The organism is Nocardioides hankookensis, from assembly GCF_042658885.1.
GTDB classification, from domain to species: Bacteria; Actinomycetota; Actinomycetes; order Propionibacteriales; family Nocardioidaceae; genus Nocardioides; species Nocardioides hankookensis.
The window spans coordinates 1-451448 of sequence record NZ_JBHSRJ010000009.1 but is presented as its reverse complement, the minus strand read 5'-3'; the positions used below and the strand labels follow the sequence as shown (position 1 = coordinate 451448).

Below are 451448 nucleotides of genomic sequence, written 5' to 3'. Positions count from 1 at the left end.
CCCCCGACGTCGACTCCGTCGAGGAGGGCAACCGGGTCCTCGCGACGCAGCTGCTCGCGGCTGCCGACCTGTGGCTCTTCGTCACCTCCGCGGCGCGCTACTCCGACCAGGTCCCGTGGGAGCACCTCAAGCGGGCGGCCGAGCGGTCGACCTCCGTCGCGATCGTCCTCGACCGGACGCCGGCCGACGCGGTCCGCACCGTCGCCACCCACCTCGCCCGGATGCTCGCGGCCCGCGGCCTCAAGGACTCCCCGCTCTTCACGGTCGCCGAGGCGCCGGTCTCGGAGGAGGGCCTGCTCGACGCGAGCGTCGTGGCCGAGGTGCGCGCCTGGCTGGTGTCGCTCGCCGAGGACCCGGGCGCCCGCTCCGCCGTCGTACGGCAGACGCTCGACGGCACCGTGCGCTCCCTGGCCCGCCAGGCGCACGGGCTCGCCGACGCGCTCACCCTCCAGATCTCGGCCGCCGACGCGCTCCGCGAGGCCGCCACCACGGCGTACGCCGCGGCGGAGCAGCGCGCCGTCACCGCGGCCACCGATGGGACCCTGCTCCGCGGCGAGGTCGCCGCGCGGTGGCGGGAGTTCGCCGGCACCGGCGAGCTGCTGCGATCGCTCGAGGGCCGGGTCGGCCTGATCCGGGACCGGCTCGTCAACGCGGTCAAGGGCTCCGGCCAGCAGGCCGAGCGCGTCGCTGTCGCGATCGAGTCGGCCGTCGAGCTGATGGTCGTCGACCACGCCGAGGACGCCGCGACCAGCACGGCGGCCGCCTGGGCCGAGCTCGGCACCGCCGGCCCGGTGCTCGCCGGTGCCGACGACCTGGGGCGCGCGTCCGGAGGCCTGCGGCGCAGCGTCGAGGGCGAGGTGCGGGCCTGGCAGCAGCAGCTCACCGAGCTCGTGAAGGCCGACGACGGCGACCGCCGTACCTCTCGCTACCTGGCGTACGGTGCCCGCGGCCTGGCCGTGACGCTGGCCGTCGTGGTCCTCGCCGACACCGCGCCCGACGACCACGAGAGCGGGGCCGAGGTCGGCCGCACGCTGCTCGACGCGGTCTTCGGCGAGCACTCGGCGAGGCTCGTCGCCCGGGGCCGGGCCGACCTCGAACGCCGGATCGGCTCCGTCCTGGCGGCCGAGCGCGGCCGCGCACTGGGGCTGCTCGACGGGCTCGGGCTCGACGGCGAGGCCGGCCGGCAGGTCCGCTCCGCCGCGCGTCGCGTGGACGACCGGCGCTACGAGCAGAGCCGACCCGGCGCCGAACCCCTGCCCTGATCCCGTCGTCCGGGGGTCCAGGCCCTAGGGTGGTGGATGCACTGTCACGAGGAGCACGCCCTGCTGCGGGCAGGTCGAGGGAGAAGATGACGTCCTTGCTGGAGGGGACCGACCGGCTGGTCACCCGCGGTACCGACATCGGTGCCCGCATCGACGGCCTCGACGGCGCGGCCACGGCCGCCCGGGGACGCCTGGATGACGGGCTCGTCGACGCTGCGCGGGGCGTTGTGGACCGCGCCGCCGGCCGCCTGAAGCTGTCCGCGACCCACACCGTCGTCGGGATCGCCGGCGCGACCGGCTCCGGCAAGTCGTCCACCTTCAACGCGCTGACCGGGCTCGAGCTCTCCGCCGTCGGCGTACGCCGTCCGACCACGTCGTGGGCGACCGCCTGCGTGTGGGGCCGCGACGGCGCCGACGAGCTCCTCGAGTGGCTCGGCATCCCACCGCGGCACCAGACGACCCGCGACTCGATGCTCGACCTCGGCCGCAGCGACCAGCAGGCCGAGCTCGACGGCGTCGTGCTCCTCGACCTGCCCGACCACGACTCGACCGAGGTCGCCCACCACCTCGAGGTCGACCGCCTGGTCTCCCTGGCGGACCTGCTCGTGTGGGTCGTCGACCCGCAGAAGTACGCCGACGCCGCGATCCACGACCGCTACCTCAAGCCGTCGGTGGAGCAGCAGGACGTCCTGCTCGTCGTGCTCAACCACATCGACACCGTGCCCGAGGAGCGTCGCCAGTCGATGCTCGACGACATCCGGCGCCTCCTCGACGAGGACGGTCTCGACCGCGTGCCGGTGCTGCCGATCAGCGCGCGCCTCGGCACCGGCATCCCCGAGCTGCGCGCCGAGATCGCGCGCCGCTCGGCGGAGAAGCAGTCCACCCGGGCCCGGCTCGACGCCGACATCCGCGAGGCCGCCGGCCGGCTCGCCGAGGCCAACGGCGACGTCCAGACCCGCGTGGTCGAGCCGACCCAGGTCGCCGAGCTCGACGACGCCTTCGCCGACGCGGCGGGCGTGCCCGTCGTGGTCGAGGCGCTGGAGCGCTCCCTGCGCCGGCGCGGCAACAAGGCGACTGGTTGGCCCGTCCTCGGCTGGCTCGGTGGCATCAAGTCGGACCCGCTCAAGCGCCTCGACCTCGACCTCGGCGAGGACGGCCGCCGGCTCAGCGGCCGCACCCGCGCCGCCCTGCCCGCCGCCACCCAGGTGCAGCGCGCGCGGGTGGACGACGAGGTGCGCGGCTTCGCCGACAAGCTCAGCACCGGCATGACCCCTGCCTGGGTGGCCGCCGTACGCCGGGGCGCCGCGTCGCGCCTCGACCAGCTCGGCGACCGGCTCGACCAGGCGCTCGCCGACACCGACCTCGGTGCCGCGCGACTGCCCGCGTGGGTTGGCATCGTCCGGGTGCTCCAGTGGCTCCTGCTGCTCGCGGCCGTGGCCGGCCTCGGGTGGACCGGCGCGCTGGCCGGCCTCGGCCGGATCAACGACCCCGACACGATCTCGGTCGGCGGCGTCGCCCTGGCGGTGGTGCTCCTGGTCGGCGGGGTGGTGCTCGGGCTGGTCCTCGGGCTGGTCGGCCGGCTGCTCGTGCGAGGGATGGCGCGCCGGCGCGCGACCCGCGCCGACGAGCGGCTCCGCGAAGGGGTCAACACGGTGACCCACGAGCTCGTCATCGAGCCGGTCGAGGCCGAGCTGGCGGCGTACGCCGCGGTCCGCGAGGGCCTGGCCCGCGCTCGCGCCTGACCCGTCCGAGCCACTTTCCGTCCACAGGCCGGACGTCTGACAGCGCCTTCCCCAGCCGGTGGCCCGGCGGACGCCTGCTGTCGGTGCTGCCGCCGAGTCTCGAACCGTCCACCTGGATCGAGACGAGGAGAAGAAGATGTCTGACAGCACCATCACCGTGCGTGGCTGGCTCGGCGGCGACGTGAGCCTGCGCGAGGCCGGCGGCGTCCCGGTCGCGAGCTTCCGGCTCGCCTGCTCACCGCGCAAGTACAACCGCCGGACCGACACCTGGTCGGAGGGCCTGACGCAGTGGTACTCCGTGACCGCCTGGCGGGCGCTGGCCGAGAACTGCGCCGGCTCGCTGCACCGCGGTGACCCCGTCGTCGTGCACGGGCGGCTCGAGACGCGCACCTACGTCAACGGCAACGACGTGGAGGTCCTCAGCTTCGAGATCGACGCGATCCACGTCGGCCACGACCTGAGCCGGGGCACCAGCGCGTTCACGAAGACGCAGCGCCCGGAGCAGCCGGCCGTGCAGGAGGTCGAGCCCGAGCGGGCCGCCTAGTGCGTCGCCCGTGGGCCGAGACGCCGTGACCCCGATCGGGTCCCGTCACGGTCCGGCAACTAGGCTCGGGGACCATGGCGGAATATGTGTTCACCCTGCGCAACGTGCGCAAGGCCCACGGCGACAAGGTCGTCCTCGACAACGTGACCCTCTCGTTCCTGCACGGGGCGAAGATCGGCGTCGTCGGACCCAACGGCACCGGCAAGTCCTCGCTGCTGAAGATCATGGCCGGGCTCGACAAGGCCAACAACGGCGACGCGATCCTCGACCCGGCGGCGACGGTCGGCATGCTCCAGCAGGAGCCGCCGCTGACGGAGGGCAAGACCGTCCTCGAGAACGTCGAGGAGGCCGTCGCCGAGATCAAGGGCAAGATGGCCCGGCTCGACGAGCTCTACATGATGATGGGCGACCCCGACGCCGACCAGGACAAGGTCGCGACCGAGGCGGGCGACCTCCAGACCGAGCTCGACGCCGCGAACGTCTGGGACCTCGACAGCCGCCTCGACCAGGCCATGGACGCGCTCCGCTGCCCGCCGGCGGACGCGATCGTCGACAACCTCTCGGGTGGTGAGCGACGCCGCGTCGCACTGTGCAAGCTGCTGCTCCAGCAGCCCGACCTGCTGCTCCTCGACGAGCCCACCAACCACCTCGACGCCGAGTCCGTGCAGTGGCTCGAGGGCCACCTGAAGGACTACCCGGGCGCCGTCCTGGCCATCACCCACGACCGGTACTTCCTCGACAACGTCGCCGAGTGGATCCTCGAGCTCGACCGGGGCCAGACGCACCCCTACGAGGGCAATTACTCGACCTACCTCGAGACGAAGAAGGAACGCCTCAAGATCGAGGGGCAGAAGGACGCCAAGCGCGCCAAGATGCTGGAGAAGGAGCTGGAGTGGGTCCGCTCCAACGCCAAGGCCCGGCAGACCAAGAGCCGCTCGCGTCTCGCGCGCTACGAGGAGATGGCGGCCGAGGCCGACCGGATGCGCAAGATCGACACCTCCGAGATCAACATCCCGGCCGGTCCGCGGCTCGGTGACGTCGTCCTCGAGGCGCAGGACCTCAGCAAGGGCTTCGAGGGCCGCACCCTCATGCACGACCTGTCGTTCTCCCTGCCCCGCGCCGGCATCGTCGGCGTGATCGGACCGAACGGCGTGGGCAAGACGACGCTCTTCCGGATGATCACCGGCGGCGAGCAGCCCGACAGCGGCAAGCTCAACGTGGGTCAGACCGTGAAGATCTCGTACGTCGACCAGAGCCGTGGCGGCATCGACCCCAACAAGAACGTCTGGGAGGTCGTGTCCGACGGGCTCGACTTCATCAAGGTCGCCAACTTCGAGATGAACTCGCGGGCGTACGTCGCGTCGTTCGGCTTCAAGGGCCCCGACCAGCAGAAGAAGGCCGGCGTCCTCTCCGGCGGTGAGCGCAACCGCCTCAACCTCGCGCTCACGCTGAAGATGGGCGGCAACCTGTTGCTGCTCGACGAGCCCACCAACGACCTCGACGTCGAGACCCTGTCGTCGCTCGAGGACGCGATCCTCGACTTCCCGGGCTGTGCCGTGGTCACCTCGCACGACCGGTGGTTCCTCGACCGCGTCGCGACCCACATCCTCGCGTGGGAGGGCGACAACGAGGACGACGCCAAGTGGTTCTGGTTCGAGGGCAACTTCGCGGCGTACGAGGAGAACAAGATCGAGCGGCTCGGCATCGAGGCGGCTCGTCCGCACCGCGTGACCCACCGCCGCCTCACCCGCGACTGATCACGAGGTGGAGGTCAGGGGCGCTCGGCGTCCCTGATCTCCATCTCGGGGTGCGCGGCGATCAGGTTGTCGGCAACGGCGTCCATGACCCGGCCGAGCGCGGCGAAGTCCTCGCGGCTGGCCAGGTCGACGAGGTGCTCGCGCACGCCGTTGACGTGCACCGGGGCCATCCGGCCGAGCAGGTCGTAGCCCTTGTCGGTCATGCTCGCGACGACGCCGCGCCCGTCCTCCGGCGAGCTGCTGCGCACGACGAGGCCGGCGCGCTCCATCCGGGTGATCGTGTGCGTCACCCGGCTGCGGCTGTGTGCCAACGCGTCGGCGAGCTGCGCCATCCGCATCTGCCGGCCGTCGCTCTCCGAGAGCCGGACGAGGATCTCGTACTCGACGAGCGACAGGTCGCAGCTGCGACGCAGGTCGTCGTCGAGACGGTCCAGGAGAAGTGTCATGCCCACGATCAGCGCGCGCCAGGAGCGCTGCTGATCTTCATCCAGCCAGGTGGTCTGGCCGTCACCCGAGTCGGTCACCCGGGCAGTGTAGGACGGCCCGTCGGTGGTCTGGCGCAGGATGGTGACATGAGCGCGCCACCGACCATCGGCCGCGACCAGGTGCTGAGGTTCCGGGTCGCGGCCCAGCAGCTCGACCGCGGTGGACGGCACCGCGACGCCGCGATCCTCGACCTCGGCGTCCAGGACACCGGACCGGACGGCGCGCGGTGGGCGCTCGAGATCCGCGGTGCTCGTGTCCCCGAGGACGACCTGGTCCTGGCCTGGACCCTGCGCGGCGCACCCCACGCCTACCGGCGCGGCGAGGTCGCCCAGGTGGCCGCCGCCGTCGCGCCGTGGAGCGAGGCGGACGCCGCGAAGCGGATCTTCGACGCGGCCCGGCAGTACAAGTTGGCCGGCATCCCGGTGCTCGACGGCCTCGACCGGGTCGCCGGCGAGATGCGCGACATCGCCGCCCGGCCGGTGACGAAGGGTGAGATGTCCACCGCCCTGACCGAACGCCTCGGCGAGGGCTACGTCCGGTGGTGCGAGCGGTGCCAGGCGACGCACACCTACGAGCAGCCGTTTCGGCTCTCGGCGCTCCAGGCCGGCCTCGAGCTCGAGCCGGGCACGTCCCCGCCGGTGCTGCACCGGATCCCGCGCTGGCGCGGCGCCGCGAAGACGGTGCCCGAGCACCTCGACCCGGTGCGCGGGGTGCTGCGCCTCTTCGGGCCGGCCACGCCGAAGATGGTCTCGGAGTACGTCGACGCGACGGTCCGCGACGTCAAGGACCGTTGGCCCGAGGACGTCGTGCCGGTCCAGGTCGACGGCGTGGCACTCGACGTCCTGGCCGACGACCTGGAGACGTTGCTCGACCCGCCCGCGGCGGACGGCGTACGCCTGCTGGGGCCGTTCGACCTCTTCCTGCAGGGTCGCGACCGGGAGCTGGTGGTCCCTGACGCCGAGGCTCGCAAGGACCTCTGGCGCACCATCGGCCGGCCCGGGGGAGTGCTGGTCGGCTCCGAGGTCGTCGGGTCGTGGCGCCCGCGCACCAAGGGCGACCAGCTGAGGATCGCGGTGACCACCTGGGGCGGCGGCGCGGTCCCCGACGGCGTGGTGGAGCAAGCAGAACGCCTGGCCGCGTTCCGCGGCCAGGCGTTCTCGGGGTTCAGCGAGGAGTGAGGTTCAGAGCCGCTCGAGGATGAGCGCCATGCCCTGCCCGCCACCGACGCACATGGTGATCAGGCCGGTGGTCTTGTCGTGCCAGTCGAGCGAGTTCAGCATCGTGTTCTGCAGCCGGGCGCCGGTCATGCCGAACGGGTGGCCGACGGCGATCGCGCCGCCGTTGACGTTGAGCCGGTCGAGGTCGATGCCGAGCTCCTGGTAGGACGGCACGACCTGCGCCGCGAACGCCTCGTTGATCTCGACCAAGTCGATGTCGCCGATGCTCATGCTGGCGTACTTGAGCGCGTTCTTGGTCGCCTCGACCGGACCGAGGCCCATGATCTCGGGGGAGAGCCCGGAGACGCCGGTGGACACGATCCGCGCCAGGGGCTTGAGGCCGAGCTCGGCGGCCTTGGTGTCGGACATGATGATGACCGCGGCGGCGCCGTCGTTGAGGGCGCAGCAGTTGCCGGCGGTCACGACGCCGTCGGGGCGGAATACCGGCTTGAGGTCCTTGATGCCGTCGTAGGTGACGCCGGCGCGCGGGCCGTCGTCGGTGCTGACGACGGTGCCCGAGGGGGTCGTGACCGGGGTGATCTCGCGGGCCCAGAAGCCGTCGTTGATGGCCTTCTCGGCGAGGTTCTGCGAGCGGACGCCGAACTCGTCGAGCTCCTGGCGGCTCAGGCCGCGGATCTTGGCGACGTTCTCGGCCGTCTGGCCCATGGCGATGTAGACGTCCGGCAGCTGGCCGTCCTCGCGCGGGTCGTGCCAGCCCTGGCCGCCCTCGGCGGTCTTGTCGGTGCGCGCCTTGGCCTCGTCGAACTCGTGGTTGTGGGTGTCGGGCCAGTGGTCCGAGGTGCCCTTCATGAACCGCGAGACCGTCTCGACGCCGGAGGAGATGAAGACGTCGCCCTCGCCGGCCTTGATCGCGTGGAACGCCATCCGCGTGGTCTGCACCGAGGAGGAGCAGTAGCGCGTGATCGTCGCGCCGGGCACGTCGTCGAGGCCGTTGAGCACGTTGACGACGCGGGCCATGTTGTTGCCGGACTCGCCGCCCGGCAGGCCACACCCGAGGTAGTGGTCGTCGATCGTGGTCGGGTCGAGCGCCGGGATCTTGTCGAGCGCGGTCTTGACGATGAACGCGCTCAGGTCGTCGGGCCGGAACTCGGTCATCGACCCCTTGTTGGCGCGACCGATGGGGGTGCGGGCTGCGGAAACGATGACTGCCTCGGGCATGGGAACTCCGTCTCAAGGGGGATCGGTGCTGCTGCGGGAGCCACAGTAGCCCCCGCCCACTCATCGGGCAGATGAGGCGTACGTCACTCCCCGTCGGGACCGGCCATGGCGGCGCTCAGCAGCTCCAGCGAGCGCACCAGGAACTCGCGCCGTCCCTCGACGGGGTGCAGCAGACCTGCGAGCAGGATTCCGTCGTACGACGCGACCAGGGCCTCGGCGCGCGCCGGGCCGTGGTCGTGGCCAGCCGCCGTCATGATGTTCGCCACGATCTCGACGAGTCGCGAGCGGTGGTCCACCAGCAGCACCCGCAGGTCGGCGTCGCGGGTCGCCGCCATGGTGAGCTCGAGCCGGGCGACCAGGAGCTCTCGTTGGTCGAGCCACCGCAGGAAGAGCGCCAAGGTCTCCTCGACCTTGCGCTCGTCGCCGTCGCACTGCGTGATCCGATCGGTCAGCTGGTCGACGTCGGTCAGCAGCTCGGCGGCGACGTACTCCGTCAGCGCCGCCTGGAGGGCGTTGCGGGTGCGCCAGTACGCCGAGCAGCTGCCCTCCGGAAGGCCCGCCCGCCGGTCGACGGCGCGGTGCGTGAGGCCCTTGAGACCCTCGTCGGCGATCACGTGCAGGGCCGCGTCGAGCAGCTGCCGACGGCGGGGGGAGAGCGGAGCAGCGATGGCTGCGCCTGCTGCTGCGGCTGCTGCTGCGTCTGGCGTGGCGTGGGGCATGGGGTCCTTCGTGGGTGCTGTGACTGGAGACACTACCGCCGCGCTTGCCTCGGTCGTGGAACAGGCGTACCTTCTACAGAAGTAGATACTACAGATGTAGAAGGAGTCTCATCATGTTCACCATCTCCACCGCCACCGTCGTTCTCGCCTTCGTCCTCCTCGCCGTGGCCGCTGTCGCCGCCGTCTCCGCGATCGGCGCGATCTCCTACGCGATCGCCGGCACCCGCAAGGACCGCCTGGCCCGCCACGAGTCGATTCGCAGCTACTACGGCCGCGTCGCGTTCTCCCACTGATCCGCTCCCGCTGAACCCGCGGACCGGGCGTCTGGCAGCATCGGGGCGTGCGGCACCGCTACGAATGCCCGATGCGCTGGGCCGACATGGACCAGCTCGGGCACATCAACAACGTCGTCTACGTGGACTACCTCCAAGAGGCCCGCGTCGACATGATGCGCACGCACGGCGCGAACGCCCAGCAGGGTGAGCTCGCTGAGGGCACGGTCGTGGTCCGCCACGAGGTCACCTACGCCGCGCCCCTGCACTTCGGGCACCGCCCGGTCAGCATCGAGTGCTGGGTGACCCAGGTCCGCGCCGCCACCTTCACGGTGGCCTACGAGGTCTTCCACGAGGACGCCGAGGGCCTGCGTCAGGTCTACCTGCGCGCGAAGACCGTGCTCACGCCGTACGTCTTCACGACCGAGCGGCCGCGTCGCATCACCGACGCCGAGCGCGTGATGCTGTCGTCCTTCCTCGAGCCCGAGGAGACGACGCCCCGCTCGCCGTTCCCGGCCGAGCGCCCCGGGACGGCCCTGCACTACCCGGTCCACGTGCGGTTCTCCGACGTGGACGTCTACGGCCACGTCAACAACGTGAAGTACTTCGAGTACTTCCAGGAGGCCCGGATCTCCGGCATCGCCCGCATGTGGCAGGGCCTCGACCAGATCACCATCGTCGTCGCGCAGACCGACGTCGACTACCGGGTGCCGATCCTCTTCCGTCCCGAGCCGTACGACGCGTGGTCGTGGGTCTCGCGCGTCGGCCAGCGCTCCGCGACGATCGAGTCCGTCATCTGCGACGGCGACACCGTGCTGTCCCGGGCGCGCGTGACGATCGTCTTCTTCGACCAGCAGACCCAGCGCTCGACCGTCCCGCCGGCGGCGTACCTGGAGCGCCTGGAGGCGCACCGTTCCGCCTGACCGGTCCCGCTACTCGAACGTGTTGACCATGAACTGCGCCGCGTGCGTGACGTAGTCCCAGAACTGCTGGTCCTGCTCGGGGGTCAGGGCGACCTCGTCGAGACCCGCCCGGAAGTGCGTCAGCCAGTGCTCCTTGGCCTCCGGCGTGACGGCGAACGGCGCGTGCCGCATCCGCAGCCGCGGGTGCCCGCGGTTGTCGGAGTACGTGGTCGGCCCGCCCCAGTACTGCACCAGGAACAGCAGGAAGCGCTCCTCGGCCGGCCCGAGGTCCTCCTCGGGGTACATCGGCCGCAGCACCGGGTCCTCGGCGACACCCTCGTAGAACTTCGCCACGATCCGACGGAAGGTCTCGAAGCCGCCGATCTCCTCGTAGAACGTGGTCATGCGTCCATTCTGACGGTCGCCTGATCAGGGGCGGACACCGGCGTGCCAGACTCGCGGCACCGAGTCCTTCCGAGCGACGCACGAGGAGTGATCAGCACATGGCTACGACCCGCAACGCCAGCACGCACTGGGAGGGCACCCTCTTCGAGGGCGCCGGCCAGGTCACGCTGGAGTCCTCCGGCACCGGCACGTACGACGTCTCCTGGGCCTCGCGGGCCGAGGACGCCAACGGCAAGACCAGCCCCGAGGAGCTGATCGCCGCCGCGCACTCGTCGTGCTTCTCGATGGCGCTCTCGAACGGCCTCGCCAAGGCGGGTACGCCGGCGACGTCGCTCGACACCAGCGCCGCCGTGGACTTCGTGCCCGGCACCGGCATCACCGAGATCCGTCTCACCGTCAAGGGCGTCGTGCCCGGGATGAGCGAGGAGGACTTCGTCGCGGCCGCCGAGGGCGCGAAGGTCGGCTGCCCGGTCAGCCAGGCGCTGGCCGCCGTGCCGATCAAGCTCGAGGCGTCGCTGGGTTAGCGAGCCGGAGGTTTCGAGGCTCGCTGCGCTCGCACCTCAACCACCGGTGACAGGCTCTTCCCCTGCGGGGGAGGAGCCCGTCGCTGCGTCCGGGTCCGCGTCCGGGGTCGGCTCCTCGCGGTGCCAGACGACCCGTTGGGGCAGGGCGATGTCGATGCCCTCGTGGTCGAGGCGTGCCTTGATCCGCTGGCGCAGGGTGCGGGCGACGCCCCACTGCTCCATCGGGGCCGTCTTGATCAGCACCCGGAGCGTGACGCCGTCGGCGGTGAACATCTCGACGCCGGTGACCTCCGGCTCCTCGATGATGACGCCGCGGAACTCGTCGTCCTCCCACAGGTCGTGGGCGACCTCCCGCAGCACCCGCTCCACGCGGGCCAGGTCCTCCTGGTAGCCGACGTTGACGTCGACGACCGCGCGCGACCAGTTCTGGCTCATGTTGCCGACGCGCAGGATCTCGCCGTTCGGGACGTACCAGACCGTGCCGTTGAGGTCGCGCAGCCGCGTCACCCGCAGGCTGACGGCCTCGACCGTGCCGCTGGCCTCGCCGACGTCGACGACGTCGCCCACGCCGTACTGGTCCTCGAAGATCATGAAGATGCCGGACAGGAAGTCCTTGACCAGCGACTGGGCGCCGAAGCCGAGCGCCAGGCCGATGATGCCGGCGGAGGCGATGATCGGGGCGATGTTCACGCCGAGCTCGCTGAGCGCCATGGTGCCGAAGATCGCGATGAGCAGCCCGGTGACGATGCTCTTGAGCAGGTCGCCCATCGTCTTGGCCCGCTGCACCCGCCGCGTGGCGGTCGCCAGGTCGCGGGCCTCGGCGGCCTTGCCCCGGGAACCGAACTTGCTCATCCGGTCGGGCAGCACGCCGTCCTCCGCGCGCGAGGCGAGGCGGTCGATGAGCCGGTGCAGGATCCACCGGACCACGAGGAAGAGGACCAGCAGCCAGAGCAGGGCCAGGGGCTTGCCGATGATGATGTCGGAGGCGTTGGCGAGCTTCTGGTTGTCGGTCCAGCTGAAGACGGCCCGGCAGAGAGCGTCGGAGCCGTCACAGGTCGTGTCGTCGAAGCCCAACATGGGCCCCATGTCTACCGCACCGGTCAATCACGGACGAGCCGACGCGGGCCGTCCCCGTGGGGCGTGTGACGTATCCGACCCGATACGATTCCGTCCGTGACCACGAAGCTCGCCCGCCGCGCCCGTCGTACCTCCGTGCTCCTCGTCGCAGGGGCGCTCGTCCTCGCGGCCGGTGGACCCGCCGGTGCGGACGTCCCGGAGAACTGGAGCACCCCGTCCGACGTCGACCCGGTCGAGGCGGTCCTGCTCCTGGTCGGCGTGCCGCTGCTGCTCTTCCTGGTCATCACGGCGCTGGTCGTGATCCCGGGCGTCATCAAGGGCGAGCGGTTCACCCCGGGCGGCCAGGCCACCCAGGACCAGTGGTTCGGGGGACCCAGCAAGGGCACCGCCGAGCTGCCCGCCCCCGACAACGACGAGTCGAAGGCCGGTGGGGCAAGTGGGCGTTGGTGAGTTCAACAGCGCCGAGCGGTACCAGATCGACGAGGCGATCCGCGGCGCCGAGCAGGTCTCGCGCTTCGAGTTCAGCGTCTTCGTCGGTCGCTCGAGCGGCGATCCTCGCGCCTTCGCCACGCAGCTGCACAACTCGCTGGTCGCCCCGTCCCGCAGCATCCTGATCATGCTCGACCCGGCCGCCCGGGTCCTCGAGATCGTCACCGGCGGCGCCGTACGCCGCAACCTCTCCGACCAGGAGGTCGAGCTCACGACGTTGCAGATGCAGACGTCGTTCGAGAGCGGTGACCTGGTCGGTGGCCTCCGTCGCGGCATCCAGATGCTCGCCGACCACGCGCGCGCCCCCGAGACGCTGCACGCTGAGTAGAGCAGCGGCGCGTGAGGCACGAACGCGTCGTGTGGGCTCTGCCAGATTGAGCAAGCCCCGCGGCTGAGGAACGAAGCCGCGACGGGCGCGTCGAAATCCAGCAAGACGAACCAGGGCGGTGACCACGAAGGTCACCGCCCTGAAGTCGGTTCCGGGGTTTCGAGGCTCGCTGCGCTCGCACCCCAACCGCCGGAGGCGTGTGCGTCGTCAGGCCTGGGCGTCCTTGGCCTGGGCGGCCAGGGCGCGGGCGACGTCGGCCCGGCCCTCGTCGACGTAGCGCACGGCACCCTTCGGGGCGTCGGTGCTCGCCAGCCAGGCCTCGACACGCTCGAGCAGCTCGGGGGAGCCGAGCGCCTTGGGGAAGCCGTACTCCAGCACGACCGAGCCCTTGTGGAAGCCCAGGGTGTCGATGACGGTGTCGGCGGCCTCGAGGTACTGCTCGAGGTACGGCGCGATGACGTCCTCCTGGCCGTAGCGGAAGATCGAGAACACCATCTCCCGGCAGGTCTCGTTGGGCGTGCCGGGGTCGAGGATGGCGCGCCAGCCCTCGGCCTTGGCCTCGGCGTCCGGCTGCGCCACCCGCGCGGCGGCCGCCTTCTCCTTGCCCGCGATCGTCTTGTCGCGCTCGAGCTCGGCCTCGATCAGCGCCTCGCCCGAGCGTCCGGCGGCCGCGAGTGCGGTGACGAGGACCCAGCGCAGGTCCTGGTCGACCGCCAGCCCGTCGACCGACCAGGTGCCGTCGAGCAGCCCCTCGAGGTCGGCGAAGGCCTGCTCGCCGTGCGAGACGGCGGCGTAGGACCGCGCGAAGGTCAGCTGGTGGTCGCTGCCCGGCTCGGCGGCGAGCAGCAGCTCGCGCAGGCCCGCCTCCCACTCGTCGCGCAGCGCGGCCCGGTGCTCCGGCGCGCTGTAGGCGTTGACCGCGAGGGCGGCGTACGTCGGGATCCGGGTGACGCCCCACGCGTCGGTCTCGGCGCCGATGTTGGCGAGCACGAGGTGGACGAAGTCGGTGGCCGACATCTCGGCGTCGCGCGTCATGTCCCAGGCGGCGCTCCACACGAGGGCCCGGGCCAGCGAGTCGTCCAGACGGGACAGCCCGGAGGTCACGGTCGCCAGCGAGCGCTCGTCGAGCCGGATCTTGGCGAACGCGTGGTCGTTGTCGTTGAGCAGCAGCAGGTCGGGCTGCTGCTTGCCGGCGAGCTCCGGGATCTCGGTCTCGGCGCCCTCGACGTCGACCTCGACGTACTCACGACGCACGAGGCGGCCGTCGACGTCGTCGTAGAGGCCGATGCCGAGGCGGTGCCGGCGCAGCGTGGGCTGCTCGGGCGCGGCGGTCTGCAGGACGCGGAAGGCGCCGTACGTGCCGTCGGCGCCGACCTCGAAGGACGGCGTGAGCGTGTTGACGCCAGCGGTCTGGAGCCACTCCTGGGCCCAGCCCTGGAGCTCACGGCCGGAGGCCTTCTCGAGCGCGACCAGCAGGTCGGCGAAGGTGGCGTTGCCGAACTCGTGGTCCTTGAAGTACTGACGCAGGCCGGCGAGGAACGGGTCCAGCCCGACCCACGCGACGAGCTGCTTGAGCACCGACGCGCCCTTGGCGTAGGTGATCATGTCGAAGTTGACCTCGACGGCGTGCAGGTCGACGTTGTCGGCCGCGATCGGGTGCGTGCTCGGCAGCTGGTCGGCGCGGTAGCCGGTCTGCTTGCGGGCGTTCGTGAAGCCCGTCCAGGCGTCGGTGTACTCGGTGGCCTCGGCCTCGCACCAGTAGCAGGCCCACTCGGCGAAGGACTCGTTGAGCCACAGGTCGTCCCACCACTGCATGGTGACGAGGTCGCCGAACCACATGTGCGCCATCTCGTGGGTGATGACGGAGGCGCGGAACTCGTAGAACGAGCGCGGCTGGCGGCTGCGGGGGAGGTACTCGTCGCGCAGCGTCACGCAGCCGGCGTTCTCCATCGCGCCCATGTTGTACTCCGGCACGTAGAGCTGGTCGTACTTGCCGAAGGGGTAGGGGTAGTCGAACTGCTCCTCGAAGAACGCGAAGCTCTGCTGGGTCAGCTCCACCAGGACGTCGACGTCGAGGTGCTCGACGAGGGACTGGCGGCAGTAGTGGCCGAGCGGGATGTCGCCGTGCTTGCCGCGGTAGACGTGCTGGACCTCGTGGTACTCACCGGCGACGACCGCGGTGATGTAGGTCGACATCGGCTTGGTCGGGGCGAAGCTCCACACGGCCTTGCCGCTCTCGCCGGCCTCGTCGAGCGGCTCCGGCTCGGGCGAGGGGGAGTTGGAGACGACCTTCCAGTGGTCGGGGGCGGTCACGGTGAACGTGAACGGCGCCTTCAGGTCGGGCTGCTCGAACGTGGTGAACACGCGGCGGGCGTCCGGGACCTCGAACTGCGAGTAGAGGTAGACCCGGTCGTCGACCGGGTCGACGAAGCGGTGCAGGCCCTCGCCGGTGTGGGAGTAGGTGCAGTCGGCGCGGACGACGAGCTCGTTCTCCGCCTGCAGGCCGGGGAGCGTGATCCGGCTGTCGGCGTACGCCGTGGCCGGGTCGAGCGCCTCGCCGTTCAGCGTGATCTCGTGGACGATCGCGTCCACGAGGTCGGCGAAGGTCTCGGCGCCGGGCTCGGTCGCGGTGAACCGGATCGTCGTGGTCGAGCCGAAGATCTTGTCGCCGGTCGTGAGGTCCAGGTCGATGGAGTACGACGTGACGTCCAGGAGGGCGGCGCGGGTGGCGGCCTCGTCCCGGGTGAGGTTGGTTCCAGGCATGCGCAGCATCCTGCCACTCGGGGTGGTGGCGATGAAAAGCGCACGGGAATAGTCAGCCCGCCGCCGGGTTTGCACCTGTATGACGACTGCGCAGAAGACCAACGCCGACTTCTGGTTCGACCCGGCCTGTCCGTTCGCCTGGATCACCTCGCGGTGGATCCTCGAGGTCGAGAAGGTCCGCGACATCTCGGTGACCTGGCACATCATGAGCCTCGCGTTCCTCAACGAGGACAAGGACATCCCGGACGAGTACCGCGAGTTCCTCAAGACCGCCTGGCAGCCGGTCCGCGTCGTCCAGGCCGCGAAGGAGAAGTACGGCCAGGAGGCACTGCTCCCGCTCTACACCGCGCTCGGCACCCGCATCCACGTCCAGCAGCAGGACAAGGACCGCGCCATGATCGAGTCGGCGCTCGAGGAGGCCGGTCTCGACGTCGCACTGGCCGACGCGATGGACGACTCGTCGTACGACGACGCGATCCGCGAGTCCCACAAGCGCGGCATGGACCAGGTCGGCAACGAGGTCGGCACGCCGACGATCGCCTTCGAGGGCCGCGCCTTCTTCGGCCCGGTGATCAGCAAGAAGCCCGTGGGCGAGGACGCCGGCCAGATGTGGGACGCCTTCGTGACGCTCTCGAAGTACGACCACTTCTACGAGCTCAAGCGCAGCCGCACCGAGGACCTCGACTTCAGCTGAGGCGCCGCTGCCCGAGTGTGCGAGGGCAGCGATGAGCTCGCCATCACGTCGGTCGGTGGTTTCGAGACAGGACTTCGTCCTTCCTCAACCACCGATCGCGACTCAGCTGGTCGCCGCCGTGGTGGCCGCCGTGCTGGCGGCCACCGCCGCGGTCATGGCTGCGACCGCGGCGTTGATGGCGTCGCGCACGGCCTTCGCCGCCCACGCCCCCTCGCTGATCTCCTTCGCCCGCGCGCGCACCTGCTTGCTCGAGATCCCGTCGTGGTCGACGACCTTGTGCGCCTTGTCGAGGGCGTGCAGCAGCGCGACGATCGCCGCCGTCCGCTCGTCCGGGTCCTGACCCTGGACGAGGGCGCCCGTGAGCGCACGGCGCACCCCGTCCTCGTGGGTCGAATCGACCGCCGGCCAGCGCGTGCGCGGGAAGAGGCCGAGCACCTTGTCGTCGCGCCGCTCCAGGATGCCGCGCTCGACCAGCTGGTCGGCGAGCCGGTCCCTGACCCCCTTGCCGAGCCGGTCCACGAGGTCCTGGGCGCTCCGCTCCTTCTCCGCGACCACGTCGTACGCCGCGCGCAGGATCGGGTCCTCCGGCGGCTGCTCGGGAACGGCCCGCACCTTCGCGGTGCGCCACACCGACGTCTTGTCGCCCACCTCGACGGCACCGCTGAGCGCGAGCTCGATCAGCAGCGCGCCACCCAGGGCGGGCTGCGGGTAGGACGTCCCGGTCAGCTTGCCGGACTCGTCATCGAGCAGCAGCAGGAGCAGGTCCTCCGCGATCAGGGTCACCATGATTCGAAACTAACGTGGGCCGTCACGGCGTTCGAGCCACGCGGCGAGCAGCCACGACATGGTCGACCAGTGCATGCCGTGGATCATCTCGACATCATCGTCTCCGGGCGAGGGTGCGACTCGCGCGACGTGGACGAAGCCGGCGTCGCGCCAGCCCAACCTGCCCTGATCCTCGATCGGCGCGAAGACCGCCGGAGCAGGGGGATGCGGCGTCGGATCGTCGTCCGCGTAGAGGAAGACGCCCTCGTTGGTGCGGATCGGCAACCCCTGCACGGTCTCGGACGTCGCCGCGCCTCCCTGCCAGTCGAGCAGCGCCACGATCGGTCGCTGTCCGTCGCGTTGATCTTCGACGCGCAGAACCCGGAACAGCGCGACCGCGCCGCTGTCGGACGTCAGGCTGAGGATGTCGCCCGCGACGAGGTCGGTGGTGACCTGTCGCGGCCGGCGTACTCGCTTCGGCGCTGGCTGTGGTCCGGTGAGCTGCGCGCGCAGCCTGCCCAGCATCTTCTGGCGGCGAGCGAGGTCGGCGCCGCCGACTGACTCCCAGAGCTCCATGCCGACGCCGTCGTCGATGATCTGGAGCGCGTGCGCCTTCACGGCGTCGTCGAGCCGGCCGACGATGTGCTGCGCGGCAGCCAACGCGAGCCAGAATGTCGCCCTGTCCTCGTCGTCGGTGACGGCTCCGAACGCGTCGACGACCCGCTTCGTCGCTTCCGCATCGGGGACCCGCTGCTCCAAGAGATCGCGATACTCGTCCCTGACGTCGGCGGCGAGGTCGTCGTCGAAGACCGCAGCGTCCCAGGCGCTCATGGCCGCACTATCGCAGACGTGCGGTTGGTGGTTTCGAGGCTCGCTTCGCTCGCACCTCAACCACCGACGCCACCGATGGGAATGCGGTGGCGCCGCATCCCTAGGATTGGCCCATGAGCAAGGTCCTCTCCGCAGTCGCCTGGCCGTACGCGAACGGCCCGCGCCACATCGGCCACGTGGCCGGTTTCGGTGTGCCCTCCGACGTCTTCAGTCGGTACATGCGGATGGCGGGCCACGACGTGCTCATGGTCTCCGGCTCCGACGAGCACGGGACGCCCATCCTGATCGCCGCCGGCGAGGCGGGGGTGTCGCCGCAGGAGCTCGCCGACCGCAACCACCGGATCATCGCCGAGGACCTCGCGTCGCTCGGCCTGACCTACGACCTCTACACGCGCACGTCCGCGCTCAACCACCACGCCGTCGTGCAGGAGCTCTTCCTCGGCGTCTACGAGAACGGCTACTTCGTCGAGCAGACGACGTACGGCGCGATCTCGCCGGCCACCGGCCGCACCCTGCCGGACCGCTACATCGAGGGCACCTGCCCGATCTGCGGGTACGACGGGGCGCGCGGCGACCAGTGCGACAACTGCGGCAACCAGCTCGACCCGCAGGACCTGATCAACCCGGTCTCGAAGATCGACGGGCAGCCGCCGGAGTTCATCGAGACCCAGCACTTCTTCCTCGACCTGCCGGCGCTGGCCGACGCGCTGGGGGAGTGGCTCGACGAGCGGGCGGCGTCCGAGACGTGGCGCCCGAACGTGATCCGCTTCAGCCAGAACATCCTCAAGGAGATCCGCCCTCGGGCGATGACGCGTGACATCGACTGGGGCATCGCGATCCCGCTCGACGGCTGGCGCGAGAACCCGACCAAGAAGCTCTACGTCTGGTTCGACGCCGTGATCGGCTACCTGTCCGCGTCGATCGAGTGGGCGCGTCGGACGGGCAACCCCGATGCCTGGCGCGAGTGGTGGAACGACCCCGAGGCCCTGTCCTACTACTTCATGGGCAAGGACAACATCACCTTCCACAGCCAGATCTGGCCGGCCGAGCTGCTCGCCTACTCCGGCAAGGGGGCGAAGGGCGGCACGCCGCGCGAGCTGGGGGTGCTCAACCTGCCGACCGAGGTCGTCAGCAGCGAGTTCCTGACGATGGAGGGCAAGAAGTTCTCGTCCTCCAAGCGCGTCGTCATCTACGTGCGCGACCTGCTCAGCCGCTACCAGCCCGACGCGTTCCGCTACTTCGTGGCCGCCGCCGGGCCGGAGAACCAGGACTCCGACTTCACCTGGTCGGAGTTCGTGCGCCGCACCAACGACGAGCTGGTCGCCGGCTGGGGCAACCTGGTCAACCGCACGGCCACGCTGATCGCCAAGAACTTCGGCGAGCTGCCGAAGGCCGGCGAGCTGACCGCCGAGGACCAGACGATCCTCGACGCGGTCGAGGCCTCGTTCGGCGTCGTGGGCGACCTGATCGGCCGGCACCGCCAGAAGCAGGCCATCACCGAGGCGATGCGGACGGTCGCCGAGGTCAACAAGTACGTCTCCGACTCCGAGCCCTGGAAGATCAAGGACGACCCGGAGCGGCTGGCCACGGTGCTCGCCGTGATGGCGCAGTGCGTCGTCGACCTCAACCTGGTCCTCAGCCCGTTCCTGCCGTTCGCCGCCAACGAGGTCGACAAGGCGCTCGGCGGCGCGGGCGACATCGCCCCGATGCCGCGCATCGACGAGGTCGAGGACCTCGACGGCGGTGCGGCGTACCCGATCATCACGGGCGACTACACGAACGTGCCCGCGTGGGAGCGCAAGCCGATCGTGCCCGGTACGCCGGTCGCGAAGCCTACGCCGATCTTCACCAAGCTCGACCCGTCGATCGTGGACGAGGAGCTCGCGAGGCTCGAGTCGTGATCGCCCTCCTCGGTGACGACCGGGGGCACCGCAGCCACCAGGAGCTCAACGCGCTGCGGCCGATGCTCGACGTCGTCACCGAGTGGGTGCCGACCGACTCGGGCTTCGACATCGCCGACTACGACGGCGTCTGGCTGGTCCCGGGCTCGCCGTACGCCGACGACGACGCGGTGCTGCGGGCGCTGACCGTGGTCCGCGAGCGAGGGATCCCGTTCCTCGGCACCTGCGGAGGCATGCAGTACGCCGTGGTCGAGTTCGTCCGCAGCGTGCTGGGTGGGTCCGCGACCCACGCGGAGTCCGACGGGGAGGCCGAGGACAACGTCGTGACCGCCCTCGCGTGCAGCCTGTACGGCGAGGAGCGCGTGGTGACGCCGGTCGCCGGGACCCGCTTCGCCGGGTGGGTCGACGAGCCGTTCACCGGCATGCACTTCTGCAGCTACGCGCCGACGCCCGAGGTCGTCGACCGCCTGGTCTCCGCGGGGGTCGTCGTGGGCGCGACCGCCGACGACGCCGGGGCGGAGGTGCTGGAGTTCCCCGACCACCCGTTCTACGTCGCCAGCATGTTCCAGCCGCACGTCGGGGCCCTGGCCGGTGCGCCCGTGCACCCGCTCGTGCGTGCCTTCGCCGACGCCGTGCGGCAGGGTGCTGCGCATGCGTGAGGGAGAGCCCAGCCGGACCGCCTTCGGGGCCGCGACCTACCGCGCGGTCCACCAGGACGTCGACGGCGGCCGGATCTTCCGGGACCCGCTCGCGTGGCAGATCCTCGGTATCGACCGCGAGGCCACCCTCGCCGAGCCGGAGGCGACCGCGCGGCCCCGGCTGCGGGTCTTCATCGCCGCCCGGCACCGCTTCGCCGAGGACTCGCTGGCCGCGGCCGTCGAGCGCGGCGTCGCCCAGGTCGTCGTGCTGGGGGCCGGCCTCGACACCTTCGCCTACCGCAACCCGTTCGCCGGGACCCGGGTCTTCGAGGTCGACTTCCCGGCCACCGGCGTGTGGAAGCGTGAGCGGCTCGCGGACGCCGGGATCGAGGTGCCGGAGAGCGTCGCGTACGTCGGCGTCGACTTCGAGACCGACGACCTGGTCGCGCGGCTCGTCGAGGCGGGCTTCGACGACGCGGCGCCGGCGTTCTTCGTGTGGCTCGGCGTCGTCCCCTACCTGACCGAGGAGGCCGTCACCACGACCCTGCGGTCGATCGCCTCCGTGCCGGGCGCGGAGGTCGTCCTCGACTACACCAACCCGGCCCACGAGCTCCGACTCACCGCCCAGGGCGACCGCGCCGACCTGATCGCGCGCGTCGCCGAGGTGGGCGAGCCGCTGTCGCCCGGGCTCGAGGCCGAGCACCTGCACGCGGTGCTGTCCGACCTCGGGTTCACCGAGGTCGAGGACCTCGACCGGCCGCAGATCCGGGAGCGCTTCCTGGGTCGGCCGGGCGGCACCGAGGGCGGCGGCGCACACCTGCTGCGGGCGCGCGTCTGACGGTACTGTCGCCGCATGAGCCTGGCGTTCCTGGTGACGGCGCTCGTGATCGTCGCGACGCCCGGGACCGGCGCGCTCTACACGATCGGCGCGGGCCTGGCCCGCGGGACCCGAGCCAGCATCCTGGCGGCGTTCGCGTGCACGCTCGGCACGGTCCCGCACCTGCTGGCGGCCGTGACCGGTCTCGCGGCCGTGCTGCACGCGAGTGGCGTCGCGTTCCAGACGATCAAGTACCTCGGTGTCGCCTACCTGCTCTGGATGGCCTGGTCGACGTGGCGTGACACCGGCGCGCTGAGCGTCGACACCGGCGCCGGCCCCACCAGCCGCCGCCAGGTGATCGTCTCCGGCGTCACGCTCAACCTGCTCAACCCGAAGCTCACGATCTTCTTCTTCGCGTTCCTGCCGCAGTTCGTGCCCGCCGGGTCACCACACCAGCTCGCACGGATGCTGCTGCTCAGCGCGGTCTTCATGGCGATGACGTTCGTCGTCTTCGCGGCGTACGGCGCGGGCGCGGCGGCCCTGCGCGACCGGGTGCTCAGCCGGCCGCGGCTGGTGCGTCGGATCCGGCAGGCCTTCGCGGCGTCGTTCGTCGCTCTCAGCGCCCGCCTCGCGGTCGAGAGCCGGTAGCGCTCACGGGTCACGCACCCGTCCGCGCAGCGACTTCGTCTCCCCGCGCTGCTTCTTGGCCTCGAGCCGGCGCTCCTTGGACCCGCGGGTCGGCCTGGTGGCCCGACGGGTCGGCGGCGGTGGGGCGAGCGCCGTGCGCACCTGCTCGGCGAGGCGCTCGCGCGCCGCGACGCGGTTGCGGTGCTGCGAGCGGTGCTCCGTGGCGACGACGCGGATGACGGGCCCGGGCAGGCGGGAGAGGAGCCGGGAGCGCTGGGCGTCCGTGAGCGCCACCGACGTCGCGGCGTCCCACTCGAGCTCCACGCGGCTGTCGGTGGTGTTGACCGACTGGCCGCCCGGCCCGGGGGAGCGGCTGAACCGCTCGACGAGCTCGCCGCTCGTGATCACCAGCCCGTCGGGCAGCCCGGGGCCGGCCGGCACCCTCACGTCCACCTCACTCCTCCGGGGTCGCCAGGGCGGCGATCGCAGGCACCTGGGCGAGGGCGTTGACGACGACGGAGAAGACCAGCAGCGCCGCCGCCCAGACCGGGTGGCCGGCGTCCCACAGCGCGAGCGAGGCGAGGCCGAAGACGACGACCTTGACGACCGGCCGGCGCAGGCGACCGCCGTACTGCGCCTTCGGTGAGGCGAAGAGGAACCACGCGGTCATCGCGACCAGCGGCAGCAGCCACACCCACAGCCAGCGCGGGTCCTGCTGCCAGCCCCAGACCCCGAACGCGGCGACGGCGAGCAGCTCGTCGACGAAGACGAGCGCCAGCACCAGCCACCCGAACCCGACCATGCGCCTACCCGACCACGCTCAGCCTCGACGACGCCACTCGATTGCCGGGCACGTGTCCATCACCATCGGGACGCCGGCGGCGGTGGTGCGCTCGAAGGCGCCCTCGTCGACGACGCCGAGCTGGAACCACACCCCGCGCGCGCCGATCGCGACCGCCTGGTCGGCGTACTCACCGGCCGCCTCGGAGCGACGGAACACGTCGACGACGTCGACCGGGAAGGGGATGTCGGCCAGGGTCGCGTAGCCCTGCTCGCCGAGCACGGTCGGCGCGGTCGGGTGGACCGGGACGATCCGCTTGCCCCGGCTCTGGAGCAGCGCCGCGATCTCGTACGCCGTCCGGCTCGGGTCGCCGGAGAGGCCGACGACCGCCCACACCTCGCAGTCGTCGAGCATCAGCCCGACCCACTCCGGGTCCTGCCAGCTGGCCGCGTCTCCGCTCATGGCTCCAGCCTATGCGGACCGAAAATCGCGGATATTCGCAACATTCCGGGGTTCCGCGTCGGAGGTCGCGGATGTGGGTCTACTGTGACGGCCGTCTCTGCTACCGCCCGGTAGCGAGCTGAGTTGCTCGGGAGGGAGCACCTTTCATGAATCTTCGTCACCTCACCGTCCGCACCGCCGTTGCCGGTGTCACCGTCGCGCTCGCCGCGGGTGCGCTCGTCGGCCTCGGCACGTCGGCCGCCGACGCCGCCACCGGCACCGCGACGTACAGCTGCTCCGGCGCCGGAACCCCGCTGCCGCTGTCGGTCTCCGCGGACGCCGACCTGTCGGGCTACCCGTCCTTCCCGTCCGGCCAGTCGGTCAACGCGGGCCTGGTCAGCCTGACGCTGACGATCACCGTGCCGGCTCCGGTCGTCAACAGCCTGATGGACGACTTCCACCAGACGACCATCGGCGGCGGCAGCAAGGACCTGGCCTTCCCGATCGGCAACGGCTCGGTCCCGATCGCGGACTTCACCATCGACCCGGTCACGCTGGTCCACGACACCCCCGCCGTGCTGTCGAAGGGCGTGTCGAACGACGCGTTCAAGCTGCCGGACGCGGGCGCCGCCAAGGTCACCATGCCGTCGTCGTTCACGCTCGACACCATCGTGCCGCTCACGTGCACGACGTCCGACACGTCCGTCATCACGACGTACACGATCTCGAAGCAGACGGCCGGCGTCACGGCGAAGGCTCCGAAGTCGGTGAAGAAGGGCAAGGCGTTCGCCGTCGCTGCCAAGGTGACCGGCCAGAACAAGACCGCCACCGGCAAGGTCGTCGCGAAGGTCGGCAAGAAGGTCGTCGGCGCGGGCGTGCTGAAGAACGGCAAGGCCGCGATCAAGGTCAAGAAGGGCCTCAAGAAGACCTCGAAGATCACCGTCGTCTACGCCGGTGACAAGTCGACCTCGGGCTCCTCGAGCTTCCCGGTCACCGTCAAGGTCAAGAAGTGACCTGAGGGACACCTCACTGTCGGACGCCCGGCCGGGTTCTGCCCCGGCCGGGCGTCCGCCATTTCACGGCGGCATTTCACGCCTGCGGCCCGCGTGCGAGGGGGCGGTTACCAACGCGTAGATTTGCCCGCATGAGCTCCGACTTCCCGATGTTCGCCCTCTCCGAGGAGCACCAGGCCGTCCGCGAGGCGGTCCGCGCGATCTGCGACGCCAAGGTCGCCCCGCACGCCGCCGACGTCGACGAGAACGCCCGCTACCCCCAGGAGGCGGCCGACGCCCTCCTGGCCGCCGACTTCCACGCGCCGCACGTGCCGGAGGAGTACGGCGGCGCCGGCGCCGACGCCCTGGCGACCGTGATCGTCATCGAGGAGGTCGCCCGGGCCTGCGCGTCCAGCAGCCTGATCCCGGCCGTCAACAAGCTCGGCTCGCTGCCGGTGCAGCTCTCCGGCTCCGAGGAGCTCAAGAAGCACTACCTCGGCAAGCTCGCCGCCGGCGAGGGCGGCTTCTCCTACTGCCTCTCCGAGCCGGACGCGGGCTCGGACGCCGCCGGCATGAAGACCCGCGCCGTACGCGACGGGGACCACTTCGTGCTCAACGGCGTGAAGCGCTGGATCACCAACGCCGGCGTCTCGGAGTACTACACCGTGATGGCCGTGACCGACCCCGACAAGCGCAGCAAGGGCATCTCGGCGTTCGTCGTCGAGAAGTCCGACGAGGGCGTCTCCTTCGGCGCCCCGGAGAAGAAGCTCGGTATCAAGGGCAGCCCGACCCGCGAGGTCTACCTCGACAACGTGCGGATCCCCGCCGACCGGATGATCGGCGCCGAGGGCACCGGCTTCGAGACCGCGATGCGCACCCTCGACCACACCCGGGTCACGATCGCCGCGCAGGCCGTCGGCATCGCCCAGGGCGCCCTCGACTACGCGCTCGGCTACGCCCAGGAGCGCAAGCAGTTCGGCAAGCCGATCAGCGACTTCCAGGGCCTGCAGTTCCTGCTCGCCGACATGGGCATGAAGGTCGAGGCCGCTCGCCAGATGACCTACGCCGCCGCCGGCAAGTCCGAGCGCGGCGACAAGGACCTCACGTTCTTCGGCGCCTCGGCGAAGTGCTTCGCCTCCGACGTCGCGATGCAGGTGACCACCGACGCCGTGCAGGTGCTCGGCGGCTACGGCTTCACCCGCGACTACCCGGTCGAGCGGATGATGCGCGACGCCAAGATCACCCAGATCTACGAAGGCACCAACCAGGTGCAGCGCATCGTCATCGGCCGTCAGCTGCTGGCCGGGGTCCAGAGCCAGATCTGAGGTCGGTACGGTCGCAGCCATGGGCGAGACGATCGAGATCCAGGCAGCAGACGGAGCCGCTGAGGCCTACCTGACCGGTGAGGCGGGCAGCCCCGGCGTCCTCTTCTACGTCGACGCGATCGGGCTGCGGCCGCAGATCGAGGAGATGGCCGACCGCATCGCGTCGTGGGGGTACGTCGTCCTCGCGCCGCACGTCTTCTACCGCGACGGCCGCGCCGCCGACCTCGCGCCGCAGGGCGACCTGCGCGACGAGGGTGCCCGGGAGGCGTTCTTCGGCGGCGGCGTGATGGACCGGGTGGGCGCACTGACCCCGGACAAGTCGGGCCCGGACGCCGATGCCTGGGTGGGCACGCTCCGGCAGCACGCGGGGCCGGGCCCGATCGGGGTCACCGGCTACTGCATGGGCGCCCGGCTCGCCGTCCGCACCGCCGGGCAGTTCCCGGGCACGGTCGCCGCCGTCGGCGGCTTCCACGGCGGGCGCCTGGTGACCGACGCCCCGGACAGCCCGCACCTGGCGATCGCGCCGTCGACCGCGGCGTACGTCTTCGGCCACGCCGACCAGGACTCCTCGATGCCGGTCGAGCAGGTCGAGGCGCTCGGGCAGGTCCTCCAGGACGCCGGCCGCGAGCACGTCAACGAGATCTACGCCGGCGCCGGGCACGGCTACACGATGGCCGACACGTCGGTCTACGACGAGGCCGGCACCGCGCGGCACTTCGCCGTCCTCGAGGACCTGTTCGCGAGGACGCTTCGCCCCTAGCCTGACCGGGTGACCGGCGAGGTCCCGTCCCTCGGACGCGACGAGCTCGAGGCGCTCCAGCTGGAGCGCCTCGGGGCCACGCTGCGCTCGGCGTACGACGGGGTCCCGCACTACCGCCGTTCGTTCGACGAGGCGGGGGTGCACCCGGACGACCTGAGGACCCTCGCCGACCTGGCGCGCTTCCCGTTCACGACCAAGGCCGACCTGCGGGCGAACTATCCCTTCGGCATGTTCGCGGTGCCGCGCGAGGAGGTCGTCCGCGTGCACGCCTCCAGCGGGACGACCGGCAAGGCGACGGTCGTCGGCTACACCCAGGACGACGTCGACACCTGGGCGGAGCTGATGGCGCGCTCGATCCGGGCGGCCGGCGGGCGGCCGGGCGACGTCGTGCACGTCGGCTACGGCTACGGGCTGTTCACCGGTGGCCTCGGCGCGCACTACGGCGCCGAGCGGCTCGGGTGCACGGTGGTGCCGGTCAGCGGCGGCATGACCGAGCGGCAGGTGCAGCTGATCCTCGACTTCGAGTCGCGGGTGATCATGGTGACGCCGTCGTACTTCCTCGCGATCCTCGATGAGCTGGAGCGGCAGGGCGTCGACCCGCGCAGCACCAGCCTCGAGGTCGGCATCTTCGGAGCGGAGCCGTGGACCGACGAGATGCGGAGGGCCGTCGAGCTGCGTTCCGGCCTGCGCGCCGTCGACCTCTACGGGCTCTCGGAGGTGATGGGGCCGGGTGTCTCCGCCGAGGCGGGGGAGACCCAGGACGGGCTGCACGTGTGGGAGGACCACTTCCTGCCCGAGGTCGTCGACCCGGTGACGCTGGAGCCGGTGCCCGACGGCGAGCGCGGGGAGCTGGTGTTCACGTCGTTGACCAAGCAGGCGATGCCGGTGGTCCGCTACCGCACCCGTGACCTCACCCGTCTGCTGCCGGGCACGGCGTACCCGGCGTTCCGGCGCATGGAGAAGGTCACCGGACGCACCGACGACATGATGATCGTGCGCGGGGTGAACGTCTTCCCGAGCCAGGTCGAGGAGCAGATCCTCACGGTCGAGGGCCTCGCGCCGCACTACCTGTGCGTGCTCACCAGGCCCGGCAACCTCGACGAGCTCACCGTGCAGGTCGAGGCCGCCACCACGTCGTACGACGCAGCGCTCGGCGCAGCGTTGGAGGAGCGGATCAAGCAGCGGATCGGGGTCACCGCCCGGGTGGAGGTGCTTGCGCCGCACGCGCTGGAGCGGTCGCTCGGCAAGGCGAAGCGGATCAGCGACCAGCGGCCGCGTTGAGGTACCGCTCGGTGATCCGGTCCTGCACCGCACGCCCGATCGGACCACCGAGCCGGGCGAGCATCGTGGCCGGCCGGGAGAACGCCGTCACCTCGAACGTGACGGTGCCGTCGGCAGCGCGCGCGACCTCGAAGCGCTCCTCTCCGGACTCCGGGTGCCCGGGCAGCGTCCCGTAGGCGAAGCCCACGCGGTCGGGCTCGCGCACGACGTAGACGACCCGGCAGGGCACCCGCAGCGGACCGAGACGCATCGCGACGGTGGCACCCGGCTCGTCGGCCGGTCCGGAGGCGTCGACGCGAAGGCCGGCACGCTCGTGGATGCGCCAGTGGACGAGGTCGTCGACGACCTCGTCGAACGCCCGTGGCACCACGACCTCCCGACGGAGGTGCCGGTAGCCGGCGGGCAGCCGGCCGGCCGTGGCCCCCACCTCGGGATAGGTGAAGGGGGCCTCGGGCAGGTCGGCCACGGCCGTCAGAAGACGTCGGGCAGGTCGGCGGCGGAGCCGGTGAAGCTCGGGGAGCGCTTCTCGAGGAAGGCGGCCACGCCCTCCTTGCCGTCACCGAGGGACTGCCAGTACATGGCGAGCGAGTCGGAGAGGTGCGCCTCGAGCGGCTCGGCGGCGGCGCTGTTGCGGTAGAGCAGCCGCTTGGCGAGGCCGAGCGCCGCGGGGGAGCGGTCGACGACGAACGACCGGGCCAGCTCCTGGGCGGCGGGCAGCAGGTCGTCGGGCTCGTGCAGGCTGCGGACGAGGCGACCGGCGAGCGCCTGGTCGGCGGTGAGGATGTCGGCCGAGTAGACCCACTCCAGGGCCTGCTGGATGCCGACGATCCGAGGCAGGAACCAGCTCGACGCCGCCTCGGGCACGATGCCGAGCCGCCCGAAGACGAAGCCGATGCGGGCCTTCGTCGAGGCCAGCCGGAGGTCCATCGCGAGCGTCATCGTGGCGCCGATGCCGACGGCCGGGCCGTTGATCGCCGCGATCACCGGCTTGGGCAGCGCGTGGATCGCGAGCGTCACCTTGCCGCCGGTGTCGCGGACGCCGTCCTGGTACGGCGCCTCGTCGTACGCCGCGCGGAAGTCGGCGACCGTCGGGCGCAGCCCCTCGTCGAGGCCGAAGACGTTGCCGGCCGCGTTCAGGTCCATGCCGGCGCAGAACGCCCGGCCCGCGCCGGTGACGACGACCGCGCGCACGGGCTCGGCCCAGGCGTCGGCGCGGAAGAACTCCTCGAGCTCGCCGGCCATCGTCAGGTCGAAGGCGTTGAGCTGGTCGGGCCGGTGCAGGGTCAGCGTGCCGACCCCGTCGGCGTCGACCTCCCAGCGGAGGGTCTCGTAGCTCATCCGGTGACGCTCTTCGGCAGACCGGTCGGCGTGCAGAGCCCCTTCGGGATGTCGTCGGTCTTGTCTTCCTTGATGTAGTCGAACATCTGCTTCGACCGCTTCGGATCCCAGTGCACGGCCAGGTCCGAGATCGGGACGACGCAGCTCAGGCCGACGTTGGTCATGGCGAGGGCCCACATCCCCGCCCGCACGGGCCCCATGCCCTCGCCGAAGGCGAAGAAGTCCGGGATCGCGTTGGTCAGCCGCCAGTAACGGACCGGGTTGATGAACGTCCAGGGCGAGAGCACCCCGTCACCGACGGCCGCGACGACCTCGCGCTGGTGCTTGACCCGATCGATGTCGCCGACGGCCGACGTGTGTCGCGAGCGCGAGTAGGCCAGCGCCGTCCGCCCGTCGGCCTGCTGGCAGCCCTTCTTGACGTTGAGGCCGGCCAATGGGTCCTTCATCCTCTGCGTGGGGCAGATCTCGATGCCGCCCACCGCGTCGACCACGCCGGCGACGCCGCCGAGGCCGATCTCCACGTAGTCGTCGATCCGGATGCCGGTGTTCTGCTCGATGGTCTTCACCAGGAGCTTCGCCCCGCCGTGGGAGTAGGCGGCGTTGATCTTGGTGGTGCCGTAGCCGGGGACGTCGACGAGCGAGTCGCGGGGGATCGACATCAGCAGGTTGGGCCCGGACCCCGTGTGCAGGATCATGATCGTGTCGGAGAGCTGGCTGCTCGGATTGCCGGTGGCGTACTCCTTGCGCTGCTCCTTGGTCAGCCCGGCGCGCGAGTCGCTGCCGACCATCAGGTACGTCGTGCCGGGCTGGTCGTCGGGGCGGTCGCCCTTCGGCTCCCACTCGACCTTGGTGACGTGGGTCCAGGCGTAGATCGGCACGACCACGAGGTAGGCGACCCACAACAGCAGCAGCGCGAGCACGATCCGCAGGTAGAAGCGGAAGCCGCGCCGCCGCGGTGCCGAGGGGGGAGGGGTCGAACCCTGGCCGGGCGTCGGGGCGACCGGGGGCGGCGTCGGCGGGGTCCCGGCACGAGCCGGTTCGTTGGTCGGTCTGGCCATCGCGGGCATCATCCGGGTCTCGTCGGGCCGGGGCTCGCGCGGCGATCCGGACTGGGGGGTGGGGGCGGGCGGGGTGTCGGCGCCGCCGCCGTACAGCCAGTGGTACTCGGGCGTGCCCTCCGCGGGTTCGCCGTCACCGCGAGGACGGTCATTCATGCGGCGACGGTACCCGGTCGCTCCCCACCTCCCCGGATCGCCCGGCGCGTCGTGTCGGATGTTGCGCCTGTGACTGGTGATACTTGCGGGGCACCGCCACTTCCCCGTACGACGTTCTCGAGAGAGGCATCTCGATGCCGCCCGCACCTTCCCCCGGGTCGCAAGCCTCGCGCTTCACCCCTGGTGAGCGCGCGGCTCGCGTCCGTTTCCGCCGGGCCGTCGCCCTGATGCTGATGACCCTCGTGCTGCCCGGCTCGGCGCAGCTGGTCGCGGGCAACCGCCGGGTCGGCCTGGTCGCGCTGCGGATCTGGGCCGTGCTCCTGCTCTCCTTCTTCGTGGGCGCGGTCCTCGCGCTGGTCCGACCGACGACGTACCTCGACCTCGCCTTCGACCCGGTCGCGCTCCTGTTGCTCCGGCTGCTGCTGATGGCGCTCGCGGTCGGCTGGGCCTACCTCTTCATCGACGCGTGGCGTCTCGGGCAGCCGCTCACCCTGAGCATGGGCCACCGGCGGGCCGCGATCGGCGTCAACGGTGCGCTCTGCTTCTCGATCGCCGCCTCGCTGCTCTTCGGCGCCCACGTGGTCGGCGTCCAGCGTGACTTCGTCATGGCCCTGGCCGGGGACGGCGCGGCCACCGACGCCCACGACGGCCGCTACAACGTGCTGCTGCTCGGCGGCGACTCCGGAGCCGGACGGTGGGGGCTGCGGCCCGACTCGATGACGGTCGCCAGCATCGACGAGGAGACCGGCCGCACGGTGCTGATCTCGCTGCCGCGCAACATGAAGAACTTCCCCTTCGTGAAGGGGTCGGTGATGCGCCAGCAGTTCCCCGACGGTTTCGACGCCGACTACCTCAACGGCGTGAGCACCTGGGCGGGCGACAACACCGAGCTCTTCCCCGACTCCGACAACCCGGGCGTCGACGCGACGATCATGGCGATCGAGGGCATCACCGGGCTCAAGATCAACTACTGGGCGATGGTCAACCTGCGCGGCTTCACCGACCTCGTCGACGCCGTCGGCGGCGTCACCCTCAACGTGCGCCAGCCGATCCCGGTCGGCGGCCTCGGCGACGACGTCACCGGCTACATCCAGCCCGGCGTCCGCAAGCTCGACGGCCACGACGCCCTGTGGTTCTCCCGGGCGCGCGACGACTCCGACGACTACTCGCGGATGGCGCGCCAGAAGTGCGTGATGAGCGCGATGCTCCAGCAGATCAGCCCGCAGACCGCCGTACGCAACTTCGCCGACATCGCCAGTGCCAGCTCCGCGATGGTCTCGACCGACATCCCGGCCAGCGAGTTCTCCCGCTTCGCGCAGCTCGCCCTCAAGGCCCGCAGCCAGAAGGTGTCCACGCTCTCCCTGGTGCCGCCGATGATCAACACCGCCGAGCCGGACATCCACCTGATCCGCACCAAGGTCGCCCAGGCGATCGACCGCGCGGAGGGCAACGCCCCCGCGAAGTCCACGAAGGCCAAGAAGGCGACGACCGAGACCGTCACCGGCGGATCGCTGGGCTCGCTGAGCACCGGGTACGCCGCCAACGACGCGGACGACCTCGACTCTGCCTGTTAGTGGTGGTTTCGAGGCTCGTCGCTAGCGCTCCTCGCACCTCAACCACCGGCACCGGTGGTTGAGGTGCGAAGCGAAGCGAGCCTCGAAACCACTCTCCACCGTTGGACTCTCTAGGGTGTACGCCGTGCCCCAGGACGCCCCTCGAGTGATCGCCGTCGTGGTCACGTTCAACCGCCTGGGCCTGCTGCGCACGCTCGTCGACCGCCTCGAGCAGGTGCCCGGGCTGGCCGAGGTCCTGGTGGTCGACAACGCCTCGACGGACGGGACGGGGGAGTGGCTCGCCGGTCTCGGCGGCCGTGTCCGGGCCCGGACCCTCGCTGAGAACGGCGGCGGTGCCCGGGGTTTCCACGACGGCCTGGCGTGGGCGGTCGAGCTCGAGGCCGACCTGGTCTGGCTGATGGACGACGACGGCCTGCCGGACCCGGGCTGTCTCGCCCGGCTGCTCGAGGAGACCGACCTCGACTTCTGGGGGCCGCTGGTGGTCGACGAGGTCGAGCCGAGTCGGCTGGTCTTCCCGATCCGGCTCCCCGGCGGCACCCGCGTCGTGCACGAGCTCGCCGACGTCGAGCGGGCGGCCACGGCCGGCCGGATCGACGGCATCGTCATCCCGTTCAACGGGGTCCTGGTCACGCGCGAGCTGGTCGAGCGGATCGGGCTGCCCCGCGCGGAGTACTTCATCTGGGGCGACGACCACGAGTACCGCCTGCGCGCCGAGGCCGCCGGCGCCCGCATCGCGACCGTCGTCGACGCCCAGGTCCGGCACCCCGCGGTCGGCAGCCTGGGGACGCCGATGATGTTCGGCCGCACGACGTACAACCACAGCCCCAGCGACCTCAAGCACTACTGCATGGCGCGCAACAACCTGCTCAACCTGCGCGAGTACAAGGGCTGGCCGCACGCGCTCGCCTTCGTCGCGAAGACCGTCTGGTTCTACACGTTCACGAGGCCGAGCCCGCGCCGGATCGGCATCAGCCTGCGGGCGATGTACGACGGCCTCCGCGGCGACTTCACCGGGCACCGGAAGTACCTCGCGTGACCGGGCACGAGACCGTCGCCGTCGTGGTCGTGACCTACGACCGCGCGGACCTGCTGGAGCGGATGCTGGTCGGGCTGGCCGCGCTCGACCGGCTCCCCGACGCCGTGATCGTGGTCGACAACGCGAGCACCGACCACACGCCGGCGGTGCTCGCCGCCGCGACGAACCCCGGCCTCCAGGTGATCCGGAGCGACGACAACCTCGGCGGCGCCGGCGGCTTCCACCTGGGCGTGCGCACGGCGTACGCGCAGGGCTTCGACCGGATCTGGCTGATGGACGACGACGTGGTCCCCGCGTCCGGCTGCCTGACCGTGCTGATGGCGCGCGACGAGGACTGCCTGATGGCGGTCCGCGAGGACACCGCCGGCCACCTGGTCGAGAAGGCCGCGACCCGGTTCGACCTGCGCAACCCGCTCGCGATCCGGCCGAAGACCGGCATGGTCGAGACCGACTTCGGCAGCCGCGACCGGATGCCCGAGCTGGTCGAGATCGAGAACGTCGCCTTCGAGGGCTTCATGTGCCGCCGCGCGGTCGTCGACGCGATCGGGCTGCCCGACCCGTCGTACTTCATCTTCTACGACGACGTCGACTACGCGGTCCGCGCCCGCCGGGCCGGATTCCGGATCTGGGCGGTCCGCGACGCCGTCCTGGTGCGCCAGCTCGACTTCGACCAGCAGCACGACCTGGGCGGCTGGAAGGGCTACTACATGTATCGCAACCTCTTCGTCGTGCACCTGCGGTACGGCGAGAACGCGCTGGTCCGGCTGAAGCCCTGGCTGGTCACGGCGGCGGTCGTGCTGCTCAGCCCGGTGCGCGGGGGACGGGCCGAGGCGCGCAATGTGATCCGGGCCATGCGCGACGCGCGGGGAATGCGTGCCGTACCCACCAGATCCGTAGACTGACCGATCGTGTCAGCCCCTTCTCCCGATCCCTCGCAGGGCCCCGATCTGGTCGTCGTCGGCTCCGGCTTCTTCGGCCTCACCGTCGCCGAGCGCTGCGCGCGTGAGCTGGGACTGAAGGTCCTCGTCCTGGAGCGGCGCCACCACCTGGGCGGCAACGCCTACTCCGAGTTCGACGAGGAGACCGGGATCGAGGTGCACGTCTACGGGACGCACCTCTTCCACACCTCGAACAAGAAGGTCTGGGACTACGTCAACCAGTTCACCGACTTCACGGGCTACCAGCACCGGGTCTTCGCGAAGTACCAGGGGCAGGTCTACTCGTTCCCGATGAACCTCGGGCTGATCAACCAGTTCTTCGGCAAGGCGCACACCCCCGACGAGGCACGCGCGCTGATCGCCGAGCAGGCCAGCGAGATCGCCACCCAGGACGCGACCAACCTCGAGGAGAAGGCGATCAGCCTGATCGGGCGGCCGCTCTACGAGGCATTCGTGAAGGGCTACACCGCGAAGCAGTGGCAGACCGACCCGAAGGAGCTGTCGGCCGACATCATCACGCGGCTCCCGGTGCGCTACACCTTCGACAACCGCTACTTCAACGACACCTACGAGGGCCTGCCGGTCGACGGGTACACCGCCTGGCTCGAGCGGATGGCCGACCACCCCAACATCGAGGTCCGCCTCGACACCGATTTCTTCTCGGTGGCCGACGAGCTCAAGGGCCAGGTGCCGATCGTCTACACCGGCCCGGTCGACGAGTACTTCGAGAACTCCGAGGGCCGCCTGTCCTGGCGGACCATCGACCTGGAGCGGGAGACGCTCGACGTCGACGACTTCCAGGGCACCGGCGTAGTCAACGCCAACGACGAGGACCTGCCCTACACGCGGACCCTCGAGTTCAAGCACCTGCACCCGGAGCGGACCTACCTGCCGGGCAAGACGGTCGTCGTGCACGAGTACTCACGCTTCGCCGAGGAGGGCGACGAGCCGTACTACCCGGTGAACACCGCCGAGGACCGTGCGAAGCTGCTGAAGTACCGCGAGCTCGCGAAGCGGGAGCCGATGGTGCTCTTCGGCGGCCGGCTCGGCACCTACAAGTACCTCGACATGCACATGGCGATCGGCTCGGCCCTGTCCATGTTCGAGAACAAGCTGCGGCCGCACTTCGCCGAGGGTGCGCCGCTCACCAGCGGAGGAGTCGACGAGTGAGCCCCTCGAAGCCCGGCGCGACGACGGCGACCGTACGCCGCGTCCTGCAGACCCAGATCATGCCGGTCGACCGCGACCTGGACGTGCTGCCGCTGTACGTCGACCCCGACCCGGCGGTCCTCGATGCCGACAAGTACAACGTCGGCGGCGACAAGGGTGCCAAGGAGCTCAACAAGGCGTCACTGCGCCAGTCCGTCAGCTCCGGCACGATGATCCACCCCGACCAGATCGTCGACCGGCACGCGGTCCGCATCGAGCAGGGCGAGCGGCTGTCGTTCGGCAGCTACTTCAACGCGTTCCCGGCGTCGTACTGGCGGCGCTGGACGATCGTCGAGGACGTCCGCCTCGCCGTCGAGCTCCACGGCCGCGGCGCCAGCGTCACCGTCTACAAGTCGATGGCCAACGGACGCTCCCAGCGGGTGTCCTCGCAGCAGGTCGAGGACGGCGCGGCCGGCGGCACGTTCGTCTTCGACCTGTCGCTGCGCCCCTTCGCCGACGGCGGCTGGTACTGGTACGACGTCACCGCGGGTGACGAGGACGCCGTCGTCAGCGCGGTCTGGGACGCCGAGGTGCCCGCCGACCGGGCCGAGTCCGGCTCCGTCGCCGTGACCATCACGACGATGAACCGGCCGGGCTTCTGCTCCGACCTGATCACCCAGCTCGGCTCCGAGGACGACGTCATCGCGATCCTCGACACCGTGTTCGTCGTCGACCAGGGCACCGACAAGGTCCGTGGCGCGGCCGGCTTCGCCGCCGCCGAGAAGGCCCTCGACGGCCGGCTCCGCGTCATCGACCAGGGCAACTTGGGTGGCTCCGGCGGCTACGCCCGCGGTCAGCTCGAGACCGTGAAGGCCGGCACGGCGACGTACGCGCTGATGATGGACGACGACGTCGTGTGTGAGCCGCAGAGCCTGCTGCGCGCTGTCGCCTTCGCCGACCTCGCCCGCCGCCCCACGATCGTCGGCGGCCACATGTTCAGCCTCTACTCCCGGGCGCGGCTGCACAGCTTCGGCGAGATCATCCAGACCTGGCGCTGGTGGTGGATGTCGCCCGAGCACGTGCTCTCGGAGTGGGACTTCGCCGCCCGCAACCTGCGCTCGACCCGCTGGCTGCACCGCCGCGTCGACGTCGACTTCAACGGCTGGTTCATGTGCCTGATCCCGCGCCAGGTGCTCGACGAGGTCGGTCTGTCGCTGCCGGTCTTCATCAAGTGGGACGACAGTGAGTTCGGCGTCCGCGCGAAGGCTGCCGGCTACCCGACCGTGACGTTCCCGGGCGCCGCGGTGTGGCACGTGCCGTGGACCGACAAGAACGACGCCCTCGACTGGCAGGCCTACTTCCACGAGCGCAACCGGCTGATCGCCGCGCTGCTGCACTCGCCGTACAAGCACGGCGGCCGGCTGATCCAGGAGAGCGTCAACCACTCCGTCGCCCACCTGGTCTCCATGCAGTACTCGACCGTCGAGCTGCGGCAGCTCGCGCTCGAGGACGTGCTGGCCGGCCCAGACGGCCTGCACGAGGCGCTGCCGCACCGGCTCGCCGACGTCAACGCGTTCCGCAAGCAGTTCTCCGACGCCCAGCTCGAGGCGGACCCCGACGCCTTCCCGCCGATCCGGCGCAAGCCGTCGCGGCGCGGCCACAGCGAGCTCGAGGTGCCGAGCAAGCGCTCCCAGATCATCCAGGCCGGCCTGATGCCACTGCGACAGCTGCGCAAGCCGCGGGCGCTGTCCCGGGAGTTCCCCGAGGGAGAGATCGCCGCGATGGACGCGAAGTGGTACCGCATCGCGCGCTACGACTCGGCGATCGTCTCGATGCCGGACCAGACCTCGGCGGCGCTCTACACTCGAGACCCCGAGCTGTACCGCGACCTGCTCAAGCGGATCGCCGACCTGCACCTGAAGCTCTATCGTCGCTGGCCGGAGCTCTCCGCGGAGTACCGCTCGAAGTTGCCCGAGATCACCTCGCCGGAGGCGTGGGAGGAGACCTTCCGTCCGTGGACCGAAGCAGACGCCGAGGCGGCCGATGACTGACGTCACCGAGCCTGAGGTCGACGCTGCTCCCCGTCCGTTGCGGACGGTGGACGCGCCGCTCGCCTCGCCCGCCGCGACCGCGGGCCTGCTCGAGGTCTTCCGGCGCCGCTACCTGCTGCGCCTGCTGGTGCGTCGTGAGATCTCGGCGCGCTACCAGGGCTCGTTCCTGGGTCTGCTGTGGTCCTACATCAACCCGCTGAGCCAGTTCTTCATCTACTACGTCGTGATGGGCGTCCTGTTCGGGCTCCACCAGGACGTGGAGAACTTCGCCATCCACATGTTCTGCGGGATCATCATCGTCCACTTCTTCAACGAGACGTTCAACGCCGGGACGCGCTCCATCGTGCGCAACAAGGCACTCGTGCAGAAGATGGCGATGCCGCGCGAGATGTTCCCGGTCGCCTCGATGCTGGTCTCGGGCTACCACGTGGTCCCGCAGCTGGTGATCATGATGATCGTCTGCGTCCTGCTGGGCTGGATGCCGACCCTGGCTGGAGTCGTGGCCCTGGTCACCGCGCTGGTCATCATCGCGACCGTCGGCACGGCGATGGCGCTGCTCTTCAGCGCCGCCAACGTGTTCTTCCGCGACGTCGGCAACGTCGCCGCGATCCTCACGAACTTCGTGCGCTTCGGCGTGCCGATGATCTACCCGTACACGATGGTCGAGGACAAGTTCGGCCAGTTCGCGCAGTTCTACCTCTTCAACCCGATCGCCGACGCCGTGCTGCTCTTCCAGAAGGCGTTCTGGGTCGGCACCACCGACCATCCGGCCGCGACCGAGGCCGCCCACCTCCCGGCCAACCTGTGGGCCTTCTCCGGCCTCGCGGTGGTCGCGGGAGTGATCCTGCTGGTGATCGGTCAGATGGTCTTCTCGCGGCTCGAGAACAAGATCCCGGAGCGCCTCTGATGAGCGGGACCGAGTCGATCGTCGTCGACCACGCGACGAAGATGTTCACGCTGCGCTACCACCGCACGTTCAAGCAGATGACGGTCGCGGCGCTGCGCCGCCAGGACATCAGCGACACCTTCCGTGCCGTCGACGACGTCTCCTTCACGATCCAGCAGGGGGAGTCGGTCGGCCTGATGGGCCTCAACGGCTCCGGCAAGAGCACCCTGCTGAAGCTGATCAACGGGGTGATGCGCCCCGAGGGCGGCACCGTCGAGACCCGCGGTCGGATCGCCGGCCTGATCGCGACCGGCGCCGGCTTCCACCCGCAGCTGACCGGCCGCGAGAACATCTACCTCAACGCGGCGGTCCTCGGCATGTCCGAGGCCGAGACGAAGCGGAAGTTCGACGACATCGCCGACTTCGCCGAGCTCGGCAAGTTCCTGGACTCGCCGGTCGGCCACTACTCCTCGGGCATGAGCTCGCGGCTGGGCTTCTCGGTCGCCATCCACGTCGACTCGGACATCTTCCTGGCCGACGAGGTGCTGGCGGTGGGGGACAAGCCGTTCAAGCAGAAGTGCCTGCAGAAGATGCAGGAGATCCGCGACGGCGGCCGCACCCTCGTCTACGTCAGCCACGCGGCCGGCTCCGTCCGCCGCATGTGCGACCGGGTGATCGTGCTCGAGCAGGGCAAGGTCGGCTTCGACGGTGACGTCATCGAGGGCATCAAGTACGTCAAGTACGACTCCGGCGACGAGACCCAGGAAGAGCTCGAGTCCGAGGACGACGACCTCGGCGCCGACATCTGAGCTCCCCCTGGACCGAGCTTGCTCGGGCCAGGGCCTAGGAGCCAGGTTGAGTAGCCGCGCGACCGACGGAGGAGGTCGCGTCCGGCGTATCGAGACCCGGTCAGGCGAGAGGCGGCGCCGAGTGGTCTCGATACGGCCGCTCGTTCCTCGCGCCCTACTCGACCAACGAAGGCGAGAACTACACGCGTGAAGTTTCTTGACAAATCTCGAATGCATCGGCGTGTCGACTGGAAATTACAGTCTTGTAGTTACTCACGAAACCTTCCGTGTCTGCTGTGACGCGTGTGAAAGTTGCTACCCGTGTGAACTTCCCCCGCACTGGAGCAACCACTCATGCCACCCAGCAAGATCCGCTTCGTCACGGCCTGCCAGCAGCTGCTGGCGCTCGGTCTCGTGGTCGCCGTGCTCACCCCTGCGGCGAGCGTCGTCAGCCTCGACGTCGTGCACGAGCGACCCGACGAGACCGCCGCAGCGGCGGGCGCGGCCGGCGACCTGGCCGCCGACCTGAGCGCCTACGTCCGTGAGTCCGCCCGCACGTCGACCGTGCCGGACGAGGTCGTCGACCCGACGGTGGACGAGTACGCGCTGACGCCGGCGTCCAGCCCGGCGGGCACGTCGCGGCTGGCGCGCACCAAGGCGGACATGGTGGCCGCGCAGAGCACCGTCACCAGCGTCCCCGAGCCCGTCGAGGGGTACGGCGCCGTCGGGGTGACCTGGGCGCACGGCACGAAGATCGCGCAGGGCGACATCGCGCTGAAGGTCCGGACCCGCACCGGGTCCGACTGGTCGGCGTGGATGGACCTCGACTACGACGCGGACCACGGTCCGGACCCGGGCTCCGAGGAGGCGCAGCACGCGCGCCCGGGCACCGACGCCCTCCTGGTGGGCGACGTCGACGACGTCCAGGTCAAGGTGAGCACCACCGACGGCGACCTGCCGCCCGGTCTGCGGCTCGCGGTCGTGGACCCCGGCGAGGCGGACAAGACGGCGGTCGAGCACCCGGCCCTGGACACGAACGGCACCGCTCCGGCGACGACGACGGGAACGGAGACCGGCCCGGCGGACGCCACGTCGCTCGACACGGACGCGGGCGAGGGCGAGGGCGGCAGCGACAAGATCTCCCTCCAGGCGGCGACGTTCACCCCGAAGCCGCAGATCTACTCGCGCGCCCAGTGGGGCGCCGACGAGAGCATGCGCGACAAGAGCTCGCTGCACTACTTCGAGGTGCACGCCGGCTTCGTGCACCACACGGTCAACGCCAACGACTACACGCGCGACGAGGTGCCGGGGATCATCCGCAGCATCTACGCGTACCACACCAAGAGCCGCGGCTGGTCCGACATCGGCTACAACTTCCTGGTCGACCGGTTCGGCCGGATCTGGGAGGGCCGGTACGGCGGCATCGACCGTCCGGTGGTCGGCGCGCACACCCTCAACTACAACGACTACTCCTTCGCGATGTCGGCGATCGGCAACTACGACATCAAGCAGCCGTCCAACGCGATGGTCGAGGCGTACGGCGCGCTCTTCGCCTGGAAGCTGTCGCTGCACGGGGTGAACGCGGCGTCCACCAGCCAGCAGGTCGGCTCGAAGGTCTTCCAGGCGATCAACGGTCACCGCGACGCGGCGTCGACCGCGTGCCCGGGCCGCTACCTCTACGCCCGGATCCCCGACATCCGGCGACTCGCCGCCGAGGCGCAGCGCGGCTGGGCGGGTCGCGAGCTGGAGTCCGACCTCGCGTCGACCCCGCACCCCGACCTCGTGGCGCGGCGCGCCAGCGACGGCCAGGTCTTCGTCATCCCGACCGGCGGTCTCACCGCGTTCTCGGGCCCGGTCGCCGCTGCGACCGGCCTGGCCGGCACCGACCGCACCGTCGTGTCGCCCGACCTGACCGGTGACGGCATCGCCGACCTCGTGGTCATGGGCGGCAACAACGCGGCGCGGGTGCGCCCCGGCACCTCCGCCGGCACCTTCGGTGCGGCGTCCGCCCAGATCGGGCGGCTGGCGGGCCATGACCTGGTCAGCGCGGTCGGGGACGTCAACGGTGACGGCCGCAACGACCTGGTCGCCCGGGTCCCCTCGACCGGCCGCCTCGACGTCCTCCTCCGGCGTGCGAGCGGCACGTACGCCGTGCGCCACCTCGCCTCGTCCGGGTCGTCGTACAACCAGCTCACCAGCATCGGCGACGTGACCGGCGACGGGCGGATGGACCTGATCGCCCGTGACACCTCGGGCCGGCCGTGGCTGATCGCGGGCGCCGGAGGGGGCCGGTTCGCGGCACCGCGGGCGCTGGCGGGCTCGTGGACGTCGTTCGCGTCGTTCACCGGCATCGGCGACTTCACCGGCGACGGGCGCCAGGACCTCTTCGTGCGCAAGCGGGACGGCAAGGGCTACGTCTACCCGTCCCGGGGCAACGGCACCTTCTCCCACGCGCTGGGTCCGGTCGCCGTGGCCGGTCAGGTGGTCGGCGTCGCGCAGCTGGTCCGCGACGCCACCCCCGACGTCGTCGTCCGCTCGGGATCGACCGTGTCGGTGCTCGCCAACTCGGGCGGCACCGAGATCCGCGGGCCGATCGCGACCGGTATCAAGATCCCCGGAGCCAACGCGCTCTTCAACGCCGGTGACTGGGACCGCGACGGTCACGGCGACATCATCGTGGGCAACGCGCAGGGCGTGCTCGCCCTGCGTCGTGGCGACGGGGCCGGCCACTTCGGCGCCCCGGTCGTCATCGGCACCGGCTTCTCCTCGGTGAAGCTGCTCGCCGCGGTCGGCGACATGACCGGTGACGGCTGGCCGGACCTGATGGGCCAGCCCGCCGGCGGCGCGATCCGGATCTACCCGGGCAACGGCCTCTCCGGCCTGCGACCCAGCTACGTCGCCCACGGCGCGATCAAGGCGACCGAACAGGTCCCGGTGGGTCGGTGGAACGCCGATGGTGCCCCGGACTCGCTCTTCGTGCGGGGCTCGAAGACCTACCTCTTCCCGGGCAACGGGCCCGGCGGCCTGACCGGCGCCCGGGCGGTCAGCCTCAACCTCGCGCCGTACGACTGGGTGATCGGGATCAGCGACATCGGGCTGACCGGGCACGCGGACCTGGTGGTGCGGCAGCGCTCGACAGGCAACCTCTTCCTGCTGCCGGGCTCGGCCACCGGCTTCGGCAAGCCGCGCTTCCTGGCGCAGGGCATGGGGGTGTTCGACCTGGCGGGGTGACCCCGCACATCGAGAACGTGGTGCTTGCTCGCCCTCAAGGGAAGCGAGCCGTGGCGCGCTCCGCGACGTACGTCGCGCTGAGCCGCTCCGGTTCGGAGTGGACGACCAGCACCAGCGAGCCGCCGATGGCGAGCGGCTCGGTGAAGGAGGCGAGCCCCGGTGGGGAAGCCGGGTTCGCCTCCGAGAGAAGGCGGCCGCCGTCGGTGAGCAGACTCCCGGCGGCGGCCGCTCTCCACAGGTCGCCCTGGGTGCGGTCGCCGAACGCGCCGGCGGTCGCCGCGTCGTCGGGGCCGGGCGGGTCGTAGGCGATGAACGCGTCGGGCTGCGACCAGACCTCGATGCCGACGTCGTGCACGCCCGCGGGCAGGGGATCGGCGAACCGCACGCCGAGCGGCAGCAGCGAGCAGGCGAGCACCGGCAGGTCGTCGGCGACCTCCGCCCACCGTGCGACCGACGCCGGGCCGCAGACGACGGCGTCGGGATCGCCGTCGTCGGGGCCGACCACGACGAGGCCCACCGACCACGCGGCGCCCAGGAAGACGGTGCCCAGCCAGTGGGTCGGCAGGTCGACCACCAGGCGCTGGCCGCGCTCGAGGTCGTGCTCCTCGACGAGCAGGGACGCGGTCTTGGCCACCCAGTTCGCGTACGTCGTGGTCGAGAGCTCGACCCGTTCACCGGTCGCCTCGTCGTAGAACGTGACCAGGGGTGATCCAGGATCCGTGCGCAGCTGGCGCGCCAGCACGTCGCTGAAGGTGCTCATGCCCCTAGGGTTCCATCGTGACGTCCATCGACCACTTCTGGGCCGTGATCCCGGCCGGCGGAGCCGGCACCCGGCTCTGGCCGCTGTCCCGCTCCTCCGCCCCCAAGTTCCTGCACGACCTGCGCGGCGAGGGGAGGACCCTCCTCCAGGAGACGCTCGACCGGCTGGCGCCGCTGGCCGACGACCGGGTCATGGTCGTCACCGGCCAGGCGCACCGCGAGGCCGTGCGCGCGCAGCTGCCCGCGCTCGGCGCGGGCTCCGTGATCGCGGAGCCGTCGGCCCGCGACTCGATGGCGGCGATCGGCCTGGCCGCCGCGCTGCTGGAGCGGTCGGACCCGGACGCCGTGATGGGCTCCTTCGCCGCCGACCACGTGATCACCGACCCCGACCTCTTCGCGGAGGCCGTCGGGCGCGCGGTGGCCGTCGCACGCGAGGACTGGCTGGTCACCCTCGGCATCGAGCCGACGTTCCCGTCCTCGGCCTTCGGCTACGTCCACGTCGGTGAGCCGCTCTCAGGCCACGACGGCGCGGCCGTCGTCCAGGAGTTCGTCGAGAAGCCGTCGGTCGCCACGGCCGAGGGCTACCTGAAGACCGGGCGCTACCGCTGGAACGCCGGCATGTTCGTGGTCCGTCCGCGGGTGCTGCTCGACCTCCTCGGCCGCTGGCACCCGGAGTTCGGAGCGACGCTGCGCGCCATCGCCTTCGAGCCGGACCGGCTCGAGGAGCTCTGGCCGGACCTGCCGAAGATCGCCCTCGACCACGCGGTCGCCGAGCCGGCGGCCGACGCCGGCAAGGTCGCCGTCGTGCCGTCGGCGTTCCACTGGGAGGACATCGGCGACTTCGACGCCCTCGCCACCCTCCTCGAGCAGGACGGCGTACCGATGTCGGTGCTCGGCGACGCGGACTCCGTGCTGGGCGTCGACAGCACCGGCCTGGTGGTGCCGGCCAGCGGGCGGGTGGTGGCCGTCGTCGGGCTCGACGACGTCGTCGTCGTCGACACGCCGGACGCCCTGCTGGTCACGACCCGGGCCCGCGCCCAGGAGGTCAAGCAGGTCGTCGCCGCGCTCAAGGAGTCCGGCCGCTCCCCGCTCACCTGAGCGGGGGGAGCGGCTCGACCTCAGGGAACGGTGGGCTCGGGCGAGTCCGTGTAGGGGTACTCGTCCATGAAGTCCGACAGGGCCGCACCGCTCACGGCGGAGCAGTACTGGAACGCGCCGACCTGCTTCGAGGTGTCGGTCTCGCCGTTGCCACCGGCGGACCAGTGCGTGAACGCGACGTGCTGACCGTCGGGGAAGGCGGCGCCGTCCTCGTCGTCGGACTTCCACGGCGCGGCGATGAACTTGTTGCGGAAGTCGTCGCCGCCGAACTTGCGCGAGATGGCCTCGACGTCGGCGAGGGCGGTCTTGTCCTGGGCGATCGTGTCGTCGTACCAGAGGATCGTGTAGCCGTGCTCGAGGTTGTGGACCAGCGCCTCGAGGGCCGGACGGTCGTCGGTGGAGTAGAACTTGCGCGAGAACGACGCGGGCGCGAGGCCGGCCTGGTTCCAGTGCGCGCCGAACGCGGGCGGTGCGGTCGTGTAGTCGACCGGGGTGTCGACCGGCACGTGCTGCGAGTTGCCGTCGGCCTTCTTGGTGGTGACCTTCTGGCAGACCGTGGCCGCCGAGCCGATCTGGTCGAGCGCCTTGCTGTCCAGCTCGCTGTCGTTCTTCTTGTCGAGGAGGATCGGGACCACGGCCGCGCCGATGATGCCGAGAGCGACCAGGACGCACACGGTGACGATCACCGCGCCGCGTCGGCGGTCCGAGCTCTTCTGCTTCTTGCGCATCTGTTCGATGACCGCCTTGCGGTCGGTCTTGGCGGGCTTGGCCACGTCGTGTTCCTCGGGCGTGCAGGGCGATCCTCAAGGGTCGGATCGCGCGGGTCGGTTTCGTCGGCAGAGTCTACGGGGACGTCAGTCGGATGCCGGGCGCAACCGCAGCTCGTTGGGATGATCGGTCGAGTTCACCGTCCAGCCGTGCGCGAACGTCAGGGCCGTCAGGGCCCGGAGCAGGCCTCGCGGGCAGGTGACCATCAGTGACCCGTCGGCGCGGCCGGTGTGGGACGGCACCAGGCTGATCACGTCGCGGATCGCCGCCGCGAGCTCGGCAGGCGGGGCCGGGGCGCCGAACGGGCGCTGGTCCGCCGCCTGGGCGCGGAGTGCACGGACGACGGCCTCGCGCGCGCCGTACCCGAAGAGGTCGGCGCCGTCGGGCCGGATCAGCGACGCGGCACCGGGGCCGTGGTCGCCCGGCGGCAGGACCAGGTCGGCGCGACCGCGGACGACGGCGAACGGGCGGCCTCCGAGCTTGCCGGTCGCGAGCTCGGCGGCGCCGGCCAGCTCGTCGGCGACGGCGGGCAGGGTCACCGCCAGCTCGTTGCCGTGCGGGTCGCTGCGGCCGGCGAAGTCCTCCGCGACGACGAGGCCGGCGGCGCCGATGGCGATGTCGGTCTGTCCCTCGCGCCAGGCCCGGCCGGCGGTGTCGCTGATGATGACGGCGACGTTGACGCCGGCGTGGTCGTGGATGCCCTCGCGCAGCGCGCGTGCGGTGCCGTCGGGGTCCTCGGGGAGCAGCACGATCTGGCCGAGCGGCACGTTGGAGTTGTCGATGCCGGCCGCGGCCATCGTCAGCCCCAGGCGGTTGCGCACGATCGCGGTCTCGCCGCGCCGCGCCACGACCCGGGTGGTCTCGCCGGGCAGCGCGTCGTCGCGCGTGCCGCGCCGCAGCCGGCCCTCGGCCTTGCTGACGACCTTGCTGGTCACGACCAGCACGTCGCCGTCGGCGAGCGAGGTCATCAGCAGCACGATCGCCACCAGGTCGTCGCCGGTCTCGACCTCGGGGGTCCCGTCGGGTGCGGTGATCTCGAGGCGGCTCATCGCGCCACCAGCTCCACCGCCGCTGCCGCCATCGCCGCCGTGGCGTCCGGGTCCGTCATCATCAGGGGTACGGCGCGGCAGGCGAGCCCGCCGGCCTCGACCCGCTCCACCTGGTCGGCGTCGACCTGGTCGACGAGCCAGCCGTCGAGCACCCCGCCGTTGGCCCGGGCGCCGTAGTGCAGGCCGACGCCCGCTGCGCTGACCTCGACCCCGATCGAGGTCAGCATCTGCTCGGCCATGCCCCGCACGTGCGTGCCGCCGACGATGGGGGAGAGGCCGACCACGGGCGCGCTGGTGGCGGCGAGCGCCTCGCGCACCCGCGGCACGCCCAGGATGGTGCCGACCGAGACGACCGGGTTGGACGGCGGCAGCACGACCAGGTCGGCGTCGGTGATCGCGTCGATGACGCCGGGGCCGGGGGAGGAGTCCTCGAGCCCGACGACGACCACCATCTCGGCGGGCACCGAGGCGCGCAGCCGCACCCAGTACTCCTGGAAGTGGACCACCCGTCGCCCGCTCGGCGCCTCGGGGTCGGCGATCGCGACGTGTGTCTCGACCCGGTCGTCGCTCATCGGCAACAGCCGCAGCCGGTCGCCGAACGTAGGCGTCAGCCAGCGCTGGCACAACGCGTCGGTGACCGCGGAGAGCGGGTAGCCGGCGTCCAGCATCTGGGTGCGCACCAGGTGGGTCGCGATGTCGCGGTCCCCGAGGCCGAACCACGTCGGTTCCACGCCGTACGCCGCGAGCTCGTCCTTGGTGCTCCAGGTCTCCTCGCGACGGCCCCACCCGCGCTCGGGGTCGATGCCGTCGCCGAGCGTGTACATGACGGTGTCGAGGTCGGGGCAGACCTTGAGGCCGTGGACCCAGATGTCGTCCGCCGTGTTGGCGACGACGGTGACCGTCGCGTCGGCCGCCACGCCGGGCACCGACCCCGCCGCGATGCCGTGCAGCAGGCCCTGGAGGAAGCGCGCACCGCCCATACCCCCCGACAGCACCGTGATGTTCTGCATGCGGATACCTTGCCGCACGGGTGGTGGCCGTGGAGCGCCGGACTCGAGGCGTCGGGGGCGAGGGAGCGCGCCATAGCAGATGCGGGGTTGACTTTCGGGGTACGACAGGCATGTAATTCCCACAGTGTCGTTCACGTTTTCACCACGGTGGACCGGACCGTTTCCCCCGGTCCGGACCGTGACGGGGACGCGGATGTGGGAGCAGTACCGGGTCGAAAGGGCGAGTGCCGTGAGAGAACTCTTTCTCCTCGACGGGGACGCCGAGGAAGCGGGATGGCAGGACCGTGCGCTGTGCGCACAGACCGACCCCGAGGCGTTCTTCCCCGAAAAGGGAGGGTCCACGAGGGAGGCCAAGAAGGTCTGCCTCACGTGTGAGGTGCGTGACGACTGCCTGGAGTCCGCGCTGATGAACGACGAGCGCTTCGGCATCTGGGGCGGTCTGTCCGAGCGCGAGCGCCGCAAGCTGAAGAAGCGCGCGGTCTGAGCGAGCGCCACTGAGGGCGGCGGCGGTGGGTACCACTGCCGAATCTGAGCGGCCACCACCTGGCCGTTAGGGTTCGGGATCGTGGTTCCCTCCGTCGCTGCTCTGCTCGTCAGTCACGACGGCGAACGATGGCTGCCCGCCGTCATCGACGGCCTCCGGGCCCAGCGGGCCCCGCTCACGACGGTCGTCGGCGTCGACACCGGCAGCAAGGACCGCAGCGCCGACCTGGTCGAACGTGCCTTCGGCGACGTCCTCCGCGCGCCCGGCTCCACGTCGTTCCCGGCGGCGGTCGGCCTGGGGCTCGAGCGGCTGCGCGAGCGCGGGGACGCCCCGGAGTGGATCTGGATCCTGCACGACGACGCCAACCCCGACCCCGGCGCCCTCGCGGCGCTGCTGGCCGCGGCGGCCGAGGATCCCGACGCCGACGTCCTCGGTCCGAAGCTGCGCGAGTGGCCCTCGCTCAAGCGGCTCCTCGAGCTCGGCGTCACGATCAGCGGGACCGGTCGCCGGGAGACGGGGCTGGAGCGGGGCGAGTACGACCAGGGCCAGCACGACGACGTACGACGGGTGCTCGCGGTCAACACCGCCGGCATGCTGGTGCGGCGCACGGTCCTCGAGTCGCTCGGCGGCTTCGACCCGCAGCTGCCCATCTTCGGCAACGACATCGACTTCGGCTGGCGCGCCGCGGCCGCCGGGCACACGACGCTGGTCGTCCCCCAGGCGATCGTGTTCCACGTCGAGGCGGCCCACCGCGGCGCCCGGCGCACCCCGCTGACCGGCCGGCACACGCACTACCAGGAGCGCCGGGCCGCGCTCTACACGCTGCTCGCGAACGCCCCGGGCCGCAAGCTGCCCTGGCTCGTCGTCCGCCTCTTCTTCGGCACGCTGCTGCGGATGGTCGGCTTCCTCGTCGTGCGCTCCGTCGGTGAGGCGCTCGACGACCTCGCCGCGCTGCTCTCCCTCTACGCGCACCCGGGCGAGGTCCGGTCTGCGCGGCAGGCGCGGCGTGAGCAGCCCCGCGCCGACCTCGACCGGGCCCGGCCGCTGCTCTCGCCGTGGTGGGTGCCCTACCGCCACGGGCTCGACTTCCTCGGCGACCTGGTCGCAGCGGCCACCAACCAGGCCCAGGACGTCGCCGAGCGCCGACGCGCCGCGGCGGCCGAGCGTGCCCCCGCCAGCTACGCCCCACGGGTGCCGGTCGACGACGAGGACATGATCGCCGCCGACACCGGCATCCTGGCCCGCTTCCTCACCAACCCCGTCGCCCTCCTCACCGCCCTCGTCGTGGTCGTCGCGCTGGTCGCGGCACGCACGGCGTTCGGCTCGATCGCCGGCGGCGGGCTCTCGCCGGTCCCGGCCGGCGCCGGCGACTGGTGGCGGCTGCAGGTGGAGACCTGGCACCCGCTCGGCACCGGTACGGCGGTGCCGGCCCCGGCGTACGTGCTGCCGATGGCGCTGCTCGCGACCCTGCTCGGCGGCAGCCCCTCGGCCGCGGTCTCGCTGGTGTTCGTGGTGGCCGTGCCTTTCTCGTTGTGGGGTGCCTGGCGGTTCCTGCGCGTGGTCGGGCGCCTCGTGGTCTTCACCGGTGCATCGCGCTGGGTGCTGCTGTGGGGCGCGGCGACCTGGGCCCTCGTGCCAGTGGTCTGCGGGGCGTGGGGTGACGGGCGGGTCGGGCTGGTCGTCGTCGCCGCGACGCTGCCCTGGCTCGCACACGCTGCGCTCGGCTTCGCCGACCCGGCGGCCGACCGGCGCTGGCGCGCGGCCTGGCGGGTCGGGCTGCTGCTCACCCTGGGCTCGGCGTTCGCCCCGGTGCTGTGGGTGCTGGCAGCGGTGCTCGGCCTGGTCGTCGTCGCGGCCGCCGCGCTGGTCGTGCGGGGCGCGGTCCGCGACCGCTCCGTGTGGGGGCCGCCGGCCGCCGCCATCGGGCTGGTGCCGCTGCTGCTCTCCCCGTGGTGGATCCCGGCGATCCAGCGCTCTGCCGCCGAGGGCCTGCTGCTCGACACCGGGCGGCTGCCGACCCCGACGGCCGACACCCTCGACCTGATGAGCGGCAGGCTCGACGGGCTCGGCGCCCCGTGGTGGCTGGGGCTCGTGGTCGCCGCCCTGGCGCTCCTGGCCCTGCTGCCGCGCGCCACCCGGATCCCGGTGCTCGTCTGCTGGGTGGTCGCCCTCGTGACGAGCGTGCTGGCCGCACTCCTCGGCGCGCTGTCCTTCTCCCTCGCCGCCACCACGGCCGGCGCCGGCGTCGGCGTGCTCGTGGTCGTGCTCCAGGGCGCGCTCGTCGTGGCCGCCGCGATCGGTGCCGTCGGCCTGGGCACCGAGCAGGTGCCGTGGCGGCGGGTGGTCGCGGGCGCCCTCGTCGTGGTCGCCGCGGTCGTGCCGCTCGGCGGGTTCGCCTGGTGGCTCGGCTCGGACCCGGCGATCGCCGACGGCATCGACACCGACATCCCCGTGTACATGGTCCAGAGCTCCGAGGAGGGCCCCGAGCACGGCATCCTGGTGATCCGCGGCACCGTCGAGGACGGGCTCACCTACACGATCCGGCGCGGCGACGGCATCACCCTCGGCGAGGACGAGGTCATCAACCTGACCACCGAGGACAAGGACTTCAGCACCGGCGTCCAGGCGCTCGTCTCCCGCCCCACGACCGAGCTCGTCGACGCTCTCGGCGAGCACGGCATCGAATACGTCGTGCTCCCGTCGCCCGCCGACGGCGACGTCGCGGCGGTGCTCGACGCCACGACCGGTCTCGTGCAGGCGAGCGCCGAGGACCGCAGCACGCGGGCCTGGCAGGTCGACCGACCGCTGGACGCCTCGGGGCTCGAGGGCCCGGTGTCCTGGCTGCGGATCCTGCTGCTCGTCGTGCAGGGTGCCGGGGCCGTGGTGGTTGCCGTGCTCTGCCTGCCCACGACCAACACGAGGCGGTCCACGCCATGAGCCACTCGCAGCCCCCGTCCACGGCGCCGCACGGCGGACGCCGTACCGCCGCCCGGCGGAGCCGTCTCAACCTCACGGTCGTGCTGGCCGTCGTGCTGCCGGTGCTGAGCGCCGGCGTGCTGCTGCTGGTGCGCCCGGAGGCTCCGGACGACGCGACCTACCCGCCGACCCGGACCACGCTGACCGCCTCGACCCTGATCTGTCCGTCGGCGCTCCCCGGTGCCCCGGGGGTCGCGCTGACGACCGCGTCCGACGACGTCGACGGCCAGGTGCAGGTCGGCCTGGGCGACAAGGCCACGGCCGCCGACCTCGTCAGCGGACGCGTCACCTCGGCGGACGACGCCGGGGCGCTGGCGGTCGTCGGCGAGGACGACGCCGCCCCCGGGCTGGTCGCCGGACGGGCCGGCGGTGACGACGCCGCGGTCGCGAGCTGCCTGCCGCCCGCAGCGGTGCGCTGGTTCACCGGCGTGGGCGCGGGGGCGAGCCATCGGTCGGTCCTCGAGCTCACCAACCCCGACGCCGGTACGGCGGTCGCGGACGTGACGGTGCTCGGCGCCGACGGCGTCGTCGACGCGCCGGGCCTGCGCGGCGTGTCCGTGGCCGGCGGCAGCAGCGTGCGCATCGACCTCGCGGCCCTGGTGCCCCGCACCGACGAGCTGGCCCTGGAGGTCGTGGCCGCGCGCGGCCGGATCGGCGCGACCGTGCGGGACCGGATCGACCGGGTCGGCACCGACCCGCTCACCCAGGACTGGCTGCCCGGCCAGGAGGAGCCCAGCACCGACAACGTGCTGCTCGGTCTCGCGCCGGGCAGTGGCCGGCGCACCCTCACCGTCGCGAACCCCGGCACAGACGAGGTGCGGGCCCAGCTGAGGATCATCGACACGGAGTCCGTCTTCGCCCCCGACGGCGTCGACGAGATCCGGGTGCCCCCGCAGAGCGTGGTGCGGGTGCCGGTGACGTCGGTCGTCGACCAGGCGGTCGCCCAGGACGCGATCGGACTGACCCTCACGTCGACCGCGCCGGTCACCGCGTCCGTGCGCTCGATGGTGGGCGGCGACCTGTCGGTCGCCACCGCCGGCACACGGTTCGACACCGACGCGACGGTGCTCCTGCCCGAGGCGCCGGACAGCGGCCGGCAGGCGGCCACCCGCCAGGTCGTGCTCGCGCAGGCCACCACCGCAGGCACCGTCCAGGTCGTGGCGCGCGCGGCCGACGGCTCGACGCTCAAGGAGAAGCTGGTCGAGGTCGTCCCCGACCGCGGCGCTGTCGTGGCCGTCCCGGCCGCGACCCGGATGCTCACCGTGCAACCGGCGCGGACGTCGGTCATCGGCTCCGTGGTGACCAGCGCGAAGGGTGGCGCCTCCGTGCTGCCGCTGACGGTCCCCGTGGTCAACGGCCTGGTCCCGCACGTGCGGCCCGGCCTGCCCTGACCTTCGATCGGGCTAGTCGCCGGTGTCGTAGCGCGGGTCGACGTCCTCGGCGTCGATGCCGAGCAGCTCGGCGATCTGCTCGACGACGATCGTGAGCAGCATCGCCTCGAGGTCCGTGCGGGTCTCGCACCGGTGCTCGATCGGCCGGCGGAAGAGCACCAGCCGGGTCGGCGTGGCACCGCTGCCGCGCACGAGCGAGGACAGCGGCACCGTCTCGGAGCTCCAGTCGTCGGGGATCTGCGGGGTGTCCTCCACGGCGTACTCGACCAGGCCGAGGCGGTCCTGCCACCGGCTGTCGATCTCGGTCACGATGCCGAGCGCGAGGTCGTCGAAGCGCTCGCGGCCGGTCGGCATCTCGGGTCGCCCCGGCACCGCCGGCAGCACTGCCGGACCACGCATGCCCCGCCCGCGGCGGTCCCTGAGGCGTCCTCGACGATCCACGCCGCGAGCCTAATCGGCGCGGTCGTGGTTCGGAGGTACCGTCTGCCTCGTGAGTCCTGCCCGCCGTTGTTCGCGCACGGCCTGCGGTCGTGCCGCGGTCACCACGTTGACCTATGTCTACGCGGACCAGACGGCGGTCCTCGGCCCGTTGGCCACCTACGCCGAGCCGCACGCCTACGACCTGTGCGACGTGCACAGCGAACGGCTCTCGGCACCCCGCGGCTGGGAGGTCCTGCGCCTGGCGCGCGACCCCGCGGCGGAGGGTCCGTCCAGCGACGACCTCCTCGCGCTCGCCGATGCGGTCCGCGAGGCCGGGCGTCCCGTCGCGCCGCTGCGGATCGCCCCGGAGGACGAGACCGGTCGCGAGACGACCCGGCGTGGACACCTGCGCGTCCTGTCGACCGACTGACCACCTGCCCCCACGGTCTCGACACGTCGGTCGCGGCCTCGTTCCTCGGCCGCGCGACTCGCTCGACCACCATCACTGAGGTCGCTGCCGCGCCCCCACTAGTGTTCGGGGCATGGCCGACACCCTCGACCCCGCGAACCTGCGTGCCGTCTTCAAGGCGTACGACGTCCGCGGCACCGTCCCCGACCAGATCGACGAGCAGCTGGCTCACCGCACCGGCCGGGCCTTCGCCCAGGTCGTGGGGGCGGCGACCGTCGTCGTCGGTCACGACATGCGACCGAGCTCGCCCGGGATGGCCGGGGCGTTCGCGGCCGGCGCGACGGAGGCCGGCGCCGACGTCGTGATGATCGGCCTGGCGTCGACCGACCAGCTCTACTTCGCGTCCGGCCACCTGGGTCACCCCGGGGCGATGTTCACGGCCAGCCACAACCCCGCGCAGTACAACGGCATCAAGATGTGCCGCGCCCACGCGCAGCCGATCGGGATGGAGACCGGCCTCGCCGAGATCCGGGACCTCGTCGAGGAGCCCCGCCCGGTGGTCGGCCCCGCCGGCAGCATCAGCGAGCACGACGTGCTCGAGGCGTACGCCGCGCACCTGCTCCGCCTCGCCCCGGTCGCCGGCCGCCGGCTCAAGGTCGTCGCCGACGCCGGCAACGGGATGGCCGGACACACGGCGCCCGCGGTGTTCGCGCGCCTCGGCGACCAGGTCGACCTGGTCCCGATGTACTTCGAGCTCGACGGCTCCTTCCCGAATCACGAGGCCAACCCGATCGAGCCGGAGAACCTCCGCGACCTCCAGGCCCGCGTGCTCGCAGAGGGGGCCGACATCGGCCTGGCCTTCGACGGCGACGCCGACCGCTGCTTCATCGTCGACGAGCGCGGCGAGGCGGTCTCGCCGTCGACGCTCACCGCGCTGATCGCCTCCCGCGAGCTGGCCAAGGAGCCCGGCTCGACGGTGATCCACAACCTGATCACCAGCCGCTCGGTCCCGGAGATCGTCCTGGAGCTCGGCGGCAAGCCGGTCCGCACGCGGGTCGGGCACTCCTACATCAAGGCGACGATGGCCGAGACCGGCGCGATCTTCGGCGGCGAGCACAGCGGCCACTTCTACTTCCGCGACTTCTGGCGCGCCGACTCCGGCATGCTCGCCGCACTGCACACCCTGGCCGCGCTGGCCGAGACCGACCGGCCGCTGTCGGGCCTGCTCGCCGAGTTCGACCGCTACGTGCTGAGCGGCGAGATCAACTCCGAGGTCGCCGACCAGGCCGGGGTCACCGCCGAGATCGAGGCGACGTACGCCGCGATGGACGGAGTCACTACCGACCACCTCGACGGCCTCACGGTCAGCCACGACGACTGGTCGTTCAACGTCCGCCCGTCCAACACCGAGCCGCTGCTCCGCCTGAACGCCGAGGGCCGCGACGAGGAGACCATGGTGCGGGTCCGCGACACCGTGCTCGCCCAGATCAGGAGTGACCGATGACCGAGCTCGACCCCGCCCTCCTCGAGATCATCGTGTGCCCGTCGTGCCGCTCTGACCTCGCCGTCGTCGCCGACGAGCTGGTCTGCCAGGGCTGCGGCCTGGCCTACCCGGTGCGCGACGGCATCCCGGTCCTGCTCGTCGACGAGGCCCGCAAGCCTTCCTGAGAGGTACTGGTCCATGGCCACCTGGTTCGACGAGTCCCGTCTCGACGACGCCGCTGCCCTCGAGGCCAGCGACGCGGCGCTCCGCGTGCTGGCCGAGTCGGGCGCGCGGGTGCGCCGTACGTCCGGCGAGGCTGCGCCGGCCGCCGCCGAGGCCGTCGCGCGTGCCGAGGACCTCGCTCGGCCCCGCGCGGTGATCGCGGCCGGCCCGGACTCCCGCCTCCTGCGCGCGGTGCTCGAGCCGTGGTGCCCGGTCCCGTTCGTGGCCTGGCCGGCGCCCGGCCTCCCCGGCTGGGCCGGCAGCCTCGACCTCGTGGTCGTGCTCGCGCCCGACGGGGCCGACCCCGGCACCGCGTCCGCCGCCGCGGAGGCCGTACGCCGGGGCTGCCAGCTCGTGGTCGCCTGCCCGCCGGCGTCGCTGGTCGCCGAGCACGCCGCCGGCCGCTGGAGCACGGTGCTGCCGACCACCGCCCGCGACCAGCTGGCGACGGCGGTCGTGCTGCTCGACTACCTCGACCGCGTCTCGCTCGGCCCGCGTGCCGACGCCGACCAGGTGGCGGAGGCCCTCGACGCTGTCGCGATCTCGTGCTCGCCGCACCGCGACCTGGCCGTGAACCCCGCGAAGATGCTCGCGATCGCGCTCGCCGACGCCAACCCGGTCGTCTGGGGCGGCTCGGTCCTCGCGGCCCGCGCCGCGCGGCGCGTCGCGGAGTCGATCCGGCGGGCGACCGGCCGCTCGGCCCTGGCCGGCGACGCGGAGCACCTGCTGCCGGTCATCGAGGCCGCCCGGCAGCGTGACGTCTTCGACGACCCGTTCGCGGAGGACGCGGGGGAGCGGCGACCGATGCTGCTGGTCCTCGACGACGGGTCGGAGGACGCCGTCGTACGCGAGCAGCGCGGCCGGCTGCTGGCCGCCGCGGCCGAGCGCCGGGTGCGGGTCGAGACGGTGACGACCGAGGCCCCGACCGAGGTGGCGCGCTACGCGTCCCTGTTGCTCAGCGGTACGTACGCTGCGGAGTACCTGAGAATCGGCTTCGTCGAGGACTGATCGCCGAAACACCGGGTAGACCGGGAAGGTGCCTACCCCGAAGACACGCGACCCCTGGTTCGACAACGCCAAGATGATGCTGGTGACGCTCGTCGTCGTCGGCCACTCCTGGGTGCTGCTGCCGAACAACGCGGTCACCGACCACTTCTACGACTTCCTCTACGCCTGGCACGTGCCGGCGTTCGTCTTCGTGACCGGCTACCTGTCGCGCGGCTTCGTCTACAGCAAGGTGCGGCTGTGGCAGCTCGTGCGCACCGTCGTCGTGCCGTACGTCGTCTTCGAGTGTGCCCTCGCCCTCTTCCGCGTCTACGTGGGCGGCGAGGAGATGAAGAACCTCTTCCAGGACCCGCACTGGCCGATGTGGTACCTCGCGGCGCTCTTCTTCTGGCGGCTGCTCACCCCGATCTTCAAGCCGATGTGGGGCGGGCTCGTGGTCGCGGTCGCGATCAGCTTCGTCGCCGGCCTGTACGCCGGCAACACCCTCGACATGGCCCGCGTGCTCGGCCTGCTGCCGTTCTTCGTGATGGGGCTGAAGGCGACCCCGGAGCGTCTGGAGCTGCTGCGTCGCAAGCCCGCGCAGGTCGTCGCGGTCTTCGTCCTGGTCGGCATCTGGATCGCCACCACCTGGACCAGCGCCTGGGCCAGCACCGAGTGGCTCTACTACCGCTCGCGCTACGACGAGATGGGCTACGCCGACGACCTCCGCGCCCTGCTGACCCGGGCCCTCGTGCTGGCGATCGGCACCCTCGGAGCCTGGGCCTTCTTCGCCCTGGTGCCCCGCATCGGTGGCTGGTTCGCGCGGATGGGCTCCGCGACCCTCGTCGTCTACCTCTTCCACGGGTTCGTCGTGAAGGGCGCCGGCTACGCCGGCTGGGGCGGCTGGGCCGACCAGCACGCGATCCTCGGCTTCGGCATCACCACGACGGCCGCCGTGCTCCTCTCCCTGGCGCTCGCCTGGCACCCCGTCTCGTCGCGGCTCACGCACGTCGTCGACCCGCTCGGGTACGCCGAGCGGCACCTGCACCACGCGGTCGACCTCACCGTCGCCAAGGACCAGGTGCAGCCCGAGGTCCAGGCCGAGGTCGAGGCCGGCGTCGACGCGGGCCTGCACCACGTCGGCGCCTCCGCGGTCGGGGAGCACATCTCCGCCCGATAGCCTTCGCGCATGGCTGGTGGGCTCTTCGCGCTGCTCGACGACGTCGCCGCGCTCGCGCGCCTGGCCGCGGCGTCCGTCGACGACATCGGTGCGGCCGCGGGCAGGGCCACCACGAAGGCCGCGGGCGTCGTCGTCGACGACACCGCCGTGACGCCGCAGTACGTCCACGGCGTCACGGCCGACCGTGAGCTGCCGATGATCAAGAAGATCACCATCGGCTCGCTGCGCAACAAGCTGCTGATCATCCTGCCGATCGCCCTGCTGCTCAGCCAGTTCCTGCCGTGGCTGCTCACGCCGATCCTGATGGTCGGCGGCTCCTACCTCTGCTACGAAGGCGCCGAGAAGGTCTGGCACCGGCTCCGCGGCCAGGACCACCACGACACCCCGGTCGCCGAGAACGGTCCCGAGGCCGAGAAGTCGATGGTCTCCGGCGCGATCCGCACCGACCTCATCCTCTCCGCCGAGATCATGGTGATCGCCCTCAACGAGGTCGCCGACGAGCCCTTCGTCAGCCGGCTGCTGATCCTCGTCGTGGTCGCGATCGCGATCACCATCGCGGTGTACGGCGTGGTCGCGATCATCGTGAAGCTCGACGACATCGGCCTCGCCCTCGCCGAGCGGTCCTCCAAGGCCGCGCAGCGCATCGGCCACGTCCTGCTCGTCGGCACCCCCAAGCTGCTGGCCTTCCTCTCGGTCGCCGGCGTCGCCGCGATGCTCTGGGTCGGTGGCCACATCGTCCTCAACGGCCTCGACGAGCTCGGCCTGCACGCGCCGTACGACTGGGTGCACCACCTCGAGGAGGCCGTCCACCACGGCGTCCAGGGCTGGCTCGTCAACACCCTCGCCTCGGCGGTCTTCGGGCTGCTGCTCGGTGCGGTGATCCTCGGGATCCTGCACCTCGTGCCGCGGCGCAAGTCGGCGCACTGACAGTCGGCAGCTGGTCCGCTCGGGTCGGCCGCCGACAGGCTTCCTACACGGGTACGGCGGGCTCGTGGTTCCGGCCGCTTCCCGGCACACGGTGGTTGAGGTGCGAGCGCAGCGAGCCTCGAAACCACCACCCGGCGACAGGTGAATCTCTTCGAATCTCTACTCGTACATGTGTTCGAATCATGGTAAGACCGAGCATGGCTCGACGCACCCGGACCCAGGACCCGCACCTCGCGGACCTGTTGGCGTGCGCGACCGAGCAGACCCAGATCGCGTGCCTCGCTGAGGCGGCCCGGTTCGAGCTCGCGGCCCGGTGGGCCGAAGCCCACCCGGCACCGGTCGAGGACGCGGTGGTCGACGAGCTGGGCGAGCTGGTGATGTTCGGCGACCAGCCGATCAACCTGGCCGGCGAGGGCGCCCCCGGCATGTCGGAGTTCGCGGTCGCGGAGTTCGCCGCGGCCTGTGGGATGACGGCGTACCAGGGTCGGGCGTTCCTCGGTGCCGCCCTGGAGGCGAAGTACCGGCTCCCCCGGATCTGGGCGCGTGCGATGGCCGGGGAGGTCGCGGTGTGGAAGGTGCGTCGGATCACCGACCGCACCCGCCGCCTCGACCCCATCGCCGCCGCCAGCGTGGACCGGGACCTCGCACCCGTCCTGGCCTCGTGCTCGTGGGTCAAGGTCGAGAACGCCGTCGAGACCGCCGCCGCCGAAGCAGACCCCGAGCACGCCGAAGGCGTACGGCTGGATAGGTCCCGCGACCAGCACCTCGACATCGGTCTCACCGTCACCCACCTCAACGACGGCCTCGTCCCCGTGTCCGGGCTTCTGGACTACACCGACGCCCTCGCGTTGGAGGCACAGATCAAGGCCGGCGCCCACGCCCTCCTGGTCGACCACCCCGAGCTCGACCTCGACATCCGCCGTGCCATGGCCGCCGGCCAGCTCGGCGGCGAGACCGCGGTCCCGCGTGAGATCGTCATCTACGCCCACCACCAGCCCGACGAGCCCCACGGCATCGTGAGTGTCGAAGGCGCCCACCTGCCCTACGCCACCATCGAGCAGCTCCACGAATGGTGCGCCACCAACGGCACGAAGGTGTCGATCCGGCCGGTGTTGGACCTGTCGGAGGAGATCACCGTCGACCGGTACACCCCCACGGACCGGCAACGCGAACAAGCCATCCTCACTACGCCGACGTGCGTGTTCCCACACTGCAACAAGGAAGCCCGCGACTGCGACCTCGACCACATCCAGCCCTACGCCAGGGGCGGGAAGACCACCAGCTCGAACCTGGCGCCGTTGTGCCGCTACCACCACCGTGTGAAGACCTTCGGCGGCTGGACCTACCACCGCACCTCCCGCACCGCGTTCCTGTGGACCACCCCGAAGGGCCGCACCCACCCCGTCGACTTCGACGACCACCGACGGCGACGAACCCGCTGACCCCCACCCCACCGGCCACGGCCGGTGGGGCCACTCCCATGCCCACCCGGGCCACGACGGTCGACCCGAGCGGACCCGCAGGCCGACAGGCCACTGGAAATCGCCCCCCGCGACCACAGCGAATGGTGACCACGTATCCCGTCTGTCGCGTCACCGGCGGCGACCACGACGAACCGCGGCGCTGAGCCCGTCGAACGAGGGTGCGCTGAGGATTCTTCGTCTCGGTGTGACGCGTTCTAATCTCGGAACTCCCAGCAGCACGCACGCATCGGACCCCCAGGAGCAGCAATGGACTTCAAGGTCGCCGACCTCTCCCTGGCCGACTTCGGCCGCACCGAGATCCAGCTCGCCGAGCACGAGATGCCCGGCCTGATGGCGATGCGGGAGCGCTACGGCGCCGACAAGCCGCTCGCCGGCGCGCGCATCGCGGGCTCGCTGCACATGACGATCCAGACCGCCGTGCTCATCGAGACGCTGGTCGCGCTCGGTGCCGAGGTGCGCTGGGCCTCCTGCAACATCTTCTCGACCCAGGACCACGCGGCCGCCGCGATCGCGGTCGGCCCGAACGGCACTCCCGAGGACCCGCAGGGCGTCCCGGTCTTCGCCTGGAAGGGCGAGACGCTGGAGGAGTACTGGTGGTGCACCCAGCAGATCCTCGACTGGGGCACCGAGCAGCCGAACATGATCCTCGACGACGGTGGTGACGCCACCCTCCTCGTCCACCTGGGCGTCCAGGCCGAGAAGAGCGGCGCCGCGCCGGACCCGGCCACGGCCACCAGCACCGAGCAGCGGATCATCTTCGAGGTCCTCAACTCGGTCCTCGCCGAGAAGCCGAACCACTGGACCCCGATCGCGAACTCGGTCAAGGGCGTCACCGAGGAGACCACGACCGGCGTCCACCGCCTCTACGAGATGATGAAGGAGGGGACGCTCCTCTTCCCCGCCATCAACGTCAACGACTCGGTGACCAAGTCGAAGTTCGACAACAAGTACGGCTGCCGCCACTCGCTCATCGACGGCATCAACCGCGCCACCGACGTCCTCATCGGCGGCAAGGTCGCCGTCGTCTGCGGGTACGGCGACGTCGGCAAGGGCTGCGCCGAGTCCCTCAGGGGCCAGGGCGCGCGCGTCATCGTCACCGAGATCGACCCGATCTGCGCGCTGCAGGCGTCGATGGACGGCTACCAGGTCACCACCCTCGAGGAGGCCCTGCCGTACGCCGACATCATCATCACGTCGACCGGCAACAAGGACGTCGTCACCCTCGACCACATGAAGTCGATGAAGCACAACGCGATCGTCGGCAACATCGGCCACTTCGACAACGAGATCGACATGGCCGGCCTCGAGGCGCCGGGCGTCGCGGAGCGCAAGAACGTCAAGCCGCAGGTCGACGTCTGGACCTTCCCGACGGGCAGGTCGATCATCGTCCTCTCCGAGGGCCGGCTGATGAACCTCGGCAACGCGACCGGGCACCCGTCCTTCGTGATGTCGAACTCCTTCACCAACCAGGTGCTCGCGCAGATCGAGATCTTCACCAAGCCCGAGGAGTACCCGGTCGGCGTCTACGTGCTGCCGAAGCACCTCGACGAGGAGGTCGCCCGCCTGCACCTCGACGCGCTCGGCGTGAAGCTGACGACCCTCACGGACGTGCAGGCCTCCTACCTCGGCGTCGACGTCGCGGGCCCGTACAAGTCCGAGCAGTACCGCTACTGAGCAGCGCAGACGCGGTCGGTGACGACCGGCGGGCTGGCACTATGGCTGTCACTATGGATGGCATGAGCGAGCCCGCCGGCGCACCGTCCGGCCCACCGACGGACCAGGCGACCAAGGGTCGGATCCTGGTCGTCGACGACGACGCGTCGTTGGCGGAGATGCTCACCATCGTGCTGCGCCAGGAGGGCTTCGAGAGCCGGATGGTCACCCGGGGTGACGAGGCGGTCGAGGCGTTCCGCGGCTACCGTCCGGACCTGGTGCTGCTCGACCTGATGCTGCCCGGCAAGGACGGCATCGACGTGTGCAAGGAGATCCGCGCCGAGTCCGGCGTGCCGATCGTGATGCTCACGGCCAAGGGCGACACCGTCGACGTCGTCGTCGGGCTCGAGTCCGGCGCCGACGACTACGTCGTCAAGCCGTTCAAGCCCAAGGAGCTGGTGGCCCGGATCCGGGCCCGGATCCGACGCTTCGACGCGCCGACGCAGGAGAACCTGCTGATCGGCGACCTCACCATCGACGTCGCCGGTCACGCCGTCGCGCGGGCCGGCGTCCCGATCAGCCTGACGCCGCTCGAGTTCGACCTGCTCGTCTGCCTTGCCCGCAAGCCGTGGCAGGTCTTCACCCGCGAGGTGCTCCTCGAGCAGGTCTGGGGCTACCGGCACGCCGCCGACACCCGTCTGGTCAACGTGCACGTGCAGCGGCTCCGCTCCAAGGTCGAGCACGACCCCGAGAGCCCCGAGATCGTCGTCACCGTCCGGGGCGTCGGTTACAAGGCCGGGACGGCGTGAGGTCCGACCATGCTGCACCTGCGCCCACGCGGGTCGCACTGGCTCCCTGAGCCGGTACGCCGGGCTCTCACGTTCTGGCGCCGTTCCATCCAGGCGCGGGTCGTCGTCAGCACGGTGCTCCTCTCGATCGCGGTCATCACCGTCGTCGGGTGGTACCTGCTCCAGCAGGTGCAGGACGGCCTGCTCGACCACCGGGTGGCCGCCGTCGTCGCCGAGTCGAACGACGAGACCGCCGAGGCCCGCGACCGGCTCGAGGCGGCGTCGGGCACCGACGCCGACGTCGCCAGCCAGAAGCTCGACCTGGTCGACCCGATCGTCCAGGCCGGCGAGACCCGCGGCTTCTCCGTCGTGCTCGCGGGGCCGACCGGGGGCAACGGCCGAATCGCCGACGGCGGGGTCAACTCGACGCCCCAGCTCGACACCGGCAGCGTCCCGGCCTCGCTCGAGGAGCACTTCGACGAGGAGGCCTCGACCGCCTGGACGTACACGACGATCCGCACCACCGACGACGACGGCGTGACGACGACGAGCCCCGGCATCGTGGTCGGCTCCCAGGTGCTGCTCCCTGCGGACGCCCAGACCTACACGCTCTACTACCTCTTCCCGCTCGACGAGCAGGAGGAGACGATGGCCCTGGTGACGCGGGCCCTGCTCACCGCGGCGGTCCTGCTGATCGTGCTGGTGGCGGGCATGACGTGGCTGGTCACCCGGCAGGTCGTCACCCCGATCCGGATGGCGCGACGGGTCGCCGAGCGGCTCGCGGCGGGCCAGCTCCAGGAGCGGCTGCGGGTGTCCGGCGAGGACGACCTGGCGCGCCTCGCGACGTCGTTCAACCAGATGGCGAGCAACCTCCAGCGCCAGATCCGCCAGCTGGAGGAGCTCAGCCGCGTGCAGCGCCGCTTCGTCTCCGACGTCTCGCACGAGCTGCGGACCCCGCTGACGACGGTGCGGATGGCGAGCGACGTGCTCCACGACGCTCGCGCCGACTTCGACCCGACGACGGCCCGCGCCGCCGAGCTGCTCCAGACCGAGCTGGACCGCTTCGAGACGCTCCTGGCCGACCTGCTGGAGATCAGCAGGTTCGACGCCGGCGCCGCGGTCCTGGAGCTCGACGACATCAACCTGGTGGACGTGGCGCACCGGATCGTCGACGCGACCCGGCCGCTGGCGCGTCAGCGCAACGTCGAGGTCGTGGTCCGGGCGCCGGAGCACCCGTGCCTGGCGGAGGCCGACGTACGCCGGGTCGAGCGGGTCGTGCGCAACCTGGTCACCAACGCCATCGACCACACCGGCACCGAGCGCTCGGGCGGCGACATCGTGGTCCTCGTCGAGGGCGACGACCATGCCGCGGCGATCGCGGTCCGCGACTACGGCATCGGCCTGGCGCCGGGGGAGGCGGCGATGGTGTTCAACCGCTTCTGGCGTGCGGACCCCGCCCGGGCCCGGACCAGCGGTGGCACCGGCCTCGGCCTGTCGATCTCGCTCGAGGACACGCACCTGCACGGCGGCTGGCTCCAGGCCTGGGGTCGACCCGGCGAGGGCGCCCAGTTCCGGCTGACCCTGCCCCGCCGCGCCGGCGGTGTGCTCCGGCACAGCCCGCTGCCGCTGGTGCCCTCCGACGTGACGGAGCCGGTCACGTGAGCCGCCTGCAGCGCGCCCCTCTCGCCGTCGTGGTCGCCCTGGTCACCGGGGCGCTCCTGACGGGCTGCGTCACGATGCCCGACTCGGGTCCGGTCGTCGAGAGCCAGTCCCGGGGCGGCGACTCGACCGCCGGTGGCACCTACTTCAACCCGAAGCCGCCGCAGGCCGGCGACACCCGGGCCGACATCGTGCGCGGCTTCCTGGTCGCGATGCGCGCGACGCCGATCCAGACCAACACGGCCCGCGAGTTCCTGACCAAGGACGCGGCCGCGGCCTGGTCGCCGGACCAGACGGTCACCTATGCCGGCTACCCGAAGGTCGCGGAGACCGCCGCCGGTGTCTCGGTCTCGCTCGCGGAGCCCAACCACATCGACGCCCAGGGCGCCTGGCAGGGGCCGCTGGCGAGGTCGCAGCGCACCATCAGCTTCCCGATGGCGTTCGAGGACGGGGAGTGGCGCATCGACGCGGCTCCCGATGCGCTGATCGTGCCGGAGACCTGGTTCGCCACCCGCTTCCAGCAGGCGTCCCTCTACTTCTTCGACCCGACCGTCGGGACCCTCGTCCCCGAGCCGGTCTACGTCCAGGGCGGCAAACAGCTGGCGAGCACCCTGACGCAGGCACTGCTGCTGGGACCCAGCGAGGGACTGGACCGGGTCGTCAAGAGCTTCGTCCCGCCGGGGCTCACGATCAACCTGTCCGTCCCGATCTCCGCGGACGGCGTCGCCGCCATCGGGCTCAAGGGCGACGCCGGCCAGCTCTCGCCGGAGTCGATCGAGCTGATGATGGCCCAGCTCGCCTGGACGCTGCGCCAGGACCCGCGCATCGAGGCGCTCAAGGTCACGATCAACGACGACCCGGTGGCGCTGCCGGGCGGCGTGAGCGCCTACCGGGTCGACGGCGGCGCCCAGTACGACCCGGCCGGCTTCCAGGCGAGCCCGCTGCTCTACGGCCTGCGTGACGGGCTCCTCGCCTCGGGTACCGGCGGCACGCTCGCGCCGGTGAGCGGTCCCCTCGGCACCACCGACCTCGGTCTGCGCAGCGTGGCGGTGAGCGTGACGGCCGAGCAGGCCGCCGGGGTCGCCGACGACGGCCGGTCGCTGGTCGTCGGCCCGGTCAGCAGCAGCGACGGCGCCACGGTCGACACGGTGCTGAGCGGCGCCCGCAGCCTGCTGCGTCCGGCGTGGGACTTCGCCGACCACCTGTGGGCGGTGGACCGGACCGCGGACGGCGCGGCCGTCTCCTGGACCAGGAACGGCGTGAACCACCCCCTCTACGTCCCGGGCATCACCAACACCAAGGTGCGCAGCTTCGTGGTCTCCCGCGACGGGACCCGGCTGGTCGCCGTCGTACGCCGGCGCGGGGGAGACCAGATCCGGGTCAGCCGGATCGCCCACAACCGCACCGGGCGGGTGCTCTGGGCGACCCCGGCGAGGCCGATCTCGGCGGCACCCGACAACGACCTCCCGGTGCGCGCGATCGCGTGGCGCTCGACCACGACGGTGGCGGTCCTCAGCCCGTTCGGGTCCAGCGACAACCTGGTGCAGCTGCGCACGGTCTCGGTCGACGGCTCGCCTGCGGTGGTGGGCAGCCCGACGACGATCGAGTACGGGCTGCGAGCGTTGGTGGGCTCGCCGGACCCGGAGGACCCGCTCTTCGGCGCGAACCGGCAGATCCTGGTCAACCTGTCCGCGCGCGCCCGGCCCACGGACCCGCTGGCCGACGGCACGACGGCGATCGGGTACGTCGGCTGAGCCGGTGATCCACAGGCACGCCGCGCGCGGTTGAGCCGAGCCCGTGACGGTGGTGGCATCGACGGGTGCGCCACCACCCCTGGGACGAGCTCGCCGACGCGGCCGCCGACCTGCTCCTCGGCGGCCGGTGCGCCGGCTGCGCGCACCCCGGCCGGGTGCTCTGCCCGGCGTGTGCCGCGGCCCTGCCGACGGATGCGCGTCCGGCCTGGCCCGACCCGGTCCCCGCCGGCCTGGTGCCGCCGTGGGCGGCGGCCGAGTACGCCGACGCCGTCCGCGGGCTCGTGGTCGGGCACAAGGAGCGGCGCCTGGTCGCACTGCGCGACCCGCTCGCCCGGCTGCTCGCCCAGGCCGTGGCGGCCGCTCTCGCCGACCTGCCCGACGGGCCGGTGGTGCTGGTGCCGGTGCCGTCGCGGCCGGGTGTCGTCCGCGGTCGCGGGTACGACCCGACCGGGCGGCTCACCGCAGGCGCCGCGTCCCGGCTGCGGCGTACGGGCGCCGACGCGATCGCGCTCCCGATGCTGCGGGTGCGGCGCGGGTCGGTCGACCAGGCCGGCCTCGACGCGGGGGAGCGGGCGCGGAACCTGGCCGGCTCCATGCACTGCCCCACCGAGCTGCTGCGGCGACTGGCCGCACGCCGGGACCGGGCCCGGATCGTCGTCTGCGACGACGTCGTCACGACCGGTGTGACCCTGCGGGAGGCGCAGCGCGCCCTGGAGGCGGTCGGGCTGGAGGTCGCCGCTGCGGCCGCGGTGGCCGCGACACGCCGACGGATCCCGACCGGTGGACCGTCGCCCCTTTCGTCTGCCGACCCGGAGGACTAACGTCTCTACATGGAGTCCGTCCGGGTCCGTGGTTGCGTCGTCCAGACGCCTCGGTCCAACCGGGCGCGCGGGCGGCTAGCCGATGCCAGTCGCAGGCGAAACGGTCCACGTAACCACGTCCTGCTCCCGCAGCAGGCCGTGGGATCACGGTGCGGCTTAGTGGTAAGTCCTGCCTCGGCCCCGTCGTCAGATGCGACGGCGGTCGGGAGAAGGCCAGTAGTGGCAGAGAAGCTGCGACCGCCTCAGCAGGCGATTGTGGGGTCGAAGACCAGGTCGGCCGGACGGACTCCTCTGCTGTTGAAACCAAACGGATAACGGGAGGTTCACATGGAAGTTGTGGTCACGGGTCGGCACTGCGAGCTGTCAGATCGCTTTCGCAGTCATGTCGAGGAGAAGTTGTCGCGGCTCGAGAAGCACGATCATCGGATAATCCGGGTGAACGTCGAGGTCGAGAACGAACGCAACCCGCGCCAGGCTGACCGAGCCGTACGGCTCCAGCTCACCGCCCTCTCCAAGGGGCCCGTGATCCGGGCCGAGGCGTGCGCGGCCGACAAGATGGCTGCCTTGGACCTCGCCCTCGACAAGATGGCCGCGCAGATGCGCCGGGCCTCCGACCGGCGCCGGGTCCACCACGGCCGGCACGCACCGGTCTCGGTCGGGCAGGCGCTGGCCAACGGTGCGTCGGAGACCGACACGGTCGTCGACGAGGTCGTCACGACCGACCGCCAGGTCGGACCGATCACGGTCACCGGCGACGGGCCGCTCGTCGTACGGGAGAAGACGCACCCCGCCGACCCGATGACGCTCGACCAGGCGCTCTACGAGATGGAGCTGGTCGGCCACGACTTCTACCTGTTCGTGGACAAGGAGAGCGAGCGCCCGGCGGTGGTCTACCGGCGCCGCGGCTACGACTACGGCGTGATCTCCCTCGACCTCGAGGCGACCGGCTGAATCGGTTCATCGAGGCCTTGCGAGGCCCGCTCAGCTGACGGGATGGCCCGGACGGGCCATCCCGTCCGCGCGTCCGATCACCCGCCTGAGAGCACAAAAGGGTCCGGTCGTGCCATGATTCCCCCGTGGCCGAGCCGATGAACGACGCGGGGCGAGAGCCCATCCGCGTGCTCGTGGTCGACGACCAGGAGCTGTTCCGGCGCGGGCTGACGATGTTGCTGGGTGTCGAGCCCGGGGTCGAGGTGGTCGGCGAGGCCGGCGACGGCATCGAGGGGACGGCGCTCGCCGAGCGCACCGCACCCGACGTGGTGCTGCTCGACATCCGGATGCCGAAGCGCTCCGGCATCGAGGCGTGCCTGGCGATCAAGGAGGCCGTGCCCACGGCCAAGATCGTGATGCTGACGGTCTCCGACGAGGAGGCCGACCTCTACGAGGCGGTCAAGAGCGGCGCCGCCGGCTACCTGCTCAAGGACTCCTCGATCGAGGAGGTCGCCCAGGCGGTCCGGGTCGTCGCCGACGGCCAGTCGCTGATCAGCCCGTCGATGGCGGTCAAGCTGATCGACGAGTTCAAGCAGATGTCGCGCCCCGAGCGCGACCACGCCTCCGGCCTGCGGCTCACCGACCGCGAGCTCGAGGTGCTCCGGCTGGTCGCGAAGGGCATGAACAACCGCGAGATCGCCAAGGAGCTCTTCATCAGCGACAACACGGTGAAGAACCACGTGCGCAACATCCTCGAGAAGCTCCAGCTCCACTCGCGCATGGAGGCGGTCATGTACGCCGTCAAGGAGAAGCTCTTGGATCTTCCCTGACGGGAAGATGTCGGCGCACTCCTCTAGCCTCGGCGCCATGCAGTCGATGAGCGTCGCGCAGGCGCGGCGTACGGCGCTCGCCGCCCAGGGCTTCCTCGACAAGCCGCACGCCGAGCCCACGATGCGCACCTTCCTGCGCACGCTCGAGCGCACCGGGGTCCTCCAGGTCGACTCGGTCAACGTGCTCCAGCGCGCGCACTTCATGCCGCTCTACTCGCGGATGGGCCCCTACGACGTCGACCTGCTGCGCCGGGCCGCCGAGCGACGTCCGCGCCGGGTCGTCGAGTACTGGGCCCACGTCCAGGCGTTCATGCCGGTCGAGCTGTGGCCGGTGATGCAGCACCGGATGGACGACTACAGACAAACGCGGGGCAAGTGGGGGTTCGTGCAGGTCGACGACGAGCTCGAGCGGAGCCTGCTCGCCGAGATCGCCGACCGTGGCGCGTCGACCGCGCGCGATCTCGACGACGGACTCCCGAGGTCGAAGGACAACTGGGGGTGGAACTGGTCGAAGACGCGACGCGTCCTCGACTACCTCTACACGTCCGGCCAGGTGGCGATCGCCGGGCGCAACAGCCAGTTCGAGATCCGCTACGACCTGCCCGAGCGCGTCATCCCCGCCGCGGTGCTTGCGCAGCCGACGCCCACTCGCGCAGAGGCCTCGCTCGAGCTGGTCCGCCGGGCGGCCCGCTCGCACGGGGTCGCGACCGTGCAGGACCTGCGCGACTACTACCGGATGACCGTCGACGACACCGCCGCTGCCGTCGACACGCTGGTCGAGGTCGGCGAGCTGGTGCCCGTGTCGGTCGCCGGGTGGAAGCGCCCGGCGTACCTCCACCGCGACGCGCGCCTCCCTCGTCGGGTCGACGCCCGCGCGCTGCTGAGCCCGTTCGACCCGGTCGTGTGGGAGCGGGCCCGCACCGAGGCGCTCTTCGACTTCCACTACCGGATCGAGATCTACGTGCCCGCCGAGAAGCGGGTCCACGGCTACTACGTGCTGCCGTTCCTGCTCGGCGACCGGGTCGTCGCGCGGGTCGACCTGAAGGCTGATCGGAAGGCCGGACGGCTGCTCGTGCAGGGGGCGTACGCCGAGCCGTCGGCACCCGCCGAGACCGCCGAGGAGCTGGCGGCCGAGCTGCGCAGGCTGGGCGGGTGGTTGGGCCTGCCGGACGTGGTCGTCGCACCGCGCGGCGACCTGGCGCCTGCCCTTCGGACCCTGGGTGTCGCTGGGTAGAGTGGCGCCGCTCAGCGATTTACGCGACCTCAGGGAAGTTGGACCCACGTGCCTGCCATTCTCGACAAGATCCTCCGCATCGGCGAGGGCAAGATCCTGCGCCAGCTCGAGGCTGTCACCGCGGCTGTCAACGCGATCGAGGACGACTTCGTCGCGATGAGCGACGACGAGCTGCGCGGGATGACGGCGGAGTTCAAGGAGCGGCTGGCCAACGGGGAGTCTCTCGACGACATCATGCCCGAGGCGTTCGCCACCGCCCGCGAGGCGTCGCGCCGCGTGCTCGGCATGCGCCCCTTCGACGTCCAGGTCACCGGCGGTGCCGCCCTGCACATGGGCAACATCGCCGAGATGAAGACCGGTGAGGGCAAGACCCTGGTCGCCGTGCTGCCGTCCTACCTCAACGCGCTGTCGGGTGACGGCGTGCACGTGGTCACCGTCAACGACTACCTGGCCAAGTACCAGTCCGAGATGATGGGTCGCGTCCACAACTTCCTGGGCCTGACCGTCGGTGTCATCACCCCTGACCTGCGCCCCGACCAGCGGCGCGAGGCCTACAACTGCGACATCACCTACGCGACCAACAACGAGCTGGGCTTCGACTACCTGCGCGACAACATGGCGGGCTCCATCGAGGAGTGCGTGCAGCGCAAGCACAACTTCGCGATCGTCGACGAGGTCGACTCGATCCTGATCGACGAGGCGCGCACCCCGCTGATCATCAGCGGTCCCACCCAGGACGACGTCCAGTGGTACGCCGAGTTCGCCAAGATCGCGCGCACCCTCACGATCGACGTCGACTACGAGGTCGACGAGAAGAAGCGCACGATCTCGGTGCTCGAGCCCGGGATCACCAAGGTGGAGGACCACCTCGGGATCGACAACCTCTACGATTCCGTCAACACGCCGCTGATCTCCTTCATGCACAACTCGATCAAGGCCAAGGAGCTCTTCCGCAACGACAAGGAGTACGTCGTCATGGAGGGCGAGGTGCTCATCGTCGACGAGCACACCGGCCGCATGCTGGCCGGTCGCCGCTACAACGACGGCCTGCACCAGGCGATCGAGGCCAAGGAGGGCGTGGAGGTCCGCGAGGAGTACCAGACCCTCGCCACGATCACGCTCCAGAACTTCTTCCGCCTCTACGAGAAGCTCTCGGGCATGACCGGCACGGCCATGACCGAGGCGTCCGAGTTCGACAAGATCTACGACCTCGGCGTGGTCCCGATCCCGACCAACAAGCCGATGGCCCGCGTCGACCAGGCCGACCTCGTCTACCGCACCGAGGAGGCGAAGTACGACGCCGTCGTCGACGACATCGCCGAGCGGCACGAGAAGGGCCAGCCGGTGCTGGTCGGCACCGTGTCCGTCGAGAAGTCCGAGCACCTCTCGCAGAAGCTGCGCAAGCGCGGCATCCCGCACTCCGTGCTGAACGCCAAGGTGCACGCCGACGAGGCCAAGATCGTCGCGATGGCCGGCCACAAGGGCGCGGTCACCGTCGCCACCAACATGGCCGGTCGAGGCACCGACATCATGCTCGGCGGCTCCGTGGAGTTCCTCGCCGACCAGGAGCTCCGCAAGCAGGGCCTCGAGCCCGGTGGCGAGACCGCCGACCAGTACGACGAGGCCTGGCCGACCATGGTCGAGCGGATCAAGGAGCAGGTCGCTGCCGAGCACGACGAGGTGCGCGCGGTCGGCGGCCTCTACGTCGTCGGCACCGAGCGGCACGAGTCCCGGCGCATCGACAACCAGCTGCGTGGTCGCTCCGGCCGCCAGGGCGACCCGGGCGAGTCCCGCTTCTACCTGTCCCTCGAGGACGAGCTGATGCGGCTCTTCAAGTCCGAGTGGGTCGACCGCGTGCTCCAGGTGCTGAAGATCCCGGACGACGTCCCGATCGAGAACAAGCGGGTCACCAGCGCGATCGCCAACGCGCAGGGCCAGGTGGAGTCGCAGAACTTCGAGTCCCGCAAGAACGTCCTCAAGTACGACGACGTCATGGACCGCCAGCGCAAGGTGATCTACGCCGAGCGCCGCGAGGTCCTCGAGGGCAAGGACCTCGAGGAGCAGATCGCCGGCTTCCTCGACGACACCGTGGCCGGCTACGTCACCGGTGCGACGGCCGAGTTCGCCGAGCAGTGGGACCTGGACGCGCTGTGGAACGCGCTGCGCCAGATCTACCCCGTCACGGTGAAGCAGGACGAGCTCATCGATGCCGCCGGCGGTGTCGAGGGCCTCGACCGCGAGGAGCTCGTCGAGACCCTCCAGGCCGACGCCCACGCGGCGTACGACCGCCGTGAGGAGGAGATCGGCGAGCCGGTCATGCGCGAGCTCGAGCGTCGCGTCGTGCTGTCGGTGCTCGACCGCAAGTGGCGCGAGCACCTCTACGAGATGGACTACCTGCGCGAGGGCATCTACCTGCGGGCCTACTCACAGCGCGACCCGCTGGTCGAGTACCAGCGCGAGGGCTTCGACATGTTCACCGCGATGATGGACGGCATCAAGGAGGAGTCTGTCGGCTTCCTGTTCAACCTCGACGTCCAGGTCGAGGAGGAGCCGGAGGGCGAGGTCGACTTCGAGGTCGAGGCCGAGGAGGTCGCCGAGCCGATGGCCCGCGTGCTCCCGTCGGCCGAGCAGCCCAGCGCCCAGCCCGCGATCCGGGCCAAGGGCCTCGAGCGGGCCGCGGCCCCGCAGAACCTCTCCTACTCCGCCCCGAGCGAGGACGGCGAGGCAGAGGTCGTCACGGCCGCCGCGGCCGAGGACGAGTTCTCCAAGGTCGGGCGCAACGACAAGTGCCCCTGCGGCTCGGGCAAGAAGTACAAGATGTGCCACGGCCGCCCCGGCGGCCCGACCGGTCTGACGGCGCGCATCAGCTAGTCCGGTGGTGGTTGAGTAGCGAGCGCCTTTCGTTGGTCGAGTAGCGAGCGCCAGCGAGCGTATCGAGACCCGGCCGTCAGCGAAGGCGACTGGGTCTCGATACGCCGCATCACGACTTCGCGAGCTCAGTCGTGGCGGCTACTCGACCTGCCTGAGCCACGCTCCGCATCGCGAAGCGATGCGGAGCTGCTCAGGCAAATTCGAGGGCGGTGCAGCGCCAGCGGTTGTCGCGGGTGCGCTCGAACCGGGCGGCGAGGGCGCGCGAGCGCTCGCCGTACCGGACGTGCGTGCTGACCTCGACGACGTCGCGGTTGATGAAGCACGGGTGCACGCCGAGCACGCGCGGGCGGACCGGCTGGAAGCGGCCCTGACCGGGTTGGTGCTTGCCGGCGCGCGCGACGAGCAGGGCGCGGCGCTGGAGGTTGTCGTAGACCTCGCGTGAGCTCCACCGCAGCAGCTGGGTGACCGGGCGGTCGCCGCCGACGATCTCGACCGCGGCCTGCGAGTACCGCCGCGCCCACTCCTCGATCGCCCGGCGCAGGGGGCCGTCGATCGGGAGCACGTCCGCGACCGGTCCGTGACCGGGCGTCGGGTCGACCCAGGGCGGGTCCTGGCGCGGCTGGAGGTCGAGCGCGAGGGTGCCCTGCACGCTGGCCATGGGCGACGGTCGCCGCAGCGGTACGACGTCGTGGGGTCGAGATGCGGTCATGGCAGTACCTCCAGTCGCTGGGCGGGGTGGATGACGTCGGGGTCCGGGCCGATCACGTCCCGGTTGAGGTCGTAGAGCCGGCGCCAGCCGGCGTCGATCTCGGCAGCACTGGCGCCGGGGCCGAGGGTGCGGGCGGCGATCGACCAGAGGCTGTCGCCGGGGGCGACCACGACCGTGCGGTCGGGTGCCGGGGCCGGCGCCCGCTCGGGGAGCGGGAGTCCGGCGAGGACCGCCGCGGAGCCGGCCACACGGTCCTCGTGCAGTCGCCCGGGGGTCGCGTGGGCGGTCCCGGTCGCCAGGCCGCCCACGAGGGCCACTCCGCAGGCGGCGAGGACGACGCGGCGCACGGGAGCCGTCGCAGCGCCCGCAGCGCGTCCGCGGCCGCGCAGGGCATCGAGGACCGTGAGGACGACGACGAGCCACAGCCACGCGGCAGCCACGACGCCGAGGGCGGCGCAGAGCCGGACCAGCGCGGCCTCGAAGGTCGCCGCGCCGGGCGCGAGGGCCGTCGAGAGCAGCCAGGCCACCAGGAGACCGCACCCGAGCGTGGCGACCGCCGCGACGGCGAGACAGCGGGGCAGGGAGATCATGGCCGAGATCCTTGATCGTTGCGTTTGCTTGTGTTTGCTTAAGGAAACGCCTCTTTACCCACGACGTCAATCGTTCGTCCACAGGTTGCGGGGGATACGGTCGACCGGTGCCGCCACGACGTACGACCACCCAGCAGCCCCAGATCGACCGCCTGACGCTCGGCGCCCTGACCGAGGGCGACCCCGCGGAGCTCCGCGCACGGGCCGACCTCGAGGCGGTCGGGTACGCCGACCTCGCCCTGCCCGCCCTCGACCTGGCGGGAGGGGTCGTGAACGAGGCGCGGTTCGCCGGCGTCTCCGCCGACGAGACCACGCTCCAGGGCAGCCGCTTCGTCGACGTCGAGCTGGAACAGGTCAACCTGCCGGTCGTCTGGGCGGCCCGGTGCGAGTGGCGCGACGTCCGGGTCACCGGCCGGCTCGGCTCGTTCGAGGCCTACGAGGCGCAGTGGCGCTCGGTGCACTTCGTCGGCTGCAAGATCAGCTACCTCAACCTCCGTGGCGCCGAGCTCATCGACGTCGCGTTCACCGACTGCGTGGTCGAGGAGCTCGACCTGTCGGGCGCCGTGGCCCGGCGGGTCGCCCTGCGGGGGAGCAGGGTCGGCGCGCTGAGCGTCCAGCAGGCGCGGCTCGAGGACGTCGACCTCCGCGGCTGCGAGCTCCAGGAGCTCTCCGGGCTGCTCGACCTGCGCGGTGCGACGATCAGCCCGGACCAGCTGCCCGTCCTGGCGCCGCTGATGGCGCAGGGCCTGGGGCTGCGGGTCGAGGCCTGAGAGGGGAGAGTGGGTCCATGGCCTGGGAGGAGGAGCTCTTCGCGCTGCTCGACGACCTCGAGCAGCAGGCGGAGGCCCTGTACGACGCAGAGCGCGGCGCCGAGCTCGCCGACCGCAGCAGGTCGGAGTACCAGCAGGTCACCCTCGCCAGCCGGCTGATGGCCACGGTCGGCGACGAGGTCGTCCTCGACGTCCGCGGCGTCGGGGCGGTGAACGGGACACTGGAGCGGGTCGGCACCGGGTGGTGCCTGGTCAGCGGCACCGGTCAGGACTGGATCGTCCCGCTCGCCGCCCTGGTGGGCGTCCGCGGCGCATCCGAGCGGTCGTCGCCCGAGGTGGCGTGGTCGCCGGTCGCCCGGCTCGGCCTCGGCTCGGCGCTGCGCCGGCTCGCCGAGGCAGGGGAGCGGTGCGTGCTCCACCTGGTCGACGGCAAGGCGCTCGATGCGACGGTGCGCCGGGTCGGTGCCGACTTCGTCGAGGCGCGCGTCGGCGAGGAGGGTCGCGCTGTGCTGGTGCCGTACGACGGGCTGGCCGCGGTGCAGTCGCGCTAGCCGACCCTAGGTCGCGTCGACGTCGTACGGCGGGATCTCGCCGTCCTCGAGCGGGCGCTGACCCCTGCGGGTCCGGACCGGTGCGTCGTCCTCGTCGTCGAGGCTGTCCATGGCCTCGGTGATGTGGCGGCGGACGATCTCGCGCGGGTCGAGGTCGCGCAGCTCCAGGTCGGAGTACTCCGGCCCGAGCTCCTCGCGCAGCTCGTCGCGGGCGGAGTCGGCCATCCGCTTCACCTGGCGGGCCATCCGGCCGGCCTGACGGGCCAGGTCGGGGAGCTTGTCGGGACCGAACACGAAGATCGCGATGACAGCGATCACCGCGAACTCCGGCAGCCCCACCCCGAACACGACGCAGAACCTACCGGGTCAGAACTTGCTGGTGGGCGTGAGGCCGAGCTGCATGCCGGCGAGTCCGCGTCCCCGGCCGGCGAGCCGGGTGGCGACGGCCGTCAGCGCGACCGCACCCGGTGCGGTCGGGTCGGAGTCGACGATCGGCTTGCCCGCGTCGCCGCCCTCGCGCAGCGAGACGTCGATGGGGACCTGGCCGAGCACGGGCACGTCGTACCCGAAGCGCTCGGAGAGGGTCGCCGCGACGCGCTCGCCGCCGCCGCTGCCGAAGATCTCGAGGCGGTGCTCGGTGCCCTCGGCGGCGCAGTGCGGGCAGGGCAGGAAGCTCATGTTCTCGACGACGCCCACGACGCGCTGGTGCATCATCGAGGCCATCGTGCCGGCGCGCTCGGCGACCTCGGCGGCGGCCTCCTGCGGCGTGGTCACGACGACGACCTCGGCACCCGGCAGGTGCTGGCCGAGCGAGATGGCGACGTCGCCGGTGCCGGGCGGCAGGTCGAGGAGCAGCACGTCGAGGTCGCCCCAGTAGACGTCGGCGAGCATCTGGACCAGGGCCCGGTCGAGCATCGGGCCGCGCCAGGCGACGACCTGGTCGCGGCGCGGCTTCAGCATGCCGATCGAGATGACCGAGACGCCGCTGGGCGTGGGGACCGGCATGATCAGGTCGTCGACCTGGGTGGGTCGGTGGTCGGCCACGCCGAGCATCGCGGGCACCGAGTGGCCGTAGATGTCGGCGTCGACGATGCCGACCTTGAGGCCCTGCTTGGCCATCGCCAGCGCCAGGTTGACGGTGACCGACGACTTGCCGACGCCGCCCTTGCCGCTGGCGATCGCGAGGACCTTGGTCAGCGAGCCGGGCTGGGCGAACGGGATCTCGCGCTGGGCCTGGCCGCCCCGCAGGGTCTCCTGGAGGCCGGAGCGCTGCTCGGCCGTCATCACCCCGAGGGTGAGGTCGACGCCGGTGACGCCGGAGATCCCGGAGACGGCAGCGGTCACGTCGCGGTTGATCGTGTCCTTGAGCGGGCAGCCGGCGACCGTCAGCAGCACGGTGATCTGCGCGACGCCGGCCTCGTCCACCTCGACGGAGTCGACCATCCCGAGCTCGGTGATCGGCCTCTTGATCTCCGGGTCGTTGACGGTGGCCAGGGCGGCCTGGATCTGGTCGAGGAGGGGGGTGCTCATGGTCCAACGAGTGTAGATGGGTCACCTATCCTGACCGCATGCCTGGTCCCTCCCCTGCTCCACTGGTCTTCGCGGCGAGCACGGTCATGGACAGTCCCGAGCACGTGCGCAGGTACGTCGAGGGCAACCTGGCCGGTGGCGTCGACCACCTGGTGGTCTTCCTCGACAAGCCCAACGGGCCGCGCCAGGACGAGGTGGAGGCGTACCTGGACGGGCACCCGGCGGTCACCTGCGTGCGCGCCGGCAGCGGCTGGTGGGCGGGGGCCCGGCCGAAGGAGCTCAACGAGCGGCAGTGCACCAACGCCAACCTCGCCAAGGACGTGCTGGCCGGGCTCGGCCTCGCCGACGCGTTCGTCTTCCACGTCGACGGCGACGAGGTGCTCCGCCTCGACCCGGCGGTGATGACCGCGCTGCCCGCCGGCACCACCGGCCTGCGCGCCGCCACCCGGGAGGCGCTCAGCCGCCGCACCTGGGACGGCGAGCCCTCCCTCTTCAAGCGGGAGCTCGACGAGCCGGACCTCAATCTGCTGCACGGCCTGGGACTGGTCGCCGAGCCGACCAACCAGTCCTACTTCCGCGGCCACCTGATGGGGAAGTCGGGTGTCCGGGTGGGGGAGAGGGCCTGGCTGACGCTGCACAAGGTCGTCGACGACGGCGGCAGCCCGTGGCCGCTGCACGAGGCCGACGGGCTCGAGCTCTTCCACTACGAGTCCTACTCCGCCGAGGAGTTCGTGCGGAAGTGGACCGCGATGGTCGCCTCCGGACCGAAGGCGAGCTACCGCCCCGACCGCCAGCCCGCGGCCCGCACCCTGCGCGCGCTCATCAACCGCGGCCTCGAGCCGGCGGCGCTGGACCGGCAGCTGGTGCGCTTCTACGAGAAGTACGTCGAGGAGGAGGTCGACGCCCTGCACGACCTCGGCGTGCTGGTCGAGACCGACCCGCTCGTCCCGGTCGCCGAGCGTCCGGCTGCCGGCGTACCGACCGCGGACCTGGCGGTCGCCCTGGAGGAGCGCCGCAGCGCGACCAAGCAGGAGTACTTCAAGGGCACCTCGCCGGGTGCGCGCACCGAGGCACCCACCCGCGGGCTCGGCCGTCTGGTGAAGCGCGGCTAGCTAGCAGCCTTCTACGACGCCTCGCCGCGCTCGGCGGCGCGCTCGTCGAGGTCGGCGAGCAGCGAGCGGAGCTCCGAGCGCAGGTAGTCACGGGTCGCGACGTCACCGACCGCCATCCGCAGCGACGCGACCTCGCGGGTCAGGAACTCCATGTCGGCGTGTGCCCGGGCGTTGGCCAGGCGGTCCTGCTCGGCGATCACCTTGTCGCGCTGCTCCTGGCGGTTCTGCGCGAGCAGGATCAGCGGGGCGGCGTACGACGCCTGGAGGCTCAGCGCCAGCGTCAGGAAGATGAACGGGAACTCGTCGAACTTCAGGTCGGCGGGCGCCAGGGCGTTCCAGAGGACCCAGAGCAGGACGACGGCGGTCATCCACATCAGGAAGCGCGCGGTGCCCATGTAGCGCGCGAACCCCTCGGCGAAGCTGCCGAAGGCGTCGGCGTTGTACGACGGCCGGCGCACCAGCGGCTGCCGGCGGGTCTCCTTGGGCGTGTCCAGGCGCGGGGTGCGGTCGCTCATCGGCGCGCCTCCTGCGGCTGGTCGGTGCCGGAGCGGGCGCGGTCGCGCCAGCCCTCGGGCAGCATGTGGTCGAGCAGGTCGTCGACGGTGACCGCGCCGACCAGGTGGCCGTTCTCGTCGACGACCGGGGCCGCGACCAGGTTGTAGGTGGCCAGGTGGGCGGCGACCTCGTCGATCGTCGCGTCGGGGCGCAGCGTCTCCATCGTGTCGTCGAGGGCGCCGGCGACCAGCGTCGAGGGCGGCTCGCGGAGCAGCCGCTGGATGTGGGCGACGCCGAGGAAGCGACCGGTCGGGGTCTCGAGCGGCTGGCGGGTCACGTAGACCAGCGCCGCCAGCGAGGGCGTCAGCTCGGGGTTGCGGACGTGGGCGAGCGCGTCGGCGATCGTGGCATCGGGGCCGAGGATCACCGGCTCGGGCGTCATCATCGCGCCGGCGGTGTTCTCGACGTACGACATCAGGCGGCGTACGTCCTCGGCCTCCTCCGGCTCCATCAGCGCCAGGAGGGTGGCCGCGGTCTCGGGGGAGAGGTCGGCGATCAGGTCGGCCGCGTCGTCCGGCGACATCTCCTCGAGGACGTCGGCGGCCCGCTCGGAGTCGAGGAGCTCCAGGATCTCGACCTGGTCCTCCTCGGGCAGCTCCTCGAGCACGTCGGCGAGCCGCTCGTCGTGCAGCGCCGCCACGACGGCGGAGCGGCGCTCGGCGGGCAGCCCGTGGAGCATGTTGGCGGCGTCGGCCGGGCGCATCTCGTTGAGCGCGGCGATCAGGTGGGTGGCACCCTGCGACTCGTCGCGCCGGGTGAGCCCCTCGACGTCGCGCCACTCGACCACGTGGGTCTGGCCACGGCGCCGCAGGCCGCGCCCGGGCTCCTGGATGGCCACCCGGGAGATCACCCAGTCGCGGTTGCGGGCCTGCTCCATGGCGACGTCGTAGACCGTGCCGGTCGTCTGGCTGCCGGCGACGCGCACCTCGCGGTCGAGCATCTGGCCGATCACCAGGGTCTCGCCGGGGCGCTGCTCGAAGCGGCGCATGTTGAGCAGCCCCGTGGTGTGCACCTGGCCGCTGTCGATGCTGGTCACCCGGGTCATCGGGACGAAGATCCGGCGTCGCCCGAAGACCTCGGCGACCATGCCGAGGACGCGGGGCTGGTGGACCTCCGAACGGACCGCCACGACCAGGTCGCGGACCTTGCCGACCTGGTCGCCCGGGGGGTCGAACATCGGCAGACCCACCAGTCGCGCGATGTAGACCCTGACGGGAGCGTTGCTCACAGGGGGAGGCTACCGGGCTCGCGTCGGCTGGGTGAGCGGCCACGCGGCATGTATTCTGCCGGGGACCCAGCTCGTGTCGGACGCTCGTGAAGCACGTCGACCGGTGGCGACTCACCAGCCTTCGAGGGAGATCTACGTGCACCTGCTCCGCAGCGCTCTGGTGGCCGTCCTGTGCGGCGCCCTGGTGGCGACCGCCGGACCGCTCTCGAGCCTGGAGACGGCCGCGTCGGCCTCTCCGGCCCAGCAGCCGAGCAAGCCCAAGAAGCAGCGCTACGAGGTCACGCCGGGGATCACCTTCAACTCCCCGATCGGCTCGCGGGCCACGAAGAACCACATCAACTACAAGATCATCGGCGCGATCAACCACGCCCGACCGGGCTCGTCGATCAAGATCATGACCTGGAACTTCCAGTCCCCGCAGGCGGCGACGGCGCTCGTCAACGCCCAGAAGCGCGGCGTCGTGGTCCGGCTCCTCATGGACGCCTCCAACAACGACGAGGACACGCCCAACCCGTCGTTCCGCCGCCTTCGCGCCGAGCTCGCGGCCGGCAACAAGGGCAAGAAGCGCCCGGAGAACCGCAGCATCGCCAAGACCTGCACCGGCTCGTGCCGCGGCAAGGGCGGCTCCGCGCACGCCAAGTTCTTCCTCTTCAGCAAGACCGGCGCCTCGCCGTACGTCTTCATGCAGGGCTCGGCCAACCTCACGGTGGCGGCGGCCTACAACCAGTGGAACGAGCTCTTCACGTACGTCGGGCGCAAGGACATGTACCGCTTCGCCGGCGGCGTGTTCAACCAGATGTGGCGCGACAAGCCGATCAAGCAGCCCTACACGACCTTCTCGCGCGGCGGCTTCGGGCTGACCTTCTCGCCGTACGCCGGCAAGGCGATCAAGTCCGACCCGGTCCAGGACGCGCTCGACATGGTGCGCTGCCGCGGCGCGGTGGACTCCGGCAACAAGCGCGGTCGCACCATCGTGCGCAGCGCCCCCGACGTGATCCGCGGCAACCGCGGCATGGTCGCCGCCAAGCGCCTCAAGGCGCTGTGGGACAGCGGCTGCGACGTGCGCATCGTCTACACCGTGATGGGCGTCGCGGTGCGCAAGGTGCTGCGCGGCTCGGGCGGTCGGGGCGCGGTGCCGATGCGGCACCTGGTCCAGGACTTCGACGGCGACGGCGACTTCGACAACTACTTCCACATCAAGGTCCTGACCATCAACGGTGTGGTCGGCAAGGACCGGACGACGTACGTCGCGTACAACGGGTCGTCCAACACCTCGGACCTCTCGACGCACTCCGACGAGAACATCGGGACCCTGCACGGCAAGCGCTACACGCTGCGCTACCAGGACCACATCGACTACTGGTTCGACAACCCGCCGCCGGACGGCAAGTACGACGGCACCGACGACGGCACGGGTGGCGGCGCCGCCGGACGTCTCGCCCTGCCCCGCGTGGTCGACCCGTACGTCAACGTCGACCTCGACTGATGGCCGCCCTGGCGGCACGGGTCCTGGCCGTCGACGAGACGGAGGTCAGGCTCCTCGTCCCGGGTCGGGACCTGGTCGTGGACGCGCTGTTCGACGGCCGCCGGATCTGGTCGTTCTGGGTGCGCCGCGACACGACGGGCCGCGTGGTGCGTCGCGTGTCGTGGCCCGAGGTCATGCGGCCGCACCTGCGCGGCACCTCGACGGTGACGCTGCGCGAGCACGTCTCCGACCGGGTCCTGTGGGAGGGCGACCTGTCCTTCGGTGACGGCGCGGACCGGGAGCGCCGGATCGAGTTCGTGAACAAGGCGGGGCTGGAGATCAGCCTCGACAAGGCCGGCCGCTTCAGCCCGACCTTCTCCGTGCGCACGCAGGCCGACCTGGACCCGCTGCTGGACGCGATGGACGACGTGCTCGGTGCGTTGGGCGACGAGGGCGTCGCCGCGTTCCCGGCGTACGGCACCCTGCTCGGCGCCGTGCGGGAGGGCCAGTTCCTCGGGCACGACTCCGACGCCGACCTCGGCTACGTCTCGCGGCACACCGACCCGGTCGACGTGGTGCGCGAGTCCTTCCGGCTCCAGCGCGCCGTCGCCGCCCGGGGGATGGACACCTACCGCTACAGCGGCGCCGCCTTCCGGGTGCGCGTCGAGGAGGGCGACGGGATCCCGCGCGGCCTCGACGTCTTCGGCGGCTTCCTCGACGGCGGCCGGCTCTACCTGATGGGCGAGGTCGGCACCGACTACGAGCCGGAGTGGATCCACCCGCTCGGGACCTGCGAGCTGGCGGGCCGGACGTTCCCCGCACCGGCCCGGCCGGAGAAGCTGCTCGAGGCGATGTACGGCCCGTCGTGGCGGGTCCCGGACCCGGCGTACCAGTTCGAGACGTCGGAGCGCACCAAGGCCCAGCTCAACCAGTGGTTCCGCGGTTCCGCCTACCAGCGTCGCGAGTGGGAGCGGGAGTGGTCGCTGGCGCGCAGCACGTCGCTGCCGAAGAAGGGCAGCGACCTCGCGCGCCTGGTCGCCCGCCGCGAGGACCCGGCGACCCACCTGCTCGACGTCGGCGCCGGCCGCGGCTCCGACGCGCTGTGGTGGGCGCGCCGCGGGCGCCGCGCGACGGCGTACGACTTCGCGGCCGTCGGGCCGCGCAAGGCCAGGCGGCACGCGGAGAGCAAGGACCTCCCGATGGAGGTCCGCCCCCTCAACCTCACGGAGTGGCGCTCGGTGCTCAGCGAGGGCGCGCGGGTGGCCCGGGAGCCGGGGCCGCGGGCGGTCGTCGCGCGGCACCTGCTGGACGCGACCGACGAGTTCGGGCGCCAGTCGCTGGGGCGGTTCGCGTCGATGACGCTGCGTGGCGGTGGCCACCTCTACCTCGAGTTCTGGACCGGCGAAGGTGAGCCCGACCCGGACCTGATGCTGCGGCCGATCGCGGTCGAGCGGGCGCGGCGGCTGGTCACGGACCACGGTGGGACAATCCTGTCGGTCCGGGAGCTGGACCCAGGAGCAGGGAGCGACGCACGGTCGTTCGCAGTCGGAAGGTTGGTGGCGCAATGGAGCTGAGGTCACGTCTGCCCGGTGGACGGGTGCACGAGCTGACCCAGCGGGTCGAGCGGCTCGAGGCCGACCTGGCCGAGGTACGCCGGCACAACCTGCGGCTCGCCGAGCTGGCGGACCTGGTGCAGGAGCTGCTGCTCCCCATGGCCGACCAGGACCGCGAGCGCATCGACCGGGCGATCGAGAAGTTCCAGGACAGCATCTGATGGTGCGTCGCGTCTTCGTGCACATCGGCCTGCCGAAGACCGCCACGACGTACCTCCAGACGATCCTGTGGGCCAACCGCGACGTCGTCCGCGAGCAGGGCCTGCTGCTGCCCGGGCGGGAGCGCCGCGACCACCTGTGGGCCAGCCGGGTCGTCCGCGAGGAGCCCGAGCGCACTCACAGGCCCCAGCGTGAGCACGAGGCCTGGTCGCGGATCCGCGCCGACCTGAGCGGCTGGGACGGCGACGGTCTGGTCAGCCACGAGTTCTTCGCGGCCGCCGACGCCGAGCAGGCGCAGGCGATGGTCGAGCAGCTCGCGCCGGCCGAGGTGCACGTGGTGGTCACCGCGCGCGAGCCGCTGGGACTCTTCACCGCCAGCTGGCAGGAGAGCCTGAAGAACCGCGGCACCGCGCGGATGGAGGACTACTCCCGCCGCGAGTCCCCGAGCCCGCAGATGATCTGGAACTGGCGGACCCTCGACCTGCGGCTGGTCCTGCGGCGGTGGTCACGGGCCGTGCCGCCCGAGCGCATCCACGTGCTGCCGCTCGACCCGAGCGCACCGCGCGAGGAGATCTGGCACCGCTTCGCGGCGCTGGTCGGCATCTCCGCCGACGGCGTCGACCTGTCGAGCTCCTTCCCCAACCAGTCGATGGGCGTCGTCGAGGCCGAGCTGCTGCGGCGGGTCAACGAGCACCTCGACGACTTCCAGTCGTCCTTCGACCGGGGTGTCTACATCCGCACGTTCCTCGCCGATGACCGCCTGGTGCCGCGCGGCGGCGAGCGCTACTGGCCCGGACCCGAGCAGGTCCAGGAGTGCCGCGACCGGGGCGACCGGGCGATCGCCTTCCTCGGCCGCCGGCCCTTCGACGTCGTCGGTGACGTCGAGCTGCTGCGGGTCCCCGCCGAGCTGGAGCCGCGCCGTACGCCGGACACGGTGACGGACGCGGAGGTGGCCGACGCCGCCGCCGAGGTGGTCGCCGGGCTGCTGGGCGACGTGCGCGAGCTGCGGCGCTCGCGCGAGGTCAGTCGACCGGCCCGATGGTGGCGAGGGCTGACACGAAGTAGTGGTCGCTGATCTTCCGCGCCTGCGGTGAGCCGTCCTGCCAGTAGCTGCTGAAGCTGACGTCGCTGGAGCCGACGACCCAGTCGACGGCCATCCGGGCGGGCGGGTGGCAGCCGCCGCTGATCGAGCCGCCGACGGCCGCGACGCCGCCGATGCGGGGGAGCACCCGGCAGAAGAAGTCGCCACGGTCGTTCATGTCGCCGGTGAGGAAGACCGGCAGGCCGCTGGCGCGGAGCTGGTTGAACATGTCGGCGCCGGTGAGGTGACCCGCGATGCGGGTGCCAGTGTTCTTGGCGTCGTGGCCGGCCGAGGCGTGCATGTTGGCGAAGTACATCTCCCGGCCGGTGGAGCGCTCGCGCAGCTTGAGGATCGTCTGCGGGTGCTGGCCGTTCATGAACGTGATCGTGAACGACGAGCCGTCCACGAACTCGAACTTGGCCGGGTCGTAGAGGATCGAGTTGTCGGTCTCGTTCGAGCCGAAGGCGAAGCCCGGGTAGGCCGCGAAGCCGGTGGCGTTCTCCAGCCCGGTGAGCTGGTCGCCCTGCACCTCCTGGAGCCCGACCACGTCGACGTCGTGCTGCTTGATCAGGGCGGCGGCCTGCGGCGTTCGCCAGGAGGCCGACGGGAAGCTGCGGCGGTCGCCGCCCGGCGCGGTGTGCTGGCTGCCGAGCACGTTGAACGACCCGATCCGCAGCGAGACCGGCTGCGCGGCGGCCTCGGCGCGGGCCGCGAGCAGCTGCTGCTTCTTGATGACCTTGGCCGGGATCCGGGTCAGCTTCTTGGCCTGCACGACGCGCTGCGGCGCGGGGGTGCGGACCATCGCGCGGCTCGCCGGCGCGGAGGCCTGGGCCTCGGCGGGAGCCGACGTCGTGGCGCCCGCGGAGGGGGCCTCGTCGAGGACGGCGGCGACGTCCGAGGGGGTCTCGGGGGAGCGGTCCATCAGCGGCGTGGCGACGGCGGCGGTGGTCACGCCGACTGCGACCAGCAGCCCGAGAGCGACTAGGATTCCCGTCGCACCGCGGCGTTGCCGGTCCCGATGACGGCCGGGCTCCTCACGCACCGGGCCACCCTAACCGACCTCCGACGACCCGAGAGAATCCCGCGTGACGCTCCCAGCGCCGACCGAGACCCCTCGTGCGAACGCCGGTCGACCCGTGGCCCGCTTCCGCGGCGACATCCAGGGCATGCGCGCCGTCGCGGTCCTCCTGGTGATCGCGGCGCACGCCGGATTCTCCTCCCTGTCGGGCGGCTACATCGGCGTCGACGTCTTCTTCGTCGTCTCCGGCTTCCTGATCACGACCCTGCTGATGCGCGAGGTCGTGCGCTCCGAGCGGCTCTCCCTGCTCGGCTTCTACGCGCGCCGCGCGCGCCGCATCCTTCCCGCCGCGACGGTCGTGCTCGTCGCCACCTGCCTGGCCAGCGCGGTCTTCCTGCCGGTCGTGCGGGCCGACGAGATCTTCGTCGACGCGATCTGGGCCGGCCTCTTCGCCTCCAACATCCGCTTCGCGATGGTCGAGACCGACTACTTCGCGACCGACCGCCCGGTCTCGCCGCTCCAGCACTTCTGGTCGCTCTCGGTCGAGGAGCAGTTCTACGTCATCTGGCCGCTCCTGCTGCTGCTCGTCCTGGCGACCGGCCACCTCGTCGCGCGACGGTACGACGTGCGCCGGCGGGCCACGGTGGTGCTGGCCGTCCTGGTCGCGGCCTCGCTCGGCTGGTCGGTCTGGGCGACGTACGCGTCCCCGGACACGGCGTACTTCTCGACGCTGACGCGGGCGTGGGAGCTCGGCGCCGGCGCGCTGCTGGCGGTGGTCATGCTCCGCCGGGACACCGCCGACGAGGACCCACCACCGCGCACCCCCGGCATCCGGGTCGAGCTGCTCGCCGCCGCCGGCATCGTGGCGATCCTGGTCGGCGCGGTCACCTTCGACGCGCAGTCGCCGTTCCCGGGCGTGCTGGCGGCCGTCCCGGTGCTGGGCGCCGTCGCGGTGCTCGCCGCAGGCGGTCTCGCGGGTGGCGAGCGGACCCTCGTCGCCCGGGCGCTGTCGGTGCGGCCCGCGCGGATCGTGGGCGACTGGTCCTACTCGCTCTACCTGTGGCACTTCCCCGTGCTGGTGATCGCGCGGTCGCACTGGCACGGCCTGTCGCGCACGCACCTGGTGGTCTGCCTGGTCGCGATCTTCGTGCTGAGCGGCCTGACCTACCGGTTCGTCGAGGAGCCGTTCCGCCGCGGACGTGTGTGGCGCCCGTCGTGGCGGGCGGTCGCCCTCTACCCGGCCAGCGTCGGCATCGTCGTGCTCGGCCTGGTCGTCTCCAACGCCTGGATCGACCACAAGCTGGACCGCAACGCCGGCAACCCGGCGATCAGCGTCGACGAGTTCGCGGGCAAGAAGCTGAGCGACGACCCGGCCCGCGCGCTCGTGCAGGCCTCGGTGCTCGCGGCCAAGAAGGGCCAGCCCGTGCCCGGCGACCTGGTCCCGGGGCTGCGCGGCATCCGCCAGGACACGGCGCCCCTCGGGGACTGCGACTACCGCACCGGCACCCACCAGCTCTGCCCGAACGGCGACCCCGACGCCGACCGCTCGATCGTGGTGATCGGCGACTCGCACGCCCGCGCCTGGAGCCCCGCGGTCAACGCGATCGGGGCGAAGCACGGCTACCGCGCCTACACGTTCGTCTACAGCGGCTGCCCGGCCAACCAGGCCTACCGGCTCGACCCGGAGACCGGCCGGCGCTGGGCGGCGTGCGAGGACTTCATCAACTGGACGATCGACACCATCGGCGACCTGCGCCCTGACCTGGTGCTGATCTCCAACGCCCCGCTCGCGCCGGTCGTCGACCCGGAGACCGGCGACGTGGTCGAGCGCGCCGGCAACCGCGAGGAGTTCACCCGGGCCGTCGGCGAGGGACTGCGCCGCGAGATCGAGGCGCTGACGCCGTACGCCGGTGAGGTCGCGGTGCTGGGCAACACCCCGAAGCTGCCGCGCGAGCAGGCCGTCTGCCTCTCGGAGGCCGACGACCTCGGTGACTGCCTCTTCTCCCCGAGCTCGGCCCAGCGCTCGATCGAGCGCAGCTTCGGGCCGGTGGCCGCCGAGGCCGGTGCGCGGTACGTCGATGCCGAGCACTGGTTCTGCGACCGGCGCCGGTGCCCGTCGGTGGTCGGCTCGTTCATCCCGATGCGCGACAGCGAGCACATGACGACCGAGTACGCCGAGCACCTCGCGGAGCCGTTGGCGGCCGTCCTGGGCATCTCGGACGCCTCAGCAACGCCGTCGTCCGGCCGATGATGGGGGTCGGCGCGGTCGGTCTAGACCTCGTCCGGAAACTACAGATCTGTAATTCGCGCGGAGCTCTTGCCGTGTTGCTGGTGTGACTGGTGAGATCCATGTGGTGCACCGTCGGGGGCACCGTTGGAACGTCCCGTTCCGCCGCTGAAAGGACCGTCTCGATGAAGCTGTCGCCCCGCCCGCCGATGCGCCGGGGAGCCGGTCGCGCCGCCTGGGGCGCCGCCCTCGCCGCGCTCGCCTGCGCCGTGCCGGTGGCCGTCCACGCGACGTCCGCCGCGGACGCCGCGCAGCCGGTCGCCAGCCGCAAGGTCACCGGCTGCCCGACGACGACCAACACGACCGGCGGCAACGGCACCACCACGCCGACGCCCGGCAACACGGCGACGCCGACCCCCACCCCGACGCCCGGCAACACCGCGACGCCGACGCCGACCCCGACCCCGACGCCGACGCCCGTGCTGCCGATCTCCTCGGTCCGGATCACGCAGGCGAACCTCAAGTCCGGTGAGGCGACGCCCAAGTTCCTCTCCGACCTGAGCAAGGTCTTCTCGAACTGCCCCGACTTCGTGACCTTCAACGAGGTGCCCTACCGCGCCGACGACCTGCTCGCGCCGACCGGCTACGACCTGTTCCGCACGCCCGGGCAGTACACCGGCGCGTCGCCCGTGGTCTGGCGCACCGACCGGTGGACGGCCATCAACCGCGGCACCACGATGATCAGCAACAAGCGCGGCCGCGAACGCGGCCAGCACGTCGAGTGGGGCATCCGCTACGCCAACTGGGTGACGGTCCGCTCGAACGACGGCAAGCAGATGGTCTCCATGGTGGCGACGCACATCGCCCCGAAGAACTCGATCACCGCCAAGCTGATGGGACCCTCGATCCAGCGGCTCGGCGCCCTGGTCGGCGGGCTGAGCAGCATGGGCCCGGTCTTCGTCGGCGGCGACTTCAACGTGCACTACCGCGCCAAGGACTACCCGCGCGCCGGGCTGACCGCGGCCGGCCTGACGCCGAGCTACGACGTCTACGGCTCCTACCTGCCGACCGGCGACCACCACGGCGCGACCATCGACTACGTCTTCATGCGGCCGGCCGCGTCGTTCAGCGTGCTCGAGCAGGCGACGACGGAGCTCTACTCCGACCACGACGCCCTCTCGGTCGTGCTGAGCATGCCGGCGACCACGAGCGGCCAGACGCCGGTCAGCTTCGCGCCCGGCACCAGCGTGAACGACCCGACCTCCACGTCGTCGGCGTCGCGTCGCTCGGTCGCCCGCACCGTCCGCGCCGCCGTCCACAACACCACGTCCGGCGCGGCCATCCGCCTCTCCACCGCCCAGCTCAGCGACCGGGCCATCGCCGCCCAGCTGCGGCGCGCGCACCGGCTCGGCGTCACCGTGAAGGTCGTCTCCGGGAGTGCGACGCCGACCAAGGCCGAGCAGGCGCTGGTGGCCGAGCTCGGCACCCGGCGTACGGCGCGCTCGTGGATCGTGTTCCGGCCGTCGAAGTTCACTGCTTCGACGACCCCGACCAGCATGCTGGTCAACCGCACCGGCGCAACCACCTACCTGGTGCTGACGGCGAACCGGCCGCTGACCACCGCGATGGCCCGCGACCTCGCGGCCGCGCGGATGTCGACGACGTCGGACAACTACGCCGCCACCCTGCGGACGTTCGGCAAGCTCGCCAAGCGCTGAGGCTCCGCACACCTGGCGCTGGACGCACCCACAGGGGCGCGTTCTAGTCTCAGCGCGTGAGTCGCCAGCTCTACCTCCACATCGGCCTCCAGAAGACCGGCACGTCGTACCTCCAGGGCATCCTGCTGGCCTCGCGTGAGGAGCTGCTCGAGCAGGACGTCGACCTGGTGCTCCGGCGGCGGGCCGCCTTCTGGCTGATGCTCGACGTGCGCGACCGGCTGCTCCCGCACGACCCCGCCGAGGCCGCGACGGTGCTGCCCGGGCTGTCGGCGATGCTCGAGGGGTGCACCGGGTCGCGGGCGGTGATCTCGGAGGAGTCGCTCTCGCCGGCCGACGACACCCAGATCGCCCGCCTGCTCGCGGCCTGCGGGGACCGCGAGGTGCACGTGATCGTCACCTGCCGCGACCTTGCGCGACAGATCCCGTCGGTGTGGCAGCAGGGGCTCCAGTCGGGGCGCCGCTCCACCTTCGCCCGCTACCTGCGCCGGCTCCGCGAGACCGAGGGCACCGACGCGTCGATCTGGTGGCAGAAGGACCTGCCCGGCGTCCTGGAGCGCTGGTCGCGGCACGTGCCACCCGAGCGGATCCACGTGGTCCCCGTCCCTCCGGCCGGCAGCGACCCCGACCTCCTGCTCGACCGCTACTGCAGCGTGCTCGGCGTCGACCCCAGCCGCCTGGACCGGGAGGCCGTCGGCCGGGGCAACCGCGGGCTGCGGCTGGAGCAGGCGGAGGTGCTGCTCCGGGTCAACCAGACGGTCCCCGACGGGCTCAAGCGGCGCGACGCCTTCGGCAAGGTCGGCAAGCGCTACCTGTCGACGCAGATCCTGGGCTCGGCGGAGGGTCGGCGGATCCTGGTGCCGCCGGAGCACGCCGCATGGTGCCGTGACCTCTCGCGCCGGTACGTCGAGCACGTGCGCGCCGGCGGGTTCGACGTCGCCGGCGACCTCGACGACCTGCTGCCTCGCGACTCCGAGTTCGCGGACGGGCCCGAGGTCGTCACCGACGCCGAGCTCGCCGACGCGGCGATCCGGGCGCTCAGCGAGATCGTGACCCGGCAGCTGACCGAGGAGATCGACCGCACGGAGGAGGTCGGGGTGCCGCGTGAGGTGCAGCCCGACGACCGCGGTTGGTGGCGGCGGCTCCGGCGCTGACCTGATCGGCCGCCGGGCTCAGCCGCCGAAGAACGGCAGGCAGACCTGGGGAGCGCCGGTGCCGACCTCGAAGACGGTGCGCACCGCGCTGTGGTCCGAGACCGCGCTCGGCAGCACCGCGGACGCGACGGGCTGGAGGCCTCCGGCGTACAGCAGGTAGTCGATCCGCGACCGCGGAGCGGTCGTGGGGTGCGTGAAGCCGGTGCCGAGGCCGGCGGTCGTCCAGCTGTCGTCGAGCGGGCCCCGCAGCGTGCCGAGCACGTCGGAGCCCGGCCCGGCGTTCATGTCGCCGCCCACGATCTTCGCGTTCGGGTCCTGCGCGACGATCTGGGCGATCGACCGGGCCTGGGCCAGCCGCATCGTCGACGAGGTGTTCTCGAGGTGCGTGACGTAGAGGCTGATCGGCGTCCCGAACGGCGACACCACCACGCGCAGCAGACCGCGCTGCTGGCCGCCCGGGCCGTTGGGCAGCAGGGTGTTGCTGGCGTCGCTCACGGGGTAGCGCGACAGGATCGCGGTGCCGTACTCGCTGTCGCCGGACCGGCGCACGTTGGTGCCGAACGCGTAGTACATGCCGAGCTTCGCCGCCAGGTACGCCGGCTCGTCGACATGGGCGCTCCAGCGCCGGTTGCGGTCGACCTCCTGGAGCAGCACCACGTCGGCGCCGAGCGTGCTGATCTCGGCGGCGATCTGCTCGAGCTCGAGCCGGCTGCGGTCCCGGTTGAAGCCCGAGTGGATGTTGAACGACGCGGCGGTCAGGCGCGACGCGGGGACGTCCACGCACACGCCGCCACCGCGGTTGCTCGGCAGGCCCGGGAGCCCGGGGACCGTCGACCCGGACGACGGCGACGAGGTCGAGCGCGGGCCGGTGCCCGGCGACACCGTCGGGGCCGGCACCACCTGCTGGTCGGTGGGGGAGGCCGACGGCGCTGCGCCGCGGGCGCCGCCCGTCGGCGTCGGGTCCGGGTCGGAGCCGCCGAGCCTGCTCGGGAGCACGAACGCAAGCACGAGCACGGCGACCACGAGCAGCGCCAGCGGGATGTCCGGGCTGGCCCAGCTCGGGCGGGGTCGGTGCATCCCACCCCCCAAGTCGTGGTCCGGTCCCGGTGACCGTCGCCCCGTGTCCAGTCTAGGAGCCGGTCGTGTGAGGGTTGTCACCGCGGCCCGCGGAAGGGTGTGGGAAGTGACTGGCCGGTAATAGTCTCGACGCCAGCCGAACCACCGCGCCCCCGAAGGATGCCGCAATGCGCTTGTGCGAGACCGATGGCCTCACCGACGACCAGGCCGAGATCATCAAGGCCGTCCGGAGCTTCGTCGAGAAGGAGATCCTGCCGGTCGCGACCGAGCTGGAGCACGCCGACGAGTACCCCCAGGAGATCGTCGACGGGCTCAAGGAGCTCGGCATCTTCGGGCTGATGATCCCCGAGGAGTACGACGGGCTGGGCGAGTCGCTGCTCACCTACGCGCTGTGCGTGGAGGAGATCGCGCGCGGCTGGATGAGCGTCTCGGGCGTCATCAACACGCACTTCATCGTGGCCTACATGCTGATGCGGCACGGCACCGAGGAGCAGAAGCAGAAGTACCTGCCGAAGATGGCGACCGGTGAGATCCGGGGCGCCTTCTCGATGTCGGAGCCGTCGCTCGGCTCGGACGTGTCGGCCATCAAGACCAAGGCCACCAAGCAGGATGACGGCGGCTACTCGATCACCGGCCAGAAGATGTGGCTGACCAACGGTGGCTCGTCCAACCTGGTCGCCGTCCTGGTGAAGACCGACGAGGGTCAGGACTCGGTCTACAAGAACATGACGACGTTCCTGGTCGAGAAGGAGCCGGGCTTCGGCGAGACGGCGCAGGGCGTCACCGTGCCCGGCAAGATCGACAAGATGGGCTACAAGGGTATCGACACCACCGAGATGGTGTTCGAGGGTCACGAGATCTCCGCCGAGCAGATCCTGGGTGGCGAGCCGGGCAAGGGCTTCTACCAGATGATGGACGGCGTCGAGGTCGGCCGCGTCAACGTCGCCGCCCGCGCCGTCGGCATCGCCAACCGGGCCTTCGAGCTCGGCGCGGCGTACGCCCAGCAGCGCGAGACCTTCGGCAAGCCGATCGCGGAGCACCAGGCGATCCTCTTCCGGCTCGCGGAGATGGCGACGAAGGTCGAGACCGCGCACTCGATGATGGTCCGCGCGGCCCGCAAGAAGGACGCCGGCGAGCGCAACGACGTCGAGGCCGGCATGGCCAAGATGGTGGCCTCGGAGTACTGCAACGAGGTCGTCCAGGACTCCTTCCGGATCCACGGCGGCTACGGCTACTCCAAGGAGTACGAGATCGAGCGCCTCTACCGCGAGGCCGCGTTCATGCTCATCGGCGAGGGCACCTCCGACATCCAGAAGATGATCATCGGGCGCGCGCTGCTCAAGGAGTACAAGCTCGGCTGAAAGCCTGTCGACGTCCGTGCGCCGACGTGCGAGGGTGGCAGGACCCACTGGCGACTCGCGGAGGAACCATGACGGACTCGAACGGCAACGACGACCTCAAGGCCAAGATGCGCGAGGCCCTGGACCGCAAGAACTCCAAGGAGAAGGGCGTCCACCAGGACGGTCCGCTCCAGGAGAAGGCACACGGCTCCGAGGTGGCCGGCGGCGCCGCGCCGCAGATGCACCGGCGCAAGGCCGGTGGCGGGGGCTCCTGAGTGCCGGGTGACATTACCCACGCGTAACAACGGGTGACGTGGCGGCGTCCGGGCGGGCAGTATCGGCCCATGCAGTTCGGACGCAGCTACGAAGAGTTCGAGGTCGGCGCGACCTACAAGCACTGGCCCGGCAAGACGGTGACCGAGTACGACGACCACCTGTTCTGCCTGCTCACCATGAACCACCACCCGTTGCACCTCGACACGAACTACGCCGAGGAGACCACCCAGTTCGGCAAGAACGTCGTGGTCGGCAACTACGTCTACTCGATCCTGCTCGGCATGAGCGTCGCGGACATCTCGGGCAAGGCGATCGCCAACCTCGAGGTCGAGTCGCTGCGCCACGTGGCGCCGACCTTCCACGGCGACACGCTGTACGGCGAGACGACCGTCCTGGACAAGACCGAGAGCAAGTCCAAGGACGACCGCGGCGTCGTGTACGTCGAGACCATCGGCTACAACCAGGACGGCAAGGTCGTGTGCATCTTCCGCCGCAAGGTGATGGTGCCGAAGGCGAGCTACCTCGAGGCGCGCGGTGGCGAGCAGCCCGGCCGCCCCGTCCCGGTGCCGGACAAGGTGTGGCCAGGCCCGCAGGCCTGACCCTCGTTTGCCCGGCGGAGGGCCCGGGCACGGTGACCTGGTGAGCAGCTCAGCCGACGTCACCCACCCCGACGAGGTCGACCGGGGGTTCTTCGGTCACCCACGCCCGCTCGCCAACCTCTTCGGGGTCGAGCTGTGGGAGCGGTTCAGCTTCTACGGCATGCAGGGCATCCTGCTGATCTACCTCTACTACTCCGCCTCGAAGGGCGGCCTCGGCATCGACGAGGCCACGGCCACCGGCATCGTGGGGGCGTACGGCGGGGGCGTCTACCTCGCCACCATCGTCGGTGCCTGGATGGCCGACCGGGTCCTCGGCCCCGAGCGGATGCTCTTCTACGCCGCGATCGTGGTGATGCTCGGGCACATCGCGCTCTCGGCGATCCCGGGCCTCGCCGGCGTGGGCGTCGGCCTCGTCCTGATCGCGCTCGGCAGCGGTGGGGTGAAGGCCAACGCCAGCTCGGTGCTCGGGTCGCTCTACGCCGAGGACGACGAGCGCCGCGACGGCGGCTTCTCGCTCTTCTACATGGGCATCAACATCGGTGCCTTCGCAGGTCCGCTGCTGACCGGGTGGCTCCAGGAGAACGAGGGCTTCCACTACGGGTTCGCCCTCGCCGCGATCGGCATGTTCCTCGGCCTGGTGCAGTACTCGGTCGGACGTCGCCGGATCCCCGACCACGCGCGGGTCGTCCCGAACCCGCTCCCGCCGCCCGAGCGGCTCCGCTGGGTCGCGGTGGCCGTGGCCGTCGTGGTGCTCGTGGCGGTGGCCTGGCTGCTCGACCTGATCACGCCCGAGAACCTCGTCAACGTCGTCCTGGTCGTCACGATCGTCGCGTCGGTCGCCTACTTCGCGCTGATGCTCGCCAGCCGCCACGTCACGGCCGTCGAGCGCAGCCGGGTCTGGTCGTTCGTGCCGCTCTTCATCGCCAACGCCGTCTTCTGGTCGCTCTACCAGCAGCAGTTCACCGTGGTGACGATCTACTCGGACAAGCGCCTCGACCGCGACTTCTTCGGCTGGGAGATGCCGGTGTCGTGGGTGCAGTCGATCAACCCGGTCTTCATCATCCTGCTCGCGCCGGTCTTCGCCGCGATGTGGACCCGGCTCGGCCCGCGCCAGCCGTCGACGCCGGTGAAGTTCGGGGTCGGCACCGTGCTGATGGGCGTGGCGTTCCTGCTCTTCCTCCCGGTGCCGGCGGGGCCGCACGCGGCCTCGCTCTGGGCGCTGACGGGGATCCTGCTGGTCTTCACGCTGGCAGAGCTCTTCATCTCACCCGTGGGGCTGTCGTTGTCGACGAAGCTCGCGCCGCAGCGGTTCACCACCCAGATGGTGGCGCTCTACTTCCTGTCGATCTCGATCGGCAGCACGATGGCCGGCAAGCTGGCGGGCTACTACGACTGGCAGGACGAGGACCCGTACTTCCTCGTGCTCGGCCTGGTCGCGGTGGTCGTCGGTGCTGCCGTGCTCCTGGCGACGAAGCCGATCAGGACGCTGATGGCCGGGGTGCACTGACCGCGGCGACGATCTTCGGTGCGAAGGCCGGGGCGAGCGGGATGATGCCGAGGACCAGGATCATCGGGACGGCGAAGCCGATCCGCAGCGAGTCCTGGCCGACCAGCCCGGTCATCACCGAGCCGAGCAGGGCGCCGACGTAGTTGAACTGGTTGAACCGGGCGATCACGGCGTCGACGCGCGCCTGGCGGACGGCGGGCTCGAACTCGACCCCGCCCTCGGAGGCGCCGGCGATCCGGGCGGCGGCGGAGAAGCTCAGCGGCGCCACGACGGCGACGCCGGCGCCGAGGACCGCGAACCCGAGCACGGCGACCTGCCAGGTGGGGGAGAAGACCACGACCGCGAGGCCGGCGGTGCCGATCAGTGCGCCGACGCGGAGGATGACGACGACGCCGAGCCGGGACACCAGCCAGTCGCCGGCGATCCGGACGGCGCCGCTCGCGAGGAGGTAGGCCAGCGCCGACAGGGCGACGTACCGCTCCGGGGTGGTGAAGGTGTGGTCGAGGAAGAGCGGTCCCCAGGTCTGCACGCCCGTGTCGACCATGTAGAAGAGCACCATCGCGATGCCGACCAGGATGATCGGACGCCAGGGCACCGCGACCTCGGTCGGCAGCTCTGTCGGCCCGTGGTCGCGGGGCAGGAACGGGCCGAAGGCGACGACCAGTGGCACGATGCCGACGACGGCCGAGACCTGGAGCGACGACTCGGCGGTGGCCAGCCCGATCAGGGCGCCGATGACGCCGCCCAGGGTCCAGGCGCCGTGGAACGACGGCAGGATCGGTCGGCCGTAACGGTGCTCGAGCGCGACCGCCTGCATGTTGGTGCTGGCGTCGACGACGCCGAGCCCGATGCCGTAGCCGGCCATGCCGGCGACGTACACCGCCGTCGTCGGGGCCAGGCACAGCAGCGGTACGGCGACCGCGATCAGCAGCAGGCCGGAGCGCAGCAGCGTGGCGCTGTCGCGACGCTTCGCGAGCGTCTCGGCGACGACCGAGCCGACGCCGGCGAGCAGGATCATCATCAGCAGGACCAGCGACAGCTTCACGTCGGACAGGTGCCACTTGTCCTGGAAGTCGGGGAGCCGGGTGGTCAGGCTGAGCAGGATCAGCCCCTGGGTGAGGAAGCCGGCGGCGGTGGCCGCGCGGGCCCGGGAGTTCTGCATGGCGCGCATCGTGCCACGCGCCGTGGCCGGCGACCCCAGACTTCGCGGGAAACGCCCACCCCGGGGCGCATCGTGCGCGACGATTCTCCCGGGAAACGGACACATGGGGGATGGACAGATGGCACGGACCGGTCTTCAGGCACGCCAGCGCACGGTGCGGGCGATCAAGGCTCCGACCGCCGAGAGGACGACGCCGATCGCGCGTCGCCAGCACCGGGAGGAGCCGAAGCTCCGCGAGAAGCTGCGCTACCAGTTCGACAACAGCATGTCGCGGGGTACGCCGGCGCTGATCGCGTGGCTGTGCGTCGCCACGTTGGCGCTGATCCTGGTGTTCACGGTCATCGTCAACCTGTTCAGCCTCCGCAACAGCGGCGACGGGCTCCCGTTCTTCCGCGAGCTGATGCAGAACCTCTTCCACGCGCTCGACCCGGGCACCGTCGCCGGCGACGGCGACTTCCAGTGGCGCTACCTGCTGTCGATGCTGCTGCTCACCATCGCGGGCCTCTTCATCGTCAGCGCGCTGATCGGTGTGATCGCGACCGGCATCGACGCCAAGCTCGCCGACCTGCGCCGCGGTCGCTCCACGGTCCTCGAGAAGGACCACACCGTGATCCTCGGCTGGTCGGACTCGATCTACACGATCGTCAGCGAGCTGACGCTGGCCAACGAGAGCCGGAAGAAGCCGGTGATCGTGGTGCTGGCCGACCGCGACAAGGTCGAGATGGAGGAGCTGCTCCGTGCCAAGGTCCCGGACCTGCGCGGCACCCGGGTGATCTGCCGGTCCGGCTCGCCGATGGACCTCGACGACCTGGCCCTCAGCAGCCACCCCGCCGCCCGCTCGGTCATCCTGCTCGCGCCCGAGACCTCCGACGACCCGGACGCCGAGGTCATCAAGACCCTGCTCGCGCTGACGCACGCCGGCCCCGACGGGCCGCGCATCGTCGCCGAGATCCGCAACCCCACGAACCTCGAGGCGGCCCGCCTCGTCGGCGCCGAGCGCACCGTGCTGCTCGACATCCGCGAGACCGTCGCCAAGCTGGTCGTGCAGACCTCCCGGCAGTCCGGCGCCGCGGCCGTCTACACCGAGCTCTTCGACTACGGCGGCGACGAGATCTACTTCCTCGACGACCACGGCCTGGCTGCGGACGCGACGTACGGCGACGCGCTGCTCGCCTACGAGCTGGCCGGCGTGATCGGCCTGATCGGGCCGGACGGCCCGAAGCTCAACCCGCCGGCCGAGACCCCGGTCGCCGGGTGCACGCTGATCGTCGTCGCCGAGGACGACTCGACCCTGCGCGGCGAGCCGGACGCCCTCGTGCAGCCCGACCGCACCCGCCTGGGCACGTCGTTCGGCGTGGACGACCACCCGACGCGGGCCGTGCTGATCGGCTGGAACGAGCGCGCGCCGATCGTGCTGCGCGAGCTCGACAAGTACGCACCGCACGGGTCGGGGCTGACCGTCGTGACGTCGTACGCCCCCGAGTCGCTGCCGCCGATGGTCAACCTCGACGTCACCGTCGTCACCGCATCGACGACCGACCGGGCGACGCTCGAGCAGCACCTGGGCGCCGACCTCGACCAGGTGATCGTGCTCTGCTACTCCGACGACCTGGAGCCCCAGGCGGCGGACGCGCGCACGCTGGTCACGCTCCTGCACGTGCGCGACATCCTGGCCCGGATGGACGCGGCCACCCCGGTCGTCAGCGAGATGCTCGACGACCGCAACCGGGTGCTCGCGCAGGTCGCCCACGTCGACGACGTGGTCGTCAGCGGGGAGATCGTGAGCCTCCTGGTCACCCAGCTCTCGGAGGACCACCGCCTGGAGGCGGTCTTCTCCGAGCTCCTCGGCGACGAAGGCAGCGAGATCTACCTGCGGCCCGCCGAGTGGTACGTCGAGCCGGGCGCCGAGGTCGACTTCGCGACCGTCGTCGCCGGCGCCGTACGCCGTGGCGAGACCGCGATCGGCTACAAGTCCACGGCGCTGGCCGACGGCAGCGGGACCAGCTTCGGCGTCCGGGTGAACCCGGCGAAGTCCGAGACGTTCCAGGTGATCCCCGGCGACCGGGTGGTCGTGCTCGCGGAGGACTGACCGGACGACAGCTCCGAGGCCGTCGGGTCTAGGGTTCGTTCGTTCGAACCCGCGAGGAGTCAGGAGCTGTCATGGCGAGGATCAGTCAACGGACCGGCGCGTCGGCGACCGCCATGCTCGGGCTCGGGGTCTATCGGCCGGCACGGCTCGTGACCAACGACGAGATCTGCGAGGTCCTCGACTCCAACGACGAGTGGATCCAGACCCGCTCTGGCATCCGCACCCGACGGTTCGCGGGTGAGGACGAGTCGCTGCTCGACATGGCGACGCACGCTGCCCGGGCGGCGCTCGAGGTCTCGGGGATCGGTGCGGAGCAGATCTCCACGGTCATCCTCGCGACCTCGACCCACGCGCAGCACACGCCCGCCGCGGCCCCGATCGTGGCCGACCGGCTGGGCTCGCGCGCCGCGGCCTTCGACGTCTCGGCCGGCTGCGCCGGCTTCTGCCACGCACTCTCGGTGGCCTCCGACCTGGTCCGCGGCGGCAACGCCGGCTACGCGCTGGTCATCGGCGTCGAGAAGCTCAGCACGTTCATGGACCCGACCGACCGCGGCACGGCGTTCATCTTCGCCGACGGCGCCGGAGCCGTGGTCGTGGGACCGGCCGAGGACGCCGGCATCGGCCCGGTGGCGTGGGGCTCGGACGGCTCCCAGTCGCACGTCATCACGCAGCAGCCGACCTGCCAGCACAACAGCGCCGAGCACCCGATGGTCGTGCAGATGGAGGGTACGGCGGTCTTCCGCTGGGCGCCGTTCGCGATGGCCGACGTCGCCCGCGAGTCGATCGAGGGCGCCGGCCTGACGATCGACGACCTCGACGCGTTCGTGCCCCACCAGGCCAACCTGCGCATCACCGAGACCCTGGCCCGCAACCTCAAGCTGCCGGAGGGGATCGCCATCGCCCGCGACGTGCAGGACTCGGGCAACACCTCCGCCGCGTCGGTGCCGCTCGCGATCGAGGCGATGGTGCGCCAGGGACAGGCGAAGGCGGGCGACACCGCGCTGCTGATCGCGTTCGGCGCGGGGCTGAGCTTCGCCTCCCAGGTCGTGACGCTGCCGCCGGTCGCCGGTCTCTGAGCATGCTCTTCCCCGAGTCCCGGCTGGCCCTCGAGCTGATCGCCGGCGAGACCCCGGTCTGGACCGACGGCTACGACATCGACGCCGCGCGGGCGCTGGCCCGCGCGCAGGCGGCTGCCGAGCCGCGGGAGGACGTGGCCGAGGTCGCGGACGTCGACGCGGACGGCGTACCGGCGCGCCTGTACACGCCGTCCGATGCGGGCGCGGCGAGCATCGTCCACGTGCACGGCGGCGGCTTCGTCTTCAACGACGTCGAGGTGCACGACGCCGCGGCCCGGCGGCTGGCCAACCGCAGCGGGATGCGGGTGCTGAGCGTCGACTACCGGCGGCCACCGGAGCACCGTTTCCCGGCGGCGCCCGCCGACGTCGCCGCCGCGGGCGGCTGGGCGCAGCGCACCCTCGGCGGACCGCTGCTGGCCCACGGGGACAGCGCCGGTGGCAACCTCGCGCTGGTCGACGCGCTCCGCCATCCGGGGCGGTACGCCGCGATGGCGCTGATCTACCCGTTCCTCGACCCGACCGCCGGCTTCGAGTCCTACCGCACCCACGCCGACGGGTTCGACCCGCGCGAGGGTGCTTGGTACTGGGAGCAGTACGCAACAGCGGCGGACCACGCCGACCCGGACCTGGCGCCGCTGCTCTCCGACCGGCTCGGCACGCTGCCGCCGACGATCGTGGTCACCGCCGAGCACGACCCGCTGCGCGACGAGGGCGAGGAGCTCGCGCGCCGGGTCGCGGAGGCCGGGGTCGAGGTGGTCTCGAGCCGCTACCAGGGCCAGCTGCACGGCTTCTGGCGGCACCCGCGGGTCTTCCCGGCCGCCGAGACGCTGATGGGACAGGTCGCCGCGTTCCTGCGCCAGCACGGCTGAGAGGATGGCCGCATGCGCGTGCACCTCGGCTGCGACCATGCCGGACTCGACCTCAAGGACCACCTAACCGCCTGGCTGACCGAGCACGGCTACGAGCCCGTCGACCACGGCCCGTTCTGGTACGACGCGGAGGACGACTACCCGATCTTCTGCCTGCGTGCCGCCGCGGCCGTCGCCGAGGAGCGGGCCGCGGGGCAGGACAGCCTGGGCGTCGTCATCGGTGGTTCCGGCAACGGCGAGCAGATCGCCGCCAACAAGGTCGCCGGCATCCGCTGCGCGCTCGCCTGGTCGGAGGAGACCGCCCTGCTCGGCCGCCAGCACAACGACGCCAACGTGGTGGCCGTCGGCGGCCGGATGCACTCGCTCGAGGACATGACCCGCTTCGTGGAGCTCTTCCTCGCCGAGCCGTTCTCCGGGGCCGAGCGGCACCAGCGGCGGATCGACCAGCTCACGGCGTACGAGGCGGACGGCGTGCTCCCGCCGCTGCCCGCACGCCCCACCGATGCCTGAGGGCCACACCCTCCATCGCCTCGCCGGTGAGCTGACCGCGGTCTTCGGGGGTCGGGAGGTCGAGGTGAGCAGCCCGCAGGGCCGGTTCGCCGGCTCCGCCGAGCTGCTGACCGGGCAGGTGCTCGTCGGCGCCGAGTCGTGGGGCAAGCACCTCTTCGTGGAGTTCCCCGACGACAGGTTCGTGCACGTGCACCTCGGCCTCTACGGGAAGTTCGACGTGCACGCCGGCGTCGATGTCGTCCCCGAGCCCGTCGGGCAGGTCCGGCTCCGGCTCGAGACGGAGCGGTCGTACGCCGACCTCCGCGGCGCGACGGCCTGCGAGCTGCTGACCCGCGACGAGCGCGACGCGATCGTCGCCCGGTCCGGTCCGGACCCGCTGCGTGACGACGCGGACCCGACCGTCGCCTGGGAGCGGATCCGGCGCAGCAAGGCGCCGATCGGCGGCCTGCTCATGGACCAGTCGGTGCTCGCAGGCGTGGGCAACGTCTACCGCGCCGAGGTGCTCTTCCGGCACCGGTTGGACCCCTATCGGCCGGGCAGCTCCCTGCGGGTCGGCCAGTGGCGCGCGATGTGGGACGACCTGGTCGTCCTGATGGCCGACGGCGTGCGCACCGGGCGGATCGACACCGTGCGCCCGGAGCACACCCCCGAGGCGATGGGACGACCGCCGCGGCGCGACGACCACGGTGGCGAGGTCTACGTCTACCGCCGCAACGGGATGCCCTGCCACGTGTGCGGCCACGCCGTACGCACCGCCGAGCTGCAGGGACGCAACCTCTTCTGGTGCTCCCATTGCCAGCGCAGGTACCGGTCGCGAGCACTACAGTGATGCCCACCCAGGGACCTGGGACCGAGGACGAGGACCGACGACCAATGACCGCACGCAGCGACGCGGACCGGGCCGCCAGCCCGTCGAAGCTGAAGGTCGCGCGCCGGCGACGCCGGCTGGTCCCGCGGGGCAACGACACCCTCGCCGCGCTGGTGGCGCTCACCGTCGCCGTGACCGTCCCGGTGCTGGTCTGGCCCGACACGGCGCCGATGACCATGCTGATCGTGCCGTTGCTGCTCGGCAGCCTGCTGCTCGGGCCGCGGCAGCTGCCGTGGTTCGTGGTCTTCGTGATGGTGATGCTGATGCTCGCCATCTCGGCGCAGCCGAAGATCACCTCCAAGCAGGTGCTCGCGATCACGATCCTCTACCTGCTCTGCTTCATCGTGCTGCTGACGTCGTTCCGGCGCTCGCGCCTCGGCGTCGCCGGCGTGCAGGGGGAGTCGATGCTGGTGGACCTGCGCGACCGGATCCTCAGCCAGGGCGCCATCCCGCCGCTGCCCGAGGCCTGGCTCACCGAGACGGCGCTGCGCTCGGCGGGAGGTACGCCGTTCGCCGGTGACTTCATCGTCGCCGTCCGTGCCGAGGAGACCGACCGCCTCGAGCTCGTCGTCGTCGACGTGTCGGGCAAGGGCGAGCAGGCCGGCACCCGGGCGCTGCTGCTGTCCGGCGCCTTCGGGGGACTCCTGGGTGCGCTCCCGCCCGCCGACTTCCTCCCCGCCGCCAACGAGTACCTGCTGCGCCAGGGCTGGGAGGAGGGGTTCGCGACCGCGGTCCACCTCTCGCTCGACCTGGTGAGCGGCGCCTTCGAGGTCCGCACCGCCGGGCACCCGCCGGCCGCCCAGCTCGACGCCGGGTCCGGGCGGTGGACCGTGCACGAGGGGGAGGGGCCGGTCCTCGGCCTCATCGACGGTGCCGAGTTCACCACGATCTCCGGCGTGCTGCGCAGCGGCGACGCCCTGCTCCTCTACACCGACGGCATGGTCGAGACCCCGCGCCGCGAGATCGGCCTGGGCATCGACCGGATGCTCGGCCAGGCCGAGCGGCTGCTGCGCGGCGAGTTCGAGGGAGGGGCCGACCGGCTCGTCGACTCGCTTGGCTCGCGCAACGACGACCGGGCCCTGGTGCTGGTCCACCGGCGCTGAGGGCGCCGTCCGGGCGGTCGTCCCGGTTGGGGTCGGGACCCGCGCATGTGGCACGATTGCACCCGCTCTCGGGGCCTCGGCCCCGGGCTCGCGGATGTAGCTCAATGGTAGAGCCCCAGTCTTCCAAACTGGCTACGCGGGTTCGATTCCCGTCATCCGCTCCAAGCAGGGTCCTGAGCGTGCCCCGGGCACGCGTGGGACCCCACTTGGCGGGGCGTAGCGTAGTGGCTAGCGCGCCTGCTTTGGGAGCAGGAGATCGCAGGTTCGAGTCCTGTCGCCCCGACTGAACGAGCACCGAACCACCACCGAGCACCAGTCATCGAAAAGCCATCAAAAAGTAGGAGAAAGCCTGTGAAGAGCGCCGTCGAGACCTTGAGCCCGACCCGGGCCAAGCTGACCGTCGAGGTGCCCTTCGAGGAGCTCAAGCCGAGCCTCGACGCGGCCTATCAGAAGATCGCCAAGCAGATCAACGTCCCCGGCTTCCGCCGTGGCAAGGTCCCGCCGGCCGTCATCGACCGCCAGGTCGGCCGTGGCGCCGTCCTCGAGGAGGCCGTCAACGAGGTCGTCCCGCAGAAGTACGTCGAGGCGCTCCAGGCCAACGACCTCCAGCCGCTCGCGCAGCCGGAGATCGAGGTGACCAAGTTCGAGGACAACGAGGCGCTCGAGTTCACGGCCGAGGTCGACGTCAAGCCCGAGATCAAGCTCCCGACGTACGACGGCGTGACCGCGTCGGTCGACGACATCGTCGTCAGCGACGAGGACGTCGCCGAGCAGGTCGAGGCGCTGCGTGAGCGCTTCGCGACCCTCATCGACGTCGAGCGCCCGGCCGCCGACGGCGACTTCGTGGTCATGGACCTCAAGGCGACCAAGGACGGCGAGGTCGTCGACGGCGCCGAGGTGTCCGGCATGTCCTACCGCGTGGGTCGCGGCGGCATGATCGACGGTCTCGACGAGGCGCTGGTCGGCCTGGCCGCCGGCGACGAGAAGGTCTTCTCCTCCCAGCTCGTGGGCGGTGACCTGGTCGGCGAGGGCGTCGACGTCGCGGTCGCCGTCAGCCAGGTGCAGGAGCAGGAGCTGCCCGACCTCGACGACGAGTTCGCCCAGCTCGCCTCGGAGTTCGACACGGTCGCCGAGCTGACCGAGGACGTGCGCGAGCGGCTCGGCCGCGGCCGCCGCCTCGAGCAGGCCGCCGCCGCCCGCGACGCCGTCCTCGAGGCGCTGCTGGAGTCGGTCGACATCCCGCTGCCCGAGACGATCGTGACCGACGAGCTCAACGCCCGCCGCAGCAGCTTCGAGCAGCAGCTCGCGTACGCCGGCGTCACCATGGAGAAGTACCTCGAGGACGAGTCGCAGACCCAGGAGGAGTTCGAGGCCGACCTCGAGCGCCGGGTCCGCGACGCGGTCACCGCCCAGTTCATCCTCGACGAGATCGCCCAGGTCGAGGAGTTCGGCATCGACCAGCAGGAGCTCTCCGAGCACATGGTCCGCAAGGCCCAGCAGTCCGGCGAGGACCCGCAGGCGTTCGCGAACCACATGTTCGAGCACAACCACATCCCCGAGCTGGTGCAGGAGATCCTGCGCGGCAAGGCGCTGGCCCGCATCGTCGAGTCGGCCGTCGTCACCGACGCGTCCGGCAACCCGGTCGAGCTGAAGAACCTGCGCCCCGACGGCACCATCGGTGAGCCGGAGGCCGAGGTCGAGGCCGACGAGGCGACCGAGCCCGCCGAGGAGGAGAAGGCCGAGGCCTGATCCCCCCGACGTCGTACCGCACGTCGTACGCCGGCCCGCCAGGTCTGACCTGGCGGGCCGGCGTCATTTCGGCGCCCGGGCCACCGTTTGGTCACCAACCGCAGATCGGGAGCGTTCCCACCTGCGGTTCGGTCACCAATCGGTGGGGCGGCGCCCTCGCCAGCGACACATACCGCGGGTATGGTCACCGCATGAGCCTGCGCGCATCCGGACCCGGCGTGCTCGACGCGCTGTCCCTGCTGACCGAGGTCACCGACGAGCTGGTGGTGCGCGGGGTGCGCGACACCCACGACGCGTGGGCGGACCGCTTCGGCGGCTACCCCGGGCGCACGATCACCAGCGCCGTCTACGCAGGCGCGGGGCTGGGCCTGCGGGCCGCGGCGACCGCCCTCGACCGCGCCGGCGCGGCGGGGCTCGGGCCGCGGCTGGACGCCGGCGTGCGGGGCCGGTTCGTCCGCTCCGCGGTCAACGGGCTGATCGGCGACCGCCTCGCGGTGGAGCGGCCCCGACTGGCGATCACCATGGCCGTGCGCGCGGACGGCCGCGACGTGCCGCTGACGCCCGAGGGCCTCGCCGCCGCCTTCCCCGACGCCACCGAGCGCGTGGTCGTCCTCCAGCACGGGCTGTGCGAGAACGAGTCCTACTGGGACTTCGGGCGCGAGCGCACCGGCACGACGTACGCCGAGACGCTGGCGGCCCTCGGCTGGACCCCGGTGTTCCTGCGCACCAACACCGGACTCCCGGTGCGCGAGAACGGTGTCGCGCTGACCAGCCTGCTGGACCGGCTCACCGACGCCTGGCCGGTCCCGGTCGCCCGGGTCGCGCTGGTCGGGCACTCGATGGGCGGGCTCATCATCCGGGCGGCCGGTGCGGTCGCGAACGACCGGCCGGCGCCGTGGACCGGCCTGGTCTCCGACGTCATCACGCTCGGTACGCCGCACCTGGGGGCCCCGATCGCCCGGGGGATCGGCCACGGCGCCCGCGGCCTGGCGCGCCTGCCCGAGACGGCCGCCTTCGGGCGGGTGCTGGACCGGCGCTCGGTCGGCGTCCACGACCTCGTGGACGGCCTGGCCGAGGACGTGCCGCCGCTGCCGCACGCGCGCTACCGCCTCGTCGCCGCCACGCTGACCGAGCGGGAGCGGCACCCGGTCGGCCACGTCGTCGGCGACCTGCTGGTGCGGCCACCGTCGGCGTACGGCCGCGGGCGCGCGGGCCGCGAGCTCTTCCCCGGCGCCGACGTGCTCCACCTCGGCCGCACCGACCACTTCGGGCTGCTCAACCACCCCGACGTGCACGAGGCCCTGCGCGGGTGGCTCGCATGAGCAGTCCCGACCGCGAGCTGCGCGCCGAGGCCGTGGTCGCGGCGCCTCCCGAGCGGGTGTGGGCGCTGCTGACCGACTTCTCCCGGATGCCCGAGTGGAGCCCGGAGCTGGTGCGGATGGTGCCGCTGAAGCGCGGGGGACTGCGGGTCGGCCAGTGGTACCTCGGCATCAACCGGCGCCGGGCGGCGGTCTGGCCCACCCGGAACGTCGTCGCGCTGCTCGAGCCGGGGCGGCTGCTCGCCTGGGACACCACGTCCAGCGGCGCCCGCTGGATCTGGGAGCTCGCGCCCGCCGCGGAGGGCACGCTGGTCGTGCACCGCCGGCCGGTGCCGCGCCGGCTGACCAGGATGTCGCGGCTGTTCGCGCCGCTCGCCCTGGGCGGGAGCGCCGGGCACGCCGACGAGCTCGAGGCCGGGATGGTCCAGACGGTGGACCGCCTCCGCGAGGCCGCCGGGGCGTGAAATCCGCTGTTGGCGAACAGGGGCCGGTTGGCCGTGGAACTGTCGGCTCTTGCGGCTAGGGTCGCTTCCGTGACCCAGTACTCCAGCTCCGCATCGCACCCGGGGACTCATCAGCCGCAGCTCAACGGCGGCGGCGGGATGAACGACCTCGACGGCCACATCTACCAGCGTCTGCTGCGTGAGCGGATCGTCTTCCTCGGCTCCGAGGTGCGCGACCAGAACGCCAACGCGATCTGCGCCCAGTTGTTGCTGCTCTCGGCCGAGGACCCCGAGGCCGACATCTTCCTGCACATCAACAGCCCGGGTGGCTCGGTCGACGCCGGCATGGCGATCTACGACACGATGAACTACATCCCCAACGACGTGGCGACGGTCGGCATGGGCCTGGCCGCCTCGATGGGCCAGTTCCTGCTCTGCGCCGGCACGAAGGGCAAGCGCTACGCGCTCCCGCACGCGCGGATCATGATGCACCAGCCGTCGTCCGGCATGGGCGGCTCGGCCTCGGACATCAAGATCCAGGCGCAGCAGTCCCTGCACATCAAGCAGATCCTCCTCGACCTGATCGCGGAGCACACGGGCCAGCCGCGCGAGCAGGTCGAGAACGACGCCGACCGCGACCGCTGGTTCACCGCCGACCAGGCCAAGGACTACGGCCTCGTCGACCAGGTCATCAAGAGCGCCCGCGAGGCGGCCGACGACGGCCGTCCGGCCCGGCAGAAGGACTGACGCATGAACTACTACATCCCCCAGTGGGAAGAGCGCACGTCCTACGGGTTCCGGCGCATCGACCCCTACGCCAAGCTGTTCGAGGACCGCATCATCTACCTCGGCACGCCGATCTCCGACGACGTCGCCAACGCCGTCATCGCACAGCTGATGTGCCTGGAGTCGATGAACCCGGACCAGGACATCCAGATCTACATCAACAGCCCCGGTGGCTCCTTCACTGCGCTGACGGCGATCTACGACACGATGAACTTCATCAAGCCGGACGTGCAGACGGTGTGCATCGGCCAGGCCGCCTCGGCGGCGGCGATCCTGCTCGGCGCGGGTGCCCGCGGCAAGCGGATGGCGCTGCCCAACAGCCGGATCCTGATCCACCAGCCCTACACCGAGGGCACGTTCGGCCAGACCTCGGACATCGAGATCCAGGCCAACGAGATCCTGCGGATGCGCGAGCTGCTCGAGAAAATGATCAGCGACCACAGCGGCCGGCCGATTGAACAGGTGAGCGTCGACATCGAGCGCGACAAGATCCTCACCGCCGAGCAGGCCGTCGAGTACGGCCTGATCGACGCCGTGATCGAGTCGCGCAAGGGCGTCCCGGCGCTCACCTGAGCTCCACCATGACCCGACGTTGCCCGTGTCCACCCCCTCATCGGGGGTGGCACGGGGTACCGTCAGGGGGGCTCTCGGGCCCCGAACCGCTCCACTCCCACGCACAGCTGCTGTACCAGCTCGACTTACCGGGCTCGACCTACCGGAGGATGACCGCCCGTGGCACGTATCGGTGACGGAGGCGACCTGCTGAAGTGTTCTTTCTGCGGGAAGAGCCAGAAGCAGGTCAAGAAGCTCATCGCCGGCCCCGGCGTCTACATCTGCGACGAGTGCATCGACCTCTGCAACGAGATCATCGAGGAAGAGCTCAACGAGGGCACCGAGGTCAGCCTCGACGAGCTGCCCAAGCCGCGGGAGATCTTCGAGTTCCTCAACTCCTACGTGATCGGCCAGGAGCAGGCGAAGAAGTCGCTCGCGGTCGCCGTCTACAACCACTACAAGCGCGTCCAGGCGGGCATCCAGCCTCTCTCCGGCAAGCACAGCAAGGAGGAGGTCGTCGAGGTCGCGAAGTCCAACATCCTCGTGATCGGACCGACCGGCTGTGGCAAGACCTACCTCGCGCAGACGCTGGCGCGCATGCTCAACGTCCCGTTCGCCATCGCGGACGCGACGGCGCTGACGGAGGCCGGCTACGTCGGTGAGGACGTCGAGAACATCCTCCTCAAGCTGATCCAGGCCGCCGACTACGACGTCAAGAAGGCCGAGACCGGCATCATCTACATCGACGAGATCGACAAGGTGGCCCGCAAGGCGGAGAACCCCTCGATCACGCGCGACGTCTCCGGTGAGGGCGTCCAGCAGGCGCTCCTGAAGATCATCGAGGGCACGACCGCCTCGGTGCCGCCGCAGGGGGGTCGCAAGCACCCCCACCAGGAGTTCATCCAGATCGACACCACCAACATCCTCTTCGTGGTGGGTGGTGCCTTCGCCGGTCTCGAGCACATCGTCGAGCAGCGCGTCGGCAAGAAGACCCTCGGCTTCACCGCCGAGGTCCGCGGTCAGGTCGAGCGCGACGCCGAGGACCTGCTCTCGCAGGTGCGGCCCGAGGACCTGACCAAGTTCGGCCTGATCCCCGAGTTCATCGGCCGGCTGCCGCTGATCGCGAGCGTCTCGAAGCTCGACCGGCCGGCGCTGGTGCAGATCCTCACCGAGCCCCGCAACGCCCTGGTCAAGCAGTACCAGAAGCTGTTCGAGCTCGACGGCGTCGAGCTCGAGTTCACGACCGAGGCCGTCGAGGCGATCGCCGACAAGGCGATGGAGCGGGGCACCGGCGCCCGCGGCCTGCGCGCGATCATCGAGGAGGTCCTCCTCCACGTGATGTACGACGTGCCCTCCCGCGGCGACGTCGCCAAGGTCATCGTCACGGGCGAGGTCGTCACCGACGACGTCGCGCCGACCCTGGTCCCGCGCGAGTCCGAGGCCAAGAAGAAGAAATCCGCCTGACCCGGTTCGCGTAGCCCATCTGGGCCATTTATGACCAGATCCGGCCCAGGGGTTTGGTCCGCACCGGTCTGGACCGGAAAACTGACCCACGAACGTCCGTTTTTCTCGGGAGGGTCTGCATGCGGTCAGAGCACCGTGCGCCGTTGGTCGCGTCGATCGTCGTCGTCCTGGCGTGCTTCGGGGTGATGGTCCACGCCGTCCGCACCGACGCCCTGGGCGGCTTCGCCCGGCACCTGCCGATGGGGATGATCGCCGGCACCGTCATCCAGCCCAAGCCCGCGCCGGCCGGCGAGGCGCCACGCCCGGCCGTCGCCGCGCCCCCGGTCTCGACGCCGGCAGCGCCGCCCAGCGCCGCCGCCGACACGACGGCCCCCGCCGTGCCGCACGGCCGACCGGCCGCGGGGCACAGCCCGCGCCCGGCCCACACCGCGGTGCACCAGGTCGCCCACCAGGCGCCCGCGGCGCCCCAGCCCGCCGCGCCGCAGCCCGTCACCCCGGTCGCGCCGAGCACCCCCGCCGCGACGTCGCTGCCGACGCCGGTGGTCACGCCCTCGGTGCCTGCCGTGCCGGTGCCCACCGTGCCCAGCCTCCCGGGGCGTCAGCACGGCAACGGCCACGCCTCCGGGCACTCGAACGCCCAGGGCCTCGGTCAGGGCCCCGGTCAGGGCCTCGCCGCAATCGGCTCAGCCGTCAGCGGCGCGATCACCAGCGCCATCACCAGCGCCATCACCGAGGCCCTGGCCGATGCTCGCGACAACGGCTCCCGCGGTCACGGCTACGGTTCCCGCGGGTACGACTCCCACGGGTACGGCTCGCACGACCGCGGGTCGGACTCCGACGACGGGGACGACTACCGCGGTGGCCACCGCGGCCGGCACTGACCGGCGTCAGCCCTCGACGGGTGCCAGCTCGGCCACCACGGTGATCTCCGTGGCGCCCTCCTCGGCGACGAACAGCAGGTCCCCGACGATCTTGCCCGTCTTGCGCAGGTCGTCGGCGGCCAGCTCGGCCGCGTCGACCAGGGCCTGCGGGCCACGGATCTCCACCCGGGACAGCTCGGCGCGCATCGAGACCTTGGCGTTCGACTTGGCGCCGCGGATCCCGACCAGCGCGGCCGCCACGGCGTCGAGCGCGACCGGGTCGGTCGCCGCCGCGGAGCCGAGCTCGGTGACGGTCGGCCAGCTGGAGCGGTGGATCGATCCCTCCTGCCACCACGACCAGACTTCCTCGGTCACGTAGGGCAGGAACGGCGCGAGCAGCCGCAGCTGGACGTCGAGCGCGATCGCGAGGGTCGCCTTGGCGGACACGGTGGCGGCGCTGTCGCCGTCGGCGTACGCCCGCTCCTTGACCAGCTCGAGGTAGTCGTCGCAGAACTCCCAGAAGAACTTCTCGGCGACCTCGAGCGCGCTGGTGTAGTCGTAGGCCTCGAACGCATCGGTGGCGGCGCGGACCACCTCGGCCAGGCGGCCGAGCAGGGCGCAGTCGACGGGCTCGGAGACCTCGAAGGGGTTCACGCCGGTCGCGCCGACGCCGCCGAGGACGAACTTCGACGCGTTCAGGACCTTCATCGCCAGGCGGCGACCGACCTTCATCTGGGTCTCGTCGAACGGCGAGTCCAGGCCCGGGCGCGCCATCGCGGCGCGCCACCGGACGGCGTCGGCACCGAACTTGTCGAGGATCTCGGTCGGGACGACCACGTTGCCCTTGGACTTGGACATCTTCTTGCGGTCCGGGTCGAGGATGAAGCCGGACACCAGGGCGTGCGACCACGGGGCCGCGTGGTTCTCGAAGTGGGCGCGGACGACGCGCGAGAAGAGCCAGGTGCGGATGATGTCGTGCGCCTGGGTGCACAGGTCCATCGGGAAGACCCGCTGCCACAGGTCGTCGTCGGACTCCCAGCCACCCGCGATCTGGGGGGTGAGCGACGACGTCGCCCAGGTGTCCATCACGTCGGGGTCGCCGATGAAGCCGCCCGGCTTCCCGCGCTGCTCCTCGGTGTAGCCGCCCGGGGCCACCGTCGACGGGTCGACCGGCAGGTCCGCCTCACGCGGGAGGAGCGGGTGGTCGTAGTCGGGCTCGCCCTCGGCGTCCAGCGGGTACCAGACCGGGAACGGGATACCGAAGAAGCGCTGCCGCGAGATCAGCCAGTCGCCGTTGAGGCCGCCGACCCAGTTGTCGTAGCGGTGCTTCATGTGCGGCGGCAGCCACTGGATCTCGGCACCGCGGTCGATCATCTCGGTGCGCAGCGCGGCGTCGCGGCCGCCGTTGCGGATGTACCACTGGCGGGTCGCGACGATCTCGAGGGGCTTGTCGCCCTTCTCGTAGAAGTTCGTCATCCGCTGCGTGGGCTTCGGCTCGCCGTCCAGGTCGCCGGACTGACGCAGCGCGGCGACGACCGCCTCGCGCGCGGAGAACGCCGTCTTGCCCTTGAGCTCCTCGTACGCCGCGGCAGCGGCCGGTGCGCTGAGCCAGTCGGGCGTCTCGCGCGACATCCGGCCGTCGCGGCCGATCAGGGTGCGGACCGGGAGGTCGAGCTCGCGCCACCAGGTGACGTCGGTGAGGTCGCCGAACGTGCAGCACATGGCGATGCCGGCGCCCTTGTCCATCTCGGCGGCGGCGTGCGCGCGCACCGGGATCTCGACGCCGAAGACCGGGCTGGTCACGGTGGTCCCGAAGAGGGACTGGTAGCGAGGGTCGTCCGGGTGCGCGATCAGCGCGACGACGCTCGGGATCAGCTCGGGGCGGGTCGTCTCGATGTAGACGGGTTCGCCGTCGGGCTTGTGGAACGCGACCCGGTGGTAGGCGCCGGCGTACTCGCGGGCCTCGAGCTCGGCCTGGGCGACCGCCGTCTGGAAGGTGACGTCCCAGAGGGTCGGCGCCTCCTGGAGGTAGGCCTCGCCGCGGGCGAAGTTGCGCAGGAACGCGCGCTGGCTGACGGTCTGCGACTTCGCGCCGATGGTCGTGTAGTGCTGCTTCCAGTCGACCGAGAGGCCGAGGGTGCGCCAGAGCTGCTCGAAGACCTGCTCGTCCTGCTCGACGAGCTGCTCGCAGAGCGCGATGAAGTTGGGTCGGCTGATCGGGACCTGCTTCTTGGCGTCCGGCTTCTCGGGCGGGGTGAAGTCGGCGTCGTACGGCAACGACGGGTCGCAGCGCACGCCGTAGTAGTTCTGCACCCGGCGCTCGGTCGGCAGGCCGTTGTCGTCCCAGCCCATCGGGTAGAAGACGGACTTGCCGCGCATCCGCTGGAAGCGGGCGATCAGGTCGGTGTGCGTGTAGGAGAACACGTGGCCGACGTGCAGGCTGCCGCTCACGGTCGGCGGCGGGGTGTCGATCGAGTAGACGTTCTCGCGCGGCTGGGTGCGGTCGAAGGCGTAGGTGTCGTCGGTCTTCCACCGCTCGCTCCAGGTGGCCTCGAGGCCCTCGAGCGCAGGCTTGTCGGGTACGACGACGGCGGGTCGATCCGCGCTGGTCGTCTCCGTGGCCTGGCTCTGCGTCTCGGTCATGTCCGAAATCCTAGGGCGCGCACGCTCCCACACCGAAACCGGTTGCGGTCGTGGCCGCGCGTCGGCCACCGTGCGGAACGTGTCCAGCCTGGAGTTCCTCGACGATCCCGCCGCGTTCCTCGACGCCGCGGCGGCCCATCTCGCCGCCGATCCGGTGGTCACGACCGTGATCGCGTCGGTCAGCGCGCGGATGGCGCACCGCCCGGCGGGCGACGCGCCGCACCGCTGGTGGGCGATCGCCCGCGACGACGCGGGAGCCGTCACGGGCGTGGCGATGCGCACCGCGCCGTTCGAGCCCTACCCGGCGTACGTGCTGCCGATGCCGGCCGACGCCGCGCTCCTGCTGGCCTTCGTACTGCACGAGCGCGGCGAGGTGCTCGGCGGCGTCAACGGCGCGCTGCCGGCCGCCCGGGTGATCGCCGAGGAGACCGCGCGGCTGACCGGGGGAGCGGTGACGGTGCACGAGCACCTGCGGCTCTTCGAACTCGGCGACCTGGCGATGCCGACGCCGCCCGCCGGGCGGCTGCGGAAGGCCACCGCCGACGACGCCGACCTGTGCCTGGCGTGGTTCCTCGACTTCGCGCGGGCGGCGGCCGAGCAGGCGGGCCGCACCGACCCGCACGCCATGGAGACCTTCACCATGGACGAGATGCTCGCTCGGATCGACGGTGGCGTGATCTGGCTCTGGGAGGACGAGCACGGCGAGCCCGTCCACCTGACCGGCGCGAACCCGCCGGCGTACGGCGTCGCCCGGATCGGCCCCGTCTACACGCCGGCCGGGCTGCGCGGCCGCGGCTACGCCAGCCGCGCCGTCGCCGAGGTCTCGCAGCAGTACGTCGAGGGCGGCGTGCGCTGCTGCCTCTTCACCGACCAGGCCAACCCGGTCTCCAACCACGTCTACGAGGCGATCGGCTACCGGCCGGTGGTCGACATGGTGAATCTGCTGGTCGGGTGAGGAGTCTCTAGACTCGTCACGAGATGAGTGAGACCCCTGACGCACCCCGGCTGGCCGAGACCTTCGACGAGGTCGAGGACGCCCTCCTGTCCCGCTGGCCGGAGACCAAGCTTGAGCCGTCCCTGGACCGGATCGAGGCCTTCATGGAGGTGCTCGGCGACCCGCAGCGCAGCTATCCCGTCATCCACCTGACGGGGACCAACGGCAAGACCTCGACCTCGCGGATGGTCGACACCCTGCTCCGGGCGCTCGACCTGCGCACCGGACGCTTCACCAGCCCGCACGTCGAGCGGATGAGCGAGCGGATCTCGATCGACGGGGAGCCGCTCTCCGACGACGACTTCGTGCGTGCGTTCAACGACGTCGCGCCGTACACCCACCTCGTCGACGCCGACCAGGACCACCCGCTGTCGTTCTTCGAGACGGTCGTCGGGATGGCGTACGCCGCGTTCGCGGACGCGCCGGTCGACGCCGCCGTCGTCGAGGTCGGGATGGGCGGCTCGTGGGACGCCACCAACGTCGTCGACGCGACGGTCGCCGTGGTGCTGCCGATCGCGGTCGACCACGCGCGCTACCTCGGCGAGACGCCTGCCGTGATCGCCGTCGAGAAGGCCGGGATCATCAAGCCCGGCGCGACCGCCGTGCTCGCCGAGCAGGAGCCCGACGTGGCGGCCGTCCTGGCGGACCGGATCGCCGAGGTCGGCGCGACCGCCGTCCGCGAGGGCGTCGACTTCGGCGTCGCCGGCCGCACGCCCGCAGTCGGGGGGCAGATGCTGTCGCTCCAGGGCCTCTACGCGCGCTACGACGACGTCTTCCTCCCGCTCTACGGCGCGCACCAGGCGCAGAACGCCGCGGTCGCTCTCGCGGCCGTCGAGGCGTTCGTCGCCAGTGCCGAGCAGCCGCTGGACGCGGAGGTCGTGCGCGCGGCGTTCGCCGAGGTGACCTCGCCCGGCCGGCTCGAGATCGTCCGCCGCAGCCCCACCGTCCTGCTCGACGCGGCCCACAACCCGCACGGAGCCGAGGCGCTGGGCGCGGCCCTCGAGGACTCCTTCACCTTCAACCCGCTGATCGGCGTGCTCGGCGTGATGGCCGACAAGGACGCCGAGCAGCTGCTGGTCGCGCTCGAGCCGCACCTCGCCCACGTCGTCTGCACGCAGAACTCCACCGACCGGGCGCTGCCCGCCGACCTGCTCGCCGAGAAGGCCCGCGAGGTCTTCGGCGAGGACCGGGTCTCCGTGACGCCGAGCCTCGGCGACGCGATCGAGGCGGCCGCGACGCTGGCCGAGGCCGGAGCGGCGGTGGGCGAGTCGCTCGGGTCGGGTGCGGTGCTGGTCACCGGCTCGGTCGTCACCGTCGGCGAGGCGCGCTCGCTGCTGGTGCGCCCCGCGAAGGACCGCCGATGAGCGACGTCGACCCGGAGCGGACCCGCTCACCGCGGCGCGGCATGTGCGCCGCCGTGCTGAGCCTGGAGGCCATCACGCTCGGACTGACGACGCCGGTGATGATCACCATCGCCGACGTCTCCGCTGGTACGGCGGTCGCGGTCGGCGTCGGGCTCGCCGTCGTGTGCCTGCTGCTCGCCGGCATGCTGCGCGCGGAGTGGGCCTACATGCTCGGCTGGGTGGTCCAGGTCTGTGCGATCGCGCTCGGCTTCGTGATCCCGTTGATGTTCGTGCTCGGCGGCATCTTCGCGCTGCTGTGGGGCTCGGCCTACCTCCTCGGTCGCAAGATCGAGCGCGAGCGGGCCGAGGCCTTTGCTGCCTTCGACTCCGAGGCCTCAGACCAGGGCTGACGTCACCGCGGCCAGCGCGCGGTCCAGCTCCTCGTCGGTGACGCCGCCGAACCCGAGCACCAGCCCGGTCAGCCGTGCGGAGCGACAGTAGTCCGACAGCAGGTTGACCTCGAAGCCGGCCTCGCGCGCCGCCGCCCGCGCCCGCAGCGCGTCGGGCTGGGGGAGCAGCCAGGTCGAGTACATCCCGGCGAGCGGCCCCGCCAGCTCGGCGTACGGCGTGAGCGCGGCCGCCACCCGGGGCGCGCGCTCGGCGTAGACCCGGCGTGCGGTGCGGACCACCTTGTCGACGTACCCGTCACGCATCAGCGCGAGGAACGCGCGCTGCACCGGCCACGGCGCGCCCTCGTGGGTGACCACGCGGCGCGCGTTGATCGCGTCGAGGTACGCCGGCGGCGGGACCAGCCAGCCGAGCCGGAGCGACGGGGCGACCGCCTTCGCCGCGGTGCCGAGATAGGCGACCTGCTGCCGGTCCAGGCTGGCCAGGGCCGGCACCGGCGCCACGTCGTAGCGGAACTCCGAGTCGTAGTCGTCCTCGACGACGACCGTCCCGGCGGCCCGGGCGGCGTCGAGCAGCGCGACCCGCTCGGTCGCGGGCAGCACCCGACCGAGAGGGTGCTGGTGGGCCGGGGTCACGTAGGCGGCGGTGACTCCGGTCAGGTCGGTGACCGGTGCCAGCGCCGGGAGGTCGCGGACGGCGCGGGCGACGCCGCGGACGGTCTCGACGGCGGCCCGGTAGCCGGGGTCCTCGAGGGCGACCGGCCCGGGCGGCAGCACGGCGAGCAGGTGCCGCAGCCCGTCCGTGGTCCCGTTGGTCACCACGACCTCGTCGGCGTCGACGACCAGTCCGCGGGTCCGGCCGATCCGGTCGGCGAGCGCCGCGCGCAGCTCGGGGAGCCCGCGCGGGTCGTCGTAGCCCCGGGGCGGCCGGGCCGACGACACCTCGCGCCACGCGCGCCGCCACCCGGCCGCGTGGCGTGGGTCGATCCAGGGCGTGCCGGCATCCAGGCGGACCAGCCCCGGGTCGGCGCTGGGCGCCGGCCGTCGTGCGGCGGTGGCCGGCGCGGAGCCTCCGGCGGCGACGTACGTCCCGGCCCCGCGTCTTGCCTCGAGCCACCCCTCGGCGAGCAGCTGCTCGTAGGCGTGCTCGGTCACCGACCGGCTGACCCCGAGGTCCAGGGCCAGCGCGCGGGTGCTCGGCAGCCGTTCGCCCCGGCCGAGCGTGCCGTCGAGCACCAGGGACCGGATCCGACCGGACAGCTGCACGCTCAGCGAGCCGGGCGCCGTCCGGTCGAGCACGAGGGGGAGCGTGGTCATTGGCCTGCCGAACTAGTCATTGATTGGCCCGTGTCACCAGGCCACTTCTCTCGGAGGATGGTGCCATGACGACGACGCCCCTGTCTCCCACGCAGCGGACCACGATCGGTCGCGGCCGCAACCGGATGGTCGAGGACCGCACCGAGCTGCACCGCCTGCTCGACGACGCGCTCATCGCCCACCTCGGCGTCATCGTCGGCGGGCACCCCCTGGTGCTGCCGGTCGCCTTCGCGGTCGACCTCGACGGTCCGGACGAGGACGGCACGCTCTACCTGCACGGCTCCGTCGCCGCCGGGTGGCTGCGCTCGTCCGCCGACGCCACCGTCTGCGTGACCATCACCGAGCTCGAGGGGCTGGTGGCCGCGCGGTCGGCCTTCCACCACTCGATGAACTACCGCTCGGCCGTCGTGATCGGCACGGCGCGCATCGTGGAGGACCCCGCCGAGCGGCGGCGCGCGCTCGGCCTGACCGTCGACCACATGATCCCGGGCCGCGACGCGACGCTGCGCGAGCCGACGCGCAAGGAGCTGGCGGCGACCGCGGTGCTCGCCGTACCGCTGCACGAGGCGTCGATGAAGTCCCGCGGCGAGGGTCCGGTCGACGACCAGGAGGACATCGACGCGGGGGTGTGGGGTGGGGTCATCCCGCTGCGCCGCGTGGCCGGCGACCCGGTCGCCGCCGACGACGCCACCGGTCCGGCCCCGGCCGACGTCGTACGGCGGGCCGCGTCCCTCTAGGCTCAGGCCCATGACCCAGCGCACCCTCGTCCTGCTCAAGCCCGACGCCGTCAAGCGCGGCCAGGTCGGCGAGATCGTCCGCCGCATCGAGGCCAAGGGCTACGGCCTGGTGGCGCTCGAGCTGCGGGACGCGACGCCCGAGGTGCTCGCCGAGCACTACGCCGAGCACGAGGGCAAGCCGTTCTACCAGCCGCTCGTCGACTTCATGCTCTCCGGCCCGGTCGTCGCGATCGTGCTGGAGGGCGAGCGCTGCATCGAGGGGTTCCGCTCGCTGGCCGGCGCGACCGACCCCACGGCGGCCGCGCCGGGCACCATCCGCGGCGACCTGGGCCGCGACTGGGGCCTGAAGGTCCAGCAGAACCTCGTGCACGGCTCCGACTCCGAGGAGTCCGCCGCACGCGAGATCGGGATCTGGTTCCCCCACCTCTGATCCAGCCTCTGATCCAGCGCTAGCGGTTTCGGGAGGCGGGACCCGGGCAGCCTCCCCGCATGGAGCTCCAGTCTCGGGATGCGCCGCTCCCTCCGTTCTTCGCTGCCGTCCGGCGCCGACATCCGGACGTCGACATCGTGCTGCTGGCGCCGCCGCCGGCGGACCCGGAACAGCCGGACGCCGCGACCGAGGGCCAGGTGGCGAACGCCTTCGACCTCGCCACCGGCACCGCGACCAGGGCGTGGGCGGAGGCGGTCGGTGACGGCAGGGTGCCGGACACCCGCTTCGCCTACGGCCCGGACGAGGCCACCGTGGTCGCGCGGTCCCGGCTGGCCGCACCGCTGGTCGGGTCGCCGCTGACGATGCTCGCCGCGGCGCTCGCCCGAGACGGGTGGGAGCTCGGCCACCGCGCGGGTGCGGTCAGCCAGCTCGTCGCTCGTCGAGCGACCATGCACCTCCTCGCGTCGTACGCCGACGCCGGCACCTTCGTCCTCACCGTCACGTCGACGCCGCTCGGGGTCGGCGTCGAGCGGGCCCGCGCCCTGGCGAGGCTCTGATGGAGGCGGTGCCGCTGGCGATGGGCCGGACCGCCCGGTCGTGGGACGAGCAGCACCTCGACCTCGAGGCGGCGGCCGGCCAGCTGGGCGCGGCGCCCACCGGCGGGTTCACCACCGGCGTCGCGGGTGCGGCGGCGCGCTTCGCCAGCACCTGGCAGCGACACGTGAGCGAGCTCGGCGAGACCGCGGAGACTCGCGCCGACGGGCTCCGGACCTCCGCCACCGACTACCTGCAGACCGACACCGCGGTCGCGTCCGACCAGCTCCTGCTCGGCCTCCAGGTCAAGGAGGTCCGATGAGCGGGACGGTCACGCTCCCGCCGGTGCCGCGGGAGGTCCCCGAGCTGGTCGCCGACCCCGCGGGCATCCGCGCGTACGCCGCCGACCTGCTGGCCGCGTCGACCCAGGTCGACGAGCTCGGCGTGTTCGTGGCCGGCGACGCCCGGGTCGCTGACTGGACGGGGCTCGGGTCGACGGCTTACCACGACGCGATCCGGCCGACCGGACGGCGGGCCGACGCGATGTCGCTCGCGCTGCGCAACGTCGCGCGCCGCGTCGACCAGCACGCCGCCACGCTCCAGGCCCTGCTCGACCGCCGGGCGGCGCTCGCCGACGAGCGCGCGCAGCTCGTCTCGGCCATCCATGCCCTGCGCGACCGGGTCGCCGGCGCGACCGAGGACGAGGCACCCGCGATCCAGGCGCAGTGCGACGACTGCGCGGCGCGGGTGACGACGTACGAGACCGACCTGGACCGGTGGATCACCGACCTGATGGCCGAGGAGGAGGCCATCCAGGAGGCCTTCGCACGGGTGCTGACGCTCGACCAGGTCGAGCGGAGGTACGGCGGGGTCGACGACCCGGCCGACACCGCGCTCGACGCGATGCCCGGGCCGGGGGCCTCCTCGCGCGAGGTCAACGCCTGGTGGGACGGGCTGACGCCCGAGCAGCAGCTGGCGATCATCGCCGCCTCGCCGGGGTCGATCGGCAACCGCGACGGCATCCCGCCGGAGGCGCGCGACGCCGCCAACACCGTGGCGCTGGACCGCGACCTCGCCGACTGGGGCCACCTCGAGGACCTCGGCCTGCTCACCGACGACGAGCGCCGGTGGCTCGACAACGCCCGGGCGGCGCAGGACGCGATCGACACCATCGAGGCCGGCGTCGACCCGCAGACGCTGGCCGCCGTACCGTCCCAGCTCTACCTCTACGACCCGACCGCCTTCGACGGCGACGGTGCCGTCGCGGTGGCCGCCGGCGACCTGGCCACCGCCCACGACGTCGCGGTCACGGTCCCCGGCTTCGGCACCGACGGCCAGAGCGCGGCCTACCAGGCCGACCGGGCGCTCGACCTCTACGAGGCGACCCGCAGCGTCGACGGCACCGGCGGCGTGGCCACGATGTTCTGGATCGGGTACGACGCACCCGACAACCTGCCGTGGACCGGCGACGGCTGGGACGCCGCCGGCGTCGTCAGCGAGGACATGGCGACCGCCGGCGGCGACCGGCTCGCCGACCTGATCGACGGACTGCGCGACTCGCGCGACGGCGACCCGGCACACCTCACCGCGATCGGGCACAGCTACGGCTCCACGACGACCGGCCACGCCGCCCACGACGAGGGGATCCCGGTCGACGACCTGGTCTTCGTCGGCAGCCCCGGCGTCGGCGGCGACACCGACGACGTGGGCGACACGGGGGTGGACCCCGACCACGTCTGGGCCGGCGCCAACAGCCGCGACCCGATCGCCGACCTTGGCAACCACGGCTGGCTGCACCTCGAGACGCTCGATGGCGGCGGCCTCGGCGACGACCCGGCCGAGGACGACTTCGGCGCGATCCGGTTCGAGGCGGAGTCGACCACGCGGCCCGACCACCTCGACTTCGACGAGCACTCGAAGTACTTCGACCACGGCACCGAGTCGCTCTACAACCTGAGCCAGATCGTGAGCGGCCACTACGACGCCGTGCTCACGGCCGACCCGGTCACCGACCCCTGGTACGCCGGCCCCCAGGACCCCGAGTGGGACCGCGACCCCACGGAGCGCGACACGCTGGACGGGCCGTGAACCACCGGTGGCCCGTCGCCCTCGCGGCGGCGCTGCTCGCGACCGGGTGCACGTCGTCCGGGGGAGACGACCCCGACCCGGCGACAGCCGAGGACGCGTTGCTCGCCCAGCGCGACGCCGTCGAGGAGACCGCCCAGGGCCTGGTCGCGGCGAGCGAGGACGTGCTCGGGAGTCGCGTGCTGGAGTCGCGCGGCGGCTGGGAGGGCTGCACCAGCCGCTTCCCGGAGGGCTACGAGGACTTCCGCTACACCGCCGACGTGCGCCTGGCCGCCCGCCCCGGCAGCCCCGAGGACGTCGGTGCCGAGCTCGCGACGGTCGCCGAGCGGAGCGGGTACGACGTCGCGCCGGCCTCGGAGGACGTGGAGGTCACCGACGGCCCGGTGTCGGCCACCCTGCAGGACGTCCCGGACCTCGGTGCCGAGGGCGACGTGCTGATCCGGCTCGCCGCCGGACCCTGCGTCGACGTACCCGAGGACGAGTGGCGGGACTGGATGAGTCGGGACGACCCCGGCCCGCAGGTGTGAGGAAGGTGTGACCTCGTCCACCGATTAGGGCAGGTCACGCCGCGTGTCCTCCCCGGTGAGCGGGGCGGTCGTTCGTAGCCTGGTGTCACTTCTTCCCCACCTGCACCAAGGCGACACGATGGCTAACAGCTTCATCGGCCGCGACATGGCCGTCGATCTCGGCACCGCGAACACCCTCGTCTACGTACGTGGCAAGGGTGTCCTGCTCGACGAGCCGAGCGTGGTGGCGATCAACGACAGCACCGGCGACATCCTCGCCGTCGGCCACGAGGCCAAGCGGATGATCGGTCGGACGCCCGACAACATCGCCGCGATCCGGCCGCTCAAGGACGGCGTGATCGCCGACTTCGAGGCCACCGAGCAGATGCTGCGCTACTTCATCCAGCAGGTGCACCGGCGCCGCTACTTCGCCAAGCCGCGGATGGTGATCTGCGTGCCGAGCGGCATCACCGCCGTCGAGCAGCGCGCCGTCAAGGAGGCCGGCTACCAGGCCGGCGCCCGCACGGTCTACATCGTCGAGGAGCCGATGGCCGCCGCGATCGGCGCCGGGCTCCCCGTCCACCAGCCGACTGGCAACATGGTCGTCGACGTCGGCGGCGGGACGACCGAGGTCGCGGTCATCTCCCTGGGCGGCATCGTCACGAGCCTCTCCATCCGCACCGCCGGCGACGACCTCGACCAGGCGATCGTCGCATGGATGAAGAAGGAGCACGCGCTGATGCTCGGCGAGCGCACCGCCGAGGAGGTCAAGATGACCCTCGGCTCCGCGTTCCCGATGCTCGACGAGCCGGAGGCCGAGATCCGCGGCCGCGACCTGGTCTCGGGGCTGCCCCGCACGGTCACCGTGTCCAGCGCCGAGGTGCGCCAGGCGCTCGAGGAGCCGCTGCACGCGATCGTCGACGCCGTCCGCAGCACCCTCGACCAGACCCCGCCGGAGCTCGCCGGCGACATCATGGACCGCGGCATCGTGCTCACCGGTGGCGGTGCCCTGCTCCGCGGCCTCGACGAGCGGCTGCGCCACGAGACCGGCATGCCCGTCCACGTCGCCGAGGACCCGCTCACCTCGGTCGCGATGGGCGCCGGCAAGTGCGTGGAGGAGTTCGAGGCGCTCCAGCAGGTGCTGGTCTCTGACCGCAGGCGGGTCGGATGAGGCTCGACCGGTTCGACCGTCACAAGGAACGCCGGTGGCGCGGCTCCGACCACGACCAGCAGCGTTCCTCGCGGGGACTGCTGGTCGCTCTGGTGCTGGCCTGCCTCACCGTGATGAGCCTCGACTCGCTCGCCTCCTCGCCCGTGGACCCGGCCCGGCGCGCGGTCGGTGAGGTCTTCGGCCCCGTCGAGATCGGCACCGCGACCGCCATCCGGCCGTTCACCGCCGTGCCCGACTGGTTCCGCACCCGCGACTCGATGCAGCAGGACCTCCTCGACCTCCAGGCCGAGAACTCCGACCTGCGCTCGCAGGTCGCCACCCAGGACTACGACCGCAACCGGCTCGAGGAGTACGACGGCCTCACGGCTGCGGCCAAGAGCCTGGGCTACTCGCTGGTGCCCGCCCGCGTCGTCGGCCTCGGGCCCTCGCAGTCCTTCTCGCGCACCGTGACCATCGACGCCGGCTCGGACGCCGGCGTCCACCCCGACCTCACCGTGGTCAACAACGACGGCCTGGTCGGCCGGGTCCTGCGCGTCACCCACACGACCGCGACCGTGCTGCTCATCGTCGACGCCGACTCCGTCGTCGGCGGCCGGGTCGGACGCAGTATGGAGGTCGGCTTCCTGCACGGCCGCGGCGTCCTGGGCAGCGACGGCCGCCTCGACCTCGAGCTCGTCGACGACACGGCCGTCCCCGCCAAGAACGACACCGTCGTCACCTGGGGGAGCGAGGCCGGCGGACCGTACGTCGCCGGCGTACCGGTCGGCCGCGTCACCACGGTCTACAGCAGCCTGCGCGAGACGGCGCAGCGCGCGGTCATCGACCCGTTCGTCGACTTCGGCGCGCTCGACCTGGTCGGCGTCGTCGTCCCGACCGGCACCACCAGCGACCGCGCCGTGATCGGTGCCGACGGAGGACTGCAGTGAACGCCCTGCGCGCCCTGGTCGCGGCCGCGGCCGTCGGCGTGGCGCTGGTCCTCCAGGTGTCGTTCTTCCCGCACCTGGCCTGGGACGGGATCGTCCCCAACGTCTGCCTGCTCGTGGTCGTCGGCGCCGCTCTGACCCGCGGCCCGGAGTTCGCCGCGGTCCTCGGCTTCGTCGCCGGCCTCGCCCTCGACCTCGCGCCGCCCGCGGACCACCTGGCCGGGCGCTGGGCGCTGGCCCTCGTCGTCGTCGGGTACGTCGCCGGTCGCGTGCGTCGCGACGCCAAGCCGACCGCCGGCACGGTGGTCGCGACGGTCGCCGCGTCGTCGTTCGTCGGCACGTCGATCTTCGCCCTCTCCGGCCTGGTGCTCGGCGACGCGATCGCCATCCCCGAGCTGCTCGAGGTGGTGCTCGTGGGCGTGCTCTGGGACGTCGTGCTGACCCCGCTGGTGCTGCCGCCCGTGATGGCGATGTTCCGCCAGCTCGAGCCGGACCGGTCGCTCGCCTGATGTCGCAGCAGAGGACCGGGCGGATGCGGCTGCTCGTCATCCAGGCCGTGGTGTTCTCGCTCTTCGCGACCCTCTTCGTGCGGCTCTACTACCTCCAGGTCGTCGGCGGCGAGGAGTACCACGCGCAGGCCACCTCGCAGTCGGTGCGCGAGGTCGTCGTGCAGCCGCAGCGCGGCCTGATCGTCGACGACATGGGGCGACCGCTGGTCGCCAACCGCACGTCGTGGGTCGTCTCGATCGACCGCACCGTGCTCGGCAAGCTCGACGAGCACCAGCAGAAGGTCCTGCTCGAGCGGGTCGCCGGCGTCGTGGACGTGCCGGCGCACCGGATCCGCGCGCTGCTGGTGACCTGCGGCGAGGACGGCTCCGAGCCCGGGGTCTGCTGGAACGGCTCGCCGTACCAGCCGGTGCCGGTGGCCGAGGACGTCAAGAAGTCGGTGGCGCTGCGGGTGCTCGAGCAGCCCGAGGACTTCCCGGGCGTCGTGGCCGAGCAGCAGAGCGTGCGCGCCTACCCGCAGCCCTACGGCATCAACCTGGCCCACGTGCTCGGCTACCTGAGCCCGATCACCGAGGACGAGCTGGACCGGGCCGAGAAGGACGACGACACGTCCGTCAACGGCGCCTCGTCGGTCGGCCGGGCCGGGATCGAGAAGGAGTACGACCGCTGGCTGCGCGGGATGCCGGGCTACAAGAGCGTCGCGGTCGACTCGATGGGCCGGGTGCTCGGCGACGACGGCGAGGTCGCGGGGGAGCCGGGCAACACCCTGGTGACCAGCATCGACGCCAAGGTCCAAGGCACCGTCGAGCGCGAGCTCGCCGACACGATCGCGACCGCGCGGGCGCAGTACGACCCGGTGACGCACAAGAACTACGTGGCCGACTCGGGCGCCGCCGTCGTCATGGAGGCGAAGACCGGTCGCATCGTCGCGATGGCCAGCCAGCCGACGTACGACCCGTCCGAGTGGGTCGGCGGCATCACCAAGAAGCAGCTGGCGCGCCTCTACTCGGCGAAGGCCGACAATCCGCTGCTCAGCCGGGCGACGCAGGGCCAGTTCGCACCGGGCTCCACCTGGAAGCCGTTCATGTCGACCGGCGCGCTCTCCGACGACCTCGGTCCCGACACCCGCCTCGGCTGCACCAGCGGGCTCCAGATCGGCAACCGCTGGTTCAAGAACTACGAGTCGGAGTCCTACGGCGACATCTCCTTCGCCGAGGCGCTCAACGTCTCCTGCGACACCTTCTTCTACCGGGTCGGCCTGCACTTCTGGCAGAAGTACGGCTCGGACCCCGCCAACTCGAAGGCCAAGGACCCGCTCGCCGCCGCGGCCCACACCTTCGGGTTCGGCGCGAAGACCGGCATCGACATCCCCGGCGAGGCCAGCGGCCGGGTCGGGGACCGGGTCTGGCGGGCGTCGTACTACTCGTCGATGAAGGACTTCTACTGCACGATGGACCGCGACGGGACCGCGAAGACGGCGTTCCTCAAGCTGTTCGCGCACGAGTTCTGCCTGGAGGGCAACTACTTCCGGCAGGGCGACTCGGCCAACTTCACCATCGGCCAGGGCGACACCATCGTCACCCCGATCCAGCTGGCGCGGGCGTACGCCGCCCTCTCGAACGGCGGCACGCTCTACGCGCCGCGGGTCGGCAAGGCGGTCGTCGGGCCGGACGGCACCCTGATCAAGAAGATCCCGCCCAAGGTGGTCGGGCACGCGAAGGTCAGCAAGCAGGCCATCGACTACGTCGACAACGCGCTGCTCGGCACCCTGAAGTCCGACGGCGCCTGGAACGGCACCCTGGCCTGGAAGTTCGGCGACTTCCCGCTCGACTCCGTCCACCTGCGCGGCAAGACCGGCTCGGCCGAGGTCGAGGGCAAGCAGTCGACCTCGTGGGTCGCGACGTACGACGAGAACTACGTGGTGGTCATGATGGTGACCCAGGCCGGCACCGGCTCGGGCACGTCGGGCCCTGCGGTGCGCAAGATCTGGGAGTCGCTCTACGGGATCGACGGGATGACCGTGAACCCGAAGCACGCCGCGATCCCCGGAACCACCCCGCCGGCCGGCCTCCCCACCTTCATGCGGGACGGCTCGATCCTCCCGCCGACCGCCGCGAAGGAGGACTGACGTGCCCACCTCTCGATGGACATGGCCTCGGTTGGACTGGGTGCTCATGGTCGCGGTCCTCGCGCTCCTCACCCTCGGGACCCTTCTGGTGTGGTCGGCGACCAGCCACCGGGCCGACCTCACGGGCGGCGACACCACGGCGTACCTGCGCAAGCAGCTCGTCAACGTCGTGATCGGCCTGGTCCTGATGGTCACGGTGCTGGTGACCGACCACCGCTGGGTCCGCATCGTCGCGCCGCTGGTCTACCTCGGCTCGGTCGCCGGGCTGGTGCTGGTGCTCGCGATGGGCAGCACCATCAACGGGTCCCGGTCCTGGCTGCAGCTCGGCGGGATGTCGATCCAACCCTCGGAGTTCGCCAAGCTCGCCGTCGTGATCGGGATGGCGCTGTGGGTGGCCGAGCGCGCGGAGGTGCGCAAGGCGCGCACCGGGGGCGGCGTCGGCGACGTCGTCGGGATGCTGGTGATCGCCGGCGCGCCCGCGGTCCTGATCCTGCTCCAGCCCGACCTCGGCACCATGCTGGTGCTCTCCGCGACCGTGCTCGGCGTGGTCGCCGCGTCCGGGGCGCCGCGCCGCTGGCTGGGGCTGCTCGCCGCCGGGGGCGTGACCGCCGCGGTGGCCGCGGTGGCCGCCGGCTTCCTCAAGCAGTACCAGGTCGACCGGTTCCTGGCGTTCACCAACCCGGACCTCGACCCGCGCGGCGCCGGCTACAACGTCGAGCAGGCGCGGATCGCGATCGGCAACGGCGGCGTCTTCGGGCAGGGCCTCTTCGACGGCTCGCAGACCCGCGCGGGCTTCGTGCCCGAGCAGCACACCGACTTCGTCTTCACGGTCGCGGGTGAGGAGCTCGGCCTGGTCGGTGCCGGGGTGCTGATCGCGCTGCTCGCCGTCGTCATCTGGCGCGCCCTCGCCATCGCCGCCCGCACCGACGACGTCTTCGGCCGCCTCGCCGCCGCCGGCATCGCCTGCTGGTTCGGCTTCCAGGCCTTCCAGAACGTCGGCATGTGCCTCGGCATCATGCCGGTGACCGGCGTACCCCTGCCGTTCGTGTCGTACGGCGGCAGCTCGATGTTCGCCGGCCTGCTGGCCATCGGCCTGCTCCAGAACATCCACCTGCGCGCGCAGGCCGCCCCGGCTGCCCGCCTCGGAACCCCGTCGCGCGTGCTCGTCTCGCGTTGATCTGTCTCGGCCGTGGTGGTGGTTTCGAGGCTCGCTCCGCTCGCACCTCAACCACCGTCACGGTGGTTGAGGTGCGAAGGCCGCCAGGCCTGAGCCTCGAAACCACCCTGCTACGGATTGATCGCGAGGAAGACGAACGCGGCGAGCAGGGAGAGGTGCACGAAGCCCTGGAGGGACTTCGAGCGACCGGGCACGACGGTGAGGATCGACACGATCACCGAGACCAGCAGCAGCACCATCTGGGTCGGCTCGAGACCGAGCACGAGCGGGCCGTCGAGCCAGATCGAGGCGACCGCGATCGCCGGGATGGTGAGACCGATGCTCGCCATCGCCGAGCCGTAGGCGAGGTTGAGGCTGGTCTGCACGCGGTTCTGGGCGGCTGCCCGGGCGGCCGCGATCGACTCGGGCAGCAGCACCAGCAGTGCGATCACGACTCCGACGAAGGAGTGCGGGAAGCCGAGGAACTCGACGCCGTCCTCGATCGGGTAGGACTCGACCTTGGCCAGCCCGACGACGGCGACGAGACCGAGGAGCAGCAGGGCGAGGCTCGCGAGGGCGGCCCGGTCGCTCGGCGGGTCGGCGTGCCCGTCCTCGTCCTCGTCGACCGGCCCGGAGACCGAGCCGGACCCGGGTCCCGTCGCGACGGGCAGGAAGAAGTCGCGGTGCTTGACCGTCTGGGTGAAGACGAAGATGCCGTAGAGGCCGAGCGAGGCGACCGCGGCGAAGGCCAGCTGGGCCGACGAGAACTCGGGCCCGGGGTGGCTGGTCGTGAAGCGCGGCAGCACCAGGGTCAGGGTCGCGAGCGCCACCACGGTCATCAGCGCCGAGCCGGCGCCCTCCGGGTTGAACACGGCCATCCGGTACTTCACGGCGGCGATCAGCAGGGAGAGACCGGCGATCCCGTTGAGGGTGATCATCACCGCGGCGAAGACCGTGTCGCGGGCCAGCGCCGAGGTGTCGCTGCCGCCGAGCATCAGCGTGACGATCAGGGCGACCTCGATCACGGTCACCGCGACGGCCAGCAGCAACGAGCCGAACGGCTCGCCGACCCGGTGCGCGACCACCTCGGCGTGGTGGACGGCCGAGAGCACGGCGCCGATCAGGAAGATCCCGACGGCCACCGCTGCGACGGTGCCGGGGTGGCGTCCCCAGGCCAGCGCCAGCACCACGATCGCCGCCAGGGGAGCCAACATCGTCCAGCTCAGCCAGGCGCTTCTCCGCTCGCTCATGCCTGAACCCTACGGACCCGCCAGGCAGGATAGACACATGCCCGACTACGGCCAGGACCTCCAGTTCGGTACGTTCCTCACCCCGGACGCCGCCCAGCCCGACCGGGTCGTCGAGCTCGCGCTCCTGACGGAGGCGGCCGGTCTCGAGCTCGCGACGGTCCAGGACCACCCGTACCAGAAGCGGTTCCTCGACGCCTGGGCGCTGCTCGCGACGGTCCTCGCGCGCTCGTCGACCCTGCGGGTCACCACCAACGTCAGCAACCTGCCGCTGCGACCGCCGTACGTGCTCGCGAAGACGGTCGCCAGCCTGGACGTGCTGAGCCGGGGCCGGGTCGAGCTCGGCATCGGTGCCGGTGCGTTCTGGGACGCCATCGCGGCTGCCGGCGGCCCGCGCCGTACGCCGGGGGAGGCGCTGGCCGCGTTGGACGAGGGCATCGAGGTGATCCGACGCGCGTGGAGGTCCGGACCGGCGCCGGTGCACGACGTGGAGGTCTGGATCGGGGCGATCGGCCCGAAGATGCTGGCGCTCACCGGCCGGGTCGGTGACGGGTGGCTGCCCAGCCAGTCCTACGTGCCGCCGGAGGACCTGGCCGAGCGCAACGCGCGCATCGACGACGCCGCGCTCGCCGCGGGACGCGACCCGAGCGCCGTGCGCCGGCTCTACAACGTCAACCCCTCCGACGACCCGGCGTGGCCGGAGTGGCTGGCCGAGCTGACCCTGACCCCACGGCACCAGCACGTTCATCCTCGGCGGTGACGACCCGGTCACGATCCAGCGGTTCGGCACCGAGGTCGCGCCGGCCGTGCGCGAGCTGGTCGCGGCCGAGCGGGTCGGGGCACCGCGGGCCGCGACACCGGAGCCCGCAGCCGTCGAGGTGCGCGCCGGCGGTGCACCCGTCCGGCCGACCCCCGACGAGGGTGTACGGCGCAGCGACCGGTCGCCGTGGGACGAGTCGACCCGGCCGACGTACGCCTTCGACGGCGCGCCGCTGGCCTGGACCGACCACGAACGTGCGGCCGGCCAGCACCTCGTCGACGTGCACGACCACCTTCGCTCGGAGCTGGCGCAGCTCTTCGACCTGATCGCCCAGGTGGAGGCCGGGACGCTCGAGGTCGGTGCCGCCCGGTCGCTCATCAACACGATGACGATGCGGCAGAACGACTGGGCGCTGGGCGCCTACTGCCAGGCCTACTGCCGGGTCGTCACGACCCACCACACGATCGAGGACACCTCGATGTTCCCGCACCTGCGCGCCAGCGACGCCGACCTGGTGCCGGTCATCGACCGCCTCGAGGCCGAGCACCACGTGATCGCCGGGGTGCTCGACGAGGTCGACCGGGCGCTCGTCGCCGTGGTGTCCGAGCCGGACGGGCTCATGCGCCTGCGCGAGGCCGTCGACCTGCTCGCCGACACGATGACGTCGCACCTCTCCTACGAGGAGCGCGAGCTGGTCGAGCCCCTGGCCCGCTTCGGCTTCTACTAGTCCGCCTACCGGCAGAAGCCGAACGACTGCGGCGACCCGGCCTTGATCAGGTCGTTGTAGCCCGCGCCCCGTAGCCGCCACTGGAAGGTCCCGCTCCCCGACGTGAAGTCGATCGACGTGGAGTTCCAGAAGTTCGTGGGCAGCGACGTCAGGGCGTAGTTCGGGCCGGTGAGGTTCGGCGTGTTCTGGGTGAGGACGGCCCGCCACTTCACGAAGTCGGTGGACGTCGTCGAGACCGTGACCGTCGCGCAGTACTGGCCGCCCGGCGCGTTGCTGGTGTTCTGGAGGCTGACCGACACCGTCGCGTCGACGAGCGTGGCCGACTGGTTGGTCGGGGCGCAGAAGCTCCACGTCGCCGGGGATCCCGACTTGATCAGCTGGTTGTACGACAGGCCCTGGACGACCCAGGTGCCCGTGCTCGAGTCGAAGGACACGGTCGCGACGTTGCTGAAGTTCGTCGGCACGGCGTTCAGCCAGTAGGTGTTGCCGGACAGGCCGGTCGTGCTGTGGTTGATGGTCGCCTTCCACTTCACGTACGTCGGCGACGTGGTCGACGCGGTGACGCTGGCGCAGTACTGCTGGCTGTCCTGGCTGGTGATCGACACGCTCAGCGTCGCGTCGATGTACGGCGCCGCCGCACCCGCCGGGGCGCAGTAGCCGAAGGTCGCGTTGGTGCCCGAGCGGATGTACTCGTTGCTGGACACGCCGCGGACCACCCAGGAGCCGGTGCCGGCGTTGAACGAGATGTTCGTCATGTTGTTGGAGTTGGTGGGCTGCGCGGCGAGCCAGTAGGCGCTGTCGGTGATGCCCGGCGTGCTGTGGTCGAGGGTCGCGCGCCAGCGGATCCAGTCGGTCGACGCGGTCGAGACCGTCACCGTCGCGCAGTACTGCTGGGCGTCGGACTGGGTGACGTTCACGCTGGCCGTGGCGTCGACGAGCGAGGTCTCCGAGCGGGCACCGCAGTAGCCCCACTCGTAGCTCTGGTTCGGCGCGATGATCGAGTTGTAGTCCGCTCCTCGGACCCGCCACAGGTCCGGCTGGAAGGACACCGTCGTCACGCCGTACGACGACGCGACGGAGCTGGCGTTGTAGGGCTGCGCCGAGATGTTGAGGGTGATCTCCCACTCGACGGAGGCGCTGGAGTGGTTGGTGACGGTGACCGTCGCGCAGTACTGGAGCGGCCCCTCGCTGGTCAGGTGCTGCTCGTAGGACACCGGGTTCTGGGCGAGAGAGGCTGCCGTCGTGCCCGTGTAGATGTCGGCGGAGGCGAGCGTGCCGAGGTCGGCCGCCCGGGCCGGCACGATGCCGAGGACGAGCCCGGTCACCGCCGCGAGGGCGACCGCCCGCGACGCGATCGGGACGACCGGTGGCGTGGGCTTGCGGTGCCGCTTGCGCCGGCGCGAGCGCCACCGCGGACGGATCGGTGGGTCCTCGTCCTCGTCCGGTCGTTTGAGCACCGCCATGGCGGTGAGGATGCCGGCGATGACGGCGAGCACCATCGGCGAGCCGACGATGCGCAGCAGGCGGCCGCCCGCAGGGACCCGGACGACGACCCGGCCGTGGACGTCGGAGTCGACGGGCTTCCACGGGTCGATGTGGTCGTTGTTGTCGCCCTGGGTGACGTGGGTGCCGTCCGGTCGGACCTCGATCACCCGGTGCACGACGTTGAGGCCCGCGCCGGCTTCGCCGGCGGGGATGCCGTAGACGATCGGTGTGCCGACCGGATAGCTGTCGCTGCGCCAGGTGACCAGCAGGTCCTGCGGGTCGTACGTCGGGAGCATCGACGGCCCCGAGACGACCGTGACCCCGAGGTGGGGTGGGCCGAGCGGGGTGGGCAGCGCGAGCGCGAGCAGGACGATCGTGCTCAGCCAGCTGAGCATGCTGAAGAGGCGGCGCAGCCACGGTCTGCGCCGCCTGGCTCGGATCTTCAGCTCGACCATCATGGCTAGGCCGGCTGCCCCCCGCCGGTCAGGTGCTAGCCGCTGATGACGACAGCGACGTTCTCGACGTCCTCCGCCTCGACGTCGGTGAGCGGCGAGGTCGCCGACACGGTGAGGGTCACGGTCGTGGCCGGGGATGCCGGCATCGTGCCGCTCGCGGTGCCGAGGTCGGCGTTGCCGTCGTCGGCGAGGGTGACGTCGATGCTCTGGCCGGCGCACGCGACGTCGACGTCCGAGAGCGTCACCGAGGCCACGGTGTAGCTGCCGGTGTCGCTGGAGTACTCGGTGGTGTAGTCGACCGAGATGTCGTCGTCATCGCACGAGGCGACCACGTTGACGCCCGCGCCGAGGTCGGTCGAGTTGACCGTGCCGAGCGTCGCGGCAGACGCGACCACGGCCGCGGTGACGGCGCCACCGGCACCGAGGGCCAGAAGGAGTTGCTTGGACATTTGGGTGCGTACCTCTCGTTGTTGCCCCCCACGGGGCACCCTTCGGAGAGCACGCACACGTCTCGCAAGACCGCCACCCCAGCGCGGCATGCGGGACGCATGCAGCGACTCTCCCCAATTCACTGTCCGCGCCGAGCCGCGTGGTGATGCTGGGGACTGGTCTAGCACCGGGATTCCGGACGGTGTTGGTCCCGCCGGATTTCTTTACCGGATACTGTCCAAACGGCTGATATCGGCGGTCTTCTCGCTCGCCCACAGCCGGAACAGGAAGTACGCCGAGGCCGCGTCGAGCAGGTGCCACGCCGCGTGCCCCTGGAGCAGCGAGTGCGGGTCGCACCACAGAGACTTGGTGACGTTCCAGATCGCGAACGCCACCAGGATCGCGCCGAGCGACGCCGCACCCCACCGCAGGTCGGTGCGTGGCACCGGGGCCGGCGCCCGCCCCGCCCGCAGCCAGAGCCGGACCTCCAGCACGACCGCCGTGAGCAGCAGCGCCGCGAACGCGACGTTGCCCGCGAAGTCGACGACCGGCACCTCGCCGTCGTACAGACCGATCAGCTCGCACGCCGCGACGAAGAGCAGGAAGAGCTGCGTGAACAGCACCCGCCCCTGCCGCACCCAGCGCATCAGCGAGTACGCCGCGGCGAACGACGCCACCAGGTACATGCTCAGCATGTCGAAGTCGCCCCCGCGCTTCGCCTGCGTCGCGTGCATCGCCGCGCTCGCCGGCCCGAGGAAGACCACGACGCACCCGTACGCCGTCGCGAGCGGCGGGTGCAGCGGCAGCACCTCACCCAGCTGGTCGCGGCGTCCGGCCCGCCACGCCACCAGCAGCCCCGCCACCACGAACCCGAGGTTCGAGAACGAGTTCGCCGGCTGCTTCACCCACCCGTCGCGCGCCGCCTCGCAGAAGTTCGCGCCCCGCCCGACGTCCGGCCCCAACCAGCCCTGCCCGATCGCCAGCACCAGCAGGCCTGTCGACACGACGGCCGTGACCGCGGCATACGCCAGCGGGCGCAGGGACCGGGTCGGCATGTGCTGACCCTAGGGGGTGCGTCCGCCGCGCGACGGCTTGTGTCGGCGCCGCACACCGGTGTCGGTGGGCTCTGGCACGCTGACGCCGTGGACCTGGCGGTGGACCTGAGTGAGCGCGGGGACCGGGCGAGTGCGATCTACCGCGCGCTGCTCGACGCGGTCCGCGCGGGGCGGCTGAAGCAGGGCGACCGGTTGCCGCCGACCCGGGCGCTGGCGCAGGACCTCGGGGTCTCGCGCAACACGGTGGCGCTGGCCTACGAGCGGCTGGTGGCGGAGGGGTTCCTCGAGTCGCGGGTGGGGGCGGGCACCTACGTCACGGGCCAGGCGACGCCGACGCCGAGGACGACCCGCACCGGCGCGCTGACGCCGAGGCCGGGCTGGACGTTCACCCCGACACCGACGAGCGGCACGACGCAGGCGCCGCCGTACGACTTCCGCTCGGGCATCCCGGACGCGTCGCTCTTCCCGTTCGACACCTGGCGCCGGCTGGTGGCCGCCGAGCTGCGCGCGGGCGCGCACGCGCCGGGCCGGTACGCCGACCCGGCCGGGCACCCCGACCTCCGGGCAGCCATCGCGCGCTACGTCGCGCTCTCCCGTGGCGTGACCGCCGACGCCGACGACGTGGTCGTCACCCACGGCACCCAGCAGGCGCTCGACCTGGTCGCCCGCGTGCTGGTCGGGCCGGGAGACGTGGTGGCCGTCGAGGACCCGGGCTACCCGCTCGCGCGCGACCTCTTCGCGTCGTACGGCGCGCGCGTCGTGCCGGTGCCCGTCGACCGGGACGGCCTCGTCGTCGACCTGCTGCCCGACGACGTGAGGGTGGTGTTCACGACGCCGTCCCACCAGTTCCCCTTCGGCCCGCCGCTGTCGCGCGATCGCCGCCGCGCGCTGCTCGACGTCGCCGACCGGCGCGGGGTGGCGATCGTCGAGGACGACTACGACAGCGAGTTCCGGTTCACCGACGGGCCGCTCGAGCCGCTGCACGCGCTCGACGAGCACGGGCGCGTCATCTACGTCGGCACGTTCTCGAAGTCCCTGGTCCCCGCGCTCCGGGCGGGCTACCTCGTCGCGCCGTCGTCGCTCCACGAGGCGCTGCGGGCGGCGCGCCAGCTCGCCGACGGCTACGGCCAGCCCGCGCAGGAGGTCGCGCTCGCCCGCTTCATCTCCGACGGCCTCCTCGGCGCGCACCTCCGCCGCGCCCGCGCGGTGTACGCCGAGCGGCGCGCCCTGCTGCTCGACGGGCTCGATCGCCGGCTCGGTGACCGGCTCGAGGTGATGCCGTCGGCCGCAGGGCTGCACCTGACCGCTGTCCTCCGGGACCAGGGCGTCGCCGACACGGAGGTCGTCGCGGCCGCCGCAGCAGAGGGCGTGGCGGTCGAGGCGCTGTCGTCGTACGCGCTCGGCGACGGCGTGCCGTCCGGACTGGTGCTGGGCTACGGCGCCGCGTCGGCCGGCGCGATCACGGCGGGCTTGGAGCGGCTCGCCCAGGTCGTCCAGGCGACGGCGGCGAGCCCGACGACCAGCTGAGGCAGCAGGTGCTGGCCGACCAGGCCGAGCAGCAGCAGCGCCGAGGCGAAGGCGACCACGGCGCCGCGTCGTACCCAGGTGCCCCGGGGCAGCAGCCGGAGCGCCGCTGCGGTGCCGACGACGTAGACGAGCGCGAACGCGCCGGTGACGAGCAGCATCGTGCGCTCGACGGCGACGCCGGTCAGGGCCACGCCGAGCAGGGTGAGCATCGAGCCGGCGGTCACGACGGCCAGCGACCGGCGCGGCACCTCGCCCGCCGACGACCCGCGGGCGAACCACGCCGGCAGCGAGCCGTCGCGGCCGAGCGCTGCGCCGAGGCGGGCGCTGCCGGCGAAGTAGGCGTTCATCGCGCCCAGCGAGAGCAGCACGGCCACGACCGTGGTGACGCCGCGGGCCGGCTCGCCGAAGCCGAGCACGAGCAGGTCGGAGAGCGGTGCCTTGCTGGTGTCGTCGCCGAGCACGGCCACGGTCGCGACGGCGACGCCGAGGTACATCACGCCCATCACGACCAGGGCGATCGCGGTGGCGCGGGTGATGTCGCGGGCGGGGTCGCGGTACTCCGACGACAGTGACGTGACGACCTCCCAGCCCGCGAACGCCCAGATCAGCAGCGCGGCCGCCGGGCCGATCGCACCCCAGCCGTGCGGCGCGAACGGCGTCAGGTTGTCGGTGCTCGCGTGGGGGAGCGAGACGAGCGTCGCGACCAGCAGCAGCACGGCGAGGGTGCCGGCGATGACCAGCTGGACGCGGCCGGAGACGCGGACGCCGTACCAGTTCATGATCGCGACGGTGCCGATCAGCAGGCCGGAGGTGAGCAGCTGGGTCTGCCGGCCGCCGCCGAGGCTGTCGGCGACGTACGCGCCGGCGAAGCCCGCCGCCGCCGGCGCGCCCAGCGGGATCGCGAAGTAGAAGCACCAGCCCGTGACGGTGGCGACCCGGCCCCCGAAGGCGCGGCGGGCGTACGTCGCCACGCCGCCGCCGTCCGGGTAGCGCGCGCCCAGCGCGGCGAAGGTCGTCGCCAGCGGCACCGACAGCAGCACCAGCGCGACCCAGGCGACCAGCGAGGCGGGCCCGGCCTCGTGCGCGGCCAGCCCCGGCAGGGAGATCACGCCGGTGCCGAGCACGGCGCCGAGGGTGAGGGCGGCACCCTGGGGGACGCCGAGACCGCCCCGGGTGACGGGGTCGTCGACCGGGATCGGGTCGGGCGTCAGAGCGGTGGTCACGCCGCAAACCTAGGGCTCGCGCGGCGCCCCGCGCAGGGCCAATTCGGGCCTGCCTGGTTGGGCCGATCCGGGTCGGGCGGGACCTCAGCTGCCGGCCGAGATCTTCTCGATCAGCGCGGTGGTCGAGATGGCTGGCGTCCGGGTCAGGTAGACGACCTCGCAGATGTCGCGGAACTCGTCGAAGCGGCCCTCCCAGTCGTCGCCCATCACGAGGACGTCGGCGCCGAACTTCTGGATGTACTCGCGCTTCAGCTCGAGGCTCTCCTCGACGAAGACCTCGTCGACCGGCTTGAGCGCGGCCACGATCGCGAGCCGCTCGGCCTGGCTGAAGACCGGCTCGCGGCCCTTCTTGCGGAGGTTGAGCTCGTCGGCCGAGACACCGACGACCAGGCGGTCGCCGAGGGCAGCAGCGCGCTCGATCACCCGTAGGTGCCCGACGTGGAAGACGTCGAACGTGCCGAAGGTGATGACGGTGCGGGACATGAGGGGGATCCTCTCACCCCGGCGTCGGTTGGGCCGAATGGGGAAGGATGGCCGGGACATGGCTGCCACGCTGACGATGATCACGCCCGACCCCCAGGCCGACGAGCGCCGCCGACGGGGCCTGCGCCGGATGCGCTCGCTCGCCGTCGGGCTGCTGCTGCTGGCCGCCGTCGTGTACGTCGCGACGCTCGGCCGCACCGGGTTCTGGGGGTTCGTCAACGCGGGCGCGGAGGCGTCGATGGTGGGTGCGATCGCGGACTGGTTCGCGGTCACCGCGCTCTTCAAGCGCCCGCTGGGCCTGCCGATCCCGCACACCGCCCTGATCCCGCGGCGCAAGGACGAGCTGGGCCGCTCGCTCGAGGAGTTCGTCGGGGAGAACTTCCTCCAGGAGGCGATCATCCGCGACCGGGTCGACGCCGCGACGATCTCGCTGCGCATCGGCCGCTGGCTCGCCGTACCGGAGCACGCGCGGCGGGCCGTCGACGAGGTCGCCGACGTCGCCGTGATCGGGCTCGGCCGGATCCGCGACGACCACGTCGAGGAGCTCGTGCGCGACGTGCTGGTGCCGCGCTTCCACGAGGAGCCGATCGCGCCGCTGATCGGCAGCCTGCTCGAGGAGACGATCCGCGACGACCTGCACCACGGCCTGGTCGACCTCACCCTCGACGAGCTGCACGGCTGGCTGGTCGCGAACCCCGACGTCGTCGCCGAGATCCTGGGGGAGCGGGCGCCGTGGTGGGCGCCGACCCGGCTCAACGACGCCGTCATCTCGCGCCTGCACCGCGAGCTGGTCAGCTGGGTCGACGACATCCGGCACGACCCGCGCCACCACGCACGGATCGCCCTCGACTCGATGCTCGCCCAGCTCGCGCAGGACCTGCTGCACGACCCCGAGACCCAGGAGCGGACCGAGCGGCTCAAGGCCCGGCTGCTGGACCAGCCCCAGGTCGTGGCCTCCGGTGTCTCGCTCTGGAACGCCCTGCGCCGCAGCATCCAGGCCTCCCTCGCCGACCCTGACGGACCGCTGCGCGCCCGGCTCACCGACGAGGTCACGGCGTTCGCCCAGCGGGTCGTCTCCGACCCGGTGCTGCGGGCCCGCTTCGACGGCCTGGCCGCGGACGCGGCCGTCTTCGCCGTCGAGCGGTACGGCGCCGAGGTGACCGCCGTGATCACCCACACCGTCGACCGGTGGGACGGCAAGGAGGCCTCGCGCCGCATCGAGCTCCAGGTCGGCCGCGACCTCCAGTTCATCCGGATCAACGGCACCATCGTCGGTGGTCTCGTGGGCGTGCTGATCCACACCGTCAGCGTCGTCATCGGCTGAGGGCGTCTGCCGTCGAGACCCGTCAGATGGTCGTCGGACCGGCCTCCCGGCAGCCACCTGACGGATCTCGACGATCGACTCAGGCCGCCAGGTCGTCCAGGTACTCGTCCAGGGTCGGTCGAGCCGGTGGTGCCAGCTGCCAACGGCGCTCGAGGTGGCCGGCGCGGGTGGCAGCCTGCTCCATGCGGTGCACGACCCGAGCCTCATCACGCAGGTCGCGGCCGACGGTCTCGACGTACTCGAGCCCCGCGTTGCGCAGGTCAGCCTCGCGCTGGATGTCCCGGGCGTGACGGTCGATGTCGCGATGGTCGGCGCCGGCGTACTCGCCCACCACACCGCGGACCGGGTCGAAGAGATCCGGGGTGGCGAGGAACCCGCCGTCAAGGTCCAGGAGCGTGCGGTTGACCAGGGGCCGGCCCCAACCGGCGGTGTACTCCCAGATGATCCGGAACCGATCCTCCTGCGGCGATCGACAGCCCTCGCAGGACATCTCGACCGCCGCCGTGACCAGGCGGACGTCGCGGTACCAGCGGCGGGTGGCGGCGTACAGCCGCATCCGCCTGATCGAGGTGAGCTTCGCCGCGTACGTCGCGCCCGCGGCCACCGCCATCTCTCGGACATCGCCGATCCGCTGCATCTCGTCGTACAGCGCGCGCTCGACCTTCGCGCAGGGCATGCCGTGGATGACCGTAACGTCGTCCGGCGGGATCCGGTCGCCGATCACGCGGGCGCCGAATCCGGTCTCCAGACGCTCGCCATTGGCTGCCAGCACCACCGGCAGTCGGGTTCGGCCGTCTCGGGCGAGCCCGTCGAAGAAGGCGGCACGATGCAGGCGTAGGGCCGCCCATGCCGTGATGACGGCGCGCGTGCCGGCTCGCGCATGCACCTCGACGATGCGCTGTTCGGGCAGGGTGTCGTCGGTGTCAGCAGGGACGTAGAGGCCGGGCGACGTCCGTCGCCAGCTGGACCCCCGGCTCTGCCCGCGCGTCGGACCGTCACGTCCGAGCGGGTCGATCCGCACCGGGCGGACCACCGTTCCGACCGGTGGTGCGATCGGGTCCCAGCGATGAGCCATGCATTCCGCTTGCCCCGACCCGGCTGTGGACGAATCCGTCCGCGTCCCTACCTGTGGAAACCGCGTCGAGACCCGTCAGATGGTCGTCGGACCGGCCTCCTGACAGCCATCTGACGGGTCTCGACGCGGGATGGGCGAGACTGGCCCCATGCCCGAGCCGTACGACGTAGCCATCCGCGACCAGTCGATCCGGCTCGGTCAGTTCCTCAAGCTCGCCAACCTGGTCGAGAGCGGCGCGGAGGCCAAGCCGGTCATCCAGGACGGGCAGGTGCTCGTCAACGGCGAGGTGGAGACCCGCCGCGGGCGCCAGCTGGTGGTGGGCGACGTGGTCACGCTGGGGCCGCAGTCGGCCCGCGTCGCCGACGAGGCCGCCGACGACGGACTCCCGTGGTAGAGCTCAGCTCACACCGATCAGGTCCACCACGAAGATCAGGGTCTCACCGGGCTTGATGACGGCGCCGGCACCGCGGTCGCCGTACCCGAGGTGCGGCGGGATGACGAGCTGGCGACGACCGCCGACCTTCATGCCCTGCACGCCCTGGTCCCAGCCGGCGATGACCTGGCCGACGCCGAGGCGGAACTGCAGCGGCGCGCCGCGGTTGTACGACGCGTCGAACTCCTCGCCGGTCGAGTGGGCCACGCCCACGTAGTGCACGGAGACGTTCGATCCGGGGCCGGCCTCGTCGCCGGAGCCCTCGGTGATCTCGGTGACCACGAGGTCGGCGGGCGGGTCGAAGTCGGGGAAGTCGATCTCGGGCTTGTCCATGCCCACCACCCTAAGACACCCCGAAGTCCCCTCGTCGGCTTGCCCGGACTGGCAGGATGCGCTGGTGACGTGGACGCGACGCAACCTCGATCCCGGGCTGGTCGTGGGGTTCGGCACCCTGGCCGTGCTGGTCGCGCTCTCGATCGCCACCCCGGCCCAGCTGATCGCGATCTTCGCCGGCTCGGCGATCCTCGCGAGCCTGCTGACGACAGCACGCCGTACGGCGGTGGTCGCGGGCGCGTCGATCGCGTGCGCGCTCCTGTCGGCGACCTGGCTGGGCAACGGCGGCACCTTCGACTGGTTCACCCGGATCCTGCTCTGCGTCGTGCTCGGCCTGGTCGCGGTCCAGAACGCCGCGCTCCGGGAGCGCCGCGAGGAGCGCCTCCAGCGGATGACGGTGATCGCGGAGACGGCCCAGCGTGCCGTGCTGCGAAGCATCCCCACGGCGATCGGGTCGGTCGGCCTGGCCGCCCGCTACGTCTCAGCCACGGCCGAGGCGATGGTCGGAGGGGACCTCTACGAGGTCGCCGAGACGCCGTACGGCGTCCGCGTCATCGTCGGTGACGTGCGGGGCAAGGGGCTCGAGGCCGTGCAGACGGCGACGGCGGTCCTCGGCGCCTTCCGGGCGGCGGCGTTCACGGAGCCCGACCCAGCGGCGCTGGCGCGCCAGATCGACGAGACCATGGGTCGGATGCTGGGCGACGAGGAGTTCGTGACCGCGATCGTCGGGCAGTTCGAGGGCGACCGCGTGACCCTGGCCAACTGCGGCCACCACCCGCCGCTGCTGGTCCAGGAGGGGACGGCGACCGAGGTCGACACCGGCGAAGCGACCGTGCCCCTCGGCATGGGCTCCCTCCCGACGGTCAGCGAGCACCCGTGGCCGCGTGGTGCGCGGATGCTCTTCTACACCGACGGCCTGGTCGAGGCACGAGACGACAGTGGCGAGTTCTTCCCGCTCGACGACTACGCCGAGGAGCTGGCCGACGGCACCGTCCAGGAGGCGGTGGACCGGCTGGTCGCCCACGTCACGGCGTACGCCGGCGGCATGAACGACGACCTCGCCCTGGTGCTCGCGGAGCGCGACGGGCGCTGACCCTCAGGTCTGGTGGACGTAGCTGTCGAGCTGGTCGCGCTCGAACTCCAGCTGGTCGATGCGGTGCTTGACCACGTCGCCGATGCTGATGATCCCGACCAGCTGGTCGTCGTGGACGACCGGCACGTGCCGGATCCGGCGGTCGGTCATCATCTTCATGAGCTCGTCGACCTCTGCGTCCTCGTCGCAGGTCGCGACCACCGCGGTCATGATCGCGGCGACGGTGTTGTTCACGACCGTCCCGTCGCTGTGCAGGTGCCGGACCACGTCGCGCTCGCTGACGATGCCGTCGAGGCTGGTGCCGTCGGCGCTGACGATCAGCGCACCCACGTTGTGCTCGGCGAGCTGGGCGACCAGCTCGCGCACGCCCGCGTCGGGGCTGATGGTCACGACCTCCTGGGAGGCCTTGGCACTGAGCACGTCACCGATCCGCATGCACCGACGGTACTCGTGAGCGGCGTCACACGTACAGGTCTCACTCCCGCCGGTGGGACCGCAGGTCCGAGACCGAGCCCGGCCCGGTGCGGGGGGAGTCGGGGTCGTCGTCGTCATCGGGCGACGAGCCCAGGAAGGACAGCGCGGCCTCGTGGAGGTGCCCGTTCGACGCGAGCGCGTTGCCACCGAACGGTCCGTCGGTGCCGTCCAGCGAGGTGAACCGTCCGCCCGCCTCGCGCACGATGATGTCGAGCGCCGCCATGTCGTAGACCTCGAGCTCGGGCTCGGCCGCGATGTCGACGGCGCCCTCGGCCAGCAGCATGTAGGACCAGAAGTCGCCGTACGCCCGGGTGCGCCAGCAGCGCCGCATCAGCGACTCGAAGTCGTCGAGCCGGTCGCGCTCGTCCCAGCCGGAGAGCGAGGAGTAGGACAGCGACGCGTCCTCGAGACGGCGTACGTCGGAGACCTGGCAGCGGGTCGCCTTGAGCAGCGACCGCCCGGTCCAGGCGCCGTTGCCCGTGGACGCCCACCAGCGCCGCTGGAGCAGTGGCGCGGAGACGACGCCGAGCACGACCTCGTCGTCGACGACGAGGGAGATCAGCGTCGCCCACACCGGCACGCCGCGCACGAAGTTCTTGGTGCCGTCGATCGGGTCGATGATCCAGCGCCGCTGGCTGTGCCCGCTGGAGCCCTGCTCCTCGCCGGTGATCGCGTCGCGCGAGCGGGCGCGGGAGAGCGTCCGGCGGATGCTCTCCTCGACGGCCTGGTCGGCGTCGGTGACGGGCGTGAGGTCCGGCTTGCTCATCACGTGCAGGTCGAGGGCCTTGAAGCGGCTCTCGCTGATCGAGTCGGCGTCGTCGGCCAGGACGTGCGCGAGGCGCAGGTCGTCGGTGTAGTCCGTGGAATTCGTCGGCACGGCCTCACACTATTCTCATCAACCTGGTGCAACCTTCACCCATGGAGATCAACGGACTCCCGTTGCACCCGCTCGTGGTGCACGCAGCGGTCATCTTCGGTCCGATCGCGGCGCTCGCCGCGCTCGCCTTCCTGGTGCCGCGGTGGCGGCTCAGGCTGCGCTGGCCGATGGTCGCGCTGGCCCTGGTCGCGACGGCGTCGATCGTCGCGGCGTACCTCACCGGCGACAACTTCCTCGAGCACAAGCCCGAGCTGCGCACCAGCCCGCAGGTGCAGACCCACGAGGACCGCGCCGGCCAGCTGCTCTGGGTGACGATCGCCTTCGGCGTCATCGCGCTCGTGACCGGCTGGTTCGCGACCCGCACCGGCGCGCTGCGGGTCGTCCTCGACGTGCTGCTCGGCGTGGCCGCGGTCGCCACCCTGGTCCTGGTCTTCCTCACCGGCGAGGCCGGCGCCCGGGCGGTCTGGGGCTAGTAGAGCGGCTCGCTGCGGGCGGCCAGGAGCCGCCGGAACGACTCGACGCGCAGCGGATCGGCGGTACCCGCCTCGACGGCCTCGTCGAGTCCGCACTCCGGCTCGTCGCTGCCGTGCGTGCACCCGCGCGGGCAGTCCTCGGTCATCTCGTCGAGGTCGGGGAACGCCTCGATCAGCCGCTCCGGCTCCACGTGCGCGAGCCCGAACGACCGGATGCCCGGGGTGTCGATGATCCATCCGCTGTCGTCAGGCAGCTCGAGCATGAAGGCGGACGTCGACGTGTGCCGCCCGCGCCCGGTCACGGCGTTGACGTGCCCGACGTCGCGGGAGGCGGTCGGCACCAGCGCGTTGACCAGCGTGGACTTGCCGACGCCGCTCGACCCGACGAGCACGCTGATCCTGCCGTGCAGACGCTCGCGCAGCTCGACCAGGTCGCCCCCGCGCTGCGTGACGACCCACGGGACGCCCAGCGAGCGGTAGGTCACCAGCAGCGTCTCGGGGTCGGCCAGGTCGGCCTTCGTCAGGCACAGCAGCGGCTGCATCCCCGCGTCGTACGCCGCCACCAGGGCGCGGTCGATGAGCCGCGGCTGCGGCTCGGGGTCGGCGAGGGCGGTGACGACGACGAGCTGCTGGGCATTGGAGACGATCACGCGCTCCACCGGGTCGTCGTCGTCCGCCGTACGACGCAGCGTGGTCTCGCGCTCGTGCACCTCGACGATCCGCGCCAGCGACCCGTCGTCGCCGGAGGTGTCGCCGACGACGCGCACCCGGTCGCCGACGACGACGCCCTTGCGGCCCAGCGGCCGCGCCTTCATCGCCATCACCTTGTGGCCGTCGAGGAGCAGCGTGTAGCGGCCCCGGTCGACGGTCACGACGACGGCGTCGACCGCGTCGTCGTAGGTCGGGCGGTCCTTGGTGCGGGGACGGGTACGCCGGCGCGGACGGTCGTAGTGCTCGACGTCCTGGTCGGAGTACCGGCCCGTCATGGGGTGACGATCCCCGACCAGAAGCCCGCGAAGTCGGGGAACGTCTTGCCGGTGGTCGCGATGTTCTCCACCAGCACACCGTCGACGGCCGCGGCGATGATCACGCCGGCGTGCGCCATCCGGTGGTCGGCGTACGTGTGGAAGACGCCGCTGCGCAGGGGAGCGGGCTCGATGCTGAGGCCGTCGGCGTGCTCGGTGACGTCGGCGCCGAGCCCGCTCAGCTCGGTCGCGAGCGCGGCGAGCCGGTCGGTCTCGTGGCCTCGGATGTGTGCGATCCCGCGCAGGTGTGACGGTCCGTCGGCGAGGGCGCAGAGGGCTGCGATCGCAGGGGTCAGCTCCCCGATGTCGTGCAGGTCGGCGTCGATGCCGGCCAACGTGCCGCTGCCGGTCACGCGCAGGCCGTCGTCACCGAGCTCGACCTCGCAGCCCATCGTCGTGAGGACCTCGCGCAGCGAGTCCCCGGGCTGGGTCGTGGCCCGCGGCCAGTCGCGCACGACGACCGTGCCACCCGAGACCGCGGCGAGCGCGAGGAACGGAGCCGCGTTGGAGAGGTCGGGCTCGATGAGGTGGTCGACCGCCTTGATCGCACCGGGGGCGACCGCCCACCGGTTGGCATCGCTGTCGTCGACCTCGACGCCGTGCTCGCGCAGCATCGCGACCGTCATGTCGATGTGGGGGAGCGAGGGGACCGGCTTGCCGTCGTGGCGCACGTCGACGCCCTCGTCGTAGCGCGCGCCGGCGAGCAGCAGCGCGGAGATGAACTGCGACGACGCCGACGCGTCGACCACCACGGTGCCGCCGCGGACGGCGCCCGAGCCCCGGACCGTGAACGGCAGCGCGTCGCCGTCGACCTCGACGCCGAGGGTCCGCAGCGCGCCGAGGATCTCGCCGATCGGCCGCTTGCGCATGTGCGGGTCGCCGTCGAAGGCGACGGCGCCCGTCGACAGCCCGGCCACCGGGGGCACGAAGCGCATCACGGTCCCGGCCAGCCCGCAGTCGACCGCGGCGTCGCCGGCGAAGGTCGCAGGCGTCACCGTCCAGTCGTCGCCCGAGGTGTCGACGACCGCGCCCAGCGAGGTCAACGCCTGGGCCATCAGCGTGGTGTCGCGCGAGCGGAGCGCGCGCCGTACGACGGAGGGGCCGTCGGCGATCGCCGCCAGGACCAGGGCGCGGTTGGTGAGCGACTTGCTGCCGGGCAGCGACACGACCGCGTCGACGGGGTGGGCGGCGCGCGGCGCCGGCCAGGGGTCCAGTACGTCGCTCACGCGTCGAACCCTAGCGGCGTCAGCCGATGCGGGCCTTGGCGAGTCTCGCCTCGAGCCGGGCGTCGTGGGCCAGGCGCTTCGCCTCGCGCCGCGCGTCGCGGACGCCGTGGCGGGCGCGCCAGGCGACGCCCGGGCGACCCTCGGTGTCGCCGCTGGCGATGATCAGGCCACCGACGAGCGAGACGTTCTTGAAGAAGTGCAGCCGCTGCTGGGTGCGGGTGGCGTCGTCGTCGGCCTCCCAGAAGCGGTGACCGGCGGCCGTCGTCGGGACGAGCGACGCGGCCAGCACGGCCGCCGAGATCCGCGGGGCACGACCGGTCGCCAGGGCGAGCCCGGCGGCGATCTGCACGCCGGCGTTGAGCTTGACCAGGGTCTCGGGGTCCTCGGGCAGCGGGATCCCGGCCTTCTTGGCCAACGGGACGAGGCGGGAGGTGACCGCGTCGGCCTTGGCCGCGGTCCCGGTGGTGTTCTTGAGGGCGGTCGCGGCGCCGACCACGAAGATCGACGCGAGCATCGGGCGGGCGATGAGTCTGCTGACGGTCATGTCTCGTGTTTACCCCACCGGCGGCAACGGCACTCCCACCGTGGTGTCGGGGATGACCGTCGTGCCGCCCAGGCCGAGGCCCAGGCCGACCTCGAGCCCGTCGGGGCCGGCGGAGACGCGGGCGGTCAGGTCGACCAGCGACGGCGTGCTCGGCTCCGCCGGGGGCTGCGTCGGCGCCAGCGTCGGCGGGGGAGACGGAGCAACCGTCGGACCGGACGTGGACCCGCCGGGCTGGGCGTCCGGCTGGGTGTCGTCCGGCGGAGCGTCCGTCGAGCCGGCGGTGTCCGGCGGGGTGGTCCCCGCGGCCGTGCTCGGCGTCGTGAGCGGGCCGGTGACCTGTCCGGTGCTCGTGCCGTCGCCCTTGCGGCGCAGCGGCCGGTCGTCGTCGGGCCGGACCGACGGCGAGCCGGCGACCGACGGCCCGCCGATCGACGGGGCGTCGTCGGCACTCGGGGTGCCGTCGCGGTCCTGGTTGAACGTGATCACGGCTCCGGCGACGACCGCTGCCGCGGCGGCGCCGGCCACGGCCGCGGTCGGTCCGTGGGCGAGGACGGCGTCGCGTCCTCGGCCGAGCAGCAGCAGCACGCCGTGGCCGATGCCGGTCGCGGTGACGCCGGTCGCGGCGACGTACGCCGCCGCGGCGCCGCCCAGCAGCAGCGGCGCCAGCACGGCGCGCAGGTTGGAGTTGACCTCGATCAGCTCGAGGTAGAGCGCGGTGCAGGCGCGGCACTCCTGGAGGTGCTTCTCGACGCGCGTGGCGTCGCGCCGGGAGAGCCCGCCGCGCACGTAGGCGCCGAGCTCGGCGCGGGTGCGCTCGCAGGCGTCGTCGTCGAGGTCGCCGGCGTGCATCGAGAGGTAGGCCTGGCGCAGTCCCTCGCGGGCTCGGTAGGCGAGCGCGGAGACGGCGTTCGGGGTCATGCCCAGCAGGGGAGCGACCTCGGCCGGCTTCTGCTCCTCGACCTCGGTGTGCCACAGGACCAGCTGCCACCGCTCCGGCAGCGAGGCGAACGCGCGCGCGGCCGCGGCGCTCTCGAAGCCCTCGACGGCGGTGTCGCGGAAGGGCACGCCGGGGTCGAACGGCGTGAGGTCGTCGGTCGTGTGCAGCCGCGACGCGGCCCGGATCCGGTCGACGTGGACGCGGCGTACGGCGGTGAGCAGGTAGGCGCGGAAGGCCAGGTCGGGACCGCCGCCGCGCTGCAGGACGCCGAGCACCTTGGTGAACGCCTCGGAGACGAGGTCGTCGACGTCGGGACCGGGCACCAGCTGGCGTCCGAGCCGCCGGGCGGACTCGACGTGGCGGGCGAAGAGCTCGCCGTACGCCGCGACGTCCCCCGCGCGGACGGCCGAGATGAGCTCGGCGTCGCTGCGCTCGTCGAGGGTCGAGACGGAGGGGCCCACGGGTGCACAACGCGCGAGCGTGCGAAAGGCGACGCGCCCCCGGCCGAAAAGATTTCGGCGAATCCGGCGGAGCCGCGTCATGGCCCGATATGAGGCGCGTCTCATCGCCGGCAGACCGGAACCAAGGGGGAGCCACCGTGGACTGGATGGCAACGCGCAGGCGGAGCTCGACCACGGGCGATCCCGAAGCAGGGCGGGAACTGTCCTCGGAGCAGAGAGCGGCCCTGCCGCCCCGCTTCGAGGCAGTGGGGGAAGCCCTCGCTTCGGGATCGGGTTCGGTCCCCGCCTGCGAGGTGCTCGGCGGGGTGCTCGCCCGTGACGGTGTGTCGCTCGCCGAGGCCCTGGACGACCTCGCCACCGCGTGGCGTCTCGTGCGTGGCTCCGAGCCGGAGCACGCCGAGCTGCGTGCACTCGCCGTCGCGTGGAGCGACGCGACCCTCGGCTACGTGCACGGGCTCTCGTGCGCCGACCCGCTGACCGGGCTGGCCAGCCTGGCGCACCTGCGGACCTGCATCGGCGACCTGCACCGCGCCGGACCCGCCGCCGAGACCCACGCGCTCGTGGTCGTGGTCGCCGACGTGGCGCACGACGTCGAGCAGCTCGGCGAGCCGCTGGCCCGTGCGATGGAGGACGCCCAGCTCGGGGCAGTCGTCCGCGGCGTCTTCCCGGGGCGGGAGACCATCGGGCACGTCGCTCCTGGCCGCGTGGTGGTCCTGGTGGACCGCGACGACCGGCTCGCCCGGCGGCTGGACCTCCTGATGCGGATGCTGGAGACCGGAGCCCCGCCGCGGCCGCGGGTCTGGATCGAGGGCCTCCCCGACTCGGACGCCGCCGTCTCCGACCTGCTGGACGAGCTCACCCGCGTCTGACCCACCTCCGGGGGGACCCGCCTCTAGAGTGGCCCGCATGTGCGGCCGCTACGCGTCGAGTCGGCGCCCGGAGGACCTCGTCGACGAGTTCGACATCGTGGAGAGCCGGATCCAGGACGCCCTCGAGGCCGACTACAACGTGGCGCCCACCAAGGAGGTCTACGCCGTCGTCGAGCGGCCGCCCTCGAAGGACAGTCCCGAGCCGCCGCAGCGCCAGCTCCGGGTGCTCACCTGGGGCCTGATCCCGTCGTGGGCCAAGGAGGCCTCCATCGGCAACCGGATGATCAACGCCCGGATGGAGACGGTGGCCGAGAAGCCGGCGTACAAGCGGGCGTTCGCGGCCCGGCGGTGCCTGCTCCCGGCCGACGGCTACTTCGAGTGGTACCCGACGGAGGAGCTCACGAAGACGGGCAAGCCGCGCAAGCAGCCGTTCTTCATCCGGCCCCAGGACCACGGGGTCCTCGCGATGGCCGGGCTCTACGAGATCTGGCGCGACCCCGACAAGGCCGAGGACGACCCCGACCGGTTCCGGTGGACCTGCACGGTGATCACCACCGAGGCCGAGGACTCCGTCGGCCACATCCACGACCGGATGCCGCTGATGGTCGAGCGGGACCGCTGGGCCGACTGGCTCGACCCCCGGGTCGGGGGCGACACCGGCCTGCTGGTCCCGGCTGCGCCCGGCCGGCTCGAGGCCTACCCGGTCTCGACCCTGGTCAGCAACGTCCGCAACAACGGCCCCGAGCTGCTCGAGCCCCTGCCCCTGGAAGGGTCCTGATGACCACGGTCGAGCGACGCATCGTCACCCCGCACGGTGAGGCGCGGCTCGTCGTACGACGCGCCCGAGGGGCCGTGGCGACGCTGCTGCTCAGCCACGGAGCGGGCGGCGGCATCGACAGCCGCGACCTCGCGGCTCTAGCCGCGGACCTGCCGCGCAACGGCGTGACCGTGGTGCTCCTGGAGCAGCCGTGGAAGCTGGCCGGGCGCAAGGTGGCGACCCCACCGGCGACCCTCGACGCCGGCCTGGTCGCGGCCGCCAACTCGCTCAAGACGCGGACCCCGCTGGTCGTCGGCGGCCGGTCGGCCGGCGCGCGCTCGGCGGCGCGCTGCGCCAAGCAGCTGGGCGCCTCGGGCTGCCTGGCCCTCGCGTTCCCGCTGCACCCGCCCGGGAAGCCCGAGAAGTCGCGGCTGGTCGAGCTGCGCGGCACCCGGGTGCCGACCCTCGTGATCCAGGGGGAGCGGGACACCTTCGGGCGGCCCGAGGAGTTCCCGACCGACCTCGACCTGGCCGTCGTGCCGGCCGCCGACCACGGCTTCAAGGTGCCCAGGAGCGCGGGCCTGACCGAGGCGGAGGCGATGGGGATCGTCGTCGAGTCGACGCTCGAGTGGATCGTGCGCGAGGTGGCCGGTGGGGCCGCCCGCGGGGAATGAGCGCGGGGTCCGTCGCGTTCTTCCACCATGCAGGCCGTGCTTGAACGCCCCACCGGGCTAGTCTGGGAGACGATGACTGACCCTGTTGAGACGACCCCTGAGGTCGTCGTACCCGCCCTGGACTCCGAGGTCGACCCCGCATCCATCGATGTGGCGACCGAGTCCGAGGCCGACCGCTCCGCCCGCTTCGAGCGGGAGGCGCTGCCGTTCCTCGACCAGCTCTACTCCGCCGCGATGCGGATGACCCGCAACCCGGCGGACGCGGAGGACCTGGTGCAGGAGACGTACGCCAAGGCGTACTCGTCCTTCCACCAGTTCCGGCCCGGCACCAACCTGAAGGCCTGGCTCTACCGCATCCTGACCAACACGTTCATCAACAACTACCGCAAGAAGCAGCGGCAGCCGCAGCAGTCGATGTCCGAGGACGTCGAGGACTGGCAGCTCCACCGCGCCGAGTCGCACGCCTCGACCGGGCTCCGGTCCGCCGAGACCGAGGCGCTCGAGCACCTGCCCGACTCCGAGGTGAAGGACGCGCTCCAGCGCCTGCCCGAGGAGTTCCGGCTCGCGGTCTACCTCGCCGACGTCGAGGGCTTCGCCTACAAGGAGATCGCCGAGATCATGGACACCCCGATCGGCACCGTCATGTCCCGGTTGCACCGGGGTCGGCGCCAGCTGCGCGACCTGCTCTCGAACTACGTGCGCGACAACGACCTGCTCACCGTCGGCCGTGAGGGGAACGGGTCATGAGCCACGACCACCCGCACCCGACCGAGCCGTCGGCCGCGGACTGTGCCGAGTTCCTCGACCGGATCGTCTACTTCATCGACAACGAGCTCGACGAGGCCGACTGTTCCGCCGTCCGCGTGCACCTCGACACCTGCAACCCGTGCCTGGAGAAGTACGACCTCCAGCGCACCGTGAAGTCGGTCGTCGCGCGCTCGTGCGCCGAGGTCGCGCCCGACGACCTGCGCCAGCGGGTGCTCTTCCGCATCCGCGAGGTCCAGGTGGAGATCCGCGAGGGTTAGCGGAGACGCGGCGACAGACGCGAAAGAACCCCCGAACCTGCTGGTTCGGGGGTTCTGTCTTTGCTGGTGCGCTCAGGCGTTGGGGCGCTTGCCGTGGTTCGCGCCCTTCTTCTTGCGAGCGCGGCGCTTGCGGCCGGTCTTGCCCATGGTGTTCCTCCTGATCGGGACGAGTCTGGCCTCGAGGGCCTACGGCCAGTCTCTCAAACTCTTGCTCGCGCGGGAAATCGGCCTGTCCGCGGTCCCACCCGTCCCGCTGGCACCAGCGCACGGGCACTTCGTGAACTTCTCGGGCTTTGCAGAGGCCCATAAGTTCAGGGATACCCGGTTGACCGGGTATCCCTGGGAACCCTCACAACCGCGACAGGAATCGCTCGACATCGACGACCACCCGGGTGACCTCACCGGTCGCGACGACCTTGCCGCCGCCGTCGTCGCCGACATTGCGGGCGGCGACGGTGAAGCGGTGCAGCCGCCCGTCGACGTACGTCGAGGAGGCGGTGACCTCGACCCGCTGCCCGACCGCGCTGGCCCCCACGTGCTCCAGCTCCACGCGCGTGCCGACGCTCGTGGACCCCGCGGGCAGGGAGGGCTCGATCGCGGCGCAGGTGGCCGCCTCGCACCACGCCAGCAGCCGCGGGGTGCCGAGCACCGGCAGCGAGCCGGAGCCGACGGCGACCGCGGTGTCGTCGTCGGTGACCGTGAAGGTGAGGGTGGAGTTCACTAGGGCACGGCTCCTTATCCGGAAGCGCCTGCTACGCGGGCCTTCGCATCCGATCTGGCGGCGTTGTCGGCGACTCGACGGGCCTCCGGCCCGCCTTCGCACCTCCGCCTTGCCAGATGCGGCGCGAAATCCCGCTCGCGACGGCGCCGGATAAGGAGTCGCACCCTACATCTCCTTCGCGAAGGCGAGCAGGTCGACGCCGGGGGCGGGGGACCAGTCCCGGTCAGGCACCCGGTGGTAGCCGAGCCGCTCGTAGATCCGGTGGGCGGAGGACATCTGCGCCAGGCTGGACAGCACGATGCCGCGGAAGCCGAGCTCGCGGAAGCGGTCGTCGACGAGACGCGCGAGCGCGTCGCCCACGCCCCGCCGGCGCGCGGTCGGGGAGACCGCGAGCATCCGGAACTCGCCCTCGTCGTCGGCGGCGATCTCGCGCCACGCCGAGCCGGGCAGCGCGATCGTCACGCTGCCGGCGACCCGGCCGTCGACCTCCGCGACCCACAGCTCGGCCTCGCGGTCGCGCCGGGCGGCGTCGGCCAGCAGGGCGATGTAGCCGTCGTCGGGGCCGTCGGTGAACTCGGCGTACGCCGCCACGGTGATCTCGCCGACCACCGCGAGGTCCTCGGGGCGGGCCCGTCGGATCGCGACGCCGGCGTGCTCAGACACCGAAGCTGGCGCGCGGGTAGACGGCCTCGACGTCGGTGACCACGTTGACCAGGTAGGGCACGCCCGACGCGAACGCGCGGTCCAGGGCCGGCCCGATCTGGCGCGGGTCGGTGACCGTCTCGCCGGCACCGCCCAGGGCCTTCACCACGCCGTCGTACGACGTGCTCGGCGACAGGTCGGCGATCACGTCGTAGCCGTAGAGCATCTGCATCGGGCCCTTCTCCAGGCCCCAGGCGGAGTTGTTGCCCATCACCATGACGACCGGGAGGTTGTGGCGGACCAGGGTGTCGACGTCCATGAGTGAGAACCCGGCGGCGCCGTCGCCGAGCAGCAGCACCACCTGCGAGGAGGGGCGTGCGATCCGGGCCGCGATCGCGGCGCCGAGCCCGGCGCCGAGGCAGCCGTAGGGGCCCGGGTCGAGCCAGCCGCCCGGCCGCTTCGGCTCGACGAACTTGCCGGCGAAGCTGACGAAGTCACCGCCGTCGCCGATGACGACGGCGTCCTCGGCGAGCCGCGGCAGCAGCTCGCCGTAGATGCGGGCCGGGTGGATCGGGTCGGCCTCGGCGCCGAGCAGGGCCGCGTCCCGCTCGACGGCAGCAGCGACGCCGGCCTGCAGGTCGGCCACCCACGCCGACCAGTCGGGCACGCGCAGCGCGGCCAGCAGATCGTCGAAGACCGAGGACAGGTCGCCCGACACGGAGCCGGCGAGCTCGGCATGGGTCGAGACCTGGCCGGGGGAGTCGGCGACGTGCACGACGCGGGCGTCGCCGAAGACGCCGTACCCGAGACGGAAGTCCAGCGGGGTGCCGACGACGACCACCAAGTCGGCGCCCTTGAGCGCCTGGCTGCGGGCCTTGGTGACGAGCAGCGGGTGGCCGCCCGGCACGACGCCGCGGCCCATGCCGTTGGTGATCGTGGGGACGCCGGCGGCCTCGACGAAGCGCAGCGCGGCCTCCTCGGCGTGGTCGGCCCACACGTCGGTGCCGAGGATCAGCACCGGCCGGCTCGCCGCGGCGAGCAGCTCGGCGACCGCGGTGACGGCGTCGGGGTCCGGGTCGGCGCCGCGCAGCGGCTCGACGGTCGGGACGGCACCGGTGGCGCTGTTGAAGAGCTCGTCCATCGGGACGTCGACGAAGACCGGGCCGCGGTGCGAGGAGCCTGCGGTGACGAACGCGTCGTGCATCCCGTCGAGCACCTCGCCGGCGGTCGGGATGGTGCGCGCGAGCTTGGAGACGGGCGCGAAGATCGGCGGCTGGTCCAGCTCCTGGAGGGCGCCGGTGCCCCAGCGTCCCTGCGGTGCCCGGCCGCCGACGACGACCATCGGCGATCCCGCGAACTGCGCCTGCGCGACCGCGCTGAGCCCGTTGGTCACGCCGGGCCCGGCGGTCAGGACGGCCAGCCCGGGCACGCGGGTGAGCTTGCCGGTGGCCTCCGCTGCGAAGGCGGCGGTCTGCTCGTGGCGTACGTCGAGCAGGGTGATCGGGTCCGCGGCCTTGACCGCTCCGTCGTACAACGGGAAGACGTGCGCTCCGGAGAGCGTGAACATCGTGTCGACGCCGTGGGCACGGGCCACGGCGACGGCGAGCTCTCCCGCGTGACCGGTCAGTTCTGTATCGGGCATGACCGCAGGTTACTCACCCGTAGTCACTCCCCAGTAGTGACCAGGTACGCGTGGTTCGTGCCCTTCAGGGCGTCCACCACCACGAGCAGCAGGTCGGAGCGCACCTGCGGCGGGCGGGCGCCGAGCGAGAGCTGGAGGTAGAGCGCGCGCAGGAACGCCTCGGCGTTGCCGCCGGCCAGGTAGGGGTCGCGGTCGTCGTACGTCGAGCGGGTGCCGGCGGCGGAGGCGATCCGCGCGATCCACGGCTCGAGGACGCGCAGCGGCACCACGTTGCGGCGCAGGATCGCGACGGTCGCGAAGGCCAGCCGGTCCGGCTCGCCGCTGCTGAAGAGCCGGTCGACCGGCAGCAGCAGCCGGTCGGCGATCACGTCGAGGAGCACGGTGAGCTCGGGGGTGGCCAGGTGCGGCGATCGCGCCAGGATCGCCATGGTGTCGGCGGCGTGCGAGACGGCGTGCGCCCAGCCCTTGCCGGGCACGAAGCCGCGCAGGTCCCGCTCCCGGAGCAGCCAGGTCGTCAGCCGGTCGCCCCACTCCAGGATCTTGCCGCCGGGCAGCAGCGGGCGCTGGTTGTCGCGGGCGATGCACTCGCCGAGCACGAGGGCCGAGAAGCTGCGCCGGAAGACGGTGTCGGTGTCCCGCTCGCCGATGCCGACGAGCAGCCCCGCGGCCATCCCGTCACCCAGTCCGGCGAGCAGGTCGTCGTACACGCCCCGCTCGATCCAGGTCATCAGTGCGGGGTACGCCGTACCGTCCCGCAGCGCCGGGTCGGGGTCTCCGAGCATCCGGGTGAGCTCGGCGGTCAGCTCGTGGAGCGGGCGGTCGGAGGGGACCGCGAGACCCTCGGCGTGAACGTTCCGCCAGTATGACCCGGACATGGGGGCCATCCTGCCAAAGCCTGCGCTGACGTCCAGTGCCGGTCCCACCGCTTCCGGGGGAGCCCTACCCTTGCGAACGTGCCTTCCCTCACCGACCTCGTGCGGAGCCACACGGAGCTCGACGCGGACGACGTCGCGTGGCTCCAGCTGCTCCAGGCGGACTGGCAGATCATCGCCGACCTGTCCTTCGCCGACCTGGTCCTGTGGCTGCCCGACCGCGAGGGCAAGGGCTTCTGGGCGGCGGGCCAGATGCGCCCGACGACCGGCCCGACGGCGTACATCGACGACGTGATCGGGACGTTCGTGCCGGTCGGCCGGCGACCCCTGATCGACGCGGCGTACGCCGAGGGGCGGCTGGTCCGCGAGGGCGACCCCGAGTGGCGCGACGACGTGCCCGTGCGGGTCGAGACCATCCCGGTGCGCCGCGGCGGGCGGATCATCGCGGTGGTCGCGCGCAACACCAACCTGCTCGGCGTGCGCACCCCGAGCCGCCTGGAGCTGTCCTACCTCCAGTCGGCCGCGGACCTCACCCAGATGATCGCGCACGGCTACTTCCCGGCGTCCGGGCAGCGCAGCGACCACGCCGACACCCCGCGGGTGGGCGATGGGTTCCTGCGCGTCGACGCCGCCGGCCGGGTGGTCTACGCGAGCCCCAACGGGCTGTCGGTCTTCCGACGGCTCGGTCTCTCGGGCGACCTCACCGGACTGTCGCTGGCGGAGACGACCCGCGAGCTGGTGCCGCCGCGGCGCCGGCCCGACGAGGAGACGCTCAGCGCCGTGCTCGGCGGGCGGGCGCACCGCGACACCGAGATCGGCACCGACGGGGTGTCCCTGATCGTGCGGTCGATCCCGCTGCGGCCCCAGGGCGACCACATCGGCGCGCTGGTGCTGGTCCGCGACGTGACCGACCTGCGGCGCCGCGACCGCGAGCTGGTCACCAAGGACGCCACCATCCGCGAGATCCACCACCGGGTGAAGAACAACCTCCAGACCGTGGCCGCGCTGCTGCGGCTCCAGGCCCGCCGGATGGACAACGAGTCCGCGCGGCTGGCGCTCGAGGAGGCGGTACGCCGGGTCGGGTCGATCGCCATCGTCCACGAGATCCTCAGCCAGGCGGTCGAGGAGCAGGTCGACTTCGACGACATCATCGACCCGCTCGGCCGGATGGTGACCGACGTCAGCGCGCTGGGCAGCCGGGTGCGGGTGCGGCGTACCGGAACCTTCGGCGTGCTGCCCTCGGAGTCGGCGACGGCGCTGGCGATGGTGCTCACCGAGCTGCTCCAGAACGCCGTCGAGCACGGCTACGACCCCGACGTCGCCGACCTGACCGGCGAGATCGTGCTCAGCGCCCAGCGGCTCGTGGGTCGCCTGCACGTCACGGTCGACGACGACGGGCGCGGTCTCCCGGACGGCTTCGACCTGGACGACTCGAGCAGCCTCGGCCTCTCGATCGTGCGCACGCTCGTCGAGTCGGAGCTGGGTGGTCAGCTGGAGCTGGGTCCGCGGCCCGACGGTGCGGGCACGCGGGCAGCACTCGACCTACCGGTCGAGTAGGGGTGGCCTCACGCGGTGCGCACGCGGGCGCGGGCGTTGCGGCGCTTGAGCGCGCGACGCTCGTCCTCGCTCAGCCCGCCCCACACACCGTGGTCCTGCCCGGCCTCCAGCGCCCACGCGAGGCACTGCTCGCGCACCTCGCAGCGTCGGCACACCTGCTTGGCCTCCTCGATCTGGAGGATGGCCGGACCGGTGTTGCCGATCGGGAAGAACAGTTCCGGGTCCTCGTCGAGGCACGCAGAACGGTGGCGCCAATCCATGGCTCGGGGGCCTTCTTTCATCGATGATCAAGGGGAGGTCGACAGTGGGCGGCGATCGCCTGCAGCATGGGCATGACGAAACCGGCTCGTCGTCGAGCACTGGGTCAAGACTGGCAACTATTGGAGCGTTAAACAACCCCCTGACATGGTCTTGTCCGTCACAGCCGTGACATCTGGTGGCTGCTGTCTGGATGGTTGCCCGACTCTTCTAGGCTGCCCCGGTGAGCCTACGCCCGTCCGCCAACCGCCCGGCGCCGCTGATCGTCGCGGCGTCGCTGGTCGCCGTCGAGGGCCTGCTGCTCCTCGCGTTCGCCGTGCTCGAGATCGCCAGCCTGGACTCCGACCGGGTGGCGATGGGCGCCACGACGAGCATCTTCTTCGCGGCGTACGGCGCCGGCCTGCTGCTCTGCGCCTGGTCGCTGGTCCGCGGGCAGTCCTGGGCGCGCAGCCCGGTGGTGCTGACCCAGCTGATCGGGCTCGGGGTGGCGTGGAGCTTCCACGGCGGCGACACCACCGGCGTGGCGATCGGGATCGCCGTGGTCGCCGTGCTCGTGCTGGTGGGAATCTTCCACCCGGCGAGCCTGACCGTGCTCGCCGACGACGGCGAGCAGAACTCGGTCTAGCGGCCTGCTAGCTCTGCTCCTCGAGCGAGGTGCGCAGCTGCTCGAGGGTGCGGTTGAGCAGCCGGGAGACGTGCATCTGCGAGACGCCGATTTCTTCGGCGATCTGCGACTGGGTCATGTTCTTGAAGAACCGCAGCAGCAGGATCTTCTTCTCCCGGGGCGCCAGGCGGTCCAGGAGCGGCTTGATGGACTCGCGGATCTCGACGTGCTCGAGGCCCTCGTCGTCGACGCCGATCGCGTCCAGCATGGTGGCGGCGCCGTCGTCGCTGTCGTCGCTCGCGTCGAGGGACAGCGTGGAGTAGGCGTTGCTCGACTCGATGCCCTCGACGATCTCCTCGACGGTGCAGCCGATCGCCTCGGCGAGCTCGCGCGGCGTGGGGGAGCGGCCGAGGCTCTGGGTGAGCTCCGCGCTCGCCGTACCGATCTGCATCCGCAGCTCCTGGAGCCGACGCGGCACGCGGATCGCCCAGCCCTTGTCGCGGAAGTAGCGCTTGATCTCGCCGATGATCGTGGGGGTCGCGTACGTCGAGAACTCGACGCCGCGGTCGGTGTCGAAGCGGTCGACCGACTTGATCAGGCCGATGGTGCCGACCTGGACGAGGTCCTCGAGCGGCTCGCCACGGTTGCGGAACCGTCGGGCGCAGTGCTCCACGAGGGGCAGGTGCAGGTGGACCAGGCTCTCGCGGGCCGTCGCACGGCTCGCCTCGGACGCGTCCTCGTCGCGCAGCACGACGAACAGCTGCGCGCTGCGGTGTCGAGTCAGGTCGATCCCGGTCAGGGAGTCTTCCAGCCCGTCGTCCGAGATCGTCATGTCAGTGACCATGCTCCTGGAGCGACGACGCGACCGAGGAGACCATCGACAGGGAGACGGTGAAGCTGGAGTCGTCGGTGGTGGCGCTGGCCGTGGTCGCGAGGGTCGTGAGCACCTGCCAGGCGAAGCTGTCCTCGTCGGGCTCGATCTCGCCGTCGACGGAGCCGGTGACGCTGACGGTGAGCTCGCCGGGCTGCTGGTAGAAGCGGCACACCAGGTCGGTGCCCGGCTCGGCCTCGCCGAGCACCATCGCGCAGGCCTCGCCGACGGCGATCCGCAGGTCCTCGATGTCGTCGATCGGGAAGTCGAGACGGGCGGCCAGGCCGGCGGTGGTGGTGCGGAGCACGGACGCGTACGCCCGGTCCGCCGGCACGCGCAGCTCGACGTCCGCCTTGCCGGCCTCCTCGCTCGCGCTCGGGCCGGAGGTCGCGCCGATCGATGCCATGTGTCGTCCTTGTGCTGGGGTCAGGGTGGGGGTCCGAGACCGGTCCGGAAACAGTAGCGGGACCAGTCCCCGCGGGTGTTCGTACCCGGGGAACTGGTCCCACTAACTAGCGGTCTGGAGCGGTGCTCAAGAAGGCCTGAGCGGAGCTCAGGCCTTCTTGGTCTCCCAGAAGATCTCCGCGATCTCGTCGATCTTGGCGAGCAGCTCGTCGGCCTTCGCCGCGTCGAGCTCGCCCTTGGTGCCGCTGGCGCCCGCGAGCTTCGTCGCCTCGTTGACGAGGGTGTGCAGCTGCGGGTACTTCTCGAAGTGCGGGGGCTTGAAGTAGTCGGTCCACAGCACCCAGAGGTGGTGCTTGACCAGCTCCGAGCGCTGCTCCTTGATCAGGATCGCCCGGGTGCGGAAGTCGGCGTCGTCGTTGTCGGCGACCTTGGCGATGATCGCCTTGATCGACTCGGCCTCGATACGGGCCTGCGCGGGGTCGTAGACGCCGCAGGGGAGGTCGCAGTGAGCGGATACCTCGAGAGTGGGGGCGAACAGCTTCGCGAACATGCGGGTCCTCTCGTCTTCTCTTCGGTTGTCTGAGGCTTTCACTGGGACACTACCCGTATGTCGCGGTGGGGATTCGCCCTGGTCACTGGACGATCGATGGCCCCGACGCTGCAGGCGGGCGACCGCCTCCTCGTCTCCTACCGACGGGCCGTCGTGCCCGGCGACGTCGTGGTCGCGCGCCTCGCCGACGGCACCGTCGCGGTGAAGCGCGCGACGGAGCGCCGTACGACGCGCGAGGGGTCGCCGGCCTGGTGGCTGCTGAGCGACAACCCGGACGAGGGGGTCGACTCGCGGCACCGCGGTCCGGTCGCCGACAGCGACGTGATCGCTGTCACCGTGGCCAGGGTCTGGCCCCGGCCTCGACGTCTCTGACCTTGTGTCAGACTGGCGGAGAGGGAGAACCCCCGAGGTCCGTCGATCTTCTCCGCGCACCACCCCGCGCGCTGATCCGGACCCCCGAACCTGAGCTTGGCTGCCCGCACGTCTCGATGGAGAGTTCCTCAATGTCTGCTTCGCACCCCTTCGCCGGCGACCCGGTCTTCGACCTGCACGTGGGCGGCAAGATGGAGGTACGTGCGACGGTCGCGCTGGGCGGGGCCGACGACCTCTCCCTCGCCTACACCCCGGGCGTGGCCCGGGTCTGCGAGGCGATCGCCGAGGACCCGTCGATGACCCAGCACTACACGTGGGTGCCCAACACGGTCGCCGTCGTCACCGACGGCACGGCCGTGCTCGGGCTGGGCGACATCGGCCCGGCCGCGGCGATGCCGGTGATGGAGGGCAAGGCCGTGCTGTTCAAGCAGTTCGGCGGCGTCGACGGCGTCCCGATCTGCCTCGCGACCACCGACGTCGAGGAGATCATCGAGACCGTCGTCCGGCTGGCCCCCAGCTTCGGCGGCATCAACCTCGAGGACATCTCGGCGCCGCGCTGCTTCGAGATCGAGGACCGCCTCAAGGAGCTCCTCGACATCCCCGTCTTCCACGACGACCAGCACGGCACCGCCGTCGTCGCCCTCGCCGCGCTGAAGAACGCGCTCACCCTCACCGGTCGCAACCCGGAGTCGACGCGCGTCGTCATCTCGGGAGCCGGTGCCGCGGGCGTCGCGATCGCGAAGATCCTGCTCGAGGCAGGCATCAAGGACCTCGCGGTCACCGACCGGAAGGGTGTCGTGCACTCCGGCCGCAACGACCTGACCCCGGTGAAGCGGGAGCTGGCCGACCTGACGGCGGACCGGACGGGACGCACCGGGACGCTCGCCGACGCGCTGGCCGGCGCCGACGTCTACATGGGCGTCTCGGGCGGCACGGTGCCCGAGGAGGACGTCGCGCGGATGGCGCCCGACGCGATCATCTTCGCGATGGCCAACCCCACGCCCGAGGTGCACCCCGACGTCGCCCACCGCCACGCCCGGGTGGTCGCCACGGGCCGCTCGGACTTCCCCAACCAGATCAACAACGTGCTCGCCTTCCCGGGCATCTTCCGGGGCGCCTTCGACGCGCACGCCACCTCGATCACCGAGGGCATGAAGCTGGCGGCCGCCGAGGCGATCGCGGGGCTGGTCGGCGACGCGCTGACCGAGGAGTACGTCATCCCGTCGCCGTTCGACCCGCGGGTCGGGCCGGCGGTGGCGGCGGCTGTGGCGGACGCCGCACGCCGGGACGGTGTCGCTCGCCGATAGCGCCCCGGTACGTTCGAGGAATGTTCGCCGTCTACGCCGACCAGTTCTCGAAGGACGACCCGCTCTCCGCCCTGCAGGTGGGTGAGCGCCCGGACCCCGACGTACCGGACGGGTGGACGACGGTCACCGTCAAGGCGGCGTCGCTCAACCACCACGACCTCTTCTCCCTGCGCGGCGTGGGTCTCCGCGAGGAGGCGCTGCCGATGATCCTCGGCTGCGACGCCGCAGGCCTCGACGAGGACGGCAACGAGGTCGTCGTGCACGCGGTGATCAGCGACCCGTCGTGGACCGGCGACGAGACCTTCGACCCGAAGCGGTCGCTGCTCTCGGAGCGCCACCAGGGCACGTTCGCCGACCAGGTCGCCGTACCCCGTCGCAACGTGGTGCCGAAGCCGGCGTCGCTCTCCTTCGAGGAGGCGGCCTGCCTGCCGACGGCGTGGCTCACGGCGTACCGGATGCTCTTCACGCGCGGTGAGCTGCGCGCGGGGGAGACCGTGCTCGTGCAAGGCGCCGGCGGTGGCGTGGCCACGGCCGCGATCGTGCTCGGCCGGGCCGCCGGCCTGCGGGTGCTGGTCACCAGCCGCGACGAGGCCAAGCGGGCGCGGGCGCTCGAGCTCGGCGCGCACGACGCCTTCGAGTCCGGTGCCCGGCTGCCGATGAAGGTCGACGCCGTGATCGAGACGGTCGGCCGCGCGACCTGGTCGCACTCCATCCGGTCGCTGCGGCCCGGCGGCCGGATCGTCACCTCCGGCACGACGTCGGGGCCGAACCTCGACGACGCCGAGCTGACCCGGATCTTCTTCCTCCAGCTCAGCGTGATCGGCTCGACGATGGGCACTCGTGACGAGCTCGCCGGTCTCGTCTCGATGCTCGACGCGACCGGCGCCCGGCCGCTCGTCGACCGGACCCTGCCGATGACCGAGGCGCGCGACGGCTTCGCCGCCATGCTCGGCGGCGAGCAGTTCGGCAAGATCGTGTTCACCCGCTGATGGCGACCCACCTCGTCACCGGAGCCGGCTCGGGCATCGGCGCCGTCCTCGCCCACCGGCTGCTCGAGCGCGGCGACGAGGTCCTCGTCGTCGCCCGCTCGACCGAGCGCGCCGAGGAGCTGGCCGCCGACCTGCCGGGCACGGAGGTCCTCGTCGCCGACCTCGCCTGGCCGGAGTCGGTCGAGTCGCTGACGCTGCCGGAGACGCTCGACTCGGTCGTGCACGCCGCCGGGGTCGTCGAGCTGGGCCCGGTCGCGTCGCTCTCCATCGACGACTGGGCCACCCAGCTGCGGGTCAACCTGGTCGCGCCGGCCACGCTGACCCGGGTCGCGCTGCCTGCGCTGCGGCACGGCCGCGGCACGGTGGTCTTCGTGAACTCGGGCGCCGGCCTGACCGCGCACCCGCAGTGGTCGGCGTACGCCGCCTCGAAGCACGGGCTGCGAGCACTCGCCGACTCGCTGCGCGGAGAGGAGGCCGGGGCCGGCGTACGCGTCACGACCGTCTACCCCGGCCGCACCGCCACCCCGATGCAGGAGAAGGTGCACGAGCAGGAGGGCAAGGAGTACGACGCCACCGCCTGGATCCGCCCGGAGACCATCGCCGACGCGATCCTGCACGTGCTCGACCTGCCCCGCGACGCGACGGTCCCCGACCTCACGGTCCGTCCTGCGGGATAAGGGTCTAGACAGTTCCTCGTTGTCCTCCGGATTGCCGGACGGATGGCATTGATCGTGCCTACGGTCCCGCGCAACTACTCGGACGGGGGAACACACATGAAGTCCATTTCTCGAGTCGCGGCGGCGCTTGTCCTCGCGGTGGCCGTGGCCGCGCCGGTCGCGGCGGCACAAGCGGGCGACGACAACGACCCGGTGGTGACGCACGATCGCGTGCGGGAGGTTCAGCCGATCCCGCACCGGACGGTGACGCGGAAGACGGCGACCTTGAAGAAGGGCGTGACGAAGGTCGCCCAGCGCGGTCGTGACGGAGTGCGCGTCAAGGTCTTCCGGCTGACTCTGGAGGACGGTGTGCTGTCGAGCCGCACGCTGGTCAGCAGCACCGTCAAGCGCAAGCCGGTGACGAGGGTCATCCTCAAGGGAACGCGGGTGTCGCAACCGGCGCGGCGTTGCGACCCGAACTACAGCGGTTGCGTGCCGATCGCCTACGACGTCGACTGCGCCGGCGGTAGCGGCGACGGTCCGGCGTACGTGCAAGGCCCGGTGCGGGTGATCGGCACCGACATCTACGACCTCGACTACGACAACGACGGATGGGGCTGCGAGTAGGGGCTCAGTCGTCGAGCAGCCGCACCAGCCGCTGCGGCGCCTGGAAGCGGTAGGACTCGGTGACGAGCTCGGCGACCTCGGCCCAGTCGGTGTCGTCGTCGAGGACGATCCCGACGATCGTGGGTGACCACGGCGGCCGGTAGAAGGGCAGTCCGGCGTGGGTCAGCGCGAGCAGCTCGTCGCCGGTCGCCCGGAAGGTGAGCACGGTGCGGATCGAGTCGTCGCCGGTGATGTCGCGGTAGGACGACTCGTAGCCGGGCTGCGCGACCATCACGTGCGCGAAGGTCGCGGTGCGCACCCGCCAGCGCACGCCGGTCCATGCCTCCTCCTCGACGACCTCGGGGAGGCGGGTCGCGACCGCCGCGATCCGGCGTACGACGTACGCGTCGGGCTCGATGCGGCGGGCCACGTTCAGCCGAACGACACTCAGCCGAAGGACATCTTGAAGTCGGCCTGCCGGAACGACGCGAACTGACGCGCGCCGCGCATCCAGCCGAGAGGGCCGTCGGCGGCGAAGTCCCAGCGACCGCGGCAGGGCAGCGCCTTCGACGAGCCCTGGAGCACGGCGGTGCGCTCCTCGCCGTCCGTGTCCTCGATCCCGGGCTGCCAGGTGGTGCCCTTGAACGGGATCCGCAGCATCGCGCGGCTCACGTCGGTGAAGGACGCGCTGGCGATGGGGCGGCGCTCGGCCGAGGCCGACCAGGAGGTCGACGAGAGCGGGCCGCGGTGGCTGGTGTCGAGGTCGAAGTCGCAGAGGCCCTTCGGGATCGCCCACAGCTCGCGGCCGCCGGCCACCGAGGCGGGGGAGTCGACCCAGATGTCGGTGATCGACACGCACCGGCCGTAGGTGCCGGCGTCGACCAGGCGGGCGACGAGAAGCTCGGAGTAGGTGAGCGGGCTGCCCTCCTCGTAGGACACGAACGCCGCGCCGTACGTGCCGGCCGGCCGGACCCCGCCGGGCGAGTCGACGGACTCCCGCAGGTTGAAGATCGAGAGCCAGAGCTGGCCCACCATGTCCCACGGTGCCGCTGGGTAGGTCACCTCGGCGTCCCGGGACGCCACCCACTCGATGGTCATGACCCGCATCCTGCCGTACCCGACCTGCAGACGAAAGTGTCAGTCGAGTGACAGGATGTCGTCATGCAGACCCAGCGCATCACCACCCGGGCCGCGACCTCCGAGCCCCGGTTCGTGCCCTACCCGACGCCCGGCCCCGACGCCCCGAACGTGCTGATGGTCGTCCTCGACGACATCGGCTTCGCCCAGCTGGGCTGCTTCGGCTCGGGGATCTCGACGCCGAACATCGACCGGTTGGCGGCCGAGGGGCTGCGCTACAACCGCTTCCACGTCACGTCGGTCTGCTCGGCGACCCGGGCCGCCCTGCTCACCGGCCGCAACCACCACGCCGTCGGGATGGGCGTGACCCAGGAGGCCGCGCTCGGTTTCCCCGGCTACACGGGTCGGATCCCGCGGTCGGCGGCGAACCTCGCGCGGGTGCTGCGCGACCACGGCTACAACACCCTCGCGGTCGGCAAGTGGCACCTCGCGCCGAAGAACGAGTACTCCGCCGCCGGTCCGTTCGACCGCTGGCCGCTCGGCCAGGGCTTCGAGCGCTACTACGGCTTCCTCGGCGCGGAGACCAGCCAGTGGGCGCCGGAGCTGGTCCGCGACAACACCCACATCGACCCGCCGTACACCCCGGAGGAGGGCTACCACCTCACCGAGGACCTGGTCGACCAGGCCATCCGGATGGTGCAGGACCAGCAGCAGGCCGAGTCCCGCAAGCCGTTCTTCCTCTACTTCGCGCCGGGTGCCGCGCACGCGCCGCACCAGGTGACCGAGGAGTGGGTCGCGCCGTACGCCGGGCAGTTCGACGACGGCTGGGAGGCGTGGCGCCAGCGCGCGTTCGACCGCCAGGTCGCCGAGGGCATCATCCCGGCCGGCACCGAGCTGCCCGAGCGGCCGTCGTGGATCCCGGACTGGGCGGAGCTGCCGGCCGACCAGCGGCGGCTCTTCGCGCGCTACATGGAGGTCTTCGCCGGGTTCGTCACGCACACCGACCACCACCTCGGCCGGCTCTTCGCCGACCTCGAGGAGCGCGGTATCGCCGACGACACGATCATGATGCTGCTCTCCGACAACGGCGCGAGCGCCGAGGGCGGTACGACGGGCACGCTCAACGAGGCCGCCGGCTGGCTGGGCATGGGCGAGGACGTCGAGGAGTCCATCGCCCGCATCGACGAGATCGGCACCCACGACGCCTACAACCACTACCCCTACGGCTGGGCCTGGGCCGGCAACGCCCCGTTGCGGCTGTGGAAGAGGTACGCCTGGCTCGGTGGGGTCCGCACCCCGCTCGTGGTCCGCTGGGGCGACCGGCTCGCGGCACCGGGCGGCGTACGCCAGCAGTTCGTGCACGCCGTCGACCTCTACGCGACCGTCCTCGACGCCGCCGGCATCACGGCACCCGAGACCGTCGACGGCGTGACCCAGCAGCCGGTCGACGGCACGTCCCTGCTGCCGAGCTTCGCGGAGCCGGAGGCCCCCGAGCACCGGCTGGTGCAGTACTTCGAGATGTTCGGCTCGCGCGCGATCTACGAGGACGGGTGGATGGCGGTCACCGACCACGTCGCCAACCAGTTCGACGAGCGCGCCCACATCACCGGCAGCTTCGACCACGACACGGACCGGTGGTCGCTCTTCCACATCGCCGACGACTTCTCGGAGGCCCGCGACCTGGCCGACGAGGAGCCCGACCGGGTCCGGCGGATGGAGGGCCTGTGGTGGGCCGAGGCCGGCCGCAACCAGGTGCTGCCGCTCTTCGAGTTCCCGGGCTCGATGGCGCACATGCACCCCGGCGAGTTCCCGCCGCCGACCTCGGGCACCTACGCCCCCGGCGGCGGACCGGTGCAGGAGAGCCAGCTGCCCGCCCTGATGGGCGGCTTCGAGCTCACGGCGTACGTCGAGGTGTCGGACGGCGGCGCCCAGGAGCCGGCGCAGGGAGTGATCACGGCGATCGGCGACCGGCACGGCGGGTGGGCGACGTACCTGCTCGAGGGCCGGCTGGTCGCGACGGTCGCGATGCTCGACCGGACGGTGCGGCTGGCCGCCCCCGACCCGGTGCCCGCAGGGGAGCACGTGCTCAGCGTCCGCTACGAGCCGGGCCGCGAGCCGCGACTGGTGCTCGCCGTCGACGGCGCCGACGTGGCGGAGTCACCGCTGCCGGGGCTGCTGTTCTTCCCCAATCTCGGGTCGTCCGGGGCCGGCATGCTCGTCGGCCGCGACCGGGGGATCGCGGTCTGCGCCGACTACCGCCCGCCGTTCGCGTTCACCGGGACCCTCTCGCGGGTCGAGCTGCGCAGCGGGCGGCCGGGCGCGCGGCCGGACCGCAGCGCCGAGCTCCGGGTGGCGCTCTCCGGTGACTGACTCGGTCGAGGGGCGACGCGAGGTCCACAAGCGCAGCACCCGCGAGGCGCTGGCGGACGCGGCCCTGCGGCGCTTCGCGGCGGACGGGTACGACGAGACCTCCGTCGAGGCGATCGCCGCCGACGCGGGTGTCTCGGCGCGCACGTTCTTCCGCTACTTCGCCACCAAGGACGAGGTCCTCGACATGGGCCGCGAGGAGCGCCAGGCCGAGCTGCGGACCCGGATGGGCGCGCTCTCGTCGTCCGGTCTCGACGCGCCTTCCGTCGTCCGGGAGGCGGTCATCGGGCTCGCGCGCGGCTTCGAGTCCGACCGCGAGCGCGTGCAGCTGCGCCAGCGCGCGGCCGCCTCGTCGCCCGTGCTGCGCGGCCGGCTCTACGACACCTTCGCGTCCTGGGAGCACGTCGTCGCCGGCGAGCTCGGCGGCGACGCGGCAGCGCGCACGATGGCCGCCGTCGGCTTCGCGGTCTTCCGGTCGGCCACCGCCACCTGGCTGGACGAGGGCGGCTCGCTGCCGGACCACGTGGAGCGTGGGTTCGCCCTCTTGGGGCGTCAGCATATGCTGACACCATGAGGACGTCGACGGATACGCAGGACGGAGACGGTGGTGTCGTGCCCGAGCTGGCCGCCGTCGCGGAGGCCAAGCGTGAGCTGGCCCGGCGCGAGGAGGTCGCCGTACGGCGGGCTCGCCACCAGGGGCTGAGCTGGGCCGAGATCGGGACCCTGCTCGGCGTGACGCGTCAGACGATGCACCGCAAGTACCGCAAGGTGGGCTGAAGAGCCCGCACGTGCGGCGTGCTCGTGTGAGAATCGCGGCCGACCTTCGATCTCGGGAGCCTCCCTGATGCCTGTCCGCCCTGCCCGCTGGGTGCCCCTCGTCCTGGCGACGGCGCTCGCGCTCCCGCTCCTCGCGGCTCCTGCCGACGCCACGTCGTACGACGCCGGCGTCTCGGCGCCGCGCGAGGACAGCTACTACCCCGACCACGGCGACCCGGGCGTCGACGCGCTGCACTACGGGCTCGACCTGACCTGGCAGCGGGCCAGCAGGACGCTGCGCGGCGTCGCGGACATCCGGCTCCGTGCGACGGCGGATGCGCCGTCGTTCCAGCTCGACCTCGGTGACGCGCTGCACGTCGCCCGGGTGACGGTCGACGGCGAGCAGGTGGCGACCTCCCACGCGGACGACGTCCTGCACGTCGACGCGCCCGTCGTCGCCGACCGGCGCTACGACGTCCGCGTGGTCTACCGCGGGACCCCGCGCCCGACGCCGGCGCCGACGACCCGCGGCGACTTCTCGTACGTCGGCGCGCAGGTCACCCGCGACGGTCAGCTGCGCACCATGCAGGAGCCGTACGGCGCGTTCACGTGGTACCCGGTCAACGACCAGCCCTCCGACAAGGCGCTGTACGACGTCCAGGTGACCGCCCCGCACGGGTGGGCCGGCGTGAGCAACGGGCGGCTCGTCTCGCAGCGGCGGACGTCGCACGCGACGACGACCCGGTTCCACCTCGAGCACCCGGCGGCGAGCTACCTGGTCACGCTCGCGGTCGGTCCGTACGTCCACCGGACGGCGACCGGTCCGCACGGCCTGCCGCTCAGCTACTGGCTCCCGCGCGGCGACGTCGCGCACTACATGGCGGCGCTGCGGCACCTCCCCGACGACCTGCAGTGGCTCGAGACCAGGCTCGGGCGCTACCCGTTCGAGAGCGCCGGTGTCGTCGTCGTGCCGGGCGCGTCGGCCATGGAGACCCAGACCCTGGTCACCTTCGGGCGCAAGAGCTGGGGACGACCCGTCGACGCGCGCGAGACGATGGTTCACGAGCTCGCGCACCAGTGGTACGGCGACACGGTCACCCCGTCCGACTGGCGCGACCTGTGGATGAACGAGGGCATGGCGATGTACCTCGAGGCGCGCTGGTCGGCGGAGCACACCGAGGCCTCGTGGCACGACTGGGTGCAGATGTTCCGCATCGGCAACGTCGACGAGCGCGAGGAGCAGGGCGGTCCCGGCGCGTACGACCCGGACATGTTCGCCACCGGCTGTGTCTACGTGTGCACGGCGATGATGTACGAGACGCTGCGCAAGAAGGTCGGGGACCGGGACTTCTGGCGGGTCGTGCGTCAGTGGCCGCACCGCACGCCAGACGCGAACGTCACCCGGGCCGGGTTCGAGAGGTACGTCGAGCGGGTCACCGGCGACGAGCTCTCCGCCTTCTTCCGGAGATGGCTGAACCGGCCGACGTGGCCGACGACGTCGTACCCGCCGGACTGGCCGCCCAGCGCCTGACCCGCCGGCTCAGTCCTCCGGGTCGTCCAGCCGCGCGAGCCAGGTCGCGAACCGCTCGACGGCGGTCTCGAACTCGGGATGGGAGTCGACGAAGCCCTGGAGCTGCTCGGCGAGCCACGCCAGGGTGACCTCCTCGTCGCCCCGGCGCTTCTCGAGCTCCTCGATGCCGCGATCGGTGAAGTACATCGTTCCTCCTGTGTGGTTTCGAGGCTCGGCGCTAGCGCGCCTCACACCTCGACCACCGGACCGGCGGTTGAGGTGCGAGCGAAGCGAGCCTCGGAGCCACCGGCCTAGCTGAAGGCGCGCGCCACGAGGTCCTTCTGCTCCTCGGTGTGCCGCTTGACGGTGCCGACCGCGGGGGACGACGAGGACGGGCGCGAGATCAGCTCGACCTGGGCGTCGACGTGCGGCCACACGTTGAGCGCGTAGTGCGGCCACGGGCCCATGTTCTGCGGCTCGTCCTGCACCCAGCGCACCGCCTTGAGGTGCGGGTAGCGGGCGATCTCCTCGCGGATCTCGGCCTCCGGGCGCGGGTAGAGCTGCTCGACGCGAGCGATCGCGAACCGCTCGCCGTCCTCGCGCTTGGCGCGCTCCACCATCAGGTCCCAGGTGACGCGGCCCGAGCAGATCAGCAGGGTGTCGACCTTGTCGGCGTCGGCCGCGGCGTCCGAGATGAACGGCTTGAAGGTGCCCTCGGTGAAGTCGGCCGGCTGCGAGGCCGCCTCCTTGCGCTTCAGCATCGACTTCGGCGTGAAGACGATCATCGGCTTGTGCTCCTCGCCGAGCGAGTGCTGCCGCAGCAGGTGGAAGTACGACGCGGGCGTGCTCGGCTGCGCGACCACGAACGCCTCGTCGGCGGCCATCGTCATGAAGCGCTCGATGCGCGCCGACGAGTGGTCGGCACCCTGGCCCTCGTAGCCGTGGGGGAGCAGCAGCACGACGCCGGACTGCTGGTTCCACTTGCTCTCGCCCGAGCTGATGAACTCGTCGATGACGGTCTGCGCGCCGTTGACGAAGTCGCCGAACTGCGCCTCCCACAGCACCAGGGCCTCGGGACGCGCCACCGAGTAGCCGTACTCGAACCCGAGCGCGGCGTACTCCGAGAGCAGCGAGTCGTAGACGTAGAACTTCGCCTGGTCCTCGGTGAGGTTGGACAGCGGCGTCCACTCGTCGGCGTTGCGACGGTCGATGATCGTCGCGAAGCGGGAGACGAACGTGCCACGCCGTGAGTCCTGGCCGGCCAGGCGGACCGGGCGGCCCTCCATCAGCAGCGAGCCGAACGCGAGGATCTCGCCGGTGCCCCAGTCGATCGGGCCGTCGGCGATCGCCGCGGAGCGGCGCTGGAGCTGCGGCATCACCTTCGGGTGCACCGTGAAGCCGTCGGGCGGCGTGACGTAGGCGTCGGCGATCCGCTTCATCACCTCGGCGGAGACGGCCGTGCGGGTCTCGCCGGCGGGCTTGTCCGGGTAGTCCGGCACCGTGGTCCACTCCGACGGCTGCGTGCTCGCCTCGCGGACCTCGGTGAAGACCCGCTCCAGCTGCTGCTGGTAGTCGCGCAGCACCTGCTCCGCCTCGTCGATCGTGATGTCGCCACGACCGATGAGGGACTCGGTGTAGAGCTTGCGGACCGAGCGCTTCTGCTCGATGAGGTCGTACATCAGGGGCTGCGTGTACGACGGGTCGTCGCCCTCGTTGTGGCCGCGGCGGCGGTAGCAGACGAGGTCGATGACGACGTCCTTGTTGAACGCCTGGCGGTACTCGAACGCGAGCTGCGCGACCCGGATGCAGGCCTCGGGGTCGTCGCCGTTCACGTGGAAGATTGGCGCCTGGACCATCCGGGCCACATCGGTGCAGTAGAGCGAGGAGCGCGACGAGCCGGGGGAGGTGGTGAAGCCGACCTGGTTGTTGACGACCAGGTGGATCGTGCCGCCGGTGCGGTAGCCGCGCAGCTGCGAGAGGTTGAGCGTCTCGGCCACGACGCCCTGGCCGGCGAACGCCGCGTCACCGTGGACGAGCAGCGGCAGCACCGGGAAGTCGGCGCCGCGGTCGAGCACGTCCTGCTTGGCGCGCGCGATGCCCTCGAGCACCGGGTCGACGGCCTCGAGGTGCGACGGGTTCGCCGCGACCGACACCTTGATCTCGTCGCCCGAGCCGGCGACGAACTCGCCCTCGGCGCCGAGGTGGTACTTCACGTCGCCGGAGCCCTGCACGGTGCGCGGGTCGATGTTGCCCTCGAACTCGCGGAAGATCTGGCTGTACTTCTTGCCGACGATGTTGGCGAGCACGTTCAGCCGGCCGCGGTGGGCCATGCCGATCGCGACCTCGTCGAGCCCGGCGGCCGCGGCCGCCTCGCAGATCTCGTCGAGGACGGGGACCGTGGTCTCGCCACCCTCGAGGGAGAAGCGCTTCTGGCCGACGAACTTCGTCTGGAGGAAGGTCTCGAACGCCTCGGCCTGGTTGAGCTTCAGCAGGATCCGCAGCTGCTCCTCGCGGGGCGGCTTGGTGTGCGGCTGCTCGACCCGCTCCTGGATCCAGCGACGCTGGTCGGGATCCATGATGTGCATGTACTCGATGCCGGTGGTGCGGCAGTAGGAGTCGCGCAGGATCTTGAGGATGTCGCGCAGCTTCATGAAGCGGCGACCCTCGCCACCGAACGAGCCGGTCGCGAACTCGCGATCGAGGTCCCACAGGGTCAGCCCGTGCGACTCGACCTCGAGGTCGGGGTGGCTGCGCTGGCGGTACTCGAGCGGGTCCGTGTCGGCCATCATGTGGCCGCGGACCCGGTAGGCGTGGATGAGCTCGAGGATCCGGGCCTGCTTGGAGATCTCGTCGTCGTGCGAGGTCGAGATGTCGGCGTTCCAGCGGATCGGCTGGTAGGGGATCCGCAGCGAGCGGAAGATCTCGTCGTAGAAGTCGTCCTGGCCGAGCAGCAGGCCGTGCACGACCTTGAGGAACTCGCCGGACTGGGCGCCCTGGATCACGCGGTGGTCGTACGTCGAGGTCAGGGTCATGACCTTGCTGATGCCGTTGCGGGCGATCGCGTCGGCCGACGCGCCCTGCCACTCCGGCGGGTACTCCATCGCGCCGACGCCGATGATGGCGCCCTGGCCCTTCATCAGCCGCGGGACCGAGTGCGACGTACCGATGCCGCCCGGGTTGGTCAGCGAGATCGTGGTGCCCTGGAAGTCCTCGACGCCGAGCTTGTTGTCGCGGGCCTTGCGCACGATGTCCTCGTACGCCGTCCAGAACGCCGCGAAGTCCATCGTCTCGGCGGCCTTGATGCTCGGCACGAGCAGGGTGCGCGAGCCGTCGGGCTTCGGGACGTCGATCGCGAGGCCCAGGTTGATGTGGGCCGGGGTGATCAGGTTGGGCTTGCCGTCGACGGTGTCGAAGCCGACGTTCATCGAGGGCATCGACCGCAGCGCCTTGACCAGCGCGTAGCCGATCAGGTGGGTGAAGGAGACCTTGCCGCCGCGGGCGCGGGCGAGGTGGCTGTTGATGACGATCCGGTTGTCCCACAGCAGCTTCACCGGCACCGACCGGACCGACGTCGCGGTCGGGACGGTGAGGGAGATGTCCATGTTGGCGGCCGTGCGGGCCGGGGCGCCGCGCAGCACCGTGTAGGTCGGCTCGTCCTTCGCCGGCGCGGGAGCGGCCGGGCGGGACTCCTTCGGCACCGGGCTGGTGGTGCCCTTGGCCGGCTCGGCGGCCTTGCTCTCCGGGCGCGGCTTGGCGACCGGGGCGGGCGTCGGGGTCGGGTCGGGCGCGTGCTCCTGGGTGGCCGCCGGGGCGGGCTTGGAGGCGGGCTTTGGGGCGGGCTTGGCCGGTGCTGCGGCCGCCGACGTGCCGTTGCCGCCGTTCGAGGCGGCCTTGGACTCGGTGGCGCCGTGACCGTTGGCCTTGAAGTAGGTCACCCACGTCTGGTCCACGCTGCCAGGGTCCCGCTGGTACTGGTCGTACATCTCTTCGACCAGCCACTCGTTGGCGCCGAAGTCGGCGGACGGGAGGTCGGACTGACTACGGGGGGACTGCGGCACGGCTTGATTCGCCTCTTCCGGTACGTGCACGGGGAGTGTCAGACGTCAAGGCTAGACCCCCGCCCCAGCAAATGCAGACCGACGGGGCGGGTTTGCGGCGTGGTGTGCCACGGGCCACAACCTGGCGTTGCAGACTTCCAACCGATCGGCACCGACGGTGGGGAGTTTCGGAGTATGTGGCAACGGTCCAGACGGGGTTCGTGGAGCGTCGCGGCGGTGGTCCTGGTCGGCCTCGCGGCCGCCGGGTGCAGCGGGAGCGACGACGAGCCCGAGGCGGACACCCCGACCCCGACGGCCTCCTCCTCGGCGGCGACGCCCGAGGTGGCGACGGACGTCTCCATCGGCAAGCTCGCCGGCAAGCTGCCGACGGCTCGCCGTGCCGCCCTGGCCGGTGACGTCCAGCAGGTGGTCGACGGCTGGATCGACGCGGCGTACCTCGCGGGGGACTACCCGCGCACCGACTTCAGCGACTCCTGGCCGGGGTTCACGGCCGGCGCGCGGGCCACGGCCAGCCGCGACGGTGACCTGATGAGCAACAAGGAGATCGGCGCCTCGATCGACGGCGTCGAGCCCGAGAAGCGCCAGGTCGTCCTCGACGTGCTGAGCGTGAAGAAGAAGCCGGTCGGCGTCACCGCGCACGTGGTGGTGCGGTTCGCGACCACCGGCGACACGACCAAGGACGTCCGGGTCGCCGGCCGTCTCTACCTCACGAAGGGCACGCACGGGTGGCAGGTCTTCGGGTACGACGTCACGAAGGACGCCCGATGAGGGCCCGGGTGGTGCGGGTGCTGGCCGTCGGCGCGGTGCTGGCGGTCGCGGCGCTGGTGGTGCCCGACTCGGCCGTGAAGAGCACCGAGGTCGAGCTGGTCAAGGTCGACCGGGCGAACGCGGTCGACCTCAGTCCGGACGTCGTCTGGATCCTGGCGGTCGGCTCCGACGCCCGGCCGGGTGAGGACATGACCCACACCCGCGGCGACGCGCTCCAGCTGGTCGGCATGAACACGAAGACCGGCGCCGCCGCCGCGATCGGCGTCCCGCGCGACTCGTGGGTCGACATCCCGGGCCACGGCTTCGACAAGATCAACGCGTCGCTCTACTACGGCGGCCCCCAGCTCCTGGGGCGGACGGTCGGCAACCTGGTCGGCATCCAGCCCGACTACGTCTTCGTCAGCCGTTTCCGCTTCTTCGAGGACATGGTCCGCCAGATCGGCGGCATCGAGGTCAACAACCCGGTCGCGTTCGGCGACGACTTCCTCAAGCCCAAGGGCTTCCCGAAGGGGCGCATCCACCTCACGCCGTACGACGCGATGGCGTTCTCGCGGATCCGGCACGACCTGATCCGCGGCGACTTCGACCGCTCGGCCAACCAGCAGCGGGTGCTGCGCGGGATCCAGGCGAAGGTGCGGGCCAACGCAGCGAAGCCGGGCTTCATCGAGCACGGCGTGCTCAGCGTGCTGCAGCACATGCACACCGACCTGTCGCCGGTGGAGCTCTACCGTCTCGGTCAGGCGATGGCGCAGGTGCAGCCGGGCAAGATCACCAACTGCGTGGTGCAGGGCGGCATCGGCGACAAGGGCGGGGCCAGCGTCGTCCTGCCGTACGTCGACCAGGCCCGCCGGCTCGGCGACGAAGCGCGCAAGGACGCCACGCTCGAGCGGTGCTGAGAGCGGCTGCCGGCCTCCTGGCCTGCGTCCTGCTCGCCGGCTGCTCGACGGGCACGCAGGACCCGCCGGCCGCCGAGCCACCGGCGACACCGGACGTCCCCTCGGCGGCCGAGGCCGGCGAGCTGCTCGCCGACCTCACCGTGGCGCCGCGGACGCCGGACGGCCCGGCGTACGACCGCGACGCGTTCGGGACCGCCTGGGCCGACACCGACGGCAACGGCTGCAACCAGCGTGATGACGTGCTGCTGCGCGACTCCGTGCCCGACACGGTGACCGTGGCGCAGCAGGGCAGGTGCGACCACGACGTCCTCGCCGGCACCTGGGTCGATCCCTACACCGGTCGGACGCTGACCTTCGACGACCTCAAGGACCTCCACCAGGCGCAGGCGATCCAGATCGACCACGTTGTCCCGCTCGCCGAGGCGTGGCGCTCCGGCGCGTCGGCCTGGTCGGACGCCCGGCGGCACAGGTTCGCCAACGACCTGACGGTGCTGCTCGCCGCCGACGGCCCGACCAACGCCGCCAAGGGCGACGACGACCCCGCGGCCTGGCGTCCTCGCAAGGCCTTCCAGTGCGAGTACGCCGAGCGCTGGGTCGCCGTGAAGTCGCGCTGGTCGCTCGCGGTCGACCGCAGCGAGCGTCGGGCGCTCGAGGAGATGCTGGCCTACTGCTGAGTCGTCAGCAGCCCCAGTAGACCTCCTGGCGGTGGCTGACCACGATCATCTCGACCTTCGCGCGGGCGCCCGGGCGGGCGCCGTACGCGAACTGGAAGTTGAGGGTGCCCCACTTCTTGCTGGCCGAGGCGATCCAGAGGTCCTTCCGGTCCCGGCCGGGCCGGTTGTCGATCTCGCTGGCACCGGTGACCCGGGTGAGGTCGGGGTAGAGACGGCGCAGCTCGCGGAGCGTCGTGCCGACCCCCGCCCCCGCGACGGTCCGGTCGTCCGCGCCCCGGACGACGATCTCCTGGACCTTGAACGGGGCGGGGCGGCGGTCGCGCCAGACGACGAAGCCACGGTCGCGGTAGGCCGGCCTCATCTCGTAGCCGGGAGCACAGTGGCCGTAGACGTGGGAGACCATGCCGGTCCGCCAGGCCTGCTGGTGCGTCATGCCGAGGCGCAGGCCGCCCCAGCCGTTGTAGTAGACCGTCCGGCCGGAGGTCCGCTCGTGGTCAGGCGCGTCCTGGGCGGCGGCACGGCCGGTCAGGGCGGGCAGGAACAGCAGGAAGAGGAGCGCGACGGCCCCCGAGACGATGCGGCGCATGACGCGGAAACCTAGGTGCTCGGACGCGTGGGTGTCCTGGAAATGTCGAAAGCCGCAGGTCGGACCTGCGGCCATTCACGACGTGCCCCCGGCAGGATTCGAACCTGCGGCACCCGGTACCGGAAACCGGTGCTCTATCCCCTGAGCTACGGAGGCGTGCGCCCGCTGCGCGAGGCGGCGGGCTGCGGCGTCACACTACAGGTCGCCCACCCGGCCCGCGAAACCGGATCGCGGCGTCCACGTCCGATATCGATGCGAGGCCGGACGCGGCGCGCCGATACCCTGGGTCGGTGACTCCCGAGCAGCTCTCCACCGCGATCGTCGACGTTCTGACGACCCTCTCCGACGAGGGTGCGCTCACCCTGCCGGACGGGGTCCCCACGACGGTGACGGTGGAGCGACCGCGGCAGAAGGGGCACGGCGACTACGCCACCAACGTCGCGATGCAGCTGGCCAAGAAGGCCGGGATGAACCCGCGTGCGCTCGCCGACCTGCTCGCCGAGCGGCTCGGCGAGGTCGACGGGATCGACGGCGTCGAGGTCGCCGGGCCGGGCTTCATGAACCTCACCGTCTCGGCCGGCGCCCAGGGCGTGGTCGCGGCCCAGATCGTCGCCGCCGGCGCGGCGTACGGCGGCAGCGACGCGTTCGCCGGCGAGAAGATCAACCTCGAGTTCGTCTCGGCCAACCCGACCGGCCCGATCCACATCGGCGGCGTCCGCTGGGCGGCCGTCGGCGACGCCCTCGGCCGGATCTTCCAGATGACCGGCGCGAAGGTCACCCGCGAGTACTACTTCAACGACCACGGCGCCCAGATCGACCGGTTCAGCCGCTCGCTGCTGGCCAGCGCCAAGGGCGAGCCCGCTCCCGAGGACGGGTACGGCGGCGACTACATCCACGAGATCGCCGCGGCGGTCGTGGCCAAGGAGCCGCAGGTCAAGGACCTCACCGACGAGGAGGCGCAGGAAGTCTTCCGCGCCGAGGGCGTCGAGATGATGTTCGAGGAGATCAAGAAGAGCCTCCACGACTTCGGCGTCGACTTCGACGTCTACTTCCACGAGAACAACCTGCACCGCAGCGGCGCCGTCGAGCGGGCGATCGCCCGGCTGACCGAGCTCGGCAACACCTTCGAGCAGGACGGCGCGCTCTGGCTGCGCACCGAACAGTTCGGCGACGACAAGGACCGGGTCATCGTCCGGTCGAACGGCGAGCCGGCGTACCTCTCGGGCGACCTGGCCTACTACCTCGACAAGCGCGAGCGCGGCTTCGACCGGTGCCTGATCATGCTCGGCGCCGACCACCACGGCTACGTCGGCCGGATGAACGCGATGTGCGCCGCCTTCGGCGACGAGCCGGGCAAGAACCTCGAGATCCTGATCGGCCAGATGGTCAACCTGCTCAAGGACGGCGCCCCGATGCGGATGTCCAAGCGGGCCGGCACCGTCGTCACCATCGACGACCTGGTCGACGCGATCGGCGTGGACGCGGCGCGCTACGCCCTGACCCGCTACAGCTCGGACTCCAACATCGACATCGACCTCGACCTGTGGGCGAGCCAGTCGAACGACAACCCCGTCTACTACGTGCAGTACGGCCACGCCCGCTCCTGCCGGATGATGGCCAACGCCGCGGACCTGGGCATGTCGCTGCCCGACGAGTCGACGTTCGACCCGTCGCTGCTCTCCCACGAGAAGGAGGGCGAGCTGCTCCGGGCGCTCGCCGAGTTCCCGCGGGTGGTGGCCAGCGCCGCCGAGCTGCGCGAGCCGCACCGGGTCGCCCGCTACCTCGAGGACACGACCGCGATCTTCAACCGGTGGTACGACACCAAGGAGTGCCGGATGCTCCCGCAGGGCGACGAGCCGGTCACCGCGCTCAACGAGGCCCGCCTGGTGCTGGTCGCCGCCGCCCGCACGGTGCTCGCCAACGGCCTCGGCCTGCTCGGCGTCTCCGCGCCCGAGCGGATGTGATCCGGTGTCCCACGAGGCGGGCTGGGCGCACGCGCCCGGAGCACTGCGCGGGCCGGCCTGGCTGACGCCGCCGGCCGACCCCGACGCGCTGGTCCCGCACCTGTGGTCGCAGACCGCCCACAAGGTCGACGGCGAGCTGCACGTCGGCGGGCTCGCGGTCCCCGAGCTGGTCGCGAACGTCAACACCCCGGCGTACGTCCTCGACGAGGCCGACTTCCGGTCCCGGGCCCGGGCGTTCCGCGACGCGTTCTCGGCGTACGACGTCTTCTACGCCGGCAAGGCGTTCCTGTGCACCGCGGTCGCGGCCTGGGTGGCGGAGGAGGGGCTCAGCCTCGACGTCTGCTCCAACGGCGAGCTGACCGTCGCGCTGCGGGCCGGGTTCGACCCGGCGCGGATCGGCTACCACGGCAACAACAAGTCGCTCATGGAGCTGCGTCGTGCGGTCGACGCGGGCGTCGGCCGGATCGTCGTCGACTCGTTCGACGAGATCGAGCGGCTCGTGTCGATCACCTCCGACGGCCTGACCGCCAAGGTCATGGTGCGGGTGACCGCCGGCGTCGAGGCGCACACCCACGAGTACATCGCGACCGCCCACGAGGACCAGAAGTTCGGCTTCTCGATCAGCAGCGGCGACGCGTTCGAGGCGGTCCGCCGGATCGAGGAGGCGCCGGGGATCGAGCTGCTCGGCCTGCACTCCCACATCGGCAGCCAGATCTTCGACTCCTCCGGCTTCGAGGTCGCGGCCCGGCGGGTGCTGGCGCTCCAGGCCCGGATCAGCGCCGAGCTCGGCGTCACGCTGCCGGAGATGGACCTCGGCGGTGGCTTCGGCATCGCCTACACGACCCAGGACGACCCGGCCGACCCGGCGCAGCTCGCGACCGAGATGAGCAAGATCGTCGAGCACGAGTGCCGCGCGCTGGGGATCCCGGAGCCGCGGCTCTCGATCGAGCCCGGCCGCGCGATCGTCGGTCCCGCGATGTGCACCGTCTACACCGTCGGCACCGTGAAGCGGGTCCAGCTCGACGGCGGCGCCGTGCGCACCTACGTCTCCGTGGACGGCGGGATGAGCGACAACATCCGCACCGCGCTCTACGACGCCGACTACTCCTGCACGGTCGCCTCGCGCTCCTCGGACGCGGCGCCGGTGCTGGCGCGGGTCGTCGGCAAGCACTGCGAGGCCGGTGACATCGTGGTGAAGGACGAGTTCCTCCCCGGCGACGTACGCCCCGGCGACCTGGTCGCCGTGCCCGGCACGGGTGCGTACTGCCGCTCGATGGCCTCCAACTACAACCACGCGCTGCGGCCCCCGGTGGTCGCGGTGCGGGACGGGGTCGCGCGCGTCGTCGTGCGCCGCGAGACTGAGGACGACCTGTTGGCGACGGACATGGGTGATCAGTAATGGAGAGCGACAAGCCCCGGACGAACGGGCTGAGGGTGGCGGTGCTGGGCTGTGGCTCGGTCGGCTCCCAGGTGGTGCGGCTGCTCGACGAGCAGGCCGGCGACCTCGCAGCACGTGTCGGCGCACCGGTCGAGCTGGTCGGCGTCGCCGTACGCCGGTTGGACGCGCACCGCGACGTCGAGGTGCCCGAGGGGCTGCTGACGACGGACGCGACGGCACTGGTGGCCCGCGACGACGTCGACCTGGTGGTCGAGGTGATCGGCGGCATCGAGCCGGCCCGGTCGCTGATCCTGGCGGCGCTCGAGAACGGCAAGTCCGTCGTGTCGGCCAACAAGGCGCTGCTCGCCGAGGACGGCCCGACGCTCTTCGAGGCGGCCGACAAGGCCGGCCGCGACCTCTACTACGAGGCCGCCGTGGCCGGTGCGATCCCGATCCTGCGCCCGCTGCGCGAGTCGCTCGCCGGTGACCGGGTCACCCGGGTGCTCGGCATCGTCAACGGCACCACCAACTTCATCCTCGACAAGATGGACACCTCCGGCGCCGGGTTCGCCGAGGCGCTCGAGGAGGCCCAGGAGCTCGGGTACGCCGAGGCCGACCCGACGGCCGACGTCGAGGGCTTCGACGCCGCCGCGAAGGCCGCGATCCTGGCCTCGCTCGCGTTCCACACCCGGGTCACCGCCTCCGACGTGCACCGCGAGGGCATCTCCGAGGTCACCGCCGCCGACGTCCAGTCGGCGCGGGAGATGAACAGCGTCGTCAAGCTGCTCGCCATCTGCGAGCTGCGCGAGGGCGAGGACGGCCAGGGCGCCGTCGCGGTCCGCGTGCACCCGGCGATGATCCCGAGGTCGCACCCGCTGGCGTCGGTCCGCGAGGCCTACAACGCGGTCTTCGTGGAGTCCGACGCCGCCGGTCAGCTGATGTTCTACGGTCCCGGCGCGGGCGGATCGCCCACCGCGTCCGCCGTCCTCGGCGACCTGGTGACCGTCGCCCGCAACCGGCTCGCGGACACCCGCGGACCGGGGGAGTCGGCGTACGCCGACCGCGCGGTGCTGCCGATGGGGGAGACCGTCACGCGCTACCACGTCGCGATCGACGTCGCCGACCGCGCGGGTGTGCTCGCCGCGGTCGCGACGGCGTTCGCCGAGCACGGCGTCTCGATCCAGACGGTCCGCCAGGAGGGCCGCGACGCCGACGCCCAGCTGGTCGTCGTCTCGCACGAGTCGACCGACGCCCAGCTCGCCGCGACGGTCGAGTCCCTGCACGGGATGGACATCGTCCGCGAGGTCACGTCCGTCATGCGCGTCGAAGGAGTCGCCGAGTGAACGCCCCCCAGTCCGCCCGGGCCCACCAGTGGCGCGGCGTGATCGAGGAGTACCGCCCCCTGCTCGAGATCCCCGAGGGGACGCAGGCCGTCACCCTCCGCGAGGGCGGCACGCCCCTCGTGTTCTCGGAGTGGCTCTCCGGCCTCACCGGCGCCGAGGTCTGGCTCAAGGTCGAGGGCAACAACCCGACCGGCTCGTTCAAGGACCGCGGCATGACCGCCGCGATCTCGGTCGCCAAGCACGACGGCGCCCAGGCCGTGGTGTGCGCGTCGACGGGCAACACGTCCGCGTCGATGGCGGCGTACGCCGCGAAGGCCGGCCTCAAGCCGCTCGTCCTGGTGCCGGAGGGCAAGATCGCCGCCGGCAAGATGGCGCAGGCGCTGATCCACGGGGCCCAGGTCATCATGGTGCGCGGCAACTTCGACGACTGCCTCGGCCTCGCCAAGGGGCTCGCCTGGGACTACCCGGTCGCGCTGGTCAACTCGGTCAACCCGGTGCGCCTCGAGGGGCAGAAGACCGCCGCCTTCGAGATCGTCGACTTCCTCGGCGACGCCCCCGACTACCACCTGCTGCCGGTCGGCAACGCCGGCAACATCTCGGCGTACTGGCTCGGCTACACGCAGTACGCCGACGCCGGGATGGCGACCAAGAAGCCGGTCATGCGCGGCTTCCAGGCCGAGGGTGCGGCGCCGCTCGTCACCGGTGAGCCGTTCCCCGACCCGGAGACGCGGGCGACCGCGATCCGGATCGGCAACCCGGCCTCGTGGAAGCTCGCCGAGGCTGCCCGCGACGAGTCCGAGGGCGCCTTCGCCTCCGTCACCGACGACCAGATCCTCGCCGCCCAGCGCGAGCTGGCCGCCCGCGACGGCGTCTTCGTCGAGCCGGCCTCGGCCGCCGGCGTCGCCGGGATGCTCCAGGAGCTCGCCGGCGGTACGTCGTACCGCGGCAGCACCGTCGCGATCACGGTCACCGGGCACGGCCTCAAGGACACCGCGACGGCGCTCGAGGGACTCGCCGAGAGCGGCCGCCCGATCGTCGACACGGTGATCGACGCCAACGTCGTCGCCGCCGCTGCCGCCGCCGGGCTCGCCTGACCGGCATGACGACCTTCGTCGACGGCCCGGTGCGGGTGTCCGTCCCCGCGACCTCGGCCAACCTCGGACCCGGGTTCGACTCCCTCGGCCTGGCCCTGTCGATGCGCGACGAGCTGGTCGCCGAGGTGACCACCGGTGGGCTGGAGGTCGAGGTCAGCGGCGCCGGCTCCGACGAGGTGGCCCGCGACGAGACCCACCTCGTCGTGCGCTCGATGCGTGCTGCCTTCGACCTGATGGACGCCCGGCCCCCGGGGCTGCGACTGTCCTGCACCAACGTCATCCCGCACGCCCGCGGCCTCGGCTCGTCCTCCGCGGCGATCGTCGCGGGCGTCGTGCTGGCCCGCGGCCTGGTGGCCGGTGGCGCGCTCCTCGCCGACGACGCGGCGCTCTTCGGGCTGGCCGCACGGCTCGAGGGACACCCCGACAACGTCGCTCCCGCCTTCTACGGGGGCTTCACGATCTCGGGCCGCGACGAGGACGGTGAGTTCTACTCGGTCGGCTCGCCGGTCGACCCGCGCGTCGCCGCCGTCGTGTTCGTGCCGCCGACCCCGGTGTCCACCGAGCTCGCCCGCGGGCTGCTGCCCGCCGAGGTGCCGCACGCGGACGCCGCGGCCGACGCCGGTCGGACTGCGCTCCTGGTCGCCGCGCTGGCCGGTCAGCCGGAGCACCTGCTCCGCGCCACCCGCGACTACCTGCACCAGCACTACCGCCGCCCGGCGATGCCCGACTCGCTCGACCTGGTCGACCGGCTGCGCGCCGACGGCGTCCCCGCCCTCGTGTCGGGCGCCGGGCCCACGGTCCTGGCCTTCACCGACCCGACGGCCGCCGCGGCGCTGCTTGCCCGGTGTCCCGACAGCTGGGCGGGCCACCTGCTCGACGTGGAGACCGTCGGCGCACGCCTGTCCTGACGGGTGTATCTTGAGAGCGCGCCGAGTTCTTCGGCGTGGCACCGCCGGCCGTGACGCCGGCATCGTGCACCCTCTTCCTCGCCAGGTGGCGGCTTCCTGCCGCCCAGCAGCCCCGCGGCTCCGCACCCGCGAGCCACGGCCGGCAGGGAAGCACTGACCAGTACGCCGTCGGCCCGAGGCCGGTACGGCTCTGAACGTGGGAAGGACCTCACGTGACGGACACCATCGAAGGCGCCACCGACTCCGGGGCGGGCACCGCAGGCGCGGCCCCCGCCAAGAAGCGCGGCGGCGGACTCAACTCCATGCTGCTCGCGGACCTCAAGTCGATGGCCGCCGGCATGGGCATCGCGGGCTCGGGAGCCATGAAGAAGGCCCAACTCGTCGACGCCATCAAGGCGCACCAGTCCGGCGGCTCCCGCCAGGACGCCCCGGCCCCGGAGAAGGGCCAGGAGAAGAGCCAGGAGAAGCCGGCCCGGGAGAAGGGCCAGGGCAAGCAGCGCGACCAGCAGCCCCAGGACCAGCCCGCCGAGGACAAGCCCCAGCAGGAGCGCCGCCAGGAGCAGCGCGATCGCCAGCAGGGCAAGCAGGGCGGCAACCAGGGCAACCAGGGCGGCCAGCAGGACCGCCAGCAGGGCAAGCAGCAGGGCAAGCAGGACCAGAAGGGCGACCAGAAGGGCGACCAGCAGGGCGGCCAGCAGGGCGGCCAGCAGGGCAACCAGCAGGCGCGCCAGGACCGGAACCAGCAGAACAACCAGCAGGACCGGAACCAGCAGGACCGCGGCCAGCAGAACAACCAGAACGAGCAGCAGGGCGACGACGACGGCGAGGGCGACGGCACCCGCCGCAACCGCCGGCGCCGGGGCCGCGACCGGGTGGCGCGTCCCGCGGGCACCGGCGGTGGCCAGCGCAACGAGCCGGACACCACGATCCTCGAGGACGACGTGCTGGTGCCGGCCGCCGGCATCCTCGACGTCCTCGACAACTACGCGTTCGTCCGGACCAGCGGCTACCTCGCCAGCTCCGACGACGTGTACGTGTCGCTGTCGATGGTCCGCAAGTTCGGCCTGCGCCGCGGTGACGCGATCGTCGGCCAGGTGCGCCAGCCCCGCGAGGGGGAGCGCAAGGAGAAGTTCAACCCGATGGTCCGGATCGACGCCGTCAACGGCGCCGACCCGGAGGTCGCGAAGAACCGGGTCGAGTTCTCCAAGCTGACGCCGCTCTATCCCTCGGAGCGGCTGCGCCTCGAGACGGGCGCCGACAACCTGATCGGCCGGGTCATCGACATCGCGGCGCCGATCGGCAAGGGCCAGCGCGGCCTGATCGTCTCGCCGGCCAAGGCCGGCAAGACCATGATCCTCCAGTCGATCGCGAACTCGATCACGACGAACAACCCCGAGTGCCACCTGATGGTGGTGCTGGTCGACGAGCGCCCCGAGGAGGTCACCGACTTCGAGCGCTCGGTCAAGGGCGAGGTCATCTCCTCGACCTTCGACCGGCCGCCGGCCGACCACACGACGGTCGCCGAGCTGGCGATCGAGCGGGCCAAGCGGCTCGTCGAGCTCGGCCACGACGTCGTGGTCCTGCTCGACGGCATCACCCGCCTGGGCCGGGCCTACAACCTGGCCGCGCCGCCGAGCGGCCGCATCCTCTCCGGCGGCGTCGACTCGGCCGCGCTCTACCCGCCCAAGAAGTTCTTCGGCGCCGCGCGCAACATCGAGAACGGCGGCTCCTTGACGATCCTCGCGACGGCACTCATCGAGAGCGGCTCGAAGATGGACGAGGTGATCTTCGAGGAGTTCAAGGGCACCGGCAACATGGAGATCCGGCTGCGCCGCGAGTTCGCGGACAAGCGGCTCTTCCCGGCGATCGACGCCGTCCAGTCCGGGACCCGCCGCGAGGAGCTGCTGCTGAGCAAGGAGGAGCTGGCCATCGTCTGGAAGCTCCGCCGGGTGCTGTCGTCGCTCGACGGGCAGCAGGCACTGGAGCTGCTGCTCGAGCGCCTGAAGAAGTCCCAGACGAACATCGAGTTCCTCATGCAGGTCCAGAAGACGACCCCGACCGTGTCCGGTCGGGAGGAGTAGACCACGGGTCTGGACGGGCTGCTCCAGACGGGAGTGGCCCGTCATGCTCGATCCGGCCGCGGCTGCGGTTAAGGTGCGTGTGGAACACGTGCCCTAGGGTGTGTGTCGCAAGTCGGCGCCGTTGCGAGCGGGTCGCAACATGACAGTGGAAGGGGACCCGCGTGGCTCGGATCCTGGTCGCGGACGACGACGTCGACATCCGTGAGCTCGTCGAGTTCAAGCTCTCGACCCTCGGGCACGACGTGGTAGCCGTCGCAGACGGTGCCGCGGCGATCGAGGCGTGTCAGGCCGAGCGCCCCGATCTGGCGGTGCTCGACGTGATGATGCCCGGCGTGTCCGGGCTGGACGCGATCCGCGCGATCCGGGCGGACCCCGGCCTGGCCGACCTGCCCGTCATCCTGCTGACGGCGCGCGCCCAGGAGTCGGACGTCGAGACCGGCTTCGACTCGGGCGCCGACGACTACATCACCAAGCCGTTCAGCCCGCGCGAGCTCGCCTCGCGGGTCCAGGCGCTGCTCACCCGCTCGACCACCTGAGCGTCCAGCTGACCCTCCGGCCGACCCCAGCGCTCCCGCAAGGTACCCGCAAGGTCCCCGCAAGGGAGGCCGATCCGGCAGTCCGACGCTCGGGGCGGAGGTAGCCTGCTGGTCGGGGAGGGGTGCTTGGCGCGCCCCAGATGAGAGCACTGGGGGGTGTTCTGAGCATGACGGGTCGTCCGGTGGCGCGCGTCGTCTCGTCCGTCTTGGCACGGATCGGGCTCCTCGTCGCGCTCTCGACCGCCGTCGCGGTGATCGGTGTCGTGATCGCCGCCGTCGCCGTCGGTGACCTCACCGACGACCTCGCACCCGCCGCCGCGGCCAACCAGGCCGTCTACCAGGACCTCACGGACATGTCGGCCGCCGCCGAGTCGTGGTCCAGCACCGGGCTGCCCGCGGCGGCCGACGACTACCGGCAGGCCACGCTGCGACTCGGCGCCCACGAGCAGGAGGTCCGCTCGTTCGCGACCGGCGACGAGTCGCTCGAGACCGCGGTCGAGCGGCAGGAGACGGCCGCCGCGCTCTGGATCGACGGGTACGCCGAGCCGCGGATGGCCGCCGAGGGTGGCGTCGGCGCGACCGCGCGCGACGCCCGGGCGGGCAACGCGGCGTTCGACGCGATCCGCTCCGCGCACCAGACCACGACCCAGGCGTTCGACAGCCGGGTGCGCTCGGCCAGCGACGGTGTCTCGCTGAGGCTGCGGGGCACCGTCCTCGCCGTCGTCCTGCTCGCCGCCCTCGCAGCCGTCGTGATGACCCGCTCGCGCCGCCGTCTGCTCGGCGAGCTCTCGACCCCGCTGCTCGCGCTGGAGAAGGTCGTGCAGCGGATGGCTCGCGGCGACCACGACATCCGGGCCGCGGCCGCGGGTCCGAAGGAGGTCCAGGCGGTCGCGCAGGCCCTCAACGACCTCGCCGACGCCCAGACCCGGGCGCGGGCGGTCGAGATCTGGATCCAGCGCGAGCTGCGCACCCTCGACACCGCCAAGGACGACTTCGTCGCGAACGTCTCCCACGAGCTGCGCACCCCGCTCACGACGATCAGCGGCTACCTCGAGCTGGTCGCCGAGGAGTTCGAGGGGCAGATGCAGCCGCGCCACGAGCGGATGCTCGACGCGACGCGCCGCAACGTCGCCCGCCTGAAGATGCTGATCGACGACCTGCTGACCCTCCAGCGCGCCGAGGGCAGCAACCAGCAGATGGAGCCGGTCGACCTGGCCGCCCTGGTCCGCGACGTGGTGATGGACGTGAAGATCACGGCCGCGCGCCGCAGCATCCGGATCGGGGTGAAGGCGCCCCAGGTCGACGTCTCGGTGCTGGCCGACCGGGCGATGCTGCACCGGGCGTTCCTCAACGTCGTCAGCAACGCCGTCAAGTTCAGCCACGACGACGGCATCGTCGACGTCGCGATCACGACCGGCCGCGGTCAGGTCGAGGTCGCGGTCACCGACCGGGGCATCGGCATCCCGTCCGGCGAGATCGAGCGGCTCGGCACCCGCTTCTTCCGGGCGTCCAACGCGGTGACCAACGAGATCGCCGGCACCGGCCTCGGTGTCCGGATCATGCAGACCATCGTCGACCGCCACGCCGGCGCCGTCGTGATCGACTCCGAGGAGGGCGTCGGCACCACCGTGACGGTCCGCCTCCCGGTGCAGGCGCCGCCGCCTCAGCTGACCGTCGTGACGCCGCCGGCGGTGCTCTCCGTGGTCGACAACGAGCCCGCCCACGAGCCCGCTCCGTAGCGCTCCGCAGCGGGAATGTTGTCGATTACCCAAGCGTTCTGACCCGTGACACAATCGTCTGTCGGCTCCGGTTCACGCCTCCTCGCAGGGAGCGAGGCGACCCGGCGGCCATCGAGAGGACACACCGTGAAGAAGGACATCCACCCGGACTACATCGAGACCCAGGTGACCTGCACCTGCGGCGCTCAGTTCACCACCCGCAGCACCGCGACCTCCGGCACGATCCACGCCGACGTCTGCTCGCAGTGCCACCCGTTCTACACCGGCAAGCAGAAGATCCTCGACACCGGCGGTCGCGTCGCCCGCTTCGAGGCCCGCTACGCCAAGAAGGCTGCCGACGCCAAGAAGTAGCTGTTCTCGAGCGCCGGTCGTCACCTTCGGGTGACGACCGGCGCTCGTGTTTTCTCCACCCATCAGCTGACCCGGAGGGGCGTCATGTTCGAGGCCGTCGAAGGCATGCTCGCCGAGCACGAGGAGATCGAGGCGCGCCTCGGTGCGCCCGAGACCCACGCCGATGCCCGGCTCGCGAAGCAGCTCAACCAGCGCTACGCCGCGCTCTCGTCGATCATCGCCGCCTGGCGCGACTGGCAGCAGCTGGGTGACGACATCGAGGCGGCCCGGGAGCTCGCCGGGGAGGACCCGGCGTTCGCCGAGGAGGCCGACCTGCTCGTCGAGAGCCGGCACGCCGCCGAGGAACGGCTGCGCCGGCTCCTGGTGCCGCGCGACGAGGCCGACGACAAGGACGCGATCCTCGAGCTGAAGTCGGGCGAGGGCGGCGAGGAGTCGGCGCTCTTCGCCGGCGACCTGCTCCGCATGTACACCCGGTACGCCGAGGCGCGCGGCTGGAAGGTCGAGGTCCTCGACGCCGCCGAGTCCGACCTCGGCGGCTACAAGTCCGTGACGGTCGCCGTGAAGGCCAAGGGCGCCTCCGAGCCCGGCACCGCGCCGTACGCCCTGCTGAAGTTCGAGGGCGGCGTGCACCGCGTGCAGCGCGTCCCGGTGACCGAGTCCCAGGGCCGCGTGCACACGAGCGCCGCGGGCGTGCTCGTCTTCCCGGAGGCCGAGCAGATCGACGTCCAGATCGACGAGAACGACCTGCGCATCGACGTCTACCGCAGCAGCGGCCCCGGCGGGCAGAGCGTCAACACGACGGACTCCGCGGTCCGGATCACGCACGTCCCGACCGGCATCGTGGCCAGCTGCCAGAACGAGAAGAGCCAGCTCCAGAACCGCGAGCAGGCGATGCGGATCCTGCGGGCGCGGATCCTGGCCGCGGCGCAGGAGAAGGCCGACGCCGAGGCCGGCGAGGCCCGGCGCAGCCAGGTCCGCACCGTCGACCGCTCCGAGCGGATCCGCACCTACAACTTCCCGGAGAACCGGATCTCCGACCACCGCACCGGCTACAAGGCCTACAACCTCGACCAGGTGCTCGACGGCGACCTCCAGCCGGTCCTCGACTCGTGCATCGAGGCCGACCTCGCCGCCCGCCTCGAGGCGCTCGAGCAGTGACCCCACGGGAGCTGCTGCGCGCCGCGTCCGGGCGGCTCCGCGAGGCCGGCGTCGCCAGCCCCGAGCACGACGCGGCCGAGCTGCTCGCCCACGTGCTCGGCACCACCCGGTCGCGACTTCCACTGGTCGACGACGTCCCCGCCGCCGCGCTGGAGGAGTACGACGTCCTCCTCGTCCGCCGTGCGGCCCGGGAGCCGCTCCAGCACCTCACCGGCACGGCGTACTTCCGCCACGTCGAGCTCGCCGTCGGGCCCGGTGTCTTCGTGCCGCGTCCGGAGACCGAGCTGCTGGCGGGCTGGGCGATCGGGCACGCGGTCGCGGGCGCGGTCGTCGTCGACCTGTGCACCGGGTCGGGTGCGGTCGCGAAGGCGATCGCCGACGAGGTCCCGGGGGCGGTCGTGCACGCCGTCGAGCTCGACGAGTCCGCCCACCGGTGGGCCGAGCGCAACCTGGCCGGGACGGGTGTCGACCTGCGCCAGGGCGACATGGCGACCGCCTTCGACGACCTCGCCGGCACCGTCGACGTGCTGACCTGCAACCCGCCGTACATCCCGCTCGACGCGTGGGAGTCGGTGGCGCAGGAGGCCCGCGACCACGACCCGCACCTCGCGCTCTTCTCGGGTGCTGACGGCCTGGACGCGATCCGCGTGCTGGCCGCCCGCGCCGCCGTGCTGCTGCGGCCCGGGGGAGTGGTGGGGTTCGAGCACGCCGACGTCCAGGGCGAGTCGGCACCCGCGGTCTTCGCCGCCACCGGCCGCTGGACCGACGTCCGCGACCACGCCGACCTGGCAGGCCGAGCACGCTTCACCACCGCGCGACTGGCACGATGAGCCTGTGACGAGCGAGCGCTATCCGACCGGGACCGACGAGGAGCGGGAGGCGGCCGTCGAGGCGGCCGCGATCGCGGTGCAGCAGGGCGAGCTCGTCGTGCTGCCCACCGACACCGTCTACGGCCTCGGCGCGGACGCCTTCGACCCCGGCGCCGTCCAGGGCCTGCTCGACGCCAAGGGCCGGGGTCGCGACATGCCTCCGCCCGTGCTGGTGAGCTCGGCGACGACCCTCGACGCGCTCGCGGTCAAGGTGCCCGGCTACGCCCGGGCCTTGGTCGAGGAGTTCTGGCCGGGACCGCTGACCCTGGTCTGCCACCAGCAGAGCTCGCTGCAGTGGGACCTCGGTGACAACCGCGGCACGGTCGCGGTGCGGATGCCGGACCACCCGATCGCGCTCGAGATCCTCGAGCGCACCGGCCCGCTGGCGGTCAGCTCCGCCAACAAGACCGGGATGCCGGCCGCGACCGACGCCGACCAGGCGATCGAGATGCTCGGCGACGACGTCGACGTCGTGGTCGATGCCGGTCCCTCCCCGGGCGGCGAGGCGTCCACGATCATCGACGTGACCGGTCCGCAGGGCCGGGTCCTCCGGCACGGCGCCCTGAGCCTGGAGGCTCTCAACGCGGTCCTCGAGCCGCTCGGCGCCACGCTGACCGACGAAGAGGACTGAGGCCCTTGCGGGAGTACCTCCTCGTCTTCCTCGTCGCCGCGGCGACGACCTACCTCCTCACGGTCATCGCCCGCGAGATCGCGCTGCGGACCGGCGCCGTCGCGAAGGTCCGCGACCGCGACGTGCACGCGGTCCCGGTCCCGTACCTCGGCGGCCTGGCGATGCTCGGCGGCCTCGTCGCGGCGTACGCCGTGGCCCGCGAGCTGCCGTTCCTCTCGCGCAGCGGCCCGATCGTCTTCCACGACGCCGGCGTGGTGCTGATCGCCGGCGCCCTGATCTGCGCCGTCGGCGTCCTCGACGACCTCTTCGAGCTGGATGCCCTCACCAAGCTGGGCGGGCAGGTGCTGGCCGCGGGGTTCCTGATCGCGTTCGGGATCCAGTACATGTTCTTCACGGGCAGTGACGGCACGCAGTTCCCGATCCAGCCGGCGCAGGGCGCGCTGCTCACGGGGTTCGTCGTCGTGGCCACGGTCAACGCGGTGAACTTCGTCGACGGCCTGGACGGGCTGGCCGCCGGCGTCGTCGGCATCGGCGCCCTGGCCTACTTCGTCTTCTGCTACCAGCTCGCCAACATCAACCACGTCCCACTGGCCACGACCGGCGCCCTGCTCAGCGCCGCGCTGGCCGGGGCGTGCGGCGGGTTCCTGCCGCACAACTTCCACCAGGCGCGGCTCTTCATGGGCGACAGCGGGTCGATGCTGATCGGACTGGTCCTCTCGGCCAGCGCGGTGACGCTGACCGGGCAGTTCGCGCCCGACCAGATCAGCGAGGGCGGCGCCGGCACGCAGGCCAGCCTGCTGCCGACCCTGCTGCCGCTGCTGCTGCCGGTCTCGATCCTGATCGTGCCGATGCTCGACCTGCTGCTCGCCGTCGTACGTCGTACCCGTGCGGGCCGCTCGCCGTTCGCCCCGGACAAGCAGCACCTCCACCACCGGCTGCTCGAGATCGGCCACTCCCACCGGCGCGCCGTGCTGATCATGTACCTGTGGGCGGCCCTGGTGGCCTTCGGCACCGTGCTGATGAGCCTCTACAGCGACGAGACGTGGACCTGGGTCGCCCTGGGCTCGATGGCCGCGGTCACGATCGGCCTGACCTTCCTGCTGCCCAAGCTGCACCACCCGCCGGAGATCGGCCCGCTGGTGGACGAGGGGGCCGGCGACGCCAGCGACGCCAGCGGCGCCGGTGGCCCCAGCGACGAGGGTGGTGGGGGGACCCCCGGTCAATCACTTCCCGAAGGCGCCTGAGAGACTGCTCCTCGTGCCCGGGAGAAGGGCGGTTTCGACCGCCCGGATCGCTTGTGCTAGTTTTCACAAGCACCCCCTTGCACCGCCCGCACCAGCCACGAGAGAACGGCCGCCGACGATGACGACCGCGACGATCCGGACCCCGGTGATCACCCCGGAGTTCGGCCTGTCTGGCTGTGGTAGTTTCGCGCAGTCGCCGGATGCCGCGAGGGCTCGAGCCCGTGGTCACCGTGATGGCGTCTTCACGCCTGCCGATGCCGGCAAGAGAAGCACTGTCGACGAATGGGACTTGGGTGGATGGGCGATGAGCGTTCTGACGCCGGGCTCCGCGGCCGCGACCTCATCGGCCTCGGCGGTCTCCTCGCCGGCTGTGTCGTCGTGGGGCTGGTCGTCGGCCTCCTCGTCGACGACGCCGCGGACAGCGCACCGGTGGGCGTCCTCATCGGCATCGGCCTCGGCATCCTCGCCGGCGCCGTCGGCTTCGTCGTCAAGGTCCGCGCCGCCCTCCGCGGGTGAGCGCCGATGAGCACGACGGAGATGAACACGCACATGACGGACGACCAGCCGCCGGTGAAGGCCTCGCTCCTGCGCGTCATCCGTGACCAGCGGAAGATCTGCCTCGTCGCGCTCGGGATGATCGTCGCGTCGTACTGGGTCGCCGGTGCCGCGGGACGGTGGCAGCTGGCCGGCTGCATCGCCGCAGGCGTCGCGCTCGGCCTCGCGAACCACCTCGCCACCGAGTGGTGGCTGCTGAGGATCATCAGCTCGGGCAAGCAGCCGACCAAGGGTCAGCTCACCGCCTCCACGATCATCCGGCTGGCCGTCCTCACGGTCGTGGCGGTCGCCATCGCCGCCGCGTTCTGGCCCGACGGCATCGGCCTGCTGCTCGGCCTCGCCATCTTCCGTCTCATCGCCCTGGTGATGACCACGATCCCGCTGCTCAAGGAGTTGAAGAACCAGTGACCGGTCTGACTGCCGTGCTGCCGTTCGAGTCTGACATCCAGATCGGGCACCACGTCACGCGCGAGTGGATGGGCATGACGTTCAACATCGACACGATCATCTCCACGGCGGTGGCGGGTGGGCTCGTGCTGCTGCTCGGCTTCCTCACCGTGCGCGCGATGAACAAGAAGACCGAGGACCACGTCCCGACCAAGACCCAGATCCTCTGGGAGGCCGTGGTCGGCGAGGTCAACAAGCAGGTCGAGGACAACCTCGGCAAGGTGCACCCGTACGTCGCGCCGCTCGCGATCTCGCTGTTCTTCTTCATCCTGTTCTGCAACTGGCTCGAGCTGCTCCCCACGGAGCTCAACGAGCACCTGCACCTGCTGCCGGCGCCCACCGCGGACACCAACCTCACCTACGCGCTCGCCGCGGTGACGATGGTCAGCGTGTGGACCTACGGCATCCGCCAGAAGGGTGTGAAGGGCTACTTCCGCCACTTCATCGAGCCGTTCCCGGTGCTCGCGCCGCTGAACATCCTCGAGGAGCTGATCAAGCCGATCACCCTGGCGCTGCGACTCTTCGGCAACATCTTCGCCGGCGGCATCATGCTGGCCCTCATCGGACTGATCCCGGCGTACGCGCTGTGGGCGCCGAACCTGCTGTGGAAGGCCTTCGACGGCATCATCGGCGTCATCCAGGCCTTCATCTTCGCGCTGCTGACCGTCCTCTACTTCGCGATGGCCGGCGCCGGCCACGAGGAGCACGAGACGCACGAGGCGTACGAGGACGAGCAGCGCAGCAAGAAGGCTGCCGAGGCAGCCGAGGCCGACGAGGCCGCCCCCGTTCCAGCGCACTGACCCACCCGGGTCGGGGCGTGACCAGAGTTCAGTAACAGGCACCGGGTCCCGGTGCGTAACCAAGGAGAGACATGGCAACCGAAACTACAACTGCCGACGCCGTCAAGCTGGCTGGTGCCTTCGTCGGCGGTGGCATCGCCCTTGCTGGTGGCGCCATCGGTGCTGGTATCGGTGACGGCCTCGCGGGTTCGTCCTACATCGAGGGTGTCGCTCGTCAGCCCGAGGCGCAGGGTCGCCTGCAGACGATCTTCTTCCTGACGGTCGGCCTGGTCGAGGCGATGTTCTTCATCAACCTCGCCTTCATGGCGCTGTTCGTCTTCGTCCTCGGCGCTGCGTGAGATAGGGCCCTAGGCCCCTTCCACCCGTCAGAAGAAAAGGAACCAATCGATGGCAAGCCTTGCGGTCACCCCCATGGCGGACAACTTCCTCGTCCCGAACGCCACGTTCTTCGTCGAGCTCTTTGCCTTCTTGCTGCTGCTGTTCCTCCTGGGCAAGTTCATCATCCCGCCGATCAACCGCGCGATGACGGCTCGCCAGGACGCGATCCGCGAGCAGTTCGCCGAGCTGGACGAGGCGAAGTCCGAGGCCAGCGCGGCCGAGGAGGAGTTCAAGGCCCAGATCGCTGACGCGCGCCACGAGGCGGCCCGCATCCGCGAGGAGGCCCGCGAGCAGGGTGCCGCGATCATCGCGGAGATGCGCGAGCAGGCCCAGGCCGAGGCGGCTCGGATCGTCGAGCACGCCCACACGCAGATCGAGGCCGACCGCAAGTCCGCGGCCGCGTCCCTGCGCGGTGAGGTCGGCACGCTCGCCACCACCCTGGCCGGTCGCATCGTCGGGGAGTCCCTCGACGACGAGGCCCGCCAGAGCCGCGTGGTCGACCGCTTCCTCACGGAGCTGGAAGGCGCCAGCTGATGGATCTGCGTGGAGCATCGGCCGACTCCCTCCGGGAGCTCACCGCCGAGCTGGACGGGGCGCTGCGCGCCGGGGAGCACGCCGAGCGCGTGGCCCGGGAGCTCTACAACGTCGCGTCGCTGCTCCGGTCCGAGCCGGCACTGCGCCGGTTCGCGACCGACGCTTCGCTGCCCGCCGAGGCCAAGCAGGGCCTGATCCAGCAGGTCTTCGCGGGCAAGCTCGACGACGTGACGTTCGCTGTGGTCACCAGTGCGGCGGGACGGCGCTGGACGTCGGCCCGCGACCTGGCCGACGCGGTGGAGCGTCTCAGCGAGCTGACCGCGGTCACCTCGGTCGGCAAGGACGCCAACAAGCTGGTCGACGAGCTCTTCGGGCTCGGCCAGATGCTGGTCGCCAACCCCGAGCTGCGCGACGCGCTGGCCAACCCCGCCCGGTCGATCGAGGACAAGTCGGCGCTGCTCGACTCGCTGCTCGACGGCAAGGTCCTCCCGGCGACGCTGGCCCTGGCCAAGCAGGCCCTGGGTGGCACCTACCAGACCCTGACCGGCGCGCTGACGGCGTACCGCAAGGTCGCGGCCGAGGCCGGCGGCGAGGCGGTCGCCACGGTGCGCGTCGTCCAGGCGCTCAGCGACACCGACCGCGAGCGGCTCGCCGCTGCGCTGTCGCGTCAGTACGGCAAGCAGGTCCACCTCAACGAGATCGTCGAACCCGGCGTGCTCGGCGGGATGCGGGTCGAGATCGGTGACGACGTCATCGACGGCACCGTGTCGAGCCGGCTCGACGACGCCCGGCGCAAGCTGGTCGGCTGACCGGCCCATCCACCGAAGACTTCAGTAGAGAACCAAGAGAGTAGGGACGAAGATGACGGAGCTTTCGATCCGTCCGGAGGAGATCCGCGACGCGCTGCAGAAGTACGTCGCCGACTACCAGCCCGAGGCGGCCAGCAAGGAAGAGGTCGGCACGGTCGCGCAGGCCGGTGACGGCATCGCTCGTGTCAGCGGCCTGCCCTCGGCGATGGCGAACGAGCTGCTGGAGTTCGAGGACGGCACCCTGGGCATCGCCCTGAACCTCGACACCCGCGAGATCGGCGTCGTCATCCTCGGTGACTTCGACAAGATCGAGGAGGGCCAGACGGTCCGCCGTACCGGCGAGATCCTCTCGGTCCCCGTCGGCGACAACTTCATGGGCCGCGTCGTCGACCCGCTCGGCAACCCGATCGACGGCCTGGGCGACATCGAGTCCGACACCCGCCGGGCCCTCGAGCTCCAGGCACCGACCGTGATGCAGCGCAAGTCGGTGCACGAGCCGCTCGCCACCGGCATCAAGGCGATCGACTCGATGACCCCGATCGGCCGTGGCCAGCGCCAGCTCATCATCGGTGACCGCGCGACCGGCAAGACCACGATCGCGATCGACACGATCATCAACCAGAAGCAGAACTGGGAGTCGGGCGACCCGACCAAGCAGGTCCGCTGCATCTACGTCGCCATCGGCCAGAAGGGCTCGACCATCGCCTCCGTGCGTGGCGCCCTCGAGGAGGCCGGCGCGCTGGAGTACACGACGATCGTCGCCTCGCCGGCCTCGGACAGCGCGGGCTTCAAGTACCTCGCGCCGTACACCGGCTCGGCCATCGGCCAGCAGTGGATGTACGACGGCAAGCACGTCCTCATCGTGTTCGACGACCTGAGCAAGCAGGCCGAGGCCTACCGCGCCGTGTCGCTGCTGCTGCGCCGCCCGCCGGGCCGCGAGGCCTACCCGGGTGACGTCTTCTACCTGCACAGCCGGCTGCTCGAGCGCTGCGCGAAGCTCTCCGACGACCTCGGCGCGGGCTCGATGACCGGTCTCCCGATCATCGAGACCAAGGCCAACGACGTCTCGGCGTTCATCCCGACCAACGTCATCTCGATCACCGACGGCCAGATCTTCCTGCAGTCGGACCTGTTCGCGTCCAACCAGCGTCCCGCCATCGACGTCGGCATCTCGGTGTCGCGCGTCGGCGGCGCGGCGATGACGAAGGCGATGAAGGCCGTCACCGGCTCGCTCAAGGTCGACCTGGCGCAGTTCCGCGCCATGGAGGCCTTCGCGATGTTCGCGTCCGACCTCGACGCCGCGTCGCGCCAGCAGCTGGACCGCGGTCAGCGCCTGATGGCGCTGCTGCGCCAGCCGGCGTACTCGCCGTACCCGCTCGAGGAGATGACGGTCTCGCTGTGGATCGGCACCACCGGTCGCCTCGACCGGGTGCCGGCCGACGACGTGCTGCGCTTCGAGCGTGAGTTCATCGACTACCTGCGCCGCTCGCACGACGGCATCCTCTCCGCCATCCGGGAGAGCCAGAAGTTCGAGGACGACACCGCGTCGGCCCTCGAGGGTGCCTACGACTCCTTCCTGGACCAGTTCGAGACCTCGGAGGGGGGCTCGATCAAGGTCGGCAACGAGCCGAAGGCCGAGGCCCTGGAGGACGAGGACGTCGAGCAGGAGCAGATCGTCAAGCAGAAGCGGGGCTGACCCATGGCTCTATCGGTGCGCGAGTACCGGGCGCGGATCAGGTCGACGGAGTCGATGAAGAAGATCACCCGCGCCATGGAGCTCATCGCCGCGTCCCGGATCATCAAGGCGCAGCAGCGGGCGCAGTCGGCAGCGCCGTACGCCCGCGAGCTGACCAGGGCGGTCTCGGCCGTGGCGACGTACTCCAACGTCGACCACCCGCTGACGCGGGAGCCCGAGGAGTCCAAGCGGGCTGCCGTGCTCCTCGTGACCAGCGACCGTGGCCTCGCCGGCGCCTACTCCTCCAGCGTCATCAAGGAGGCGGAGCGCCTCGCGGAGAAGCTCCGGGGCGAGGGCAAGGAGATCGACACCTACATCGCCGGGCGCAAGGGTGAGGCGTACTTCAAGTTCCGTGGTCGCGAGGTGAAGAAGTCGTGGAACGGCTTCTCGGACCAGCCGAGCTTCGAGGTCGCCCACGAGATCGGGCAGACCCTGATCGATGCCTTCCTCGACGAGGACGGCGGGGTGGACGAGGTGCACGTCGTCTTCACGCGGTTCAAGTCGATGCTGGTGCAGGAGCCGACCGACATCCGGCTGCTGCCGCTCGAGGTCGTGGAGGGCGAGGAGAAGCCGTCGAACGGCGAGGTGCTGCCGCTCTACGAGTTCGAGCCCTCGCCCGAGGCGGTGCTGGACGGGCTGCTGCCGCAGTACGTGCAGAGCCGGATCTTCTTCGCGCTGCTCCAGGCCGCTGCCTCCGAGCTCGCCGCCCGTCAGAAGGCGATGAAGTCGGCCACGGACAACGCGGACGAGCTCATCAAGAAGTACACACGGATCGCCAACCAGGCCCGCCAGGCCGGTATTACCCAGGAAATCAGCGAGATCGTCGGTGGCGTCAACGCGCTGGCCGACGCCAACGCCGGGAGTGAGTGAGAGACATGACTGCCACTGTTGAAGAGACCACGGAGACCGGCTCTGCTGGCGTCGGTCGCATCGCCCGGGTCATCGGCCCGGTCGTCGACATCGAGTTCCCCGTGGACTCGATGCCGGAGATGTACAACAAGCTCGAGACCCAGCTGGAGCTCGGCGGCGAGACCACCACGCTCTCGCTCGAGGTCGCGCAGCACATCGGCGACGGCATGGTCCGCGCGATCTCGCTGCGTCCGACCGACGGCCTGGTCCGCGGTGCCCAGGTGACCGACACTGGCGGCCCGATCACGGTCCCCGTCGGCGACGCGACCCTCGGCAAGGTGTTCAACACCCTGGGCGAGTGCCTCAACCTCGAGGAGGGCGAGACCCTCGACGTCAAGGAGCGGTGGGGCATCCACCGCAAGGCGCCGGCCTTCGACCAGCTCGAGTCCAAGACGCAGATGTTCGAGACCGGCATCAAGGTCATCGACCTGCTCGCGCCGTACGTCCTCGGCGGCAAGATCGGCCTCTTCGGTGGCGCCGGCGTCGGCAAGACCGTGCTCATCCAGGAGATGATCGCGCGCGTCGCGAAGGACCACGGTGGTGTGTCGGTGTTCGCCGGTGTCGGCGAGCGCACCCGTGAGGGCAACGACCTGATCGTCGAGATGGAGGAGGCCGGCGTCATCGGCCAGACCGCCCTCGTCTTCGGCCAGATGGACGAGCCGCCGGGCACGCGCCTGCGGGTCGCCCTGTCCGCGCTGACGATGGCGGAGTACTTCCGCGACGTGCAGAGCCAGGACGTGCTGCTCTTCATCGACAACATCTTCCGGTTCACGCAGGCCGGCTCCGAGGTGTCGACCCTGCTGGGCCGGATGCCGTCCGCGGTGGGCTACCAGCCCAACCTCGCCGACGAGATGGGCACGCTCCAGGAGCGGATCACCTCGACGCGCGGTCACTCGATCACCTCGATGCAGGCGATCTACGTGCCGGCCGACGACTACACCGACCCGGCGCCGGCGGCGACGTTCGCGCACCTCGACGCGACCACCGAGCTGTCCCGCGACATCGCGTCGCAGGGCATCTACCCGGCCGTCGACCCGCTGACGTCGACCTCGCGGATCCTGGACGCCCAGTACATCGGGCAGGCCCACTACGACTGCGCAATCCGCGTCAAGCAGATCCTGCAGCGCAACAAGGAGCTCCAGGACATCATCGCGATCCTCGGTGTCGACGAGCTGTCCGAAGAGGACAAGATCATCGTGTCCCGCGCTCGCCGGATCCAGCGCTTCCTGTCGCAGAACACCTACGTCGCCAAGCAGTTCACCGGCATCGAGGGCTCGACGGTCTCCATCGGCGAGACCGTGGAGGCGTTCAACAAGATCGCTGACGGCGAGTACGACCACGTGGCCGAGCAGGCCTTCTTCATGTGCGGCGGTCTGGACGACGTCGAGAAGAAGTGGTCCGAGATCCAGAAGAACATCTGATGGCTGACTCGGACCAGCTGCAGGTCGAGCTCGTCGCGGCCGACCGGACCGTGTGGTCCGGTCAGGCCACGATGGTGGTCGCCAAGACCGCAGAGGGCGACATCGGCGTGCTGCGCAACCACATGCCGGTGCTCTCCCTGCTGGTCGACGGCGTCGTCGAGATCGTGCCCGTCGACGGCGAGCGGATGTTCGCCGCCGTCGACGGCGGGTTCCTCTCGGTCGCCAACAACCGGGTCTCGATCCTCAGCCAGTTCGCCGCGCTGTCCCACGAGATCGACGTGGCCGCCGCGCGGGCCGAGCTGGAGTCGGCCCAGTCCGAGGGCGAGGACGGCGAGGAGCGGGCCAAGCGCGCCGAGGTCCGGATCCTGGCGGCCGAGAAGGCTTCCTGACCCGCGTTCGTCCCGTTTCCGGGTGCCGCTAGGGTGAGCACCCCAGGAGACGGAGCGGACGGAGGTCGTGGATGCCGGTGTGGCAGTGGCTGCTCGACGCCGCTGGTGTGCTGCTCGTCCTCGTCCTGTTCTACGGCCTCGGACTGATCGTCCGTCGCCGCCTGCTCTCCCGCCACGGCGGGACCTTCGAGCTCTCCTACCGCGTCCGGCATGAACATGCCGGGCGCGGTTGGCTTCTCGGGCTCGGTCGCTACTCCGGAGAGTCGCTGGAGTGGTTCCGCTACTTCTCGCTGTGGCCGGGCCCCAAGCGGGTGCTCCAGCGCGCGGAGGTCACCTTCGTCGGCAGCCGGGCCCCCGAGGGCGCCGAGCAGATGTCGCTCTACCCCGAGCACGTGGTGCTGTCGTGCAGCACGCCGACCGGCCCCATTGAGCTGGCCATGTCGCCCGCCTCGCTGATGGGCTTCCAGTCGTGGCTCGAGTCCGGCCCGCCCGGCACCGACTGGACCCGCGGCCCCCGATAGACGCCGACCCCGCCAGACCGTTGGTCGAGCCTGTCGAGACCCCGGAATGCAGGTAGGGCGGTGACCGCCGTGGTCACCGCCCTACCTCGTCTCACCGGGTTTCGAGACGCGTCGCGCGGCCAGCGCTGACGCGCTGCCCGTGCCGACGCTCCTCAACCTTCGCGCCTTCTCACTGCCTGAGCGAGCTCAGGCAGTGGGCGCTCCGTCCTCGAACAGCCGCGGCACCGGGTGGTTGGCGGCGAAGATGCCGTGCGGGTCGACGGCGCTGCGGATGCCCGTCAGCTGGGTCCACACGTCCGCGCCGTACGCCGCCCGGGTGTCGACCGGGTTCTCGGCGAAGTTGAGGTACTCGCGGCCGTTGGCGAACGGTGCGAGCGCCTCGGTGAGGCGGACGGCGTCCTCGTGCGCCTGGGCGCCCATCTCCGGGGTGACGGCCATGCCGCCGGCGAAGGTGACGAACGCGGCGTCGAGGTGCGACAGCACGCCGCCGCCCTCGTGCGGACGAGCCAGCGCACCGCCGAGCTGGCGCAGCTCGGCCATCAGCAGCGACGTCGTGGCGTCCGGACCGGCCTCGGCCAGGAAGGCGTCGATCGCGGCGTCCGGGAAGGAGGCGAGCATCGCGGAGTCGGAGGCGAACGGCGCGCCGCCCTCCGGGTCCATGTGCAGGCGGACCAGCGACTGCGCGGGCACCTGGGCGAACGTGTCCAGGAACGGACGCTGTGCGCGCAGGCCGGCGAGCAGCTCGGAGCCGTGCTCGTCGGAGCCGAGGACCGCGCCGTCGATGACGACGAGCTCCTGGCCGCGCAGGAAGTCCGGCAGGTCGGGCATGTCGGGCAGCCGCATGGCGCGGAAGGCCGTGGTGACCTCGTCCGGGGCGCCGGGCGCCCAGGCGGACCACTCGCGCAGCACCCGCTCGGCGTCAGCGAGGCTCCACATCATCATGCCGGCGTACGCCGAGGCGATGTCGAACATCGCGAACTCGAGGGCGGTCACGACGCCGAAGCTGCCGCCGCCGCCACGCACGGCCCAGAAGAGCTCGGGGTTGGTCTGCGCGTCGGCGCGCACCAGCTCGCCGTCGGCGAGGACGATCTCGACCGCGGTGATGCTGTTGGCGGCGAGGCCGTGCTGGCGGGCGTACCAGCCGATGCCGCCGCCGAGGCTGTAGCCGGCGATGCCGACGTCGGGGGACGAGCCGTGCAGGACGGCCCGGCCGTGGGCGGCCGCGGCGTCGACGGCGGGCTCCCAGACGGCGCCGCCCTCGACCCGCACGATCCCGCGGACCGGGTCGGCGATCGCGGTGTTCATCTCGGACGTGCGGACGATGACGACGTCGTCGAGGCCCTGGGCGGCGAGCGGTCCGGCGTTGTGGCCGGTGCTCTGCGGGGCGACCCGGAGGCCGGCCTCGGCGGCGACCCGCACGACCGTGGCGACCTCGGCCGCGGAGCGCGGGACGGCGACGGCGGCGGGGCGCTGGTCGACGGCGACGTTCCAGGGGAGGCGGGCCGCGTCGTACCCGGCGTCGCCGGGCAGGTGGACCCGGCCACCGAGGAGGCCGCGGAGGGCGTGGGCGGTCGGGAGGGCGGTGGAGGTGGTGCTGCGCCGGTCGGCGTTGGCGTCGATGGTCATGGTGGTGGTGACTCCTGTGTGGGTTCTTCGATCGGTGGGACGACCATGCCGCCGGTGACTTGGAGTCGACTTTGAGCCGACTGGGAGCGCCGCGCACCCACCTCGATCTACGCTGCCGCCGTGGAGGTGTCGGTGCTGGGCCCGGTCGAGGTCTCGCTCGCAGGTGCTCCGGTCGACCTCGGCACCCCCAAGCAGCGGGCGCTGGTCGCCGCGCTGGCCCTGTCGCGAGGCTGGCCGGTGTCGGTCGACGGCATCGTCGACCTGCTGTGGGAGGACCACGCGCCGCCGGGCGTGACGGCCACGCTCCAGGCCTACGTCTCCCAGCTCCGGCGGGTGATGGAGCCGGACCGCGTACGCCGGGCGCCGGCGACCGTGCTGGTCACGGTGGCGCCGGGCTACGCCCTGCGGGTGCCCGACGAGGCCCTGGACGCCTACCGCTTCGAGCAGGCGGTCGCCCGCGTCCACCGCACCCTCCAGCCGCACCCGCCGTGGGGCGCCTCGCCGCTCCCGGCCGTCGAGCTGCGCGGTCTGGCCGCGGAGCTCGACGAGGCGCTGGCGCTCTGGCGCGGCGCGCCGTACACCGAGCTCGGCGACGCCGACGCTGCGGTCGCCGAGCGCGCCCGCCTCGATGAGCTGCGCCTGGTCGCGCTCGAGGACCGGGCCGTGGTCGAGCTCGCGCTCGGGCGGCACGCGACGATCTCGGCCGAGCTGGAGTCGCTGACCTCGGCCCACCCGCTGCGTGAGCGTCTGTGGGCCCTGTGGGCGGTCGCGCTCACGCGCAGCGGCCGACAGGCCGACGCGCTGGAGGTGCTCACCCGCGTGCGCGCCGTCCTCGACGAGGAGCTCGGCCTCGAGCCGTCCGCCGAGCTGCGTGAGCTCCAGACCGCCGTGCTCCGCCAGGACCGCTCGCTCGAGTGGGTGGCGCCGGCGGACGATGCGTCGCCCGCACCTGCACCGGTGCCCGATCCGCCCCGTCCGGCGCAGGAGGTCGTGGTCGAGCAGGTCGCGCCCTGGCCGATGGTCGGCCGCGACGACGACCTCGCCGCCCTGGTGGCCCTGGTCGAGCGCGCCCGCGCCGGCGCCCCGTCGTACGCCGTGCTCACGGGTGAGCCCGGCATCGGCAAGTCTCGCCTCGCGGCGGAGCTGGTCGCCGAGGCCCGACGTCGCGGCGTGCGAGCCCTGGTCGGCCGCTGCTCGCAGGACGACGGCGCGCCGCCGCTGTGGCCGTGGCGGGCGGTGCTCGAGGGCATCGGGATGAGCGTGCTGGCCGAGGACGGCGGCGAGCCCGCCGACGACGGGGCGCAGTTCCGGGCCTGGGAGCGGATCGTCGGCGGCGTCCGAGCTGCGGCGCAGGACGAGCCGCTGCTCGTCGTGCTCGACGACCTGCACTGGGCGGACACCTCGACGCTGCGGGTGCTGCGGCTGATGGCGGAGTCCGTCGACCGGGCCCGGCTGCTGGTCATCGGCACCTGGCGCCTGCACCCCGAGCCCGTGGGCGCCCTGGCCGAGGTGGCCGAGGCGCTGGCCCGGATGCACGCGCTCCGGGTCGAGCTGGTCGGGCTGCCCGCCTCCGAGGCCGCCGAGGTGTTCGCGTCGGTCACGCGGCGCGAGCTGAGCGGCGGGCAGGCCGACGACCTGCACACCCGCACCGACGGCAACCCGTTCTTCCTCGTCGAGATGGCGCGGCTGGCGGGGGAGCGGTCCGGCCCCGGTGTGCCCGACGACGGCGTCCCGACGGCGGTGGCCGACGTGCTCAACCGCCGGCTGCTCCGGCTGCCGGAGCAGACGGTGACGACCCTGCGGTCCGCGGCGGTGCTCGGCCGCGACTTCGACATCCCGACGCTGGGCGCGGTCACCGGGATCGACGAGGACGACCTGATCGACGTGGTCGAGCCGGCCCAGGCAGCCGGGCTGGTCCGCGAGGACGGGATCGACCAGTACTACTTCGCGCACGCGCTGGTCCGCGACACCCTCCAGGCGGGTCTGAGCGTCAGCCGCCGGGCCCGCGCGCACGCCCGCGCGGCCGAGGCGCTCGACGGCGTCCCCGGCCGCGAGACCGAGGTGGCCCGGCACTGGCGCGGCGCGGGACCGTCGTACGCCGACCGCGCCTGGCGGGCCGCCGCCGTGGCCGCGGGCGAGGCCCGGCGCTACTACGCCTACGACCAGGCCGCCGAGCTGCTGCGCCACGCCCTGGTCTCGCTCGACGGCGACCCGGCCGCGGGCCACGCCGAGCGGTACGCCGTGCTGATGGCGCTGATCGAGGAGTACCGCTGGGCCGCGCGCCTGCCCGAGCTCGTCGGCGCCGTCGAGGAGGCGATCGCGGTCGGCAAGCTGATGCGCGACCCCGAGGCGGTCGCGCGCGCCGCGATCTCGACCACCCAGGGCGTGCTCTGGCGCTCCGGCCCGCCCGGCGGTGCCAACGAGACCGTGGTCGGTGCGCTGCGCGGCAGCCTGGACCGGCTGCCGGCGGAGGACAGCGAGCTGCGCTGCCGCTCGATGCTCTCGCTCGCCAACGAGAGCCAGGACACCGCGTCGTACGACGAGCGGCAGGCGCTCTGCGACGAGGGTCTCGCGATGGCGAGGCGCCTGGCAGACCCGTCGCTGCTGCTCGACGCCTGCCAGACCGTCTTCGCCGCACTGTGGCTGCCCCAGACCGCGGCCCAGCGGCTCGAGCTGGTCACGGAGTCCCTCGAGCTGGCCCGGAGCACGGGTCGGGAGCGGGCGTTCGTCGTCTCGGCCTGCCTGCGGGCCGCCGTGCTCAGTGAGCTCGGCCGCCCGGACGAGATGCGCGCCGCCGTCGAGGTGGCGCGCGCGGAGACCCAGCGGCTCCGGATCGCCTTCGGCGAGACGGTGCTCGACGGCATCCTGGTGCCCTGGCACGCCATGGCCGGCGAGTTCGACGAGTGCGACCGGCTGGTCGAGCACACCCGCCAGATCGCGGGCCAGATCTCCCACAACAACGCCGACGAGTCCGTGCTCAGCTCGCTGCTGGCGATGCGCCTGTGGCAGGGGCGCTCGATCGAGATGGTCCCGGTGCTCGAGCAGTTCGAGCAGAGCCCGTTCCCGTTCGCGGCGAGCCTCGCGGTCTACCTCTGGCGCGCCGGTGAGCACGACCGGGCCCGCGCCTACCACGCCCAGCACGGTGCCCCGCTCGACCGCGTCAACGACATCGCGATGCTGTCGTGGTGCCACGGCGCCGAGCTGGCGCTCTACCTCGACGAGCGCGAGCTGGCCGCGGGTGCCTACGACCTGCTCGCGCCGTACGCCGGCACCAGCTGCTGCGCGGGCTCGGACCTCGCGCTCGGCCCGGTCGACGCCTACCTCGCGCTCGCCGCGGCGGCCGTCGGGGAGCGCGACCTGGCCGCGAGGCACGCGGACCGGGCGCTCGCGCTGGCCGACGAGTGGCGGATCCCGCTCTTCGCCGCGTGGCTGCGCGAGGTGCGCGCGACGTACGACTTCTGACGCCGGGCTGTCCACGATCTGGACCGGTAAAGACGAGGTTTTGGAGATGGCCGCCCGATCCGGAATTCTGGTGCCGTGCCGTCCCTCATCCACACCCGCAACGCGGTCGCGCTGAGCTTCGCCCTCAACGGGTTCTGCTTCGCCACGATGGTCTCGCGGCTGCCCGACATCCGCAGCGGGCTGGACCTCGACAACGGCTCGCTCGGCCTGCTGCTGCTCGCGATCTCGATCGGCTCGGTCATCGCGCTGCCGCTGAGCGGCCGGCTGATCGACCGCTACAGCGCCACCGCGGTCACCCGGCTCGGCGCGGTCCTGGTCGCGTCCGGCCTGCTGGTCGCGATGACCGGCGTGGTGACGGACACGGTCGCGCTGACCGTCGTCGGCTTCTTCGTCGACGGCATCGGCATCGCGGTGTGGGACGTGTCGATGAACGTCGAGGCCGCCGAGGTCGAGCGCCGCTTCGGTCGCACGATGATGCCGCGCTTCCACGCCGGCTGGAGCATCGGCTCCTTCGCCGGGGCGGCGATCGGCATCCCCATGGCCGCGCTGCACACCCCGCTCCTGCTGCACGTACCGGTCTTCGCCGCGGCCGCCGCGATCGGCTCCTGGTGGGCCGCCGGCGCCTACCTCCCGCCGACCGTCACCCACGAGGACAAGCAGGCGGTCGCGTGCTCGCCGTGGCGCGAGCCGCGGACCCTGGCGATCGGCGTCATGGTGCTGGCGTTCGCGCTCTCCGAGGGCGCCGCCAACGACTGGCTCTCGCTCGCGCTGATCGACGGGTACGACGTCCGCCACTGGGTCGGCGTCGCCGGCTTCACCCTCTTCGTCTCCTCGATGTTCGTCGGCCGCCTGACCGGCCCGGTCTTCCTCGACCGCTACGGCCGCGCGCCGGTGCTGTGGGGCTCCGCGGCAGCCGCGTTCGTCGGCATCCTGCTCGTCGTCTTCGGCGGCAGCGTGGTGCTGGTCGCCGCGGGCATCGTGGTCTGGGGCTTGGGTGCCTCGCTCGGCTTCCCGGTCGGCATGAGCGCCGCCGCGGACGACCCGCTGCGCGCCGCCCGCCGGGTCAGCGTGGTCTCGACGATCGGCTACACGGCGTTCCTGGCCGGACCGCCGCTGCTCGGCCTGCTCGCCGACCACGTCGGCACCCTCGAGACGCTGCTGGTCATCGCCGGCCTGATGATCCCCGCGGCCCTGACCGTCTTCGCGGCCCGGCCGGTCAAGCCGGCGGAGACGGAGCCGGTCGCGAGCTAGCCCCGCTCGCCGCCCGGCACCCAGAGCACGTCGCCGTTCTCGCGGTTGGCGTGCCGGGCCAGGATGAAGAGCAGGTCGGAGAGCCGGTTCAGGTACTTCACCGCGAGCAGGTTCATGGTCTCGCCGTGCACCTCGTACGCCGCCCACGCCGACCGCTCCGCACGGCGTACGACGGTGCGCGCGACGTGCAGCAGCGCGGCCCCCTCGGTGCCGCCGTTGAGGATGAAGGAGCGCAGCGTCGGCAGGTCCTCGTTGTACTGGTCGCACCACGCCTCGAGCCGGTCGACGTACGCCTGCTCGATGCGCAGCGGCGGGTACTCCGGCTCCGCCACGACCGGCGTGCAGAAGTCGGCGCCCACGTCGAAGAGGTCGTTCTGCACCGTCGTCAGCACCCGCACGACGTCCGGCTCCAGGCCGCCCTGGGCGAGCGCGAGCCCGAGGTGGGCGTTGGCCTCGTCCACGTCGGCGTACGCCGCGAGCCGTGGGTCGGTCTTCGTCGTGGTGCTCATGTCGCCGAGACGGGTCTCCCCGGCGTCGCCGGTGCGGGTGTAGATCCGGGTGAGGTTGACCATGGGCCCACGGTAGTGCTCGCCCGCACGACGTAGCCTCGACGAGCATGCGACGTTTCGCACAGCCCCTGCTGCTCGCCCTGCCCGCCCTCGCGCTGGCGGTGGCCGGGCTCCTCCACCCGCACCACCTGACCTACGACACGTCGTGGCGGTGGTTCACGCTGCACCTGCCGGGGCTGCTCGCCTTCCCGCTCGTCGGCGTCGCGCTGGCCGCCCTGGTGGGGGCGCGGACCGATCCGCTCGCGTGGGCGGTCCGGCTGACGGCGTACGTCTATGCCACCTTCTACACCGCGCTCGACGTGATCAGCGGCGTCGCCGCGGGCTACGTCACCCACGAGCTCGGCCCGGGGGTGCCACGGCCCGAGGCGGTGAGCCTGCTCTTCCGGATCGGGACGCCGCTGGGGGAGATCGGCTCGTGGGCGCTGCTCGCCACCTGCGCCCTGGTGGCGGTCGACCAGCTCCGGCGCCACGGTGCCCGGGGTGCGGTCGCGCTGGTGCTGCTGCCCGGCGCGTGGCTCGTCCACGTCGACCACATCTTCTCGCCGAAGGGCGTGCTCGGCATGCTCCTGATCGCCGTGGGTACCGCCCTGGCATCCGCAACGGACGCGACACGACGGGAAAGTTGAGGAACAGAGGCAACCATCCGGGTGTTGTGCGCGTCATAGTGGGTGACAGGCCAAGCGATGGCTGATCGGGGCGGGGGCCCCGAGAAACGGGGAACACCGATGGAGATCCTGACCGACGGTCCGACCATCCTCCTCAGCGGTGACTTCGACGTGCGCAGCACGTGGGAGGTCCGCAACGCGATCTACGAGCACCTGCACGGCCACGACGAGGACGTCGTCATCGACCTCACCGACGTGACCGCCATCGACATGACCGCACTCAAGGTGCTCGCGGTCGCCACCCGGCAGGCGTCTCGCGCCGGCCACCACCTCACGCTGCGCGGCTGCGGTCCGTCCGTACGCCGCATGCTCACCCTCACCCGGATGAGCCGGATGGTCGAGGTGGAGCGCGTCGCCGCGTCGGCCTGAGCTGTCGGTCCGGCGTGTCGGATAAGCCACACGCGCCAGCGGTTACCAATCGGTAGCCGTCGTCCTACCCTCGGTCCATGAACGACAAGGCAGCGAGCCACGCCAAGGACCGGCCGTGGCTGATGCGCACCTACTCGGGCCACTCGACGGCCGCGGCGTCCAACGCGCTCTACCGGACGAACCTCGCGAAGGGCCAGACCGGTCTCTCGGTCGCCTTCGACCTGCCGACGCAGACCGGCTACGACCCCGACTCCCCGCTCTCGCGCGGCGAGGTCGGCAAGGTCGGCGTACCGATCCCGCACCTCGGTGAGATGCGGCGCCTCTTCGAGGACATCCCGCTCACCGAGATGAACACCTCGATGACGATCAACGCCGTCGCGATGTGGATGCTCGCGATGTACCAGGTGGTCGCCGAGGAGCAGAACCCGGACAGCACGCCCGAAGAGGTCGCCGCGCAGCTGGCCGGCACCACCCAGAACGACATCATCAAGGAGTACCTCTCCCGCGGGACCTACGCGTTCCCGCCCGAGGCATCGATGCGGCTGATCGCCGACATGATCGCCTACACGGTCCACCAGATCCCGAAGTGGAACCCGATCAACATCTGCAGCTACCACCTGCAGGAGGCCGGCGCGACGCCGACGCAGGAGCTCGCCTACGCGCTGAGCACCGCGATCGCCGTGCTCGACCAGGTCAAGGACGCGGGGCAGGTCGACGCCGAGGACTTCGAGAAGGTCGTCGGCCGGATCTCCTTCTTCGTCAACGCCGGCGTGCGGTTCGTCGAGGAGACCTGCAAGATGCGGGCGTTCAACCAGCTCTGGGACGAGATCGCCCAGGAGCGGTACGGCGTCCAGGACCCCAAGATGCGGCGCTTCCGGTACGGCGTGCAGGTCAACTCGCTCGGCCTGACCGAGGCCCAGCCGGAGAACAACGTGCAGCGCATCGTGCTCGAGATGCTCGGTGTCACGCTGTCGAAGAACGCACGCGCCCGCGCGCTCCAGCTGCCCGCCTGGAACGAGGCCCTCGGCCTGCCGCGGCCCTGGGACCAGCAGTGGTCGCTGCGGCTCCAGCAGGTGCTCGCCTTCGAGTCCGACCTCCTCGAGTACGACGACATCTTCGACGGCTCCCACGTCATCGAGGCGAAGGTCGCCGAGCTGGTCGAGGGCGCGAAGGCCGAGATCGACCGGGTGCAGGCGATGGGCGGTGCGATCGCGGCCGTCGAGTACATGAAGTCGGAGCTGGTCTCCTCCCACGCCGCCCGCCGGGCCCGGATCGAGTCGGGCGAGGAGGTCATCGTCGGCGTCAACAAGTACGAGACGACCGAGCCGTCGCCGCTGACCGCCGACCTGGACGGCGCGATCATGGCCGCGGACCCGGAGGCGGAGGCGACCGCGCGCGCGAGCGTCGATGCCTGGAAGGCCGAGCGCGACGAGACCGAGGTCGCCGACGCGCTGGCTGCGCTCGCGGCCGCAGCCAAGACCGAGACCAACCTGATGGCGCCGACCCTCGTTGCCGCTCGTGCCGGCGCGACGACGGGGGAGTGGGCGGCGACCCTGCGCGAGGTCTTCGGCGAGTACCGCGGCCCGACGGGCGTCAGCGGGGCCGTGGTCGCCGAGGCCGGTGCCGAGCTCACCGCCGTGCGCGAGCGCGTCAAGGCCACCGGCGACGAGCTGGGCGGCCGGCTGCGGCTGCTCGTGGGCAAGCCCGGGCTCGACGGCCACTCGAACGGCGCCGAGCAGGTCGCCGTACGGGCGCGCGACGCCGGCTTCGAGGTCGTCTACCAGGGCATCCGGCTGACGCCCGAGCAGATCGTGGCCGCCGCTGTCGCGGAGGACGTGCACTGCATCGGGCTCTCGATCCTGTCCGGCTCGCACATGGAGCTGGTGCCCGACATCCTCGACGGGCTGCGCGAGGCCGGGCTGGCCGACGTCCCGGTGATCGTCGGCGGGATCATCCCCGACTCCGACGGACGCAAGCTGCGCGAGCTCGGGGTCGCGGCCGTCTACACGCCCAAGGACTACGGGCTGACCGAGATCATGGGCGGCATCGTCGACGTCATCCGTGCGGCCAACGACCTCGACGGATGACCTCCCTGCAGTGCCCCGCGCGCGTCCTGGTCGCGCGCCATGGTGAGGCGGAGTACGAGACCGAGGTGTGCTCCGACGACGGCGGCAGCCTGACCGCTGCCGGCCGTGAGCAGGCGCGTGGTCTCGCGCAGCGGCTCGCGGGCGAGCGCGTCGCCCGGGTCTGGACGAGCTCGCTGTCCCGTGCCGTGCAGACGGCTGAGATCGCCGCGGCACCACTGGGGGTCGACGTGGTCGTCCGCGAGGGCCTGCGTGAGTACGGCGTGGGCTCGCTCGCCGGGTCGACGACCGGCGAGCAGGAGTACTTCAGCGGCCTGTTCCGGCGGTGGGCCGAGGGCGACGACAGCATCCGGATCGACGGCGGCGAACTGATCTCCGACTTCGTCGGACGGGTCGGCGCGGTGCTCGAGGAGGCGGCGGACGCGCACCCGGGGGAGACGGTCCTGGTCGTCAGTCACGGCGGCGCGATCCTCGCGACCGTCCCGCAGCTGGTAGGCCTGCCACGGACCCGCGGCCTGGGCATCGTGCTCGCGAACTGCGGCGTGATCGAGCTGGAGAAGGACGCGGACGGCTGGCGACTGGTCGCCGGCCTCGACTGAGCTCAGCGGCGCCGCAGGACGACGAGGGCGATCGCTCCCGACCCGGCCGACGCGATCGAGCCGGCGAGCAGGCTCAGGCTCACGCTCCACGTCTGGATCGCCTGCGACCGGCTGATCTGCGACGCGAGCAGGCACTCGCCCATGCTGGAGTCCCGGTTGCCGCAGACGACGGTGGAGCCCGGAGCACCGGAGAGCTCCAGGACGAGATAGACCACGGCGATCACCCCGAGGACGACCGCGAGGCCGAAGAGCACGCCGGCGACGGCGGCGCCGGGGCCCGGAGCCGGTGCGGAGGGCCGGGTGGGTGCGGGCGCCGGAGAGGTGGTCACGGGAGGGTGATGCCCCGGCCCGGAGCGCACAAACCGCGACTCCTGTCCGGGCCCGTCCCGCTGCCCTAGCATCGGGGGATGGCACCGGGCTCGGGTCGCACGGACCTGCTCGCGTCGCGTGCGGGGGAGGCCCTGCTGCGGCTCTTCGCGCAGACGGACGACGCCCGGCTGCTGATCGACCCCGACGGGGTCGTGCTGCTCGCGAACCCGCGCTGCGAGGAGGTCTTCGGCTGGCGGGTGGACGAGCTGGTGGGGATGCCTGCGGCGCTGCTGGCGCCGGAGCAGCACCGCGACGAGTACACCCGCCTGCGCGACCTGGTCCTCGCCTCCGATTCCGGTGATGCGGCCCGGCTGGGGCTGATCGGGCTGCACCGCGACGGCCACGAGGTCCGGATGCGGGTGACGGCCCGCGCGATCCTTCTCGGTGAGGCCGACCGGGTGCTCTCGATGATCCTGCAGCCGCGGTCGGCCGCCGATGCGACGGCGGACTTCCGCGAGCTGCTCGAGGCGGTGCCCGACGGCAACGTGGTCGTCGACGGCGACGGTCGGATCCTGATGGCGAACGCGCCCGCCTTGGCGATGTTCGGGTACGCCGAGGACGAGCTGGTCGACCGGTCGATCGAGGTGCTGGTCCCCGACGCCCAGCGGGCCGGGCACGTGCGACGGCGTACGGGCTTCGCCGGCCACGCCCGCCGGCACGCGATGGGGTTGGGCACCCGCGTCGTCGCACTGCGCAAGGACGGCTCGACGTTCCCCGTCAGCGTCGTGATCTCGTCCATCGGCATCGACGACGACATCCTCTTCTCCGCCACGGTCCACGACCTGACCGAGCTCGAGGCGCTGCGCGGTCGCAACGACGTGCTGCGCGACCAGTTCCTGGCCACCGTCTCCCACGAGCTGCGCACACCCCTGACCACGATCCTGGCCAGCACGGAGATGCTCGAGGACGCGCTGGCTGACGAGGCGGAGGAGCACGTCCGGGCGCTCGTCGAGGCCTACCTCGGGCGGATCGAGCGAGCGGCGCGTCGTGAGCTCACGCTCGTCGACGACTTGCTCTCGCTGACGATCATCGAGGGCAACGCGGAGCCTCTCGTCCAGGGTCTCGCGGACCTCGCGGTCGTCGTCGACAGTGTCGTCGAGGCCGCCCGGGACCCGGCGGCGCTGCGCGGGGTCACCATCGCGACGACCACCTCCGGGCCGCCGGCCGTGGTCCGCGTCCACGAGGGCTGGCTGGAGCGGGCCGTCGGCTGCCTGGTCGACAACGCGACCAAGTTCACCCCGCCCGGCGGCCAGGTCCTGGTCGAGAGCGGGGTCGACGGGGACCGGGCCTGGCTGGAGGTCAGCGACACCGGCCCCGGGATCGCCCCGGGCGACGAAGATCGGGTCTTCGAGCGGCTCTACCGGGGAGCCGACGCGGTGACCGCGGAGGTCCCCGGCGCCGGGCTGGGCCTGAGCATCGCCCGCTCCATCGTGCAGGCCGCGAGCGGGACCGTCGTCGTCGTGCCCCAGGAGGCGGGTGCGCGCCTGCGGATCAGCGCGCCGCTGGCCCGGGTCTGAGGCGGACTACTCGGCGCGGATCTCCTCGGGACGCACCCGCGGTGCGCAGGCGATCATCGACACCAGGGCGACGCCGAGCCCGCCGGCGACAGCCACCAGCCCGAGGACGATGGTCTGCCCCCAGGGGATCGTCGACGCGTCGTCCACGCTGAGGTACGTCGCGCCGGAGAGGGCGCCGAGCCCCACGGCGAGCACCGAGCCGATGACCACCGGTACGGCGGTCTCCAGCCCCTGCGCCCGCCGGATCACGCCGCGGCCGAGGCCGACCAGCTGGAGCGCGACGACCTCCTTGCGACGCTGGGACGCGCGGTCGATCGTGGACACGGTGAGCGCCAGCAGGCCCACGCCGAGCACGACCCCGGCGACCGTCCAGATCACCGTGCGCATGGTGGCCACGAAGTCGTAGTCCTCGTAATAGCCGCCGTTCTGGGCCGCGAAGCCGGCCGCGGCCAGGCGCGCGCCGAGATCGCGGCCAGGTCCGCCGACGACGAGCAGGGTGTGCTCGGTGCTGCTCGGCAGGTCCCCGACCAGGGTCGGCGGGATGATCACGCTGGCGTAGAGCGGGGAGAGGGCGTCGGACGACGAGTACGCGCCGGTGCTCGACATGGTCGGGAGGTCCAGTGGCAGGCGCACGACGGGGACCTCGGTGTCGGACTCGTCGTCGGTGCTGGTCGACCAGGTCACCTGTCCGCCGTGGACGGCGGCGGCGGCGTACTCGGTGAGGAAGTCGCTCTCGTCCGCCGAGAGCCACATGGCCTCGCCGTCCCGGCAGCCGGTGAGCGCGGCGTCGAGCCGGGCCAGGTCGCCGCAGGTCGCGACGATCGCCTGCGTCCCGGTGCCGGCGACGCTCAGGGTGGGCAGGTCGACGACGTCGCGGACGCTGTCGACCTCGGCGAGCCGGGCGGCCGTCTCCGGTGCCTCGGTCTGCCCGGCGAGCACCGTGACGCGCTGACCGCGCTCGACGTCGCGGGCCTGTGTCTCGTACTGCGGGGTGCTCTCGAAGGCGACCAGCACGAAGCGCGCGCCGGTCGCGAGGAACAGTCCGACCAGCAGGGCGGCGATGATGCGGGCCACCCCGGCCGGCTGCGCCTCGAGCCGGCGTACGGCGATCCGCTGGGCGGGTCCGAGCGCGCGACCGGACGTGGCGCGGGTGAGCAGCCGGACCAGCACCGGCAGCACCAGGAGCATGCCGACGGCCGTCAGTCCGACTCCCGCGAAGAGGGCGACCAGCTGCCGGTCGGAGATCTCTTCGTCGTACGGCCCGGAGACGACGACCTCGAGGCAGAGCGCGACGCCGGCGACGAGCGGCAGCAGCCGCCACCAGCCGGGCGGGCGCCGGTCCGCGCGACGGGTGACCGCGAGTGCGTCGTCGACCGACGACCGGGCCGGGGCGACGCTGGCCAGGATCGCGAGCGCCGGCACACCGACGACCACGAGCGCCTGGTCGAGCAGGGTGGGTCTGAAGAACTCACCCCAGGCCGGCCCGGCCGGAGCGTGACCGAGGAGCAGCGGGCGGACCAGCCAGAAGACGCCCCATCCGAGGAGGGCGCCGACAAGCGCCGCGCCGCCGGCCTCGCCGGTCCCGACCAGCCGGGTCTGGTTGGCGGTGAGCCCGATCAGCCGGAGGTTGGCCAGCCGGCGGTCGCGCAGCGAGGCCGAGAGCCGGGCGACCGTCGCCACCAGCACGGCGCAGGGCAGGCCGACCACGGCGACGATGACGGCGACCAGGCGTGGCATCTCGGTCTGGTACGACGTCGCGGTGACCAGCTGGTGCTGGCCGGCGGCGAAGGTGATGAGCAGGATCGCCGCCCCGAGCATCGCTGCCAGCGCCAGCAGGGCCGTCCGCAGCCGCGCCGCGGGGGTGACGGCGAGCCGCAGCCCGAGCCGCAGCGACGTCACGCGACGACCCGCTCGGCGACCCGGCCGTCGCGGACCACGACCAGGTCGTCCAGGTGCGACGCGACGACGTGGTCGTGGGTGACCACCACCAGCGCGGCCCCAGCAGCGGTCGTCACCGAGACCATGGTGTCGAGCACCTGCTCCGCGGTGAGGCTGTCGAGCGCCCCCGTGGGCTCGTCGGCCAGCACCACGGCCGGGTCGTGCACCAGGGCTCGGGCGACGGCCGCCCGCTGGACCTGCCCGCCGGAGACCGCCCCGGTGCGCCGGTCGGCCAGGTCGGCGACCCCGAGGGCGTCGAGCATCTCCAGCGCCCGCTCCCGGGCCTGCCGGGCGCGTACGCCGAGGACCTGGAGCGGCAGCATCACGTTCTCGACGAGGGTGAGCTCGGGGACCAGGTCGCCGAGCTGGAAGACCATGCCCATCCGCGCGAGCCGGCGACGGCTGCGCTCGGCCTCGCCCAGCGCGTCGAGGCGCTCGTCCTCGAACCAGATCTCGCCGGCGGCGGGACGCACCACCCCGGCCAGCGCGTGCACGAGGGTGGACTTGCCGGAGCCCGAGGGCCCCATCACCGCGGTGCGCGAGCCGGGCGCGACCGCCAGGTCGACCGAGTCGACGGCCGTGGTCTCGCCGTACCGCACGGTGAGGCCGCGAGCCTCCAGGACTGCCGGGCCGGGCCTCATCGCAGCTCCTCCAGCCGGGTCCCGGCCTCCTGGATCCAGCGCAGGTCGGCGTCGAGGTGCGCGAGCTCGTAGGTGATCGCGAGCTGCTCGGCGACGTCGGCGTCCTTGCGCTGCGTGGTGAGCTCGCGCATCCGGGCCAGGTGCTGGACCCGTTGGCGGTCGAGGACCTCGGCGGCCGACCGGCCGGAGGTCAGGGCCACGCTGACTCGGGTGTAGAGGTTGCTCATCGCGAACTCCGTCGGCTGTTGGGGGGCGTAGACCCAGGCGGTGATCGCCTCGACGCCGTCCTCGGTGATCCGGTAGCGCTTGCGCTCGGGGCCGTCGACGACCTCGACCTCGGTCACCTCGGCCCAGCCCTTGGTCTCGAAGCGGGACAGCGCGGCGTACACCTGGCCGAACGCGAGCGGCCGGGTGCGCGAGAAGCGGTCGTCGTACCGCTGCTTGAGGGTGTAGCCGTGGGCGGGCTCCTGCTCGAGGAGGGCCAGGAGGGGCAGTGCTGCGCTCATGCCGCCGGACTATACACACTTTGAATAGTGACGCGAGCGAAGGCAGGGACGCAGGTCCGTACGACGTCGTTGAGGTAAGCCTGCCCTTAGCTCCGTGCTACGGTTCCGGCCGTGGGCAAGAAGTCGAAGGTGCGCAAGCTCCCCAAGGTGGAGTGCTGCGTCTCCAAGTCGAAGTGCGGGCGCTGCCCGCTGCGGATGCTGAAGGAAGGCACCCTGCCCGACGGGTATACGGTCAAGAAGCGCAAGCTCGTCCGGGTCGACGGCAAGAAGGTCACCAAGAAGAAGCTTGCGAAGGCAGCCTGACCGACCGAGGAGACCGTCCGTGGCCGCACCCCGTTTCGTCGACCAGCTCAACGTCCAGATCGGCAACGAGCTCTCGGCGCACAACCAGTACCTCACCTGCGCGATCTACTACGACGCGCTGACCATGCCGCAGATGGCCGCCTTCTTCTACGCGCAGGCGCTCGAGGAGCGCGGGCACGCGATGATGATGGTGCAGTACCTCCTCGACACCGACGCCGACGTGACCATCCCCGCCGTCGAGGCGCCGGTCAACGAGTTCTCCGACGTGGTCGGGCCGGTCGAGCTCGCGCTGGCCCAGGAGAAGCGGGTCACCGACCAGATCAACGCGCTGCTCCGCATCGCCCGCGAGGAGTTCGACTTCGCCTCCGAGCAGTTCATGCAGTGGTTCATCAAGGAGCAGGTCGAGGAGGTCGCCACGATGAGCGACCTGCTGGCCGTGGTGAAGCGCAACCTCGACGACGTCGAGGACATCGAGGAGTACGTCGCCCGCGAGCAGGGCGGCGAGGGCGCCGACCCGACGGCGCCGCGCGAGGCCGGCGCCTGAGTCCTAGCCCTGGCTCTGGTCCAGCCAGCGCAGCACGGTCGTGCCGACCTGGGCCGGACGCTCCAGCGGCAGCGCGCTGCCGGCGCCCGTGAACGTCCGCGTCGTGGTCCTCGTCGGGTACGCCGAGGCCTGGGCGGTCCGGGCCGAGGGTCGGGTGAGCGCGTCGGCGCCGCCGTAGAGCAGCAGCACCGGTGCGTCGACCTGCCCGGCACCGAGACCGGAGGCCAGCCGCATCGGCGCCCGGCTGAGCACGTCGCCGCACGGCACCGGCACCCGTCGGGCGGCGGCGGCCCGCTGCACGCGGGCGGGCGCCACAGCGAAGAGCTGCTGGCGGAACGCCGCCGCTCCGGCGGCCGGTGCGGCGGCCGAGCCTGACAGGCACGCGGCGCGCTGGCGGCCGAGCTCCTCCTGCGCCAGCTGGGTCGCGGACCGGTCGGTCCACGACATCAGGACCAGTCCGGCGACGTCGTCGAAGGTGGCCGCCTCGACCTGGGCGATCGCGGCTCCGAGGCCGAGGCCGTGCGTCACGACGTGGGCGGCCGCGGGGGTGCTGCCGAGTCGCGGGTCGGCGAAGTCGTAGCGGCCCGATCGCAGGTGCTGGACGACCTGGTGGAGCACGTCGGCCTGGGCGCCGAGGCAGGTCGAGGTCGGGTGCCCGCTGGCGCCGTACCCGAGCCGGTCGATCACGAGCGAGGTCTCGCCGCGCTCGGCCAGCCTGGTGGCGTAGTCGTAGCCGCGCAGGCCGCGACCGCGCAGGTGCCAGGACCAGCTGCCGGTGCCCTCGTCGTGCACGAGGACGTTGATGCGCAGCGGGCCGCTGCGGCCCTCGATCGCCCGGGCCGGCCCGACCAGCCGGGCGTGCAGCCGGTACGACTCGTTGTCGGGTAGGCACAGGGCGGTGGTCGCGTTGGTGTTCTCGACGTCGAACGACACCGCGCGCGACACGACGCGCGGGGGAGCGGCGGTCGCGGGCGCCGGGACGACGAGCCCGCCGAGAGTCAGGGCGAGCAGTGCGGTCAGGACTCCGAGAAAGGTCAGCCTCACCCTGTTGAACCTACGTCAATAACGCCTGAGGGCGGAATGTGACCTTGCCCGCCCCGCCTCGTGGGCCACACTTCACCCATGCCATCTGCGGGAGGTCGCGACGAGCGGGTGATCGTGGTCGGCGCCGGGGTCGTGGGCCTGACCTGCGCGGTGCGGCTGCTCGAGGCGGGCCTGCGGGTCGACGTGGTCGCGCGCGACCTGCCGCGGGAGACGACGTCGGCCGTCGCAGCCGCACTCTGGTACCCCTACCGCGCGCTCCCGCAGGACCGGGTGATGTCGTGGGCGCGCACGTCGTACGCCGTCTTCGACGCCCTGGCCGACACCGACCCCGAGTCGGGGGTCCGCATGGTCCCCGGCACCGAGGTGCTCGCGGTCGCGCAGCCGGACCCCTGGTGGCGCTCGGCGGTGCCCACGCTCGAGCTCACCCGGGACGTGCCGCCCGGCTGGGGTGCCGGCTGGTCGTTCACGACCCCGGTGGCAGACATGGGCGTCTACCTCGGCTGGCTCGCGTCCCGGGTCGAGGCGCTCGGCGGCACCATCACCCGCCTCAACCTCGCGGCGCTGCCGGCGGTCGGGCTGGTCGTGAACTGCGCCGGGCTCGGCGCCCGGCTGCTCGGCACCGACCGGACCGTGGTGCCGGTGCGCGGGCAGGTGGTGGTCGTCGAGCAGGTGGGGCTCGAGCGCTGGTGGCTCGACTCCTCCGGGCCGACGTACGTCGTGCCGCGCGAGCACGACATCGTCCTCGGCGGCACCGACGTCGAGGGTGACTGGAGCCGGACACCGTCGCCCGCGACCGCGGCCGAGATCGTCGCGCGAGCGACCGCGCTGGTGCCGGAGCTGAGGCGGGCGCGAGTGCTGCGGCACAAGGTCGGACTGCGGCCCGTGCGACCCGCGGTGCGCCTCGAGCGGGTCGGCGACGTGGTGCACTGCTACGGGCACGGCGGCGCGGGCGTCACCCTGAGCTGGGGCGTCGCCGACGAGGTCGTCGCGCTGATCGGTCGTTGAAGGCTCACCCAACCGCTACTCTCAGCGCGTGGAACCCGACGCGGGAGCGCTCTTCCGTGGAGTCTTCGAGACAGCGCCCGACGCCGTGGTCGTCGTGGACAGCGCTGGGGTGATCGTGCGCGCGAACCCGCAGTGCCTCGCCGTCTTCGGCGCCTCGCCGGAGGAGCTCGTCGGCCGGTCGGTCGACGCGCTGGTGCCGATCGGCGTCCGGGGGCAGCACCCGCTGCGGCGTCAGGGGTACGGCGCCGCCGCGAACCCGCGGCCGATGGGTCTGCTGCGGCTGGCGGCCACGCGCAGCGACGGCACCGAGTTCCCGGCGGAGATCTCGCTCGCCCCGCTCGACGTCGACGGCGAGAAGCTCGTGTCGGCCACGGTGCGCGACATCACGGCTCGGACCAAGGAGGAGGAGCGGTTCCGCAACCTCCTCGACGCGACGCCCGACCCGATGGTCATCATCGACTCGTCCACCACCATCGTGCTCGCGAACAAGCAGGTCACCGAGGTCTTCGGCTACCCGCAGGGCGACCTCGTCGGCCAGTCCATCACGCTGCTCGCGCCGGAGGACCGGCGCGACTCCGACGGGACCTGGTTCGCCGAGTACCTCCGGGCCCCGGACGCACGCCCGATGCAGCCCAACCAGGGCGCCGAGGTCCGGCACCGGGACGGCCGCCGGGTGCCGGTCGAGGTGTCGATGGCGCCGCTCCAGACCGACGAGGGCGTGCTGGTCTCGGTCGCGTTGCGCGACGTCACGGAGCGCCTCGAGATGCAGGCGGAGTCCCAGCGGCTCCGCGACGACGTGATCGCCACCGTGTCGCACGAGCTGCGCACCCCGCTGACCTCCATCATCGGGTACGCCGAGCTGATGTCCGACCTCGACGAGAACGACCTGAGCCGCCGGGCCCGCAAGCTGCTCAGCGTGATCGAGCGCAATGCGTCGCGGGAGCTCCAGCTGGTCAACGACCTGCTCACGATGGCGTTCCTCGAGGACGACCGGCTGCGGATGCACCGCGAGCCGCTCGACCTCGAGGTCGTGTGCCGACGGGTCGCCGACGACCTGCGGCTCGCCGCGCGGGAGCGGGCGCTCACGCTCTCCTTCGTCGGCGGCGAGACCGGTCCGGTCGTCGGGGACGTCCACCGCGTGGTCCAGGTCCTCGAGAACCTGGTCACCAACGCACTCAAGTTCACCCACGCCGGCGGCCGCGTCGACATCGCCATCACCGACCACGGCGCGATGGGCGTCATCGAGGTCCGCGACACCGGGGTCGGGGTCTCCCCGGAGGAGAAGGACCGCCTCTTCGAGCGGCTCTACCGCTCACCGCGCGCGATCGCCGACCAGGTGCCCGGTGCCGGGCTCGGGCTGCCGATCGCGCGGGCGATCGTCGAGGCGCACGGCGGGTGGATCGACCTCCAGAGCGAGCTCGGTGTCGGCACCGTCGTCCGGGTCGCGCTGCCGCACGAGGCGCACGGCGACGCTACAGCGGTGTGACCTCGACGACCGCCGCCGGGTCGAGCGCGCCGTACACGTGCGGGAACGTCTCGGTGACGTCCGGCGCCGGCGGCTCCTCGACGACGGGCACGTCGAGCAGGTCGGTCTCGATCTCGAGCAGCACCAGCGGCTCGGTGACGTCGGCGTAGAACGCCGCGCGCACGCCCTCCCACTGGTCGGCGCGGCTGGCGTGGAGGTAGCCCTCCTCCTCGAGCGTCACCCCGCGGGTGGACGTGGTGTAGGCGCCGGACGCCTGCGCGTCGGTCCAGTCGGCCAGGGTCGCGATGTGGAAGATCCTCACGCGCCGATCTTCTCCCACACCGAGACGTGCTTGGTCGACTCCGGGGTGAACGGTGAGCGGTCCCAGTCGGCCCAACGGTCGCGCAGCCGCATCCCCGCGATCCGCGCCATCAGGTCGAGCTCGGCCGGCCACACGTAGCGGAAGGGCACGCTGTTGCGGTGGTACGTCGTACCGCCGTCGTCGCTGGAGTAGTGGTGGGACCACATCAGCTGGGTGGCGGAGTCGTACTCGTCGATCCCGACGTGCTCGTCGGTGTGGTTGAAGACGGCGAACCGCTCGCCCTCGGGGATCCGGCGCAGGACCGGCACGCCCTTCTCGACCACGAAGAAGCCACCGGGCTCCAGATGGGCCGCGGCCGTCTCGAAGCACCTGACCTGGTCGTCCTGCGTCGTCACGTTGCCGATCGTGTTGAAGACCAGGTAGGCGACACCGAAGCTGCCGCCGACGCGCGTGGTCGTCATGTCGCCGATCGTGACCTCGACCCGCTCGGCGCCGGGCTTGGCCCGCAGCTGCGCCACCATCGCCTCCGACAGCTCGATCCCGTGCACCCGGACCCCGCGCTCGCTCAGCGGCAGCGCGACCCGACCGGTCCCGACCGCGAGCTCGAGGGCGGGCCGCCCGGCCGCGAGCTCGGCCAGCAGGTCGACGGTCGGCCCGAGCACCTCCGGCGCGAACATCTCGGGCGAGCCCTCGTCGTAGGTCGCGGCGACCTCGGTGTCGAAGTAGTTGTGGCGCATCCGGCCATGGTGGCCGGGGAGTGCCGGTGCGGCTACCGGATATCCAGGATGGCCGCCGTGGTCGGCGCCAGCCGGACGCCGCGCACGCGCCGCTCGCCCCGCGTGTAGCTGCCGCGCAGCGCGACCGGGCGGGCGGTCGTCGTCGGGTTGACCGCGACGACGCCACGGCTGAACCGGCGGGTCCACGTCCCGTCCGCGGCCTCGACCGCCGGTCCGAGCGGCCGACCGATGCTGCGCGTCGCGGTGGGCAGCCAGTGGCTGGCCTCGTGCTCGTCGGGCACGTAGACGCTCGCACCGGTCCGTCCGTTCCAGCTGAGCAGCCAGGTGGCGCGGTGGTAGGTCTGGCCGACGCGGTCGCCGGCCGGACCATAGGTGACGGCGAGCAACGGGACCCGGCGCGCGGCGAGCCAGCGTGCGGCGTCGAGCTTCCAGCGCCAGTCCGCGCCGGAGAACCTGCCGTCCTGGCCCGGCCAGTTCGTGAAGTGCTCGTTCTCCCAGCCCGAGACGTAGCGGGTCCAGTCACCCAGCGCCCGCTTCCAGTTGTCCCACTCGAGCGAGACGTTGGGCACGGCGAGGAAGCCGGCACTGCGGATCTGCGGGGTGACGTGCGCGAGGAACGAGCCGGTGGCGGCGTACTGCGCCGCGTCGTCCGGGACCTGGGTGGAGACCCGGGCGTCCACGGTCGGGTGGCTCAGGATGGTGAGGACGTCGTCCATCATGACGCCGTCCCACCGGTGCTGCCGCAGCTCGGTCAGGACGTTGCGCGACCAGGTCTGCTGGTAGCCGTCGTCGGCGATGTCCATGGGATAGAGGCCGCGCCAGTCGGACCACTCCAGCATCCGACCGGAGCGGTCGCGCAGGAACCAGGATGGGTGGTTCGCTGCCACCCAGTCGTAGCCCATGCCGGCGGGGAAGCGGCCGGTGACGGACTCGGCCTCCTTGACGACGGCTGACGCGTCCTTGTACATCAGGATCGTGATGCCGGGGTGCTTGCGGCGCAGCTCGGGGATGCGGGGGTACTCCCAGGACTGCATGACGACGACGTCGCCGCGCGCGGCCTCCGGGGTCCGGTCCAGGTCGCCCCAGTCGAGCGCGAGCACGCCGTTCCCGCTCGCCCAGACCGGGGAGGCGGAGCGTGCCGCCGAGGGGCGTCCCTCCGCTGCCGGCGCCGGGGTCGAGGTGGCGATCGCGCCGACCGCGGCGACGATCACCGCCAGCACGCCGGTCAGGCGTACGGCGGTGCGGTGGACGTGGTGCTGCCTCACAGGTGCCCTCCAGGGACGTCGGTCGTGACCGACGTACTCATCGGACGGCGAGCGTCCGATGTGAGGGAGCCGCGCATGACTTAACTTTCGGCGCGGCATCAGCCTCGGGACATAGGCCATCCGGACCGAACGGACTGGGGTCGGGACTGGGTTCGGCGCTGGGGTCAGAACAGGCGGTGGCTCGGGTGGTCGAGACCGCGCGGGTCGTCGCAGGCAACGACGGCGCAGGCGATGCCCCAGTCGGTGCCACTCACGATGATTCTGGAAGCCGCCGGACGACCTCGGTGAGGATGGTCTCGATGCGATCGAAGCGCAGGGTGTGCTCGTCCTGACTGGACCTGACCTCGGTGAGGGTGTCCTCCATGCGATCGAAGCGCAGGGTGTGGTCGTCCTGCGTCGACCTGACCTCCGTGAGGAGCTCGTAGATCGACTCCGTGTCGTTCTCGAGCCGGGCCACGCGGAGCGTCATGCCTGGATCGCTCGTCATGCCTGCCACGGTAGGCCGGATCCACGGCGGCTGCCAGCGACGTCGTGAACCCTGTGGACATCGCGATCGGCCGGCTCGCTAGAAGAGGCGGTGGCTGGGGTCGTCGAGGCCGCGCAGGGCGTCGTAGTCCACGACGGCGCAGGCGATGCCGCGGTCGGTGGCGAGCACGCGGGCCTGCGGCTTGATCTCCTGGGCCGCGAAGATCCCGCGGACGGGGGAGAGCAGCGGGTCGCGGTTGAGCAGCTCCAGGTAGCGGGTGAGCTGCTCGACGCCGTCGATGTCGCCGCGGCGCTTGATCTCGACGGCCACGGAGGCGCCGGCCTCGTCGCGGCACATCAGGTCGACGGGGCCGATGGCGGTGGGGTACTCGCGGCGCACCAGCGTCAGGCCGGGGGAGAGCGTCGCGGGGTGGTCGGCGAGCAGCTCCTGGAGGTGCTTCTCGACGCCGTCCTTCTGCAGGCCGGGGTCGACACCGAGGTCGTGCTGGGAGTCGCTGAAGATCTCGGTGAGCAGGATCCGCAGGGTGTCGTCGGTCTTCGGGTTGGTGACCGTCCACTCGACCTGGCCGTCCTCGGTGGTGCCCTCGCGCAGCGTGCACGGCGGCGACATCCAGTTCAGCGGCTTGTACGAGCCGCCGTCGGAGTGCACCAGCACCGACCCGTCGGCCTTGATCATCAGCACCCGGGTGGCCAGCGGGAGGTGGGCGGTCAGCCGCCCGGCGTAGTCGACCTGGCACTGGGCTACGACGAGTCTCACGGGCGACGAATCTACAGTGGCCCCATGTTCCTGAGCGCCCAGGTCAACCTCTACTGCGCGGACGTCGAGGCATGCGCGGAGTTCTACCGTCGGCTGGGCTGCGCCGAACGGTTCCGTACGCCGGCGACCGGGGCGCCCGTGATGGTCGAGGTGACCGGGCCGGGGTTCACGATCGGCCTGGCGTCGGCGGAGGTCGGCAACGAGTACGGGCTCGGGGTCGAGGCCGGCGGTGAGGCGTCCGAGGTGGTGTTCTGGTGCGACGACGCCGGGTCGGCGTACGACGCTGCGGTGGCCGCCGGCGGGGCGTCGGCCCACGCACCGGTCGACTCGCCCGACGGTCGGCTCCGGTTCGCCTGGGTACGCGACCCCGCGGGCCACCTGCTCAAGCTCGTGCAGCGATTGGATCGTTAAGTTACTGGCGAGTGAACTACGCCATAGTCAGGGCGGTCCCACCGTGCCACGATGCGCCGCATGACTGAGTCGCGCACCTTCACCACGATCGGCGTCATCGGCCTCGGCACCATGGGTGCCGGCATCGCGGAGGTCTTCGCCCGCAACGGGTACGCCGTGGTCGGCGTCGAGAAGGACCAGGACGCCCTGGACCGCGGACGACAGTACCTCGAGCACTCGACGGCCCGCGCGGTGAAGCGCGAGAAGATGACCGAGGCAGAGCAGTCCGAGCTGCTGGGCCGGATCACGTTCAGCACCTCGATGGACGACGTCGCGTCGGCCGACCTGGTCGTCGAGGCGGTGATCGAGTCCCTGGAGACCAAGAAGGCGCTCTTCCGCCAGCTCGACGCGATCGTCGGCCCGGACACGATCCTCGCGACGAACACCTCGAGCCTCTCGGTCACCGAGATCTCGACGGCCAACTCCAGCCCCGGCCGGGTGATCGGCGTGCACTTCTTCAACCCCGCACCGGTGCAGCAGCTGGTCGAGATCGTGCGCACGGTCGTCACCGAGGAGCAGGTGCTCGAGGACGTGAAGGCGCTGATGGCGGCGCTCGACAAGACCCCGGTCATCTGCGGCGACAAGGCGGGCTTCATCGCCAACACACTGCTCTTCGGCTACCTCAACCACGCGGTCTCGATGTACGAGGGCCGCTACGCCACCCGCGAGGACATCGACGCCGCCATGCGGTTCGGCTGCGGCTACCCGATGGGCCCGCTGGCGCTGCTCGACCTGATCGGCCTCGACACGGCGTACGAGATCCTCGAGACGATGTACCGCCAGGGCCGCGACCGCCTGCACGCGCCGTCGCCGATCCTCAAGCAGATGGTCACCGCCGGGATGCTCGGTCGCAAGACCGGCCGCGGCTTCTACACCTACGAGGCGCCGGACAGCCCGGTCGTGGTCGACGACGACCGCACCCCGTCCGCCGACGAGCAGCCGCAGCTGCGTCACGACATCAAGCTCGTCGGCGTCGTCGGCACCGGGACCATGGCGACCGGCATCATCGAGGTCTTCGCCAAGAGCGGGTACGACGTGCTCTTCGTCGGCCGCGGCCAGGACAAGGTCGACGGCGTCGTCGCCGCGATCACCAAGAGCTTCGACAAGCAGATCCAGCGCGGCCGCTCGACCGAGGAGAAGAAGGCCGAGGTGCTCGGCCGGCTGACCGGCTCGACGTCACTCGAGGACCTGAAGGACGTCGACATCGTGGTCGAGGCGATCGCCGAGGACCTGGCGATCAAGACCACGCTCTTCGAGAACCTCGACGACATCTGCAAGCCCGGGGCCATCCTCGCCACGACGACCTCGAGCCTGCCGATCATCGCCTGCGCCCAGGCGACCTCGCGCCCGCAGGACGTCATCGGCATGCACTTCTTCAACCCGGCGCCGATCATGAAGCTCGTCGAGGTCGTCTCGACCGTCTCCACCGACGACGCCGTCACCGAGACCACCCAGGCGCTGGTGGCGAAGGTCGGCAAGGTCGGCGTCTCGTGCGCCGACCGCGCGGGCTTCATCGTCAACGCGCTGCTCTTCCCGTACCTGAACGACGCGGTGAAGATGCTCGAGGCGCACTACGCCACGGCCGACGACATCGACACCGCGATGAAGCAGGGCTGCGCGCTGCCGATGGGCCCGTTCGAGCTGCTCGACGTGGTCGGCAACGACGTCTCGCTGGCGATCCAGCGCGAGCTCTACCTCGAGTTCCGCGAGCCCGGCTTCGCGCCGGCACCGCTGCTGGAACACCTGGTGACCGCGGGCTACCTCGGCCGCAAGACCAAGCGCGGGTTCCGGGACTACTCGACCCGCTGAGTCCTACGTCGGGGCCATCGGCTTGATGACCTTGAGCTTCCTGTTCAGGGCCTTGGTGCTGCCGAGCGTCTCCCACGCCTTGCCGTAGAGCCCCTCCATCTCGGCCAGCAGCGTCTCGTACGCCGTCCGGTCCTCCTTGCTCCAGTCGGACCGGTCCTCCTTCTTGCCCGCGTTCTTGTTGTCGGCGTCGAGGGTGCGCATCTTCTCGTACTGCTCGTGGGCGGCCTCCTTGACCCCGATGATCGGCGCCAGGTGGAGCTGGAGCTCGATGAGGAAGCCGGCGTAGTGCTCCTTGCCGACCACCTTCCCGCGCGCGTCGTAGATGTCGATGTCGGCGCCGCCCATCTCGATCGACAGGTTGATGTCGCCGTAGCCCTTGCCGTTCATCAGGGTGTTCTTGACGCGGACGAGGTGGAACATCGGGTTCTTGGCGATGGTGCCGTAGCCCTTGACGAGGTCCTTCGGGTCGTCGAACGAGATCGATCCGCCGGTCAGGTCGACGATGCGCGACATGTCGCCCTTGTAGTCGGCGGTGACCTTCTCGAGCGTCCGGTCGAGCGACTTCATCTTCCCGCCCGGCCGGAACACGGCCTTGCCCTTGGTCTTCGAGGCGACCTGCTCGACCTGGTACTTGAACTCGGCCTCGAGCATGGAGCAGTGGGCGTAGATCTCACCCAGGTCGGCGACGGGCTGGTGGAGGGCCTTCTTGTCCGGAGCCTCGCCGCCCTTGATCGCTGCGACTCCCTCCCGCTTGCTCGCGCTCGACTCGCCCGAGAACTTGCCGACGGGCGTGCCGGCGTACTCGTCGGGCTTGCCCCCCTTGGGCTTCGGCACCTGCTGGTCCGGGGCGAGCTTGTAGTTGTCGAGGCTGTCCAGCTCGCCCGGGCCCCCCTGCGGGCCCCGAGTCTTGGCTCGAGCGGCTTGCAGCTGGCGGGTCGCCGCCTCGACGTCGGTCTCCCGGCGGATGGTGTCCGCGGCGCCGGTGCGCCCGAGCACCGGGAGGGGGACCGGCGCGAGGGGGACCGACGAGGCCGGACTCGGGGCGGTCTGGGTCGACTCGGCACCCGGAACCGATTGCTGGAGCAGCTTGCGGTCAGACATCGTGACTCCACAGGTGGTGGGCGCGGGGAGCGTCCGCCGTCGATCCAGCATAGGAGCCGGCACCCGCACGCGAGGCGTTTTGGCGTCTCCCCGGAGGTCCGCGGCGTACGGTCGGTCCATGCGTCGGTGGGCAGCCCAACTCGTGACCGTGCTCGTGGTGCCGTTCCTCGTCGGCGTCGCGCCGGCGGAGGGGGCCTCGGTGACGTCGTTCCCCACGGCCTCCGCCGGCAGCGGGATAGCGCTCGGTCCGGACGGGAACCTGTGGGTCGCCGAGGAGTTCAACGGCTCGGTCGCGCGCTTCACTCCCGCGGGTGCGCTGCTGGCCCGCTACCCGGTCGGCGCCGGCCCGACCACCGTCGCCGTCGGGCCGGGGGGACGCGTCTGGGTCGCCGTCACCGGTGCCGACAAGCTGACGTGGTTCGACGCGACCTCGGCCTCGCCGTCCGCCCACGACATCGCCACACCCTCCACGTGCGGGCCCGTCGCCCTCGTGTCCGGCGGCGACGGCCGGATGTACTTCTCCCTCCCCTCCGACGGGGTGTGCAACGGCGACGTCAGCCAGCTCGGCTCGGTGTCGGACTCCGGCGCGGGCACGGCGACGGCCACGGGCGGCCTTGGCGGTGCGGTCTACGACCTCGCGGTCTCCAGTGGCAAGCTCTTCGCCCCGGACTTCGGCGGTGACGTGATCCGCCGCCTGACGCTCGGCACCTCGCCGTCCGTCGAGAGCACCATCTCGGTCGCCGGCGGCTCGGGGCCGGACGGGATCGCGGCGGACGCTGCGGGCAGCCTCTGGGTGACCGAGTACAACGCCGGGAAGGTGGCCCGCTTCCCCGCGGCGCAGAACGGCGGGTCCGCACAGGAGGTCACTCTCACCGGCGGCACCTTGAGCGACCCGTACGGCATCCTGGCCAGCGCCGACGGGCACGTCTACGTCGCCGGGCAGGCGAGCGCGAACGTCGTCCGTGTCTCCGCCGACGGATTGTCGAGCTCTTTCGAGGCCCTGCCCGGGACCGAGCCGCACGCCCTCACGGACGGACCTGACGGCGAGCTCTACCTCACCGACCAGCACAGCGCGAACGTCATCCGGTTCGTCGACGGAGCCGCGCGAGCGGCCGCGGCTGCCGTGAAGGCCGTGACGACGACGGCGGCGACCGCGACCTCGGTCGTGGACCCCCGGGGCAACGAGACCCAGGTGTTCTTCGACTACGGCCCGACCGGCGCCTACGGGCGCACGGCCGGCCCGTACGTGGTCGCGGGGAGTGCCGGCGTCACGAACGTCGCCGGTCGGTTGACCGGCCTCGAGCCGGGCACCGCCTACCACGTGCGCGTGCGCGCCACGAACGCTGAGGGCACGACGACGTCCACCGACAAGGCCTTCGCGTCGCGGAGCCCGCTGCTGGCCGCGCGCACGACCTTCCGTTACCAGCCGGGGCGGACGACCGTCATCAGCCGCGTGAGCGTGGCGAGGCTGGGTGGCGGCGAGACGATCACACTCCGCTGCCAAGGACGCGGCTGCCCCTTCAAGGCGAAGGCCTTCAAGCGGGTGAAGAAGGGAAGCCGTTCCTTCGGCAAGGAGCTCTGGAAGGCACGAGGCCTCCACCCGGGCAGCAAGGTGGTCGTCCTGGTGACGAAGCCGAGGACCATCGGTCGGTCGACCACCCTCGTCGTACGCGCGGACACGAAGCCGCGGATCGTGCAGTCGTGCCTGCGCCCGGGCACCACGCGGCCGGGCCCTTGCTCCTAGGGCCCTAGCCGTCGAGCCGGCTCGCGAGGGTCGGGACGACGATGCAGGCCGCCACGGTGTGCAGGCCGATGAGCGTGGCCGCGGACGCGGCGTCGAACCCGACGACCAGGTCGGGCACCCACGACAGCACGGTGAGGGCGACCGCGGTGCGCACGAAGGTACGGCGCGGCCGGCGTGCGCGGCGCGCCAGCACGGCGGCCAGGCCGACGCCCACGAGCGAGAACACCAGCGTCAGCTGGGTGAACCCCGCGAGCGGGATGCTCTCGCCGCTGCTGTCGGCGAAGGAGACGCCGGCCGCCGAGGCGATCGCCGCGAGCGTGGTGGTGACAACCGCGGCGACGACCGAGGCGGCGAGGCCGTGCCTCCAGACGGTCCGGCGCCCGGTCGCGTGGCTGGTGCTGGTGCTGGTGCTGGTGCTGGGGGAGTACGTCGTGGACATGTCGTTTCTCCATCTGTGTCGCGGTCGCGGGTGCGACCGGCTCTCACTCACTCCACGAACGGGGAGGTACCAGATACGACAGCCGCGCCGAACTTTTCTCATCAGTCCGTTCGGCGGCAGGGTGGTGTCGTACCCACGCCCCACCGTTCGTGGAGCGGGGGAGAGGCGGTCGACGGAGCCGCCCGCGACGAAGGAGACACGTGATGGCGCACTACCTGCTCAGCGTGCACGGCCCGGCCGACATGGGCGAGTTCGGCAGCTACGGATCGCGGGAGGAGATGGAGGAGGCGTTCGCGGAGACCGATGCCTTCAACGAGCAGCTCAAGGCCGACGGCTACTGGGTGTTCGCCGGCGGGCTGCAGTCGGCCAGCACGGCGACGGTCGTCGACGGCCGGGGCGAGGCTCCGGTGCTGACGGACGGCCCCTACCTGGAGACCAAGGAGTACCTCGGTGGCTTCTGGGTCATCGACGCGCCGGACCTCGACGTCGCGCTCCGTCTGGCTGCCGCAGGGTCGCAGGCGTGCCGCGGCAAGGTGGAGGTCCGGCCCTTCGACGGGCTCGCCTGACCCGGTGCCCGGGCCGGGCTAGGGCCGCGCGTAGCCCCGACGGACCGTCCGGTCCAGGATGCCCAGCGTGCCGCGCAACGCGTTCTCGGAGATGACCGGGAAGATGCCGGCCGCCTGCCAGTCCGGGTGGATGTCCGACCAGTCGTAGAAGGACGTGACCAGGGTGCCGTCGGAGCCCTCGGGGTCGGGCTCGAGGCGGTAGCCGTAGACGTGGCCGATCTGCGGGCGGATCCGGCCGAGGATGGTCCACGAGATCAGCCGGTCCGCCTCGAAGTCGCGGATCGTCACGGTCACGTCGTACCGGCCCATCTCGGGGAAGTCGTTGAGCGACTCGCGGTCCATGTGGATGACGAAGCTGTCGCCGGCGGCCGCGACGGGGTCGCCGTCCGCGTCCTGGAGCATCCCGGAGGAGTCGATGGCGACGTGGCCCTGCGGGTCGCACAGCAGCGCGAAGATCTCGGAGGCGGGCGCGCCGATCAGCCGCTGGGTCTCGATCCGCGTGGTCTCGTCGTCAGGCATGCGGCGATCCTCGCACGGGTACGAAACCGGCATGGGAGCTGAGACCGGACGGATCACGACCGACATCCCGGCACGTCTGGACCGGCTGCCGTGGGCCCGCTGGCACTGGATGGTGGTGATCGGGCTCGGGACCGTCTGGATCCTCGACGGGCTCGAGGTCACCATCGTCGGATCGATGTCGGAGGCACTGAAGCCGTCCGACACCGGTCTCGGGCTGAGCAGCTTCGACATCGGCTTCGCCGGCGCGATCTACGTCGCCGGCGCCTGCATCGGCGCGTTGCTCTTCGGTCAGCTGACCGACCGCTTCGGCCGCAAGAAGCTCTTCCTGATCACCCTCGGCGTCTACATCGCTGCCACGGTGCTGACGGCGTTCTCGATGACCCCCGCGTGGTACTTCGCGGCGCGCTTCCTGACCGGCATGGGCATCGGCGGTGAGTACGCCGCCATCAACTCCGCGATCGACGAGCTGATCCCCGCGAAGTTCCGCGGACGCGTCGACGTCGCGATCAACGGGTCGTTCTGGGTCGGTGCCGCTGCGGGCTCGCTGCTGACGATCCCGCTGCTCGACCCCACGATCGTCGACCCGGCCTGGGGCTGGCGGCTGGCCTTCGGTCTCGGTGCCGTGCTCGCCGTCGGGATCCTGATCGTGCGGCGCCACGTCCCGGAGAGCCCACGCTGGCTCTTCATCCACGGCCGCGAGGACGAGGGCGAGCGGATCGTCCAGAGCATCGAGCACACGGTCGAGGAGGAGAGCGGCGCGCGCCTCGAGCCGGTGCACGACACCATCACGATCCGGCAGCGCACGACGATCGGCATCGGCGAGATCGCCCGCACCGTCTTCACGCTCTACCCGCGCCGCACGATCGTCTGCTTCGCGCTGTTCGTCGGCCAGGCGTTCCTCTACAACGCCTTCTTCTTCACCTACGGCGACACCCTCACGACGTTCCTCGACGTGAAGCAGACCGGGTGGTACCTCGCGGTCTTCGCCGTCAGCAACTTCGCCGGCGCGCTGCTGCTCAGCCGGCTCTTCGACACCGTCGGCCGGATCCGGATGATCGCCGGGACCTACATCCTCTCCGGCGTGCTGCTCGGTGCGACCGGCTTCTTCCTCGGCAGCGTCACCGCCGTGACCCTGACGCTGATGGGCGCGATCATCTTCTTCTTCGCGTCCGCGGGTGCGAGCGCGGCGTACCTCACCGCGAGCGAGGTCTTCCCGATGGAGACGCGCGCGCTGTGCATCGCCTTCTTCTACGCCATCGGTACGGCAGCCGGCGGCATCAGCGGCCCCCTCTTCTTCGGCTGGCTGATCGACCGCGCGTCGGCCAGCGGCGACATCACCCAGATCGCCGTCGGCTACTTCGTCGGCGCGGTCCTGATGGTCGCGGCCGGGGTGATCCAGGCGTTCCTCGGCACCAAGGCCGAGGGCAAGTCGCTCGAGGACATCGCCCAGCCCCTGACAGCGGAGGACAGCAACGCGGAGCCTTCCGTAGCCTGAGGGTGTGCCCGTGCTGCTCGTCGCTCTGCTGCTGGCCGTCCTGCCACTGCCGACCGGGACCGATGTCGACTACCAGCTCGGCGGCGTGCGCTCCACGCCTGCGCACGTGGGCATCGTGGTGCGAGACCGTGAGGCCCGGCCGCTGCCGGGCCGCTACAACGTCTGCTACGTCAACGGTTTCCAGACCCAGCCGGGGGAGCGCACCGTGTGGCGGCGGCACCCCGACCTGGTCCTGCGCGAGCACGGCCGTCCGGTCGTCGACGAGGCCTGGGGCGAGCAGCTGCTCGACGTACGCACGGCCGCGAAGCGGCACCGGCTCGCCGACATCGTCGGGCGGTGGACGCGCGGCTGCGCCCGCGCCGGCTACGACGCGGTCGAGTACGACAACCTCGACTCCTACACCCGCAGCCACGGCCTGATGAGGCGCGGTCAGGCCCTCGCCTACGCCCGGCTCCTCGTCCGCGGCGCGCACCGGGCCGGTCTCGCGGCCGGGCAGAAGAACCTCGCCGACCTCGACGGCACCACGCTCGGCTACGACTTCGCCGTCGCGGAGGAGTGCGGCCGCTACCGCGAGTGCGGCAGCTACGTGCGCGCGTACGGCGACCGGGTGCTGGCGATCGAGTACCGCGCCCGCGACTTCCGCCGGACCTGCGCGCAGTACGGCGACCGGCTCGCGGTCGTGCTGCGCGACCGCGACCTGAGCCCCGCCGGCGTACGCCGCTGGTGCTGAACTAACCTCGCTGCATGGCCCTGCACACGACCTCCCTGGGGGAGAACGGGCCGTTGGTCGCCTTCTGCCACGGCCTCTTCGGGCAGGGCAAGAACTGGACGACGATCGCCAAGGCGGTCGCCACCGACCACCGCGTGCTCCTCGTCGACATGCCCCACCACGGCCGGTCGCCGTGGCGCGACCACTTCGACTACGTGGACGTCGCCGACCAGGTCGCCGAGCTCTTCAGCGCCGACGACCCGGTCGCGCTGGTCGGCCACTCGATGGGCGGCAAGGCCGCGATGGTGCTGGCCCTGCGGCACCCCGAGCTCGTCGAGCGGCTCTGCGTCGTCGACGTGTCACCGGTGGCCTACCGCTCGAAGAGTGAGTTCGTCGGCTACATCGACGCCATGCAGCGACTCGACCTGACGGCGCTGGAACGTCGCAGCGAGGCGGACGCGGCGCTCGTCGACGCGGTGCCGGACCCGACGGTGCGCAGCTTCCTGCTCCAGAACCTCCGCCACGAGGGCGACGGCTGGGCCTGGCAGCCCAACCTCGACGTGCTCGGCCGCGACATCGACGTGCTCGGCGACTGGCCCGACGAGGCGCTGGCCGGAACGCCGCCGTACGAGGGGAGCACGCTGTGGGTCAACGGCCAGGACTCGGGCTACGTGCGTGAGGAGTTCGTCGCCGCGATGGACCACTGGTTCCCGCGCAACCGCCGCGTGACGATCAAGGGTGCCGGGCACTGGGTGCACTCGGAGCAGCCGGCCGTCTTCACCGAGGTGCTGCGCCGCTTCCTGGCCTGAGGCTCAGCGGTTGTTGAGCCCGACGATGTAGTCGAAGGTCCGCAGCGCGAGCGGTCCCCACTCCTTGTAGTAGACGTCCTTCGGCATGTTGCGGAACTCCATGACCGCGCCGGTCTTCGTCTGGTTCTTCGGCTTCTTGCCGGCCTCGTCGCCGACGGCGTCGAACTTCCCGCCCAGGGCACCCAGGCCCTCGAGCTTCGCCGCGAGGCCCCGGTTGGTCTTCGCCGAGAGATGGTCGACGCCCATGCTGATCCCCAGCAGCCAGTCCCGCCGGCTGATCGCCAGCCCCGGGTCGTCGTCCTTGACGCCGTACCCGGGGTCGTTCGGGTCGTTGCTCTTCTGCACGCCGCGCTGGAAGACCGCTTCGTCGGGCTCGGTGTCCAGCTCGGCGACCTGGAGGATCCAGGTCATGAATCCGCGTGGGTTGTGGATGAGGACGTCGTAGTCCTTCTCGGGCAGCTTCATGAACAGGGAGCCGAAGTCGGTACGCAGCATGATCGAGTTCGAGATCAGCTTCGCGTAGTTGAGGAGCCCGCCGCTGTCGGAGGACCCGAAGACCAGGTAGGAGACCAGCAGGGCGGCCATGCCCTGGAGCTCCTTGCTCGGGTTGGGGAGTCCCTCCGGCCCGCCGCCGGCCTTCACCTTCCCGGCGAAGTCGGCCGCCTTCGCAGACACACCCTCCAGGCTCGTCGCGGCCTTGGCGTCCTCGGTACCGAGCGCCCGCTTGTCGCCCTTGGTGCCCATCTCGGACATCAGGTCGATGATCTTGTCGAAGTCGATGCCCCCGGTGACCTGCGGGTTCGACTGGATGAGGTAGTCCGGCAGGACCCAGGCGTCGCGGGGTGTGCCGCCGATGCCGGCGTCGCGCAGGCTCTTGGTGGGTTGCCACTGGTCGATCGGGACCTTGCCCTTGTCGAGGGTCTTGTCGTCGGCGTCCTTGATGGTCTGGGCGAGTGACGTCATCTTGTCCATGATCTTGACCAGCTTCTTCCGGTCGGTCTCCTGGACGGGCGGGTCGACGACGAACTCGATGGTCGAGCCGACCTGGGAGTTCTCATCCGTCTCCATGCGGAATCCGTCGTACTGCTTCAGCACGGTGGCCTTCGGGTACTTCTCGAACGAGCCGTCGTTGAGCCTCTTCTTGGCGATCACGTTGGTCTCGAACTCGAAGCCCACCGCCCGGTGGACCATGCGGTGCGCGCCGGCGTGCTGCTGCTCGACGTGGGCGAGCTCGTGGGCGATCAGGCGGTTGCCGGACTCGTCGCCGGGGCGGTAGGCACCCTTCGAGAAGAACATGTCGTTGCCGACCGTGAACGCCGTCGCCGACATCTGCCGTGACAGCGCGTCGGCCTCGCCGTCGGTGTGGACGTTGACGCCGGCGAACGACCGGCCGAACGCGCCCTCCATCTGCCGACGCACCGACGCGTCGAGCGCGCCGCCCTGACCCAACCGCGACGACAGCCGCTGCTCGGTGTCACCGTCGAGGGCGCCGCCGGCGAGCCCGATCGGGCCGGTCGGCGCACCTGCGGACCGGCGTACGCCGTGGGCGTGGTGGTCCGCACCGGCGGGCTTCAGGCGGGCCAGGGCCTCGTCGGCGCGCCGGTCGGCCTCCAGCTCGGCCCGGTCGTCGGCGGCGCCCACCGTGAGCGGCACCGGTGCGGCAGGAACAGGCGCCTGCTCGGCCGCGGCGGGCTGCTCCTCAACCTCCCGCTCGGCCTCCTGCTGGGCGTGGACCGGTCCTGCGCTCATCCCGAGATCTCCCACTGGTCGGCGCTACGAGATCCCCCCAGTGAGCACGCTAACCAGCCCGGGTCAGGCGGTGCATGGCCCGTCCGGGCCATTTCGCTGGGGTCGGAGCGCTCAGTCCTTGGCCTGGCGGGCCCGGTAGGCCGCCACCGCGTTGCGGTTGCCACAGGCGGTCGAGCAGAAGCGTCGCGACCGGTTGCGGGAGAGGTCGAGCACGACCCCGGTGCAGGTCTCGTCGGCGCAGATGCCGAATCGGGAGAGCTGGTCGTCGCGGACGACGTCGATCATCGCCATGGCGGTGTCGACGACGATGCGGGTCGCGGGGTCGGCGTCGGCGGAGACGCCGTGCAGGTGCCAGTCCCACTCGCCGTGCCGGACCAGCTGAGGCGTGGTGCCCGCCTCGGCGAGCAGCTCGTTGACCAGCTCCGCGGTGCGGTCCCGGTCGGAGGTCATCAGCTCGTACAGGATGTGGCGCACGGCGCGCACGCTCTCGAGCTCGGTCGGCCCGGAGGTGCGGTGCGTGGTGTGCATGTACTCGGCGTACCAGAGGTCCAGCTCGTCGATGCTCGTCAGGGTGTCCGTGGTGACGGCGGAGTTCACCAGCACGACTGCAGCCTGCAGCATCACCGTGGTGTCATCCGTGAAAAGCACGTTGACAGATTACCGGGTCCGCTCGACGCGCGTAGAAATATCGCCGATAGCATGAGGCGTGAGAAAAGTCGCCGACGACACGCCTGTCCCGACGCTGAGCGCGTCACACCGCTCCCGCCTGGTCAGCGGTCTGGGCTTCGCGGTGGTCTCGGCGGCGACCTTCGGGCTGTCCGGCCCGCTGGCGCGCCCGCTGCTCGAGTCCGGCTGGAGCCCCGGCGCGATCGTGCTGGTCCGGGTCTCGGTCGCGGCCCTCGTCGTGCTCCCGTTCGGCCTGGTCGCCCTCCGGGGACGCTGGGACGTGCTGCGCCGCAACGCCGGGCTGGTGACGCTGTACGGCGTCCTCGCCGTCGCTGGCGCCCAGTTCTGCTACTTCTCGGCCGTCGCGCACATGCAGGTGGGCCCGGCGCTGCTCATCGAGTACACCGCGCCCGCCGCGGTGGTCTGCTGGATGTGGCTGCGCCACGGTCAGCGCCCGGGGCGGCTCACCCTCCTGGGGGCGGCGGTCGCCGCGGTCGGCCTGGTGCTGGTGCTCGACCTGGTGTCGGGCGCCGACCTCGACCCGGTCGGCGTCGCCTGGGCGCTGGCCGCCATGGTCGGTGCGGCGACCTACTTCGTGATCTCGGCCGACGAGGGCAACGGCATGCCGCCGATGGTCCTGGCGGCCGGGGGCCTGCTGGTCGGCAGCCTCGCGCTCGGCCTGGCCGGCCTGGTCGGCGTGCTCCCGATGGAGTCGGCCACCGCCGCGGTGACCTATGCCGGCACCGACGTCGCGTGGTGGGTGCCTCTGATCGTGCTGGGGGTCGTGACCGCGGCCGTCCCGTACACGACCGGCATCGCCGCCAGCCGCCGCCTCGGCTCGCGGCTGGCGTCGTTCGTCGCGCTGCTCGAGGTGGTCGCTGGCGTGGTCTTCGCGTGGCTGCTGCTCGACGAGCTGCCGCGGGCGGTCCAGCTGCTCGGCGGCCTGCTGATCCTGGCGGGTGTCGTCGGGGTCAAGCTGGGGGAGCGGACCACGGCCGTCAACGGGTCCCTGGAGCTGCCCTAACGGGTGTCCTGACGCCGGACCCACACCTCGCGCGTCAGCATCAGGATCGAGGCCGCGGTGGGGATCGCGAGCAGGGCGCCCACGACGCCGAAGAGCGCGGCGCCGGTGAGGGCCGCGATCACGGTGACGGCGCCGGGCACGTCGACGGACTTCGACATCACCCGCGGGTAGATCACGTAGTTCTCGACCTGCTGGTAGACGATGTAGAAGACGGCGCAGGCCAGGCCGATCTTCCAGTCCTCGGCGAACGCGATCGCGGTGACGATCACGGCGCCGATCGTCGCGCCGATCATCGGGATCACGTCGAGCAGGGCCACCACGAACGCGAGCGCCACGGCGTACTGGCTGAGCCCGACGACGAAGAGGAAGACAAGCGACGAGATGCCGGCGCACATCGCGACGATGAACGCGCCGGAGACGTAGCCGCCGACGCTGCGCACGACCCGGTCGCCGAGGCGGGAGACCCGGTCGCGGCGCGAGGCGGGGGCGAGCTGGTAGAGCGCGGACTTCGTGGTCTGCAGCGAGGCCAGGAAGTAGAGCGTCAGGACGACGACGATGAAGCCGTTGAACAGCGCGCCCAGGACCGCGAGGCCGACGCCCAGGGCGCCGCCGAAGACCGCGCCCGCGAAGTCGCCCGCGGTCACGTAGTCCTGGATCTTCTGGATGATGTCGTACTCGTCGTCGAGGCGCTGGACCTGCCGGTTGCGCTGGAGCTGGTCGAGCCAGTGCGGCACGTTGTCGGTGAGCGCCTTCACCTGGTCGGTGATGACGGGGACGATCGCGACGAGGAAGAGCGCGAGCGCGGCCAGCACGATCACGATCACGGTGACGACGGCGTACGAGCGCCGCATCCCGCGCCGCTCGAAGAAGCGGACGGCGGGGTCGAGGCCGGCTGCCAGGAACAGCGAGACCACGATCAGCATCAGGGTGGAGCCGATCGCCTGGACCTGCATGGCCAGCCAGATGGCGACCAGCGCACCGAGGCCGCCGACGAAACCGACGTAGAACGGGGCGTGCCGGTCCAGGGGCGGGCCGGGCTCGCCCAGGTAGTCGTCGTCGACCGGGATGCCCGCGGAGTCGTCCTCGGAGGCGCCTGCGGGTTCGCCTGCGGCCGCCTCGGGCTCCGCGGGCTGGGTCACTCGTCCTCGCCGAAGCCGGCGACGACGTCGCGGAGCGACGCCAGCTGGGCCGTGATCGCGTCGCGACGCTTGGCCATCCGGTCGACCTCGGCGCGGATCGCGGCCAGCTCACGCTCGGCCTCGGCGGCACCCGAGGCGTTCATCGACTCGGCCTGGGTGCGGGCGCTGGTGACGATCTGCTCGGCCTCGCGGCGGGCGCGACTCAGCAGGGCCTCGGCCTCGGTCGAGGCCTGACCGCGGTGCTCGGTGGCCTGGGCGGAGGCCGCGCGGGCCCGCTCCTCGGCGGCGGCGGCGCGCTCCTCGGCCTCCTGCACGAGGCGCTGGGTCTCGGCGGTGGCGCTGGCGTGGTGGTCGGTGGCCTCGCGGGCCAGCCGCTCCTTCTCCACGGCGAGCGTGCGCCGGGCCTCCTGGACCTCGCGGTCGGCACCGGCACGCAGCTGCTCGGCCTCCCGCTTGGCGGTGGTGCGCAGCTCGTTGGTCTCCTGCTCGGCGGCCAGCCGCAGCTGGTCGGCCTCGCGCTTGGCGGAGGCGACCAGGTCGGCGGCCTCGCTGCGGGCCAGGGAGCGCTCCTGCTCGGCGTCGGTCAGCAGCCGGCTGCGGTTCTCGTCGAGCTCCTTCAGCTGCACCAGCCGCATGTCCTCGGCCTCGCGCGAGGCGTCGGCGCGGATCGCCTTCGCGTCCCGGCTGGCCTGCTCGCGGATCTCCGCGGCGTCGTGCAGGGCCGTCTCGCGGACCTCGGCGGCCTCCTCCTCGGCGAGGCGGAGCATCGCGGAGGCGCGCCCACCGAGCCCGGCGTACGACGGGGTCTGGTGCTCGGCCAGGTCGGCCTTCAGCGCGGCGACCTGCTGCTCGAGGTCGAGCGCGCGGCGCTCGGACTCGGTCAGGCTGCCGCTGAGGCCGGACTTCTCGCTGCTGAGCTGGCGGATCCGGGCGTCCACCGCGTCGCGGTCGTAGCCGCCACGGCGTACGACGGGGAAGGCGCCGGAGCCGGCCGGCTGGGCGGCGGGCTGGGCGGCGCGCGGCGGGATCACCGGCGCCGGGGCCGGCGCCTGGCGGGCGGGCGCCGGCGGAGCGGCGGGGGCGGCGGGGGCCTCGGCCTGGCGCGGTGGAACGGCGGGCATCACCTGGGTCGCGTCGTCGGCGGCGGCGGTGCGGGTCTCGTCCTCATCGGGCTCGTTGTCGTCGAAGATGGACAGTCCCTGGTCGCTCATCGCGGCGCTGCTCCTTGCTGTCGGCCCTGGTGGGGATGTGCCGCCCAGTCTTGCGGATGGATCGAAATGAACCCACCCCGGCCCGCGACAAATCGTCGAGCCGGGGTGGGATATGGCCATCTGGCCGAGGCGGGACGGGCGGTCAGACCCCGCGGAAGCGGTTGATCGCCTCGAGGTGCTGGTCGCGGAGGTCGTGGTCGCGGACGCCGAGGCCCTCCTCGGGGGCGAGGCAGAGCACGCCGACCTTGCCCTGGTGCTTGTTGTGGTGCACGTCCAGGGCCGCCTGGCCGACGTCCTCGAGGGAGTAGGTCCGCGACAGGGTCGGGTGGATCTTGCCCTTGGCGATCAGGCGGTTGGCCTCCCACGACTCGCGGTAGTTGGCGAAGTGGGAGGAGATGATCCGCTTGAGGTTCATCCACAGGTAGCGGTTGTCGTACTCGTGCATGAAGCCGCTGGTGGAGGCGCAGGTGGTGATCGTGCCGCCCTTGCGGGTGACGTAGACGCTCGCGCCGAAGGTCTCGCGGCCCGGGTGCTCGAAGACGATGTCGATGTCCTCGCCGCCGGTCAGCTCACGGATCTTCGCGCCGAGGCGCTTCCACTCCTTCGGGTCCTGGGTGTGCTCGTCCTTCCAGAACTGGTAGCCCTCCTCGGAGCGGTTGATGACCATCTCCGCTCCCATGGACCGGGCGATCTGGGCCTTCTCCTCGTTGGAGACCACGCAGACCGGGTTGGCACCTCCGTTGAGGGCGTACTGCGTCGCGAAGCCGCCCAGGCCGCCGGACGCGCCCCAGATCAGGACGTTGTCGCCCTGCTTCATGTCGCCGCCGTTCTTGGAGACCAGCTGGCGGTACGCCGTGCAGTTGACCAGGCCGGGGGAGGCGGCCTCCTCCCAGGTGAGGTGGTCGGGCTTGGGCATCAGCTGGTTGGCCTTGACCAGGGCCACGTCGGCGAGGCCGCCGAAGTTGGTCTCGAAGCCCCAGATCCGCTGCTGCGGGTCGAGCATCGTGTCGTCGTGGCCGTCGGGCTCCTCGAGCTCGACCGAGAGGCAGTGCGCGACGACCTCGGTGCCCGGCTTCCACTTCGTCACGCCGGGACCGGTGGCCAGCACCACGCCGGCCAGGTCGGAGCCGACGACGTGGTAGGGCAGGTCGTGCCGCTTCGTGAGGGGGGACAGGCGTCCGTAGCGCTCCAGGAAGCCGAAGGTCGAGACCGGCTCGAAGATCGAGGTCCACACGGTGTTGTAGTTGATGGCGGAGGCCATCACCGCGACCAGGGCCTCGCCCGGGCCGAGCTCGGGCAGCGCCACGTCCTCGACGTGGATGGACTTGCGGGGGTCCTTCTCCTTGGAGGCGACCCCCTCGAACATGTCGACCTCGTCCTTGTGGACGGTCGCGGCGCGGTAGTGGTCGGGGATCTCCAGGTTCGCGAAGTCCTCGGGGCTGCTGTCGCCCGCCTGGATCGCGTCGAGGATGTGCTGCACGTCGGCTCCTGGGTGGTCAGGTGTCGGACTGGGTTGGGCGGGACATTACCCACGGGTAACAGGTGTGCACACCCCCTGTGACGTGTCCCTCAGTGGGCGGCGGCCGGCTCGACGAGCTCGACCAGCACGCCGCCGGCGTCCTTGGGGTGGATGAAGTTGATCCGCGAGTCCGAGGTGCCCCGCCGCGGCTCGTCGTACAGCAGCCGCAGGCCGCGGTCGCGGAGGATCGCGCTGACCTCCTCGACGTCGGTGACCCGGTAGGCCATCTGCTGGATGCCCGGGCCCTTCGAGTCGAGGAACTTCGCGATCGTGGACTGCTCGTTGAGCGGCGCGAGCAGCTGGATGCACGATCCGGAGTCGCCCACGGCCATCATCGCCTCGCGCACGCCCTGCTCCTCGTTGACCTCCTGGTGGGCCAGCCGCATGCCGTACGTCGTCTCGTAGAACGCGATCGCGACGTCCAGGTCGGGCACGGCGATGCCGACGTGGTCGATGGCGGTGAAGAGGTGGCTGGCTGCATCGAGGCTCATGCCCGACATGGTCGTACGACGCACGCCGTACGACGAGTGCGTGTGACCTTTTCCACCCTCGCCGCCCCGGTGACCCGTGGGTAAGGTCGGCAGAGATCCACCCACGAACTCTGGAGGCTCCTCATGTCCGGTCCGTCCGTCATCGTCGCGGGTGCGCGCACCCCGATCGGCCGCCTCCTCGGCGGCCTCAAGAGCCTCTCGGCGGCCGAGCTGGGTGGCGTGGCCATCAAGGGCGCGCTGGAGAAGGCGGGCGTCCAGGCCGAGCAGGTCGACTACCTGATCATGGGCCAGGTGATCCTGGCCGGGGCCGGCCAGAACCCGGCCCGCGCGGCCGGCATCGCGGGCGGCCTGCCGTGGAGCATGCCGTCGATCACCATCAACAAGGTCTGCCTCTCGGGCCTGAACTCGATCGCGATGGCCGACCAGCTGATCCGCGCCGGCGAGTGCGAGATCGTCGTCGCCGGTGGCATGGAGTCGATGACCAACGCCCCGCACTTCCTGCCGAAGTCGCGTGAGGGCTTCAAGTTCGGCGACGTGAAGCTCGTCGACTCGATGGCGTACGACGCCCTCTACGACCAGGCCACCGAGCAGGCCATGGGCGGGCTGACCGAGCAGATCAACGCCGAGGGCGTGAAGCTGACCCGCGAGGAGCAGGACGCGTTCGCGGCCGCCTCGCACCAGAAGGCCGCCCAGGCCTGGAAGAACGGCGTCTTCGACGACGAGGTCGTCCCGGTGACGATCCCGCAGCGCAAGGGCGACCCGATCGCGGTCAGCGCCGACGAGGGCGTGCGTGGCGACACGACCGCCGAGTCGCTCGGCAAGCTGCCCCCGGCGTTCGCCAAGGACGGCACCATCACCGCCGGCTCCGCGTCGCAGATCTCCGACGGCGCGGCCGCGGTGGTCGTGATGAGCAAGGCGAAGGCCGAGGAGCTCGGCCTCGAGTGGCTGGCCGAGATCGGTGCGCACGGCATGGTCGCCGGCCCCGACTCCTCGCTCCAGCTGCAGCCGGCCAACGCGACCCAGAAGGCCCTCGACAAGGAGGGCATCACCGCCGCCGACCTCGACCTGGTCGAGTTCAACGAGGCGTTCGCGGCGGTCGGCCTCGAGTCCACCAAGGCCCTGGCCCTGGACCCGGAGATCGTCAACGTCAACGGCGGCGCGATCGCGCTCGGTCACCCGGTCGGCATGTCCGGCACCCGGGTCGTGCTGCACCTCGCGCTGGAGCTCAAGCGCCGCGGTGGCGGCGTCGGTGCCGCTGCCCTGTGCGGCGGCGGTGGGCAGGGCGACGCCCTGATCGTGCGTGTCCCCACGGCGTGAGCTGACCTCCCCGCGCCTTCCAGGGCCGTCGCGAGCGGCGTCCAGCGCGTGCGATGGCAAGGCGGAGGAGGGAGGCGACTCGGGATATGTCTGCGACTGACGACAACGAAGCCACCGTGCGTGATGGGCGTCGCGCAGCGGGCTCGGGAAGGCGTGGGGAGGTCAAGGTCCCGGACCTCGTCGAGCGCGCCCGCGCCGGCGAGGCCCGGGCCGTCGCCCGCCTGATCTCGCTCGTCGAGGACGAGTCGCCGCTGCTCCGCGAGGTGATGGCGGCCCTGGCGCCGCACACCGGCAACGCCCAGGTCATCGGCATCACCGGCTCGCCCGGCGTCGGCAAGTCGACGTCGACCAACGCGCTGGTCACCGAGCTGCGCCGGCAGGGCAAGCGGGTCGGCGTGCTGGCGGTCGACCCGTCCTCGCCGTTCTCGGGCGGTGCACTGCTGGGCGACCGGGTCCGGATGCAGGACCACGCGCTGGACCGCGACGTCTACATCCGCTCGATGGCCTCCCGCGGGCACCTGGGCGGGCTCTCGTGGTCGACGCCGCAAGCCCTGCGCGTGCTCGACGCCGCCGGCTGCGACGTGATCCTCATCGAGACCGTCGGCGTCGGGCAGAGCGAGGTCGAGATCGCCGGCCTCGCCGACACCACGATGGTGCTGCTCGCCCCGGGCATGGGTGACGGCATCCAGGCCGCCAAGGCCGGCATCCTCGAGATCGGTGACCTGTACGTCGTCAACAAGGCCGACCGCGACGGCGCCGACCAGGTGCGTCGCGACCTGCGCTCGATGCTCCAGCTGGGCGAGCGCCCGGAGGGGTCCTGGCGCCCGCCGATCGTGAAGACCGTCGCCCAGAAGGGCGAGGGCCTCGACGAGGTCGTCGCCGAGATCGACAAGCACCACGAGTGGCTGGCCTCCAGCGGTGAGCTCGACAAGCGGCGTACGCGCCGGGCCCGCGACGAGATCGAGGCGATCGCGGTGACCGCGCTCCGCCAGCGCTGGGGAGACGTGCACGGCCGCAGCGAGCTCGACGAGCTCGCCACGGCCGTGGTGGCGGGGGAGTCCGACCCCTACGCCGCTGCCGACACGCTGCTGGACTCCTTCACCGACTGAGCCGCACGCGGCCGGCGCGGGAGGAAGGCAGCCGCGAGCGCGACAGCGACCGTGGTGGCGGCCAGGTAGGCGAGGCTGGCGCTGAAGGCGTCGACCATGCCGCCGTCGAGCCGGCCGAAGAACACGATGCCGACCAGCGCGACGCCCAGGGCGTTACCGACCTGCTGGACCGTCGACGACATCCCGGAGACGGTGCCGGCGTGCTGCGGTGCCACCGAGCCCATCACGGTGCCGATCAGCGCGGCGAGCACGACGCCCATGCCGAGCCCGCCGACGGCCAGGCCCGGGACCAGCCACAGCACCGAGCCGCCGGTGCCGACGCGCTCGACGGCGGCCAGCAGCAGCAGGTGGCCGGCACCGAAGACCAGCGCCGAGCAGGCGATCGTCGCGCGGGCGCCGTACCTCCGGAGGAGCGCGGCCGCCTCCGCCGTACCGACCATGTACGACGCGGCGACGACCGTGAAGACCGCGCCCGACGCCAGCGGGCCCAGGCCCCGGCCGTCCTGGAGGTAGAGGGCCAGCACCAGGAAGTACGCCGCCATGCCCGTGAACAGCAACGCCAGCCCGGCGATCCCCACACCGACCGGACGGTTGCGCAGCGGCGTCGGGTCGACCAGCGGCGAGATGGCGCGCCGACGCAGCGCGCGGCCGCGCAGGTAGGCGAGGTCGCCCAGCACGAACGCGCCGGCGAGGCAGACCCACGTCCACACCGGCCAGCCCTGGCGCTGGCCTTCCACCAGGGGGAGCACGAGTGTGGTCAGCGCACCGACCACGAGGAGTGCCTCGACCGGGTCGACGCGTGGAGCCGAGGCGATGCGGGTGTCGGGCAGCAGCCGCGGTGCCGCCGCGAGCGCGGCCAGCCCGATGGGGACGTTGACGAGGAAGATCGCCCGCCAGCCGCTGCCCGCGATGTCGAGGTGGATCAGCAGGCCGCCGACCAGCTGGCCGGACGCGGCGGCCACGCCCATCACGGTCGCGTAGGCGCTGAGGGCGCGCACCCGGTGCGTGCCGGCGTACACGTCACCGATCAGGGACAGCACGGCCGGGCCGATCGCGGCCGCGGCCGCGCCCTGGACCAGCCGGGCGGCCAGCAGCGTCGTGGTGTCCGGGGCGAGCCCGCAGAGCGCGGAGCTCGCGACGAAGAGCGCGAGGCCGAGCACGAGCATCCGCCGACGGCCCCAGCGGTCGGCGACCCGGCTGGCGACGAGCAGGAGGCCGCCGAAGGTGAGGCCGTAGCCGGCCACGAGCCATTCGAGAGCGGTGTTGTCGGCATCGAGGTCGCGCTGCATCGAGGGCAGCGCGACGTTGACGACGAAGAAGTCGAGGACGATCAGGAACGTCCCGGTCAGGAGCACCGCGAGCGGCCCGCGGCGGAAGGTGGTGTCTGTCATGACCGCGTTCTCCGCCCTCCCGTAGCGGGAGGGTCAACCCTCAGAAATCGACTCGACCCTCCCGCACGGGGAGGGTGCAGAGTGGCGGCCATGGCTGACCTGCTGAGCATCGGCGACTTCTCGCGGATGACGTTCCTGACCGTCAAGGCGCTGCGGCACTACCACGACGTCGGGCTGCTGGAACCGGCCCGGATCGACCCGCACACGGGCTACCGGTCCTACCGGCCCGAGCAGGTGGCGCAGGCGCGGCTGATCCGGAGGCTGCGCGACCTCGACCTGCCGCTGGACGACGTGCGGGCGGCTCTCGCGGCACCGGACGAGGAGGCGCGCAACCGGGTGATCGTCGCGCACCTGGAGCGGATGAGCCGGCAGCTCCAGCAGACGCAGGACACCGTGGACTCGTTGCGGCGGATGCTCACGGAGGAGGAGCGGATCGAGGTGGCGCACCGCGACGAGCCGACCACCACGGCCCTGGCGATCCGGGGGGACGTCACCGGCGAGACGGTCGTGACGTGGTGGATCGAGTCGTTCACCGAGCTGCACCGCCTCCTCGCGGTCTCGGGTGTCGAGCGCACCGGCCCCGACGGTGCGGTCTTCCCGACCGAGTTCTTCACCGACGGTGCCGGTGAGGTCGTCGCGTTCGTGCCGGTCGCTCTCCCTGACGGTCGGGTGCCGCCACTGCCCGGCCGGGTCGAGGTCGTCGAGCGCCCGGCCGTCCGCTACGCGGTCGCGACGTACGACGGCCCGATGGTCGACCTCGACGCGGCGTACTCCGCCGTCGGCCGCGCCGTCACCGAGCAGGCGCTGTCCGCCGAGGGCCCGGTCGTCGAGCGCTACCTGCCGAACGGCGATCCCGAGGACCTGCTCGACCACACCACCGAGGTCTGCTGGCCAGTCCTAGTCTGACCCGGTGAGCATCGCGAGCGGCCCGATCATCCAGGTCTGCTGGGTCACCGACGACATCGCGGCGACCGAGCGGCTGCTGTCGGAGCAGTTCGGGGTCGGCGCGTGGACCCGGATCCCGGACGTGCGGTTCGGCCCGGAGTCGACGACGCTGCGCGGCGAACCGGTCGACTGCACGCTCCACGTCTCGCTCGGGTACGCCGGGGACCTCCAGCTCGAGCTCATCCAGCCCGTGTCCGGGCCGTCGATCCACCAGGAGTTCCTGGAGGCCCGCGGTCCGGGCCTGCACCACGTCTGCTTCGCGGTCGACGACGTCGACGCAGCGTGCACCGCCGCGGAGGCGGCCGGGGTGCCGGTGCTGATGCGCGGCTCGATGATGGACGGCGAGATCGAGTTCGCGTACGTCGACGGGGCCGCCGGGGGAGCGCCGTACGTCGAGCTGGCCCGCATCGGACCGCAGATGCAGGCGTTCTACGACGCGGTGCGTGGACGAACCGGCTGACGCGCGGGGTGCCGCCGGATTTCGCACTGAATTCATGTCTTCCACCCGGAAGTTTTCCGTGATGTAGTGCAGCCCTCGGGATCGTCGATCCCCGGTTTCGGAGGACACTCTTGTCGCACTCGTCTCCTCGTCCGTGGCGCTGGATCGCCTCACTCTCGGCCGGAGCGCTCGTGCTCGGCACCGCGTCGCTCGCGGTGCCCACGGGCGCGGCGTCGGCGGCAGACCACCAGGGCCTGCCTGCTCCGACGCGCGCCGCGCTGGGGAAGGCCGCGCCCGGCGCTCACGTCGGTGACCGCCCGGCGGGCATCCCCGCCACCGGTCGCTACTCGTTCCTGCTCCAGCTCGACACCCGGTCGACCGGGCGCGCGTTCGCGGCCAACCGCAGCGCCGGCAGGTCCGCGGCGAGCACCGCCGCGCGCCAGCAGCTGTCGAAGGTCACCGCCGCCCAGAACGCGGTGATCGGCGACCTCCCGGCGCGGACCCCGGTGCTCTACCGGATGCACGCGGCCCTGGCCGGCGTCGCGGTGACCACCAACGTGGCGAACTACGACGAGTTGACCGACATCGCGGGCGTCGCCCACGTCTACCCGATCGCGCCCAAGAGCCCCTCCAACAGCTACGCCGTGCCGCTCCAGGGTGCGCCGGCCGCCTGGGAGGGCAGCGCCGACCTCGGTGAGAACACCGTCGTCGGCATCATCGACACCGGCATCGACTACACGCACGCCAACTTCGGCGGGGCGGGCACGAGCGCGGCGTACGACGCCGAGCACGCCCACGCCGACGACGCGACCCTCTGGGGCAGCAGCGTCTTCCCGACCAGCAAGGTGATCGGCGGCTACGACCTCGTCGGCGACACCTACCAGGCCGACCCGAACACCGCCGGCTACCAGCCCGTCCCGGTCCCGGACCCGAACCCGCTCGACTGCGAGGGCCACGGCTCCCACGTCGCCGGCAGCGCGGCCGGCCTCGGTGTGACCGACACCGGCGACACCTACACGGGTGACTACGACACCTCCACCGACTTCGGAGCGCTGCGGATCGGGCCCGGCATGGCCCCGGCGGCCAAGCTGATGGCGTTCCGCGTCTTCGGCTGCGAGGGCAGCACCGACGTCACGGCAGCCGCCATCGACCGGGCCCTCGACCCGAACGACGACGGCTCGATGGCCGACGCCGTCGACGTCATCAACATGTCCCTCGGCTCCGACTTCGGCTCGCCGGAGGACGGCGACGCGATCGCGTCGGACGCCGCCGCGGCGCTCGGCGTCACGATGGCCATCTCGGCCGGCAACTCCGACGACCTCTACGACGTCAGCGGCTCGCCGGGCTCCTCGACCCGGGCGATCACGGTCGCGGCGTCGGTCGACGCCCAGAGCATCGTCGACGGTCTCGACGTGACCTACAGCGTCGACGGCGACGAGCAGTACGCCTCGGAGCGATCGATCGCCTACGACTGGGACACCAAGCCCGACCTCGCAGGTCAGATCGTCGACCTCGGTCCGAACGTCACCGGCTGCACGGCGTTCACGGACCCGCAGAAGGCCCTCATCGCCGGCAAGATCCCGATCCTCAAGTGGACCGACGACAACCTGGAGTGCGGCTCGGTGGCCCGCTCCGGCAACGTCGCCGCCGCGGGTGGCGTGGGCTTCGTGTTCCACAGCAACCTGGAGGCCTTCTCGGCCGGCATCACCGGCTCCGCGGTCATCCCGGGCGTGCTGGTCAACAATGCCGGCGGCGCGGCCATCCGTGCCGCGATCGCCGGCGGTCAGACCGTCACGGTCACCGGCACCGAGCGCAACGGGGTGACCCAGACGTTCCCGGACGACGACGACACGATGGCCGGCTTCTCGTCCCGCGGCTCGCGGGGCGCCGGGCACCTCAAGCCCGACGTGACGGCGGTCGGCGGCACGGTCTTCTCGACCTCCGTCGGCACCGGCAACGAGGGTGAGACCGAGAGCGGCACCTCGATGGCCGCCCCGATGGTGGCCGGGCTCTCGGCCCTGGTCATCTCGGCCCACCCGGGCTGGACGCCCGAGCAGGTCAAGGCCGACATCATGAACACCGCCGGCCAGGACCTCGACACCAACGGCTCCGACACCGCCGGCGGCGACCGCTACGCACCCAACCGGGTCGGCAGCGGTCGGATCAAGGCCGACGACGCGGTCCGCAACGAGGTGCTCGCCTACGCCGCCGGTGGCACCGGTGCCGTCAGCGTCTCCTTCGGCCCGGTGGAGGTGACCGATCCGGTCACCGTCTCGAAGACGGTGACGGTGGAGAACACCGGCGCCACGTCGCGCACCTACGACACGTCGTACGACGCGATCACGAGCGTGCCGGGCGTCGACTACGAGATCTCGCCGGCTTCGGTGACCGTGGCCCCCGGGGCCACGCAGACCGTGACCGTGACGCTGTCCGTGGACGACCCGTCGGCGCTGACCAAGACGGTCGACCCGACCCACGGTCGCGGTGACGACGACCAGCCGCTCGAGTCGCTCGCGGACGCCAGCGGCAACCTGCTGCTGACGCCGACCTCGGGCAGCCTGCCCGAGCTGCGGGTGCCGGTCTACTCCGCGCCGCGTCCGGCGTCGTCGATGACGCAGCCCGGCTCGGTCACCCTGACGGACGGTGAGGGGACCCTGGCGCTGTCGGGCGACGACGTCGACCAGGGCGCGGACGAGGAGAACGTCACCTCGCTCGTGACCGGCCTGGAGCTCCAGGGCACCAGCCCCGCGCTGCCGGCCTGTGCCGGCGCGGTCACCACGGGCTGCGTGCACGGCCCGACCGACAGCGGTGCCGACCTCCAGTACGTCGGTGTCACCTCGGACGCGCCGTTCTACGGCACGCCGTCGAACGGCCAGGCGTACTTCGGCATCTCCACGCACGGGGCGCACTCCACGGCCGCGAGCAAGGTCGAGTTCGACATCTACCTCGATGTCGACGAGGACGGGACGCCCGACCTGGTCGCCTACAACACCCGGCTGACCGACAGCGACGTCTTCGTGACCAGCCTGGTCGACCTCGGCAGCGGCGACACGATCGACACCGAGGTGACCAACAACCGCTTCGGTGACGTCGACACGGCGATCTTCGACAGCGACGTGCTGCTGATGCCGGTGTGGCTGAAGCCGCTGCTGGACTACGGCGTCAACGCCGCCTCGCCGCGGGTCAACTACGCCATCGCGTCCTACACCACCTCCTCGACCGGTGAGGTCGACGAGATCGGCTGGGACGGCAACGACGTGGACGGCAGCCTCTCGGCCGACCTCTACAACCCGGGTGTGCTCGTGACCGGTGACGGCGTCACCGGTGACGTCTGGGGCGCGAACTCGCCGTTCGGCCCGCTGATCGTGGACAGTGACGGCGCCACGCTCGACGTCACCAGCGACACGAGCAGCTACGCCGACGACAACGGCCAGGGCGTGCTGATGCTCCACTTCCACAACGAGGTGGGCAACAAGGCGCAGGTGGTCGCCCTGAAGAGCGCGACCACGGTCACGCTCGGGGCAGTCCCGGCGTCGGTGCCGCGGGGCACGGCGACCCAGCTGACCGTGACGGTCGCGAACTCCGACGCGGAGGGCGCGGTCCCGACCGGCTCGGTGACGGTGACCGACACGGACACCAGCACGGTCGTGGCGTCCGGGCCGCTCGGCGCCGGAGGCACGGTGACGCTGCCGTACACGCCGACGTCGGTCGGCACGCAGCACCTCGTGGCCACCTACGCCGGCACCGATGCGCTCGCCGGCTCGAGCTCGACGCCCACCACGCTGACCGTCACGGCCGCCGGCCGCGACGTGACGCTGGGCGCCGCGCCGACCAGCGTGGTCCGCGGGGACGACGTCGCGCTGACCGTGGGTGTCGCCCACGGCGCGGGCGACCCGGTCCCGACCGGCTCCGTCAGCGTGGTCGACGGTGCGGGCGCCACGGTGGCGTCCGGGACGCTGGGCGCGGATGGGACGGCGTCGCTGTCCTTCACCCCGACGAAGCCGGGCACGCTGTCGCTGCACGCGACGTACGCCGGTGACGCGAACACGGCGGCCGGACAGTCGTCCGCGGTGACCGTGACGGTGAAGAAGGCGACCGCACGGGTGACGTTGGGCCTGCCGCGCTCGGCCAAGCCCGGTGCCCGGGTGCGGGCGAACGTCGCGATCGCGACCGTCAACGGCATCCCGGCGACCGGCAAGGTCGTCCTCAAGGGCGGCGGGAAGACCCTCGGGTCCGCCAAGCTCGTCAAGGGCAGGGCGACGGTCGTCTTCAAGGCTCCCAAGAAGGGCGGCAAGCTGAAGGTCCAGGCGGTCTACGCCGGTGACTCGACGTACTCGTCCGGGAAGTCGAGCGTGAAGGTCCTCACCGTCACCAAACCACGGAAGAAGCACCGGTGACGAGGAGTCGTTGAGCGGGTGAGGGTCGCGCTGGTCACCGGCGCAGGTCCTGGTTCGATCGGTGAGGCGACGGCGGCCGCGTTGCGCGGCACGCACCGCGTGCTCACCACGACCAGGACCTGCCCGGTCACCGACGACACCCACCCGCTGGACCTGACCTCACGCGAGTCGGTCGACGCCCTGGCCTCCTGGGTCGGGGCGTCGATCGACCGGCTCGACGTGCTCGTCAACAACGCTGGGATCCATCTCGACCTGCGCTCGAAGTGGCGCGAGCCGCAGCTGGTGGACGGCCACGAGATCCACTGGCGCACCAACTACCTCGGCACCGCACAGCTGACCCGTCGGCTGCTCCCGCTGCTGCTCGACACGGCCTCGACGTACGGCGAGGCGCGGGTCGTCAACGTGGTCTCGAAGCTGCACGACCGGGGCCGCAACGCGTGGCTGTCCGACGGCGTCACGCCGTACGACTCGTGGGCGGCGTACGGCACCTCCAAGCTCGCCCTCGTCCACGAGGCGGCGGAGATCGAGCGGCGGTACGGCGCGCTGGGGCTGCACGGCTACTCCCTGCACCCGGGTTCGGTCTACACCCGCATCGCCGACCGCGGCCTCGAGACGGCCCCGGTCCTGGCCCGCCTGCGCCGGCTGGCTGCCCCGTTGGAGCGGCGCTCCTTAGCGACGCCGGAGGAGGGGGCCCGGACGACGGTCTTCTGCGCGACCTCGCCCGACGCGGTGCCCGGCGGCTACCACCGGCGCTCGGCCGTGGCGGAGCCGTCGGTCGACGCGCTCGACGCCGAGGCCGCGGCTCGGCTGTGGGACGCGACCGACGATCTGGTCTAGACCGGCGCGGCGGCGTGCATCGGACCGCCCGTCTCGGTAGACACGTGGCTGATCCATGCCCTGACTCCGCCAGCTCGGGTGGGGTGTCACTGCAGATGGAGCTTCCCCCATGAAGAAGGTCGTCCTCGTCTTGCTCGCCGTCTTCCTCGGCTTCTGGATGTTCACGAACCCGCACAGCCTCGCCGAGACCTCCCAGTCGGCCGGCGCCCAGACGATCACCCTGACCGGCGACTTCTTCGAGGCCGTGATCGCGTTCGTCGGCGAGCTCGGTCGGTAGTCGGCCATGGGTCTCGCCGCCTGGACCGACCCGCGCATCGGCAAGCACCTGCTGCGCGAGGAGGGTGAGGTCATCGTCGACGAGGTCCGCCACCACTGGTGCGCCTTCGTGCGCCCGGCCCTGGAGGGCCTGCTGGCCCTGGGCCTGCTGGTGGTCACCGTCGTCACGCCGGTCGACGTCGCGTGGTTGCCGTTGCTGCTGGCGTTCGCGGCGATGGCGCACGCCGCCTGGCTGGCGGTCCGCGAGCACCGGGACCGGTTCGTGATCACCAACATGCGGGTCTTCCGGGTGCACGGCGTGCTCAGCCAGAGCCTGGCGACGATGCCGCTGACCAGGATCCTCGACATCACCGTGCGCCGCCCGCTGCACGGACGGATGCTCGGCTTCGGCCACTTCTGCTTCGAGTCCGCGGCCCAGGAGCAGGGCATCCGCGACGTGCGCTACGTCGCCCGGCCGTACGAGCGCGACCTCGCGATCCAGCGGGTCGTCCAGCGCTCGGGGCTGCGTGGGGGTCGCGTCAACTAGGGTCGCCCGCGTGACTCTTCCGTTCGACCCCATCGACGAAGCCGCGCGACAGTGGGGCCTGCGGTGGGACGGGGTGCCGGCGATGCACGCGGTCACGACGCTGATGCGCGTCCAGCAGCTGGTGATCGGGCGTCTCGACGCGATTCTCAAGCCGCACGGCCTGAGCTTCGCCCGCTACGAGGCGCTCGTCCTGCTCACGTTCTCCTCCCGCGGCTCGCTGCCCCTCGGGAAGATGGGGGAGCGGCTCCAGGTGCACCCCACCTCCGTCACCTCGATCGTCCGGCGGCTCGAGGCCGCCGGCCTGGTCGAGCGCAAGGCGCACCCCGACGACGGTCGCGCCGTGCTGGCGGAGATCACGCCGGCCGGGCGCGCGGTCGTCGAGGTCGCGACCCGTGACCTGGTCGACGCCGACTTCGCCCTCGGCGCCCTCTCCGACGCCGACCTCGCGACGGTCTCGTCGGTGCTCGCGCCGGTGCGCAAGGCGGCCGGGGACTTCTGATGGTGGGCGCCGACGACGTACGAGCCGTCGGCCTCGCCCTGCCTCGCACCTACGAGGCCTTCATCGGCGGACGCTCCAAGCTGAAGGTCCGCCAGATCGTGTACGCCGCCTTCTCCAAGGACGAGACCCAGATGCGCTTCGGCTACCCCAGGGACGCCCGCGACGGCCTGATCGAGGCGGACCCGGAGACGTTCTTCCTGCCGCCGGCCCGCGACCTGCGCTACCAGTGGGTCTGCGCGCACCTCGACCGCCTGGACCCCGTGGAGATGCGTGAGCTGGTCACCGACGCCTGGCGGATGTGCACCCCGAAGATGCTCCACGACCTCCCCGAGCTCCAGCCGCCCGCCGCTGCCGCCTGGGCCGCGATCGACGCCGGGGAGTGGCACGACGCGCAGGCGCTCCTCCACCCTTACCTGCACTTCACCGACGGCGCCGTCACTCTCCGCGGGCGCAAGAACGTGCTCGACCACCTGCGCAGCCACCCCACGCCCAAGCCGCCCACCTCCGTCGACGTGCGTGACGGGCAGGTCTACCGCTGGGTGCGGTAAGGGCACGGCGATCAGGCGGTGTGGGCGCCGAGCCAGCTGAGGAACGCGACGAACATGACCACCTCGCCCAGGGCCACGATCCCGAACCCGATCGCCAGGCCCATGCCCCAGGATCGTCTGCGGTCGTCGATCATGAGGATGAACCCGAGCGAGATCCCGAACATGGTGAGCACCCACGAGGCGACGGCGTCTGCGCCGACCGCGGACAGCAGCCACCAGGCCGCGATGCTCCCGACGCACGACACGGCGGCCACCGCGATGACCGTGGTCCTGTCCGTCGACCGGGTTGACGGACTCATCGGTCCTGCCACGTCGCCGCCACCTCACTTCCAGTCGAACGTGTAGCACCACGTGAGTGCGTCGACGACCGCCTCAGGTGCGTCGGGTTGCCTGCGCCGGAAGTCGGCGGCGGCCTGCTCGCCCATCGTCGCCAGGTCGGGCGCCGTGGTGTGCGCGGTCGACGTGTAGAACTCCGCCTCGTACGCCTTGAGGCGTCGGAGCACGTCGAGCCCGGCGGTCGCGCCGAAGGCGCGCACGACTGCGTCGTCGTCGCGGGTCGGGAAGGATCTCGAACCCCATCCCGTCCAGATCGCCATCGCCTGGCTGAGCGTCTCGGCGTCCACGTACCGATTGTGCGGCACGGACGGCCTAGGGCCGTCGGTGGAAGATCGCGTGGTGTCTGGGGCAGAGGAGTCGGGCGTGGTCGATGTCGGTGGTGCCGCCTCGGCTCCAGGGTGGGTCGTGGTGTGCGTGGCACAGGCCGGGTGGCCAGTCGCACCCCGGTGCGGTGCAGCCCTTGTCCCTCAGGCCGAGCGCGATCCTCTGGGCCTTGCTGTGGAAGCGGCGGGCCCTGCCGAGGTCGAGGACCTCGCTCTTGCCGCCGAGGACGGCGGGCAGGATCCGTGCGGTGCACGCGAGCCGTCGTGCGGCTCCGGGGCTGATTCTCTCGCCGGTGTCGAGGACACCTGCTTGTTCGAGGTCGCCGATGAGTGATTCGTAGGAGATGGTGACGACGATGGTGGCGTCGGTGCCGCCGACCTGCGGCAGGTCTTTGGCTGGGATGCGGTCGATCAGCTCGGCGAACGCGTGACCCATCCGTTCCGGTCCGGGACGGCGCTCCACACCGGCGCCGCGGGTGGCGGCCTGGTGCTTGGGTGCCGCCAGGGCCAGGAGGATCTTCCTCAGCTGGGCGCCGTGCAGGGTGGGGAGGGTGAACCGGCCGTGGACCTTGCCGTGGCCGTCGTCGACCAGGGTGAGCCGACACGCCTGTGAGGCTTCCTGCTCCTCGCGCTCCAACAGCTTCGCTTCATGCGCGTCGGCGGCGGCCGGGTCGATGACGTCGAGGAGCCGGTCCCCGAGCCGCTTCAACCCACGGGCGTCGTGATGGGCGGCTTCGGCGACCAGGTGGGCCACTGCCTGGGTGACGACGTCGGGGTCGAGCCCGTCGGGCAGCTTCGTGATCGCGTCGATGATCACGCCCGCTTGGTCGGCCAGCAGGTCGCCGGCAGCAAGTGCGGTGCGGACCTGGGGGTGGGTGTCGAGCTGGTACCCGAACCTCACCACCCGGTGCGCGGCCGGGCGGGTCTGCTTCGTCTCGTGTGCCAGCCAGTTCGCCGTACTCGTCGCACCCACGGCGTCGCCGACCTCGATCTCGTCGGCGTGCATCGCGACCCGGGCCTTCAACTCGGTGATTTGAGCCTCGAGCCGAGTGACCTCCACCAGGGTCGAGGCCGTCTCGGCCGGGTCCATCGACCACGTCGACGCATCGGCCACGGCGTCGAGCTCGGCGTGGGCGTGCGCGACCGCCACCGACACTCGGTGCCTGGGAGTCGCGATCGCCGTCATGAGAAGAATTCTCCCAGGCACCACCGACACTGAGATGCTCAGAACCCTTGTTTTGACCGGGATGTGGACACTTTGGAGAAGTAGTTCTGAGGTTTCTTGCGGGGTGGTTTCGAGGCTCGCTTCGCTCGCACCTCAACCACCGGAGGGCCGGGCGCGGACGGCGACCACGAGCCCGCCGTACCCGCGTAGCTAGCCTGTCGGCGGCCGACCCGAGCGGACCCGCAAGCCGTGGTCATGCGGTGGTTTCGAGGCTCGCTTCGCTCGCACCTCAACCACCGGAAGGCCGGGAGGCGACGTCGACCCGAGACCGCCGTACCCGCGTAGCTAGCCTGTCGGCGGCCGACCCGAGCGGCCCCCCAAGCCGTGGTCATGCGGTGGTTTCGAGGCTCGCTTCGCTCGCACCTCAACCACCGGAAGGCCGGGCGCGGACGGCGACCACGCGCCCGTCGTACCCGCGTACAAAGCCTGTCAGCGCGCACCCACGACGGACCCGCCAGCCGCTCTCATCGCCCTGCCTTCGCTGCGGGGGTTTCGAGACGGGCCTGGCGGCCCTCCTCAACCACCGGAGCCCTCAACCACCGGTGCCCCCGACCACCGGGCCGGCGACGTGCCGGACCCGGTGGTCGAGGAGCAGGTCAGGCGCCGCCCGGCTGGGTGACGCCGTTGACCTTGAGGGTGTACGGCGCGAACTGCTGGACCAGCTCCGAGGAGTCGTCGGAGGCGACGATCGCGACCACCTTGTCGAAGGGGATCGCGGCGAGCAGGTCGCGACGGTCGAGCGAGAGGTGGTTGCGGCCGTTCCACTCGACCTGCAGCACCGCCGGGACCTTGCCGTCGCGGATGCCGACCAGCTTCACGTTCCAGTTCTCGACCGCTTGCGGCTTGATCTCCGTGGGCGACTTGAACGGGGCCAGGCTGGAGCCGTCGCTGATGGTGGTGCCGCCGACCTTGATGTCGTCGACCAGCAGGCCACCCTCGTTGACGCCGCCGTCGCTGACGTAGCGGAAGCTGAGCAGGATGCTCTGCCCGGCGTACGCCGACAGGTCGAACGAGTGCGGCTGGAACCCGGCCGTGGTGCCGTTGAGGCCAGGACCGAGCGGTCCGGGCACCGTCTTGTCGCCGGCGATCGACGTGTACGTCGAGCCGCCGTCGGTCGAGACCTGGACGTAGCCGTAGTCGTACGTCGCCTCGGCGCCGTACTTGGCGTCGAAGGTCAGCGTCGGGTTGGCGGCCGGCACCGTCACCGAGGTGACGGCACTGTTGTCGAGGTTGTTGGCGTTGCCCGACCACAGCGCGGCGTCACCGGGCTGCGACGGGTCGTCGGTCACGACGGTCCACGCGAGCGGCTGGGTCGGCAGCGTGGACGCACCGTCGAACGTCAGCGACCTCAGCTTGCTGCCCTTGAGCGCCTTGCCGTCGGCACCGCGGAGCGCGACGTAGTCGGCGCCGTTGGGTGCGGCGCCGGGGGTGTCGTAGGACTCCGGATTGTCGAGGTTCACCGTCGAGCGCAGGCTCGGCGTGGTGACGACGCGCTTGTCGGCGCCGAGCACGATCGCGTGCTTGGCGTCGCCGACGATCTTGTCGAGCAGCACCATCGACTGGAACTGGTGGATGACCTTGTAGGGGTCGTTGATGCCCTCGCCCTGGAGCTCGTGCGCGAGGCTCGCGACGCCCTGGAACTCACCGTCGCGGTGCAGCGCGGACATGAAGTCCGTCCCGAACCGGTCGTAGAGGTAGAGCATCATCGAGTAGGCGTTGCCGTAGTCGGCCAGCACCGCGGCCGGGTTCGGGTCCTCGCCCCACAGCGTCAGGGAGTTCTGGGCACCGCCGCAGTCGCGCGGGTTGGGGTTGTACGGCGTCTGCACGGTGCCGAAGCCCTGGAAGCAGTAGATGTGGCTGTCGGCGCCGGGCTGGTCGACGGTCTTGGTGGCGTCGACGTACCCGACCAGGGTCTGCGCGAAGTCCGAGAGACCCTCGTTGATCCAGTTCGTCTCGAACGGGTCGGTGTAGTAGTGCAGCAGGTGCTGCCACTCGTGGGCGAAGGTGCCCTCGTAGAGGTTGGGGCGGGCCGGCCGGCTGGTGCACGGGTCGGCGGTCGAGGCGTCCGGCGGGTTGTCGCCGGTGCGGTGCGCCCAGTCGTAGGCGTCGATCGTCATCACGTTGCGGTCGAGCAGCTCGTTGAACTGCGAGGAGAAGAAGCCGGCGATGTACGTCGAGGCCGCCGGGAAGTCGTAGTAGTTGTCGTCGCGGACGTTGTCGATGAGCGCGACCGTCTTGTCGCCGTCACCGGTCGAGTCGACGCCCGACACGACACCGCCGGTGCCGTCGCGGTCCGGCGGCGTGCTGAACGCCGTCGTCTCCTTCGGGAACATGTTGCCGTCGAACTCGCTGATCAGCCGGTCCACCTGGGGCTGGGTGATCACGGTGCTCGCGGCGCCGCGGCAGTCACCCGCAGGGAATGACGTGTCGTCGGCGACCCAGACCTCGATCTTGTCGCCCACGCCCTTGAGCGTGTACGGCTTCTTGTAGAGCGTGCCGTTGTAGTCGTCGAGCCCGAGCCAGGTGCGCTGGGTGCCGACCGGCGGGGTCGGCGCGGCGGCCAGCGCCTTGAGCCGGGACTGCGCCTTCAGGCTGCCCAGCCGCTTGGTGGAGAACTTCGCGTCCGGCGACACCTCGCGTACGTCGCTGGGTGTCGGTTTCGCCGTCGTCGTGGTCTTCGGTGCCGCGGTCGCGGCTCCGAAGGGGATGAGCAGGCCGGCCGCACAGGTCGCGAGGGCGACTCCGGCGGGCAGGATCGACGTCTTCATGAGACCTCCCGAGAAAGGCGCCTGCCGAGTGCTCCCCGCTTGTGGCGGGGTGGCGCCGACGTCCGTCCTACCCCGAAGGCGGCCGGGGTGGCAAGGATTTAGTAGGACGTCCTACTATCTCTGTATGACGGAGCTGGACACGACGGAGAACGCCCGCACCCGGTGGCAGGCCCGCTACGAGCAGTCGCGGGTGCGCGAGGTCGACTTCACGACGCTCAGCGGGCTCGAGGTGGAGCCGGCGTACGGCACCGACGACTCGGAGTGGCCCGGCGAGTTCCCGTTCACCCGCGGGCTCTACCCGACCGGCTACCGCGGCCGCTCGTGGACGATCCGGCAGTTCGCGGGCTTCGGCAACGCCCAGCAGACCAATGAGCGCTACCGGATGATCCTCGGCCGCGGCGGCGGCGGGCTCTCGGTCGCCTTCGACATGCCGACCCTGATGGGCCGCGACTCCGACGACCCGAAGTCGCTCGGCGAGGTCGGCCACTGCGGCGTCGCGATCGACTCCGCCGCCGACATGGAGGTGCTGTTCGACGGCATCGACCTCGGCGACGTCACGACGTCGATGACGATCAGCGGCCCGGCCGTCCCGGTCTTCTGCATGATGATCGTCGCCGCCGAGCGCGCGGGCGTCGACACCGGCAAGCTCAACGGCACCCTCCAGACCGACATCTTCAAGGAGTACATCGCCCAGAAGGAGTGGATCTTCGGGCCCGAGCCGCACCTGAAGCTGATCGGCGACCTGATGGAGTACTGCGCCGAGAACATCCCGGCGTACAAGCCGCTCTCCGTCTCCGGCTACCACATCCGCGAGGCCGGCTCGACGGCCGCGCAGGAGCTCGCGTTCACGCTCGCCGACGGGTTCGGGTACGTCGAGCTGGGGCTGTCGCGGGGCCTCGACGTCGACGTCTTCGCCCCCGGCCTGTCCTTCTTCTTCGACGCGCACGTCGACTTCTTCGAGGAGATCGCCAAGTTCCGCGCCGCCCGCCGGATCTGGGCGCGCTGGATGCGTGACGTCTACGGCGCGCAGACCGACAAGGCCCAGTGGCTGCGCTTCCACACCCAGACCGCCGGGGTCTCGCTGACGGCCCAACAGCCCTACAACAACGTGGTGCGCACCGGCATCGAGGCGCTCTCCGCGGTGCTCGGTGGTACCAACTCGCTGCACACCAACGCGCTCGACGAGACCCTGGCCCTGCCGAGCGAGCAGGCGGCCGAGATCGCGCTGCGCACCCAGCAGGTGATCATGGAGGAGACCGGCGTCGTCAACGTCGCGGACCCGCTCGGCGGCTCGTGGTACGTCGAGGCGCTGACCGACCGGATCGAGACCGAGGCGTCCGCGATCTTCGACAAGATCCTCGCGATGGGCGGCTCGACGCTCACCTCCGACCAACCCGAGGAGCTCGCCGCCGCCGTGCGCGACGGCCAGTGGCTGGTGACCCGTGGGCTGCTCCGGGGCATCGAGGAGGGCTGGTTCATGTCCGAGATCGCCGAGGCGGCGTTCCAGTACCAGGTCTCGCTGGAGAAGCGCGAGAAGAAGATCGTCGGCGTCAACTGCCACGAGGAGTCGGTGTCGCACGACCTCGAGATCCTGCGCGTCTCCCACGAGGTCGAGGTCGAGCAGGTGCGCACGCTCATCGGCCGCCGCTCGGCTCGCGACGACGCCGCGGTGCAGGCGGCGCTGCAGCGGATGGTCGCGGCGGCGCTGGCCGACGAGAACACCATCGAGCCGATGCTGGACGCCGTCCGCGCGGAGGCGACGCTGGGCGAGATCTGCGACGCCCTGCGCGCCGAGTGGGGCGAGTACCGGGAGCCCGCCCGGTTCTAGAGTCGCCGGCGTGGACCTCGCTCGCGCCCTGGCCGCCCTGCCCGACGACCCCCGGGTCGTCGTCACCGGCAACCACGCGACGCCGTGGCACACCGTCGGCCTGGTCGACGCCGCCCTGGACCGCTACCGCCTCTGGGTGCTCAACGGCCAGCACGGCCTGCCCGACCGTGACGGCGTCACGCTCGAGACGTCGTTCGTCGGGCCGGGACAGCGACGCAGCCCGCGGCTGAGCTACTACCCGTCGCGGCTGTCGATGGTGCCGACGATGTTCGGCCGCCAGCTGCCACCGGACGCGGTCGTGCTGCACACCACCCGCCCGCGCGACGGCAGGGTCTCGCTCGGCGCCGAGGTCAACGTGCTGCCCGCGGCGCTCGAGGCGGCCAAGCGCCGCGGTGGCGTGGTGATCGCCCAGGTCAACGACCGGATGCCGTGGACGTACGGCGACGCGCTGGTCGACCTCGACCTCGTCGACGTGCTGGTGGAGGCCGACGCCCCGCTGCCGACCGCGCCGGTGACGGCGATCGACGACGCGTCCGCCCGGATCGGCGAGCTGGTCGCCGGGCGGGTGGGCGACGGGTCGACCCTGCAGGCGGGAATCGGCGCCGTACCCGACGCGACCCTGCAGGGACTGCGTGGCCGCAGCGGGTTGCGGGTCTGGACCGAGATGTTCTCCGACAGCATCTTCGCGCTGGAGAAGGTCGGCGCCCTCGACCGCAACGTGCCGATCACGGCGTCCTTCCTCTTCGGCTCGCCGGAGCTGCTGGCGTGGGTCGACGGCAACGACCGCATCGAGATGGCGCGCACGGAGACGACCAACAGCCCGGCCCTGATCTCGCGCAACCCGGCCATGGTCAGCGTCAACACCGCCCTCCAGGTGGACCTCTTCGCCCAGGCGAACGCGTCACGGATCAATGCCCGCATCCACTCCGGCTTCGGCGGCCAGACCGACTTCATCGTCGGCGCGATGCACGCCGCGGGCGGCCAGGCGTTCATCGCGCTGCGGTCGTGGCACCCGAAGGCCGACTGCTCGACGATCGTGCCGCTGGTCGACGAGCCGGTGACGTCGTTCCAGATGTCCGCGGTCGTCACCGAGCAGGGCATCGCCGAGATCGCCGGCAACGACCAGCGCGAGCAGGCCCGCCAGCTGATCGAGAACGCCGCGCACCCGAGCGTGCGTGAGGAGCTGCGCGAGGAGGGCGTCGCGCTGGGTCTGCTGTGACCTCTCTAGGATTGGGCGCATGACGCAGCAGCCGTTCTCCCGTCCGGGCGCGATCGACCTGTCCGGGCTCTCCCAGCCCGCCCCCGGTGCCGGAGCCCCCTCGGCCAGCGGCTCGTACGCCGTCGGGGTGACCGAGCAGAACTTCCAGGAGGTCGTCGAGGCGTCGCTCACGGCTCCCGTCGTGCTCGTCCTGCACTCGCCGTCGCGCTCGCCCGAGAGCACGACGTACGCCGACGACGTCGCGACCGTGGTCGCGGGCTACGAGGGCCGCTTCCTCGCCGGCCTGGTCGACGTCGACCACGCGCCGCAGATCGCGGCCGCCCTGCAGGTGCAGCAGATCCCGGTCATGATGGTGCTGGTCGACGGGCGACCGGCGACCCAGCCGATCCCCGGGGTGCTGCGCAGCGACGAGCTCAGCGCGCTCCTCGACCAGCTCGCCCAGCAGATGACCGCGCAGGGCATCGGCGGCCGGCACCAGCCCCGGTCCAACCCCGTCGACGTGGACGGCGACGGCGAGCCCGACTACGACCCGCGCTACGCGGCGGCCCAGGACGCCCTCGGCGACGGCGACATCGACCGCGCGGTCGAGGAGTACCAGAAGCTCGTGACCGCCAACCCCGCCGACGTCGAGGCCGCCGCCGGGCTCGCGATGGCGAAGGTGCTCCAGCGCACCCAGGGCGTCGACCTCAACGCCGCGCGCGCCGAGGGTGCGGCCAAGCCCGACGACGTCGAGGCCCAGACGATGGTGGCCGACCTGGACATGCTCGGTGGCCACGTCGAGGACGCGTTCAACCGGCTGGTCAACCTGGTCCGGCGTACGACGGGCGACGAGCGCAACGCTGCCCGCGAGCACCTGCTCGGCCTCTTCGCCGCCGTCGGCAACGACGACCCGCGGGTGCTCAAGGGGCGGCGGGACCTGATGTCTGCGCTGTATTAGGCGCCCAGGGCAGAGCTGGCGAGGGCCTGGACCCAGCGGCAAGGTCGAGTAGTCGCGCGACCGACGAAGGAGGTCGCGACCGGCGTATCGAGACCAGAGGAACCGGCTACGAGGACAGTCGTGCGAGCACGGCCCGTACGGCGGGGGACTCGGCCATGCTGCGCCGGTGCACCGCGATCACGTCGCGGGTCGGCTCGGGGTCATGCGCCGGGACGCCGACGAGCTCGTCGCCGAGAGGCTGACGGCCGAGGCGGGGGACCAGGGCGATCCCGAGGCCGGCTCGCACCAGCGCCAGGTGGGAGTCGAACTCCATCGCGGTGTGCGCGATCCGGGGGAGCCGGCCGGTGCCGGCGTACATCCGGGTCAGCCACTCACGGCAGATCGTGCCCTCCGGGGTGGCGACCCAGCCCTCGTCGACGAGGTCGCGCGGGGTCACGCGGCTGCGCCCGGCCAACGGGTGGTCGAGCGGCACGACGACGTCGGCGACGTCGTCCGCGACCTGCGTGGTCTCGAGGTGGTCGGGGATGGTGATCGGTACGTCGCCCCAGCGGTGCACGACACCGAGGTCGCTCTGACCGGTCGCGACCAGGTCGATGGTGTCCCACGGCTCGCGCTCGGTGAGCGACAGGGTGAGGTCGGGATGGGCGGTGCGCAGGTCGCGGACGACGGGCGCGACCAGGCCGCGCATCGCGGTGGAGAAGGCGGTCAGGCGGAGGTGGCCGGACACCGTCCCGGCGCGCTCGTGCAGCCCGGACTCGACCTCCTCGAGGTCCGCGAGCAGGCGTGCGCCGGCGTCCACGAGGTGCCGGCCGTGGTTGGTGAGGATGACGCCGCGTCCGACCCGCTCGAGCAGCGGGACGCCGGTCTGCTTCTCGAGGCGCTTGACCTGTTGGGAGACCGCGCTCGGCGTGAAGCCCAGCGCGTCGGCGGCGCCGACGACCGAGCCGTGGGTGTCGACAGCGCGGAGGCTGGTGAGTGCGGCGAGGTCGATCATGCAGCGATGCTACATGGATCCGTGCACGAGCATTCGCTGGTGCTTCATGGTCGTAGTCGGGTTCACTGGTCGCGTGAACCGTCGCGACTCCCTCCTCGCCGCCCTCGTCGCCAGCATCTGGGGCTTCAACTTCGTGGTGATCGACTGGGGCATGGACGGTGTCCCGCCGCTGCTCTTCGCGGCGATCCGGTTCACGTTCGTGGTCTTCCCGGCGATCCTCTTCGTCGCCCGGCCGGCGGCGCCCTGGCGGGTGGTTGCGGCGGTGGGTGTCTTCATGTCGCTGGGCCAGTTCGGCTTCCTCTACGTCTCGATGGACGCCGGCATGCCGCCCGGGCTCGCCGCGCTCGTGCTCCAGGCCCAGGTCATCTTCACGATCCTGATCGCGGCCGGCGTCCTGCGCGAGCTGCCGACGCCTGCGCAGGTCGTCGGCGTCGTCATCGGCGCGGTCGGCCTCGCCGTGGTCGCGGTCGGGCGCGGCGGCGGGGTGACCGTCGTGGCGCTCGCCCTCTGCCTGCTCGGCGCGCTCTCGTGGGGGATCGGCAACGTCGTGTCGCGCGCCTCGGGCGTCATGGGCGGCCTCTCGCTGACCGTCTGGTCGGCGGTCGTCGTTCCCGTCCCGCTGGTCGCGCTGTCCCTCGTGGTCGACGGGCCGGCCGTCGTGGGTGACGCGTTGGCGTCGTTCTCGTGGCAGGCCGCGCTGTCGACGCTCTACACCGCCGGGCTGGCGTCGCTGGTGGGGTACGGCGTCTTCAACACGCTGCTGTCCCGCAACCCGTCGTCGTCGGTCGTGCCGTGGGTGCTGCTCGCGCCGGTCGTCGCGATGGCCTCGGCGTGGGCGCTGCTGGACCAGCGCCCCAACTCGGCCGAGCTGCTCGGCGGCGTGCTGCTGATCCTCGGCGTCCTGGTCGCGATGCGACCCGTGCGATCGCCCTCAGGCGGCCGGGGCGTAGACGAGCTCGTCGTCCCGGACGATCTCGCGGCCCAGCGGTAGCAGCGAGATCGGGATCATCTTGAAGCTGGCGATGCCCAGCGGGATGCCGATGATCGTCAGGCACATCGCGACGCCCGTGACCGCGTGCCCGATCGCCAGCCAGATGCCGGCGACGACGAACCAGATCACGTTGCCGATCGCCGACCCGGCCCCCGCGGTCGGCTTGCGCACCGCCGTACGCCCGAACGGCCAGAGCGCGTAGTTGGCGATCCGGAAGGACGCGACCCCGAACGGGATGGTGACGATCAGGATGCAGCAGATGACGCCGGCGACGACGTACCCGATCGCCATCCAGAAGCCGCAGAGCACCAGCCAGATGACGTTGAGGACGAACCGCATGGGCTCAATCTAGCGAGGCCTGCCTAGGCGGTCGGACCCTTGGCGCGGACGTCGGCGACGGTGTCCATCGCCTGCCGGAGCTCCTCGATCCAGTCACCCTCGTGCTGCCCGACCAGGCGCACGCACCAGGCGAGCGCGTCGGCGCGGGAGCGGGCGACGCCGGCGTCGACCAGGGTGTCGAGCACCAGCCGCTGCGGCTGGCGCAGCCGGGTCATCGTCGGAGTCGAGACGTGGGTCCACAGCTCGCGGTGTCCACTGTCCGGCTCGCCGACGGCCAGGCCCCACGAGACCTTCCGCTCGAAGCGGTGCTGCGCCTCCTGGGCGATCTCCATCCGCTGGTCGCGGGTGTCCTCGCGGAACGCCGACGCACGCCCGGACCGGGCCTCGGCGAGCGCTGCCTCGGAGGAGCCCTCGAGCTCGACGTCTGCCACGGAGAGGATGACCGTGATCTCCTCCCGGTCCACGGTGACGACGGCGGGGGACTGCTGCCACTCCGCCGGGAGCCGGCCGGCGAACCAGCCCGTCACGCGCTCCCTGAGTTCATTTGTAATCATGTAATCATCGTGCCACGGGCAGCCAAGCGTCGACCCGGCGCTGGTTTCAGGCTCAGCCGAAAACCAGCGCCGGGTCGGCGGAAAACGGGCGCCGGGTCGGGCTAGCGGCCGGACTCGGTGTACGCCGGGCCGCCGCCGGCGGCGAGGTTGGCCAGCGCGGAGGAGATCCGGCGGGCGGTGAAGTCGGCGCACCGCTCGGCGACCTGCTCGAGGGTGCAGAACTCGGCGGAGCGGATCTCGCGGGCCTCGCGGACGATCGAGTCGGTCAGGGAGGCGTCGTGGACGCCGCCGTCGAAGACCAGGCAGAGCGCGTCGTCCCAGCCGCTCCACGGCGGCAGCCAGTCGGTGAGCACCAGGGACCCGGCCGGGATCGACAGGCCGAGCTCCTCCTCGATCTCGCGACCGACGGCGTCGCGGGGCGACTCGTTCACCTCGACCACGCCACCGGGCAGGTCCCAGTCGGGCTTGTAGGTCAGCTGGCACAGCAGCACCCGGCCGTCCTGGTCGCGCACCAGCATCTGCCCGATCGCCCGCTTGCGGGGCAGGAACGAGTTGAGCAGCGCCCGGAACCCCTCGGGCTCGTTGAGCGGGGTGTCGGTCGCGAGCCGTGCGTAGACGACCCGGTCGACGGGCTCGCCGTCGACGGTGACGCCGCGCATCACGCCCTCGCGGCGCAGTCCCGACCAGGTCGCCGCACGCTGGGCACCCTCGTCGTCGGGGTCGACCAGGGCCTCGACCCGCGCGTGGTCGGCGAGTGCCGCGACCACGGCGTGCCGGATGACGTCGATCGGCTCGTCGGCGGTCCACGAGATCCGCGCAACGCCCGTCGCGACGGTGGTCACGGCGGTCGTCTCCTGGGTCACGAGACGACTCTAGCGATCAGGCCCGCTTCCTGAACCACACGGTCGCGAGGGGCGGTACGACGATGGTCGCGTGCGCCGGCTGGCCGGACCACTCGCCCTCGACGGCGGTGACCGAGCCGAAGTTGCCCACCCCCGAGCCGGCGTACGCCTCGGCGTCGGAGTTCAGGATCTCCTCCCACTCGCCCGCCGCCGGGAGGCCGACCCGGTAGTCGTCGTGTGGCACCGCCGCGAAGTTGGACACGCAGACCACGTCGGGCGCGTCGCCCGAGCCGCGCCGGATGAAGGAGAAGACGTTGCGGCCGGCGTCGTTGGCGTCGATCCACTGGAAGCCGCTGGGGTCGTTGTCGCGCGACCAGACGGCCGGCGAGCCGACGTACGCCGCGTTGAGGTCGCGGACCAGGTCGGAGACGCCGCGGTGCTCGGGGTGCTCGAGCAGCCACCAGTCCAGCTCCCGCGACTCGGCCCACTCGGACTCCTGGCCGAGCTCGCAGCCCATGAAGAGCAGCTGCTTGCCCGGGTGCGCCCACATGAACCCGAGGTAGGCGCGCAGGTTGGCGAGCTGCTGCCACCGGTCGCCCGGCATCTTGCGCAGCAGCGAGCCCTTGCCGTGCACGACCTCGTCGTGCGAGAGCGGCAGCACGAAGTTCTCCGAGAAGGCGTAGACGAGGGAGAAGGTCATCTCGCCGTGGTGGTAGGCGCGGTGCACCGGCTCGTGGGCCAGGTAGTCCAGCGAGTCGTGCATCCAGCCCATGTTCCACTTGAAGCCGAAGCCGAGCCCGTCGGCCGACGTCGGCTTGGTGACGCCCGGCCACGACGTCGACTCCTCGGCGATGGTGGCGATGCCGGGGATCCGCTTGTAGACGGTCGCGTTCATCTCCTGGAGGAACTGCACCGCCTCGAGGTTCTCGTGCCCACCGTGGATGTTGGGCGACCACTCGCCGTCCTCGCGGGCGTAGTCGAGGTAGAGCATCGACGCGACGCCGTCGACGCGCAGGCCGTCGGCGTGGAACTCCTCGAGCCAGTAGACCGCGTTGGCGTAGAGGAAGTTGCGGACCTCCCGCCGGCCGAAGTTGAAGATGTGGGAGCCCCACTCCTTGTGCCAGCCGCGCTGCGGGTTGGGGTCCTCGTACAGCGGCGTCCCGTCGAAGCGCGCCAGCGCCCACTCGTCGGTGGCGAAGTGGCCGGGCACCCAGTCGAGGATGACGCCCACGCCGGCCTGGTGCAGCCGGTCGACGAGCAGCCGGAAGCCGTCGGGGTCGCCGAAGCGCGAGTCCGGCGCGAAGTACGACGTCACGTGGTAGCCCCACGAGCCGCCGAACGGGTGCTGCATGACCGGCATCAGCTCGACGTGCGTGAAGCCCAGCCCGGCGACGTACGCCGGCAGCTCCTCGGCCAGCTCGGCCCAGGACCAGTAGCGGCCGTCGAGGTGCTTCTTCCAGGAGCCGAGGTGCATCTCGTAGACGCTCATCGGGGCGTCGACGGGGGAGGACCCCGCGCGCTTCGCGAGCCAGTCGGCGTCGCCCCACTCGTAGTCGGACTCGAAGATCTTCGACGCGGTGTCGGCGGGCTTCTCGGCCCAGGCCGCCATCGGGTCGGCCTTCTCGCGCCACTCGCCGTCGGGGCCGAGGATCACGAACTTGTACGCCGCGCCGCTGCGGACGCCCGGCACGAAGAGCTCCCAGACACCGGAGGTGCCGAGCTGGCGCATCGGGTGCTCGCGGCCGTCCCAGCTGTTGAAGTCGGCCTTGATCCGCACCGCCCGCGCCGAGGGCGCCCACACCGCGAAGGACGTGCCGGTGACCGGTTCCAGTGCCCCGGGGTAGTGGCGCACCCGCGCGCCGAGCACCTCCCAGAGCTGCTCGTGGCGGCCCTCGTTGATCAGGTGCAGGTCGACCTCGCCGAGCGTCGGCAGGAAGCGGTAGGGGTCGTCGAGCACCACGGGCTCGGCGCCGTACGACGTCGCGACCCGGTAGTCGGGCACGTCGGGGAGCGGCAGCACGCCGACCCAGACGCCCTCGTGCTCGTGGCTCAGCTCGACGGCACCGCGGTCCCATCGCACCTCGACCGAGGACGCGAGCGGCTTCAGGACGCGCACGGTGACGGCGCCCTCGTGGGGGTGCGGCCCGAGCACGCCGTGGGGGTTGCCGTGCTCGCCGCGGACCACCTGGTCGAGCTCGGCGGCCGAGACGGGCTGGGCTGCGGGAGTTGCGGGGGTGGTCATGCGTGTCCCATCCGTGCGACCGCCGCCAGCGGGATGTCCACCCAGGCGGGTCGGTTGCGGGTCTCGTAGACGGTCTCGTAGACGACCTTGTCGGCGACGTAGGCGTCGAGCAGCACGCGGTCCTCGTCGCTGACCTCGCCGCCGGCGTACGCCGCCAGGAAGTGGTTGCTGTTGCGGTGCGCCCACTCGTCGGCCCGGTAGGCGCGCTGCGGCGCGCCCTCGACGTCGTCCTGGGCGAAGGAGCGCTCGACCACGCGCGGCGCGTAGTCGAACGAGCGCAGCATCCCGGCGACGTCGCGCCAGGGGGAGTCGGGCAGGAGCCGGTCGGCCAGCGGCTTGGCCGGCTCGCCCTCGAAGTCCACGATCTTCCAGCCCAGGCTGGTGCGCAGGGTCTGGCCGAGGTGCAGGTCGCCGTGCACCTGCTGGACGTCGAGCCCGGGCAGGGCGCGCACCCGGTCGTACGTCGCGCGCAGCGTGTCGGCGTACGGCGCCAGGTCGGGCACCACCTCGAGCGCGTCGTCGAGCCGGGCGGTCATGGCGTCGGCGAGGGCGGCCGCCGCGTCGGCGCCGCGCCGCTCCGCGGGGAAGTTCTCGGCCAGCACCTCGTGCACCTCGCGCAGGGCCTCGCCGAGCCGCGCCGACTCAGCGGCGAAGTCGCCGCCCGCCTCGTGGGCGTGCAGGTCGGCCTCGGTGAAGAGGTTGCGGGCGCTGGTGACCGCGAGGTCCCAGCCGTCGCTGGCGGTGCGCAGGAACTGCTGGAGCATGGCGAGCTGCATCGTCGTGCCGCGACCTTCATCGGCAGCCTCGTCGACCCAGTCGAGCCAGCCGTAGAGCGCCGCGATGTGCTCGGAGCCGGTGCGGGTCAGCACGTCGTGCACCTGGATGTCGGGGTTGACCCCCGGCGTGATCTTGCGGAAGACCTTCATCAGCGAGTCCTCGCCGAAGGCCACCGACGAGTTCGACTGCTCGCCCGAGAAGAGGGTCGAGTGGGTGTCCAGGTCGAGGTCGTGGCCGGCGAGCCGGTGGAAGGCCAGTCCGCTGTCGAGGTCGGTGCGGTTGCCGCCGGCCTCGTCGGCGGCTGCGGCGAAGGCCCGCAGCCACAGGCCCATCGCCTCGCGGTCGTGCAGCGCGTCGTACGCGTGGACCCAACCGAAGCCCGGCTCCTCCCACCAGCCGACGAAGGCGTGGTCGAGCCGCGTCTCCGGGTCGGTGTAGAGCGCCAGCGGCACCTGGTAGATCTCGCTGCCCCCGGGGCCGTCGCCGTAGGTGACCTCGACCAGGTCGATGACCACCCACAGGCCGTTGCCGTCCTCCGACGGACCACTGCCCGGCAGCTCGCCGATGCGGCGTACGTCGGTCACGGTGAACGGTCGCCCCTTGCCACCGAACCAGCGGGTGCGCTCGAGGTAGCGGACGAAGACGTCGGGCTCCACGGTGGAGCTGGACTGGGTCACAGCAGCTGCCCCTCCTCGGGTGTCGACTCGGGTGCGGTCAGGCGGAACCAGTAGAAGCCGTAGCCGGCCAGGGTGAGCAGGTACGGCAGCTCGCCGATCTCGGGGAACGGCACCCCGCCCAGCAGCTCCACGGGCTGGTGGCCCTGGTAGCGGCGCAGGTCGAGCTCGATCGGCTGCGGGAAGCGGGAGAGGTTGTTGACGCAGAGGATCACGTCGTCGCCGTGCTCCCGCACGTACGACAGCACCGACGGGTTGGAGCCGCCGAGGTCGTGGAACTCTCCGAGCCCGAACGCCTCGTGGTTGCGGCGCGCGTGGATCATCCGCCGCGTCCAGTGCAGCAGTGACGACGAGTTCTCGAGCTGGGCTTCCACGTTGACCGACTGGTACCCGAAAACGGGGTCCTGGATCACCGGGCGGTCCAGCTTGCCGGGCGTGGCGGACGAGAAGCCCGCGTTGCGGTCGGCGGTCCACTGCATCGGGGTGCGTACGCCGTCGCGGTCACCGAGCCAGATGTTGTCGCCCATGCCGATCTCGTCGCCGTAGTAGAGGCACGGCGAGCCGGGCAGCGAGAGCAGCAGCGCGTTGAAGAGCTCGATCTGGTTGGTGTCGTTGTCGAGCAACGGTGCCAGCCGCCGGCGGATGCCGATGTTGGCCTTCATCCGCGGGTCCTTGGCGTACTCGCCCCACATGTAGTCGCGGTCGTCGTCGGTGACCATCTCGAGCGTCAGCTCGTCGTGGTTGCGGAGGAAGATGCCCCACTGGCAGTGCTCGGGGATGGCAGGCGTCTGCTCGAGGATCTCCGAGATCGGGAACCTCGACTCGCGGCGCACGGCCATGAAGATGCGCGGCATCACCGGGAAGTGGAAGGCCATGTGGCACTCGTCGCCGCCGACGTCGGGGTCACCGAAGTAGTCGACGACGTCCTCGGGCCACTGGTTGGCCTCGCAGAGCAGCACCCGGCCGGGGTACTCGTCGTCGACGACCTTGCGGACCTTCTTGAGGAAGTCGTGGGTCTCGGGGAGGTTCTCGCCGTTGGTGCCGGGACGCTCGTAGAGGTAGGGGACCGCGTCGAGGCGGAAGCCGTCCATGCCCATGTCCAGCCAGAAGCGGATGGCGTCGGTGATCGCGTCGTGCACGGCCGGGTTGTCGAAGTTGAGGTCCGGCTGGTGGGAGAAGAACCGGTGCCAGAAGTACTGCTGGCGCACGGGGTCCCAGGTCCAGTTCGACGGCTCGGTGTCGACGAAGATGACCCGCGCGTCCTCGTAGAGCTCGTCGGTGTCGGACCAGACGTAGAAGTCGCCGTACGGGCCGTCGGGGTCGGTGCGCGACGCCTGGAACCACTCGTGCTGGTCGCTCGTGTGGTTCATGACGAAGTCGATGATCACGCGCAGCCCGCGTTTGTGGGCCTCGTCGAGGAAGAAGCGGAAGTCCTCGATGGTGCCGATCTCCGGGTGCACGCCGGTGTAGTCGGCGACGTCGTACCCGTCGTCGCGCAGCGGGCTCGGGAAGAACGGCGGGATCCAGAGGCAGTCGACGCCCAGCCACTGGAGGTAGTCGAGCTTCTCGACCAGTCCCCGGAAGTCACCGGTGCCGTCGGCGTTCGAGTCGCGGAACGCGCGGACCAGGACCTCGTAGAAGACCGCGGTCTTGAACCACTCGGGGGTCCGGCTGGTGCTCTCGTCGGTGATCTCCTGGGTCACGCGGTCCTCCTCACGCTCAGGATGTGCGCGGGTTCGTGGTGCGGGTCGAGCCGGACGTAGTTGTGCTGGTTCCAGGTCCAGTCCTCGCCGGTGATCTCGTCGTGCACCAGGAACGTGTCGTTGTCGCTCATCCCGAGCGCGGCCAGGTCTAGGTGGACCATCGTCTCGCGGGTCGCGTGCGGGTCGACGTTGACGACGACGATGACCGTGTCGTCCGGCTCCCCGGTGGTCGAGCCTGTCGAGACCTTCGAGAAGACCAGGATGTTCTCGTCGTCGCTCCAGTGGATGGTGACGTTGCGCAGCAGCTGGAGCGCGGGGTGCGCCCGCCGGATCTCGTTGAGCCGGGTCAGGTACGGCGCGAGCGTGCGGCCCTCCTGCTCGGCGCCGGCCCAGTCGCGGACCCGGACCTGGTACTTCTCCGAGTCGAGGTACTCCTCGCTGCCCGGCCGCACGGCCACGTGCTCGAAGAGCTCGAAGCCGGCGTACACGCCCCAGCTCGGCGAGCCGGTCGCCGCGATGGCCGCCCGGATCTTGAACGCCGCCGGGCCGCCGTACTGGAGGAACGCGTGCAGGATGTCCGGGGTGTTGACGAAGAAGTTCGGCCGCATCAGGTGGTCGGTCTCGCGGGAGAGCTCGCGGAGGTACTCCTCGATCTCCCACTTCGCGTTGCGCCACGTGAAGTACGTGTAGGACTGCTGGAAGCCGATCGCTCCGAGGCCGCGCATCATCGCCGGGCGGGTGAACGCCTCGGCGAGGAAGAGCACGTCGGGGTCGGTGCGCCGGACCTCGGCGAGCAGCCACTCCCAGAACGCGATTGGCTTCGTGTGCGGGTTGTCGACCCGGAAGACCCGGACGCCGTGCGACATCCAGAGCCGAACGATCCGCAGCACCTCCTGGCCGATGCCGGTCGGGTCGTTGTCGAAGTTGATCGGGTAGATGTCCTGGTACTTCTTGGGCGGGTTCTCGGCGTACGCGATGGTGCCGTCGGCGCGGGTCGTGAACCACTCGGGGTGGGTCTTCACCCACGGGTGGTCGGGCGCCGCCTGGAGGGCGAGGTCGAGCGCGACCTCGAGCCCGAGCTTGTTGGCCCTCTTCACGAACGCGTCGAAGTCGGCGAAGGTCCCGAGATCGGGGTGGATCGCGTCGTGCCCGCCGTCCTTCGACCCGATGGCCCAGGGCGAGCCCGGGTCTCCGGGACCGGGGTCCAGCGTGTTGTTGGGTCCCTTGCGGTTGACCTCGCCGATCGGGTGGATCGGCGGCAGGTAGATGACGTCGAAGCCCATCGCGGCGACCGCGTCGAGCCGCTTGGCGGCGGTCTTGAAGGTGCCACTGGTGACCGCGCCGGTCCTCGCGTTCTTCTTCGCGCCCTCCGAGCGCGGGAAGAACTCGTACCAGCTGCTGAAGAGCGCCTTGCTGCGGTCGGCGTACGCCGGGTAGGGGCCCTCGACGGTGAGCAGCTCGCGGATCGGGTGGCTCTCCAGCGCCGTGACCACGGCGGGGTCCTCGATCGCGGCGAGCCGCGCCGCGGTGGGTCGGCTGGTGTCCGAGGCCGCCTGGATCGCACCGTCGATGACGCGTGCCTGCTCGGCGGTGCCGGGGTCCTTCGGGTCGAGCGCCGCGCGGACCCGCTCGAAGAGCAGCCGGCCCTCGGTGAACATCAGCTCGGTGTCGACGTCGGCGCGGATCTTGACCGGCCCGTCGTGGAACCACGTGCCGAGCGGGCTCGACCATGCCTGGACCTCGAACGTCCAGGCGCCGCCCGCGTCCGGGGTCACCCACGCCTCGTAGAGGTCCGGGACCTCCGCGTGGGCGGTCATGCGCACCGGAGGGCGTCGTACGCCGGTGGGATCGGTCAGCACCACCTCCGCACCGAGCCGGTCGTGCCCCTCCCGGAACACGCTCGCGGTGACGGGGAACGGCTCACCGACCGTCGCCTTCGCCGGCTGCCGGCCGAGGTCGACCAGCGGCGTGACGTTCATGACGGGGATACGTCCGACCATGCGCTCCAACCTAGCGAGAGTGTGCCGTGAAGCCACAGGTGCCCGTTCGTGGGCGTCTTAGTCGTCGGACACAGAGATGTAACGAGATCGGCCGCAGGAGCGCTGTCGTGGGTGGGATCGGTGACCACGCGGGCCACGACCGTCATGAAGGAGCAGAGATCGTGCGAGCACGTGGATGGATGGTCGCGGTGGTGGCATGCGCCCTGGCGGTGCCGACCAGTACGGCGACGGCGGTGACCTCGACGGACGAGACGACGAGCGGCCGGGTGGTCGCGTCGGCGCCGGTGCCGGGCAGGAACGGCATCGACTCGGTCGTGACGGCCGACGGCCGCAAGCTCGTCGTGCTCTCGGGCAACCGGCTGACCCAGTACGCCCTCGGTGAGCGCACCATCCGTCCCCTCGGATCGACGGTGGTGGCGCCGATGCGCAAGGGAACGGACTTCCAGCTGGCGGTGCACCCGGGCGGTCGGGCGGCATACGTCGTCTGGCACCGGTTCTCCAACGACTCGCCGCGGGACTTCGGGGACGTGGTGCGGGTCTACGACCTGACCGTGCGAGCGCCGCGGTACGCGCGCACTGTGGCCCTCCGGCGGCTGCTGCCGCAGCAGCCGGACGCAGCGGAGGTCGCGGCGATCACGGTGTCGCCAGACGGACGGCGGCTCGTGGTGCTCGGCGGCGACGGAGGTGGTCACGAGCGGTTGCTGGTGCTGGACGTGCGACGCCCCGGCACGCCCGCGTCGGGCGCGGTCGTGAACACCGAGGCCAGGCCCTACCTGACCTCGATGTCCGTGACGCCTGACAGCTCGCGGCTGCTCATCAACTCGGACCCGCGTCTCTACTCCTACCGCCTGCCGCGCACCGCAGCCCCGGTGCTCGAGGCGAGTCCGTCGATCGAGATGCCCGGAGGAGACTGGCGTGGCGATCCGTACCTCGGCACGAACATCGTCGGTGTGACAGCCCTCGGAGACGGGACGGCGTACATCGGGATGAAGGGAGAGACGGACCAGGATGACTGGGCCGAGCAGGTCAGCACCGTCATGCACGTCCGCGTCTCCGATGGTGCCGTCCTGAGCCACACGGACGTGCGCGGCCCGGAGGAGGGCTGGGCTCCCGGCGCGCTGCTCGGTGCCGTCAGCAACAACGGTCGGCGTGTCTACGCCACGTGGGGGTGGCTCAACGTCGAGACGCCCCGTCCGCGCAGCCTCGTCTGGTACGACGCCGACCTGGCGACCCGCCACGACGGGCCGGCGCTGGGCTGGGTGCGCGACGTCGTCGTCTCGCCCGGAGGGCCGACCCGCGGCCTCGTCTACGTCGTGTCGCTGCGGTCCGGCGGTCACCTGAGGGTCTCCGCCGTCGACCTGCGCTGAGTGGGCCGGTGTAACGCTGAGGCGCCCCGACGCGCTCTCACCGGTATGCACCCGAACCTGTCTCGCGTCGTCCGACGACTGGCCACCGTCGCAGTAGCCCTCACCCTCGGCGCGAGTGCGCTCGGCAGTGCGGCTCCTTCCGTCGCAGCCCGGCCGCCCAAGGTCGTGGCGTCCGCCGCAGTTCCCGGTGGCGGCTACGGCTCCGACGCGTCGGCCGTCGTGATGCCCGGTGGCGGTGTCGTGGTCACCTACACCTCGGCCGGGCTGACCCGGTACGCCGTGGGGCCCCACCGGATGGCCCGCACGGGGACGTCGAGGGTCGCGACGGACCGTCGCGCCACTGGTGCCCCGATCCTGCTGGCCCACCCGTCCGGCCGCTACGTCTACCTCGTGTGGGACGGCAAGGTGCAGGTCTTCGACGCGTCGCCGCGCACCCCCAGGCTGGTCCGCACGCTGGGTCGCGGTGCCGGCGCGGCGTCCTTCGCACCGGACGGGCGACGCCTCTACCTCTCCGACGGGGTCCGGATCACCGTGCTCGGCACCCGGCACGGAGCGAGGCCGACCAAGGGGGTGACGGTCGAGGAGGAGGCCTACCCGCTCGTCGTGAGCTCGGACGGCTCGACCCTCGTCGCTGGGGGCAGGGCCGCGGACGGGAAGGCGACCGTCTCCGTGTACGCGCTGCCCCGCGTCGGTGCACCGACGCTGGTGCGGACGGGCGAGATCAGCGTGCCCGGCTGGCCCGATCCGTGGCCGACCGGCGAGTGGGTGACCGCGGTCGACGACCTGGTCGCTCCGGGCGCACAGGCGGCGTACGTGAGCGTCGGGACGTGGGGATACGGCGACACCCCTGACGAGGCACTGCTGCGGGTCCGGCTCGACGACCTGTCGACCGTCGCGCTGCCCGACCAGGGCGCCGGCCGCACGCCGTTCCTGCAGGACGTCTCGGCAGACGGCAAGCGCGTCTACGTCACCTACGGCGGGACGACCGACGAGGACCAGCACGTCACGCGCTCGCTGGGGTGGACCGGTCCCCGCCTGGCGACGTTGAACCGCGTCGGCCCGCTGGGCGACGTGGTGACCACCGCGGTCTCGAAGGCAGGCGCGACGCGTGGCCTCGTCTACGTCATGACCACCCGTGCGGGGCACCTGAGGCTGTCGGCCGTCGACGTGCGCTGAGGTGGCCGGTCGGGTGGTTTCGAGGCTCGCTCCGCTCGCACCTCAACCATCGCATCGGTGGTTGAGGTGCGAGGAGCGCCAGCGACGAGCCTCGAAACCACGCCTCAGCGCTTGCGGACCACCGTGATCCTCACGACCTTGGAGATCGACCCCCGGTAGGCCTTGGCGTCGCGGGGCACGAACCGCACCCGGAACCGGTGCGTGCCGACCGACAGGCCCTTCGGGAGCCGGATCGTCGTCCGGCCGTGGGTCAGGGCGACGCTCCCGCCCCGCGCGCCGTCGCGCAGCACGACCAGCCGGCCGGCCCGGCCGACCGGGCTGCCACCGCGGACGACGGAGACCAGGAGCGCGGCGCGCTGGCCCTTGACGATGCGCTTCTTGCTGACGGCGATCCGGGTGGAGGTCGCCTTCGGGAGGGGCTTGGCGGCGGTCGGCGGCGTGAGGACGCCACCGGGTGCGGCGGGCCGCTCGAAGACCTGGAGCTCCGAGGCATGCACGATCGTGCCGCGGTCGGAGGCCGTGGGGCAGTCGGTGTCGTTGGTCGGGTCGTTGTCCAGCTCGCCGGCGTACTCGTCGTTGCCGGTGCACTGGTTCTCCAGCGCGACCAGGCGGACGGCCGCCGCCTGCGTGGCCGGTACGTCGAAGGTGCGCATCGTCTGGTCGGGCGCGACCGGCCGCGGCACGGTGCCGGGGAAGGCGTCGTCGGCCGAGGTGTAGAACGTCGTCCAGGTGGCGCCGGCGCTCGCACAGTCGGCGACGCAGGCCTGGAGCTCGAACTTCCGCAGCGCGGTGAAGCGCGAGCCGGAGTCGGGGTCGGCGGCGAGCGGCAGCTCGTTGGGGTCGGCCGGGGCCGGCGTCAGCAGGGCGCTGACCTGCACCCGGCGCACCGTGTGCACGCCGCCCGCGAGGGCGACGGCCACCGACGGGTGGGAGACGTCGACGTTCTCCGCCGTGACGCCACCCCAGTTGGTGGCCTCGGTGCCGTCGATGAGCGACTCCGGGTTGAGCGAGCCGTCGGTGGAGCCGATCACCGAGCCGCCGGCCGCAGCACTGGCGAGGTTGACGTCGCTGTCGGCGATCCGCACGGTCTGGGCGGCAGCACCCACCGTCATCGTGAACCGCTGGAAGCCGTGGGCGGGGGAGACGTAGAGCATCCGGTAGGTGCCGGGCGTGAAGTCCGCGCTCGCGCCGAGGTCGGTCGCCGGGTCCGTGTCGGCGACCGGCGTGGCGCGGGCCTCGAAGTCACCGACGTAGACCGAGCCGGTGCCGGTCGACGCGAAGGTGACGGTGCCGTTCGGACCCTGCGGCGTGGAGAAGCCGGGCGTCGGGTCGGAGGAGTCCGCGTCCGGCGTCGAGGCCGTGGCGCCCATGCCGCGGCGGGCGAACGCCGCCCACAGGGTGTCGACGTCGGCGCCGCCGAAGCGCATCGTGTCGGCCGCGATCATGGCGTCGCGGGCGTCCAGCATCGACGTCGCGCCCTGCTGGAGCAGGAAGGCGTCGAAGACCAGCTGGATCCAGCGCCGGTTGCCCGGGCAGAGCTTCGCGGGCAGCGGGCTCTGGGCACCGGACGCGATCGTGCACTCCTTCTGGAGCTGCTTGTCGGCGTACGGGAACTGGCTGTCCCACTTCTCGACGAGCGCCTGGCGGACCTCCCACTGGGTGCCGTTCCAGATCTCGCCGTCGGCGTGCACCTCCGGGCCGGTGGTGTCGAAGCCGTAGTCCGAGTAGTTGAGCGGGTTCTTGTCGATGGCGTAGTCGCGGATGCCCGCGGTGGCGTTGCCGGTCGCGTAGGGACCGACGACCCACGGGCTCGCGCCGTTCGAGTAGCCGTTGCCGAACATGTGCTCGGCGGCGTTCAGGTCACCCCACGACTCGCCCATCGCACCGCCCTGCTCCGACGTGATGCCGTCGTCGGGGCCGCCGATCATCCGGTTGGAGATGGCGTGCGTGTACTCGTGGCCGACGATGCTCATGTCGAGCGCGCCGTCGGCGCAGGGGGAGTAGAAGGAGCCGGCGATCGGCTGGAAGAGGTACTGGTTGGTGATGCCGGGGACGCCGTCGTTGAGCGTGATCTGGTTGGCGTTGTCGCGACCCAGCTGGGTCGGGGTGCCGCCGGTGAGCGCGCCCGCCTGGGCGTTGCCGACCTCGGCGTCGCCGCCCACGCCGCCGTGCCCGCGGTTGCTCAGCTGGAGGTTGTAGTTGTCCTCGGTGAAGCCCAGGTAGTAGCTGTAGTCGTGCATCCGGTTGTGCGACGTGAAGAGGTTGCCGACGCTCGCGTCGATGTCGTTGCCGGTCGGTACCAGCTGGGTCGGGTCGCAGCCCGACTCGTTCCAGGCGTCGGTGAACTCGGTCGTGTACTCGCGGGTCGGCGAGACCGGTGCCTGCAGCAGACCACCCGGCGCGAGCGGGTCGGCCCAGGCCTCGTGGGTGTTGGCGTTGTTGCCGACCGTCGTCGAGGTCGGCACTCCGCCGACGGTGTCCCACGGGCCGTCGTTGGCCGCGCTGTTGGCGAGCGGGCCGTTGGGCGTGGTGCAGCCCGGGCCGGTGCCGGTCCAGCAGCCGATGACCGAGTTCGTGGGGATCGTGCCGACCGCGGTGGAGGCGAGGTCGGGGTTGGCGGTGAAGTAGCGCCACTGCGGGTCGACGGTCAGGTCGCCGGTGGACGGCGAGCCGCTGTCGCTGGTGGCCACCAGCACGGCGTACTGCCCGACCGTGACGGAGGCGTCGTCGAAGGGGCAGACCTGCACCGTGTAGGCGCCGGCGTCGAACCCGTCCGCGTCGCTGAATGTCGCCAGCTCGGGGCTGGTCAGCAGGTCCTGGGTCTCGTGCAGCCCGCCGGGGCCCTCGAGCGTGACGGTGACGTCGTCGGTCGGCAGCGCGAGCGCGGTCGCGGTGATCGTCTTGGTCAGCGCGTCGTCGAGCTCGAACGGGTGCTCCGGGCCGCAGGTCGTGTTGCTGACCGTGCCCTGGAAGACGTTGGTGTACATCGCGTTGTCGACCGCGTTGTGGCGGACCAGCACGCTCTTGTCGAGGCCGTCGACGAGCACGCGGTACGCCGTGGACGCGCCGCCGACGACCTTGACGACGTTGGCCTCGAGGACCGGGCGCACCGAGCCGTCGGCCATCGCGAGGGCCCGCAGCCGGACCGTCTGCTCCTGCGGGAAGCCGGGGACGGTCAGGTGCGTCCAGCCGCCGTCACCTGCTGGGGAGACCGCGGCGACGATGTCGCCGACCTGGCCTGCGGCCACTCCGAGACCGACGTTGTCAGCCGCAGCGAGCCAGCCCTGGAGCGGGGTGACCGTGCTGGCCGGCGGCGTCTGGGTCGTGCGGGTCAGCGACGAGGAGACGTACGCGACCTGGCCGCCGGCGACGCCCACGGTGACCAGGCTGCCCGACGCGGGCTTCAGCCCGCCGAACGTCTGCCGGAAGAGCACGGCGTGAGCGTCGGAGTCGACGAACCGCTGGTCGTTGACCAGCTCGAGCCCCGCGACCTGCGTGGCGTCGAGGCCGAGCAGGGTGGCGTGGTCGGCGACCCACGCCTCGGCTGCGGTGACCGGGTTGCCCACCGCGGCGCCGAGCGAGCCGTCCTTGGGCAGGATCGAGGCCGGCGTGCCGAAGTCGTTCCAGCGCAGCTGCGCCGGACCGAGCGCGGCGACGGCGGAGCGCTGCAGGGCGGTCGGCGCCACGGTGCCGCGGACGTCCACCTCTCGCAGGCCGTGGACCGGGTCACCGAGGGTGCGGCTGACGGCGGGGGTGGGGCCGGGCACGGCCGGTGCGCTGGAGGAGGCGGCGGCCGGGAGCTGTGCCACGCCAGCGAGCAGAGTGCCGGTGACGAGGGTGCCGGCGACGAGCGGCACGAGGAGACGGGCGGTCATGCCCCCGACAACGGCGGACGTCGCCGTTCGTTATGTGAACCCCGCGGACCCTGGGGACGTGGGGTGTAACGGACTCGGGGCGTCCGACGCTGTCAGGGGTGAGACACCTCGCACCACGATCCTCTGGAGCCCCCCATGCGCCTCGCCCGCGGCCTCGTCGCCGTACTCGCCCTCGCCCTGCCGGCGCTCGTCGTAGCCCCGGCCCACGCCGCGGCGCCGACGCCCGCGAAGGTCGTGGCCGCTGCGCCGTTCCCGGGTCATGGCGCCGCCGACACGGCCGTGACGCCGGACGGGCGGATCCTGGTCGTCAAGACGAACGCCGGGCTCACGACGTACGCGATCGGACCGTCCGCGATGAAGCGGCTCGGCACCACCCGGCTCCCGGGCGCGAACTCGTACAAGATGCTGCTGCTCCGCGGCGGCCGCTACGCCTACCTCGTGCGGGAGCACACCGAGGAGATCCTGAAGATCTACGACCTGCGCGGCCGCGCGCCGCGCCTGGTCCGGACGGTGAAGCTGGTGGCGCAGCCCCAGTACCGCGACGTCCGCGACGCCGTGCTCACCCCCGACGGGCGCCAGCTCGTGATCGTCACCGAGATGTTCATCCAGACGTACCTGCTCGGCGACCCGACCCGGCCCCGCGTGGCCAAGCGGACCTCGCTCATCTCCGACACGCGCACCATCGCCGTCTCCCCGGACAGCACGCAGCTGCTGCTCGACGACCGAGTGGGTGGCGCTGCGCTCTACCGGCTCACCCTCCGCCGCGACGGGAGCATCTCCGGGGCCGACGACGGCTACACCGAGTACCTCGTGCCCGGGTGGGAGGACCGTCGCTACCTCTCGCGGATCACCGAGCTCAACTACTCCCCGGGTGGTGCCTCGGTCTTCGCGGAGATCCAGAGCCCTGTCGAGCCCGGGTCCACCCGGGTCACGTCGGCGGTGGCCCGGATCCGGATCTCCGACATGACGATGGTGCGAAGCCTGGTCGCTCCGGACGACGCGCAGCAGTACTTCCTCCAGACCCGGAGCAACAACGGCGCGCGGGTCTACCTCACCTCGGGCGACACCTCTGACCAGCAGGAGCTGTTGCCCCGGCGCGCCCTCTGGGTCGACGGGACGAACCTCGCTGTCCGGCACTACGTCTCCGGACTCGGGGACGTGCGCTCGCTCGCGGTCTCGCCCGCCGGGCGGACCCGTGGCCGGCTCTTCGCGGCCGCCGTCCGCAACGACCGGCACCTCGTGCTCGAGGTGGACCCGCGATGATCCGCCGCGCCTGCGCCCTCGCGCTCGCGGTCGCCGTGGCGGCTTCCCTGGCGCTCGGCGAGCAGCCGGCGGAGGCCGCACCGGAGCCCGCCAAGGTCGTGGCCGCCGCGCCGTTCCCGGGCCACGGCGCCACCGACACGGCCGTGACCCCCGACGGGCGGATGCTCGTGGTCCAGACCAACGCCGGGCTGACGACGTACGCCGTCGGGCCGTCGGCGGTGAAGAGGCTGGGGACCACGCGGGTCCCCCAGGCCAACTCCTACAAGATGCTCCTCGTGCGTGGTGGGCGGTACGCGTACCTCGTGCACGAGGGCTACGGGGCGTACCTGCGGATCTACGACCTCCGCGGCCACGCGCCGCGCCTCGTCCGTGCGATGAAGCTGGTGGCACAGCCCCAGCACCGTGAGGTCCGTGACGCGGTGCTCACCCCCGACGGTCGTCAGCTCCTGGTCCTCACCGAGATGTTCGTCCAGTCCTACCTGCTCGGTGACCCGACCCGTCCTCGCGTCGCCGCACGGACCGGGCTCCTCACCGACACGCACGTCATGGCCGTGTCGCCGGACAGCACGCAGCTGGTGCTCGACGACGAGGTCGATGCGACTTCGCTCTACCGGGTCGCCCTCCACCGCGACGGGAGCATCTCCGCGAGCGACGACGACCTCACCGCGTACCTCGTGCCTGGATGGGAGGGCAAGCCCTACCGGCGGATCACCGAGCTGGTGTATTCCCCGGCGGGTGCCGCGATCTTCGCGGAGATCCAGCGCCCCGTCGAACCGCGGTCGACACGGGTCGCGTCTGCGGTGGTCCGGATCCGGGCATCCGACATGAAGATGATGGAGGCGCTGGTGGCCCCCGACGACGCCCAGCAGTACTTCCTCCAGACCGGGAGCGACCTGGGTGGACGGGTGTACCTGACGTCGGGCTACACGTCCGACCAGGAGGAGCTGCTGCCCCGACGCGCGCTCTGGGTCGGTGGGTCGAGCCTGAACAGTCGGGCCTACATCTCCGGGCTGGGCGACGTGCGCTCCATCGCGGTCTCGACGCTCGGACGCAGCCACGGCCGGATGTTCGCGGCCGTGGTCCGCAACGACCGGCACCTGGTGCTCGAGATCGACCCGCGGTGATCTCTCCGTTCCTTTGATCGATCCAAGAGACTCGCGGTAACGTCGCCGGGTGCGTGCTATCCGTCGATTCACCGTCCGTCCCGTGCTGCCCGCGGCGCTCGCCCCGCTGGGCGATCTCGCCGGCAACCTGCGTTGGTCCTGGCACCCCCAGAGCCAGGACGTGTTCGCGTCCGTCGACCCCGACCTGTGGGAGTCGACGGGACGTGACCCGGTCAAGCTGCTGGGTGCCGTCGGCCGGGCCCGCCTGGACGAGCTGGCTGCGGACAGCGGGTTCCTGGCGGCCCTCGGCGCCGCCCACGACGACCTCTCGGCGTACCTGACCGGCGACCGCTGGTACCAGCGGCGGCTCGCGGCCGGCGTCGACGGCCCGAAGGCGATCGGCTACTTCTCGCCGGAGTTCGGCATCACCGCGGTGCTGCCGCAGTACTCCGGCGGCCTCGGCATCCTGGCGGGCGACCACCTCAAGGCCGCGAGCGACCTCGGCGTGCCGATCATCGGCGTCGGCCTGCTCTACAAGCACGGCTACTTCAAGCAGTCGCTGTCCCGCGAGGGCTGGCAGCAGGAGACTTACCCGGTCCTCGACCCCGACGGGCTGCCGATCTCGCTGCTGCGCGAGGAGAACGGCGAGCGCGCGATGATCAGCATCGCGCTGCCCGACGGCCCCGAGCTGCTCGCCCGGATCTGGGTCGCCAGCGTCGGCCGGGTGCCGCTGCTGATGCTGGACACCGACGTCGAGGGCAACCCCGACCACTACCGCGAGGTCACCGACCGGTTGTACGGCGGCACCAGCGAGCACCGCCTGCGCCAGGAGCTGCTGCTCGGCGTCGGCGGCGTGCGCGCGCTGCGCGTCTTCTCCCGCATCACCGGGCACGCGGCGCCGGAGGTGTTCCACACCAACGAGGGCCACGCCGGCTTCCTCGGGCTCGAGCGGATCCGCGAGCTGACCGTCGCTGAGGACGGCCCGAAGCTCGACTTCGACACCGCCCTCGAGGTCGGCCGCGCGTCGACGGTGTTCACGACCCACACGCCGGTGCCGGCGGGCATCGACCGCTTCCCGCGCACGCTGGTGGAGCAGTACTTCAGCGACGCCGGCGCCACCCCCGGCGTCCCCGTCGAGCGGATCCTGCCGCTCGGCACCGAGGACTACGAGGGCGGCGACCCGTCCGTCTTCAACATGGCGGTGATGGGCTTCCGGCTCGCGCAGCGCGCCAACGGCGTCTCGCAGCTGCACGGCCACGTGAGCCGCGAGATGTTCAACGGACTGTGGCCGGCCTTCGACGAGGCCGAGGTCCCGATCGGGTCGATCACCAACGGCGTGCACGCGCCCAGCTGGGTGGCCCGCGAGGTCATCGCGCTGGCGACCAGCCAGGGCGCCGACGCCGATTCCGACGACGCCGAGTCCTTCTGGGCCGCGGTCGACAAGGTCTCCGGCGCCGACATCTGGGCGACCAAGCGCGCGCTGCGCGAGCGGCTCGTCCTCGACGCCCGCAAGCGCCTGGCCCGTTCCCACGAGAAGCGCGGCGCCGCCAAGGCGGAGCTCGGCTGGATCGAGACCGCGCTCGACCCCGACGTGCTCACGATCGGCTTCGCCCGCCGCGCTGCGTCGTACAAGCGACTGACGCTGATGCTGCGCGACCCCGAGCGGCTCAAGCGGCTGCTGCTCGACCCGGAGCGCCCGGTCCAGCTGGTGATGGCCGGCAAGGCGCACCCGGCCGACGACGGCGGCAAGAAGCTGATCCAGGCGATCGTGCAGCTGGCCGACGACCCGGAGGTGCGGCACCGGATCGCCTACCTGCCCAACTACGACATCGCGATGGCGCAGCCGCTCTACCCGGGCTGCGACGTGTGGCTCAACAACCCGCTGCGGCCCTACGAGGCCTGCGGTACGTCGGGCATGAAGGCGGCGCTCAACGGCGGTCTCAACCTGTCGATCCTCGACGGCTGGTGGGACGAGTGGTACGACGGCGAGAACGGCTGGGCGATCCCGTCGGCCGACGGCGTCACCGACCCCGACCACCGTGACGACCTCGAGGCCAACGCGCTCTACGACCTGATCGAGAACGAGGTCGCGCCGCGCTTCTACGACGTCGACGGCGAAGGCGTCCCGACCCGCTGGCTCGAGATGACGCGGCACACGCTGAAGTCGCTCGGGCCCAAGGTGCTCGCCACCCGGATGGTCAGCGACTACGTGCGGCAGCTCTACACGCCGGCGGCCACGACCGCCCGCCGCCTGAACTCCGACTACGCCGGCGCGGTCGAGCTGGCCGCCTGGAAGAAGAAGGTGCGCGCGGGCTGGCCCGGCGTACGCGTCGAGCACGTCGAGAGCAGCGGCGTCGGTGACGCCCCCGAGGTCGGCGACACCATGAGCGTGCGGGCCTTCGTCGCCCTCGGCGACCTGTCGCCGGCCGACGTGGACGTGCAGCTCGTGCACGGGCGCAGCAACGGCGAGGACGAGCTGAGCGACACCATCGTGTCGTCGCTGCACCCGGCCGAGTCCTACGAGGCCGGCCGGCACCGCTTCGACGGCGACGTGGTCCTCGACCACTCCGGCTCGTTCGGCTACACCGTCCGCGTCGTACCCCGCAACGACCTGCTCACCTCGCCCGCCGAGCTCGGCATCGTCGCGCTGCCCTAGAGCCGACCCGGCGCTGGTTTTTCCCCGACCCGGCGCTGGTTTTCCGGTCGACGGCAAACGGGCGCCGGGTCGACGGCAAACGGGAGCCGGGTCGACGGCAAACGAGCGCCGGGTCGGCGTGGGGCTCAGACCTCGCGGAGGACGACGACGGTCCGGCGGCCGACGGCGATCCGGTCCCCGGCCTGGACGCGGGTGCCGACGGGGAGCCGGAAGTCGGTGGAGAGGACGACCTCGCCGGTCTGCACCCAGTCGTTCTCGGGCAGCGAGATCGACGCCGGCAGCCAGCCGGCGTTGAACCAGAGGATGAAGGACTTGTCGACCTGCTGCTCGCCGTGCCGGCCGGGCGCGCGCAGCGGGGCGCCGGACACGAACATGCCGATCGTGCGCAGGTCGGGGTCGTGCCAGTCGGCGTCGGCCATCTCGCGCCCGGACGGGTGCAGCCAGGCGAGGTCCTTGGGGCCACCGCGGATCGTCGGCCGGCCCTCGAACCAGTGCCGCTGCCGCAGCGCCGGGTGCTCGCGCCGCAGCCGCAGCGCGGCCCGGGTGATCTCGTAGACGTCCAGCCACGCATCGTCGACGCTCCAGTCGACCCACGAGAGCTCGTTGTCCTGGCAGTAGGCGTTGTTGTTGCCGCGCTGGGTGCGGCCGCGCTCGTCGCCGGCGGTGATCATCGGGACGCCGTTGGACAGGCACAGCGTCGCCATCATGTTGGCGGTCTGCCGCCGGCGTACGGCGACCATCGCGGGGTCGTCGCTCTCGCCCTCGTGGCCGAGGTTCCACGACCGGTTGTTGTCGGTGCCGTCGCGGTTGTCCTCGCCGTTGGCCTCGTTGTGCTTGCCCTCGTAGGTCACCAGGTCGCGCGCGGTGAAGCCGTCGTGGGCGGTCACGAAGTTGATCGAGTTGTACGCCGAGCGCCCGTCGTCGGCGTACAGGTCCGACGAGCCGGCGAGCCGGGTGGCGACGGTGCTGTTGCCGGAGGAGTGGTTGCGCCAGAAGTCGCGGATCTCGTCGCGGTACTGGTCGTTCCACTCCACCCACGGCGGCGGCATCCGGCCGACGAGGTAGCCGTCCATCGAGGCGTCCCACGGCTCCGCGATCAGCTTGACGTGGCGCAGCACCGGGTCCTGGCCGATGGCGACGAGCAGCCGGCAGTTCATGTCGATGTCGTAGCCGGTACGGGTCAGCGCCGACATCAGGTCGAAGCGGAAGCCGTCGACGTGCATCTCGGTGACCCAGTAGCGCAGCGAGTCGAGGATCAGCCGCAGCGCCAGGGGATCGTTGGAGTCGACGGTGTTGCCGCAGCCGGTGACGTCCCAGTAGGTGTCGTCCCAGGTCTCGGCGCCGGTCTCGGGGTCGACGGTCGGCTTGACCCGCTTGTAGAAGCCGCGGTCGTCGAGGCCGCGGAAGGAGATCGTGGGGCCGAGCGCGCCGCCCTCGGCGGTGTGGTTGTAGACGACGTCGAGGATGACCTCGATGCCGGCTGCGTGCAGCGACTTCACCATCTGCTTGAACTCGCTGACCTGCTGGCCACGGTCGCCGGTCGAGCTGTAGCCGGCGTCGGGGGAGAAGTAGCCGATCGTGTTGTAGCCCCAGTAGTTCACGAGCCCGCGCTCGATCAGCGCCGGCTCCGAGAAGAACTGCTGGACCGGCAGCAGCTCGACGGCGGTGACGCCGAGGTCGCGCAGGTAGTCCACGACCGCGGGGCTCCCGAGCCCGGCGTACGTCCCGCGCTGCTCCTCGGGCACCCGGTCGTGCAGCTGCGTGAAGCCCTTGACGTGCAGCTCGTAGACCACGGTGTCGCGCCACCGCCGCCGCATCGGGGTGTCGCCCTCCCAGTCGAACGACGGGTCCACGACCACGCTGCGCGCGGTGTACGGCGCGGAGTCCTGCTCGTCGCGGAGGGTCGGGTCGGCCATGTCGTAGCCGAAGAGCGCCGGCTTCGGGGTGACCGTGCCGGAGGTGGCGAGCGCGTAGGGGTCGAGCAGCAGCTTCTGCGGGTTGAAGCGGAGCCCGGCGGCCGGGTCCCAGGGGCCGTCGACGCGGAAGCCGTACCGCGTCCCCGGCGCGAGGTCCGGGAGCGCGCCGTGCCAGATGCCGAGCGAGCGCTCGGTGAGCTGGTGACGGGTCTCGACGCCCTCGTCGTCGAAGACGCAGACCCAGCACTCGGTGGCGTTGGGGGAGTAGACGGCGAAGTTCGTCGACTCGGGTGACCAGGTGGCCCCGAGCGGCCAGTTGCGCCCGGGCCAGACCCGCGCGCGCTGTCCGAGGTGGGTCCAGATGCCAGGGGTCACGGGCGGCATTCTTCCCGATGGTGGCAGCATGCCGGGGACGGACCCGAGAGAGGACGACAGACGATGGGTGAGTTCGTGCGACTGGAGGTGGCCGACGGGGTCGGCACCATCCGGCTGGACCGACCGAAGATGAACGCGCTCAACGTGCAGGTGCAGGAGGAGATCCGTGCCGCCGCCGTCGAGGCCACCGAGCGTGACGACGTCAAGGCCGTCGTCGTGTACGGCGGGGAGCGGGTCTTCGCGGCCGGCGCCGACATCAAGGAGATGGCCGACATGTCGTACACCGACATGGTCAAGCGCTCGGGTCCGCTGCAGTCGGCGGTCGGCGCCGTCGCCCGGATCCCCAAGCCCGTCGTCGCCGCGATCACCGGCTACGCGCTCGGCGGCGGCTGCGAGCTCGCGCTGTGCGCCGACATCCGGATCGCGGCGGACAACGCCACCCTCGGCCAGCCGGAGATCCTGCTCGGCATCATCCCCGGCGCCGGCGGCACCCAGCGGCTGACCCGCCTGGTCGGGCCCAGCAAGGCCAAGGACCTGATCTTCACCGGCCGCTTCGTCAAGGCCGACGAGGCGCTGGCCATCGGTCTCGTCGACCGGGTCGTGCCCGCCGAGAGCGTGTACGACGAGGCGCTGGCCTGGGCGAAGCAGTTCAGCGGCGCCGCGTCGTACGCCATCCGCGCGGCGAAGGAGAGCATCGACCGCGGCTCCGAGGTGGACCTCGAGACCGGCCTGGAGATCGAGCGCCAGCAGTTCGCCGCGCTCTTCGCGACCGAGGACCGCTCGATCGGGATGGCGTCGTTCGTGGAGAACGGTCCGGGCAAGGCAGAGTTCGTCGGCCGATGACCGGGTCGCACACTTGCCGTTTGGCGCGAGCGTCCCGAGGGGACGATGTCGCGCGTGAGAACCCCGGGAGCTGACGTGGCCGAGCGCAAGAAGGGGCGGGGTGGGACCGCCGCCGTGCGGGTCCAGCTCGCCCGCCTGATCTGGCTGGCGGCCGTCGTGTGCGCGCTGTTCCTGGCCGTCGGTGCGCTGCTGATCGCGCTGGACGCCAACCAGGACAACGTCCTCGTGAGCTTCGTCCTCGACGTCGCCGACGTGGTGGACCTGAACGTCTTCTCCCGCGACAACGGCATCTTCACGTTCGCGGGCGCCGACGCCGCCACGAAGAGCGCGCTGGCCAACTGGGGCCTCGGCGCCGTGGCCTACCTCGTCGTCGGGCGGATCCTGGAGCGCCTCGTCCGACCGTGACCCCGACCGTGACAGCGGCGCTGTGACAAAGCCAACCCTGGAGCGAGTTTCCGCCCGTCCTACGCGGCGGTAGCCTCACGAGCACATCCGAGACCACAGGAGGGGCCGTCCCGGCCACACCACCATGAACATTGTCGTCTGTGTGAAGTACGTCCCCGACGCCACTGCCGACCGGCAGTTCGAGTCGGACAACACCGTGGACCGCGTCGGCGTCGACGGGCTCCTGTCGGAGCTCGACGAGTACGCCGTGGAGCAGGCTCTCCAGCTCAAGGAGAAGGCCGGCGACGACACCGACGTCACCGCGGTGTGCATCGGCCCGGAGAAGGCCCTCGACGCCGTGCGCAAGGCGCTGCAGATGGGTGCCGACAAGGGCGTCCACGTCAGCGACGAGGCGATCGCCGGCTCCGACTACGCCGCGACCTCCCTCGTGCTCGCCAAGGCCATCGAGAAGATCGGCTCCCCGGACGTCGTCATGTGCGGCATGGCCTCGACGGACGCCTCCGGTGGCGTCGTGCCCGCGATGCTCGCGGAGCGCCTCGGCCTCCCGCAGGTCACCCTCGCCTCGGTCGTCGAGAGCCAGGGCGACCAGGTGCGCATCAAGCGCGACGGCGACACCGCCACCGAGGTCATCGGTGGCACCATGCCGCTGCTGCTCTCGGTGACCGACCAGTCGGGCGAGGCCCGCTACCCGTCGTTCAAGGGCATCATGGCCGCGAAGAAGAAGCCGCTGGAGACCTGGTCGCTGAGCGACATCGGGGTCGATGCCGGCGAGGTCGGCCTGGACGCCGCGTGGACAGCCGTCGAGGACACCACGGCCCGCCCGCCGCGCACCGCCGGCGAGATCGTCAAGGACGAGGATGGCTCGGGCGCCACGGCGCTGGTCGAGTTCCTCGCCTCGAAGAAGTTCATCTGAGGAGCGTCTGATGTCTGAAGTTCTCGTTCTCATCGACCACGCCGAGGGCGCGGTCAAGAAGCCGACCTACGAGCTCCTCACCATCGCCAAGCGACTCGGTGAGCCCTCTGCCGTCTTCATCGGCCCGGCCGACAAGGCCGCCGAGGTGACGGAGAAGGTCAAGAAGTACGGCGCCGAGAAGGTCTACGTCGTCGACGACGCGCAGATCAAGGGCTACCTGGTCGCCCCGAAGGCGGAGGCGCTCCAGCAGCTCGCCGAGAAGGCGTCGCCCGCCGCGATCCTGATCCCGTCCTCGGGCGAGGGCAAGGAGATCGGTGCCCGCCTCTCGATCAAGCTCGAGTCGGGTCTGATCACCGACGCCGTCGACGTGCAGGAGGGCGGCGTCGCCACCCAGAGCGTCTTCGCCGGCAACTACACGCTGACCGGCAAGGTCACCAAGGGCACGCCGATCATCACGGTCAAGCCCAACTCGGCCGCTCCTGAGGAGTCCGAGGGTGCGGCGGCCGTCGAGGAGTTCTCCCCGACGATCTCCGACGCCGCGAAGACCGCCCAGATCGTGGCCTCGCAGCCGCGCCAGGCGACCGGTCGCCCCGAGCTCACCGAGGCCGCGATCGTGGTCTCCGGTGGTCGCGGCACCGGCGGCAACTTCGACCCGGTCGAGGAGTTCGCGGACTCCCTCGGTGCCGCGGTCGGCGCCTCGCGTGCCGCCGTCGACTCCGGCTGGAAGCCGCACAGCTTCCAGGTCGGCCAGACCGGCAAGACCGTCTCGCCGCAGCTCTACGTCGCCAACGGCATCTCCGGCGCGATCCAGCACCGCGCCGGCATGCAGACCTCGAAGACCATCGTGGCCGTCAACAAGGACGAAGAGGCCCCGATGTTCGAGCTCGTCGACTTCGGTGTGGTGGGTGACCTGCACACGGTGCTCCCCGCCGCCACCGAGGAGATCAACAAGCGCAAGGGCTGAGAGCCCACCGCTGGTGGACCCGTCGACGCCGCAGCTGCGGGTCCACCAGCGTCGCGCCCTCCAGGCGCTCGAGTCGGCGTGGGACGCCGGCCGCAGCCGCGCCTGGATCGTGCTGCCGCCGGGCGGCGGCAAGACCCGGGTCGGCCTGGAGACGGCGGCCCGGCACCTGCGTGATGGCACGGTCACCAAGGCCGTCGTGCTCAGCCCCAACACGGCCATCCAGGGCCAGTGGGTCGGTGCGGCCGCCGAGCTCGGGCTCACCGCGTCCGACGACCGTGGGCTGACGGCCGAGCTCACCTCGCTCACCTACCAGGCCGTTGCGATCTTCGACGCCGACGACGAGGTCGCCGACGACCCGGACGACGACCCGGACGACGACGCGTCCGCCTCCCAGCTGGCCCGCCTCCACCCCAACGGCCGCGCCCTCGTGGAGCGGCTGCGCGCGACGCCCGGGCTGCTGCTCGTGCTGGACGAGTGCCACCACCTGCTCGAGGTCTGGGGCGAGCTGCTCGCCGAGCTCCTCGCGGAGCTGCCCGACTCGTGGGTGCTCGGCCTGACCGCGACTCCGCCCGCGACCCTGGACGCCGACCAGGCCCGGCTCGTCGACGAGCTCTTCGGCGGCATCGTCTTCCAGGCCGGCGTCCCGGCGCTGGTCCGGGAGGGCGACCTCGCGCCGTACCTGGAGCTCGCCCACCTCGTCACCCCGACCGCGCGCGAGGAGGAGTGGCTGGCCGAGGAGGCGACCCGGTTCACCGAGCTCACCACGCGGCTGATGGACCCGGAGTTCGGGTCGCTGCCCTTCCTCCCGTGGCTCGACGAGCGGTTCGTGACGGCGGTGCCGCGGGTCGAGGTCGCGCCCGACCAGCTCGACGCGGCGCTGCGGCTGCACTTCGCCGGCCTGCTCGCGCTCCCGCCGGGCGCGGTGCTCTCCGAGCGCCACCGCCGGCCGCCGACACCGGCGGACTGGGTCGCCCTGGTGGACGACTGGCTGGTGCGCTGCGTCGTACCCAGCGAGGACCCGCGTGACCACGACGTCCTGGACGTCGTACGACGTGCGCTGCCGGCGGTCGGCTACGTGTGGACCCGGCGGGGGATCCGGGTCGGTCGCTCGACCGTCGACCGGGTGCTGGCCCGGTCACTCGCGAAGACCACCGCGACCGTCGGGCTGGTCGCGCAGGAGTGGGACGTGCTCGGCGACCACGCGCGGGTGCTGGTGCTCTGCGACCACGAGCGGGCGACCGCGATCGTGCCGGAGGCGCTCGACGGCGTGCTCGACGACCAGGAGGGCTCGGCGCGCTCGGTGATCGCCGCCCTGGTCGGGGATCCCGCCACGGCCGGGCTCGACCCGCTGCTCGTGACCGGCTCGACCGTGGCTGCCGGGGAGGGGACCCTGCGCGCGCTCGTCGAGCAGGTACGCGGCGCCGACCCGGCGCTCGCCGACGCGCTGGTGGTGGAGCCCGGCGAGGTCGCGACCCTGACCGGGCCGTGGACCAGCCGGCGGTGGGTGCCGCACGTGACCCGCTTCTTCGAGAGCGGCGGCTCGCGGGTGCTGGTCGGCACCCGGGGCCTCCTCGGCGAGGGCTGGGACGCCCGCCGGATCAGCACGCTGGTCGACCTGACCACGGCGACGACCAGCACGGCCGTCGTCCAGACCCGGGGCCGTGCGCTCCGGGTCGACCCGACCTGGCCGGACAAGGTGGCGCTCACCTGGTCGGTCGTCTGCCTCACCGAGGCGCACCCGCGCGGCGGCCAGGACTGGGACCGGCTGGTGCGCAAGCACGTCGGCTTCCAGGGCATCGACGCCGAGGGGGACGTCGTCGACGGGGTCGGTCACCTGGACGCGTCGTTCTCGCCGTACGTCCCGCCCCCGGTGGCCGACGTCGACGCCCTCAACGCCCGGATGGACGGGCGGGCCCGCGACCGGCAGGCGGTCCGCGCATGGTGGCGGGTCGGGACGCCGTACGTCGACCAGGTGCGCCCGACGCTGCGCGTGCGCGGCCGGGTGAGCGCGCCGGCCGAGGGGAGCGGTCCGCCGGTCCCGCCGCCGCTGGTGACCAGTGCCGACGGCGTGCTCGTGCGCGGCACCCTGCTCGCAGCGCCCAGCGCCTTCGTCCTCCGGCACCGCCGCCGGCGGCTGGTCGCCTGGCGCGACGACGTGCTCCGCCCGGTGCTCGTCGCGCCGTCGCTCCAGCAGCTCGGGGCCGCCGTCGCCGACGGCCTGCTGAGCGCTGGCCTCGGCGGTCCGGGCAGTCCGGGGGTCGTGGTGGAGCAGCACCCGAGCGGGGAGTACCGCTGCCGGCTGGACGGCGCCGACGAGGCCTCGTCGTGGCTCTTCACCGAGTCGCTGGAGCAGCTGCTCGAGCCGATGGCCACCCCGCGCTACGTCGTGGCGCGCTACGTGCTCGGTCCGGACGACGTGCCGGACCCGGGCTTCTGGGCGACGGTCCGCGGCGCCTCCGCCGTACGCCGCGCGATGCTGCGGGCGCGTCCCTCGGGCGTCGTCTGGCACCCGGTGCCGAGCGCGCTGGGCGTCAACGCCGCCCGCGCTGGCGCGTTCGCAGCCGCGTGGGATCGGTGGGTCGGCCCGACGTCGTTGCTCTACACGGGCTCGCCGGAGGGCGCCGGCGTGCTCGCCGCGCAGCAGGGCAGCGATCCCTTCGACGCCACCACCGTGATCCGCCGGCACTGGTCGTAGGGCTCGACTCCTAGGCTGGCCGCGTGGAGTTCGCGTCGCTGGAGCCGATGGAGGGTGGCTGGTCCGGCGAGACGTTCGTGGCCGACGCGGGCGGGGAGCGGACGGTCGTCCGCATCTACGGCGGTCGGCGCGGACCCGCCGCGCACGAGATCGACGCCGCCGTGCTCCGGCTGGTGCGCGGTCTGCTGCCGGTGCCGCAGGTCCTGGAGGTACGCCGCGCGTCCGGCGAGATGCCGGCGCTGCTCGTGACCGAGCTCCTCCCGGGCGTCCGCGGCGACCTGCTGCTCCCGACCCTGGACGACGCTGGCCTGCGGCGAGCGGGGCAGGCGGTCGGCCGGGTCGCCGCCGCGCTGGGCGGGATGCCGATGCTGCGGCGCGGGATCTTCGCCGACGGCGAGCTCACGGTCACGCCGTACGAGCTCGAGCTCCCGGAGTCGCTCGGCGAGGTCGGCGCGGCCGCGGAGGCGCTGCTGGACGAGGAGACCCGCACCTGCCTCGTGCACAGCGACCTCAACCCCAAGAACCTGCTCCTCGACCCCGACACCCTCGAGGTCACCGGCGTCCTCGACTGGGAGTTCGCGCACGCCGGCCACCCGTTCACCGACCTCGGCAACGTGCTGCGCTTCGACCGCGAGCCGGCGTACGTCGATGCCGTCCTGGGTGTGTACGCCGAGCTCCGCGGCACCCCGCCGCGTCGTGCGCTCGAGCTGGCCCGCTCGGCCGACCTCTACGCCCTGGCCGACCTGGCCTCCCGCGCCGGCCAGAACCCGGTCGCCGACCGCGCGGCGCTGCGCCTCGACGCCATCCTGGCCACGGGGGACATCCACGCCGTCGAGGGTGGTTTCGAGGCTCAGGCCTAGCGGCCTTCGCACCTCAACCACCGACACGGTGGTTGAGGTGCGAGCGGAGCGAGCCTCGAAACCACCTCCACGGAAGCGGGTCAGCTGGTGAGGGAGGCCATCTTCTTGGCGACCAGCTCGGTGGCGCGGCGCGGCATCAGGCGGGTGATCCGGTCGAGCATCCGGGCGTCCTTGCCGATGACGACGCGGTAGCTGCCCTTCTCGAGGCCCTCGACGATCTGGCGGCCGGCGTCCTCGGGGGAGGTGAGGTTGGCGGCGAGGTCGCTGTCGGCGTCGACGCCGGGGATCGAGGCTCCGGAGTTGTCGGCGATGCCGGTGCCGACGCCGCCCGGGAAGACGGTCGTGACGGCGACGTCGGTCGTCATCAGCTCGGCGTACAGGCCCTCGGTGAGCAGCTTGACCGCCGCCTTCGACGCACCGTAGATCGTCTGGCCGGGCACGGGAGCGAGGCCGCCCATGCTCGACACGTTGACGATCGCAGCCGCGGGGCGGTCGAGCAGGTGCGGCAGGAAGGTCTTCGTGGTGTGCAGGACGCCCCAGAGGTTGACCGACAGGACCCGCCCGATCTCGTCGTACGTCAGGTCGGCGAACGGCACGAACTGCTGGATGATCCCGGCGACGTTGAGCAGCCCGTCGACCTGCCCGTGCGCGGCCACCACCGCCGCGGGCAGCGCCTCGACCGTGGCCCGGTCGGTGATGTCGACGGTGTGCGTGCTGAGCCGGTCGCCGGCGGCGGCGAGCCGTGCGGTCTCCTCCAGGCTGTCGGGCCGCAGGTCGACCGCCGCGACCCGACCGCCCCGGGAGAGCAGCCCGAGCACGACCTCCCGGCCGATCCCGTTGCCGCCGCCGGTCACCACGAAGACGTTCCCCTCGATGCGCATGCCGTGCAGCGTAGGGGTCAGCCGGGTCGAGGTCAGCCGGTGCCGCCGTACCCCTCGTCCTTGATGATCCCGACCTGGGTCACGGTCACCTTCCGCTCGTCGCGCTTGCCGCTGAGCCGGATCTTGCGCAGCGCCACGTTGTTGGTCGTGGAGCTCTCGACGAGGTTGCCGTCCGGGTTCGCGGCGACCGAGATGAAGTAGACGCCGTTCGGAAGGTTGTCGACGCGGAAGGACTGGCCGGCGCGGTACTGCGTGTAGGTGTCGCCCCAGCCCGCCGCCAGCACCTCGCGGATGCTCAGCGACGTGTAGTCGCCGCAGGAGGTCGCGAGGTCGGTGTTCTCCGGCTTCCACGCGGCGCTCGGGACGGTGAGGTCGACGGCGTCGGTGTTGGCGAGGCAGAACGCCTCCTTCTTCGAGACCGCGGCCGTCGACCTGTCCTTGCGCAGCAGGGAGTAGCGGGCGAAGTCCTCGAAGTGCCAGTGCTGGTGGGACGGCTTGGGGTCCCAGTGCATGTGCCCGACGTCCTGGTAGCCGGTCTGGGTGCCGTCGGCGTCGAAGAAGTACTGGTAGGCGTCCATCAGGTCCTGGCCGCGCCGACGGAACCCGTCGACGACCAGCGGGCTGTCGCCGGCGTTCCACACCGTGGCCGAGAAGTGCAGGTAGTGGGTGTTCTTCGACAGAGAGATGCCCCACGCAGGCAGCGAGCGCAGGTCCGGGGTCGGGCCGGTGACACGCCGCTGCTGGGCGCCGGTCGGACGGTGCGCGGCGGGGGTGGCGACGCGGCCGACGGGGACCGGGTCGGTCGCGACGCCGGTGTCGCCCTCACCTTCGCCCTCGTCGTCCGACTTCACGACGAGCTTGACCGTGCGGGTCGCCTGGGCCGCCGTCAGGCCGAAGAACGCGGCGTACCGCGGCAGCACCTGGGCGCGGACCCGGTAGGTGCCCGGGTCGAGGCGCAGCGGACGGTCGCCCGTGAGCACCGAGGTCGACCAGCCCTCCTGGACGCCCTGGACCGAGCCGAGGCTGAACGGGTTGTTCCAGCAGCCCGAGGGGTACGGCGAGGTCGGCTCGGCGTCCGGCCGGACCCGCTCGGTCCAGCCGTTGAAGCAGACGTCGCGGGTCGCGACCATCGCCTTGCCGTGCGCGGGCTTGATGGACAGCCGCACCACGTTCCGCAGGCCGGAGAAGTTCTTCATCGCCCCGGCCGGTAGTGCCTTGTCGCCGGCGGAGGAGCGCCAGACGGTCCGGATCGGGTCGGCGTACGACGCGCGCGACGACCAGAGCTCGAACGGCTCGCCCTGCGCCACGACCCGGAGGCCGAGGTCGGTCCAGGCGCGGTGGCGGTAGGAGTACGCCGTCACGGTCTTCGGCGCCCACAGCGTGAACGGCGCGGTGACGGGAGCGGCGGTTTGCTGGCGGGCGTCGGCGTCGGCGTCGGCCGGCACGGTGGCGAGCAGCGGGACGCTCAGCGCGAGGGCGGAGACGAGAGCGAGGGAGCGGAGCACGGGAGTCCTTCCTGGGCGTTGGTCGACAGTACGACGTCGGTCGGACCCTCTTTGGTTGCCACTACGCTCGGAGGATGAGCTCGCACGACGTGATCGCGGTGGCCGAACGGGCGCGGGCGGCCAGCCACGGCCTGGCCCTGGCGACCCGTGCCCAGAAGGACGCGGCACTGCACGCCATGGCCGACTCGCTCCTCGCCCACGAGGCCGAGATCCTGGCGGCCAACGCCGAGGACGTCGACCGCGCCGAGGCCGGCGGCACCTCGCCCAACATCGTCGACCGGCTCCGGCTGACCCCCGAGCGGCTGGCCGGCATGGCCGACGGCCTGCGCGACGTCGCCGGGCTGCCCGACCCGGTCGGCGAGGTGGTCCGCGGCAGCACCCTGGCCAACGGGCTGGAGCTGCGCCAGGTGCGGGTCCCCTTCGGGGTGGTCGGGATGATCTACGAGGCCCGCCCCAACGTGACCGCCGACGCGGCCGGCATCTGCCTGAAGTCCGGCAACGCCGTGCTGCTGCGCGGCAGCTCGAGCGCCCGCTCCAGCAACGCCGCGATCGTCGCCGCGCTCCGCTCCGCGGTCGAGGACGCCGGCCTCGAGCCGGACGTCGTCCAGCTGGTCCCGGGCGACAGCCACGACAGCGTGAAGGCGCTGATGCGCGCCCGCGGCCACGTCGACGTGCTGATCCCACGCGGGGGAGCGGGCCTGATCCGCTCGGTCGTCGAGGAGTCGACGGTGCCCGTCATCGAGACCGGCGTCGGCAACTGCCACGTGTACGTCGACCGCGCGGCCGACCTCGACAAGGCGCTGGCCATCGTGCTGAACGCCAAGACCCACCGCACCAGCGTCTGCAACGCCGCCGAGTCCCTGCTCGTGCACGCGGACGTCGCCGAGGCCTTCGTCCCTCGCGTGGTCGCCGCGCTCCAGGATGCCGGCGTCACGATCCACGGCGACGCCGCGTTCCAGGCCCACGACGGGGTCCTCGCGGCCACCGACGAGGACTACGCGACCGAGTACCTCTCGCTCGACATCTCCGCGGCCGTCGTACCGGACCTCGATGCGGCGATCGCCCACATCCGGCGCTTCTCCAGCCAGCACACCGAGGCGATCGTGACCGAGGACCTGACGGCGTCGCGGCGGTTCACGGCTGCCGTCGACTCGGCTGCGGTGCTGGTCAACGCGTCGACCCGGTTCACCGACGGGGGCGAGTTCGGCTTCGGTGCCGAGATCGGGATCAGCACGCAGAAGCTGCACGCCCGCGGGCCGATGGGGCTGCCCGAGATGACGTCGACCAAGTACGTCGTCACCGGCGACGGCCACGTGCGCTGATCGTTGGTTGAGGTGCGAGCGGAGCGAGCCTCGAAACCACCGGTAGGGTGTCGCCCATGAACGCGCTGCTCACCGTGCTCCACACCGAGAACCCCAACGTGCCGAACCACTGGCTGATCGGTGGCGTGACCCTGGCGATCCTGCTGGCGCTGATCCTGGCGCTGCTCGCCTTCGGCGCGGGACGCGAGCACAGCTGACCACCGGGCTCGTGCCGGGCGCCCGCCGGGTGGGTGTCATGGGTGGCACCTTCGACCCGATCCATCACGGTCACCTCGTGGCCGCGTCGGAGGTGCAGGCGTGGTTCGACCTCGACGAGGTCGTCTTCGTGCCGACCGGTGACCCCTGGCAGAAGTCGGACCGCGACGTCTCGCCCGCCGAGGACCGCTACCTGATGACCGTCATCGCGACGGCTGCCAACCCCCGCTTCAACGTCTCCCGCGTCGACATCGACCGGCACGGACCGACGTACACGATCGACACGCTGAAGGACCTCAAGGCCCGGTTCCCCGACGCCGAGCTCTACTTCATCACCGGCGCCGACGCGCTCGCCGACATCTTCACCTGGCGCGACGCGGAGGAGCTCTTCGCGCTCGCCCAGTTCGTCGGGTGCACGCGCCCCGGCTACGCCATGGACGAGTCGACGCTCGCCGGGATCCCCGCCGACCGGGTCACCATGGTCGAGATCCCCGCGCTGGCGATCTCGTCCACCGACTGCCGTGACCGCAAGCGCCGCGGCGAGCCCGTCTGGTACCTGGTGCCCGACGGCGTCGTCCAGTACATCGCCAAGCACGACCTGTACCCCACCAAGGACCCCACCAAGGACCCGGCATGACCGCCACCGACCACGCCATCGAGCTCGTCACCGCCGCCGCCCGCGCGGCCTCCGACAAGCTCGCCTCCAACATCATCGCCTTCGACGTCAGCGAGCAGCTGGCGATCAGCGACGCCTTCGTGCTCGCCTCGGCGAGCAACGACCGCCAGGTCAAGTCGATCGTCGACGAGATCGAGGACAAGCTCCGCGAGATCGGCGCCAAGCCGCTGCGCCGCGAGGGCGAGCGCGACGGCCGCTGGGTGCTCATCGACTACGGCGAGATCGTCGTGCACGTGCAGCACGAGGAGGAGCGCCAGTTCTACGCCCTCGAGCGGCTGTGGCGCGACTGCCCGTCGATCCCGCTGCCCGCCGACGTCGTCTCGCATGAGCGCTAAGCGCCTCCTTCTCCTGCGTCACGGCCAGACCGCCTGGAACGCCGCCCGGCGGGTCCAGGGCCAGCTCGAGGCCGAGCTCGACGACGACGGTCACCGCCAGGCCGCCTCCGTCGCCGTGACAGTCGCCGCGATGGCACCGGCGGCACTCTGGTCCTCCGACAGCGTCCGGGCCCGCCAGACCGCGGCGTACGTCGCCAAGGAGACCGGCCTGGACCCGACGTACGACGCGCGCCTGCGTGAGTACTTCCTGGCCGGGCGGCAGGGGATCACCCACGACGAGTACGCCGCGCTGGCGCCCGAGGAGTACGCCGAGTACGTCACCGGCAACTTAGACGTCGCCGGCGGGGAGACCGCCGCGATCGTGTCGGCCCGGATGGTCGAGGTGCTCGGGGAGCTGCTCGCCTCGATCGCTCCCGGCGAGCTCGCCGTGGCCGTCTCCCACGGCGCCGCGATCCGCGACGCCGTCCCGGTCCTGCTCGGCTGGCCCGTCACCGAGCGCGCGGCCCTGCACGGCCTCGACAACTGCGGCTGGGTCGAGCTCGACCAGCCCGCCCGGGGGGCCGCGCTCCGGATGCGGGCCTACAACCGGGTCGCTCCCGCCTGACGGCCCCACCTGCCGGACCCCGATTTCGCTTCGGGCCGGACGGTTGGCTAGTATTCCGCGAGTTGTCACCCTGGTGCTCCCGGGGAAGCAATGGGGCTGTGGCGCAGCTGGTAGCGCACCTGCATGGCATGCAGGGGGTCAGGGGTTCGAGTCCCCTCAGCTCCACCGATCGGAAGCCGCCTTCGGGCGGCTTTCGGCATTTCTGGGGGATCTGCGCCGGGCGCAGCTGGTAGCGGCTCTGCCGATCCTGGGCATGGCATGCAGGGGTCAGGGGTTCGAGTCCCCTCAGCTCCACCGATCGGAAGCCGCCTTCGGGCGGCTTTCGGCATTTCCGGGGCATCAGATGTCGGCAGAACGGCCGACCGATCAGCCTGGCTCGACGCCGAGCCGTCTCAGCAGGGACCGGTTGTCGGTGCGGACCACCTCGTCGATGAGTCGACCGACCTCATCGATGGTGAAGAGGTTGATCAGGTCCATGACGACCCGCTCGCCGTTCGGTTCGACGGGTCCGACGGGCGACATGGTGAAGGTGCTGGTGAAGGTGCCCTCGATCCAGGTCTGACAGGCGACCGAGCTGCCCTCCACGACCACCGTTCCGCGACGGATGGTGAGGTCGTCGAACGCGGTGCGCAGGGACGCGAAGTAGGAGCTCAGCCCGGCGAAGTCCGACTCGAACCCGTCCGGCCCGTGGAAGCGGAAGGCCTCGGTGTCGAAGTACTGGCTGGCCTCCTCGTGGTGCTCCTCGGAGATCAGGAGCTCGCCGGCGCGAACCAGCCGAGCGACGAGCTCGTCGCGGTCCATGTGGGGATCCATGATGTCGGTTCCTCTCGGGTGGTGTGGCGATCGCTTCGTCGTGGTGCGCATCATCCGGCGACGAACCGGAGCAGCGCCTCGTTGACCTCCGCGGCATGCGTCCAGAGCAGTCCGTGGGGCGCACCCTCGACCTCGACGTACTCGGCCTCGGGGAACGCCTCGTGGAACCGCCGGCCGGTGGCGTCGATCGGCAGGATGCGGTCGGCGTCGCCGTGCAGGATCAGCGAGGGCCTGCCTGCGGCACGGACCGCCTCGACGTCGGCGCGGAAGTCCTCGAGCCACGCCGGGACGACGGAGTAGGCGGCGATCGGAGCGCTCTGCGTAGCGGTGTTCCAGCTGGCGGTGACCACCTCCTGACTGATCCGGCTCCCGAGGGTGTCGTCCAGGTTGTAGAAGTCGCCGTAGAACTGCGTGAACCAGGCGTACCGGTCGGCGCGGGCAGCGGCGGCGATGCCCTCGAAGACCTCGCCGGGCACGCCGTCGGGGTTGTCGTCGGTCTGCAGGAGGAAGGGCTCCAGCGAGGCGAGGAACGCCAGCTTCGCGACGCGCTCGTGCCCGTGGTTGCGCACGTAGCGGGCGAGCTCCCCGGTGCCCATGGAGAAACCGACCAGGACGACGTCGCGCAGGTCGAGCGCCTGGAGCACGGCGTCGAGGTCGGCGGCGAACGTGTCGTAGTCGTAGCCGGTCCCGGCGTGGGTGGAGCGGCCGAACCCGCGGCGGTCGTAGGTGATCACGCGGTGACCTGCGGCGATCAGCGCTCGCGACTGCAGCTCCCAGCTGTTCCCGTCGAGCGGGTAGCCGTGGATGAGCACGACCGGCGTTCCGGCGCCGTGGTCGGTGTAGTGGAGGTCGATGTCGGTGCTGTTCTCGTGGTCGACGGTGATGTACGGCATGGTCGTGCTCCTTCGTTGAGGTGTGGTTGTCAGGCGGCGACGTCTGTAGGCAGGCGTCGGGTCGGGAAGTGGATGTTGATCGTGGGCGCGTCGTCCTCAGAACGCCGCCTCGTCCTGGTCGCAGACGGTCCCGCCCGCCGGGAGCTGGCCGGTGAGGTAGAAGCGCTCGACGGCGTCGTTGACGCAGGTGCTCGGGTTGAGCAGCGCGGTGTGGCCGCCGCCGGTCTCGGTGAGCAGCCGGGCGTTGCCGAGCTGCCGGGTCATCCGCTTCGAGCTGACGTAGGCGGTGTTGGGGTCGGCGAGGGTGCCGATCACCAGGATCGGGACCGGCGAGCGGTTCCACGGCCCGCGGTACGCATCCTGGTTGCGCCCCTTCCACTCCGCGCAGGAGGCGGCCAGCCACGACCAGAGGTAGCCGAAGCCCAGAGGGGACTGGGTGCGGTTCAGCCGGCGGGCCTGCGCGCCGTACGTCGTGAGGTCGCGCGGGTTCGGGCTCTCCCCGCACAGCACCCCGTCGCGACCTTCACGCACCCCGGCCTGGACGACAGCCAGGCTCGGGTCCGACGGGGCCCGCGTCAGGTGCGTCGTGCTCGCACCGCCCCGGCGCGAGCTCGCCCGCCAGACCGCCTGGAGGTCGGCAGCGAGTCCCCGCCACCCGCTCGCGCCGAGGGTCTCGTCGGGCGCCATCACGGCCAGCCCGCCGGCGGCGTACCAGACCGTGGTGCGGTAGTCGAAGACGGTGCCGTCGACGCTCACCGGCCGGCGGTGGACGCGCTCGAGGAGCGTCCGGTACTTCGCCCGCGTCGCGGCCGGCGTGCCCGCGGTGAAGGCGCAGCGCGACGCCCCGACCTTGCCGCACTCCGAGAGCATCAGGCGCATGGCGGTCTGCGTGCCTCGGGGCGAGTCGATCCGTCCGAAGGTCTGCATCCGCCTTCCACGGGCGGCGTCGTTCCACTGCACCGGCGAGGCGGCACCGTCGAGCACCAGGTGACCCACCCGACCGGGGAAGAGGTTGGCGTAGGTGGCGCCCAGGTAGGTGCCGTACGACGGTCCGTAGTAGTCGAACTTCGCCTCGCCCAACGCCCGTCGGAGCCGGTCCATGTCGCGGGCGACGTCGGCGGTCCCCATGTGGTCCTGGATCGGCCCGCCACGTCGCGCGCAGGCGGCGGCGTAGGTGCGGAGGACCCGGACGGCCTGAGCCTGCTCGCGCGGCGTCACGGCCATCCCGCTGGGGCCGAGGGGCGCGAAGAGCTCCGCCTCCTTGCGTGTGGAGGCGAAGCACTGGAGCTGGTCACTCCCGTCGATGCCACGTGGGTCGAAGGTGACGACGTCGAAGCGGGCGCGCAGCTGGGCCGGGACGTGGTCGTACATGGTCGGCAGCGCGCCGACACCGCCGCCGCCGGGACCCCCGGGGTTGAAGATGATCGACCCGACGCGGTGGGCGCGGTCGCCGGCCGGCTTGCGCAGCAGCGCGAGCTCGATCTGGCGGCCGCGGGGCCGGTCGTAGTCCAGCGGCACCCGCAGGGTCGCGCACTCGAAGCCGGCCTGGCCGGGGCCGGCACACGCGTGCCAGGTCACGGCGGGAGCCGTGGTGGGGACCGGCGCCGGCAGCGTGGCCGCGGCCGCCGGAAGGTCGGTCGCGAGCGTCGCGGTCGCCGTCATCGCGACCAGCAGCACGCGCCAGCGGCGTCGTACGAGCATCTGATCCTCCAGGGTCCGAGAAGGGGGAGGACCTCCATGCTTGCCGGAGCCGTCGGGCCACGACCGGGTCAACGGGCCAAGAATCGACCCAACGGTTGGTGCGATCGGACAACATCGCCGGGAGCGGTTGACGAGGTCACGGGCGCGAGCGTCGCCCCAGCCACGTGTCGAACGCCCGCACGACCGTCTCGTGGCTCGCCGCCATCGCGCCCGGGTCGCCCTCGACCCGGAGGATGTGGTCGCCCGGGACCACGAGGTGCTCGCCGGGCAGCCGCTCCAGCACGTCGCGGTCGAGGTAGGGATCCTGGTCGCCGATGACCACGAGCTGCTCGGCGGGGTACGACGTCAGCACCGAAGCCGCGTCCGGCTCGGTGAGCAGGGGAGTCAGCCAGGCGGCGTCGTACGCGCGGGCCGCGGCGACCTCGGCCGCCAGGGTGCCGAGCGACTTCGCGACGACCAGCACCCGCCCGTCGTACTCCTCGACGGCGGCGGCCAGCTGGACGCCCACCCACCTGACCTCGGCGGCGTCGTCGTCGAACGACGGCACGTCCCACCACACCTGGCGCACCGCCCAGCCCCGCATCAACGCGGTCTGGGCGGCGAAGAAGAGAAGCGGCCCGTCGGGCGTGTAGCGCCGGCCCGGCAGCACCACGACACGGCCGATCGGTGTGCCCTCGGGCTCGTAGTCGGCGTACCGCGTCATGCCGACACGATCGCCGTCACGACCGACCCGGTCAACGTCCGGGCGCGGGCTACCGTGGAGCGATGGACAGGTGTCCCGAGTGCGGGCACGTCGCGAAGGCACCCCGGTCGTCCTGGGCCGCGCGCCTGTGGGGCGTCCGCCCGCACTGCCCCGAGCCGCGGCCGACTGCCGAGTCGCTCTCGCTCGATTGCGGCTGCACCCATCCCTGGCACGTCGCCGGGACCTGAGCCATCCGACGTGCCAGCATCGGCGCGTGCAGAACGAGCAACGGATCCCGCGTCGTACGCCGGAGTCGCGGGCGGTGGCCGAGCGCGTGCAGGTCGCGATGGCGCTGTCCGCGCGGCTCAACCTGCTGGCGTTCGACGACCTCGACGGACGCCGGGCGCTGCTCACCGAGATCTTCGGTGGCGACGTCCCGGAGTCGCTGACGATCCTGCCGCCGTTCTACTGCGACCACGGCCTCGGAGCGAGGTTCGGCGAGCAGGTGTTCATCAACCAGGGCTGCTACTTCCTCGACCTCGGTGGCATCAGCATCGGTGACCGCGTCCTGGCGGGCCCCGGCGTCACCCTCAGCACCGCCGGCCACCCCGTCGAGCTCGCCGAGAGGTACGACGCCCTCACGCACGCCCCGATCGTCATCGAGGACGACGTCTGGATCGGCGCCGCGGCGACCATCGCCCCAGGCGTCACGATCGGTCGCGGCTCCGTCGTGGGCGCCGGGACGACCGTGGCGAAGGACGTGCCCCCGATGAGCGTCGTCACCGGCACGAGCGTGGTCGAGCGGCGACGCCTGGGCCGCTGACGGCCCAGACGTCGCGTCAGAGCTCGGAGAGCTCGTCGTCGGCCCAGTCCGCGTCATCGTGACGGGTCCGCCTCGCGTCGACCACCCGTGCGATCACCTCGGCGACCAGGAACAGGACCAGCATCGGGAAGGCCAGGAAGCACATGGAGAACGGGTCGGTCGACGGGGTGGCGACCGCGGCGAAGAGGAACGTCCCGAACACGATCCACGCCCGGTAGCGGCCGAGCGCGCGCCCTGACACGACCCCGATGAGGTTCAGCATGATCACGAAGAGCGGGATCTCGAAGGCCACGCCGAAGACGAGCAGCATGCGGGTGAGGAAGGAGAAGTAGTCCCCGAACTCGACCAGGTTCTGCAGTCCGTCGGGGGTGAACCCGATCAGCACCTCGAGTCCCTTGGGGAGCACGTAGTAGCCGGTGGTCACACCGGCGATGAAGAGGGTGCCGGCGAACGCACCGAAGACCCGCGACCACCGGCGCTCCTGGGCCTTCAGGCCAGGCACGATGAAGGCCCAGACCTGGTGCAGCCAGTAGGGACTCGAGACGACGACCGCGGCCACGCCGCACAGCTTCAGCTGGAGCATCAGCGGTCCGGTGGCACCCGCGACGTACGCGGTCGTCTGGGTGTCAGCGCCGAGGGTGACTCGCGCCGCGTTGTAGGGGCGGAGCACCAGGTCGAGGAGCTGGTCGTAGAAGAACAGCGTGACGCCGAAGGCCACGACGAGGCACAGCACGGACCTGATCATCCGCGCGCGCAGCTCGCTGAGATGGTCGCCCAGGGCCATCCGCCCGTCCTCGCCGACCGGCCGGCGAGGACGGGTGCTCAGAAGTCCGAGAGTGCTGGTGACGGACACGATCTCGCCTCAGCGGGCGTCGCGGGGGAGACGCTCGGCGCCGATCACGTCGGCGCCCTCAGCGTTCGGAGCCTGAGCGGTCGGCAGCGGGTCGGGCTCGTCGTCGTCCAGAAGACCCTTGGTCTCGGCCTTGAAGATCCGCAGGGCGCGGCCGCTGCCGCGAGCGAGCTCAGGCAGCTTGGCAGCGCCGAAGAGCAGCAGCAGCACGGCGAGCATGATCAGGAGCTCGGGGCCGCCGAGGCCGCCGATGGCGAACGGGTACATGGTTCCTCGTCTCTCGCGGGGTTCACCCCGCGACATCGCAGTTCGGGTGGTGGATCAGGTTGCTTCGTCGTACGTGGGGATCGCGGCGGCGGTCGGGCGACCGACGGGCTTGTCGTCCCGGTCGTCCTCGTCGTCGGTCCAGCGCTCCTTGAGGTCGCGGACGTCGCCGAGGTCGTCGTCGAACGCCGCGCTCACGTGCTTGCGCACGATCGACCGGGGGTCGAGGTCGCGCAGCTCCAGGTCGGCGTACTCGGGGCCGAGCTGATCGCGCAGCTCGTCGCGGGCGCCGTCGGCCAGGCTCTTCGCGCGGCGCAGGAGCCCGGCCGACTGGCGGGCCAGGTCGGGCAGCTTGTCGGGACCGAAGAACAGCACGGCGACGAACGCCAGCACGGCGAGCTCGGGCAGTCCAATGCCGAACATGATCGTCAACTCCTCGTGGGTAGTGAGAGCAGCGACCCGTCCCGTCCGGGGCCGGCCGTGGCCGGCCCCGGACGGGTCGGGACTCAGCGCACGCGCTGGCGGGCGGCCTGCCGGTGCGGCGGGCGCACCAGCATGGAGCCCAGGCGGACGTAGACCAGGACCAGCGCCAGGGCGCCGATGATCTCTTGCCAGGTCATGTCATCGCCTACTTCGAGCCGCCGCTGACGGAGATGGCGCCGTTGACGCCGCGCGGGTAGAACCCGCCCCGATCGACCTTCTTCGGGTTCAGGTACACGACGTTGAGCACGCGGTCCGCGGACCGCCCGAAGGCGATGCTGTTCTTGTCCGTGGGCACCAGGTTCGCGCTGCCGCCCTTGCCGCGTGCGCCCTGGTCGTCGTTGCGCTTGCCGTCCAGGGAGTCACGAGCGTTGCTGATCTTGTTGGCGGCTCCCCTCAGGCCCATGTCGTAGAGCGAGTCCCGCACGATCCCGGCGTGGTAGGCCTCGACCGCGAGGATGCCGGCGGCAGCCCCGAGGTAGGTCTTGTTGCTGATCAGGGGGGCTGCTCCCTTGTACGCCGTCACGCCGACGTCCTCGAAGATGAACGCAGCGAGCAGGAAGTTCGCCGAGTTGGCGAACGGGTCGAACGTCTGGTTCTTGCCGATCAGCCCGGCCGCCTGGGCGGCCGCGGTGAAGCTGTGCTTGAGGTCGATCTGCGGGCGCGCGACCTTGGCGCCGCCGAGGGCCGAGCGCAGGAACTTCACGTGCGCGACCTCGTCGTGCGCGATCTCGGTCGCGATCCGCCGGATCTTGCGGTTCTCGAAGTGGACCTTGCGGCCACCGACGACGCCGCCCCGACGTCCCTTGCCGGTCGTGAGGCTGCCGTCCAGCCCGTGACCGAAGGCGGCGTGCGAGTAGAACTCCGCCTCCAGGTACTCGAGGTTGAGGGCGAAGTTGAGGATCGCCCCGTCGCTGGGTGCTGCCGCCGAGGCGGCGCTGACACCGAGTCCGGTGAGCGCCGTGCCTCCCACCGCGCCCAGCCCGGCCACACCTGCGGACTTCAGGAACAGACGGCGGTCCGTCTCGTTCTCCGCGCTGCGGTTGATCATGTCTCGAACAACGGTCTTTCCGAACATGTCATCTCCATGATTGTGGAATTCTTGGGGACCATCACGCGATGCATCGATAGGAGTGAGGCCACCCTTTTCTGGTCGGCCGAGCTGGTGGAAAGTCGTGCACCTCCCAAATTGCGTGTCCGAGACGGGGCGCGGTAAATTGGCGTCCCGTTGCAGCCGCTCGCTCCGAAGGTGTGAAGAACCTCAAACCCTCTCAACCACGGGGCTGAACTGTGATTGACGATACGCACTTCGCGGCGGATGAAAAGGGTTTGTTTCCTGAGAAAAACATTTATCTGACAATCCGATCCACCATCGGCTCCGAATAACAATCGGCGAAATAGGCACTTGACCCGTGCGCTTGATATTGCCGGGTATTTCCCTCATCGTTGGCGTCGCGGGCGATCAATTGACCCCGATCCTGCTAGAGGGAATTCGCGACGATGTACCAGGAACGCCGACAGCTCGTCTCGCGGGTGCGCGCGCCCAGCGCGCTGCCGCTGCTGGGACCGGCCTTCGTCACGGCCATCGCGTACGTCGACCCCGGCAACTTCGCGACGAACCTCGCCGCCGGGTCGAGGTACGGCTACCTCCTGGTGTGGGTGGTCGTCGCCAGCAACCTGATGGCCATGCTGATCCAGTACCTGTCGGCGAAGACCGGGATCGCGACCGGGCTGAGCCTGCCGGCGCTGTGCCGTCAGCAGCTCCCTCGTCCCGTGGTCCGGGGCCTGTGGGTGCAGGCGGAGCTGGTCGCCGTCGCGACCGACCTCGCGGAGGTCGTCGGGGGAGCGATCGCCCTGCAGCTGCTGTTCGGCGTCCCGCTGGTGGCCGGAGGTGCGATCACGGCGCTCGTCGCCTTCGCACTGCTGGGTCTGAAGTCTCGCGGCCACCGCCCCTTCGAGGCCGCCATCACCGGGCTCCTCGGGGTGATCCTGGTCGGATTCGTCTACGACCTGGTGCTCGGAGGTCCGGACCCGGCTGCGGTCGCAGGCGGGCTGGCGCCGCGCTTCGACGGAGCGGACTCGGTGCTGCTGGCCGCCGGCATGCTCGGTGCCACCGTGATGCCGCACGCGATCTACCTGCACAGCAGCCTGACGACGGACCGCTACACGATCCGTACCGAGGCCCAGCGTCGCGCGCTCCTGCGTGGCCAGCGCGTCGATGTCGTGTCCGCCATGGCGATCGCCGGCCTGATGAACCTCGCCCTCCTCCTGATCGCGGCGAGCGCGCTGCGTGGCACCGGCATCACGACGATCGAGGGGGCCCACGAGGCCCTCGGCATGAGCCTGGGGGAGGGCACGGCCCTCATCTTCGCGATCGGCCTGCTGGCGTCGGGCTTCGCGGCGTCGAGCGTGGGGACGCTGTCCGGTCAGGTCGTCATGGAGGGATTCCTGCGGCGCCGGCTCCCGCTCACCCTGCGCCGGCTCGCGTCCCTGGCCCCGGCCCTCGTGATCCTGGCGGCTGGTGCGGATCCCACCCAGGCCCTGGTGCTGTCGCAGGTGGTCCTGTCCTTCGGGATCCCGTTCGCCCTCGTCCCGCTGATCCTCTTCACCCGCCGCGCCGACCTCATGGGTGCGCTCGTCAACCGGCGGTCGACGACCGGAGCCGCCTGTGTCGTGGCCGCGGTGATCATCGCCCTCAACGGGGCCCTGATCGCGCTGACCTTCTGACGAGAGGACTCAGACACCGCCCGCGGGCAGCTCCTCGAGCATCACGTCGGGGTTGTCGCGGGCGGTGGTGCCGGCGCGCCACTTGTCGACGAAGAGCGCCAGGTAGGTGCCGTCGGAGCGCTGGAGGACCTCGCAGCCACGGGCGCCCGAGAGGGCGGCCGCACCGGCGGCGTCCGTACGGCGGGCGAGCTGGTAGTCGAGCCGGGACAGGCGGATGGGCGAGTTGAACTCGTTGGTCATCCGCTCCTGGACGACCTCGAACTGCATCGGGCCGACGGCGGCGAGCACCGGGCTCTGATCACCGCGGAGGTCGGAGCGGAGCACCTGGACGACGCCCTCCTGGTCGATCTGGTCGATGCCCTTGCGGAACTGCTTGTAGCGGCCGATGTCGGCGGCCGTGGCGGTCATGAAGTGCTCGGGCGCGAACGACGGGACCGGCGGGAACTCGATGGGGTCGCCGACGTACATCGTGTCGCCGACGCGCAGCGCCTGGGCGTTGACGAGGCCGATGATGTCGCCGGGGAAGGCCTCCTCGATCGACGAGAGCTCCCGGCCGAAGACGGCCTGGGCGTACTTCGTCGCGAACGGCCGGCCGCTGGCGGCGTGCGTCACGATCATGCCGCGCTCGAACGTGCCCGACACGACGCGGGCGTAGGCCAGCCGATCGCGGTGCGCGGCGTTCATGCCGGACTGCACCTTGAAGACGAAGGCGCTGAAGTCGTCGGACACCTCGCGCACCGAGCCGTCGACGCCCAGGGTCGCGTGCGGCGCCGGGGCGAGGTCGAGCAGCAGCTCGAGGAGCTGGGCGACTCCGAAGTTCTGGAGGGCCGAGGCGAACATGACCGGCGTCGTGCGACCGGCCAGGAACGCGGCCTGGTCGTGATCGGCGTCGTCGGCCGAGAGCAGCTCGTGCTCCTCGACGGCGTCCTGCCAGACCGCGAGGTCCGCCTCGCCGACCTCGGACGCCGGCATTCGCACCTCGGGCGCGCGGGTCGCGCCGCCGGCGGTGCGGGTGTACTTCACGAACTCGCCCGTACGCCGGTCCAGGACGCCGCGGAAGTCGCCGGCCTCGCCCACGGGCCAGGTCAGGGGAGTGGGGCGCAGCTTGATCTGCTGCTCGATCAGATCCATCAGCTCGAGCGCCGCCAGGCCGGGGCGGTCCCACTTGTTGATGACCGTGATCACCGGGATGCCACGCAGCGCGCACACCTTGAACAGCTTGAGGGTCTGCGGCTCGAGCCCCTTGCCCGCGTCGACCAGCATCACGGCCGAGTCGACCGCGGACAGGACGCGGTAGGTGTCCTCGGAGAAGTCGCTGTGGCCGGGGGTGTCGACCAGGTTGACGACGTGGTCGCGGTAGTCGAACTGCAGCGCCGCCGAGGTGATCGAGATGCCGCGCGCCTTCTCCATCTCCATCCAGTCGGAGACGGTCGCGCGGCGCCCGCCCTTGCCGTGCACGGCGCCCGCCTCGGTGATCACCCGCGCGTGCAGCGCGAGGGCCTCGGTGAGCGTGGACTTGCCGGCGTCAGGGTGGCTGATCACCGCGAAGGTACGGCGGGGGCGGGTGTCGGACACCGGAGAAACCTACCGACCGGGACACGTCTCCGACGTTTCTTGACTCGTTCAAGAAAGCGCGCAAGACTGCCGGCATGACCACGTCCCAGGAGTTCCAGGAGGCCCTGCGCGGCGCCGAGCTCCGCGTGACGCGACCGCGGGTGGCCGTGCTGGGCGCGGTGCACGCGCACCCGCACGCCGACACCGAGTCGATCATCGGCGCCGTACGCCGCGAGCTCCCCGAGGTCTCCCACCAGGCCGTCTACGACTCGCTGCACACCCTCACCGCCGCCGGTCTCGTACGCCGGATCCAGCCGTCCGGCTCGGTCGCGCGCTACGAGTCCCGGGTGGACGACAACCACCACCACGTGGTGTGCCGCTCGTGCGGCGCGATCGCCGACGTCGACTGCGCCGTCGGCCACACGCCCTGCCTGACCGCGTCCGACGACTCGGGCTTCACGATCGACGAGGCCGAGGTCGTCTACTGGGGCCTGTGCCCCACCTGCTCCGCAGCACGTACTGACCACTGACCCCCCAATGAAGAGCGTGGAAGGAAACACATGAGCCAGGATGGATGCCCCGTCGCACACAACGGTGGCGCGCAGGGGAGCGAGAGCGAGAACCCGGCGCTCGACGCGCCGACGCCGAAGACCGGCGGTCGACCGCACACGAACCAGGACTGGTGGCCCAACCAGCTCGACCTCTCGGTGCTGCACGCGCACTCCTCGCAGGGCAACCCGCTGGGTGAGGGCTTCAGCTACGCCGCCGAGTTCGAGAAGCTCGACCTCGCGGCCCTGCGCCGCGACGTCGTCGAGGTCCTCAACACCTCGCAGGACTGGTGGCCGGCCGACTTCGGCCACTACGGCGGCCTGATGATCCGGCTCAGCTGGCACGCGGCCGGCACCTACCGGATCCACGACGGCCGCGGCGGCGCCGGTGACGGCGCCCAGCGGTTCGCGCCGCTCAACAGCTGGCCCGACAACGGCAACCTGGACAAGGCCCGCCGCCTGCTGTGGCCGGTCAAGCAGAAGTACGGCCAGAAGATCTCGTGGGCCGACCTGCTCGTCCTCGCCGGCAACATCGCGCTCGAGGACATGGGCTTCACGACGTTCGGCTTCGGCTTCGGCCGCGAGGACGTCTGGGAGCCGGAGGAGATCTTCTGGGGCCAGGAGGACACCTGGCTCGGCGACGAGCGCTACAGCGGCGAGCGCGAGCTCTCCGACCCGCTCGGCGCGGTCCAGATGGGTCTCATCTACGTCAACCCCGAGGGCCCCAACGGCAACCCGGACCCGCTGGCCTCGGCCCGCGACATCCGCGACACGTTCGGCCGGATGGCGATGAACGACGAGGAGACCGTCGCCCTGATCGCCGGCGGCCACACCTTCGGCAAGACCCACGGTGCCGGCGACGCCGCCCTGGTCGGCCCCGAGCCCGAGGGTGCCCCGCTCGAGGAGCAGGGGCTCGGCTGGAAGAGCGCCTACGGCTCCGGCAAGGGCGCCGACGCGATCACGTCGGGCCTCGAGGTCACCTGGACCACGACGCCGACCCGCTGGAGCAACGACTTCTTCAAGATCCTCTTCGGCTACGAGTGGGAGCTCTCGAAGAGCCCCGCCGGCGCGCACCAGTGGGTCGCCAAGGACGCCGAGGACATCATCCCCGGCCCGACCGCGGACTCGCCCAAGCGCAAGCCCACGATGCTGACCAGCGACCTCGCGCTGCGCTTCGACCCGGCGTACGAGAAGATCTCGCGCCGCTTCCTCGAGAACCCCAACGAGTTCGCGCTGGCGTTCGCCAAGGCCTGGTACAAGCTGCTGCACCGCGACATGGGTCCGGTCGGTCGCTACCTCGGCCCGTGGGTCCCCGAGCCGCAGCTGTGGCAGGACCCGGTCCCGGCCGCCGAGGGCGCGCCGCTCGGCACCGGTGACATCGCGAGCCTGAAGGAGAAGGTGCTCGACTCCGGTCTCTCGGTCTCCGAGCTCGTCTCCACCGCGTGGGCGTCGGCCGCGAGCTTCCGCTCGACCGACAAGCGTGGCGGCGCGAACGGCGCCCGCATCCGCCTGGAGCCGCAGCGCGGCTGGGCGGTCAACCAGCCGACCCAGCTCGCGAGCGTGCTGGAGAAGCTCGAGGCGATCCGGGCAGAGTTCAACGCGGCCGGTGGTGCCCAGGTGTCCCTGGCGGACCTGGTCGTCCTGGCCGGGTCGGCCGCGGTCGAGAAGGCCGCCGGCGACGCGGGTGTCCAGGTGACCGTGCCGTTCCACGGTGGTCGCACCGACGCCACCCAGGAGCAGACCGACGTCGACTCGTTCGCGGTGCTCGAGCCGCGCGCCGACGGGTTCCGCAACTACCTGCGGGCCGGCGAGAAGCTCCAGCCCGAGACGTTGCTCGTGGACCGGGCCTACATGCTCGGCCTGACGGCTCCCGAGATGACCGTCCTGGTCGGCGGCCTGCGGGCGCTCGGCAACACCGTCGACGGCGCGCAGCACGGCATCCTCACCGACCGCCCGGGCGTGCTCAGCAACGACTTCTTCGTCAACCTGCTGACCGCGGGCACCGAGTGGAAGGCCGCGGAGTCGCAGGAGAACGTCTACGAGATCCGCGACGCCGCCAGTGGTGACGTGAAGTGGACCGCCACCGCGGTCGACCTCGTCTTCGGCTCGAACTCGCAGCTGCGGGCCCTCGCCGAGGTCTACGCGAGCGACGACGCCACGGAGAAGCTGGTGCACGACTTCGTCGCGGCGTGGGTCAAGGTCATGGAGGCCGACCGCTTCGACCTCGCCTGATCGACCGGTTCGCACGAGGGGCCCGCGCAGCGGCAGCGCGGGCCTCTCGTATATTTCGCCCGATTCGGGGGGTTCCACCCTGCCGGGTGAGGTGCCACGCTGGAGGCCTCGGGGGCGGACACGGGGGTAGGGCGTGGACCAGGACCGGCACGACCCGGTGGTCGGAGACGGGCTCGGCCTGCTCGCCGCCCAGTCGGCGGCGGCCCGGTCGGCGATCTTCCCGGCGAAGCTGCGGCCCGCCGCGAACCCGGCGTACCTGATCCCGCGCCCGCGGCTGCACCAGCTGCTCGCGCCGGAGACGCTCGCTCCGGTCACCCTGGTCGTTGCGCCGGCGGGATCGGGGAAGACCTCGTTGCTGCGCAGCTGGGTGGCGGAGGCCGCGGTCCCCTACGCCTGGCTGTCGCTGGACGAGACCGACCAGGACCCGGTGCAGCTCTGGCGCGGAGTGCTCGCGGCCCTGGAGGCGGTCGCGCCGGGCTGCGCGGTCCCGGCTGCCGACCTGCTGCGGCGTCCTGGCGGTGTCGCGGACGCGATCGGCGCCCTGCTGGACGACCTGGAGCAGCGCGACGCCGGACCGGCCGTCCTGGTGGTCGACGACCTCCACCTGGTCGACTCCGTCGACGCGGTCACGTCGTCCCTGGCGCTCTTCGTGCAGCACCTCCCCACGTGGCTGCACGTGGTCGTCTCGAGCCGGCACGAACCCCGGCTGCCCGTCCACCGCCTGCGCGCCCGTGGTCAGCTGGGCGAGGTGCACTTCGCCGAGCTGCGCTTCACCTTCGACGAGGCCGTAGCCGTGCTGGCCCGGCTCGTGCCCGACCTGGACCCCACGCTCGCCCATGAGACGGCTGCGCGCGCGGGTGGGTGGGCGGCGAGCATCCAGATCGCGGCCCTCGCGGCCCGGTCGGCCCGGGCCCAGGGCGAGCGCTTCCTACCGCAGCCCGGTGACGGCGGGCGCTACCTGGCCGACTACGTGTGGCACGAGGTGCTGGTTGCCGAGAGCGACGAGCTCGTGGACGTGCTCCTGGCCACCTCCGTCGTGGAACGTGTCGACCCTGGCCTCGCCCAGGTCCTGGCCGAGCGCCCGGACGCAGCGGACCTGCTCAGCGAGGCGGAGGCGCGCGGGCTCTTCGTGACCTGGGTCGAGCCTGCGGGGTGCTTCGAGATCCACCGCCTCGTCCGGGCGGCGCTGCTGACGGTGCTCACCGAGCGGTCGCCGGAGCGGGTCCAGCGACTGCTGGCCTGGGCGGCGGGCTGGCACCAGGCCCACGGGCAGGCGCTCTCCGCGCTCGACTGCTGGCTGCGCGCCGAGCGTCCCCGCGATGCGCTGCGGCTGCTGGCCACCCACGCGCAGGCGCTGTACGACGGCGGCCACGAGAGCACCATCCGACGGGTCGTCGCGGCGATCCCCGACCACGTGGCGGCCCAGGACGTCGAGGCGATGCTGGACTTCGCCTGGGTGCACCTGCTGCTGGACCGGCGGCGCTTCACCGCCCTGGTCGACACGGTGAGCCGGTCGGTGCGCGACGACCTCGACCTGTCCGGGACGCTGCTGGCACGGCTGGAGGTGCTCCAGTCGATGACCTCGGCGCTCCGCGGGCACTGGGCTGACGCTGCCTCGCTCGCACGATCGGCGATCGAGGAGCTGGGCGAGACCTGGTGGGTCGACCTGCTGGGGCAGTTCGCGTGGAACATGGTCGCGCGCGACATCGCGTACTCGGAGCGGTGGGACGAATCGGGGGCGGAGGTCCGCGCCGTGCTCCGGGCGCTGGGCGTCGTCCCCGAGCGCCGGCTCGCCATCGAGGGCACCCGGGCCCTGGGCGAGTCGTTGGCCGGGCGGCCCATCGATGCCCTCCGGGTCGTCGCCGGTGCCCGCGCCGCTGCCGAGATGGCGAACATGTCGATCCTCCGGGCGGAGGCGATGGTGGCCGAGGCCATCGCTCATCGCGAGCTCGGCGACATGGCCGACGCGATGCCACTCCTGCTCGAGGGCGCGGAGGACCGCCTGGAGCCCACGCCCCACTGCGTCCTGCTGTCGCGGCTCCAGCTCGTGGGCGTGCGGCTCGACGAGGGCGATCTCGAGGCGGCCGCACGCACCTTCGGTCAGGCCGCCGAGCTGGTCGACACCGAGCTCACCGGGCCGGGCGCGCGGTCGTGGCTGGCGACCACCGGCACCCAGCTGGCCCTCGCCGCGGGCGACGTCGAGGGGGCGCGGAGCTGGGCGCAGCAGGTGGTGGACCCGTTCTGGTCGGCCGTCAGCTCGGCACGGATCCTGGTGGCCACGGAGGAGCGCGACCTGGCGTACGACGCACTCAAGGCGGCTGACCCGCGCTGCCTGCGGCACCAGGTGGTGCTCGACCTGATGCTCTTCCGGGTCACCGCGTCGGCGGACGAGGCGGAGCGGCACCTGCTCGACGCGGTGCGGATCGCCTCCGGCCACGGACTCGTGCAGACGGTCGCCTCCGAGGGGCCGGAGGTCGTCGAGGCGGTCGAGCGGCTCGCCTGGCGGGCTCCGACGTCGTGGCTCGACCGCCTCCGCCGCGCGGCCGTCCCGGGCGAGTCGGCGGCGTACCCCGCGCCGGACGCCGTCGAGCAGCTCACCGAGCGCGAGCTCGAGGTGCTGCGGATGCTCCCGAGCAGGCTCACGCTGCGCGAGATCGCGGACGAGCTCTTCATCTCGATCAACACCCTGAAGTTCCACCTCAAGGTGATCTACCGCAAGCTCGGCTGCACGTCGCGCGCCGAGGCGGCGGAGATGGCCCGGTCGCTGACGGGCCTGCGGCGTGCTCAGCCGTCGAGCACCCGGCGGCGCTGAACCTCGTACTGCTCCAGCGACAGCAGCCCCTGGTCGACGAGTCGCGCCAGCTTGCGCACCTGCGCGGCCTGGTCGACCAGGCCCGAGGACGCGACCGCCTTGACCGCCACCGGGCTGCGCGAGAGCAGGTCGGCGCGGTGCCGCCGCTCCGCCGCACCGAGCGCTGCCTGCGCCCGGCGCCGGCCGATCCGCTCCCCGGCCGTCACCTGGCCTCCGGCGGCACGCGCCGCCACGGACACCGGCTCGGCCCACCGGTCCTCGACCAGGAGCAGCAGGGCGGCCACGCCCGGTGCGAGGGTCACGGAGGCGAGCTCGATGTCGTGCAGGCTCAGCTGCACGCCGGCGCTCTCCGCCTCGACGACCGCCGCCAACGGTGCGAGCTGCGCATGGTCGGCGAGCTCGCCGACCGCGACCTTGGTCCGCCCGTCGGCGCGCACCAGGAGCACGGCGTCGACCAGCCGGATCGCGCCGCTCCCGACGGTGTCGGCGACGGCGGTCGCGACGGACGCGAGACCCTCGACGGTGCCGGCGGAGACCAGCACGTACTCGAGCAGGTCCAGGTCGGGGTGGTCCTCGGCCATGTGCATCACCCGCCTGGTCGTCTCGTCCCGGGGATCGTCGCAGCGGTGCGGGTGGCTCGACACCACCCCGCGAGGGGTGAGGTCCGGCCACCCGCGCCGCCACCATGCTGGGGCGCACCCGACCCGGAAGGGGTGCCCATGTCGTCAGCGACCGCCGGCCCGAGCAAGGTCGCCGCGGCCTCGGGTGCCGTCCTCCTCACGCTGGCGTCCGGTCAGTTCCTGATGACGCTGGACAGCTCGGTGATGAACGTGTCGATCGCGCAGGTCGCGGCCGACATCGGCACCACGATCACCGGCGTGCAGACGGCGATCACCCTCTACACGCTGGTGATGGCCACCATGATGATCACCGGCGGCAAGATCGGCACGATGATCGGGCACCGCCGGGCCTTCGCCCTCGGCTGCGTGATCTACGGCGCCGGGTCGCTCACCACGGCGCTGTCGCCCAACCTGACGGTGCTCATCTTGGGCTGGTCGGTGCTGGAGGGCCTCGGTGCCGCGCTCATCATGCCGGCGATCGTCGCCCTCGTCGCAGCCAACTTCGCGGCCGCCGAGCGGCCCCGTGCCTACGGCCTGGTGGCCTCGGCGGGTGCCATCGCGGTGGCTGCCGGCCCGCTGATCGGCGGCGCGGTCACGACGTACTGGACCTGGCGGCTGGTCTTCGCCGGCGAGGTGGTCGTCGTGATCGGCATCCTGGCCATGACCCGCCGGATCCAGGACGCCGCGCCGGGTGCCCGGGCCAGGATCGACCTGGTCGGCGTGGTGCTCTCCGCGCTCGGCCTCGGCCTCGCTGTGTACGGCGTCCTGCGCTCGGGCGAGTGGGGCTGGGTGACGGCCAAGCCGGGTGCGCCCGAGCTGCTCGGCATCTCGGCCACGGTCTGGCTGGTCGTGGCCGGGCTGATCGTGCTGCGCGTCTTCGTGTGGTGGGAGCTCCGGATGGCGGAGCGCGGTCGGGAGCCGCTCATCGACCTCGCCATGCTGCGCAACGCGCGCCTGGTCGGCGGGCTCACCATGTTCTTCTTCCAGTTCCTGCTCCAGGCGGGGCTCTTCTTCACGATTCCGCTCTTCCTCTCCGTGGCGCTCGGCCTCAGCGCGCTCGACACCGGCATCCGGCTGCTGCCGCTGTCGGTCACGCTGCTCATCGCGGCGATCGGGATCCCACGGCTCTGGCCGGACATCTCCCCGCGCAAGGTCGTCACCTGGGGGCTGGCCGCGCTGCTCGGCGGCATCGTCGCCCTGATCGGCGCGCTCGAGGCGGGGGCGGGCCCCGAGATCGTGACGCTGCCGCTCCTGCTCGCCGGGCTCGGCGTCGGTGCGCTCTCCTCGCAGCTGGGGGCGGTGACCGTGTCCGCCGTACCGGACGAGCGCAGCGGCGAGGTGGGCGGCCTCCAGAACACCGCGACCAACCTCGGGGCCTCGCTGGGTACGGCGTTGGCCGGGTCGGTGCTGATCGGGGCGCTGTCAGCCAGCTTCTTCGTCGGCGTCCAGGGCAACGACGACATCCCCGACTCGGTCGTCGACCAGGCCGAGGTCGAGCTCGCCAGCGGCATCCCCTTCGTGTCCGACCCCGACCTCGAGGCGGCGCTCGCCGACACCGACCTCAGCCCCGAGGCCCAGCAAGCGGTCGTCGACGAGAACGCGGACGCCCGGCTCGTCGGGCTGCGGACGGCGCTCACGGTGCTGGCCGTGATCGCGGCGATCGCGATCTTCCTGACCCGGCTGCTGCCCACGAAGCCGGTGGGCTCGGAGCCCGAAGCCGCTAGTGCAGTGCGACCTTGAGAGCGACGACCAGCAGACCGAGGCACAGGCCGGCAGCCGCGCTGCCGATCCGGCCCCACGTGTCGAGGCCGCCGCGGACGCCCGCCAGGAAGCTGTACGCCGTCAGCAGCCCGATCGAGGCGATCAGCGCCACCCAGGCAGCGGTCTTCAGGTCGGCGCCCAGCAGGTAGGACACCAGCAGGACGCCGAGCGGGACGACGGAGGCGCCCGCGATGGGCAGCGTCTCGAAGAAGGCGTGTCGCAGCGCGGTCAGCGGGTGGTGCTGGTGCGTCAGCGAGCTGCCGATGGTGACGGCGTGCAGGTGCGCGATCCAGTAGACGGCGACCGTGCCGAGGATGACCAGGCCGAGCTGGCCGATGGACTCCTTGTAGCCGGCGCTGTAGGCGATCGCGGCCGCGCAGACAACCGTGCCCGTGATGGCGCCCTCCCCACCGCGGACCAGGCCCAACGGGTCGCGGCGACGAGGCTCAGCCACCGCCGAACGTCTCGAGCAGCGTCTCCCGCTCGGCCTCGGTCAGGTTGGTGCTGATGAGCCGGCTGTCGCGTCCGTGGAACCGCTCGCCGAGCCGGTCCATGTCGGCATCCTCGGTGACCAGGAACAGCGCCGACGTGCCGGGGGTGACCTCGGTGCGGATCCGCTCCAGGTCATCCTTGGTGATGCCGGTGCCGGCCGTCGCCTTGGCGAGGGCGCCGATCCCGGCACCGAGGACGACCCCGGCCACCGGGATCGCGAAGAGGGCGCCACCGAGGATGCCCCACAAAGCGCCCCACGCGGCGCCGCGCTTGGGGCCGTCGTGCTTGTGGTGCAGGTCAGGCTTGTCGGCGTCGTGCTCCCACACCATGACGGCGTGGTCGACGATCGTGACCAGGCCGTCGGAGGCGGCAGCCTGCAGCGAGGACTCGGCCTGCAGCGCCCCGTCGGGACTGTCGAACTTCCACACCGTGAACGTCGTCATCGTCACTCCTTGTCGAGCGTCGCCGTGAGTGCGGCGAGCGCGGTCCGGGTCTTCGCCTCCTGGGGAGCGGCGAGGTCGACGCCGTGACCGGCCAGGAAGATCTTAGTCTCGGCGGCGGCCTGGAACGCCTCTGCCGGAGCCGACTTCGTCGAGAGCTCCAGCAGGCGCGTGCCGTCGGGCAGGAACCACACCTCGGCGACCACCGGTCGGGGGTAGCCCGCGGGCTGGAACTTGCACTTGAGCAGCGTCAGCGGTCCCAGGACGCGCAGCTCCTCGAGCGCGACGTCCTCCGGGAGCCGAGACGTCAGCAGGGCGAGCTGCGGCTCGGCCAGCACGTCGGCGATGGCGCGCTCCCCGTCGTACACCTGCTTGATCCGGCGGTCGGCGACGTCGGCGGTGAGGGAGCAGGAGCAGGTGTAGCCGGACGGCGAGGCGTCGACCTCCACCTTGAAGCCCGGCAGCTCCCGCAGCCCCTCCGGCACCTGGTCCGGCAGCATCGGGCGCAGCTTGACGGTCGCGTCGCCGGACTTGCGCTGGGTACGGCGGGCGCGCACGACGAGACCGGCCGCGGACAGGCGCAGGTCGGGGGTGTCGATGAAGGCGACCTGGCGGACCTGTGCGTCCAGCGGGTCGATGCCGAGGCTCGCGAGGACCCTCCGGTGCTCGAGGTGGTCGACCGTGAGCTTGAGCTCGACGGCGTCGACACCCGGCAGCAGGGCGAGGATGCCGGACAGCTGCTCGGCGGTGTACGTCGGCAGGGCGCTCATGCCGTGGCTCCTCCGCGCCGGACGACGACCTTGATGAGCTCCTCGACGACGAGGAGCGAGGCGGCGATGCCGATGCAGAGGAACCACTGGTCGAGGTCCAGGCCGGTCGTGTCGAAGATGCGCTCGAGGAAGTCGAGCGCGGTGATGGCGATGATCGCCAGCAGCGCGAGGGCGTACCGACGCAGCTGGACGACGCCCGGGAGGGAGTCCCGGTCGAAGATGGTGCCGACCTGGTCGCGGCTGAGCAGCGCGCCGACGAGGTGGAAGAGCGAGAGCGTCGTCAGCAGCATCGTCGAGGCCAGGATCGCGTCGCCCTGGTGGTCCCCGATCTGGTACGCCGCCAGCGCGCCGACCGTCATCACGGCTCCCTGCACGCAGAGCCGGACCCAGTTGTTGCGCGACAGGACGGGAGCACCGAGCGGTCGCGGTGCCCGCGACATCAGGCCGCGCGCCGGCTCGTCGAAGCCGAGCGCGAGGGCGAGCGGGATGTCGACGACCATGTTGAGCCAGAGGATCTGGAGCGGGTTCAGCGGCGCGCCCGAGGCGATGCCGAAGACGCCCGCGCCGACGAAGATCGCGATGTAGGCCACCAGCGTCGACATCTGGAAGCGGAGGTACTTCAGCAGGTTGTCGTAGAGCGCCCGGCCGTAGGCGACGGCACCGACGATGGTCGCGAAGTTGTCGTCGGTCAGGATCATCACCGCGGCCTCCTTCGAGACCTCGGTGCCGGTGATGCCCATCGCGACGCCGATGTCGGCGGTCTTCAGCGCGGGCGCGTCGTTGACGCCGTCACCGGTCATCGCGACGACGTTGTTCCTCTCCTTGAGGATCCGGACCAGGCGCACCTTGTCCTCGGGCGCCACGCGGGCGATCACACCGATGTCGTCGATCTCGGCGCTCAGCTGCTCGTCGCTCATCGCGGCGAACTCGGTGCCGGTCACGGCGCGTCCCTCGATGCCCAGCTCACCGGCGATCGCGGCCGCCGTGGTGGCGTGGTCGCCGGTGATCATCCGGACCCGGATGCCGGCCTCGTGGCACTCCGCGATCGCGACCCGCGCCTCCGGCCGGGGCGGGTCGACGATGCCGACCATCGCGAGCAGGGTGAGGTCCTGGACGACCTCGATCAGCCCGGCTCCGGACGGCAGGCCGCCCGGCTCGAAGTCGCGCTGGGCGACCACCATGACCCGCTCCCCGGCGTTCGCGATCCGGTCGTTGGCCTCCAGTGCGAGGCGCCGGGTGTCGTCGTCGATCGCCACCACGCTGCCGTCGGGGTGGCGGTACGTCGTGCTCCGCGCGATCAGCACGTCGGGCGCGCCCTTGACGTAGCAGCGCACCACCGGGCGTCCGTCGTCGCCGGTCATGTCGTGGAAGGTCGCCATGAACTTGTAGTCGGAGTCGAACGGGACCTCGGCCACCCGGGGGAGCGCGGCCCGGGTCTCGGTGATGTCGAGGCCGCCCTTGGCGCCCAGCACGATCAGGGCACCCTCGGTCGGGTCGCCGATCAGGGTCTCGGCGTCGAGCACGGCGTCGGCGCACAGCACCATCGGCAGCAGGTAGGGGTCCAGGTCGTGCCGCTGACCGCCGACGTGCCGGATCTCGCCGGCGGTGCTGTAGCCCTCGCCGGTCACGGTGTAGCGGTTCTGGCCGGGGATCACGATCTCGCGGGCGGTCATCTTGTTGAGCGTCAGCGTGCCGGTCTTGTCCGAGCAGATCGCCGAGGTCGACCCCAACGTCTCCACCGCCGGCAGCCGCTTCACGATCGCGTTGCGGCGGGCGATCTCCCGGGTGCCCATGGAGAGCAGGGCGGTGACGACCGCAGGCAGGCCGGTCGGGATGGCGGCCACCGCGAGGGCGACGCCGGTGATGAAGAGGGTGTCGAACGACTCGCCCTGAGCCAGGCCGAGCAGGACCACGACCACCAGCGCGACCGCGGCGATCGACGCGATGATCTTCGACAGCGAGTCGAGCTGCCGCTGGAGCGGCGTCTTGCTGGTTGCGGTGTTCGCCAGCATGTCGGCGATGTGGCCGATCTCGGTGTCCATGCCGGTCGAGGTCACGACCATCTCGCCGCGGCCGCGGGTGACCGAGGTGTTCATGTACGCCATGCAGATGCGGTCGCCGAGCGGGATGTCGGTCCCGACCACGGGCTCGGCGGTCTTGCCCACCGGCAGGCTCTCGCCGGTGAGGGCGGCCTCCTCGATCTCGAGCGTGGCCGCGAGCGTCACCCGACCGTCGGCGGGCACCCGGTTGCCGGCCTCGACCAGCACCACGTCACCCGGCACCAGCTCGGAGGCGTCGATCTCGACGGCCTGCCCGTCCCGGCGTACCCGGGCGATCGTCTTCATCATCTGCGAGAGCGCCTTCACGCTCTCCTCCGCCTTGGCCTCCTGGCGCAGGCCGATCACCGCGTTGAAGACCGTGAGCCCGGCGAGCACGACGGTGGTGCCGGTGTCCTGGGTGACCAGCTGGTTGACGAGCGCGGCGGCGAGCAGCACCAGCTGCATGAAGTCCTCGTACTGCCGCAGGAACGCTCTCCACGCGGGCTCCTGCTTCCCGCCAGCGAGAGCGTTCGGGCCGAGGGAGGCGAGCCGCGAGGCCGCCTCCGCGGCACTCAGCCCCTGGGCGACGTCCACGCCGAGGCTCGCCGCGACCTGGTCCGCCGTCGCGGACGCGGGGTCGGTGCCCTGCGGCGCGCGGGCGAGCGATGCGGCGTTCGTCATGGACCGATCGTCGTGACCGCGCGGGTGGTCCCGCCTCACCCGGACAAGGGTGGTCCGCACCTACCCGGGCGCGTGACATGGTGGACGCCAACAGCAGCGTGTCACCGAGGAGGAGAGCATGACCGAGCTCGACGCGGGTCCGATCGACTACCTGGCCATCGAGATCCCGACGCAGAAGATGAACGGCGAGGGACTCGCTGCGCTGGTCGACCTCACCGATCGAGGGATCATCCGCATCCTGGACGCCGTCGTCGCACTCGTGGACGAGGACGGCTCCTTCACCGCCGTGGAGCTCACCGACGTCGACGGGGACGGCGAGCTCGACCTCGTCGTCTTCGAGGGCGTGCGCTCAGGACTCCTCGACGACGACGACATCGCCGAGGCCGCCGGCCTGATCGAGCCGGGCAACGCGGTCGCCCTGATCGTCTACGAGAACACCTGGGCCGAGCCGTTCGTGACGGCGATGCGCAAGAACGGCGCCGAGTTCATCGCCAGCGGCCGGATCCCGGCCGAGACCGTCAACGAGGCGCTGAGCGCGCTCAACTCCTGAAGCCCTGACGAGAGGATCCAGACATGCCCCGACTGCTCGGCACCATGGCCCGCACGGCCGTCATCGCCGGTACCGCCACCCACGTCTCCAACAACGTCTCCCGCAGGCAGGCCAACCGCTGGGCACAGCAGCAGGACGCCCAGGCCTACCAGCAGCAGCAGGCCGCCGCGCCCCCGCCGCCCGCTCCGGCCGCGCCCGCCGCCGCCAGCTCGGACGACCTGATCGAGACGCTCCAGAAGCTCGGCGCGCTCCGCGACCAGGGGATCCTGACCGAGGCCGAGTTCGAGGCGCAGAAGGCCAAGGCGCTCGCCGGCCTGTAGAGCCCGTCGTACCCCACGTCGTACGCAGAACGGCCCCCTCGCCTGGAGCGAGGGGGCCGTTCCGCTGTCCGGAGCCTCAGGCGAGGAGCTTGGCCTTCGCCTGCTGGAACTCCGCGTCGGTGATGGTGCCCGCGTCCCGGAGCTCGGCGAGGTGCTGGATCTCGCCGGCCGTGCTCGACGAGCCGGCCACGCTCTGGACGTAGGAGCGCATCTGCTGCTCCTGCCTGGAGGCGTCGCGCACGGCGTGCTCGCCCATCTTGTGGCCGCGCGCGATCAGGTAGACGAAGACGCCGAGGTAGGGCAGGAGGATCACGAAGACCGTCCACAGGGCCTTGCCCCACCCGCCGAGGTCGTCGCTGCGGAAGATGTCGCCGAACACGCTGATCAGCAGCCAGATCCAGATGAAGAAGAGGAAGAACCAGAGCATGCTGAGGAAGACGTCGCCCGGGCTGTACTCCAAGACGGTGACCACGGTGAACCTCCTGCGAGAGTGATGGAGTTGGTTGTCGATCAGTGCTGGTAGTCGCGCAGCTGCACGCTGAGCGCCCAGATCACCAGGGCGTTGAACGCGATGATGACGATCCCCCAGAAGGGGTAGAACGGCAGGAAGGCGAAGTTGGTGAGCATCGCCAGGCCGGCGACGACCATGCCGCACACCGGGGCCCACGAGGCACGGACGGTGATGCCGACACCCACGACGATCCCGACGATCCCGATGACGAGGTGGACGGTGCCCCACACGGTCATGTCGAGCTTGTAGAGGTACTCGCTGCCGGCGGCGTACAGGTCGTCGTTCGCGATCGCCGACAGACCCTGGAGCACGTCGAAGCCACCGGCGATGACGAGCAGCACGCCCGCGAAGGTCGCCGTGAAGTCGGCGAACATCCCGCGGGTCGAGTAGTCGATGTCGTTGCGGGATTCCGAGCTCATGCGTGCGCCTCCTCGTGACCGGTGCCTCCGATGGTGGGTCGGAGGTGGGTGGCCCCGCACCACCCCGGGCGGGGTGGGCGTAGGCAAGCCTCACCTTTCTGGAACCATTCCAGAAAAGGTGCTTGGGTTGGTGCTGACCCCGACGGAAGGACACCCCCATGAGCGACCTGCTGCACAGCGAGCAGACCACGCACACCGCCACCCCGCCGTTCACCGCGTCGGAGCAGCTGGCCACCCACCTCCAACAGCTCTCCGTGGACCTGATCGACCTGCACCTGGTCGGCAAGCAGGCGCACTGGAACGTCGTCGGCCTCAACTTCCGCGACCTGCACCTGGCCCTCGACGAGGTCGTCGACGCGGCCCGTGAGTTCTCCGACCAGGTGGCCGAGCGGATGCGCGCCGTCTACGTGATCCCGGACGGACGCTCGGCGACGGTGGCCGAGAGGTCGAGCCTGCCGGACTTCCCGGCCGGTGAGGTCAACACCGCCCAGACCGTCGACCTGATCGTGGCGAGCATCTACGCCGTGACGGGCACCGCCCGCCGGATCCACGACGACGTCGACGCCGAGGACCCCACCACCGCCGACATCCTGCACGCGATCATCGAGCGTCTCGAGCAGCTCGCCTGGATGATCGACGCCGAGAACCGGGTCGCCAACGCGAGCCTGCCGCGGCCGATCCTGCGCTGAGTGGCGGTGTCGGCGGCGGGTGGCAGGCTGCCGGCATGGACTTCATCGACCGTGACCTCACCGGCTCCCGCTTCCACGTCGTGGACCTCAGCGGGAGCCGGTTCGGCGACGTCAACCTCAGCGGCGTCCTGATCCGCGGTGGCTGGGCCGACCGGCTCGAGCTCGACGGCGACTTCGGCGAGCTGGTCGTCAACGGCGTCGACGTGGCGCCGTACGTCGCGGCCGAGATGGACCGGCTCGACCCGGAGCGGGTCCTGATGCGACCGACCGACGCCGACGGCTTCCGCGCCGCGTGGCCGCTCGTCGAGCAGCGCTGGGCCGAAGCGGTCGACCGGGCCCGCCGGCTGCCTCCCGAGCTGCTGGACGAGCGGGTCGACGGTGAGTGGTCCTTCATCGAGACCCTGCGCCACCTGGTGATGGCGACCGACGCCTGGGTGCTCTGCGCCCTGCTCGGCGACCCGGCGCCCTTCCACCCGCTCGGGCTGCCGCACTCCGAGATGGTCGACGAGACCGGCGTCGTGCCGCGCGACCTCGACGCCCGCCCGTCGCTCGACGAGGTGCTGGCGGTGCGGGCCGAGCGGATGGCCGTCGTCGGGCAGCAGATCGCCGAGCTGACCGACGAGCGGCTCGCGGGGACGACCGAGCCGGTGCCGGGAGCGGCCTACCCGCCCACCGACAGCTACGCCGTACGCCGCTGCCTGGGCGCCATCCTCAACGAGGAGTGGGAGCACCGGCGCTTCGCCGAGCGCGACCTCGCGATCCTGGAGGCCGGTCTCAGCGAGCGTTGAGCGCCGCGAGCACCTCGTCGGTCGTCGCGGTCTCGCCGAGCCGCGGGAAGGTGACCTGCACGCTGTGGTCGTGCACCTCGGCGGAGCGGTCGGTCATCGCGTCGGTCACGAGCACCACGTGGTAGCCGTGGTCGTGCGCAGAGCGCGCGGTGGCCTCGACGCCGCTCCCGGTCGCGACGCCGGTCAGCACCACCTGGGTGACGCCACGTCGGCTCAGCTCGGCGTGCAGGTCGGTGCCGATGAACGCACCGATCCGCTGCTTGGTCACGAGGATGTCGTCGTCGGCGACCGCGAGCTCGTCGACCAGGTCTGCCCAGTCCGGGCCCGGCGCCGGGCGCGGCGGAGCGGTGCGCTGCGCGTCGGTGCGTCCGGGGGCGGCGCCGGTGACGTTCACGAGGACGACCGGCAGCCCCTGCGTCCGGAAGGCCTGCGCGAGCGCCGCCGACCTCGCCACGACCGGGCCGGTCGGATGTGCCGTCGGCAGGGCGACGATGCCCTGCTGGAGGTCGATGACCACGAGCGCGGCGGTCGGGTCGAGGGCAGTGAGCGGCATTCAGCTCTCCTGAGGTTGGGGACGGACGCCGACGCGCGCGAGGCTGCGGTCGGCCAGGGCGAGTGCGAGCGCGAGGGCGGCGGCGACGAGCGCGTACGTGGCGAGCGCGTGCAGACCGACGGTGGTGGCACCGGCGTGCAGGAACGTGCCGGTCGCCGCGGCGGCCAGCACCGCGCCGACGTACATCGAGGTGCGCAGCAGGCCGGCGGACGAGGCGATCCGGGCTGCCGGTGACTGGTGGTAGACCGCGTTCTGGTTGGCCAGGCTGATCAGGCCCTGGGGGACGCCGAGCGCGAGCGTGAGCAAGGCCAGCGTCCACAGCGGGGTGCTCGCCGACACCAGCAGCAGCCCGGCGCACACGCCGAGCTGGACGGCCGAGCCGACCACCAGCTTCGCCCGGATGCGCGGGTTGCGTCCGGTGAGCGTCGACACCGCGATCGCCGTCGCGAACATCGGCACGGACATCAGCCCGGCCGCGGCCGGGCTGAGGTCGCGACTCTCCTGGAGCCACTGGGTGAACCCGTAGATGAACGCATAGGTGACCGTCGCCGAGAGGAGGTTGCGGGCGTACGTCGCGACCAGCGCGGGACTGGCGCCCAGCAGGCGCAGGTCGACGAACGGATCGCGGTGGCGCAGCTCGGCGTACGCGAACAGAGTCAGGCTGGCCAGGGCAAGGACGAGCAGCGGCCACAGGTCTGCCCGCCGCTCCATCAAGAAGAGCATCGTCGAGACCAGCGCGACCCCGAAGAGCACCGTGCCGGCGACGTCGAACCGTCCGTGCTGGCGAGTCTCCTCCAGGGCGTCGTGCCGGGGCAGTCGCCGGGCGCCCAGCCAGAGGCAGGCGATCGCGATCGGGATGTTGACCGCGAAGGTGGCGCGCCACCCCGCGACGCCGATCAGCAGGCCGCCGAGCGTCGGGCCGATGACGGCGATGGTCTGGGCCGAGACCGCGAGCACCGTGAGGACGCCCGACGGGCTGTCCTCGCCGGTCCGCCGCCCCTCGGCGCGGATCAGGTACATCGCAGACGGGTAGCCCGCGCAGGTGCCGACCCCGAGCACGATCCGGGCGACGACCAGGGTCCAGAGGTCCTGCGCGACCAGGCCGATCACCCCCGCGAGCCCGACGAGGACGGCGCCGCCGAGGTAGAGCCGGCGTGGCCCGAGCACGTCGACCAGGCGTCCGACCACCGGCTGGCCGATCGCCGTCGCCACGTAGAGCGCCGACACCAGCCAGGCGGTGCGGGCGGGGGAGGCGTCGAACGCTCGGCCGATCGGGATGAGCGACACCGTGATGATCGAGGAGTTGATCGGGTTCAGCATCGACCCCAGGACCATCGGCGCGATCAGGCGCCGGTCGAACCTCGTGCGGATGGCAGCCGAGGCGGTCACAGGAGCTTCGCCAGCCGCTCCAGCAGCGGGGAGGCGGCGAGCAGGGCCGCGCGCTCCTCGGCGGTGAAGTGCTCCGTGAGCGCTGCGGCGAGCTGCTCGGCCCGGGCGTCGCGCTTGCGGCCGGCCATGGCGCGTCCGGCATCGGTCAGGTCGACGAGCATCCGGCGGCCGTCGGCGGGATCCGTCGTACGGCGCACGAAGCCACGCCGCTCCAGGGTCGTGATGGTCGCGTGCATCGACTGCGCGGTGATGTCCTCGATGCGCGCGAGGTCGGCGGAGGTCGCCGGCGCGGTGCGGACCAGGCTGGCCAGGGCGGTGCTCTCCGGCTGGCTCAGGTCGTCGACGACCCGCACCTGGCGCAGCCGGCGGATCAGGAGCCCCAGGCTGGCCTGGAGCTCGCGCGCGACGCGGTCGGGGGACGGCATACCATCAGGCTACCTGATCAATCTTCCTGATCAAATGACGTGTGGTGGCCGTCGTCACACCGAGGCCGCTAGCATCCACAGAACAAGAACCTGTTCTAGCGAGGGTGGTCGCGATGTCCGGTCCTGGTCCCGATGGCTTCAACCTGGCGACGGTGTTCGGTGCCGTCGCCCGCGCCGTGCCGGACCAGGAGGTGCTGGTCTGGCGGGACCGGCGGATCACGTACGCCGAGATGGACGCCCGCATCGACGGCATCGCCCGCTTCTTCGTCGACCGTGGCCTCGGGGTCCGCGTCGAGCGCTCCGAGCTGGCCAACCACGAGTCGGGCCAGGACCACGCCGGCATCTACCTGCGCAACGGCAACGAGTACCTCGAGGCGATGCTCGGCGCCTTCCGGGCCCGGGTCGGGGCGTTCAACGTCAACTACCGCTACGTCGAGGAGGAGCTCGTCTACCTCCTGAAGGACGCCGACACGAAGGCGCTGGTGTTCCACTCCGAGTTCGCCCCCGTCGTCGCGGCGGGGCGCGACCAGCTGCCGCAGCTGTCCGTGCTCGTCCAGGTCCCCGACGAGTCCGGCAACGACCTGCTGCCCGGCGCGGTCTGGTACGACGACGCGCTCGCCACGCCGGAGCCCGCGGCCGGGATGCCGACGCCGAGCGGCGAGGACCTCTACCTGCTCTACACCGGCGGGACGACCGGGATGCCGAAGGGCGTGCTCTGGAAGCACCACGACATCTACGTCTCGACGATGGGCGGCACCCCCTTCGGGGAGACCGAGCCCTACCCGTCGTACGACGCGATCGCCGAGTACGCCCGCAACGCCAACGGCGGGCTGGCGATGATGATGGTGCCGCCGTTCATGCACGGCGCCGCGCAGTGGTCCGGCTTCCACGGCATCACCTCGGGCGGCAAGATCGTGATCCCCGACGACGTGCACAGCCTGGACGCCGTCAACGTCCTCGAGCTCGCCGCGCGCGAGCGGGTCCTCAACATCGTGTGCGTGGGCGACGCGATCGCGAAGCCGATCATCGAGGAGGTCGAGCAGGGCAGCTACGACCTCTCGGGGCTGGTGAGCTTCGGCAACGGCGGTGCTGCGCTGACCCCGTCGGTGCGTGACCGGATCTTCGAGGCCCTCCCGCACGTGATGGTCCTCGACTCCGCCGGCTCCTCGGAGTCCGGGCTGCAGATGAGCCAGATGACGATGAAGGGGCTCGAGGACGAGGCGATGGTGTTCACGCCGCGGCCCGACACCTGGGTGCTCGACGACCTGTTGACCCGGCAGCTGGAGGCGGGGGAGTCCGGTGGCTGGCTGGCCCGCCGCGGCTTCGTGCCGCTGGGCTACCTCGGCGACCCCGAGAAGTCCGCGCGCACGTTCCCGATCGTCGACGGCATCCGCTGGTCCGTGCCCGGCGACCGCGCGAGCATCCTGGAGGACGGCCGGATCCGCCTGCTCGGTCGCGACAGCGTCACCATCAACTCCGGCGGCGAGAAGATCTTCGCGGAGGAGGTCGAGCGGGCCGTGGCGTCCCACCGCGCCGTCCGTGACGTCGTGGTCGCCGGCCGCCCCTCCGAGCGCTGGGGCAACGAGGTCGTCGCCATCGTCCAGCTCGAGGACGACACGGACGTCACCGACGAGGAGCTGCTCGCCGAGGCGGGCAAGCACATCGCGCGCTACAAGCTGCCGAAGGCCATCGTCCGGGTGCCCGCGGTGCAGCGGTCGCCGTCCGGCAAGGCCGACTACCGCTGGGCGAAGTCGCAGGCCGTCGGCTGAGCGATGACTTCGAGGGCCGGCGGTGGTCAGATGGCGTATGGCTACCTACCTGAACCCCTACCTCAACTTCCGCGCCCAGGCACGGGAGGCGATGACCTTCTACCAGTCCGTGCTCGGCGGGCAGCTCGACGTGATGACGTTCGCCGACCAGGGCGGCATGGGCGTCCCGGACAGCGAGGCCGACCTGGTCATGCACTCCGCCCTGTCCGTGTCCGACTCCGTGCAGCTGATGGGCGCCGACGTGCCCAGTCACATGGACACCGGGGGCGACATCTCGAACGGCTCGATCTCGCTCAGCGGTGACGACGAGACCGCGCTGAGCGGCTGGTTCACCGGCCTGAGCGCGGGTGGCAGCATCACGGTGCCGCTGGAGAAGGCGCCCTGGGGCGACTCGTTCGGCATGTTCACCGACAAGTACGGCGTCGACTGGATGGTCAACATCTCGGGCGCTGCCGGGAGCTGATCGCCCGCATGCTCTAGTAGTGCCATGCCGATGCTGACGCAGGACGGGCCGCTCTGGACGATCGACCTCGGGGACGACGAGAACCGCTTCTCGCCCGAGTGGCTGAGCACCGTCGAGGGGTTCCTCGACGACCTCGCCGCCAGCACCGAGCCGGCCGCGCTGGTGACCGTCGGCGGCGGCAAGTTCTACACGAACGGGCTCGACCTCGACTGGCTCGGTGCACACCCCGACGAGCTGGGCGCCTACGTCGGCCGGGTGCACGCGCTCTTCGAGCGGGTCCTCACCCTGCCGGTCCCGACCATCGCCGCGGTCAACGGCCACGCGTTCGGTGCCGGCGCGATGCTCGCGATGGCGCACGACTTCCGGGTGATGCGCACCGAGCGCGGCTACTTCTGCTTCCCCGAGGTCGACATCCACATCCCGTTCACGCCCGGGATGAACGCGCTGATCCTGGCGAAGCTCACCCCGCAGGCCGCCGTCGCGTCGATGACCACCGGCCGCCGCTACGCCGCCGACGACGCCTGCGCCGCAGGCATCGTGGACGCCGTGGCGCCGGTCGAGGAGCTGGTGCAGGCAGCCGGCGACCGCGTTCGCGACCTTGCAGGCAAGGACCGCGGCACGCTCGCGACGATCAAGGCCACGATGTACGCCGGCGTCGTCGCCGCGCTCCGCGAAGGTCGTTAGCCGACCTCCAGCTCCGACCAGTCCACGGAGGCCAGCCGGCGCTGGTACTCCGCGACCTGGCCGGGCCAGTTGGTGGTGATCCGGCCACCGCCGTCGCGGTACCAGCTGTCGCACCGCGACCAGATGCCTGAGCCGAGCCGTGACTGCATCTCCGCGTCGTACGCCTCCCAGACCTCACGTCGTACGCCGACGGTGCGCGCCTCGCCGGTCGCGATCCGGCGCGCGACCTGGGCGATCCAGCTCGCCTGGGCCTCGAGCATCTGGATGATCGAGCTGCCGCCCAGGTTGGTGTTGGGCCCGTAGACGCAGAAGAGGTTGGGGAAGCCGGGCACCGTGAGGCCGAGGTGCGCGCGGGCGCCGCCCGCCCACGCCTCGCGCAGCGGCACCCCGCCGACGCCGCGCACGTCGATGGTGCCGAGGTAGTCGGTCGCCGCGAAGCCGGTGCCCCAGACGAGGACGTCCACCTCGTGCAGCCGACCGTCGGCGGTGCGCACCCCGCCCGGCTCGATCGCGGACACCCGGTCGGTGACGACCTCGACATGGTCGCGGTCGAGCGCCGGGTACCAGTCGTTGGAGAAGAGGACCCGCTTACAGCCCAGCGGGTAGTCCGGCACGAGCCGCCGCCGCAGCTCGGGGTCGCGGACCTGGCGGCGCAGGTGCAGGCGCCACACCGCGCGGAGCGCCGCCATGAACGGCCGGGTGATCCGCGACGTCCCCTCGAGCGCCCGGTTGAAGAGCTCGGTGAGCTCGTACGTCGCGCGCCGCTCGAAGCCGAGCGCTGCCGGGAAGCGGTGGAAGAGCCGGTGGTGCAGCCGCGAGTAGAGCCGGTCGGGGCGCAGGACGACGTACGGCGCCGAGCGCTGGAAGACCGTCATCGCGGCGACGTCGTCGACGATGCCGGGCACCAGCTGTACGGCGCTCGCGCCGGTGCCGATGACCGCGACCCGCTTCCCGGTGAGGTCGACGTCGTGGCGCCACTGGGCGGAGTGGAAGGTCGGGCCGGCGAAGGTGTCCGTGCCGGGGATCGGCGGCACGACCGGTTCGGAGAGCTGGCCGACGGCGGCGACGACCAGGTCGGCGTCGTACGTGCCCGTCGTGGTCGCCACCCGCCAGGACCCGTCCCAGGTCAGCCTGGTCACCGTGGTGCCGGTGCGCACCCGGTCGATGAGCCCGTCGGCCGCGGCGGTGCGCTGGATGTAGTCGAGGATCTCCGGCTGCGGCGAGTAGCGGCGCGACCAGTCGGGGTTCGTGGCCCACGACCAGGAGTAGAGCGGCGACGGCACGTCGCACGCGGCGCCCGGGTAGGTGTTGTCGCGCCACACCCCGCCGACGGCGTCGGCGCGCTCGAGGATCGTGACGTCGTCGATGCCCGCCTCGCGCAGCGCGTGGGCGGCGCCGAGACCGCCGAAGCCGGCACCGATCACGACCACTCGTGGACTCATGCTCCTGACCGTAGGGGAGCGGCCGCCGGAGTGATCCATAATTCCGGTCATGCCGTCGGGGACCGGGTTCGAGGACGCCGCGGTCCGAGGCTGGGACTTCCCGCGTGCGGTCGCCGGGGTGACGCTCCTTGTCGAGCACGCGCGCGAGCACGGCGTGCCGGACCGCGTCACGCTCGACGGGTCCGGACTGGCTGCCGGCGACCTCGCGAGCGCGACCGAGGTGACCGCCGCCCAGGAGCTGCGGGTCGTGCGCAACCTGCGGGCCAGGCTCGGCGAGGTGGGACCCGACGTCGGACGCCGCTACCGCGCCGCGACGTTCGGCGCCCTGGGCTACGCGCTGCTCGCCAGCCGCACCGTGCACAAGGCGATGAACGTGGCGCTGCGCTTCCTCGACCTCAGCCACACCTTCGCGATCCCGCAGGCCGAGCTCGACGGTGACCGCGTGCACGTCGTCGTCGACGGGGCGGGCCTGCCCGCCGACGTACGCCGCTTCCTCGTCGAGCGCGACGCCGCCGCCATCCGGGCGGTGCTCGTCGAGCTCGCGGGCGTGGCCGTCAGCGGCCGGGACGACGGGACGTCGCGGGTGCTGTCCTTCGACGTCGCCGAGCTCGACCGGCCGTTGACCCACGCGGGCCCGTCGTCGCTCGCGGCCTGCGAGGCGGCGTGCCGGGACGTGGTCGAGCGTCGCCGCGAGCTGCCGGGCTTCGCCGGCCAGGTGCGCGTGCTGGTGACCCAGCGACTGCCCAGCGGCGCGCCGATGGGCGCCGTGGCGGGCGCGCTCGGCGTCAGCGAGCGGACGCTACGCCGCCGGCTGGCCGCCGACGGCACGTCGTACCAGCAGCTGCTCGACGAGGTGCGCGGATCGATGGCCGAGGAGCTGATCGGCACCGGTCGGCTCTCGGTCGAGGAGGTCGGCCTGCGGCTCGGGTACGCCGAGGCGACGAGCTTCATCGCGGCGCACCGGCGCTGGACCGGGGAGACGCCGGGCGCGCGTGCGCGTCGACGGGACGCCACCTGAGCGCCACCGCGACGCAGCGGTTCGTTCACCGACGCGTGGTCGGGTCGGGTCGACAACCTGACTCGGAAGGATCCCCGCAGCATGCATGCACGCACCTCCAGGCCCTGGCTCGTCGTGGCCGGCCTCGCAGTCCTCGCGGTCTCGGTCACCGGCACGCTCGCCTCCGCCGGCACCTCCCCGGCCTCCCTCAAGGACCACGGCGGCGCCGTCCGCAACGCAGGCGACCGCACCGACGCCGTGCGCAAGGCCGTCGTCGGCGGCCAGGCCCACAACGTCATCCTCCTCATCGGCGACGGCATGGGCGACTCGGAGATCACCTCCGCCCGCAACTACGCCAAGGGCGCGGCCGGCCGTTTCGCCGGCATCGACGCGCTGCCGCTGACCGGCCAGTACACGACGTACTCGCTCGACAAGACGACCGGCCTGCCGGACTACGTGCCCGACTCGGCCGCGACCGGCTCCGCCTGGTCGACCGGCACCAAGACCTACGACAACGCGATCTCGGTCAACCTCGCCGGCGCCCCGCAGCAGACGCTGCTCGAGCTCGCGAAGGCGAACGGGCTCAAGACCGGTGACATCACCACCTCCGAGCTGCAGGACGCCACCCCGGCCGTCCAGGTCTCGCACATCTCGGCGCGCTCCTGCTACGGCCCGACGCAGACGACGGCGACCTGCCCCGAGGCGGCCAAGGAGAACGGCGGGCTCGGCTCCATCACCGAGCAGCTGCTCGACACGCGTCCCGACGTGACGATGGGTGGCGGCGCGACGACGTTCGCGCAGACCGCGACCGCCGGCACCTACGCCGGCCAGACGCTCACCCAGCAGGCCGCCGCGCGCGGCTACGCGACCGTCACCGACAAGGCGAGCCTGGCCGCGGTCACGAAGGCCGACCAGACCACGCCGCTGCTCGGGCTCTTCGCCCCGGGCAACATGCCGGTGCGCTGGGTCGGTCCGGCCGCCACCAACGGTGGTGCCGCGCTGCCGCCGGCCACCTGCACGGACAACCCGGCCCGCCCGGCGACCCAGCCGACGCTGGCCGAGATGACCGACAAGGCGATCAAGCTGCTCGCCAACCCGAACGGCTTCTTCCTCCAGGTCGAGGGCGCCAGCATCGACAAGCAGGACCACGCGGCGGACGCCTGCGGCCAGATCGGTGAGGTCGTGGACCTCGACGAGGCCGTCCAGGTCGCGATGGCGTACGCCAAGAAGGTCGGCAACACGAGCGTCTTCGTGACCGCGGACCACGCGCACACCAGCCAGATCATCGAGGTCGGCAGCAGCTCGCCCGGCAAGACCGTCGCCCTGACGACGGCCGACGGCGCGCCGATGGCGATCAACTACGGCACCTCGACCGGCAGCTCGCAGCAGCACACCGGCTCGCAGCTGCGGATCGCGGGCTACGGCCCGGGCGCCGCGAACATCGTGGGCCTGACCGACCAGACCGACCTCTACTTCACGATCCGCAACGCGCTCGGCCTCGCCGACGACCCGGCGCACGCCAGTGACAAGGGCAAGGTCACGGCCTCCCCGGCGAAGGTGAAGCCGGGCCAGAAGGTGCTGATCACGGCCAGCAAGTTCTACGGCGACCGCCGGGCGACCGTGAAGGTCACCGGACCGGCCGGGCAGACCGCCACCCGGGACCTGTCGGGCGGCATGCTCCAGCTGGTGATCAAGCCGAAGAAGCCGGGCACCTACAAGGTGACGGTGACCGGGGTCCAGTCCCACAAGGTCGCCAAGGACTCGGTGACGGTCGTCAAGCCGAAGCCGAAGAAGAAGCACCACCGCTGACGCGGCACGACGGTGGGATGACGATCAGGTGATCGTCATCCCACCGTCGACGGCGAGCGTCTGGCCGGTGACGTAGCCGCCGGCGTCCGAGGCGAGGAACAGCACGGCGGCGGCCAGCTCGGCCGGGTCGCCCTTGCGGCCGGCGGGGATGCGCTCCTGCTGCGACTCGAGGTAGTCGGGCGGGTACTGCTCCGTCATCTCCGAGGCGAAGAAGCCGGGCGCGACGGCGTTGACCCGGATGCCCTTGCGCCCGGTCCACTGCTGGGCCAGGTCGCGGGTCATCCCGATCAGGCCTGCCTTCGAGGAGGCGTACGCCGCCTGGGGGAGTCCCGCGGTCGTGAGGCCGAGGACCGAGCTGATGTTGATGATGCTGGAGCCCGGCTGCATCACCCGGCCGCACGCCTGGGCCATCCAGTAGCAGCCGTTGAGGTTCACGTCGATCACCTTGCGGAACTCGTCGGGCGCCTCCCGGGTCGCCGGTGCCGCCGTACCGATCCCGGCGTTGTTGACGAGCACGTCGACGCGGCCGAACTCCTCCATCGCCAGCGCGACCAGGTTGCTGCACGAGTCCGGGTCGGCGACGTCGGTCTCGACGGTCAGCGCCCGGCGACCGGCTGCCTCGACGAGCGTCGCCGTGTCGGCGAGCCGGTCCACGCGACGGGCGCCGAGCACCAGGTCGGCGCCGGCCTCGGCGAGGCCCTGGGCGAAGGCGACCCCGAGGCCGCTGGACGCCCCGGTCACGATCGCCACCTTGCCGTCGAGGCGGAACAGGTCGGGCACGGTGCGGGCGTCAGTCATGCCGGCGACTGTAGCCAGCCCGCGAGGCAGGGGTATCGTGGGTCCATGCGAAGGATCCTGCTCCTTACCTAGCCGCGTCGACACGCACGGCTTCGACGCGGCTGCCCCTCGACCCCGAGGGGCTTTTTTGTGCCCGGAGAGCAGCACCCACCAGAGCGTGAGCCAGAGCATGAGAGAGAACGAGATGAGCGAGCAGGACGCCCCGCAGGACGAGGTCGCGACGTACGACGTGCGCGCCGTGCAGGACAAGTGGCTGCCGGTGTGGGACCGGCTGGAGCCGTTCCGTGCGGACGACGAGTCGCCGCGCGAGAAGAAGTACGCGCTGACGATGTTCCCCTACCCGAGCGGCGACCTGCACATGGGTCACGCCGAGGTCACCGCGCTGCACGACGTGATCGCGCGCTACTGGTGGCAGCAGGGCTTCGAGGTCCTGAACCCGATGGGCTGGGACTCCTTCGGCCTGCCCGCCGAGAACGCGGCGATCCGCAACGACGAGCACCCGGCGACCTACACCTACGCCAACATCGAGACGCAGTACGAGTCGTTCAAGCGCTACGGCATCTCGTTCGACTGGTCGCGCCGGCTGCACACGTCCGACCCGGAGTACTACCGCTGGACGCAGTGGCTGTTCCTGAAGTTCCGCGAGCGCGGGCTGGCCTACCGCAAGAACAGCCCGGTCAACTGGTGCCCCAACGACCAGACCGTGCTGGCCAACGAGCAGGTCGTCGACGGCAGGTGCGAGCGCTGCGGCCACGAGGTCACCAAGCGCGAGCTGACGCAGTGGTACTTCAAGATCACCGAGTACGCCCAGGAGCTGCTGGACGAGCTGGACAACCTGGAGGCCACCTGGCCGGCCCGGGTCGTCGCCGCGCAGCGCAACTGGATCGGGCGCTCCGAGGGTGCGCACGTCACGTTCGCCATCGACGGCCGCGACGAGCCGGTGACCGTCTACACGACCCGGCCCGACACGCTGTTCGGCACCACGTTCATGGTGGTCGCCGCCGACGCCCAGCTGGCCGCCGACCTGGTGACCGACGCGCAGCGGCCGGCGTACGAGGCCTACCTGGAGGAGGTCCGCAAGTCGACCGAGATGGACCGCCTGTCCACCGAGCGGCCGAAGACCGGTGTCGACCTGGGCGTCCAGGCGGTCAACCCGGTCACCGGCGCCCGGATCCCGGTCTGGGCGACGGACTACGTGCTGGCCGACTACGGCACCGGCGCGGTCATGGGCGTGCCCGGCGGCGACCAGCGCGACTGGGAGTTCGCGACCGAGATGGGGCTGCCGATCGTGCGTACGACGCAGGTGCCCGACGGCTGGGAGGGCGAGGCGTTCCACGGCGAGGGTCCGGCGATCAACTCGCCGGCGCCCGGCGTCGAGAGCGCCCTGGACCTGAACGGCCTGGGCGTCGCCGACGCGAAGCGCGCCACCATCGAGCACCTGCAGCAGATCGGGTCCGGCGAGGGCACGGTCAACTTCCGGCTGCGCGACTGGCTGCTGAGCCGGCAGCGCTACTGGGGCGTGCCGATCCCGGTCATCCACTGCGAGAAGGACGGCGAGGTCGCCGTACCGTACGACCAGCTGCCGCTGGAGCTGCCGGCGCTGCGCGGCGCCGACCTGAAGCCGAAGGGCGTCTCGCCGCTGGCGGCCGCCTCCGACTGGGTCGACGTCGAGTGCCCGACGTGCGGCGGTCCCGCGAAGCGCGACAGCGACACGATGGACACCTTCGTCGACTCGTCGTGGTACTTCCTGCGCTACTGCTCGCCCGGCTACACCGACGGCCCGTTCGACGTCGCGAAGGCGAACGCCTGGATGCCGGCCGACATCTACGTCGGCGGTGTCGAGCACGCCGTCCTGCACCTGCTGTACGCGCGCTTCTTCACCAAGGTGCTGCGCGACATGGGGATGCTGGAGGTCGGCGAGCCGTTCGCCGCGCAGCTGAACCAGGGCTTCGTCATCAACCGTGGCAAGAAGATGAGCAAGTCGCTGGGCAACGGCGTCAGTCTGGGGGACCAACTTGCGGAGTTCGGAGTGGACGCCGTACGCCTGACCCTGGTCTTCGCCGGTCCGCCGGAGGACGACATCGACTGGGCCGACATGTCGCCGGCCGGGTCGCTGCGCTTCCTGCAGCGCGCCTGGCGGCTGTCGGGTGACGTCTCGTCCGAGGTCGGCGCGTCGCCCGAGGGCGGCGACGTCGCCCTGCGGCGGGTCACCGCGCGGACCGTGCACGACGCTGCCGAGCTGATCGAGGCCTACCGCTTCAACGTGATGGTCGCCCGGGTGATGGAGCTGGTGAACGCCACCCGCAAGGCCATCGACTCCGGCTGCGGTCCCGAGGACCCGGCCGTGCGCGAGGCCACCGAGGCGGTGGCGGTCCTGCTGTCGCTGGTGGCGCCGTACACCGCTGAGGAGATGTGGGAGCGGCTGGGCCACGAGCCGACCGTCGCGCGCGCCGGCTGGCCGACCGTCGACCCGGCACTGCTGGTCGAGGAGTCGGTGGTCGCCGTCGTCCAGATCCAGGGCAAGGTCAAGGCCCGCCTGGACGTCGCGCCCGACATCTCCGAGGCCGACCTGGAGCAGCTGGCGATGGCGGACCCGGCGGTCGTCAAGGCGATCGACGGACGGCCGGTGCGCAAGGTGATCGTGCGCGCGCCGAAGCTGGTCAACGTCGTCGTCTGACCCGGTCGTCTAACCTCGGCGACATGCCGGTCGCGATCGTCACCGACTCCACCGCCAGCCTCCCGCCGGAGCTGGCGGCGGAGCGCGGGATCGTCGTCGTGCCCCTCCAGGTCGTGATCGGTGCGACCGTCTACGACGAGGGCTCGGACGGCGCGACGCCGGAGCTGGTGGCGGCCGCGCTCAAGGAGTGGCGCCCGGTCAGCACCTCGCGTCCGGGCCCGGCGATGCTGCTCGACGTCTACGAGCAGGCGGCCCGCGACGGTGCGACCGAGATCGTGTCGGTCCACCTCTCCGGCGACATGAGCGGCACCTTCGAGTCGGCCCAGCTGGCCGCCCGCGACGCCTCGGTGCGCGTCGTCCCCGTGGACAGCCGCCAGGTCGGGGTCGCGACGGGGTACGCCGCCCTGACGGCGGCCGACGTCGTCGCGGCGGGCGGCTCCGCCGACGAGGCGGCCCAGGCCGCGCGCGACCGGGCTGCGGCGTCGTCCTCGCTGTTCTACGTCGACACGCTGGAGTACCTGCGTCGCGGCGGGCGCATCGGCGCAGCAGCGGCGCTGCTGGGCGGCGCCCTGGCGGTCAAGCCGCTGCTCCAGATCGAGGACGGCAAGGTCGCCTCGCTGGAGCGGGTCCGGACCTCGACCCGGGCGCTGGCCCGGCTCGAGGAGCTCGCCGTGCAGCGCGCGGGGGACGCGCCGGTCGACGTCTGTGTCGCCCACCTCGCCAACCCCGACCGCGCGGGACAGCTCACCGAGAAGCTCGCGGCCCGGCTGGAGGCCAACCTCGAGGGCCGCGAGGTCTGGTGCGGCGAGCTCGGCGCGGTCCTCGGCGCCCACGTCGGGCCGGGCATGATCGCCGTCTGCGTGGCGCCGCGGCTCTAGGACCGAACCGGGCCAGGAACAGTCCACAGGCACCGCTCGGACCCGGCTCTCCACAGCAGTACGCCGCCGCTCGTCCCGCGGTCGGTGCCGCTGCCTAGCGTCGCGGCATGACCTCACTCCGACCTCGTGCCGACCACCAGGAGGCCGTCGCGCGACGGCTGGCCTCGCTGACCGCCGAGCTCGCGGCGACCCGCCCGGAGGAGCCCCCTGGACCGGTGGCCGACGAGCCGTGGCTCGCGGGCCACACCCGGGTCCGGCCGTTGCGGGCCGTGCCGGACCCGGTCCCGGAGACTGCCCCCGAGACCGTGCCCGAGCCGCCGCCGGTCGTGCCGGAGGTGGGCCGGCACGCCGCGCGTCGCGGGAGCGGGCCGTGGCTGGTGCCGGACGCGTTGCGGGGTCGGGTCGCGCTCGGGCCGAGCCAGCTCGCGGTCGTCGCGGTCCTCGTGGCCGTCGGCATCGCCGTGACGGGATGGTGGCTGGTGCGAGGCGACCCGGAGCACCTGGAGGCGCCGGCCGCGCCGCCCAGCGCCTCGGTGTCCGAGGCAGCGGCACCGCTCGCCGGAGCCACTCCGGCCGCGGCGAGCTCCTCCGGCACGGCCGCGGCGACCTCGGTGACGGTCGACGTCACCGGGAAGGTGCGCCACCCCGGGATCGTGGTCCTCGACACCGGTGCGCGGGTGGTCGACGCGCTCGAGGCGGCCGGCGGGGCGCGGCCCCGGGTCGACCTGTCCTCCCTCAACCTCGCGCGGGTGCTCGTCGACGGCGAGCAGGTGGTCGTGGGCGGGCCGCCGGCCCCGACCACCGGCGCAGCCGCGGCCTCCGCGGGCGCGCCCGGTGGGCCGTTGGTCAACCTCAACGCGGCCACGCAGACCGAGCTGGAGGCGCTGCCCGAGGTGGGACCGGTGACGGCCCAGTCGATCCTGGCGTGGCGCACCGAGCACGGCGGCTTCTCCTCGGTCGACGAGCTGCTCGAGGTCGACGGCATCGGCGACGCGACGCTCGCCCAGATCGCGCCCTACGTGACGGTCTGAGGTGGACCGCCCCGACCTGCGGATGCTCGCCCTGGCGGGCGCGGCCTGGGCCGGCGCCGGCCTCGGCCGATGGGTCGGCTGGTGGGCGCTCGTCGCCGTCGTCGCGGGGCTCGCCGTCGTGGCGGTCGTCCGTCGACGCGTCGCGGCCGCGACGTCGCGCACGGTGGCCGGCGTGCTCCTCGTGCTCGCGGCCGCCGGGACCGTCACGGTGCTGCGGCTCGACCAGGTCGACCGAGGACCGGTCGGCGTCCTCGCCGCCGACGGTGCCGTGGTCCAGGTGGTCGGCACGGTCCGGTCCGACCCCCGGACGGTCTCGGCCCGCTACGGAGACCTGGTCGTGACCCGGCTCGAGCTCCGCCGGGTGACCGGGCGCGGCTCGTCGTACGCGACCGCCGCCCCGGTGGTGGTGATCGGGGACGCGGACTGGCTCGACGTGCCTCTGGGCGCACGCGTGGGGGCGACGGGCCGTCTCGGGCCCGCCGATGACGACGACCTCGCCGCCGTGCTCTCGGCACGCGGTCCACCCGAGGTGCTCGCCGCCCCGGACGTGTGGTGGCGCGGCGCCGCGGCGGTGCGCGCCTCGATCCGGTCGTCGGTCGCCCACCGTCCGGCCGATCAGCGCGCGCTGGTGCCCGCGCTGGTCGACGGGGACGACGCCGGGCTGGACGAGGCCCTGTCCGACGACTTCCGGACGACCGGGCTGACCCACCTGCTCGCGGTCTCGGGCACCAACCTCACGCTGGTGGTGGGGTTCCTGCTCGTGCTGGCGCGCTGGGCCGGGCTCCGCGGCCGGGCGCTGCTCGGCGTGGGCGCGCTCGGGATCGTCGGCTTCGTGCTCCTGGCGCGCACCGAGCCGAGCGTGCTGCGGGCGGCGGTGATGGGCTCGGTGGCGCTGCTCGCCATGGGCGCCGACGGTCGCCGCCGGGGTGCTCGGGCGCTCGGTGTCGCGGTCGTGGTGCTGCTGCTCGTGCAACCGTCGCTGGCGGTCCAGCCTGGCTTCGCGCTCTCGGTACTCGCCACGGCGGGGATCGTCCTGCTCGCCCCGGGCTGGCGGGACGCGCTGGCCCGGTGGCTGCCCCGGTGGGTGGCCGAGGCGATCGCCGTGCCCGCGGCCGCCCAGCTGGCGTGCACCCCGGTGGTCGCGGGCCTGTCCGGGCAGGTGAGCCTGGTCGCCGTCGCGGCCAACCTGGCCGCCGCGCCGGCGGTCGGTCCCGCCACGGTGCTCGGCCTGTGCGGCGGGCTGGTCGGCCTGGTGCTGCCGTTCGCGGGACGGGTGCTGGGCACCCTGGCCGGGTGGTGCGTGGCATGGATCGTCGCGGTGGCGACGCGCGGTGCGGCGCTGCCGACCGCGGCGCTGGACTGGGGGACCGGTGTGCTGGCGCTGGCGGTCCTGACGGTCGTGGTCGTGGCGATCGCGCTCGTCGGGCCGTTCCTCCTCCGGAGACCGGTCACGGGCGTGGGCTGCTGCCTGCTGCTCGTGCTCGTGGTGACCGTGCGGCCGCCGTCGCCGGGCTGGCCGCCGTCGGGCTGGGTGCTGGTGGCGTGCGACGTCGGCCAGGGGGACGCGCTGGTCCTCAACGCCGGCCCGGGCTCTGCGGTCGTCGTCGACAGCGGCCCGGACCCGGTCGCCGTCGACCGCTGCCTGGACCGGCTCGGCGTCGACGAGGTGCCGCTGGTGGTGCTGACCCACTTCCACGCCGACCACGTGGACGGGCTGTCCGGGGTCCTCGACGGGCGTCGGGTCGGTGCGGTCGAGACGACGGTGCTGCTGGACCCGCCGGGCGGCGTGCGCGAGGTCGCTGCGGCGGCCGGTTCGGCGGGCCTGGTGCCGCGCCCCGCGCCGTACGGCGAGACGCGGCAGGTCGGTGACGTCACCCTCCAGGCGCTCTGGCCGCCACCCGGGTCGCCGACCGACGGACCGGGTGACGGCAGCACGGCCAACGAGGCCAGCGTGGTGCTGCTGGCGGAGGTCCACGGCGTCCGGATCCTGCTGACGGGCGACGTCGAGCCGGAAGGTCAGGCGGCCCTCGCGCAGGTGCTGCCCGGGCTGACCGTCGACGTGCTGAAGGTGCCGCACCACGGCAGCCGCTACCAGGACGAGCCCTGGCTGCTGTCCCTCCGGGCGCGGGTCGCCCTGGTCAGCGTCGGGGCCGACAACGACTACGGGCACCCGGCGGACTCGACCCTCGACCCGTTGGTGGACGCCGGCACCAGGGTGCTGCGCACCGATGAGGACGGCGACCTGGCGGTGGTCGTCGACGACGGCGACCTCGGGACCGTCGCCGCGGGCGGATAGGGTCTGACGCACCATGGCAGGCCCTTCGCAACCCCGCGCGGCAGACGTCCTCGGTCGGGTCACGCTGGTGACCGGCAAGGAGGAGTTCCTCAACGAGCGCACCGTCGTGGCCGTCCGCGACAGCGTCCGGCACTACGACTCCGAGTCGGAGTTCTCGGAGACGGTCGGCTCGGACCTCTCCCTGGCGACGCTCGGCGAGCTGGCGGCGCCGTCGCTCTTCTCCAGCATCCGGTGCGTGGTGGTCCGCGCCCTCGAGAACCTCCCCGAGGAGTCCGTCGACGGGTTGCTGGCGTACGCCGCCGCGCCGTCGGACGAGGTCGCGCTCGTGCTGGTCCACGGCGGCGGGCAGAAGGGCAGCGGGACGCTCACCAAGCTGCGCAAGCTCGACACGGTGACCGAGTCCAAGTCCGGTGAGCTGCGTCCGTCGGAGTACCCGAGCTTCGTCGTCTCGGAGGTCCGCGGCCACGGCGCCACGATCGACCCGGACGCCGCGGACTTCCTCGTGCAGGCGGTGGGGCAGGACCTGCGCTCGCTCGCGGCCGCCGCCGACCAGCTGACCAGCGACTTCACCGGGCAGTCGATCACCGCCGACAAGGTGAAGCAGTACTTCGGGGGCCGGGCCGAGGCCAAGTCCTTCGCGGTGGCCGATGCCGCGTTCTGGGGCCGCCGGACCGAGGCCCTCGAGGAGCTCCGCTGGGCGCTCGACGGTGGGACCGCCGCGGTGCTCGTCACCTCGGCGTTCGCGGGCGGCGCCCGCGGCGTCGCGCGCTACAAGTCCGCCCCGCGCGGCATGCGCGAGGCCGACCTGGCCCGCGAGGTCGGGGTGCCGCCGTGGAAGCTGCGCACCATTCGGGACCAGTCCCGCGGCTGGTCCGACGGCGGGATCGCCCGTGCGATCCAGGCGATCGCCCGGGCCGACGCCGACATCAAGGGCGCCGCGAGCGACGCGTCGTACACGCTCGAGCGGCTGGTGCTCACCGTCACCGGGCTCCGCGACCCTCGCTGATCTCGATACGCCGGCCGCGACCTCCTTCGTCGGTCGCGCGGCTCCTCGATCTGGCTGCTGGGTCCCAGCCTTCGCAGGCTCAGGCTGGAGCAGCTCCAAATGGCACTGACCCGCCGGATCGAGGATCTGGCGGGTCAGCTAACGACCGACGTGCCGCCCGTGAGGGGCAGCGGGTGAATCAGAGCGAAGCGGCCTTCTTGGCGATCGCGGACTTGCGGTTCGCGGCCTGGTTCTTGTGGATGACGCCCTTGGAGGCGGCCTTGTCGAGCTTCTTGGCGGCGTCCTGGCCGAGCTTGACGGCCTGCTCCTTGTCGCCGGCCTCGGCGGCCTCGCGGAACTTGCGGACGGCGGACTTCAGGCCGGTCTTGACGGCCTTGTTGCGCTCGTGGGCCTTCTCGGCCTGCTTGTTGCGCTTGATCTGGGACTTGATGTTCGCCACTGGTGTGCCTTCGCGTCGATGATGGTTCGGTCGTTTACGTCGGGGTCCGCGCACGGTGCTGGCAGCATGGTGATGGCACTCGTGACGCGACGGACAACGTTAGCAGCGGGGTTCGGTACCGACAAAACCGTGGACGGCCCGCTCAGAGCCAGCCACGTCGCTCCGCGAGCCAGCGCCAGCAGACCTCGCCCTGCCACCGCTGCGCGTCCCGGATGTACGGCGAGGTCGGGGGCACCGGCTGGGCCGCCGACATCAGGAAGTAGCCCGTGATCAGCGCGATCACGATCTCGACCGACTCGGCGGGCACGTCGCGCGTCAGCGGGGCGGCCGCGAGCACGGCGTCGACGTCGAGGCCGTCGCCGCGCGGGCCGATCATCAGGAACACCGTGTCCAGCCACGCGGCGCCGACGACCGGCCAGTTCCAGTCGCAGAGCAGCACTCGGCCGTCCGCGGCCAGCAGCAGGTTGTCGTCCCGGATGTCGGTGTGCACGAGGGTCTCGCCGGCGGCCACCTCCGCGAAGCGCGCTGCCAGCGCGGCGGCCTCGTCGAGGTGCTCGGCGATCCCGGTCAGCCCGGACAGCCGGCCCAGGTCGGCCCGCACCTGCTCCCAGTACGCCGGCCAGCCGGCGAACTCGGCGGTGAACGACTCTCCGGCCAGCTCGGCCGGCGGGGGAGTCAGGGCGCTCGCCAGCCGCTCCGTCATCGCCACGCAGGTGTCCAGGTCCGCGGCCCGCCACGGGCGGCGCGGCGCCCGGGACTCGACGTGCTCGATGCCGAGCACGACCCAGTCGTTCGCGTCGTACACCCAGAGCAGCTGTGGCGCCGGCGCCGTCGACGGGAGCAGGGCGAGCTTGCGCGCCTCATCACGGTAGGCGTCCGCGAACATCCGCTGGGCCTTCACCGACGCGGCCTTCACGAAGTGCCGGGACCCGTCCTCGCAGACCAGCACCGAGGCGAAGCCGGGTGTGAAGCCGGCACCTTGCGACACGGCCTCCACGACCGGCGACCCGCACCGGCGCGAGATGAGGTCGCGCAGCTGCGGGGGCAGGTGCGACCACTCGAGCCGTCGCGCGGTCCGGCCGTGGGGGATCGTCGTCGGAACAGGTACGGCGGGCATGGCGGCCATCCTTCACTACGCTGCGACCGTGGTTCATCCGGATAACGACCGCGGCTTCGAGCGCTTCGTCACCTTCCTCGACGCGATCGTCGCGATCGCGATCACGCTGCTGGTGCTGCCGCTCGTGGAGCTGACGGCGGACGTCGACGAGTACGACTCGGTCAACCAGCTGCTCCGGGAGAACAAGTCGGAGCTGTGGGCGTTCCTGCTCAGCTTCCTCGTGGTGTCGCGCTTCTGGTTCGCCCAGCACGACAGCGTCAGGCACCTGGTGCGCTACGACCAGCGGGCCGCGAACCTGCTGATGCTGTGGGCGGTCACGATCGTCTTCCTCCCGTTCCCGACGGCCCTGATGGCCGAGGCCGAGGACAACGCGACGACCAAGGTGCTCTACATCGGCACCCTGATCGCGACGATGCTCGTGCTCGCCGTCTTCGAGGCCTACCTGCGCGCCCACCCCGAGCTGACCGACGCTGACCCCGAGCACGACCTCGACCCCGTCGTCGGGATCGTCAACGTCCTCATGCTGCTGCTCGCCCTCGCGATCACGCTCGCGACCCCGGCGACCAGCTACTTCCCGATCCTGCTGCTCCTGGTGGCGGGGCCGATCGCGAACGGGTGGCGGCGGCTGCGCGGACGCGGCGACCGGCGTACCTCTGTGGGAGAATGAGGGCGCCCCCCCGTACGTGACCCGAGAGACGTCTGTGCCCAACGCTGCTGCGCCCCGCCCGGGGCAGACCGACCCCGCGATCATCCGCAACTTCTGCATCATCGCGCACATCGACCACGGCAAGTCGACGCTCGCCGACCGGATGCTCCAGCTGACCGGCGTCGTGGACGAGCGGGCCGCCCGCGCCCAGTACCTCGACCGCATGGACATCGAGCGCGAGCGCGGCATCACGATCAAGAGCCAGGCCGTCCGGATGCCCTGGACAGTGCCGGTCGACAACGACGAGGCCGCCGACCCGGGCACCTACGTGCTCAACATGATCGACACCCCGGGCCACGTCGACTTCACCTACGAGGTGTCCCGCTCGCTCGAGGCGTGCGAGGCCGCCGTGCTGCTGGTCGACGCGGCCCAGGGCATCGAGGCGCAGACCCTCGCCAACCTCTACCTCGCGATGGGCGCCGACCTGCACATCATCCCGGTGCTCAACAAGATCGACCTGCCCGGCGCCAACCCGGAGAAGTACGCCGCGGAGCTCGCCGGCCTGGTCGGCTGCGACCCCGACGACGTGCTGCGGGTCAGCGCCAAGACCGGCGCCGGCGTGCCCGGCCTGCTCAACGAGATCGTCAAGCAGACCCCGCCGCCGGTGGGCGTCGCCGACGCCCCGGCGCGCGCGCTGATCTTCGACTCGGTCTACGACACCTACCGCGGCGTGATCACCTACGTCCGGGTCGTCGACGGCGAGCTCACCCACCGCGACCGGATCAAGATGATGTCGACGGGCGCCACCCACGAGCTGCTCGAGCTCGGCGTGATCAGCCCCGAGCAGGTCAAGGCCGACAAGATCGGCGTCGGCGAGGTCGGCTACCTGATCACCGGCGTGAAGGACGTCCGCCAGTCCCGGGTCGGTGACACGGTCACCACCCAGCACGGCGGCGCCACCGACGCGCTCGGCGGCTACAAGCACCCCAACCCGATGGTGTACGCCGGTCTCTACCCGATCGACGGCGACCAGTTCGGTGACCTGCGCGAGGCGCTCGAGAAGCTCCAGCTCAACGACGCGGCGCTGACCTTCGAGCCGGAGACCTCCGGTGCCCTCGGCTTCGGGTTCCGGATCGGCTTCCTGGGCCTGCTGCACATGGAGATCACCCGCGACCGGCTGGAGCGGGAGTTCGGCCTCGACCTCATCTCCACGGCCCCCAACGTGGTCTACGAGGTCCTGATGGAGGACGGCACCGAGCGCGAGGTCACCAACCCGAGCGAGTTCCCCGAGGGCAAGATCGCCGAGGTCCGCGAGCCCGTCGTGAAGGCGACGATCCTCTCGCCGAGCGACTACATCGGCACGATCATGGAGCTCTGCCAGACCAAGCGCGGATCGCTGCAGGGCATGGACTACCTGTCTGAGGACCGCGTCGAGATGCGCTACACGCTGCCGATGGGCGAGATCGTCTTCGACTTCTTCGACCAGCTCAAGTCGCGGACCAAGGGCTACGCGTCGCTCGACTACGAGCGGTCGGGCAAGCAGGCCGCCGACCTGGTCAAGGTCGACGTCCTCCTCCAGGGCGAGGCGGTCGACGCGTTCTCGGCGATCGTGCACCGTGACGCGGCGTATGCCTACGGCGTGATGATGGCCGGCAAGCTCAAGGAGCTCATCCCGCGCCAGCAGTTCGAGGTGCCGATCCAGGCCGCCATCGGCGCCCGCGTGATCGCGCGCGAGAACATCCGCGCGATCCGCAAGGACGTGCTCGCCAAGTGCTACGGCGGCGACATCACCCGCAAGCGCAAGCTGCTCGAGAAGCAGAAGGCCGGCAAGAAGCGGATGAAGAACATCGGGACCGTCGAGGTGCCGCCGGAGGCGTTCGTCGCCGCGCTCTCGACGACGCAGCCCTCGGAGAAGACCAAGAAGTGATCGTCCGGCCGGTCGCCGACGACGAGTGGGAGATCGTCGCCTGGCTGTGGCAGGACTTCCGCCACGACCTGGGCGCGATCGTCAACGGGTTCCCGTACGCCGACGGCCGCTACCGGCACGAGTGGCTCGACGAGCACCCCCAGCCCGACGGCGTCGGCTACCTGGTCTGGCAGCCGCACCCCAACACGGGTGAGGAGGCGCCGGTGGCGTTCGCGACGGTGCGCGGAGTCGGATCCGGTACCTGCGTGATGCAGGCGTTCTTCGTCGTCCCGGCCGCGCGTCGTGGCGGCCTCGGCCGCCGCTTCGCGCTCGACGTGATGTCCCGCCACCCGGGCGGGTGGGCGGTCCCCTTCCAGGGCGGCAACGACCGCGCCGCGGCGTTCTGGCGGGTCGTCGCCACCGAGGCGTGGGGTGACGCCTGGGTCGAGACCGAGGAGCCGGTGCCCGGCAAGCCCGAGGTCGCCCCGGACCACTGGATCCGCCGGCCGTGATCGCGCTGCCCGAGACCTTCCTGGCGTACGCCGCGCGTGGACCGGAGTGGGTCGCGTTCCTCGACCGGCTGCCGGCGCTGGTCGCCGACCTGGTGGGGGAGTGGGAGCTCACCGTCGACGGCGAGCCGACCCACGGGTACGGCGCGGTCGTCGTCCCGGTGCACACCCCGGCGGGACGCCCGGCCGTGCTCAAGGTCGGCTGGCCGCACGTTGAGGCCGAGCACGAGCACCTCGCACTCCAGCACTGGCACGGCCTCGGCGCCGTACAGCTGCTGCGCGCCGACCCGCGCCGGTTCGCGCTGCTGCTTGAGCGGCTGCACCGCGAGGACCTCGGCGACCTGTGGGACGTCGAGGCGTGCGAGGTCGTCGGCGCGCTCTACGGCCGCCTGCACGTCCCCGCACCGCCGCAGCTCCGCAGCCTCACGTCGTACGCCGAGCGCTGGGCCGCGGAGCTCGACGCCCTGCCGCGGGACGCGCCGCTGCCGCGCCGGCTGGTCGAGCAGGCCGCGTCCCTCGGGCGCGACCTGAGCCGCGACGAGGCGAGCACGGGCCGGATGATCCACACCGACCTGCACTACGCGAACGTGCTCGCCGGCGACCGCGAGCCCTGGCTGGCGATCGACCCGAAGCCGCTGGACGGCGACCCGCACTACGAGGTCGCGCCGATGCTGTGGAACCGCTGGGACGAGCTGGCGTCCGCCCCGCGCGGGGTCCGCGACGGCGTCCGCCTGCGCTTCCACACCCTCGTCGACGTCGCCGGGTTCGACGAGCGCCGGGCACGCGACTGGGTGGTCGTGCGGATGATGGTCAACGCGCTCTGGCGCCTCCAGGACCCGCCCGGCACCCGGCGGCAGACGTCGACGGACGACTACCTCACCCAGTGCGTGACGATCGCCAAGGCGGTTCAGGACTAGGTTTCAGATCTCCGGCTCTCGGAAACGTTTCAGTCACTCATGCGTGACTCGGCACGCGCCACCGATGTCGGGGGACTGATGAACAGCACGCCGTGGCCCGTGGTCGACCATTCGTTCCTCGCTGCCCTGCAGCAGCGCAGACCGACGCCGTTCCCGCACGGACTCAGCGGCGACCCACGCCTGTCCCTGGAGTCGATCGCACGGCTCGGCGACGAGCTCGGTGCCGGCTCGATCTCCGCGGAGCAGGCACAGAAGCCGCTGGTCTCCGCCGACGCCGGCGCCGGCACGACGCTCGAGGTCGTCGCCGTCTCCGACCAGATCCGCGCGCTGGCGGCCAACGACTCGTGGTTCACCCTGCTCAACATCGAGCAGTCCGAGACCTACCGGGACCTGGTGGACCAGGTGCTCGAGGGGATGGCGGCCGGCGCCGGCCTCGACCCCCGGACGATGAAGCGTCGGATGGGCTTCGTGTTCGCCAGCTCACCGGGCTCGGTGACCGCGGCGCACTTCGACATCGAGCACAGCTTCCTGCTCCAGCTCGAGGGGCACCGGCGTCTCGGGTTCGGCCGGTTCTCGAGCACGGAGGACCGTGAGCGCGAGGTCCACCGCTACTGGAACGGCTCCTTCGGTCGGCTCGACACCCTGCCCGAGCAGACTCTCGAGCTCGAGCTGGGGCCGGGCCAGGGGGCCTACATCCCGCCGTACACGCCGCACTGGATCGCCAACGGTGACGCGACGTCCCTGTCGCTGACGGTGACGTTCTTCAACCGCGACAACGCCGACGAGTCGATGGTCCAGGCCTTCAACGAGCGGCTCCGACGGCGCGGCCTGTCGCCGCGGACGTACGGCGAGGCCCCCGTGCGGGACCGGGCGAAGGTGACGTTCATGCGCGCGTACGGCGCGGCGAAGCGTCGGGTCAAGGGCCCCGAGACCTCAGCCTCGCACTGACCCGCCGGGCCGCGTCCTCCGCCGCGAGCTGGGCCCGCGCCGCCGCGCCGTGGGCGACCCGCAGGCGCCCGACGACGCGGGACCGGTCGGCGAAGGACGCCTTGTACCCCTCGGCGCCGCGCAGCAGGTCGACCTCGTGGCAACCGGCGGTGAGCGCGTCCTCGATGACCGCGACGAGCAGCACGTTCCCGGCGCCGTCGTGCGCGCCGTCGAGCGATCGGGCCACCTGGTAGAGGCTCAGCCGGTTCGCGACGACGAAGGCGAACGACACGGCGACGGCACCGGACGCCGAGGCCAGCACGTCGACTCGGGCCTCGCCGGCCGCGACACCCGCCGTCAGGGCGCGCTCGAGCGTGGGCAGCTCGGCCAGCAGCGGCCCCCGGCCGTCCCGCCCACGTTGCAGGGACGCGAACGCCTCGAACGCGGCCGGCAGCTCGGCGAGCGGGACCCGGTGATGCCCGATCCCCGCGCTCGCGAGGCGTCGCTCGGCGCGGCGCACGCTGCGCCGGAAGTTCGCCGACCGCCCGGCCAGGTAGGTGTCCGGAGGTGCGGGCAGCGGCTGGAACGGCGCGACGTCCGCCTGCTCGGCCCCGGCCCCGACCGCGCGCGGGAGCAGGGCGTCCTCGGCGACCCCGCGCAGGTCGAGGATCCGCTGCCCCGGCCTCGCAAGCCACCCGCGGAGGGCGTCGACGACGGCCGTCTCGTGCCCCGGGGCGGCCAGGGCATCGAGGTGGTCGGGGCACAGCACCGTCGCTCCCGGCGCGGTCCACCGTCGTACGCCGGTGCCGCGGAGCTCCTGGAGGGCGAGGCCCCCGACGAGGCGCTCGCCGTCGAGCACCAGCACGAACGTCGTGTCCGTCGGCGCGACGCCCTCGAGCCACCACGACCGCAGGAACGGGGAGGGGACGGGCTGGTCGGCGACGAGCCCGTCCCACGCAGCGCGGCGCCCGTCGAGCCGCTGCCGGGTCTCGACTCGCAGTGATCCCGGCACGGGCTGACCCTAGGCCACAGCCGCGTCTCCGGGGGGCGACCGTTCGTCGCACAGGAGAACCACAGCGTTTGAACCCTTTCACCATCGGGCACCTGACGTCCGTTAGATATCCGCGCAGCCTCTTCTCGGGGCCACGCTGGCAGGTCGGGCGGATCACGTCATCCGCACAGGGGGATCGTCAGGCATGCCCAAGGACCCGTCCGTACCGTCATCGACGACCGCGACGAGCAGCACCGCGAGCACGACCGAGCGGGCTCAGGACATGCGCACCCGGCTCGGCGCCCAACGCGAGGCCGAGGAGATGCTGGCCGAGGCGAGCAGGCTCCGTCGGGCTGCAGCCGAGAACGCCGACGCCATCGTTGCGGAGGCCGAGGCCCTCGCGACCCAGCTGGTGGACGAGGCGCGCGAGGCCGCTGACACGCTCGCCGCGGAGGCCAGGGAGCGCGCGGACGGGATCCTGGCCCGCGCCTACCACGAGGCCGACGACCTGCAGCGCCACACCGAGGAGGAGCGCGCGCGCATCCGCGACGAGGTCGTCGCTGCCGGCCGTGCCGAGATCGAGGAGTTCCGCAGCCGGTCCGCGGGCGCGCTCGACAGCGCGCAGGACGGCCTGACCCGCCTGGCTCCGAGCCTCGAGGGCGCCGTCGCCACCGTGGCCGAGGTGCTGCGCTCGCTGGACGAGCTGCGCAACGGGCCTGCCGAGCTCGAGACGACGACGCCTGCGGTCCTCGAGCAGCAGACGCCGGTCGCGGACGCCGACACCGTCGAGGCCGAGCAGACCGAGGCCGAGCAGACCGAGGTCGAGCCGGCCACCGGGGTCACCTCCGAGGCGAAGCCGGAGGACACCGAGGCACGCCCGCTCGGGTGGCTCTTCCGCGCCTCGCAGACCTGAGCGCGCCGACACCAGCACGAGGGGGACCATGCGTACCGTCACGACGTTCGTGGTGCTGATCGCCGTCGCGATCGGCGGCGCGGGCTGCACCGGTGTCTCGAGCAAGGTCGGTGGCGGTCCCGACGAGGTCACGTCCTCGCCCGAGGCCACGGCGCGGCCGATCCTGGTGACCCAGACCTGGGGGGTCGTCGACGGGATGCTCTCCGTCGTGGTCCGCAACACCACGGACCGCACGCTGCGCAGTGCCGCCGCCGTGATCACCGCGCGCGACGACAACGACGTGCTCGTCGCCTCGACCCTCGAGTCCCCGACCGGGACCTGCTGCGCCGTGACGGACCTGCCGCCGGGCGAGGAGTTCGGCTTCTACGTCGACATCGGTGACGACGCCGACCGGATCGAGCGGGTCGACGTCGCCTACCGCGAGGTCTCCTGGGCCGCTGCGGACGAGCCGACGGCGAACACGCTGACTGCCCATCCGCTCCGCCTCGACGGCAACGGGCGCGGTGCGGTCGTCGTGGCCGACGTCCGCAACGCGGGACCGATGGTGGAGCAGGCCAGCGTGCAGGCGTTCCTGTACGGCGCCGACGGTGACTTCCTCGCCGTCGTCGCCGGCCGGTGGTACTGCTTCTCGCGCGGTGACCACCAGATCGCGATGCAGCTGCTGCACCCGGTCCCGGACGGCACCACGGTGAAGGAGGTCGTCATCCATCCCGTCTCGGACGACCCCGACGGGACCGCCCTGAACTGTGCCGGCCCCGCACGGGTGGGCTGACCCGCTCCTCATGCGCCCCGCCTCCGCCTCCGACGCGCGCGTCGACGCTCCGCACTGGACCGTCGGGGACCGTCTGGCGGCGTTCGCCGTGCTGCTCCCCGCGACCGTCGACGGGCCGGTGGTGCTGGCGCTCGGGGACGACCTCGCGCCCCACCTGCAGGCCGCGTTCCCCGGGGCGTTCGCGCTGACCGAGGGCGGGACGACCGGCGGCTGGCCCGACCCGTCACGGCTGGTCCGGTGGGACGGCGTACGGGTGCCGCTGGCGGCCGGCTCCGCCGGGCTGGTCGTCGTCGACGGACGTCGGTACGACGCGGACGCCCTCGCCCTGCTCGCTGCACCCGACGGGGCCGTGGCAGTGGTCGGCGACAGCGGCCCCTACCTCCTCTATCCCGGTGCGGAGAGCCCGGAGCTGGTCTGGCGCCGCTCCTGGCCGGTGCACATGCCGACCGGTCCGGTGCCCTGGCTCCGCCGGTGGCTGGGGCTCTCGGTCGGTCGAGGCACCGCCGTGCCCCGGCTCGACGTGACAGGGGACCGGCCGACCCTGGCCGACGAGGTCGTGCGCGACCTCGCCGAGGCCACCGGCCGGCCGGGCGAGCTGGTCGGCGTGATCACGGCCGGCCACGCCGTGCTGCGCGTTCGGACCGGCCAGGGCGACCTGGCCGTCCGGCTGTCGCTCACCGACCCCGGTCGCGAGATCGACGTGGCGTCGCGGGTCCGGCGCGAGGTGCCCGACGCACGCCCGTTCCTGCCCGTCGTCGACGCCGACGGCGAGACCGCCGGTCGGCCGTGGGTGGCGACCGAGTGGGTCCCACGACGCCGTGCCGCGTGGCCGTGGCCGGCCCCGGAGCGGCAGTGGGCGGCCGCCGGCCGGCTCGCCGAGGTGCTCGGTGCCCACGAGACCGGACGGACCGACGCCGGCTGGTCGGCACGATGGTGCGACCGCGCCCACGTCGTACCCCCTGAGCAGCGGGCGCGTCTCGCGGCCGCGATGGACGTCCTCGACGCCGGGCTGCCGACCGGGTGGTGCCACGGCGACCTCTGGCCGGGCAACGTGCTGCTCGACCGCGACGTCGCCACGGTCATCGACTGGGACAACGCCGGCCCCGACGCCCCGCTCGGTCTCGACGCCCTGCTGGTCCGCGCCCTGCGGGAGACCGCCGGCTCGGACGACCTGGTGAGCGAGTGCCTGCTCCGGCTGGTGGACGACGAGCTGCCCGGGACGTCGGTCGCCGGTCGGCCGTGGGTCGAGTGGGACCGGCCGGAACGCCGGGCCCTGGCGGTCGCGGCGGTCGTGCTCTACCTCCGCAACCGGTCGATGCACGACCTCGGCCAGGACCTGCTCGACCGGCACCTCGCCGCCGTCGGACGCGCGCTGGACGGCCGAGCTCCGCGACCTGCGACCATCCCACCCGATCCGGTCCTGCCCGAGCCGCCGAGCGTCGAGGCTGCCCGGACGGCGCGGGGCGCACTGTGGCTGGCCACCAACGGGGTCGTGGTCAAGGCCTCGCAGACCGTCGTGCTGCTGACGCTCGCCGCGATGCTGGCGCCCTCGGCGCTCGGTGTCGTCGCCCTCGGCACGCTGGTCGCCAACGTCTCCGCGGTGGTGACCAGCCTCGGGACCGCCAGCGCCCTCGTCTACTGGCGCGGCGACGTGGCCCGGGCGGCCCGGACGGCGGTGACCGTCGGTGTCGGCATGGGCCTGGCCCTCGCCGCGCTGCTCTGGCTCGCGGCCCCCTGGATGGCGTCGGCGTTCCACGCGGCCGACGGCGGGACCGCCGTGATCCGCGGGCTCACGGTGACACTGCCGTTCCTCGCCGTCGCCGCCGTGACCAACGAGCTGCTGCGGCGTCGCCTCGCCTTCGTCCGCCGGATCATCCCCGACACGACCTCGTCGGTGGTGGGCGCGGTCGTCGCGATCACCCTGGCGACCCAGGGCCACGGCGTGATGGCGCTGGTGGTCGGACAGATCGTCCAGGCGAGCCTGACCATGGTCCTGGCGTGGGTCGTGCACCCGCCGGTCCTGCCCGGCTGGAACCTCGAGGACGCCCGCGGCCTGCTCTCGTACGGCGGACCGTACGCCGGCGCGAACCTGCTCGAGCTCGTGCAGCTCAACGTCGACTACCTGATCGTCTCGCGGGTGCTCGGCGGCGAGGCGCTCGGTCAGTACTCGCTGGCGTTCCGGCTCGCCTTCATGCCCTACCTGATGGTCGTCGTGGTGATGTCCGGCGCCGCGTTCCCCTACCTGTGCCGCCAACGAGGCCCCGACCTCGGGCGGGCCGCGGTCACGGTGATGACCGCCGCCCTCACCCTGGTCGCCCCGATCTGCCTCGGGCTCGCGCTCTTCGCCGACCACCTGGTGCTGCTCGGCGACAAGTGGCGACCGGGCGTCCCGGTCGTGGCCTGGCTCGCCGTGTACGCCGCCCTGCTCAGCGTCGGCCAGCTCGTGCAGACCTCGCTGAACGCCGCCGGCCGCCCGACGACCTCGATGTGCCTGCGGCTGTGCCACCTGGTCCTCCTCTTCGTCGCACTGCTCGTGCTGGCGCCGCACGGCATCACCGCGGTGGCGATCGGCCAGGTCGCAGTGGTGTCGGTGATCTCTCTCGTCGCGCTCGCGTTCGCCCGCCTGTACGTGACCGGCTTCTCCCTGCGTCGCCTGGTGTCGTCGTTGCGGCCGGCGCTCGTCGGCGTGGGGGTGATGGCGGCCGTCGTGCTGGTGCTGCGCCAGGTCCTGGGGGTCGCGGACCCGTCGCTCGTCGGCCTCGTCGGCGTGGGCGCGGCCGGCGTGGTCGCGTACGCCGCGACGGTCTGGGTGCTCGACCGCCAGCACCTCCGCGAGGCCGGCGCGCTGCTGAGGAGGACGTCGTGAAGAGCGGCGTCCGGATGCTCGGCACCGTCGCGCGCCCGGTCGCGACCGGCGTACGCCGGCTGGCGGCCGCGCCCGGGCTGACCGTGATCGGCTGGCACCGCGTGGACGGGCGGCAGGCCGAGGGACTCTCGACCGGTGTCGACGACTTCCGGCGCCACCTCGACACGCTCGAGGCGTGGGGCGCCCAGGTGCTGTCGCTCGACGCGGCGGTCGACGGGCTCGAGCGCGGCTGCCTCCCGGACCGCGCCGTCGTCCTGACCTTCGACGACGGCTACGCGAGCGTCGTCGAGACCGCGTGGCCGATCCTGCGTGAGCGTGGCCTGCCGGCCACCATGTTCGTCGTCTCGGGCTACCTGACCGGTGACCTGCGGTTCGGCTGGGACGAGCACGAGCCCCACCACGACCGGCACCGCCTGGTCCGGTCCGACGAGCTCCTGGCCGTCGCCGCCGACGGGCTCGACATCGGGTCGCACACCGTGTCGCACCCGTGGCTGCCCGGGCTCGACGCCGCGGCGGTCGAGCGCGAGCTCGTGGACTCGCGGGCGGCCCTCGAGGACCTGCTCGGCCGGCCGGTGCGCTCGCTCGCCTACCCGACCGGCGGTTGGACGCCCGCCGTACGTGCGGCCGCCGACGCGGCGGGCTACCGCGTCGCGATCACCGTGGACCGTGGCCTCAACACGACACGGACCCCGCTCCTGTCGCTGCGCCGTGCGTTCGTGCCGACCGAGCCGGAGGACCTGCGCCTGGTGCTCGACGGCGCCTACACGGTGCTGCGGCCGCTCGACACCTGGCGCCGACGTCGGGGACCGGCGTGGTGAGCGCGACGGCGACGGGGTCCACCCGCCGGACGGCGCCGCCGCGGCGTACCGCCTGGACGGTCGTCGTCCCGCTCGCGGCGGCCCTCGTGCTCGGCGCCCTCGCCGGGTTCGCGCCGTTCCCGGTGCTGCTCGGCGGCCTCGCGCTCGTGGTCGGTGCCGCGGTCGTCCTCCGGCTGGAGTGGGTCGCGCTCGCCCTAGTGGCGGTCTCGGTCTTCGAGGACTACGTCGCCCACGTCGGACCGGGCGTGGTGAAGGGCCTCGCGCTGCTGCTGGTGGTCGCGTGGGTGATCCGTCGCTGCCAGGGCCGGCTGCACCACGCACCTCGCAGCCCGGTGCTGGTGGCCGCCCTGGCGTTCGTCGTGGTGCTCCTGCTGGCGACCGCCCTGCACAACAACGGGGCCGCCGGTCGCGACGTGCTGCTGCGCTACGTCGGCTTCCTCGGCGTGCTCTTCGTGCTCGCCGACGCGCTCCGGGGTGGCCTGCGGCCCGTGCGTCTCTCCCAGGTGTACGTCGTGGCCTCGACCGTCGCGGCCGGCTGCGGGCTGCTCACGTTCGCACTCGGCGCCGACCGGCGGGTCGGGGGTCCGATCGGCGACCCCAACGACTTCGCGTTCTTCCTGCTCCCGGCGGTCGCCCTCGGGCTCGCCGTACGTCGGACCACCCGTCGCGCCTGGCCGTGGGACGTGGCGACCGTCGTCGTGCTGGTCGCCACGCTCGGCACGCTCTCCCGCGGCGCCCTGGTCGGTCTGGCGGTGATGGCGGTGCTCGCCGTCGGCGCGGGCATGGTCCGGCTCCGCGGCGCGGTGGCCCTGGTGGCGGTCGTGTCGATGGCGGCCGGACTGGTGGCGGTGGCGTTCCCCGGCCTGGTCTCGGTGAGCCTCCAGCAGAAGGACTTCGTGGCCGCGCAGAACGTCTCGGAGCGGCTGGACCTGTGGACGGCCGCGGCCCAGATGACGGTCGAGCACCCGGTCCTGGGGATGGGGCCGGGCGCGTTCGCGCTGCACCACCGCGACTTCCTCAGCTCCCTGCCCGACGACGTCAACCATCCCCTCGACGTCGCCCACAACACCTGGCTCGAGCTGTCGAGCGAGCTCGGCGTGCTCGGCTTCCTCGCCTTCGTGGGGATGCTCGCCGTCGCGTTCGCCCAGGCGTGGTCGGTCTGGCGGCGCCGCCGCGACCCGGTCGCGGCGGCGGTGTGCGTGGCCCTGGTCGGCACGGCCGCCTCGGCCACCTTCGTCACCGAGCAGTACTACCTGCCCATGTGGCTCCTCTGCGCGCTCGCCGTCGGCGTGGCCGCCCAGACCGGCACCGCGGAGGAGACACGGTGAGCGCGCTGCGGATCGTCCAGGTCACCACCCAGACGACGGGTGGGCCGGCGGAGCACGCCGCCGAGGTCGCGATCGGCCTGGCCGCGCGCGGCCACGACAGCCACGTCGTCGGGCCGATCACGCCCCGCACGGACGAGGCGCGCGCCCGGGGCGTCACCTGGCACGACGTCCCCGTCGTCTCCAAGCGCGACCTCCGGGGCGGGCTGGCGAGCGCCCGTCAGCTGCGCCGGCTGCGGCCCGACGTCGTCCATCTCCAGGACCGCCGGGCGGGGTGGCTCGGGCGCGGCCTGGCGCCCGCCCTGCGAGCCCGCGACCGTCGCGTCGGCGTCGTCTACACGCTGCACGGCGTCGCCGACGGGCTGTCCGACCTGGTCGCCGGCAACGCCCGCGCGGCGGCCCGGCGACGCCGTGACCGGTGGTACTACCTCACCGGCGAGCGGGCGATCACCCGCTGGGGCGGCGGCCGGGTCGTGGTGCCGAGCCAGGCGGTCGCGGCGTACGCCGTCGAGCACGTCGGGCTCCCCCGGGGGATCGTCGACGTGGTGCCCAACGGGGTCGACCCCGCCCGGTTCGCCGCGACGGCCACGCGCGACGACGCTCGGCCGTCGGCCGTGTGGGTCGGGGTCCTGGCCGCGGTGAAGCGGACCGACCTGCTGCTCGACGCCGTCGCGGCGGTCCCCGGCCTGCGGCTGGTCGTGGTCGGCGACGGACCACTGCGTGCGGACGTCGAGCGCCGGTGCGCGACGCCCGACCTCACCGGCCGGGTCGAGCTCGCCGGGTGGGTCGACGACCCGGCCGGCGCGCTGTCCCGGGCCGACCTCTACGTGCTGACCTCGGACGCCGAGAACTGCCCGCTCTCCCTCCTCGAGGCGATGGCCAGCGGTCTCCCGGTGGTGGCGACCGCCGTCGGCGGGGTGCCGGAGGTGGTCCGCGACGGCGTCGACGGAGTGCTCTGCCCGGCCGGCGACGGGGCTGCGGTCGCTGCGGCCCTCGGCAGCCTGGCGGACGACCCCGACCTCCGCCGCCGGATGGGTGCGTCGGCCCGGCAGCGGGTCGTGGACGGATACACGCTCGACCACTGCGTCGACGGACTGCTCGCCAGCTACGCGAAGAGCCGGGAGGCTGACTGATGCGCGCACTGACCGTGATCGCCGAGATGGGCTCGGGCGGAGCCGAGCGGGTGGTGACCGACCTGGTCGAGCACCTGGTCGCCACCGGCCATGAGGCATCCGTGGCCAGCAGCGGCGGGTGGCGGGCCGACGCTCTCGCGGTCGCGGGGGTCTGCACCCTCGAGGTGCCGCTGCGGGAGAGCGGGCCCGTGCCCCTGGCCCGCGCGGTCGCCCGGCTGCGTCGAGAGATCTCGGCGCGGCCGGTCGACGTCGTGCACGCCCACAACGTCCGGGCGACCGTGGCCGCGCACCTGGCGACCCGGGTGGGCCGCCGCGTCCGGCCGCCGTTGGTCACGACCGTCCACGGACTCGCCGACCCCGACTACCGCCGTGCGGCGCAGGTCCTGCGGGTCTGCGACGCCGTCGTCGCGGTGTCGGACGACGTCGCCGACCGTCTGGTCCGCGCCGGCGTCGACGAGAGCCGGCTGCACGTCGTCGAGAACGCCGTGCCCGCGCCGGTCTTCCGGCCCGGTGGCTCCGACGAGGTGCGCAGGGAGCTCGGAATCACCGCAACGACGCCCGTCGTGCTCTGCATCGCGCGGCTGGCGGCTCCCAAACGGGTCGACCTGCTCGTCGACGCCTGGGCCGACGTTCCCGGCGCGACCCTCGTCCTCGCGGGTGACGGCGCCGACCGGGCCGGGCTCGAGCTGCGCGCGGCCTCGTTGGGGGACCGGGTCCGGTTCCTCGGCGACCGGCGCGACGTCGACCGGTTGCTCGCGGCCGCCGACGTCGTGGCGCTGCCGAGCGACCGGGAGGGACTGCCGATGGCGGTGCTCGAGGCGATGGCGGCCGGGGTACCGGTGGTGGCGAGCGCCGTGGGCGGTATCCCGCAGCTCGGTGCCGACGTCGTCGAGCTGGTCGACGGGCAGCGCCCGGAGGCCTTCGCCGCCGCCGTACGACGGGTGCTGGAGGACCAGGACCGCTACCGCACGCTGGCCACCGCCGGTCGAGAGGTCGCGTCGCAACGGTTTTCGTCGTCGCGGATGCAGTCCGGTTACGCACTCGTCTACGAAGACGTGCAGAAAGGGAGGAGAACCTCGTGACCAATCTTTTGTTGTCGCGTTAAACCAAATGTCCGCAGGTTCGGCCGGCCCATCGCCGGCGTCGACGGACGAGCAAGGTCGGGGAGACCCGGAGCCGCGCGACGATCTCGCGCGGACGGGTGGCACGACATACCGGGGGAGCAATGGAAGCGGAGTACGTCGTACGAGCAGTGTCGCGCCACAAGATGTTGGTGGCGGCGATCATCCTGATGACGTTGGGGGCTGCGGGGGTCGGGCTGTGGCTCGCGCCCAAGACCTACGAAGCCACGGCCGTCATGTCGGTCTCGACCTCGCCGTCGTCGACCGCGCCTCTCGAGGACGTCGACGCGCTGCGGAGCAGCATCGGGGAGCTCGCCAACTCCCAGGACGTCCTCGCCGACGTCGCCTCGCGCCTGACGGAGCCGCGGAGCGCCGACGACCTGCGCCGCTCGATCTCGGGCGACTGGGTGGCGGGCACGATCCTGATCCAGATCGACGCCAGCGACTCCGACCCCGACGTCGCCGCCGAGATCGCGAACACCGTCGCCGACGTGCTGCCGCTCTACGACGTCAGCAACGGCGCCCTGACGTTCACCACCAGCAACCCGGCCCGGCCACCGACGACCTTCTCCAGCCCCAGCATCCTGCTCGGCGCCGGTGTCTCGGTCGTGCTGGCCCTGGTCCTGGCGATCTGCGGGGCGGTGCTGCGGGAGCGGCGTACCGCCGGCCTGGGCGACGCGGCCGAGGTCGAGCACCTGGTCGGCGCCCCGGTGCTCGCCGCCCTGTCCCCGCCGAAGGACCCCACGACCGTGCCCGCGCTCTACCCCGGCACGGCGGCGGCCGACGTCTTCCGTCGGTTGCGGATCGGCCTCGAGGCCGAGGCCAGCTCCGACCCGGTCAGCCTGGTCGTGGTCGCCGACGTCACCGACGGCGACGTGAGCGTCTGGCTCGGCGCCAACCTCGCCGTCTCGCTCGCGAACGTCCACCGGCGGGTGCTGCTGGTCGACGGCCGGGTGGGCGACCAGGAGGGCAGCCCGATCGCGGCGCCCGAGACGATCGGGCTGTACGACGTGCTCACCGGCGCCGACCTCGACGACGCCCTCAGCGCGGGACCCGTCGACAACCTCAGCGTGCTGCCGGCAGGGGAGTGGGGCGGCGAGTCCGCCGAGACCCTCCTCGAGACGCGGTTCGCCGCGGCGATGACGCAGGCGACCGAGCGCTTCGACGTCGTCGTCGTACTGGCGCCCTCGCTCAGCGCCTGCGAGGACGCCCGCATCATGGCGGCCGGCGGCTCGCTCGTCCTCGCGGTGCCTGACAGCGGGGTCAGCCCGCAGGAGATCCGCCGCCACGCCTCGCGGATCCGAGCGGTCGGCGTCCGGCTCCTCGGCGTCGTGCTGGTCGGCAAGCGCGCCGACCGGGTGCCCAGCCGCTCCTGAGCCTGGATCAGGACGAGCGCCAGGAGCGCCAGGCCGATCCCGTCATGTCGGCGAGGTCGCGCTCGGCGGCCCAGCCGAGGTCGGCCCGGATCCGGGTCGGGTCGGCGACCACCACGGCGGGGTCGCCCGGGCGCCGGGCCACGACCTCCGGGTCCGCCTTCCGGCTGGTGGCACGGGCGACCTCGGTGACCACCTCGGAGACCGACGACCCGCGGCCGGTGCCGACGTTGAACTCGCGGTGCGGGGACGAGTCGTAGGCGCTGGAGCCCAGGTGGTCCAGCGCGGCGAGGTGGGCCCGGGCGAGGTCCTGGACGTGCACGTAGTCGCGCACGCAGGTGCCGTCGGGGGTGTCGTAGTCGGCGCCGAAGATCCGGGGCCGACGCCCGGACGTCACGGCGTCCAGGACCATCGGGATCAGGTTGGTGACCCCGGGGTCGCCGAGGTCGGAGGTGGCGGCGCCGGCGACGTTGAAGTAGCGCAGGGCCGACCAGCGCAGGCCCCACGCGTCCTCCGCGGCCCGGCACAACCACTCGCCGACCAGCTTGGTCTGGCCGTAGGGGCTGACCGGGTGGCACGGGTCGTCCTCCCGCACCGGACCCCGGTCGCCCTCCACGTCGCCGTACACGGCAGCGGACGAGGAGAAGACGAGCCGCCCGACGCCGGCCAGCTCCATCGCGGTCAGCACGTGGGCGAGACCGCCGACGTTCTGGGTGTAGTACCAAGCCGGCCGCCGGACCGACTCCGCGACCTGCTTGCGTGCGGCGAGGTGGATGACGGCGTCCACACCGCGCTCCACCATGACCTCGTGCAGCAGCTCGGGCGCCGTCTGGTCGGCGAGGTCCAGGACCACGAGCTCGTCGGGGCGGACGCGGTCCCTGCGTCCGGTCGAGAGGTCGTCGACGACCACGATGGACGAGCGGTCGCGCAGCTCGCGCACGACGTGCGAGCCGATGTAGCCGGCGCCGCCGGTCACCAGGACGGTCACCTCACGCCTCGGGACCTGCGGCGGCGGGGACCGTGGCGCCGCCCCGGGGAAGCGGCGGCCGGGGCGGGCTGGTCATCGCCATCGGACCGAGCGCCATCAGGACGTCGGCCGTGCCCTGGGAGCGGTGGAACTGGCGCAGGGTGAGCCGCGCGACGTCGCGCGCGGAGGCGTTCACGTCGTGGCGGGCCGCGACGTGCTCCCGGGCGACCGCTCCCTCCTGGTCTGCGAGCTCGGGGTCCAGGAGACGCTCCGCGATCCCGTCGGCCAGGGCGTCCACGTCACCGACCCCGACGATGAGGCCGCCGCCGCGCGGCATGCTCTCGGACATCCCCTCGACGTCGGTCGCGACGACGCTGCGCCCGGACGCCATCGCCTCGAGCGGTGCGACGGCCATCCCCTCCCAGTGCGACGGCGCCGCGATGACGTCGGCGGCCGCGAACCAGGTCTGCACGTCGGAACGGACGCCGACCAGCGCGACGTCGTCGAGGTCGGACGTGCGGGCCTCGATCTCGGCACGGTCGGGACCGTCGCCCACCAGCACCAGCTGCGCGTCCGGGACGCGGGTCCGTACGTCGGCCCAGGCCTCGACCAGGTCGACCTGGCCCTTCTGCTCGGTCAGGCGGCCGACGCAGACCACGGTGGGCACGTCCGGCAGGCCCAGCCGGCGCCGGGCCTGGGTGCGGGTGCGGTCGGTGGCCGGCGCGAAGCGGTCGAGGTCGACCCCGTTGGGGCTGACCGTGGTCGCCGTCGCGATGCCGACCGACTCGGCGAGCGTCAGCTCGCTGTGGCTGACGCAGACCAGCTCGGTGGTCCAGCGCTGCGCGAAGCGCTCCCAGGCGGTCACGGCCCGCTTCATCGGGCCCGAGACGGCCTGGAACGACCAGGCGTGCGGCTGGAAGACGGTCGGCACCACGCCGCGCAGCAGGAGTCGGCCCGCCATGCCCGCCTTGGCGCTGTGCAGGTGCACCACGTCGGGCCGGACGTCGTTGACGATGCGGCGCAGCCGCCGGATCTCGCGCACGATCCCGGGTCCGGGGTTGCGGCTGGCCTCCCAGCGGACGACCTGGGCGCCGGCACCCCGGGCGGCGTCGGCCAGCCATCCGGACGACGGGCACGCGACCGTCACGGACCACCCGCGGGCGACCTGGTCCCGGACGTAGCCCATCAGCACGGTGGCGACGCCCTCGGTGGTCGGCATCGAGACGTGCAGCACCCGCGGCCTGCCGGGCGGCGTCGAGACTGTCGGCTCCGCGGGTCGGGCGGCGTCGTCCTCGGTCGGCCGGAGCAGCATCGGGGCACGCGGGTCGGGCTGGTGGCGGACGATCGCCAGCACGGTGCGGCACATGATCTTGAGGTCGGTCCAGAGCGACCAGTTCTCGATGTAGTAGTTGTCGAAGCGCACCCGGGCGTCGATCGAGGTGTCGCCGCGCAGGTCGTGCACCTGGGCCCACCCGGTCAGGCCGGTCTGCACGCGGTGCCGCTCGTCGTACCGCACCGTGGCCCGGGAGAACTCGCGCACGAAGAAGGGCCGTTCGGGTCGCGGTCCGACCAGGCTCATGTCGCCGCGGAGCACGTTGACCAGCTGGGGCAGCTCGTCGAGGCTGGTGCGCCGGAGGAACCGGCCGAACCGACCGAGCCGTTGGTCGTGGTCGATCGACCACTGGGTCGCGCTCTCGGTGGTGTCGTGCGGCTTGAGCGAGCGGAACTTGTAGAGCGTGAAGGGGCGGCCGCCGCGTCCGATGCGGGTCTGGCGGAAGATCACGCCCGGCCCGGTCTCCAGGCGTACGCCGACGGCGCAGACCAGCAGCACCGGTGACAGCAGCACGAGGGCGGTCGCGGAGAGCGTGACGTCGACCGCCCGCTTGAGGAGCATCGTCGGTGGACGCAGGCCCCAGCGCTGCAGGCGCATCACGGCGACGTCGCCGATCACCTCCGTGCGCCGGTGGTGGTCGAGGCCCATCATCTCGAAGAAGCGCGGCACCACGAAGACCTGGTGGTCGGCCTGCACGCACCGACGCACGAGCTCGATCAGGTGGTCGTCCGGGGGATCGGGGAACGCGAACACGACGTCCTCCACCCCCAGGTCGGCCATCGCGCGCTCGAGGGAGTCGGTGCCGCCGAGCAGGGGGACCGGGAGGTCGCGGGAGGTCAGGCCCGGGGAGGTGTCGATGATCCCGACCGGGCGCAGCCCGAGCTCGGGGCGGTGGAGGAACGTGGTGGCGAGGCGCTGGCCGACGGCCCCCGCTCCGACGACGATGACCGCGTGCGAGCTGCGCCCGCTGCGTCGGCGGGTGTGCGCAAGGGCGTACACGCCGGTGCGCAGGACCACCATCAGCACCAGGCTGACCAGGCCGACGACGGCCACCGGTGCGACCGCGGCCGGCGAGGTGAGGGCGGCCAGGGTGAGCGCCGCGACGCCCGCCGCCAGGACCAGCCGGGGCAGGTCCTCGACCACCGACAGCACGAGGCGCGAGCGGTGCAGGTCGGCGCTCCGGCACACGCACAGGGCCGCGAACGCCGCTGCCAGGACCGCGACCGGAGGGGTCGGGCCGAGGACGACGATGCAGGCCAGGACGACGGCGGCCGGGTCGATGACGGTCAGCAAAGGGCGGATGCTGCCCAACGACGGCAGCATGTCGACGAGACGTGAGCGCACGGACCCCCCTGGCGAATTGCGTCACCTTGCCCGTTCCCGGTGGCGGCCCGGCGAAAACGCGGTGTGACCAGGTCGTCTGTCTTGGGAGGATCGGCGCATGGCCACCGTTCTCTCCGTCAACGTCGGGATGCCTCGTGAGGCTGCGTGGGCCGAGATCGGCCGCACCTCCATCGACAAGCACCCGGTGCACGGCCCGGTCGACGTACGTGCGATGGGTCTCGAGGGCGACCAGGTGTCCGACCGGCGGCACCATGGCGGGATCGACCAGGCGGTCTACGCGTTCGCGCGCGAGGACCTGGACTGGTGGGCGGGCGAGCTGGGTGTCGCGATCCTGGACGGGCAGTTCGGCGAGAACCTCACGACCAGTGGCATCGACGTCAACGAGGCCGAGATCGGCGAGCGGTGGCAGGTCGGCGACGTGCTCCTCGAGGTGCGCTCGATCCGGACACCGTGCAACGACTTCAAGAGCTGGATGGGTCGCTCGGGCTACGACAACACGGCGTGGGTGAAGCGCTTCGCGCAGGTCGGCCGGCCGGGTCCCTACCTGAAGGTGCTCGCCGAGGGGACGATCCGCGCGGGTGACGAGATCTCGGTCGTCCACGTGCCCGGCCACGGCGTCACGGTGTCGACGATGTTCCGCGCGCTGACCCTCGAGCCGGCGCTGCTGCCGCGCCTGCTCGACGTACCGGACCTGCTGCCGAAGGCCCGGGCGAAGGCCGAGCGGTACGTCGCGGGCGAGCGACACTGAAGTGAGGGTTGCCTACCCGCCAGTTGCACAAGTGATCTAGGTTACTTCGCAACCATGTACCTCTCGGCCGTACCGCAGGAGTGAGATGACCGCCCAGGCCAGTCCCAGTCCCTCCGTCGACGCCAGCTTCGTCGACCACATGACCCAGAACGTCGCGGTGCAGTTCCTGGACCGCGTCGCGGCGTCCGCCGACCACGAGGCCTACCGCTTCCCCCGGGGCGAGGGCTGGGAGTCGGTGACGTGGCGCCAGGCGGGTGACCTCGTCGAGCGCCTCGCCGCCGGCCTGCTGTCGCTCGGGATCCAGTCCGAGCAGCGCGTCGGCATCGCCTCCGCGACCCGCTACGAGTGGATCCTGGCCGACCTCGCGGTGATGTGCGCCGCCGGTGCGACCACCACGGTCTACCCGACGACGAACGCCGAGGACACGACGTACATCCTCTCCGACGCGGAGTGCCGCGTCGTCTTCGCCGAGGACGACGACCAGATCGCCAAGCTCACCGCCAACAAGGCCGAGCTGCCGCACGTCAGCAAGGTCGTGACGTTCACCGGCAAGACCGACGGCGACTGGGTCATCGGTCTCGACGACCTCGCCAAGCTCGGCGACGCCTACCTCGCCGAGCACCCGGGCGTGATCGAGGAGACCGCGAAGTCGATCGCCCCCGACCAGCTCGCGACGCTGATCTACACGTCCGGCACCACCGGCCGCCCCAAGGGCGTGCGGCTGCTGCACAAGTCGTGGGTCTACGAGGGCACCGCGATCCAGGTGCAGGACATCCTCGACGAGAGCGACCTGCAGTTCCTGTGGCTGCCGATGGCGCACTCGTTCGGCAAGGTGCTGCTCTCAGCGCAGCTCGCGTGCGGGTTCGCGACCGCGATCGACGGCCGCGTCGACAAGATCGTCGAGAACCTCGGCATCGTGAAGCCGACGTTCATGGGTGCCGCTCCGCGCATCTTCGAGAAGGCCTACGGCCGGATCGTGACCATGCAGGCCGCCGAGGGCGGTGCGAAGGAGAAGATCTTCAAGAAGGCCTTCGAGGTCGGCCTGAAGGTCGACGAGCTCAAGCGGCAGGGCAAGTCCGTGCCGTTCCTGCTCAACCTCCAGCACGGCCTCTTCGACAAGCTCGTCTTCAGCAAGGTCCGCGAGCGGTTCGGCGGACGGGTCCGCTTCTTCATCTCCGGCTCGGCCGCGCTGAACCCGGAGATCGGCGCGTGGTTCCACGCCGCGGGCATCCTGATCCTCGAGGGCTACGGCATGACCGAGAACGCCGCCGGCGCCACGGTCAACCACCCCGACGACTACAAGATGGGCACCGTCGGGCCGGCGCTGCCGGGCGCCGAGGTGAAGATCGGCGAGAACGACGAGGTCATGCTGCGCGGGCCGCACATCATGGCCGGCTACCACAACCTCCCCGAGGAGACGGCGAAGACGCTCACCGAGGACGGCTGGCTGCACACCGGCGACAAGGGCAGCCTCGACGCCGACGGCTTCCTCACCATCACCGGCCGGATCAAGGAGCTCTTCAAGACCTCCGGCGGCAAGTACGTCGCCCCGCCGGCGATCGAGTCGAAGTTCAAGGCGATCTGCCCCTACGTCAGCCAGTTCCTGGTGTTCGGCAGCGAGCGCAACTTCGTGAGCGCGCTGATCACCCTCGACCCGGACGCGATGGCGGGCTGGGCGGAGGAGAACGGCCAGGCGGGCGCGTCGTACACCGACGTCGTGAAGTCCGACGCCGTGCACACGATGATCGGTGCCTACGTCGACGAGCTGAACACCAAGCTCAACCGCTGGGAGACCATCAAGAAGTGGGAGATCCTCGACCACGACCTGACCATCGAGTCCGGCGAGCTCACCCCCTCCATGAAGGTCAAGCGCAACGTCGTCGAGGACAACAACAAGTCGCTGATCGAGTCCTTCTACTCCTGATTGACTCGTTCGAACACATGTTCGATGATGGGGTGTGGCCAGCACCCCTGATCTGATCGCCGACCTCCGGACCCGGATGGCTCGGCTGGAGGACGGCACGCCGTCCGCGATGCCGTTGGCGACGCACCCGGCGCTGGCGGGGCTGGTGCAGCTGCGGGCGGGGGCCAGCTACTCCGTCGACAGCGCGACGCTGGCGCTGGCGCTGCTGGCCGGTCCGTCCCGCGCGGGCAGCTGGTGCGCGGCCGTGGGCGTCCCCGACTTCGGGGCGGAGGCGGCCGTCGCGCTGGGGGTCGACCTCGACCGGATCGTGCTGGTGCCCGACCCGGGGGAGCAGTGGCTCGAGGTCGCGGCCGCCCTGGTCGACGTCGCCACGGTGGTGCTGGTCCGGCCCGGTGGCCGGGTCACCCCGTCGGCGGCGGAGAAGCTCTCGGCCAGGCTCCGCAAGCGCGGCGCCGCCCTCGTCTGCTGGGGCGAGTGGCCGCGCTGCGAGGTGCGGCTCACCGCGAGCGAGCCCGCCTGGGCGGGGGTCGGCCAGGGCCACGGCCACCTCCGGTCGCGGCGGCTGCTGGTCGAGGCCCGCAGGGGTACGGCGCCGCCGCGTCGCGGTGCGCTGTGGTTCCCGGCCGAGGACCAGTCCTGGGTCAGTGAGCACCGCCCCGTCGAGCCCGCCTCGGTCGTCACCCCGGTGGAGGGTGTCGCGTGAGGGTCATGGTCGTCTGGTGCCCGGACTGGCCGGTGGTCGCCGCGCTGGCCGACGAGGGGCTGCCCACCCACCTGCCGGCGGCGGTCTTCCACGCCAACATCGTGCAGGCCGGCAACACCGCCGCGCGCACCCTCGGCGTACGACGGGGGATGCGGCGCCGGGACGCGCAGTCGCGCTGCCCCGAGCTGAAGGTCTACGCCGCGACGCCGGAGCGTGACGCCCGGACCTTCGAGACGGTGCTGAGCGCGGTGGAGGAGCAGCACCCGGGCGTCGCGCCGCTGCGTCCCGGCCTCGCCGCGCTGCGGGCGCCGCGGCGGGCCCGCGGCGGTGAGCCGGCCACCGCGGCGCTGCTCGCCGAGCGCCTCGTCGAGCTCGGCGTCTGGGACAGCCGGGTCGGGGTCGCCGACGAGCTCTTCACCGCCGAGCAGGCGGCCCGGCTCGCCAGCGAGCAGGACTGCCACGTCGTCGCGCCCGGGGAGTCGGTGCCGTTCCTGCGCGAGCTGCCGGTGGAGGCGATCGACGACGCCGACGCGATCAGCCTGCTGAAGCGGCTGGGGCTGCGCACCCTGGGCGAGCTCGCCGACCTGCCGGCCGCCGCCGTGCGCGACCGGTTCGGGCCGAAGATCTCCTGGGTGCACCGCGTCGTGGGCGGCGCCGGCGCCGTGCCGCTCACCACCCGCACCCCGCCACCCGAGCTGGCCCGCCACGTCGACTTCGAGCCGCCGCTCGACAACGCCGAGACGATCAGCTTCAGCGTCCGCCAGACCGCCGACGCCGTGGTCGCCGGCCTGGCCGCCCAGCAGCTGGTCTGCACCGAGGTGCGGATCGAGGCGTTCGTCGAGGGCTCGTCGTACGACGACCCGGCGTCCTCGCGTGAGTGGCTGCACCCGCGCTGGTTCACCGCGGCCGACCTGGTCGACCGGCTGCACTGGCAGCTGACCGGGAGCTTCCGGGCCGGTGAGGTGCGCGCGCCGGTCAGCCGGATCCTCTTCACGCCGGTGACCGTGGTGCCCGACGCGGTGCACGCCGACGGGCTCTGGGGCGGCACCGACGAGCGCGTGCAGCGCGGCATCGCCCGGGTGCAGGGCATGCTCGGCCACGAGGCGGTCGTCGTACCCGTCCTCCAAGGCGGCCGCGCACCCGCCGACCGGCAGGCGCTGGTGCCGTGGGGTGAGCGCCCGACCGGGCTGCGGCCCGCCAGCCACCCGTGGCCCGGCAGCATCCCGCCGCCGGCGCCCGCGCGGGTCTTCGCCAGCCCGTGGCCGGCCGAGGTCGCCGGCGCCGGTGGTCGCCCGGTCGCCGTCGACGCACGGGGGGCGGTGCTCGGCGAGCCGACCCGCTTCCGTCCCGAGCCGCGCGGGGAGTGGCTCCCCGTCGCCGCCTGGGCGGGTCCGTGGCCGGTCGAGGAGCTGTGGTGGGAGTCCGGGGGCAGGCGGGTCGCGCGCTTCCAGGTGGTCGGCGTCGACGGCCGGGCGTGGCTGATGACCTGGGAGGCGCCTGGGTCCTGGTGGACCGAAGCAGCGTACGACTGATGGGCGACTGACATGGGATGGAGCAACCCGAGCATCTCCTGGGGCGAGCTGGAGAAGCGGCTCTCCGGCCGCGTCGTCACACCCCAGGACCCCGAGGCGCCGATCTCCCAGCGCAAGCGCAAGCGCGAGAAGGTCGAGGTGGAGCGGCCGACCGGCCCGGTCACGCCGTACGCCGAGCTGCACTGCCACTCCAACTTCAGCTTCCTCGACGGCGCCAGCGGCCCGGACAAGCTGGTGCTCGAGGCGATCCGGCTCGGCCTGCACGCGCTGGCGATCACCGACCACGACGGGTTCTACGGCGCGCCCCTGTTTGCGGAGACGGCGCAGCTGCACGGCGACGACCTCCGCACGATCTACGGCTCCGAGCTCTCGCTGGGGCTCGGCGGCCCGCAGAACGGCGTCGCCGACCCGGAGGGCAGCCACCTGCTCGTGCTGGCGCGTGGCGTGGAGGGCTACCACCGGCTGGCCGGTGCGATCACCGACGCCCAGCTGCGTGGTGACGAGAAGGGCCGGCCGCTCTACGACGAGCGCGAGCTCGCCGAGCGTGCGGAGGGGCACTGGCTGGTGCTCACCGGTTGTCGCAAGGGCGCGGTCCGCCAGGGCCTGGCTCGCGGACCGTCGTACGCCGCCGCGGAGCTGGACCGGCTGGTCGGGCTCTTCGGTCGGGAGCACGTCGTGGTCGAGCTGACCGACCGCGGATACCCGGCCGACAGCCACGCCAACGACCTGCTCGCCGCGATCGCCGCCGAGCGCGGGCTGCCCACGGTCGCCACCAACAACGCCCACCACGCCAGTCCCGACGGGCACCGGCTGGCCGGGGCGATGGCCGCGGTCCGGGCCCGGCGCAGCCTGGCCGAGATGGACGGCTGGCTGCCGGCCGCGGGTGCCGCGAGCCTGCGCTCGGGGGTGGAGATGGCGCGACGGTTCGCCCGCTACCCGGGCGCGGTGGCGCGCACCGTCACGATCGCCGACGAGCTCGCCTTCGACCTCCAGAAGGCCACCCCGCGACTGCCCAAGGACGGCATCCCCGACGGGCACACGCCGATGACCTGGCTGCGCGAGCTGACCGAGCGCGGCTTCGCCCGGCGCTACGCCGGGACCGAGCTCGAGGCGGAGGCGCGGGAGAAGGTCGAGCACGAGCTGACGGTCATCGACCAGAAGGACTTCGCCGGCTACTTCGTGATCGTCCACGACATCGTCGCCTTCGCGCGGGGGGAGCGGATCCTGTGCCAGGGCAGGGGATCCGCGGCCAGCTCGGCGGTCTGCTACGCCCTCGGCATCACCGCGATCGACCCGGTCTTCTACCGGCTGCCCTTCGAGCGGTTCATCTCCGAGCACCGCGACGAGGAGCCCGACATCGACGTCGACTTCGACTCCGACCGGCGCGAGGAGGTGATCCAGTGGGTCTACGACAAGTACGGCCGCCACAACGCCGCCCAGGTCGCCAACGTGGTCGGCTACCGACCCAAGATGGCGGTCCGCGACGCGGCCAAGGCGCTCGGTCACTCACCCGGCCAGCAGGACGCCTGGTCCAAGCAGATCACCAGCTGGACGGCGGTCGCGTCGGACGGCGAGCACGGCGTACCGGCTCCGGTCGTCGAGCTCGCCAACCAGTTCCTCGGGGCGCCGCGCCACCTCGGCATCCACTCCGGCGGGATGGTGCTCACCGAGCGCCCGATCGGTGAGGTGGTGCCGATCGAGCGCGCCCGGATGGAGAAGCGCACCGTGCTCCAGTGGGACAAGGACGCCTGCGAGTTCATGGGCCTGGTGAAGTTCGACCTGCTCGGCCTCGGCATGCTCGGCGCGCTCGACCACATGATGCGGATCGTCGAGGAGCACCTGGGGGAGCGCTGGGAGCTCGAGACGATCCCCAAGGAGGAGCCGGCCGTCTACGACATGCTCTGCCGGGCCGACTCGATCGGTGTCTTCCAGGTCGAGAGCCGCGCCCAGATCGGCACCCTGCCGCGGCTCCAGCCGCGCACCTTCTACGACCTCGCGATCGAGATCGCGCTGATCCGGCCGGGTCCGATCCAGGGCGGTGCGGTGCACCCCTACGTACGCCGCGCGACCGGCCGCGAGGAGGTCACCTACGCCCACCCGTCGCTGGTCCCGGTCCTCGAGCGCACCCTCGGCGTACCCCTCTTCCAGGAGCAGCTGATGGACATGGCGCGCACCCTCGGCGACTGCACCCGTGACGAGGCCGACCTGCTGCGCCGGGCGATGGGCTCCAAGCGCGGGGTCGAGCGGATCGAGTCGATCAAGGAGAAGCTCTACACGGGGATGGCCGACAAGGGTCTGGTCGGCGCCGAGGCCGACGCGATCTACCTGAAGATCCTGTCGTTCGCGAACTTCGGGTTCGCCGAGAGCCACGCGCTCTCCTTCGCCAAGCTCGTCTACGCCAGCTCGTGGTGCAAGCTCCACTACCCGGGCGCGTTCCTCGCGGCGCTGCTGCGCAACCAGCCGATGGGGTTCTACTCGCCGCAGTCGCTGGTCCACGACGCCCGGCGCCACGGTGTCGAGGTGCTCCGTCCCGACCTGGTCCGCTCGGGGGCGCTGGCCGACCTCGAGGGCGCGGGAGGCCCCACCGGCCTCGACTCCTGCCGCCACGACGGCGAACGCACCGAGTGGGTGCCGGGCACCCCCGACCCGACGCCCGCGCACCGCCGCGACACGGCGTACGCCGTCCGGCTCGGCCTCGACTCGGTGCGCGGGATCGGTGCAACGGTGGCCGAGCGGATCGTGGCAGCGCGCGCGGAGCGGCCGTTCACCGACCAGGTCGACCTGTCCCGGCGGGCCGGTCTCGACGCGCGGCAGCTGGAGGCGCTGGCCACGGCGGGCGTGTTCGACGACGCGTTCCAGGTGTCGCGACGGCAGGCCCTGTGGAACGCCGGCTGGACCGAGGGCGAGGAGCACCTCGAGGGCATCCGGGTCACCACGGCAGCGCCGATGCTGCCCGACATGGACGTCGTGGAGACCACGATGGCCGACCTGTGGGCGACCGGGATCACCCCCGACGTGCACCCGGTCGGGCTGCTGCGCGAGGTCCTGCGCGCGGCCGGGATCAGGTCGGTGGCCGACACCGCGACCGCCGAGGCGGGGCGCCGCGTGCACGTCGCAGGTCTGGTGACCCACCGCCAGCGGCCGGGTACGGCGGGGGGCGTCACCTTCCTCAACCTCGAGGACGAGACCGGGATGCTCAACGTGATCTGCACGGTCGGCGTGTGGCGGCGCTACCGGTCGGTGGCGACGAGCTCGGCCGGCATGGTGATCCGCGGGATCCTCGAGCGCCAGGACGGCGTCACCAACCTGGTGGCCGACCGGCTCGCGCCGCTCGAGGAGGTGCACCCGTCCGCCGGTCGCGCCCTCCGGTCCCGGCACCGGTCGCGTGACTTCCACTGACGGGGCATCCGTGACGCACAGCGACCGCACAGGTTCGGACGCTGTGATGGGCGCATGCACGAAGACCTCGAAGACCACGACCTCGGCCTCTCCCACGACCTGCCCCAGATCCTGGATCGTCAGGCAGAGCGCAGCAAGCGGATGGGACGGCGCGGGATGCTCGCGGTCTTCGGTGCGGCCGGTGTGGCCGCGATCGCCGTGAGCTGCGGGACGGACACCCCCTCGACGACGTCCTCCAGCTCGACCACCGACGGCGCCCCGCCCGCCGGTGGACCGCCGGGGGGAGGGGCCGGGTCTGGAGCGATCGGGGGTGACTCCTCGGTCGAGGTCGCCGACGGGGAGATCCCCGAGGAGACCGCCGGCCCCTACCCCGGTGACGGCTCCAACGGGGTCAACGTCCTCACCGAGTCCGGCATCGTGCGCAGCGACCTGACGACGTCGTTCGGCGACGCGTCCGGGGTCGCCGAGGGCGTCCCGGTGACGGTGAGGCTGAAGGTCTACGACCTCAACGGCGAGGACGTCGCCGCCCTGTCCGGTGCCGCGGTCTACCTGTGGCACTGCGACCGCGACGGCAACTACTCGATGTACTCCGAGGCTGTCGCCGACGAGAACTACCTGCGCGGCGTCCAGGAGACCGACGCCCAGGGCCGCGTCGAGTTCACGACGATCTTCCCCGCCTGCTACTCCGGTCGCTGGCCGCACATGCACTTCGAGGTCTACGAGTCGCTCGACGACGCCACGTCGTACACCAACAAGCTGCGCACCTCCCAGCTCGCGCTCCCCGAGGACGTCTGCAACGACGTCTTCGCCACGGAGGGCTACGAGCAGTCGGTCACCAACCTGGCCCAGATCAGCCTGGACAGCGACGGCATCTTCTCCGACGGCTACTCCCTGCAGATGGCCACCGTCACCGGCTCCGTCGACGACGGCTACTCGGTCTCCCTCAACATCCCCGTCTGACCCGGGTGGGAGGATGGGCGCATGCCGTCCGTCCTGCCCGTGGGTGATCCGGTGCCTGAGGACGGGTCGCTGCCGGAGACGGCGCTGGCGGGGCTGGGGCGCCGGCCGTTCGGGTTCTACGTGCACGTGCCGTTCTGCACGGTGCGCTGCGGCTACTGCGACTTCAACACCTACACCGCCGACGAGCTCGGCCCGGCCGGTGGCGCGCCCGGCGCGAGCCGGACGACGTACGCCGAGGCGGCGATCGCGGAGGTACGCCGGGCGCGCGTGGCGCTGGGCGACGTCGACCTGCCGGTCAGCACCGTCTTCTTCGGCGGGGGTACGCCGACCCTGCTCAGCCCGGCCGACCTGGGCAGCATCGTCGCGGCCATCGCCGCGGAGTTCGGGCTCGCCGAGGACGCCGAGGTGACGACCGAGTCCAACCCCGACAGCGTCGCGCTGTGGGACCTGGAGGAGCTGCGCGGGGCGGGGTTCAACCGGATCTCGTTCGGCATGCAGTCCGCGGTCGACCACGTGCTCAAGGTCCTCGACCGCACCCACGACCCGCTGCGGGTCCCGGCCGTCGTGGACTGGGCGCGGCAGGCCGGCTTCGAGCAGGTCAGCCTCGACCTCATCTACGGCACGCCGGGGGAGTCGCTGGCCGACTGGGAGACCAGTGTCGAGGCGGCGCTCGCGTGCCGGCCCGACCACGTCTCGGCCTACTCCCTCATCGTCGAGGACGGCACCGCGCTGGCCCGCCAGATCCGGCGCGGCGAGGTGGCGATGCCGGACGACGACGACCTGGCGGACAAGTACCTGCTCGTCGACGAGCGGCTGACTGCCGCCGGGCTGGGGTGGTACGAGGTCTCCAACTGGGCCAAGGACGAGGCGAGCCGCTGTCGCCACAACCTCCTCTACTGGACCGGCGGCGACTGGTGGGGCGTCGGACCCGGCGCGCACTCCCACGTCGGCGGCGTGCGGTGGTGGAACGTCAAGCACCCCGCGGCGTACGCCGAGCGCATCGCCAGCGGCGTCACGCCCGCACACGCGCGGGAGGTCCTCGACGACGAGAGCCGTCGCGTCGAGCGGGTGCTCCTCGAGCTCCGGCTCCGGGACGGGTTGCCGGTGAGCGTCCTCGACGCGACCGGCCGGGGCGAGGTCGCCCGCCTCGTCGACGAGGGTCTGCTGACGCGGCACGCGGAACGACTGGTCCCCACGCAGCGCGGCCGGCTGCTCGCGGACGGGCTGGTGCGGGACCTACTCCCGTAGGCCGCCAGCACCTAGGGTGTCGCCATGAGCCAAGGCCCCGAGGAACCGGACGTCCCGCCGCCGTACGGCGCGCCCACCCCGCCGCCTGCCGGAGAGCCGACGCCGCCGCCGTACGGCCAGGCACCTCCGCCGCCGCAGCCGGGCTACCCGCAGCAGGGCTACCCCCAGCAGGGCTACCCGCAGCCCGGCTACCCGGCCGGGCCCTACGGCGCGAGCCCGCAGGCGCCGTACGGCATCCACCCGCCGACCGGCCTGCCGTTCTCGGACAAGTCCAAGCTGGTCGCCGGCCTGCTCCAGATCTTCCTGCCGTTCGGCATCGGCCGGTTCTACCTCGGCGACACCAAGACCGGCGTCTGGCAGCTGGTCGTCGCCGTGCTGACCTGCGGCATCGGCAGCCTGTGGTCGTTCATCGACGGCATCATCATCCTGGCCACGGACAGCAAGGACCCGAACGGACTGCCGCTCCGCACGACGTAGCACCTTCTGTCAGCACGCAGACAGAACGACGACCTCCGTCGGCTCCACGATGGGCGCGACGCTCCCACCGGGGGACGCGCCGGAGCCACGGAGGTCGGTCATGTCGGGTCGGGGTGGAGCGTTCGCGCGGGTGCTGAGCAACCCGTCCGTACGTCGGATGCAGCTGGCCTTCTTCGGGTCGGCGATCGGGGACTGGGCTTTCGGGACCGCCGTCATCGTCTGGGCGTACGCCGTGGGAGGCGCGTCCGGGGTGGGCGCCTACGCCGCACTGCGGTTCCTCGTCGGAGCCGTGGCCGGCCCGCTGGGCGCCGCGGTCGCGGACCGGGTCTCGCGCAAGCACTACATGATGGCGGTCGACGCCATCCGCGCCGTGGTGGTCGCGCTGTCCGCCGTGCTGGTCGGCATGGGCGGGCCGCCGGCCCTCGTGTTCGGGCTGGCCCTGCTCGCGGTCGCCGTCGGGGCGTCGTTCCGCTCGGCGCAGGCCGGACTGGTGCCGCGCCTGGTCGACGACCCGGCCGAGCTCACGGCGGCGAACGCCGTCACCTCCAACCTCGAGACCGTCGCCATGTTCGCCGGCCCGGCCCTCGGCGCGCTGCTGGTCGTCGGCCTCGACGTGCAGGCGGTCTTCTGGCTCAACGCGCTGACCTTCGTGTGGTCGCTCGCCCTGGTCGCCGGGATCCGGGTGCCGGTGCAGGAGGCGCCCGAGACGCCCGACCCGACGGACGGGGACGAGCACGCGGACGAGCACGCAGACGGGTTCGTCCGTGACGTCACCGCCGGGTTCGCCCAGCTGGGCCGCGACCGCGACCTCGGTGCCGTCGCGCTGCTCGCCGGGGCCCAGGGCGTGACCTGGGGTGCGCTCACGGTCTTCCTGGTGATGGTGTCGGTGACCATGCTCGACGCGGGCGCGGCCGGCGTCGGCTACCTCAACTCGGTGATGGGTGTCGGCACCGTCGTCGGCGGTCTCGTGGTGCTGACCCGCGTCGGTCGCGGCCGGCTGGGGCAGGACATGGCGGTCGGGGTCCTGGGCTGGGCGCTGCCCCTGCTCGCGATGGCGCTCTTCCCGAGTCCGGCGACCGCGCTCGCCGCGCTCGCCGTGATCGGGTTGTCGGACCCGTGGGTGAACCTCGGTCTCGACACCATCCCGCAGCGGATCGCCCCGGAGCAGATGATCTCCCGGGTGTTCGCGGCCGTGGACAGCTCGCTGATCGGCGCGATGTCGCTCGGCGCGGCGCTGGCCCCGGTGCTCGTCTCCCTGCTCGGCCTGCGTGGCGCGATGGGCTCCCTGGGGGTCCTGGTGTCGGCGGTGGTCCTGCTGACCCTGCCGCGGATGCGCCGGCTCGACGCCCGGCTCACGGCACCCGAGCACCTCGACCTGCTGCGCTCCATCGACATCTTCGAGCCGCTGCCCGCGGCGACGGCCGAGTCGCTGGCCGGCAGCCTCCGCCCCGCGTCGTACGCCGCTGGCGAGGTCGTCCTCGAGGAGGGGGAGACCTCCGACGACTTCTACGTCCTGGTGTCGGGGTCGGTCGAGGTGAGCCAGGGCGGCCGGCTGCTGCGCACCGAGCGGCGCGGCGACTACTTCGGTGAGATCGCCCTCCTGCGCGACGTTCCCCGCACCGCCACGGTCACGGCGGTCACGTCCGTCCGGGTCCTGGTGCTCGCCCGCGCCGACTTCCTCGCCGCGGTGACCGGCACCCGGGACTCCGGACGGGCGCTCGACGCCGTGGTCGCCGATCGGCTCGGGGCGTGACCGACGTGCGGAAACCGGCCTCGGAGGGTCCCGCGATGGGCCATCCTGAGGCCGTGACGAGCTGTGGTGGCTGCGGCGCCTCGGGACAGCCCGCGGGCGCGCGGTTCTGCCATGCCTGCGGGTCGACCCTGACGGCCGTCACCTGCCCGACCTGCCACGCCGAGGTGGTGCCGGGCGCCCGGTTCTGCAGCACCTGCGGTGGTGCCCTCGGCGCCGTCGTCGCGGCTCCCTCGCAACCGGTCGCGTCGCGCCGCATCACCAGCGTGCTCTTCGGCGACCTGGTCGGGTTCACGGCGCTCGCGGAGACCCGCGACCAGGAGCAGGTCCGCGAGCTGCTGTCGCGCTACTTCGACGAGTGCCGCGCGATCGTCGCGCGCTACGGCGGGACGATCGAGAAGTTCATCGGCGACGCCGTGATGGCGGTGTGGGGCGTCCCGACCGCGCACGAGGACGACGCCGAGCGCGCGGTGCGCGCCGGGCTCGAGCTGGTCAACACGATCGCGGCGATGGGCTCCGACATCGACGTCCCCGACCTCGCGATGCGGGTCGGGATCGTGACCGGTGAGGTCGCCGTCACCATCGGCGCCGAGCACCAGGGCATGGTCGCGGGCGACGCGGTCAACACGGCGTCGCGGGTGCAGTCGGCCGCCGCGCCCGGGCAGGTGTGGGTCGACGAGACCACCCGGCTGCTCACCTCCTCGGCGATCACCTACCTCGACGTCGGCAGCCACGCCATGAAGGGCAAGGCCGAGCCGGTGCCGCTCTGGTCGGTCCGCGCCGTGGTCGCTGCGGTCGGTGGCGCGCAGCGTGCCGACGGCCTCGAGGGACCCCTGGTCGGTCGCGACCGCGAGATGCGCGTCATCAAGGAGCTCTTCCACGGCATCGAGCAGACCCGCCGGCCCGCCCTCCTCGTCGTCGACGGCGAGGCCGGCGTCGGCAAGTCCCGGCTCGCGTGGGAGTTCGAGAAGTACGTCGACGGCCTGAGCGCCGACGTGCGCTGGCACACCGGGCGCTGCCTCTCGTACGGCGAGGGCGTGGCGTTCTACGCGCTCGCCGAGGCCATCCGGGCGCGCCTCCAGGTCGTCGTCCACGGCGACACCGGCGCCGCCGGTGACGAGGACCAGACCCGGCTGATCGCTGCCGGCCTCGACCTGCTCGTCGAGGACCCCGACGAGCGCGCCTGGCTGGAGCCCCGCATCGCCGCCCTGCTCGGTGTCGGCGCGGTCGGCTCGTTCGGCCGCGAGGACCTCTTCGCCGCGTGGACCGCCTTCCTGGCCCGGGTCGGTGGCGACGGCACGCCGGTCGCGCTGCTCGTCGACGACGCCCAGCACGCCGACGACGGCCTGCTGCACTTCGTCGAGCACCTGCTCGCGGTGGGCGAGTTCCCGTGCTTCGTCGTGCTGCTGACGCGGCCCGGCCTGATCGAGGAGAACCCGGCGCTGGCCACCAACCGGCGTGCGACCGTGGTCCACCTCGAGCCCCTCGGGCCGCCGGAGATGGGGCAGCTCCTGGACGGCCTGGTCGCCGGGCTCGACGACCACGTGCGCAGCTCGCTCGTGCAGCGCGCCGAGGGCATCCCGCTCTTCGCGGTCGAGACGGTGCGCTCGCTGATCGACCGCGACCTCGTCGTACCCCGGGGCGGGCAGTACGTCCTGGCCGGCGACGGACCGCTCGACCTGGACGCCGTCGGGGCGCCGGCGTCGCTGCAGGCCCTGGTCGCGGCCCGCCTCGACAAGCTCCTGCCCGACCAGCGCCGGGTCGTGGACCGGGCCAGCGTCATCGGGCGTGGCTTCGCCCTCGAGACCATCGCGGACCTGTGTCCCGACGTGGCGGACGTCGACGCCGTGCTCGCCTCGCTGGTGCGGCTCCAGCTGCTGCGCCAGGAGTCCAACCGGCTCAGCTCCGAGCTCGGGCTCTACCACTTCGTGCAGGCCGTGGTCCGGCAGGTCGCCTACGGCACCCTGGCGCGGCGGGACCGCAAGGCCGGGCACCTCGCCGTCGTGGCGCTGCTCGCCGGCGAGGACGACGCCTCGGGCGAGGTCGCGGCGATCGAGGCGCAGCACCACCTGGAGGCGATCGACGCGGTACCCGAGGACGCCGACGTCCCCGAGCTCACCGCGCGGGCCATCGTGCTGCTCCGGCTGGCGGCGGCGCGGGCGGCGGCCCTGGGTGCGCCCCTCGAGGCCGCGAGCCACCTCCGGGTGGCGCTGGACCGTGCCGCGGACCCGATGCTGCGCGCGAGCATCGAGCTCGAGCTGGCGCGGGTGCTCCGCGACACCGCCGACATCGAGGGGTGCATCAGGCACGCCGAGTCGGCGAAGCAGGCCTTCGAGGCCGCCGGCGACGAGCTCAGCACAGCCGCCGCGGTCGCCCAGCTCGCCTACGGGATCGGCACTGGCCGGCACGACTACGAGACGTCGATCGCGATGGCGGAGGAACGGTACGACGCGCTGCGCGGACGCCTCGACGCCGTACCCGTGCTGCTGGAGCTGCTCAAGGTGCTCACCGGCCTCAAGCTGCGCACCAGCAGCAGCCTGGGGGACGTCGCCGAGGAGCGGGCCCGGCTGGCCGAGGTGGTCGGCTCGCCGGACGAGGTCGCGGACAGCTACAACGGGCTCGCGCTCCACCACATGCTCACGGGCACGCGCGGCATCGGCCGGATCATCTTCGAGGCGGCCGCCGAGATCAGCCGTCGCCACCACCTGCCTGCCGCGCTGACCCGTTCGCTGGTCAACCTCAACGTGTCGTGGACGCCCGACGACGCGTCTCGCGCCGTGGAGTTCGGCCGCGAGGCGCTGGTCGTCGGTCGCCAGTCCGGCTCCGTCTACGCCCACTCGAGCGCCGGCTCCAACCTCGCCCTCGCCGCGCTCGTGTCGGGCGAGTGGGACGAGGCCCTGTCGGCGGCCGACGAGGCCGTGATGGACGTCCCCCTGGCCGAGCTCGTCCGCGCCCGCATCTCCCTAGCCCGCGGCATCGACTGGCGGCCCGGCCTGGGGGTCTCGCCCGAGGACACCGGCGACGACCTGTCCCTGCGCTGCTTCGTCGAGATCGTGGGCGCGCTCGACGCGCACCAGGCCGGTCGACCCTCGGCGGCGCTGGCGCGCCAGGCCGCGGAGACGGCGTACGCCGTGACCGAGCTCTACGACGACTTCTCGATCATCTGGCTGGTCGGCACCGAGCTCGCCTGGGCCGCCGGCGACCGCGACGAGCTCACGCGGATGCTGGCCATCGTCGACGACCACCGCGGCAGCAACGAGCCGATCGGCGTCGGCGCCCAGCGAGCACGGCTCGCCGGACTCCTGGCCGCCGAGGCCGGTGACGACGCGACCGCGGAGGAGCAGCTGCGCAGGGCGCTCCGGCTCGCGTCGACCTGGCGCGCGGAGCCCACCGCCGCGCAGTGCCGGGTCGAGCTCGCGGCGCTCCTGCAGCGTCAGGGCCGCTCGACCGAGGCGGAGGAGGAGGCGGCCCTGGCACGGGTGACCTTCGAGCGCCTCGGCGCGACGGCCTGGCTCGAGTCCCTCAGCGGGGCAGCCACGCCCGGTCGATGACGGTGATCCTGCCGCGCCCGAGCTCGACGACGCCCTCGGACACCAGGGCCTGGAGGACCAGGTTGACGCTGGGGCGGGTGCCGCCGACCAGCTCCGCGAGCTGCTCCTGGGTGAGCGGCACGACGACCGGGCCGTCGGCGGCGCCGTACAGGTCGGCGAGCTCGGCCAGCCTGCGGTGCACCCGCTGGTCGAGGCTGTCGTACGTCGCCTCCAGCAGCCGCGCGGAGAGCTCGTCGATGCGTCCCGCCATCAGCGCGAGCAGCAGCTGGTCCGCCGCCCGGTGCCGGGCCCGGAGGTCGCGGAACTCCGCCGCCGACAGGGTCAGGCACTCGGCCGGCTCGAGCGCGATGATCGTCGCCGACCGCACCCGTGGCCGCCCGTCGAGCAGCGACAGCTCACCGAAGTAGTCACCCGGCCCGAGCAGGTTGATCGTCGCGTGGTCGCCGTCCGGCGTGGAGACCCGGACGGCCAGGCGCCCCGCCGCGACCAGGTGCAGGCTGTCGGACGGATCGCCTTCGTTGACGAGCACGTCGCCGCGCGCGTACGAGCGGCGCCGGGCGGCCCGCAGGATGCGCCCGCGCTCCTCGGTGTCGAGCGCGGCGAGCAGCGGCCAGTCCATGGGGAGAAGTCAACCAGTGTTGTGTCGGCTGGCGGACAGAACGAGCCGACCGACCTCGGCAGAGTGGTGCGCACCGGGAGATCCCCGGCCCCGGAACCAGGAGGACCCCATGAGCACTCTCATCAACCCGAACGTCGGGGGACGCGTCCAGCCGCGTGGCGACCTGGACGTCCGCATCTGAGCGACGCGTCGCGCGGCCTTCGCAGGCTCAGTCCGAGCTGGTGGTGAAGTCGATGAGCTCCTCGACCCGGCCCAGCAGGGCCGGGTCGAGGTCCTGGTAGGACGAGACCCGGCTCAGGATGTGCTGCCAGGCGCGGGCGGTGTCGGCCTGGTCGCGGTGCGGCCAGCCCAGCTGCTGGCAGACGCCCTTCTTCCACTCGATGCTGCGCGGCACGTCGGGCCAGCGCTGGAGCCCGAGCCGCTCCGGCTTCACCGCGGCCCAGATGTCGATGAACGGGTGGCCGACGATCAGCACGTGCTTGCCGACCGGTGACTTCGCGATGCCCTGGGCGATCCGGCTCTCCTTGGAGCCGGGCACCAGGTGGTCGACCAGCACGCCGACCTTCCGCTCCGGCCCGGGCCGGAAGTCGCGCAGGTGCTCGGCGAGGTCGTCGACGCCGCCGAGGTACTCGACCACGACGCCCTCGATGCGCAGGTCGTCGCCCCACACCTTCTCGACGAGCTCGGCGTCGTGCCGGCCCTCGACGAAGATCCGGCTCGCGCGGGCCACCCGCGCCTTCGCGTCGTGGACGGCAACCGAGCCGGACGCCGTACGGCTGGGCTTGGCGGGCGCCGCCGCGCGCACCGGTGCCGTCAGGATCACCGGCCGGCCCTCGAGGAGGAAGCCGGGCCCGAGCGGGAACGTACGGCGCTTGCCGCGCCGGTCCTCGAGGGTGAGCGTGTGCAGGTCGCGGTCGACCGCGACGATCTCCCCGACCCAGTCGGTGGTGACCTCCTCGACGACCGAGCCGATCTCGGCCGGCGCCTCGACGGCGCGGCCGCGCTTGGGGGCGCGCCAGTCGGTGGCCAGGACGTCGGTGCCGTAGCGGTCGCGGGAGCTCACCGACGTCACGCTAGGCGGCGCCACCGACAAGGCCGTGGGGGCGCGCCGTCAGTCGTCGGAGTCGCCCCCGTCACTCTCGCCGGAGGTCTCCTCCGCGGTCTTGCCGCCGAGCACGTCGAGCTCCTCGGGCGACTTCGGGTCGTCCTCGTCGGTCAGCGGCTTGGCGAGCGGGTTGTCGTCGGTGGGCTGCAGGTCCTCGGGGAGGTCCTCGTCCTCGATGGCCTGGGTGGGCTGGTCGTCGCTCATGCCCAGCAGGTACCCGCTCAGACGAGGGGCAACCGCTTCTGGCTGCGCGGGAGCTGCTCGTAGCCCCGGCGTACGGCGGCCGCCAGCTCCTCGCGCGGGTAGGGCCACTCGGCGGCCGCCAGCGCCTCGGCCACGGGTACGCCGCGGGTGGCGAGGTCGCGGATCGTCTCCGCGACGATGCCGATCGCGTTGCGCTGCTCCTCGACGAACTCCCGGTCCACCGGCGCGCCGTGGCCCGGCACCACCACGGTCGACGACGTGCTCAGGCTGAGCACGATGTCGAGGGAGAGCGGCCAGTCCATCGGGTAGCAGTCCTCTCCGAACCCGGGCACGCCGTTGCGGGCCATCGACTCCTCGACGAGGTCGCCGGCGAGCAGCACGTCGACGTCGGGCACCCGCACCACCAGGTCGCCACCGGTGTGGCCGCGGCCGGGGTGCACCAGCTCGACCATCCGGTCGCCGAGGTCGAGGGCGACCGCCGACGAGAAGGGGTGGTCGGCGGGCACGATCTCGGTCGCCTGCACCTCGTCGGCGTGCGGGTCGTCCGGCTCCGCGTCGTACAGGCCCTTGATCCGCTCGCCCGCCGAGACGGTGCGAGCGACGGCCACCTCGTGCGCGTGGATCGGGATGTCGCCGTACGCAGCCCGGAACGCGCCGTTGCCGAAGGTGTGGTCGAAGTGCTCGTGGGTGTTGACCGCGCCCACGACGCTCTGCCCACCGAGGGCGACACCCAGCCGTCGTACGTCGTCGATGACCGCACGGGCGGCCAGCTCGGACGCGTGCGTGTCGACGACGAGCAGGCCGCGCTCCCCGCCGACGAGGGTCACGTTGACGTCGAACCACTCGTGGCGCGCGACCCAGACCCGGTCGGCGATCTCGGTGAAGGTCACCGGGCCAGGGTAGGGGGCAGCCCAGGGATCAGCAGAGACCGGCGTGCAGCCCCCGGCGCAGCATGTCGCCGAGCTCGGTGAGGTCGCGAGCGGTGCGCGCGAACGCGATCACCTGCTCGTGGGCGCCGGTGCTGTCGACCCACTGGATCTTGACGTCTGCGGGGGAGAGGCGGGCGATGCGTACGCCGACGACGTCGGCCGGCCGGGTGCCGGTGCCGAGTCCGATCGCCTGCCGCAGCTCCTCCTGGTGACAGTCGTTGGCGTGCTCGACGGAGCGCTGCAGGTGGCCCCGGTTGAGGTGGTGGACGCGGCTGCGGAACTCGTCGAGCGACACCCGCAGCTGGCGCTCGGGCCGGGCGAGCAGCACGAAGTTGAGGTCGAGCGAGACGACGTGGCGCACCTCGTCGCAGCACTCGCAGTGCTCGTAGCCGGTGCGCTCGAGGCGGCCGGCCAGGGTCAGCGTGTGCTGCCGCTCCGGGCCGCCGCGGGGGCCCAGCCCGCTGGTCACGGTGAGCAGCGCGCTGCTGTGCGCGGCGCCCGCCCGGGCGACGGGGGAGTCCGCCGGGCAGAGGAAGGTCGGCGTACCGCGGTGGTCGGTCAGCCCCAGCTGCTCGTCCTCGCCGACGGCGTGCTCCTCGCCCTCGATGACCAGGCTGACGGAGGCGGGACAGGCCAGGATGCTGCGCGCGTCCGCCGCGACCAGGCGCGGGTCGACCTCGGGACTGTGGTGCTCGGTCGTGGTCACCGCTGGCTCCTCCACTCCGACTCGAAGACTTAGGTAAGCCTAACCTACTCGGAACTTCGCGACGCCGCACCGGGGCTTCCACGATGTGGCCGTGACCGTGGCGGGTACCCTTGGCACTCCGACCCAGCGAGTGCCAGGAGGAGGCGGACGGGTGCAGGAAGAGCGCAGGCTGGCCGTGCTCCGCGCGATCGTCGAGGACTATGTCGCCACCGAGGAGCCGGTCGGCTCCAAGGCCCTCGTCGAGCGGCACGGTCTCGGCGTCTCGCCGGCAACGGTGCGCAACGACATGGCCGCGCTCGAGGACGAGGGCTACATCACCCAGCCGCACACCAGTGCCGGCCGGGTGCCCACCGACAAGGGCTACCGGCTCTTCGTGGACCGACTCACGACCGTCAAGCCGATGAGCCAGGCCGAGAAGCGGGCCATCGCCTCGCTGCTCGACGGTGCCGTCGACCTCGACGACGTCGTGCAGCGCTCGGTGCGGCTGCTCTCGCAGCTGACCCGGCAGGTCGCGATCGTGCAGTACCCCACGCTCTCCCGCTCGACCGTGCGCCACATCGAGCTGGTGGCGCTGGCGCCCAGCCGCCTCCTGGTCGTGCTGATCCTGAGCACCGGCCGGGTCGAGCAGCGCCTGGTCGAGCTCTCCGACGACCTGGACGACGCGGCGATCGCCGAGCTGCGCGCCCTGGTCAACCGGGTCGCGAACGGCGAGGTGATCGCTGAGGCCAACGCGGCCCTCGCGGCGCTCGTGTCCGCCGACGGCCCGGTCGCCCCGGCGACCCAGGCCGTGGTCGAGGCGCTCCTCGACGCCATGTCCGACCACCGCTCCGACGAGCGGATCCTGGTCGGCGGCGCCGCCAACCTGGCTCGGTACGGCGACAGCTTCGACTCCGCCGTACGCCCGCTGCTCGAGGCGCTCGAGGAGCACGTCGTGCTGCTCAAGCTGCTCGGTGAGGCCACCACCGGCGAGCCGATCACCGTCCGGATCGGGCACGAGGGCCCCTACCAGCAGCTCGCGTCCACCAGCGTGGTCGCGGCCGGCTACGGCCCCGGCGAGGAGGCGTTCGCGCGCCTCGGCATCGTCGGGCCCACCCGCATGGACTACCCCGGCAGCATGGCCGCCGTCCGGGCCGTCGCCCGCTACGTCTCCCGGATCCTCGACGAGGCCTGAGCCTCCCAGGATCCAGCCCCCAGCACCCCGCACCAGCAACGAAGGAAACACGTGAGTCAGGACCCGTACGAGCTGCTCGGCGTCGGCCGCGACGCCGACGCCGACGCCGTCAAGAAGGCCTACCGGCGACTCGCCCGCCAGTACCACCCCGACGTCAACCCGGACCCGGAGGCGCAGGAGAAGTTCAAGGAGATCTCCCGCGCCTACGAGATCCTGTCGGACCCCCAGAAGCGCGCGGCCTACGACCGCGGCGGCGACCCGTTCGGTGGGGCAGGCGCCGGCTTCGGCCAGGGCCCGGGCTTCTCGTTCACCGACATCATGGACGCGTTCTTCGGCGGCGCCGGTGGTGCCGCCCAGGGCGGTCGCGGACCGAGGTCGCGCGAGCGGCGCGGCCAGGACGCGTTGATCCGGATCGAGATCGAGCTGGCCGAGGCCGCCTTCGGCGTCGCGCGCGAGCTCGTCGTCGACACCGCGGTCCGGTGCAGCACCTGCGAGGGCGAGGGCGCGGCCCCCGGCTCCCACGCGATGCCGTGCGAGACCTGCCACGGCGCGGGCGAGGTCGCCCACGTGCAGCGCTCGTTCCTCGGTGAGATCCGCACGCTGCGCCCGTGCGCCGCCTGCCGCGGCTTCGGCACGATCATCCCGGACCCGTGCCGCGAGTGCTCGGGCGACGGCCGGGTCCGCGCGCGTCGCACCCTCACCGTCAAGATCCCCGCCGGCGTCGACACCGGCACCCGCGTGCAGCTCACCGGCGAGGGCGAGGTGGGACCCGGCGGCGGCCCCGCCGGCGACCTGTACGTCGAGATCCACGTCGCGCCGCACGAGGTCTTCACCCGCAACGGCAACGACCTGCACTGCACGGTCACGCTGCCGATGACGGCGGCGGCGCTGGGCACGGTGCTGACCCTGCCGACCCTCGAGGCCGACGTGGTGGCCGACGGCGAGGAGCCCGAGACCGACATCGAGACGAGCCTCGACCTCGACGTACGCCCCGGCACGCAGTCGGGGTCCGAGCAGGTGCTCCGCGGACGCGGCGTGCCCGGCCTGCGCGGCGGTCGCGGCGACCTGGTCGTCACCGTCATCGTCGAGACCCCGACCCGGCTCGACCCGCGTCAGGAGGAGCTGCTGCGCGAGCTGGCGGCGATCCGTGACGAGGAGAAGCCGTCGGGACAGGTGCACCCGAGCAACCGGTCGGTGTTCGGCCGGCTGCGCGACGCCTTCAACCAGCACTGATCCGCCCCGGCCATGTCGCTCCCGGTCCACCTCGTCCCGACGCTCGACGGCGTCGCGGTCGGTGACCCGGTCACGGTCGAGGGCGACGAGGCGCACCACGCCGTCGCCGTACGCCGGCTGCGGGTCGGCGAGCGGGTGGTCCTCACCGACGGCGCCGGAGTGTCCGTCGAGGGGCCCGTCGGGTCCACCGGCAAGCGCGTCTTCACGCTGACCGTCGAGTCGGTCGACCGGGTCGGGCCGGCGAGCCCGGAGGTGGTCGTCGTGCAGGCGATCCCGAAGGGGGAGCGGGGCGAGCTCGCGGTCGAGGTGCTCACCGAGATCGGAGTCGCGCGCATCGTGCCGTGGGCGGCGTCGCGCAGCGTGGCGGTCTGGAAGGGTGAGCGGGCCGCGAAGTCCCTGGCGAAGTGGCGCGCGACCGCCCGCGAGGCCGCCAAGCAGGCGCGTCGGTCGTGGTTCCCCGAGGTGGACGAGCTGGCCTCGACGGCCGACGTCACCGCCCTGGTCGCCGACGCGGATCTCGCCGTGGTGCTGCACGAGGCCGCCACGGCGCCGTTCGCGGGCCTCGTGGTCCCCGCCGCAGGCCGGATCGTCGTGGTCGTCGGTCCGGAGGGTGGGCTGGCCGACGACGAGGTCGCGGCCTACGTCGCGGCGGGTGCTGTCTCGGTGCGGCTGGGCGCCGAGGTGCTGCGCACCTCGACCGCCGGGGTCGCCGCCGTCGCCGCGCTGCTCGCGCGTACGCCGCGCTGGGGCTAGCGACCGTCCTGCTCGGACAGCCGCGCCCGGAGCCCGGCGACCAACGTCTCGACGCCGAACGCCCAGACGTTCTCGTAGTCGGCCGCGTCGGAGGCGACCGACCGCACCAGCGGGAACGACTCGGCCGGGAGGGCGTCGAGCCGCGTCTCGTGCAGGTCCCCGCGCGCGACCATGCTGCGCTCCTGGCCGATCATCAGCGCGAGGTAGGCGGCGTTCTTGACCGCTGCGAAGGCATCAGCGGGGCTGAAGCCGGCGGCCCGGAAGGCCGCCAGCGCGACCTCGAAGGAGGCGGTCGCCCGAGCGCCCTGGACCGGGACCTGCTGGAGCGCGTGGAAGGCGCCCGGGTGGGTGGCCGCGATGCCGCCGACCGCGTCGATGAACTCGCGCACCCAGTCGTCCCACGCGATCGGCCCGGTCGGGAGCTTCGCCTCGTCCAGCAGCAGCTCCACGATCCCGTCGGTGACGGCGTCCCGGGTCGGCACGTGGTTGTAGAGCGACGTGACGTGCACGCCGAGCTCGCCCGCGATCTTGCGCAGGGTGACGGCGTCCGGGCCGTCGCGATCGGCGAGCCGGACCGCGGCCTCCAGGATCCGTTCACGCGTCAACGTCGCCATCGCCCACCTCGCCCCTTGACAAACCTACACCGTAGGTTAACAGTACCTACACTGTAGGTCTGCCGAGGAGGACGCATGTCATTCAGCGAAGCCGAGCTCGAGAAGAAGCTCGCCGAGCTCATCGAGCTCCACCAGGTCCCGGGCGCCCAGCTCGCCGTGCTCGACGGGGACACGCTCACCGAGGTGGCGGCGGGCGTCGTCAGCCTCCGCACGGGTGCCCCGGCCACCACCGACGCGCTCTTCCTGCCGGGCTCCATCGGCAAGCTCTACACGGCGACGCTGGTGCTCATGCTCGCCGACGAGGACCTGGTCGACCTCGACCGGCCGGTCCGGACCTACCTGCCCGACTTCGAGGTCCGCGACCCGCACGCTCGGGACACCGTCACGGTGCGGGACCTGCTGCGCCACACCAGCGGCTTCGACGGCGACGTCTTCATCGACACCGGTCGCGGCGACGACGCGTTGCCCCGCTACATGGACGAGATCCGCGACCTGCCGCAGATCTGCGAGCCCGGCAAGATCTGGAGCTACAGCAACAGCGGGTTCGCGATCCTCGGCCGGCTCGTCGAGGTCGTCGGCGACACGGTCTTCGAGACCGCGCTCCGCGAGCGTCTCCTGGACCCGCTCGGCCTGCAGCACTCGGTCGTCTTCCCGGAGGAGGCGCTGCTGCACCCGATGGCGGTCGGCCACGTGCCGGACCCGGAAGACCCGGAGTCGCTCGTGGTCACGCCGCAGTGGGGGCTCTACCGCTCCTGCGGTCCGATGGGTGCCTCGCTGGTGGCCAGCGCGGGCGACGTACTGAGGTTCGTGCAGCTGCACCTCGACGGCGGCGTGGCCGCGGACGGCACCCGGCTGCTGTCGGCCGAGACGGTGGCCGCGGCGCAGGTGCCGCAGATCTCGCTGGTCGACGACACCGTGCTCGGGGAGGCGTGGGGCCTCGGCTGGATCCTGGACCACTTCGGCGACGTCGGCGTGATCGGCCACGACGGGAACTCGCTGGGCCAGAACGCGTTCATGCGGGTCGCGCCCGACCAGCGGTTCGGCTTCTGCCTGCAGACCAACGTGGAGAGCGCGATGACGATGTACCGCGAGCTCGCCGCGTGGCTGTTCGAGGACCGTCTGGGCGTCGCGCCGCGGCAGGACCCGGAGCCGCTCGCGACGCAGGCGGTCGCGGACCCGGCTCGCTACGTCGGCACCTACCAGCGGGAGGGCGTGGCGATCGAGGTCACGGGAGCCCCGGACGGCTCGCTGCTGGCGAGCCTGGTGATCTCGCGGGAGGGAGCCGACACGCAGGACCTGCCGCCCATGGACGACCTGCCGTTGGTCGCCGTGGCGCGGGACGACTCGTTCCTGCTGAAGCTGCCGATCGCCGACAGCGAGCTGCTCGCCGTCTTCTTCAACCCCGACGACGCGTCGGCGGCCCCGTCGTACCTGCACTTCGGCGGTCGGGCCCACCAGCGCGTGAGCGCCTAGCCCCCGAGCAGGACCTCGACCCGGGCGATCTCGGCGTCGAGGTCCGCTCGCTCGCGCTTCGTCAGGTCGCGGAAGACCTCGAGGACCTCCACCCGGTCGTCGACCACCCGCCACAGACCCTCGAGCCAGCCGTCGACGAAGACCGCCATGGCGACGCCGCCGTTGGCGCCCATCCACCGGGTCCGCTTGGTCGGGTCGGTGACCCGGTCGCGGGAGGCGTGGGAGAGCCAGAGGTTGTCGTAGGTGCCCAGGAGCCGCACCGGGGCCGGCGCGTCCTCGTCCTCGACCACTCCGTCGACGACGTCGTAGAGCACCTTGCCGGCCTCGTCCTCGTGGCGCTCGAGGTCCATCGCCGCGAGGACGGGGCCGAGCCGGGTCACGCCCGACCAGGTCGTGACGTCGGCGGCCGAGGCCGGACCGAAGGCGCTCAGGTAGCGCTCGACGATCCGCGGGACGTCCGGCTCCTGGAGGGGGCGGCCGACCCAGTCCTCGAGCGGCGCGTAGACCACGCCGCCCCGGCCCTTCCAGGTGCCTCGCGGCGGCGTCTGCACCAGTGCGTGCGAGAACTGGGGGAGCGGCTCCGGGTGGTTGCGCTGGCCGCGGTCCATCACGGGTTGGGTCCACGGCCGCAGCTCGAGGGCGTCGTCCGGGGTGAGGAGGTGGATGGTGCCGCGCATCGTCAGCAGCCGCACGAGGGTGCGCTCCTCGAGGGCGCGCGTCACGGCGTACGGGTCGAACGTGGCCAGGCGTGCGTGCAGCGAGAGGTACGGCGGCAGCGTCTCCTGCGCCTGGAGCCCGACCAGGTGCTGTGCCATCTCCTCCGGCGTCGCGTCGACGCGCTCCAGGAGGTGCTGCCGTCGCAGCAGCGTGCGGTTGAGCCGCTGCCGCGTCAGTCTCACTGGATGGTGATGCTCTTGGTGTCGACGGTCGGGCCGCCGCCCTCGCCCTCGGACGGGTCGTCGGTCATCGCGACGAACGTGTAGTCACCGGCCGGCAGGTCCGAGACGTCGACCTCGGTCTCCCACGGGTAGAGCTTGTCCATCCACCCGTCCGCGGTGGCGAAGCCCTTCGCGACGACCTCGCCGTCGGCGCCGCCCTTGCGGATCTCCCAGGGGGTCGTGGCCTCGAACGAGCTCGAGACACCGCTGGCCTTGAAAGTACCGTTCGCCGTCGCGCCCTCCTCGGGCGTGGTCACGTTGACCAGGGCGCGTACGTCGATCTCGGGGTCGTTGCTGGGCTCGCCCGCCAGGCCGAAGAGGTCCGCGGGCTTGCCGTCGAGCGTGAAGGCCAGGGGCAGCCGCTTCTGGGCGATGCCCTGGAGCGTGTAGACGGCCTGCTGGGTGGCGAGGCGGGCCTCGTCGTCCGACATCCCGTCCTGGGGCTGGGTCCACGACTCGTCGGGCAGCCCGACGGTGATCTTGTCGTCGCCGATGTCGACGCTCGCGAAGCTCCCGCTCGGGAAGAGCGTGTCGTAGTCGGGGTCGAGGGCGTCGCCGGCGGTCATCAGCGCGAGCGCCTCGACGGCCGGGTTGTCGGACTCCACCTTGCGGAACTCGCGGTAGAGCCGCGGTCCCTGCGGGGTGTCGCCGATGAAGTAGACCGGCACCGTCGTCGTCCCCGCGCCATCCGAGGAGGGCTCGTCCGGGGTCGCGCCGCCGCCGCCGTCGTCGGCCGGGTCTGCGGCCTTCGTCGGCGTGCTGTCGGCCGACGTCGGGTCCGTCTCGTCCCCGCAGCCCGCCAGCCCCACGAGGGCGAGCACGGACAGGGAGGCGAGGGCGGCGAGACGGGTGCGGGAAGACATGGGTCCATCCTTCCGGGCGGCGGTCCTCATCGGACGACGATCGTGCGCGTGTCGGTGAATGTGGACGCATAGCCGTGGTCCGGGTTGCTGACGCTGAAGATGTAGGTGCCGGGAGCCAGACCGGTCAGGTCGACGTCCGCAGACCACGGTGAGAAGGTGCCGCCACCGCGATCGATGTCCACGGCGCCTTCGGCGACGCTCGTCACGGCAGTCGGGCCCTCGAAGATGTGCCATGCCAACGAGCGCAGGCCGGTCCGAGCTCGTCCTCGCGCCGAGATCGACCCCTCGTACTCGTTGCCCTCCGCGGGGTCGCTGATGCTCACCGGGCTGAGCATCGCGCTCTCGGGGGCGGCCTGGTACGGCTCGCCGACCGGCGCTCCGTCGTCGAGCAGCTGGACCGGCAGCCGCTCCCCGACGGCTCCCTGAAGGGTGTAGACCAGCTGCTGCGCGGCGGGCCCGTCCGGTGCGGGCAGTCCGGCGCTGCCGAGCTCGACCTCGATGGCGCCGTCGGTGCGCGCGGCGGAGTCGAACGAACCGGGCTGCCAGATGGTCCTGTAGTCCGGGTCGCTCGGTGGCTGCTGGACCCGGTCCAGCGCCGCCTGCAACCTGTCGTCGCCGGGCACGTCGTCGAACTCGCGGAAAAGACGGGCCTCCCCGGCCGAGGTGTCACCGACGAAGTACACCGGCACCAGCACCGTCGACGTCGGCGGATGCGTGGCCATGCCGTGGTGGTGGCTCGGGTCGACAGGGCCGTGGTCGATCACCGCGACGACCGTGACCGCGGCGGCGGTGGCCAGGACGGTGGCGCCAGCGGCCCACCACCACGGCCGGGCGGCGGCGCGGGCGGGCGACGCCGTACGAGCACGCAGCTCGGCCAGCCGGTCGGTCGGATCGACGTCGGCGACGGCGTCCTCGATCAGGTCGTGGAGATTCACAGCTCCTCCTCCAGGAGAGTCCCGAGGTGGGTGCGCAGGGTGGCGGCGCCGCGCGAGGCGTGGCTCTTGACCGCACCCCGGCTGATGCCGAGGGTGTCGGCGATCTCCGCCTCGGACAGGTCGAGGTAGTAGCGCAGCGCCAGCACCTCGCGCTGTCGCTGGGGGAGCGCCCGGAGGGCGTCGAGCACGGCCGCGCGCCGGTCCGAGTCGGGCACCGGGTCGAAGGAGTCGACCGGCCGGAGCGTGGCGGCGTGCCGCGCGACGACGGCCCGGTGCCGCAGCGCGGAGCGGGACCGGTTGACCACGGCCTGGCGCAGGTAGGCGAGCCCCCGCTCGGGGTCGCGCAGGCGGTCCCACCGGGCGTGCACGGCCACGAACGCGTCCTGCACGACCTCCTCGGCCACGCCCTGGTCGCGGACGAGGAGCACCGACAGCCGCACCAGCCGTCGCCAGTGCGCGGCGTACAGCTGCTCCAGCGCCTGGTCCGCCGTCCAGGCGGGGCGGTCCGTCACCGTCGTCACGGTAGTGCGACGCGCAGGTCGCCCAGGTGGTTTACTCGCCGCAGGAGGGGATCGTGGACTGTCTGTTCTGCAAGATCGTCGCGGGGGAGATCCCGGGCGACATCGTGCACACCACCGAGCGCACGGTCGCGTTCCGCGACCTCAACCCGCAGGCGCCGACGCACGTGCTGATCGTGCCGAAGGACCACTTTGCGAACGCCGCCGAGCTCGCGGCCGGCGACCCGGTCGCCTCGGCCGAGCTGGTCACGACGGCCGCCGCGGTCGCGACGGCCGAGGGGTACGACGACTACCGCCTGGTGTTCAACACCGGTGCGGGCGCCGGGCAGTCCGTCTTCCACACCCACCTGCACCTGCTGGCCGGGCGTCCCATGAACTGGCCGCCCGGATGAGGCGCCTGGCCGCGGCCTGCGCCGCACTGCTGCTGGCCGTCACGCTCGCCGGCTGCGTCCAGGAGGGCAGCGACCGGCGTACCGGTTCGCCCGGCGAGATCCTCAAGCCGCCGGACCCGCCCGGCGTCGAGGCCAAGCAGCTGGCGGCCCTGCCGCCCGGCAAGATGCTCCCGCTCCGCGCCGGTGAGCACCGGATGACCGTCTCGATGCCCGAGGCCTACACGCCGTCCGCCCCGACCGGCGTCGGCACCGACGACTACCGCTGCTTCCTGCTCGACCCGAAGCTCGACAAGGACGTGTGGCTGACCGGCAGCCACGTGCTGCCCGGCAACCCGCAGGTGGTCCACCACGTGATCCTCTTCCGGGTCGACCCGTCGCAGGTCGCCGAGGCGGAGCAGAAGGACGCGGAGGACCCCGACGAGGGCTGGACCTGCTTCGGTGGGACCGGCCTCAAGAACGAGTTCGCCAACATCGACGACGCGCCCTGGCTCGCTGCCTGGGCGCCGGGCGGCGACGAGACCAAGGTCCGCGACGGGTACGGCGTCAGGCTCGCCGCCGGCTCCCGGATCGTGATGCAGGTCCACTACAACCTGCTCAAGGGTGCGGCTCCCGACGTCTCCAGCACCCAGCTGCGCTGGATGAAGGGGTCGACCGACCTGACCCCCGTGCACACCTTCCAGCTGCCCGCGCCGGTCGAGCTGCCCTGCCGGCCCAACCACGACGACAGCCCGCTGTGCGATCGCGACGCCGCCGTGGCCGACGTGATGGCGCGGTTCGGGAGCGCGGGCAACACCAACAGTGCGCTGCACTTCCTGTGCGGCACCGACAAGGGCGAGCCCGTCCCGTCCAACACCACCTCGTGCCTGCGCTACGCGCCGCGCGGGATGACCATCCTCGGCGTCTCCGGCCACATGCACCTGCTCGGCCGCAAGATCAAGATCGAGGTCAACCCGGGGACGCCGGACGCGAGGACGATCCTGGACATCCCGATCTGGGACTTCGACAACCAGGGTTCGAAGCCGCTCAAGGAGCCGCTGCACCTCGACAAGTTCGACACGATCAAGGTGACGTGCACCCACCAGCAGTGGCTGCGTGACCGGCTGCCTGCGTTCGAGGGCCAGCCGGACCGCTACATCATCTGGGCCGAGGGCAGCACCGACGAGATGTGCCTCGGCACGCTCCAGGTCGCCTTCGACGACGAGGTCACGAGCTGAAGGCGTAGTAGACGCGCAGGACGGCCAGCACGACCGGCGTACCGAAGAGCACCAGCAGGCACCACGCCGCGATCCGGTGGCCGGGCTTCGTCGAGTCCAGACGCCCGGCGAAGTCGAGGATCGCGCCCTCGGGGACGTGGTGCGTCAGCCCCATCGCCCGCGCGTGCTCCGGGAGGTGCTGGCCGGCGAACCAGTACGGCGGCGCGTCCTCCGGGAGCTCGGGCTCGTCGCCCCACTCCTCCTCGACGTCGCGGTCGGCTGCCATGCCGGCAACCGTACGCCGCAACTCGTTGGGCCGGGCGATGCCGCTCCCGTAGCATTGAGGGCGACATGACAGACACTCCCTCCACTTCTGGCTCCGCCCAGGGGCAGACGACCCAGCACACCGTCGTCGTACCCAACAGCATCAACATGGTCAGCCTCCTCGGCCCCGGCGACGAGCACCTCCGTGTCATCGAGCGGTCGTTCGACGCCGAGGTCCACGTCCGCGGCAACCGGATCACCTTCCAGGGCGAGCCCGGCGAGGTGGCGCTGGCCGAGCGGCTGCTCGACGAGCTGATCGCGCTGATCCGCACCGGGCAGGGCGTGACCGGCGAGACCGTCGAGCGCGCGCTCGGGATGCTGCGCGCCGAGACGACCGAGCGCCCGGCCGACGTGCTGAGCCTCAACATCCTGAGCAACCGCGGCCGCTCGATCCGCCCGAAGACGCTCAACCAGAAGCGCTACGTCGACTCGATCGACAAGCACACGATCACGTTCGGGATCGGCCCCGCCGGCACCGGCAAGACCTACCTCGCGGTGGCGAAGGCCGTGCAGGCGCTGCAGTCCAAGCAGGTCAACCGGATCATCCTCAGCCGCCCCGCGGTCGAGGCCGGCGAGCGGCTGGGCTTCCTGCCCGGCACGCTGACGGAGAAGATCGACCCCTACCTGCGACCGCTCTACGACGCCCTCCACGACATGCTCGACCCCGAGCTGATCCCCAAGCTGATGGCGGCCGGCACGATCGAGGTCGCGCCGCTGGCGTTCCTGCGCGGTCGCTCGCTCAACGACTCGTTCATCATCCTCGACGAGGCGCAGAACACCACGCCCGAGCAGATGAAGATGTTCCTGACCCGCCTGGGCTTCGGCTCCAAGATCGTGGTCACCGGCGACGTCACCCAGACCGACCTGCCGAGCGGGCAGAAGTCCGGCCTGCGCGCCGTCGAGGAGATCCTCGACGAGGTCGAGGACATCTCGTTCAACCGCCTCACCGCGTCCGACGTCGTCCGCCACAAGCTGGTCGGCAAGATCGTCGCGGCGTACGACGAGCACGACGCGCGCACCGACCTGCGTCAGGCCCGCCCGTGACGATCGAGATCCTCAACGAGTCCGGCCGCGAGCTCGACGTCGCTCGCCTGGCCGACCTCAGCCGCTTCGTGATGGACCGGATGCGCGTCCACCCGATGGCCGAGCTGTGCATCAAGGCGGTCGACGAGCCGACCATCGCGGAGCTCAACGAGCACTGGATGGAGAAGCAGGGACCGACGGACGTGCTGGCCTTCCCGATGGACGAGCTGCGGCCCGGCCTGGTCAACGAGGAGCCCGAGGAGGGCGTGCTCGGCGACCTGGTGCTCTGCCCCGACGTCGCCGCCAAGCAGGGTGAGACCGCCGGCCACGGCACCGAGGCCGAGATCGAGCTGCTGACCGTCCACGGCATCCTGCACCTGCTCGGCTACGACCACGCGGAGCCGGAGGAGCACAAGGAGATGTTCGGTCTCCAGGACGAGCTCCTGGCGGCCTGGCGGGCCCAGTGAGCCCCTGGCCGCTCCTCCTGGCCGCCGCCCTCGTCGTCCTCGCCGGCCTCTTCTCAGCCGCCGACGCCGCGCTGGGCTCGTTCTCCAAGGCGCGGGCCGAGGAGCTGCTCGAGGAGAACCGGCCCGGCGCGCGCCGCCTGGTCGCGCTGCTCGAGGACCCGCCGCGCTACCTCAACACCGCACTGCTGCTGCGGCTGCTCTGCGAGATCTCGGCGATCGTGCTGGTCGCCTACGCGATCGACGAGGCGTACGACGGCTCGTGGTGGCCGGCCGTCCTCACCACGATCGCGGTGATGCTGGTGATCTCCTTCGTCGCCATCGGGGTCGCCCCGCGCACCGTCGGCCGCCAGCACTCCGAGCGGGTGGCGCTCGCGTCCGCGGCGCCGCTGTCGTTCGTGACGGCTGTGCTCGGGCCGCTGCCCAGGCTGCTGATCCTGGTCGGCAACGCGCTCACGCCCGGCAAGGGCTTCCGCGAGGGCCCGTTCTCCACGGAGACCGAGCTGCGCGAGCTGGTCGACCTGGCTGAGGCCTCGTCGCTGATCGAGTCCGGCGAGCGCAAGATGATCCACGACGTCCTCGAGCTCGGCGACACGATCGCGCGCGAGGTGATGGTGCCGCGCACCGACGTCGTCTACGTCGAGCGCCACAAGAACCTCCGCCAGACGATGTCGCTCTTCCTGCGCAGCGGCTTCTCCCGCGTCCCGGTGATCGGTGAGAACCTCGACGACGTCGTCGGCATCGCCTACCTCAAGGACATCGTGCGCCGCGACTTCGAGGCGCCCGACGTCGAGTTCACGCAGCGCATCGACGAGGTGATGCGCCCCGCTCACTTCGTGCCCGACTCCAAGCCCGTCGACGGTCTCCTCTCGGAGATGCAGGCGATGCGCCAGCACATCGCCGTCGTCGTCGACGAGTACGGCGGCACCGCCGGTCTGGTCACGATCGAGGACATCCTCGAGGAGATCGTCGGCGAGATCACCGACGAGTACGACGCCGAGGAGGTCGAGGTCGAGACCCTCGACGACGGTGTCGTCCGGGTGTCGTCGCGCTACCCGATCGACGACCTCGACGAGCTCTTCGGCTTCGACGTCGAGGAGGAGGACGTCGACAGCGTCGGCGGCCTGATGGCCAAGCACCTCGGCCGGGTCCCGATCCCGGGCTCGGTGGTGGAGGCGCACGGCCTCCGCTTCGAGGCCGAGGCGGCGACCGGTCGCCGCAACCGCATCGGCACCCTGCTCATCGCGCGGGTCGCCACCGAGGACGAGTCGGACGAGGACGACGATGAGTGATCTCTCAGCCGAGGACCGCAAGCTGGTGACGCTGGCGCGCGCCACCCGGGCCCGCACGGGAGCGGCCGAGGGCGCCGCCGTACGCGACTCCGACGGGCGCACGTACGCCGCCGCCACCGTCGACCTCCCGTCGCTCCAGGTGTCGGCGATCGGGGTCTGCGTCGCGATGGCCGTCGCCTCCGGCTCGCAGGGCCTCGAGGCGGTCGTCGTGCTCACCGACGCCGACATCGTCTTCCCGGACGACCTGTCCGCGGTCCGCGACTTCGGCGGCGCCGGCGTCGTCGTCCACCGCGGTGACCACCAGGGCGCGATCGCGGAGTCGCTCGGCTCCTAGCCCTGCCACGACGGCCTGCGAGGATGGCCACGTGCGTCGCGTGGTGGCCCCTCTCCTGACGGTGACCGTCGCGATGGTGCTCGCGGACTCCGCGGTCGTGACCCTCGCCCTGCCCGACATCCTCCTGCACCTCGACACGACCGTCGCGCAGGTCGCGTGGGTGCTCATCTCGTTCAACCTCGTGCTCGGGCTGGTCGCCGTGCCGACGGCCGTGGGCTTCGCCCGCGCCGACCCGCGGGTCATCGGTGCGATCGGCATCGCCGCGTTCGCGGGCGCCTCGGCGTGGTGCGCGGTCGCGCAGTCGATCGAGGTGCTGATCGCGGCCCGGTGCGTGCAGGCGCTCGGTGGCGCGCTGGCGTTGGTCGGCTGCCTGGAGCTGCTCGTCGCGGCGTACGGCGAGCGTCGGGGCATCGCCGCCTGGATCGCCGCGGGCGTGGTCGGCACGGCCACCGGGCCGGTCGCCGGCGGCCTGCTCACGCAGGCGTTCTCGTGGCAGGCGATCTTCGTCGTCCAGGTGCCGGTCGCGGTCCTCGCGGTGCCGGCTGCGCTCGCCGTACGCGTGGTGCGCGCCGAGCAGGACCGGGCCCAGGTGCGGCACCGCCCGGCGCTGCGCCCCAACCTGACCCTGGCGCTGCTGTCGGCCGCGCTCACCGCCGCGCTCTTCCTCCTGGTGCTGCTGCTCGTCGACGGCTGGCGGCACTCGCCGGCGACCGCGGCGCTGGCCGTCTCCGTCGTGCCCGTCGCTGCCCTCGCAGCCCGCCCGCTGGCGCGGCTCCTGCGCCCCTCCGACGAGGTCGAGGTCGCCGTCGGCTGCTTCCTCGTCGCGGGTGGCCTCGCCGCCCTCGCGCTGCTACCCGCGGCCGAGCTCGGCTGGACCGTCGCGCCCCAGGCCCTGGTCGGCCTGGGGCTCGGGCTCACCGTGGACCGGCTCACGGTGCAGGCGATGCACCTGCGGATCCCGCGGGTCGAGCACGCGAGCTGGACGATCAGCGCCCGTCACCTGGGCGTGGTCGTCGGGCTCGCGATCCTGACCCCGGTCTTCACCGCCGACCTGCTGGACGCCCAGGTGCCGGCACAGGAGGCGATCACGTCGCTGGTGCTCGATGCCCCGTTGACGGCGCAGGACAAGGTGGACCTCGCCCGGTCGCTCGGCGACGAGCTCAGCGACCAGCAGGGGCAGGTGCCGGACCTGCACGACGCCTTCGCGGCGACGAGCTTCGACCCGGAGGCGCGTCCCGCGGCCGCGCAGCTGGAGCGGGACCTCGACGACCAGGTCCAGCGCGCGGTGACCCATGCCTTCCGCGACTCGTTCCTGGTGGGTGCCGGACTCGCGCTGCTCGCCCTGCTCACCGTGGTCTGGCCGCGTCGGCGGGTGACGACGTGAGCCGCCTCCGCGCCGTGAGCCTCCCGGCGGCCGCCGTGGTCCTGGTGGGCGGCGTGCTCGCCGTCCAGGTCGCGTACGGCGGCGGCACCTTCGAGCCGCTCCCGCCGGCCGACCCCTGCGTCGTACGCCCCGTCACCTCGCACTCCGAGGGCATGGACGCCCTGACCGAGCAGCTGGTGCTGATCGCCCTCGACGACGCCGCCTGCACCCTCGGCGTCAGCCGGGAGGCGCTGACCCTCGAGCTCGCCGGCCCCGGCGACCCGACCGACGCCCAGGTCGAGGCGCTGCACGACGGTCTGCTGGCGGCCGTCGAGCGGATGGACGCCGACGGCACCCTCCCGCCCACCTCCGACCTCGTCGACGAGGCCCTCGACAACGCCGACCTCAACGACCTGCTCAAGACGCTGATCCGCGCCCTGCCCGCCTCGGTCGTCGACGCGGCGCTGCCGATCGACGACCTGCTCACCCGCGCCATCGACGACCTCGACCTGCGCACCGTCCTGACCAACCTCGACAGCCAGGACGACCTCAACCGTCAGCTCGACGCCGCGATCACCCAGGCGGTCAAGGACACCCTCGTCGCCCGGGTCCGCGATCTGGTCTGAACCGGTCCGGAAACACATCGGATACCGGGCAGGAGTAAGTTGCGTTGTCGTGAGTTTGCGTGGCTGGACGGCACATGAGGCAGCGGTTGCGCGGTTGCGCTCGTCGTACGCCGCGATCCCCGCGGGTGCACCGGTGCGGTTGGCGAAGAAGACGTCCAACCTGTTCCGGCCCCGGGCCGCGACCGACGCACCCGGGCTGGACGTGTCCGGGCTCGACGGGGTCATCGCGATCGACGTCGAGGCCCGGACCGCCGACGTCCAGGGCATGTGCACCTACGAGGACCTCGTCGACGCGACCCTGCCGCACGGCCTGATCCCGTACGTCGTCCCGCAGCTGCGCACCATCACGCTCGGCGGCGCGGTCACCGGGCTGGGCATCGAGTCGACCAGCTTCCGCAACGGGCTGCCGCACGAGTCGGTGCTGGAGATGGACGTCTTCACGGGCAGCGGTGACGTCGTCTCGACCAAGCCCGGCGACGACCTCTTCGACGCGTTCCCCAACTCCTACGGCTCGTTGGGCTACGCGACCCGGCTCAAGATCGAGCTCGAGGCGGTCCCGGGCCACGTGGCCTTGCGGCACGTCCGCTTCGACGACGCCGAGCTGCTCGCCAAGACGGTCGACGAGATCGTCTCCACGCGTGAGTACGACGGCGTCCGGGTCGACGGCCTCGACGGCGTCGCGTTCGAGCCGGGGGAGTACTACCTGACCCTCGCCGCCTGGAGCGAGCAGGGCGGACCGACCAGCGACTACGTCGGCCAGGAGATCTACTACCGGAGCATCCAGCAGCGCTCGACCGACCTGCTGACGACGTACGACTACCTGTGGCGCTGGGACACCGACTGGTTCTGGTGCTCGGGCGCGTTCGGCGCCCAGAACCCGCGGATCCGGCGGCTCTGGCCGCGCCGCTGGCGGCGCTCGGACGTCTACCAGAAGCTGCTCGGCCTGGACCGGCGCTTCTCCATCGCCGACCGGCTCGACCGACGCGCCGGCCGGCCGCTGCGCGAGCGCGTCATCCAGGACATCGAGGTGCCGGTGGCCAACCTGCCGGCGTTCCTGGAGTGGTTCGACGAGGCCGTCGGCATGCGTCCGGTCTGGCTGTGCCCGCTGGTCTCCAAGCGGGACTGGGCCTCCTACCCGCTCGAGCCCGGCAAGACCTATGTCAACGCCGGCTTCTGGGGCACGGTCCACGTCGGCCCGGACGCCCCCAACGGCCCGCGCAACCGCGCGATCGAGGAGAAGGTCCACGAGCTCGACGGCCACAAGTCGCTCTACAGCGAGGCCTTCTACGACCGCGAGACCTTCGACAAGCTGTACGGCGGCGAGAACCTGGCCGTCGTCAAGGGTCGCTACGACCCGCAGGACAGGCTGACCAGCCTCTACGACAAGGCGGTGAAGAGACGATGAGCACGAGGTACACCATCGGCGAGGCGATCGAGACGCTGATGCAGGGCGGGATGCCGCTGCGGTTCACGGCGTACGACGGCAGCAGCGCCGGCCCGCCGGATGCCGAGCACCACCTCGAGCTGCTCAACGAGCGCGGCCTGTCCTACATCATGACGGCGCCGGGCGACCTCGGCCTGGCTCGCGCGTACGTCGCCGGCGACCTGGTCCTCAGCGGTCCCGGCTCCCACCCGGGCAACCCGTACGAAGCCTTCTCGCTGATGATGAAGCACACCCACTTCCGGCGTCCGTCGCCGGCTGAGCTGGTGTCGATCGTGCGCAGCCTGGGCATCTCGAACCTCAAACCGCCGGCTCCGCCGCCGCAGGAGCACCTGCCGCGCTGGCGCCGGTTGGTCGAGGGTCTCCGTCACTCCGAGACGCGCGACGCCGAGGCGATCCACCACCACTACGACGTCTCGAACGAGTTCTACGAGATGGTCCTCGGCCCGTCGATGACCTACACGTGCGCGGTCTTCCCGACCGCCGACGCGACGCTCGAGGAGGCGCAGGCCAACAAGTACGACCTGATCGCCCGCAAGCTGGACCTCCAGCCCGGTCAGCGGCTGCTCGACCTCGGCTGCGGCTGGGGCGGCATGGTCCGCCACGCGGCGCGCGAGTACGGCGTGCACGCCCTGGGCGTCACGCTGTCGCGCGAGCAGGCGACGTGGGCCCAGCAGGCGATCAAGGAGGAGGGTCTCGACCACCTCGCCGAGGTCCGGTTCATGGACTACCGCCACGTCGAGGAGACCGGGTTCGACGCGATCTCCTCGATCGGCCTCACCGAGCACATCGGGGTCAAGAACTACCCGTCGTACTTCGGCTGGATCAAGGACCACCTCAAGCCGCAGGGTCGTCTGCTCAACCACTGCATCACCCGCTACGACAACAAGCCGCGCAACACCGGTGCGTTCATCGACCGCTACGTCTTCCCGGACGGCGAGCTGATCGGCTCCGGCACGATCATCACCGAGGTCCAGGACGCCGGTCTCGAGGTCCAGCACGAGGAGAACATCCGCGTCCACTACGCGAAGACCCTCGAGGGCTGGAGCAAGAACCTCGAAGCCAACTGGGACGCCTGCGTCGCCGAGGTCGGTGAGGGCACCGCGCGCGTGTGGGGCCTCTACATGGTGGGCTCCCGGATCGGCTTCGAGCGCAACGAGATCCAGCTCCACCACGTCCTCGCCACCAAGACCGACGAGAGCGGGGCGAGCGGGTACCCGCTGCGTCACGACTTCGGAGTGTGACCGATACCGCTGGGCCGATAGCGTTGGCCAGGTGAGCACCCGGGCCCAGCAGTACGACGCGCAGGTGCTGCGCCGTGAGCGCCTCTCGGACCACCTGGTCCGGTTGGTGCTCGGCGGGTCCGGTCTGGCCGGGTTCGCCAGCACCGGCATCCCCGACGAGTGGGTCGGCCTGGTGGTGCCCGGGCAGTTCCAGAGCCGCTACTACACGGTGCGCGCCTGGACCGGCTCCGAGATGACCCTCGACGTCGTCGTGCACGACGTGGGCCTGGTGACCGAGTGGGCCGCGGGCGACGTCGTGGGGGAGACCGTCACGATCACCGAGGCGAAGGGCTCCTTCGCGATGCCCGACGGCGCTGCGTGGCTGCTGCTGGTCGGCGACCTCACGGCGATGCCCGCGATGGCGCGGATCGCGTCCGAGGTCGCCGTGCCGACGCGGATCTGGGCCGAGGTGCCGGACGAGCTGACGTCGTACCTCCCGGCCGGCTCGGACGTCACCTGGCTGACCCCGCCCGGCGACGGGCAGAGCCGCCTCGCCGAGGCCGTCGGGTCGATCGACTGGCCGTCCGGCGAGGGCTACTTCTGGATGGCCGGCGAGTCGGCGCAGATGCGCGCGATCCGCAAGCACCTGATGCGCGAGCGCAGGCTCCCGAGCACGGCGTACGACGTGATGGGCTACTGGCGAGGTGTGGCCCAGCGCCAGCCGCGCGCCGTCGACCCCGGCCCGATCTACCGGGCCGGCAAGGCGGCAGGCAAGACCGACGAGCAGATCTGGGCCGAGTACGACGAGGCGAGGGAGTCGCAGTGACCGAGCACAGGAGCGGCTTCGTCTCCTTCGTGGGGCGGCCGAACGCCGGCAAGTCGACGCTGACCAACGCGCTGGTCGGCCAGAAGGTGGTGATCACCTCCGACAAGCCGCAGACCACGCGCACCGTCGTGCGCGGGATCGTGCACCGTGAGGACGCCCAGCTGATCCTCGTGGACACCCCCGGCCTGCACCGCCCGCGCACCCTGCTGGGCGAGCGGCTCAACGACCTGGTCGCGACCACGCTGGCCGAGGTCGACGTGGTCGCGGTGTGTTTCCCCGCCAACGAGAAGATCGGGCCGGGCGACCGCTTCATCGCGACCGAGATGGCCAAGATCAAGCGCACCACGAAGGTCGCGATCGCCACCAAGACCGACCTCGCGTCGCCGGACCGGATCGGCGAGCACCTGCTCGACATCGCGGCGCTCGGCACCGAGATCGGCGTCGACTGGGCCGAGATCGTGCCGGTGTCGGCGAAGGCCGGGGACCAGATCCAGCTGTTGCAGGACCTGCTGGTCGGCCTGCTGCCGGAGGGCCCGCAGCTCTACCCGGACGGCGACCTCACCGACGCCCCCGAGGAGATCCTGGTGGCCGAGCTGGTGCGCGAGGCCGCGCTCGACGGGCTGCGCGACGAGCTCCCGCACTCGGTCGCCGTCGTCGTCGAGGAGATGCAGCTGCGCGAGGACCGGCCAGAGGACAAGCCGCTGCTCGACATCCACGCGAACGTCTACGTCGAGCGCGACTCCCAGAAGGGCATCATCATCGGCCCCAAGGGCTCGCGGCTGCGGACGATCGGCACCAACTCACGCAAGCAGATCGAGGCGCTGCTCGGCACTCCCGTCTACCTCGACCTGCACGTCAAGGTCGCCAAGGACTGGCAGCGAGACCCGCGCCAGCTCAGGAAGCTGGGGTTCTGATGAGCATGCCCGCACCCGTCGCCGCCTGGCACGCGATCGCGGCGTCCCGCGACCCGGCCGGCCTGGCCGACCTGCTCGCCGACGACGTCGTCTTCCGGTCACCGGCCGTGCACACGCCGCAGGAGGGCAAGGCGATCACGACGGCGTACCTCTCCGCGGCGGTGGTGGTGCTCGGCCCGTCGCTGGAGTACGTGCGCCAGTGGTACGGCGAGGACTCGGCCGTCCTGGAGTTCCGCTGCGAGCTCGACGGGCTGAGCGTGCACGGCGTCGACATGCTCACCTGGGGCGCTGACGGTCGCCTGACCGACTTCACCGTGATGGTGCGGCCGTTCAAGGGGCTGCAGAAGCTGATGGAGCAGATGGCCGCTCAGCTCGGAGCCCAGCAGAGGCCGTAGTGCTGGCCGGCCTGCCACTGCTGGGCGGTCGGCCACTCGTAGCCCCACTTGTAGTCCAGGTCGCCGTCGGCCGCGTCGGCGCCCGCGTCCTGGCAGGGACCGTCGCCCGCGGAGCGGACCTTCTCGACGCCCGGGTAGCGCTCGCCGTCGAACGGCACGGTCGCGACGGCGCGCCAGCTGTGGTCGGCGGAGCAGATCACCCGCTCGAACTCCTTCGTGCCCGGCGCGGCGGTGCCGCACATCGCGTAGCGGTCGCGACCGTCCGCGCGCCCGAGCACGCCCTGGAGGCGGCCGGTGAGCGGCGCCAGCTCCTCGTCGGCCGCGAGAGCGACCACGTCGCAGCGGAACCACGAGGCACCGGCGTCGGACTCCTCGACCGTCGGGGTGAACCAGACCGGCCGCAGCATGCTCAGCCGCTGGTCCTCCGTCGTGCCGCCCACGAACGCCGCGAAGCGCTCCGGGCAGGTCTCGGCGACCTGGGTGCGGACCCGCGTGGAGTCGACGGCCAGCAGGTGTCCGTCGACGACGGTGTCGAGCCGCCCGACGGCGTACGTCATGGAGGTGTGCGGGCGCTCGCAGGAGATCGCCGGGGCGTCGACGGTGGGTGCTACGGCCTCGGCGTAGTCGAGCCGGTAGCACGCGCGGTCCCGCGGCAGCTGCGGCCGGGCTGCCGCAGCGGAGGGTGAGGCCGACGTGGTCGCCGACGTCGAGGAGGACGCCGCCGGCTGCTCGGGGGAGTCGTCGCCGCTGCACCCGGCGAGCCCGCCCACGACCAGGGTGCTCGCGAGGACGGCGGCGAGGATCCGGTTCACTGGTCGGTCTTGGCCCAGCAGACCGAGCGCCGGTTGCCGGCGTCCCACTCGGCCTGGTGGAACCAGGTGTAGCCGAAGTCGTAGTCGACGGGGTAGTTGAGCCAGGCGCCGACCGACTTCGAGCAGAAGTCGCGGGTCGTGACCTCGGCCAGGCGGTCGCCCGGGTACTCGTCGCCGGCTTCGCCCAGCGAGATCGTGGTGACGGCCCGCCAGTTGTGCGGCTCGGTGCACGGGACCTTCACCGACCCGGAGACGGTGTCGCCGTCCGCGCAGACCATCCACTCGTCCTTGGGGCGACCCAGGAGCAGGCCCTTGGCGCTGGTCGGCAGGTCGACGTAGTCCTTGCTCTGCTCGCCGCCGCCGACCACGTCGCAGCGGTACCAGCGGGCGTCGGCGTCCCACGCCTTCTCGGTGGGCCGGAACCACGCCCAGCTGACGACGGTGCGCATCACCAGGCTGTCGTCGGCGCCGAGGAAGTCCTTGAACTGCTTCGAGCAGGTCCGGTAGGCCCAGGCGCCGAGGTCCGGGTCGTCGTAGTCCGCGTCGTCGAACTCGTCGGGAAGGTCGCCGACGGCGAACGTCTCGGCCGTGTGCTGCTCGGCGCACTCGACCACCGCGCCGGAGTTGGCCGGCTTCGCGACGTCGTCCGGCGAGAGGACCCGGCAGGCCCCGAGCGCGGGCGGCTCCTTGTCGGCGGCGGGCGCGGCATTGCCGTCGCCACAGGCCGAGAGCGAGAACGCCGCCACGAGTGCGAGCACGACGAGGCGCACGCGGTCTCCTCTCGGGGTGTGGATGCCGGACCGCGCGATCGTATCCCGCTCAGCTCAGCAGGGCGGCGAGCGTCCCGCCGAGCTCGTACGCCGCCTCCTCCTGCGGCTCGCCGACGTCGCCGAGCACCTCCAGGACGTCGGCGGCCTGGGACCACGGCAGCGCGCCCGCGATCGACAGCACCGAGCGGACCGCGCCGGTCGTGTCGTAGCGGCCGTGCACCCACAGCCCGAACGGCTTCTTGCCGCCGCTCGCGCCGGCCGCCGACCCGTCGTCGGACAGCGCGCCGCCAGCCTCGAGGAAGATCGTGTCGAAGAAGTGCTTGAGCGCCCCGCTCATGTAGCCGAAGTTCGCGGTCGTCCCGAGCAGGTAGCCGTCCGCCGCCAGCACGTCCTCCGCGCCTGCCTCCAGCGCACGTCGTACGACGACCTCGACGCCCTCGATCGCGTCGTCGTGGGCCCCCGCCAGCACCGCGTCGGTCAGTGCCTGCGCCGTCGGCGTGGGGGAGTGGTGGACGACCAGCAGGCGAGCCATGCGCCCAGCCTGCCACCTAACGGCTCAGGGTCGCCTCGACGTCGAGGCCACTGAGCTTCGCCGGGTTGCGGACCGCGAAGATCCGGGTGATCAGGCCGCCCTCGACGGCGAAGCTGATCGCGGTGTCGAAGCCGTCGTCGATCCCGACCACCTTGACCGCGGGCGCGCCGTTGAGCGTGATCGGCACCAGGCTTGCCCCGGCCCCGAACTTCGGGAAGGTGCGCAGCAGGTTGGCGACCTTCTTGGCACCGGCGACCGGCAGCCTGATCGCCTGGGCGATCCCGCCCCCGTCGGCGACGAGGACGACGTCCGGTGCGAGCGCGTCCAGCAGGCCCTGGAGGTCTCCGCCGGCCACGGCGGCGAGGAACCGCTCGACCACCTCCTCCTGCTCGCGCGGGCTCACCTCCATCCGGGGGCGTCTCGCCGCGACGTGCTCGCGGGCCCGGTGGCCGATCTGGCGCACGGCGGCCTGGGACTTGTCGAGGGCATCGGCGATCTCGGCGTACGGCACGTCGAAGACCTCGCGCAGCACGAAGACGGCACGCTCGGTCGGGTTCAGCGTCTCGAGCACGGTGAGCATCGCGAACGAGACGCTCTCGGCGAGCTCGACGTCGTCCGCGACGTCCGGTGCCGTGAGCACCGGCTCGGGCAACCACTCACCGACGTACTGCTCCCGGCGGCGCGAGTTCGCCCGCAGCCTGTCCAGCGCCTTCCGGGTGACCATGCGCACCAGGAACGCACGCGACGCCACGACCTCGTCCCGGGCCGCCTCGCCGAGGGCGTCCCAGCGGATCCAGGTCTCCTGCACGACGTCCTCGGCCTCCGCCGCCGAGCCCAGCAGCTCGTAGGCCATCGTGAACAGCAGGCCCCGGTGGGCGACGAACGGGTCCTCGGTCACGCTCACGACCCTAGGACCACTCGCGGTGTCGTCGGCTGGGCCATCGGTGCGAGGCCGCACGCCGCCGCGAAGCCGTCGGACTCGATGCCGAGCGCGACGTTGGCGCGGGTCGTGAAGTTGGCGAACGCGACCACCGCCGTCAGCTCGATCACCGCGGCGTCGCCGAGCGCGGCACGCAGGGACGCCACCATCTCGTCGGTCACCGTGGGCTCGACCTCCGTCATGGCCTCGGCGTACGCGAGCACCTCGCGCTCCAGTGGCGAGAACACGTCGGACTCCCGCCACCGCGGGATCTCGCGCGCCTTCACCATGTCGAGGTCCTGGTTGTGCGCCTCGAAGTAGTTGAAGTCGAGGCACCACGTGCACCCGACGCGCGAGGCGACCGCCATGTGCGCGAACGACTTGAGCTGCTCGTCGCACGCGTCCCACTTCTTGACCTTGCCGCCGACTGCGGCCATGTCCATGAGCACCTTCTGGTGGTGCCAGTACACCCCGATCGACGTCGGCAACTGTCCGAGCGTCTTCTTGGCGAAGCGCTTGATGAGCATGCCCTTGAAGCCGGTGATCTCGGCCACGGGGATGCGGGTCGTTCCGGTCATCTCGTCCTCCTCGGTGGGTTCGGTACGCCATCAAGACGCCGCCCGACCCGGAGTTGTGACATGCGCCCAGCGCCGCGGTTCGTGGTGGTCCCGGCCGTACTCCGGGGGCGTGACTGTGGCCCCACCGGCCGTGGCCGGTGGGGTGGGGGTCAGCGGGTTCGTCGCCGTCGGTGGTCGTCGAAGTCGACGGGGTGGGTGCGGCCCTTCGGGGTGGTCCACAGGAAGCCGGTGCGGCTGGTGCGGTGGTAGGTCCAGCCGCCGAAGGTCTTGACCCGGTGGTGGTAGCGGCACAGCGGTGCGAGGTTCCATGACGTGGTTCTGCCGCCCTGGCTGTAGGCGGTGATGTGGTCGAGGTCGCAGCCCCTGGCGGTCTTGCTGCAGTGCGGGAACACGCACGTCGGCGTGGTGAGGATCGCTTGTTCTCGCTGTCGGGCGGTCGGCGCGTAGGCGTCGGTGCTGATCTCCTCGGACAGGTCCAACACCGGCCGGACCGACACCTTCGTGCCTTGCTGGGTGCACCACTCAGACAGCTGCTCGATGGTCGCGTAGGGCAGGTGACCACCTTCGACCGTCACGATGCCGTGGGCCTCGTCGGGCTGGTGGTGGGCATAGATCACCACCTCACGCGGGACCGCTGCGTCGCCGCCGAGCTGTCCGGCGGCCATGGCACGGCGCATGTCGAGGTCGAGCTCGGGGTGCACGACCAGGAGGGCGTGGGCGCCGGCCTTGATCTGTGCCTCGAGCGCGAGGGCGTCGGTGTAGTCCAGGAGTCCGCTGATGGGGACGAGGCCGTCGTTGAGGTGGGTGACGGTGAGACCGATGTCGAGGTGCTGGGACTGGGTCCGGTCCAGCCGTACCCCTTCGGCGTGCTCGGGGTCCGCCTCCGCAGCAGCGGTCTCGACCGCGTTCTCGACCGCCACCCACGAGCACGACCCCAGCACGGGTGCCAGCTCACCGTCCACGTGAGCCGCGGCGATGGGGTCGAGGCGGCGGGTGCGGTCGGTGACCCGACGCACCTTCCACACCGCGACCTCACCAGCCATCGCACGCGCCCAGATCTTCGGGAGCCGGTACTTCGCCTCCAACGCGGCACCCAGGAAAGCCCGACCCTGGTACGCCGTCATCCCGACCGCGGCGGCGAACTCCGCGACCGCGAACTCGCTCATCCCGGGTGCACCCTCGCCGGCCAGGGCGATCGGTTGGTCGCCGAACATCACCAGCTCACCCAGCTCGTCGACCGGGCTGTCTTCGACCGGTGCCGGGTGCGCTTCGGCCCACCGGGCGGCGAGCTCGAACTTCTTCGCTGCGGCGAGTCGTTCGGCGAGGTCGGCCTCGGTCGCGCACGCCAACAGGTCCCGCAACTGCGGGTCCTGGGTCCGGGTGCGTCGAGCCATGCTCGATCTTACCACGATTCGAACAGATGTGCGAGCAAAGATTGCCATCAATTCTGCCAACTTCCGCGGACCCGCAGCCCGGGATGCGGCCCAACCACGAGCCCGCGGGATCCGCAGCGCAGGGAGATCGTCTGCGGGGTAGTGGTTTCGAGGTTCGCTGCGCTCGCACCTCAACCACCGTGTGCCGGGAAGCGGCCCCGGCCACGAGCCCGACGTGCCCGTGTAGGAAGCCTGTCGGCGGCCAACCCGAGCGGACCCGCAGGCAACGGTGACCGACCGCGGGGTGGTGGTTTCGAGGCTCTGCGCTCGCACCTCAACCACCGTGTGCCGGGAAGCGGCCGGAGCCCACCGCCGGCCTTACCCGTGTAGGAAGCCTGTCGGCGGCCGATCCGAGCGAACCCGCAGGCAACGGTGATCAAGCCCGGGGTGGTGGTTTCGAGGCTCGCTCCGCTCGCACCTCAACCACCGCGTGCCCGAAGGCCGCCGTACGTTCTGAGACGCGGCCCGCCGTGGGGCGTCGTGGGCTAGGGTGGGGTCATCATGACGATGCGCAGCCTCCTCCTTCGCTGCCGCAGCGAGGTCTGAGCCAGAGCCGGACCCCCTCGCTGCGGAGTGAGAGCGTGCGCCGGCCCCGCCACTCAGAAGCGAGGACCCCATGACCATTCCCCAGCAGAAGCCGAGCGGCATGCCGTTCGAGCGCTACCGCGCGTTCCCCCCGATCGACCTGCCCGACCGCACCTGGCCGTCGAAGGTGATCACCGAGGCGCCGCGGTGGCTGTCCACCGACCTGCGCGACGGCAACCAGGCGCTCATCGACCCGATGAGCCCGGCGCGCAAGATGACGATGTTCGAGCTCCTCGTGAAGATGGGCTACAAGGAGATCGAGGTCGGCTTCCCGAGCGCGAGCGAGACCGACTTCGCGTTCGTCCGCCAGCTCATCGAGGGTGACCACATCCCCGACGACGTGACGATCTCGGTGCTCACCCAGGCGCGCGAGGACCTGATCGAGCGCAGCGTGCAGTCGCTGGTCGGCGTACCCCGGGCCAACATCCACCTCTACAACGCGGTCGCCCCGCTCTTCCGCCGTGTGGTCTTCCGGGCCAGCAAGGACGAGATCAAGGACATCGCGGTGCGCGGCACCGAGCTCGTCATGAAGCACGGCGAGGCCCAGCTCGACATGACCGTCATCGGCTACGAGTACAGCCCCGAGATCTTCACCAGCACCGAGCTGCCGTTCTCCCTCGAGGTCTGCGAGGCCGTGAGTGACGTCTGGCAGCCCGAGGACGGCCGCGAGATCATCCTCAACCTGCCCGCGACGGTCGAGTCCGCGACGCCCAACGTGTACGCCGACCAGATCGAGTGGTTCGGCCGCCAGCTGACCCGGCGCGAGAACACCGTCATCTCGCTGCACCCCCACAACGACCGAGGTACGGCGGTCGCCGCGACCGAGCTCGCGATGATGGCCGGCGCCGACCGCGTCGAGGGCTGCCTCTTCGGGCACGGCGAGCGCACCGGCAACGTCGACCTGGTCACCCTCGGCATGAACCTCTTCAGCCAGGGCGTCGACCCGATGGTCGACTTCTCCGACATCGACGAGGTCCGCCGCAAGGTCGAGTACTGCACCCAGCTGCCGGTCCACCCGCGGCACCCGTACGCCGGCGACCTCGTCTACACAGCCTTCTCCGGCTCCCACCAGGACGCCATCAAGAAGGGCCTCGAGGACCTCGACCGCCAGGCCGCCGAGCAGGACGTGCCCGTCGGCTCGCTGCCGTGGGAGGCGCCGTACCTGCCGATCGACCCGAAGGACGTCGGCCGCACCTACGAGGCCGTGATCCGGGTCAACAGCCAGTCCGGCAAGGGCGGCGTCGCCTACATCCTCAAGGCCGAGCACAAGCTCGACCTGCCGCGGCGCGCTCAGATCGAGTTCAGCCGGGTCATCCAGGAGCGCACCGACACCGAGGGCGGCGAGATGACGCCGGAGGCGATCTGGGACGTCTTCTCGTCGGAGTACCTCACCCGCGAGACCCCGCTCAAGCTCAACTCCGTGCACACCTCCTCGGCCGCCGGCCAGAAGGACGCCCTCGACGTCAACGTGTACGTCGACGGCGAGCTCCGGTCGCTCCACGGCGAGGGCAACGGCCCGATCGCGGCGTTCGTCAACGCGATCAACGAGCTGCCCACCCAGCCGGACGGAGGAGGCTGGGACGTGCGGGTCCTCGACTACGCCGAGCACGCGCTCTCCGCCGGTGGCGACGCGCTCGCGGCGGCGTACGTCGAGTGCCTCGTGCGCGACCAGGTCTACTGGGGCGTCGGCGTGGACGCGAACATCGTGACGGCATCCCTCAAGGCGGTCATCAGCGCGGTCAACCGCGCGCCAGCGGCAACCTGATCGTGAAGGTCGTGCCCTCGAGGTGGGCGGACCGCACGTCGATCTCACCGCCGTGGGTGGCGACGATCGCAGCGACGATCGACAGCCCCAGCCCGGTGCCCTGGATGGCGCGCTGCTGAGCCGAGGACGACCGGAAGAACCGCTGGAAGAGGCCCTCCTGCTCCTCGAGCGGCACGCCGATGCCGGTGTCGCTGACGGTCAGCCACGCCTCGCCCTCGTGGACCTTGGCGGAGACCTCGATGCGGCCGCCGTCCTCGGTGAACTTGATGGCGTTGCTGAGCAGGTTCGTCAGCGCCCGCTCGAGCTGCACCTTGTCGCCGAGCACCGGGATCGGGCCGTCGGTCGACATCACGACCACCTCGAGGTCGCGGCCGGCGAGCTGCGCGCGCAGGGCGTCCTCGGCGCCGACCAGGATCGCCGAGAGGTCGACGGCGTTGCGCTCCCAGCGGGCGGCGCCGGAGTCGATGCCGCTCAGCGTCAGCAGGTCGTCGCAGAGCAGGATCAACCGCTGGCCGTTGCGCGCGATGCTCTGCAGCAGCGGCCGCTGCTCCGGCGCCGGCTCGACCAGGGTGCCGTCCTCGAGCATCTCGGTGTAGCCCACGATGCTCGTCACGGGGGTGCGCAGCTCGTGGCTCACCGTCGAGACGAACTCGTTCTTGGCCTCGTCGAGGTCCTTCATCCGCTGGACCGCGAGCCGCTCCTTCTCGAGGGCCGCGATCAGCATCTCCTGGCTGGCCCGCGCCTCGGTGACGTCGCGCCCGACGCACAGGTAGCCGACCCGCGCCGCGAACGTGTCGGCGGCGATGCTGAGCGTCATCGAGACGGTGTGCCGTCGGCCGTCGTCGCCGATCCAGGTCCAGTCCCGCGGCGCGGTCTCGCCCGCGGCGCCGATGCCGGCCACGAGCTGCTGGAAGGCCTCGTCGCCCGTCGCGCCGTGGCAGCGCTGCTGCACCTGGTCGACGTCGAGCAGGTCGGTGAACGACGTCTCGAGGATGTCCTGGGCGTCGTACCCGAGCAGGTTGACCGCGCCCGCGTTGAAGACCGTGATCCGGCCGCGCGGGTCGATGCCGATCATCGCGGTCGTGGCGGCCGCGTCGAGCAGGTGCCGCGTCAGGCCAGCGGCCGTCCGCTCGGCGGTCAGGTCCGTGCCGGTGATCACGACGTACGTCGGGCGCTCACGGTCGTCGCGCACGAAGCTGGTGTTCCACAGGACCCGGCGCTTGTCGCCGCTCCTGGTGACGACGTCGGTCTCGCGGCTCGCCTGGGCATCCGTCGCCTCCGGCAGACCGGCCGGGTAGCCGGTGGAGCCGGGCGGGGCGAACGGCATCTCCCAGATCTCCTTGCCCACCAGCTCGGGCTCGTCGAAGCCGGTGAGCGCGAGGGTCGCGGCGTTGACCCGGAGCACCTCGCCGTACAGGTCCGTCACCAGGATCAGCGTGGCGGCGGTGTCCAGGGTCGCGCTGGTCAGCTTCTCGCTGCTGCTGACCTGCTCCAGCAGGCGGCGGCGCTGCTCCACGCTGATCGCGAGCGGCAGCGTCATCAGCGCGGTGGCCACCACGAACGCCTGCAGCACGGCGCCCATGCCGAGGCCGCTCACCTCGCCGCGCTCGAAGTCGAAGCCGAACGGCCCGTGCCCGGCCGAGCTCGTCAGGATCACGAAGACCGCGAAGCCGGCGAGCTCCCACGCGACGATCCCGAGGTCGAAGCGGAGGGCGGCGCCGATCAGGAACGGCAGCGGCAGGAACTCCAGCGACAGCGTCTGGCCCGGCGCGAACACGAGCACGGTCACCGCGATGAGGATGCCCAGCTGGAGCGGCAGCTCCCAGGCCAGCCGTGCCTGGCGACGGATCGCCGGCGCCATCACGATCGGCAGCACCACCAGGGTCGACGCGGCGTGCGACAGGGAGAGCGAGCGCAGGGTCTGGGTGAACGAGCCGTCCGTCAGCACCAGGATCCCGGTCGCGGCGACCAGCGCCATGGTGACGCCGCCCAGCACGGCGGCGGCCACGAGGCGCAGGAAGACGTCGAGGCCCGCGAGCTCGCGCAGCGGCCGCCTTCGCCAGCGCAGGAACGACGCTGCCACGTACGCCTCGCCGGCGTTCGCGACGCCGAGCCAGAGAGCCAGGTCGAGGGGGCGGTCCATCACCAGGTTCGCGGCACCCGTCGCCACGGCGACGCCGACGGTCAGCCACCACCACCAGCGCCGCGGTGCGAGCGCGAGCAGGGCGACCGAGATGCCCGCGGCCGGCCACCAGATGGCCACGGGGGTGTCCGCCGGTGCGGACGCGATGGCCAGCGCGCCCGCCCCGAAGACGAGGACGAGCACCCCGACGGTCGTCGGCAGGACGAGCTGGCCGCGACCGAGGTTCCACATGGCGGAAGTGTCGCACCCTAGGGTGGGCTGCATGCTGGTGTCGGAACGGATCGGTCAGCTCTTCGTGGAGACGGACACGGGTCGCGACCGGCTCGAGTTCACGGAGTACGGCGACGGGGACGCCTGGGTGGTGCTGCTCCCGGCCGAGCTGCTGCCCCGGCGGATGCAGCAGCCACTGGCCCGCGTCCTGGCCGCGGAGGGCCTCCACGTGGTCACGCTCGACCCGCTCGGCCACGGCCGGTCCGACCGCCCGGCCGACCCGCAGGCCTACTCGGTGACCGCGTTCGCGGAGCAGGTCGTGGCGCTTCTCGACCACCTCGGCGCGGCGCAGGCCGTGGTCGGCGGCGTCTCGCTCGGCGCGAACACCGCTCTCGAGACCGCCGCGATCGCCCCGGCCCGGGTGCGCGGGCTGATCCTCGAGGCGCCGATCCTCGACAACGGGGTGGAGGCCGGCGTCCTCACCTTCGGGCCGCTGCTCCTGACCGCCCGGTTCGCGCCGTTCGTGGTCTCGGCGCTGCGGCGGGCGACCCGCCCGGTGCCGCGCGGCATCGTGCCGTTCTGGGCCGGGATCGCCCTCGACACCTGCGACCAACGCCCCGGCGCGGTGGCGGCCCTCGTGCACGGGCTCTTCTTCGGCCGTGCCGCCCCGTCCGCGCGCGAGCGGCGCCGGATGGACGTGCCCGCCCTGGTGGTCGGCCACGCCCTCGACCCGATGCGCCCGCTGGCCGACGCGGAGATGCTGGCCGGCGAGCTGCCGCGGTCCACGTTCCTCACCGCCCGGACGCCGCTCGAGTGGCGGCTGCGGCCCGCGCGGCTCGACCGCGCCGCCGTCGAGCTCGCCCACGCCTGCTGGCGCACGCCACGCCGTCGCCGTCGTACCGGTTCCTGAGGCCGCCCCGGCACAATGGGGAGGTGCTCTACCGAGACGAGGCGATCGTGCTGCGCACCCACAAGCTGGGTGAGGCCGACCGCATCGTCACGCTCCTGACCCGGCAGCACGGCCGGGTGCGCGCGGTCGCCAAGGGTGTGCGGCGTACGACGTCGCGGTTCGGGTCGCGGCTGGAGCCGTTCACCCACGTCGACCTCCAGCTCGCCGAGGGGCGCAACCTCGACACGATCACCCAGGCCGAGACGATCACGCCGTACGCGAAGGGCCTCGGCCTCGACTACGACCGCTACACCGCCGGCACGGTGATGCTCGAGACCGCCGACCGGCTGGTCACCGAGGAGCGGGAGCCCTCGGTGCAGCAGTTCCTGCTGCTCGTCGGCGGCCTGCGCGCGATGACCGCGGGGGAGCACGGCCCGAGCCAGGTCCTCGACTCCTACCTGCTGCGCTCGCTCGCGGTCGCCGGCTACGCGCCGTCGTTCGAGCACTGCGCGCGCTGCGGGACGGTGCCCAACCCCGGGTCGGGCCCGCACCGCTGGTTCAACCCGTCGATGGGCGGCGTGCTGTGCGCGACCTGCCGGGTGCCCGGCTCGGCCAACCCGTCGCCCGACACGGTCGAGCTGCTGGCCGCGCTGCTGAGCGGCGACTGGGCGGTCGTCGACGCGGCCCACCCGCGGCAGCTCAAGGAGGCGAGCAGCCTCGTGGCGGCGTACCTCGCCTGGCACCTCGAGCGGGCGCTCAAGTCGCTCGCGTACGTCGAGCGCTGACCCGACCGCTCAGGTCCCGGCCCACTCGGCCGATCCAGGACCCGACGGGAATCGGGGGAGGACCAGGTGCGGGGCTGGACTCAACGCTGCAGGTGGGTGATCACCCACCTGCTCTGGAACGCCGGGGAGCCGGATCCACGCGTGCTCCAGTCGTCGTTCACGCTCATCCTGCTGGTCGCGCTCGGGCTCCGCGTGCTCGGCGAGGGGCCGGTCGGCCTGCTCTCCTGGCCGGTCGCGGGCGTGGCGCTGTCCGTGGTCGGGGCCGCCGTCGTGCTGGCGGCGCCCGCCTCCCGCCTGCCCGTGCTGGCCCGGGGGCTGGCCGTCGTCCACATCGCCGCCCTGGGCGCCCTGGCCGAGGGGTCCGACTTCGACGCCGCCTCGCCCCTGGTGGTGCTCCCCGCGATCTGGCTCGGCCTCGAGCTGGGCCTGCGGGGCGCCGCGCTCGCCACGACCTCGACGATCGCCTTCATCACCGTCCCCGGCCTCCTCTCGCACGGCGCCGACCTGGTCACCGTCGAGCGCCTGCTGGTGCTGCCGGCGCTGGCGGGCTTCGGCGCGTTCGCGACCACGGCTGCCCTGACCGCCGCCAACGCCGCCCAGGGCAAGGCGGAGGCGCGCGAGACCGAGCTCGAGGCCGCCATGGAGGTGATCGAGCGCAACCGGCGCTCGGCGTCCGCGATCTTCGAGGCCGTCGACGTCGGCCTCGCCCTGCTCGACCGCAACGGCCAACCGCTGCTCATCAACCACCGGCTGGCCGAGTTCTCCGAGCTCGCCTACCCCGCGGGCGACCTGAGCGACCCCCAGGTCTACGACGAGTGCGGCACGACGCAGCTCCACATCGACGACGTACCGACCGCACGCGCGCGGCGCGGCGAGGAGTTCGACGACGTCCGGGTCTGGATCGGCGGCGAGGAGCAGTCGAGGCGCGCGATGTCGATCTCCGCCCGCCGGGTCGAGGACCCGAACGGCGATCTCATCGGCGCTGCCGTCTCCTACACCGACGTCACGGACTTCATGCGTGCGCTCCAGGTGAAGGACGACTTCATCGCCCTCGTCTCGCACGAGCTGCGGACGCCGCTGACCTCGATCGTCGGCTACGTCTCGGTCGCCCTGGAGCGCGCCGACCTCGACCCGCTGCTGCGCAAGCACCTCGAGGTGGTCGCCCGCAACGGCCAGCGGCTCGAGCGGCTCGTGGGCGACCTGCTCGAGGAGGTGCAGCACTCCGGGAGACCGGTGCCACTCCAGGAGCAGGGCACCGACCTGGCCGTCATCGTGCGGGAGTCCGTGGTCGCGGCCCGCCCGAGCGCCACCCGCGCCGGCGTCCACCTCGAGGTCGAGGTGCCCGAGGCGATCGCCTTCACCGGCGACCCGCAACGGCTGGCGCAGGTCGTCGACAACCTCGTCTCGAACGCGATCAAGTACACGGGCTCCGGCGGCCGCGCCCACGTGCGCGCCAGCGTCGACGGCGCCTGCGCGGTGATCCGGGTGCGCGACACCGGCATCGGGATCAAGCGCGAGGACCAGGGCCAGCTGTTCACCCGCTTCTTCCGCACCCGGGAGGCCACGCTGAGCGCCATCCAGGGCGTCGGGCTCGGTCTCTCGATCAGCAAGTCGATCGTGGAGAGCCACGGCGGCCTGATCGAGGTCGACAGCGAGCTCGGTCGCGGCAGCGAGTTCCGCGTCGTCCTGCCGATGCAGGCCGAACGGATGGCGTCGTGAGGGCGGGCGCGAGGAGCGTGGTCCACGCCGTCGGCGCCGCCTTCTGGCGGTTGGTCTGGCTCCGCGGTGAGCCCGACCCACGCATCCTCCAGCTCGGGTTCACCGTCCTGCTCGCGGTCGAGGCCGGCCTGCGCGTCCTCGGCGGCGTCCCGGTCGCCCCGGACAGCTGGGTGGTGCGGGCGCTCCTGCTCTCCGTGCTGCTGACGGTCCTGTCGTGGTGCGTGCCGGGCTCGCGCCGTCGTACGTCGATCTCGGCGATCGCGATCCTCGACATCGGGGTGGTCGGGGTCGCCCTGCTCACCAACGAGGACGGCGGGCTGGGCCTGCTGGTCGTGCTGCCCGCACTGTGGCTGGGCCGCCGGTACGGCGAGTGGGGCGCCCTCGTGTCGGTCGTCGCCTGCCTGGTGCTGGTCACGGTCCCCGGTCTGGGCTACCACGGGGCACACGGCGTCGCGCTGACCTACCTCGTGATGATCCCGCTGATCGCCGGCGTCAGCTCGCTCGCGATCTCCGCGGGGCTCGAGGTCGCCCGCTCGGCCCAGGCCCGCGCCGAGCGCGGCGAGGCCGAGCTGAAGGCGCACCAGCACACCTCGCAGGCGATCTTCGACGCCGCGGGGGTCGGGCTGATGCTGCTCGGCCGCGACGGGCGGCTGCTGGCGATGAACCAGCAGTACGGCGAGTTCGTCTCGCTCAGCCTGCCGGACGGCGCCGGCCTGGAGTGGCCGGGCCACTGCTTCGCCGCCGACGGCGTCACGCCGCTGCGCGCCGACGAGGTGCCGAGCTCGCGGGCCGCGCGCGGCGAGGAGTTCGACGACTTCCTGATGTGGTCGGGCGACGACCCGCGGACCCGCAGGGCGGTCTCGGTCACCGCCCGGCACGCCGAGAACGAGTCGGGCGCCTTCATCGGCGCGGCCCTGGCCGGCACGGACGTCACCGACCTGATGCGCGCCATGGCGGTCAAGGACGAGTTCATCGGGCTGGTCTCGCACGAGCTGCGGACGCCGCTGACCTCGATCTACGGCTACGTCAGCATGCTGCACGAACGGGACGACCTCCCCGAGATCGCGCTCAAGCAGCTCGGCGTCGTGGCCCGCAGCGCCGACCGGCTGCGGATCCTCGTCGACGACCTGCTGGAGGCCGCACAGGTCACGAGCAACGGGCTCAGCCTCGACCCGGCACCCCTCGACCTGGCCAGCATCGTCGCCGAGGCGATCGCGTCCGCCCGCCCGCACGCGGCGGGTGCCGGCATCGCGCTGGGGGCCGAGCTGCCGACCCAGGTGGGCCTGGTCGGTGACCAGGTGCGGCTGGCCCAGGTGGTCGACAACCTGGTGTCGAACGCGATCAAGTACACGCCGCGGGGCGGCTCGGTGCACGTCACGCTCGACGAGCGGGCGGACGCGGTCGAGCTCGTCGTACGGGACACCGGCATGGGCATCGCCCCGGACGACCTGGAGCAGGTCTTCAACCGGTTCTTCCGGACCCAGCAGGCCGCGGACCAGGCGATCCGGGGCGTGGGTCTGGGGCTCGCGATCACCAAGCAGATCATCGAGGGGCACGGCGGCGCGATCCAGGTCGCCAGCGAGCTGGGTCGGGGCAGCGAGTTCCGCGTGGTGCTTCCCGTGGAGGTCGTCCGCCTCGCCTCCTGAGCTCCACCGGTCGGCGTGGCTAGGCTCCACCCCGTGAAGCGCTCCGTCCGCCAACCCACCCCGCATCCCTCGGGCGCGCGACCGCCGGCGATCCCGAAGGACCTGGTGCCCCGGCACGTCGCCGTGGTCATGGACGGCAACGGCCGTTGGGCCAAGGAGCGCGGCCTGCCCCGGACCAAGGGGCACGAGCAGGGCGAGCACTCCCTCTTCGACGTCGTGGAGGGCGCCATCGAGATCGGCGTGAAGGCGATCTCGGCGTACGCCTTCTCCACCGAGAACTGGAGCCGCTCGCCCGACGAGGTGAAGTTCCTGATGGGCTTCAACCGGGACGTGATCCGCCGCCGCCGCGACGAGATGCACGAGCTCGGCGTCCGGGTCCGCTGGGCCGGCCGCGCGCCGCGACTGTGGAAGTCGGTGATCCGCGAGCTCCAGGTCGCCGAGGAGCTGACGAGGAAGAACGACGTCCTCACCCTCACCATGTGCGTCAACTACGGCGGCCGCGCCGAGCTCGCCGACACGGCCCGCAGCATCGCCCGCGAGGTCGCGGCCGGGCGGCTGGACCCCGAGAAGGTCGACGAGAAGACCTTCGCGCGACACCTCTACGTCCCCGAGCAGTCCGACGCGGACCTGATCTGGCGGACGTCGGGGGAGCAGCGGCTGTCCAACTTCATGCTCTGGCAGGCGGCGTACTCCGAGCTCGTGTTCACCGACGTGCTCTGGCCCGACGTGGACCGTCGGCACCTGTGGCAGGCCATCGACCTGTACGCGCGACGCGACCGCAGGTACGGCGGAGCGCAGCAGTGACCCGTCGGAGCTGGTCGCTGGCCTGGATGGCCGACCCCGGTCGCTTCCAGGTCCTCTTCAGCGTGCTGTACGCCATCGACGTCGGCCTGCGCGTGATCTTCGGCTCGCGGTTCGGACTGCTCAGCGGTCCGGGCCTCGGGCTGGTCGGGGCGGTGGTGCTGCTCGTGCTCGCCGTCGTCGTCCCGTGGGACCGCGTGGACCCGAGGTGGGCGCTGGTCATGCCGATCGGGTCGATCGCCGTCGTCGGCGTGACCCGCCTCGCCCCCGAGGGCGGCAACGGCCTGCTCGCCGTCTTCCCCGCCCTCTGGCTGGGGCGACAGTGGGGGCGGCTCGGAGCCGTCATCGCCGGGGTGTCCACCGTCCTCTTCCTCGTCGTCCCCGGTGCCGTCTACAGCAACGGCGACCATGTCATGGTCCCGCGCGTTCTCTTCATCGCGCTGGTGGTGGTCGTGGCCGCGCTCGTCGTCGCCGATGGCATGGAGCGCGTGCAGGTGCACGAGGGCACGATCGAGCACCAGCGTCGGGTCAGCCAGGCGATCTTCGACACCGTCGACGTCGGGCTGCTCCTCCTGGACCGCGACGGGCACTACGTCGGCATGAACCGTCGGCACCAGGAGTTCATGGAGGTCGGCTACCCGCAGGGCCACGCGGGCCAGGCCGGACAGCTGGGCGAGGTCTTCGACGTCGACGGCCGGACCCTGATGGCCTCCGACCGGATGCCGACCCATCGCGCCAGCCAGGGTGAGGAGTTCGACGACGTACGCATGTGGATCGGCGAGGAGCCGGCGACACGGCGGGCGCTGTCGGTCTCCGCGCGGACCGTGCGCACGGAGGACGGGGAGTTCGCCGGGGCCGCCCTCGCCTACACCGACGTCACCGACTTCATGCGGGCGCTCCAGGTCAAGGACGAGTTCGTGGCACTGGTCTCGCACGAGCTGCGTACGCCGCTGACCTCGATCGTCGGCTACGTCCAGCTGCTCGAGGAGGACGACACGATGCCGCCGCACGCCGTCGAGCAGCTGCGGGTCGTGCACCGCAACGCCGAACGCCTCCGGCGCCTGATCGGCGACCTGCTCGACACCGCCCAGCGCGACGGCAGCCCGATGCCGATCACCCGCACGCAGGCGGACCTCGCCGGGATCGTCGTCGACTCGGTCGAGGCCGCCCGTCCGGTCGCCGACAGCGCCGGCATCGACCTGGTCCTCTCCTCACCCGAGCGGCTGCCCGTGCGCATGGACGCGCAGCGGATCGCCCAGGTCGTCGACAACCTGGTCTCGAACGCCATCAAGTACACCGAGCCCGGCGGCCGCGTCACCGTCCAGCTCGGCACCGACCTGGACTGGGTCGAGATCCAGGTCGCCGACACCGGCATCGGCATCGCGCCCGACGACTGCGAACGCCTCTTCACCCGCTTCTTCCGCACCGAGGACGCCGCGCGCCGCGCTGTCGCCGGCGCCGGCCTGGGCCTCAGCATCACCAAGGACATCGTCGAGTCCCACGGGGGCCGCATCGACGTCGACAGCGCGGTCGGCCAGGGCAGCGTCTTCCGGGTGCGGATGCCTCGCTAGCCGGTCTCGGGCGATGAGCGCCCGGTGGTTGAGGAGGGCCGCCAGGCCCGTCTCGAAACCCCCGCAGCGAAGGCAGGGCGACGAGCGCGGCTTGCTGGCCTCGCGTCGTGCGATGACCAGCCGGTGAGTCGGCCGCCGTCGGCCATCGACTCGGCCTCAGCGGCCGCCGACGGGGAGCGAGACGGTCGGTAGCGGCGGGAGCGTCGCCGATCCGGAGAGTGGCAGCGACGGCACGGTGGGGAGGGCGGTCGGGCTCGGCTGGCGCGCGGACGGCGACGGCGAGGACGTCGGCGGCGCAGGTGTCGGACGGTCCGTCGTGGCGCTGTCCGTGGCGCTGTCCGTGGCGCGTGGTGTCGGCGTCGCGCTCGGCTCGGCGGACTGCGCGGTCGTGGGTGGGCCCGACGTCGGCGCGGGCTGCGTGGGCGACGTCGCGGTCGGGGTGACCGGGGAGGTCGGGACGGGGTCGTCCGGCGACCAGGGTGCCCACGAGGCGTCGGTGGCGGCGGCGATGCCGAGGACGGCCAGCACCGCGACGACCACGGAGGCGACCGCGATGGCCACCCGGGGCCGGCGTCGAGCGGTCGGCGCCGGCTCGGACGCCGCGGCCTCGGCGGCGAGCCGGTCGGTGAGGTCGGGGTCGGTACGGCGCCGGGAGGTGTCCGCGCGGAGGTCGCGTCGCAGCTGCCGACGAGACCGGGGACGGGACATGCCCCGACGATGCCACGGAACCCGTGATCTCGGGGACGGGTGACGCCCCGTCCGGATGGGCACAGTCCGAGCGGGGGCCTGCTCGGGAGGCTGGCAGCTGATGGCGCGCGTTGAGGGAGACGAGCTCGTCGCGCGTGCCCGCACGGGCGACGAGTCGGCGTGGGCCGAGCTGTACGGCGACCACGCGGAGCGGCTCGTGGTGTGGCTCCGGCACGTGCACCGTCCCGACGGGTCGGCCGATGCCGAGGACATCGCTGCCGAGGCCTGGCTGACCGCGGCCCGGCGGCTCGCCGACTTCGAGGGCGACCGTCACGACTTCGCCGGCTGGCTCTTCGGGATCGCCCGCAACGTCGCCCGCCACAGCCATCGCGCGTCGCGTACCCGGCGTACGACGCCCCTCGGCCCCGAGCAGCTGGAGTTCGCCGGCACGCGAGCCGACGTCGGCGACCCGGCCGCGCAGGTCGCCGGCGACGACCTGGCCCGGAGCCTGGTGAGCACGCTGCCCGAGCGGGAGGCCCAGGTCGTCGCGTGCCTCGACGTGGTCGGCCTGGACGTCGCGACCACCAGCCGCGCGCTGGGCATCAGTGCGACCGCCGTCCGCGTCGCGCACCACCGCGGCCTGCGGCGCCTGCGCCAGCGGCTGGCCGCCGATGTAACGCTGCGCGGCGCTGACGGCATGTGAGGGGCAAGACAACTCTCGGGAGGAAACCCATGTCCAAGCTCTTCGCATCACCCACCGGCCGGCTCACCGCCGTCCTCCTCGCCCTGGCCCTCTGCCTGGTCGGCTTCCAGTCCGCCGACGCGAGCGACACCCGCTCCTCGACCGCGAAGCAGCCGGTCGCCCAGACGGCAGCCGGCCAGCTCACCTCGCGGCTGGTCGGCCACACCGGCAGCGGCCGTCAGGTCACCGGCTCGTTCGTGCCGCTCCGGTTCGCACGCCACGACGGCAAGGTGTTCGTCCGTGGCCTGGTGCAGGGCGTCGTGCACGAGAGGAACGGGTCGACCAGCAGGTTCGCCCAGCTGAAGACGGTGCGCGTGAAGTCGATCAACGGCGCGCCCGCGCGGGCCGGCGACCGCGCGGCACTGGCCGCCACCTGCTCGATCCTCAACCTGGTGCTCGCACCGCTCGACCTGGACCTGCTCGGGCTCCGGGTGCACCTCGACCGGGTGGTGCTGACCATCGTCGCCGCCACCGGCGCCGGCAACCTGCTCGGCAACCTGCTCTGCGCGGTCACCGGCCTGCTGGACGGCCTCGGTGCGCTCGGTCAGCTCGTCGCCCTGCTCAACCGGATCCTGGAGATCCTCCGGCTCGGCTGAGGGGAGGGGTACGCCGGCTACCGGCAGCGCGGGCAGGTCCCGAAGATCTCCAGCGCATGGCTGACGTCGGCGTACCCGTGCTCGGCGGCGATGCTGCTCGTCCAGCGCTCGACGGTCGGACCCTCGACCTCGACCGTGGCGCCGCAGGAGCGGCACACCAGGTGGTGGTGGTGGCTGTCGGAGCAGCGACGGTAGATCGCCTCGCCGTCCTCGGTGCGGAGCACGTCGACCTCGCCGGCATCGGCCAGCCGCTGGAGCGTGCGGTAGACGGTGGCGAGGCCGACCTGCTCGCCGCGCTCGCCGAGCAGCTCGTGGATCTCCTGGGCGGAGCGGAAGTCGCCGAAGGACGCCATCGCCTGCATCAGCGCGAGGCGCTGACGGGTGGGGCGGAGGCTGCTCTTCTCAGTGCTCTTCTCAGTGCTCTTCTCAGTGCTCGTCATAGTGCTTCCCGTGCGGCGCGTGCCGGTGCCCGCCGTGGACGTAGTCGACGTGGTCGCCGTGCGGCACCGCGACGTGCCCGCAGTCCTTGCCGTGGGCGTGCGGGTGCTCGTCGATCGTCTGGTGGGGCGCCACCTCGACGACCGGGAAGGGCCGACGCAGCCGCCGGCGCGACCGCAGCCACACGCCGACCGGCCAGGCGACGACGAAGCCGGCGAGCGCGAGCAGCACGATGGTCGGACCGGGGGCGACGCGTCCGTAGTTGGAGGCGTACGCCGAGAGCAGCAGCCCGCCGACGGAGGCGAGCATGCCGAGCACCATCGCCGCACCCAGCGTGCTCCGGAACGACCGGGTGAGCTGTTGGGAGGTGGCCACCGGCACCACCATGAGGGCCGACACGAGCAGGAGCCCGACGGTCCGCATCGCCACCGTGACGCTGACGGCCGCGAGCACGGCCACCAGCAGGTTGTAGAACCGGATGTTCAGACCGGCGACCCGGGCGAACTCCTGGTCCTGCGCGACCGCGAAGAGCTGCGGGGAGAGGCCGACGCAGACCAGCACGACCACCGCGGCCAGGATCATCACCACGATCACGTCGGAGATCGAGGTCGTCGTGATCGCGCCGAAGAGGTAGCTCTGGAGCCGGGCGGCGCTCTGGCCGGCCAGGCCGGTGAGCAGCACGCCGCCCGCGAGGCCGCCGTAGAAGAGCAGGGCGAGCGCGACGTCGCCGTTGGTGTGCCCGCGCTCGCGGATCACCTCGATGAGGACGGCGCCCAGCACCGCGACGACGACGGCCGTCCAGGTCGGCGACGTCCCGGTCAGCAGCCCGAGTGCGACACCGGTGACCGCGACGTGCCCGATGCCGTCACCCATCAGCGCCTGGCGTCGCTGCACCAGGTAGGTCCCGACCGCCGGGGCGGCCAGGCCGGTGAAGAGCGCCGCGATGATCGCGCGCTGCATGAACCCGTAGCCCAGGAGATCCACGAAGTCGCTCATCGGTCGTGCTCCTGGTGCAGGTCCAGCGGCGACGCGACGTGCGGCGCGTGGTCGTGGCGCTCGGGTGCGGCGTGGTGGTGCCCGTGGTCGGGCTCGTACACCTCGTGGCTGGTCAGCGGCGGCCCGTCGTACGCGACCCGGCCGTCGCGCATCACCACCGCACGGTCGATGAGCGGCGCCATCGGACCGAGCTCGTGGGCGACCAGGACGATCGTGGAGCCACGCTCGGAGAGCGTCGCGAGCGTGTCGGCGAGCACCTGCTGGTTGGGCAGGTCGACCCCGGCGGTCGGCTCGTCCAGGAAGAAGAGGTCCGGGTCCCCGGCGAGCGCCCGGGCGATCAGCACCCGTTGCTGCTGTCCTCCGGAGAGCGTGGACACGCCCTCACGTGCGCGGTGGGAGAGACCCACGACCTCGAGAGCCTCGGAGATCGCGGCCCGGTCGCGGTGGCTCAGCGGCCGCAGCAGCCGGCGGTGGGTGAGCCGGCCGGAGGCGACGATCTCCCACACCGAGGCGGGTACGCCGGACGCGGCACCGCCGCGCTGCGGGACGAAGCCGATCCGCCGCCAGTCGTGGAACCGGTCGAGCGGCGTGCCGAAGAGGCTCAGCGACCCGGACGCGAGCGGCCGCAGCCCGGTGAGGGCTCGCACCAGGGTCGACTTCCCGGAGCCGTTGGCGCCCATCAGGGCCACGAACTCCCCGGACCGCACGGTCAGGTCGATCCCGCGCAGGATCGGCCGGCCGGCGATCGCGACCGCCCCGTCCGTCAGCTGCACCACGGAGGAGCTCAACAGCCGTTCGCCTCCTCGAGGGCGGACAGGTTCGAGCGCATGAGGGAAAGGTAGTCCTCGTCCGCGGTCTCGTCGGTCAGGCCCTCGATCGGATCGAGCACCGCGCTGGTGACGCCGGTGTCGTGGGCGAGCTGCTCGGCGGTCTCGGGGCTGACCAGCGACTCGGAGAAGACCGTGGTGACGCCGTCCTCCTGGATCAGCTTCTCCAGCCGGGCCAGGTCGGCCGGAGTGGGCTCGGCGTCGGGGGAGAGGCCGAGGATCGCCTCCATCGTGATGCCGTACCGCTGCAGGTAGCCGAACGCGTCGTGGCTCACGACGACCGTGCTGCGCTCGCAGCCGGTCAACCCGGCCTGGTACTCCTGGTCGAGCTGCTCCAGGTCGGAGCGGAGGTCCGCGGCGTTCGCCGTGTAGTCGTCGGCGTGGTCCGGGTCGACCTTCGCCAGCTGCTTCGCGACGGCGTCGCCGACGTCGGCGAGCAGGACGGGGTCCTGCCAGAAGTGCGGGTCCAGCTCGTCGGAGTCGACCCCGTGGTCGCGGAACGGCACCAGGTCGACCAGGTCGGCGACGTCGAGGGTGTCCCCGGTCGCGTTCTCGTCGACGGCGTCGTCGACCGACGGCTGGAAGCCGCGCTGGTAGAGCACCAGGTCGGCGCCGGCGACGTCGGCCGTCTCCTTGGGGGTCAGCTCCAGGTCGTGCGGCTCGCCGCCGGGGGCGGTGAGGTTCTCGACGTCGGCGTGGCCACCGGCGACCCGGTCGGCGACGTACTGGAGCGGGTAGAACGCCGCCGCGACCTGCACGCCGTCGGCGGAGGTGGCGGAGTCGTCGGTGAACGCGGCGCACCCGCTCAGGACGACCGAGCCGAGCAGGGCGGCGCCGGCAGACGCGGCGGCGAGTCTCTTCATGAGAACGATTCTCAGGTGAAGTGAGAATGATTGTCAACTCAGGGAGTCGGACCTGCCACGCGGATGACCCACGCGGGCCATTAACCGGCGCTCGCCCGGATTCGTAGGTTGCTGGGGCCGGCTCGCTCGGGGCCGTGTCCCGGTCCCGAAGGAAGCCCATGCGCGCGTCCCGTCCCGCTCTCGCCCTCACCGTCGCCCTGTCCGTGCTCGCCGGCCCGGTCGCGGCGTCCGCCGCGCCGGCGTCAGCCCACCGGGCGGCGTCGACGACGATCGACGACCGGCAGCTGGCCCGCTCGAAGGGCTGGTCGTCGGTCCGGCAGAAGGGCGCCTACCGCGCGACGCTCTCCCGGTCGACGAAGAAGAAGGCGACGCTGACCACGAAGGTCACCGCCGGTGCCGGTGGCGCGGTCACGTTCCAGGTCGGCCCCGGGCGCGGGACGGTCCAGGTGGCCGTGGGCAAGCGGACGAGGAAGGTCTCGACCGCCGCCCGGAAGGTCGCACTCCGGACGGTGGGCTTCTCCGGGTCGGGCAAGGTCCGGATCACGGTGACGGCTCCCGGTCGGCGGGGTGTGTACGTCGACCGCGTCGTGCTGACCAAGGCTGCCGGGCCGGGCTCGAGCGGCGCGGCGTACGCCACGGGACCGATCTCGCAGGTCAACACGTCGGCGTCCGGCGCGGGCGCCGACGGCCACGACCTCAACTCCGCCGCCGTGTCGCCCGACGGGACCCGGGTCGCGTTCTGGTCCGACGCGACCAACCTCGTCCCGGGCGTCGCCGACGGCCTGCTGCACCTCTACGTGAAGACGCTGGCCACCGGCGCGATCGTCGCGGTGGACCGGTCGGCGGGCGGCACCCTCGGCAACGACGCCGGCTACACCAGCGAGGCGCGCGTCCTGCGATGGAACCCGAACGGCCACGAGCTGCTCTTCACGACGTACGCGAACAACCTGATCGACGCCTCTTCCTACTCCGGCGGCTCCGGCCCCTACCTGCTGGCCAAGGACCTCGGCGACCAGAGCGTCGGCTTCATCGCCGCCGGCGTGTACGACGCGGCGTGGTCGCCCGACCAGTCCTGGCTCGCCTTCACCTCGCGCTACCTCAACGGCTGCGCCGGGGTCTCGCCCTGTGCGTCCACGACGAACGGCAGCCTCCAGGCGTTCGCCTGGCAGGTCGGCACCACGACGTACGTGCCGGTGAGCGCGAACGGCGCCGGCGTGCTGCCCAGCGACGGCACCGGACCGCTCGACGCCGACGACCTGGTCTGGAGCCCGGACTCCTCGCGGGTCGCGTTCATGTCCTACTCGAAGGAGCTCGTCCCCGGCGACACGAACGCCTCGCGCGACATCTTCGTGAAGTCGCTCCCGGGCGGTGCCATCACCCGGGTGTCGACGACGCCGACCGGCGGGCAGGCCAACAACTCCAGCGACCGGCCGGTGTGGTCGCCGGACGGCTCCCGGATCGCGTTCGCCTCGACGGCCACCAACCTGGTGACCGGCGACGACAACGCCTACGCGGACGTGTTCGTGAAGAACCTCTCCAGCGGCGCGGTCCAAGCCGTCTCGGTCCGCAAGGACGGCGGCTTCCCGCTCGGCGTCAACGGCAGCGACTCACCGAGCTGGTCGCCGGACGGGTCGAAGATCCTCTTCTCCTCGAACGCCGTCGACCTGGTCAGCGGGACCGTGGACAAGAACACCTACACCGACATCTACGTGAAGGACCTCGGCTCCGGGGCGGTGCAGCTGGTGTCGGTGCTGCCCAACGGCATCAACGCCGGCAGCCGCTCGACGCTCTTCGGCCTGGGCGGCACCAGCGGCGCGGCATGGGCGCCGGACAGCAGGTCCGTCTACTTCCTCTCGGCTGCCACCAACCTCGCGCCGGAGGACAACAACGCGTTCGGCAACGACCTCTTCCGCAAGTTCCTCGACTGACCCCGGTAGCGTCCCGCGGGTGATCGTCGTCAACCGGTTCCGCGTGCCCGTCGCCGACGGCGAGACCTTCCGCGCCGACCTCGCGACGGCGCACGAGGCGCTCGCCGCCTGCGCCGGGTACGCCGGCGGCGAGATCGGCCGCAACGTCGACGACCCGGAGCTGTGGGTCCTCAGCACCCGCTGGGAGAACGTCGGCAGCTACCGCCGCGCGCTCTCGTCGTACGACGTGAAGCTGCGGGCCGTGATGGTGCTGGGCCGGGCGATCGAGGAGCCGTCGGCGTACGAGCTGGTGGGCCCGGGCACCACCCTCAATATCGAGTCGCCCCGGTCGTTAGGCTGAACGCTCGCACGTTCCCCTGACCGGCAGCCAGCCGGCCGTGACCCGCAGGAGCTCCATCGTGGCCAAGCCGCCCCCGTCCACCGTCGACCACGTCGTCTCGCTCGCCAAGCGCAGGGGATTCGTCTACCCGTGCGGTGAGATCTACGGCGGCACCCGGTCGGCCTGGGACTACGGCCCGCTCGGCGTGGAGCTCAAGGAGAACATCAAGCGCCAGTGGTGGAAGTCCATGGTCACCATGCGTGACGACATGGTCGGCCTCGACTCGAGCATCATCCTGCCGCGCCAGGTGTGGGAGGCCAGCGGCCACGTCGAGACGTTCACCGACCCGCTGACCGAGTGCCAGTCGTGCCACAAGCGCTACCGCTACGACCACCTCCAGGAGGAGGTCGCGGAGAAGAAGGGGCTCGACGACCCCGACTCCGTCGACCTGTCCACGGTCGCCTGCCCCAACTGCGGCACCCGCGGCGCCTGGACCGAGCCGCGCCAGTTCTCCGGCCTGCTCAAGACCTACCTCGGCGTCATCGAGGACGAGAGCGGCCTGCACTACCTGCGCCCCGAGACCGCCCAGGGCATCTTCATCAACTTCGCCAACGTGGTGACCTCGAGCCGCCAGAAGCCGCCGTTCGGCATCGCGCAGATCGGCAAGAGCTTCCGCAACGAGATCACGCCGGGCAACTTCATCTTCCGCACCCGCGAGTTCGAGCAGATGGAGATGGAGTTCTTCGTCAAGCCGGGCGAGGACGAGGAGTGGCACCAGTACTGGATCGACCAGCGCACCGCCTGGTACGTCGACCTCGGCATCGACCCCGACAACCTGCGCCACTACGAGCACGCGCAGGAGAAGCTCAGCCACTACTCCAAGCGCACCGTCGACATCGAGTACCGCTTCAAGTTCGCCGGCTCCGAGTGGGGTGAGCTCGAGGGCATCGCCAACCGCACCGACTTCGACCTGACGACGCACGCCAAGCACTCCGGCCAGGACCTGTCGTACTTCGACCAGGCCAACAACGAGCGCTACACGCCGTACGTCATCGAGCCGGCGGCCGGCCTCTCGCGCAGCCTGATGACCTTCCTCGTCGACGCCTACACCGAGGACGAGGCGCCCAACACCAAGGGCGGCGTCGACAAGCGCGTCGTGCTCAAGCTCGACCCGCGCCTCGCGCCGGTCAAGGTCGCCGTGCTGCCGCTGTCGCGCAACGCCGACCTGTCGCCCAAGGCCAAGGACCTCGCGATGCAGCTGCGCAGCGCGGGCTGGAACGTCGACTTCGACGACTCCGGCGCGATCGGCCGCCGTTACCGCCGCCAGGACGAGATCGGTACGCCGTACTGCGTCACCGTCGACTTCGAGACCCTCGAGGACGACGCGGTCACGGTGCGCGAGCGCGACACGATGGCGCAGGAGCGGATCAGCCTCGATCGCGCAGTGGCGTACTTCGCCGAGCGTTTCGTCGGCTGCTGAGGCACGTGCGTATGCAGAATGGCGGGGTGATCCCTCGTCTGCTCGGGCCGTCCCTCGCCCTCCTCCTGTCGGCGGGCCTGCTCGCCGGCTGCTCCGGCAGCGACCCGGGCTCGGACTCGTCCGGGGAGAAGTCCGGCGGCGCGAGCGCGTCGGCGAGCGAGACGCCGTACCTGCCGGTCCCGGACGGGGTCACGCTGACCCCGCAGGGCACCCACCTGGAGGTCGGCGACCAGGGGATCGTCGCCTACGAGCCGCGCCAGGACGAGGTCGGCGTGCTCGACCTGACGGTCACCAAGCTGGAGCAGACGACGACCAAGAAGACGCTGTCGGCCTGGCAGCTGACCGACGCGCAGCAGAAGTCGACGCCGTACTTCGTGCACGTGAAGGTGAAGAACGTCGGTGAGTCCGACCTCGGCGGCCGCCGGGTCCCGCTGTACGTCGTCAACGAGGACAACCTCCTGCTCGAGTCGACGCCGTTCGCGAGCTCGTTCGAGGCCTGCCCCAGCACGGCGCTCCCGAAGCCGTTCGGCCCCGGGGCGACCGCGGACGTCTGCCTCGTCTACCTCGCACCCGACCACGGCCAGCTCGAGGCGGTCAGCTTCCGCCCCGAGGAGACCTTCGACCCGATCATCTGGACCGGCGAGATCACCAAGTACGTCCCGCCGAAGCCCGAGAAGAAGAAAAAGAAGAAGCAGTAGCCGGTGGTTGAGGTGCGAGCGGAGCGAGCCTCGAAACCACCACTACCGAGCGATTTGGGCAGGTCTGCGCCCTCCACGGACAATGGCCGCATGTCCTCGCTCACCCTCGGCTCGCTGACGGTCGACGTCCCCGTCGTGCTCGCGCCGATGGCCGGCATCACCAACGCGGCCTACCGGCGGCTGTGTGCCGAGCAGGGCGCGGGCCTCTACGTCTGCGAGATGATCACCAGTCGCGGCCTGGTCGAGGGCGACCAGCACACCCGCGACATGCTCGTGTTCGACGAGCTCGAGACCACCCGCTCGGTGCAGCTCTACGGCACCGACCCGGTCTACGTCGGCAAGGCGGCCGAGATCCTCTGCGCGGAGTACGGCGTCGCACACATCGACCTCAACTTCGGCTGCCCGGTCCCCAAGGTGACCCGCAAGGGCGGCGGCGGGGCGCTGCCGTGGAAGCGCGGGCTGCTCGCCGAGATCCTCGAGCACGCCGTCGCCGCGGCCACGCCGTACGACGTGCCGGTGACGATGAAGACCCGCAAGGGCATCGACGACGACCACCTGACCTACCTGGACGCCGGCCGGATCGCGCAGGAGAGCGGCGCCGCCGCGATCGCGCTGCACGGCCGCACCGTCGCCCAGGCCTACTCGGGCACCGCCGACTGGGAGGCCATCGCGGCGCTCGTCGACCACGTCGACATCCCGGTGCTCGGCAACGGCGACATCTGGGAGGCCGCCGACGCGCTCCGCATGGTCGAGCAGACCGGCGCCGCAGGCGTCGTGGTCGGGCGCGGCTGCCTGGGACGGCCGTGGATCTTCCGCGACCTCGCCGCGGCGTTCTCCGGCGAGCAGGTCGCCACCCTTCCCACGCTCGGCGAGGTGACCGCGATGATGCGCCGCCACGCGGAGCTGCTGTGCCAGCACATGGGGGAGGAGCGGGGCTGCAAGGAGTTCCGCAAGCACGTCACCTGGTACCTCAAGGGCTTCGCGGCCGGCGGCGAGATGCGTCGCTCGCTCGGCCTCGTCAACACGCTCGCCGACCTCGACCGGCTGCTCGCCGAGCTGGACCCCGCGGAGCCCTTCCCGGTCTCCGAGCTGGGCGCCCCACGCGGCCGCCAGGGCTCGCCGCGCGACCGCGTGGTCGTACCCGAGGGCTGGTACGACGACACCGACGGCGCGGGCTCGCACCTCCACGAGGACGCGAACGAGACCACCGGCGGGTGACCTGAAATACCCCGCACGAACCGTTTGAAGATTCCACGAGGTCGGTAGGCCTGTGGTTGACTCGACCGTCGTTGCCGTTTCGTGACCTTCCCCCGGCGGTCCGGCAACACGCCCTGGACGACAACAGCTAAGGATCAGCGCTGTGGCAGAGCATCGCCACAAGCGGGACACCGATGCCCGCCGCAAGCCCCGCGCCGCCACCGTGGCCGCGCCCATCGCCCTGGTGGCGACGGCCTCCGCGGTGACCCTCGGCGTGCTGGCCAGCAACCCCGCCACCACGGGCAGCCTGCTGGCCAAGGACGCGGCCGACATCTCCAGCGTGACGACCTCGCGCGACACGGTCTCCCGGGCCGACGCCCGCCTCGAGCGGGTGGAGCTCCAGAAGGCCTACCAGCGCAACCAGCGCCTCGTCGCGACCCGCTCGGCGATCCGTACGGCGGACACCCGGCTCTGGACGACGACCGACCTCAACCTCTGGGCGGGTTCCGGCAAGGACGCCAAGCAGGACGGTGAGATCGACGCCGGCAAGCGGGTCCTCGTCACCGGCCGCAAGGCCGACGGCCGCGTCGAGGTCGTCATCGACGGCGAGTCCCGCTGGGTCACCGACGGCTACCTCTCCGACGAGAAGCCGGTCACCGCGGCCGCCGGGCTCTCCATGGCGCCCTGCCCCGACCCGAGCGTCGAGAACGGCCTGACCAGCAACGCCGTCTACGTCTACCGCTCCGTGTGCCACGCCTTCCCGCAGATCACGTCGTACGGCGGCTGGGACGCGCACGGCGAGCACTCCTCGGGCCGGGCGCTGGACATCATGACCAGCGACGTGACGCTCGGCAACGCGATCTCCGACTTCCTCAAGGCGCACGCCTCCGAGCTGAAGCTCTACGACATCCTCTGGCGCCAGCAGATCTGGACCCCGGTCCGGGCGAGCGAGGGGTGGCGGACCTTCCCGTCGCGCGGTTCGGCCACGGCCAACCACTACGACCACGTGCACGTCTCGACGTACTGACCTACCTCTAGGCTCGGCGTGCGATGACTGACCACGACGGGTACGACGACGCCGCGCGCGAGCGGATCGTCGAGGAGCCACCCAAGCGGGTGGACGCTCCGGTCCGTACGCCGTTCGAGCGCGACCGGGCCCGCGTCGTCCACGCGGCGGCGTCGCGCCGGCTCGCTGCCAAGACCCAGGTGGTCGGCCCGCAGAGCGACGACTTCGTGCGCAACCGGCTGACCCACAGCCTCGAGGTCGCCCAGGTGGCGCGCGACCTGTCGCGGGCGCTGGGCAGCCAGCCCGACATCGCCGAGACCGCCGCGCTCGCGCACGACCTCGGTCACCCGCCGTTCGGCCACAACGGCGAGCGGGTGCTCGCCGAGGTCGCCCGGGCGTGCGGCGGGTTCGAGGGCAACGCCCAGACCCTGCGGCTGCTGACCCGCCTCGAGGCCAAGACCGACGGAGCCGGGCTCAACCTGACCCGGGCGACGCTGGACGCCTGCACCAAGTACCCATGGCGGGTCACCGACGCCGGCGCGGACGGCAAGTTCGGCGTCTACGACGACGACCTCCCGGTCTTCGACTGGATGCGCCGAGGTGCCGTCGGCACCCGGAAGTGCCTCGAGGCGCAGGTGATGGATCTCGCCGACGACGTCGCCTACTCCGTGCACGACGTCGAGGACGGCATCGTCGCCGGCCGGGTCGACCTGACGGCCCTCGACACCGGCGCGGTCTGGCAGGTCGTGCGCGACTGGTACCTCCCCGGCGCCGACGACGATGTCCTCGACGCCACCCTCGCCGGGCTGCGCGAGGTGGGCAGCTGGCCGAGCGCGCCGTACGACGGGAGCCGCCGCTCGCTCGCGGCGCTCAAGAACCTGACCAGCGACCTGATCGGCCGGTTCTGCGGCGCCGTCCAGCACGCGACCTTCGCCGCGAGCGACGGCCCGTTCGTGCGGTACGCCGCCGACCTGCTCGTTCCTGACCAGGCGCGCCTCGAGATGGCGGTCCTCAAGGGGATCGCCGCCCACTACGTGATGCGCACCGACGACCGGATCGCGCTCATGGAGCGGCAGCGCGAGCTGCTGCGGGAGCTCGTCGAGACCCTGGTCACGCGTGGCCCGGACGCGCTGGACCGGCCGTTCGCCGACGACTGGGCCGACGCTCCCGACGACGCGGCGCGATTGCGGGTCGTGCTCGACCAGGTCGCGTCGCTGACCGACCAGAGCGCGGTCACCTGGCACCGACGGCTCTGCTGAGTGCGTCCTCGGCGGGGCAGGCGACGTCGGGCACGACGCCGACGCCCTCCCAGTTGGTGCCCGTCACCGCGTTGACGGACCGGGCGATCGGCACGTGCAGCTGGAGGTGGGTGGTGAGGTCGAAGGCCTCGCGGGGGTGCGCGCCGCCGCCGGTCGTCTCGCCGACGACCCGCGCCCGGCCGAGCGACTGCAGGTCGTAGGCGAGCTCCTCCCCGCCGCTGAAGGTCCGCGCGCTGGTGAGCACGGTGACAGGGACGTCCGACGGGACCTTCGGGGACACCGACGGGGTGGTCCACGACGAGGTGACGGTGCCGTCGCGGTGGACCAGGTCCTGCAGGTGCACCGCCTCGTCCCCGGTGAGGTGGCTGACGAGCAGCGCCACCGACTCCGGCACCCCGCCGACGCACCCACGGAGGTCGATCACCAGCCGAGCCGCTCCCCGCAGCAGCGTGAAAGCAGCAGCGGCGGCCGGGGCGAGGTGCTCCGGCGACAGGATGACCGGGCCGACGACCAGCAGGCCGGTGTTGTCCTCCAGGCGGCGTACCTCGCAGATCCCGGGGCCCTGCACCAGCGCCATCTCGGCGAGCCAGGCGGTCACCTCCGCCTCGTCCTGGTCGGGCGGTACGCCGTCCGCGTAGTGGCGCACCCGCAGGTGCCGGTCGCCGTTCACCGACTGCAGGGCCGTCGTCAGCGCGGCGGCGTCGCTCTCGGAGTCGCCCTCGAGGTCGACGGTCGCGAGCGCCGTCACGATCTGCTCGGCGGTGTCGGGGAAGACGTAGTGGGTGCGGACCAGGTCCTGCACGAGTGAGATGTTCATGGGAGCAGTCCAGCCGGACCTTGACACAAGCGTCTACTTCTCTTGACGCTTGATCCGTGACCGACCCGATCCCCGTAGCCACGACCGCCCAGCTGCGCGCCTTCGAGCACCCGATGCGGCACCGGATCTGGCGGGAGGTCGGCACCGACGGGGCGACCGTCAGCCAGCTCACCCACCGCCTGGCCACCAACAAGGGCAACGTCGCGCACCACGTGAAGGTCCTGGTCGCGGCCGGGTTGCTGGCGCCCAGTCGCACCCGCACGGTGCGCGGCGGGACGGAGCAGTACTACGTCACCGCGGTGCCGCGGCTCCGGCTGCCCGACGGCACCGACGCGACCCGGGCGATGTTCGCGACCATCGCCGAGGAGGTCGACGCGGCCAAGGAGCCCCTCGTCAACCACCGCACCCTCCGCCTCACCCGGCGCCAGGCCGAGGCACTCAGCCGCCACCTCGAGCGGGTCGTCCAGGAGCTCGAGCCGGCGGGGGAGCGCGAGGCGTCGTACGGCGTCCTGGTCAGCGTCTACCGGCGCTGACTCCCGCCACTAGGCTCCGAGCGTGACCGAGCGACTCGTCTGGCTGCCGTTCGAACCCTCCCTGCTGGGCGACCCGCCGGCAGGCCTCCGCTACGAGGTCGTCGACCCGACCCGCGAGGTGCCGGACAGCGTGGGCGACGTGCGGTTCTACGTGCCGCCGTACATGGTCGGACCGAAGGTCGCGGACGTGCTGGCGCAGATGCCGAGCCTCGAGGTCGTGCAGACGCTGACCGCCGGCGTCGACAACGTCCGGTCGGCAGTCCCCGACGGCGTCACGCTCTGCAACGGCCGCGGTATCCACGACACCTCGACCGCGGAGCTGGCGCTCACCCTGATCCTGTCGAGCCTGCGCGGCATCCCCGACTGGGTGCGCGCCCAGGACCGGCACGAGTGGCGACCGGGCTGGCGCCCCGCGCTCGCCGACAAGCGCGTGCTGCTGGTCGGGTACGGCGCGATCGGCGAGGCGATCGAGCGCCGCCTGCTGCCCTTCGAGGTGGAGGTGACCCGGGTCGCCCGCAGCGCCCGCGACGGCGTTCACGCGATCACCGAGCTGCCGCGGCTCCTCCCCGACGCCGACGTCGTCGTGCTCGTCGTCCCCCTCACCGACGAGACCCGGGGCCTGGTCGACGCGGCCTTCCTCGCCGCGATGCCGGACGGCGCCCTGCTCGTCAACGTCGCCCGCGGGCCGGTCGTCGACAACGACGCGCTGCTCGCCGAGCTGAGTACCCAGCGGTTGCGGGCCGCCGTCGATGTCGTCGACCCGGAACCGGTGCCCGCGGACCACCCGATGTGGGACGCGCCCGGCCTCCTGGTCTCGCCGCACGTCGGGGGCGCGAGCAGCGCGATGTGGCCCCGGGCCCACCGCCTGGTGCGCGACCAGCTGCACCGCTACGCGGCCGGCGAGCAGCTGGTGAACGTCATGTCCGGCGACTACTGAGCTGACCGTAGACTCCGCCACGTGGCCGGCCGGATTCGCGACGACGACATCGCCGAGGTGCGCGAGAAGGCGCGCATCGACGACGTGGTGTCGCAGTACGTCACGCTGAAGAACGCCGGCGGCGGCTCCCAGAAGGGGCTCTGCCCCTTCCACGACGAGAAGTCCCCGTCGTTCCACGTCACCCCGGCCCGTGGCTTCTACCACTGCTTCGGCTGCAACGAGAGCGGCGACGTCATCAGCTTCCTGATGAAGATCGACGGCCTCACCTTCACCGAGACGGTCGAGCGCCTCGCCGACAAGTACGGCGTCCAGCTGCGGCGCGAGGAGGGTGACGCCCGCGAGGAGCAGCGCCCCAAGGGCCCGCCGCGGCAGCGCCTCATCGAGGCCAACAAGGTCGCCCAGGAGTTCTACGCCGAGCAGCTCGCGACACCGGACGCCCTGGTCGCGCGCCAGTTCCTGGCCGAGCGCGGCTTCGACCAGGAGGCCGCGGCGACCTTCGGCATCGGCTTCGCGCCCCGTGAGGGGGAGGCGCTCTTCAAGCACCTGCGTGGCCGCGGCTACACCCAGGAGGAGACCGTCGAGGCGGGCCTGGTGGCGATCGGTCGCTCGGCGTACGACCGCTTCCGCGGCCGGCTGCTCTGGCCGATCCGCGACGCCCCGGGCGACACCATCGGCTTCGGCGCGCGGCGGATCTTCGACGACGACCGCATCGAGGCGAAGTACCTCAACACCCCCGAGACCCGGATCTACAAGAAGAGCCAGGTGCTCTACGGGCTCGACCTCGCCCGCCGCGAGATCGCCCGGTCCTCGCAGGCCGTGATCGTCGAGGGCTACACCGACGTGATGGCCTGCCACCTCTCCGGGGTCGGCACGGCGATCGCCACCTGCGGCACCGCCTTCGGCGACGACCACGCCCGCGTGCTGCGACGCTTCCTCAACGACCACGAGGAGTTCCGCGGCGAGGTGATCTTCACCTTCGACGGTGACGCCGCCGGCCAGAAGGCCGCGATCCGGGCGTTCAGCGGCGACCAGAACTTCGTCTCCCAGACCTACGTCGCCGTCGAGCCCGACGGCCTGGACCCGTGCGACGTACGCATCAAGAAGGGCGACGCCGCGGTCCGCGAGCTGGTCGCCCGGCGGGTGCCGCTCTACCGCTTCGTGCTGTCCAACATCGTGGGCAAGTACGACCTCGACCGCGCCGACGGTCGCGTCGACGCGCTGCGCGAGAGCGCCCGCCTCGTCTCCAGCATCCGCGACAAGTCGAAGGTCGACGCCTTCGCCCGCGAGATCGCCGGGATGATCGGCATCGACATCGACGAGGCCCGCGCCGAGGTGCGCCGGGCCGCAAACCGCCGTCCGGGCCAGGAGCCCGCGGCCACGACGGCGACCCCGCCGCCGCGCAGCAACGTGCCCGACCTGCGCGACCCACGGTTCGCGCTCGAGCGCGAGACGCTCAAGCTCGTGGTCCAGCACCCGATGACGATCGGTCGGTCGACCTCTGAGATCGGCCCCAACGACTTCACGCACCCGACGTACCGCGCCGTCTGGGAGCTGGTCGCCGCCGCCGGCGGCCCGGGTGCCGGCGCGGGCGACCCGGGGTGGGGCACGAAGCTGCGCGACGCGGCGACCGACCCCGAGGTCTCCTCGACGATCGGGGCACTGGCCGTCGAGCCGCTCAAGAAGGAGCCGGACGCGGCGTACGTCGCCGAGCACGTGATCCGCCTGATGGAGCTCACCACCGCGCGCCGGATCGCGGCGATCAAGTCCAAGCTCCAGCGCACCAACCCGGTCGAGCAGCCGGAGGGGTTCAACAAGATGTTCGGCGAGCTCGCCGCCCTCGAGGCGCACCGCCGGGCCCTGCGCGACCGGCTCGCCGGGCCGCCGTCGTGAAGTGGCTGTCATGAAGTGGAGGCCAGCGGTCCGCGTCGAGCGGGGTGAGAAGCTGCTGGCGCACGCCGCGGCTGCGGAGGGGCGCATCGGCGGGTCGCGCGACGCCCTGTACGTCGTCCGCCCTCTCGGGAGCGGCGCGCTCGAGGAGACCGTCCGGATCCCGTGGGAGGACGTGCAGTCGGCCGACTGGGACCAGGACTCCTCGACGCTGCGCGTGGTCGAGGTCGGCTCCTGGGGCGAGCAGCGACCGGAGCACCTGCTGACCCTGGAGGAGCCGGGGCTGCTGCTCCAGCTGGTCCGCGAGCGCGTCACCGCCAGCATCGTCCTCCAGCGCCACGTCGCTGTCTCCGGTCGCCGCGGCGTCCGCGTCATCGCCCGCCGCGCGCCCAACGGCCAGCACCCGGTGCAGTGGATCTACGAGTACGACGAGGGCGTCGACCCCGCCGATCCCGCCGTCCAGGCGGCGGCGACCGAGGCCCTCGAGGCCGCCCGCGCAGACGTCGGCGTCGACTGACCACCTCAATTTTTCGTTGTGGCGACCGATTGCTAATCTGTGCGGGCTGCACCGATCCCCTGTAGCTCAACTGGCAGAGCATTCGGCTGTTAACCGGAGGGTTGTTGGTTCGAGTCCAACCGGGGGAGCCAGCACACGAAGGGCCCGTCTCATCGCGAGACGGGCCCTTCGTCGTACCCCGACCCGCGTGATCCGGTCGCCGGCCGGGTACCGCCGGCCCATGAGCTACTCGCTGAGCCGTGCCCTGTCGGTCGCCACTGCCGCGTACGGCGGCTACGCCCTTGCCCAGCCGGGTCACCTCTGGCAGGCGCTGCAGGCGGACCGCAAGCACCAGGAGGGTCTCGAGCTGCTCGCCAGGACGTACGGCGTCCGCGACCTCGCCATCAGCAGCCTCGGCATCCTCGGGCGCTCCGACAAGACGGTCCGAGCCGCGATGATGCTGCGCATCGCCATGGACCTCGGCGACGCCGCCCTGCTCTCCACCCAGACCGAGGATGCCGACGTACGCCGCAAGGTCCTTGCGGTCACGCTCGGCTGGGCCGGCCTCAACGCGCTGGCGCTCGCGATCGACACGGCGCGGGCCCGCTCGTAGGCAGCCGTGGGCGAGGTCCGGGTCGGCATCTCGGGCTGGACCTATGCCGGCTGGCGGGGCGACTTCTACCCGCGAGGCCTGCCTCATCGGGCCGAGCTCGCGTACGCCGCGGAGCGCCTCGGGTCCGTCGAGATCAACGGGTCGTTCTACTCGCTGCAGCGGCCGTCGTCGTACGAGACCTGGCACGACCAGACCCCGGACGACTTCCTGTTCGCCGTGAAGGGCGGCCGGTTCGTCACGCACATGAAGCGGCTGCGCGACGTCGAGACGCCGCTCGCCAACTTCTTCGGGTCCGGTGTGCTGGCGCTCCGCGCCAAGCTCGGTCCGGTGCTCTGGCAGCTGCCCGCCGACCTCGCGTACGACGCCGACCGGATGGCCGGCTTCTTCCGGCTGCTGCCCCGCACGGTCGGGGAGGCGGCGGCCCTGGCCCGTCATCACGACGCCAAGCTGCCCGAGGGCCGGTCGTTGACCCGAGCGCCACGCGGCCTCGCTGACCGACCGATCAGGCACGCCCTGGAGTTCCGTCACGAGAGCTTCTGCGCCGACGAGGCGTTCGCGCTGCTGAGGGAGCACGACGTCGCCACCGTCGTCGCCGACTCGGCCGGTCGCTGGCCGCACGCGGAGGCGGTCACCAGCGACCTCGTCTACGTCCGCCTGCACGGCGACCAGGAGCTCTACACGAGCGGCTACTCCGAGGCTGCGCTCGACGCATGGGCCGACAAGATCCGGCGCTGGTCAGCCGGCGCCGACGTCGTCGTCTACTTCGACAACGACGCGAAGGGCTTCGCCCCGCACGACGCCGAGGCGCTGATCGACCGGCTCGGCTAGGAGCGCTCGGCCAGCAGCTCCGCCTTCTGCTTCCGGGTCCGCTGCAGGTCCAGCATCGCCGCGGCGGCCGTCGCCACGGCCTCCGCCTCCCGGGCGTCCGCCTCGGCGTCGGCGAGCGGGTCGTCGCCCGCACCGACCGTGCTCGCCTCGGCCGCCTCCTCGCGCACCTCGCGGTCGTCGAGGACGGCCTTCTTCACCTGGCGCTTGGTGTCCTTGAGCGACGCGCGCAGCGCGGCGGTGCTCATGGTCTCGGCGAGCTGGCGTCGCTGCACCTCGGGGTCCCAGCGCACCGACGGCCACTCCGGGTCCATCTCCACGAGCGTCTGGGTGAGGATCTCGGTGATCGCGAGCCGGCTGTACCACTTGTGGTCCGCAGGCACGACGTACCAGGGCGCGACCTCGGTCGACGTACGCCGGAACACGTCGGCGTAGGCCTCCTGGTAGTCGTCCCACTTGCGCCGGGTCGGCAGGTCGTTGGTGCTGTACTTCCAGCGCTTGTCGGGTCGGTCGAGGCGCTTCATCAGTCGCTGCCCCTGCTCGTCGTGGCTGACCATCAGGCCGAACTTGAGCACCGTGGTGCCGCTGGCCACGAGCTCGGCCTCGAAGTCGTTGATCTCGTCGTACCGCTTCTCCCAGACCTCGGGCGGCACGAGCCCGTCGACCCGGGCGATGAGGACGTCCTCGTAGTGCGAGCGGTCGAAGACCCCGATCAGGCCCGGCTTCGGGAGCTGCTCCTTGATGCGCCACAGGAAGTGGTGCTCCTGCTCCTCCGGGGTGGGTGCGCCGAAGGAGCGCAGGGCCACGCCCTGCGGGTCCACCTTGCTCATCACGTGCCGGGCGACGCCGCCCTTGCCGGCGGTGTCGAGGCCCTGGACGACCACCAGCAACGACCGGCTGCCGCCCGTGCGCCCCTCCGCGAAGAGCCGCTCCTGCAGCTCGCTGAGCAGCTCCCCGCGTGCTCGGCCGTGCTTCTTCGCAGACTTCTTGCCGGACCCCCAGCCGGGGGTGGCGTCGCGCTCCATGTCCCCGAGGTCGAAGCCCTCCTCGGCGCGCAGCGCGTCGCGGGGGTCGTCCTCCCAGGCGCCGTTGGCCTTCGTGCTCATCCTCAGGTCCTCTCTCCGGGGCGCGGACGTCCGTCGGGGTCGAACAGGACGTCGTAGAGACGGGGCGCCCAGAGCAGCTGGGCGCGGGTCAGCTCCGGGGTCGAGAGGCGGCGCAGCTGCCCCGGCGGCCGCTGGTGCTCGTGTGGAGCTGCGGCGAACGCCGCCGCCTGCTCGCTCACCCGGCGCCGACGCCGGTCGTGACCGGGCACGCTGCGGCTGAGGGACTTCGGCACCGGAACCGGTCGGCGCGGACGCTTGCCCGCGATCCGCCCGCGTACGCCGGTCAGCGTGTCGAGGCCCACGCCGTCGTACCAGCGGTCGAGCGCGTCGGCGGAGGCGACCATCGCGTCGAAGAGCTCGTGCGGGTCCTCAGGCACCTGGTCGGGCTCGCAGCCGAGGTGCTCGGCGACCAGGGTGCGCAGCAGGACCCGGGGGAAGGAGTCCGCGGGTGCGGGTTCGTCGAGGTCACCACGGTCGTCGACGACGGTGCAGGCGATCTCGCTGTCGCTGGTCCACGACCGGCGGTTGAGGTTGTCCGAGCCGACGCTGGCCCAGCGCTGGTCGATCACACAGGTCTTGGAGTGCACGTAGACCGGCAGCCCGCTCTCGTTGGTGAGGCCGAAGACGGCGACCCGGTCGCCGCCCGCCTCGAGGATCTTGCGCATCGCCAGCGCGCGACCGTAGAGCTGCGGCACCTCGACGGCCGTGCCTTCACGGTCGGGGACCATCGGCAGCACGACCACCAGCCGCAGGTCCGGCCTGGCACGCAGCGCGCCGGCGAAGTGCTCGCCGACCTCCTCGGACCAGAGGTACTGGTCCTCGACGTACACCAGGCGCTCGGCGTTGGCGATCGCCTTGGCGTTGCCGAGCATCACCGACCGCTCACCGTGCGGAGCGAAATCGAAGGACTTCGGGTAGATGACCGGGAAGGTGCGGATCACCTGGACCGTCTCGTGACCGCCGGCCCGCGGTGGCGGGGGAGGGGACTGCGGCCCGAGGGGCTCGGGGCTGAGGTCCTCCCGATGGACCAGGCTCGAGAGCAGCCGGCCCGGGTTGACCGTCAACGGCGTGCTGTCCTCCCAGCGCTCCCGGAAGGTCGTCTCGACGTCGTGGACCGCCGGCCCCTGGATCGCGACCTGGACGTCGTGCCAGGCGGGAGTCGGTCCGTACGCGCGCGCCATGTCGACCGCCTGGCGGTCGCCCTGGTGCTTGGCGTCGTCCCGTCGTCCGTTGCAGAGGTCGATGCCGCCGACGTAGGCGATGTCGCGGGCCGGGTCGTCGGCGTGCCTGATCACGACGAACTTCTGGTGGTGGGCGCCGCGGGTGCGCACCCGCATGTCGCGCAGGCACTGCCCGCCCGCGTCGCCGATCGCGTCACCGAGCTGCCGGTGCCGGTCGGCGCTGTAGCCGAGCCGGTGCCAGTGCGAGCGCCACAACAGGCCCCGGACGTCGACCCCGCGCCGTACGGCGTCGACGAGCGTGTTGTCGAGCGTCGCGCGCGGGTCGTCGGTGAGCTGCTGGTCCGGGTCGCCCTCCCAGTCGGCGAAGTAGAGACGATCGCCAGGCCCCAGAGCGCTGATGCGGTCGTAGAGCTCGGCGAAGTAGTCACGACCGTGGACGAGCGCACGCACGCTGTTGCCCGTGCTCCACGCCGTCCCGTCACCGCGCACCGCATCGATCGCGGTGTGCGGGTTCTCCCTCTCCCGGCTCTCGAGGAGCCACTCCCTCACGTCCACGGCGCAGAGTCTGCTCCACGGGAGGTCCGGCAAACCTGCCGGGTTTGCGTCGGCCCCGCGCTGCGCAGGATGCGATGCATGGGAGGCATGGAGGGGCACCCGACGCGGCTGCGACGGCTCACGCGCGCCGTCGTGTACGCCGTGGCCGTCGCCGTACCCCTCGCCGTCCTCGCGTTCCTGGTGAGGACGAAGTTCGACCCGCTCGCCGACCTCGACCAGCGGGTCAGCGTGGCGGCCACGGACCTCACCCGCTCCCACGACGAGCTCCTCTCGCTCGCCCAGGCATGGGAGCTGATCAGCCAGCCATGGGTCATGTACGCCGTGGTCGGCGTCCCGCTCTGCCTGCTCGCGTGGTTCCGGTTCCACCTGCGCACCCGAGCGATGTGGGCGCTCGCGACGATGGCGACCGGCTGGCTGGTCGCCGTGGCGCTCAAGCTGCTGGTGCAGCGGGCCCGCCCCGCGATCGAGGACCCGTTCGCCGTGCACCACGGCTACTCGTTCCCCTCCGGTCACGCCGCGAACAACGCAATCGTCGTGACGGTCGTCCTCCTCCTGCTGCGTCCCGTGCTCGGCGTCACCGCTCGCCGCGTGCTGCTCGCCGTCGGCGTGCTCTGGGTGCTGGTCACCTGCGTCGACCGGCTCCTCATGGGCGCCCACTACCTCTCCGACGTGACGGCCGGCGTGCTCCTCGGGTGCGGGCTCGTCGTCGCGTCGTACGCCGGCTACGTCGGCTGGAGCCCACCGTCCACCCCCGCGACCTCGAAGGAGAGCAGCGATGACGTTCCTCACCCGGTGGGATGACGACCAGTCCCGCCCGACGCTGAAGGAGGCCGGGCGCGACCTCGCGCTCCGCGTGCTCCTCCCGATGACCGTGTGGTGGCTGGTCGTCCTGGCGATCGGCTGGTCGATCGCCGACGGACCGCTGAAGGACCTCGGCATCAGGGAGGAGCGGTTCAACAAGTGGCTGGCCTCCGGGCGCACGTCGCTCCTGAACGACGTCACGCTCTTCTTCTCCTGGACCGGCGCGACCGTCAGCATCATCGGTGTCTGCGTGGTCGTCGTCGCGATCGTGTGGTGGCGCACCAAGCAGTGGTGGTTCGCGGTGGTCCCGTTGATCGCCATCTCCGCGCAGGCGCTGGTGTTCTTCTTCACCACGCTGCTCATCGACCGCGAGCGGCCCGACGTCGAGAAGCTCGACGACTCCCCGCCGACCTCCAGCTTCCCCAGCGGGCACACGGGAGCGGCGACCGGCCTCTACTTCACGCTCGCGCTGATGGCGCTGCGGATCAAGCATCCCGCGCTGCGCGCGGTCGTCGTGACGGTCTGCCTGGCGGTCCCGTTCTGCGTGGGCTCGGCCCGGCTCTACCGGGGCATGCACCACCTCAGCGACGTGATCGTGGCGATGCTCAACGGGCTGCTCGCGTGCGTCCTGGCCTGGGGCTGGCTGCGGCGCGACCCGGCCGCGCGCAGGCATGACGACGCGGAGCGCAGGGTAAGCATCCCTGCGGGGACGGAGACGTGAGGGAGACCATGACTCAGCAAGGCATGTCCACGCACGTGGACCGGGCGACCACGGCCGCCAAGGGAGCTGCGAGCAAGGCCGGGGACCACCCGGTCATCGAGTGGGGCGCTCGCCTCGGCTACGCCGCCAGCGGGGTCCTGCACCTCGTGCTCGCCTGGCTGACCGTGCAGATCGCGACCGGGTCGGGCGGTCAGGCGAGCCAGTCCGGCGCGCTGGCCACCGTCGCCCGGCAGCCGTTCGGGATGTTCCTCCTCTGGGTGCTGGCGATCGGGTTCACCCTCTTGGCGCTGTGGCAGGTCACCGAGCTCTTCACCGCCCGGGAGGCCTTCGACAAGGCCAAAGCCGGCGGCAAGGCGGTCATGTACGCCGCGCTCGCCTACACGGGTTACGTGTTCGCCCTCGGCGGGCGCACCTCCAGCAACAAGCAGACCAAGGACTTCACCCGCACCCTGATGGAGGCGCCCGCGGGGCGCGTCCTGGTCGGCGCCGTCGGCGTCGCGATCATCGGCGTGGCGCTCTACCACGTCTACAAGGGCTGGAAGAAGAAGTTCCTCGACGATTTCCAGGAGCACCCCGGCCACTGGGCGGTCGTGGCGGCCAGGGTCGGCTACATCGGCAAGGGCATCGCGCTCGTCGCGGTCGGCGTCCTCTTCGTCGCCGCCGCCATCCAGCAGCACATCGGCAAGACCACTGGTCTCGACGGTGGCCTCAAGTCCTTGCGTGACCTGCCCGCCGGCCCGGTGATCCTCGTCGGCATCGCCCTCGGCCTCGCGGCGTACGGCGTCTACTCGTTCGCCCGCGCCCGCTACGCGCGGGTCTGAGGGCAGGAGCTGTCGTGACGCAGGACTCCAAGATCATCGTCGTCGTCAACCCGACCAAGGTGGATCTCGACGACGTCCGCGACTCGCTGGCCGAGGCCGCCCGTGCGGCCGGCGTGCCCGAGCCGCGGTTCGTCGAGACCACCGAGGACGACCCCGGCTTCGGGCAGACCCGGTCCGCGGTCGAAGAGGGTGCCGACCTCGTGTGCGCGCTCGGCGGGGACGGCACCGTGCGCGCCGTCGCCCAGGAGCTCGTCGGCACCGACGTCCCGCTCGGGCTGCTGCCCGGCGGCACCGGCAACCTGCTGGCGCGCAACGTCGGCGGGGGAGTCGACGCGATGGAGGACGCCGCGCGCACGGCGTTCACCGGGCGCGACCAGCGCATCGACGTCGGCTGGCTGGTGCTGGATCCCACGAGCGACCAGCTCGAGGGGATCCCGTCGGCCGCCGACAACGTGCACTGCTTCACGGTCATGGCCGGCGTCGGCTTCGACGCCCAGATGATGGCCGACGCCCCGGAGGGGGTGAAGGACAAGGTCGGCTGGGCGGCGTACGTCGCCAGCGGCGGCCAGCACCTGACCGATCCGCCGTTCTCCGTCGACCTGGTCGTCGACGGCGAGCCGACCGGAGCGCAGAAGGCTCGCACGGTCGTCGTAGGCAACTGCGGTGAGCTGACCGGCGGCATGGTGCTGCTCCCGGACGCGCTCTTCGACGACGGGCGTCTCGACGTCGCCACCGTCAGCCCGGAGAGCCTGACGCAGTGGATCGGGGTGGCCGCCCGCGTGCTGGCCAACCGCGACGACGGCCCGGCGCTCGAACGCTCCGCCGGCGTCGACGTGACCCTTGCGGTCGACCCGCCCCAGCTCTGCGAGGTGGACGGTGACGTGCTCACCGAGGCGTCCACGATCCGCTTCGTGCTGCAGCCGAGCTCTCTGGTCGTCCGCGTCGCCGCGGACGGCTGATCCCGGTCGAGATCACCGGCCTGCCGTCAGTAGGGTGTGCGAGCACCTGGGGCGGTAGCTCAGTCGGTTAGAGCAGAGGACTCATAATCCTTGGGTCGTGGGTTCGAGCCCCACCCGCCCCACCGACCGTGGACGTGCGGACGGCCCGCCGGAGTTCCGTGGTCCAGCGGGCCGTCTGGCACCCCCCAAGGTGTCGGCCCGCTGGAGTCTCGGGTCACCAGCGGGCCGTCAAAGACCGTACGGAGGCCGGTACGGCGCCCGAGGGCCGTTGAGGAGTTCTTGCGGGTGCGGTCCAGTCGGCTGGGCCGACGGGCTAGCGTCGAGGGATGGAACGCCGCCGCCGGCACCGCGCCTACTTCTGGCTGATGGGCACCTGCGTGGTGCTCATCCTCCTGGCGTGGAACGTCGTGCGCCTCTGGTCCACGACCGCCGCGATCGTGATGAGCGTCGTGGCGGCGCTGATCCCGCCGGTCGCCGCCTTCGTGGGCAACCAGGGTGCGCTCGACGAGTCGGCACCGTCGGCGGGCGACGAGGAGCGCTGAGACCTACTTCGAGGGCTGCGGGACGTTGACCTCGCAGTCGACCTTCGGGTTCGCCCCGAAGTAGTTCAGCGGTCCGGCGACGATGGTCAGGGCCGTGTCGCCGGTCGACTTGCAGCTGACGTCCCGGTCGTCACCGAAGTAGCCGCGCTGCACGGCAGCGAGCACACCGATGGCGAGCCAGACGAGGACGACGAGCCCGATGATGGTCTTCATGACCCTTCCGTACCCGGCACGGACCGGGCCGAACCTCGGGGGCGGGCGTCAGGAGCTCGTCGAGTACGTCGCCTGGTAGGCCAGCAGGGCGGTCCGACCCGCCTCGAGGTCGCGCTCGAGCTGGTCGGTGAGCTCGACCGCACCCTCGGTCGACCCGGTGTCCGCGACGAGCTCGATCAGCTGGGCGGTGCGGCCCGCGGCGGTGACGCCGAGGTTCAGCGCTCCGCCGGCCAGCTTGTGCGACACCTGCTTGAGGACGGGGGCGTCCGCGTCCGCGATGGCCTGCCGGATCGCCTCCAGCGTGCCCGGCGTGTTGTTGACGAAGTTGCCGATCGCCCGGTCGAGGTAGGCCGTGTTGTCGGGGTCGAGGTCGCGCAGCTCGTCGAGCCGGTCGGTCGCCAGACCGTCGATGGGGGAGTAGGCACCGTTCTCAGACACGCTCCGCAGCGTACGGCGTGGAGCGACGCTCTCGCCTCCCAGCCATCGCTCGAGGACGCTCGCCAGCGCGCTCGGGTCCACCGGCTTGGTGAGGAAGTCGTCCATCCCCGCGGCGAGGCAGCGCTCCCGCTCGCCCTCGACCGCCGCCGCCGTCATCGCGATCACCGGCACGTGGACGGTCTCCTCGGCGCGGATCGCCCGGGTCGCGGCGTACCCGTCCATCCGCGGCATCTGCACGTCCATCAGGACGGCGTCGTAGCCGCCGGCGCGCATCTCCTGCACCGCCACCAGCCCGTCGTCGGCGGTGGTGGCGGCGTACCCGAGCGCCCGCAGCAGGCCGACCGCGACCATCTGGTTGACCGGGTTGTCCTCGACGACGAGCACCCGGTGCGTGATCGTCGGCTCGGCCGTCCGCCGGGGTACGCCGTCCGGTCGCGGGTCGCGGTGGGCGATCTCACGCAGCATCGTCGTGCGCAGCTCACCGGCCAGCGTGGGCTTCGTCAGGCACGCCACGATGCCTGCCTCGTCGAGCTCCTCGGGGGTCGGCGGGCCGGACGAGGTGAGCATCACCAGCCGCACGTCGGCGTTTGCGGCGTCGGCGTGCAGGGCGCGCGCCAGGTCGAACCCGTCCCGTCCCGGCATCGACATGTCGAGCAGGACGGCATCGACCGGGTCGCCTGCGGCCCGTGCCCCGGCGACGGCGGCCTCGGCCTCCTCGGCGCCGGCCACGCTGGACGAGCGCACCCGCCACCGGGCGAGCTGCTCGGCGAGGATCAGGCGGTTGTTGTCGTTGTCGTCGACGACCAGCACGTGCCGGTCGGCGAGCCACCTGCGGGCGTACTCGTCGTCGAGGTCGACGCCGTCACCGAGCGGCGCACCCAGCTGGGCGGTGAACCAGAAGACCGTGCCGCCCCCGGGGTTGGGTCGCAGGCCGATCTCGCCGCCGAGCGCCTCGACGATCTCCCGCGAGATCGCCAGGCCGAGCCCGGTGCCGCCGAACCGGCGCGTGGTCGACGCATCGGCCTGGGTGAAGGCCTCGAAGAGCGTCTCCACGTCGCCGTCGACGATCCCGACGCCGGTGTCGGTGACGCTCACGTGGAGCACCGTCCCGCCGTCGGCACCCGGGGTGGCGGTGGCGCGGATGAAGACCTCGCCGTGCTCGGTGAACTTCACGGCGTTCGAGCCGAGGTTCGTGAGCACCTGGGCGAGCCGCGTCGGGTCACCGCACAGCACCTCGGGCACGTCCGGGTGGCACGCGACGATCAGCTCGAGGCCCTTGGTCCGCGCGGCCTCGCCGAGCATGCTCGCGACCTGGTCGAAGACTGCCCGCACCTCGAAGTCGAGACGCTCGAGCTCCAGCTTGCCGGCCTCGATCTTCGAGAAGTCGAGGACGTCGTTGATGATCCCCAGCAGCGCCCGGCTCGCGACCTGCACGCCGGTGGCGAGCCGGAGCTGGTCGGCGCTCAGGTCACCGCGCAGCAGCAGGTCGTTGAGCCCGATCACGCCGTTCAAGGGGGTGCGGATCTCGTGGCTCATCGTGGCCAGGAACTCCGACTTCTGCCGGGACGCCTCCATCGCCGCGTCCCGCGCATCGGCGAGCGCGCGCTCCGCGTGCTCGCGCGCGGCGACCCGGCCGAGCTCGACGGCGACCTGCTCGACCATCGCCTGGATCATGTCGAAGCGGTAGAGCGGGGGAGCCGACGTGATCGTCACGACCGCCTCCACCTCGTCCCCGACCGAGACCGGGACCGCGAGGGTGAGGCGCGAGTTGCTCCACAACGACCGGTGCTCGCGGAACGCGCGGTTGGCGAGCTCGAGCTCCATCGCTGACTCGTCGGGGGTCGCGAGGTCGGCGTCGCGGTCCGCGCCGGTGAGGTGCAGCGGTACGACGCCCGCACCGTCCTCGTCGGGGACGAAGGCCCGGCCGCGCTCCCAGTCGTCGTGCAGGAGCACGAGGTGCTGCGCCTGGCCGAGCACCTCGGTGAGCGTGCTCGCCTCGTTGGCCGCGATCGCGACCGCCTGCATCAGCGCGTTCTGCCGCACCTGGTCCTCGAGCGCCAGGTCCGCGAGCTTCGTCTCGGTGATGTCCTGGTGGGTGCCGGACATCGCCACCACGCGACCGGTCGCGTCCGCGGTCGAGACCCCGCGACCGCGCGTCCACACCCAGCCGCTCTCGCCCTGCACGCGGACCACGAAGACGAACTCCGAGGGCAGCTCGCGCGCGCCACCCACCGCCTCGTCCACCAGCCTCCGGTCGTCCGGGTGGACGATCTCGAGGAAGTTGGCGTAGGTCGCCGGGAACGAGTCCGGGTCCAGCCCGTAGAGCGCGCACAGCTCGGCGGAGGCGTAGATCTCGTCGGTCGTCACGTCCCACTGCCAGCTGCCCAGCCGGGCGATCCGGTGCGCCTCGGCCAGCTGCTCGCGGCTCTCGCGGAGCTCGTCGAGCGCGCGCCGGCGACCGCTGTAGTCGCTGATCCGGTGCGTGAAGCCGACGATCTCGCCGTCCGGCCCGCGCAGCTCGCGCTCGCTGACGATCACCCAGAGCGAGGTCCCGTCGCGACGCCAGAAGAGGACGTCGACGTCCTCCCCGTTGCCGCCCTCGCGCTTGAGGACGTCGAGGTGCTCGCTGAACTGGACGCGTCCAGGCTCGTCGAGCGAGTCGTAGACCGTGACGTCGGCCATCTCCTCCGCAGTGGCGCCGTACAGCTCGCACATCGCCGCGTTGGCATAGATGGTCCGACCGTCGAGGTCGCACACCCAGAACGCATCTGGCGACCGCTCGACGATGTCCCGGTACAGCGCCGCCAGCTCCATCGAACCCTCCCGCCCCAACGATAGGGGGCAGCGGTCAGCTCTCGCCCGCGATCAGGAAGTTGCCGTCGGTGCCCTGGAGCTGGAGGGTCACGTCGTCGCGCGACTTGCTGCCGTCGTTGTGCAGGTACTCGACCGTGTAGCTGATCGTCATCGCGTCGGGATCGGGGTCGGCCGAGATGAGGTCGGCGGTCTGGTAGCCGCCCCAGAACTTCTTGTACTGCCCGAACCCGCCGCTCGCGTCCTGGAAGTCCGGCGTGAGCATCGTCCACGAGCTCTTCGGGTCGGTCGTCACCGTGGCCAGGTAGTCCTCGATGAAGTTCTCCATGCCGTCGGCGGTCACGGCCGATTCGGTCGACGGCGGCGGTGATGACGCGGGAGCAGACGTGCTCGGCGTCGTCTGTGGATCGGCCTCGGAGCCGGGGTCGTCGTCGGAGCCCAGGATCCAGGCGATCACGACGACGACCACCCCGACGACGCCGAGCACCACGAGCGGGAGCGCCGCGCTGCGGCGCCGGGTCGGGGGTGGCGTCGGCGCCGGCGCGGGGACCGGCGGCACCGCCGTCGACATCACCTGGGTCGAGCTCGCGTCGGCGGCCGCCACAGCTGGTACGCCGATGGGCACGGCACGCGGGAGCGGGGCCGGTAACGGTGCGGACGGTCCGCCCGCGAGGAAGTCACGCACGTCCGCCATCGACCAGCGGTCCTCGCCCTCCTGGGCCATCGTCGCCAGCAGCATCGGCGCGAGCCAGCCCGCTGCGGGGCCGAGCCGCGGCGGCTCCTCGTGCACGATCCGGTAGAGCGCCCCCAGCAGGTTCTCGCCGACGTCGTACGGCGGGCGCCCGGCGAGCGCGTGGAACGTCGTCGCGCCGAGCGACCACACGTCGCTGGCCGCCGTCGCCTGCTGGCCCGAGGCCACCTCGGGGGCCAGGTAGGCCGGCGACCCGGTCACCAGGCCCGTCTGGGTGAGCGAGGCGTCCGCCTGCGCGCGGGCGATGCCGAAGTCGGAGAGCTTCACCTGGCCGTCGGGCGTGACCAGGATGTTCGAGGGCTTCACGTCGCGGTGCACGATCCCGGCCGCATGAGCCGCGGCGAGCGCGTCGGCCGCCTGCCGGAGCAGGGGTGCCGCCTGGTCGGGCGTGAGCGCCCCGTCGCGCCGGACCAGCTCGGCCAAGGTCGTCCCGGCGACGTGCTCCATCACCAGCCAGCGGTCGGCGCCCTCGGTGACCAGGTCGTAGACGGCCACGACGTGGGGGTGGTTGAGCCGTGCCGCCAGGCGGGCCTCACGCTCCGCGCGGTCGAGGTCGAGGTCGTCGTTGCCCGGCCCGAAGCCCACGCGCTTGAGCGCGACCTCGCGACCCAGGACCTCGTCCTGGCCGAGCCAGACGGCGCCCATCCCTCCGCGCCCGATCTCGCGTTCGAGCGTGTACCTACCAGCGATCAACGATCTCCCCTTCCAACCCACGAGCGTAGTCAGATGACCCCATGGCACGCTTGACCCGCACGTTCCGACCGGAAAGGTTCCCTGTGACCGTCGATTCCACCCTCCTCGACGACCTCGAGTGGCGCGGCCTGATCGCCCACTCGACGGACCTCGACGCACTGCGCGAGGCGCTGTCCGCCGGGAGCGTGCGGTTCTACGTGGGCTTCGACCCCACCGCCCCGAGCCTGCACATGGGCAACCTCGTGCAGATCCTCACGGCGCGACGTCTCCAGGACGCCGGTCACACGCCGTACGCCCTCGTCGGCGGTGCGACCGGGATGATCGGCGACCCACGCGACTCGGGGGAGCGGACCCTCAACACGCTCGACACCGTCAAGGACTGGGTGGAGCGCGTACGCCGCCAGATCGAGCCGTACCTGTCCTTCGAGGGCGACAACGCCGCCACGATGGTCAACAACTACGACTGGACCGCCAGCCTCTCGACGATCGACTTCCTGCGCGACATCGGCAAGCACTTCCCGGTCAACCGGATGCTGGCCCGCGACGTCGTGAAGAGCCGGCTCGAGGCGGGCATCAGCTACACGGAGTTCAGCTATGTGCTGCTCCAGTCGATGGACTTCCTCAACCTCTACCGCGACCACGGCGTGACGCTCCAGTTCGGCGGCTCCGACCAGTGGGGCAACCTCACCGGCGGCGTCGAGCTGATCCGCCGTTCCGACGGTGGCAAGGCGCACGCCTTCGCGACGCCGCTCGTGACGAAGAGCGACGGCACCAAGTACGGCAAGACCGAGGGCGGCGCGCTCTGGCTCGACCCGGACATGATGTCGCCGTACGCCTTCTACCAGTTCTGGCTCAACGTCGAGGACGAGAAGGTCGGTGAGCTGCTGCGCATCTTCACCTTCCTCACCCGCGCCGAGATCGAGGAGCTCGAGGCGCAGCACGCCGAGAAGCCGTTCCTGCGCGCCGGACAGCGCGCGCTGGCCGAGCAGGTCACCTCGATCGTGCACGGCGCTGAGGAGACCGAGCGCATCAAGGCGGCCTCGGCCGCCCTGTTCGGCGGGGGAGACCTGTCGACCCTGAGCACCGCGACCCTGGGTGCGGCGCTGCGCGAGGCCGGCTCGGCCACCGTCGACGGCGATCTCCCGATGCCGAGCGTCGTCGAGCTCCTCGTTGCGACCGGACTGGCGAAGAGCAAGGGCGAGGCGCGGCGCACGGTGTCCGAGGGCGGGGCCTACCTGAACAACGCGCGCGTCGAGGACCCCGACCAGGTACCCGGAGCGGACGACCTGATCGGCGGGAGCTGGCTGGTGCTGCGCCGCGGGAAGAAGAGCTTCGCGGGCGTCGAAGTCCGCTGAAGGGCCTCTGACCTGCGCAAACGTGGATGTGCGCGCCGTCACGTTTGCTCGATTTGAACTACCGCGCGACGTCCCCTAATGTTCTCCGAGTCGCCAGGGAGCGGCGGGAGGCAAGACCGGTCAGGTCGGGCCTCCGGCCCCGGCGGACATCTGCACCACTCACTCACCTTTCCGGTGGCGAAGCGCGCTTCAGCTGAAGCCCTCCAAAACTGGCGAGATTGTTGTGTGCGTGGACGCAGATGAGGCGGAAAAGCCCGGATTTGCACCGGGGGAAAACAATCCGCTAAGTTTAAACCACTGCCCCGGACGGGCCGGCCGAAAGCCGTTCTACCGGAATGCAGCTGATGTTTGAGAACTCAACAGTGTGTCATAGTCGACGAATTAGTTTGTATCCCGTCTTCTGTGTCTTCGGTCCTTCGGGGCTGTGGATGTGGTGACGGATTTCTTTGATGAACGATGATTCTGACAACTTGTCAGTTTCGTTTTTTGTCGGGGTTACTTTTTGTTTTCAACGGAGAGTTTGATCCTGGCTCAGGACGAACGCTGGCGGCGTGCTTAACACATGCAAGT

At 71.8% G+C, this 451448-nt stretch carries 425 protein-coding genes, 6 tRNA genes, 1 rRNA gene and 1 pseudogene (1 of these 433 running past the window's edge); 281 read left to right on the top strand and 152 right to left on the bottom strand.

Features of this window, described 5'->3' with window-relative positions; all coding sequences use genetic code 11:
* The 4 genes from ACFPYL_RS21590 to ettA all read left to right on the top strand — a co-directional run.
* A protein-coding gene (locus tag ACFPYL_RS21590; protein WP_379159357.1) for an ABC transporter crosses the window boundary here: on the top strand, positions 1 to 1262 show its 3' portion. 451 nt of this gene lie to the left of the window's left edge; the window shows 1262 of its 1713 coding nt (coding positions 452-1713); its start codon lies beyond the left edge, outside the window; it ends in the stop codon at positions 1260 to 1262.
* Positions 1263 to 1348: 86 nt separating this feature from the next.
* Positions 1349 to 3004, top strand: coding sequence for a GTPase (locus tag ACFPYL_RS21585; protein WP_379159354.1), 1656 nt, complete (start codon positions 1349 to 1351; stop codon positions 3002 to 3004).
* A gap of 136 nt (positions 3005 to 3140) precedes the next feature.
* On the top strand, positions 3141 to 3548 hold the full coding sequence (locus ACFPYL_RS21580) for a single-stranded DNA-binding protein (protein ID WP_379159351.1): 408 nt from the start codon (positions 3141 to 3143) through the stop codon (positions 3546 to 3548).
* 74 nt (positions 3549 to 3622) lie between these two features.
* Positions 3623 to 5305: an energy-dependent translational throttle protein EttA gene (gene ettA / locus ACFPYL_RS21575; RefSeq protein ID WP_379159349.1), complete on the top strand. Its 1683-nt coding sequence runs from the start codon at positions 3623 to 3625 to the stop codon at positions 5303 to 5305.
* 14 nt (positions 5306 to 5319) lie between these two features.
* On the opposite strand, the gene ACFPYL_RS21570 is transcribed toward ettA, so the two are convergent.
* Positions 5320 to 5829, bottom strand: a complete 510-nt coding sequence (locus tag ACFPYL_RS21570; protein WP_379159346.1) for a MarR family winged helix-turn-helix transcriptional regulator — start codon at positions 5827 to 5829, stop codon at positions 5320 to 5322.
* 48 nt (positions 5830 to 5877) lie between these two features.
* On the opposite strand from ACFPYL_RS21570, the gene ACFPYL_RS21565 reads away from it, so the two are divergent.
* A complete protein-coding gene (locus ACFPYL_RS21565; protein ID WP_379159343.1) occupies positions 5878 to 6969 on the top strand; it encodes a DNA glycosylase AlkZ-like family protein in 1092 nt (363 codons plus the stop codon).
* A 3-nt stretch (positions 6970 to 6972) separates the two neighbouring features.
* Here the strand turns inward: ACFPYL_RS21565 and ACFPYL_RS21560 are convergent, their stop codons facing one another.
* Positions 6973 to 8187 carry an acetyl-CoA C-acetyltransferase gene (locus tag ACFPYL_RS21560; protein WP_379159340.1) on the bottom strand — a complete coding sequence of 405 codons (1215 nt, stop codon included), beginning with the start codon at positions 8185 to 8187 and terminating at the stop codon, positions 6973 to 6975.
* Positions 8188 to 8270: 83 nt separating this feature from the next.
* Entirely contained in the window at positions 8271 to 8906 is a 636-nt protein-coding gene (locus tag ACFPYL_RS21555) for a TetR/AcrR family transcriptional regulator (RefSeq protein WP_379159337.1), read from the bottom strand.
* A 113-nt stretch (positions 8907 to 9019) separates the two neighbouring features.
* Between ACFPYL_RS21555 and ACFPYL_RS21550 the strand changes: the two genes are divergently transcribed.
* Positions 9020 to 9199, top strand: a complete 180-nt coding sequence (locus ACFPYL_RS21550; protein WP_379159334.1) for a hypothetical protein — start codon at positions 9020 to 9022, stop codon at positions 9197 to 9199.
* A 47-nt stretch (positions 9200 to 9246) separates the two neighbouring features.
* Positions 9247 to 10101, top strand: a complete 855-nt coding sequence (locus ACFPYL_RS21545) for an acyl-CoA thioesterase (protein ID WP_379159332.1) — start codon at positions 9247 to 9249, stop codon at positions 10099 to 10101.
* Between the two features lie 9 nt (positions 10102 to 10110).
* Here ACFPYL_RS21545 and ACFPYL_RS21540 read toward each other — a convergent pair whose 3' ends face one another.
* Complete coding sequence (locus ACFPYL_RS21540; RefSeq protein WP_379159329.1) at positions 10111 to 10485, bottom strand: globin; 375 nt, start codon at positions 10483 to 10485, stop codon at positions 10111 to 10113.
* Between the two features lie 98 nt (positions 10486 to 10583).
* Here ACFPYL_RS21540 and ACFPYL_RS21535 point away from each other — a divergent pair, with 98 nt between their 5' ends.
* Complete coding sequence (locus ACFPYL_RS21535) at positions 10584 to 11009, top strand: OsmC family protein (protein ID WP_056153779.1); 426 nt, start codon at positions 10584 to 10586, stop codon at positions 11007 to 11009.
* A 36-nt stretch (positions 11010 to 11045) separates the two neighbouring features.
* On the opposite strand, the gene ACFPYL_RS21530 is transcribed toward ACFPYL_RS21535, so the two are convergent.
* A complete protein-coding gene (locus ACFPYL_RS21530) occupies positions 11046 to 12086 on the bottom strand; it encodes a mechanosensitive ion channel family protein (protein WP_379159326.1) in 1041 nt (346 codons plus the stop codon).
* 96 nt (positions 12087 to 12182) lie between these two features.
* Between ACFPYL_RS21530 and ACFPYL_RS21525 the strand changes: the two genes are divergently transcribed.
* Positions 12183 to 12536 carry a hypothetical protein gene (locus tag ACFPYL_RS21525; RefSeq protein ID WP_379159323.1) on the top strand — a complete coding sequence of 118 codons (354 nt, stop codon included), beginning with the start codon at positions 12183 to 12185 and terminating at the stop codon, positions 12534 to 12536.
* On the top strand, positions 12523 to 12903 hold the full coding sequence (locus tag ACFPYL_RS21520) for a DUF5130 family protein (RefSeq protein WP_379159321.1): 381 nt from the start codon (positions 12523 to 12525) through the stop codon (positions 12901 to 12903). Before ACFPYL_RS21525 ends, ACFPYL_RS21520 begins: the two co-directional genes overlap by 14 nt.
* A gap of 207 nt (positions 12904 to 13110) precedes the next feature.
* Here ACFPYL_RS21520 and pepN read toward each other — a convergent pair whose 3' ends face one another.
* Positions 13111 to 15666 carry an aminopeptidase N gene (pepN, locus tag ACFPYL_RS21515; RefSeq protein ID WP_379159318.1) on the bottom strand — a complete coding sequence of 852 codons (2556 nt, stop codon included), beginning with the start codon at positions 15664 to 15666 and terminating at the stop codon, positions 13111 to 13113.
* Between the two features lie 79 nt (positions 15667 to 15745).
* Here pepN and ACFPYL_RS21510 point away from each other — a divergent pair, with 79 nt between their 5' ends.
* Positions 15746 to 16360: a mycothiol-dependent nitroreductase Rv2466c family protein gene (locus tag ACFPYL_RS21510; protein WP_379159315.1), complete on the top strand. Its 615-nt coding sequence runs from the start codon at positions 15746 to 15748 to the stop codon at positions 16358 to 16360.
* Between the two features lie 102 nt (positions 16361 to 16462).
* On the opposite strand, the gene ACFPYL_RS21505 is transcribed toward ACFPYL_RS21510, so the two are convergent.
* Positions 16463 to 17146: a GOLPH3/VPS74 family protein gene (locus ACFPYL_RS21505; RefSeq protein ID WP_379159312.1), complete on the bottom strand. Its 684-nt coding sequence runs from the start codon at positions 17144 to 17146 to the stop codon at positions 16463 to 16465.
* A gap of 9 nt (positions 17147 to 17155) precedes the next feature.
* Complete coding sequence (locus tag ACFPYL_RS21500) at positions 17156 to 17956, bottom strand: hypothetical protein (protein ID WP_379159309.1); 801 nt, start codon at positions 17954 to 17956, stop codon at positions 17156 to 17158.
* Between the two features lie 113 nt (positions 17957 to 18069).
* On the opposite strand from ACFPYL_RS21500, the gene metG reads away from it, so the two are divergent.
* Genes metG through ACFPYL_RS21480 form a run of 4 tightly spaced genes read left to right on the top strand, consistent with a single transcriptional unit; the run spans position 18070 to position 21960 of the window.
* Positions 18070 to 19857: a methionine--tRNA ligase gene (gene metG / locus ACFPYL_RS21495; protein WP_379159306.1), complete on the top strand. Its 1788-nt coding sequence runs from the start codon at positions 18070 to 18072 to the stop codon at positions 19855 to 19857.
* Entirely contained in the window at positions 19854 to 20516 is a 663-nt protein-coding gene (locus ACFPYL_RS21490; RefSeq protein WP_379159303.1) for a glutamine amidotransferase-related protein, read from the top strand. The genes metG and ACFPYL_RS21490 overlap by 4 nt, the downstream gene beginning before the upstream one ends.
* On the top strand, positions 20509 to 21333 hold the full coding sequence (locus ACFPYL_RS21485) for a class I SAM-dependent methyltransferase (RefSeq protein WP_379159300.1): 825 nt from the start codon (positions 20509 to 20511) through the stop codon (positions 21331 to 21333). Before ACFPYL_RS21490 ends, ACFPYL_RS21485 begins: the two co-directional genes overlap by 8 nt.
* Positions 21334 to 21348: 15 nt before the next feature.
* A complete protein-coding gene (locus ACFPYL_RS21480; protein WP_379159298.1) occupies positions 21349 to 21960 on the top strand; it encodes a LysE family translocator in 612 nt (203 codons plus the stop codon).
* 3 nt (positions 21961 to 21963) lie between these two features.
* On the opposite strand, the gene arfB is transcribed toward ACFPYL_RS21480, so the two are convergent.
* The 3 genes from arfB to ACFPYL_RS21465 are packed head-to-tail and all read right to left on the bottom strand — an operon-like array spanning position 21964 to position 23182.
* Positions 21964 to 22380 carry an alternative ribosome rescue aminoacyl-tRNA hydrolase ArfB gene (gene arfB, locus ACFPYL_RS21475; protein WP_379160874.1) on the bottom strand — a complete coding sequence of 139 codons (417 nt, stop codon included), beginning with the start codon at positions 22378 to 22380 and terminating at the stop codon, positions 21964 to 21966.
* A 13-nt stretch (positions 22381 to 22393) separates the two neighbouring features.
* Positions 22394 to 22741 (bottom strand): YrdB family protein, encoded by a 348-nt coding sequence (locus tag ACFPYL_RS21470; protein WP_379159295.1) that lies wholly within the window; start codon positions 22739 to 22741, stop codon positions 22394 to 22396.
* A gap of 18 nt (positions 22742 to 22759) precedes the next feature.
* A complete protein-coding gene (locus ACFPYL_RS21465; protein ID WP_379159292.1) occupies positions 22760 to 23182 on the bottom strand; it encodes a CoA-binding protein in 423 nt (140 codons plus the stop codon).
* A gap of 146 nt (positions 23183 to 23328) precedes the next feature.
* On the opposite strand from ACFPYL_RS21465, the gene ACFPYL_RS21460 reads away from it, so the two are divergent.
* The 4 genes from ACFPYL_RS21460 (at position 23329) to paaK (ending at position 27519) form a co-directional block, all read left to right on the top strand.
* A complete protein-coding gene (locus ACFPYL_RS21460; protein WP_379159289.1) occupies positions 23329 to 24174 on the top strand; it encodes an Ig-like domain repeat protein in 846 nt (281 codons plus the stop codon).
* Between the two features lie 131 nt (positions 24175 to 24305).
* A complete protein-coding gene (locus ACFPYL_RS21455) occupies positions 24306 to 25478 on the top strand; it encodes an acyl-CoA dehydrogenase family protein (RefSeq protein ID WP_379159286.1) in 1173 nt (390 codons plus the stop codon).
* Positions 25479 to 25497: 19 nt separating this feature from the next.
* Entirely contained in the window at positions 25498 to 26238 is a 741-nt protein-coding gene (locus ACFPYL_RS21450; RefSeq protein ID WP_379159283.1) for a dienelactone hydrolase family protein, read from the top strand.
* 9 nt (positions 26239 to 26247) lie between these two features.
* Positions 26248 to 27519 carry a phenylacetate--CoA ligase PaaK gene (paaK, locus tag ACFPYL_RS21445; protein ID WP_379159281.1) on the top strand — a complete coding sequence of 424 codons (1272 nt, stop codon included), beginning with the start codon at positions 26248 to 26250 and terminating at the stop codon, positions 27517 to 27519.
* Here paaK and ACFPYL_RS21440 read toward each other — a convergent pair.
* The 3 genes from ACFPYL_RS21440 to ACFPYL_RS21430 are packed head-to-tail and all read right to left on the bottom strand — an operon-like array spanning position 27497 to position 30071.
* On the bottom strand, positions 27497 to 27985 hold the full coding sequence (locus ACFPYL_RS21440; protein ID WP_379159278.1) for a DUF1990 domain-containing protein: 489 nt from the start codon (positions 27983 to 27985) through the stop codon (positions 27497 to 27499). The two genes, paaK and ACFPYL_RS21440, sit on opposite strands and share 23 nt — an antisense overlap.
* A 5-nt stretch (positions 27986 to 27990) precedes the next feature.
* Positions 27991 to 28857, bottom strand: coding sequence for a crotonase/enoyl-CoA hydratase family protein (locus tag ACFPYL_RS21435; protein WP_379159275.1), 867 nt, complete (start codon positions 28855 to 28857; stop codon positions 27991 to 27993).
* Positions 28854 to 30071 (bottom strand): LCP family protein, encoded by a 1218-nt coding sequence (locus tag ACFPYL_RS21430; RefSeq protein ID WP_379159272.1) that lies wholly within the window; start codon positions 30069 to 30071, stop codon positions 28854 to 28856. The genes ACFPYL_RS21435 and ACFPYL_RS21430 overlap by 4 nt, the downstream gene beginning before the upstream one ends.
* Before the next feature lie 134 nt (positions 30072 to 30205).
* On the opposite strand from ACFPYL_RS21430, the gene ACFPYL_RS21425 reads away from it, so the two are divergent.
* The 8 genes from ACFPYL_RS21425 to ACFPYL_RS21390 all read left to right on the top strand — a co-directional run bounded on the left by ACFPYL_RS21425 (position 30206) and on the right by ACFPYL_RS21390 (position 41724).
* Positions 30206 to 31645, top strand: a complete 1440-nt coding sequence (locus tag ACFPYL_RS21425) for an LCP family protein (protein WP_379159269.1) — start codon at positions 30206 to 30208, stop codon at positions 31643 to 31645.
* Positions 31646 to 31769: 124 nt separating this feature from the next.
* Positions 31770 to 32681 (top strand): glycosyltransferase family 2 protein, encoded by a 912-nt coding sequence (locus ACFPYL_RS21420; protein WP_379159266.1) that lies wholly within the window; start codon positions 31770 to 31772, stop codon positions 32679 to 32681.
* Positions 32678 to 33583, top strand: a complete 906-nt coding sequence (locus ACFPYL_RS21415; protein ID WP_379159263.1) for a glycosyltransferase family 2 protein — start codon at positions 32678 to 32680, stop codon at positions 33581 to 33583. The genes ACFPYL_RS21420 and ACFPYL_RS21415 overlap by 4 nt, the downstream gene beginning before the upstream one ends.
* 6 nt (positions 33584 to 33589) lie before the next feature.
* Positions 33590 to 34789 (top strand): UDP-galactopyranose mutase, encoded by a 1200-nt coding sequence (gene glf / locus ACFPYL_RS21410; protein WP_379159260.1) that lies wholly within the window; start codon positions 33590 to 33592, stop codon positions 34787 to 34789.
* Positions 34786 to 36819: a glycosyltransferase gene (locus tag ACFPYL_RS21405; protein ID WP_379159257.1), complete on the top strand. Its 2034-nt coding sequence runs from the start codon at positions 34786 to 34788 to the stop codon at positions 36817 to 36819. The genes glf and ACFPYL_RS21405 overlap by 4 nt, the downstream gene beginning before the upstream one ends.
* Complete coding sequence (locus ACFPYL_RS21400) at positions 36812 to 37726, top strand: ABC transporter permease (protein ID WP_379159254.1); 915 nt, start codon at positions 36812 to 36814, stop codon at positions 37724 to 37726. Before ACFPYL_RS21405 ends, ACFPYL_RS21400 begins: the two co-directional genes overlap by 8 nt.
* Positions 37726 to 38514 carry an ABC transporter ATP-binding protein gene (locus tag ACFPYL_RS21395; protein WP_379159251.1) on the top strand — a complete coding sequence of 263 codons (789 nt, stop codon included), beginning with the start codon at positions 37726 to 37728 and terminating at the stop codon, positions 38512 to 38514. Before ACFPYL_RS21400 ends, ACFPYL_RS21395 begins: the two co-directional genes overlap by 1 nt.
* Positions 38515 to 38847: 333 nt before the next feature.
* Entirely contained in the window at positions 38848 to 41724 is a 2877-nt protein-coding gene (locus ACFPYL_RS21390; RefSeq protein ID WP_379159248.1) for an FG-GAP-like repeat-containing protein, read from the top strand.
* 34 nt (positions 41725 to 41758) lie between these two features.
* On the opposite strand, the gene ACFPYL_RS21385 is transcribed toward ACFPYL_RS21390, so the two are convergent.
* On the bottom strand, positions 41759 to 42484 hold the full coding sequence (locus ACFPYL_RS21385; RefSeq protein ID WP_379159245.1) for a TIGR03089 family protein: 726 nt from the start codon (positions 42482 to 42484) through the stop codon (positions 41759 to 41761).
* Positions 42485 to 42501: 17 nt separating this feature from the next.
* Here ACFPYL_RS21385 and ACFPYL_RS21380 point away from each other — a divergent pair, with 17 nt between their 5' ends.
* Complete coding sequence (locus ACFPYL_RS21380) at positions 42502 to 43581, top strand: mannose-1-phosphate guanylyltransferase (RefSeq protein WP_379159242.1); 1080 nt, start codon at positions 42502 to 42504, stop codon at positions 43579 to 43581.
* A gap of 20 nt (positions 43582 to 43601) precedes the next feature.
* On the opposite strand, the gene ACFPYL_RS21375 is transcribed toward ACFPYL_RS21380, so the two are convergent.
* The 3 genes from ACFPYL_RS21375 to cofD all read right to left on the bottom strand — a co-directional run bounded on the left by ACFPYL_RS21375 (position 43602) and on the right by cofD (position 46408).
* Entirely contained in the window at positions 43602 to 44354 is a 753-nt protein-coding gene (locus ACFPYL_RS21375; RefSeq protein ID WP_379159239.1) for a DUF3105 domain-containing protein, read from the bottom strand.
* 81 nt (positions 44355 to 44435) lie between these two features.
* Positions 44436 to 45398 (bottom strand): coenzyme F420-0:L-glutamate ligase, encoded by a 963-nt coding sequence (locus ACFPYL_RS21370; RefSeq protein ID WP_379159236.1) that lies wholly within the window; start codon positions 45396 to 45398, stop codon positions 44436 to 44438.
* Positions 45395 to 46408 carry a 2-phospho-L-lactate transferase gene (cofD, locus tag ACFPYL_RS21365; protein WP_379159233.1) on the bottom strand — a complete coding sequence of 338 codons (1014 nt, stop codon included), beginning with the start codon at positions 46406 to 46408 and terminating at the stop codon, positions 45395 to 45397. The genes ACFPYL_RS21370 and cofD overlap by 4 nt, the downstream gene beginning before the upstream one ends.
* 193 nt (positions 46409 to 46601) lie before the next feature.
* Between cofD and ACFPYL_RS21360 the strand changes: the two genes are divergently transcribed.
* From ACFPYL_RS21360 to ACFPYL_RS21350, 3 genes are all read left to right on the top strand, one after another.
* Complete coding sequence (locus ACFPYL_RS21360) at positions 46602 to 46892, top strand: WhiB family transcriptional regulator (RefSeq protein WP_243057959.1); 291 nt, start codon at positions 46602 to 46604, stop codon at positions 46890 to 46892.
* Between the two features lie 81 nt (positions 46893 to 46973).
* Positions 46974 to 49829, top strand: a complete 2856-nt coding sequence (locus ACFPYL_RS21355; protein WP_379159229.1) for a glycosyltransferase — start codon at positions 46974 to 46976, stop codon at positions 49827 to 49829.
* Positions 49826 to 51259 carry a DUF5719 family protein gene (locus tag ACFPYL_RS21350; protein WP_379159226.1) on the top strand — a complete coding sequence of 478 codons (1434 nt, stop codon included), beginning with the start codon at positions 49826 to 49828 and terminating at the stop codon, positions 51257 to 51259. The genes ACFPYL_RS21355 and ACFPYL_RS21350 overlap by 4 nt, the downstream gene beginning before the upstream one ends.
* A gap of 12 nt (positions 51260 to 51271) precedes the next feature.
* Here the strand turns inward: ACFPYL_RS21350 and ACFPYL_RS21345 are convergent, their stop codons facing one another.
* On the bottom strand, positions 51272 to 51658 hold the full coding sequence (locus ACFPYL_RS21345) for a metallopeptidase family protein (RefSeq protein WP_379159223.1): 387 nt from the start codon (positions 51656 to 51658) through the stop codon (positions 51272 to 51274).
* A 91-nt stretch (positions 51659 to 51749) separates the two neighbouring features.
* Between ACFPYL_RS21345 and ACFPYL_RS21340 the strand changes: the two genes are divergently transcribed.
* From ACFPYL_RS21340 to secA, 16 genes are all read left to right on the top strand, one after another.
* Positions 51750 to 52109 (top strand): DUF3499 domain-containing protein, encoded by a 360-nt coding sequence (locus ACFPYL_RS21340; RefSeq protein WP_379159220.1) that lies wholly within the window; start codon positions 51750 to 51752, stop codon positions 52107 to 52109.
* A 112-nt stretch (positions 52110 to 52221) separates the two neighbouring features.
* The gene (locus ACFPYL_RS21335; protein ID WP_379159217.1) at positions 52222 to 53592 is read left to right on the top strand and encodes a phosphomannomutase/phosphoglucomutase; all 1371 of its coding nucleotides are present in this window, start codon (positions 52222 to 52224) and stop codon (positions 53590 to 53592) included.
* Positions 53589 to 53756 carry a Trm112 family protein gene (locus ACFPYL_RS21330; RefSeq protein WP_379159215.1) on the top strand — a complete coding sequence of 56 codons (168 nt, stop codon included), beginning with the start codon at positions 53589 to 53591 and terminating at the stop codon, positions 53754 to 53756. Before ACFPYL_RS21335 ends, ACFPYL_RS21330 begins: the two co-directional genes overlap by 4 nt.
* Positions 53757 to 53769: 13 nt before the next feature.
* The gene (locus tag ACFPYL_RS21325; protein WP_379159212.1) at positions 53770 to 54801 is read left to right on the top strand and encodes an SIS domain-containing protein; all 1032 of its coding nucleotides are present in this window, start codon (positions 53770 to 53772) and stop codon (positions 54799 to 54801) included.
* A gap of 28 nt (positions 54802 to 54829) precedes the next feature.
* Complete coding sequence (locus ACFPYL_RS21320; protein WP_379159209.1) at positions 54830 to 55957, top strand: acyltransferase family protein; 1128 nt, start codon at positions 54830 to 54832, stop codon at positions 55955 to 55957.
* A 9-nt stretch (positions 55958 to 55966) separates the two neighbouring features.
* The gene (locus ACFPYL_RS21315) at positions 55967 to 56884 is read left to right on the top strand and encodes a DUF808 domain-containing protein (protein ID WP_379159206.1); all 918 of its coding nucleotides are present in this window, start codon (positions 55967 to 55969) and stop codon (positions 56882 to 56884) included.
* Positions 56885 to 58083: 1199 nt separating this feature from the next.
* The gene (locus ACFPYL_RS21310; RefSeq protein ID WP_379160871.1) at positions 58084 to 58326 is read left to right on the top strand and encodes an HNH endonuclease; all 243 of its coding nucleotides are present in this window, start codon (positions 58084 to 58086) and stop codon (positions 58324 to 58326) included.
* Positions 58327 to 58614: 288 nt separating this feature from the next.
* Positions 58615 to 60042 (top strand): adenosylhomocysteinase, encoded by a 1428-nt coding sequence (gene ahcY, locus ACFPYL_RS21305; protein ID WP_379159203.1) that lies wholly within the window; start codon positions 58615 to 58617, stop codon positions 60040 to 60042.
* Between the two features lie 53 nt (positions 60043 to 60095).
* Entirely contained in the window at positions 60096 to 60830 is a 735-nt protein-coding gene (mtrA, locus tag ACFPYL_RS21300; RefSeq protein ID WP_449289724.1) for an MtrAB system response regulator MtrA, read from the top strand.
* 9 nt (positions 60831 to 60839) lie between these two features.
* Positions 60840 to 62471: an MtrAB system histidine kinase MtrB gene (gene mtrB, locus ACFPYL_RS21295; RefSeq protein ID WP_379159197.1), complete on the top strand. Its 1632-nt coding sequence runs from the start codon at positions 60840 to 60842 to the stop codon at positions 62469 to 62471.
* Complete coding sequence (locus ACFPYL_RS21290; RefSeq protein ID WP_379159194.1) at positions 62468 to 64222, top strand: LpqB family beta-propeller domain-containing protein; 1755 nt, start codon at positions 62468 to 62470, stop codon at positions 64220 to 64222. Before mtrB ends, ACFPYL_RS21290 begins: the two co-directional genes overlap by 4 nt.
* A gap of 65 nt (positions 64223 to 64287) precedes the next feature.
* Positions 64288 to 65043 carry a ComF family protein gene (locus ACFPYL_RS21285; protein ID WP_379159191.1) on the top strand — a complete coding sequence of 252 codons (756 nt, stop codon included), beginning with the start codon at positions 64288 to 64290 and terminating at the stop codon, positions 65041 to 65043.
* A 327-nt stretch (positions 65044 to 65370) separates the two neighbouring features.
* Positions 65371 to 65994, top strand: coding sequence for a ribosome hibernation-promoting factor, HPF/YfiA family (gene hpf / locus ACFPYL_RS21280; RefSeq protein ID WP_379159189.1), 624 nt, complete (start codon positions 65371 to 65373; stop codon positions 65992 to 65994).
* Positions 65995 to 66119: 125 nt separating this feature from the next.
* The gene (locus tag ACFPYL_RS21275; RefSeq protein WP_449289723.1) at positions 66120 to 66803 is read left to right on the top strand and encodes a response regulator; all 684 of its coding nucleotides are present in this window, start codon (positions 66120 to 66122) and stop codon (positions 66801 to 66803) included.
* A gap of 37 nt (positions 66804 to 66840) precedes the next feature.
* Positions 66841 to 68037 carry a winged helix-turn-helix domain-containing protein gene (locus ACFPYL_RS21270; protein ID WP_379159186.1) on the top strand — a complete coding sequence of 399 codons (1197 nt, stop codon included), beginning with the start codon at positions 66841 to 66843 and terminating at the stop codon, positions 68035 to 68037.
* Positions 68038 to 68085: 48 nt separating this feature from the next.
* A complete protein-coding gene (secA, locus tag ACFPYL_RS21265) occupies positions 68086 to 70908 on the top strand; it encodes a preprotein translocase subunit SecA (RefSeq protein ID WP_379159183.1) in 2823 nt (940 codons plus the stop codon).
* Between the two features lie 190 nt (positions 70909 to 71098).
* Here secA and ACFPYL_RS21260 read toward each other — a convergent pair whose 3' ends face one another.
* Both ACFPYL_RS21260 and ACFPYL_RS21255 read right to left on the bottom strand, forming a co-directional pair.
* Positions 71099 to 71617: an Rv3235 family protein gene (locus ACFPYL_RS21260; RefSeq protein WP_379159180.1), complete on the bottom strand. Its 519-nt coding sequence runs from the start codon at positions 71615 to 71617 to the stop codon at positions 71099 to 71101.
* Positions 71614 to 72207: a LysM peptidoglycan-binding domain-containing protein gene (locus tag ACFPYL_RS21255; protein ID WP_379159177.1), complete on the bottom strand. Its 594-nt coding sequence runs from the start codon at positions 72205 to 72207 to the stop codon at positions 71614 to 71616. The genes ACFPYL_RS21260 and ACFPYL_RS21255 overlap by 4 nt, the downstream gene beginning before the upstream one ends.
* A 107-nt stretch (positions 72208 to 72314) precedes the next feature.
* On the opposite strand from ACFPYL_RS21255, the gene ACFPYL_RS21250 reads away from it, so the two are divergent.
* Both ACFPYL_RS21250 and ACFPYL_RS21245 read left to right on the top strand, forming a co-directional pair.
* Entirely contained in the window at positions 72315 to 72977 is a 663-nt protein-coding gene (locus ACFPYL_RS21250) for a pentapeptide repeat-containing protein (RefSeq protein WP_379159174.1), read from the top strand.
* Between the two features lie 17 nt (positions 72978 to 72994).
* Positions 72995 to 73528 (top strand): hypothetical protein, encoded by a 534-nt coding sequence (locus ACFPYL_RS21245; RefSeq protein ID WP_379159171.1) that lies wholly within the window; start codon positions 72995 to 72997, stop codon positions 73526 to 73528.
* A gap of 6 nt (positions 73529 to 73534) precedes the next feature.
* Here the strand turns inward: ACFPYL_RS21245 and ACFPYL_RS21240 are convergent, their stop codons facing one another.
* Together ACFPYL_RS21240 and ACFPYL_RS21235 are read right to left on the bottom strand one after the other, a co-directional pair.
* Complete coding sequence (locus tag ACFPYL_RS21240) at positions 73535 to 73876, bottom strand: sec-independent translocase (RefSeq protein WP_379159168.1); 342 nt, start codon at positions 73874 to 73876, stop codon at positions 73535 to 73537.
* Between the two features lie 18 nt (positions 73877 to 73894).
* Positions 73895 to 75058 (bottom strand): Mrp/NBP35 family ATP-binding protein, encoded by a 1164-nt coding sequence (locus ACFPYL_RS21235; protein WP_379159166.1) that lies wholly within the window; start codon positions 75056 to 75058, stop codon positions 73895 to 73897.
* Positions 75059 to 75096: 38 nt separating this feature from the next.
* On the opposite strand from ACFPYL_RS21235, the gene ACFPYL_RS21230 reads away from it, so the two are divergent.
* Positions 75097 to 76170, top strand: coding sequence for a hypothetical protein (locus tag ACFPYL_RS21230; protein ID WP_379159163.1), 1074 nt, complete (start codon positions 75097 to 75099; stop codon positions 76168 to 76170).
* A gap of 11 nt (positions 76171 to 76181) precedes the next feature.
* On the opposite strand, the gene ACFPYL_RS21225 is transcribed toward ACFPYL_RS21230, so the two are convergent.
* Entirely contained in the window at positions 76182 to 76685 is a 504-nt protein-coding gene (locus ACFPYL_RS21225) for a DUF1003 domain-containing protein (RefSeq protein ID WP_379159160.1), read from the bottom strand.
* Positions 76682 to 77953, bottom strand: coding sequence for a magnesium transporter MgtE N-terminal domain-containing protein (locus ACFPYL_RS21220; protein WP_379159157.1), 1272 nt, complete (start codon positions 77951 to 77953; stop codon positions 76682 to 76684). Before ACFPYL_RS21220 ends, ACFPYL_RS21225 begins: the two co-directional genes overlap by 4 nt.
* 136 nt (positions 77954 to 78089) lie before the next feature.
* Here ACFPYL_RS21220 and ACFPYL_RS21215 point away from each other — a divergent pair, with 136 nt between their 5' ends.
* From ACFPYL_RS21215 to ACFPYL_RS21200, 4 genes are read left to right on the top strand one after another with little or no spacing between them, the layout of a single operon-like run.
* Positions 78090 to 79439, top strand: coding sequence for a phospholipase D-like domain-containing protein (locus tag ACFPYL_RS21215; RefSeq protein ID WP_379159154.1), 1350 nt, complete (start codon positions 78090 to 78092; stop codon positions 79437 to 79439).
* Positions 79439 to 80992 carry a class I SAM-dependent methyltransferase gene (locus ACFPYL_RS21210; RefSeq protein ID WP_379159151.1) on the top strand — a complete coding sequence of 518 codons (1554 nt, stop codon included), beginning with the start codon at positions 79439 to 79441 and terminating at the stop codon, positions 80990 to 80992. Before ACFPYL_RS21215 ends, ACFPYL_RS21210 begins: the two co-directional genes overlap by 1 nt.
* A complete protein-coding gene (locus ACFPYL_RS21205) occupies positions 80983 to 81192 on the top strand; it encodes a DUF6752 domain-containing protein (protein WP_379159148.1) in 210 nt (69 codons plus the stop codon). Before ACFPYL_RS21210 ends, ACFPYL_RS21205 begins: the two co-directional genes overlap by 10 nt.
* Before the next feature lie 2 nt (positions 81193 to 81194).
* The gene (locus tag ACFPYL_RS21200; protein ID WP_379159145.1) at positions 81195 to 82265 is read left to right on the top strand and encodes a hypothetical protein; all 1071 of its coding nucleotides are present in this window, start codon (positions 81195 to 81197) and stop codon (positions 82263 to 82265) included.
* Here ACFPYL_RS21200 and ACFPYL_RS21195 read toward each other — a convergent pair.
* Positions 82213 to 83223, bottom strand: a complete 1011-nt coding sequence (locus ACFPYL_RS21195) for an endonuclease/exonuclease/phosphatase family protein (protein WP_379159142.1) — start codon at positions 83221 to 83223, stop codon at positions 82213 to 82215. The two genes, ACFPYL_RS21200 and ACFPYL_RS21195, sit on opposite strands and share 53 nt — an antisense overlap.
* 133 nt (positions 83224 to 83356) lie before the next feature.
* Here ACFPYL_RS21195 and ACFPYL_RS21190 point away from each other — a divergent pair, with 133 nt between their 5' ends.
* From ACFPYL_RS21190 to ACFPYL_RS21180, 3 genes are all read left to right on the top strand, one after another.
* Positions 83357 to 85540, top strand: a complete 2184-nt coding sequence (locus ACFPYL_RS21190; RefSeq protein WP_379159139.1) for an acyltransferase family protein — start codon at positions 83357 to 83359, stop codon at positions 85538 to 85540.
* A 161-nt stretch (positions 85541 to 85701) separates the two neighbouring features.
* Positions 85702 to 87234 (top strand): endonuclease/exonuclease/phosphatase family protein, encoded by a 1533-nt coding sequence (locus tag ACFPYL_RS21185; protein WP_379159136.1) that lies wholly within the window; start codon positions 85702 to 85704, stop codon positions 87232 to 87234.
* A gap of 56 nt (positions 87235 to 87290) precedes the next feature.
* Positions 87291 to 88385 (top strand): hypothetical protein, encoded by a 1095-nt coding sequence (locus ACFPYL_RS21180; protein WP_379159133.1) that lies wholly within the window; start codon positions 87291 to 87293, stop codon positions 88383 to 88385.
* An 18-nt stretch (positions 88386 to 88403) separates the two neighbouring features.
* Here ACFPYL_RS21180 and ACFPYL_RS21175 read toward each other — a convergent pair whose 3' ends face one another.
* On the bottom strand, positions 88404 to 89462 hold the full coding sequence (locus ACFPYL_RS21175; RefSeq protein ID WP_379159130.1) for an endonuclease/exonuclease/phosphatase family protein: 1059 nt from the start codon (positions 89460 to 89462) through the stop codon (positions 88404 to 88406).
* A 167-nt stretch (positions 89463 to 89629) separates the two neighbouring features.
* Here ACFPYL_RS21175 and ACFPYL_RS21170 point away from each other — a divergent pair, with 167 nt between their 5' ends.
* The 4 genes from ACFPYL_RS21170 (at position 89630) to ACFPYL_RS21155 (ending at position 93184) form a co-directional block, all read left to right on the top strand.
* Positions 89630 to 90823, top strand: a complete 1194-nt coding sequence (locus tag ACFPYL_RS21170; RefSeq protein WP_379159127.1) for an acyl-CoA dehydrogenase family protein — start codon at positions 89630 to 89632, stop codon at positions 90821 to 90823.
* Positions 90824 to 90891: 68 nt separating this feature from the next.
* Positions 90892 to 91077 (top strand): DUF5302 domain-containing protein, encoded by a 186-nt coding sequence (locus tag ACFPYL_RS21165; protein ID WP_379159124.1) that lies wholly within the window; start codon positions 90892 to 90894, stop codon positions 91075 to 91077.
* A gap of 69 nt (positions 91078 to 91146) precedes the next feature.
* On the top strand, positions 91147 to 91677 hold the full coding sequence (locus ACFPYL_RS21160; protein ID WP_379159121.1) for a MaoC family dehydratase: 531 nt from the start codon (positions 91147 to 91149) through the stop codon (positions 91675 to 91677).
* A 40-nt stretch (positions 91678 to 91717) separates the two neighbouring features.
* On the top strand, positions 91718 to 93184 hold the full coding sequence (locus ACFPYL_RS21155; RefSeq protein ID WP_379159118.1) for a peptide MFS transporter: 1467 nt from the start codon (positions 91718 to 91720) through the stop codon (positions 93182 to 93184).
* On the opposite strand, the gene ACFPYL_RS21150 is transcribed toward ACFPYL_RS21155, so the two are convergent.
* Positions 93156 to 94346, bottom strand: a complete 1191-nt coding sequence (locus tag ACFPYL_RS21150) for an MFS transporter (RefSeq protein WP_379159115.1) — start codon at positions 94344 to 94346, stop codon at positions 93156 to 93158. The two genes, ACFPYL_RS21155 and ACFPYL_RS21150, sit on opposite strands and share 29 nt — an antisense overlap.
* A 118-nt stretch (positions 94347 to 94464) precedes the next feature.
* Between ACFPYL_RS21150 and ACFPYL_RS21145 the strand changes: the two genes are divergently transcribed.
* The 15 genes from ACFPYL_RS21145 to ACFPYL_RS21075 all read left to right on the top strand — a co-directional run bounded on the left by ACFPYL_RS21145 (position 94465) and on the right by ACFPYL_RS21075 (position 108055).
* Positions 94465 to 96435: a CASTOR/POLLUX-related putative ion channel gene (locus ACFPYL_RS21145; protein WP_379159113.1), complete on the top strand. Its 1971-nt coding sequence runs from the start codon at positions 94465 to 94467 to the stop codon at positions 96433 to 96435.
* A gap of 71 nt (positions 96436 to 96506) precedes the next feature.
* Positions 96507 to 97511 (top strand): beta-ketoacyl-ACP synthase III, encoded by a 1005-nt coding sequence (locus ACFPYL_RS21140; RefSeq protein ID WP_379159110.1) that lies wholly within the window; start codon positions 96507 to 96509, stop codon positions 97509 to 97511.
* Positions 97512 to 97513: 2 nt separating this feature from the next.
* The gene (locus ACFPYL_RS21135; protein WP_379159107.1) at positions 97514 to 98380 is read left to right on the top strand and encodes an alpha/beta hydrolase; all 867 of its coding nucleotides are present in this window, start codon (positions 97514 to 97516) and stop codon (positions 98378 to 98380) included.
* A gap of 12 nt (positions 98381 to 98392) precedes the next feature.
* On the top strand, positions 98393 to 98890 hold the full coding sequence (locus ACFPYL_RS21130; protein WP_379159104.1) for a ribose-5-phosphate isomerase: 498 nt from the start codon (positions 98393 to 98395) through the stop codon (positions 98888 to 98890).
* Positions 98883 to 99719 (top strand): Fpg/Nei family DNA glycosylase, encoded by an 837-nt coding sequence (locus ACFPYL_RS21125; RefSeq protein WP_379159101.1) that lies wholly within the window; start codon positions 98883 to 98885, stop codon positions 99717 to 99719. Before ACFPYL_RS21130 ends, ACFPYL_RS21125 begins: the two co-directional genes overlap by 8 nt.
* A 44-nt stretch (positions 99720 to 99763) precedes the next feature.
* Positions 99764 to 100861, top strand: coding sequence for a PP2C family protein-serine/threonine phosphatase (locus ACFPYL_RS21120; RefSeq protein WP_379159098.1), 1098 nt, complete (start codon positions 99764 to 99766; stop codon positions 100859 to 100861).
* A gap of 90 nt (positions 100862 to 100951) precedes the next feature.
* Positions 100952 to 101025: transfer RNA gene (locus tag ACFPYL_RS21115), tRNA-Gly, on the top strand.
* 46 nt (positions 101026 to 101071) lie between these two features.
* A tRNA-Pro gene (locus ACFPYL_RS21110) sits at positions 101072 to 101144 on the top strand.
* Positions 101145 to 101212: 68 nt separating this feature from the next.
* Complete coding sequence (gene tig, locus ACFPYL_RS21105; RefSeq protein WP_379159095.1) at positions 101213 to 102610, top strand: trigger factor; 1398 nt, start codon at positions 101213 to 101215, stop codon at positions 102608 to 102610.
* 191 nt (positions 102611 to 102801) lie between these two features.
* On the top strand, positions 102802 to 103932 hold the full coding sequence (locus ACFPYL_RS21100; RefSeq protein WP_379159092.1) for a lipase family alpha/beta hydrolase: 1131 nt from the start codon (positions 102802 to 102804) through the stop codon (positions 103930 to 103932).
* Positions 103929 to 104393, top strand: coding sequence for an SRPBCC family protein (locus tag ACFPYL_RS21095; RefSeq protein WP_379159090.1), 465 nt, complete (start codon positions 103929 to 103931; stop codon positions 104391 to 104393). Before ACFPYL_RS21100 ends, ACFPYL_RS21095 begins: the two co-directional genes overlap by 4 nt.
* 138 nt (positions 104394 to 104531) lie before the next feature.
* Positions 104532 to 105119 (top strand): ATP-dependent Clp protease proteolytic subunit, encoded by a 588-nt coding sequence (locus ACFPYL_RS21090; protein WP_056151152.1) that lies wholly within the window; start codon positions 104532 to 104534, stop codon positions 105117 to 105119.
* Between the two features lie 3 nt (positions 105120 to 105122).
* Entirely contained in the window at positions 105123 to 105731 is a 609-nt protein-coding gene (locus ACFPYL_RS21085) for an ATP-dependent Clp protease proteolytic subunit (RefSeq protein WP_379159087.1), read from the top strand.
* Positions 105732 to 105890: 159 nt separating this feature from the next.
* A complete protein-coding gene (clpX, locus tag ACFPYL_RS21080; protein ID WP_379159084.1) occupies positions 105891 to 107174 on the top strand; it encodes an ATP-dependent Clp protease ATP-binding subunit ClpX in 1284 nt (427 codons plus the stop codon).
* Positions 107175 to 107293: 119 nt separating this feature from the next.
* A complete protein-coding gene (locus ACFPYL_RS21075) occupies positions 107294 to 108055 on the top strand; it encodes a hypothetical protein (protein ID WP_379159081.1) in 762 nt (253 codons plus the stop codon).
* A 6-nt stretch (positions 108056 to 108061) separates the two neighbouring features.
* On the opposite strand, the gene valS is transcribed toward ACFPYL_RS21075, so the two are convergent.
* On the bottom strand, positions 108062 to 110677 hold the full coding sequence (valS, locus tag ACFPYL_RS21070; RefSeq protein WP_379159078.1) for a valine--tRNA ligase: 2616 nt from the start codon (positions 110675 to 110677) through the stop codon (positions 108062 to 108064).
* A 79-nt stretch (positions 110678 to 110756) separates the two neighbouring features.
* Between valS and ACFPYL_RS21065 the strand changes: the two genes are divergently transcribed.
* The 3 genes from ACFPYL_RS21065 to ACFPYL_RS21055 are packed head-to-tail and all read left to right on the top strand — an operon-like array spanning position 110757 to position 113424.
* The gene (locus ACFPYL_RS21065) at positions 110757 to 111632 is read left to right on the top strand and encodes a GNAT family N-acetyltransferase (protein WP_379159075.1); all 876 of its coding nucleotides are present in this window, start codon (positions 110757 to 110759) and stop codon (positions 111630 to 111632) included.
* A gap of 23 nt (positions 111633 to 111655) precedes the next feature.
* On the top strand, positions 111656 to 113035 hold the full coding sequence (folC, locus tag ACFPYL_RS21060) for a bifunctional tetrahydrofolate synthase/dihydrofolate synthase (protein WP_379159072.1): 1380 nt from the start codon (positions 111656 to 111658) through the stop codon (positions 113033 to 113035).
* Positions 113032 to 113424 carry a DUF4233 domain-containing protein gene (locus ACFPYL_RS21055; protein WP_379159069.1) on the top strand — a complete coding sequence of 131 codons (393 nt, stop codon included), beginning with the start codon at positions 113032 to 113034 and terminating at the stop codon, positions 113422 to 113424. The genes folC and ACFPYL_RS21055 overlap by 4 nt, the downstream gene beginning before the upstream one ends.
* On the opposite strand, the gene pdxR (ACFPYL_RS21050) is transcribed toward ACFPYL_RS21055, so the two are convergent.
* Positions 113410 to 114738: a MocR-like pyridoxine biosynthesis transcription factor PdxR gene (gene pdxR, locus ACFPYL_RS21050; RefSeq protein ID WP_379159066.1), complete on the bottom strand. Its 1329-nt coding sequence runs from the start codon at positions 114736 to 114738 to the stop codon at positions 113410 to 113412. The genes ACFPYL_RS21055 and pdxR (ACFPYL_RS21050) overlap by 15 nt on opposite strands.
* A 65-nt stretch (positions 114739 to 114803) precedes the next feature.
* Here pdxR (ACFPYL_RS21050) and ACFPYL_RS21045 point away from each other — a divergent pair, with 65 nt between their 5' ends.
* The 11 genes from ACFPYL_RS21045 (at position 114804) to rodA (ending at position 124936) form a co-directional block, all read left to right on the top strand.
* Positions 114804 to 115475, top strand: coding sequence for a pyridoxamine 5'-phosphate oxidase family protein (locus ACFPYL_RS21045; RefSeq protein ID WP_379159063.1), 672 nt, complete (start codon positions 114804 to 114806; stop codon positions 115473 to 115475).
* Positions 115476 to 115485: 10 nt separating this feature from the next.
* A complete protein-coding gene (gene ndk / locus ACFPYL_RS21040; RefSeq protein WP_379159060.1) occupies positions 115486 to 115905 on the top strand; it encodes a nucleoside-diphosphate kinase in 420 nt (139 codons plus the stop codon).
* Positions 115906 to 115964: 59 nt separating this feature from the next.
* Positions 115965 to 116462: a hypothetical protein gene (locus ACFPYL_RS21035; RefSeq protein ID WP_379159057.1), complete on the top strand. Its 498-nt coding sequence runs from the start codon at positions 115965 to 115967 to the stop codon at positions 116460 to 116462.
* Complete coding sequence (locus tag ACFPYL_RS21030; RefSeq protein WP_379159054.1) at positions 116462 to 116761, top strand: hypothetical protein; 300 nt, start codon at positions 116462 to 116464, stop codon at positions 116759 to 116761. Before ACFPYL_RS21035 ends, ACFPYL_RS21030 begins: the two co-directional genes overlap by 1 nt.
* Positions 116758 to 118527: an alpha/beta hydrolase gene (locus ACFPYL_RS21025; RefSeq protein WP_379159051.1), complete on the top strand. Its 1770-nt coding sequence runs from the start codon at positions 116758 to 116760 to the stop codon at positions 118525 to 118527. The genes ACFPYL_RS21030 and ACFPYL_RS21025 overlap by 4 nt, the downstream gene beginning before the upstream one ends.
* Positions 118524 to 119051, top strand: coding sequence for a hypothetical protein (locus ACFPYL_RS21020; protein ID WP_379159048.1), 528 nt, complete (start codon positions 118524 to 118526; stop codon positions 119049 to 119051). The genes ACFPYL_RS21025 and ACFPYL_RS21020 overlap by 4 nt, the downstream gene beginning before the upstream one ends.
* Positions 119052 to 119169: 118 nt before the next feature.
* The gene (locus ACFPYL_RS21015) at positions 119170 to 120201 is read left to right on the top strand and encodes a rod shape-determining protein (RefSeq protein WP_379159045.1); all 1032 of its coding nucleotides are present in this window, start codon (positions 119170 to 119172) and stop codon (positions 120199 to 120201) included.
* Positions 120198 to 121127 (top strand): rod shape-determining protein MreC, encoded by a 930-nt coding sequence (gene mreC, locus ACFPYL_RS21010; protein ID WP_379159042.1) that lies wholly within the window; start codon positions 120198 to 120200, stop codon positions 121125 to 121127. The genes ACFPYL_RS21015 and mreC overlap by 4 nt, the downstream gene beginning before the upstream one ends.
* Complete coding sequence (gene mreD / locus ACFPYL_RS21005; RefSeq protein ID WP_379159040.1) at positions 121124 to 121633, top strand: rod shape-determining protein MreD; 510 nt, start codon at positions 121124 to 121126, stop codon at positions 121631 to 121633. The genes mreC and mreD overlap by 4 nt, the downstream gene beginning before the upstream one ends.
* Complete coding sequence (gene mrdA, locus ACFPYL_RS21000; RefSeq protein WP_379159038.1) at positions 121633 to 123759, top strand: penicillin-binding protein 2; 2127 nt, start codon at positions 121633 to 121635, stop codon at positions 123757 to 123759. The genes mreD and mrdA overlap by 1 nt, the downstream gene beginning before the upstream one ends.
* Before the next feature lie 40 nt (positions 123760 to 123799).
* Complete coding sequence (gene rodA / locus ACFPYL_RS20995; RefSeq protein ID WP_379160864.1) at positions 123800 to 124936, top strand: rod shape-determining protein RodA; 1137 nt, start codon at positions 123800 to 123802, stop codon at positions 124934 to 124936.
* 110 nt (positions 124937 to 125046) lie between these two features.
* Here rodA and ACFPYL_RS20990 read toward each other — a convergent pair whose 3' ends face one another.
* Positions 125047 to 126165, bottom strand: a complete 1119-nt coding sequence (locus ACFPYL_RS20990; RefSeq protein WP_379159035.1) for a calcium:proton antiporter — start codon at positions 126163 to 126165, stop codon at positions 125047 to 125049.
* Between the two features lie 37 nt (positions 126166 to 126202).
* Between ACFPYL_RS20990 and ACFPYL_RS20985 the strand changes: the two genes are divergently transcribed.
* Both ACFPYL_RS20985 and ACFPYL_RS20980 read left to right on the top strand, forming a co-directional pair.
* Positions 126203 to 126922: an LLM class flavin-dependent oxidoreductase gene (locus ACFPYL_RS20985; protein WP_379159032.1), complete on the top strand. Its 720-nt coding sequence runs from the start codon at positions 126203 to 126205 to the stop codon at positions 126920 to 126922.
* Positions 126923 to 126968: 46 nt separating this feature from the next.
* A complete protein-coding gene (locus ACFPYL_RS20980; RefSeq protein ID WP_379159029.1) occupies positions 126969 to 127649 on the top strand; it encodes a hemerythrin domain-containing protein in 681 nt (226 codons plus the stop codon).
* 5 nt (positions 127650 to 127654) lie between these two features.
* Here the strand turns inward: ACFPYL_RS20980 and ACFPYL_RS20975 are convergent, their stop codons facing one another.
* From ACFPYL_RS20975 to ACFPYL_RS20965, 3 genes are all read right to left on the bottom strand, one after another.
* Positions 127655 to 129529: a S24/S26 family peptidase gene (locus tag ACFPYL_RS20975; RefSeq protein WP_379159026.1), complete on the bottom strand. Its 1875-nt coding sequence runs from the start codon at positions 129527 to 129529 to the stop codon at positions 127655 to 127657.
* Positions 129530 to 129624: 95 nt separating this feature from the next.
* Positions 129625 to 130038: a hypothetical protein gene (locus ACFPYL_RS20970; protein ID WP_379159023.1), complete on the bottom strand. Its 414-nt coding sequence runs from the start codon at positions 130036 to 130038 to the stop codon at positions 129625 to 129627.
* A gap of 204 nt (positions 130039 to 130242) precedes the next feature.
* Positions 130243 to 131073 carry a ceramidase domain-containing protein gene (locus tag ACFPYL_RS20965; protein WP_379159020.1) on the bottom strand — a complete coding sequence of 277 codons (831 nt, stop codon included), beginning with the start codon at positions 131071 to 131073 and terminating at the stop codon, positions 130243 to 130245.
* 87 nt (positions 131074 to 131160) lie between these two features.
* On the opposite strand from ACFPYL_RS20965, the gene pdxR (ACFPYL_RS20960) reads away from it, so the two are divergent.
* A complete protein-coding gene (gene pdxR / locus ACFPYL_RS20960) occupies positions 131161 to 132600 on the top strand; it encodes a MocR-like pyridoxine biosynthesis transcription factor PdxR (protein ID WP_379159017.1) in 1440 nt (479 codons plus the stop codon).
* On the opposite strand, the gene ACFPYL_RS20955 is transcribed toward pdxR (ACFPYL_RS20960), so the two are convergent.
* Entirely contained in the window at positions 132507 to 133823 is a 1317-nt protein-coding gene (locus tag ACFPYL_RS20955; protein WP_379159014.1) for an APC family permease, read from the bottom strand. The two genes, pdxR (ACFPYL_RS20960) and ACFPYL_RS20955, sit on opposite strands and share 94 nt — an antisense overlap.
* 84 nt (positions 133824 to 133907) lie before the next feature.
* Positions 133908 to 134306: an adenylyltransferase/cytidyltransferase family protein gene (locus ACFPYL_RS20950; protein ID WP_379159011.1), complete on the bottom strand. Its 399-nt coding sequence runs from the start codon at positions 134304 to 134306 to the stop codon at positions 133908 to 133910.
* Positions 134307 to 134364: 58 nt separating this feature from the next.
* Here ACFPYL_RS20950 and ACFPYL_RS20945 point away from each other — a divergent pair, with 58 nt between their 5' ends.
* Complete coding sequence (locus ACFPYL_RS20945; protein WP_379159008.1) at positions 134365 to 135630, top strand: DUF445 domain-containing protein; 1266 nt, start codon at positions 134365 to 134367, stop codon at positions 135628 to 135630.
* 79 nt (positions 135631 to 135709) lie between these two features.
* Here ACFPYL_RS20945 and ACFPYL_RS20940 read toward each other — a convergent pair whose 3' ends face one another.
* On the bottom strand, positions 135710 to 136651 hold the full coding sequence (locus ACFPYL_RS20940) for a hypothetical protein (RefSeq protein ID WP_379159005.1): 942 nt from the start codon (positions 136649 to 136651) through the stop codon (positions 135710 to 135712).
* A gap of 202 nt (positions 136652 to 136853) precedes the next feature.
* On the opposite strand from ACFPYL_RS20940, the gene ACFPYL_RS20935 reads away from it, so the two are divergent.
* Positions 136854 to 137099, top strand: coding sequence for an RNA-binding S4 domain-containing protein (locus ACFPYL_RS20935; RefSeq protein WP_379159002.1), 246 nt, complete (start codon positions 136854 to 136856; stop codon positions 137097 to 137099).
* Between the two features lie 3 nt (positions 137100 to 137102).
* Here ACFPYL_RS20935 and ACFPYL_RS20930 read toward each other — a convergent pair whose 3' ends face one another.
* A complete protein-coding gene (locus ACFPYL_RS20930) occupies positions 137103 to 137471 on the bottom strand; it encodes an FKBP-type peptidyl-prolyl cis-trans isomerase (RefSeq protein WP_379158999.1) in 369 nt (122 codons plus the stop codon).
* A 64-nt stretch (positions 137472 to 137535) separates the two neighbouring features.
* On the opposite strand from ACFPYL_RS20930, the gene ACFPYL_RS20925 reads away from it, so the two are divergent.
* Entirely contained in the window at positions 137536 to 138564 is a 1029-nt protein-coding gene (locus ACFPYL_RS20925; protein ID WP_379158996.1) for a PP2C family protein-serine/threonine phosphatase, read from the top strand.
* Positions 138565 to 138567: 3 nt separating this feature from the next.
* Here the strand turns inward: ACFPYL_RS20925 and ACFPYL_RS20920 are convergent, their stop codons facing one another.
* Both ACFPYL_RS20920 and hisN read right to left on the bottom strand, forming a co-directional pair.
* Positions 138568 to 138999, bottom strand: coding sequence for a CBS domain-containing protein (locus ACFPYL_RS20920; protein WP_379158993.1), 432 nt, complete (start codon positions 138997 to 138999; stop codon positions 138568 to 138570).
* A 40-nt stretch (positions 139000 to 139039) separates the two neighbouring features.
* Complete coding sequence (hisN, locus tag ACFPYL_RS20915; RefSeq protein WP_379158990.1) at positions 139040 to 139915, bottom strand: histidinol-phosphatase; 876 nt, start codon at positions 139913 to 139915, stop codon at positions 139040 to 139042.
* 41 nt (positions 139916 to 139956) lie between these two features.
* Here hisN and ACFPYL_RS20910 point away from each other — a divergent pair, with 41 nt between their 5' ends.
* Positions 139957 to 140388 (top strand): DUF2231 domain-containing protein, encoded by a 432-nt coding sequence (locus ACFPYL_RS20910; RefSeq protein ID WP_379158987.1) that lies wholly within the window; start codon positions 139957 to 139959, stop codon positions 140386 to 140388.
* Here ACFPYL_RS20910 and rsgA read toward each other — a convergent pair.
* Genes rsgA through ACFPYL_RS20890 form a run of 4 tightly spaced genes read right to left on the bottom strand, consistent with a single transcriptional unit; the run spans position 140385 to position 144581 of the window.
* A complete protein-coding gene (gene rsgA, locus ACFPYL_RS20905) occupies positions 140385 to 141374 on the bottom strand; it encodes a ribosome small subunit-dependent GTPase A (RefSeq protein WP_379158984.1) in 990 nt (329 codons plus the stop codon). The two genes, ACFPYL_RS20910 and rsgA, sit on opposite strands and share 4 nt — an antisense overlap.
* Positions 141371 to 142639: a 3-phosphoshikimate 1-carboxyvinyltransferase gene (gene aroA, locus ACFPYL_RS20900; protein WP_379158981.1), complete on the bottom strand. Its 1269-nt coding sequence runs from the start codon at positions 142637 to 142639 to the stop codon at positions 141371 to 141373. Before aroA ends, rsgA begins: the two co-directional genes overlap by 4 nt.
* A 19-nt stretch (positions 142640 to 142658) precedes the next feature.
* Complete coding sequence (locus ACFPYL_RS20895; RefSeq protein WP_379158978.1) at positions 142659 to 143183, bottom strand: DoxX family protein; 525 nt, start codon at positions 143181 to 143183, stop codon at positions 142659 to 142661.
* A gap of 9 nt (positions 143184 to 143192) precedes the next feature.
* On the bottom strand, positions 143193 to 144581 hold the full coding sequence (locus tag ACFPYL_RS20890; protein ID WP_379158975.1) for a sigma-70 family RNA polymerase sigma factor: 1389 nt from the start codon (positions 144579 to 144581) through the stop codon (positions 143193 to 143195).
* A 305-nt stretch (positions 144582 to 144886) separates the two neighbouring features.
* Between ACFPYL_RS20890 and ACFPYL_RS20885 the strand changes: the two genes are divergently transcribed.
* The 5 genes from ACFPYL_RS20885 to rsrA all read left to right on the top strand — a co-directional run bounded on the left by ACFPYL_RS20885 (position 144887) and on the right by rsrA (position 147906).
* Positions 144887 to 145450 carry a hypothetical protein gene (locus tag ACFPYL_RS20885; protein WP_379158973.1) on the top strand — a complete coding sequence of 188 codons (564 nt, stop codon included), beginning with the start codon at positions 144887 to 144889 and terminating at the stop codon, positions 145448 to 145450.
* A 37-nt stretch (positions 145451 to 145487) separates the two neighbouring features.
* Positions 145488 to 146228 carry an SOS response-associated peptidase gene (locus tag ACFPYL_RS20880; RefSeq protein WP_379158970.1) on the top strand — a complete coding sequence of 247 codons (741 nt, stop codon included), beginning with the start codon at positions 145488 to 145490 and terminating at the stop codon, positions 146226 to 146228.
* Positions 146228 to 146881 carry an alpha/beta hydrolase family protein gene (locus tag ACFPYL_RS20875; RefSeq protein WP_379158967.1) on the top strand — a complete coding sequence of 218 codons (654 nt, stop codon included), beginning with the start codon at positions 146228 to 146230 and terminating at the stop codon, positions 146879 to 146881. Before ACFPYL_RS20880 ends, ACFPYL_RS20875 begins: the two co-directional genes overlap by 1 nt.
* A gap of 72 nt (positions 146882 to 146953) precedes the next feature.
* Positions 146954 to 147628, top strand: a complete 675-nt coding sequence (locus tag ACFPYL_RS20870; RefSeq protein WP_379158964.1) for a sigma-70 family RNA polymerase sigma factor — start codon at positions 146954 to 146956, stop codon at positions 147626 to 147628.
* The gene (rsrA, locus tag ACFPYL_RS20865) at positions 147625 to 147906 is read left to right on the top strand and encodes a mycothiol system anti-sigma-R factor (RefSeq protein WP_379158961.1); all 282 of its coding nucleotides are present in this window, start codon (positions 147625 to 147627) and stop codon (positions 147904 to 147906) included. Before ACFPYL_RS20870 ends, rsrA begins: the two co-directional genes overlap by 4 nt.
* A 72-nt stretch (positions 147907 to 147978) precedes the next feature.
* Here rsrA and ACFPYL_RS20860 read toward each other — a convergent pair whose 3' ends face one another.
* From ACFPYL_RS20860 to ACFPYL_RS20840, 5 genes are all read right to left on the bottom strand, one after another.
* A complete protein-coding gene (locus ACFPYL_RS20860; protein ID WP_369759046.1) occupies positions 147979 to 148053 on the bottom strand; it encodes a 50S ribosomal protein bL37 in 75 nt (24 codons plus the stop codon).
* 202 nt (positions 148054 to 148255) lie between these two features.
* Positions 148256 to 148627: a thioesterase family protein gene (locus ACFPYL_RS20855; protein WP_379158958.1), complete on the bottom strand. Its 372-nt coding sequence runs from the start codon at positions 148625 to 148627 to the stop codon at positions 148256 to 148258.
* 165 nt (positions 148628 to 148792) lie between these two features.
* Positions 148793 to 149290 carry a GNAT family N-acetyltransferase gene (locus ACFPYL_RS20850; protein WP_379158955.1) on the bottom strand — a complete coding sequence of 166 codons (498 nt, stop codon included), beginning with the start codon at positions 149288 to 149290 and terminating at the stop codon, positions 148793 to 148795.
* Positions 149283 to 150911, bottom strand: coding sequence for an acetolactate synthase (locus ACFPYL_RS20845; RefSeq protein ID WP_379158952.1), 1629 nt, complete (start codon positions 150909 to 150911; stop codon positions 149283 to 149285). The genes ACFPYL_RS20850 and ACFPYL_RS20845 overlap by 8 nt, the downstream gene beginning before the upstream one ends.
* Before the next feature lie 23 nt (positions 150912 to 150934).
* Positions 150935 to 151786, bottom strand: coding sequence for a DUF2785 domain-containing protein (locus tag ACFPYL_RS20840; protein ID WP_379158950.1), 852 nt, complete (start codon positions 151784 to 151786; stop codon positions 150935 to 150937).
* A gap of 78 nt (positions 151787 to 151864) precedes the next feature.
* On the opposite strand from ACFPYL_RS20840, the gene ACFPYL_RS20835 reads away from it, so the two are divergent.
* Complete coding sequence (locus ACFPYL_RS20835; RefSeq protein WP_379158947.1) at positions 151865 to 153340, top strand: sensor histidine kinase; 1476 nt, start codon at positions 151865 to 151867, stop codon at positions 153338 to 153340.
* Between the two features lie 8 nt (positions 153341 to 153348).
* Here ACFPYL_RS20835 and ACFPYL_RS20830 read toward each other — a convergent pair whose 3' ends face one another.
* Entirely contained in the window at positions 153349 to 153600 is a 252-nt protein-coding gene (locus tag ACFPYL_RS20830) for a WhiB family transcriptional regulator (protein ID WP_011755173.1), read from the bottom strand.
* 221 nt (positions 153601 to 153821) lie between these two features.
* On the opposite strand from ACFPYL_RS20830, the gene ACFPYL_RS20825 reads away from it, so the two are divergent.
* A complete protein-coding gene (locus tag ACFPYL_RS20825; RefSeq protein WP_379158944.1) occupies positions 153822 to 154223 on the top strand; it encodes a hypothetical protein in 402 nt (133 codons plus the stop codon).
* A gap of 7 nt (positions 154224 to 154230) precedes the next feature.
* Here ACFPYL_RS20825 and ACFPYL_RS20820 read toward each other — a convergent pair whose 3' ends face one another.
* From ACFPYL_RS20820 to sodN, 3 genes are all read right to left on the bottom strand, one after another.
* A complete protein-coding gene (locus ACFPYL_RS20820) occupies positions 154231 to 155034 on the bottom strand; it encodes an RNA polymerase sigma factor SigF (protein ID WP_379158941.1) in 804 nt (267 codons plus the stop codon).
* Position 155035: 1 nt separating this feature from the next.
* Positions 155036 to 155479, bottom strand: coding sequence for an anti-sigma factor (locus ACFPYL_RS20815; RefSeq protein ID WP_379158938.1), 444 nt, complete (start codon positions 155477 to 155479; stop codon positions 155036 to 155038).
* Positions 155480 to 155626: 147 nt separating this feature from the next.
* On the bottom strand, positions 155627 to 156028 hold the full coding sequence (gene sodN, locus ACFPYL_RS20810) for a superoxide dismutase, Ni (protein ID WP_379158935.1): 402 nt from the start codon (positions 156026 to 156028) through the stop codon (positions 155627 to 155629).
* A 57-nt stretch (positions 156029 to 156085) separates the two neighbouring features.
* On the opposite strand from sodN, the gene ACFPYL_RS20805 reads away from it, so the two are divergent.
* The 5 genes from ACFPYL_RS20805 to ACFPYL_RS20785 all read left to right on the top strand — a co-directional run bounded on the left by ACFPYL_RS20805 (position 156086) and on the right by ACFPYL_RS20785 (position 159979).
* Positions 156086 to 156400: a S24/S26 family peptidase gene (locus ACFPYL_RS20805; RefSeq protein WP_379158931.1), complete on the top strand. Its 315-nt coding sequence runs from the start codon at positions 156086 to 156088 to the stop codon at positions 156398 to 156400.
* A gap of 131 nt (positions 156401 to 156531) precedes the next feature.
* Complete coding sequence (locus ACFPYL_RS20800; RefSeq protein WP_379158928.1) at positions 156532 to 157707, top strand: NAD(P)-dependent malic enzyme; 1176 nt, start codon at positions 156532 to 156534, stop codon at positions 157705 to 157707.
* Between the two features lie 20 nt (positions 157708 to 157727).
* On the top strand, positions 157728 to 158696 hold the full coding sequence (locus ACFPYL_RS20795) for a zinc-binding dehydrogenase (protein ID WP_379158926.1): 969 nt from the start codon (positions 157728 to 157730) through the stop codon (positions 158694 to 158696).
* Entirely contained in the window at positions 158696 to 159373 is a 678-nt protein-coding gene (locus tag ACFPYL_RS20790) for an SDR family oxidoreductase (RefSeq protein ID WP_379158923.1), read from the top strand. The genes ACFPYL_RS20795 and ACFPYL_RS20790 overlap by 1 nt, the downstream gene beginning before the upstream one ends.
* Positions 159374 to 159415: 42 nt before the next feature.
* Entirely contained in the window at positions 159416 to 159979 is a 564-nt protein-coding gene (locus tag ACFPYL_RS20785) for a G5 domain-containing protein (protein ID WP_379158920.1), read from the top strand.
* 4 nt (positions 159980 to 159983) lie between these two features.
* Here ACFPYL_RS20785 and ACFPYL_RS20780 read toward each other — a convergent pair whose 3' ends face one another.
* Both ACFPYL_RS20780 and ACFPYL_RS20775 read right to left on the bottom strand, forming a co-directional pair.
* Positions 159984 to 160388 (bottom strand): MmcQ/YjbR family DNA-binding protein, encoded by a 405-nt coding sequence (locus tag ACFPYL_RS20780; protein ID WP_379158917.1) that lies wholly within the window; start codon positions 160386 to 160388, stop codon positions 159984 to 159986.
* Positions 160389 to 160405: 17 nt separating this feature from the next.
* Complete coding sequence (locus ACFPYL_RS20775) at positions 160406 to 161056, bottom strand: acetoacetate decarboxylase family protein (protein ID WP_379158914.1); 651 nt, start codon at positions 161054 to 161056, stop codon at positions 160406 to 160408.
* Between the two features lie 63 nt (positions 161057 to 161119).
* Here ACFPYL_RS20775 and ACFPYL_RS20770 point away from each other — a divergent pair, with 63 nt between their 5' ends.
* From ACFPYL_RS20770 to ACFPYL_RS20755, 4 genes are all read left to right on the top strand, one after another.
* Entirely contained in the window at positions 161120 to 163405 is a 2286-nt protein-coding gene (locus tag ACFPYL_RS20770; RefSeq protein ID WP_379158912.1) for a sulfatase-like hydrolase/transferase, read from the top strand.
* On the top strand, positions 163398 to 163976 hold the full coding sequence (locus tag ACFPYL_RS20765) for a TetR family transcriptional regulator (RefSeq protein WP_379158909.1): 579 nt from the start codon (positions 163398 to 163400) through the stop codon (positions 163974 to 163976). The genes ACFPYL_RS20770 and ACFPYL_RS20765 overlap by 8 nt, the downstream gene beginning before the upstream one ends.
* A complete protein-coding gene (locus ACFPYL_RS20760) occupies positions 163973 to 164179 on the top strand; it encodes a helix-turn-helix domain-containing protein (RefSeq protein WP_379158907.1) in 207 nt (68 codons plus the stop codon). Before ACFPYL_RS20765 ends, ACFPYL_RS20760 begins: the two co-directional genes overlap by 4 nt.
* Positions 164180 to 164246: 67 nt before the next feature.
* Entirely contained in the window at positions 164247 to 165689 is a 1443-nt protein-coding gene (locus ACFPYL_RS20755) for a M1 family metallopeptidase (RefSeq protein WP_379158904.1), read from the top strand.
* Positions 165690 to 165698: 9 nt separating this feature from the next.
* Here the strand turns inward: ACFPYL_RS20755 and ACFPYL_RS20750 are convergent, their stop codons facing one another.
* Positions 165699 to 165875 (bottom strand): DUF6104 family protein, encoded by a 177-nt coding sequence (locus ACFPYL_RS20750; protein ID WP_200944940.1) that lies wholly within the window; start codon positions 165873 to 165875, stop codon positions 165699 to 165701.
* Between the two features lie 104 nt (positions 165876 to 165979).
* Positions 165980 to 169726: a multifunctional oxoglutarate decarboxylase/oxoglutarate dehydrogenase thiamine pyrophosphate-binding subunit/dihydrolipoyllysine-residue succinyltransferase subunit gene (locus ACFPYL_RS20745; protein ID WP_379158901.1), complete on the bottom strand. Its 3747-nt coding sequence runs from the start codon at positions 169724 to 169726 to the stop codon at positions 165980 to 165982.
* Positions 169727 to 169942: 216 nt separating this feature from the next.
* Here ACFPYL_RS20745 and ACFPYL_RS20740 point away from each other — a divergent pair, with 216 nt between their 5' ends.
* Genes ACFPYL_RS20740 through ACFPYL_RS20730 form a run of 3 tightly spaced genes read left to right on the top strand, consistent with a single transcriptional unit; the run spans position 169943 to position 172064 of the window.
* Positions 169943 to 170494: a hypothetical protein gene (locus ACFPYL_RS20740; RefSeq protein WP_379158898.1), complete on the top strand. Its 552-nt coding sequence runs from the start codon at positions 169943 to 169945 to the stop codon at positions 170492 to 170494.
* Positions 170491 to 171390, top strand: a complete 900-nt coding sequence (locus ACFPYL_RS20735) for an LCP family protein (RefSeq protein WP_379158895.1) — start codon at positions 170491 to 170493, stop codon at positions 171388 to 171390. Before ACFPYL_RS20740 ends, ACFPYL_RS20735 begins: the two co-directional genes overlap by 4 nt.
* Complete coding sequence (locus ACFPYL_RS20730; protein ID WP_379158892.1) at positions 171384 to 172064, top strand: HNH endonuclease family protein; 681 nt, start codon at positions 171384 to 171386, stop codon at positions 172062 to 172064. Before ACFPYL_RS20735 ends, ACFPYL_RS20730 begins: the two co-directional genes overlap by 7 nt.
* A 4-nt stretch (positions 172065 to 172068) precedes the next feature.
* On the opposite strand, the gene ACFPYL_RS20725 is transcribed toward ACFPYL_RS20730, so the two are convergent.
* Positions 172069 to 172650 carry a hypothetical protein gene (locus ACFPYL_RS20725; protein ID WP_379158889.1) on the bottom strand — a complete coding sequence of 194 codons (582 nt, stop codon included), beginning with the start codon at positions 172648 to 172650 and terminating at the stop codon, positions 172069 to 172071.
* Between the two features lie 83 nt (positions 172651 to 172733).
* Positions 172734 to 172806: transfer RNA gene (locus ACFPYL_RS20720), tRNA-Arg, on the bottom strand.
* Between the two features lie 134 nt (positions 172807 to 172940).
* Between ACFPYL_RS20720 and argS the strand changes: the two genes are divergently transcribed.
* The 24 genes from argS (at position 172941) to ACFPYL_RS20600 (ending at position 196444) form a co-directional block, all read left to right on the top strand.
* The gene (gene argS / locus ACFPYL_RS20715) at positions 172941 to 174614 is read left to right on the top strand and encodes an arginine--tRNA ligase (protein WP_379158886.1); all 1674 of its coding nucleotides are present in this window, start codon (positions 172941 to 172943) and stop codon (positions 174612 to 174614) included.
* Positions 174615 to 174618: 4 nt separating this feature from the next.
* Entirely contained in the window at positions 174619 to 176013 is a 1395-nt protein-coding gene (lysA, locus tag ACFPYL_RS20710) for a diaminopimelate decarboxylase (RefSeq protein WP_379158883.1), read from the top strand.
* Positions 176013 to 177335: a homoserine dehydrogenase gene (locus ACFPYL_RS20705; protein WP_379158881.1), complete on the top strand. Its 1323-nt coding sequence runs from the start codon at positions 176013 to 176015 to the stop codon at positions 177333 to 177335. The genes lysA and ACFPYL_RS20705 overlap by 1 nt, the downstream gene beginning before the upstream one ends.
* Positions 177332 to 178429: a threonine synthase gene (thrC, locus tag ACFPYL_RS20700; RefSeq protein ID WP_379158878.1), complete on the top strand. Its 1098-nt coding sequence runs from the start codon at positions 177332 to 177334 to the stop codon at positions 178427 to 178429. The genes ACFPYL_RS20705 and thrC overlap by 4 nt, the downstream gene beginning before the upstream one ends.
* Positions 178430 to 178434: 5 nt before the next feature.
* Entirely contained in the window at positions 178435 to 179337 is a 903-nt protein-coding gene (gene thrB / locus ACFPYL_RS20695; RefSeq protein ID WP_379158875.1) for a homoserine kinase, read from the top strand.
* Positions 179338 to 179639: 302 nt separating this feature from the next.
* The gene (gene rho / locus ACFPYL_RS20690; RefSeq protein ID WP_449289726.1) at positions 179640 to 181418 is read left to right on the top strand and encodes a transcription termination factor Rho; all 1779 of its coding nucleotides are present in this window, start codon (positions 179640 to 179642) and stop codon (positions 181416 to 181418) included.
* A 161-nt stretch (positions 181419 to 181579) separates the two neighbouring features.
* On the top strand, positions 181580 to 181954 hold the full coding sequence (locus tag ACFPYL_RS20685; RefSeq protein WP_379158870.1) for a response regulator transcription factor: 375 nt from the start codon (positions 181580 to 181582) through the stop codon (positions 181952 to 181954).
* 167 nt (positions 181955 to 182121) lie between these two features.
* Entirely contained in the window at positions 182122 to 183693 is a 1572-nt protein-coding gene (locus tag ACFPYL_RS20680; RefSeq protein WP_379158867.1) for a sensor histidine kinase, read from the top strand.
* 126 nt (positions 183694 to 183819) lie between these two features.
* Entirely contained in the window at positions 183820 to 184044 is a 225-nt protein-coding gene (gene rpmE, locus ACFPYL_RS20675; protein ID WP_224120953.1) for a 50S ribosomal protein L31, read from the top strand.
* Positions 184045 to 184128: 84 nt separating this feature from the next.
* The gene (prfA, locus tag ACFPYL_RS20670; RefSeq protein WP_379158864.1) at positions 184129 to 185202 is read left to right on the top strand and encodes a peptide chain release factor 1; all 1074 of its coding nucleotides are present in this window, start codon (positions 184129 to 184131) and stop codon (positions 185200 to 185202) included.
* Positions 185199 to 186032 (top strand): peptide chain release factor N(5)-glutamine methyltransferase, encoded by an 834-nt coding sequence (prmC, locus tag ACFPYL_RS20665; RefSeq protein WP_379158861.1) that lies wholly within the window; start codon positions 185199 to 185201, stop codon positions 186030 to 186032. Before prfA ends, prmC begins: the two co-directional genes overlap by 4 nt.
* 4 nt (positions 186033 to 186036) lie before the next feature.
* Positions 186037 to 186702: an L-threonylcarbamoyladenylate synthase gene (locus ACFPYL_RS20660; protein ID WP_379158858.1), complete on the top strand. Its 666-nt coding sequence runs from the start codon at positions 186037 to 186039 to the stop codon at positions 186700 to 186702.
* 5 nt (positions 186703 to 186707) lie between these two features.
* Positions 186708 to 187946: a glycosyltransferase family 4 protein gene (locus ACFPYL_RS20655; protein WP_379158855.1), complete on the top strand. Its 1239-nt coding sequence runs from the start codon at positions 186708 to 186710 to the stop codon at positions 187944 to 187946.
* A gap of 282 nt (positions 187947 to 188228) precedes the next feature.
* A complete protein-coding gene (locus ACFPYL_RS20650; protein ID WP_379158852.1) occupies positions 188229 to 188462 on the top strand; it encodes a hypothetical protein in 234 nt (77 codons plus the stop codon).
* Positions 188463 to 188468: 6 nt separating this feature from the next.
* A complete protein-coding gene (locus ACFPYL_RS20645) occupies positions 188469 to 188909 on the top strand; it encodes a hypothetical protein (RefSeq protein WP_379158849.1) in 441 nt (146 codons plus the stop codon).
* Positions 188906 to 189748 (top strand): F0F1 ATP synthase subunit A, encoded by an 843-nt coding sequence (atpB, locus tag ACFPYL_RS20640; RefSeq protein WP_379158846.1) that lies wholly within the window; start codon positions 188906 to 188908, stop codon positions 189746 to 189748. Before ACFPYL_RS20645 ends, atpB begins: the two co-directional genes overlap by 4 nt.
* A gap of 71 nt (positions 189749 to 189819) precedes the next feature.
* Entirely contained in the window at positions 189820 to 190086 is a 267-nt protein-coding gene (locus tag ACFPYL_RS20635) for a F0F1 ATP synthase subunit C (protein ID WP_379158843.1), read from the top strand.
* A gap of 49 nt (positions 190087 to 190135) precedes the next feature.
* Positions 190136 to 190660 carry a F0F1 ATP synthase subunit B gene (locus ACFPYL_RS20630; protein ID WP_379158840.1) on the top strand — a complete coding sequence of 175 codons (525 nt, stop codon included), beginning with the start codon at positions 190136 to 190138 and terminating at the stop codon, positions 190658 to 190660.
* Positions 190660 to 191469 carry a F0F1 ATP synthase subunit delta gene (locus ACFPYL_RS20625; RefSeq protein WP_379158838.1) on the top strand — a complete coding sequence of 270 codons (810 nt, stop codon included), beginning with the start codon at positions 190660 to 190662 and terminating at the stop codon, positions 191467 to 191469. The genes ACFPYL_RS20630 and ACFPYL_RS20625 overlap by 1 nt, the downstream gene beginning before the upstream one ends.
* Positions 191470 to 191521: 52 nt before the next feature.
* A complete protein-coding gene (gene atpA / locus ACFPYL_RS20620; protein ID WP_379158835.1) occupies positions 191522 to 193165 on the top strand; it encodes a F0F1 ATP synthase subunit alpha in 1644 nt (547 codons plus the stop codon).
* A 3-nt stretch (positions 193166 to 193168) separates the two neighbouring features.
* A complete protein-coding gene (locus ACFPYL_RS20615; RefSeq protein WP_379158832.1) occupies positions 193169 to 194074 on the top strand; it encodes a F0F1 ATP synthase subunit gamma in 906 nt (301 codons plus the stop codon).
* A 5-nt stretch (positions 194075 to 194079) separates the two neighbouring features.
* Positions 194080 to 195534, top strand: coding sequence for a F0F1 ATP synthase subunit beta (atpD, locus tag ACFPYL_RS20610; protein ID WP_379158829.1), 1455 nt, complete (start codon positions 194080 to 194082; stop codon positions 195532 to 195534).
* Positions 195534 to 195923: a F0F1 ATP synthase subunit epsilon gene (locus ACFPYL_RS20605; protein ID WP_379158826.1), complete on the top strand. Its 390-nt coding sequence runs from the start codon at positions 195534 to 195536 to the stop codon at positions 195921 to 195923. Before atpD ends, ACFPYL_RS20605 begins: the two co-directional genes overlap by 1 nt.
* A 71-nt stretch (positions 195924 to 195994) precedes the next feature.
* Complete coding sequence (locus ACFPYL_RS20600) at positions 195995 to 196444, top strand: DUF2550 domain-containing protein (protein ID WP_379158823.1); 450 nt, start codon at positions 195995 to 195997, stop codon at positions 196442 to 196444.
* A 186-nt stretch (positions 196445 to 196630) separates the two neighbouring features.
* Here ACFPYL_RS20600 and ACFPYL_RS20595 read toward each other — a convergent pair whose 3' ends face one another.
* A complete protein-coding gene (locus ACFPYL_RS20595; protein WP_379158820.1) occupies positions 196631 to 198070 on the bottom strand; it encodes an FAD-binding oxidoreductase in 1440 nt (479 codons plus the stop codon).
* 120 nt (positions 198071 to 198190) lie between these two features.
* Here ACFPYL_RS20595 and ACFPYL_RS20590 point away from each other — a divergent pair, with 120 nt between their 5' ends.
* The gene (locus tag ACFPYL_RS20590) at positions 198191 to 201532 is read left to right on the top strand and encodes a BTAD domain-containing putative transcriptional regulator (protein WP_379158816.1); all 3342 of its coding nucleotides are present in this window, start codon (positions 198191 to 198193) and stop codon (positions 201530 to 201532) included.
* 75 nt (positions 201533 to 201607) lie between these two features.
* Positions 201608 to 202783: an MFS transporter gene (locus ACFPYL_RS20585; protein ID WP_379158813.1), complete on the top strand. Its 1176-nt coding sequence runs from the start codon at positions 201608 to 201610 to the stop codon at positions 202781 to 202783.
* Here ACFPYL_RS20585 and ACFPYL_RS20580 read toward each other — a convergent pair.
* Complete coding sequence (locus tag ACFPYL_RS20580) at positions 202780 to 203355, bottom strand: cob(I)yrinic acid a,c-diamide adenosyltransferase (RefSeq protein ID WP_379158810.1); 576 nt, start codon at positions 203353 to 203355, stop codon at positions 202780 to 202782. The two genes, ACFPYL_RS20585 and ACFPYL_RS20580, sit on opposite strands and share 4 nt — an antisense overlap.
* A 44-nt stretch (positions 203356 to 203399) precedes the next feature.
* Between ACFPYL_RS20580 and ACFPYL_RS20575 the strand changes: the two genes are divergently transcribed.
* The 4 genes from ACFPYL_RS20575 to ACFPYL_RS20560 all read left to right on the top strand — a co-directional run bounded on the left by ACFPYL_RS20575 (position 203400) and on the right by ACFPYL_RS20560 (position 207069).
* Positions 203400 to 203978 carry a hypothetical protein gene (locus tag ACFPYL_RS20575; RefSeq protein WP_379158808.1) on the top strand — a complete coding sequence of 193 codons (579 nt, stop codon included), beginning with the start codon at positions 203400 to 203402 and terminating at the stop codon, positions 203976 to 203978.
* Between the two features lie 99 nt (positions 203979 to 204077).
* Positions 204078 to 204386, top strand: a complete 309-nt coding sequence (locus ACFPYL_RS20570) for an STAS domain-containing protein (RefSeq protein WP_379158805.1) — start codon at positions 204078 to 204080, stop codon at positions 204384 to 204386.
* 77 nt (positions 204387 to 204463) lie between these two features.
* Entirely contained in the window at positions 204464 to 206473 is a 2010-nt protein-coding gene (locus ACFPYL_RS20565) for a protein meaA (RefSeq protein WP_379158802.1), read from the top strand.
* Positions 206470 to 207069 carry a histidine phosphatase family protein gene (locus ACFPYL_RS20560; RefSeq protein ID WP_379158799.1) on the top strand — a complete coding sequence of 200 codons (600 nt, stop codon included), beginning with the start codon at positions 206470 to 206472 and terminating at the stop codon, positions 207067 to 207069. The genes ACFPYL_RS20565 and ACFPYL_RS20560 overlap by 4 nt, the downstream gene beginning before the upstream one ends.
* Positions 207070 to 207071: 2 nt before the next feature.
* Here ACFPYL_RS20560 and ACFPYL_RS20555 read toward each other — a convergent pair whose 3' ends face one another.
* A complete protein-coding gene (locus ACFPYL_RS20555) occupies positions 207072 to 207398 on the bottom strand; it encodes a hypothetical protein (protein ID WP_379158796.1) in 327 nt (108 codons plus the stop codon).
* 78 nt (positions 207399 to 207476) lie between these two features.
* On the opposite strand from ACFPYL_RS20555, the gene ACFPYL_RS20550 reads away from it, so the two are divergent.
* Positions 207477 to 208955 (top strand): PAS domain S-box protein, encoded by a 1479-nt coding sequence (locus ACFPYL_RS20550; protein WP_379158793.1) that lies wholly within the window; start codon positions 207477 to 207479, stop codon positions 208953 to 208955.
* A 6-nt stretch (positions 208956 to 208961) separates the two neighbouring features.
* Here ACFPYL_RS20550 and ACFPYL_RS20545 read toward each other — a convergent pair whose 3' ends face one another.
* The 3 genes from ACFPYL_RS20545 to ACFPYL_RS20535 are packed head-to-tail and all read right to left on the bottom strand — an operon-like array spanning position 208962 to position 212040.
* A complete protein-coding gene (locus ACFPYL_RS20545) occupies positions 208962 to 210854 on the bottom strand; it encodes an ABC transporter permease (protein ID WP_379158790.1) in 1893 nt (630 codons plus the stop codon).
* Positions 210851 to 211534 (bottom strand): ABC transporter ATP-binding protein, encoded by a 684-nt coding sequence (locus tag ACFPYL_RS20540; protein ID WP_379158788.1) that lies wholly within the window; start codon positions 211532 to 211534, stop codon positions 210851 to 210853. The genes ACFPYL_RS20545 and ACFPYL_RS20540 overlap by 4 nt, the downstream gene beginning before the upstream one ends.
* Positions 211531 to 212040 (bottom strand): PadR family transcriptional regulator, encoded by a 510-nt coding sequence (locus ACFPYL_RS20535; protein ID WP_379158786.1) that lies wholly within the window; start codon positions 212038 to 212040, stop codon positions 211531 to 211533. The genes ACFPYL_RS20540 and ACFPYL_RS20535 overlap by 4 nt, the downstream gene beginning before the upstream one ends.
* A gap of 111 nt (positions 212041 to 212151) precedes the next feature.
* Here ACFPYL_RS20535 and ACFPYL_RS20530 point away from each other — a divergent pair, with 111 nt between their 5' ends.
* A complete protein-coding gene (locus ACFPYL_RS20530; RefSeq protein WP_379158784.1) occupies positions 212152 to 212343 on the top strand; it encodes a hypothetical protein in 192 nt (63 codons plus the stop codon).
* Between the two features lie 19 nt (positions 212344 to 212362).
* A complete protein-coding gene (locus ACFPYL_RS20525; RefSeq protein ID WP_379158782.1) occupies positions 212363 to 212887 on the top strand; it encodes a ferritin in 525 nt (174 codons plus the stop codon).
* A 3-nt stretch (positions 212888 to 212890) separates the two neighbouring features.
* On the opposite strand, the gene ACFPYL_RS20520 is transcribed toward ACFPYL_RS20525, so the two are convergent.
* Entirely contained in the window at positions 212891 to 213931 is a 1041-nt protein-coding gene (locus tag ACFPYL_RS20520; RefSeq protein WP_379158780.1) for an alpha/beta fold hydrolase, read from the bottom strand.
* Positions 213932 to 214009: 78 nt separating this feature from the next.
* Between ACFPYL_RS20520 and ACFPYL_RS20515 the strand changes: the two genes are divergently transcribed.
* Both ACFPYL_RS20515 and ACFPYL_RS20510 read left to right on the top strand, forming a co-directional pair.
* On the top strand, positions 214010 to 214936 hold the full coding sequence (locus ACFPYL_RS20515; protein WP_379158777.1) for an FAD-dependent oxidoreductase: 927 nt from the start codon (positions 214010 to 214012) through the stop codon (positions 214934 to 214936).
* 28 nt (positions 214937 to 214964) lie between these two features.
* Positions 214965 to 216422 (top strand): PAS domain S-box protein, encoded by a 1458-nt coding sequence (locus ACFPYL_RS20510; RefSeq protein WP_379158774.1) that lies wholly within the window; start codon positions 214965 to 214967, stop codon positions 216420 to 216422.
* Here ACFPYL_RS20510 and ACFPYL_RS20505 read toward each other — a convergent pair.
* The 5 genes from ACFPYL_RS20505 to nucS form a co-directional block, all read right to left on the bottom strand.
* On the bottom strand, positions 216409 to 216723 hold the full coding sequence (locus tag ACFPYL_RS20505) for a DUF952 domain-containing protein (RefSeq protein ID WP_379158771.1): 315 nt from the start codon (positions 216721 to 216723) through the stop codon (positions 216409 to 216411). The two genes, ACFPYL_RS20510 and ACFPYL_RS20505, sit on opposite strands and share 14 nt — an antisense overlap.
* The gene (locus tag ACFPYL_RS20500; protein WP_379158769.1) at positions 216720 to 217460 is read right to left on the bottom strand and encodes a class I SAM-dependent DNA methyltransferase; all 741 of its coding nucleotides are present in this window, start codon (positions 217458 to 217460) and stop codon (positions 216720 to 216722) included. The genes ACFPYL_RS20505 and ACFPYL_RS20500 overlap by 4 nt, the downstream gene beginning before the upstream one ends.
* A gap of 32 nt (positions 217461 to 217492) precedes the next feature.
* A complete protein-coding gene (locus ACFPYL_RS20495; protein ID WP_379158766.1) occupies positions 217493 to 218725 on the bottom strand; it encodes a putative glycoside hydrolase in 1233 nt (410 codons plus the stop codon).
* A 250-nt stretch (positions 218726 to 218975) separates the two neighbouring features.
* Positions 218976 to 219212 carry a hypothetical protein gene (locus tag ACFPYL_RS20490; protein WP_379158764.1) on the bottom strand — a complete coding sequence of 79 codons (237 nt, stop codon included), beginning with the start codon at positions 219210 to 219212 and terminating at the stop codon, positions 218976 to 218978.
* A gap of 78 nt (positions 219213 to 219290) precedes the next feature.
* Entirely contained in the window at positions 219291 to 219968 is a 678-nt protein-coding gene (gene nucS / locus ACFPYL_RS20485) for an endonuclease NucS (RefSeq protein ID WP_379158761.1), read from the bottom strand.
* Between the two features lie 24 nt (positions 219969 to 219992).
* Between nucS and ACFPYL_RS20480 the strand changes: the two genes are divergently transcribed.
* Positions 219993 to 220379 (top strand): VOC family protein, encoded by a 387-nt coding sequence (locus ACFPYL_RS20480; protein WP_379158758.1) that lies wholly within the window; start codon positions 219993 to 219995, stop codon positions 220377 to 220379.
* Positions 220380 to 220439: 60 nt separating this feature from the next.
* Positions 220440 to 222227 (top strand): 3-hydroxyacyl-CoA dehydrogenase family protein, encoded by a 1788-nt coding sequence (locus ACFPYL_RS20475; RefSeq protein ID WP_379158755.1) that lies wholly within the window; start codon positions 220440 to 220442, stop codon positions 222225 to 222227.
* Between the two features lie 3 nt (positions 222228 to 222230).
* Here the strand turns inward: ACFPYL_RS20475 and ACFPYL_RS20470 are convergent, their stop codons facing one another.
* The gene (locus tag ACFPYL_RS20470; RefSeq protein ID WP_379158752.1) at positions 222231 to 223328 is read right to left on the bottom strand and encodes a hypothetical protein; all 1098 of its coding nucleotides are present in this window, start codon (positions 223326 to 223328) and stop codon (positions 222231 to 222233) included.
* Positions 223329 to 223446: 118 nt separating this feature from the next.
* Here ACFPYL_RS20470 and ACFPYL_RS20465 point away from each other — a divergent pair, with 118 nt between their 5' ends.
* On the top strand, positions 223447 to 225072 hold the full coding sequence (locus ACFPYL_RS20465) for a virginiamycin B lyase family protein (protein WP_379158749.1): 1626 nt from the start codon (positions 223447 to 223449) through the stop codon (positions 225070 to 225072).
* Between the two features lie 4 nt (positions 225073 to 225076).
* On the opposite strand, the gene ACFPYL_RS20460 is transcribed toward ACFPYL_RS20465, so the two are convergent.
* Positions 225077 to 225511 carry a DUF6069 family protein gene (locus tag ACFPYL_RS20460; RefSeq protein WP_379158746.1) on the bottom strand — a complete coding sequence of 145 codons (435 nt, stop codon included), beginning with the start codon at positions 225509 to 225511 and terminating at the stop codon, positions 225077 to 225079.
* A 203-nt stretch (positions 225512 to 225714) separates the two neighbouring features.
* Between ACFPYL_RS20460 and ACFPYL_RS20455 the strand changes: the two genes are divergently transcribed.
* A complete protein-coding gene (locus ACFPYL_RS20455) occupies positions 225715 to 226077 on the top strand; it encodes a YciI family protein (RefSeq protein ID WP_379158743.1) in 363 nt (120 codons plus the stop codon).
* 18 nt (positions 226078 to 226095) lie between these two features.
* On the opposite strand, the gene ACFPYL_RS20450 is transcribed toward ACFPYL_RS20455, so the two are convergent.
* Positions 226096 to 226596 carry a polyketide cyclase gene (locus ACFPYL_RS20450; protein ID WP_379158740.1) on the bottom strand — a complete coding sequence of 167 codons (501 nt, stop codon included), beginning with the start codon at positions 226594 to 226596 and terminating at the stop codon, positions 226096 to 226098.
* A gap of 31 nt (positions 226597 to 226627) precedes the next feature.
* Here ACFPYL_RS20450 and ACFPYL_RS20445 point away from each other — a divergent pair, with 31 nt between their 5' ends.
* Genes ACFPYL_RS20445 through ACFPYL_RS20435 form a run of 3 tightly spaced genes read left to right on the top strand, consistent with a single transcriptional unit; the run spans position 226628 to position 229609 of the window.
* Complete coding sequence (locus ACFPYL_RS20445) at positions 226628 to 228091, top strand: MFS transporter (protein ID WP_379158738.1); 1464 nt, start codon at positions 226628 to 226630, stop codon at positions 228089 to 228091.
* Between the two features lie 10 nt (positions 228092 to 228101).
* Complete coding sequence (locus ACFPYL_RS20440; protein WP_379158735.1) at positions 228102 to 228821, top strand: endo alpha-1,4 polygalactosaminidase; 720 nt, start codon at positions 228102 to 228104, stop codon at positions 228819 to 228821.
* Positions 228822 to 228835: 14 nt separating this feature from the next.
* The gene (locus ACFPYL_RS20435) at positions 228836 to 229609 is read left to right on the top strand and encodes an alpha/beta fold hydrolase (protein WP_379158732.1); all 774 of its coding nucleotides are present in this window, start codon (positions 228836 to 228838) and stop codon (positions 229607 to 229609) included.
* Between the two features lie 3 nt (positions 229610 to 229612).
* Here ACFPYL_RS20435 and ACFPYL_RS20430 read toward each other — a convergent pair whose 3' ends face one another.
* Together ACFPYL_RS20430 and ACFPYL_RS20425 are read right to left on the bottom strand one after the other, a co-directional pair.
* Positions 229613 to 231358 carry an eCIS core domain-containing protein gene (locus ACFPYL_RS20430; RefSeq protein WP_379158729.1) on the bottom strand — a complete coding sequence of 582 codons (1746 nt, stop codon included), beginning with the start codon at positions 231356 to 231358 and terminating at the stop codon, positions 229613 to 229615.
* A gap of 111 nt (positions 231359 to 231469) precedes the next feature.
* Entirely contained in the window at positions 231470 to 232006 is a 537-nt protein-coding gene (locus ACFPYL_RS20425; RefSeq protein ID WP_379158726.1) for a CGNR zinc finger domain-containing protein, read from the bottom strand.
* Between the two features lie 58 nt (positions 232007 to 232064).
* Here ACFPYL_RS20425 and ACFPYL_RS20420 point away from each other — a divergent pair, with 58 nt between their 5' ends.
* Complete coding sequence (locus ACFPYL_RS20420; protein ID WP_379158724.1) at positions 232065 to 233048, top strand: EamA family transporter; 984 nt, start codon at positions 232065 to 232067, stop codon at positions 233046 to 233048.
* Here the strand turns inward: ACFPYL_RS20420 and ACFPYL_RS20415 are convergent.
* The 4 genes from ACFPYL_RS20415 to mce form a co-directional block, all read right to left on the bottom strand.
* Positions 233045 to 234187: an AI-2E family transporter gene (locus tag ACFPYL_RS20415; protein WP_379158721.1), complete on the bottom strand. Its 1143-nt coding sequence runs from the start codon at positions 234185 to 234187 to the stop codon at positions 233045 to 233047. The two genes, ACFPYL_RS20420 and ACFPYL_RS20415, sit on opposite strands and share 4 nt — an antisense overlap.
* Positions 234184 to 235398 (bottom strand): hypothetical protein, encoded by a 1215-nt coding sequence (locus ACFPYL_RS20410; RefSeq protein WP_379158718.1) that lies wholly within the window; start codon positions 235396 to 235398, stop codon positions 234184 to 234186. Before ACFPYL_RS20410 ends, ACFPYL_RS20415 begins: the two co-directional genes overlap by 4 nt.
* Positions 235399 to 235540: 142 nt before the next feature.
* Positions 235541 to 236878 carry a crotonyl-CoA carboxylase/reductase gene (ccrA, locus tag ACFPYL_RS20405; protein WP_379158715.1) on the bottom strand — a complete coding sequence of 446 codons (1338 nt, stop codon included), beginning with the start codon at positions 236876 to 236878 and terminating at the stop codon, positions 235541 to 235543.
* Positions 236879 to 236967: 89 nt separating this feature from the next.
* Positions 236968 to 237417: a methylmalonyl-CoA epimerase gene (gene mce, locus ACFPYL_RS20400; protein WP_379160861.1), complete on the bottom strand. Its 450-nt coding sequence runs from the start codon at positions 237415 to 237417 to the stop codon at positions 236968 to 236970.
* Between the two features lie 114 nt (positions 237418 to 237531).
* On the opposite strand from mce, the gene ACFPYL_RS20395 reads away from it, so the two are divergent.
* Together ACFPYL_RS20395 and meaB are read left to right on the top strand one after the other, a co-directional pair.
* Positions 237532 to 238725: an acetyl-CoA C-acetyltransferase gene (locus tag ACFPYL_RS20395; RefSeq protein WP_379158712.1), complete on the top strand. Its 1194-nt coding sequence runs from the start codon at positions 237532 to 237534 to the stop codon at positions 238723 to 238725.
* An 86-nt stretch (positions 238726 to 238811) separates the two neighbouring features.
* Complete coding sequence (gene meaB, locus ACFPYL_RS20390; protein ID WP_379158708.1) at positions 238812 to 239834, top strand: methylmalonyl Co-A mutase-associated GTPase MeaB; 1023 nt, start codon at positions 238812 to 238814, stop codon at positions 239832 to 239834.
* Here meaB and ACFPYL_RS20385 read toward each other — a convergent pair.
* Positions 239792 to 241225: an MFS transporter gene (locus ACFPYL_RS20385; protein ID WP_379158705.1), complete on the bottom strand. Its 1434-nt coding sequence runs from the start codon at positions 241223 to 241225 to the stop codon at positions 239792 to 239794. The two genes, meaB and ACFPYL_RS20385, sit on opposite strands and share 43 nt — an antisense overlap.
* Positions 241226 to 241315: 90 nt before the next feature.
* Here ACFPYL_RS20385 and ACFPYL_RS20380 point away from each other — a divergent pair, with 90 nt between their 5' ends.
* The 8 genes from ACFPYL_RS20380 (at position 241316) to ACFPYL_RS20345 (ending at position 249692) form a co-directional block, all read left to right on the top strand.
* On the top strand, positions 241316 to 242131 hold the full coding sequence (locus tag ACFPYL_RS20380; protein WP_379158702.1) for a MerR family transcriptional regulator: 816 nt from the start codon (positions 241316 to 241318) through the stop codon (positions 242129 to 242131).
* A gap of 4 nt (positions 242132 to 242135) precedes the next feature.
* Complete coding sequence (locus tag ACFPYL_RS20375) at positions 242136 to 242630, top strand: VOC family protein (RefSeq protein ID WP_379158699.1); 495 nt, start codon at positions 242136 to 242138, stop codon at positions 242628 to 242630.
* A 170-nt stretch (positions 242631 to 242800) separates the two neighbouring features.
* The gene (locus tag ACFPYL_RS20370; RefSeq protein WP_379158696.1) at positions 242801 to 247006 is read left to right on the top strand and encodes a S8 family serine peptidase; all 4206 of its coding nucleotides are present in this window, start codon (positions 242801 to 242803) and stop codon (positions 247004 to 247006) included.
* 18 nt (positions 247007 to 247024) lie between these two features.
* Entirely contained in the window at positions 247025 to 247843 is an 819-nt protein-coding gene (locus tag ACFPYL_RS20365; protein WP_379158693.1) for an SDR family NAD(P)-dependent oxidoreductase, read from the top strand.
* A gap of 109 nt (positions 247844 to 247952) precedes the next feature.
* Positions 247953 to 248120, top strand: a complete 168-nt coding sequence (locus ACFPYL_RS20360; protein ID WP_379158690.1) for a hypothetical protein — start codon at positions 247953 to 247955, stop codon at positions 248118 to 248120.
* Between the two features lie 6 nt (positions 248121 to 248126).
* On the top strand, positions 248127 to 248645 hold the full coding sequence (locus tag ACFPYL_RS20355; protein ID WP_379158687.1) for a PH domain-containing protein: 519 nt from the start codon (positions 248127 to 248129) through the stop codon (positions 248643 to 248645).
* Between the two features lie 10 nt (positions 248646 to 248655).
* Positions 248656 to 249144: a MarR family winged helix-turn-helix transcriptional regulator gene (locus ACFPYL_RS20350; RefSeq protein WP_379158685.1), complete on the top strand. Its 489-nt coding sequence runs from the start codon at positions 248656 to 248658 to the stop codon at positions 249142 to 249144.
* Positions 249144 to 249692, top strand: coding sequence for an MmcQ/YjbR family DNA-binding protein (locus tag ACFPYL_RS20345; protein ID WP_379158682.1), 549 nt, complete (start codon positions 249144 to 249146; stop codon positions 249690 to 249692). The genes ACFPYL_RS20350 and ACFPYL_RS20345 overlap by 1 nt, the downstream gene beginning before the upstream one ends.
* Before the next feature lie 11 nt (positions 249693 to 249703).
* On the opposite strand, the gene ACFPYL_RS20340 is transcribed toward ACFPYL_RS20345, so the two are convergent.
* The 4 genes from ACFPYL_RS20340 to ACFPYL_RS20325 all read right to left on the bottom strand — a co-directional run bounded on the left by ACFPYL_RS20340 (position 249704) and on the right by ACFPYL_RS20325 (position 254344).
* The gene (locus ACFPYL_RS20340; RefSeq protein WP_379158679.1) at positions 249704 to 249946 is read right to left on the bottom strand and encodes a hypothetical protein; all 243 of its coding nucleotides are present in this window, start codon (positions 249944 to 249946) and stop codon (positions 249704 to 249706) included.
* Between the two features lie 69 nt (positions 249947 to 250015).
* On the bottom strand, positions 250016 to 250315 hold the full coding sequence (locus ACFPYL_RS20335) for a hypothetical protein (protein WP_379158676.1): 300 nt from the start codon (positions 250313 to 250315) through the stop codon (positions 250016 to 250018).
* Between the two features lie 25 nt (positions 250316 to 250340).
* The gene (locus tag ACFPYL_RS20330) at positions 250341 to 251537 is read right to left on the bottom strand and encodes an HNH endonuclease signature motif containing protein (RefSeq protein ID WP_379158673.1); all 1197 of its coding nucleotides are present in this window, start codon (positions 251535 to 251537) and stop codon (positions 250341 to 250343) included.
* A gap of 635 nt (positions 251538 to 252172) precedes the next feature.
* Complete coding sequence (locus ACFPYL_RS20325; RefSeq protein ID WP_379158670.1) at positions 252173 to 254344, bottom strand: choice-of-anchor J domain-containing protein; 2172 nt, start codon at positions 254342 to 254344, stop codon at positions 252173 to 252175.
* A gap of 124 nt (positions 254345 to 254468) precedes the next feature.
* On the opposite strand from ACFPYL_RS20325, the gene ACFPYL_RS20320 reads away from it, so the two are divergent.
* From ACFPYL_RS20320 to ACFPYL_RS20310, 3 genes are read left to right on the top strand one after another with little or no spacing between them, the layout of a single operon-like run.
* On the top strand, positions 254469 to 256172 hold the full coding sequence (locus tag ACFPYL_RS20320) for an acyl-CoA mutase large subunit family protein (RefSeq protein ID WP_379158667.1): 1704 nt from the start codon (positions 254469 to 254471) through the stop codon (positions 256170 to 256172).
* A gap of 10 nt (positions 256173 to 256182) precedes the next feature.
* The gene (locus ACFPYL_RS20315; protein WP_379158664.1) at positions 256183 to 257391 is read left to right on the top strand and encodes an acetyl-CoA hydrolase/transferase family protein; all 1209 of its coding nucleotides are present in this window, start codon (positions 256183 to 256185) and stop codon (positions 257389 to 257391) included.
* 19 nt (positions 257392 to 257410) lie between these two features.
* Complete coding sequence (locus ACFPYL_RS20310; protein ID WP_379158661.1) at positions 257411 to 258328, top strand: co-chaperone YbbN; 918 nt, start codon at positions 257411 to 257413, stop codon at positions 258326 to 258328.
* Between the two features lie 106 nt (positions 258329 to 258434).
* On the opposite strand, the gene ACFPYL_RS20305 is transcribed toward ACFPYL_RS20310, so the two are convergent.
* Positions 258435 to 259322 carry a LysR family transcriptional regulator gene (locus ACFPYL_RS20305; protein ID WP_379158659.1) on the bottom strand — a complete coding sequence of 296 codons (888 nt, stop codon included), beginning with the start codon at positions 259320 to 259322 and terminating at the stop codon, positions 258435 to 258437.
* 73 nt (positions 259323 to 259395) lie between these two features.
* Between ACFPYL_RS20305 and ACFPYL_RS20300 the strand changes: the two genes are divergently transcribed.
* Complete coding sequence (locus ACFPYL_RS20300) at positions 259396 to 260313, top strand: EamA family transporter (RefSeq protein ID WP_379158656.1); 918 nt, start codon at positions 259396 to 259398, stop codon at positions 260311 to 260313.
* Here ACFPYL_RS20300 and ACFPYL_RS20295 read toward each other — a convergent pair.
* The 7 genes from ACFPYL_RS20295 to ACFPYL_RS20265 all read right to left on the bottom strand — a co-directional run bounded on the left by ACFPYL_RS20295 (position 260254) and on the right by ACFPYL_RS20265 (position 269444).
* A complete protein-coding gene (locus ACFPYL_RS20295; RefSeq protein WP_379158654.1) occupies positions 260254 to 260652 on the bottom strand; it encodes a YccF domain-containing protein in 399 nt (132 codons plus the stop codon). The genes ACFPYL_RS20300 and ACFPYL_RS20295 overlap by 60 nt on opposite strands.
* 23 nt (positions 260653 to 260675) lie before the next feature.
* Positions 260676 to 261179, bottom strand: coding sequence for a hypothetical protein (locus tag ACFPYL_RS20290; protein ID WP_379158652.1), 504 nt, complete (start codon positions 261177 to 261179; stop codon positions 260676 to 260678).
* 128 nt (positions 261180 to 261307) lie between these two features.
* Positions 261308 to 262069, bottom strand: coding sequence for an NUDIX hydrolase (locus ACFPYL_RS20285; protein WP_379158649.1), 762 nt, complete (start codon positions 262067 to 262069; stop codon positions 261308 to 261310).
* Between the two features lie 16 nt (positions 262070 to 262085).
* Positions 262086 to 264290: a 1,4-alpha-glucan branching protein GlgB gene (gene glgB / locus ACFPYL_RS20280; RefSeq protein WP_379158646.1), complete on the bottom strand. Its 2205-nt coding sequence runs from the start codon at positions 264288 to 264290 to the stop codon at positions 262086 to 262088.
* The gene (locus ACFPYL_RS20275; protein WP_379158643.1) at positions 264287 to 265744 is read right to left on the bottom strand and encodes a maltokinase N-terminal cap-like domain-containing protein; all 1458 of its coding nucleotides are present in this window, start codon (positions 265742 to 265744) and stop codon (positions 264287 to 264289) included. The genes glgB and ACFPYL_RS20275 overlap by 4 nt, the downstream gene beginning before the upstream one ends.
* Entirely contained in the window at positions 265741 to 267444 is a 1704-nt protein-coding gene (treS, locus tag ACFPYL_RS20270; RefSeq protein WP_379158636.1) for a maltose alpha-D-glucosyltransferase, read from the bottom strand. The genes ACFPYL_RS20275 and treS overlap by 4 nt, the downstream gene beginning before the upstream one ends.
* Positions 267441 to 269444 carry an alpha-1,4-glucan--maltose-1-phosphate maltosyltransferase gene (locus ACFPYL_RS20265; protein ID WP_379158632.1) on the bottom strand — a complete coding sequence of 668 codons (2004 nt, stop codon included), beginning with the start codon at positions 269442 to 269444 and terminating at the stop codon, positions 267441 to 267443. The genes treS and ACFPYL_RS20265 overlap by 4 nt, the downstream gene beginning before the upstream one ends.
* Positions 269445 to 269605: 161 nt before the next feature.
* On the opposite strand from ACFPYL_RS20265, the gene ACFPYL_RS20260 reads away from it, so the two are divergent.
* Complete coding sequence (locus ACFPYL_RS20260) at positions 269606 to 270811, top strand: hypothetical protein (protein WP_379158629.1); 1206 nt, start codon at positions 269606 to 269608, stop codon at positions 270809 to 270811.
* A 45-nt stretch (positions 270812 to 270856) separates the two neighbouring features.
* On the top strand, positions 270857 to 271987 hold the full coding sequence (locus tag ACFPYL_RS20255; RefSeq protein WP_379158627.1) for a hypothetical protein: 1131 nt from the start codon (positions 270857 to 270859) through the stop codon (positions 271985 to 271987).
* Between the two features lie 104 nt (positions 271988 to 272091).
* Here the strand turns inward: ACFPYL_RS20255 and ACFPYL_RS20250 are convergent, their stop codons facing one another.
* Positions 272092 to 275862, bottom strand: a complete 3771-nt coding sequence (locus ACFPYL_RS20250) for a M36 family metallopeptidase (protein ID WP_379158624.1) — start codon at positions 275860 to 275862, stop codon at positions 272092 to 272094.
* A 135-nt stretch (positions 275863 to 275997) separates the two neighbouring features.
* Here ACFPYL_RS20250 and ACFPYL_RS20245 point away from each other — a divergent pair, with 135 nt between their 5' ends.
* The 3 genes from ACFPYL_RS20245 to glgP are packed head-to-tail and all read left to right on the top strand — an operon-like array spanning position 275998 to position 280884.
* Positions 275998 to 277125, top strand: coding sequence for a hypothetical protein (locus tag ACFPYL_RS20245; protein WP_379158621.1), 1128 nt, complete (start codon positions 275998 to 276000; stop codon positions 277123 to 277125).
* The gene (locus tag ACFPYL_RS20240) at positions 277122 to 278249 is read left to right on the top strand and encodes a hypothetical protein (RefSeq protein ID WP_379158618.1); all 1128 of its coding nucleotides are present in this window, start codon (positions 277122 to 277124) and stop codon (positions 278247 to 278249) included. Before ACFPYL_RS20245 ends, ACFPYL_RS20240 begins: the two co-directional genes overlap by 4 nt.
* Positions 278250 to 278298: 49 nt before the next feature.
* Positions 278299 to 280884 carry an alpha-glucan family phosphorylase gene (glgP, locus tag ACFPYL_RS20235; RefSeq protein WP_379158615.1) on the top strand — a complete coding sequence of 862 codons (2586 nt, stop codon included), beginning with the start codon at positions 278299 to 278301 and terminating at the stop codon, positions 280882 to 280884.
* Between the two features lie 125 nt (positions 280885 to 281009).
* On the opposite strand, the gene glgX is transcribed toward glgP, so the two are convergent.
* A complete protein-coding gene (gene glgX, locus ACFPYL_RS20230) occupies positions 281010 to 283184 on the bottom strand; it encodes a glycogen debranching protein GlgX (RefSeq protein ID WP_379158613.1) in 2175 nt (724 codons plus the stop codon).
* A 54-nt stretch (positions 283185 to 283238) separates the two neighbouring features.
* Between glgX and ACFPYL_RS20225 the strand changes: the two genes are divergently transcribed.
* The 6 genes from ACFPYL_RS20225 (at position 283239) to ACFPYL_RS20200 (ending at position 289855) form a co-directional block, all read left to right on the top strand.
* Complete coding sequence (locus tag ACFPYL_RS20225; RefSeq protein ID WP_379158610.1) at positions 283239 to 284018, top strand: enoyl-CoA hydratase/isomerase family protein; 780 nt, start codon at positions 283239 to 283241, stop codon at positions 284016 to 284018.
* 54 nt (positions 284019 to 284072) lie between these two features.
* A complete protein-coding gene (locus tag ACFPYL_RS20220) occupies positions 284073 to 284423 on the top strand; it encodes a hypothetical protein (protein ID WP_379158607.1) in 351 nt (116 codons plus the stop codon).
* A 142-nt stretch (positions 284424 to 284565) separates the two neighbouring features.
* A complete protein-coding gene (locus ACFPYL_RS20215; protein WP_379158604.1) occupies positions 284566 to 285336 on the top strand; it encodes an electron transfer flavoprotein subunit beta/FixA family protein in 771 nt (256 codons plus the stop codon).
* A 10-nt stretch (positions 285337 to 285346) separates the two neighbouring features.
* Positions 285347 to 286300 (top strand): electron transfer flavoprotein subunit alpha/FixB family protein, encoded by a 954-nt coding sequence (locus ACFPYL_RS20210; protein ID WP_379158601.1) that lies wholly within the window; start codon positions 285347 to 285349, stop codon positions 286298 to 286300.
* Positions 286301 to 286313: 13 nt separating this feature from the next.
* Complete coding sequence (locus tag ACFPYL_RS20205) at positions 286314 to 288995, top strand: DEAD/DEAH box helicase family protein (RefSeq protein WP_379158598.1); 2682 nt, start codon at positions 286314 to 286316, stop codon at positions 288993 to 288995.
* 23 nt (positions 288996 to 289018) lie between these two features.
* Positions 289019 to 289855, top strand: a complete 837-nt coding sequence (locus ACFPYL_RS20200; protein WP_379158595.1) for a phosphotransferase family protein — start codon at positions 289019 to 289021, stop codon at positions 289853 to 289855.
* 80 nt (positions 289856 to 289935) lie between these two features.
* Here ACFPYL_RS20200 and ACFPYL_RS20195 read toward each other — a convergent pair whose 3' ends face one another.
* On the bottom strand, positions 289936 to 290736 hold the full coding sequence (locus ACFPYL_RS20195) for an SDR family NAD(P)-dependent oxidoreductase (protein ID WP_379158592.1): 801 nt from the start codon (positions 290734 to 290736) through the stop codon (positions 289936 to 289938).
* Positions 290737 to 290768: 32 nt separating this feature from the next.
* The gene (locus ACFPYL_RS20190) at positions 290769 to 292241 is read right to left on the bottom strand and encodes a lysyl oxidase family protein (protein ID WP_379158589.1); all 1473 of its coding nucleotides are present in this window, start codon (positions 292239 to 292241) and stop codon (positions 290769 to 290771) included.
* Positions 292242 to 292315: 74 nt separating this feature from the next.
* On the opposite strand from ACFPYL_RS20190, the gene ACFPYL_RS20185 reads away from it, so the two are divergent.
* The 6 genes from ACFPYL_RS20185 to ACFPYL_RS20160 all read left to right on the top strand — a co-directional run bounded on the left by ACFPYL_RS20185 (position 292316) and on the right by ACFPYL_RS20160 (position 295538).
* Positions 292316 to 293563 (top strand): glutamate-5-semialdehyde dehydrogenase, encoded by a 1248-nt coding sequence (locus ACFPYL_RS20185; protein WP_379158587.1) that lies wholly within the window; start codon positions 292316 to 292318, stop codon positions 293561 to 293563.
* A 56-nt stretch (positions 293564 to 293619) separates the two neighbouring features.
* A complete protein-coding gene (locus ACFPYL_RS20180) occupies positions 293620 to 293760 on the top strand; it encodes a hypothetical protein (RefSeq protein ID WP_379158584.1) in 141 nt (46 codons plus the stop codon).
* Positions 293757 to 294395, top strand: a complete 639-nt coding sequence (gene nadD / locus ACFPYL_RS20175; protein WP_379160858.1) for a nicotinate-nucleotide adenylyltransferase — start codon at positions 293757 to 293759, stop codon at positions 294393 to 294395. Before ACFPYL_RS20180 ends, nadD begins: the two co-directional genes overlap by 4 nt.
* Positions 294392 to 294769: a ribosome silencing factor gene (gene rsfS, locus ACFPYL_RS20170; RefSeq protein ID WP_056150354.1), complete on the top strand. Its 378-nt coding sequence runs from the start codon at positions 294392 to 294394 to the stop codon at positions 294767 to 294769. The genes nadD and rsfS overlap by 4 nt, the downstream gene beginning before the upstream one ends.
* Positions 294759 to 295373, top strand: a complete 615-nt coding sequence (locus ACFPYL_RS20165; protein ID WP_379158581.1) for a histidine phosphatase family protein — start codon at positions 294759 to 294761, stop codon at positions 295371 to 295373. Before rsfS ends, ACFPYL_RS20165 begins: the two co-directional genes overlap by 11 nt.
* 92 nt (positions 295374 to 295465) lie before the next feature.
* Positions 295466 to 295538 (top strand) — tRNA-Ala (locus tag ACFPYL_RS20160).
* A gap of 201 nt (positions 295539 to 295739) precedes the next feature.
* Here the strand turns inward: ACFPYL_RS20160 and ACFPYL_RS20155 are convergent.
* From ACFPYL_RS20155 to ACFPYL_RS20140, 4 genes are all read right to left on the bottom strand, one after another.
* On the bottom strand, positions 295740 to 296186 hold the full coding sequence (locus ACFPYL_RS20155; protein ID WP_379158579.1) for an ester cyclase: 447 nt from the start codon (positions 296184 to 296186) through the stop codon (positions 295740 to 295742).
* Between the two features lie 50 nt (positions 296187 to 296236).
* Positions 296237 to 297079, bottom strand: coding sequence for an alpha/beta fold hydrolase (locus ACFPYL_RS20150; protein ID WP_379158576.1), 843 nt, complete (start codon positions 297077 to 297079; stop codon positions 296237 to 296239).
* A gap of 96 nt (positions 297080 to 297175) precedes the next feature.
* Positions 297176 to 298780: an alpha/beta hydrolase gene (locus ACFPYL_RS20145; RefSeq protein ID WP_379158573.1), complete on the bottom strand. Its 1605-nt coding sequence runs from the start codon at positions 298778 to 298780 to the stop codon at positions 297176 to 297178.
* 136 nt (positions 298781 to 298916) lie between these two features.
* Positions 298917 to 299483 carry a hypothetical protein gene (locus ACFPYL_RS20140; protein ID WP_379158570.1) on the bottom strand — a complete coding sequence of 189 codons (567 nt, stop codon included), beginning with the start codon at positions 299481 to 299483 and terminating at the stop codon, positions 298917 to 298919.
* 253 nt (positions 299484 to 299736) lie between these two features.
* On the opposite strand from ACFPYL_RS20140, the gene ACFPYL_RS20135 reads away from it, so the two are divergent.
* Complete coding sequence (locus ACFPYL_RS20135; protein WP_379158567.1) at positions 299737 to 300285, top strand: sugar O-acetyltransferase; 549 nt, start codon at positions 299737 to 299739, stop codon at positions 300283 to 300285.
* 16 nt (positions 300286 to 300301) lie between these two features.
* Here ACFPYL_RS20135 and tatC read toward each other — a convergent pair whose 3' ends face one another.
* The 4 genes from tatC to ACFPYL_RS20115 form a co-directional block, all read right to left on the bottom strand.
* Positions 300302 to 301138, bottom strand: coding sequence for a twin-arginine translocase subunit TatC (tatC, locus tag ACFPYL_RS20130; RefSeq protein ID WP_379158563.1), 837 nt, complete (start codon positions 301136 to 301138; stop codon positions 300302 to 300304).
* Between the two features lie 9 nt (positions 301139 to 301147).
* Positions 301148 to 301402 carry a twin-arginine translocase TatA/TatE family subunit gene (gene tatA / locus ACFPYL_RS20125; protein ID WP_379158560.1) on the bottom strand — a complete coding sequence of 85 codons (255 nt, stop codon included), beginning with the start codon at positions 301400 to 301402 and terminating at the stop codon, positions 301148 to 301150.
* A 54-nt stretch (positions 301403 to 301456) separates the two neighbouring features.
* Entirely contained in the window at positions 301457 to 301822 is a 366-nt protein-coding gene (locus ACFPYL_RS20120; RefSeq protein ID WP_379158557.1) for a sec-independent translocase, read from the bottom strand.
* A 205-nt stretch (positions 301823 to 302027) separates the two neighbouring features.
* A complete protein-coding gene (locus ACFPYL_RS20115; protein WP_379158554.1) occupies positions 302028 to 302930 on the bottom strand; it encodes a ferritin-like domain-containing protein in 903 nt (300 codons plus the stop codon).
* A 449-nt stretch (positions 302931 to 303379) separates the two neighbouring features.
* Here ACFPYL_RS20115 and ACFPYL_RS20110 point away from each other — a divergent pair, with 449 nt between their 5' ends.
* Positions 303380 to 304606 carry an Nramp family divalent metal transporter gene (locus ACFPYL_RS20110; RefSeq protein WP_379158551.1) on the top strand — a complete coding sequence of 409 codons (1227 nt, stop codon included), beginning with the start codon at positions 303380 to 303382 and terminating at the stop codon, positions 304604 to 304606.
* A gap of 9 nt (positions 304607 to 304615) precedes the next feature.
* Here the strand turns inward: ACFPYL_RS20110 and ACFPYL_RS20105 are convergent, their stop codons facing one another.
* Positions 304616 to 306181, bottom strand: coding sequence for a peptide chain release factor 3 (locus ACFPYL_RS20105; protein ID WP_379158549.1), 1566 nt, complete (start codon positions 306179 to 306181; stop codon positions 304616 to 304618).
* 74 nt (positions 306182 to 306255) lie between these two features.
* Between ACFPYL_RS20105 and ACFPYL_RS20100 the strand changes: the two genes are divergently transcribed.
* The 3 genes from ACFPYL_RS20100 to ACFPYL_RS20090 all read left to right on the top strand — a co-directional run bounded on the left by ACFPYL_RS20100 (position 306256) and on the right by ACFPYL_RS20090 (position 311752).
* A complete protein-coding gene (locus ACFPYL_RS20100) occupies positions 306256 to 306690 on the top strand; it encodes a Fur family transcriptional regulator (RefSeq protein WP_379158546.1) in 435 nt (144 codons plus the stop codon).
* A gap of 30 nt (positions 306691 to 306720) precedes the next feature.
* Positions 306721 to 308940 carry a catalase/peroxidase HPI gene (gene katG, locus ACFPYL_RS20095; protein WP_379158543.1) on the top strand — a complete coding sequence of 740 codons (2220 nt, stop codon included), beginning with the start codon at positions 306721 to 306723 and terminating at the stop codon, positions 308938 to 308940.
* 133 nt (positions 308941 to 309073) lie between these two features.
* Positions 309074 to 311752, top strand: coding sequence for a LuxR C-terminal-related transcriptional regulator (locus ACFPYL_RS20090; RefSeq protein WP_379158540.1), 2679 nt, complete (start codon positions 309074 to 309076; stop codon positions 311750 to 311752).
* Here the strand turns inward: ACFPYL_RS20090 and ACFPYL_RS20085 are convergent.
* On the bottom strand, positions 311725 to 312333 hold the full coding sequence (locus tag ACFPYL_RS20085) for a hypothetical protein (RefSeq protein ID WP_379158537.1): 609 nt from the start codon (positions 312331 to 312333) through the stop codon (positions 311725 to 311727). The genes ACFPYL_RS20090 and ACFPYL_RS20085 overlap by 28 nt on opposite strands.
* 138 nt (positions 312334 to 312471) lie before the next feature.
* Here ACFPYL_RS20085 and ACFPYL_RS20080 point away from each other — a divergent pair, with 138 nt between their 5' ends.
* Positions 312472 to 314112, top strand: a complete 1641-nt coding sequence (locus tag ACFPYL_RS20080) for an MFS transporter (protein ID WP_379158534.1) — start codon at positions 312472 to 312474, stop codon at positions 314110 to 314112.
* Here ACFPYL_RS20080 and ACFPYL_RS20075 read toward each other — a convergent pair.
* Genes ACFPYL_RS20075 through ACFPYL_RS20060 form a run of 4 tightly spaced genes read right to left on the bottom strand, consistent with a single transcriptional unit; the run spans position 314093 to position 318555 of the window.
* On the bottom strand, positions 314093 to 314587 hold the full coding sequence (locus ACFPYL_RS20075) for a hypothetical protein (protein WP_379158531.1): 495 nt from the start codon (positions 314585 to 314587) through the stop codon (positions 314093 to 314095). The two genes, ACFPYL_RS20080 and ACFPYL_RS20075, sit on opposite strands and share 20 nt — an antisense overlap.
* Positions 314580 to 315068, bottom strand: a complete 489-nt coding sequence (locus ACFPYL_RS20070; RefSeq protein ID WP_379158528.1) for a DUF1269 domain-containing protein — start codon at positions 315066 to 315068, stop codon at positions 314580 to 314582. The genes ACFPYL_RS20075 and ACFPYL_RS20070 overlap by 8 nt, the downstream gene beginning before the upstream one ends.
* Positions 315069 to 315070: 2 nt before the next feature.
* Positions 315071 to 315835, bottom strand: coding sequence for a hypothetical protein (locus ACFPYL_RS20065; RefSeq protein WP_379158525.1), 765 nt, complete (start codon positions 315833 to 315835; stop codon positions 315071 to 315073).
* The gene (locus tag ACFPYL_RS20060; protein ID WP_379158522.1) at positions 315832 to 318555 is read right to left on the bottom strand and encodes a cation-translocating P-type ATPase; all 2724 of its coding nucleotides are present in this window, start codon (positions 318553 to 318555) and stop codon (positions 315832 to 315834) included. The genes ACFPYL_RS20065 and ACFPYL_RS20060 overlap by 4 nt, the downstream gene beginning before the upstream one ends.
* Positions 318556 to 318673: 118 nt before the next feature.
* Between ACFPYL_RS20060 and ACFPYL_RS20055 the strand changes: the two genes are divergently transcribed.
* Both ACFPYL_RS20055 and ACFPYL_RS20050 read left to right on the top strand, forming a co-directional pair.
* Complete coding sequence (locus tag ACFPYL_RS20055; protein ID WP_379158519.1) at positions 318674 to 319105, top strand: DUF6325 family protein; 432 nt, start codon at positions 318674 to 318676, stop codon at positions 319103 to 319105.
* 23 nt (positions 319106 to 319128) lie between these two features.
* Positions 319129 to 319425, top strand: a complete 297-nt coding sequence (locus ACFPYL_RS20050; RefSeq protein ID WP_379158516.1) for an SHOCT domain-containing protein — start codon at positions 319129 to 319131, stop codon at positions 319423 to 319425.
* A gap of 76 nt (positions 319426 to 319501) precedes the next feature.
* Here ACFPYL_RS20050 and ACFPYL_RS20045 read toward each other — a convergent pair whose 3' ends face one another.
* Both ACFPYL_RS20045 and ACFPYL_RS20040 read right to left on the bottom strand, forming a co-directional pair.
* A complete protein-coding gene (locus ACFPYL_RS20045) occupies positions 319502 to 319897 on the bottom strand; it encodes an SHOCT domain-containing protein (protein ID WP_379158513.1) in 396 nt (131 codons plus the stop codon).
* Between the two features lie 38 nt (positions 319898 to 319935).
* Positions 319936 to 320355: a DUF7144 family membrane protein gene (locus ACFPYL_RS20040; protein WP_379158510.1), complete on the bottom strand. Its 420-nt coding sequence runs from the start codon at positions 320353 to 320355 to the stop codon at positions 319936 to 319938.
* 158 nt (positions 320356 to 320513) lie between these two features.
* Here ACFPYL_RS20040 and ACFPYL_RS20035 point away from each other — a divergent pair, with 158 nt between their 5' ends.
* Positions 320514 to 321044 (top strand): Dps family protein, encoded by a 531-nt coding sequence (locus tag ACFPYL_RS20035; protein WP_379158507.1) that lies wholly within the window; start codon positions 320514 to 320516, stop codon positions 321042 to 321044.
* A gap of 35 nt (positions 321045 to 321079) precedes the next feature.
* Positions 321080 to 321832 (top strand): DinB family protein, encoded by a 753-nt coding sequence (locus ACFPYL_RS20030; protein WP_379158504.1) that lies wholly within the window; start codon positions 321080 to 321082, stop codon positions 321830 to 321832.
* On the opposite strand, the gene ACFPYL_RS20025 is transcribed toward ACFPYL_RS20030, so the two are convergent.
* From ACFPYL_RS20025 to ACFPYL_RS20015, 3 genes are read right to left on the bottom strand one after another with little or no spacing between them, the layout of a single operon-like run.
* On the bottom strand, positions 321819 to 322385 hold the full coding sequence (locus ACFPYL_RS20025) for an isochorismatase family protein (protein WP_379158501.1): 567 nt from the start codon (positions 322383 to 322385) through the stop codon (positions 321819 to 321821). The genes ACFPYL_RS20030 and ACFPYL_RS20025 overlap by 14 nt on opposite strands.
* The gene (locus ACFPYL_RS20020; protein WP_379158498.1) at positions 322386 to 323774 is read right to left on the bottom strand and encodes an MFS transporter; all 1389 of its coding nucleotides are present in this window, start codon (positions 323772 to 323774) and stop codon (positions 322386 to 322388) included.
* Positions 323771 to 324199, bottom strand: coding sequence for a MarR family winged helix-turn-helix transcriptional regulator (locus ACFPYL_RS20015; protein ID WP_379158495.1), 429 nt, complete (start codon positions 324197 to 324199; stop codon positions 323771 to 323773). Before ACFPYL_RS20015 ends, ACFPYL_RS20020 begins: the two co-directional genes overlap by 4 nt.
* A 113-nt stretch (positions 324200 to 324312) precedes the next feature.
* Between ACFPYL_RS20015 and ACFPYL_RS20010 the strand changes: the two genes are divergently transcribed.
* From ACFPYL_RS20010 to ACFPYL_RS20000, 3 genes are read left to right on the top strand one after another with little or no spacing between them, the layout of a single operon-like run.
* Positions 324313 to 325968, top strand: a complete 1656-nt coding sequence (locus tag ACFPYL_RS20010; protein ID WP_379158492.1) for an acyl-CoA synthetase — start codon at positions 324313 to 324315, stop codon at positions 325966 to 325968.
* A gap of 37 nt (positions 325969 to 326005) precedes the next feature.
* Complete coding sequence (locus ACFPYL_RS20005) at positions 326006 to 326431, top strand: VOC family protein (protein ID WP_379158489.1); 426 nt, start codon at positions 326006 to 326008, stop codon at positions 326429 to 326431.
* A 24-nt stretch (positions 326432 to 326455) separates the two neighbouring features.
* Positions 326456 to 327115: an enoyl-CoA hydratase-related protein gene (locus tag ACFPYL_RS20000; protein WP_379158487.1), complete on the top strand. Its 660-nt coding sequence runs from the start codon at positions 326456 to 326458 to the stop codon at positions 327113 to 327115.
* Here ACFPYL_RS20000 and ACFPYL_RS19995 read toward each other — a convergent pair.
* A complete protein-coding gene (locus tag ACFPYL_RS19995) occupies positions 327112 to 328557 on the bottom strand; it encodes a flavin-containing monooxygenase (protein WP_379158484.1) in 1446 nt (481 codons plus the stop codon). The genes ACFPYL_RS20000 and ACFPYL_RS19995 overlap by 4 nt on opposite strands.
* 49 nt (positions 328558 to 328606) lie before the next feature.
* Here ACFPYL_RS19995 and ACFPYL_RS19990 point away from each other — a divergent pair, with 49 nt between their 5' ends.
* Together ACFPYL_RS19990 and phoA are read left to right on the top strand one after the other, a co-directional pair.
* On the top strand, positions 328607 to 329575 hold the full coding sequence (locus tag ACFPYL_RS19990) for a helix-turn-helix transcriptional regulator (RefSeq protein ID WP_379158481.1): 969 nt from the start codon (positions 328607 to 328609) through the stop codon (positions 329573 to 329575).
* 81 nt (positions 329576 to 329656) lie between these two features.
* Entirely contained in the window at positions 329657 to 331363 is a 1707-nt protein-coding gene (gene phoA, locus ACFPYL_RS19985) for an alkaline phosphatase (RefSeq protein WP_379158478.1), read from the top strand.
* A gap of 24 nt (positions 331364 to 331387) precedes the next feature.
* On the opposite strand, the gene ACFPYL_RS19980 is transcribed toward phoA, so the two are convergent.
* On the bottom strand, positions 331388 to 332161 hold the full coding sequence (locus tag ACFPYL_RS19980) for an SDR family NAD(P)-dependent oxidoreductase (RefSeq protein WP_379158475.1): 774 nt from the start codon (positions 332159 to 332161) through the stop codon (positions 331388 to 331390).
* 169 nt (positions 332162 to 332330) lie between these two features.
* On the opposite strand from ACFPYL_RS19980, the gene leuS reads away from it, so the two are divergent.
* From leuS to holA, 5 genes are all read left to right on the top strand, one after another.
* Positions 332331 to 334838: a leucine--tRNA ligase gene (leuS, locus tag ACFPYL_RS19975; RefSeq protein WP_379158473.1), complete on the top strand. Its 2508-nt coding sequence runs from the start codon at positions 332331 to 332333 to the stop codon at positions 334836 to 334838.
* A gap of 23 nt (positions 334839 to 334861) precedes the next feature.
* Positions 334862 to 335716, top strand: a complete 855-nt coding sequence (locus tag ACFPYL_RS19970; RefSeq protein ID WP_379158471.1) for a DegV family protein — start codon at positions 334862 to 334864, stop codon at positions 335714 to 335716.
* A gap of 107 nt (positions 335717 to 335823) precedes the next feature.
* Entirely contained in the window at positions 335824 to 336747 is a 924-nt protein-coding gene (locus ACFPYL_RS19965; protein ID WP_379158468.1) for a helix-hairpin-helix domain-containing protein, read from the top strand.
* A gap of 1 nt (position 336748) precedes the next feature.
* Positions 336749 to 339043, top strand: coding sequence for a ComEC/Rec2 family competence protein (locus ACFPYL_RS19960; RefSeq protein ID WP_379158465.1), 2295 nt, complete (start codon positions 336749 to 336751; stop codon positions 339041 to 339043).
* A 13-nt stretch (positions 339044 to 339056) separates the two neighbouring features.
* On the top strand, positions 339057 to 340049 hold the full coding sequence (gene holA / locus ACFPYL_RS19955) for a DNA polymerase III subunit delta (protein WP_379158462.1): 993 nt from the start codon (positions 339057 to 339059) through the stop codon (positions 340047 to 340049).
* A 178-nt stretch (positions 340050 to 340227) separates the two neighbouring features.
* On the opposite strand, the gene rpsT is transcribed toward holA, so the two are convergent.
* Complete coding sequence (gene rpsT, locus ACFPYL_RS19950; RefSeq protein ID WP_379158460.1) at positions 340228 to 340488, bottom strand: 30S ribosomal protein S20; 261 nt, start codon at positions 340486 to 340488, stop codon at positions 340228 to 340230.
* A 142-nt stretch (positions 340489 to 340630) separates the two neighbouring features.
* Positions 340631 to 341605, bottom strand: coding sequence for a phosphotransferase (locus ACFPYL_RS19945; RefSeq protein ID WP_379158457.1), 975 nt, complete (start codon positions 341603 to 341605; stop codon positions 340631 to 340633).
* Positions 341606 to 341633: 28 nt separating this feature from the next.
* On the opposite strand from ACFPYL_RS19945, the gene ACFPYL_RS19940 reads away from it, so the two are divergent.
* From ACFPYL_RS19940 to ACFPYL_RS19920, 5 genes are read left to right on the top strand one after another with little or no spacing between them, the layout of a single operon-like run.
* Entirely contained in the window at positions 341634 to 342272 is a 639-nt protein-coding gene (locus tag ACFPYL_RS19940) for a TMEM175 family protein (protein ID WP_379158454.1), read from the top strand.
* Positions 342273 to 342306: 34 nt separating this feature from the next.
* The gene (gene lepA / locus ACFPYL_RS19935) at positions 342307 to 344178 is read left to right on the top strand and encodes a translation elongation factor 4 (protein WP_379158451.1); all 1872 of its coding nucleotides are present in this window, start codon (positions 342307 to 342309) and stop codon (positions 344176 to 344178) included.
* Positions 344175 to 344669 carry a GNAT family N-acetyltransferase gene (locus ACFPYL_RS19930; RefSeq protein ID WP_379158448.1) on the top strand — a complete coding sequence of 165 codons (495 nt, stop codon included), beginning with the start codon at positions 344175 to 344177 and terminating at the stop codon, positions 344667 to 344669. Before lepA ends, ACFPYL_RS19930 begins: the two co-directional genes overlap by 4 nt.
* Complete coding sequence (locus tag ACFPYL_RS19925) at positions 344666 to 345583, top strand: aminoglycoside phosphotransferase family protein (protein ID WP_379158445.1); 918 nt, start codon at positions 344666 to 344668, stop codon at positions 345581 to 345583. Before ACFPYL_RS19930 ends, ACFPYL_RS19925 begins: the two co-directional genes overlap by 4 nt.
* 39 nt (positions 345584 to 345622) lie before the next feature.
* Complete coding sequence (locus tag ACFPYL_RS19920) at positions 345623 to 346531, top strand: JmjC domain-containing protein (RefSeq protein ID WP_379158442.1); 909 nt, start codon at positions 345623 to 345625, stop codon at positions 346529 to 346531.
* Here ACFPYL_RS19920 and ACFPYL_RS19915 read toward each other — a convergent pair.
* Complete coding sequence (locus ACFPYL_RS19915; protein ID WP_379158439.1) at positions 346500 to 347522, bottom strand: GNAT family N-acetyltransferase; 1023 nt, start codon at positions 347520 to 347522, stop codon at positions 346500 to 346502. The two genes, ACFPYL_RS19920 and ACFPYL_RS19915, sit on opposite strands and share 32 nt — an antisense overlap.
* 184 nt (positions 347523 to 347706) lie before the next feature.
* Between ACFPYL_RS19915 and ACFPYL_RS19910 the strand changes: the two genes are divergently transcribed.
* The 8 genes from ACFPYL_RS19910 (at position 347707) to ACFPYL_RS19875 (ending at position 357825) form a co-directional block, all read left to right on the top strand.
* Positions 347707 to 348414, top strand: a complete 708-nt coding sequence (locus tag ACFPYL_RS19910; RefSeq protein ID WP_379158436.1) for a hypothetical protein — start codon at positions 347707 to 347709, stop codon at positions 348412 to 348414.
* A gap of 28 nt (positions 348415 to 348442) precedes the next feature.
* Positions 348443 to 349186, top strand: a complete 744-nt coding sequence (locus ACFPYL_RS19905; protein ID WP_379158433.1) for an FxLYD domain-containing protein — start codon at positions 348443 to 348445, stop codon at positions 349184 to 349186.
* Positions 349187 to 349196: 10 nt separating this feature from the next.
* Entirely contained in the window at positions 349197 to 352052 is a 2856-nt protein-coding gene (locus ACFPYL_RS19900) for an oligosaccharide flippase family protein (RefSeq protein WP_379158430.1), read from the top strand.
* Positions 352049 to 352870, top strand: coding sequence for a polysaccharide deacetylase family protein (locus ACFPYL_RS19895; protein WP_379158427.1), 822 nt, complete (start codon positions 352049 to 352051; stop codon positions 352868 to 352870). Before ACFPYL_RS19900 ends, ACFPYL_RS19895 begins: the two co-directional genes overlap by 4 nt.
* Positions 352867 to 354198 (top strand): O-antigen ligase family protein, encoded by a 1332-nt coding sequence (locus tag ACFPYL_RS19890; RefSeq protein ID WP_379158425.1) that lies wholly within the window; start codon positions 352867 to 352869, stop codon positions 354196 to 354198. The genes ACFPYL_RS19895 and ACFPYL_RS19890 overlap by 4 nt, the downstream gene beginning before the upstream one ends.
* Positions 354195 to 355328 (top strand): glycosyltransferase family 4 protein, encoded by a 1134-nt coding sequence (locus ACFPYL_RS19885; RefSeq protein WP_379158422.1) that lies wholly within the window; start codon positions 354195 to 354197, stop codon positions 355326 to 355328. Before ACFPYL_RS19890 ends, ACFPYL_RS19885 begins: the two co-directional genes overlap by 4 nt.
* On the top strand, positions 355328 to 356410 hold the full coding sequence (locus ACFPYL_RS19880) for a glycosyltransferase family 4 protein (RefSeq protein WP_379158419.1): 1083 nt from the start codon (positions 355328 to 355330) through the stop codon (positions 356408 to 356410). The genes ACFPYL_RS19885 and ACFPYL_RS19880 overlap by 1 nt, the downstream gene beginning before the upstream one ends.
* A 143-nt stretch (positions 356411 to 356553) precedes the next feature.
* Complete coding sequence (locus ACFPYL_RS19875) at positions 356554 to 357825, top strand: Wzz/FepE/Etk N-terminal domain-containing protein (protein ID WP_379158416.1); 1272 nt, start codon at positions 356554 to 356556, stop codon at positions 357823 to 357825.
* A 7-nt stretch (positions 357826 to 357832) separates the two neighbouring features.
* On the opposite strand, the gene galE is transcribed toward ACFPYL_RS19875, so the two are convergent.
* Together galE and ACFPYL_RS19865 are read right to left on the bottom strand one after the other, a co-directional pair.
* Positions 357833 to 358810 carry a UDP-glucose 4-epimerase GalE gene (galE, locus tag ACFPYL_RS19870; RefSeq protein ID WP_379158413.1) on the bottom strand — a complete coding sequence of 326 codons (978 nt, stop codon included), beginning with the start codon at positions 358808 to 358810 and terminating at the stop codon, positions 357833 to 357835.
* Between the two features lies 1 nt (position 358811).
* Positions 358812 to 361466 carry an exopolysaccharide biosynthesis polyprenyl glycosylphosphotransferase gene (locus tag ACFPYL_RS19865; RefSeq protein WP_379158410.1) on the bottom strand — a complete coding sequence of 885 codons (2655 nt, stop codon included), beginning with the start codon at positions 361464 to 361466 and terminating at the stop codon, positions 358812 to 358814.
* Between the two features lie 97 nt (positions 361467 to 361563).
* On the opposite strand from ACFPYL_RS19865, the gene ACFPYL_RS19860 reads away from it, so the two are divergent.
* The 10 genes from ACFPYL_RS19860 (at position 361564) to ACFPYL_RS19815 (ending at position 377758) form a co-directional block, all read left to right on the top strand.
* Positions 361564 to 362214 (top strand): MOSC domain-containing protein, encoded by a 651-nt coding sequence (locus ACFPYL_RS19860; RefSeq protein ID WP_379158407.1) that lies wholly within the window; start codon positions 361564 to 361566, stop codon positions 362212 to 362214.
* 85 nt (positions 362215 to 362299) lie between these two features.
* Positions 362300 to 364138: an AMP-dependent synthetase/ligase gene (locus ACFPYL_RS19855; protein WP_379158404.1), complete on the top strand. Its 1839-nt coding sequence runs from the start codon at positions 362300 to 362302 to the stop codon at positions 364136 to 364138.
* Positions 364139 to 364172: 34 nt separating this feature from the next.
* On the top strand, positions 364173 to 364841 hold the full coding sequence (locus ACFPYL_RS19850) for a hypothetical protein (RefSeq protein WP_379158401.1): 669 nt from the start codon (positions 364173 to 364175) through the stop codon (positions 364839 to 364841).
* A 5-nt stretch (positions 364842 to 364846) separates the two neighbouring features.
* A complete protein-coding gene (locus tag ACFPYL_RS19845; protein ID WP_379160855.1) occupies positions 364847 to 366373 on the top strand; it encodes a Y-family DNA polymerase in 1527 nt (508 codons plus the stop codon).
* A 12-nt stretch (positions 366374 to 366385) separates the two neighbouring features.
* Complete coding sequence (locus ACFPYL_RS19840; RefSeq protein ID WP_379158398.1) at positions 366386 to 369772, top strand: error-prone DNA polymerase; 3387 nt, start codon at positions 366386 to 366388, stop codon at positions 369770 to 369772.
* 54 nt (positions 369773 to 369826) lie between these two features.
* Positions 369827 to 370732 carry an intradiol ring-cleavage dioxygenase gene (locus ACFPYL_RS19835; protein ID WP_379158396.1) on the top strand — a complete coding sequence of 302 codons (906 nt, stop codon included), beginning with the start codon at positions 369827 to 369829 and terminating at the stop codon, positions 370730 to 370732.
* Positions 370733 to 370753: 21 nt separating this feature from the next.
* Entirely contained in the window at positions 370754 to 371980 is a 1227-nt protein-coding gene (gene hemW, locus ACFPYL_RS19830; RefSeq protein WP_379158393.1) for a radical SAM family heme chaperone HemW, read from the top strand.
* A gap of 24 nt (positions 371981 to 372004) precedes the next feature.
* Complete coding sequence (locus ACFPYL_RS19825; RefSeq protein WP_379158390.1) at positions 372005 to 372457, top strand: TM2 domain-containing protein; 453 nt, start codon at positions 372005 to 372007, stop codon at positions 372455 to 372457.
* Between the two features lie 100 nt (positions 372458 to 372557).
* On the top strand, positions 372558 to 374210 hold the full coding sequence (locus ACFPYL_RS19820) for an MFS transporter (RefSeq protein ID WP_379158387.1): 1653 nt from the start codon (positions 372558 to 372560) through the stop codon (positions 374208 to 374210).
* A 35-nt stretch (positions 374211 to 374245) separates the two neighbouring features.
* Positions 374246 to 377758 carry an adenylate/guanylate cyclase domain-containing protein gene (locus ACFPYL_RS19815; protein WP_379158384.1) on the top strand — a complete coding sequence of 1171 codons (3513 nt, stop codon included), beginning with the start codon at positions 374246 to 374248 and terminating at the stop codon, positions 377756 to 377758.
* Here ACFPYL_RS19815 and ACFPYL_RS19810 read toward each other — a convergent pair.
* The 5 genes from ACFPYL_RS19810 to ACFPYL_RS19790 form a co-directional block, all read right to left on the bottom strand.
* On the bottom strand, positions 377730 to 378377 hold the full coding sequence (locus ACFPYL_RS19810; protein ID WP_379158380.1) for a Crp/Fnr family transcriptional regulator: 648 nt from the start codon (positions 378375 to 378377) through the stop codon (positions 377730 to 377732). The two genes, ACFPYL_RS19815 and ACFPYL_RS19810, sit on opposite strands and share 29 nt — an antisense overlap.
* Before the next feature lie 208 nt (positions 378378 to 378585).
* Positions 378586 to 379440, bottom strand: coding sequence for a DUF3097 domain-containing protein (locus ACFPYL_RS19805; protein ID WP_379158378.1), 855 nt, complete (start codon positions 379438 to 379440; stop codon positions 378586 to 378588).
* A 48-nt stretch (positions 379441 to 379488) separates the two neighbouring features.
* The gene (locus ACFPYL_RS19800) at positions 379489 to 379686 is read right to left on the bottom strand and encodes a hypothetical protein (protein WP_379158375.1); all 198 of its coding nucleotides are present in this window, start codon (positions 379684 to 379686) and stop codon (positions 379489 to 379491) included.
* Between the two features lie 17 nt (positions 379687 to 379703).
* The gene (locus tag ACFPYL_RS19795; protein WP_379158372.1) at positions 379704 to 380576 is read right to left on the bottom strand and encodes an MBL fold metallo-hydrolase; all 873 of its coding nucleotides are present in this window, start codon (positions 380574 to 380576) and stop codon (positions 379704 to 379706) included.
* A 28-nt stretch (positions 380577 to 380604) separates the two neighbouring features.
* The gene (locus ACFPYL_RS19790) at positions 380605 to 381321 is read right to left on the bottom strand and encodes a hypothetical protein (RefSeq protein WP_379158370.1); all 717 of its coding nucleotides are present in this window, start codon (positions 381319 to 381321) and stop codon (positions 380605 to 380607) included.
* A 151-nt stretch (positions 381322 to 381472) separates the two neighbouring features.
* Here ACFPYL_RS19790 and hrcA point away from each other — a divergent pair, with 151 nt between their 5' ends.
* The 3 genes from hrcA to ACFPYL_RS19775 are packed head-to-tail and all read left to right on the top strand — an operon-like array spanning position 381473 to position 384478.
* Positions 381473 to 382492, top strand: coding sequence for a heat-inducible transcriptional repressor HrcA (gene hrcA, locus ACFPYL_RS19785; RefSeq protein WP_379158367.1), 1020 nt, complete (start codon positions 381473 to 381475; stop codon positions 382490 to 382492).
* Positions 382493 to 382543: 51 nt separating this feature from the next.
* Positions 382544 to 383725 carry a molecular chaperone DnaJ gene (dnaJ, locus tag ACFPYL_RS19780; protein WP_379158364.1) on the top strand — a complete coding sequence of 394 codons (1182 nt, stop codon included), beginning with the start codon at positions 382544 to 382546 and terminating at the stop codon, positions 383723 to 383725.
* A 12-nt stretch (positions 383726 to 383737) separates the two neighbouring features.
* A complete protein-coding gene (locus ACFPYL_RS19775) occupies positions 383738 to 384478 on the top strand; it encodes a 16S rRNA (uracil(1498)-N(3))-methyltransferase (protein ID WP_379158361.1) in 741 nt (246 codons plus the stop codon).
* On the opposite strand, the gene ACFPYL_RS19770 is transcribed toward ACFPYL_RS19775, so the two are convergent.
* Positions 384475 to 385092 carry a TetR family transcriptional regulator gene (locus ACFPYL_RS19770; RefSeq protein WP_379158358.1) on the bottom strand — a complete coding sequence of 206 codons (618 nt, stop codon included), beginning with the start codon at positions 385090 to 385092 and terminating at the stop codon, positions 384475 to 384477. The genes ACFPYL_RS19775 and ACFPYL_RS19770 overlap by 4 nt on opposite strands.
* A 75-nt stretch (positions 385093 to 385167) precedes the next feature.
* On the opposite strand from ACFPYL_RS19770, the gene ACFPYL_RS19765 reads away from it, so the two are divergent.
* On the top strand, positions 385168 to 386565 hold the full coding sequence (locus tag ACFPYL_RS19765) for a serine hydrolase domain-containing protein (protein WP_379158355.1): 1398 nt from the start codon (positions 385168 to 385170) through the stop codon (positions 386563 to 386565).
* Here the strand turns inward: ACFPYL_RS19765 and ACFPYL_RS19760 are convergent.
* Genes ACFPYL_RS19760 through ACFPYL_RS19745 form a run of 4 tightly spaced genes read right to left on the bottom strand, consistent with a single transcriptional unit; the run spans position 386562 to position 389813 of the window.
* The gene (locus ACFPYL_RS19760) at positions 386562 to 387464 is read right to left on the bottom strand and encodes a winged helix DNA-binding domain-containing protein (protein ID WP_379158352.1); all 903 of its coding nucleotides are present in this window, start codon (positions 387462 to 387464) and stop codon (positions 386562 to 386564) included. The two genes, ACFPYL_RS19765 and ACFPYL_RS19760, sit on opposite strands and share 4 nt — an antisense overlap.
* Positions 387461 to 388366, bottom strand: a complete 906-nt coding sequence (locus tag ACFPYL_RS19755; protein WP_379158349.1) for a Gmad2 immunoglobulin-like domain-containing protein — start codon at positions 388364 to 388366, stop codon at positions 387461 to 387463. Before ACFPYL_RS19755 ends, ACFPYL_RS19760 begins: the two co-directional genes overlap by 4 nt.
* Positions 388367 to 388392: 26 nt before the next feature.
* Entirely contained in the window at positions 388393 to 389301 is a 909-nt protein-coding gene (locus ACFPYL_RS19750) for a GerMN domain-containing protein (RefSeq protein WP_379158346.1), read from the bottom strand.
* Positions 389298 to 389813 (bottom strand): SigE family RNA polymerase sigma factor, encoded by a 516-nt coding sequence (locus ACFPYL_RS19745; RefSeq protein WP_379158343.1) that lies wholly within the window; start codon positions 389811 to 389813, stop codon positions 389298 to 389300. The genes ACFPYL_RS19750 and ACFPYL_RS19745 overlap by 4 nt, the downstream gene beginning before the upstream one ends.
* A gap of 62 nt (positions 389814 to 389875) precedes the next feature.
* Between ACFPYL_RS19745 and ACFPYL_RS19740 the strand changes: the two genes are divergently transcribed.
* The gene (locus tag ACFPYL_RS19740) at positions 389876 to 390211 is read left to right on the top strand and encodes a histidine triad nucleotide-binding protein (protein WP_379158340.1); all 336 of its coding nucleotides are present in this window, start codon (positions 389876 to 389878) and stop codon (positions 390209 to 390211) included.
* Positions 390208 to 391425 carry a hypothetical protein gene (locus ACFPYL_RS19735; protein ID WP_379158337.1) on the top strand — a complete coding sequence of 406 codons (1218 nt, stop codon included), beginning with the start codon at positions 390208 to 390210 and terminating at the stop codon, positions 391423 to 391425. Before ACFPYL_RS19740 ends, ACFPYL_RS19735 begins: the two co-directional genes overlap by 4 nt.
* Here the strand turns inward: ACFPYL_RS19735 and ACFPYL_RS19730 are convergent.
* On the bottom strand, positions 391415 to 391690 hold the full coding sequence (locus ACFPYL_RS19730) for a hypothetical protein (RefSeq protein WP_379158334.1): 276 nt from the start codon (positions 391688 to 391690) through the stop codon (positions 391415 to 391417). The genes ACFPYL_RS19735 and ACFPYL_RS19730 overlap by 11 nt on opposite strands.
* A gap of 65 nt (positions 391691 to 391755) precedes the next feature.
* Here ACFPYL_RS19730 and ACFPYL_RS19725 point away from each other — a divergent pair, with 65 nt between their 5' ends.
* The 11 genes from ACFPYL_RS19725 to ACFPYL_RS19675 all read left to right on the top strand — a co-directional run bounded on the left by ACFPYL_RS19725 (position 391756) and on the right by ACFPYL_RS19675 (position 401629).
* Complete coding sequence (locus ACFPYL_RS19725; protein WP_379158331.1) at positions 391756 to 392772, top strand: PhoH family protein; 1017 nt, start codon at positions 391756 to 391758, stop codon at positions 392770 to 392772.
* Positions 392769 to 393218 carry an rRNA maturation RNase YbeY gene (gene ybeY / locus ACFPYL_RS19720; RefSeq protein WP_379158327.1) on the top strand — a complete coding sequence of 150 codons (450 nt, stop codon included), beginning with the start codon at positions 392769 to 392771 and terminating at the stop codon, positions 393216 to 393218. Before ACFPYL_RS19725 ends, ybeY begins: the two co-directional genes overlap by 4 nt.
* Positions 393215 to 394507: a hemolysin family protein gene (locus ACFPYL_RS19715; RefSeq protein WP_379158324.1), complete on the top strand. Its 1293-nt coding sequence runs from the start codon at positions 393215 to 393217 to the stop codon at positions 394505 to 394507. The genes ybeY and ACFPYL_RS19715 overlap by 4 nt, the downstream gene beginning before the upstream one ends.
* Positions 394500 to 394841: a cytidine deaminase gene (locus ACFPYL_RS19710; RefSeq protein WP_379158321.1), complete on the top strand. Its 342-nt coding sequence runs from the start codon at positions 394500 to 394502 to the stop codon at positions 394839 to 394841. The genes ACFPYL_RS19715 and ACFPYL_RS19710 overlap by 8 nt, the downstream gene beginning before the upstream one ends.
* A gap of 31 nt (positions 394842 to 394872) precedes the next feature.
* A complete protein-coding gene (locus ACFPYL_RS19705; protein ID WP_379158318.1) occupies positions 394873 to 396225 on the top strand; it encodes an MFS transporter in 1353 nt (450 codons plus the stop codon).
* Positions 396222 to 396830: a hypothetical protein gene (locus ACFPYL_RS19700; protein ID WP_379158315.1), complete on the top strand. Its 609-nt coding sequence runs from the start codon at positions 396222 to 396224 to the stop codon at positions 396828 to 396830. Before ACFPYL_RS19705 ends, ACFPYL_RS19700 begins: the two co-directional genes overlap by 4 nt.
* Before the next feature lie 94 nt (positions 396831 to 396924).
* Complete coding sequence (locus tag ACFPYL_RS19695) at positions 396925 to 398235, top strand: FAD-binding oxidoreductase (RefSeq protein ID WP_379158312.1); 1311 nt, start codon at positions 396925 to 396927, stop codon at positions 398233 to 398235.
* Complete coding sequence (locus ACFPYL_RS19690; protein ID WP_379158310.1) at positions 398232 to 399515, top strand: class I SAM-dependent methyltransferase; 1284 nt, start codon at positions 398232 to 398234, stop codon at positions 399513 to 399515. Before ACFPYL_RS19695 ends, ACFPYL_RS19690 begins: the two co-directional genes overlap by 4 nt.
* Before the next feature lie 31 nt (positions 399516 to 399546).
* Positions 399547 to 400320 carry a siderophore-interacting protein gene (locus ACFPYL_RS19685; protein WP_379158307.1) on the top strand — a complete coding sequence of 258 codons (774 nt, stop codon included), beginning with the start codon at positions 399547 to 399549 and terminating at the stop codon, positions 400318 to 400320.
* Complete coding sequence (gene era / locus ACFPYL_RS19680; protein WP_379158304.1) at positions 400317 to 401234, top strand: GTPase Era; 918 nt, start codon at positions 400317 to 400319, stop codon at positions 401232 to 401234. The genes ACFPYL_RS19685 and era overlap by 4 nt, the downstream gene beginning before the upstream one ends.
* Positions 401234 to 401629 (top strand): nuclear transport factor 2 family protein, encoded by a 396-nt coding sequence (locus ACFPYL_RS19675; protein ID WP_379158301.1) that lies wholly within the window; start codon positions 401234 to 401236, stop codon positions 401627 to 401629. Before era ends, ACFPYL_RS19675 begins: the two co-directional genes overlap by 1 nt.
* On the opposite strand, the gene ACFPYL_RS19670 is transcribed toward ACFPYL_RS19675, so the two are convergent.
* From ACFPYL_RS19670 to ACFPYL_RS19645, 6 genes are all read right to left on the bottom strand, one after another.
* Positions 401602 to 402441 carry a septum formation family protein gene (locus ACFPYL_RS19670; RefSeq protein ID WP_379158298.1) on the bottom strand — a complete coding sequence of 280 codons (840 nt, stop codon included), beginning with the start codon at positions 402439 to 402441 and terminating at the stop codon, positions 401602 to 401604. The genes ACFPYL_RS19675 and ACFPYL_RS19670 overlap by 28 nt on opposite strands.
* Positions 402438 to 403211, bottom strand: a complete 774-nt coding sequence (locus tag ACFPYL_RS19665; RefSeq protein ID WP_379158295.1) for a septum formation family protein — start codon at positions 403209 to 403211, stop codon at positions 402438 to 402440. The genes ACFPYL_RS19670 and ACFPYL_RS19665 overlap by 4 nt, the downstream gene beginning before the upstream one ends.
* A 49-nt stretch (positions 403212 to 403260) precedes the next feature.
* Positions 403261 to 403743: a flavodoxin family protein gene (locus tag ACFPYL_RS19660; protein WP_379158293.1), complete on the bottom strand. Its 483-nt coding sequence runs from the start codon at positions 403741 to 403743 to the stop codon at positions 403261 to 403263.
* 16 nt (positions 403744 to 403759) lie between these two features.
* The gene (locus ACFPYL_RS19655) at positions 403760 to 404641 is read right to left on the bottom strand and encodes an RNA polymerase sigma-70 factor (RefSeq protein WP_379158290.1); all 882 of its coding nucleotides are present in this window, start codon (positions 404639 to 404641) and stop codon (positions 403760 to 403762) included.
* Positions 404642 to 404643: 2 nt separating this feature from the next.
* Positions 404644 to 405240: a carboxymuconolactone decarboxylase family protein gene (locus tag ACFPYL_RS19650; protein ID WP_379158287.1), complete on the bottom strand. Its 597-nt coding sequence runs from the start codon at positions 405238 to 405240 to the stop codon at positions 404644 to 404646.
* 149 nt (positions 405241 to 405389) lie between these two features.
* Complete coding sequence (locus tag ACFPYL_RS19645) at positions 405390 to 406634, bottom strand: HNH endonuclease signature motif containing protein (RefSeq protein WP_379158284.1); 1245 nt, start codon at positions 406632 to 406634, stop codon at positions 405390 to 405392.
* Between the two features lie 655 nt (positions 406635 to 407289).
* Here ACFPYL_RS19645 and leuA point away from each other — a divergent pair.
* Entirely contained in the window at positions 407290 to 409023 is a 1734-nt protein-coding gene (leuA, locus tag ACFPYL_RS19640; RefSeq protein WP_379158282.1) for a 2-isopropylmalate synthase, read from the top strand.
* Here the strand turns inward: leuA and ACFPYL_RS19635 are convergent.
* Positions 408998 to 411397, bottom strand: a complete 2400-nt coding sequence (locus tag ACFPYL_RS19635) for an ATP-binding protein (RefSeq protein ID WP_379158279.1) — start codon at positions 411395 to 411397, stop codon at positions 408998 to 409000. The genes leuA and ACFPYL_RS19635 overlap by 26 nt on opposite strands.
* Positions 411398 to 411428: 31 nt before the next feature.
* On the opposite strand from ACFPYL_RS19635, the gene ACFPYL_RS19630 reads away from it, so the two are divergent.
* The 6 genes from ACFPYL_RS19630 (at position 411429) to ACFPYL_RS19605 (ending at position 418787) form a co-directional block, all read left to right on the top strand.
* Positions 411429 to 412286: an alpha/beta fold hydrolase gene (locus ACFPYL_RS19630; RefSeq protein WP_379158276.1), complete on the top strand. Its 858-nt coding sequence runs from the start codon at positions 411429 to 411431 to the stop codon at positions 412284 to 412286.
* 23 nt (positions 412287 to 412309) lie between these two features.
* Positions 412310 to 413050, top strand: a complete 741-nt coding sequence (gene recO / locus ACFPYL_RS19625) for a DNA repair protein RecO (protein WP_056150095.1) — start codon at positions 412310 to 412312, stop codon at positions 413048 to 413050.
* Between the two features lie 96 nt (positions 413051 to 413146).
* On the top strand, positions 413147 to 414769 hold the full coding sequence (locus ACFPYL_RS19620) for a sensor histidine kinase (RefSeq protein WP_379158273.1): 1623 nt from the start codon (positions 413147 to 413149) through the stop codon (positions 414767 to 414769).
* A 17-nt stretch (positions 414770 to 414786) separates the two neighbouring features.
* Positions 414787 to 416415, top strand: coding sequence for a PAS domain-containing sensor histidine kinase (locus ACFPYL_RS19615; RefSeq protein ID WP_379158270.1), 1629 nt, complete (start codon positions 414787 to 414789; stop codon positions 416413 to 416415).
* A gap of 15 nt (positions 416416 to 416430) precedes the next feature.
* Positions 416431 to 417219, top strand: a complete 789-nt coding sequence (locus ACFPYL_RS19610) for an isoprenyl transferase (protein ID WP_379158267.1) — start codon at positions 416431 to 416433, stop codon at positions 417217 to 417219.
* The gene (locus ACFPYL_RS19605) at positions 417216 to 418787 is read left to right on the top strand and encodes a sensor histidine kinase (protein WP_379158264.1); all 1572 of its coding nucleotides are present in this window, start codon (positions 417216 to 417218) and stop codon (positions 418785 to 418787) included. The genes ACFPYL_RS19610 and ACFPYL_RS19605 overlap by 4 nt, the downstream gene beginning before the upstream one ends.
* A 156-nt stretch (positions 418788 to 418943) precedes the next feature.
* Here the strand turns inward: ACFPYL_RS19605 and ACFPYL_RS19600 are convergent, their stop codons facing one another.
* The gene (locus tag ACFPYL_RS19600) at positions 418944 to 419495 is read right to left on the bottom strand and encodes a hypothetical protein (RefSeq protein WP_379158261.1); all 552 of its coding nucleotides are present in this window, start codon (positions 419493 to 419495) and stop codon (positions 418944 to 418946) included.
* Between the two features lie 100 nt (positions 419496 to 419595).
* On the opposite strand from ACFPYL_RS19600, the gene ACFPYL_RS19595 reads away from it, so the two are divergent.
* Together ACFPYL_RS19595 and ACFPYL_RS19590 are read left to right on the top strand one after the other, a co-directional pair.
* Positions 419596 to 420177: an RNA polymerase sigma factor gene (locus tag ACFPYL_RS19595; RefSeq protein ID WP_379158258.1), complete on the top strand. Its 582-nt coding sequence runs from the start codon at positions 419596 to 419598 to the stop codon at positions 420175 to 420177.
* Positions 420178 to 420206: 29 nt separating this feature from the next.
* Positions 420207 to 420812 carry a hypothetical protein gene (locus tag ACFPYL_RS19590; protein WP_379158255.1) on the top strand — a complete coding sequence of 202 codons (606 nt, stop codon included), beginning with the start codon at positions 420207 to 420209 and terminating at the stop codon, positions 420810 to 420812.
* A 17-nt stretch (positions 420813 to 420829) separates the two neighbouring features.
* Here ACFPYL_RS19590 and ACFPYL_RS19585 read toward each other — a convergent pair whose 3' ends face one another.
* From ACFPYL_RS19585 to ACFPYL_RS19570, 4 genes are read right to left on the bottom strand one after another with little or no spacing between them, the layout of a single operon-like run.
* Positions 420830 to 421252, bottom strand: coding sequence for a Fur family transcriptional regulator (locus ACFPYL_RS19585; protein WP_379158252.1), 423 nt, complete (start codon positions 421250 to 421252; stop codon positions 420830 to 420832).
* Positions 421239 to 422246 (bottom strand): metal ABC transporter permease, encoded by a 1008-nt coding sequence (locus tag ACFPYL_RS19580; protein WP_379158249.1) that lies wholly within the window; start codon positions 422244 to 422246, stop codon positions 421239 to 421241. Before ACFPYL_RS19580 ends, ACFPYL_RS19585 begins: the two co-directional genes overlap by 14 nt.
* Complete coding sequence (locus ACFPYL_RS19575) at positions 422243 to 423034, bottom strand: metal ABC transporter ATP-binding protein (RefSeq protein WP_379158246.1); 792 nt, start codon at positions 423032 to 423034, stop codon at positions 422243 to 422245. The genes ACFPYL_RS19580 and ACFPYL_RS19575 overlap by 4 nt, the downstream gene beginning before the upstream one ends.
* On the bottom strand, positions 423031 to 423936 hold the full coding sequence (locus ACFPYL_RS19570) for a metal ABC transporter substrate-binding protein (protein WP_379158244.1): 906 nt from the start codon (positions 423934 to 423936) through the stop codon (positions 423031 to 423033). Before ACFPYL_RS19570 ends, ACFPYL_RS19575 begins: the two co-directional genes overlap by 4 nt.
* 158 nt (positions 423937 to 424094) lie before the next feature.
* Between ACFPYL_RS19570 and ACFPYL_RS19565 the strand changes: the two genes are divergently transcribed.
* The 7 genes from ACFPYL_RS19565 to ACFPYL_RS19535 all read left to right on the top strand — a co-directional run bounded on the left by ACFPYL_RS19565 (position 424095) and on the right by ACFPYL_RS19535 (position 431823).
* Positions 424095 to 425864 carry a TolB family protein gene (locus ACFPYL_RS19565; RefSeq protein WP_379158241.1) on the top strand — a complete coding sequence of 590 codons (1770 nt, stop codon included), beginning with the start codon at positions 424095 to 424097 and terminating at the stop codon, positions 425862 to 425864.
* Positions 425865 to 425883: 19 nt separating this feature from the next.
* Positions 425884 to 426204, top strand: a complete 321-nt coding sequence (locus tag ACFPYL_RS19560) for an antibiotic biosynthesis monooxygenase family protein (RefSeq protein WP_379158239.1) — start codon at positions 425884 to 425886, stop codon at positions 426202 to 426204.
* A gap of 58 nt (positions 426205 to 426262) precedes the next feature.
* Entirely contained in the window at positions 426263 to 427663 is a 1401-nt protein-coding gene (locus tag ACFPYL_RS19555) for a glycine--tRNA ligase (protein WP_379158236.1), read from the top strand.
* A gap of 26 nt (positions 427664 to 427689) precedes the next feature.
* Positions 427690 to 428361, top strand: a complete 672-nt coding sequence (locus ACFPYL_RS19550; protein WP_379158233.1) for a hypothetical protein — start codon at positions 427690 to 427692, stop codon at positions 428359 to 428361.
* A gap of 90 nt (positions 428362 to 428451) precedes the next feature.
* On the top strand, positions 428452 to 429579 hold the full coding sequence (gene dusB, locus ACFPYL_RS19545) for a tRNA dihydrouridine synthase DusB (protein WP_379158230.1): 1128 nt from the start codon (positions 428452 to 428454) through the stop codon (positions 429577 to 429579).
* 142 nt (positions 429580 to 429721) lie between these two features.
* The gene (locus ACFPYL_RS19540; protein WP_379158227.1) at positions 429722 to 430585 is read left to right on the top strand and encodes a mucin-2 protein; all 864 of its coding nucleotides are present in this window, start codon (positions 429722 to 429724) and stop codon (positions 430583 to 430585) included.
* A gap of 23 nt (positions 430586 to 430608) precedes the next feature.
* Complete coding sequence (locus ACFPYL_RS19535) at positions 430609 to 431823, top strand: deoxyguanosinetriphosphate triphosphohydrolase (RefSeq protein WP_379158224.1); 1215 nt, start codon at positions 430609 to 430611, stop codon at positions 431821 to 431823.
* Here ACFPYL_RS19535 and ACFPYL_RS19530 read toward each other — a convergent pair.
* Complete coding sequence (locus ACFPYL_RS19530) at positions 431798 to 432640, bottom strand: S41 family peptidase (RefSeq protein WP_379158221.1); 843 nt, start codon at positions 432638 to 432640, stop codon at positions 431798 to 431800. The two genes, ACFPYL_RS19535 and ACFPYL_RS19530, sit on opposite strands and share 26 nt — an antisense overlap.
* Positions 432641 to 432696: 56 nt before the next feature.
* Here ACFPYL_RS19530 and ACFPYL_RS19525 point away from each other — a divergent pair, with 56 nt between their 5' ends.
* From ACFPYL_RS19525 to ACFPYL_RS19495, 7 genes are all read left to right on the top strand, one after another.
* Positions 432697 to 433173: a helix-turn-helix domain-containing protein gene (locus ACFPYL_RS19525; protein WP_379158219.1), complete on the top strand. Its 477-nt coding sequence runs from the start codon at positions 432697 to 432699 to the stop codon at positions 433171 to 433173.
* Positions 433174 to 433195: 22 nt separating this feature from the next.
* On the top strand, positions 433196 to 434110 hold the full coding sequence (locus ACFPYL_RS19520) for a 2-hydroxyacid dehydrogenase (RefSeq protein ID WP_379158216.1): 915 nt from the start codon (positions 433196 to 433198) through the stop codon (positions 434108 to 434110).
* A 21-nt stretch (positions 434111 to 434131) separates the two neighbouring features.
* The gene (gene dnaG / locus ACFPYL_RS19515; protein WP_379158213.1) at positions 434132 to 436000 is read left to right on the top strand and encodes a DNA primase; all 1869 of its coding nucleotides are present in this window, start codon (positions 434132 to 434134) and stop codon (positions 435998 to 436000) included.
* Between the two features lie 10 nt (positions 436001 to 436010).
* Positions 436011 to 436514 (top strand): hypothetical protein, encoded by a 504-nt coding sequence (locus tag ACFPYL_RS19510; protein WP_379158211.1) that lies wholly within the window; start codon positions 436011 to 436013, stop codon positions 436512 to 436514.
* A gap of 55 nt (positions 436515 to 436569) precedes the next feature.
* A tRNA-Asn gene (locus ACFPYL_RS19505) sits at positions 436570 to 436645 on the top strand.
* An 89-nt stretch (positions 436646 to 436734) separates the two neighbouring features.
* The gene (locus tag ACFPYL_RS19500; RefSeq protein WP_379158208.1) at positions 436735 to 437106 is read left to right on the top strand and encodes a hypothetical protein; all 372 of its coding nucleotides are present in this window, start codon (positions 436735 to 436737) and stop codon (positions 437104 to 437106) included.
* A 6-nt stretch (positions 437107 to 437112) separates the two neighbouring features.
* Entirely contained in the window at positions 437113 to 437934 is an 822-nt protein-coding gene (locus tag ACFPYL_RS19495) for a DUF72 domain-containing protein (RefSeq protein ID WP_379158205.1), read from the top strand.
* Positions 437935 to 438182: 248 nt separating this feature from the next.
* On the opposite strand, the pseudogene ACFPYL_RS19490 reads toward ACFPYL_RS19495, so the two are convergent.
* Together ACFPYL_RS19490 and ACFPYL_RS19485 are read right to left on the bottom strand one after the other, a co-directional pair.
* Positions 438183 to 439037: pseudogene (locus ACFPYL_RS19490) on the bottom strand (PPK2 family polyphosphate kinase); the annotation flags it as partial.
* A gap of 2 nt (positions 439038 to 439039) precedes the next feature.
* Positions 439040 to 440773, bottom strand: coding sequence for a phospholipase D family protein (locus ACFPYL_RS19485; RefSeq protein WP_379158202.1), 1734 nt, complete (start codon positions 440771 to 440773; stop codon positions 439040 to 439042).
* A 78-nt stretch (positions 440774 to 440851) separates the two neighbouring features.
* Between ACFPYL_RS19485 and ACFPYL_RS19480 the strand changes: the two genes are divergently transcribed.
* From ACFPYL_RS19480 to ACFPYL_RS19455, 6 genes are all read left to right on the top strand, one after another.
* A complete protein-coding gene (locus ACFPYL_RS19480; RefSeq protein WP_379158199.1) occupies positions 440852 to 441574 on the top strand; it encodes a phosphatase PAP2 family protein in 723 nt (240 codons plus the stop codon).
* Entirely contained in the window at positions 441549 to 442295 is a 747-nt protein-coding gene (locus ACFPYL_RS19475; RefSeq protein WP_379158196.1) for a phosphatase PAP2 family protein, read from the top strand. Before ACFPYL_RS19480 ends, ACFPYL_RS19475 begins: the two co-directional genes overlap by 26 nt.
* A gap of 23 nt (positions 442296 to 442318) precedes the next feature.
* A complete protein-coding gene (locus ACFPYL_RS19470) occupies positions 442319 to 443116 on the top strand; it encodes a DUF1206 domain-containing protein (RefSeq protein WP_379158194.1) in 798 nt (265 codons plus the stop codon).
* 14 nt (positions 443117 to 443130) lie between these two features.
* A complete protein-coding gene (locus ACFPYL_RS19465; RefSeq protein ID WP_379158191.1) occupies positions 443131 to 444075 on the top strand; it encodes a diacylglycerol/lipid kinase family protein in 945 nt (314 codons plus the stop codon).
* 48 nt (positions 444076 to 444123) lie between these two features.
* Positions 444124 to 444197: transfer RNA gene (locus ACFPYL_RS19460), tRNA-Ile, on the top strand.
* 204 nt (positions 444198 to 444401) lie between these two features.
* On the top strand, positions 444402 to 444617 hold the full coding sequence (locus ACFPYL_RS19455; protein ID WP_379158188.1) for a DUF3099 domain-containing protein: 216 nt from the start codon (positions 444402 to 444404) through the stop codon (positions 444615 to 444617).
* Between the two features lie 3 nt (positions 444618 to 444620).
* Here ACFPYL_RS19455 and ACFPYL_RS19450 read toward each other — a convergent pair whose 3' ends face one another.
* The 3 genes from ACFPYL_RS19450 to ACFPYL_RS19440 are packed head-to-tail and all read right to left on the bottom strand — an operon-like array spanning position 444621 to position 449523.
* On the bottom strand, positions 444621 to 444830 hold the full coding sequence (locus tag ACFPYL_RS19450) for a hypothetical protein (protein WP_379158185.1): 210 nt from the start codon (positions 444828 to 444830) through the stop codon (positions 444621 to 444623).
* A 48-nt stretch (positions 444831 to 444878) separates the two neighbouring features.
* Positions 444879 to 448082 carry a response regulator gene (locus ACFPYL_RS19445; RefSeq protein ID WP_379158182.1) on the bottom strand — a complete coding sequence of 1068 codons (3204 nt, stop codon included), beginning with the start codon at positions 448080 to 448082 and terminating at the stop codon, positions 444879 to 444881.
* Between the two features lie 34 nt (positions 448083 to 448116).
* Positions 448117 to 449523 carry a serine/threonine-protein kinase gene (locus ACFPYL_RS19440; RefSeq protein WP_379158179.1) on the bottom strand — a complete coding sequence of 469 codons (1407 nt, stop codon included), beginning with the start codon at positions 449521 to 449523 and terminating at the stop codon, positions 448117 to 448119.
* 83 nt (positions 449524 to 449606) lie between these two features.
* On the opposite strand from ACFPYL_RS19440, the gene tyrS reads away from it, so the two are divergent.
* Together tyrS and ACFPYL_RS19430 are read left to right on the top strand one after the other, a co-directional pair.
* Positions 449607 to 450878 carry a tyrosine--tRNA ligase gene (gene tyrS, locus ACFPYL_RS19435; protein WP_379158176.1) on the top strand — a complete coding sequence of 424 codons (1272 nt, stop codon included), beginning with the start codon at positions 449607 to 449609 and terminating at the stop codon, positions 450876 to 450878.
* Positions 450879 to 451386: 508 nt separating this feature from the next.
* Positions 451387 to 451448 (top strand): 16S ribosomal RNA (locus ACFPYL_RS19430); the annotation flags it as partial.

Excerpts from the sequence above, each read along its gene's own strand:
- ACFPYL_RS20595 (WP_379158820.1), bottom strand. The coding sequence starts at position 198,070 with ATGACCATCGACGCCAACGCCGACCGGCGCAGCACCACCTCCACCGCC.
- ACFPYL_RS20985 (WP_379159032.1), top strand. The coding sequence starts at position 126,203 with ATGCCCGACTACGGCCAGGACCTCCAGTTCGGTACGTTCCTCACCCCG.
- ACFPYL_RS20450 (WP_379158740.1), bottom strand. The coding sequence starts at position 226,596 with ATGCCTGACGACGAGACCACGCGGATCGAGACCCAGCGGCTGATCGGC.
- ACFPYL_RS19570 (WP_379158244.1), bottom strand. The coding sequence starts at position 423,936 with ATGAAGAGACTCGCCGCCGCGTCTGCCGGCGCCGCCCTGCTCGGCTCG.
- ACFPYL_RS20060 (WP_379158522.1), bottom strand. The coding sequence starts at position 318,555 with ATGACGAACGCCGCATCGCTCGCCCGCGCGCCGCAGGGCACCGACCCC.
- metG (WP_379159306.1), top strand. The coding sequence starts at position 18,070 with ATGAGCAAGGTCCTCTCCGCAGTCGCCTGGCCGTACGCGAACGGCCCG.
- ACFPYL_RS20320 (WP_379158667.1), top strand. The coding sequence starts at position 254,469 with ATGACGGAGCTGGACACGACGGAGAACGCCCGCACCCGGTGGCAGGCC.
- ACFPYL_RS20750 (WP_200944940.1), bottom strand. The coding sequence starts at position 165,875 with ATGTACTTCACCGATCGCGGCATCGAGGAGCTCGAGAAGCGCCGGGGC.
- ACFPYL_RS19650 (WP_379158287.1), bottom strand. The coding sequence starts at position 405,240 with ATGACCGGAACGACCCGCATCCCCGTGGCCGAGATCACCGGCTTCAAG.
- cofD (WP_379159233.1), bottom strand. The coding sequence starts at position 46,408 with ATGCAGAACATCACGGTGCTGTCGGGGGGTATGGGCGGTGCGCGCTTC.
- dusB (WP_379158230.1), top strand. The coding sequence starts at position 428,452 with ATGTCCTCGCTCACCCTCGGCTCGCTGACGGTCGACGTCCCCGTCGTG.
- ACFPYL_RS20110 (WP_379158551.1), top strand. The coding sequence starts at position 303,380 with ATGTACCAGGAACGCCGACAGCTCGTCTCGCGGGTGCGCGCGCCCAGC.
- valS (WP_379159078.1), bottom strand. The coding sequence starts at position 110,677 with ATGACCGAGACGCAGAGCCAGGCCACGGAGACGACCAGCGCGGATCGA.
- ACFPYL_RS19845 (WP_379160855.1), top strand. The coding sequence starts at position 364,847 with ATGGTCGTCTGGTGCCCGGACTGGCCGGTGGTCGCCGCGCTGGCCGAC.
- ACFPYL_RS20965 (WP_379159020.1), bottom strand. The coding sequence starts at position 131,073 with ATGCCGACCCGGTCCCTGCGCCCGCTGGCGTATGCCGCGGTCACGGCC.
- ACFPYL_RS20250 (WP_379158624.1), bottom strand. The coding sequence starts at position 275,862 with ATGACCGCCCGTCTCCTCGTGCCGCTCGTCGCCGGCACCCTCGTCACC.
- ACFPYL_RS21120 (WP_379159098.1), top strand. The coding sequence starts at position 99,764 with ATGACCGCACGCAGCGACGCGGACCGGGCCGCCAGCCCGTCGAAGCTG.
- ACFPYL_RS20705 (WP_379158881.1), top strand. The coding sequence starts at position 176,013 with ATGGAGAGCGACAAGCCCCGGACGAACGGGCTGAGGGTGGCGGTGCTG.
- pepN (WP_379159318.1), bottom strand. The coding sequence starts at position 15,666 with ATGCCTGGAACCAACCTCACCCGGGACGAGGCCGCCACCCGCGCCGCC.
- meaB (WP_379158708.1), top strand. The coding sequence starts at position 238,812 with ATGTCTGCGACTGACGACAACGAAGCCACCGTGCGTGATGGGCGTCGC.
- ACFPYL_RS19775 (WP_379158361.1), top strand. The coding sequence starts at position 383,738 with ATGTCGCTCCCGGTCCACCTCGTCCCGACGCTCGACGGCGTCGCGGTC.
- ACFPYL_RS21055 (WP_379159069.1), top strand. The coding sequence starts at position 113,032 with ATGAGCGACGTCGACCCGGAGCGGACCCGCTCACCGCGGCGCGGCATG.
- ACFPYL_RS20410 (WP_379158718.1), bottom strand. The coding sequence starts at position 235,398 with ATGAGCGACCAGGGACTGTCCATCTTCGACGACAACGAGCCCGATGAG.
- ACFPYL_RS20165 (WP_379158581.1), top strand. The coding sequence starts at position 294,759 with ATGAGCGCTAAGCGCCTCCTTCTCCTGCGTCACGGCCAGACCGCCTGG.
- ACFPYL_RS21245 (WP_379159171.1), top strand. The coding sequence starts at position 72,995 with ATGGCCTGGGAGGAGGAGCTCTTCGCGCTGCTCGACGACCTCGAGCAG.
- ACFPYL_RS20445 (WP_379158738.1), top strand. The coding sequence starts at position 226,628 with ATGGGAGCTGAGACCGGACGGATCACGACCGACATCCCGGCACGTCTG.
- ACFPYL_RS20770 (WP_379158912.1), top strand. The coding sequence starts at position 161,120 with ATGCAGACCCAGCGCATCACCACCCGGGCCGCGACCTCCGAGCCCCGG.
- ACFPYL_RS21535 (WP_056153779.1), top strand. The coding sequence starts at position 10,584 with ATGGCTACGACCCGCAACGCCAGCACGCACTGGGAGGGCACCCTCTTC.
- ACFPYL_RS19965 (WP_379158468.1), top strand. The coding sequence starts at position 335,824 with ATGACCTCACTCCGACCTCGTGCCGACCACCAGGAGGCCGTCGCGCGA.
- ACFPYL_RS20240 (WP_379158618.1), top strand. The coding sequence starts at position 277,122 with ATGATCCGCCGCGCCTGCGCCCTCGCGCTCGCGGTCGCCGTGGCGGCT.
- ACFPYL_RS19730 (WP_379158334.1), bottom strand. The coding sequence starts at position 391,690 with ATGGCAGCCGACCGCGACGTCGAGGAGGAGTGGGGCGACGAGCCCGAG.
- ACFPYL_RS21390 (WP_379159248.1), top strand. The coding sequence starts at position 38,848 with ATGCCACCCAGCAAGATCCGCTTCGTCACGGCCTGCCAGCAGCTGCTG.
- ACFPYL_RS20005 (WP_379158489.1), top strand. The coding sequence starts at position 326,006 with ATGGCTACCTACCTGAACCCCTACCTCAACTTCCGCGCCCAGGCACGG.
- ACFPYL_RS20930 (WP_379158999.1), bottom strand. The coding sequence starts at position 137,471 with ATGGACAAGCCCGAGATCGACTTCCCCGACTTCGACCCGCCCGCCGAC.
- ACFPYL_RS20535 (WP_379158786.1), bottom strand. The coding sequence starts at position 212,040 with ATGAGCGCAGCACTGCCCCTCCTGGCCCTCCTCGAGCAGGAGCCCGCC.
- ACFPYL_RS21270 (WP_379159186.1), top strand. The coding sequence starts at position 66,841 with ATGCAGTCGATGAGCGTCGCGCAGGCGCGGCGTACGGCGCTCGCCGCC.
- ACFPYL_RS21335 (WP_379159217.1), top strand. The coding sequence starts at position 52,222 with ATGGCCGACACCCTCGACCCCGCGAACCTGCGTGCCGTCTTCAAGGCG.
- ACFPYL_RS20480 (WP_379158758.1), top strand. The coding sequence starts at position 219,993 with ATGTTCCTGAGCGCCCAGGTCAACCTCTACTGCGCGGACGTCGAGGCA.
- ettA (WP_379159349.1), top strand. The coding sequence starts at position 3,623 with ATGGCGGAATATGTGTTCACCCTGCGCAACGTGCGCAAGGCCCACGGC.
- ACFPYL_RS20615 (WP_379158832.1), top strand. The coding sequence starts at position 193,169 with ATGGCTCTATCGGTGCGCGAGTACCGGGCGCGGATCAGGTCGACGGAG.
- mtrB (WP_379159197.1), top strand. The coding sequence starts at position 60,840 with ATGCTGCACCTGCGCCCACGCGGGTCGCACTGGCTCCCTGAGCCGGTA.
- ACFPYL_RS20650 (WP_379158852.1), top strand. The coding sequence starts at position 188,229 with ATGGGACTTGGGTGGATGGGCGATGAGCGTTCTGACGCCGGGCTCCGC.
- glgB (WP_379158646.1), bottom strand. The coding sequence starts at position 264,290 with ATGACCACCCCCGCAACTCCCGCAGCCCAGCCCGTCTCGGCCGCCGAG.
- ACFPYL_RS20790 (WP_379158923.1), top strand. The coding sequence starts at position 158,696 with ATGGCGACCCACCTCGTCACCGGAGCCGGCTCGGGCATCGGCGCCGTC.
- ACFPYL_RS19675 (WP_379158301.1), top strand. The coding sequence starts at position 401,234 with ATGAGCATGCCCGCACCCGTCGCCGCCTGGCACGCGATCGCGGCGTCC.
- ACFPYL_RS21460 (WP_379159289.1), top strand. The coding sequence starts at position 23,329 with ATGAATCTTCGTCACCTCACCGTCCGCACCGCCGTTGCCGGTGTCACC.
- ACFPYL_RS20000 (WP_379158487.1), top strand. The coding sequence starts at position 326,456 with ATGCCGATGCTGACGCAGGACGGGCCGCTCTGGACGATCGACCTCGGG.
- ACFPYL_RS20265 (WP_379158632.1), bottom strand. The coding sequence starts at position 269,444 with ATGGTCGGACGTATCCCCGTCATGAACGTCACGCCGCTGGTCGACCTC.
- ACFPYL_RS20085 (WP_379158537.1), bottom strand. The coding sequence starts at position 312,333 with ATGGCCGAGGACCACCCCGACCTGGACCTGCTCGAGTACGTGCTGGTC.
- ACFPYL_RS20325 (WP_379158670.1), bottom strand. The coding sequence starts at position 254,344 with ATGAAGACGTCGATCCTGCCCGCCGGAGTCGCCCTCGCGACCTGTGCG.
- sodN (WP_379158935.1), bottom strand. The coding sequence starts at position 156,028 with ATGTTCGCGAAGCTGTTCGCCCCCACTCTCGAGGTATCCGCTCACTGC.
- ACFPYL_RS19945 (WP_379158457.1), bottom strand. The coding sequence starts at position 341,605 with ATGCCCGCCGTACCTGTTCCGACGACGATCCCCCACGGCCGGACCGCG.
- atpA (WP_379158835.1), top strand. The coding sequence starts at position 191,522 with ATGACGGAGCTTTCGATCCGTCCGGAGGAGATCCGCGACGCGCTGCAG.
- ACFPYL_RS21470 (WP_379159295.1), bottom strand. The coding sequence starts at position 22,741 with ATGGTCGGGTTCGGGTGGCTGGTGCTGGCGCTCGTCTTCGTCGACGAG.
- ACFPYL_RS20475 (WP_379158755.1), top strand. The coding sequence starts at position 220,440 with ATGACTGAGTCGCGCACCTTCACCACGATCGGCGTCATCGGCCTCGGC.
- ACFPYL_RS21165 (WP_379159124.1), top strand. The coding sequence starts at position 90,892 with ATGACGGACTCGAACGGCAACGACGACCTCAAGGCCAAGATGCGCGAG.
- ACFPYL_RS21400 (WP_379159254.1), top strand. The coding sequence starts at position 36,812 with ATGACTGACGTCACCGAGCCTGAGGTCGACGCTGCTCCCCGTCCGTTG.
- ACFPYL_RS21555 (WP_379159337.1), bottom strand. The coding sequence starts at position 8,906 with ATGCCCCACGCCACGCCAGACGCAGCAGCAGCCGCAGCAGCAGGCGCA.
- ACFPYL_RS20950 (WP_379159011.1), bottom strand. The coding sequence starts at position 134,306 with ATGTCCCGCACCGTCATCACCTTCGGCACGTTCGACGTCTTCCACGTC.
- ACFPYL_RS19800 (WP_379158375.1), bottom strand. The coding sequence starts at position 379,686 with ATGAGCGACGACCAGCCCACCCAGGCCATCGAGGACGAGGACCTCCCC.
- ACFPYL_RS20050 (WP_379158516.1), top strand. The coding sequence starts at position 319,129 with ATGCCCCGACTGCTCGGCACCATGGCCCGCACGGCCGTCATCGCCGGT.
- ACFPYL_RS21125 (WP_379159101.1), top strand. The coding sequence starts at position 98,883 with ATGCCTGAGGGCCACACCCTCCATCGCCTCGCCGGTGAGCTGACCGCG.
- ACFPYL_RS20605 (WP_379158826.1), top strand. The coding sequence starts at position 195,534 with ATGGCTGACTCGGACCAGCTGCAGGTCGAGCTCGTCGCGGCCGACCGG.
- ACFPYL_RS20935 (WP_379159002.1), top strand. The coding sequence starts at position 136,854 with ATGCCCGAGCCGTACGACGTAGCCATCCGCGACCAGTCGATCCGGCTC.
- ACFPYL_RS20540 (WP_379158788.1), bottom strand. The coding sequence starts at position 211,534 with ATGAGGCCCGGCCCGGCAGTCCTGGAGGCTCGCGGCCTCACCGTGCGG.
- ACFPYL_RS20355 (WP_379158687.1), top strand. The coding sequence starts at position 248,127 with ATGGGTCTCGCCGCCTGGACCGACCCGCGCATCGGCAAGCACCTGCTG.
- ACFPYL_RS19470 (WP_379158194.1), top strand. The coding sequence starts at position 442,319 with ATGTCCACGCACGTGGACCGGGCGACCACGGCCGCCAAGGGAGCTGCG.
- rsrA (WP_379158961.1), top strand. The coding sequence starts at position 147,625 with ATGAGCCACGACCACCCGCACCCGACCGAGCCGTCGGCCGCGGACTGT.
- mreC (WP_379159042.1), top strand. The coding sequence starts at position 120,198 with ATGAGGCTCGACCGGTTCGACCGTCACAAGGAACGCCGGTGGCGCGGC.
- ACFPYL_RS21485 (WP_379159300.1), top strand. The coding sequence starts at position 20,509 with ATGCGTGAGGGAGAGCCCAGCCGGACCGCCTTCGGGGCCGCGACCTAC.
- ACFPYL_RS19855 (WP_379158404.1), top strand. The coding sequence starts at position 362,300 with ATGACCGCCCAGGCCAGTCCCAGTCCCTCCGTCGACGCCAGCTTCGTC.
- pdxR (WP_379159066.1), bottom strand. The coding sequence starts at position 114,738 with ATGACCACGCTCCCCCTCGTGCTCGACCGGACGGCGCCCGGCTCGCTG.
- ACFPYL_RS20145 (WP_379158573.1), bottom strand. The coding sequence starts at position 298,780 with ATGCTCGTACGACGCCGCTGGCGCGTGCTGCTGGTCGCGATGACGGCG.
- ACFPYL_RS19755 (WP_379158349.1), bottom strand. The coding sequence starts at position 388,366 with ATGTCTTCCCGCACCCGTCTCGCCGCCCTCGCCTCCCTGTCCGTGCTC.
- ACFPYL_RS20830 (WP_011755173.1), bottom strand. The coding sequence starts at position 153,600 with ATGGATTGGCGCCACCGTTCTGCGTGCCTCGACGAGGACCCGGAACTG.
- ACFPYL_RS20785 (WP_379158920.1), top strand. The coding sequence starts at position 159,416 with ATGGCATTGATCGTGCCTACGGTCCCGCGCAACTACTCGGACGGGGGA.
- ACFPYL_RS20580 (WP_379158810.1), bottom strand. The coding sequence starts at position 203,355 with ATGGTCAACCTCACCCGGATCTACACCCGCACCGGCGACGCCGGGGAG.
- thrB (WP_379158875.1), top strand. The coding sequence starts at position 178,435 with ATGACGACCTTCGTCGACGGCCCGGTGCGGGTGTCCGTCCCCGCGACC.
- ACFPYL_RS20795 (WP_379158926.1), top strand. The coding sequence starts at position 157,728 with ATGTTCGCCGTCTACGCCGACCAGTTCTCGAAGGACGACCCGCTCTCC.
- ACFPYL_RS19820 (WP_379158387.1), top strand. The coding sequence starts at position 372,558 with ATGTCGGGTCGGGGTGGAGCGTTCGCGCGGGTGCTGAGCAACCCGTCC.
- ACFPYL_RS19770 (WP_379158358.1), bottom strand. The coding sequence starts at position 385,092 with ATGGCGACGTTGACGCGTGAACGGATCCTGGAGGCCGCGGTCCGGCTC.
- ACFPYL_RS20760 (WP_379158907.1), top strand. The coding sequence starts at position 163,973 with ATGAGGACGTCGACGGATACGCAGGACGGAGACGGTGGTGTCGTGCCC.
- ACFPYL_RS20140 (WP_379158570.1), bottom strand. The coding sequence starts at position 299,483 with ATGACGCGGTACGCCGACTACGAGCCCGAGGGCACACCGATCGGCCGT.
- katG (WP_379158543.1), top strand. The coding sequence starts at position 306,721 with ATGAGCCAGGATGGATGCCCCGTCGCACACAACGGTGGCGCGCAGGGG.
- ACFPYL_RS21210 (WP_379159151.1), top strand. The coding sequence starts at position 79,439 with ATGGCCGCCCTGGCGGCACGGGTCCTGGCCGTCGACGAGACGGAGGTC.
- mtrA (WP_449289724.1), top strand. The coding sequence starts at position 60,096 with ATGGATGGCATGAGCGAGCCCGCCGGCGCACCGTCCGGCCCACCGACG.
- ACFPYL_RS20755 (WP_379158904.1), top strand. The coding sequence starts at position 164,247 with ATGCCTGTCCGCCCTGCCCGCTGGGTGCCCCTCGTCCTGGCGACGGCG.
- ACFPYL_RS20875 (WP_379158967.1), top strand. The coding sequence starts at position 146,228 with ATGACCACGGTCGAGCGACGCATCGTCACCCCGCACGGTGAGGCGCGG.
- ACFPYL_RS21030 (WP_379159054.1), top strand. The coding sequence starts at position 116,462 with ATGGAGGCGGTGCCGCTGGCGATGGGCCGGACCGCCCGGTCGTGGGAC.
- ACFPYL_RS19480 (WP_379158199.1), top strand. The coding sequence starts at position 440,852 with ATGGGAGGCATGGAGGGGCACCCGACGCGGCTGCGACGGCTCACGCGC.
- ACFPYL_RS21585 (WP_379159354.1), top strand. The coding sequence starts at position 1,349 with ATGACGTCCTTGCTGGAGGGGACCGACCGGCTGGTCACCCGCGGTACC.
- ACFPYL_RS21425 (WP_379159269.1), top strand. The coding sequence starts at position 30,206 with ATGCCGCCCGCACCTTCCCCCGGGTCGCAAGCCTCGCGCTTCACCCCT.
- ACFPYL_RS20870 (WP_379158964.1), top strand. The coding sequence starts at position 146,954 with ATGACTGACCCTGTTGAGACGACCCCTGAGGTCGTCGTACCCGCCCTG.
- ACFPYL_RS20815 (WP_379158938.1), bottom strand. The coding sequence starts at position 155,479 with ATGGCATCGATCGGCGCGACCTCCGGCCCGAGCGCGAGCGAGGAGGCC.
- ACFPYL_RS20800 (WP_379158928.1), top strand. The coding sequence starts at position 156,532 with ATGTCTGCTTCGCACCCCTTCGCCGGCGACCCGGTCTTCGACCTGCAC.
- ACFPYL_RS19710 (WP_379158321.1), top strand. The coding sequence starts at position 394,500 with ATGAGTGATCTCTCAGCCGAGGACCGCAAGCTGGTGACGCTGGCGCGC.
- ACFPYL_RS21500 (WP_379159309.1), bottom strand. The coding sequence starts at position 17,956 with ATGAGCGCCTGGGACGCTGCGGTCTTCGACGACGACCTCGCCGCCGAC.
- ACFPYL_RS21135 (WP_379159107.1), top strand. The coding sequence starts at position 97,514 with ATGCTCTTCCCCGAGTCCCGGCTGGCCCTCGAGCTGATCGCCGGCGAG.
- ACFPYL_RS19635 (WP_379158279.1), bottom strand. The coding sequence starts at position 411,397 with ATGTGGAACCTCGGTCGCGGCCAGCTCGTCCTGCCGACGACCGTCGGG.
- ACFPYL_RS20895 (WP_379158978.1), bottom strand. The coding sequence starts at position 143,183 with ATGACCGTCAGCAGACTCATCGCCCGCCCGATGCTCGCGTCGATCTTC.
- ACFPYL_RS19475 (WP_379158196.1), top strand. The coding sequence starts at position 441,549 with ATGACGTTCCTCACCCGGTGGGATGACGACCAGTCCCGCCCGACGCTG.
- ACFPYL_RS20185 (WP_379158587.1), top strand. The coding sequence starts at position 292,316 with ATGAGCTCGCACGACGTGATCGCGGTGGCCGAACGGGCGCGGGCGGCC.
- ACFPYL_RS21140 (WP_379159110.1), top strand. The coding sequence starts at position 96,507 with ATGGCGAGGATCAGTCAACGGACCGGCGCGTCGGCGACCGCCATGCTC.
- ACFPYL_RS20035 (WP_379158507.1), top strand. The coding sequence starts at position 320,514 with ATGAGCGACCTGCTGCACAGCGAGCAGACCACGCACACCGCCACCCCG.
- ACFPYL_RS20460 (WP_379158746.1), bottom strand. The coding sequence starts at position 225,511 with ATGTCCACGACGTACTCCCCCAGCACCAGCACCAGCACCAGCACCAGC.
- ACFPYL_RS21150 (WP_379159115.1), bottom strand. The coding sequence starts at position 94,346 with ATGCAGAACTCCCGGGCCCGCGCGGCCACCGCCGCCGGCTTCCTCACC.
- ACFPYL_RS20630 (WP_379158840.1), top strand. The coding sequence starts at position 190,136 with ATGGCAAGCCTTGCGGTCACCCCCATGGCGGACAACTTCCTCGTCCCG.
- ACFPYL_RS20880 (WP_379158970.1), top strand. The coding sequence starts at position 145,488 with ATGTGCGGCCGCTACGCGTCGAGTCGGCGCCCGGAGGACCTCGTCGAC.
- ACFPYL_RS21095 (WP_379159090.1), top strand. The coding sequence starts at position 103,929 with ATGAGCAGTCCCGACCGCGAGCTGCGCGCCGAGGCCGTGGTCGCGGCG.
- ACFPYL_RS20465 (WP_379158749.1), top strand. The coding sequence starts at position 223,447 with ATGCGTCGGTGGGCAGCCCAACTCGTGACCGTGCTCGTGGTGCCGTTC.
- ACFPYL_RS20380 (WP_379158702.1), top strand. The coding sequence starts at position 241,316 with ATGGCTGACCTGCTGAGCATCGGCGACTTCTCGCGGATGACGTTCCTG.
- ACFPYL_RS19875 (WP_379158416.1), top strand. The coding sequence starts at position 356,554 with ATGGAAGCGGAGTACGTCGTACGAGCAGTGTCGCGCCACAAGATGTTG.
- ACFPYL_RS21170 (WP_379159127.1), top strand. The coding sequence starts at position 89,630 with ATGCGCTTGTGCGAGACCGATGGCCTCACCGACGACCAGGCCGAGATC.
- rsfS (WP_056150354.1), top strand. The coding sequence starts at position 294,392 with ATGACCGCCACCGACCACGCCATCGAGCTCGTCACCGCCGCCGCCCGC.
- ACFPYL_RS21260 (WP_379159180.1), bottom strand. The coding sequence starts at position 71,617 with ATGACCGCATCTCGACCCCACGACGTCGTACCGCTGCGGCGACCGTCG.
- ACFPYL_RS21345 (WP_379159223.1), bottom strand. The coding sequence starts at position 51,658 with ATGCGTGGTCCGGCAGTGCTGCCGGCGGTGCCGGGGCGACCCGAGATG.
- ACFPYL_RS21465 (WP_379159292.1), bottom strand. The coding sequence starts at position 23,182 with ATGAGCGGAGACGCGGCCAGCTGGCAGGACCCGGAGTGGGTCGGGCTG.
- ACFPYL_RS20500 (WP_379158769.1), bottom strand. The coding sequence starts at position 217,460 with ATGCGCCACAACTACTTCGACACCGAGGTCGCCGCGACCTACGACGAG.
- ACFPYL_RS19690 (WP_379158310.1), top strand. The coding sequence starts at position 398,232 with ATGAGCACGAGGTACACCATCGGCGAGGCGATCGAGACGCTGATGCAG.
- ACFPYL_RS19585 (WP_379158252.1), bottom strand. The coding sequence starts at position 421,252 with ATGACGAGCACTGAGAAGAGCACTGAGAAGAGCACTGAGAAGAGCAGC.
- ACFPYL_RS21205 (WP_379159148.1), top strand. The coding sequence starts at position 80,983 with ATGGAGCTGAGGTCACGTCTGCCCGGTGGACGGGTGCACGAGCTGACC.
- hpf (WP_379159189.1), top strand. The coding sequence starts at position 65,371 with ATGGAAGTTGTGGTCACGGGTCGGCACTGCGAGCTGTCAGATCGCTTT.
- ACFPYL_RS20515 (WP_379158777.1), top strand. The coding sequence starts at position 214,010 with ATGCCATCTGCGGGAGGTCGCGACGAGCGGGTGATCGTGGTCGGCGCC.
- ACFPYL_RS19510 (WP_379158211.1), top strand. The coding sequence starts at position 436,011 with ATGAAGTGGAGGCCAGCGGTCCGCGTCGAGCGGGGTGAGAAGCTGCTG.
- ACFPYL_RS21435 (WP_379159275.1), bottom strand. The coding sequence starts at position 28,857 with ATGAGCTACGAGACCCTCCGCTGGGAGGTCGACGCCGACGGGGTCGGC.
- ACFPYL_RS20975 (WP_379159026.1), bottom strand. The coding sequence starts at position 129,529 with ATGCTCAGCTGGCTGAGCACGATCGTCCTGCTCGCGCTCGCGCTGCCC.
- ACFPYL_RS20255 (WP_379158627.1), top strand. The coding sequence starts at position 270,857 with ATGCACCCGAACCTGTCTCGCGTCGTCCGACGACTGGCCACCGTCGCA.
- ACFPYL_RS21550 (WP_379159334.1), top strand. The coding sequence starts at position 9,020 with ATGTTCACCATCTCCACCGCCACCGTCGTTCTCGCCTTCGTCCTCCTC.
- ACFPYL_RS21015 (WP_379159045.1), top strand. The coding sequence starts at position 119,170 with ATGGCTAACAGCTTCATCGGCCGCGACATGGCCGTCGATCTCGGCACC.
- ACFPYL_RS20385 (WP_379158705.1), bottom strand. The coding sequence starts at position 241,225 with ATGACAGACACCACCTTCCGCCGCGGGCCGCTCGCGGTGCTCCTGACC.
- ACFPYL_RS21100 (WP_379159092.1), top strand. The coding sequence starts at position 102,802 with ATGAGCCTGCGCGCATCCGGACCCGGCGTGCTCGACGCGCTGTCCCTG.
- ACFPYL_RS20560 (WP_379158799.1), top strand. The coding sequence starts at position 206,470 with ATGACCTCCCTGCAGTGCCCCGCGCGCGTCCTGGTCGCGCGCCATGGT.
- ACFPYL_RS21225 (WP_379159160.1), bottom strand. The coding sequence starts at position 76,685 with ATGAGCGACCGCACCCCGCGCCTGGACACGCCCAAGGAGACCCGCCGG.
- ACFPYL_RS20080 (WP_379158534.1), top strand. The coding sequence starts at position 312,472 with ATGTCGTCAGCGACCGCCGGCCCGAGCAAGGTCGCCGCGGCCTCGGGT.
- ACFPYL_RS20435 (WP_379158732.1), top strand. The coding sequence starts at position 228,836 with ATGGCCCTGCACACGACCTCCCTGGGGGAGAACGGGCCGTTGGTCGCC.
- ACFPYL_RS19920 (WP_379158442.1), top strand. The coding sequence starts at position 345,623 with ATGCGTGACTCGGCACGCGCCACCGATGTCGGGGGACTGATGAACAGC.
- leuA (WP_379158282.1), top strand. The coding sequence starts at position 407,290 with ATGACCATTCCCCAGCAGAAGCCGAGCGGCATGCCGTTCGAGCGCTAC.
- ACFPYL_RS20455 (WP_379158743.1), top strand. The coding sequence starts at position 225,715 with ATGGCGCACTACCTGCTCAGCGTGCACGGCCCGGCCGACATGGGCGAG.
- ACFPYL_RS20330 (WP_379158673.1), bottom strand. The coding sequence starts at position 251,537 with ATGACGGCGATCGCGACTCCCAGGCACCGAGTGTCGGTGGCGGTCGCG.
- ACFPYL_RS20575 (WP_379158808.1), top strand. The coding sequence starts at position 203,400 with ATGCGACGTTTCGCACAGCCCCTGCTGCTCGCCCTGCCCGCCCTCGCG.
- mce (WP_379160861.1), bottom strand. The coding sequence starts at position 237,417 with ATGTCGGGCATGAGCCTCGATGCAGCCAGCCACCTCTTCACCGCCATC.
- ACFPYL_RS19735 (WP_379158337.1), top strand. The coding sequence starts at position 390,208 with ATGAGGCGCCTGGCCGCGGCCTGCGCCGCACTGCTGCTGGCCGTCACG.
- ACFPYL_RS21455 (WP_379159286.1), top strand. The coding sequence starts at position 24,306 with ATGAGCTCCGACTTCCCGATGTTCGCCCTCTCCGAGGAGCACCAGGCC.
- ACFPYL_RS21145 (WP_379159113.1), top strand. The coding sequence starts at position 94,465 with ATGGCACGGACCGGTCTTCAGGCACGCCAGCGCACGGTGCGGGCGATC.
- glgX (WP_379158613.1), bottom strand. The coding sequence starts at position 283,184 with ATGCCGCCCGTGACCCCTGGCATCTGGACCCACCTCGGACAGCGCGCG.
- ACFPYL_RS20030 (WP_379158504.1), top strand. The coding sequence starts at position 321,080 with ATGGACTTCATCGACCGTGACCTCACCGGCTCCCGCTTCCACGTCGTG.
- ACFPYL_RS19980 (WP_379158475.1), bottom strand. The coding sequence starts at position 332,161 with ATGACTGACGCCCGCACCGTGCCCGACCTGTTCCGCCTCGACGGCAAG.
- ahcY (WP_379159203.1), top strand. The coding sequence starts at position 58,615 with ATGGACTTCAAGGTCGCCGACCTCTCCCTGGCCGACTTCGGCCGCACC.
- ACFPYL_RS19660 (WP_379158293.1), bottom strand. The coding sequence starts at position 403,743 with ATGGCTCGCCTGCTGGTCGTCCACCACTCCCCCACGCCGACGGCGCAG.
- ACFPYL_RS20725 (WP_379158889.1), bottom strand. The coding sequence starts at position 172,650 with ATGCGCCGCATCGTCTCGGGGGCCGTCGCGCTCCTCTTCCTGCTGTTC.
- ACFPYL_RS21430 (WP_379159272.1), bottom strand. The coding sequence starts at position 30,071 with ATGAATGACCGTCCTCGCGGTGACGGCGAACCCGCGGAGGGCACGCCC.
- ACFPYL_RS20570 (WP_379158805.1), top strand. The coding sequence starts at position 204,078 with ATGGAGATCCTGACCGACGGTCCGACCATCCTCCTCAGCGGTGACTTC.
- ACFPYL_RS20065 (WP_379158525.1), bottom strand. The coding sequence starts at position 315,835 with ATGAGCGCCCTGCCGACGTACACCGCCGAGCAGCTGTCCGGCATCCTC.
- ACFPYL_RS20920 (WP_379158993.1), bottom strand. The coding sequence starts at position 138,999 with ATGCGGATCGGTGACGTGCTCAGTGCCAAGGCCTCCCAGGAGGTCGTG.
- ACFPYL_RS21395 (WP_379159251.1), top strand. The coding sequence starts at position 37,726 with ATGAGCGGGACCGAGTCGATCGTCGTCGACCACGCGACGAAGATGTTC.
- holA (WP_379158462.1), top strand. The coding sequence starts at position 339,057 with ATGGCAGGCCCTTCGCAACCCCGCGCGGCAGACGTCCTCGGTCGGGTC.
- ACFPYL_RS19445 (WP_379158182.1), bottom strand. The coding sequence starts at position 448,082 with ATGGAGCTGGCGGCGCTGTACCGGGACATCGTCGAGCGGTCGCCAGAT.
- ACFPYL_RS19835 (WP_379158396.1), top strand. The coding sequence starts at position 369,827 with ATGCACGAAGACCTCGAAGACCACGACCTCGGCCTCTCCCACGACCTG.
- hemW (WP_379158393.1), top strand. The coding sequence starts at position 370,754 with ATGCCGTCCGTCCTGCCCGTGGGTGATCCGGTGCCTGAGGACGGGTCG.
- ACFPYL_RS20970 (WP_379159023.1), bottom strand. The coding sequence starts at position 130,038 with ATGTCCAAGCAACTCCTTCTGGCCCTCGGTGCCGGTGGCGCCGTCACC.
- ACFPYL_RS20210 (WP_379158601.1), top strand. The coding sequence starts at position 285,347 with ATGTCTGAAGTTCTCGTTCTCATCGACCACGCCGAGGGCGCGGTCAAG.
- ACFPYL_RS19970 (WP_379158471.1), top strand. The coding sequence starts at position 334,862 with ATGCCGGTCGCGATCGTCACCGACTCCACCGCCAGCCTCCCGCCGGAG.
- ACFPYL_RS20395 (WP_379158712.1), top strand. The coding sequence starts at position 237,532 with ATGTCCGGTCCGTCCGTCATCGTCGCGGGTGCGCGCACCCCGATCGGC.
- ACFPYL_RS19840 (WP_379158398.1), top strand. The coding sequence starts at position 366,386 with ATGGGATGGAGCAACCCGAGCATCTCCTGGGGCGAGCTGGAGAAGCGG.
- ACFPYL_RS19450 (WP_379158185.1), bottom strand. The coding sequence starts at position 444,830 with ATGAAGACCATCATCGGGCTCGTCGTCCTCGTCTGGCTCGCCATCGGT.
- ACFPYL_RS19500 (WP_379158208.1), top strand. The coding sequence starts at position 436,735 with ATGAGCTACTCGCTGAGCCGTGCCCTGTCGGTCGCCACTGCCGCGTAC.
- rsgA (WP_379158984.1), bottom strand. The coding sequence starts at position 141,374 with ATGACGGGCCGGTACTCCGACCAGGACGTCGAGCACTACGACCGTCCG.
- ACFPYL_RS21235 (WP_379159166.1), bottom strand. The coding sequence starts at position 75,058 with ATGAGCACCCCCCTCCTCGACCAGATCCAGGCCGCCCTGGCCACCGTC.
- atpD (WP_379158829.1), top strand. The coding sequence starts at position 194,080 with ATGACTGCCACTGTTGAAGAGACCACGGAGACCGGCTCTGCTGGCGTC.
- ACFPYL_RS20470 (WP_379158752.1), bottom strand. The coding sequence starts at position 223,328 with ATGTCTGACCGCAAGCTGCTCCAGCAATCGGTTCCGGGTGCCGAGTCG.
- ACFPYL_RS20195 (WP_379158592.1), bottom strand. The coding sequence starts at position 290,736 with ATGCGCATCGAGGGGAACGTCTTCGTGGTGACCGGCGGCGGCAACGGG.
- ACFPYL_RS21560 (WP_379159340.1), bottom strand. The coding sequence starts at position 8,187 with ATGCCCGAGGCAGTCATCGTTTCCGCAGCCCGCACCCCCATCGGTCGC.
- ACFPYL_RS21370 (WP_379159236.1), bottom strand. The coding sequence starts at position 45,398 with ATGAGCCGCCTCGAGATCACCGCACCCGACGGGACCCCCGAGGTCGAG.
- ACFPYL_RS20735 (WP_379158895.1), top strand. The coding sequence starts at position 170,491 with ATGAGGGCCCGGGTGGTGCGGGTGCTGGCCGTCGGCGCGGTGCTGGCG.
- ACFPYL_RS20010 (WP_379158492.1), top strand. The coding sequence starts at position 324,313 with ATGTCCGGTCCTGGTCCCGATGGCTTCAACCTGGCGACGGTGTTCGGT.
- ACFPYL_RS19825 (WP_379158390.1), top strand. The coding sequence starts at position 372,005 with ATGAGCCAAGGCCCCGAGGAACCGGACGTCCCGCCGCCGTACGGCGCG.
- ACFPYL_RS19530 (WP_379158221.1), bottom strand. The coding sequence starts at position 432,640 with ATGAACATCTCACTCGTGCAGGACCTGGTCCGCACCCACTACGTCTTC.
- ACFPYL_RS19600 (WP_379158261.1), bottom strand. The coding sequence starts at position 419,495 with ATGTCCCGTCCCCGGTCTCGTCGGCAGCTGCGACGCGACCTCCGCGCG.
- ACFPYL_RS20295 (WP_379158654.1), bottom strand. The coding sequence starts at position 260,652 with ATGCGGTTCGTCCTCAACGTCATCTGGCTGGTGCTCTGCGGCTTCTGG.
- ACFPYL_RS21075 (WP_379159081.1), top strand. The coding sequence starts at position 107,294 with ATGCGGTCAGAGCACCGTGCGCCGTTGGTCGCGTCGATCGTCGTCGTC.
- ACFPYL_RS21045 (WP_379159063.1), top strand. The coding sequence starts at position 114,804 with ATGACGACGACGCCCCTGTCTCCCACGCAGCGGACCACGATCGGTCGC.
- ACFPYL_RS21350 (WP_379159226.1), top strand. The coding sequence starts at position 49,826 with ATGAGCCACTCGCAGCCCCCGTCCACGGCGCCGCACGGCGGACGCCGT.
- ACFPYL_RS20150 (WP_379158576.1), bottom strand. The coding sequence starts at position 297,079 with ATGCCGTACATCACCGTCGACCACGAGAACAGCACCGACATCGACCTC.
- ACFPYL_RS19990 (WP_379158481.1), top strand. The coding sequence starts at position 328,607 with ATGCCGTCGGGGACCGGGTTCGAGGACGCCGCGGTCCGAGGCTGGGAC.
- ACFPYL_RS19905 (WP_379158433.1), top strand. The coding sequence starts at position 348,443 with ATGCGTACCGTCACGACGTTCGTGGTGCTGATCGCCGTCGCGATCGGC.
- ACFPYL_RS21025 (WP_379159051.1), top strand. The coding sequence starts at position 116,758 with ATGAGCGGGACGGTCACGCTCCCGCCGGTGCCGCGGGAGGTCCCCGAG.
- ACFPYL_RS21085 (WP_379159087.1), top strand. The coding sequence starts at position 105,123 with ATGAACTACTACATCCCCCAGTGGGAAGAGCGCACGTCCTACGGGTTC.
- ACFPYL_RS20155 (WP_379158579.1), bottom strand. The coding sequence starts at position 296,186 with ATGGATCCCCACATGGACCGCGACGAGCTCGTCGCTCGGCTGGTTCGC.
- ACFPYL_RS21185 (WP_379159136.1), top strand. The coding sequence starts at position 85,702 with ATGAAGCTGTCGCCCCGCCCGCCGATGCGCCGGGGAGCCGGTCGCGCC.
- ACFPYL_RS20990 (WP_379159035.1), bottom strand. The coding sequence starts at position 126,165 with ATGAGCGAGCGGAGAAGCGCCTGGCTGAGCTGGACGATGTTGGCTCCC.
- ACFPYL_RS21385 (WP_379159245.1), bottom strand. The coding sequence starts at position 42,484 with ATGAGCACCTTCAGCGACGTGCTGGCGCGCCAGCTGCGCACGGATCCT.
- ACFPYL_RS20945 (WP_379159008.1), top strand. The coding sequence starts at position 134,365 with ATGGCTGCCACGCTGACGATGATCACGCCCGACCCCCAGGCCGACGAG.
- ACFPYL_RS19860 (WP_379158407.1), top strand. The coding sequence starts at position 361,564 with ATGGCCACCGTTCTCTCCGTCAACGTCGGGATGCCTCGTGAGGCTGCG.
- ACFPYL_RS20600 (WP_379158823.1), top strand. The coding sequence starts at position 195,995 with ATGCCGGTGTGGCAGTGGCTGCTCGACGCCGCTGGTGTGCTGCTCGTC.
- ACFPYL_RS21580 (WP_379159351.1), top strand. The coding sequence starts at position 3,141 with ATGTCTGACAGCACCATCACCGTGCGTGGCTGGCTCGGCGGCGACGTG.
- ACFPYL_RS19595 (WP_379158258.1), top strand. The coding sequence starts at position 419,596 with ATGGCGCGCGTTGAGGGAGACGAGCTCGTCGCGCGTGCCCGCACGGGC.
- ACFPYL_RS19565 (WP_379158241.1), top strand. The coding sequence starts at position 424,095 with ATGCGCGCGTCCCGTCCCGCTCTCGCCCTCACCGTCGCCCTGTCCGTG.
- ACFPYL_RS19455 (WP_379158188.1), top strand. The coding sequence starts at position 444,402 with ATGGAACGCCGCCGCCGGCACCGCGCCTACTTCTGGCTGATGGGCACC.
- ACFPYL_RS20040 (WP_379158510.1), bottom strand. The coding sequence starts at position 320,355 with ATGAGCTCGGAATCCCGCAACGACATCGACTACTCGACCCGCGGGATG.
- ACFPYL_RS19725 (WP_379158331.1), top strand. The coding sequence starts at position 391,756 with ATGACAGACACTCCCTCCACTTCTGGCTCCGCCCAGGGGCAGACGACC.
- ACFPYL_RS21360 (WP_243057959.1), top strand. The coding sequence starts at position 46,602 with ATGTGGGAGCAGTACCGGGTCGAAAGGGCGAGTGCCGTGAGAGAACTC.
- ACFPYL_RS19765 (WP_379158355.1), top strand. The coding sequence starts at position 385,168 with ATGTCATTCAGCGAAGCCGAGCTCGAGAAGAAGCTCGCCGAGCTCATC.
- ACFPYL_RS21160 (WP_379159121.1), top strand. The coding sequence starts at position 91,147 with ATGCAGTTCGGACGCAGCTACGAAGAGTTCGAGGTCGGCGCGACCTAC.
- ACFPYL_RS20120 (WP_379158557.1), bottom strand. The coding sequence starts at position 301,822 with ATGTTCGGCATTGGACTGCCCGAGCTCGCCGTGCTGGCGTTCGTCGCC.
- ACFPYL_RS21230 (WP_379159163.1), top strand. The coding sequence starts at position 75,097 with ATGCCTGGTCCCTCCCCTGCTCCACTGGTCTTCGCGGCGAGCACGGTC.
- ACFPYL_RS21255 (WP_379159177.1), bottom strand. The coding sequence starts at position 72,207 with ATGATCTCCCTGCCCCGCTGTCTCGCCGTCGCGGCGGTCGCCACGCTC.
- ACFPYL_RS21035 (WP_379159057.1), top strand. The coding sequence starts at position 115,965 with ATGGAGCTCCAGTCTCGGGATGCGCCGCTCCCTCCGTTCTTCGCTGCC.
- ndk (WP_379159060.1), top strand. The coding sequence starts at position 115,486 with ATGACCCAGCGCACCCTCGTCCTGCTCAAGCCCGACGCCGTCAAGCGC.
- ACFPYL_RS19580 (WP_379158249.1), bottom strand. The coding sequence starts at position 422,246 with ATGAGCGACTTCGTGGATCTCCTGGGCTACGGGTTCATGCAGCGCGCG.
- ACFPYL_RS21505 (WP_379159312.1), bottom strand. The coding sequence starts at position 17,146 with ATGGTGACCCTGATCGCGGAGGACCTGCTCCTGCTGCTGCTCGATGAC.
- ACFPYL_RS20245 (WP_379158621.1), top strand. The coding sequence starts at position 275,998 with ATGCGCCTCGCCCGCGGCCTCGTCGCCGTACTCGCCCTCGCCCTGCCG.
- ACFPYL_RS21130 (WP_379159104.1), top strand. The coding sequence starts at position 98,393 with ATGCGCGTGCACCTCGGCTGCGACCATGCCGGACTCGACCTCAAGGAC.
- ACFPYL_RS20100 (WP_379158546.1), top strand. The coding sequence starts at position 306,256 with ATGACCACGTCCCAGGAGTTCCAGGAGGCCCTGCGCGGCGCCGAGCTC.
- ACFPYL_RS20680 (WP_379158867.1), top strand. The coding sequence starts at position 182,122 with ATGACGGGTCGTCCGGTGGCGCGCGTCGTCTCGTCCGTCTTGGCACGG.
- ACFPYL_RS20430 (WP_379158729.1), bottom strand. The coding sequence starts at position 231,358 with ATGAGCGCAGGACCGGTCCACGCCCAGCAGGAGGCCGAGCGGGAGGTT.
- mrdA (WP_379159038.1), top strand. The coding sequence starts at position 121,633 with ATGTCGCAGCAGAGGACCGGGCGGATGCGGCTGCTCGTCATCCAGGCC.
- rho (WP_449289726.1), top strand. The coding sequence starts at position 179,640 with ATGCTGCTCGCGGACCTCAAGTCGATGGCCGCCGGCATGGGCATCGCG.
- ACFPYL_RS21450 (WP_379159283.1), top strand. The coding sequence starts at position 25,498 with ATGGGCGAGACGATCGAGATCCAGGCAGCAGACGGAGCCGCTGAGGCC.
- ACFPYL_RS19630 (WP_379158276.1), top strand. The coding sequence starts at position 411,429 with ATGCTGGTGTCGGAACGGATCGGTCAGCTCTTCGTGGAGACGGACACG.
- tatA (WP_379158560.1), bottom strand. The coding sequence starts at position 301,402 with ATGTACCCGTTCGCCATCGGCGGCCTCGGCGGCCCCGAGCTCCTGATC.
- ACFPYL_RS20025 (WP_379158501.1), bottom strand. The coding sequence starts at position 322,385 with ATGCCGCTCACTGCCCTCGACCCGACCGCCGCGCTCGTGGTCATCGAC.
- ACFPYL_RS20625 (WP_379158838.1), top strand. The coding sequence starts at position 190,660 with ATGGATCTGCGTGGAGCATCGGCCGACTCCCTCCGGGAGCTCACCGCC.
- ACFPYL_RS20805 (WP_379158931.1), top strand. The coding sequence starts at position 156,086 with ATGTCGCGGTGGGGATTCGCCCTGGTCACTGGACGATCGATGGCCCCG.
- ACFPYL_RS21090 (WP_056151152.1), top strand. The coding sequence starts at position 104,532 with ATGAACGACCTCGACGGCCACATCTACCAGCGTCTGCTGCGTGAGCGG.
- ACFPYL_RS21315 (WP_379159206.1), top strand. The coding sequence starts at position 55,967 with ATGGCTGGTGGGCTCTTCGCGCTGCTCGACGACGTCGCCGCGCTCGCG.
- ACFPYL_RS19590 (WP_379158255.1), top strand. The coding sequence starts at position 420,207 with ATGTCCAAGCTCTTCGCATCACCCACCGGCCGGCTCACCGCCGTCCTC.
- ACFPYL_RS21480 (WP_379159298.1), top strand. The coding sequence starts at position 21,349 with ATGAGCCTGGCGTTCCTGGTGACGGCGCTCGTGATCGTCGCGACGCCC.
- ACFPYL_RS20490 (WP_379158764.1), bottom strand. The coding sequence starts at position 219,212 with ATGACGAGCGATCCAGGCATGACGCTCCGCGTGGCCCGGCTCGAGAAC.
- ACFPYL_RS20360 (WP_379158690.1), top strand. The coding sequence starts at position 247,953 with ATGAAGAAGGTCGTCCTCGTCTTGCTCGCCGTCTTCCTCGGCTTCTGG.
- ACFPYL_RS21325 (WP_379159212.1), top strand. The coding sequence starts at position 53,770 with ATGGCCACCTGGTTCGACGAGTCCCGTCTCGACGACGCCGCTGCCCTC.
- leuS (WP_379158473.1), top strand. The coding sequence starts at position 332,331 with ATGAGAGAGAACGAGATGAGCGAGCAGGACGCCCCGCAGGACGAGGTC.
- ACFPYL_RS20550 (WP_379158793.1), top strand. The coding sequence starts at position 207,477 with ATGGCACCGGGCTCGGGTCGCACGGACCTGCTCGCGTCGCGTGCGGGG.
- ACFPYL_RS20305 (WP_379158659.1), bottom strand. The coding sequence starts at position 259,322 with ATGATCGACCTCGCCGCACTCACCAGCCTCCGCGCTGTCGACACCCAC.
- ACFPYL_RS20820 (WP_379158941.1), bottom strand. The coding sequence starts at position 155,034 with ATGACGATCTCGGACGACGGGCTGGAAGACTCCCTGACCGGGATCGAC.
- ACFPYL_RS20225 (WP_379158610.1), top strand. The coding sequence starts at position 283,239 with ATGGGTGAGTTCGTGCGACTGGAGGTGGCCGACGGGGTCGGCACCATC.
- ACFPYL_RS21175 (WP_379159130.1), bottom strand. The coding sequence starts at position 89,462 with ATGCACCGACCCCGCCCGAGCTGGGCCAGCCCGGACATCCCGCTGGCG.
- ACFPYL_RS20910 (WP_379158987.1), top strand. The coding sequence starts at position 139,957 with ATGGAGATCAACGGACTCCCGTTGCACCCGCTCGTGGTGCACGCAGCG.
- ACFPYL_RS21330 (WP_379159215.1), top strand. The coding sequence starts at position 53,589 with ATGACCGAGCTCGACCCCGCCCTCCTCGAGATCATCGTGTGCCCGTCG.
- ACFPYL_RS20070 (WP_379158528.1), bottom strand. The coding sequence starts at position 315,068 with ATGACGACGTTCACGGTGTGGAAGTTCGACAGTCCCGACGGGGCGCTG.
- ACFPYL_RS19900 (WP_379158430.1), top strand. The coding sequence starts at position 349,197 with ATGCGCCCCGCCTCCGCCTCCGACGCGCGCGTCGACGCTCCGCACTGG.
- ACFPYL_RS19995 (WP_379158484.1), bottom strand. The coding sequence starts at position 328,557 with ATGAGTCCACGAGTGGTCGTGATCGGTGCCGGCTTCGGCGGTCTCGGC.
- ACFPYL_RS20645 (WP_379158849.1), top strand. The coding sequence starts at position 188,469 with ATGAGCACGACGGAGATGAACACGCACATGACGGACGACCAGCCGCCG.
- ACFPYL_RS20845 (WP_379158952.1), bottom strand. The coding sequence starts at position 150,911 with ATGCCCGATACAGAACTGACCGGTCACGCGGGAGAGCTCGCCGTCGCC.
- phoA (WP_379158478.1), top strand. The coding sequence starts at position 329,657 with ATGCATGCACGCACCTCCAGGCCCTGGCTCGTCGTGGCCGGCCTCGCA.
- ACFPYL_RS19815 (WP_379158384.1), top strand. The coding sequence starts at position 374,246 with ATGGGCCATCCTGAGGCCGTGACGAGCTGTGGTGGCTGCGGCGCCTCG.
- ACFPYL_RS19910 (WP_379158436.1), top strand. The coding sequence starts at position 347,707 with ATGCCCAAGGACCCGTCCGTACCGTCATCGACGACCGCGACGAGCAGC.
- ACFPYL_RS20565 (WP_379158802.1), top strand. The coding sequence starts at position 204,464 with ATGAACGACAAGGCAGCGAGCCACGCCAAGGACCGGCCGTGGCTGATG.
- folC (WP_379159072.1), top strand. The coding sequence starts at position 111,656 with ATGAGTGAGACCCCTGACGCACCCCGGCTGGCCGAGACCTTCGACGAG.
- ACFPYL_RS20055 (WP_379158519.1), top strand. The coding sequence starts at position 318,674 with ATGACCGAGCTCGACGCGGGTCCGATCGACTACCTGGCCATCGAGATC.
- ACFPYL_RS21510 (WP_379159315.1), top strand. The coding sequence starts at position 15,746 with ATGACGACTGCGCAGAAGACCAACGCCGACTTCTGGTTCGACCCGGCC.
- ACFPYL_RS21530 (WP_379159326.1), bottom strand. The coding sequence starts at position 12,086 with ATGTTGGGCTTCGACGACACGACCTGTGACGGCTCCGACGCTCTCTGC.
- ACFPYL_RS21565 (WP_379159343.1), top strand. The coding sequence starts at position 5,878 with ATGAGCGCGCCACCGACCATCGGCCGCGACCAGGTGCTGAGGTTCCGG.
- ACFPYL_RS19810 (WP_379158380.1), bottom strand. The coding sequence starts at position 378,377 with ATGGACTGGCCGCTGCTCGCCGCGCTCGACACCGAGGAGCGCGGGCGC.
- ACFPYL_RS19880 (WP_379158419.1), top strand. The coding sequence starts at position 355,328 with ATGCGCGCACTGACCGTGATCGCCGAGATGGGCTCGGGCGGAGCCGAG.
- ACFPYL_RS20310 (WP_379158661.1), top strand. The coding sequence starts at position 257,411 with ATGACGCAGCAGCCGTTCTCCCGTCCGGGCGCGATCGACCTGTCCGGG.
- ACFPYL_RS19535 (WP_379158224.1), top strand. The coding sequence starts at position 430,609 with ATGACTGACCACGACGGGTACGACGACGCCGCGCGCGAGCGGATCGTC.
- ACFPYL_RS20180 (WP_379158584.1), top strand. The coding sequence starts at position 293,620 with ATGAACGCGCTGCTCACCGTGCTCCACACCGAGAACCCCAACGTGCCG.
- ACFPYL_RS20345 (WP_379158682.1), top strand. The coding sequence starts at position 249,144 with ATGGTGGGCGCCGACGACGTACGAGCCGTCGGCCTCGCCCTGCCTCGC.
- ACFPYL_RS19645 (WP_379158284.1), bottom strand. The coding sequence starts at position 406,634 with ATGGCTCGACGCACCCGGACCCAGGACCCGCAGTTGCGGGACCTGTTG.
- ACFPYL_RS21540 (WP_379159329.1), bottom strand. The coding sequence starts at position 10,485 with ATGACCACGTTCTACGAGGAGATCGGCGGCTTCGAGACCTTCCGTCGG.
- ACFPYL_RS20115 (WP_379158554.1), bottom strand. The coding sequence starts at position 302,930 with ATGATCAACCGCAGCGCGGAGAACGAGACGGACCGCCGTCTGTTCCTG.
- prfA (WP_379158864.1), top strand. The coding sequence starts at position 184,129 with ATGTTCGAGGCCGTCGAAGGCATGCTCGCCGAGCACGAGGAGATCGAG.
- ACFPYL_RS20840 (WP_379158950.1), bottom strand. The coding sequence starts at position 151,786 with ATGTCCGGGTCATACTGGCGGAACGTTCACGCCGAGGGTCTCGCGGTC.
- ACFPYL_RS20015 (WP_379158495.1), bottom strand. The coding sequence starts at position 324,199 with ATGCCGTCCCCCGACCGCGTCGCGCGCGAGCTCCAGGCCAGCCTGGGG.
- ACFPYL_RS20635 (WP_379158843.1), top strand. The coding sequence starts at position 189,820 with ATGGCAACCGAAACTACAACTGCCGACGCCGTCAAGCTGGCTGGTGCC.
- ACFPYL_RS20775 (WP_379158914.1), bottom strand. The coding sequence starts at position 161,056 with ATGACCATCGAGTGGGTGGCGTCCCGGGACGCCGAGGTGACCTACCCA.